This is a genomic window from Variimorphobacter sp. HTMS_6 (assembly GCF_059717775.1).
On record NZ_AP046094.1, the window covers coordinates 115,343 to 576,715 of the forward strand.

Genomic DNA, 461,373 nt, shown 5'->3' on the forward strand with positions numbered 1-461,373 from the left:
CCGGCATTGAGAGAGAAGAGAAGGCAGTTGAATTCGGAAGAAACCTTGCTCGTATTTTATGCGGTGATATTCGAACGATGGAGATACCTTTTGAAGCGAATAGCATTGATTATATTCTTATCGAGGATGCCATGGGGTACATGGAAGATATCAAATCAGTACTAAAAAAATTAGCAGACAAGCTAAAGCATACAGGATGTATGATTTTAAGCATTTCAAAAATGTATCAAGAGCACGGGAATGCAATCATGTTTCAAAAGAATAAACTAGAAAGAGAATTGTCAAGATGCGATGGATTTTCATTTGAGTGGATCGATAAAGACAGTAAAATAGATTATTATTTGAAGATTAGATTAAGTTCTTCGGTGTGATAGTTTTAATAGACTAGTATAATTAGTTAAGATTCTTATTGAAATAATGGGGATATGAGAGGTGTGGTTTTTTGGATATTGATAAAAATAGCAATGACAAAGCAGTGATACTTTTATCCGGCTATAACCAAAGGGCAGTAATTGCCTTTTTAAGAGTCTGTATGAAATATAATATTCCTTCTTATATTATTGCGTCTGGTAAGGATGATTCCATTCTTAAAACAATATATAAAGACAAAGTGGCTTATATAAGAGAAGATAAAAATATATCGAATATTCTTACAGCCATTACAGGTGTAAAAGAGAAATATGATATACAGGATTTGTATTTTATACCCAGTACTGAGTTTCTAAATCGATTTTTATTGATTAATAGACAGAAATTTGAAGCAATGAATGTACACATTCCCCTAGCCGATAATGAGTTATATCATAAGATCTCTGATAAGAGTGCGTTTTATAAAATGTGTTGTGAATATGGGATACCGGTTCCGACGATTTATCAAGACATTGAATGTGCAAGCTTTCCTTGCTATTTAAAACCAAAAACATATGAAGGGTACTTAGGTAAACCGATAAAGTTGAAGGATAAGCAATCTTATTACTGTATTCCGGGAAAAGTAAGAAATGATATGTTTATTGAACAGAGCATCGAAGGGGACAGCTATTACTTATTGTATTATTTTAGAAAAGACGGTTCATATCTTGAATTTTCCCAAAGAAATATCGTTCAACAAAAACAAGGTGGTTCGATCTGTCTGGCAACGGTTAGCAAACTTCATAATACAGAAATCAGCAAGAAATATGCTGATATGCTCATAGTAGAGGGTTTTAAAGGATTGGCTATGGTCGAAGTGAAGGAGTTTAACGGAATTTATTATATGATAGAAGCAAACCCGAGATTATGGGGACCCTCTCAATTCTTTGTTGATGCGGGTATTCCATTTTTTGAAGAGTATCTAAAAGATATGGGATTTTCAATTGAGGAAGATAATGAGGGGATGCAAGAGAGTAAGAATTTATATTATTATTGGGAGAATGGCATTCTTGACCTGGATCTGGATGTAACCTATTATAATTATTCAAAAGAACAATTTATCAGGGACTATCCTTTGTTTAAAAAAGATGAAATTTATAGGAGGAATGATACGATGGAGATTAATCATAGTAAGAAGATTTCAACAGAAACAAAGGAGAGAATTATTAATTATTATAGTGATGGTAGTAAACATTCCAATTATCAAAACTTTCCGACGTTCGTATCTGATGCAATCGGTATTACTGCTAAGATTGATGAGAACTGGAGAGGCGATAGTAAAAGATATGATTTTATCAATGAGATGATATCTTTTCTACCGGGGAATGTAGTTGGTGATGTAGGTGCCAATACAGGAAGATTTTGTTTGGATTTCGCCAATATTAATCCATTGACGAAATTTATCGCGATCGAAATAAATGAATATAATGCAAATTTTATTAAAATGATTGGAGAGATTTTTGATATAAACAACATTGATGTAATAAATAAATCAGCGGGGTTAAGAGAATTGATTGATCTTCCTGATTTTGATATAGCATTTCATATGAATGTTTTACATCATAGCGGGGTGGATTTTGATAAGGATATCGTTCAGAATCTTTCTGAGTTAAAGGATTATATTATTCAATATTTGAGTAGCCTGTGTGAAAAGTGCAAAACTGTGGTTTTTCAGTTGGGCTATAATTGGGGAGGGAATAAAAGCAATCCGATTGTTTCTCCTGATCATATCATTGAAATGATAAATTATCAAAAATATCTTTTCTTAAAAAGCGGATATCGTATTAAGAATATGGGATTATACCATTTTGAAAAGAAAGAATACCTTGATATTGACAGTACTCTTTCTGATAACGATCTGCAAATAATCGTGGATGATTTTTCAATGTTGAAAAATAGTGAGTTTTATAAGAGACCACTTTTTATTCTTGAACGAAATAATTAATGGGAGACATCAAGGCCTCAATACTAAAGTCCGGTATGAGGCTCTGATTTTTACTGAATTACATAGGTTCCAATTAGAAATTTTATTAACAATCTTAAGATAATAGGAAAATTGTCCGATATTAATATAAATATGTAAAAACACAACAAATTCTAATAATAATAGAGTTAACACATGGAGGTGCTAAAATGAAACGTATTTCTAAAGGATTATTGTTTGGAAATCTGTTCTTGTTACTTGTAGTAGCAATTGTCTTTCTTGATCCCCGTCAGGCTTTAGCGGCCACAACAATTAAAATCCAATCCGTAAATTACTATGATGAGACTGTTCAAGTAAGGAATGGGACCAATAATAAGATTTATTATGCGGATGAGGCTGCTGCAAAGAAAAATGACTGGGAGGTCATTCCGGTGGATGCCGGAACATACACTACAATTGACACCTCCTATATGTTACCTGCTGTTGATAGTGTAATATTGGTTAAGGGAGATGTGGATACCGGAATCGCCCGTATAACCGTTAAACATAAGCCATATAAGCTGAATGTGTCAATTAATTATAGCTATATGGATGACTTGAGCTCGACGGATACAATTGCTGATCTTGTAAACATCATGACATCGGAGGGTACCGGTAAAAATCCGATTACTTTTGATGACCTGGAGTGGAAAAAAAGTGCTACCGGACAATGGACAGGATCACAGTATCTAACAGTGGATAAAGTAAATAAGTATTTGGTTAAAGGTACTTACTTGTATTTTAGAATTAAGGCAGTTAATGACACTGCAAGCGGAACTTATTATCCGGATGGTTCAAAAGGAAGACGCTTCAGTGATGATGTGAAATTAAGAATAGAAAAGAAAGCACCACCGGTTGTGTCAGGCATTGATGGCAGTAAAATGAAAGCTGATATTAAGCCGGGGAAGGAATACAGGGTTACAACAGTTTATCCAAATGGTGTAGTAGCGGCATCCTCCGGATGGGTAAAGGTTATGAATAAGGGAACCCCGCCAACCCCTCTTGAGACAATTATTAATAACGTGGTTCCACGTAATCTTGATCCGAGTAATAATCCAATCGATTATGACGGCAAGACAATTGCATTTCCTCAAATGAAAATTGAAGTGAGAAATTATGCTACCGCCAAAACTGCTGCATCAAAAATAAGTGAAACCAATCTAGATCCTCAGAGAAGTATTACAAATAGTATTATTCAAGGAGTACCGGCGGTTGATGCAATCACGAACGGTGATGATAATATTTATGTATCCTACAATGGTAATCAGAATATTGTTATCTACTGTCCGGCAGCTACAACGGCGGAACCTTATGAATACTGTGTTATGAAAAAGGGAGAAAGCTTTAGCTTTGATTATGCTGCTTGGGCAACAATTTCAAAGGGAACAGGTCAAAAGGTTTTAGCAAGTAAAGCAATTGATGGTGGTACACTGTATGTGCGTAAGAAAGAGATTAAATATAAAGCGGCCACTTCTACAACCGATGCAGTTGCTTATGCTCTTGCTTCAACATTTGTAAGCGTTAAGATTAATTATCCATCTGTTCCTGCGGTTACAAAATCAAACCTAACTTATATGAAGGGCTATGGCACTCCAACCGTATTTACGATTAAATTAAATGATAAGGGAAAAGTCCCTTATGAAACTGCGATAAAGAATATTAAGCTTGGTACAAAGGATATTAGATTTACAGTAACAATAGCACCATCTCCAACGGAACCAACCATAAAGATTATGACAGTTACTTTGGACGAAAATGATATTAAGTCAACTCCGAATTGTACGAATCGTCCATTAACGATTACATTTATGAACGGAACGGTTGATAAAACTGCAGTGATGATGACAATTACCAGCCCGACTCCGTCAGGTACCCTGAATATCACGCCTGAAAAAGGAGCTACCGCAGGTATGACTAAACTAACGGTAAACGGAACTTTGGGTGCGAGTAATATATGGGTTTATGATATCGGAACCAGTGCGGTAACAGGCAAGAATACAGTGGATACCCTGCCGGTAGCTACCGGAACGGCATTCACATCAGGAGATAGCATTCCGGTTACAGCAAATCAATATATTACAATTTATGAACTGGATGCAAAGCGAAATATCATTAAATATAAGTGTATTCAGATTACGGCAGGTCTAATATTGTAGAATAATGGAATATAAAAATGTAAATTTTTATTTACTTCGTGTACAATATGATTTAGAATAATTTTACATATCAAATTATGTAACAAACTGACTTTATAGATTTTGGGCATTAAATAGAATGGAGCAAAGTATGATTACCATCAGTGTTTGCATGATTGTTAAGAATGAGGAAAGTGTTCTGGGCAGGTGCCTGGAGTCTGTGAAAGAATTAGCTGATGAAATCATTATTGTGGATACCGGTTCAACCGACAGCACCAAGCGTATCGCGTCAGAGTATACGGATAAGATTTATGACTTTAAGTGGGTGAATGATTTTTCGGTAGCTAGGAATTTCTCCTTTTCCAAAGCTACGATGGATTACATCTATGTGGCAGATGCTGATGAAGTGATTGATGCTAAGAACAGGGAGCAGTTTCTATTATTAAAGCAGATGCTGCTTCCTGAGATAGAGATTGTTCAGATGAGATATTCCAATCAACTTACCTATAATACTACCTACAATTTTGATGAGGAGTTACGCCCTAAGCTATATAAACGATTACGTTCCTTTCAGTGGGCAGAACCTGTTCATGAAAGTGTATTATTATCACCGATTATTTTTGACAGTGATATTGTGATTAAGCATATGCCCACATCAAATCACGCTTCCAGGGATTTTCATACCTTTCAAAAAGCAATTAAGGATAATGGGATCTTATCCCCTAAACTGTATGAAATGTATGCGAAGGAATTATATATTGCCGGCCAACCGGAGGATTTTTCAAATGCTTTTGCTTTTTTTAAGTCCTTTGAAGATAAAGAAGAGTGCAATGAACGGGAACGGAAAATATATGAATGCATCCTGGTAAGGTGCTACAGAATACAATCTGATATAAGCGGAATGATGAAATATGCACTTCATAATATTGCCGATGGAAAAGGTTCCTCTGAGGTATGTTACGAACTGGGAGAATACTTTTTTGGAATCGGTGACTATAATGAGGCCATAATCTGGTTCTATAATGCAGCATTTGAAACGGAATGTGAACTTAATATTCATTATGGTGGTGATTTTGCCTTGAAGCGATTGGCGGAATGCTATCATGAATTAGGGAACTATGAACAGGAGCAAGCCTTTATGGAACAATATAATGCTTGGGATACCAAAAGTGGGAGGTGAGTGATTTGACAGAGAACATTAAAAACATATTTGAACATAATATTCATCTGTTGGGTGATACCAATAAAGCAGTATATTATTTTAGGGAGCAGCAATATGACAGGGCATTAACTATAGTAGCGAATTCAATTGATCAGATTAAGGTTGTGATAGAAGAGATTATCAAAGACCAGGAATACTTTAATCTTGTAGCAACTGAGTCCTTATTGGAGATGCTTACCGGAATCTTAGATGCGAAAAAGAACAAAGATTTCATACTGTTGGCTGACCTTTTGGAATTACAGTTGATTAACTTTCTGATTGGGGTTCAGGAATTAATTATCAGCAAAGAAGATATGATATTTAATGAGGAGAATTACAAAAGTAATATCGAACTTATTATTAATCGTGGATTTGGGTTTGGTGAAGAGTTCAGAGAACCAATTAATACAGAGGAATTACTGGAAAAAGGATATCGTGTAGAGTTTACCTCCTGTGGTCTTATGACTCTGGCGGCACAAAATGAAAATGCAAAGTTTTACTTCCATACGAATAGTCAGATTCAATCCGAAGCATTTATACTTGCAAGACACTGGGCGAAGGAACCTAAGAATAAGTATATCGTATATGGATTAGGTATGGGTTATCATATTTTAGAATTACTAAATATAACTCAGAACACTGAGATTGAAATCTATGAAGGAGATCGTAATGTTCTTCAGCTAGCCTGTGCATTTTCAGATATTAGTAAGCTAATTGAAGAGGATAGAATTAAGATTATCTATGATCCGACTTATCAGAAGTTAATACAGAGAGTGGATAATATGGAGGAGGAAGAGGGATTTTACATCCATTATCCTTCCTATGAAAATATTAGAGTAAGTGCGGTAAAATCCATACTTAATAAAGAGTTAGGATGGGCAGAAGTCATTAATGCACTTTAATAAAATAAGAAATAGAATAGAGAAGGCTGTTGTAACCATCAAACAATTGGTATAGAATAAATATACGATTGTATTGTGTGTTGTAACAGCCTTTATTTATTGAAGTAAATGCGAGGTTGCTATAGAAGGATAACACTTTACCCTAACCGCATATATTACTTCGTCAGAAGTATGCAGTGAGAGTAATCCTGTAATAATCTATGGAACTCACAGTTTTGTATCTTATATAATTATTTTATAAAAACCTGGAGGTTTGTATGATCTATATTATAATTGTGGCTTTGATTGTTTTTGTAGAATTTAAAATTAAGAATTATATTGAGAAGAATTATGAATACGGAGAAGAAAGAAAAATACTGAAGGGAAAGATTACGATTACGAAGTATTATAATAACGGCGCTTTTCTGAACTTTTTGGAAAACAAAAAGGAGATCGTAAAAACCGTCTCCTGCGTGGGACTTGGTATTTTACTTCTCCTTTTTGCATTCATGCTTCCTAAGAGAGGAAACAGATTATATAAACTGGGTCTTGCCTTATTGTTAGGTGGTGCAATCAGTAATGTATCAGATCGGTTGACCAAAGGACATGTAGTTGATTACTTCACCTTAAACTTTAAAAGACTAAAGAATGTCGTATTCAATATCGGTGATTTTGCCATCTTTATTGGTGCAGTACTAATTTTTTTATCTTCCGCACTTAGTACTGTGTTCCAAAGCGGCTCCGACAAAACCACGGAATAATGGATGTGGCTTATTCGGTCTGGATTTGAATTCCGGGTGAGCCTGAGTAGCTACAAACCAAGGATGATTTTCTAATTCGATCATTTCAACAATACGTCCGTCCGGAGATAAACCGGAGAGCTTCATATTGTTTTTGAGGAAATCATTACGGTAATAATTATTTACCTCATAACGATGGCGATGTCTTTCGTGAATGATCTTATCTCCATATAGTTTAAATGCTTTACTGCTTTCATCAAGCACACATGGATAAGTACCAAGTCTTAATGTACCGCCAATATCTTCGATACCATCCTGCTCCGGCATGAGATGAATCACCGGGTGAGTAGTGGATGGGTCTAATTCGATACTATGAGCATCATGGAAGCCGATTACATTACGAGCAAATTCTACTAATGCAAGCTGCATACCTAAACACAATCCTAAGAAAGGAACGTTATTTTCACGAGCATAGTTAATTGCGTTGATTTTACCTTCAATACCACGGTCACCAAAGCCACCAGGTACAAGAATACCGGATACATCGCTTAGAAGTTCAGCAGCATTATCTTTTGTTACACTTTCAGATGGAATCCATTTAATGTTGATGGAGGAGTGATGTGCAACTGCTCCATGCTTTAAGGATTCAACAACACTGATATATGCATCGTGAAGCTGAGTATATTTACCAACAAGAGCTACAGTAACCTCGGAGGTAGGATTCTTTAGTGAAGTAACCATGTCTTCCCAATCAGCAAGATCAGGTTTAGAATTCGGAAGATCCAAACAGGAGAGGGTTACATCAGCAATATGCTCTTTCTCTAGAGCAAGAGGAGCTTCATATAAATATTCCACGTCTAAGTTCTGTAATACATGGGAGCTTGGCACGTTACAGAAAAGAGCGATTTTATCTTTGATATTGGTTTCAAGAGGAGTTTCTGTTCTACAGACGATAATGTCAGGACGGATACCGATACCCTGAAGCTCTTTAACGCTTGCCTGGGTAGGCTTTGTCTTCATCTCGCCGGAAGCTTTTAGGTAAGGAATCAAAGTAACATGAATTAATGCTACGTTGTGATCACCAACCTCCTGACGGAATTGACGAATTGCTTCTAGGAATGGAAGACTTTCGATATCACCAACGGTACCACCAACCTCAATAATTGCGATATGGGTATCATTGTTTTGATCGTTTCTATAAAAACGGCTTTTGATTTCATTGGTGATGTGAGGAATAACCTGAACGGTTCCTCCACCGAAATCGCCACGTCTTTCTTTCGATAATACAGACCAGTACACCTTACCAGTAGTAACATTGGACATTTTGTTCAGGCTCTCATCAATAAATCTTTCATAATGTCCTAAGTCAAGGTCTGTTTCTGCTCCGTCATCGGTTACAAAAACTTCACCGTGTTGGATTGGATTCATAGTACCTGGGTCAATGTTAATATAGGGGTCAAATTTTTGCATCGTTACATGATAACCGCGTGCCTTTAACAAGCGTCCGAGGGAAGCAGCAGTTATTCCCTTTCCCAAACCGGACACAACACCGCCGGTAACAAATACATATTTAACAGCCATTCATTCTCCTCCTTTTATTTAAGATGACACCTTACGCAATAGATGCAATCTGTTGTTTTATGCAATAAAAAAAGCCATCAACCTAGTCAAGTGGACGGTTTAAGGCAAACTGGGTATAAATAGCCGGTCAATCCTTTATCGGACTTAAACCATATACCGGCTCCCTTGCTGGATGATGTACAATTTCTGCTATAGTATACTACATTCATTTTAAGAAGTCAATTATGACATTGGGATTAAATGTGACTTTTTGACGATAAAAAGCTACTACAGCTAATATGCTCATATGGATTGGTTATCATACTAAATATCGGTATTTAACAAGGTTTTATTAAGGTGATTTTAATTTGGTAATTCTTAAATTCCAGAAATTCCATAATAATTTGATTGATTAATCTTCCTTATTAAAAGAAAAGGTCACTTTTTAGGATTTCTACATAATTTATACACAGAATTTTAAGAACAATTTTATTGATTTATGGCAAGACTATAAGTATAATGAGGTATACGATAAGAGGATTGGTAATAAAATGGGAATTATTTATACATAAATCAAATTCACATTTTGTATATAACACCGTATTATCGGTGATTGAAAAGTTATTTTACGGATTCAGGACAGTGAAAAGGTGAGACAGCTCTGTGAATAAGGAGGATTTCATGGATAACAACAATAGCAACAATAGTAATAATAATAACAATAACAACAATAAGCCGAATAAAAACGGCCTGCCTAATAGAACCGCAATTATCATTATATTGGCATCGTCATTATTTATTTGGTATATGTTCTCCCAGCTGACAAGTATGGTAGGTCAGGGAGAGAAAAAGGAAATAAAATATAGTGAATTCTTACATTGGATTGACAAAGGGAATATTCAGTCCATTAAAGTAAAGGGTGAAAAGATCTTTATAACTAAGAAAGCAGAAGGTAACAAGAGTGCGATAGAAGAGGCTTATTATGTCATAACCTTCGTAGATCCTGAATTAGTAAAACGACTTGATAATGCGAACATCGAATTTTCAAGAACGCCGGAGACTACGAATTGGTTTACCGCAGCGCTTTCTATGTTATTGCCGATCATAGGAATCTATGTCGTGATGTGGTTCCTGTTCCGAACGCTATCGAAGAACAGTGGTGGTATGATGGGTGTCGGTAAGTCCAATGCCAAGGTTTATGTAGAGAAACAGACCGGCGTAACCTTTAAGGATGTTGCCGGGCAGGAGGAAGCGAAGGATTCAGTGCTGGAGATTGTAGACTTCTTGCATAATCCCACCAAGTATACGAAGATTGGTGCAAAGCTACCAAAGGGTGCGCTTCTGGTTGGACCTCCCGGAACTGGTAAAACTCTTCTTGCGAAAGCAGTTGCCGGTGAAGCAAAGGTTCCGTTCTTCTCCCTATCCGGTTCAGACTTTGTTGAGATGTTCGTGGGTGTGGGTGCCTCCCGAGTAAGAGATTTGTTCAAACAGGCACAGCAAACCGCTCCTTGTATTATTTTTATCGATGAGATTGATGCCATCGGTAAGAGCAGGGATTCCCATTACGGTGGTGGCAATGATGAAAGAGAGCAAACTTTGAATCAGTTGCTTTCGAATATGGATGGATTTGATTCCTCCAAGGGTCTGGTTGTACTCGGTGCAACGAACCGACCTGAGGTACTGGATAAAGCACTCCTTCGTCCAGGACGTTTTGATCGAAGAATTATCGTAGATAAGCCTGATTTAAAGGGAAGAATTGATATACTTAAGGTTCATGCTAAGAATGTTATGATGGATGATTCAGTTGACCTAGAGGCAATCGCAAAAGCAACCTCGGGTGCAGTGGGATCTGACCTTGCCAATATGATTAATGAAGCTGCAATCCTTGCGGTTAAGAATGGAAGAACCGCTGTATCTCAGAATGACTTATTTGAATCAGTGGAAGTGGTTATCGCAGGTAAGGAGAAGAAGGATCGTATTCTTGGTAAGGAAGAAAAACGTATCGTAGCTTATCATGAGGTTGGTCATGCACTAGTGACAGCATTACAAAAGAATGCAGAACCGGTTCAAAAAATTACAATAGTACCAAGAACCATGGGTTCGTTGGGATATGTTATGCATGCTCCTGAGGAAGAGAAGTACTTAATGAGCAAAGAGGAGATCCTTACACGTATTGCTGTTTTATATGGTGGTCGCGCTGCTGAGAATCTGATCTTTAATTCGGTGACCACAGGTGCATCCAATGATATTGAGAAAGCAACGGATCTTGCTAGATCAATGGTTACTCAATACGGTATGTCCGATAAATTCGGAATGATCGGCTTAGAGTCAGTGGAGAATAAATATCTTGATGGAAGAACAGTTCTAAAATGTGGAGATGCCACAGCAGCGGAAGTTGATCAGGAAGTAATGAAGATTCTCAAGGATTGTTATTCCAAGGCGGAACAGCTACTTGCAGATAACCGTGAGGTACTCGATAAGATTGCTGAATTCTTAATTACTAAAGAGACGATTACCGGTGATGAATTCATGAAGATTTATAATGAAATTAAGGGAATTGTACCGGAGCCAAAAGAAGAGACCTTATTAGAAGTTAAACAGGACGAAGTATAATTCGGATTAGTGAAATTAATATAATAAACGTAACCAGCCTTCTATGAGATGGAATCATAGAAGGCTGGTTTTTATTTTCGAAATTGTGAAATTTGCTAGTATATATAAAGCATTCTAGGCAGAATGCACACTGCGCGGCAAAGAATTTTGCTTTGCAAACGCTTAGAATCGCAGCTTAATTAGACTGACCTTTATTTCAGCTGTAATTTTAAACACTTTGATTGAAGACGACTAAATATGACAATATACGACACAAAATCGAACAAGTGGCATAAAATACTATTGGGAGTGAAAGATTCCCTAGAAGGTTAATGTGGAAAATTGTGATCTTCCACATAACAAATATGTGCTAACGCCCAAATTCGTGGGCTTTGGCAGCATGGAGGTTAATATGGCTGAACGAATATTAAAGTATTATACATTTCCTGATAATAATGCATATGGAGCATCCATCCCAATTTCATCACAGGAAACCCCATTTGCAATCATAAGTACGAATGTAGATGCCGGTAATCAGGTTTCACTTAGAGTGACAGTGGGATGGGAGGCTGTAAAATATGGAGAAGATGCAGATGGTGAATTTATTAATCGTACTGATATTCTTTTCTCTATTTGGCGTGGCGCTCCCTTCACCGGAGAACTGATTTGTAGCGCGATGGATAGTGGGGAACCGGACGTTGACAATAACAAGACGATCTCATTTTCACAGTATGAGGATGACTTTACAGCGTCACAAGTGGTTACCTATACGCTTACTGCGCGGGCACCACTGTATAAAAGCCAGGCAAATATTATCGGCGGGCTAACTGTTGTAGGTATCACTTATAAATAAATCAAGGAAGAGGTGGAAAAATGGCACTTTTATATTATTATGAATTACCCGACAATACCTCAATGAGCGCATATATTCCGATCACTACAAATGAATTACCGATTGCTTCTCTATCGTCTTATCTTCAAAGCGGTGAGAGTGTTTCACTCTATTCTACGATAGGATGGCAGGCAACTGGGATAGAAAGCGTACCGAAAGTTCGTTTCACAATATGGAGAGGTGCCCCGATTACGGGTACTTCAATATGCAGCTTTATTGATAGCTGTGAAGCGGATTTTGATAGTTTTAAAGTGAGTAATATTGCTCAAGTTGATACAGATTTTGTTCCTGACCAGGAAACAACGTATGTGCTGACTGCTCAGATATTAAATTCGAATAGTTCAGCCTCTATTATAGGAGCATTCACGTTCCTATTAACGGTATATCAGTAGGAGAAAAATTGTAGCATAAAATTTTAGAAAGGTAGGAAGAAAGTATGTCAACACCTTTAGTTGTTTATGAATTGCCCAATAATATTGTAAATGGTACACTCATTCCGTTATCAACTTTGCCCGTACCGGTTGCCGCGTTGTCGATTGAAGCTGGCGAGAACGCTCCGATTATCATCAGGGGAACCGTCGGATGGCAGGTAACATTGACGGATGAAGTCTTACAAAAAACAGTCGTTCTATTTAAAATATGGCGGGGCGCGCCGTATTCCGGCACGTTGATCTACAGCATTCGTGACTCGGGTGAAAGCTGGGCGGATATGAACAAAACCACATCCTTTGTTCATGTGGATGATGGAATAGATACGGCAGGAATATACACGTACACTCTGACAGTGGAACTTACATCTGTTGGAAAAGCGAATATCGTAGGACCTTTGTTATTCTCGCTTACGGATATTAATGCATAAGAATCTTCCATAGGCTCGCTGGTTGTAAACCACCTGAATATATGGTAAACTTCATATCATAAGAAATAATAATTTGATTTCTTAAATAGGAGAAAAGGGCTAAAAAGCATCTATGTGGTTGCTTTTTAGCCTTAACCATATATGGCACAATCCGAATAGACAGGAGCAACGTATGTTTATCATTGAAGAAGAATTGAAAAAGCTTCCGGCTACACCGGGGGTATATATTATGAGAGATGACAAGGATAATATTATCTATGTAGGTAAGGCAATTATTCTTAAAAACCGTGTGCGTCAATATTTTCAAAACAGTAGGAATCACACAGAAAAAATCAAGCAGATGGTTGAACATATTGATCATTTTGAATATATCATTACGGATTCGGAACTAGAGGCTTTGGTTTTGGAATGTAATCTGATTAAGGAGCATATGCCAAAGTATAATACGATGTTAAAGGATGATAAATCCTATCCCTACATTCGTGTTACACTGAATGAAGCATTCCCAAGGGTGTCCATGTCTAGAGAGATAAAGAAGGACAAGGCGAAGTATTTTGGTCCCTATACGAGTGTGTGGGCTGTGAAGGATACCTTGGAACTACTTCGTAAGATATATAAGATACGAACCTGCAATCGTATACTACCAAAGGATATTGGTAAGGAACGTCCATGTCTTTATTATCATATGGGTCAATGTGACGCACCCTGTCAGGGTTATATCACCAAAGAGGAATATCGTAAGAATATTGATGAAGTGGTTGAATTCTTAAACGGCAATTATTCCAGAGTAGCGAAAGTACTGGAGGACAAGATGATTGCCGCATCGGAGGAGATGGAGTTTGAAAAAGCGGCGCAGTACCGTGATCTTCTAGGCAGTGTAAAGCAGATTGCAAATAAGCAAAAAATTACCAATACTGATCAGATTGATCGAGATATTATAGCATTTGCAAGAAATAAGGACGAGGCTGTGGTGCAGACCTTCTTTATTCGAAGCGGTAAATTAATCGGAAGAGATCATTTTCACCTGAGCGGTGTTATGGATGTAGCGGAGAGTGAAGTTATGGCAAGCTTTATTAAGCAATTTTATGCCGGTACACCATATATTCCAAAAGAAATCTTCTTAAGTGTAAAATCGGAAGAGGAAGAGCTGCTTACCGAGTGGCTTACTGCGAAGAGAGGACAGAAGGTATATCTGAAGGTTCCTCAAAAAGGGGACAAGGAGAAGCTGGTTGAACTCGCACGAAAGAATGCCGAACTGGTACTTAATCAGGATCTGGAGAAGATTAAAAGAGAGGAAGCAAAGACGACAGGGGCATTAAGAGAACTGGCACAACTTCTCGACATACCAGTACTAGAGCGCGTTGAGTCATTTGATATCTCCAATACAGCCGGATTTGAATCCGTAGGCTCCATGGTGGTATTTGAAAAAGGAAAACCGAAAAAGGCGGACTATCGTAAATTCAAGATTCGAAGTGTACAAGGACCGGATGATTATGCTTCCATGTATGAGGTATTGACCAGAAGGTTTACTCACGGACAAAGAGAGCTGGAGCAGTATAAGGAGAAGCAGTTGGATGAATCTCTTGGCAGCTTCACGAAATATCCGGACTTAATTCTGATGGATGGTGGTAAGGGTCAAGTTGGTATCGCATTACGAGTACTGGATGAGTTGAAGCTAAATATAGCGGTATGTGGTATGGTGAAGGATGATAACCATAGGACCAGAGGCCTTTATTATGATAATAAGGAGTTACCGATTGATAAAAGTGGTGAATTATTTAAGTTGATAACCAGAATCCAGGATGAAACACACCGTTTTGCGATTGAATATCATAGAAGTTTAAGACAGAAAAAACAAGTACATTCAATACTGGATGATATTAACGGAATCGGACCTACCAGAAGAAGAGCGCTGATGAAGTATTTTCAATCACTGGAGGCAATACAAGGTGCTGATGTGGATGAAATCATGAAGATTCCGGCGATGAATCGTCAGTCCGCTGAGGAGGTATATCAATTTTTTCACAAGGATAGTGTTTAATAAGCATTTACAGTCAATAACTTATTATGTTAAAATGTAGCTTAATGATACAATAGTGTTATACGAATAATCACAGAGGTTACTATAAAAAATGGAAAGGTACGGTTGTGGAATGTATACAGTAAACTTAGTTACTCTTATTGAAAAGATGGGTTTGGAGAATTGCACTCCTGAAATCGATGTACAAAGTATAAAACTGTCTCAACCTGATGTAAACAGACCGGCTCTTCAGCTGGCAGGCTTTTTTGATCATTTTGATTCAGAACGTGTACAGGTAATCGGTTATGTAGAGCATGCTTATATGCAGAGAATGGATCCGGAGCAGAGATTGGTAATTCTATCGAAGCTTATGGATTATCACGTACCCTGTATCGTATTCAGCAGAAATCTTGAGGTAAGCGAAGGATTTATTCAGCTTGCTACAGAAAAGGGAGTACCGATTTTAAGAACGACAAAGACGACCTCTTCCTTTATGGCTGAAGTGATTCGTTGGCTTAATGTGGAGCTGGCACCCAGAATCACCATTCATGGCGGTCTTGTCGATGTATATGGTGAAGGTATCCTGATTATGGGTGAAAGCGGTATTGGTAAATCTGAGGCAGCACTCGAGCTCATCAAGCGTGGACATCGTCTGGTTTCCGATGATGTTGTAGAGATTAAAAAGGTAAGTGATGAGACTTTAATCGGTACCTCACCGGATATAACAAGACATTTTATCGAGCTTAGGGGTATCGGTATTATTGATGTAAAGACCTTGTTCGGTGTGGAAAGTGTTAAGAACACACAGGCAATCGATCTTGTAATCAAGCTGGAAGAATGGAATAAAGATAGACAATATGACCGTCTCGGATTAGAGGAGGCTTATATAGAGTTTTTAGGAAATAAGGTAGTGTGCCACTCCATCCCGATTCGTCCGGGTAGAAACCTTGCAGTTATCTGTGAATCAGCTGCAGTTAACTACCGTCAGAAGAAGATGGGTTATAATGCAGCGCAGGAGCTTTATAATCGTGTAACGAATAGCCTAAAGAAGACGGATTAATTACAAATTATTATTTATAAAATACGAAATTATATGAGGGCAGGAGATACAAATATGAGTCAGGTATGCTTTGGAATCGATATAGGTGGAACAGCGGTAAAAGCCGGTTTATTTGACACGGAAGGCAAGTTATTAAATAAATGGGATTTCCCGACCAGAAAAACCGGTAACGGTAAGGACATCTTAAAAGATGCATCTGAATTCATCTTAAATAAGATGGAGGAGCTTAAGTTAAATAAAGAAGACGTTCTTGGTGTAGGTGTTGGTATTCCGGGTCCTGTTAAGGATAACGGCGATGTACTTGAGCTTGCAAACCTTGGAATGGGTTATTTTAATATCGAAGATGAAATGAAAGAAATGACAGGCCTCAAAGTGAAGGCAGCTAATGATGCAAATGTAGCAGCACTTGGTGAGTCATGGATGGGTGGCGGAAAAGGATATCACAATATGGTACTGGCAACACTCGGAACCGGTGTTGGTGGTGGAATTATCCTCAATGGCTCCGTGATTGCAGGAAGCAATGGCGCCGGTGGTGAGATTGGACATATTCTTGTAAATGAAGAAGAAACACTTACTTGTGGCTGTGGAAAACGTGGATGTTTGGAGCAGTATGCATCTGCTACAGGTGTAGTACGTGTTGCAAAGAGAATCCTTGAGAGTAGCACTGAAGCATCAACACTCAGAAGCTTTAGTGAGTTGAGTGCAAAGAATGTATTTGACTGTGCAAAAGAAGGAGACAATCTCGCAAAAGCAGCAGTAGAGAAAGCTTGCTATTATCTTGGACTGGCTATGGCTCACATCGCTCAAACGATAGATCCTGAGATATTTGTAATCGGCGGTGGTGTATCAAAAGCCGGTGAGATCATTACCGAAACAATTAAGAAATATTACAATACAATGGTTATGGATGCGTTAAAAAATAAAGAATTTAAGCTCGCAACTTTAGGTAACGATGCAGGTATCTATGGAGCAGCAAAACTAATTATTGCATAATATAGTTATATAAAAAAGAGAATGCTTTAGGAGGCAGATTTGGAAGAGCAATTTTATCAAAAACTTATTCTTACATGTCCTATGGAGCGCGTGAAAACGAATGAGAGTATGCAGGAGCATACATCTTTACACATAGGCGGAAAGACCGATTACCTGGTTATGCCGATAACGATAGATGAAATTCAAGGAGTAATTGGATTATGTAAGAGTGAAAACATGCCTTATTATGTCATTGGTAACGGAAGCAATCTTTTGGTATCCGACTCAGGATATCGTGGCGTAATCATTAAACTTGGTGAGGAATTTTCAAATATAACAGTAAAAAATGATAATTTGATTGTTGCTCAGGCAGGTATACTATTATCAAAGCTAGCTAGTGTAGCTGCAGATAATTCCTTATCCGGATTTGAATTTGCTTCCGGAATACCGGGAACTCTAGGTGGGGCGGTTACGATGAATGCCGGTGCTTATGACGGTGAGATGAAACATTGTCTCGTAGAGGCGAAGGTTTTAACTGAGGGCGGTGAGGTTCTTGCACTTAATAATCAAGAACTGGAACTTGGCTATCGTACGAGTATACTACAGAAGAATAGTTATATCCTCTTAGAGGCTACCATAGGACTGAGTCAAGGGGAAGAACAAAAGATTCGTCAGAGGATGAAGGAACTTAACGGCATGAGGCGTGATAAACAGCCTTTGGATAAATATAGCGCAGGAAGTACCTTTAAAAGACCGGAGGGGCATTTTGCAGGAAAGTTAATTAATGATGCAGGGCTACGCGGCTATCAGGTCGGAGGAGCTGCAGTTTCAGAAAAGCATTGCGGATTTGTCATTAATAAAGACAATGCATCTGCGAAGGATTTCTTAAATTTGATCGATGATGTTGTACGTATCGTGGAAGAAAAGTTTGGTGTCAGATTAGAGCCGGAAGTGAAATTTCTCGGTGACTTTTAATTACAAGTGAGGTAGTGTTCAATCATGAGGTTCGTCATTGTCACAGGTATGTCCGGAGCCGGAAAAAGCTCTGTATTAAAAATGTTAGAGGACGCAGGATACTTCTGTGTTGATAATATACCGATTCAATTAGTCAAAAAGTTTGCGGAATTGATTTTGCAAGGAAATCAAAGTAATGTGGCATTAGGGATTGATGTCCGCAGCGGACAAGCCTTAAGAGAAATGGATACTATCCTGCAGGAGTTAAAAAGAACCGGAGTGTCGTATGAGATATTATTCCTAGACAGTACCCCGGAAGTTTTGGTAAAAAGATATAAAGAAACACGTCGCTTGCATCCTCTATCCGGTGCTGGGCGTGTGGAAAAGGGTATAGCGCTTGAACAGGAACGTTTGGCATTCTTAAGAAAAAGAGCAGACGTCATTATTGATACCAGCCATCTTTTGATTCGCGATTTAAAGCTACAGATAAATCGCATTTATCTAAATGATGAGCATTTTAATAATTTTTATATTACGATTTTATCCTTTGGATTTAAGTATGGGATTCCGGCAGATGCTGATTTGGTTTTCGATGTGAGATTTTTAGCGAATCCGTATTATGTTCCGGAGCTTAAGAAGCTTACAGGGAATGATCGCCCTGTCAGTAACTATGTCTTAGAGGCCAGTATAGCCGGTGAATTTCTTGATAAGCTAGAGGATATGCTGTTGTTTTTGATTCCGAATTATATTACGGAAGGCAAGAACCAAATCGTAGTTGCAATTGGATGTACCGGAGGAAGACATCGATCCGTCACTTTGGTGAATGAATTATCCTCCAGATTGAATCAAACAGAATACGGAATAAAGGTGGAACACAGAGATATCGATAGGGATTCCATATAAACCGTAATCAAATAAATCAGTGTGAAAAATCAAAATTTTTCACACGGTAAGTATGTAGTAATACCCATATTTACAGTGTATTAGAAGAATGGAGATTTATATGTCATTTTCTAAAGATGTAAAAGAGGAGCTTTCGCTTCAATATAGTAACGCCAGGCATTGCAGACTTGCTGAATTGGCCGCGATTTTATCCTTTGAAGGAAGAATAGTTTCTATCGACAAAAAGTATTATTTAAAGCTTCAGACGGAAAATCTGATCGTAGCAAGAAAATACTTTACATTAATTCGAAAAACATTTAATATAAATATTGATGTTTCTGTAAAAACTAATAATAGTGCGAAAAGAAGTAATATCTATACTCTTATTATTCGTAATGCAGAAACGATCGACCTGATATTACAAGCGACAAAGCTTTCCTTTGATCCTTTTCTGGTGACGCATCTGACGAGTTTATTTGAAGCAGGGACGCCAATCGGTGTCGAATTTGGCGTTTCAGATCCGGTTCTCACTCAGAATGCGTGTTGTAAACGAGCTTTTATTAGAGGGGCATATCTTTCCTCCGGGTCAATGAGTGATCCTAAGAAAGCATACCATCTTGAAATCGTTGCTTCCAGTGAGGAAAAGGCGGAGCAGATCCGCACGATAATTCAGGCATTTTCCATTGATGCTAAAACAATATTGCGTAAGAAGAATTATGTGGTATATATTAAAGAGGGGTCACAAATTGTTGATTTGTTAAATGTGATGGAAGCCCATGAAGCATTAATGGAGTTGGAAAATGTTCGAATTCTGAAAGAGATGCGAAATTCCATTAACAGACAGGTTAATTGTGAGGCTGCCAATATTAATAAAACAGTGAATGCAGCGTCAAAACAAATAGAAGACATTATGTATATTAGAGATCATGTGGGCTTTGGTGATCTTGCAGATGGATTAGAGGATATAGCAAGAATTCGAATTGAATATCCGGAGGCTTCTCTCAAGGAGCTGGGAGAAATGCTTGTTCCCCCAATCGGTAAGTCCGGAGTAAACCATAGATTACGTAAACTAAGTTTAATTGCAGAGCAGTTGCGCGAAAATAAGGAGGATATTTGATATGATAACGAAAGAAATAACGATTAATATTCCGAACGGATTAGAAGCCAGACCGGTTGCTTTACTGGTTCAGGTAGCCAGCCAATATGAGTGCAGTATTCACGTATCAAGTAATGAAAAACGTGTAAATGCAAAGAGCATCATGGGTATGATGAGCATGGGTATTTCTACCGGTGAGAAAGTAATCGTATCAGCTGACGGACCCGATGAGGAGGCAGCACTAGAAAATATCGAAAAATATTTGAGCAGTAAATAAATATTTCTTGGGCACTGCCGTCTATGTTACATGGAAGGCAGTGCATTTTTTATTTATTGTAAAGGGATGAAGCCCTTAAGAAGGGAGAGGTGTTATGGAGATTTTAATAAATTTTTTGTTTTTTATAATCGCATTTATTATTATAATCTGGGAGTGTGTCATAGGCTATCAAAGAGGCATAAAGAAAAATCTGGTAAGAACACTAATTATGATTGTGGTGGCTGTATTATTGCTGTTTATTACTAAGCCAATATCAGACCTGGTGGCACACAGTTCAATTATGTCCCACCAAGTGAATAAAATTATTAATCATGCTTCCATTGGAACGGAACAGACCACAGCTTTGATACATAAAGCGATACAGGGGATGCTGTTATATTTTTTAGCTCCTATTGTATATGTCATTCTCTTTGTGCTTTTAAAACTCCTTACCGGGATCTTGTTTTTTCAGATCGATCGTGCTAGCAGGAGCAAGAAAAACCGCAAGCATAACATTACAAAGCAACAGCGTGTCATTGGTGCAGTCATGGGAGGACTTGTAGGTTTGATTGTAGGAGCAATTATCTACGCACCTGCTGATGAGTATTCAAAAATTTTAATTAAGACAGAAGAGTCTACTATGACCTCTAACACGCAGCAGGGTATTGTTTCATATTATCTAAAACCAAATCGATATTCCTTGGTAAAATCCTTTTCACAAAGTCCTACGCATTATCTATATCAGGTTACGGGCACGTCTACTATTGGCAGATGGATATTCTATACTGTATCAAAAGACAACAGGGGACAGAATACGGTATCAATTGAAGAATCAATAGCAGCTGCTTCTAAGCTGGGAGAGGCATTGAAGATATTGACGAAGGGGATTGATCGCAATACCAGTATGGAGGATATGGAAAAAATCCTTCAGGCATGTAAGGATGCATTAAACCTATTGGCTAACGGAAATATTCTGACCGGAACTGATCAGGAGAAGTTGAATATGGTGAATGACATCATAAAACAACAGGCAGGCTCAACTAAGAACAAGGCTTTACAAAACATACTTATGAAGACAAAATTTAATTCCTTTGAGGATTTCCAACACGATAGTGCCATAGCATTAAAGATGGCATCCTCTTTAAACGAGAAAAAGAGCTTAGTATATTTAGCGAAGGGTAGCACCAGGAAAGACAAGCTCAAGTTGATCAACCAATTAGATGATAAATTTATTAATGATATGACGGATGATATTTATAAAATGAAGGTTGCTGATACAATGGCTCCGGTAGTAGCCGGTACCGTTATTAATACAATTGCAGGAGAAAAGAAGATTGATGTTACCTATCCTGAGAAAATTGATAATTTTAGTGACACAAAGCAAGATTTTGTTGAGTTGATTAATACGGGTAAAGATATCTCTAACACACTTGAGGAACCACATGATGAGAAGGACAATGGCTGGAAGGCGGATGTTACAAATGATGTTGAGGGACTTCAGGACTCGCCATTTATTACACCGCAGACTTATAGTAGCTTAAATCAAGCGGTAAACCAAAAAATCAAGTAAAAAAGACCAATGCTTTACGATTGACAATGTTTTTTGTAGGACATATTATGGTTATACAATAAACTTTTAAAGATTATAATTTTGCAACACCCGATAAATTATATAGATCAGAAGGGAGGAGCAATATGAATTTTACACATCTTCATGTACATACGGAATATAGTTTACTGGATGGTTCGGGCAAGATAAAGGAGATGGTTCGCCGTACAAAAGAGCTTGGAATGGATAGTTTGGCGATTACAGACCACGGTGTTATGTACGGTGTGATAGATTTTTATAAAACCTGTCTGGCAGAAGGAATCAGGCCAATTATTGGCTGTGAGGTCTATGTCGCTCCAAATTCCAGATTCGATCGCGAATTAGGGAACTCAGATGAGCGTTATTATCACCTCGTATTACTTGCAGAGAACAATATCGGTTATCAGAATTTAATGAAAATCGTTTCTAATGGCTTTCTTGAAGGCTTTTATTATAAACCTAGAGTTGATTATGAGGTACTTGAGAAGTATAGTGAAGGTATTATTGCATTAAGTGCTTGTTTGGGAGGCGAGGTTGCTAATAACCTGCTGAAAGGATTTTATGAAGAGGCTAAGAAAGCAGCATTAAGGCTTCAAAGCATCTTTGGAGAGGGAAATTTCTTCTTAGAGCTTCAGGATCATGGTATGTCGGAGCAAAAGTCAACCAATCAGGGATTACTCAGAATGTCGGGGGAGACAGGCATAAAGCTTGTAGCTACGAATGATATTCACTATACATTTGCAGAGGACGCAGATCCCCATGATATTCTCCTTTGCATACAAACTCAGAAGAAAGTTACTGATGAAAACAGAATGCGCTATGAGGGGGGTCAGTATTATCTGAAATCTCCGGAGGAGATGCTAGAAATCTTCCCTTATGCGAAGGAAGCATTAGAAAATACATATGAGATTGCGAAACGATGTAATGTAACGATTACCTTTGGTGAGTACAAGTTACCGGTATATCCGGTTCCTGCGCCGTTTACGGCGTATGATTATCTTCGAAAATTATGCTGTGATGGTTTAGCTGAGCGTTATAATCCCATTCCAGATGAATTATGGGAACGTATGGATTATGAGTTAAATACAATCACCAATATGGGGTTTGTGGATTACTTTTTAATTGTATGGGATTTTATCAAATATGCGAGGGATAATGGAATTATCGTAGGCCCCGGCCGAGGTAGCGCCGCTGGATCGATTGTATCCTATTCCTTGGGAATTACTGATATTGATCCAATAAAGTATAATCTGTTGTTTGAGCGATTCTTAAATCCGGAACGATTGACCATGCCTGATATTGATATTGATTTCTGCTATGAGAGAAGACAAGAAGTGATTGATTATGTAACTCGTAAGTATGGTAAGGACAAGGTGGTTCAGATTGTTACCTTCGGTACGATGGCGGCAAAAGCGGTACTTCGTGATGTGGGTCGTGCCCTGGATCTGCCTTATGCACAGGTGGACATGGTTGCAAAGATGATTCCAACCGAGCTTGGAATCACGATAGAGAAAGCTCTGGACGCGAATAAGGATCTAAAACAGCTGTATGAAAGCAATCAGGAAGTAAAATACCTGATCGACATGTCGAAGAGGCTGGAGGGTTTGCCAAGACATACCTCCATGCACGCAGCAGGAGTTGTAATCGGTAAGGAAAGCCTGGATGAATATGTACCTCTATCTAAATCTTCGGATGAATCCGTAACAACCCAGTTTACGATGACAACCTTGGAAGAACTGGGACTGTTGAAGATGGATTTCCTTGGATTACGTACCCTTACCGTAATCCAGAATGCAGAGGCTCTTGTTAATAAAAATAGAGATGCTTCTAATAGATTTGACATAAAGAAGATTGATTACAATGATAGTAAGGTTTATGATTTAATTGCATCAGGTAAGACAGAAGGTATATTCCAGCTGGAAAGTGCCGGAATGAAAAGTTTTATGAAGGAATTGAAGGCGCGTACGATGGAGGATATTATCGCCGGAATCGCGCTATACCGTCCGGGTCCAATGGATTTCATACCAAAGTATGTAAAAGGAAAAAATGAATCTGGTAAAATAATTTATGAATGCCCACAGCTGGAGCCAATTTTATCACCTACTTATGGATGTATTGTATACCAGGAACAGGTTATGCAGATTGTTCGAGATCTTGCAGGGTACAGCTACGGAAGAAGTGATTTAGTACGTCGAGCGATGTCGAAGAAAAAGGAATCCGTTATGATCAAAGAACGACAGACCTTCGTATATGGTAATCCGGAGGAGGGCGTTGTCGGTTGTATCGGTAACGGCATTCCTGAAGCGGTGGCAAACCATATCTTTGATGAGATGATGGACTTTGCTAAGTATGCCTTTAACAAATCACACGCAGCAGCATATGCAGTGGTTTCTTATGAAACCGCTTATCTAAAATGTTACTATCCGGTTGAATTTATGGCTGCGTTAATGACCTCAGTGATTGATAATCCGGGCAAAGTATCGGAATATATCTACACCTGCAGGCAAATGAATATTGAAATTTTACCACCTGATATTAATGAAGGTGACACGGTATTTACCGTATCTAGGGGAGCGATACGGTATGCCTTATCTGCAATCAAGGGCATCGGAAGACCGGTAATTGATGCAATTGTGGCAGAACGCAATGAGAACGGATTATTTCAGAATTTAAAAGAATTTGCAACAAGATTGTCGGGGAAAGAAGTAAATAAGCGTACGATAGAAAGTTTTATCAAGGCAGGCGTATTTACAAACCTTCATTCCAATCGACGACAGCTGATGATGAGCTATATTCAGATACTTGATAGTATCGCCGCAGATAAAAAACGATCGCTCACTGGTCAAATGTCTCTCTTTGATTTTGCCTCAGAAGAAGAGAAACAGGATTACGAAATTGTGATGCCGGATGTGAGTGAATATAGCGATGAACAGCTCTTAGCTTTGGAAAAGGAAGTACTTGGAATCTATGTTAGCGGACATCCGCTTGAAAGCTATGAGGGTATCATCAAGAAAAATGTAACAGTTAATTCGAATGATTTTGTAATTGATGAAGAGACCAACCGAACGAAGGTTACGGATGGAAGTATTGAAGTGATTGGTGGAATGATCACTTCAAAAACGATAAAAACAACCCGAACTAACAGTATGATGGCATTTATTTTATTAGAGGATTTATTCGGTGTTGTTGAGGTTATAATATTCCCAAGGGATTTTGAAAAATTTAAAGGGATATTAGAACCGGATCAGAAAATATTCGTTCGCGGAAAAGTAACTGTTGAAGAGGATAAGCCTGCAAAGATGATCTGTCAGGATATTATCCTGTTCGATGCAGTGCCAAGGGAACTCTGGATTAAATATAAGAGCCTGGAAGCATTTCAGAAGGACGAATATACACTATATAGCTTGTTGGATGAGTATGACGGTAATGACATGGTTGTTGTTTACTGTGAAGAAGAAAAGTGCATGAAAAGACTTCCAAAAAGTAGAAGTGTTAAGGCAAATAATGACCTTATTCAACGATTAATTGCAAATTATTCGCAAGAAAATGTACGAATTACTGAAAAGAGTATTGAAAAACGAGGCAAAATAGATTAGAATACTGTCAATGTTGAGTGTAAAATAGTCGGAGGTTATAATAATGGGTAATGTTAAGACAATTGGTGTATTAACCAGTGGTGGAGATGCACCAGGTATGAACGCTGCAATTAGAGCAGTGGTAAGAACCGCTTTAGCAGCGGGTCTTAGTGTAAAAGGAATTAGAAGAGGTTTTGCAGGACTTCTGGATGAGGATATTGATGATATGGATGCCAGAAGTGTATCCGATATTATTCAGAGAGGCGGAACTATTCTATATACAGCACGTTGTCTGGAGATGCTTAAGCCTGAGATTCAGGATGTGGCAGCAGATATCTGTAGAAAGCATGGAATTGATGGCCTGGTTGTTATCGGCGGTGACGGTTCCTTTAAGGGAGCTCAGGTACTTTCTAGAAGAGGCATTAATGCTGTTGGAATTCCAGGTACAATTGATTTAGATATTTCATGTACTGAGTACACAATCGGTTTTGATACCGCGGTGAATACTGCGATGGAGACAATCGATAAAATCAGAGATACTTCAACTTCACATGAGAGATGTAGTATCATTGAAGTTATGGGTAGAAAAGCTGGATATATCGCTCTATGGAGTGGTATCGCTAACGGCGCAGAAGAAATTCTTATCTCAGAGCGTTATGATTACGATGAACAAAGAATTATTAACAATATCATAGAAAAACGTAAGCATGGTAAGAAGCACTATATTATCGTAAATGCAGAAGGTATTGGTGATTCTAACGGTATGGCGAAGAGAATTGAAGCTGCTACCGGAATGGAGACCAGAGCAACCATTATCGGTCATGCTCAAAGAGGCGGAAGTCCTACCGCGATTGACCGTGTTTATGCTTCCTTAATGGGTGCCAGAGCAGTTGATTTATTAGTAGAAGGTAAATCAAAGCGTATCGTTGGTATGAAGGATGGCAAGCTCGTTGATTATGATATCGAAGAAGGTTTAGCAATGAAGAAAGACGTAGATCAGTATATGTATGATCTTTCTATCAGACTTTCCAAATAATATAGAGTAATAAGTCGTATTTTAATATAAATCTGATTGCAGCGGTAAGTATCCTGTTGCAATCAGATTTTTTATCTTTTATAGTATCAGATTATTGTAAAGTGCAATTACCTGATAATGATACATACACTTCAATCAGGATATTAATTAACAATTACCAATTCAATATCATTAATAAAAGGAGAATGAGGATGAACAGAAAAACAAAAAAACTAATATCATACTACAAATCATATCGGGGTCTGTTTTTTCTGGATATGCTATTTGCATTGATAGCGGCATCAATCTCTTTGATCTATCCGATGATTGTGCGGTATATTACGAATCACGTACTGGTCTCGGGGGATATCTCGAAGTCCACACCCATTATCGTCCAACTACTATTTGTTATGCTGGGGCTGGCAATTCTTGAGTATGTGAGTAACTTTTTTATTGCCTATCAGGGTCATATCATGGGAGCAAAGATGGAATATGACATGAGAAATGATTTGTTTACCCATTATCAAAAATTATCCTTTAATTTTTATGACAATCAAAAAACAGGTCAGTTAATGTCCAGAATTACTAATGATTTGTTTGACATCTCCGAACTATGCCATCATGGTCCTGAGGATATCGTGATCTCCATTATTAAAAGCTTGGGTGCTTTTATTATTCTGATGGGCATCAATCCACAGCTGACATTACTGGTATTTGCGTTCCTTCCAATTATGTTCCTCTTTGCTTATTATATGAGGGGTAAGATGAGCAGGGCGTTCCGTAAAAACAGAGAACGCATTGCAGAAATCAATGCACAAGTTGAGGATAATCTGTCAGGAATCAGAGTGGTAAAATCCTTTGCGAATGAGGAGACCGAAATCAAGAAGTTTTATGAGGGGAATGCGCGTTTTGTTGAAAGCAAAAGAAATAGCTATTGGAATATGGCAAATTTTCATGCAGGGTTAACTTTTTTTACCGCGTTAATCAATATTGCTACGATAACAGGAGGTTGTCTCTTCATCTCACATAAAGTTATTAACATTGGTGATTTTCTAACATTTTTGCTATATATCAATACGTTAATTGAACCGGTAAGAAAATTGATTAATTTTACGGAAACCTATCAAAACGGTATGGCCGGATTTGATCGCTTCTGCGAGATATTAGACATCGATCCGGATATAGTTGATAAAAAGAATGCAATTACCCTTAAAGAAGTAAAAGGAAATATTGAGTTCAAAAAGGTAGCTTTTAAATATAATGATACCACCTCCGATGTGTTTCATGATATTGATCTAAAAGTAGAGGCTGGTGATTATATGGCTCTTGTAGGATCTTCCGGTGTAGGTAAGACAACTATGTGTAGTTTGATACCAAGATTTTATGAGGTGTCGGAGGGAAGCATTACAATCGATGGCACGGATATCAAGAACATTACACTAAGGTCTCTTCGTAAAAACATCGGTATTGTCCAGCAGGATGTATATCTTTTTGCAGGAACGGTAATGGATAATATTCGTTACGGTCAGCTGGAGGCAACAGAGGAAGAGGTAATTGAAGCTGCTAAGAATGCCAACGCACACGATTTTATCATGGAACTGCCTGACGGATACCATACCTATATCGGCCAGAGAGGAATTAAGCTATCGGGAGGTCAGAAACAAAGACTTAGTATCGCAAGAGTATTCCTAAAGAATCCTCCAATCCTGATTTTTGATGAGGCTACCTCGGCATTAGATAACGAAAGTGAAAAGGTTGTGCAAGATTCGCTGGAGAAGCTGGCTAAGAACAGAACTACCTTTGTAATTGCGCATCGACTTTCAACCATCAAGAATGCGAAAAAGATATTGGTTCTTACGGAAGAAGGAATCAAGGAGAGCGGTACGCATGAGGAACTGTTACTACAGAACGGAATTTATTCAAATCTTTATCGTATGACCTATGCTCATAGAGAACAGGAGTTAATTTAATAGATTTGAGAAGTTTGCCAAAGTAATGTCAGCTTTCGATTAGTGGAGACTGGAAGTTACTTTGGCAATTTAGTTATAAGATTTTGAATAACTTTCTTGTAAACAACGGAACCTTTTTTGACACGTATCGTCTAATTATTGAGTACAGATATTTATTATGGCATCTATTCTGTTATTTACATCACTAATTGGTACATGTATACTATATTGTAGCTGATCTGTCAGGAAAAAGGGTAAAATGTAATAGGTGAAAAGTGGATTAGGTGACTTTTTGCTGTATAGCGTTGCTCCCTGACGGTAAGGATATTGGTTAGGATTGAATATAGTATAGGGGGACAATTGAATGCAGAAAGATGTGCAGAATGATTTCTCGGACAAAACTTATGACATTGAAACCTTGATTCGTCAATATGGTAATGATGTGCTTAGAACAGCATATTTATATGTTCGAGATATTCATGCGGCCGAAGATATTTTTCAAGATGTCTTCATTAAAGTGAGTCAGAAGATTTCAACCTTTGAAGGAAATTCAAGTATTAAGACTTGGATGATTCGCATAACAATAAATACCTGTAAGGATTATTTGAAAAGTGCTTGGAGCAGGCGTGTAGTACCGATGGTGGATTATCAGGAAGACCGGATTATCAGCGATTCTGATTTTGATGACGTTGAAAATAAGGATTCGAGAGAGCTTATTCGTAAATCGGTAATGTCATTGCCAGATAAATATAAAGATGTTGTACTGTGTGTATATTTTCAGGATATGTCTGTTTCAGAAGCGGCTAAGTTATTAAATCTGGCAGAAGGCACAGTAAAAAGCAGGCTCTCCAGAGCAAGACAAAAGCTAAAGTTCGTATTGGAAGGGAGGATTTAATATGAGTTTCGATGAGAAGAATCAAGAGATGCCCAAACAGGATGAACAAGAGAAAAACTCATTAACGACCCGTGATTATAATGATCTAAGTTCAATAAAATCACAATTAGATCATTCCCTGGATATTAACGAGATCAGTGTATCAGAGGAATTAATTCAGAGAACACTACAGGCAATAGAGAATGCACAGGAATATAAGAAGGAAGTCAAAAAGAAGCAGATACCTTGGAATAAATATATCCGTGGCATGGCTGGAGTTGCAGCAGCATTCGTGATTCTAGCTGCAGGTTATGGCTTACTTAGTCATTCAAATAATGAAGGAGCGAAATTCGATACCGGTACAATGCCGCATAATGCCATTGCGGAGAACGGGGGCGCTGTAAATGATGATAAAAAGAATGAAGTTTACTCAAAAGACTTTTCCTATGATATGAATGATAAGGCGGAAGCTTCCGGAGAGAAGGGAAGTGAGTCTCCGGTTACAGGTAATTCATCTAATGCTGATAATGGAATTTTAGGAAGTGCTGGTGGAGAATTAAACAGGAATGATGGCTTGATGGATGAGGATGACAAATCATCGAAAGAGGCGCTGGTGTTAAAGGATATCTTCTTAACATCCTCTGCCATGGCAGAGTATATCAAAATAACAGATGTAAAAGCCGATAAAAGTATAGTTATTAAAGATAAGAGCGATAAGCAAAGCTGTTATGAGATCTTAAATAAGTATGTTTATACACCCGGCTCTTTCGTAAACACTGATAAGATCTTCACAATTGAAGTAAAAAGTAATGAGCCTGAGGGTCAAACCTATACGATGACTATTGGAGAGGGAGTATCTGTTTCTACTGAAGTTGATGCTACTGCGAGCCATAAAACATACTCTGTTGATGATAGAGAGACACTGATTCATAAGTTGAAAGATTATTTCAGTGAATATAATAAATAGCAAATAGAAATGAATTAAGGGGCTGTTTCAAAATAATAATTTGAGGAAGGAAGATATTTATATTCCTAATGAATTATTATTTTGAAACAGCCCCATATGTCATTCAAAAATATTATAGATTATAATTATACTTCCTCGTCCTCTTGCTCAGAAGCAGCATCGTCAGCACCTGGTTCATTACCGTCTATATTAATCGAAACATATTCTCTGGTATCTTCTTCTGCAGCGTCATCATCATCTGTATCAAATTCTTCGAATTCATCATCAAAGTCATCGAAATCATCCGTGGTATCCTTTTGGATATAAGTTTTAAAGATATAATAAGCGCCTGCTGCAATAGATGCGATAATAGCAGTACCAAAAATTAATTTTGCAAATTTTTTCATGAGTCGCTTCCTTTCTGTTTTTATTAATAATTATATACTATTATTACATTATAATTCGGATTGAACAAAAAATAAAGTAAAAAATCTATAAATTTGTAAAAAATGCTATAAATTCCATGAGATAATATGGATGTTGAGAAATAGAGGGATTTACGAATATTACCTTTACTTTTGTACATAAATATTCTATGATAAAGTTAATTGTGAGAAATATGCATAATAGGAAAAAGGTAGGGAACACAAATGAATATCGGATTATTTTCAGAAACATATTATCCCGAAATAAATGGAGTGGCAACCTCCGTCTACACATTAAAGAACGAGCTTGAGCATAGAGGTCATAATGTCTATGTTTTTACAACTACAACCCCGGGAGCACCGGAGCATGAGCATAATGTATTTCGCGTTCCAAGTATTCCGTTTATCTTTATATCAGAACGCAGAGTTGGACTCTTTTATCAACCGAAAATTGCTCATATTATAAAAAAATTAAATTTAGATATTATTCATACCCATACAGAGTTTTGTCTTGGTATCTTTGGACGAATTATGGCAAAAGAATTAAGACTGCCGATCGTTCATACGTATCATACCATTTATGAAGATTATACACATTATTTGACTCGTTTTAAGGCACTTGATCGGAGAGCGAAGGCATTTGCCAGAGTATATTCTAAAGTTGCATGTAATACTGCGGAGCAAGTAATTGTTCCGACGGAAAAAACAAAAGAGTTGTTGATGACTTACAGTGTACACAAGGATATATCAGTAGTGCCTACCGGGATTGATTTAAGTAAGTTTGATAAAGCGAATTTTTCCTTGGAGGACATCCTTGCATTAAAGAAGAAATACAATATCGATCCTACAGATAAGCTTCTGATTTATATCGGCAGAGTATCTCAGGAGAAAAATATAGAAGAAATTATTAAGATGTTGCCGGATTATTTAAATACAAGGGAGAATGTAAAGTTTGTAATTGTGGGAAGTGGCCCTGCACTTGAAAAACTGCAGAATTTAGTAAAACAGCTTGGCATCGATCATAAACTTATTTTTACCGGATCACAGCCTTGGGATACAATTGGAATGTTTTATCGATTGGGAGATGTATTTGTCAGTGCCTCACAGAGCGAAACGCAGGGACTAACATATATTGAGGCGATGGCCTCTGCCCTACCGGTAGTAGCGAAGGAAGATAAGTGCCTGGAGGATATTCTGGAACAGGGATTTAACGGTTATACCTTTACGGATAGAGACGGCTTTTATTACGGGTTGGATCAGGTTTTATTTAATGAAACCATACCCTATGGAGATAATGCAGCTTTGAAGGTTAAGAAGTATTCCACACAGGAATTTGCATCTCAAGTAGAAAGTGTTTATGAAAATGTGACCTCTAGAGATAAGGTATGTAGAAAACGAATGGTATATGAAAACAAGAGGATATAGCAATGTGGATAAGAGGTGCATCAGATCACAAATACGTGATTTTATGCACCTTTATTAATAACATAAATTCAAAGCGATATTTTAATTTTATAAAAATATAATTTTACAGAATTATATTTATCATATAAAATGAGGCTAGAAGTAGGAGGTATTCCTATTTTGGAATATCTTTGCTAATACATTAAGATGAAAGGAGTAATAAGATGTATAATTTTAAGGACGAGTACCGCATCGGGGTTGAACAGCTTGATTTGGAGCATGAAAAGCTATTTGAAATCGCTGACAAGGCGTACACTGTGCTCATGGATGAATATGTACACGATAAGTATGATTATATTGTGGAAATCTTAAATGAGCTGAGAGATTATTCTGTAACTCATTTTCAGCACGAGGAAGAATATATGGCTAGCATCAATTATCGCAAGCTATTAAGTCAGAAAGTAGAGCACCAGGATTTTGTCGACAAAGTATCTGCCTATGACTTTAGCCAGATTGATGAAAATCAGAAAGATGCTATTTTAGAAATTCTTGAATTCCTAAATGAGTGGTTGATTGATCACATACTCAAAAGTGACAAGCTTATTGTGCAGGAATAACAGAAAGCAAATGGAGAAATTATAGTAAATAAATACCGCACTAATTTTTGACTAAGGAAATTATTAGATTATCTTAACGAGTAAATACTGCGTTGTAATAATTTGGTATATTCCATTCGTAAATTAAGTGCGGTATTATTTTTATGATTTGATTTTTGAGTAAGTTATTACGATTGTTTTTTTGTAGATGACTCCCCGAAATCACGTGTGAAGATATCGCTTTTCTCCAGTAATTGCTCTATCGTGTTAAAGCCTAATCGGTGTAGAAGTTCTATAACATAAGGATTGTCTATCGGAGTAGGATAAGGAGCTGCGTTGCCATATTCCTTAACATGTACGGCTCCCTCCTCATGAGGGATGAGTACTCTGGGGCCACCGACACATCCACCGACACAGCCCATTCCTTCAAAGAAGTTTGCAGATGTGTTACCGGATAATAAATCATTGATCATCGCTTTACAAGCCGGTACACCGTCTGCCTGTTGTGTGCGTATGCTTATCTTACGGTTTGGATTGATTCGCTCTAAGGTTTGTCTTACCGCTTCGCTGACACCTCCGGTATGAGCATAGATTCTGCCGGCTCTGGAGGAATGATCCTTTTCACTTTCTTCCATTGTAGAAGGATCAATCTCCATCACATCAAAGATATCCTGAACTTCCTGGAAAGTAAGTACGTAATCAACTGCGTCTGCTATATCATTTTCTCTGGCTTCAGCTTTTTTGGCAAGACAGGGGCCTATAAATATAGTTAAAGCATCAGGGTGTATTACTTTTACTGCGCGCCCGGAAGCAATCATGGGTGAAACCGACGGGGGGACATGGGGCATCAGATCCTTATAGATTTTACGAAGCATGGCAATCCACATTGGGCAGCAACAGCTAGTAAGCTGATAATCCATTTCGTCCTGAATGTTCTTGTCAAATTCAAGAGATTCTTTTAATGTAAGAATATCTGCAAAGAGAGCAACCTCTATCATACCATCAAATCCAACTTGTTTTAGTGCATTTCTTAACTTGCCGGGTGTTACATCATTGCTGAATTGTCCCAGATAAGCAGGGGCGATCAGAGCATATACTAATCCCTCGTGGGAGCGGATCGCTTGAAGAGCTGGGATAACATCTTTGCTGGTTTTTAGATTTTTTGCTCTGCATTCCTGTACACAAAAGTTACAGCCGATACAGTTTTCTTCATCTATTGTCATCTGACCGGATTCTCCGGGGTGGATAGCATGAAAAGGACAGACTTTGATACAATTGCACTCATCATCACATAGACAGCTTCCGGTTTTCCATACCAGTGGATGTTTCTCGGGGTGAAGGAGGCAATCCAGATGATGGGTATCATAAAGCTCCAGCTTTTCTAAAAAGTTTGTATCCTTTTCTTTTAAAGTTCGTACCAATACTTCGTAATATAACTCTTCAAATGTTTTCATAAGCTTTTTAGTAGTCCTTTCAAATATCTCATTCGGTATTATGTGTTTTTCTATCCATAACAATCCACTTGACCATCATAAAAGTAATTTTTAGGGAAGAAAGTAGAATATAATTTTATCTGAGAAGAATATTTCACAGAGAGATAATTTATATATGAAAAAATCATAAAGCCCATTACTTTTTATTAGTTAAGTTCATTTTTTGGTTAATTCTAATTTGATAACTTATCAAAATTAAGCATATATTTATGGAATAAATTACACATTCTTGTATTTGCTCTGATTATCACATGAAAATTAATATGTTTCAAGCATTTTATGCTTTTATTATGCTTTACTAGGTTTTGAATTTGATTTATAATATTAAGCGTATACGGTAATATTAGGAAAATATGTATATTTCAGTGCGAAGGGGAAAGTCTATAATTAAAATAAGAGATGGAGAAAAGAGTTGACCAGTAAGAAAAAAAAATCATTCATAAGAGCCGGGTGGCTTTTATTTTATTTATATATTATATTATTGTCCTATTTTTTGTTCTTTAGCGAACGTTATGGGCGTGAGATTGTGATGAAGGATTATCATTATAATCTGCAGTTATTTAAAGAAATTCACCGTTTTATTCAGTATAGACAGCAACTAGGCTTGGAAAGCTTTGTGGTAAATATATTAGGAAATGTTCTGGCATTTGCTCCATTTGGGTTTTTGTTACCTGTTTTAAGTAAAAAGTATCAAAAGTTTTTCTTTACCGTATTTTTATGCTTGCTTTTTAGCTTGGGCGTTGAAACAACTCAGTTGGTACTTAAGGTCGGGATATTCGATGTGGATGATATATTGATGAATACCATTGGAGGTATGGCGGGGTATATTACCTACGCAATTTTGCATGGTATTGTTAAGCTTTTTCAACCAAGGCAAAAGAAGAAGGGGAGGAAGTAGGAATGCTATTTCGTCGTAGTAAAGAAATGATACATTTTTCCGGAAGAAGACAAACTAAGATGGGGATACTCTCTACCGTTTTAGGAATTGTAGTTGTACTTGGGTTTTTAATCATTAGTATCATATCCGGATTTGCAGGTGGCAAAGGCGGATTAGCTGTAGGGATTATTGGAATTATATTATTAGCGATATCTGTGACCGGATTTGTGGTTTCCTATAAATCCTTTAAGAAAAAGGATATCTTTTATGGGTTTCCTATCGCCGGTGCGGTGATTAACGGATTTATGATCATTATATTATTTGCGCTATATTTATTGGGGATTTAATTAGTCTGAGATAGGAAAATAATTGTTTGCAAAGTAATCAGTAATGAATAATAAATGTTAAAAAAATCGGAGGTTTCTATGAAACAGCAGGAATTATTTAAAGAAGAGAATGAAGAAATCAGAGAGCGTTATGAGCTTGCAATGGAGCGGATAGCGATGATAGAGCAGGAGCAAAGTGTAAGGGAATGCTTTCGACCTTATTTTGGTGGATTGGCTTCCCTTATGATGAATGTGAAGGAGATTGCATCTCTGGTAGAAAAGGATGAATTAAGGAAATTGTCACTGTCAGAGCTGGAGAAGTTGAATCTTGAACTATACAAAGAGGTGAGAGATGAGAATTATGCTACCAGTTATACCAATCCAAGCTATACCAGTGAAATATTTGGTGACAAGTATGGAAGGTTATTAGCATTTTTAGCGACAGAATTGAGGGGAGTCATCCTCTATGCATATGAAAATAGATTGTACGAGCTGACAATTTATCTGGAGCTATTGATTGAGATTTACAATTACTTTGAGGAAGAAGACGATTTTACATACAAGGATGTAAAACGAGCAATCTATGACTTTATGTTTGACTATTGTGATGTATTGGTGGAATACAACCTTCGTGAGCTTTTGGATTCGGATATATCCTTTGCCAGAGATATCATTATGGAATCGGATTTGAATGATATTCGCTATTTGTATCAGTTTGGTGAATATATTTCTAACAATGAGATAAAGACAGCTCAGTTTATGAATACACTGCCACAGGAACAGATTGAGGCGATGGCACGCACTTATACAGAAGGATATCGATTAGGCTTTCTGGCGAATAAACTTGATTTATCGAAGAAGAAAACAGTTAATATCAGATACCAACTAGGATTTGAACGAATGGTACGCTGTGCGGTTGAGTATTTCAGAGAGATGGGATTGGAGGCAACCATACAGAGAGCCACTAGTTGTGCTGCATTAAAACGTCAACATTTAAAGATCGGATATCATGCAACCAGCCCAAATCGTCAATACGATTATGATCATCGCTATGATATCGGATTATTTCTTGATAAAGCGTATAAGGAAAGAAAGTTGGAATGTAATAAAAACTCTCTGGAAAAATATAAGGATATCGCAGGTGTTTATGCCGGCCCTGCAGTTATTGAAGTGTTTGGCGAAGAGCTGTTTGCTCCGGCAGAGAACCCACAGGCTGTGAAGCTCGATGATCGCCAGCAGAAATTATATGTTGATTATTATCGTGAAGATTCAATGATCAAGCAGAAGTACTTAAAGCTGGAGGAAACATCCTTTACGATTATCTCATATCCGGTTCCGCAGATTGGAGATGACTTTGAAGATATCTTTAAAGAAACAGTCAAAGTAAATACTTTAGAGAGTGAATTGTATGGTGCCATTCAACAGAATATCATTGATGCCCTCGACCAAGGTGACAGAGTGAGAGTTCTGGGAGCTGGGAAGAACCACACGGATATGACTGTACAATTATATGAACTGAAGGATCCTGCGAAGGAGACTATCTTTGAAAATTGTGTTGCGGATGTAAATATTCCTGTCGGTGAAGTCTTCACCTCGCCGGTACTGAAGGGAACGAACGGAACACTTCATGTTCCGAAGGTTTATCTGAATGATCTGGAATACCGAGAGCTGGAACTTGTATTTGAGGACGGTAGAATTGTAGATTATAACTGTGCAAATTATGAGCAGGAAGAGAAGAATAAGAATTATCTGAAAGAGAACCTCTTGTTTAATCAGGAGAATCTTCCGCTAGGTGAGTTTGCAATCGGTACGAATACGACTGCATACATGATGGCTAAGAAGTTTGATATCGCCTCAAGATTACCAATACTGATAGCGGAGAAAACTGGACCTCATTTTGCAATCGGTGATACCTGCTATAAATTTAGCGAGGATACTAAAACCTATAATTCCAATGGAAAAGAAATCGTGGCGAGAGATAATGACGTATCCATCCTTCGTAAGTCGGAGCCGGAAAAGGCATATTTTAATTGTCATACCGATATCACACTACCCTATGATGAGTTAAAGGAAATAAGTGTTATCAAGAAGGATGGTACCATCATACCAATTATTAAAGACGCAAGATTTGTTCTGGAAGGCACACAGAAACTGAATGAGGCATTTGATGCCTAATTGTATTATAGGGGTAAAAGAATAAGGTATAAATAAAAATAAAAATGTGGATTGGAGGGTTATATGTTACAAATTAAAAATTTTTCGAAAAGTTACGGAAATGATAAAAAAGCGGTAGATCAATTAAATCTTATTGTGGAAAGTGGCGATATCTTCGGATTTATCGGACATAATGGAGCCGGTAAGACAACTACCATACGTTCTGTGGTAGGTGTACTTGATTTTGAGGAAGGAGAAATACTGATTGAGGGTGAATCTATCAAATCAAATCCGGTGGCTTGTAAGAAAAAGATGGCATATATCCCTGATAATCCTGATTTATATGATCACTTAACAGGAATTGCATACTTGAACTTTATCGGTGATATTTATGAAGTTAATAAGACGGAAAGACAATCACTGATTAAAGAATATTCAGATGCATTTGAACTGACTCAAAATCTCGGGGATTCAATATCCTCTTATTCTCATGGTATGAAGCAGAAGCTGGCAATCATCTCTGCTTTGATACATAAACCGAAGTTGATGGTGTTAGATGAACCATTTGTCGGACTTGACCCGAAGGCAGCTCATACACTAAAAACTATTATGGCAAATATCTGCAAAGAAGGTGGAGCAATCTTTTTCTCAACCCATGTACTTGAGGTTGCAGAAAAGCTCTGCAATAAGATTGCTATTATTAAGGGAGGCAAGTTGGTTTCCTGTGGAACGACAGAGGAAGTGAAGGGTAATAGTAGCCTTGAGGATGTATTCCTGGAATTGATTGAGGTGAAGTAATATGAATAAAATGATGCGATTAGTTCGAGTACAGCTATGGGCGGTACTTAGCGATACACTTTCTATTGGGAAAAACCGGAATAGAAAGCCGAAGATGCTGATAGCCGGGGTTTTGTTCTTTTATTTTGTTATGAGCTTTGTGGCGTTAATATATTGCTTTTTAATTGGAGCGGGGCTTAAGATGTTTCATAGTCTTGATCTTCTTCCGGCGCTAGTTATGGCAGCTACATGCTTTGTGGTATTATTTACAACAATATTTAAAGTAAAGGGTACAATATTTGGCTTTCGTGATTATGACATGGTTATGTCGCTTCCGGTCAGCACCGGAGCGATTGCTATTAGCCGATTAATTATCCTGTATATATTGAACATATTATTCGTAATCATCATGATGGTACCAATGATAATTGCATACGGGCTCCTTGCAAATCCGGGGCCGCTGTTTTATGTGATGGGTATTATCACGATCTTCATCGTTCCTCTTGTGCCAATAATTGTGGCTTCTCTGATTGGAACCTTGATTGCCTTTATTGCTTCAAAATTTAAACACAGTAACCTGGTTAACCTAATTGTTTCCCTATTATTCTTTATCGCGATAATCGCTTCCAGTTTTATGATTAAGGGAAATGGGCAGGAGCTTCTTAATATCAGTAAGACTTTAACGAGCCGAATTAATCAGATCTATCCACTGGCGCCTTATTATGCGAAAGCACTGACACATAATGATGCTTACTCCTTCCTCATATTCGTCGGAGTCTCATTGGGGGCGTTCCTAATATACACCTATCTGTTTCACAAGGTTTTCAAACGCATCAATACACTTATGTTTACCGGTGGTGTAAAATCGAATTATAAGATGGGTGAGTTAAAAACTTCATCACCAATGAAGTCGCTGTATTTGAAGGAAATCAAACGATATTTTTCGTCAACACTCTATGTATTGAATACAGGTTTTGGTATTGTTCTGCTAACATTAGGTTCGGTTGCGTTGATCTTTGTGGATATTGATCAGATATTTCATGCACCTGAGGCAAGCGGAGCAATAGCAGATTATATTCCAATCTATGTAGTTTTTTGTATCATTATGTCCTGTACCACGATGGTGTCGATATCCTTGGAGGGAAAGAACTTTTGGATATTAAAATCCATGCCGTTATCGCCTAAAACAGTATTTCATTCTAAAATATTGATGAACCTTACCATTATATCACCGGCACTTATTGATGTATTAATAATCGGATTTGTATTTAAGATGGACATCATTCAGATGCTTTGTTTAATCTTTGTAGCTGTTGCATGCGCATGTTTTATCAGTGTATATGGTATGTTCATCAATCTCCTTCTTCCGAACTTTAATTGGACTGCGGAGGTGACTGTGATTAAGCAAAGTGCAGCTACGATGATTACCATCTTTTCCGGAATGGGTTATGCTGCGATTTTATTTATATTTATCGCAATGATTCCTTCTGCTTCGTTAGCTTATTTATCTTATGGACTTATTACAACGATATTGGCAGTCGTTCTTTATAAGGTGATTATGGGTTATGGGTGCAAGCGTTACTATACGTTATAGGAGTTAGTTCCAGTTAAGAGTTAGCCCCACCCCAACCTGTTTGACGGGTATGCATTTGTTTATCTCACATTTCACGTCAAAGGAGGTGCAGTGGCAGGGATATAACTCTTTTACATGATTTTTTGTAAGTATTTGATTGTATTATGAACTTGGTCATTGACATCAAACAGATGAAATCCACCGATTATGCCTAATATGTTATCAGTGTTGCATATCTGCTTAGCATATTCGATAATATTGCAGATTCCGCTATGGGAGCAGCCGGTTATTTCGAAAGTAATAAATTACATTTTAAATTTAATTGGTGTTTGGAGATAGGGGAGCCGATCCTGATATGTTCAAACACCTTTTCTTTTAGAGCATCCGGATGAGCCATCACTGATATCTTATGGTTATGAAACTGTTCGAAATAGTGGGGTAATCCTCCGGTATGGTCATCGTGTCCGTGAGATAGGATGATGTAATTTATATTATCCAGAGATAGATTTAGCGCCTCAGCGTTTTGAATAAATAGATCGGAATAGCCAACATCAAATAATATCCGTGTCTCTTCATCCTCTATATAGTATGAAACAGCGGGTTCACCATAATAATATTGGTCAATATAGGTGTTGTTATCTACTAAAACTTTAAGCTTCATCTCATTCCTCCCTTCAAATTCTGTAACATTATTATAGATTAATTGTTTGAAATTACTAGAGCATGTTATAATACGTTGTGAAGAGTATATACCCAACAGATTGAATGAGATATCTCGGCGACAATAATTACTGCTTATAGATAGGGTGCTGTATATTAGTTAGTCTAATAAATTGCATAAGAAATTATCCTACGAAAGATAACGACAAAATTTATGTAGTATGCTAAAATGTGAGCAGAGTGGTAAGTACAAAACACAGCAGAGGAGCTGTCATATCTAAACAGGAGGTATTTTGAATGGACTATAAAAACGCGGGAGTAGATATTGAAGCAGGATATAAAGCGGTAGATCTGATGAAGGAGCATATTAAGGGAACCATGCGTAAAGAGGTTTTAGGCGGAATTGGTGGCTTTTCTGGTGCATTTTCATTAGAGAGCTTTAAGAATATGGAACAGCCTACTTTGGTATCCGGCACAGACGGTGTAGGTACGAAGTTAAAAATAGCTTTCATTTTAGATAAACATGATACAATCGGTATCGACTGTGTTGCGATGTGTGTAAATGATATCGCATGTGCAGGCGGTGAGCCGTTATTTTTCTTAGATTATATCGCTTGTGGTAAAAATGAACCGGAGAAGATTGCTACGATCGTAAAGGGTGTAGCAGACGGATGTAAACAAGCAGGAGCAGCATTAATCGGAGGCGAGACTGCTGAGATGCCAGGTTTTTATCCGGTGGATGAATATGACCTTGCCGGTTTTGCGGTTGGTATTGTAGATCAGAAGAAGTTGATTACCGGTTCGACATTGAAGGCAGGAGATACATTAATCGGTATTGCATCTTCCGGTATCCACAGCAACGGATATTCTTTGGTTCGTAAGGTATTCCGTATGCAGAGAGATTCTTTGGATGCTTATTATGAATCATTGGGTTCAACATTAGGAGAGACTTTGTTAACTCCTACGAAGATTTATGTAAATGCATTAAAGTCCTTAAAAGAGGGCGGTATTACGATAAAGGCATGCAGTCATATTACCGGAGGCGGATTTTATGAGAATATTCCGAGAATGCTTCCGGAAGGCGTTCATGCAATGGTGAAGCAAAACAGCTATGATATTCCTCCGATTTTTGGAATGCTTCAAAAAGATGGCGATATCTCAGAACAGATTATGTATAATACCTATAATATGGGTCTTGGAATGATTATCGGTGTGGATAGTAAAGATGCGGACAGCACAGTAAGATTAATCGAAGCGTCCGGAGAGAAAGCATATATTATCGGTGAAACAGTAGCGGGAGCGAAGGGAGTAACCTTATGTTAAAACTGGCTGTCATGGTATCAGGCGGCGGAACCAATCTGCAAGCCTTGATTGATCAGATAGAACAGAATAAGCTTCCCGGTGTGAAGATAGAGGTTGTAATCAGTAATAACAAGAATGCCTTAGCTCTAGAGAGAGCACGTAAACATGGCATTGCCGCAGAGACAATCTCTAAGAAGGATTATGCCTCCTTTGATGTGTTTGCCGATGCGTTATCTGCATTGTTAGCAGGTTATCAGGTGGATTTAATCGTACTTGCCGGTTGTTTAATGATTATTCCGGAGAGCGTAGTCAGGGGATATCGAAACCGAATTATCAACATCCATCCATCACTGATTCCATCCTTCTGTGGAGATGGTTATTATGGACTCAAGGTTCATGAAGCAGCTTTGGAACGTGGTGTGAAAGTGACCGGTGCTACCGTGCATTTTGTAGATGAAGGAACAGACACAGGCCCCATCATATTACAGAAGGCAGTTATGGTAGAAGACGGAGATACAGCTGAGACATTACAAAGAAGAGTAATGGAACAGGCGGAGTGGGAGATTCTACCCGAAGCAGTTCGTCTCATTGCGGAGAATAAATTAGTGATGGAACATAACCATGTAACGATACTTAAATAATAAAAGTAAAAACAGACAGCTTATTTTTTATGAATTTGCTATCTGTTTTTTCACATGAACGAGAATAAATCAAAGTAATGGAGGGTTCTTATGAAGGTTCTAATTATCGGCGGTGGCGGAAGAGAGCATGCAATAGCGAAGAAAGTATCACAGAGTAAAAAGGTAAGCAAATTATATTGTGCGCCTGGTAATGCAGGAATTGAGGATTGTGCACAATGCGTAGATATCCCCGTAAGCAACTTTACAGGGCTCGCAGAGTTTGCAGCAAAGGAAGGGATAGATCTTACAATTGTAGGACCTGATGATCCTTTAGTTGGCGGAGTTGTGGATGTATTTGAGGACAAGGGGCTAAGGGTGTTTGGCCCTCGTAAGAATGCAGCGATCATTGAAGGATCAAAAGCATTCTCCAAGGATTTAATGAAAAAATATAACATTCCTTCGGCAGCTTATGAAACCTTTGATTCTTCTGATAAGGCAATTGAATATCTGAAATCAAGTAAATTCCCTATTGTATTAAAGGCGGATGGTCTGGCGTTAGGAAAAGGTGTTTTAATATGCAATAGCTTCATAGAGGCAGTAAATGGAGTAAAGCAGATTATGGAAGACAAGCAGTTTGGTGATGCCGGAGATCGTCTTGTAATTGAGGAATTTATGATAGGGCGTGAGGTTTCTGTGCTTGCTTTCTGTGATGGTACCAGGATTCTGCCAATGACCAGCGCGCAGGATCATAAGCGTGCGAAGGACAATGATCAGGGATTAAATACCGGCGGAATGGGAACTTTTTCACCAAGTCCTTTTTATACAGATGAAGTGGATGCGTTCTGTAAGAAATATATCTACCAACCTACAATGGATGCAATGAAGGCGGAGGGTAGAGATTTTATCGGAATCATGTTCGTTGGTTTAATGTTAACGCAGGAAGGACCAAAAGTTTTGGAATACAATGCTCGTTTTGGTGATCCGGAGACTCAGGTCGTTCTTCCGAGAATGAAAAATGATATCGTAGAGGTATTTGAAGCTTGTATCGACGGTAGTCTGAATGAAGTTAATCTGGAATTTGAAGACAATGCAGCAGTTTGTGTTATACTTGCTTCTGCCGGCTATCCGGAGCATTATGAAAAGGGGTATCCGATACAGGGGTTAGAGACCTTCAAGGATAAGGATGACTACTTCGTTTTTCATGCAGGATCAAAAAGAGCCGAAGGAAAGATTGTCACAAATGGAGGGCGTGTCCTCGGTGTAACAGCAACCGGTGCGGATTTAAAGGAAGCAAGAAAGAAGGCCTATGAAGCTACTTCGTGGATCGACTTTGACAATAAATACATGAGAACTGATATCGGAAAAGCAATCGATGAGTTGTGTGAATAATCAGATAAGTTAAGAAGGTACTTCCAAGATTAGTGATAATTCTTGGAAGTGCCTTTTTAATTTGTCGAAAACGTATTCAATTTTACTAGGATAAGGCAAAATATACTGAAATAGTAAGAATGGATTGTTGATTTATGACATGTTATAGTTTATAATATAATAAATGAGAGAAATGACGAATTAACGTCATAGTAATTTGTATATAAGCAATGAGAAAGGTAAAATCATGGATCGAAATATGATTTTTGGCCTTGATTATTGCTTATTTTGGATTATACATATTTTACATAGGCTTAAGGGGGAAGTATGAGACGAAAGAATTATAAAAAATGTATTGTAATTTTAATTGTACTGGCACTGATAATCCAGAGTTTTGTATATCAAAAGCCGGAGCGAGCATCTGCAACTACCACAGGTAAAGTTACTGCCCAATCATTAAATGTACGGACCGGGCCGTCATCCTCAAAAAGCCAATTGAAATCAGACGGTAAGTTTGTGTACCTAAAAAAAGGACAGAAAGTTACAATAATAAGTAAGAGTGGTTCTTTTTATTATGCTTCATTCATGTTTAATGGTAAAACCGTAAAGGGCTATGTACATAAAAATTATATTTCATTATCCCCAACTCCAACCAAAAAGCCGACACCAAAACCTACAAAGAAGCCGACACCAACACCCATAAACTCCGTGAATAAGGGTCTGGATGTAAAAGCATCAGTGGAAACATCCATACTTAATATGAGAAGTGGCCCAAGCACGAAGTACAGTAAAGTTGGTGAATTGAAAAATAAAGAAACGGTTACTGTTCTGGGTGACACAACAACGAATAATGAAAAATGGTATGGCATTACCGTTAAGAAGAACAATAAAACTTTGAACGGTTTTGCGATCGGAGAATATATTAAGCTAACCTATAACAAAGCAATCAACGCTCAGATCCTGATGGATAAAGTATCTGTATATACAAAAGCAGGATCGACTAGTAGTTATTTAAAAAATAAAAAAGGAAGTAAGGTTACGCTAAGTAAGGGTAAAAATATATCAGTTAAAAATGAAACAAACGTTAAGGGAGTAAAGTGGTTCCAGGCTTCTTTTACTGTGAATGATGAAAAGTTTACCGGATATGTGGATGCTAATAAAGCGGTTCTCAAATCAATCGCTTCTACTCCAACACAAAAGCCAACTCCAACGCCTAAGCCGACAATAACACCAAAGCCAACGCTTAAGCCAACACCGACACCAACGCTAAAGCCAACACTAAAGCCAACACTAAAGCCAACACCTACAATGAAACCTACACCGACGATAACTCCTACGAACAGCGGAAGTACAATAAAAATCCCGTCAATTGGTACTGCCTTTGATGTTAGTAATTTAAAGATATTTGATTCAATTACTAGCTCAACACAAGGATATATCTGTAATACTGACTTTGTATTTAATGTATTTAATTATAATGCTTCGACTAAAACGATTAGTTTACTAACTGATAACGGAAAACCCATCCTTTTGAAAAGTGCTCAACCGGTTACGGTTACGCAATCAGTGATATTAAAATACATACCTTATTATAAAATTAATTTTACTTACGAAGGCAATCAAATGACCGGATATGTAATGCCTTCTATCGTATATCTGCCGTCTAAGAACCCACCCGTTCCTACTCCGACTGACGAGGTATCTGTGACGCCAACCAAGAAACCAAGCATATCACCGACACCGGGGGGACTAAATAGTACGGATTTCGAAAAGGCATTGTCACAGGAAGGTTTTCCGGAGAGCTATAAGGTTTATTTAAGAATGCTTCATAACCAGTACCCTCAATGGGTATTTAAAGCATATCATACCGGATTAGATTGGAATAAGGTGATTACCGCTGAAAATAAAGTGGGCTTGAATTTGATTCCGAGTTATAAAGGAATTGAGTGGCTTTCCATGGACGGTAGTGCTTATGACTGGAAGACCGATAAATTTACGGTTTATGACGGTTCATATTGGGTAACTGCGTCAAAAGAAGGACTTGGATATTACATGGATCCACGTAACTTTTTAACAACAAACGGTATTTTTCAATTTGAAATGCTCCGGTATCAAAGTGCATATCAAAACATAAATGGTGTAAATAATATTGTTAATAATACAGCATTCGATGGAAGCTATAGCTTTACTAATAATTATGGTATTAAAAAAACCTATAGCTACGCGAATACATTTATGGAAGCAGCGTTGTTTTCTGGAGTCAGCCCTTATCATCTGGCCTCTAGGTCAAAGCAAGAAGTATTAGGAAGCGCATCCTCTTTTAGTGGAAGTGCTACCGGTAAATATCCAAATTACGAGGGATACTACAACTTCTACAATATCGGTGCTTCAAATAGTGCAGGCGGTGGTGCTATTGCAAAGGGTCTATCGTATGCAAAGGACGGAACTAGCAGTTCAGTAAATAATGCACAATATATGTTGCCTTGGAATAATCGTTTTAAAGCAATATCAGGCGGTGCTTTTTGGATAGGCAGCCGTTACATTAATAGAGGACAAGATACTGTATATCTACAGAAGTTCAATGTAACTGATATTTCAACCTACGGCCATCAATATATGGGCAACGTGGAAGCACCTTATGCGGAAGCAAAAAAGGTTAAAACAGCCTATGACAGTGTTTTAAATACTCCAATTGTATTCTCCATCCCGGTGTATTTGAACATGCCAACAAAGCCAGTACCGTCACCTAAACCTAAGCTTAATCCGAATAACTGGATTAAGAGCCTAAGTGTGAAGGATTCAAGCGGGGCAACGATAAAATTAACACCAACCTTTAGTCAAACAGTGAAGAGTTACGCTTTAGAGGTTGAGAATAAGGTAGACAAGATCACTGTAGCTGCGGCGGCAGTAAGCTCCAAAGCGAATGTATCCGGTACTGGGACTATACCGTTACGGGTAGGTTCCAACATAGTTACTGTGAAAATCACCGCAGAGAGCGGAGCTGTAGAGAATTATACATTAACAATCGTAAGAAAAAATTAGACATTTCATACGAGAATACCGGCCGGAGGTTTCTACCTATCGGCCGGATATTGCATACGGAGGAGAAATCCTTCGATTTTAGGAGGAGAATAAAATGAATAAATTTAGAAAATATTTAATGCTATTTCTGTTTATCGGAATTGTAGCCAGCTTTATCAATGTAAAACCTTGTTTTGCAGCCAGTGCAAAGGTTGAATTAACGAGTGACCATTCAACAGTAACGATTGGCGACACTGTTTATGTATATATAAATATTAATTCAGAGACTACTTTTACGGATTTTGTAGCAAACTTAGCATATGATTCAAATGTTTTGGAATATACAGGTGGTGCTCAAAAAATCACCGGTGGAAATGGACTTTTAAAGATAAATGATATTGATGTTATGGAAGGTAGCACAAAAAGAAAATACGCTATGAAGTTCAAAGCACTTAAGGTTGGAAGCAGCAACATGACACTGGAAGATCCGGTGGTTTATGATGAGAGTGGCGATGAATTATCCGTCTCCAGTGATGAAATAACAATGAAAGTTAAGGCGAAAAACACTGCATCAACCAATGCTAATTTAAAATCCTTGACCACTAATCCTCCAATAGAACCGTCTTTTAATAAAAAAACGCGTCAATATAATGTTAGTGTGGACAGTACCACAGATGAGTTATTTATCGTGGCAGATCCAGAGGATCAAAAGGCGACAGTATCCATAACAGGAAATGATTCTTTGAAGGAAGGTAAAAATAAAGTTGTTATTAAAGTATTAGCAGAATCAGGAAACGTCATAGAATATACTATAAATGTAAATAAAGAAAAAATGGTAGAGACTACACCGACGATTACTCCGACTCCGGATGCAGATACCGTTTCTGCTTCAACCTCAGTAAAAATTGTGCAAAATGGCGCTGATCAGTATCTGGTATTTGGCGCGAGTTATAAGTTGGTGGATCCGGAGGAAGGCACCTCAATTCCGAAAGGTTATGTAAAAACTGAGATTACAATCTCTGGTGAAACAATTACAGCATATGTACCAAGTAATAATATGCAGGATGATTTTGCATTGCTTTATGTGGAAAATGCTGATGGTGAACAGGGATTTTATCAATATGATAAAGTGGAAAAAACAATTCAGCGATTTACAGAGAGTTCAGTGGGGAATACTAACTCAGATAATCAAAGTAAAGAGATACAGCAATACCGAAGTAATCTTTCCAAAGCGGCGATTGCAATAGCGATTCTAAGTGCGGTCGCACTTCTGTTATTATTCACAACGGTGAGAACAATGAAGGCGCTTTCAAAGAAAAAGAAACGCAGAAGATAGTCACTGTAAAATGCTTGACAAATGAAAGGTGTTTGTTATACTGATTGTATAACAGATATAACGGTAACTTTAGAATACGAGGTGTTTCATTATGTATGTACGAATTGATTTTAATAGTGATGAAGCAATTTATATACAACTAAGAAATCAAATAATCTACGGTATCGCTACCGCTCAGCTTCAGGAAGGGGAAAATCTACCCTCTGTAAGAGATCTTGCTGAGGATATTGGTATCAATATGCACACCGTTAATAAAGCATATGCAATATTGAAACAAGAGGGTTATGTAAAACTAGACCGGAGAAAAGGCGCTGTCATTGCAATTGATATTAACAAACTGAAAGCAATTGAAGAGATGAGAGAGAATTTGCGAGTGATTTTAGCAAAGGCTATTTGTAAAAACATCAGTTGTGAGGAGGCACACGAAATCGTCAACGACATTTTTAGTGAATTTGAAAGGGGGTAACAATTATGTTATGTGATAGATGTCATAAGAAAGATGCGAAGATACTTTATACTGAGATAATCAATGGTGTAAAAAAAGAGCAGCATCTTTGTGAGGAATGTGCAACCGATTATACATCCTTTCAAGTAGAAAAGCAGTTAGTGAAAAGCGAATTGACGTTAGGAGATCTTCTATCCACATTACTTGATAATTATGCGACTGTCGATAAGAAGCAACCGGGCATAGTAAATCCAATCATTAGCTGTGAAACTTGTGGTACCACCTATGAAGAATTTATACAAAAAGGGCGATTTGGCTGTGCGAACTGTTATAAAAGTTTTAGTGCACAGTTAAATAAGACATTAAAAGGGATTCAAGGCGCTGAAATCCATACCGGAAAGCGACCGAAGGGATTTGAAACCGCTGGACCTGAACGAGTAACAAAGGATTTCACGGAAATTGACAAGCTCTCATTAAGACTTCAGGAAGCAATTGAGAAGGAGGAATTCGAGGAAGCAGCAAGACTCCGTGATTTAATTAAACAGATGAAAAAGGAGGAGATCAGTAATGCTTAAATGGTACGAACAGATCGTTCCTGATAGCGATGTAGTTATCTCCAGTCGTGTGAGACTTGCCAGGAACTTAACGCACTATCCTTTTTCTCAAAAGATTACAGAAGAGCAATCGATATCCTTAGTCAATGAAGTAAAGGGAATTACCACGACATTAGTAGAGATGGATAATCGTCAATTTTATTCCTGCAATATCAGTACATTAAGTGAAATCGATAAGCTTGCAATGGTAGAACGTCACATAGTTAGCCCACTTCTAGCAGAAAAGGAGCAGACCACCGGAGTGATTTTGTCCGAGGATGAGACGATCAGTATCATGATCAATGAAGAAGATCATATCAGGATACAAGCGATATCAGGCGGTTTCAATTTGGAAAATGCATATCAGGAAGCAGATTTTATTGATGACATAGCATATGAAAAGCTACAATTTGCTTACGATGAAAAGTATGGATATCTTACCGCATGTCCTACCAACGTAGGAACAGGTATGAGGGCATCCTGTATGGTTTTTCTACCGGCTTTAAGCAATGCAAGATTAATGCAAAAGCTGATAGAAGAGGTCGGAAAATACGGAGTCACCATCCGTGGCATCTATGGTGAAGGAACGAAAAGCTTAGGGAATATTTATCAGATATCCAATCAAAAGACGTTGGGTACCTCAGAGAGTGAAATTATAGAAAACCTTAAGCGAATCGTATCGCAGGTAGTGAAACAAGAGAGAAGACGAAGAGAATATATGCTATCGATCAATGCAAATGAAATAGAGGATCAGGTATATCGCTCTTATGGAGTATTAAAATATGCAAGACAAATCTCTTCCGATGACGCAATGACTCTGTTATCCCAGATTAAATTAGGAGCAGATTGTGGGCTAATCAATTTTAATAAAGAATTTAATGTTCACAGGCTTATGATGGGCGTTCAACCCGGATGTCTTCAGTGGACACTTGGAAAAAATGTAGGTAGTGTATCAAGAGATCAATCCCGCGCGGACTACATCAGAAAAGAGCTTCCGGATATAATGTGAATTATTGAAAAGCATAATTCACACATTACTAAGGATAGGTATATTTCGCGTCTTTCTAAGGATAGACATATTTAGATATGGTGTAGGCAGATATTTTTACTTCTGGTTTTCAAAAATTAGATGATTACTGATAAATAGATTAGGGGTTTTTACATTCTAATCAAATATATCAATATAAAATAACTAGTATTAAGTGTACTTTCGTAAGAATGGAGGATACAAGCATGTACGATAAATTTACTGAAAACGCAAAAACAGCAATTAATTTGGCGAAAGAAATTGCATTTCGAATGTCACATAATTACATTGGAACAGAGCATTTGCTAATTGGTTTAATGGAAGTAGAAGGTGTAGCATCGAAAATCCTAGAGGAAAACGGGGTTACGGTGGAGAAGGTATTAGAATTAGTCAATCAATTAATTGCACCAAATAACAGCGTTGAGATGATGGATGCAGGTAACTTCACACCAAGATCAAAACGCATCCTTGACCAAAGCTATAAGGAGTCAGCAAAACTCAAGGCACAATCAGTTGGAACAGAACATATTCTGATCGCATTGATCAAAGAAGTGGATTGTATAGCAGTGAGACTACTTAATACACTCGGTGTCAATGTTCAAAAGGTTTATATCGATATTCTGACTGCTTCAGGGGTAGATATCAATTCTGCAAAGAATGATTATGCTGCCGGTAAAACCACCAAAGCAAAAGGAAAGTCAGCAACTCCGACACTTGATCAATACAGCCGTGATCTTACGGAATATGCAAGAGAAGGGAAGCTTGATCCGGTTATTGGTCGTGAAAATGAAATTCAAAGAGTTGTACAGATTTTGAGCCGTAGAACAAAGAATAATCCTTGTCTTGTAGGTGAGCCCGGTGTAGGTAAAACAGCAGTTGCAGAAGGATTAGCATTAAAGATTGTAGAAGGCAATATTCCTGAAACAATTAGAGAGAAAAGAGTTGTTACACTGGATTTATCCGGTATGGTAGCTGGTTCGAAATACAGAGGTGAATTCGAGGAGAGAATTAAGAAGGTAATCGCGGAAGTAATCGCTGACGGGAATGTATTATTATTTATCGACGAGATTCATACAATCATAGGTGCAGGTGGAGCAGAAGGTGCGATTGATGCTTCTAATATCTTAAAGCCATCCTTGGCTCGAGGTGAACTTCAGATCATCGGTGCTACGACCAGAGAAGAATATCGTAAATACATTGAAAAGGATGCAGCACTTGAGAGACGTTTTCAGCCGGTAGTGGTGGATGAACCCTCAGAAGAAGAAGCAGTCAAAATTCTGTACGGATTACGTGATAAATATGAAGCACATCATCAGGTTCGAATTACCGACAGTGCATTGGAGGCAGCAGTTAAATTATCAAGCCGCTACATTAATGATCGTTATTTGCCGGATAAGGCAATTGACTTAATGGATGAAGCAGCGTCAAAGGTTCGATTAAGCACTTATACTTCTTCTCCTGAGATCAAAAGTCTCGAACAGGAAATCAAGAAGCTTGAGGATGAGAAGGAACGAGCAATCAAATCCGAAGCATACGAAAGAGCCGGAGAGATAAAGAAGCAACAGGAGGCGATGCAGGAAGAGCTTGAGAAGCAAAGACTGATCGATGAGAAAGAGAAATTAGAAAAACAGTTAGTTGTGAATGAAAATGAGATAGCGGAAATTGTGGCTAGCTGGACTAAAATCCCTGTGAAAAAGCTTGCGGAAGAAGAAACTGAACGTTTACAAAATCTCGAATCCATATTACACAAAAGAGTAGTCGGACAAGAGGAGGCAGTTGGAGCAGTAGCAAAAGCAATTCGTCGAGGAAGAGTTGGGTTAAAAGACCCGAACCGCCCGATAGGATCCTTCCTGTTCTTAGGACCAACCGGTGTAGGTAAAACTGAATTATCCAAAGCACTTGCAGAGGCTATGTTTGGTAGTGAGAATTCAATTGTTCGAGTTGATATGTCCGAATACATGGAGAAGCATAGCGTAAGCAAACTGATCGGTTCCCCTCCGGGATATGTGGGTTATGACGAGGGCGGACAATTAAGTGAAAAGGTTAGACAGAACCCTTATTCGGTTATTCTGTTTGATGAAATCGAGAAGGCTCATCCTGACGTATTCAATATATTACTGCAGGTATTGGATGATGGACATATAACCGATGCCCAAGGAAGAAAAGTCAGCTTCAAGAATACCATAATCATTATGACCTCCAACGCAGGTGCACAGAATATCATTGCACCAAAACGTCTTGGATTTGCTTCTGTTATTGATGAGAAGGAAGATTATAAGAGGATGAAGGAAGGGGTAATGGACGAGGTAAAGAAGATCTTTAAACCGGAGTTTATTAACCGTATTGATGAGATTATCGTATTCCATTCCTTAGGAAAAGATAATATCAGAAGTATCGTATCCATTATGATTAATACTATCTCAAAGAGAAGTAAATCACAGATGAATATCGCATTAGAAACCAGCGATGAGGTTGTGGGCTATATTGCCGATTCAGGTTTTGATGCAAAATACGGAGCAAGACCACTCAGACGTGCAATACAGACGAATATTGAAGATAAATTAGCGGAAGCAATTCTAGCCGGCACGATAAAAGAGGGAGATACCGTTCGCTTCGAGTACCTTGACAATGAAATGGTAGTACAGGTGAAATAATTAATTATTTCAGTAGAAATCGCTCGATATATCAGATATAATGTAAATGAGTATTCCGATTTAAAATTTAGTGTCACGTTTTGATAAATTAATACAATTAGGAGGGTCATAGAATGGCAGTTGTAGAAGAGTTAATACGCAAAGAAAGCGATGGGACAATCAGCTTTGGTAATTATACATTGAATGTAAAATCAAAGGCATCAGATTTTGAGCATCAGGGTGATTTATATAAGGTAAAAACATTTAATCAGATAACCAAGCTGGAGAGAAACGGTATGTTTGTCTATGAGTCAGTACCCGGAACAGCTGCGTTTAATTTCGATGCAAAGGGCAACAGCCTGAGCTTTATTGTGGAGGGAAACGATACGGCACAGATCACGTTGGAATTAGAAGCGGAGTCAATTTATGAAGTGTTCAAAAACAGCGAGAGCCTTGGTACAATGAAGACAAATTTAGGTGGTAAGTTAGTATTCAGCCTTGATTTGGAAAATGATAAGAAGGATTCTATAAAGGTGGTTAAGCAGTAATATGGCAAAAAGCAAGACTGTGTTTTTCTGTAAAGAATGTGGCTTTGAATCAGCAAAATGGTTGGGTCAGTGTCCGGGCTGTAAGGAATGGGATACCTTTACAGAAGAACCGGTTGTGAAAAAGAGTACGAAACCTACCGGTTCATTAATCCAGAAAGAGCCTGAATTATTATCTAATATTAAGGCAGAATCTGAACAACGAATACAATCAGGAATTGATGAGCTGGATCGTGTACTTGGCGGCGGTATAGTCCGTGGAAGCCTTGTACTGGTAGGTGGAGATCCCGGCATAGGAAAATCAACTCTGTTATTACAGATGTGTAGGGAGATTTCAGCAAAATCAAAAAAGGTACTCTATATATCAGGAGAAGAATCTTTAAGCCAGATAAAAATGAGGGCAGAAAGGCTCGGCGTATTTCACGGCGAGCTTCTGCTTCTTTGTGAAACGAACCTGGATTATATAGAGGAATCAATACAAAAGTATAAACCGGAGATAGTGATAGTAGACTCCATCCAGACGATGTCAAAAGATAATGTGAATTCCGCTCCCGGAAGTGTCAGTCAGGTTAGAGAAGCAACCGCCGCACTGATGCAGATAGCAAAGGGAATGGGGGTCACTGTATTTATCATTGGACATGTTACGAAAGAAGGAGTGGTGGCCGGCCCCAGAGTATTAGAACATATGGTGGACACGGTACTATACTTTGAAGGTGATAATTATGCGGCATATCGCGTACTTCGTGCAGTTAAGAATCGATTTGGTTCTACAAATGAAATTGGTGTATTCGAGATGCAGGGTACTGGATTGGTAGAGGTGAAAAATCCTTCTGAGTTCATGCTGAAGGGACGTCCGGAGGGTGAACCGGGTTCGGTGGTCGCTGCATCAATCGAAGGAACAAGACCAATTCTTGTTGAGCTTCAGGCCTTGGTATGCAGAACGAATTTTAATATGCCGAGAAGAACCGCGGCGGGTACGGATTATAATCGTGTTAACCTGCTTATGGCAGTGCTTGAGAAGCGAGCAGGAATTCAGCTATCGGATTGTGATGCCTACGTAAATGTGGCAGGTGGTATGAGAATTACAGAGCCGGCACTTGACTTAGCGGTGGTAACTGCGATATTATCCAGTTATAAGAATGTGGCTTTAGACAACAAAACCGTTCTATTTGGCGAGGTTGGACTCACAGGAGAAATTAGAGCAGTAAATATGGCAGAACAGAGGGTTCTGGAAGCAGAGAAGATGGGCTTTGAGATATGCATTCTTCCTCAGGCGAATAGGGAACAAATGAAAACAAAGGGTATTAAGTTAATTGGCGTAAGAAATATACAAGAAGTGATGGGCATGCTGAAAAGATAGTATCATAAACAGGGATAGATTTGGGGGATACCAATTATGAAATCGATCGAAGATGATTTAATACTTCTTTCGTCTGTCCGGGAGTCTATGGTGGATGTCACGGATAAACTAAAGAAATGGGATGCAACACAGGCAACTATTGAACAAGGCGCTTATGAATCGATGAATGCATCGGATACTGTACTTAATCTCTCTAAAGTAGGGAGCTATCTGGTGAACAGGTTAAAAGAATGCTGTGAGGTATTAATGAATAACCCGGGCGAAGAAGCAAGTAAAATGACAAAGAACTCTTTAGAGGAGCTTAATACTACCTTTACTCACATTACACTTGCCTCATCAAACATCAATGATATCGCACATACAATTGAGAAAAATGTTGCTGACCTAAAGGAAATAGAAGAAGGGGCTTCAGAGTCAGTACATAAGATGTCGGAAACATTAAATGAGGTGATTGCAAGTGCGGAACTTCACATGGTACTGAAAGATCACATTTTTTAATCGATATCAGATATTTTAAAAAATGTTGTCAAACCTCGAAATATTCTTGACAATTTACACAATTCATTGTAATATAGAAAAGTGCTCAGCACACAACGACATAAATAGGGGTATAGTTCAGCTGGTAGAATAACGGTCTCCAAAACCGCAGGTCGTGGGTTCAAATCCTACTGCCCCTGTAAATTGCATCCTAAAGGATGCGTTAAAAGAGTTCATACGTAAGTATGGACTCTTTCTTTTTTATCTAGTAGCAGTAAATTCGAAGCCACGACCTGCGGAGTATGGTCGGGACGCCTTGGAACAAGGCGGTGTTCCTAAGTGCAGCTGTGCTGCACTTTTCCTACATGCCTCTGTAAAATAAAAAAAGACCACTTAAAAGTGATCTTTTAGATATTGCTAATTAAGCAATGTTAACGTTGACTGCTTGCATTCCACGAGCACCTTTTGTTACATCAAACGTTACAGCCTGACCTTCATCGATGGATTTAAATCCTTCCATAGCAAGACCTGAGAAATGTACGAATACATCATTGCCCTGTTCGTCAGAAATAAAACCAAATCCCTTTTGTGCGTTAAACCATTTTACAGTACCTTTATTCATGAAAGATACCTCCTTAAATTTATTATACTCCAATAAAAAACACATATCTCAGTAAATCAAAAATGATCTACGAAAATATGTGAAATCAATTCTTTATTTAAAATACCTTATAAGCATAACATAGTTAGCAATATAAGTCAATTAGAAAAATATAATCTAACCGTAAGTCTGGTGTATCTGATATTCCATTAATAAACTAGAAAGCGATGCTTAAGTTTGTTAAGGAAGTTATTATAAATGTTCATGCATGGAAGGCTAAAGAGAGGAAGATTTATGTTTATATCTTATTAAGTAAGCTTATTAATAAATTAATATTATCTAAACCTATTTGTATTGCAAGATCGCGTACGATAGCTTCTTTTAATAAAATATTATCTAAGTATAATTGTTCACCTAATGGAGTAAGTCTGAGACATTTTTTCTTGTTGTTATTTACAACATTATTTACCATTAAAATGCCTTTTGAATTTAAAGCTTTAATACATTTGTGCGTTGCCTGCCTTGTAATCTTGATTTGTTGTACTATTTCTGAAATGGTAGGCTGGTTCCCGTGAATCAGGTAAATAACAGACCATTCAGAATTTGTGAGAGATATATTGTATGAACTACTACACAATTCTTCATTCATTTTTTTGAATTTGTAATATTTTGAATTTAATAAATCAATTAAATTTATATTATCAGCTTCTTTTACCACTCATTTCACCTCAGCAGAAGTATACTATTATAAAAGCTAGATGTCAACTTGGTTGACATAAAATTATTAGTATGCTATATTTATACATGCAACCCTGTTGATAAGTGGAGGCAATAAAATGTTTAAGCAAGGTGATTATGTTAATTACTCATGTCGAGGAGTATGTTTAATCGATGAAATAAAAGAGAAAACAATTGACAATAAGAAAAATATGTACTATATCATGCATCCTATCAATGTGAAAAATTCTGTAATAATGACTCCGGTAGACAACGAGAAAATAAAAATGCGTTTGATTATTAAGAAGAAAAATGCTGAGGATATTATAGATACATTATTAGTGAATAGTGATTCGCCTCGTATTACTGATAAGAAGACGAGAGAGCGTGTTTATACTAAAATGCTGAAAGAAGGAAATCCTAGCGAATTAGTAGAAATAATTAATGTATTAAATGAGGAAGAGAATGAAAAAAGAGCGGAAGGAAGAAAAAAATCCGCTACTGATGAAAAATATTTAGAAAAAGCAAAAGAATTATTGTTTTCTGAACTATCAGTATCATTAGGTATAGAAACTGATCAAGTAAAGCAAAGAGTAGAAACAATTCTTCGGGAAAAGTATTAAATATAAAATTATTAATATAGATAGAAAAAATAACAGTCATTTTTTATTGTACTGTTATTTTTTTATGCTGTAACTTATAGAATATAACTTGTCTGATTATACTTAAATTTCTGCATGAGGGAATGCCTTTTCTATTTGTGATTGTGGATAGGGTAGTTTAATTCGACGACACGACCTGCGTAGGACCTTTATTTCAGTATTTGGTAATCCACCATATCGGTATTCATTTGCAGTTCTGAAAAGAAATTAATAAACAAAGTAAGAGCTATCATCATCATAGATTGTAAAGTATGGACTTGCATTAATTAGTTTATTGTGTTAACATACTAATGTAAATATTTACCAATATCATTATACATAAGATTGATAATTGTCAATACTTCCAGTGGTGGCATTGATACTTATCTGACTATAGTATGATTGAAAACAACTCGAGTTGTAATAAGTGGATTTTTCATTTTGAAAGGAGGAACGTAAATGAAACGATATGTAATGTTATTTATTGCACTTTTAATGTGTTTTGCAATGGCTATTCCTGTAGGAAAAGCGTCTGCTGCCACTAGATATGAAACTGAGAATATGACCTTAGGCGGTCAATACGCTGGGAAAATCAGTTCTCCATTTTCGGGAGTAGCTCTATATGGGAATAATGATTATTGCCAAACCAGTAATATTACATGGAGCAACACTCCGGTAACAATAAGTGTCAGGGGAGCTTCGAACAATTCCAATGCCGCTACCGTAGTTATCAGGATGAATGGATATGAAATGGGTAGGGTTAGCTTTACCGGGACAACCCCTACGGTGCAGTCTTTTACCTGTACCCCGCAGTCGGGTAGCTATGCGATTCAACTTATTGTAACCAATGATACCGGAAATTGGGATGCTTATGTGGATTATGTAGAAGTCAGCGGTAGTGGTAGCGGTACAACACCGACACCGACGCCAACTCCTACCCAGCCTCCGACAAGCGGTAGCGTTTATCTAACTTTTGATGATGGACCAACGAGTAACTCACCGACATTAGTAAATAATTTAAAGAGTGCCGGAGTCAACAGTGCTACCTTCTTTGTATGGGGTAATAGAATCAGCAGTAATCAGGCTGGTTGGACTTCCTACATGAATTCTGGATTTAGCTTGCAGAACCATACTTATACACACTCCCATATGACCAGCTGGAGTTATCAGCAGGTTTATAATGACATTCAACAATGCAACACAGCAATCCAGAATGCCGGTAAACCAAAACCAACGAGGATTCGGCTACCTTATCTTGAGAGCAATTCAACGATTCAGCAAGCATGTTCGGCTCTTGGCCTGTCGATCGTCAGCCCTAACGTGGATACTCAGGACTGGAACGGTGCCAGTACACAGGCTATCGTAAGCGCCTGCAACAGCTTGCAAAGCGGTGGTAATCCATTGATGCATGATGGATATACAACCACGAATGCGGCGATCGCTACTATTGTTCAGAATCTAAAGAACCGAGGTCTTGGCTTCGCACAATATTAAAATAATATTTATAACAGCCGCCTGTATCTAACGCGGGCGGCTGTTATTTGTAAGCCCGTCTTGGGCTAATTACAATAGAGGATTTATTTACGGGGGGATATCATGAAGAAGATAAGCCAATCGAGACTGCTGACATCCTTGTTATTACTTATATTTTTCATTTTCATTATTGCTTTTCTATTTATATCTAATAAGCAATCCATGCCATGGGAGCAGACCAATGGTCCTTATGGGGGATATATTCATTGTTTTGCAATCGAGGGTGAGAATATTTTTACTGGGACCGAGGGTGGCGGTATTTTTCTTTCTTCGGATAAAGGTGTAAACTGGAAAGAGGTAAACGTGGGTTTAACAAGCAAAAATGTCTATTCGTTGGCAATTAACGGAAATAACATCTTCGCAGGTGCGAATGGAGGTATCTTTCTCTCAACTAATAACGGAGATAGTTGGAAGTTGATAAATTCAGAGTTGACGGATACAATTGTTCTTTCTCTTGTTATCAGTGGTAAGAATATCTTCGCCGGAACCACAAACGGTGTATTCCGCTCCATAGATAATGGTGTCACCTGGAAGGCTGTCAATACAGGACTAGCCTCTTTGAATGCAAATTCTCTAGTCACCGACGGTACAAATATATTCGTAGGGACCGAGGGTGGCGTTTATTTGTCTACCGATAACGGTGATCAGTGGAATTCGGTTAATTCAGGTCTAAGCAATACCCAAATCAATTCCCTCGTTAGGAGCGGCAAAGTACTCTATGCAGGTACTTATGGGGGAGGCATTTTTTGTTCTGATAACAACGGCATGAGTTGGGAAGAAATTAACTCAGGGTTGAGGAATAAGCATGTATACTCCATTGCTGCAAGCGATGATTTTATCTATGCCGGAACAGAAGATGGCGTATACGTATCCGATAACAGAGGGTTAACCTGGAACTGGGCAGTTAAGGGGTTGGCCAATACTTTTATTTATTCATTAGCCGTTAACAATGATGATCTGTATGTAGGAACCAATGGTGGCGGAATTTATTATTCCGACAATCATGGTACCAGCTTTCAGGCAATCAATACCGGTTTAGCCAATACACATGTCGGTGCTTTTGCCAAGAACGGTAAAACTATTTATGCAGGAACCAGTGGTGCGGGTGTATTTCTTTCTAAAGATGATGGTAATACATGGAGAGAGGTGAATTCGGGTTTGACGAATCCTTATGTATTCACCCTTGCTATTTTGGGTGATAATATCTTTGCAGGAACCAACGGTGGTGGAGTGTTTATATCTTCCGATCATGGCACTAACTGGAGAGAGGCGAATTCCGGGCTATCTAATAAAAATGTCTATTCACTGGCTGTCAAAGGAAAGAATATCTTTGCCGGCACCATGGGCGGTGGTATCTTTAGGCTGGCGGATAATGGTACAAGCTGGAGTGCGGTTAATTCGGGACTGGCAAATGCATCGGTCAGTTCACTCGTCGTAAACGGCGATACTATCTTTGCCGGAACCTTTGGTGGTGGAGTATTTTTATCAGAGAATAACGGCTCTAGTTGGATAGCTAAGAATGCAGGATTAACAAATAATCAGATATTTGCACTAATTAAGAATGATAAGAACATCTATGCGGCAACGCCCCGTGATGGGGTGTTTCTAACCAAAGATCATGGTGCAAGCTGGAGCCAGATTAATACAGGGATTACCAATACGAATATTGATGCCCTTGCGGTTAAGGACAAAACCATATTTGCCGGAACTTATGGTGGTGGGGTATTTAGTTCCACAAATGGCGGAAGCAGTTGGCGATCATTTAATACAGGATTAGATGGAATTGATGTTTATTCCTTTTGTATCAGCGGTAAGAATATTCTGGCCGGATCAAATGCAAGTGGGGTATGGAAGCGACAATAATATGATATTGCGTCAATTCATGACTATATTATATCAGTGTACCCATTAGAAAAGCCTTATAACGCGGTGGTTATAAGGCTTTTTTATATTAAAAACATGTTGCATTTAAGTTCACAGCAAAGAGTGGACTTTTTATTTTTCCAAGAGGCAATGTGTATTTTATATGAGAATAAAGATTTATATTTTTTCGATAAGAACTATGTTATCATTAATTGGAAATATGTGAAACAAAAATACGGCGATACCCGAGATTATATGAGGTGGTACAGATGATAAAAGAAGACGAATCAATTATCGAGATAATGAGCAGTTTTGAAAAAATTGCAAATATGCTGAAGAATAGCAATACAACGGACAATAATCTTGTAATTGATTTATATGAAGCAATGAAAGAAATAAATAGTTACATCTTTGATAGTCCGGTGATTCATATAAACAATGCCGTATCTTATGCAGAGTTGTTGTTAAATGGTAATATGGAATTGGGTCAATTCTTAGAGGAAGTAGATTCGTGGAGAGAGTTGATAATTAATACTGTTCATGAACGATCCTTACTAAAAAATAATATTGACAGAGACTTTAATAAAATGGTTGATAGTATTAAGGTGCTAGATCGTAATATGTTATTTACAAAAGCAGTTAATAACTTAATGGCAATCAGAGCTTCAAATGAAGTATTGTTTCAAAAGTATGTTTTGTATTATAATCATTTCGCAGATTATTGGGGTGATTTAGATCCAGATACTGATAACTTTGGTGTCATTGAACAGCGAGTGAATGCATTACTAGACCACCTTGGTGATTTTATATGGTTATACGGACGTCTAGGAGATTACCGTTCAAAATATGTTTTGTACGGTATACTATATTCTTGGATATTTTTTGATAATAGTAAATTAATTCATGTGAAAGAGAATCTATTTGCTGACTATTATGATTTGGACTTGTTGGAATGTGATGAAAATGAGGTCGTAGTTGATATAGGTGCATATGTTGGAGATTCGGCGAAAAGCTTTATTGATACCTACGGTAATTACCAAAAGATATATTGTTATGAGATAACAGAGATCAGCATGGAACAATGTAAGCAGACGTTATCTGACCATAAAAATATTATTTATAGAAACTGTGGTGTTGGTTCTATAAATGAGGTAAAATATTTAAACTCTTTTGGCTCAGATGCTTCTACGAATACATTGCAGGAACAAGGAAGCATACCAATCAATATAGTTACAATTGACAAAGATATTACAGAAAAAGTTTCGCTTATTAAGATGGATATAGAGGGATATGAACAGGACGCATTAATTGGCTGCAGGGAGCACATAACAAAAGATCATCCAAAGCTTACAATTTGTACTTACCATAATAATGAAGATATCTGGAAGATACCTAGAATGATAGATGAGATGTATCCGGGCTATAAATTTTATATGAGATATAATGGAGATCAGTTGGGTCCCACAGAATATGTTCTTTTAGCACTGTAAAAGAGATATAAAAGAATACTAATATTAAAAGTTCACTCGAAGTGATGTGACCCCAATAAGTTTAATTTTTAGGTCTAACTTATTGGGGTCAGTTCAAAAGAGTGGGCTTTTTTGTGTGTTCAAGACCTTAAATTTCACGTTTTCATGAAATAACTAGTACCAAATTTTAACACAAACATGATATTTTATCAATTGCAGGAGTGCTATAGTTGACTTACCAAATATTATCAAATAGGAGGAAAGTATGAAAGCAAAAAAGAAAGTAGTAGTCACCGCGGTCGCATTGGCATTGTCATGCGCAATTGCAGTACCGTCATTTGCAGCAACTTCACATTGGAACGATAATGCTTCCAAGACAAGTATTTCTACTGACTGGGCAAATTGGAAGACAAAGTGGGATAGCGTAAAGAATAATTTTGAGCAAATTTCACTTACCCCTGGAAAAACAGAAAGCAGTATAAACTTTGCATGGTATTCCAAAAATCAAGATGAGGCAAAGGTGAGATTCTCTACGACGAAGGATATGAATGATAGTACAGAGATCATTGGTTCATCGGTAAGTTATAAGTCGATTAACGAAACACCTTATTATTCCAATAAGGTTACATTAACCGGTTTAAAGAGCAAAAAGGTATATTATTATCAGTATTATTTGGATAGCGCATGGACACAAGTTAAGAAATTCAAAACCCAGGATACGGATGAGTTTTCCTTTCTGTATGTAGGTGATCCGCAGATAGGTGCATCGGTAGGACAAACGGCAACCGGTGACCAATCTGCACAGAATGCTGAGCTGGCTGCCAGAAATGACTCATTTAGTTGGAATACTACGTTGAATTCTGCTTTTGATGCAAATCCTAACGTAAGCTTCATGATCTCAGCTGGCGACCAGATAAATGAAAGTGCAAGTAATGGATCGGCAGCCAAGGATTTACAACAAGAAATTGAATATGCAGGTTATCTGTCTCCGAGAGTAATATCTTCCTTACCTGTTGCAACAACGATTGGTAATCATGATTCAATGACTGCAAATTATCAAAATCATTTTAGTAACCCGAATGAGTTTACAGCAGAAACAACACCGACAAAAGCCGGTAATGATTATTACTTTACCTATGGAGATGCATTATTTATGTTCATAGATACGAACAATTATAATGTAGCAGACCATGAAGCTTTGATTAAAATGGCTACAGAGGCGAATCCAGATAGCAAATGGAGAATCGTGACCTATCATCAGGATATTTACGGCTCCGGTTTAGATCACTCAGATTCTGACGGTATTATTTTAAGAACGCAGCTTACAACATTATTTGATAAGTACGATATTGATGTAGCACTTCAGGGTCATGACCATACTTACTCGAGAAGTTATCAGCTGACCAGTGACGGAGCTGCACATACTGCATACGATTCGTCTGTAAAACTAAGTGATCCGGCGGTGAAAGAGGAATTCTTAAACCAGAATTTATGCTATAAAATCGTAAGCCAGGATACAACCAATAATGTAGTGACCAACCCTCAGGGAGTTCTCTATATGGAGGCGAATAGTTCTACTGGAAGTAAGTTTTATGATTTGATTGCATCACAGCAAAATTATATTGCTTCCAGAAGCCAGACCTGGACACCAACTTATTCTGTTGTAGATGTGACGGATGATACTTTGACGATAAATACCTATGACGTATCTAGCGGTAATAAAATTGATACACCTTATACGATCAGCAAACCTAATGAAATTACTGCAACAGGCGTAAGCTTAAAAGATACTACAAAGAGTTTATCCATAGGCGATACATATACACTTGAAGCTGCAATAGCACCATCCAATACTTCTGATAAAACACTAACCTGGACATCTTCAGATGTATCCGTAGCAACCGTAAGCACAACGGGCGTGGTACAAGGGAAAAAGGCAGGAACAGCAATAATCACAGTAACAACCTCAAATGGTAAGACGGCAACATGTAAGGTAACTGTTAATCCTTCCTTCGTAGCAGTGACAGGAGTAAGTTTAAATGTTACATCAAAGACAGTTAATGTTGGAGATAAATTAACTTTAACAGGTACAGTGGCACCATCGAACGCCACAGACAAGACGTTATCCTGGACCTCTTCCAATAGTAATATTGCAACAGTTACAAAGGGGGAAGTAACGGCAAAATCTACCGGTACCGTTACGATAATTGCTACATCTTCAAATGGTAAAGTAGGAACCTGTACAATTACAGTGAATGCCCAGGCTACTAAGATTACACTTGACGCTACTTCCAAAGCCTTATATATCGGAAGCACTTTTACACTTCACGGAACAATTACTCCTAGTAATGCAACAAATAAATCGGTAGTATGGCAATCTTCAAACACAAAGGTAGCAACAGTATCCTCAGCTGGTGTAGTCAAGGCGATTAATGCAGGTACTGCAAAAATTACGGTTACAACATCGAATGGTAAAACAGCAAACTGTACAGTAACGGTAAAACCTATCTTAGTTAGTAGCCTCAAGTTATCAGCTGCAGCAACGCTGAAAGTAAAGAGTTCACTTACCGTGAAGACATCAATTGCTCCAACAAATGCCACAAACAAATCTTTGACATGGACATCATCGAACACAAAGATTGCCACGGTATCATCGACAGGAGTAGTGAAAGGTATTAAAGCTGGAAAAGTAACAATTACCGCTACTGCCAAAGATGGTAGTAAAAAAACAGCTAAAATAACAATCACAATTAAGTAATAATAATTGATCAAAGCTGTAGATAAGTCAAAGGGTTTCTAATTGCAGCAATGGTAATGTTATTTGGGTCGTTTGCAAAACATGTATTACTGAAATAGGTGCTTATCTGAATCGGTTTGTGCGCTTATATAAGATTAACAATATAGAATTATGGAAGAAAGGTAAGGAATAATAATGAAGTGGTGGAATATAGGAAAGACGAAAAAAATAATAAGGTTTGTGGTCGGGATTTTACTACTCAGTGTGTTTCTTATCTTTCTTCGTTACTGGAACAATATTGACAAGACCCCGATAGTGTCACAACAGGCACATTCGTTTGATAGGGCGGTTGTGACAGATATCACAAAGGATAATCTGCAAGAGAATGGCAGCAGAATTGGCAATCAGGAAGTTAAGGTGAAATTTCTCGATGGAAAGCATAAAGGGCAAGAAACCAGCGCAGTTAGTACCAACGGAAGCCTCTACGGAGCAACCTGTCATGTGGGTATGAAAGTAATTACGCTCACCTCGGAATCCGGTCAAGTTACGATTAGTTCTGTTTATAGCTTTGACCGAGAGTGGATTATCTTGGCGTTCTTTGCCCTGTTTTGTGTATTACTTTGGGTGGTAGGAAATAAAACGGGTTTGAAATCGGTTACGGGTTTGATATTAACGATAGTACTTATCATATACTTTTTTATGCCAGCGATCTATCGAGGAATGTCACCAATTCTTGCAGCGATTATAGTTGTTTTTATCACGACGGTTTTTACGATTCTCTTGCTGGGCGGACAAAGCATAAAATCGATGTCCGCCATCCTGGGTACGGTATTTGGTGTGATTATCTCTGGAATTGCTGCCTGGGGATTTGGAAAGGTGGCGTTGATCTCAGGATATAATGTATCAAATATTGATACACTGGTGGGAATTGGGCAAGTAACCAATATCTCTGTTGGAGAGCTATTATTTGCCGGAATACTAATATCTTCTTTAGGAGGTGCGATGGATATCGCATTATCAATTGCTTCTGCAATTCAGGAGATTCATCAGGCGAATCCGGAGCTACCCCGAAGAAAACTTTATATGAGCGGAATGAACGTCGGACGAGATATGATGGGAGCGACTGCAAATACACTGATTATCGCATTTGTCGGAGGTTCACTCAGCACTCTTGTGATCAATTATACATATGATTTACCTTATCTTCAGATGATTAACTCTTATTCTATCGGAATTGAAGTGATGCAGGGAATATCCGGTGGCATAGGTATTGTGATGACGTTGCCATTGGTGTCTCTGGTATCATCACTTATGATATATGGACAGAAGAAAAAGAGTAAGACCATGGAAGAGAATAGATTAAAAGAAACCTTACTGAGAGATTCGTTAGCAGGTCAGCAGATATCATAGAAAATAATGATAAAACCCCTCAAGTCTATATGTGATATGATCCTCCTAAAGTAGATTTTGTTTATTTACCATGTCTACTTGATAAGTGGCATATCACATGACATTGAGGGGTAGATTTATTCGGAGATATTATTAATTCGCAAGAAATTCTCATAGGCAAGTTCTTGCAGCAATTTATACAAACCCTGAACATTAAATTGTTTTGGAAATTCTAGCTTATGTGAGGAATACTGTACATGATGCCCTTTTAACTCCGGTGAGCTTATATAAGTAAAGGTTAATTCGCTATCGTCAAAACCAAAGCCCGAGGTTTCCATAGTGACGTCTGTAATGGAATAGAGATTTATCGATTGTATTTTTGTTTTTGTTCCGGTTGCTCCTTGTTTGTCGGTAAAAATAATTCTTTTATTAGTGAAGATCATTGCATCTCTGACTAGCTTAAATCCCATATTGATCGTCTCGCCATTCATAAGATACATACCATAATCTTTCGATAAATCTTCAACAGATACAGTGCTGTAATTACCGAGTGCCCCTTGAACCAGATTCTTCAAATTTAGTGCCATAAAATACCTCCTAAGTGAATTTTTAATTCTATATAATTATAATTTTATTATGACCTATTGCTTTTGACTATTATCTATCATGTCAAGGTAGTTATTTAATTCTGTGCTTCCATCCTGGGCTGTATAGATATATCCGTTTAACTTAAAGATTGTATTTGTCAAGAATATAGGCTTATACATGGTGTTGCCAGATTTGTCGTCGAAGGATAGACCCAAAGTCCATCCGGCTGAATCTTCTTTCTCCTTTTTCTTATTCCACGTAATAGAAGTAAGGTCGTTCTTTATGAGCTCTATCGTCTGATTGTCTGTTATGTCAACATGGTTTCCGTTCGAACCGTTTACTAATCTTATCGATTTGACATCTTTAAAATCAAAAATATCTTTGCCTGTAACTTTAACGGAGTTATTACGAAACATGCAGAGCACTACAAGAGTTAACACAATTACAGAAATGCTTATAATAGCGGCTATCATAATATTTCGCTTTAACATATTTTTATCCACCATCCGATCATGCTGAAGATTGCCTTGTATGTAATGAGATTATTAATACACTATTTTTACATAATTAGATTAATTTGTCAAATTTGAAAAAATTCTTTTGCTGCAAGATACCCCTGTTCGTATAAAAATTGGTACTTATCATCGTTCACTTTTATATTAAAATCCAGTGGAGATATGTCATAGGTATCGATAATAATAGAACGCTCTTTATTGAGTGGATTACTTTCGTACACAGATTGCTGAACATAGGAGGATAGATGAAGCAGGCTTTCGATATATGCTAATAAGTTATCAATTGGTGAATACGTTAGATTACTTTTAAAGCGTATGCCAAGGGTGTTCATATTCGCGCCGTAATATACGTAGGGATTGTATCGCGGGGAGTCAAACAGTGTAAGTGGATAGTTCATAATCGCTCCCCCGTCACAGAATACATTCATCATGGAGTTACCGGTTATTTCATAATCATTTGTGGTAAATGCTTCAAAGAACAGTGGTATGGACATGGATATTCGAACAGCCTCTGCTACTTCCATCATCGGTGTAGTTTCATAAGAAAAAACACTAAAGTTTTTCATTGTCAAATTAGTTCCGATTAAGTATAAATCGGTGAAGGGGCGTCCGTTTTTATGAATAGAGGGATCTTTAAAGTCTAAGAAGGTATACGGAGGGCGTTTTTTTGATGTGATGAATTGTTTTCCGATCACCTCCCGGATCCATAAATAGAGATATTCTGTGGAGTACCAGCCAAATTGATTCATCATACGGTACATACAATTTAGATCACCAAATAGATTTTCTATCGTTGATTTTACCTCATCTGGAATTATGTCAATATTGTCTAGAACGCTTTTTGATGGAATCTTACTGTAATCAAGTGATTGAGCTATCATATTCATATCTTCGTACGGAAGGTTAAAGCTTGTGATACAAGCGGTGATAGCACCGGCCGAAGTTCCCGCAATTCTACGAACATTTTTCATCCATTCATTATCTATGAGATATTTTATTGCCCCTAAGTAGGAGATTCCAAGTATTCCCCCGCCTTCAAATACTAAGTTATTGACTTCTTTGCTCATAATTATCCCTCATTCATTTATAAATAACTGCTCAATAGCTGTATTATCAGTAGAATTATATAAATTTCATTAAGATCCTTGATATGCAGTTACTCTAATTCGTTTGATTAAGTTTATGCGGCGATAAGTTATGGTATAATTAAAATAGAAAACTATAGTAGGGTCTGATTGGACAAGTCTGTTATTCTTTGATAAAATAGAACTAATGTTTATAATAATTTTATTTGTGCCTGCGTCATTCTCGATGTAAATTTGGAGGCGCAAAAGACATGTTATGGAATGGAGCAAATTATGAGTGAAAGTATACTAATCGTAGATGATGAAAAAGAGATCGCGGATCTTGTGGAGCTGTATTTGAAAAATGACGGCTACCGGGTATATAAATTTTACTCAGGTACAGAGGCGTTGGAGTGCATTCGCACAACAAAGCTGGATCTTGCTATACTGGATGTTATGCTACCGGATATAGACGGTTTTCGAATCTGTCAAAAGATCAGAGAACAATATTACTTTCCTGTAATTATGCTAACCGCGAAGGTCGAGGATATGGATAAGATTATGGGACTGACACTGGGAGCGGATGACTATATCACCAAGCCCTTTAATCCATTAGAGGTCGTAGCCAGAGTAAAGACACAGTTGAGACGTTATATGAGGTATAATCATTCCGAAGGGACGCAATCCGTTGATAAGAAAGAGATAATGGATCATAATGAGTTTGAATTTAATGGATTAAAGATTAATAAGGACACTCATAAATGTTCGCTGTTTGGGAAAGTCCTGACATTAACACCGATAGAATTCTCTATACTTTGGTTTCTGTGCGAGAACAGGGGGAAGGTAGTATCCTCTGAGGAGCTATTTGAAGCAGTATGGGGTGAAAAATTTATGGATAATAATAATACAGTGATGGCTCATATCGGTCGCTTAAGGGAAAAGATGAAGGAGTCCTCAAAGAACCCGAAATTTATTAAAACAGTATGGGGGGTTGGCTATCAGATTGAATAATAAAAGAAGTAACTTTAAAAGAGCACTATCCATTAGAATACTTACAAGATTTTTAACAGCAATATTCATATATAGTGTGATTATGATTGCTATGTATTTTTTCGCAAGGTATTTTTTTAGCAGGTTTACTTGGTATAAGGGGGAGCTTCTCTATAGCATTCTAAATACGATTGATGATAATTATATAGAGTTTTTTATTCTAATATTTGGCTCAGGTTATCTGGTAATATTCCTGTATTACTGGATGAAAACATTGGGTTATCTGGAGAATATCATAAAAGCAACAGAAAGAATGTATAATTCGAAGGATGGTTTGATTGAGCTTCCTGCGGAATTAAAAGAAGTAGAAAATCAGATGAATCAGATTAAGATTGATATTCAAAGTAATGAGAGAGCAGCAAAGGAAGCGGAACAAAGAAAGAATGATCTGGTTGTATATCTGGCACATGATTTAAAAACACCACTTACGTCGGTGATTGGTTATTTAACACTGCTTAGAGATGAGAATCAGATTTCACAGGAGCTAAGGGAAAAATACCTTACAATATCACTGGAGAAGGCAGAACGTCTGGAGGAGCTGATTAATGAATTTTTTGAAATTACCAGATTTAATCTGACAAACCTGACATTGGAGCTTAGTAAAATTAATCTAACGCGTATGCTGGAACAGATTACGTATGAGTTTAAGCCCATGCTTGCAGAGAAAGAACTAAGCTGTGAGATTAATGCGGAGCCTAATATCATGACATATATTGATGTGAATAAAATGCAACGCGTATTTGATAATTTGATCCGTAATGCAATTAATTACAGCTTCCAGAGAGGAAAAATTAAGATTACTGCACTCCAAACGAAACAAGGTATTCAATTAAACTTTGTAAATCAGGGTAATACAATTCCGGCAGAAAAGCTGAGTAGAGTATTTGAGCAGTTTTATAGATTGGATACTGCAAGAACCTCGAAGACCGGCGGAGCGGGCTTAGGGCTTGCAATTGCAAAGGAGATTATTGAGCTTCATAAGGGAAAGATTACAGCAAGGAGTGAAAATGAGTTGATTGAATTTGATATCACACTTCCAAATCTATCGTAGGAAAATCGTAAGAATTTAATATGAAATTCATTATAGATCTATAAAAAAAAACGAAAAAAGAGCATTCACGTTTTTGATAATATTATGTTATCAAAGGCGTGAATGCTTTTTTTATTTACGTTATTTACAAATCAAAAGGGATTAAAGGAGAAAAATTATGATAAAAAAGAAAATTGCAGTTATATTCGGGGGATGCTCCAGTGAGTACCCCGTATCACTTCAATCAGCATATGCCATTATATCCAATATTGATCGTACTCTCTATGAGTTAGTGTTGATTGGTATTGACAGAGAAGGATCCTGGTATCGATATGATGGTGATCTTAATGGGATTGCTGAGGATACTTGGCATAGTAATGAAAAAGAATGTACACCAATCATGATATCACCGGATCGTAAACATCACGGTTTGATAGAACTTAGAAAGGGTGGAATTCGATTTACTAAAATCGATGCAGCCTTCCCGGTACTCCATGGAAAAAATGGAGAGGATGGAACCGTTCAAGGAGTAATTGAGCTAGCAGGAATTCCTTTGATAGGGTGTGGAACACTTTGTTCTGCGCTCTGCATGGACAAGGATCGTGCACATAAGCTGGTACAAGCGGTTGACGTTGTTACACCAAAATCCATCGTATTGTCAAGGCAATATGATAGGGAATTATTACATGAGTTAACAACGAAGGAACTGCATTATCCATTGTTTGTAAAACCGATGAAAGCAGGCTCCTCCTTCGGAATTACAAAAGTAAAGGATGAGAAGGATCTGTTTGTAGCTGTAGAATTGGCTTTTAACTATGATGATGAAGTTATTATTGAAGAAAACATTGAAGGGTTTGAGGTCGGGTGTGCGGTTATGGGCAATTATGATCTAACCGTTGGAGAGGTGGACGAGATAGAACTTTCGGATGGATTTTTTGATTTTAAGGAGAAGTATACACTAGAAAGCTCCAAGATTCATATGCCTGCACGTATTGATCAAGATACTTCTGAGAGGATAAAACTCACAGCGGCTGCCATCTATAAGGCACTTGGATGTAAGGGTTTTGCAAGAGTGGATATGTTTTTAACACCGGATAACAAGATTGTATTTAATGAGGTAAATACGATTCCGGGCTTTACCTCACATAGTCGTTACCCCAATATGATGAAGGGAATTGGATTATCTTTTCAGGAACTACTGACAAGTTTAATTGAACTGGGGATGAAAGAATGAAAACAATAACATTTGATAAAAAGGACATACACAACGGAAGGCTTATATTAATTAACCGACAGCATCCACTTAAAAGTGATAATAATGGGTGCAATATCTCAATGATACCGGCTTATGTAAGCAATACGGAAGTGTTACTGGAATATAAGACAGCAGCAGTATTATCCCATCTCGTAGGATGTTTAAGATGTGAGGAGGAGATTATACCTGTCAGTGGATATCGGACTTTTGAGGAGCAGTCAAAAATCTATACGGAGTCGCTTGCGGAGAATGGTAGTGAATTTACAAGCAAATACGTCGCATTACCGAATCATAGTGAACATCAATCAGGACTAGCGATTGATCTGGCGTTAAATCAGAGTAATGTGGATTTTATTCGACCGGATTTTCCTTATGATGGAATATGTAAAACATTTCGTGAGAAGGCTCCGCTATATGGGTTTATTGAGCGATATCAAAGCGGTAAGGAGAAAGTAACCGGTATCGCACATGAGCCGTGGCATTTTCGTTATGTGGGGTATCCGCATTCGATTATTATGCAGGAATACGGACTTGCACTGGAGGAGTATAGTGAATTCTTGAAATCATTTCCCTATGAAGGGGAGCATTTTATCACAAAGGTATTCGGGCAGAAGGTAGAGATATTTTATGTTAACGCAGATACAAATTATACATCGATCATACTCGAGGAGGATGCAATCTATCAAACCTCCGGAAATAACATGGATGGTTTTATAGTAACGGTTTGGAGGTAAATATTGTGAAGGGGTCGAAGGAATATGGGGGTATTGATAATTTTCGAATGATATTTCGAAAAGAATCGAAGCAAGTGAAGGAAAGGGATCGCTCTTGGATTGAAATCAACACAGATAATTTAAAGTATAACGCGAAATTACTGTGTAGTCTTATGCAGCCCGGTTGCGAGATGATGGCGGTAGTGAAAGCGAACGCTTATGGTCATGGCGCTGTCAAAGTATCGAAGTGTCTTAATGCAATTGGTGTAAAGTCTTTTGCGGTTGCGACGGTGGATGAGGGGATTGAGCTTCGTAAGAACGGCATTCGCGGTGAGATTTTAGTCTTAGGATATACAGATCAGAGTAGAGTGAATGAATTGCATCATTATCAGTTAATACAAACCGTAATTGATTATGAGTATGCGATTATGCTAAGTAACTGTAATAAGGAATTGAAGGTTCATATCAAAATAGATACGGGTATGCATCGTTTAGGGATATCTTCGGAAGAGGTTAATCAGATCGCCGAGATTTTTCAACTAAAGGAGCTGAATGTGTGTGGAATTTACACCCACCTATGTACTGCTGATAGTATGAATAAGGAGGAGGTTAATTTTACCTGGAATCAGATAGAAGGTTTTTACTACTTACTGAGACAGCTCGAAAAACTGGGTGTTACTATTCCTAAAATCCATATCCAAAGCAGTTATGGCTTGTTAAATTACCCTGAGCTGCAATGTGATTATGCCCGCATCGGAATAGCACTATATGGCTCGTTAAGTTCCCAAGGAGATCGGACAAAGCTTTCAACAGATCTACGTCCTGTCCTGTCACTGAAATCAAGAATTGCTATGATACGTGAAATTCCGGCGGGAGAAGCAGTAGGGTACGGAAGAGATTACCGGGTTGCAAGAGATAGCAGAGTGGCAGTTATTCCTATTGGTTATGCAGATGGGCTGCCCCGTAGTCTTTCAGATGGCTTTGGAAGAGCATTGGTAAATGGGAAGCAAGTATCGATGATAGGCAGAATCTGCATGGATCAGCTGTTGATTGATATAACAGATATTCAGGGTATAAAAAAAGGGGATGTTGTAACCTTGATCGGAGAAGATGGAACGGAAAAAATTGCTGCGGTTAATGTAGCAAAAAGCGCTGGGAGTATTACAAATGAGTTGTTTAGCAGATTGGGAAATCGCATGGAACGGGTATATCTATGATGAAACTACTATAGGTAACATCAAAATAAAATTTAATATGATTTATTAATTATAATTTATCACAAGAAAAGCTTTGTAACTCTTTTACAAGGCTTTTTCTGACATTTGAGGAAGGTGTATGATAAAATAAATGAGTATAAATTTTTTGTAAAGAGAGTGTAAAGAACTTATAAAAATAAATGTAGAAATTTTCATATCGACAATATATAATATTCTTGAGTAAAATATTTAAATTCGGTTAAAAAAGCGTATGAGAAATCAGGGAGAAACTAATAAATGAATATCAAAGAACTACTACTTGGTAAACCTTTAAAAAATGACCAACTTAGTCATGAGAAAATGTCACGTGTATGGGGATTGCCAATCATGGCAAGTGATGCAGTATCTTCGGTTGCCTATGCGATTGAAGAAATTTTATTAATACTGATTCCTGCAATTGGTTTATTAGCATTTCGAGCACTTCCTTATATTGTACTACCAATTTTATTATTATTATTTCTGTTAGTACTATCGTACTCACAGATTATTGACCACTATCCCAGAGGTGGCGGTGCGTATGCAGTTGCAAAAGAGAACATAGGCAAGCCGTTTGCTTTATTATCGGCAGCAGCACTTACGATTGATTATATTCTAACAGTAGCGGTTAGTATATCATCCTCTACCGCAGCGATTATCGCAGTATTTCCTTCGGTACATGAGTATAAGGTAATCGTATCCTTAATCTTTGTTGCATTAATTACATTGATGAATCTTCGAGGAATGAGAGAATCTTCTAAGGTTTTCGGATTACCTACTTATATCTTTATCGGCTCTATGGGTGTTATGATTATATTCGGTTTCTTTAAATTATTAACCGGAACATTAAATCCCATCCAGTATACGGAGGGGGTTATTCCTACTGATATGATTCAGGGGTTGGGAGCAATTATTTTACTGAAGGCATTTTCCTCCGGTTGCTCGGCGATGTCCGGTGTTGAGGCAGTTAGTGATGCCGTACCAAGCTTTAAAAACCCTCCGACAAGGAATGCAAAGCATGTTTTGTTTATGCTGGGTACCATTATCTTCTTTATCTTTGGCGGAACCTCCATATTAGGAGTACATCTGCAGGTAGCTCCTATCCCTGGACATACCGTATTATCACAGATTTCAGGCGCAATATTTGGACATACCTTTATGTATTATGAATTACAGGTATTCACTACATTGATATTGCTCCTTGCAGCTAACACCGCATATAACGGATTACCTCAGTTGTTTTACATCCTTGCACATGATGGATATGTGCCAAGACAGTTTTCCTCAAGAGGTACAAAATTAAGCTTTTCCAATGGTATTGTATTTATCTTTATAGCTGCTTCGCTTTTAATCATTGGATTTAAAAGTGAAACACATGCAATCATACCTTTGTATTCTGTTGGCGTATTTATATCCTTTACCATAGCTCAGTTTGGTATGTTTAAAAAATGGATTATTACGAAAGAAAAGGGATGGCAGTATAAATGCTGGATTAATGGGTTTGGAGCATTAGTAACCTTTGTTGTATCAATTATCGTGTTTGTCATGAAGTTCCATCACGGGGCTTGGATATTAGCAGTAGCTATTCCGATTATCATGTTAATCATGTATGTAATCAATAAGCATTATCAGTCAATCGGCAAGCAACTTGTACTTGAAAAGTTCAATCCATATTATAATGAAAATGCCGTGACATCCACCCAATGTATCTTAATGGTACATGATATTAATAAGCCTTTTCTAAAGGCAATTAATTATGCAAACTCAATCTCAAATAATATCACTGCACTTCACGTATGCCGACATCCGGAGCACGCGAAGAGCCTTCGGAAGCAGTGGGAAGACCTTGCTATTCCAATCAAACTTGAAATTATTGAGACACCTTATAGAGATATTATTAAACCGATGGATGACTATCTGTGGCAGAGGGAGAAAGAGTTAAACCATGGCGAAAACATCTCGGTAATTATTATTAAATTTATAACTGCTCATTGGTATGATAATTTGTTGCATAATCAAACCACCTATTTCTTCGGCCATCATCTAAGTAAGCATAAGAATATTTCTACCGTTATTCTGCCGTTTCATTATATGTTAGATGATAAACATTTTCAAAATAAACTTTGAGATAATTAGGTTATCTATCAAAAAGTGGATTAAAAAATGAAATCAGAACAAACTTTAATAGATTAAAAGCTCGCAGCTTCATTCAAAAGAGACGCTCCCATAAGTTAGACGTAAAATCTGACTTATGGGAGGGCAGCTCAATCCGGTGCGAGCTTTTTTATTTTTGTTTTTATAATCTGAAAATAATGCCAGGGAAAGGACTAATAATCATTCGAGTTACAAATAATTAAATTGAAAAACACAGTATTTTTGGTATAATGAAAGCACTACACTCTTAAAGGAGAAAAATATAATATGAACCCAATTATCAGTGTGAAAAATTTTGTAAAATCGTATGGTAATTTTAAGGCAGTGGATGATATCAGCTTTGAAGTGGAAGAAGGCTCAGTATTTGCTTTTCTTGGACCAAATGGGGCAGGAAAGAGTACTACGATCAATACACTCTGTACAATATTTGAAAAAACATCAGGTACTCTGTTGATTGATGGTAAGGATGTCACAACACATAAGAGTGATGTTAGGGCTGCCATCGGTGTAGTGTTTCAAGATTCTACCTTGGATGCGAAGATGACAATTGAAGAAAACCTGATCATGCATTGTGTGTTTTATCACATCCCGAAGAAGGAAGTGGAAGAAAGAATTCAATTCGTGTTAAAGCTAGTGGATTTGTTGGCTGAGAGAAAAAAAGTGGTTGGAGCACTGTCCGGAGGAATGAAGCGACGTGTGGAAATTGCAAGAGGGTTAATTCATTACCCGAAGGTATTATTTTTAGATGAACCAACGACCGGACTGGATCCTCAAACCAGATCCCATATCTGGGAGTATATATTAAAATTGCAGCGAGAGCGGAATATTACGATATTCCTTACGACGCATTATATGGAGGAAGCGGAAGTATGCGATAAGATTGCCATTATTGATGGTGGAAAAATTGTTGCACATGATACCCCGTATGCATTAAAGAAGCAGTATACGAAGGATAAAGCATTTATTACAACCAAAAGCGAGGAGACGCTGGAGACATTATTGCAGGATTATGACCTGGAATATGTAAAAAAGGATGGTTACTTCAGAGTTGATGCAGAGAACATTGATCGTCTATTACAGGTAATCAGTCTCCAGAAGGACGATATCATTGATATTGAGATTAAAAAGGGAACATTCAATGACGTGTTTTTAGAGATAACAGGTCGAAAGATTCGAGAGGAGGCTTAATATGCAAACAATTATAACGCTATGGATCAGAGGGTTAAAGGCTTTTGTTCGTAACAAAACCGGACTGATATTTTCCTTGGTTTTCCCTCTCTTTTTTGTATATGTATTCGGAGCCATATTTAAGAATGATTATATTGAGAATCCGATTGCTTACATGCTGTCGGGTGTTATCATAACCACGGTATTTGAAGGCTCCTTAAACTTAGCTTCAACCACAGTTGATGATATGGTAAGTGGATTTATGAAGGAGGTATTAGTTTCTCCTGCTAAAAGACTGAATGTAGCAATCGGACAGCTTTTATCCGCTGCTACCGTTTCTACGCTTCAAGGTATATTGATCCTGATTATTGGTCTGTTTATCGGGATTAAATTTACTTCTTGGACGACACCAATCTATATTCTCTTATCAATGATCTGTGTGGGTTTGGTGTTTTCGGGTGTTGGTTTATATATGGCAACTAAGGTTCGTAGCGGTCAGACATTTCAGATTATCAAAACAGCAATTACGATGCCATTGACATTTGTCTCAGGTGCATATATACCGCTGGCTATGCTACCGGATTTATTGAAATATGTAGCGTATATTAATCCGATGACCTATGCGACTGCATTCTTTCGTATGATCGTATTAGAGAAGACAAACCTACCCAATGAGGCTCTCGTGAAAGAGGGATTGGTTATTGATATAAACGGGTTTATCGTATCACCATTTTTATCCTTTGTTATATTCATGCTGATTGGTGGATTGTTCCTCGTTCTAGCTACCAGATCATTTGTAAAAACGGATTTTTCTAAGATTAACAGAAGCGCGAATGATGCAAGCGCTTTGTGGGGATAATGGATTGATATGCGATTAGATAAGTATCTAGCTGAGGCATCCGTTGGGAAGAGAAAGACGACCCGTGAATATATTAAAACCGGTAAAGTAACGGTAAATCAGCAGGTGGTAACGGAACCTGCTATGGAAATCGATGAATTCCATGATCGAATAGAATATTTGGGCGAAGAGATTGTTCATTCACAGAGAGTTTATTATATGTTCCATAAACCGGGTGGATGTGTTACTGCAACCAAAGATAAGGATAATAAGACTGTTCTTGATTATTTTGATCCGAAACATGCGAAAGGATTATTCCCGATTGGTAGACTGGATAAGGATACCGAAGGTCTTCTTTTGCTAACAAATCACGGAGAATTCAGTCATAGTTTAATGCATCCGGATAAGCATGTCGAGAAATCTTATTTCTTCTGGGCACTTGGTGAGCTGAATATTCAAAAAATAGAATTGCTTAAAGCAGGCATTGGTATCGGAGAAGGTGAGCTGCCTGCAAGTGCAATACAGCTCAAAGTGGAGGATTCAGGAGAATATCAAGAACTAAAGGATAAAATGAATGCTAACGATATAAAAGATGTCCGAATTAATCCAATACATCAACCGGTTGTTTCCGGTATATTAACGATAGCAGAGGGCAGAAAGCATCAGGTGAAAAGGATGCTAAAGGCGGTTGGCTGTTATGTGGTTTATCTTAAACGTGTTTCAATAGGAGGGTTGGTACTGGATGAAGCTTTACAGCCAGGTCAGTACAGAGAGCTTAGTGATGAGGAATTGAAAGTGCTATAGCGATAGTTGAGTCAGTTATGTCAATATTGACCTAAAATTAAGTCATTAATTGAAATAGAATGACGGTCATAAACATGATAGAATGTCCTTGTTGGTAATGATTTGTTGTTATAAGGAGAAGGATTATGAAAACAGAAAAGATAAAAGAATTAATAGCAAAAATGACCTTAGAAGAAAAAGCATCACTCTGCTCTGGTGAAGACTTCTGGCATACCAAGGCAATTGAGCGATTAGGTGTTCCCTCCTCAATGGTTTCCGACGGCCCTCATGGACTTCGTAAGCAGGATACGGAAGGAGATCATCTTGGTATTAACGATAGTATCAAGGCTGTATGCTTTCCGGCAGGTTGCGCGACTGCAGCATCCTTCAATCGTGAACTGGTTGTAAAGATGGGTGAGGCTTTGGGTAACGTTTGTCAGGCAGAAGGAGTAAGTGTTGTACTTGGTCCTGCTGTAAATATTAAGCGTTCTCCGCTTTGTGGACGTAATTTTGAGTACACATCAGAAGACCCGATTGTAGCAAGTGAGATATCCGGTGCTCTAATTCAGGGTGTTCAGAGTAAGAATGTCGGAACGAGCATCAAGCATTTTTTAGCAAATAATCAAGAAACCAGAAGAATGTCTTGTTCTGCTGAAATTGATGAAAGAACATTAAGAGAGATTTATCTGGCAGCTTTTGAAGGGGCCATCACTAAACAGAAACCTTGGACGGTTATGTGTTCCTATAATAAAATAAATGGAGTATATGCAGCTGAGAATAAGACCTATCTAACAGATGTATTAAGAAATGAATGGGGCTTTGACGGCTATGTAGTGAGTGACTGGGGTGCAGTCAATGAACGAGTGGCGGATCTGGCAGCAGGAATGGACTTAGAGATGCCTGGATCACACGGAGTGAATGATGTGCTCGTCGTGGAGGCAGTGAAAAACGGAACATTGGATGAAAGTGTATTGAATACTGCGGTAGAAAGAATCTTAAATATCGTATATCGATTTGAAGAAAATAGAGATCCGAATGCAGTATATGACCTTGATCAGGATCACGAATTATCAAGAAAGATAGCGCATGAGACGATTGTTCTATTAAAGAATGATAATATATTACCGTTGGATGAAAAGGAAGAAATCACATTTATTGGTGAATTTGCCGTTAAGCCCCGTTATCAAGGCGGTGGTAGTTCCCATATCAACAGCCATAAATTCACATCAGCGATTCAAGAGGTAGAGGGTAAGAATAATATTACCTATGCACAGGGCTACCGTACTGACGAGGATGAGATTGATGAAATGCTTGTGAAAGAAGCAGTGGAAGCTGCAAAGAAAGCAAAGGTTGCCGTAGTGTTTGCTGGCCTTCCGGATTCCTTTGAATCCGAAGGTTATGATAGAGAGCATATGGGATTGCCGAATTGTCAAAATCATCTGATTGATGCAATCACATCAGTACAACCGAATACAATTATCGTTCTTCATAATGGATCTCCGGTGGAGATGCCATGGATTGACAAAGTAAAAGGTGTCTTGGAGGCATATCTAAGCGGTCAGGCAGTGGGTGGAGCAGTAGTGGATATTCTATTTGGAAAAGTAAATCCGAGTGCAAAACTTGCAGAGACATTTCCTCTTAGACTGGAAGATAACCCATCCTATCTGAACTTCCCTGGTGAAGAAGATATCGTAGAGTACAAGGAAGGGATTTTTGTAGGATATCGTTATTATGATAAGAAAAAGATGGAGGTACTGTTCCCGTTCGGATACGGTCTATCTTACACAAACTTTGAGTATTCAAACCTTAAATTAAGCAGCAAATCAATTAAGGATACCGACAGTGTTATTGTAACTGTGGATGTGAAAAATACAGGCAAGGTAGCTGGTAAAGAAATTGTGCAGTTATATGTGGCGGACAAAGTGAGTACAGTAATCAGACCGGTAAAAGAATTAAAAGATTTTGCCAAGGTTGAGTTAGCACCGGGAGAAACAAAATCAGTTACTTTCGAACTTGGTAAAAGAGCATTCGCTTACTATAATACTAAAATTAAAGATTGGCATGTAGAAAGCGGAGAATTTGACATACTAATTGGTAAATCTTCCAGAGATATCGAATTAACAGAGAGCATCACAGTTGAATCTACAGTAACCCTTCCTTTTGTATTTACAAAGGATACACCACTTGGAGATATCATCCACAATGAAAAGGCGATGAAGATCGTTAATGAGACAGTTAAACTTGATGAGTTATCAGGAATCTCGAATAATGATAGTGGTGGTTCAGCATCAGAGGCGATAACAGCAAAGATGCAGGAGGAAATGTTAAAGTTCATGCCATTACGTGGTGTGATAAGCTTTGGAAAGAGTATGACGGTGAAGGAACTGGAGGATGCAGTTGAGCGTCTGAACAGGGAAGCATCGATATAATGATTGATGTTTAAATGATAAGTTTATAATATTTTATTTAAGGGCTTATATGTGATAGTAATCAATGGAGTAATCATTACTTTTGAGGTTATAAAAACATATAAGCCTTCGTTTATTTTCTAGGAAAGTCTATGTTATTGTAAAGTAATAAAGTCGGTGTATCCTATAGAATTAAAAATCACTTCGTGAGGGATTCATACTCTACGTGAAACGCATACATGCAGTGCGGAATTACTGCCCTCCTAAGTTGATTATTGAATTTCAGTAATCTCTCTATTGGAGGTACCGTTGTCATTTTCTAAATATTCTGCACCGAATTTGTGCATCATCTCTAATATTGGCAAGAGATTATGACCCACATCGGTTAGACTATATTCTACCTTGGGTGGAACAACAGGATATACTTCTTTATGAACCAGATTATCTTCCTCCAGGCTTTTTAGCTGGCGTGAGAGAACCTTTTGAGCAACATTGGGAAGTTTACGTTGGATGTCACTAAAACGCAGAGTGGAATAACTAAGATACCACAATATTAATATTTTCCATTTACCTGATATCATGTCCTGTATTAAAACCATGGGACATTTATCGAATTGAAGGCATTTGTCTTTCATATAACAATCTTCATGTCTACTAAGTGTTTGCTGCATATATTCACCTCGCAAAGTAGTGGTGACTTTTTTGTCACTGGCTGACAATAAAGTGCGTACTTGATAAAATAATTTATTAATATTATTATGATATCATACAAAGGTTGAAAAAAGGAAGATGATGTGTGTGTTTTATAAAAAATTAATTTTCCTAAGAAGACAACCGATAAAAAGTGAGGTAGATGATTATGAGTAAAGTATTGTATATTAAAGCAAATCCGAAGCCGGAAGGAACATCAAGAACATTTAAGATATCAGATGAGTTTGTTGAAGAATACAAAAAATTAAATCCAGAGGATGAGATTATTACTCTAGATTTATACAAAGAAGGAATAACTTTTTTGACGGAAGAAGGGATTTCATTACACAGGCCGGCACCTGGTGAGGGTAAAGACCATCCGGTTTTAAAATATGCTTACCAGTTTGTTGAAGCGGATAAGTATATCATTGCAGCACCATTTTGGAACCTAAGCATTCCTGCTATTCTGAAAGCATATATCGATTATATCTGTGTTACCGGAATCACCTTCCAATATACAGCACAGGGACCGGTTGGTTTATGCCAGGGCAAAAAAGCTGTACATATCGTAGGTAGAGGCGGAGGATACTCCGAGGAGCCATATTCCACATACGAGATGGGCGATAAATATTTAAGAACAATCTTGGGATTTTTAGGGATTACGGATTTTACAACGATTGCAGCAAATTTGCTTGACGTAATTGGCATAGACAGTGAGGCAATTGTGAGTGAAACAATCGAATCCGCGAAAGACATAGCAAAGAATTTTTAATAGGAACCTTTTAGTAAAAATCTGTAATATGGGCTGTTATAAAATAATAATTTGAAGGAACAATGTTATATTTCCAGCAATTAACATTGTTTCTTAATAAAATTACTATTTTACAACAGCCCCTTTAAATGTGTATCTTATGAATGGTATGTTAATGGTTATCAAAATTCAGTACGATTGCTTTTGGTCTGCTCATGGCCTCAATACTGTAGCGGATACCTTGGGTTCCCATACCGGAGGATTTGACCCCTAGGAAAGGAAAATGATCCGGACCCCTTTCAGTTTTATTATTGATTTGAACCGTACCTACCTCCAATTTCGTTGCGATCATGAAGGCTTTATCGATATCTTGTGTGAATACCGAGGACTGTAGACCGTATTCGGAACGGTTTGCGATGGAGATCGCTTCCTCGATGTCTTTTACTCTCATAATTGGTAGTACAGGTCCAAAGGGCTCTTCCCATGCGATACGCATATCAGTTGTGATATTATCGAGCAGAGTAGGGTAGATTAAATTTCCCTCACGACGATTACCGGTAATCAGGGTCGCACCCTTATCTAGAGCATCATTAATTAATTCCTGCACGTAATTTGCGGAATCTTCATTAATTAGTGGAGTAATCTGAACTCCTTTTGCGGGATTTCCAACCTTTAACTCCTTTACATCTTCTTCTATTAATTTCACTAACTTATCTGCAATTTCATTGACAACGAGCACTCTTTTCACAGCAGTACATCTTTGGCCGGAATAGCTATATGCTCCGGCTACAATATTACTTGCTGTCATTTTTAAATCTGCATCCGGTAGTACAATTGCTGCATCCTTTCCTCCAAGCTCCATCATCATCGGAACCATCTCCGCGATTTTGCCGATATGCTTGCCAACATTCGTACTGCCGGTAAAATTAATAAAGTTGATTTCGGGATGAGTGATCAGATAATCACCGATTTCCGAACCTTTACCGGTTACAGTGTTAAGCACACCCTTAGGAAGACCCGCGGCATGAAAAATCTCAGCAAGGTATAGGGCGCTGATGGAGCCCTGTGTCGGTGGCTTTAATATAACACTATTTCCTGCCATAAGAGCTGGAGCAATCTTGGAAGCAGATAGATTAATTGGATAGTTAAATGGTGATATGGCTAGAACAATACCTAAGGGAACACGGGTTACGAAGGATAACTTATTCTTCTTATACCCAGGGAAGTTGTCCGCACCAATGGTTTCACCCTGAATATGCATTCCTTCATTTGCAGTAAAACGAATAAAATCAGCAGTACGGCGAATCTCAGAAATAGCGGAATCGGTATCCTTCGCAATCTCTGTTTCTAAAATCTCTGATAAGAATTCAATATTATCTTCTAGTATATCAGCCGCCTTCATGAGTATTTTTGCTCGTTCACTTACGGGGATATCCTTCCATTGTTTTTGTGACTCTTTTGCATTTAAAATTACATCATCAATCTCATCCTGACTCATTAATTGGATTTTTCCGACGAAGCTTCCATCAACGGGGGAGTTGATATCAATTGTTTTATTACTTTTTGACATGACCCATTCGCCATTAATCAAATTTCCATATGTTTTATTGACATTATTCCTATTTAGCATTGAACCATCCTCTCAGTATGAATTATTATTTGATACACTTCCTATTCAATCATATTATTAAAATTATTTCGTGTAAAGGGATAATATGACAAAATTGCTGTGCGCATCTTCTTAAGCTCTAATTCTAATCATTCTTATTATCTCATATTTTAGCTGCTAAATATGTGATTGAAATCACATTTATATCATTTGGCTAAAATATTTTTTGGCCTAGCTTAATATAATGTATAGAAGTATGATGGAGGTTATATCTGATGAACACAGAGAGAGAGGTCAATTCAGATATATTTCCCTACGATATTGAAGTGATAGCTACCAATCTATTTGTACCTTGGGCGATTGCTATCAGCGAGGAAGGGAAGCTATACGTTACGGAACGATCCGGTACCATATGGATTATGGATAATGGTAGATTTTTATCGGAGCCCTTGATCCGCTTTACATTTCCGTTTGTTAGTCAAGGGGAAGGTGGATTAATGGGGATCGCTTTGGATCCTGATTTTACGAATAATCGTTTTATCTATGTTATGCATACCTATTACGACGATGGGAGATTGTATAATAAGGTTGTCAGACTTGTGGAGGAGAATGATAAAGCGGATGTTGACATCATTATTATTGATAAGATTCCGGGATCAAGTGTACATAATGGAGGAAGAATTAAGATCGGCACGGATGGGAAGCTTTATATTGCAACCGGAGATGCAGGAGAGGGAGGATTGGCACAGGATCTGAATAGTCTTGCGGGAAAAATACTGCGAATTAATATAGATGGATCAATTCCAGAGGATAATCCTTTTGAAAATTCACCTGTTTATACTTTGGGGCATAGGAATCCTCAAGGGCTTGCTTGGAGTACGGAGAACGGCCTATATGCAACAGAACATGGACCTATGGCGCATGACGAGATAAATAGAATTCTTCCAGGAAGAAATTATGGATGGCCGATAGTAAAAGGTGATGAAATAACAAATCAGATCGATGTGCAAATGCCATTGGTACACAGTGGTGATGTGACTTGGGCACCCTCTGGATTGGCATTTATTACGGAAGGAGTTTGGAAAAATAGATTAATTGCCGGTGGATTGCGTTGCGAGGAGTTAATCCTTCTTACCTTAAATGATAGCGGTACAGAGGTGGATAACGTTGAATTGTGGCTAAAGAACAGCTTCGGTCGGTTCCGAGAGGTACTTAGCACGCCTGATGGTACGATATACCTTACTACAAGTAATCGAGACGGGAGGGGTAATCCTGATAAAACGGATGATAAGATGATTCGACTGACTCCAAGAAGGAGTGGATGATTAGTAAGTTCACTTAATATGGTTATAAATAATAGAGGGGGCTGTTACATTATTATTTTGCAATAGCCCCAAAAGATTGATATTCGAAAAACTCATATGGAATTTATTTAGTGCCACAATCAGATGTTTTATTCGAAGTGGATTTAGAACGGGAATCAGTACCGGAAGAGGTATAACCGTTTTTCGTACCACTATTAGATGATGTGCTGTTTTTACTCGAATTCTTTGAGGAAGTATTTTTGTTTGTACTCATAATGTCATCTCCTTTTATTTATAATATCCATTACTATCTACAATTAATTCATTTTCTATTCATGATTTTATAAATTAAAAAAATAATTATTTAAAATAAATACTATTTTTGGATGTCATATTTTGTTATAAAATTGACATGCTGGAAATTAATATGTATAATACTTATATATTAAATAGGGAGGTAGTTTTAAAATGGATAATGTTGAAATGAATCAAACACCGCAGGGTGGAGCAGGTATGTCAATTGCTGCTATGGTATTAGGTATTGTGGCATTAGTTTTATCTTGCTGTTCGCCATATATCTCTTTGCCATGTGCAGTTATCGGTATTATACTCGCTGGTGTAAGTTTGAAGGGTAAGAAGCCAGGCAGGGGAATGGCTATCGCTGGATTAGTTTGTGCTATCATATCTTTGATACCCGCAATTATCATTCTTGTCGCAGGTGCATCAATTTTAGCCAATCTTCAATCTTCACTTAACTACTAAGGAGCAGTCAATGCAATCAAAATATGGTATTCCTGATATTAAAAAATTTACCATGCAATGTTACTACGCCGGCTTTATTGCTGGCGTGGTTTTGTTTTGTGGGGTTTCTATTGTAAATTTGTATCATATCGATATACTTCACATATTCCCGCCTTGTATCTTATATTCTAATACAGGCTTGTATTGTCCGGGTTGTGGCGGAACACGTTCTTTCCATGCACTTATGGAGGGCGATATCTGGGGAAGCTTTCGATATCATCCATTTGTACCTTATACTGCGTTTATCTATGCTACCTTTATGATAAAGAATTCCTTGTACCGATTGACTGACGGGAAGATTAAGATAATGATTTTTCGACCGGTATACTTCTATATTGCTGCAGTCCTTGTAGTGGCTCAGTGGATTATTAAGAATGTACTACTGGTATACTTTCATATGCCTATATGATGTTAAGAATTTAAAAGTTGAGTTGGAGTTTGCTAGAAATAATTATATAGAGAATGTGCTATTTAGAGGTAATGGTTTATTCATTGCCTCTTTTTAATTTGTTTCATGCAGTTGCTTATGAATATAAGTTTCTAAATTATTAATATAAATAATTTTGTACAATTTGTCGATTATTAAAATAGTAAGCATTTTTCACGCTCAATATTTAATGATAAATCAATACGGAATTTTGGAAAATATGGAAAGAAAAAACAAATTATAGAAAAAGTAGTTTTTGTAAATGGGATATATTTCTTATCTATAAAAGGACAGAAAAGTCCATTCTTCGCCATTATTCCTTGACACAGTAATTATGATACCGTATGATAATGTTAGTATTTTTAAGTAGAGGAGATTTTACATGAGACTGGTTTCGTTGTCAATGCTTAAACCCGACATGATATTGGCAAAATCGATTTATTATAGAGACTGTCTGATATTAAGAGAAGGTCAGGCGGATCTTGACCGATATGCTAATAGATTATTACAATTAGGTATTGATTGTGTATATGTTGAAGATTCTAAGAGTAATGGAATTGAGATACCGGATGCAATTTCTGAAGAGACCAGAGTTTCTTGCAAGCGAATACTTCGACAAACAATCGAAGATTTTGAAAAGAAAACAATAATAGATTTGACTGAGGTTTCAGAAACAATTCTTAGTATTATAGAAGACATTTTATCGATGGAGGATCTCCAGATAAGTCTAAACGATATTGGTGCCTCGGATGAATATACCTTTACCCACTGTGTGAGTACAACGGTTTATTCCCTGTTAATCGCGAAGCAGTTAGGTTATAGCAAACCGATGATGGAGAAATTAGCTGCCGGAGCGTTATTTCATGATATAGGAAAGATACTATTGGATAAAAGTATATTGAATAAAGAAGGAAATCTGACCATAGATGAGGTTGAACATATCAAAAGACATACCACGCTAGGGTATGAGGCGCTTAAGAAGTGTCCAAGCATGACAGAGCTTTCTAGGATTGTCTCCCTCTATCATCACGAGAAGATGGATGGGTCTGGTTATCCTACCGGTGCTAAGGCTGGAGAACTTCATGAATTTATTAGAATTGTTTCGGTTGCAGATACATATGATGCATTGGTTTCCGATCGTTGCTATCGTACGAAGTGGAGCTCAAATCAGGCAGTGAATTATCTGATAGAGAATGCCGGATCCAAGTTTGATACGCATATGGTCTCCGTATTAATTAAGCAGATAGCGATCTATCCCAATGGTTCTATGGTGCGTCTGTCTGACAACAGCATCGGTATTATAAAGGAACAGAACAAAAACTTCCCATTAAGACCCGTTGTACGAGTAATTACTGACCCAGGTGGTAATGAGATAACACCTTTTGAAATTGATATGATGGAGGTATTGTCAATTACTATAATCGAATCAGAGATTGAAATGAGCAGTGATATGTTTTAATTATAAAGAAGATGTAGGATGTTCTCAGTGATAAATACTGAAATATTTTAAGAGTTATCAAGGATAAAGGAAGGGCTGTTTCAAATTATGAAACAGCCCTTCTTAGCATATTAAGTTCTGAATAGCCCTTAAAAATAAAACCGTCAATAAGCACAACATAGAATCGCTTTAGGAAATATGTTTTGTATTTCTTATTAAAACCTAAATTTGTACTTATTGACGATAGGATTAAAACAAGGCGTTTGACACTCAATTATAGTTGTAGCTTTGATTTTCTAGATCTTATTTTTGCATTAGCCGGTACATCAATAACATGCTGCAAAGGCCTCCAGATTAGGTATGCAATTGTAAAATCGATTAAGCTGTGTATAAAGGTACCCAATCCGACGAGATAAATTATAACAGTGGTCATGTTGTTAGCCGGAGCGTTGAAGGAATAGTAAAGAAGAACAGCACCTACTTCACCAAGCGCATGAATAACAGAGATTATTATTGCGAACGGAACCATTGATTTCGGGGATAACAATATGTTGTTGTTCTTTTTTAATAAGTATGCTCCAACTCCAATAAATATAATTTGAGAAAATGCACGGAATACGATAACAATCGGGAAGCCGGATAATAAGAAACCGAAAGCAGTACCGAAAGCAACGAAGATTCCCACAGCCGGCGATATAAACATGGCAATAATAATTGCAACATGACTTGCCAAGGTAAAGGAGGCAGGCTCGATGAGAATCTTAATTGGCGAATACATAGGGATCACGATTCCTACTGCACATAGTAAAGCGGCAATCGTCATGGTTTTAGCTTTATTTAGAGATGACATAGTGGAACTCCTTTCATGTGTAAACAAATGTATTACAACTGTCTTGTCAGCTGTAATTTTATCTGCTTTTATCAAAGCTGTCAATCTCAATTTTTAAATTATTCAAATGGGAATATATGTGGTAATTGGAATTGATCACGGATCTGAATGAATTCCTTTTGAACGGCTTCGCCGATCGGGACCCCTTTATCCTTTCGCTCTTGCCAACACAGATATTCTTTTTCCCCTGCGGTGTAAATTCGCTCTTCATTCGGTGAAAGCTTTGAAGAACGTAAATCCCGCAGAATATCTCCAGTAGTCTTTTTGAAGCTGTCAAGACCGAGGAATGCCTCGGGATCAATGGCTAGAAAGAAATGTCCCAGATGGTACGGTAACTTTTCACCACTTTGACCGATGCCGTTAAGTGCTTTTAAGAAGCTTCCGGCCTGCAAAGCTGCGGATAATATCTCAACTACTGTAGCATATCCATAGCCTTTGTAGCCTCCGAGTTCTTCTCCGATGCCACCGAGAGGAGCAAGAGCTGCATTCCCTCCGGTTAGATCGTTCAAAATCTGCTTAGAGTCCGTCATCGGTAATCCATCCTGACCGATAACCATTCCCTCGGGGGTGTCCTTGCCGGTTCTGGCAAAGTATTCAATCTTTCCGCGTTGCGTAATACTCGTCGCACAATCAAGCACAAAAGGAAATTCATCGTCCGTGGGTATTCCGAAAGTGAGCGGGTTGGTTCCTAACATATTTTCCACACCGAAAGTAGGAGCGATGGAGGGACGGGCATTCGTTCCGGTAATGCCGATTAAGCCCTGCTTTGAAGCCATGGTAGCATAATAGCCTGCAATTCCATAATGAGTCGAATTGCGAGCAACCACCATAGCTAGACCGAAATTTTTCGCCTTTTCAATTGCCATCTGCATGGAACGGTGTCCGACAATCATACCCATTCCGTCATGACCATCTACAACTGCAGTTGTTGGGGTTTCACGTATAATATCAAAATCTGTGATGGGATTTTGAATACCCTCCAACATACGGTCAATATATATCGCCTTGAAGCGGTTGCAGCCATGGCTTTCAATTCCCCTCCTGTCACTTTCCATCAAAACATCTGCACAGATTAGTGCTTCCTCATGCGGTACCCCAAGCTTTTCAAATGTAGCTGTCATAAAGCTACCAACTAATTCCCATGAAATATAAGGTCTTGTTTCCATACGAGAATCCTCCCTTGATAATAATTATTAGGTAATTGTATATCGGGTAAAATGAACAAGATTAGTACGAGTATGAGGTGCCTGAGAGGTAACATGATGTAGGTATCAAGATTTGTTAAGTTAAGAAGATGTGTTAGCGGGTATGAGAATCTGTCAGTCTGATAAGATATATTAGCAGATATGCGAATTTGTCTGTTGATAAGATTTGTTAGCAGGTTAAGATTTTGATCACCTGAGAAGTTATTTTCTCAGGCATACATTGTGCGTATCAGGTTAAGAAGGAGTGTAAGAGCTGGCCAGCGCGGCTAATTTATCGCCCTGGAGACGATAGATCGTCCAATCATCTAACGGGATAGCGCCCATCTTTTTATAAAATTGAATGGAGGGTTCATTCCAATCCAAACAAGACCATTCCAGTCTTCCACATTTTCTAGTGGCTGTGATATTAGCAAGGTAGTAGAAGAATTCTCTGCCGAAACCTTTGCCCCTCATCTCAGGTTTAATATATAAATCTTCAATGTAGATACCGGATTTCCCCAAGAAGGTGGAAAAATTGTGGAAAAACAGTGAGAAACCTACGGGCTCCTGTTGATAAGTTCCGATGATAACCTCAGCTCGCTTCTGTTGGAATAGAACCTCCTCTAGAAATTCTTCAGTGGCGACAACTTGATCAAGCATGTGCTCATATTCTGCCAGATCTTTTATAAACTGAAGGATTTGTGGAACATCCTCTCTGGTAGCAAAGCGAATGGTTAACTGATTTTCATTTGTATGATTTATCATATTCATTTTCCTCCGCAACTTATTTTGTTAAATCTATTATAACTTAGAATGATTTGAAGGAATAGTAAAAAATGGAGTGATTCTCATAAGAAGGCAACTTGTTGGGACATGTGTAGTAGGTTATAATACATACATAGGAGTGATTTAATCATAAAGAGTAGAATGGAGTTAACATAATATATACTTATAAAGCATAATTGGAGAGAGGAAAAGATGAGAATACAGAATCCGAACTTTAATATAGAACAGATAGCAGAATCAGGTCAGTGTTTTCGCATGAACCGTGTTAAGACACAAGATAGTACGGTGAAATACGGATTGATTGCATATGGAAGATACCTTGAGCTTACTCAAATCGATGAAAGTACTGTAGAATTAAATTGCATAGAAGAGGAATACAAGGAGATTTGGGAAGAGTACTTTGACATGAACTATAATTACAGTCAGGTCGTGGAAGACTTAATCAATGGCGAGGATAAGTTCCTACGAGAAGCAGCAGGGTATGGGTATGGAATACGCATCCTTAAGCAGGAACCATTTGAAGCGATGATTAGCTTTATTATATCCCAGAATAAAAATATCCCCGCAATCAAAAACTGTATTGAAGCAATATGCGAGCGATACGGTGTACAGATAGAGATAGATGGTGAGCTACACGGTTATTCCTTCCCGACTCCGCAAGCATTGGCGAATGCTTCAAAAGAAGAACTGCGAAAGTTAAAAACCGGTTACCGTGATGAATACATAATCAGAGCTGCCTTGGCAGTGTATAGAGAAGAGATTGATTTAGAAAACCTTAAGAAATCAAGCTTCGAAGAGGCGGTAGCGGAATTAAAGAAAATTCACGGCATCGGAGAAAAGGTGGCTAATTGCATTGCGCTTTATGGCTTGCATCATATTGAAGGCTTTCCGGTGGATGTATGGATTCAACGTGTTATTCAAGAAATTTATGAAAATCATTTTGAAAAGGATAGGTTTAAAGGATTTGCAGGAATCGTTCAACAATATATGTTTTACTATATGAGATATCTTAAAGGGGTAAAATAAGAAATTTATTCATTATTTCCCGGTAATATGGTTTTATTCAAAATATTCACATCATAAAAGCATGAGTTTGAGGAAAAATAAATGATATACGAAGAGATTGTTACTCAAACTTATGAAAGGCGGGGAAATCATGAGCATAATTGGTGAGAATGATAGATATAAAAAAGAGCGTCAAGTAAATCACTTGGTAAATCTGGTTGAAAAGCAAATAAGAACGCAACGTCATCTCGAAGAGCACTCCAATTTTACTTCCTCTCAGGAGAATTTAGAACATGCAAGAAAGTTAAATGAAGAACGTCAAAATGAAATAAATAATCTGAAGAATATTCTTGTGAATGGGAACAATATAAATAATGACTACAAGAATAATACAGAGAAACGTTTTCTGTATACGGAGGGATATTTAAATCATAATGCAGATCACATGGACGAGATGTCCTTTAAGAATGCTAAGGCTAAGCAGGAAAATAGGAAGAACCAATTGGATCAGTTAAAATAAGAATTTTAGGTTGTCATAATGAATGAATGTACATGGAAACGAATTATTTTTAGAAATTTAATTAAATCATGTAAGAGGGAAGACAATAGGTTGTTATGTCTTCCCTCTTATTAAATAATAAAAATTAATAACTACAAATGAACAGAATCTTTTTAAGGATCCTTTAAAACCTAAAATTATTTTTTTAAAGATTTAATATATTTATCAAGTCCGTCTGCAATCTGATTTGCACTTTCAGCCCAGAATTTATTATTTGCCATAAGATCCATTGCTTCATGACTATTTGTCATAAATGCAAGTTCGCAAAGGATGGAAGCTTTGGTTCTCATACTTCTGCAATTACACATTGCCAGATCATCAGTATGGATACCTCGATTAGGCTGGGTATAACCCTTTGCCAACTCATTTAATACATAGGTTGCCAGTTTTTTTGAGTCTCCTGGAAATTGACTATGGTAATAGACGCCAACGCCTTTTGCTGAATCGAACTTCTTGCCGTTGCCATTAGCATTAAAATGAATCGAGATGGAATAATCACAATCGGCTTTCTTGATTGTTTGCTGTCTAAGGGCAAGAGATGTATCAATATCATCCTTAGTGTTAGCATCATCCCAGCCGGTTTTTACAATTTCATAACCACGAGCGGTTAAAACTTTTGCTAATAAATTAGCTACGCCTGCATTTGCATAATGCTCGTTATATTGCTCTCCTTTTTTTACATCGATCTTGCCATTGTAATCAACATCGACTGCCTTCGTAAATGGGGGAGTTCTTTTACCTGATGTGTTACTACCGTGACCTGCATCTATCGCAATTTTTATTTTTGCCATATCGCCAATTCCTTTCTATATTAGGTATATTACATAGTATAATATACGCTAATAGTAGGAAATTGTTCCTAATTCGACATGACCTATGAATTCTAATAACCTTCTTTGCGTCGTTCGCTTCGAAGGGAACGCCTCTTAATACCTGCTTCCCATTCGGCACGTTCGGATTCAGATTCAATCAACAATCCGGGTACCTCAGCCGGATGCCCTATATCATCTATTGCCACCATCACCAGATAAGCACGATTCACAACCTGTCGCATTCCATCAAGATTTTCAACATAGGTATCCACACGTATTTCCATAGAGGTTTTGCCAACGTAGGTCATTCGTCCAATCAAAACCAGAGTATTATTCATATATGCACCTGCCTTGAACTGCAGATTATCGATGGCAGCAGTAGTAACATTACATCCTGAATGCCTGCGTGCTACAACTGAGGCAACAATATCAATCCATTCAACCAGTTGTCCACCGAAAAGTCGGTTCGCACCATTACTGTGAGAGGGCATAATAATTTGTACTTGTTCTGTTAAGGATTCTGATATTCGTTTAGGTTCCATAATGATGATCCTCATCTTTCTGTATATTAATTATTCACAATTTTCGCAAATAAGCTTGTGTATATTGGAGATTGTAACTTGTTAGGAATTTGAAACACAAACTGTAGATTAATTTTATACTGTAATTATGAGTATGACAAGGGGCCGCCGCAAAACAGATCATATTAAAGAATACAATCTGTTTCGTAGGAGCTCTTGTAATAACGGATTCTATATCTGGATTTCAATAATTATAATTTATCTAGCTACAAGTACTTAATAAGGTCTGGGAGGGCCAGGTGGAAAAGGCCTAGGCGGATAAGGACCTGGAGGGAATGGCCTAGGCGGGTATGGCCCAGGAGGGTAAGGTCTAGGCGGATAAGGTCCTGGCGGATATGGACCTGGGGGATAAGGACCGGGAGGATAAGGACCCGGAGGGTAGGGACCTGGTGGAAAAGGCTTAGGCGGGTATGGTGGTCTGGGAGGTCCCGGTGGCCATCCATCATGGTGATGATGATGCCCATGCCGATGATTCTCATTTATCGATACCATTAACATCGCTCCTTATAATTGATTTATGATTAAATATTGGCTTTTCCAACTTACAATGATCTATAAATTGGCTAATACATTATATGTAAAGCTGATGTTGAGTGATAATGATAATTCATGGAAATAAAATAATGTACAGGTTTCTTGAAAAAGGCTTTTCAATCTTTTTATTTGTGTTATAATAATATGGAAAATATTTACATAGAAGGGAAGGATAATATGCCATTTGTTACGACGAAAGAGATGTTTGAAAAAGCATACGCAGGAGGGTATGCAATTGGGGCTTTTAATGTAAATAACATGGAAATCATACAGGGTATTACGGAGGCAGCGAAGGAGTTGAATTCTCCTGTTATATTACAGGTATCAGCAGGTGCAAGAAAATATGCGAAACATGCATATCTTGTGAAATTAGTGGAGGCGGCATTAATCGATACGGATCTTCCGATTGCACTTCATTTGGATCATGGGGATGACTTTGAAATATGTAAATCCTGTATTGACGGTGGTTTTACATCCGTTATGATCGATGGTTCAAAGCATAGCTTTGAAGATAACATCATACTCACAAAGAAGGTGGTAGAATATGCACATGCACATGGATGTGTAGTAGAAGGAGAGTTGGGGAAATTAGCGGGAATTGAAGATGATGTAAATGTATCCGCAGAAAATGCCTCCTACACAAGACCGGAAGAAGTGGAAGAGTTCGTAACCCGTACCGGTGTGGACTCCCTAGCAATTGCAATCGGAACCAGTCATGGTGCTTTCAAATTCAAACCCGGCCAAAAGCCACAATTACGTTTTGACATACTAGAAGAGGTGGAAAAAAGATTACCGAATTATCCAATCGTATTACACGGAGCATCCTCTGTATCAAAAGAATATGTGGATATCATTAATCAATATGGTGGCAAGTTAGATGATGCAATCGGTATTCCGGAGGATATGTTAAGACAGGCTGCCACGATGGCAGTGTGCAAGATCAACATAGATTCCGATTTGCGACTTGCTTTCACAGCAGGTGTCAGAGAACATTTTGCTAATAATCCAAATCACTTTGATCCGAGACAATATCTTACCCCCGCACGGAATAATATCAAAACACTTGTAAAACATAAACTTACAAATGTCCTGGGCTGCGCAGGTAAAGCAGGAGAATAAATGTGAAAGCCGATAAGGTCTTTTTAGGGACGGTGAGCTGACCGGGGTAATCTATTTCACTTTCCGGTTATAACTTTCATGGAATACTAAACTTTCAGTATGGAGCTTAAAACATTCTGTCGGAGCAGAGCGACATCCGTGTCGCCTGCTCCTTAATCGTTTCTCTATGAACGATTACCAGAATAAATCGCTACACACTGAAATTAAGTATATCTATGAAAGTTATCAAGTTAGAGTAATAGAAAACCCCCGGGAATTATCAATCAATGAATAGACCATTTATCGCCGTCAGCACTTAGGAAAATGTTGCAAAATAATTCATTAGGAATAATGTTATATTGCCATAATGCACTGTTTGGAAGACAACTGTTCATAATTTTGTATTTTCGAAGGCGTACTATTATGTACGACTGCGAAATACAAAATATGAATGAATGTTGTTCTTCCAACCTGTGTGTGAGGCAAATAACATTGTTCCTAATAAATTATTTGCTTTGCAACATTCCATTGGTGCGATAATTGAGTGAGAACGTGTCTCTGAAGGATGATAATTCCTACGCTTTTTTCATAACCTATATCTTTATAACCTATAACTTGTAATATTATTAATCAATTTCAGAACAGAGAACGCTGCGTAATTAAATCATCCTCATGCAGGATATCAATCAAGGCGGATGCACTGATTGGGCGACTATAGATAAAGCCTTGGAGGATGTCGCAACGCATCTCTTTTAGTGCAATTAGCTGGTCATCGTATTCAACTCCTTCGGCAACAACACAGATATCTAAGCTGTGAGCCAACTGAATGATGGATTGTGCGATGAAGGAATCCTTTTTATTATTACAAATATTATCGATAAATGATTTATCTATTTTTAAGGTGTTAATCGGCATGCTGGTCAGATAATTCAAGGAGGAGTAGCCTGTTCCGAAATCATCCAGAGAAATTCTGACACCAAGATCCTGTAGTTTATGTAATAACTTAGTGGCATCCATGATGGAGGATACCAGAGTGCTTTCGGTAATCTCGAGCTCCAAATACTGTGGAGGTAGCTGTGTTTCTTCTAGAATATCAGATAACACGGAGATAAATCCGGGGCGGTTGATTTGTACGGAGGAGATATTAACCGATACATATCTTGGGGTAGCTCCGCTATCTATCAGTTGTTTGTTAAAGGAACATACCTCTCTTAATAACCAAGCACTTAACTCGATAATAATTCCGCTTTCCTCCGCGATTGGAATGAACTCACTCGGGCTAATAATACCACCCAGACGATCGCTATTAATTCTCATCAAAGCTTCATAAGCGACTATGCTGTTGGAGGATAGTTTTAGTAAGGGTTGATACTCAACATAGATTTCATTATTTTCGATTGCATTACGTAACACCTCAAGAATGAGGGTGTTACGGTTTAGCTCATCTTCCATAGTTTTATCAAATAAGGTGCATTTGTTTTTGCCGGTATCTTTGGACTTATACATTGCAATGTCGGCGTTCTTAATCAGTTCGTTTGAGGTTTTACCATTCTCGGGATAAAGTGCAACCCCGATACTCATAGAGACATATACAACCTCTCCATTTAAATCTAAGGGATTTGTGAAATGGTTAACAATCTGACAGGCAAAAGTATGTGCCTCTTCTTGGCTCGTAACATCTTCTTTGAATAATAAGAATTCATCGCCACCGGCTCTAGCAATCATACCACTGGAACCAAGCAAAGTAGTGAGGATCTGAGCGGTTTTTGCTAGCAACTTATCCCCGTATTCATGACCAAGTGTATCATTAACGGTCTTAAAGTTATCAAGATCCACAAAATATACAGCGTGACTTAATTCGGTTAAATGGGAGGACTCCAGAATAGCATTCACATTATCAAGGAATGCCAGCTTGTTCGGTAGTTTTGTCAATGTGTCGTGATAAGCAAGGAATTCAATGTGATCATAATTTGATCGTAACTGCTCTTCGTTCGAAAGCAGTTCTTCGTGCATGGATTCCAAATCCTCATAATTGTTTTTTATGATATGTAACATTTTATTAAAATTCTTTGAAAGTTCACCAAGCTCATTATTACCTTTGATATTAGATTGTACCGTAAGATTTCCGTCCGAGGCAACGCGCATCGCATCCCTTAGCATGATGATAGGATCGGTGTACCTTTTAGAAAAATTTCTCGTAATAAATACGATAAATGCCAGAATTACCAAGCATACGATGGAGAGTAATTGAAACATAAAGGTAGTGGTAGAACTGATTTCATCAAGATTTTGTTTTACAATAAGCACAAGATTCAATCCGGAAAGTACACTATAGCCGACAGACTCGTTGGTGTTTTCCGATTGACTGAAGGATGCATGAGATTTATTTTTATTGGATTTGTAATTGTTCACCATCTGTGAGGTGTTATAGGATTTTAACTTATGTCCAATCAGCTTGGAATTAGGATGATAGATAATTGTACCATCCTCACTTGTTAAAATACCAATACCGGTATCACCGATTTCTATAGAGGTAAGAATATCATTAAAATAAGAGGTGGAGATTGTACTTATCACACATCCAATAATCATGTGTGTTTTTTTATCCAGAATGGGATAGCCTATCTCAATGGTGTAGTTGGTTTTATCACCAACTGTATACGGCTGAAGACCGCTTACCCCTACAGCAAAGGATTTATGCTTCTTTATATATTCATAGGTTACATTATTGCTATTATTTGCTCCAACCAGGCTGGGGGTTGAACTAGCGATTACCTTTCCTTGAATATTATAAAGAGAGATTAATACATTGCCCTGATAATTGTTTTTTCTTATGCTTAATAAGGTATTAACGGATTGTGGCGCCATATTGCCGGTGACACGGTTATCAAACACTGCTTTGATTACATCGTTATGAAGTGATAATAATGAAACCTCTGTTTTTTGTATATTTATCATCGAGCTGATGCCTGACATGTTCATATCAGCGGTTCTCTGCAGATAAGCATTATTTTCTGTAATTAACTTGTCAGTAATGATTCGGTGTGCAATTACGGAGACAACTATGACAGGTATCATAGATGATATGATCAATATGATTTGTAATGATTTCTTTATTGACATTTTTAACCTCCGAATTATAGATAAAATGCTGATTTTTTACCAATACTAACGTAATCATTCTACCAATATTGACAAAATAATGCAACGATATTTCGCAAGATATGTTGTAAGAATACGTATTTCTGTATATTTTTTTATATGTGGATACAATAAGCAATAAATAAGAATTAAATTTTATTGCTCAATTATATGAACGAAGTTAGACTAAGATATGAAAGGTATATAAAGTTATTAGATTTTTGTTGAAAATACTAGGGTTTAAAGGTATACTTGTACTGTTATAAATAAGGGAGAAGCAATAATTGTAAAACTTGAAATCAGGAATGAGTTACAAATCTCTCTAATAAAGAAAGTAGGCACGAAGTAATTATGTACAGAATTATTGCACAGGATGGTAAAGCGAAAAGTAGTGAATTCGAAACTGTCCATGGAACGATACAAACTCCTGTGTTTATGAATGTGGGAACTGCCGCAGCGATTAAGGGTGCTGTTTCAACCGTGGATTTACAGCAGGTAAAGAGTCAAGTAGAATTATCAAATACCTATCATTTGCATGTAAGACCCGGAGATAAGATTGTTAAGCAAATGGGCGGCCTTCATAAATTTATGGTTTGGGACAAACCCATATTAACAGATTCCGGCGGGTTTCAGGTGTTTTCGCTGGCAGGATTACGTAAGATCAAAGAAGAGGGTGTATATTTTAGTTCTCATATCGACGGTCGTAAGATATTTATGGGGCCTGAGGAGAGCATGCAGATTCAATCTAATCTGGCATCCACGATTGCGATGGCATTTGATGAGTGCCCACCACATCCGGCAACCAGAGAATATATGCAGAATTCCGTTGATCGTACAACCAGATGGCTGGAACGTTGCAAGAAGGAAATGGACAGACTGAACGGTCTGGAAGACACGATTAATAAGAACCAGATGTTATTTGGAATTAATCAAGGTGGAACTTTTGAAGATATCCGTATCGAGCATGCGAAGAGAATCTCAGAGATGGATCTGGATGGATATGCACTCGGCGGATTGGCGGTAGGTGAAAGTCACGATGAGATGTATCGAATTATTGATGAAACAGTTCCGTACCTACCTTTGAATAAACCGGTATATCTGATGGGGGTTGGTACTCCTGCTAATATACTGGAGGCAGTAGATCGCGGTGTTGACTTCTTTGACTGTGTTTATCCAACTCGTAATGGAAGGCATGGACACGCTTACACAAACTATGGTAAAATGAATCTACTGAATGCAAAATACGAATTAGACAGCAGACCGGTTGAAGAGGGTTGCGGTTGTCCGGCATGCCAGCACTATAGTAGAGCTTATATCAGACATTTGCTCAAGGCTAAGGAGATGTTGGGAATGCGCTTACTGGTGTTACACAACCTGTACTTCTATAATAATATGATGGAAGAGATCAGAGCAGCGATTCGTGAACATCGTTATCAGGAATACAAGAAGCAAAAATTGGAAGGATTTGTTAGAAGCGAAGACTAAGCGAATAACAACTTTTATAGAAATGTAAAATCTCAGGAGGTAATTTCATGAATAATTTATTTTCACTTTTAACCAGTGGAGGCGCAGGCGGCCCATCAGCTTTAATCCTTGTAGGCGAATTAGCATTATTAGGTGTAGTTATGTACTTCTTATTAATCCGTCCTCAGAAGAAACAGCAGAGACAGATGCAAGCATTAATTTCCACTTTGGCAGCAGGTGACAGTGTAGTAACATCCGGCGGTTTCTACGGCGTAGTAATTGATGTTATGGAAGATATCGTAATCGTAGAATTCGGTAACAACAAGAACTGTAGAATTCCAATGAAGAAGACTGCAATCGTTGAGTTAGAAAAACCGAATACAGAGAAATAGTATTTGATAATTGAATAACGAAGAATGAGAATTCGTCTTATAGAAGGGTATTGAGCCTTCTTTAGGGCGAATTTTTTTGTTCTGAAAGCTTTGTTAATTCGAAAAGTATGTTGTTTCGCATTAGCTGCATTTTTATTCTTTTATATTGTTATCAATCCGATTACCACAAATGCAGCAAGTAGTGTTAGGATAAACAAAAGCGTGATTACACTGAATGTGGGATCAACAATGAGTTTAAGAGTAGTGGGAACCACCAAGAAGGTAACCTGGTCATCTAGTAACAAGAAAACCGCAACCGTAACCTCGAAGGGTGTAGTTACAGGGAAGGGAATCGGTGTTACCTCAATCAAAGCTAAGGTGGCGAAGAAAATTGATAAGTATCTTCAATATTTGCAAAAAGTAATGATTAGATAAGAAACTATACGAATATTCATTTTAGTACATGATATAAATAGCTGTTATGAAGAAGGAAAACCCAGAGTATAACATCATTGCCTAATAAGGCGATTTATACTAGGGTTTTACTTTTTTGTGGAAAAATAACACAATATTGTGGTATGATATGATAATAAACTAAAATCATAAAATGAGAAACATGGAGGGATAGACATGGAATTCAGACAATTAGACAAATTAGGAATCAAGGCATCGTTATTAGGATTTGGTTGTATGAGATTGCCGGTAAATCCGGATAACACGATAAATTATAAAAAAGCGGAAGAGATGGTTGATCTGGCTTATAAGAGCGGAGTAAATTACTTCGATACTGCTTACGTATATCATAATCAGAAAAGTGAGGAGTTCACAGGGAAGGCATTGAAAAAATACGACCGTGCTTCCTATTACATCGCAGATAAACTTCCCTGTTGGCTTGTGAATTCTGTAGAGGATGCAAAAAGATTATTCGAAGAGCAGCTTCAACGATTAGATGTGGAGTACATCGATTTTTACTTACTGCATGCACTGAATAAGGAGAGTTTTGAAAAGATGGTATCTCTGGGAGTTCCGGAGTTCTGTGACCAGCTCAAGACAGAAGGAAAGATTAAATACTTCGGTTTTTCCTTTCACGATGAGTATGAAACCTTTGAAACCATCATCCGACATAGGGAGTGGGATTTCTGTCAGATTCAATTAAACTATATGGATACTGATATTCAGGCAGGCATGAAGGGTTACAAGATTGCAGAAGAACTGGGAGTTCCGGTAATCGTCATGGAACCGATTAAGGGTGGCACATTAGCACATCTGCCAGCCAGTGTAAAGAAGCATTTTAAAGCGATTGATGCGGATCGTAGTGAGGCTTCCTGGGCGCTTCGTTGGGTGGGCTCTATGCCAAATGTCAAAGTTATCCTAAGTGGAATGTCCAATAAGAAACAAGTAATAGGTAATATTGAAACATTTGATCAATTTGAAGAATTAAATGATAAAGAGCACGAGGCGGTTGAGGCGGTCGTGTCTACTTTGAAAAACAGAGTAAAGAACGGTTGTACCGCGTGTTCCTATTGCATGCCTTGCCCTGCAGGAGTAGATATTCCGAAGAACTTCGGTATCTGGAATGAGTATGGCATATACAAAAACCCTCATCATACAAGTTGGTTTTGGAAAAATGATATCAACGATGAGGCAAAAGCAAAGAACTGTATTAGTTGTGGTGCATGTGAGGAGCACTGCCCTCAGAAGTTGAGTATAAGAGAAGACCTGGATAGTCTGCAGAAGGAGCTTGATGCGGTCTGTAAGTAGATCTTAATAAAAGTAACGATAGTTCAACTTAATAAAGATTTGGTCTTATGTTAGTTGGATGGAATGTTAGAAATTAATGATATTAAGTAAAGTAATATCAAAATAAGTAATGTTAGAAAGATGTAATGTTAGAAAGATGTAATGTTAGATAAAGGTTATGCTGAGTTGATACTATTTGAAATAGATGTTAAGCCTGAGGTTGATCTTTCTATGACGAATATAGTACCTATTCAGCATACTTTTTAAAATAATAAGATTAGAAATTACCTATGGACATTACGAACTATAGGGAGGGAAGCATGGTAGAAGTTGGATTCTATGAATCGTTAAAAGATGAATTATTAAAGTATGCAGTCATTATTGCAAAACATCATGATAAGTGGGTACTATGCAAGCATAAACTTCGGAATACTTTGGAATGTCCGGGCGGACATAGGGAAGAGGGGGAAGATATCTTATCCTGTGCAAGGCGTGAACTATACGAAGAGACCGGAGCTTATGAATACACATTGGAGCAGATATGCGTATATTCCGTAATCCGTAAGGATCAATCAACTGATCAGCATGAGGAGTCTTACGGCATGCTCTATTATGGTGAGATTGAGAGTTTTGATGAATTACCAGACATGGAGATGGAACGAATACACCTACTTGATGAGTTACCGAATAACTGGACTTATCCGGATATACAACCCAAACTGATAGAACGTGTAAATGAATACATTAAAGTGGGAGGATCTAGGAATATGAGAACACCGATATTAGAAACAGAGCGATTGATATTACGTCCACTGTCTTTATCCGATGCAGATGCAATTTATAAAAATTGGGCAACCGACCCTGACGTAGCAAAATACATGCGTTGGAACCTACATACCTCCGTTGATGTAACCAAAGAATGGTTAAAAGCGGTAGAAGAAAACATTGCCGATAATATGGCCTATGATTGGGGATTTGTGTTAAAGGAGAGCGGAATGTTAATCGGTTCCGGTGGCCTATATTGGAAAGAAGTCCATAATTGTTTTGAAGTAGGGTATAACCTGATGAAGAAGTACTGGAACCAGGGACTCACAACCGAGGCAGCAGCTGAAATGGTGCGATTTGCTAAGGAAGAGCTAAAACAGAAAGAGTTGTTCTGTTGTCATGCCAAGGAGAACATTGCTTCTGGTAAAGTGATGGAGAAGGTGGGCTTTCGTTATGTGAAGGACGGAAGCTATACCAGCTTTGATGGACAAAGGACGTTTGAGACGAGAGAGTGTAGGTTGGTGGTATAGTAGGGAAAGCCACTGGCAATATCTGAGCTTGAATTATTTCTGTACAGAACTCTATAGTGGATTATGCACACAATTTATCTCTATTTTATATATGTAAAGGAAACTTGACAAACAATATCATATCATATAATATAAAATAAACTAGTTCTTACATTTGCACACTTGAGAGAGTGTGCAAAAAAATAATCATAAGTGTAAAGGAACCTTTACAGGAGTAATATATGAAAAATAAGTTAGAAAAGTTAAGAAAAGAAAAAGAATTAAGCCAAGAGCAGTTCGGAAAATTGATGAAGGTATCGAGACAAACGATTATCTCGCTAGAGAAGGGAAAATATAATCCATCCCTGGAACTAGCATTTCGTATTGCGAAGTTTTTTGATTTGGATATTGAGGAGATATTCATTTATGAGGAGGAAGATTATGAGTAAGGCAAATAAGAATAAGAAAATGTTTTATATGAGTAGTTCGATTGTTATGTATATACTTGGATTGTTACTATTAGGCATAGGATCATTCAATGATAAACTAGAATTTGGGCTGTCCCGGCTTGTTGTTATTTTGTTGGGTGGTTTGGGAGTAATCTTCTTGTTGCTTGCCATAGGGTGTATGGTCTTATATATGAAGTATCATGTGAATAGTAATGAAGAATTAGTAATTGAAGAACAGGATGAGAGAAATATCATGATTCGCAGAAAAGCAGCAGAACTAACAATACCTGTCATAGTGGTTCTTCTGTTTGTTGTTGAAGCTATTTTAATTCTATTGGGAGATACGAGGGCTGCAATAATTATTTCAATCGCATCCTTTATCGGAGTCAATGTTCAGATGTATTTAATTCTTTATTTTCAAAAGAAATATTAAAACTCTTTGATTGGCTCTTTAAATTGTGCAAAAAAAGAGAGGTAAACTTGTTTGAAATAAACTATTTTATGATTAGGAGATATTGATATGGAGTGGATAGAACGATTAAATAGTGCAGTTAATTACATGGAAGAGAATATTAGAGAAACAATTGATATGGATGAGGTTGCGAGGATTGCGTGCTGCTCTACCTACCATTTTCAAAGAATGTTCTCCTACATGGCAGATACCACATTATCAGAGTACATACGTCGTAGGAAAATGTCATTGGCAGCAGTCGATTTGCAAAGCGGTAAGGAACGTGTGATCGATGTTTCTCTGAAATATGGTTACAATTCGCCCACAGCATTTAATCGAGCTTTTAAAAGTGTACATGGGATTGCTCCTTCGCAGGTAAAAGAAGACGGTGCGGTGATAAAAGCATTTCCTCCAATCAGCTTCAAGATTATAATAAGAGGTGATAGTGAGTTGAATTACAGGATTGAGCAAAAGGATGCATTTCGAACAATTGGTATATCACAACCGTTAGAAAAGGAAATTGAGAAGAATTTTGAAATTGTACCGCGTATGTGGTATGACGCGACGATGAATGGCACCATAGCAAAATTTGCCGGTATGATAAATGAAATGCCTATGGGGCTGTTAGGAGTAAGCTCTTGTAATGAGGAAGATAACTGGAGATATTATATTGCGGTCTCAAGCAGCCAGTCATTACAGGATAATCTTGAGGAATATATCGTCCCAGCCTCTTTGTGGGCAATCTTTCCTGGTGAAGGGAAGAGTCAGTCGATACAGGAACTAGAGAAAAGAATAGTAACAGAATGGTTACCAACTTCAGGTTATGAATATGGGGAAGCACCGGATATTGAGGTTTATTTGAATGCCGATCTGGAGAATTCAAAGTATGAAGTATGGATTCCGGTAAGAAAAAAGGAGAACTAATTATGGTGCATTTGGTTTACTGTGATGACAAGGAAAAGGTATTGGAGAAAATTTTAGATGGCTCGAAAACAATGATTATCAGGGCAGCAGCCGGTCGGAAAATTCCTCATAGCAGAGTGTTCGATGGGGAGCTATTGTATTTTATAAAAAAGGGGACAGCAAAGATATCAGCAACTGCGACGGTGAAATCAGTTCAAAATTATGTAAAACTTACAGAAGAAGAGATAAATAAAGTTTTGGAAGAAAATCAACCAAAACTGAACCTATCTAAAAAACAACAAGAACGTTGGCATAAAAAATGTATGTGTCTTGTGGAGTTTGAGGATGTAAAAGAGATTGAACCGCTAGCTTTTGATCATCAGGGAAATATGGATGACTGGTTAATCGTTGAAAAAATAGAAGATGTCGTTATTGGTACAAGTGTCCCATTTAATTATGAAAAATCTAAGTTCTAGATATACTTGGGTTTATGTTGATATAATTTAAATAATAAATCTCAACTTATCCTTGACTCTCACATTATGGTATACTCTATAGTAAAGATGAGCTCAAACAACACATATATGTGAGGAGAAATACAATGTTAAAGATTGGTGATTTTTCAAAATTATCAAGGATAAGTATTCGTATGTTAAGGCATTATGATGAGATTGGACTTTTGGTACCAAGCCATATTGATGATTTTACCAGCTACCGCTATTATAATGAAGATCAGCTAGCTGTGGCTGCTAGGATTATGTCATTGAAGGGCATGGGGTTTAGTCTGGCGACAATCAGAGAGATATTAAGTAGCTACCATGATCCGAAGGCTTTGTCGCAATTTCTATCAGTGAAGCAAGCTGAGGTACAGGCCGAGGCCGAGGATATCAAACAGCGTTTACTTCTCCTTGAAACAGCCATTAATAGGCTGAGAGAGGATGATATGGCTATGAATTATAATGTAATTTTAAAGACGATACCGGAGAGATATGTTGCAAGTGTGAGAAAGGTTATCCCTGGCTATAATCAGGAAGGGATGCTGTGGAATATTCTAATGAGTGAAACAGCACCGATTCATATGCAACCGGCGGATAACTGCTTAAGTATGGCAGTATTCTATGATGAAGGGTATAAAGAAAGCGATGTTGATGTTGAGATTCAAATCAGTGTAAAGGGTGAATATCCTAACACAGAGAATGTTATCTTTAAGACTGTTTCTGAGATTGAGATTGCGTCTGCAACCTACAAAGGCAGCTATGAGCAACTCACTGCAGTAAACCAAGCCGTTGCGAATTGGGTTAGTGATAACGGCTATGAGTTTAACGGAGCGATGTTTTGCATCTATCATGTAAGCCCTGCCCAGACACAGGATGCGAATGAATTAGTAACCGAGGTATGCTATCCAGTAAAGAAGAGAGCGTAAATTAAAGTCGAGGGGATGTTGCAACATCCCCTCGACCATCTTTCATGATATGAAATAAATTGAGACAGTTGCCGGCTTTCTCCACATTGGATTCTGGATTACCATGATTAAAACTAATTAGCTATTGATACCTCTAATAATTCATTTAGTTCGTTAGAAATTTTATAATATGCCCCGTAAGTATCATATAGATATCCGCTTTTATAATAGTAAAAATTAATATGTATATCATTATCCAGAGTAACACAAAAAACATGGCCATTACGTACGTTTTTAGTTACTGCTTCTTCACTAATTCCGGTTAATGATTTGAATTCATTATAAAAAGTGGTAATTAGTTTTGCATCAGTAACTTTCTTCTCGACATTTTCTAAATACTGAGCATCTTGCGTTAAGTCTTTTAACCAATCTATACTTTTAATTTGATTTAAGCTAGATAATCCATAAATATGGAATAATGATTCGGGTTTTATAGTAATCTCTTTTTCTTCAAGTGCGGAGAAGTAGGCGAAATGTATAAAATGGTATTTGTCTACATTATCTTTCATAATATATATTTCATTATTTGAACATTTTGTATAACGGTATATAGAAGGCTTGAAATTTTTACTAGGCTCTGGGGATTTTATTTTATTGCATAATACATGCTCACATCCATATAAAGCTAAGTATTTATCAGCCTTGCATATAAAGTCTCCGACATCACTTGGTAAAACATTATCTTTTATATTTGGATATCTAACTTGAAGATCCATATTGTAGCTACCTGACCGATAGTATGCATTATCAATAAAAACCCCATCGATTCCTAAATAACCACCTCCGCTATCACACATCATATTACTTGATATAAGTATACCAATCGTTATTATGGCTAAAAAGGCTCCTACTAATATAATTATTATTTTGAGACATTTCTTCTTTTTGTTTTTTTCATTAGGGGAGAAAGAATTGTCACTTTCTATTGAATTTTCATTTGTTCCTTCTATACTCATCATAAATAACCCTCTTGATATTCCTGTTTTTTATATCTTTTGACAAATTAACTCAATATAATGTTATAAAGGCAGCATATACATAGAATATAAAAACTACCATATTAAAAGTATACTTAAAGCAATACGTAAACACATATAGGTAATAATTTGACAAAATCAGAGCATTAGTGCTCACCGCTATTAAAATTCCATCGTTGCTGTTTAGTAACACGATTTAAATACGGTTTAAATATGAACCAAATAGATACCACTATTTTACTATAAATACTAAAATATGTTAAGTCTTTTTTGATAGCAAAGAAACGTAAGAAATCCATCCAAGATATGTAAATAGCATCTTGGTAGCTTCAGATTAAAAAATAACAGCTAAAACTAGGCTATGGGTATATTCAAGCTGATTAGAAAAGAACCTTGAGAAAAAGAAGTCCAGAAATAGTAACCTAAATCGGGACAGTTCCCTGCTCACTCCAACATCTTCTGAAAGTGGAGGGAGTCGGAAACTGTCCCTTAATCAAACTATCTCTTATTCAACGATACCTTTGAACTGTTTTTGAATTATACCTAAACCAGCTCAATATGATATTTCTCCAACCAATAGTTAATCTGCAATAGGTATGCGATGAGCTGTGGCCCTGCCATCAGCTGGCCATACCAAGGTTTGCCGTAGTCGGAAGGGGAGGAGAGGAATGCTTTTATTTTCTTTACATCCACGAGTGGCTTAATCGGTGCATTCGGCTCGGTTAACACATCGAGAAGGCGATTACCGAGGAGCTTTTCGTATTCCGGGTTGTAGGTCTTCGGGTAAGGGCTCTTGCGACGGAACAGAATTTCATCCGGTACCAATCCACGTCCTGCTTCACGCAGTAAACCCTTCACCATGCCGTTTGGGCACTTCATCTCCCATGGAACATTCCATACATATTCAATGATACGATGATCGGCAAATGGTACTCGGGCTTCCAGACCGGAATACATGCTGCACCGATCCATACGATCAAGAAGTGTAACCATGAACCACTTGAGATTCAGATAAGCAATCTCTCTTCGTCTTGCCTCTATCGGGTTCTCTCCGATTAACCGGGGCGTTTCACTGATTGATTTTTCATAAGTTGCAAGGACATAGCCGTCGATATCGATAGAGGAGAGCACATCATCCGAGAGGAGTTGCTTTCTGGTATCCAGGTTTCTTGACCAAGGGAATGCATGGGTTGACATAATATCAGGGTTATGAAACCATGGATAACCGCCGAAGATTTCATCCGCACACTCACCGGTCAGTGCAACCTTGATTTGAGAGGAGACCTTTTTGCAGAAATAGATTAAGGAAGATTCCACGTCCGCCATGCAAGGAAGATCACGGGCGTTAACGGCATGATACAGGTTATCAGCTAGGTCGAGATTATCACATTCCAGATAGTGATGTATACTGTTTACATGTTCCTTCATGATATCAACAAATGGGCGGTCTTGTGAAGGTTGGAAGGAATTTGACTTAAAATTCTTATCATTATCAACAAAATCGAATGAAAAAGTTTCGATTTGTTTGTTTTCTTTCTTTAATTCATTTGCACAGATAGCGGTTACCAGGCTACTGTCTACACCGCCGGATAGGAAGGTGCAGATCGGGATGTCGGAGATCATCTGGCGTTTGACGGCATCCTGAAGGAGGAAGGAGGTTTTTTCAACACTTTCTTTAAAGGTATCAGTATGAGGGGCGCTTTCTAATTTCCAGTAAGCTTCATGGCGCAGACCATAATCGTTATACAAAATAAAGTTACCCGGAAGTACCTCTTTCACATCCTTAAAGACACCTTTTCCATAAGTCTTTGCAGGCCCCAGACCGAACACTTCACAGAGTCCCTCACCATCAACGCGGGGCTTGAAGCCGGGGAATTGAAAGAGAGCTTTGATCTCGGAAGCAAACAGTAACGTATCCTCGAATACGGTATAGAATAAGGGTTTTACGCCAAGCCGATCGCGTACGAGGCAGAGTGTTCTGGAGTTATCATCCCAGATGGCAAAGGAAAAGATACCGTTCATTTCCTTGACGAACTCAATACCTAAGGCCATGTATCCGACCAGGATGACCTCCGTATCACAGTGGGTTTTAAACAGGTAACCCATATTTATCAGGTTATTTCGAAGTTCTGCTGTGTTATATAGCTCGCCGTTATATACGATGGTATAGGAACAGCCGAATTTCTCTCTGGTCATTGGTTGGCTACCTCGGCTTAAATCAATAATGGATAGTCTTCTATGTGCTAAACCTGCTTGTGCGGTTAGTATCTCTCCCTCTGCATCCGGACCGCGATGTATTAAAGATTGCTTCATGTTGTTCAAGACCTGATACCATTTTCGATCCTCCTTGATGTAGTCTGCTTTTATGTTACAAAAACCAGTTATTCCACACATAAATCCTCCTTTTTGTGCTAATGCACATAATCATTATTAAGTACCAATATCAGCGTGCTGCCCGGTACAGCGATATGTTAGAGTTTCATGGACCGGACTATATGGTGAGAGCGGTTATATGAATAATGAGGGATATCATCGATAATCATTTCCTAGGAATGGAACCTAAATGCACAGACTTCCTTGTCTGTGATTATGAAATAATTCGTGCCGATATCCCCCTTGCTTTCTTCTTTATGAATAAATACTACTGGGGTGCTAATATGAGAGGCTGTAGCTGTCGTCCTTCCAGTGCTTCTTCGATGGTAGGAAGCAATAAATCAAAATGAGCTACCATAGAGTTTGGTTTGCCCTTATAATTATCTTGGCCAAACGGAATAAAATAGACGTTCTTACTATTTAATAACATACCGATATTCTTTAAATTATTACTCAATGCATCATTAGTGGATACGCCTACAACGATTGGCTTGCCATTTCTCAATAATGCTTTTGCAGCCATTAATACGGTGGAATCGTTAATGGCATTCGCCATCTTTGCAATTGAGTTTCCGGTGCATGGGGCAATTGCTATGATATCTAGCTTATTGCCAGGGCCTAGAGGTTCTGCTTCAACAATCGTTGTTATAGGCTTGTTACCCGTCATTTCTTCTGCTCTTTTTAAAAAATCCGCGGCCTTACCAAACCTTGTATCAGTTACTTGAGAGCGTTCAGAAAAGATTGTGAAGACATTTGCTTTTTCGGATAACAGTCGCTCAATCTCAGGAAATATTTTATCAAAGGTACAATAGGATCCTGTAAAAGCAATCCCGACGTTCTTACCGCTAACAGTCATTTAATCACTTCTTTCTTTTATTAACCCAATTATTTCGTTTACTAATATATCTGCTGAGGTTCTGGGGGCTACCTTGCCGGGTAATCCAAGACATAATTTCGCTCTTAAGTTTTTTTGCATCGCATACTCATAATCAACACCGCCCGGTGCTGATGCGATATCAATGATGGTAACATGTGCATTTACAAGATCTAAAGCATCCTGATCTAGAATAAGAGCTGGAATTGTATTGAAGATAAAATCACAGAATGGTAAAACAGTGTGCATTTTTGATAAATGGATCGTCTTAAGGCCGGCTGCTTCGGCATAGGCGAGTGCTTCTTCAGATCTTGCGGCTATAGTAACAGCAAGGTCTAATGCTTTTAATTTTGAGGCTAAGACTTTGGCACATCTTCCATATCCGAGTACAAGACAAGTGCTACCGTGCAGATTTTGATCACTTGTCTGAATGGCCTCCATAATCGTTCCTTCTGCCGTTGCAATCGCATTGAGAATTGCAATTTTTTCATTTTTCATTAGGTCGTAGTAATCAATTCCTTTGTTTGAACAAACTCCGGTTAACGCGGAAGGAATCATTCCTCCGATTAGATAATGATCTTTTTTTAATAAACTAGCCAAATTGTTAGTTGTGAGCTCAGAAGTAGCAGTGGAAGCTATTGAGACCAAATCTCTCGTTAATGGAATTGGACCAATCAATATATTGCATTGGTCAAATAATTCACTCAAGCTAGATAGCGAAATACAATTTTCATGCTTGATCGGCTGAGCAATACGGTAGGTATATACACGGTAACCTTCCTGTAGAAACGTTGAGGCCATATATACCTGTCTCTGATCTCCGCCAAAAATTCCGATTTCAAATCGTTGGGACATATACTTCACTCCTTTATGCGATATTATATGAAATTAGCTAAAAATTGTGCTTTTTTAGGTGGTTTAAGAGAACTTGTATATTTAATTTGGATTATTTTTTAAAATAATAATTTAATTCCCATTTACATCTTCCAGTTATAATTTTGAAGATCAATCAGATAATATAAATGAAAGGAAAATTGTGAAAAACTAACAAGAAATTTAAGGGGAGGATTCTAATGATTATACAAAAATTACAATGGATAAAAATTGCAATAGCAATATTGTAAAAAATAAAACCTTTTAATAACATAAAATTTTACAAATATGGTAATATATGATACTTTTTACAATATGTAGGACATAATGGAAAAAGTATCATTATTGACTATTTATCATTCATTGTATATCATGGTGTATATGCATTTAGCAACGGGAGTGCTTGGAGTCCAAGTATCTCTACAAAATTTATGAGGAGGATAAATATGAAATTAAAGAAATTAATTGCCGTATCTCTTGTAGTAGCTATGACAGCATCTATCTTTACTGCATGTGGATCAAAACCAAGTCAAACAGAAAACATCACAAACAAACCAAGCAACAACACCGACACTAGTGCTTATCCAGGCACAGCAGAGGACAAAGCAATAACCGTAAATATTACATCAGAACCACCACAGTTATTCTCAGTAACATCAACTGACACAACTTCCCTTTCCGTTAATCGTCACGTACTTGAGAATCTTGTAGAGTTAGACGAAAAGGACAGCGTTGTTCCGGGTGTAGCAAAAGACTGGACAGTAAGTAAAGACGGTCTTGTATATACCTTTAATCTCCGTGATGATATGAAATGGACAAACGGAGAACCTGTTACAGCAAAAGACTTTGTATTTGCTTGGACATCACTCTTAACTCCTTCTTTTGCATCTGACTATGCATATTTTGGTTATATGTTCAAGAATGGACAAGCTTTCAATGAAGGTAAAGTAGATGCTTCAAAACTTGGTTTTAAAGCACTCTCTGACTATAAATTAGAGGTAACTCTTGAAAATCCTGCTCCTTACTTCATCAATACTTTAGCTTTTGGTGTATTTGCACCGTTAAATGAAAAAGCTTACAAACAGTTTGGTACAAAGTACGGTACAGATGCAGACAAGATGGTATACAACGGACCTTTCAAAATTACTTCTTGGGAACATGAAAGCAAACTTGTACTTGAGAAAAATACGGATTTTCCGGATAAAGATAAAATCGCTCTTGATAAAATCACAATGGTTATGATCAATGATACAAATGCATCTCTTAATGCATTTAAAGCTGGTGAGGTAGATATCACTGGTATCTCCGGAGATCAGGTAAAACTTTTGAATGGTGAGAATTACCCAGTTAATTCTTTTGATGACGGTTCTTGCTTCTACCTTGAGTATAACTTAAAAGACAAACAGTTACAGAATGCAAATCTTCGTAAAGCATTAACATATGCTATTGATAAACAAGCATTTGTAGATAGTATTGTTAAAAATACTTCTAAAGCTGCAACTTCCTTTACACCACCGATTATCAAAGATAACGAGAAGAGTTTTGCAGAAAAAGCTGGAAAGTTAGTTCCAGTTGTTGATATTGCTAAGGCAAAAGAACTCTATGCAAAAGCACTTCAAGAACTTGGTACTGACAAAGTAGAACTTACTATGATTACAGATGATACTGACGTAGCAGTTAAAAATGCTGCATTTGTTCAGGAACAGTTAAAGAAAAACCTTGGCGTTACAATTAAAGTAGAATCCATGCCTTTCAAGAGTAGAATTGAGAGAATGTCCAATAAAGATTTCTCAATCGTATTCGCTGGCTGGGGTCCTGATTACAACGATCCGATGACATTCCTTGATATGTTCCAGACCGGTAACGGTAACAATCATACAAGCTATACTAATCCAGCATACGATGAGTTACTTAACAAAGCTCGTGCAGAGTTAAATAAAGATACACGTTCTGGATATTTACTAGATCTTGAGAAGACATTAATGAATGATCTTCCAATTGGCCCAATTTACTGGAGATCCAGAGATTATGTAGTAAGTGGTAAGATTGCTTCCGGTGTTGTCAGAACAGCATTCCAGGATATGAACTTCAGAAATGTAAAGTTATCTAAATAATAAGTTATAATTATATAAATAGAAGTGACGGTGCGGGCTAAAACCTGCACCTCACTTTTGTAATAAAAGTAAAGGCTAGTGAAGTAAATTGTAATTAATTTACTTGTTTAGAATTGCCATCCTATGCTACTTTTCCAGATGGCTTCTACAGTCGGATGCTTTAGTAATTTAAAGTGTCATATGAAAGAAACTTTCTGGAAAAGCATTATAGGATGTTAATTCTTAGTCCAGAGGTTATTTCTTTACCTCATATATTCTGATAAAGAAAAATAGTTTTGAGAGGAGAAGTGAACGTGTTTAAATATATTGTAAAACGTATATTTTATGCTGTATTAACTTTATTTGTATTAGTTTCATTGACCTTCTTTATGATGCGTTTATTACCGGGTGATCCTTTTATAGGAGAGAAAGCAATTCCCGAAACAACCATGAAAGCATTAAATGCAAAGTATGGTCTTGATAAGCCTTTAATTATTCAATTATTTATGTATATTGGTAATGTTTTAAAAGGAGATTTAGGTCTTTCTATTCATTACAATCGACCTGTAACTGATGTTATCATTCAGGCCTTTCCTTATTCATTCGACTTGGGAATGAGATCATTAATATTTGCAACAATTACTGGTGTGTTACTCGGAATTGTAGCAGCGGTAAAAAGAGGTACAAAGTGGGATACTATGTCCATGCTTCTTGCAGTTATCGGTGTGTCCGTACCTAGTTTTATCATCGGTTCATTATTACAGTACTTCTTAGGATTAAAATTATTTATGGCTACGGGAGTTCGTTTCTTCCCAATTACAGGGTGGAATACATTCTCCAGTACAATATTACCATCCTTTGCATTAAGCTTTGCTTCCTTAGCAACAATCTCACGTTTGATGAGAACCAGTATGCTTGATGTATTAGGACAAGATTATATTAAAACTGCTAAATCTAAGGGACTTTCCCAAACGAAAATAGTTTGGAAACATGCGGTTCGTAATGCTATTATGCCTGTCATTACAGTTCTTGGACCAATTGCAGCTACCGTACTTACCGGTGCGTTCGTAGTTGAAAATATCTTCGGTATTCCGGGTATGGGTAAATTCTTCGTATTAAGTATTAAGACTCAGGATTATACCATGATCGCAGGAACAACTTTGTTTTATGGTGCCTTTTTAGTTATTGCCAACTTAATTGTGGATCTGGCTTATGGTTTTATTGATCCTCGTGTTAAGCTTGAGGATGTAAAGGAGTGATGATATGAGTAGCATAGATAAAAGTCAATTTGAATTGGTTGGCGCAAAAACAGGTGAGAGCGAGACAATTCGCCGACCTATCACAAGCTATTGGAAAGATGCAATGGTTCGTCTTTCTAAAAATAAGGCAGCGATGGTATGTTTAGCAATTATCGTCATTATCACGCTGTGTAGTATTTTTATTCCAATGTTCTCTCCTTATACCATGAGTGAACAGCATTTATCACACACGGACGCTCCAATTGGTTTTAAGGATGCGACCGACGGACATCTTCATATATTTGGTACCGATACCTTAGGTCGTGATATCTTCACGAGACTTTGGGATGGTGCGAGAGTATCTCTAGGTATCGCTTTTGCAGCGGTATTTATCAACTTTTTAATTGGCGTAATATACGGTGGTATATCCGGCTACATTGGTGGTTCAGTAGATAATATCATGATGAGAATTATAGAGATTATTAACGGTATTCCTTATCTGATTATTGTTATTCTGTTAATGATGGTGCTTCCTCCCGGTGTGTTAACTATGGTAATTGCTTACGCCACGGTGGGGTGGACAGGTATGGCCCGTCTGGTTCGTGGTCAGATCATGACATTAAAGCAACATGACTTTGTTGTTGCAGCGAAAGTTATGGGTGCGAAACCGTCAAGAATTATCGCGAAGCATTTGCTTCCGAATACCTTGAGTGTAGTTATCGTAAATATTACGCTGGCGATTCCTTCTGTAATCTTTACAGAGGCATTCCTAAGCTACATCGGTCTGGGTGTTCCGGTTCCACATGCAAGCTGGGGTACTTTAGCAAGTGATGGTAGCCAAGTGTTCCAGATGTATCCTTCCCAGTTGTTTATTCCGGCTATCTGTATCAGTTTGACTATGTTATCCTTTAACCTATTAGGTGATGGTTTACGTGATGCATTAGATCCGAAATTGAGAAGATAATAACGGTGATTTAGTTTTTGTTAAATAGCATAATCGGTGAATTGGGTAATTTAATTCACTTTAGTCTATATAAAAAGCTGGTCGGTAGAATTGACCGACACAGTTAGTGGAGGTTATAGCATGAATAAAGTATTGCAAGTTAATGATCTACATGTATCCTTCGATACTTATGCCGGAGAAGTTAAAGCAGTACGCGGTGTTACCTTTGATTTACATGAAGGAGAAGTGCTTGCCATCGTTGGTGAGAGCGGCTGCGGAAAGAGTGTAACGGCACAGACAATTATGAAATTAAACCCTATGCCCCCTGCAAGAATCAAGCAGGGTGAGATATTACTGGGTGATAAAGATATTGTAAAAACAAGTGAAAAAGAAATGATGAAAATTCGTGGTAAGGATGTCAGCATGATCTTCCAGGATCCGATGACTTGCTTAAATCCAACTATGCAGGTTGGAAAGCAGCTTACCGAAGCAATTCGTCATCATCAAAAGTTATCAAAGGTTGATGCTCATGCGGAAGCACTTAGATTATTAACCTTAGTTAAGATTCCAAATCCCGATCAGCGTGCGAAGCAATATCCGCATGAGTTTTCCGGCGGTATGAGACAGAGAGTTATGATTGCGATGGCGCTGTCTTGTGCACCGAAGCTTCTGATTGCAGATGAACCTACTACAGCACTTGATGTAACGATTCAGGCTCAGATTATGGATTTACTTCAGGAGATTAGAGTTAAGACGAACACAGCGATTATCTTGATTACCCATGACCTTGGTGTAGTTGCAAGTATGGCAGACCGTGTTGCAGTAATGTATGCTGGTAAAGTTGTTGAGACCGGCACCGTAGAGGATATCTTCTATAATCCAGCACATCCATATACAGAGGCACTTTTAAAGAGTCTTCCAACAATTGATACCGAGCGTGATACTAGATTGGTTTCTATTCCGGGAACTCCTCCGGATTTATTACTTCCTCCGGAAGGTTGTGGCTTTGCAAGCAGATGTAATTATTGTATGAAGATATGTCAGACACAGCAGCCATCAGAATATGAAACAAATGAAAATCATAAATCCTCATGCTGGATGTTACATCCGGATTGTCCTACTAGTCTAGGTGGAGGTGAGAAATAATGAGTAATAATAATACAAACAATAATGATAAATTAGTTGAGGTTCAGCAGGTATCCAAGTATTTTAAGGTATCTGATGGTATTCTTAAAGCAGTAGACCATATTAATATCGATATCTATAAAGGTGAAACTTTAGGACTTGTAGGTGAGTCAGGTTGTGGAAAGTCCACATTTGGTAAAGTGCTTATGGGTATTTACCCTCCGACCGAAGGCAAGATTCTTTATCATGGTAAAAAAGATATAGAAATTAAGAAGAAAAATCTCTTTACTTATTCCAAAATGGCACAGATTATATTCCAGGATCCATACTCTTCATTGGATCCACGTATGACAGTAGGATCTATCATCGAAGAGGGTATGATTATTCACAAGATGTATGATAGGAAGAAGCGTCAGGAACGAGTATTTGAGTTGCTTGAATTAGTTGGTTTAAATCGTGAGCATGCGAATCGCTTCCCTCATGAATTTTCCGGCGGTCAGCGTCAGCGTATCGGTATCGCGAGAGCACTTGCTATTGAGCCTGAATTCATCGTATGTGATGAACCGATTTCCGCACTTGACGTGTCCATTCAGTCACAGATTATAAACCTTTTACATGATCTTCAAGAGAAGTTAAACTTAACTTATCTGTTTATCGCCCACGATTTAAATATCGTAAAGTATATCAGTGATCGTATCGCTGTTATGTACCTAGGTAATATTGTTGAGCTTGCATCTAGTGATGAACTGTATACCAATACGTTACATCCGTATTCTAAAGCGTTACTATCATCTGTTCCAATTCCGGATCCAGATAAGGAAGCGCAAAAACAACGTCAGATATTAAGCGGAGATGTACCAAGCCCGATTAATACTCCTGCTGGATGTCCGTTCTCAAGTCGTTGTCCAATCGCAACAGATATATGCAAACAACAGAAACCAATGCTTGAGATGAAACAGGGTCACTTTGTAGCATGTCATCATGTTGAATAGATAATGAAGAATCACAGGTGATTTCTGTAATGAATACTTACTAAATACGAATTTAGTCATTAATAAACCACTTGATTTGACATCTTTATTCCGACTTCGATGCAACGTTGCAATGCACTAATAGATTTATTATATGGTAAAACAGAGACAAAAAATGCAAACTCCTCACTACGTTCGTCAAACATGCAATTTTTTGTCTCTAAACCATCTTCTAAATCTATAAGTGTATATGGCAACTTATGCATAGGCGTCGGCATATAGATATCAAATTAAGTGGTTTGTATTAGTTATAGGAACGTATTTAGTGAGTAGATACAGTACTTGTTACTGTGATTCTTTAAGCGTTTATAACCGCTGTAATAGGAAACATATTTCATAACAACACGCTCTCGCTTGGATGAAGTACGTAGTGGTGCATAAGGCTGTTAACCACACAGCCTAAGCATCAACGACTTCATACAGTTGTTATAAAAAAGATGTTTCCTATTTCTTATTCTGCTTAAATCTGTGAGAATTGACTCTAATGGTGTTCATATTGGCTTGCTGTTTGAGCGAGTTTCTTCTATAATAATAATGAAAAAATAGAACGAAATGTTCATTATAATGTACAGGCAAAATATTGCGTAAAAGAGTTAGGTTTTGCTGAAAGGAATGGTAATAATTATGGGTGATTATGCAATCAGAATGGCTAGAGTTGAGGATGCAGCAGCAATACAGGCAATCTATGAGCCATATGTTTTAAATACACCGATCACATTTGAGTATGAATCGGTTTCTTTAGAGGAGTTTAGGAAACGGATGGAGAATGTGTTAAAGGATTTTCCATGGCTGGTATGCGAGATGGACGGGAAAGTAGTTGGCTATGCATATTGCTCAAGATTTAAGGAGAGAGCTGCATTTGACTGGGATTGTGAATGTTCGGTTTATATTGATTTGGCTTATCACAGAAGAGGGATTGCCAGTGCTTTATATCAAAGGTTATTTGAGTTGATTGAGAAGCAAGGCTACTATACGATATATTCATTAATAACAAAATCACATTCTAGCAGCATCGAATTACATAAGAGATTCGGATTTGAAGAATTATGTGTATATCCGAAAACCGGTTTCAAATTAGGAGAGTGGTGGGATTTATTGGTCATGGAAAAGCGAATGAAAGAAGTTGATTCAAATCCTATAAAGCCGAAAACTATTCATGAAATAGATAAATTAAGGTAAGAATGTGATAAAACTTCGTGTATCACTAGGATTTATGAAGAAACATATGATGTATTTTATATAATGGCGTCGGATAATAAAAAATACCATAGAATATAAGCTAACGCTGAATGAAAAAAGGAAAATCTGTAAAACGGATTTTCCTTTTTTTTACTTTATTTAGTTGTTATTTAAAATGTCCTATATTATAATGCACTTATTGGAAAAGAATGGGATTCTATTAGAGGGTTAAAAATTGAATTAGGGGGAGAGTTTCGGAGGAATGTCTGAATGGGTAATAGCAAAATCACATATAGAAACTATATAAAAAAAGAGAAGCACCTTAGTAATGCTAGGAAATTAGTAATCTTAACAATGATTATGATTGTTCTTACCGCTTGTGGAATGATTATTAGCGGATTTGAAAGGAAAGATAGTGACCTTTCCGTATTTAGTTTCAGTGAAGGATCGTATATCACTGGGAATGGTAATTTAAGTGAAGGAGAAGCACAGGTGCTGGATATGGTATCCGCCAATCGAATGGTGGTAGCAGACAATGCGATAAAAGAGAATCAACTACAATCACTTTATATTCGTGTGTTAACGAATTACCTATCTGATTATAATATTGATCTTTCTAGCTCAAAAGTAAACGCAATAAAGAAATTACTTAAGAATTATAGTGCAACAATGATGAACAGGGGTAAGGAAGAGGGACATCAATCCTTGATTTCCAAAGGGATTATACTTTCCGTTTCACGCCAGATATACAAACAATGTGGACTGAAATTATACTGTGATCTCCAAGGTAACATTCAGCTTATTAAAGATAGCAATGGAAATGTAATATATAAACTCCCTAGTCAAAACCATCAAAAGGGCATGGAATGGGGTGGGTTTATATGTATATTCATAATATGCTTCGTTTTAACCGGGGTAGGGTTTGTTATTTCTAAGAAACAACGTTTATTTATGAAGGGTGGGTTCTATCATGGGTATAAGGAAAAAGAATTTGCCTAAGAGTTATGTTTTGATTATAGATATATGTTGCATCATAATATCCTTTCTATTATCAACGTGGATTCGGTTTGGTAATATAAAGTCCAACTTAATGGAAACAGATATTTATCAATGGGCGTTGATTGTTATTATAGCGTTATATGTAACGGTGTTTTACGTTTACGATACTTCTCATGATTTATTTAAGAGAGGTTTTTTAGAAGAGCTGATTATCGTTATTAAGAAAAATATTCTTTTGGCCATTATTCTAACAGGGATGATGTTTTTATTTCAACAAGGGGATATCTATTCCCGTATGTTTTTTATACTATTCTTTGTCATTAACATTATGATAACTTATACCGTTAGGCAGTATTTTAAGATTATCTATATGGCTGCATTTAAGAATAGCAAGGGTAATACAAAAATTATGATTATCACAACCTTCAATCAAGCGAAAGATGTGCTTGATCGTGTGAGAAGTGGAAATGAGTGGGATAGTCAGATTACATATTTTACGATTATTGATCGACATATGATTGGTAAGAAAATCGGAGGAATAGAAGTTAAGGCGGACTTCGCAGATATGTTTGATGTAGCGAAGCAAGAAGTAATCGATGAAGTATTTATTCATATCCCGAATACCTGGCTGGATTTGGAGCTGGAGGATACTGTGTTAGAATTTCAAAACATGGGCATAACGGTTAATTTAAGTATTAACACGTTTGGATTAAAGATTAATGAAAAGATTGTTCGAAAGATGAATGGATATCATGTATTAACATTTAGCTCTAAATTGTTTGACGAAACACAACTACAGTTAAAACGTCTGATCGATATTCTAGGTGGTCTAATAGGTTGTATACTAACAATTATATTAACACTGTTCATTGCGCCTGCAATTATGATTGAATCTCCGGGTCCGGTATTTTTCTCACAGACGAGGATTGGAAGAAATGGCAGGCGTTTTCGTATATACAAATTCCGATCAATGTATCCGGATGCAGAGGAGAGGCTGGCAGAGCTAGCTGCTAATAATGAGATGAGTGGATATATGTTTAAAATGAAGGATGATCCCCGTATCACAAAGGTTGGGAGGTTACTTCGTAAAACAAGTTTAGATGAGTTCCCTCAATTTTTCAATGTATTAAAAGGAGATATGAGTTTAGTCGGTACCAGACCACCCACAGAAAGTGAATTTCTTCTCTATGAAGGGAGACATAAAAGAAGACTTGCATTAAAATCAGGCGTTACAGGTATGTGGCAGGTTAACGGTAGAAGTGACATCAATGATTTTGAAGATGTAGTTAAGATGGACTTGGAATATATTGATAACTGGTCGTTACTGATGGACTTTAAGATATTGTTTAAGACGGTTATGGTTGTACTATTTGGAAGAGGAGCAAAATAAACGAGAGATTTTAGTAATGCACATTTGAGAAATCGAAAGCAACGTACAAGAGAAGGATAAGAAAACATTGCTAGGGCAATTGTATCACAGTGTACACTACTAAGATTATGGGGTATATCATGAAATCGTTTATTAAGAAGCTTCAAAATAAAACCGACCAGCTGTCCTTGCCTGAGATATGGCAGGAAATCAAATGGATGTTTCGATACATCAAAAAATACAAGCTGGCGTTAATTTACTACATAGGAATGGGAGCGTTAGGGACTGTAATCGGTTTATCCAGTAGCGTTGCTTCCAAATATTTAATCGATGCGGTAACCGGACATCAAACATCAAATCTGGCATTTATCATTACGTTTATTAGTTTTACAGCTTTAGGTGGAATTGCAATCGGGGCCGCAACAAGCAGAATATCAACAAAGATAAATCTTAGAATAAACAATGAAATCCAGGAAGATATCTATAATCAGATATTAATGGTGGATTGGGAGGCCTTATCTGGCTTTCATAGCGGGGATTTATTAAACCGTCTAAACGGTGATACAAAAACAGTGGCAGACAGTGTAATCGGTTGGCTTCCAACACTGATTACAAACTTAATACAATTTGCAGGTACCTTAATCATCATACTCTATTATGATGCAACGATGGCTGTCATTGCTTTATTAAGTGCCCCGGTAACCTTATTAATGTCCAGAATATTAGTAGGGCGTATGAGGAGCTACAACAAGAAAATGAGGCAAGTCAGCAGCGAGATGATGGCGTTCAATGAGGAATCCTTTCAAAATGTTCTTACAATAAAGTCCTTTGATTTGGTGGGTTTTTTTGTAGAAAGACTTAGGAATATTCAAAAACATTATACAAAAACAGCATTGGAGTTTAATAAGTTTTCAATATTTACTTCCAGCTTTATGTCCATCATTGGAATTATTGTAGCCTATGCTACCTTCGGTTGGGGAGTATTTCGACTATGGAGCGGGAGTATTACATATGGAACCATGACCTTGTTTTTACAGCTATCAGGAAGTTTGTCAACCGGATTTTCGTCATTGGTGGGAATGATTCCGTCAGCACTGGGAGCTGCGACTTCAGCCGGACGAATTATGGAGATTGTTAGTCTACATAAAGAAAAAGCAACGGATGGAGATTTGGTGAAGCAGATCGAAGAAAATACAGTAGGAGATGGGCTCACCGTTCAGATCTCTCATGCAGATATCAATTATGCCGGTAAGGATAGCATTCTTAGAAATGTGAATATTAAGGTAAAGCCAAAACAAATTGCAGCAATTATTGGTCCTTCCGGAGAAGGAAAGACAACTTTGATCCGTGTATTGCTTGGTTTGTTAAAAACCACATCAGGAGATGCAAAGATTATAGATTCGCATGGATTGGAAAGCGGAATATCAATGGCAACCAGAAAGTTTTTCTCCTATGTACCTCAGGGAAATACCATATTCTCTGGAACAATAGCTTACAATATGCGAATGGTAAAGCCGGACGCAACGGATGAGGAGATCATCTTGGCGTTAAAAGCTGCCTGTGCATATGACTTTATTGAAGAATTACCCGATGGCATAAATGCAGAGATAGGAGAAAAGGGAGGAGGATTTTCCGAAGGGCAGTCGCAGAGAATCGCAATTGCCAGAGCATTGCTTCGGGGAGCTCCGATTCTTTTACTGGATGAAGCGACGTCAGCGCTAGATATTGAGACGGAAAAGAAAGTATTAGAGAACATTATTGCATATGGAAAAAATCATTCCTGTATTCTTACCACACATAGAGAAAGTGTATTGGTTATGTGTGATAAGATTTATAAAATAAATGACTCGCAGGTAAATGAGTGCGAGGAAGAATTCATCACTGATCTGGCATCCAGTTATTAATATAGGAATGTTAAATTATAGAAAAGAGAAATAAAGGAGAAATAAAGGAGAGGAACATGAGGATTAAGGATGGATTTATATTACGAAAGATTGCTGGTAGTGACATGGTTGTTCCAGTAGGGCAAAATATCGCAGATTTTAACGGTATTATAACATTAAACGGAACTGCGGCATTTCTTTGGAAAATACTGAAAGAGGGATCGCGACCTTCCATTATGGCAGAGCTACTGATGAAGTATTATGATGTCACGAAAGAGGTTGCGACTAAGGATACAGAAGATTTTGTAAATCAGCTGAAAGAAGCAAAGATACTGGAATGTGATGAAGATGAGGTGTAGGGGTGAAGGAAGAATATAGTATGAGATACCCGTTAAACGGTACCTTAGAATTGACCGCCAGATGCAACTTATGCTGTAAGATGTGCTTCATTCGCATTGATAGCAAACGGATGGCGGAGCTCGGAGGAAGAGAGCGAACTACCGACGAGTGGATTCATATGGCGAAAGAAATCCAGGAAGCAGGAACAGGAGCATTACTCCTGACCGGTGGTGAACCGATGCTGCGACCGGACTTTATAAAGATTTATAAGGCGATAGCACAAATGGGCTTTATGCTTACGCTTTATACAAATGCAACGCTTATTACGGATGAGATTATGGAGGTTTTTAGGGAGTTTCCGCCGCACAGTATTGGAATAACGGTATATGGAGCTTCTCCTGAAACATATGAAAAAGTAACAGGAAGTGCAAAAGCATACGATAAGATGTTGGAGGGAGTTGATAAGTTAAAGCAGTTACCATCATCCATAAGCTTTCGGACAACAATGATTCAAGATAATCTGTATGATTTGAATGCCATGATTAAATGGGCTTATAGCTTGGAAAGACAGATTAGCTTTCATGTTGCTAGAATTGTTACGAAGGCAGTACGAGGAGGAGTAGCTGATGTAGCCGCATGCCGATTGACTCCGAAGCAAAGTATGGAGTTGATGCAATATACAACGGAGGAATTTATCATAAAGCCTTTTGCGAAAGCAATATTGGAAAGTTCGGACGAACCAATAGATGAGTATAACATAAGTGGGAGCATGGAAGACAGTAATCCGGAGTGTCACAGAGATAAGTCAACGTTATATGGATGTAGTGCAGGAATGACATCTTATACGATCACATGGGACGGAAAATTGAATCCATGCCAGATGATGGACGATTGTTGGACATTACCATTTGAGGAAGGATTTCAAAATGCATGGGATAGATTGCCGACTTTGGTTAATCGACCTACATTGCCTCCGGAATGCATCAATTGTGAAATTCCATGTTGTTCATGTACAGCGACTAGAATTGCTGAGACAGGAGAGATATCCGGAGTCCCCCAATATTTATGTGCTGAAGGTAAATTGATACGGAAGATGGAAGAAAAAATAGATGTAGAGCTCCAACAGATCATAAAGAGAAAGGAAAGTGTTGTAAATGGAGAAATATGAAGTACCAACAATGAAGTTTGAACAAGTAACATTTTTTGAAAGGATAGCATGCGATGATTGCTGGAAGGATGGAACGCTGAGTTTTGATAACCCTTTTGATGATTATGGGCAGCACCCTTCTCATACAAAAACACCTATAAGTATTAAAACAAAAGATGGTTGTAATGAAATTGATAAGCTTAATGCACTAAAGCAAATAAAAAATTATTATACATCTATTGGTGATAAACACCATCTTCTTTATACAAAATATATATTTGAAAACGTTGCCCTCGGATCTATGTCGACATCAAGTATGAGAGGAATCGGTCACAGTTAAAAAATGAGAGTACAATTACTATCGAATAATCAACTGCATATTAAAGTAGGTAAATATTTAATTAATGTGGAAAACAAACATTCTGGAGCAGAGTCTTATTATATGCCGGAGCTCACAAAAAAATTTATTGTAGACAATATTTCTAATGATTTAGTTTTGTTAAGTGAGTACATAATTCAATGCAATAACGATTTTGTGGAGCCAAATATAAATCCGGTTCAACGTTTTGATAAGGGTGCTTATCCATTAGTGATATATCAAACCGATATGGATGAGTATATTTGGATTCGTAAGAATGATGAGTTTCAGGTTATATTAGTATACCGCATATCGGAAGAGTGGAGTAAATGGGAATTATTATTAGATAAGCATGATTCAAAGTTTCGAAAGAGTTTTGAAGAATTAGCATATATCTTTGCTTTTTCCTTATTAAAAAAAGGCGGGATATTATTTCACGGTGTTTCAATGGAGTGGAGAGAGATTGGAATCGTTGTATGCGCGCATTCCGGTGTGGGAAAAACAACTCATACCACTATGTGGAAGGAACATGAGAATGCCCTTATACTCGACGGTGACAGAGCTATTTGTTATGAGGAGGAGCATTCTTGGTATACCTATGGAGCACCATGGTGCGGATCATCATATGAATGCATGAATAAAAGGGCTCCATTGAAAGCGTTCGTTATATTGGAACAATCACCGGTGAATGAAGTGACCTTGCTGCATCCCCTAAAGGGGGCAATCGAATTATTTCAGTTGGCTTTTGCACCGGATTGGGAAAGCGGGCTTATGAATACGGCGCTTGACTTGATTGATGTAATTGTTCAAAATGTTCCGGTTTATAAATTGAAGTGTAGACCGGATTTGGATTCAGTCGAAGTGTTAAAGGAAGAACTACAAAAGTTATTACCGATATGTAATTTTTAGTAGTTGAAAGTGATGGATAGTATGGATAAAAAATTAGTATCAACTCATGAAATAATTCCCCTGATTCAAGATATCTTGAGTCGGGGGAATAAGGTAAGGTTTACGGTGAGTGGGTCAAGTATGCTTCCATGGATCGTGGGTAATCGGGATCAGGTAATCGTTGAGGGAGTAAGTAGTGATGCTATAAAAAAAGGTGATATCATTCTATTTGAGAATAATGAGGGTGAATATATACTCCATCGTATTATTAAAATTCGAAGCGAACAATGCCTTACACTAGGGGATTCCTGTTTGTTGACCGATGGCTGGGTCGCTAAGCCTGATATTATTGGCATGGTTAAAGTGATATACCGCAAGAATATGGTGATTCATTGTGATTCCTTCCTTTGGAGATCTGTATTTTATGTATGGAGAGTGATGAGACCCTTTCGGAAGCATATGCTCAAGATTTATTTTTTACTAATTAGATTAAATAATAAGCGCAGGAACCTTCAGAGTATTAGGAGTAAATATGAATGAAACAGTAAAGCAGATGTTGGATTTATTATCAATATCAATGGGTACGAAAGAGAGCTTGGAGGGATACGAGGAATATGATTTTAACTACCTATATTATTTATCAGAAATCCATACTATAGTACCGATGATTTTCGTAGCTTTAGAAAATACCAACTTATGTAGATTTATGAGTTCGGATGAGATTTTATTATGGAAGGACAGGGCAATTAGTGAAAGCCTTAGGCAATTATATCGAACTGATCGGTTTCTCGAGTTATATGATAAATTCAATCAGGCAGGAATGGAAGTTGTTGTGGTAAAAGGCATAATAATTAGATCTATTTACCCGGATCAGTATTACCGAAGGTCAAATGATGAGGATTTATATATTAAAAAAGTGGATTTTCATAAGGTGGATCAGATTTTAAAAGAATACGGCTATACATGTGACAAGCCGGTTAACGCCTATGGACGACTTATACAGCATATCGTTTATCGAAATGGGGATGGAGAAATTATCGAGTTACATACTGATTTGTTTAATCCAGAGGAAACTGTGTTCGGTCATCTAAACAGTTTGTTTCATGATGTATTTGAAGATAGTAAGGGCGTAATGATTAATGAGGTAGATGTGAAAACATTATCTCATAATAAGCATTTATTATTTTTGATTTTGCATTCCATGAAACATTTTATGCACAGTGGATTTGGAATTCGTCAACTCTGCGATATTGTTATGTATTGCAATACATATGGGCTTGAGATTCATTGGGAATGGATATGGAAACAGCTAAATAAAATTGAAGCCTCGCTATATTTCTTGAATTTGATTGATATTGGCACGAGTTATCTCGGGTTAAAGAAAGAATGTATTATGGTACCGGAGATGTTTGAAAAGATCGCAGTTCACCCTGAGGCACTTCTTGAGGATATTATATCATCCGGGATATATGGAAATACAAATATGGAAGTAACAAATTCCAGGCTTATTACAATTCAGGCTGCAATGGATGATAAGAGAAATAAAAAATCAGGAGAGAAATATTTACGGAAGATGCTATTTCCAAACCGGGATTATATGAGCATTTATTATACTTATTGTGGGAAGTATCCTATCTTTCTTCCGATAGCCTGGATCCACAGGGTATTAGTTAATTTAACAAAATTAATACATCTTGGGAAGTTTATCAAGAATATTAATGGCAGTGTTACAGTAGGAAAGCGGCGGATGGAACTATTAAAAGAGTATGGCATTATTGCAAGTCATTCATCATAGAAAGGCAGGGCAATAGATATGATTGATATACATGCACATATCCTACCGGGTATTGATGATGGAGCAAATTCGTTTGAGACATCAATACGAATGGCCAAAATGGCTGCAGATTGTGGTGTGGATAGAATGATTGTAACACCTCACTGTAATGTAGAGGATTTATATGAAAATTATTTTAGTGACGAACAGACCAAGTTGTTGAATGATTTAGAAAATAAACTAAAGGAGAAGCACATCAATTTGAAGCTGGCACCCGGAATGGAGGTCTATGCAACGGAGGATGTTCCGGACTTGATACACCAAGGGAAGTTAATTACACTAAATCATTCCAGATATCTATTGATGGAATTTGATTTTCACGAGGATGGGGCATTAATTGATTATTTGTTAAGGGAGATATCAAGCCAGGGATTACATCCCATTATTGCTCACCCGGAGCGCTATCCCTATGTTCAGAATAATCCGTCTATTGTTTTAGAGTGGATCTATCAGGGATGCTCCCTGCAAGTTAACAAAGGAAGTATTTTAGGCGGCTTTGGTCAGAGAGCGTGCAATACTTCGCATTATTTGTTAAATCAAAATCTGGTCTCTCTTGTAGCGAGTGATGCGCATGGAGTTGACCGGCGTACTACATATCTGTCAGAAGTATATCAGTATATTGCATTTCAATATTCTCAGGAATATGCAGATATTCTTTTAAATGAAAATCCGAAAAGAGTTTTGGAGGACATGGATTTAATTAATCAAAGGCCGATTAGTGGCAGGTTAAAATACCATTAATTATTATAAGCAGAAGAAGGAGTCTGTTATGAAGATACTAAGAATAGTAAGTGTGATATTATTCGCATTGTCAATGTTGGTATTTGCGGGTTTTAAAGGTTATCAGATGAAAACGCAGGATAACGATGTGCCGGCAATTCAATGTGATAGTGATAGTATTACGTTAAGCACAAAGGCACCAACAAAAGATATGCTTAAGGGAGTTACAGCATACGATAAGAAAGATGGAGATGTTACCAAATCTCTTGTGGTTGAAAGTATATCTAATATGGATTTGGACGGTTCAAGAACGATTACCTATGCGGCCTTTGATTCGGATAAGCATGTTGCAAGGCAAACGAGGATGTTGAAGTACAGTGATTATGAACCTCCTCATTTTAGTTTGTCAAGGCCATTATTATTTAACATAGGGGATATGAATTTATCTGAGAATATGACAGCTCAGGACAAGATCGATGGTGACCTGACTGATAAGATAAAATATATAGCGGATGACAATACGATCGGTATCAAAGAGGGTAAATACTTAATTGAATTTCAGGTGACAAACAGTGCAGGACAAACTACATTTTTACCGGCTAATGTGGAGTTTTCTTATCCTGATTCAATGAAGAACACATTAGTGGATATACAATTATCAAATTACATTATATACATAAAAAAAGGTTCAAACTTTAGTGCGAAAGATTATATTAAATCCGCCTCAGTAAATGGCGAAAAGTATGAGTTCTCTAAGAAACAATCCTCTAACGGAGCAGTAAATATGATTTCCAAGGACGATATTTCGGTGAAATCTGATGTGAATGCAACAAAAGTAGGAGTTTACAATGTGGACTATACACTGACGACGAAAGATGGCTTAAGCGGAAACACTAAACTAATAGTTGTTGTGGAAGAATAGGAGAAAAGAATGTCGAATTTAAATCATAATAGCCAAGATGATGAACTTCAAATTGATGTATTAGATATCGCTCGTAGTCTACTTAGGGATTTATGGGTGGTTATTATCTTCGGTCTGACTGTGGCGATGGTCACTTATGTTACTACGAATATTCTTTATAAACCAATGTATTCAACGAAGGCCACTTTCGTTGTAACTTCAAAAGGACAGGACAACACGTTTCAAAATCTAGATGCCGCATCTACGGTGGCAACCAGCTTAACTAAGATATTTGACAGTAATGTACTAAAGAAAAAGGTCGCGAAAGATATTGGTACGGATAAGGTGGAGGGTACGATTTTGGCTTTGGTTGTTCCGGAAACTGATTTATTAGAGCTGTCAGTAACTTCAAAAGAACCGGATATGGCTTATCACATCATCTCCTCTATTATGAAGAATTATACCGCTGTCACAGACTCCATGTATGGAAGTGCTATTTTAGATCTAATGGAATCACCCGTAGTACCTACGAATCCAAGCAATGTTCTTGATAATTCGAAGAATTTTAAGATATCCTTTCTGATTGGGGCAGCTGCAATGATACTGCTCTTGTCAGTCCTGTCAATAACTAGGGATAATGTAAAAAATGAAAAAGAAGTAACAAAAAAATTAGATACAAAGCTATTTGGTGTGGTTAATCATGAAAAGAAGTATAAGACCTGGAGAGCCAGACTTCATAGAAGAAAGAAGAGTATTCTATTATCCAGCCCAACGGTGAGCTTTACCTTTGCGGAAAGTTTCAAAAAGATGAGAGCAAAGTTTGAATACAAGGCTTCTTTAAAATCCAATAAAGTATTATTGATTACCAGTGTGATGGAGAATGAAGGGAAATCAACGATAGCAGTAAATTTGGCGTTGGCATTGGCACAAAAATCAGAGTATGTTTTGATAATTGACGGAGATCTAAGTAAGCCTGCCGTACATAAAATAATGCAAAAGAGAGTGGATGAAGAGCATGAAATCGGGAATAACATGCTTCAAAACACAACATTTGAGGAGATAGTATCCTTTGATGAGGATCATGGATTATACATGGCTCTTGGGAGTAAAAGATATGATAATTCTGCGGATATGTTAACCAAAGAATCCTTTAAAACTTTTATCGAAGTAGCCAGAAAAGTGATGGATTATATTATAATCGATGCTCCACCCTTATCCGTATCAGCAGAAGCGGAAATATTAGCAGATCTGGCGGACACTTCATTATTAGTTGTACGACAGGGTAAGGCAAGAACCGGGTTTATCAATGATGCAATTGATATATTAAGCAACAGTGGCTCGGAATTACTTGGTTGTGTGTATAATGATGTCCGTAAGCTATCGATTGGACAAAAGCAAGGATACGGTGATTCATACACCTACCAGAGTTATTATCAAAAAACAGATAAATCAACCGCATAACTTGCTTCCCTTTCAAAATAACAATCAACTGGGATACGAAAAGATTAAATAGTGTGTATGAAGTGGCCTTACTCTAATCTCATACTCAGAAGCGGAGGTAATGATGAAAGATTACGATAATAGTATGGAAGAAAGCGAGAACGTGATTGATTTATATGTTCTATTTGGTGATCTTCTGAAAGGAATCAAACGTTTATGGTGGATTATGATTCTTCTGATATTGATAACAGCTGGTATATCCTGCTATATGGAATATAAAAACTATGCCCCTTATTATACTGCCAGTGCAACTTTTACGGTTAGCCTGACTTCGGATACAAAGGATACCTCTATGCTTGAGGAAAACACGAAGGCGACCCTAATGTCAAAGACATTTCCCTATATTATAACGAATGGTATCTTGAAGGATATTGTAAGAAAGGATTTGGGACTGGATTATATATCGGAGGATATAACGGCAGAGAATATTGAGAACACCAATCTATTTACCATAAATGTTGTATCGGATCATGCACAGAGAGCGCATGATGTGCTTCAGTCCGTTATAAAAAATTATCCTAAGTTAGCGGAGCCGGTGGTGGGGAGTACTCATCTAACAATGCTTGATCAAACAGGGGTTCCGGGCGCACCTGATAATAAAAAGGATTATAAACGAAGTTTGGTAAAAGGAGCGATACCGGGAGCTGTTGTGGGGTTAATCCTTCTTTTGGCTTATGCCTTTACCAGAAGAACCATTCATAAAGAAGAGGATTTGACGAAATTAACGAGTTTGAAGAACCTGGGCTTGTTACCAGAGGTAGTGTTTAAAAAAAGAGGAAAGAAATCATATAAAATTGTTTCGATTCAAAATGATAAAGTTACACCTTGGTACAAGGAATGTATCTATAAGATAAGAACCAGAGTGGAAAAAGCGATGAATAATCACTCTATGAAGTCAGTTCTTGTCACCAGTGCATTAAGTGGGGAAGGAAAAAGCACATTCGCCTTTAATTTAGCACTTGCAATTGCAGAGCAGGAGAAGAAGGTAGTACTGGTAGATTGTGATTTGCATAAACCTTCGATCTATAAGATGGCATCACTTCAGTATGAGGCAACTGGACTGGAGAAGGTACTATGTGAAGAGGCAGAGCTTTCTGATGCTCTTCAATATAGTGAGGAGAATAAAATAACGGTTCTTGCTGCCTTTACCTCAGTTGCAAATGCCAGTGAGATAATCGGTTCGAACAAGATGGAGGAGATTTTAAAGCAGCTGGAGGAGATGTTTGATGTAATTATTATTGATACAGCTCCCTCTGCTGTAGTATCCGATACTTCAGTTCTATCAAGATTTGTGGATGGGTTGATCTATGTAGTAAAGCAGGATTATGCCAAAGTAAACCAAATCTTGGAGAGTCTTGAAAGTCTGTCTGAGAGCAGTAATATTGAGATGATTGGAAGTGTCATCAATGGGGCTAAGTCGGGAATCAGTGGTTATGGATACAGCGGCGGCTACGGTTATGGTTATGGTAGGTATGGAAGTGAGAGACGTAAATCAAAAAATAAGATGGAATTAGATTTTAATAAGGATTGATTACATATGTTTTACGTTTTGTGACATAAGTTTTACATTTTATGTTATGGTATTGCAAAAATTTTCTAATATCATTATAATGGTTGGATACTTAAACTATGATTGAATGATAGGTACAATAAGCCATTATCATAGTTAGAAAAGAGAGGTAAAGAATGGGAACTTCAAAGAAGATACAAACAAAGAAAAAAATGACAAGGAAAAAGAAGCTTATTATAGCTGGTATTGCTATCGTTTCAACAATTCTGGTGGTGGTATTGACCATACTACTGGTATTTCATATATATTATGGAAAAATGAATGTTGTAACAAATAAAGACCCGGTTCCGACAATTACGGATGATGAATTAGCACCGGAGCCAGAGGATTCGGAGGGACCGGATTCGTCACAAGAAGACATTAATAACGCAGAAAATGGAAGTAAAATCCCGATGATGTCGTCTAAGGATGTATTTAACGTACTCTTGATTGGTATTGATTCGAGACAGGATGATAGCAGAGGCAGATCCGATTCGATGATATTGGTTTCAATTAATAAAAAAACCAAAAAGATTATAGCAACATCTATTATGAGAGATAGTTTTGTTCAAATTGATGGACATAAGAATAATAGAATTAATGCAGCGTTTGCCTTTGGAGGAGCAGATTTATTAATTAAAACGATTGAAGGAAACTTTAAGGTTAAGGTTGACCGTTATGCATATATTAATTTCTTTTCCTTTATTGATATCGTAGATTCCGTAGGTGGTGTAACGCTCGATGTATCAAAGAAAGAGATTCCTGTAATCAATAAATATATTCTTGAGATTAACAAGTTAACAAATCAACCGGAGACATCAGGTTATTTAACAAAACCTGGTAAATTGACACTAAGTGGTAAGCAAGCCTTGGGATATTCCAGAAATCGATATGTCGGAAATTCTGACTTTGAACGGACTGCAAGACAAAGAAGAGTATTGGAGCAGATCTATATTAAGGCAAAATCTCTTAATGTATTACAGCTGAATAAGCTGTTGAACAAAATATTGCCGGATGTTACTACGAATCTATCAGAAGGGGAAATGCTATCGTATGTATTTGGTGCTCCAACCTATTTGAAGTACGATGTGGAACAATTCCGTATTCCGATGGATGGTGCATATAAGGGGTTAAGAGTTAGGGGTATGTCCGTACTTGGAATTGATTTTGACAAGAATGTTATTGCGCTGCAAAATAAAATTTATGGAAAAAGTAATAATTAACCTGACGTATTGCCATTTTTAATGATTATGATTATAATGAGTGAAAAGTTGATATGGAGGTAGATTATGTTTAAGGTAATCCAAACAGATAAGGCACCGGCTGCAATCGGACCTTATTCACAAGCATTAATACATGGAAATATGTTATTCGCATCCGGCCAGATTCCGATTAATCCGGAGAGCGGTGATATCGTAGAGGGCGGCATTAAAGAGCAAGCGACTCAGGTTATGAAAAATATATCTGCAATTTTAGATGAAGCAGGAATTTCATTTAAAAATGTAATAAAAACCACTTGTTTCCTTAAGAGTATGGATGACTTCGTTGCCTTTAACGAGGTGTATGCAGAATATTTCATAGGAAAACCGGCAAGATCCTGTGTTGCTGCACAGAAGTTGCCTAAGGATGTACTTTGCGAAGTAGAAATCATAGCAATCATTGAATAAGTGATTAGAACAATTTTTTTGCATTGACAATGTACAGCTTGTATTTTATATTAATATCAGGCAGTGAGGCTTAAACTCACTGCCTTTTTGTATTTTTACGGATGAGGAACGGAGGAGTTTTATGGGAAAAAAACAGGATTTGAATAGAATGACCACGGAAGCATTAGAATTAATTAAAAACACACATCAATTGGTTAGCGGTAATTTGGATATTTCTATTAACTCTAAGGAATATTCACTATTAGGAGATCTGGCAGAGGATATCAATCAAATTAGCGCAACGTTTAATGATTATATTAATGAAATTGCTCATATATTAGCACATTTGTCAGCTGGCAATATGACCGTTAATTCTTCAAACAACCTTAATTATCAAGGTGACTTTGTACCAATTAAGAATGCACTTCATAAAATACGATATTCTTTAAATCATTCCTTTGAAGAGATTAATCATTTGACTTACGAGATAGATTTATTATGCAGTCAGGTAGATGCAGGGGCTACTCAGACGGCGCTAAATGCGACGGAACAGGCCGGATTAATTAATGATTTAACGGAAACAGTGTACGGGATAACGGAGCAGACCTCAGATAATGCGAAGAATGCGCATATGGCATCTAGCAGTGTTGGTGAGATTAAGAAAGAAGCACAAGAAGGTACAGCATATATGGGTGAGATGTTAGAATCTATCCAGAAGGTACAGCAATCTTCTCAGGATATATCGGAAGTGGTAACATTAATTAGTGGATTGGCAGAACAGACCAAGTTACTTTCACTTAATGCAGCGATAGAAGCAGCTCGTGCTGGTGATTCCGGTAAGGGTTTTTCAGTGGTTGCAAGTGAGATTAAAAAACTGGCTGATAAAAGTGCTGAAGCAGTAAAAGAGACGACATCTCTAATCAATAATAGCATTCAAACTGCGGATGAAAGCGTGGAAATCGCATATAAAACCGCAGAAAGCTTCAAGAGTATAAACAAGTCCATTAAAAATGTAAGTAATCTATGTGAAAATATTGCTGAGGTTTCTGAAGTTCAAGCAAATAGCCTAAAAGATACTTCTACGATTATAACGGATATATCCGGTGTTGTTCAAAATAATGCAGCTTTTGCAGAAGAAAACAGTGCATTAGCCACCAATTTGTCTGAACTATCTGCTGATTTGAAGAAAATCATGTCAAACTATCGATTAGAAAGTCAGGGAAGCTGTAATGTACAAAATAATGGCATTGAATCGATTAATTCAGTATTTTTAAAGAAACTATTTGATCAATTAAAGAGAACCTCCGGCCAAAATCACGTAGATGAAGTTTTAGAAGAAGCAATCCAAAACCAAAAGGATTTTGAGTGCTTATATCTGATTGATTCAGAAGGATATCAACTAAGTCATACAATTATGAATCCGGATATCATGATAGAGAACGATGAAAACTTTAAACCGGCGATGCCTGGCGATAATCACTCTGCGAAAAAGTATTTTAGAGAGGCAATCAAGAATAAAGATAAGTGGTATTCTTCGCTCGAATACATCTCCACTGCAACTGGTGGACTATGCAAGACCTTGTCCTACGCAGTTGAGAATAATGACGGGCAATATCATGTGATTTGTATAGACGTAATTATTAGATTTTAGATGAGTTAGTGAGATTAAGGAGAAACTACATAAAAAATCAATATAGGGCTGTAGCAAAGCAATTAATCAACAAAATTAATGCTGTATTACCATATTACACTGTTTGTAAGAATATGTATTAGGCAATATAACATGATTCAAGTTGATAATTTGTTTTACCACAGCCCTATTGATTCAATATTGACAATTAGTACTATTCATCATAGAATCAGAAAAGTGAGTTAATGTTGAATTTAACAGATATAAGGGGATTCCATGAGAGAAATCATATATTTAAAGCCAGAATTTAAATCCATGATATGGGGTGGGAGTAAACTCTCCACTGATTTTGGTTATGATATTCCGAATGACCATACAGGGGAATGTTGGGCAATCAGTGCTCATAAGAATGGAGACTGTTCGGTTAAAGCCGGACGTTATCAGGGTAAGAAATTAAGTTGGTTATGGGATAACCACCGCGAGTTATTCGGTAATATGGAGGGAGAAGTATTTCCCTTGTTAGTTAAAATCATTGATGCGAAGGATGATTTAAGTATTCAGGTACATCCGGATGATTCGTATGCAAAGCAGAAGGAATCCGGAGCATTAGGCAAGACGGAATGCTGGTATGTTCTGGATTGTGAGCAAGATGCAGAAATCATAATCGGTCATAACGCGAAAGATAAGCAGGAACTGAGAGAGATGATTGATTCGGACAAGTGGAAAGAGCTAATTCGGGTTCGACCGGTATCTACGGGAGATTTTTTTCAAATAGAGCCTGGAACTGTTCATGCCATAAAAAATGGAACATTAATTTTAGAGACGCAGCAAAACAGCGATATCACATATCGTTTATATGATTACGGTAGATTAGAGCAAGGACAACAAAGAGAGCTTCATATCGAGAAGAGCTTGGATGTAATACAATGCCCGCATACGGATGTGGAGTTCGTTGGGAAAGATATAGTGACCAAGAATTATCAAATAACAGAGTTGATTCAATGTGACTATTACACGGTAGAAAAACTCATTCTCCATGGTGATGCGGAATTTATACAAGATCAAAAGTTCAGGAATTTCACTGTAATTAACGGACAAGGTTTGATCGATGAACATCAAATAAAAAAGGGGGATAGCTTTATCCTTCCTGCTAATTACGGACAATATCGACTATTCGGCGAGATGGAAATTATCTTGTCATATCCACAATAACGAACATTTGTAATGTAGTGGAGCCTTCATAAATTAAATTGTTTATTAAACTCCTGACTAAAAAAGGGATGTTGCAAAATAATAATTCTATTACGGAACAATATTAAATGCCTCACACACAGTTGTCTTCCATACAGTGTGGTATGGCAATATAACATTATTCCTACAAATTATTTATTTTGCTACATCCCATTTTCATAGCCAAAATGTGATAATCACCCTAATCTTTATGGCTACTAACAATTTGTGAGGCACGTATTATAGTGCATTATGATTAAATGCGGCGATTCGATTAACTGGAATATCGACTACGGAACCTACCGGTCGACAATGATTACTACCACCACTACTACTTCCACTACTTAGGCTACTGCTTCCGATGGAACCATCCATTTCGTCACCCAAGGGATTAGCCGGTGCCATACCAAAATCCGTTACCAAACGAATGAATTCAGGATTAACAGCTAAAAGAACGCCGGTAAATCCACTACCGGATGCTCCACCGCTTGTAGTGAATACAGTTACGGTAGAACCGATAAATCGACGCATATGAGCAACAAGTGAATTGCCAGCTCCCGTTCCACCACTTCCGTTTGATCTATCTCTGCATGAACATGACATATTAATACCTCCTATTTACTTTCTTTACTATTCATTTACCAAATTTCTGGTATGTGTAAAATATCTAATTAATTAAGTGCATTATGACAAAATGCTGCGATTTTGTTAAGTGGTATGTCACATAAGGAAGAAACAACAAAGATCATTCTCCCGTGATTATCACATTTACTTACTGCGTCGCAGGGTACTTCACCCACTGAGGTGTTTGGCGGTGAACCAAGTCTATTTACTAAGGTGATAAAATTGAGATTAATCCGAAGTAAAACACCGGTAAAGCCGAAGCCGGAGGCTCCACCGCTGGTAGTAAATATCGTAACGGTCTGACCGATAAATTTGCTTAGTTCATCTAATAACATATCCTAACCTCCAGAATCATCTTACAATATCGTATTGAATTCGGTTTTGAATCCTATTATATTCTATGCCTTCACTTGCATAATGCGACATATTATCATTAATTATCTTTTTTCCTTGAGAAATGTAGATAGAGGATTAAATTTAACAGATACTGTACTACTAGAAGTGCAATACTTAAATATAGAATTGTCTGATTTACATTTAATTTTTCCAAAATGAGAATATAAATGCATAGAATAAGACTCATGATTTTACATACAAGATAGCCTGACTTTTCTTTGGTATATTCTTTGGACATATCAGAATTGTTTTCGGAAGCGGGAGAGGAAGAATCAGCGTTATGATACATGACATTTACCAGAAAGCCGGCGCCAAGTATAACCAAGGAACAAGCCATACCAATGCACCAGCCGAAGATTACGGATACCGAAGGTATAAAAAAGTAGGTGCAGGCAAAGAGAGCTATCCCGATAATTATTAGGAGTATACAGAATATTTTAACTTTTTTCATAGGGAGGTGTCCTTAGATTACCTTCTTTTAACATATATATGTAGAAGTAGTGGAAAATATCTGATTTTGATCATTACTTGGGTAACTCCGGGAGGGTTGTTATGAAACTAAAAGATGCCATTCGAACAATGCGATTTAGTGAAAAAGGGATGAATATAAATCAATTATATACTCCTTGGGGAGAGCATATTAATCCGGAGGCTGTTCTGATAGAATATCCGAGGCCGCAGTTAAAAAGGGATAACTTTACTATATTAAATGGCTATTGGAATTACTGCATCTCAACGGAACCGGTCATGCCACCTACCTACGATGGAAAGATTCTTGTTCCATATTCTCCGGAAAGTGTACTATCTGGGGTTTACAGGCAGCTAGAGCCGGAAGAAATACTTTGGTATGAACGTATTGTAATGATTGAACGAAAACCTAAGGGTAAACGCTGCATTCTCCACTTCGGGGCAGTAGATCAGTTTTGTGAGGTTTATATTAATCATCAAAAAGTGATGGAACATATGGGAGGATACTTACCCTTTGAGGTGGAGATTACTGATAAGCTGGAGCTGGGTGTTAACCTGCTTTCCTTAAAAGTAATTGATGTATCGGATACTTCCTACCACAGCAGGGGGAAGCAGAAACAAAAGAGGGGAGGGATGTTTTACACCGCCCAAAGTGGAATATGGCAGACGGTATGGATGGAATGGGTACCTGATTTATATATAAAATCCCTTCGAATCACACCATTAGTAGATCAAGGAGCAGTTAAACTGGAAGTGTATGTAAACGATGATCTTGATTTTGAAAAGCTGTCCGGAATCGTATTCGAGGTCGGGATATACGAAGACCAAAAATTACTTGGAGTAATGCAGAGCGTATCGCAGTTTATCACAATTCCTATGCCAGACTTTACATTCTGGAGTCCTGAAAATCCCCATTTATATGAACTTGTGATCCGCGTAGGTGAGGATAAGGTGGAGAGCTACTTTGCAATGAGAAAGATTGAAATTAGGAAGGATGATAAGGGAATTCCTAGAATTTATTTGAATAATCAGCTATATTTTCAAAATGGTGTACTGGATCAAGGGTACTGGCCGGATGGCTTATATACCCCGCCCAGTGATGAAGCATTCATATTTGACATAATGCAGGCGAAACGACTGGGATTTAATATGATTCGTAAGCATCTTAAGATCGAACCTCAGAGGTGGTACTACCATTGTGATCGACTAGGTATGCTGGTGTGGCAGGATATGGTGAATGGTGGGGAAAGCTATCACACTCTGTTGGTCGGATATATACCAACACTTTTACCCTGGCTTGCCAGCAAGATTAAGGATCATCATTACCGTATGTTTGGACGAAAAAGTGAGGAGGGGCGTAACGAATGGATTATTGAGTGCAAAGAGACTGTTAAACTTTTATATAATTACCCATCTATCGTTCTATGGGTGCCATTTAATGAAGGGTGGGGACAGTTTGATGCAGTTAAAATATATGAGATTATTCGAGATCTCGATACCACACGTCTTGTGGATCATGCAAGTGGTTGGTTCGATCAAAAGAGCGGTGATTTCGAGAGCATACATAATTATTTTCATCCAATGAAGGCTAATATAAAAAACAGACCGTATATTCTGTCGGAATACGGCGGGTATGCATGTTTTATTAAGGAACATACCTTTTCCAATCAAATATTTGGATATCGTATTTATTTAACGATGGAGGATTTTAATAATGCTTACCATATGCTTTTGGAGCGGGACATTAAAGCATTAATTGATAAGGGATTATCGGCAGCAGTTTATACTCAGATTTCAGATGTAGAGGATGAAGTTAATGGATTATACACGTATGACCGTAAGATCTGTAAGGTGACACCGATAGAACTAATTACCACCTATGATCAAGCCCTACCTTTATTATAAGGTTCTGATACGATAAATACGAAACAGTGGCATATTCTTTCTTATATTAAGATATAAATGAATTAAGGTTAAACCTAGGAGGATAAGCATTGGTGGATGATGAATCATGTTTATACCTGGATCAAAGAAAATTAACAGCTAGAAGAATTGCTCAGGAAGCAACACTTAAGATTATGCAACAAGAAATTCCCAAGATGAATGCAATTTGGCTTGAAACAACCGGATGCTCCGGTAATATCCTGTCCTTTTTAAATGCTGACATTCCGAATACTTACGAAGTTCTGACGAATATCGTTAATCTAACATATTCAAATAGTATTATGGGAAATGAAGGAGATGCCGCATATGAGGATTTCTTAAATACCCTGGATACTGATTTTATTCTTCTCGTGGATGGAGCGGTGTCTATGAGGGAGAATGGATTGTACAACATTGTTGCAAATTACCAAGGCAGGAATATCACAGCCTATGAAGCGGTTCAGCTAGCTGGTGAAAAGGCAAAATATATCGTGTGTGTAGGAACCTGTGCATCCTATGGGGGTATCTCGGCAGCACGCCCGAATCCGTCCGAATGTAAGAGTGTTAGTGATGTCATAAATCGAACGGTGGTCCGTCTTCCTACCTGTCCCTGCCATCCGGACTGGGTAATCGGTACGGTTGCTCATCTAAGTACTTATGGTATGCCGGATTTGGATGATCAAGGACGTCCACTTATTTTTTACAGCCACACAATACATGATATCTGTACCAGAAGAGGAATGTTTGATGCAGGTATTTTTGCAAAGTCCTTTGGAGAGGATGCTTGTATGTTTTTGATTGGATGTAAGGGTCCAATTACAAAAACAGAGTGTCCGCGTACGAAGTGGAACAGCTATGTAAACTGGCCGATTGGTAATAACACGAACTGTATCGGATGTGGTCACCCCGGGTTTCCAGATGAAACGGAGCCATTTGTAAGGTATTAAAGGAATATGCTTTAGGGCATAGTTATGGAGAAGAATATGGCACAAATAATTATAGATCCAATTACAAGAATCAGCGGGTATTTGGAAATTAGGTCAGAGGTGGAGGGGAACAAGATAATCTCTGCTGAGGCGAGAGGGCTGTTGTATCGGGGGTTTGAGAAAATGTTGAGGGGGAGATATCCTCTGGATGCAATATTTTTCACGGAACGAATCTGCGGAATCTGCTCAGCAGCACATGCCTATGCCTCGACACTTGCACTTGATGAAGCTCTTCAGACACCGTCTACATTAAATGATCGTTATCTACGAGATATTATTCACGGTTTTGAATATATTCAAAATCATTTACGACATTTTTATCTAATGGTGCTCCCAAGCTTTGCAAAGATTATGAAACCGATGGTTGCTAACGTGACACAGTATCATGATTTTCGATTGCCGGAGGAAGTGAATAAAAGAATGGAGGAGGATTACGAATTAGGAATAGAGATGAGTAAGCTTGCTCATGAGGGTCAAGCAGTGATCGGCGCAAAGGCACCCCATCACCAAGGCATCTTTGTGGGAGGAGTGACTTGTGATCTTACAGCATTTAAAATAGCTAAAATGGGAACAATCATTCAACGCTTACAGTCCTTTATCTCAACCAGAATGATAGAAGATACTGAGATGATAGGATACTATTACCCTGATTATTATCAGATGGGTTTTTCCTACCCGAATTTTATGAGCTATGGAGTGTTCGATTATGATGATCCTCAGATATCCTATGTATATCCTGGTGTGTTATCGAATGGGGTTCACTATGCTTTTGAACCGCAGTTGATCAGTGAACAGGTTCGTTATTCCTGGTATAAAAATGAAGACCCGGATGAAGCGGATATGAATAAGCCGGGGGCTTATACTTTTATAAAGGCTCCAAGATATAATGATCTTCCAATGGAGGTAGGGCCATTAGCCAGAATGTTGATATCTGGCGAATATAAAGGTGGTAATTCCTGCATGGATCGCATTATGGCCAGAACATTGGAAGCAGACAAAATAATTCGAATTATGAGTGAATTAATGAAAAGGATTCAACTTCTTCCCAATAACCAAAAACCCGTTACAATGCCGGATGAGGCGTTAGGGGCTGGGCTGATTGACACAACGAGAGGGGCTCTGGGACATTGGGTTAGTATTAAGAATAAAGTGATTGAGCATTATGATACCGTCACCCCTTCAAACTGGAATCTATCACCAAAGGATGCGAATGGTGTACCCGGAGCAATTGAGAGATCGTTACTGGATACCTATATTAATGATATTCAAAGCCCGGTGGAAATCGGAAGAATTGTGCGATCCTTCGATCCATGTGTATCCTGTGCGACACATCTAATTAGCCATGACAAGGTGATTAAGACGGTTGAGGTTCCTGTATGAGTAGAAAACTACTTGCTATGGGGAATGTACTCATGGGTGATGACGGAATTGGGATTCATCTGGCAACAACATTGCAGGAGGAACTGTCCGGGCTTGGGATAGAAGTGATTTATGGAGAAACAGATATCGGTTACTGTATCACGAATATCCAAGAGGATGATTATATTATAATTGTAGATGCAGCGGACTTTGGGGCAACAGCAGGAAAAATAAATATAGTTCCCCTTGAAGAGATAACTTCTTCTAAGAACGACGTATCGGGGCACAGTATCAGTTTCCTTGAGCTGATTAAGCTGTACTTACCAAAGATAGAGGGAACTGTATTAGAAGTTCAGATTGCTGATATTAGCTTCCAATATGGTTTGAGTGAAAAATTGCAGAATCAATTTCCACAATGCGCCGAGGATGTATTGAATTATATCAAGCAGATAACGCTTTTGAGGGAGTAATAACAATTTATCATTATGGAAGCAAGACTTTCCACACAGAAATATGTGCCAGCGTCAAAGTATGCAGGTTATGGGGAAGGGCATGGATATTAATATGAGTGAAAAAGAATTAAGAGGTAAGGTGTATGATATCGTAATGGAAGTATCACGATGTAGTAGGCTGAACACATTCGCCAGAACAGATAATCAAAAATTGGCGTATAAAATACAGATGGAAGAGGCGGTTGATGAGCTGCTTGCTCTGGTTACAGATGAACAGTTAAATGACCCTCCACTAAATGAGGCCGCTACCGCGGAACAACCATTAAGAGAGTTTACAGTCAGTGAACTGGCTCAATACAATGGAGTAGGCGGGAATCCGGCTTATGTATCGGTAAATGGTAATGTCTATGATGTTAGTGGCAATATTCATTGGGCAGGTGGGTTGCATTTTGGACTGATTGCCGGGCAAAATCATAGTGAAGATTTTTCAATCTGCCATTCAGGAATGCAGCAGGTACTGGAGCTTCTCCCGGTTGTAGGGAAATTAGTGTGAATTATAAAAAGCATAATTCACACTTCGAAGTTTGTGCCTGCGAAATCCTCGGCACAAACTAACTCAAAGGAACGACATAAATGTTAGAATGAATAGGTATATGTGCAAATGAACTCGATCGGACAGGAGAAAACTTTAGGGTTATATCAAAGTTTTTCCTGCCCGATTTTTATGAGTATTCTTCCGGTTGACATAAAAATCATCTTTTTATATAGTGTAAGAAGGCGTATAATGATTGTAAATTATACTACGTTGTTATACAATCTGTACCATAAAGCATGATCGTATACTACTATTACATAGAAAATGAGGAATATAGCAATTATGGCGGAGAATAAAAAGTTTGAGATTAAGTTACTCTGGAAAAAGCGAGACAGAATACCCCTTTACCTGTTAAGTGTATATTTTATCTTTGTAATGTCTATCTATATTAAGCAGGATGTAAAAATCAACAAACCATCCACCTATATCATTATCCTTCTCTGGGTTTTGTTGACTATAATAGCTATGACACAGATGAATAAGATTAGGGATTTTTATAAGAAATACTCGCGGTGGATTGGAGGCATCTTAGTATTATTGGCTCCTATCGCATCATTTCTAATTGTTGAGATTATGGTAAGCAATTTTAACTTGGACATGTTTAAAGATTATAGCTTCTATAATCTTGTTTGGTATGCAATGATATATTATCTCGTATTTGCGCTGATAAGAGACAGCAAGATAACCCTAATTCTTTGTAATGTGGCGATTTATGTGGCTTCATTACTCAACTATTTTGTGTTTTTATTTCGAGGAAATCCGGTGTTGCCAAGTGATCTACTTGCCTGGCAGACAGGTATGAGTGTGGCCTCAAATTACAATGTTAGATTTTCTGAGGGTTTTCTTATTGCCACACTAATTATGTTTTTTGTGTTTGTGCTTGGATTTAAACTTGAGAAGGTGGAACGTAAACCCGCCATTATTAATCGAGTAATCGTTATCGCCGGTTATGTGGCATTTGCTACATTTATTATAAATCTCTTTTTTGCAACGGATTTGATTAAAACAAAGATTCGGGTAATTGACTATTTTGCTCCAAAATACACCTATTGCAATTATGGTACGGCGTTTGGTTTTGTTGCAAATGTAGAGGCAATGAGTGCGAAAGAGCCGGAGGGATATACAGCGAAGAAGGCGAGTCAGTTATTAGAAGACGCATCTAAAAAGGATAAGAATGATATAAATACGAATAAGCAAGATAAACCAAATATTATCGTGATTATGAATGAGGCATTTTCGGATTTGAGCCTGGTTACGGATTTAAAAACGAACATGCCATATATGCCAAATATTCGAGCGTTACAGAAAAATACTGTAAAGGGTAGCCTCTTTACTTCTGTTTTTGGAGGTGGTACCAGCGATACAGAATATGAATTTCTCACTGGTAACAGTATGGCTGTCATGCCCCAAAACAGCGTACCTTACCAGCAATTTGTAACAAAGCCTACGGATTCTCTAGCCAGAACGCTTAAGGATCAAGGTTATTATAATGTGGCAATCCACCCCAATGCTCCAAGCAACTATAAGCGAGATATGGTATATCCTTTATTGGGATTTGACGACTTTCTGTCTATTGACGATTTTAAAAACCCGAAATTAATCCGTAATTTTATCAGTGATAGGGATAGCTATAATAAAATTATTCAGGAATACAAGGACAAGGGAAAACATAATCCGGTTTTTATCTTTAATGTGACCATGCAAAATCATGGTGGTTATTCGGATGAGCAATTATTTGATGATGATAATACAGTGAGGTTAACCGATCATCCAGAGTTTTCTTCAACTAGCCAGTACTTAAGTCTGGTTCGTGAGTCAGATAAGGCGTTCCAAGCACTAATTGACTATTTTTCTAAACAGGACGAGCATACCATCATATTATTATTTGGAGATCACCAGCCCATTGCATATTCGGAAATCTATAATCTTCTTGAGGGACAGGAGAAGTTGTCGGATCAGGATGAAATGTATCATAAGTATCAAGTACCATTTATTCTTTGGTCAAATTATGATATACCAAATAAAGAAGCGATTAGTAAGACCAGTGCCAATTTTCTCTCCTCTTATCTGTTGAATACAGCAGGGTTAAAGGGCACAGTATATAATCAATACTTAAGCCAGCTCTATCAGGATATTCCGGTGGTTAACGGACTCTATTATATTGATAAGGAGAATAAATTACATACATTTTCCGAGCAATCTCCATATAGTGATTTAATCAAGGATTATCGTTTTGTTGGTTACAATGATGCATTTGATAAAAAAGGAAAAGAAAAAAAGTATTATAATATATCGCAATAAATTTAAGAAATTACAAAACTTATCTTATGAAATAGGACATAATTGTCGATAAACATATTATCAAGACGACAGTGGGGAGTTTTTGACTATTAAAAGCTTTTGCTCGTCAAAGCATTATTCTAATTAAAATCAATGCTTCGATATATGAAGACTACACAAGATTGTTATAGAAGAACCGGAGGACAGTAATATGGATATAGTTGCTTTGCTAAGTATGATTTTTGCGTTTGGTATGATGGTTGCAGCGTTCCTTTTCGAAGGAGGTAGCCTTGCATCACTTTGGCAATATACCGCTGCAATGATCGTATTTGGTGGTACGATTGGTGCGGTAGGTTTATCATTCCCGACGAGCTCATTAAAAAAGATACCAAGTTCAGTTGGTAAAGTATTTAATAATAAAAAGATTAATCGTCTAGAAATACTAAATACTTTTATGGCATTATCTACAATAGCAAGAAAAGATGGTTTGCTGGCATTAGAACAAGAGCTGGAAAACCGTGAGATGGATGAATTCATAGTTACCGGTCTCCGTCTGGTTATTGACGGTGCGGATGAAGAGGTAGTTAGACAGATTCTTGAAACAAGAATCATCAATATGGAACATGAAAACGAGAAAGCAATTGCTGTTTTTGAAGGTGCAGGTGGTTATTCTCCGACCATGGGTGTTATCGGTACCGTAATGGGTCTGGTAAGTGTACTTGGTGAATTAGGTGGAGAGGTTAGTGAATTAGGTCACAAGATTGGTGTTGCATTCATCGCTACTCTTTATGGTGTTGCTTTTGCAAACCTAGTATATCTTCCTATGGCATCAAAACTAAAGGAAATAAATTCTGATGAAGTTATGGCAAAAAACATGATGCTTGAGGGTATTCAGCTACTTCGTGGAGGATCTAACCCGGCATTTATGAGAGAACAGCTGAAAGGATACCTAGAGGATGAAAAAGAAGGTCAAACAGAAGAAGGAGAACAGTGAAAGATGGCTGCTTACCTATGCTGATATGATTACACTTTTGCTGGCATTATTCATCGTTCTTTATGCGATCAGTAATGTTGACCAGTCGAAGTATCATCAATTAGCAGAAGCCTTAAACCAGTCCTTAGGTGATGGCAACGGTATCAGCGTTTTTGATGGAACATCCGGCGTTTTGGATAATAATGGTAATACAATTAAAGAAAATCCAAGTGCTTCAACACCAGCTCCCACCGGTGGTGCAGGTACTACCCTCACTACCAAGGAGGATATGAAGAATTTAGCCAAAGGAATTAATTCAATCCTCGACAATCTTCATATTACGGATGCGAGTGGTACTGTGATTACAGACAGAGGGTTGACCGTTACCTTTTCAAATGATGTTTTCTTTGATAGTGGTAAGGCAGACCTAAAGGATGATTTGAAAAAAGGACTAGAACAGATATCCGTATTACTAAATAGAGTTAATAATCCCATCGTAGTGGAGGGTTATACGGACAATATCCCTATTAGTTCACAAAACTTCTACTCCTCTAACTGGCAACTGTCAGCAGCCCGTGCAGCGAATGTAACTGAGTTCCTAGTTGCTGCAGAGAAGGTGAATGGTAATCGATTATCCGCAGTAGGTTATGGTGAATACCATCCCAAGGCTTCGAATAGTACCGATTATGGCAGAAAGAAAAATCGTAGAGTGGAGCTTACTGTCCTATATAGTACTGCAATAGGCTTACGCCCGACAAATACAGCGGTACAATAATACCGCAACATATGAATGGAATAAAAGACCTCAATAACAGTTACAAAGATATCAATTACTGCTACAATTAAATTACAAAACTACATACGACTTAATACATAAATCTCAAAGTTATAAACCTGACTTTGAGATTTTTTTCGTTTTCTTGTAAGATTATATTAACCTATGCGTCTTATAAAGGAGGAGGTGAAATAGTGATCAATTTTGAAGGGATCTATCATGTATATTTTCAAGATGTATATCTCTATATCAAGAGTCTATCTGGGAATGAGCAGATAGCGGAGGATATTACATCAGAAACCTTCCTAAAAGCAATGAAATCTCTCAATGAATTTAAAGGAAAGTGTGAGATGAGGGTATGGCTATGTCAGATAGCAAAGAATTGTTATTTCTCCTATCTTCGTAAGAATAAGAAGTTAGTGAATATGGAAGAGATAGAGGAGCAGGCGGAGCATTTTGATATAGAACATAAGATTGCATCAGAGGAAGATTCGATGTTGATCCATGGGATAATACATAAGCTTGAAGAGCCATACAAGGAAGTATTCTCCTTACGGATATTTGGAGAATTGAGTTTTAAACAAATTGGTCACTTGTTTGGGAAAAGTGAAAATTGGGCCTGTGTCACCTATCACCGGGCGAAAGCGAAAATAAGAAGCGAAATGGAGGATTATGATGCAAGAAATTGATTGTAATGTAGTGAAGGATTTACTTCCGTTATATACAGAAGGGTTGGCGAGTGAGTCTTCTAGAAAAATCGTGGAAGAACATATCGAGGAATGTCCCTCCTGTAAAAAGGAACTGGCGAATGAGGAGGAAGTGATAAAAATCCCCCGATTAGAACTATTTGAAAGTATGAAGAAAAAACTGGCATCAAAGATGATCATAGCTTCGGCGGCAACGGTTTTGGTTATTGTATATCTAGCGATGATTTCCTTCGTATATATGAACAGTCCGATTGAAGTATCACAAAAGGACGCGATCAAGAGCGTTGAAAAGCAGAAGGATGGGAAGCTGATAGTACAATTAACCAATAATATAGCAGGAAGTTTGCTAATGGGTGGTCGCGTAGATGAGAACAATTTAGATAATCAGGCATATTATATAAGATGTTATACGAACTTATGGAATATGATATCAGGTGCACTTGGTAGAAAATCGAACCACAGTATAAGTGGACTTCCTGAATCATCCATTTATTATATATCTCATGCGAAAGCAGACAAAAGTGGATTTCCTGACTATAGCCTGGTATATGGAAAAGCTCAAACAAAGATAGCAAAAGATAAACGAGCTCTTGAATTTGAAATGGTTACTACTCATTCGTTAATGAATTACTTATATCTGAATGCAATACTGGCATTTATATTACTTGCCATCTATGGATTCGTACGAAAACAGGATGAAAATCGAGTAATACTAAAGTTAGGGTTAATCCCTCTTTCTTATGTGTTTAGTACGACAGGAATAATTCTATTTGTTACACATTTAGTTTTGACACCCACTAAGATAACGCGAATATTCACCCAAACTTTAGTGCTATCACTTTTAATTTATGCTTTATTATACCTTGCCCTGTTTGTACGCAGAAAAAAGAAAGAGGTAAGCGCATAGATTTTTATCTATCCACGTCGTAAACTGATATTGTGAGTATGTACTAAAATAAATTAAGTATGACTGGTTCTTCTTTAATACGATGGAAAAAAGTGTTATGTTTTCATATACACTGATGGGAAAGTATGACATTGTTTATAATTAATGTTATCACAACATAGTATAAAGCGGAAAAGCGAGGGCATTATCAATCCATAAAGAGACCATATATCGCCGTCGGTTCTTAGGTTGTAGCAGATGGAACATCTGTTACGACCTTATGAACCGTTACGTGCGATAATTGAGTGGAAACGTGTCTCTGATGGATGATAATACCCTCGCTTTTCCTCGTAACCTAAATCCCCTAAATTAAGCACTTAACCTCTCAATATCACTTCCGTTGAGGGACTCTCGTTCCAGCAATTCCTGTGTAATCTTCTCAAGAAGACCTAGGTTTTCTTGCATAAGTGTTCTAATCTCTTCGTAGGATTGGTTCATTAAGGTTCGACACTTCTCGAGTAATTTGGTATCGTGACTGTCCTCAATCGCTTCGATACTGAATAATCCCATCTCAGAATCCATGCCGTACTTATCAAGATAATCAACAATCATTTTAGAAGCTTTCTGAATATCATTGCTTGCACCAGTTGTGATTTCATCAACACCAAAGATTAATTCCTCCGCCACGCGACCTGCGAGCAACACCTGAATGCTTGCTTTTAACTGTCGCTGAGATTGGAACATGGTATCTTTCGGAATACTCAAATTAAATCCGCCTGCTCCCCTTACACTTGGAATAATGGTTACTTTGGAGATATAATGCTCCGGCAATAACAAAGTAGTTGCAAGTGCATGTCCTGCCTCGTGATATGCTGTAATTTTCCGTTCCTGATCCGTGATATAACTTCGATCACTCTTTGGAGCACCGGCAATTACAGTATAGAAGGCTTTCTCAATATGTTCGTTTCTAATTATGGTATCCATATCGTTTGCAGCAATTATCGCTGCTTCATTCATAAGATTTTCCAACATCGCTCCGCTAAAGCCCACAGTGGATTTGGAGAGATCCTCTAGGTTAACATCATCACATAGGGGCTTTTTGCTTGCATAAAGATTAAGTATATGCTTTCTTGCATTCACATCCGGCAAACCGATTTCAATGTGACGATCAAAACGTCCCGGACGAAGGAGCGCTTCATCCAAGGTATCTAGTCGATTCGTTGCACCGATTACGATGATTCCTTGATTGTCATGGAAGCCAGACATTTCTGTTAAGAGGGCGTTCAACGTCTGATCACGTTCATCATTTGAAGCAGAGGCGTTACGTGCTCTCTTTTTACCGATGGCATCTATTTCATCAATAAAGATAACTGCTTTTTCACTTTTTTTAGCTTTATTAAACAGGTTACGGATTCTACTTGCACCCACACCTACATACATCTGAACAAAGTCGGAACCGCTCATCGCATAGAACGGAACCCCTGCTTCACCGGCGATTGCTTTTGCCATTAATGTCTTACCGGTTCCGGGAGGACCATATAGAAGAACACCCTTAGGCATGCGGGCGCCAACCGTTGCATACTTTTCAGGATCCTTGATGAAAGTAATGATATCGCCTACCATAGACTTTGCTTCCACATTACCGGCTACCTGAGACAAAGTGATAACCGAAGAATTATTTTCCTTATTCGCTTTTTTCCCTGTTAATGCTGATTTTAAATTCTTTTTATTTGCATTTTTTATTAAATTACCGGCGTTCCCTCCGCTGCGTGCAAAGGTGATAACCCCAAAGGCAATCCCACCGATTATAAGTACTTTTAGTAAAGTTACCGCAACACTTTCTTTGCCATAATTAACAGTCACATTGTGTAATAGGAGATATTCAGTAAATTTTTCTGTTTTCGGATTCGGAACAATATAATTCACTTTATCATTTTTTAGTTTTACAGTGATATCATTGTTTCCCTCTATAAATGTGACTTTTTCAACCTTATTCTGATCTACTGCTGTTAAAAACGAGGGGTAGGACAGGTTGGTATCTGCTTTATTCAAAAAATGATTCCCTATAAGCGCAACACCGGTTAAGGAAAGGCATAATAGAACAATCAATATAATTCGCTTCATGAATTAACCTCCAGACAAAAGTAAATGTTTTACAAATGCTACTTGATCATTGTAACAGCACTTAGGAAAGATTTCTAGGAAGAAATACTGGAAACAATGAGCTTGGTTAGTGAAACTGTAATAATCTGTAAGGGATACGGCAAAAATATAAGGTATTGCAGGGTGGGGGTATCGATAAAGTCGGTGGTTTGATCTTTGAATTGAAAATGATTATCGATATTATCTGATAATATCTTTCATAATAGTAAAAAATTCGACTAAATTGAGAATTGCGCTTGAAATTGCCACTCAATTGGTCTATGATGAATTTTGGCTTTTCGTTTGACACGAGATGACATAACATATAGAAATGGGGCATTGTAATGGAAAGATTGAAACCGAAGTTGTTCTCGGTTATGAAAATATACACGAAGGAGCAGTGTGTAAAGGATATAATTGCAGGTATTATTGTTGCGATTATTGCGCTACCATTATCAATTGCATTGGCACTTGCATCGGGGGTAACACCGGAAAAAGGTCTGTATACAGCCATCGTAGCAGGTTTTGTGATTTCATTTCTTGGAGGAAGTCGTGTTCAGATTGCAGGACCGACAGCAGCATTTGTTACAATTATAGCAGGAATTGTAGCAAGAAGAGGGATGGAAGGACTTGCTGTTGCAACGATCTTGGCAGGTATTTTACTAATTATTATGGGTCTTTTAAAATTCGGAAGACTTCTTCGTTTTATACCTTATACGATAACTACCGGATTCACACTAGGAATTGCGGTAACCATATTTATAGGACAAATCAAGGATTTCTTAGGAATTACAATTCATACAAAACCGGTTGAGACCATTGAGAAAATTATGGCTTGTATTAGTAACATCAATAGCACTAACATAGAAGCATTGCTTATTGGTGTTGTTTCAATTTTAATTTTAATCTTTTGGCCTAAAATAAATAGCAAAATACCGGCATCATTAATAGCGGTTGTAATCGCTGCTGCCTTAGTAAAAGGATTAAGGTTGAATGTGAATACGATTGGGAGTTTATATGAGATATCCTCCAGTGCACCTTCCTTACATATCCCTTCCTTAAATATTCACACGATTCGAGATGTATTACCGGATGCAGTAACGATAGCGATATTGGCAGGAGTGGAATCTTTGTTATCCTGCGTTGTGGCAGATGGTATGATTGGAAGTAAGCATCGTTCTAATATGGAGTTGATTGCTCAAGGAGCTGGTAATATCTTCTCAAGCTTATTCGGCGGTATTCCGGCAACCGGAGCAATTGCGCGAACCGCAGCGAATGTGAAAAATGGTGGACGTACTCCTGTGGCAGGTATCGTACATTCCGTAACTTTACTTTTGATTCTGGTTGTTCTTATGCCTTATGCAGCTTTGATTCCAATGCCCACGATAGCAGCTATTTTATTTATGGTAGCTTACAATATGAGTGAGTGGAGGGAGTTCGCTCATTTGCTTAAGATATCTCCAAAGAGTGACATTATGGTATTAGTAGCTACTTTCGGGCTTACTGTAATTTTTGACTTGGTCGTTGCTATTGAGGTAGGTATTCTAATGGCTGCTGTTTTGTTCATGAAGAGAATGGCAGATGTAGCCGAAGTTCAGAGTTGGAAGTATCTCGAAGAGGATGATTACGATGATGATATGATAGATGATGATGCGAATGAAAACATTCGATTGAAGAAGGTTCCGAAACATACTCTTGTTTATGAGATTAATGGACCGATGTTCTTTGGAGCAGCAGATAAATTCATGAATATATCACTAGATAATGATGTTAAAGTAGTGATTCTGCGAATGAGAAATGTTCCTGCGATGGACGTAAATGCTCTTCATTCGCTAAGTAATGTATTGAAGGCTTGTAAGAAGAAACATATCACGTTATTAATGTCGCATATTCAAGAGCAACCCTTTCATATGATGCAAAAAGCCGGATTTGACCAAAGAGTGGGTGCGGAGAATATCTGTGATAATATTGATTTGGCATTGGAACGCGCAGAGTTGATCATTAGTAAACATAAGAGTGTGAATATTTAATTAAATTATATGTCCTTAAAAATAAAGCGTGTAGAGATTTGTGTTCTTGAAAATCTCTACACGCTTTATACCTTATTATAACAGGATATTAATTTAGCATTTATTAGCTGGAGTAATCACTACGAAGTGTGAATGAATTATTTGGTATTAGTTTGGTCTTTGATCCAGAAACTAGAGTTCAATTGGCTCAAAACGTAATCGAAGTTCGGGCATCTTCTTTATCACAGTGTAGTAATTTTCCTGCCAATCTGCTCCTTGGGATGGATCGTTCTCTCCGGAAGCAGGTGGTGCAAATATTTGTAGATTAATATCACAAGCACCCTCTAGTGGCTTCTCAAAGAATGCAGACATCAAATCAATGAATTTTACACCAGGAGCTTTATAAAACCAATGGCCATTTATCTCCAACATTAGGTTTAAATCTTGTATATCTTGATCAAATATCAATTCAGCAAAGATTGGATTACCGTCAAAGTGAATCGGAACGGATAATCCTGTGGAGTCCTCGGAGCCCCCCCATCTTAATGTAACAGGAAATAATACTTCATCAGAAGTCTCAAAACTTGGGCTAAAATATTCTTCATGAATAATCTCTTTATATTCCTTTAAAATAGGCTGCTCAATTCCTACTTCTTTATTGTTCGGATCTGTGATTTCCAGTCCTAATCTGCCATCATCACGGAACTGGTAGAATGTAAAGCCGGAGAACCATGTAGCTGACTCATTCTTGATCGTATCACAGAATTCTCGAATCATTTTTGCCTGATCATAAGGACCGGTTACATCTGCATCTGCATTGCACTCGGACATCACCATAGGTTTTACTGCTCCATCACATAAGTAGGAGAAGCGTTCAAAGCTACGCTTCGTTAGTTCGAAGGTTTTGCTTACCTTGTCACGCTTGTGACTGGTGCCTCCTCGCTCTGCCACGTCATAAGGCCAGCCCCAGTGAAGGGACATGTATTTATCAACAGACCAGATATCCGTAGCGCGAACCGCCTCAGTAAACTCCGCTTCTTTTTCCATCTTCTCATTAGAAAGATCCTCAATACCACCGATACAGAGAATGGTAAGTACATTCGGTGCGTATTCCTTAACAATCTTGTGAAAACGTACGTAGAAGTCAGCAACTTCTTGATAGGAACAACGTTTATTGAAGGAAAACCAGGTGCCTGTGGCTTCGTGGTTAATACGAAGAAACATACGTCCAAAGGTTGTTAAATCCTTGGCTATTGCAATCAGGTGATCATCTGTTACATGAGGATCTATGGTCAAAGTCAGAAGAACATCCTGACCATGCTTTCTTACATCTCGCATAAAACTGAATGGTTCTTGTGTAAGGTCGCCGTTTAACCCTCCTTTGTAGGTGAAATAATCATCGTAAGGATAGTCCCAAGCAAAGGAGACATCATCACTGGCATGTGCAACACTTGCACGTACCGGCCAACCCTTATCCAACGGATAATAGCAATACATTAAGTTAATGGCTCTATGTGGCCTTCCAAGCTTGTGAAGAATATAGTCCTGATTAACATAGCTGCCTCGCTCGCTACCGACACTTAAATCTACGCTGCATTTTGCCGGTCCCATATGTAGTGAGTAGGCTTTTAAATCTTTTTTCATTTGTAATCCTCCTTATATATAGTTTGCAAATTATAATTATAATAATATGGAAATTCAGTCATAGTCTGAGTATAACATAGGTAATCTTATGCTTTCAATGTAGTATGTTAGTGAAAAATTCTATGGAATTTGTACTAAAATGTAAAATGAATTGACATTGATAAAACATATGGTTAATAATAAAAATTAATAACATCGAAACTGTAAAGAAATGAGGTTCACTGCGATGGAGAGTATAGGAAAACCGGGTTTAGGGAAGATGGGAAACAACACAGTATCTGTTACCGTCCAAACAGCGGAAAGAACAATTATAATAGAGTATGACATGCAGGATACACTACTGGAAGCAATGATAAAACAGGGAATACGAATCAATGCAGCATGTGGTGGAAGAGGTACCTGTGGTAAGTGTAGAATTAAGCTGCTTAAGGGGAGACTTGAGAGTACTCCATCCGATCAGCAACTTTTTACGTGGGAGGAGTTGAATGAAGGTTATCGACTGGCTTGTAAAGCATATCCGTCCTCTGACATCAGTGTACGGGTTCTAGAGGCTGAGGAGGATGAATTTGATGTAGTAACAGATCTTTATCATAAGCCAAATGTAAGCACGACAGATGAACCGGAGAGTCAAGGTATGGATATCAGTAATATACATGCTAGCAGAAATATCCCCGCTAACAGAAATATTCAGGGTAACAGTTTCGGTATCGCTGTTGATCTAGGTACGACAACCCTTGCAATGAGTTTAATTGAATTGGGAAGCGGCAAGATTATCGAAACCTATACCTCAGTGAACCATCAGAGGATTTACGGTTCCGATGTAATTACCAGAATGCAGGTATCAAATCAGGGAAAACAAAAAGAGTTACAGGAATGTATTCGATGTGATTTGCTGGATGGTTTTCAATCTTTAATAAATCAGACCAAGATAAAATCGGATTCAGTCAAGCGGATCGCAATAGCCGGGAATACTACGATGGGTCATTTGCTGCTTGGTTACTCCTGTAAGTCTCTCGGGGTATATCCATTTACACCGGTGAATATCAGTGAGCAAAGACTAACGTTCTATGAGGTCTTCGAATCGAATGAATTTTATTCAGAGGTAGTAATTATTCCGGGAATCTCAGCATTTGTAGGAGGAGATATCACGGCGGGGTTACTGGTGAATGGTTATGATAAAGATGATAAAACCAATTTGTTTATTGACTTGGGTACTAATGGTGAGATGGCAATCGGGAATCGTAATCAGATAATGGTCAGCTCTACTGCCGCGGGACCTGCTTTTGAAGGTGGAAATATATCCTGTGGTATTGGAAGTATAGCAGGTGCGGTTACCGGGGTAGAGCTCGAAGAAGAGAAAATCAAAATAAAGACAATTGGTGATAAGCAACCGGTAGGGATTTGTGGTACCGGGATTATAGAATTAACCTATGAATTGCTGAAACATAACATAATTGACGATACCGGGTTGCTGATACCCGAATACTTCGAACATGGTTTTCCGGTTGCTAATTATAACGAAGGTGCGATTAAATATACCCAAAAAGATATTAGAGAATTTCAGATGGCGAAAGCCGCAATACGGGCAGGAATCGAGATTTTAGTTCAAAGTTACGACACAAGTTATGAAGATATTGATAACGTATATGTAGCGGGAGGCTTCGGATATAAATTAAATATGGCAAAAGCGGTGTATTTGGGGCTATTCCCAAAGCAGTTGAGTCATAAGATTAAAACAGTGGGGAATTCTTCTCTTCAAGGAGCAATTCAATATCTGAAAGATGATAAGGCTAGCTTAAGATTAAGGAATATTATCAATAAATCCATCGAAAAGCATTTATCTAATGATGAGGGCTTTAATGATTTATATATCTCGTGTATGGGTTTTGAAAAGTAAGAGCAAAATTAAGTATCACATGATTCCATATACTAATCACATAATTCCATTTAAAAGAGATTGTACTTAATATAAAATAATATTAAACACAATTGGAAAAATTATACATTATTTAACCGGGCACACTGGACAGGTTTTGATGACAGTTTAGTAAGGACCAAAATAAAATTTAAATTTATGGAGGTAAAAGTGTATGAAAAAATTTTTCAAAAGAAGCTGTTTAATGTTATTAATTTTTTCGTTTCTACTAGTAAGCTCTTTGGCTGTTATGCCTGTATTTGCAGCTGACTCCATCACAGTAGATTGTGCCAATGTCTTAAGGGGTGTAACCCATTGTGCAAACGGTTCCCTTTATGGAGTTACTGATACTTTACCGACGGATGTTAACAGTCTCGTAACGCCGCTTCATCCGGCTGTATTTCGAAATCCGGCTCGTGGCGGTTCAGGCAATCAGCATCCTTTTGGTGCTGCAATACCTACTGCGGGAAGGATTGCTCCGAGTGGCGGAAAAATCTCGGTTGATCTCGCAGATATGCTTCCCGGTTGGCCATACAAATGGCCTGGCATGACAAGTTGGCTTAACCAGGTAACTTCATTTATCAATGACAAGAAAGCATCAGGCTATACCAATTGGTATGGTATTGAACCATGGAACGAGCCTGACGGTACTTGGAACTCCGCGAACGGAGATTTCAACAGCACTCTCTGGAAACAGACTTATAACACTATTCGTGCGAATGATTCCAGTTTTAAAATTGTAGGTCCTTGCTACAGTTATTATAATCATAATACGATGAGTACATTCCTAAGCTATTGTAAAGCTAACAACTGTATTCCTGATATAATAAGCTGGCATGAGCTTAGCGGAATTCAGAATGTAGCAAATAATTTAAAAGATTATAGAGCATTGGAATCTTCACTGGGTATAAGCCCATTACCCATCAGTATAAACGAATATTGCGATGCGAACCATAACCTTGAAGGGCAGCCTGGATCACTTGCCGAATTTATTGGGAAATTTGAACGCTATAAGGTGGATAGTGCATGTATATCCTGGTGGTTTGTTCCGTATCCGGGTAGATTGGGAAGCCTTCTTGCTACTAATACAGGTAAGGGTGCCGGCTGGTATTTTATGAACTGGTATGGCTCAATGACAGGTAACATGGTCAATGTTTCGGTAGCAAATGAAGCTAGTGCAAACATGGACGGAGCGGCCTGTGTCGATTCCAATGCTAAATACATAAGCTGTATTTTGGGTGGGGCGAACAGCGGTTCTGCTAATGTAACAATCAAAAACATACCATCATTTATCGGATCTACCGCATCAGTTAAGGTAGAGAAGGTTGACTGGGTAAGCAAGGATACTGTTTGCAACGGGACTACCACAATCTCAACCTCGAATTATACGGTATCCAATGGGCAGATTGCAGTAACGATACCAAACACCAATGCTAGTTCTGGATACCGTATATACATTACTCCAGGTTCAGGGAGTGGCAGCGGTACAAGCTATGAGGCTGAAAGCGGAACCCTTTCTAATGGAGCAAAATTACAAAGTAATAGCTCCTGTTCAGGTGGAGTCAATGTTGGATACCTCGGTGGGTCGTCTAACGGAACGGTGGTAATAAACAATGTAAATGTTGCAACCGCCGGTACTCATACGATGACCATTTACTATGTTTCAAACGATACACGTACAGTATATGTAACCCCGAACAGCGGCTCATGGTTTGGTGTGTCATGTCCAGGTACAGGTAATTGGACATCTGTAGCTTCAGTCACCACGAACGTTACCTTGAACGCCGGAAATAACACCATAAAGCTGGATAATGGGTCAGGATCAGGATACGCTCCTGATATTGATAGAATTGTCATTAATTAAATCTCATTATTTACTATATAGCTCATTAAAAATACTCCTCTTTACAGCTCTATGTAAAGAGGAGTATTTTTAACTATAAACATGATTATTGTCCAATGATTTATATATCTCTTGTATGGGTTTTGAAGAGGAGGTTCAAAGCATATAATGGATTAATCCAGTATTGTTAGAAGGTTATGAGATGCAAGAAAATAATAATACACCTGGTAATAATACAAATCCGACCACACCTGCAACATCTACAACACCTGTCACTCCTTCAGTTCCAGTTGCACCTACAACACCCACAACACCTGTAGCTCCTGCAGCACCTACAACACCTGCAGTACCCACAGCACCTGTGGTGCCTCCAACCCCGGTTACTCCTCCCGTTCCGGGTGGAGTAGTGACCCCAAGTGTTAATCTGACTCCGATTAATAGTGCTATGCCTAGTGGAAAGATAGAGAATCAATTGAATTTAGCGCTCGAGGTCCCGGAAGAGACCAGATTAAAAACCGGTAGCCTTGCAGTTGGGTATTCTCCTGATACGAAGACCTGGGAATTAATTGTTAAGTACCATGGTAGTTTAGATCGAATTAGGAAGGAGTTAAATATTTCAGCAGTAGAATTAGCAAATCGTTTCGCGATTCTTACAGTGCCGGATCCGCTCGTGAATCTGGTTGCAAGATATGAAGAAATTGAATTTATCGAAAAACCCAAACGGTTCTTCTATGAAGTGAATAATGGAAGGACTGCTTCCTGTATAAATCCTGTACAAAATCAGCCCTATAATCTGTTTGGGGAAGGTGTAATTGTAGCGATCATAGATTCAGGTATTGATTATTCACATCCTGATTTTCGCAATGAAGATGGAACAACACGCATAGTAGAGTTATGGGATCAGACGATACCGGGTAATCCTCCTGCAGGTTATGATATCGGAACACTCTACCCTAGGGAAAAGATTAATGAGGCCTTGAAGATTCCCATGCCTGAGAGAATGGCAATTGTTCCAAGTACGGATTTAAGTGGTCACGGAACCCATGTGGCTGGAATTGCAGCAGGCAACGGAAGGGCAAGCAATGGGTTATATCGTGGAGTTGCCTCTTCCAGTGAATTACTGATTGTGAAATTGGGACAGTCGGTTGGTGATTCTTTTCCGAGAACCACACAGCTTATGCAAGGAATTGACTATGCAATTCGTTATGCAATCAGTGTTAATAAACCAATTTCAATCAATATTAGCTTCGGCAATAATTATGGACCTCATACCGGTTATTCCTTGTTGGAGAGTTATATTGATGAGGCAGCGAACTCCTGGAAGGATAATATTGTGATAGGAACTGGGAATGAAGGAGCAACCGGGAACCATGCACAAGGGATTCTTCAAATGGGCAGAACCACTTCAGTTGATGTTACGGTATCCGATTATGAATTTTCATTCAATCTTCAAATTTGGAAAAATTATTTTGATTTATTTGATGTGTCGATCGTAGCGCCGAATGGAACACGTGTAGGACCAATTCCATCGATATTAGGAAAGCAGCAGTTTAATATTGGTCAGACACAGATACTTTTATACTACGGTGACCCAACGCCATACAATATCCAACAGGAGATTTATTTTGAATTTATTCCACTAGGAACCTATGTTAACTCCGGAGTATGGCGTTTTGAGATGGTGCCGCGTAGAATAGTTGTAGGAAATTATGATATGTGGCTTCCAGCTGGTGGAGTGAAAAGCCCCGAAACAAGATTTCTGTTGCCCTCAGAATATACTACACTTACCATACCATCCACAGCTTACCGAGCTATCACAGTAGGGGCATATGATGCGTATACGGATAGCTATGCTCCATTTTCCGGGAGAGGATTTACAAGAGATTTGGGTATAAAACCAGATATCGTAGCACCAGGTGTTAACATTAATTCCTGTGCTCCGGGAGGAGGTTATGCAATAAGATCCGGCACATCGATGGCTACTCCTTTTGTTACCGGCAGTGTAGCATTGTTGATGGAGTGGGGTATCATTCAGGGGAATGATCCGTATTTGTATGGCCAAAAGATGAAGGCAAATCTAATTAACGGTGCAAGACAGTTAAGGGTTGAAACTATCTATCCAAACCGGACGCTTGGGTACGGAGCATTGTGTCTGGCAAATACAATACGTGGGGTATAATAAATATGAGGGAGGAATAGTGAGTAACTGGTTGGGTGAATAACGGATGCCTAAAAATCAGGAAGAAAAATAGTAAAATGCTTGATAAATAAAGGCTTTATATAACTTATAATAATTAATATAAATCACCACATAACGTATCTTGAGAAAAATCGACTACTATATATTGTGTAATTTTTTGAGAAAATACCAATTTAGTAATTGATTTTTTTCTCGTCTTACTATATAATACAATTCTCATATATAGTAGCGGAGGAGAAGTGGCATGAACACGATTAAAAGAAATGGGGCAGAGGAAGCATTTGATCTCAACAAAATTGTTGAAGCAGTCAGAAAAGCGAATGCATCCGGTGAAAAAAGTACTCTTAGTGAAGAGCAGATTATCCACATTGCAGATTATGTGGAGTATAAATGTAAAAAATTAAACAGAGCTGTGTCTGTGGAAGAGATTCAGGATATGGTGGAAGATCAGATTATGGCAACCGGTCAATTTGATCTTGCAAAGCGATATGTAAAGTATCGTTATCAACGTTCTCTGATCCGAAAAGCGAATACTACGGATCATCGTATTCTATCCTTGCTTGAAGGAAACAATGAGGATGTAAAGCAGGAGAATTCAAATAAAAATCCTGTTATCAATAGCGTACAACGTGATTATATGGCAGGAGAAGTAAGCAAGGACATCACTCGTAGAATGCTGTTGCCGGCAGATATTGTGGAAGCGGATCAACAGGGTATTATCCATTTTCATGATACGGATTACTTTGCACAGCATATGCACAATTGTGATTTGGTCAATTTAGAGGATATGTTGCAGAACGGAACTGTAATCAGTGAAACCCGGATAGAGAAGCCACATAGCTTTTCTACTGCATGCAACATTGCTACTCAGATCATCGCACAGGTAGCAAGTAATCAATATGGTGGACAGAGTGTTAGCTTGGCACATCTTGCCCCATTTGTACAGATATCAAGAATGAAGATACGGGCAGAAGTACTGGAGGAAATTGAGGTACTTGGTTGTACGGTTGATGAAAAGATGATAGATGAAATTGTTGAAAAGAGACTTCGAAGAGAGGTAATCAAGGGCGTTCAAACGATTCAGTACCAGGTTATCACTCTTATGACAACAAATGGACAGGCACCTTTCCTCACTGTTTTTATGTATCTTAACGAAGCAAAGAATGAGATTGAGAAAAAAGACTTAGCAATGATTATCGAGGAAACACTCAAACAACGATATAAGGGTGTTATGAATGAAGCTGGCATATGGGTTACACCAGCATTCCCTAAATTAATCTACGTTCTGGAAGAGGATAATGTTGAAGAGGGCTCTGAGTACCATTATCTGACCGAACTGGCAGCAAAGTGTACGACAAAGAGATTGGTACCTGATTACATATCGGAAAAGAAAATGAAAGAACTTAAGGAAGGGAATTGCTTCCCGGTTATGGGATGTCGAAGTGCATTAAGTCCTTGGAGGGATGAGAACGGCAATTATAAATTCTACGGACGCTTTAATCAGGGGGTTGTAACCCTTAACCTCGTAGATGTGGCGTTATCCTCCGGTGGCGATATAGAGAAGTTTTGGAACATATTTGATGAAAGACTTGAATTATGCTATCAGGCATTGATGGTTCGTCATTTGCGCTTAAAGGGTACTTTGTCGGATTCTGCTCCTATCCTATGGCAACATGGTGCACTTGCTAGACTGAAAAAGGGAGAAACAATTGATAAGTTACTTTACGGTGGTTATTCTACCATATCTCTCGGTTATGCTGGCTTGTATGAGTGTACGAAGTATATGACTGGTAAATCACACACCAATCCGGAAGCCACCACTTTTGCACTTGATGTAATGAAATACATGAATGAGGCCTGTGACAGATGGAAAGAGGAGACTGATCTAGGCTTTGGTATCTATGGTGCACCGATAGAAAGTACTACTTATAAATTCGCGAGGTGTTTGCAAAAGCGTTTTGGTATTATTAAAGGAGTTACGGATAAGAGTTATATCACGAACAGTTATCATGTTCATGTATCAGAAGAAATTGATGCGTTCTCAAAATTGAAATTTGAATCCCAGTTCCAGTCACTTTCCACCGGCGGAGCAGTAAGCTATGTGGAAGTGCCGAACATGCAGCATAACATACCTGCGGTGCTTCAGGTAATTCGATATATTTATGATAACATTATGTATGCGGAACTTAACACTAAGTCCGATTGCTGTCAGGAATGTGGTTTTAACGGTGAAATTGGAATTATCACTGATGATGATGGTAAGCTTAGGTGGGAGTGCCCGAACTGTGGAAACAGGGATCAGGATAAGATGAATGTTGCTCGCAGAACCTGCGGCTATATCGGAACTCAGTTCTGGAATCAGGGTAGAACACAGGAGATTAAAGAAAGGGTGCTACATCTTTAATATGAATTATGGAGCAATTAAAAAGACGGATATTTCAAACGGTTTAGGTGTAAGGGTGTCCTTGTTTGTATCAGGCTGCACACATCATTGCAAAGGATGCTTTAATGAAGAAACCTGGGATTTTAAGTTTGGGAAACCATTTACACAGGAGACAGAAGCTGAGATTATTGAGGCTATTGCTCCAAATCACATTAAGGGGCTATCGCTTCTGGGCGGAGAACCCTTTGAAAAGGTAAATCAACAAGTACTATTACCATTTTTGAAAAAAATAAAAAGCATCTACCCGAACAAAGATATTTGGTGCTATACCGGTTATACCTTTGAAACGGATTTGTTAGAGAATGGCTGTGCTAATTGTGAATACACGAAAGAAATGTTAAATACTATTGATGTTTTAGTGGATGGAGAATTCATCGAGGAGCTAAAGGATATAAAATTACAATTTCGAGGGTCTTCGAACCAAAGAATTATTGATATGAAAAGGTCGATGGTATATGGTGAGTTATTTGGTTTAGAATTATAACTGAATTACGAGTACCTGGAGTGGAACTTTATCATTCTCGGTACTCGTTTTTTGCTGTCGAAATAGAGGATAACTTGACTGAAAGCACCGAAAATAGTAAAATATAGTGAGGATATTTTCACAAATAACATAAATGATTGTTTGCTAAAGATCATTAAGGAGTACTAATGAGGTTAGATCGTTTTTTTAGTATATTTCATCAAAAGCTTATATTATTTATGTCCACAGTTTTATTAACTTTGAGTATTTTTTTAGCAAAAGGATTGATGGATAATAACGGTTTCCACTCAAATATGTGGTCGAACAGAGCCCTTGTAATTATTACAAGTGTTTTCCTGCTATTGATTGGATTTATTTTTGTACTTCTGATTTATATAAAAAAGATTAATAAAATGAAACAGATACTTTTTAACAGTAATAGTGTACTAACCCAGTTAAATAAAGAGTTGGTTGCCTCAGATGAAATTCTTAAGCAAGAATTGGAAGAGTTAATTACCACGCAGAAAACTTCAATAGATAGTGAAAAAAGATATTCACTCTTGTTTGAAAGAATGCTGAATGGTTTTTTTGTTTTTATGCCTATATTTGATTTGAATAAACGGTTATGTGATTTATTAATTATAAGTGCAAACCCAAGCATTGAGCATCATACAAATCGGAGTACGGATCTGATTGTTGGGAAAACATGGAAAGAGGTATATGGTGAAACACTTCAACAAATCGACCTGTTGGAGAAAGTATGGGAGACAGGTATTGCACAACGATTTGAAACTTATATAAAGGCTGATGATTCATACTATATGGTTAATGCATTTCGAATTCAGAATAATCAAATCGGAGTTGTGATAGATAATATAACAGAATTCAAAAACGCTTTTGAAGAGGTAGGTACTTTAAATGAACGGTTGGAGCTGCGTGTGGCTGAGCAAACGAAGGATTTACAGATTGTAATTCAAGAACTGGAAGCCTTCGTATATACAGTTTCGCATGATTTAAAGTCTCCAATTCGAGCGGTTGATGGGTATAGCAAAATGATTCTTGAGGATTATGAACAGATATTACCGGAGGAGGTGGTTGATATGTTAACCATGATTCGGGGTACCTCCTTAGAGATGATTGATATGATTGCAAAATTGTTACAATATTCCACTACCTCAAGAATGTCATTACTTTTTGTTCCAGTTGATTTGAAGGAGCTATTATTATCCGTATTTCATGAACTGAAAATTACTTATCCGGGAAGAAATATTGAATTAAACATAGAGACTGGTTTACCTGACGTTCTTGGTGATAGCATTCTATTAAAGCAAGCATTACATAATATGATTTCAAATGCTATGAAATTTACAAAGAATAGGGAATTTGCAACGATTACTGCTGGGGCAACGTTAACCCAAAATGAGTATACTTTTTATATAAAAGATAATGGAGTGGGTTTTAATATGAAGTACTCACACAAACTGTTTAATATATTTCAGAGACTGCATTCTAGTGATGAATTTGAAGGTAGCGGCATCGGATTGGTTACTATAAAAAAGATCATTGAAAAGCATAATGGGAGAACTTGGATTGAAGGGAAATTAAACGTTGGAGCTACGATATATTTTACTCTTCCTGTAAAATGGAAGCAGAATATCAACTCCGGGGGTGATGGAATTGTATAAGGTAATGATTGTCGATGATAAGGATTATGTCAGAAGAGAACTAAAGCGGATGAAGCTATGGGGTAAACCATCTGGATTTGTAATCATCAACGAAGAAAAAAACGGTGAAGAAGCCCTAGAGTACGTTAGGGAACACACCGTGGATCTTATCATCACAGATATAAGAATGCCTAAAATTGATGGTATTGAATTGTTAAGGGAATTAGTGGAACAAAAGCTATGCTCCTGCGTGGTTCTGATCAGTGATTACAGTGAATTCAGTTATGCCAGACAAGGAATTATATTGGGTGCTTTCGATTATCTGCCAAAACCGGTTTGTGAGAGTGACTTGGAATATTTATTGCAAAGAGCGAAGGAATATCTTGATGAATATAATCATGAAAAAGAACGAGTAAGAAATTTAGAAAAAATTAAATTTGAAAACAGTGATGCCTTTTTTTTAAGACAGGATATTGAGAAACTGGCAAACATCATAATGATGGGTGAGACAAATACATATGATTTAGTAGCCCATATCTTTAATCATATTTGGAAAAATTATAATGATGATTTTAATGAATTTATGAATATGTTTGATAATACATTATTAGAACTTAAGTCTGAATTTGAAAAATCTTATACATGGTTGGAGAAATACTATGATTTTTCTCATTGGCAGGGGTACTTATATTCTTCAGATACAAATAAAGAATTCATGATGCATATCTTTACCAAAAGAGTAGGAGAGATGACTTCTTTGTTCCGTGTCTTGTATTGTACAGGGGATCAAAAAGGAATTATCGCTCAAATTATTAACTATGTTTTGAACCATGTTGAAGAAGATATTTCTTTGACTACAGTAGCGAAAAATCTTTATTTGAATAAAACTTATTTGAGTGAATTATTCAAACAAAAAACAGAATTATCGTTTACAGAATATGTTACGACTGTAAAAATGGAGAGGGCAAAAGTGTTATTGGTCCAGGAAAACCTAAAAACCTATGAGATTGCTGAAAGGCTGGGCTTTAAAGATAGTGAATATTTTAGTAAGGTGTTTAAAAAATGCATTGGAACTACACCAACGTTGTACCGAAGAAAAATGTAGAGTATAATCAAAAAATGTCAAAAAACCGAATATTTTGGGGGTGAAAACCAGTAATATTTCATTTAATAAAAAAGGGTAATTTTGTATAGTTTATATACTGAATTATTCTTTTTTTATGCGTGAAATTAATTGAGAAACGACCTGGTTTTCATGAGCTTAAACAATAAGATTCAAACGATAATATAAATAATAATGAAAGTGGAGTGTAATTATGTTCATTGTAGATCCGTTAAAAGCTTCAGATGATGATATTGAAAAATACATAGATGAACAATCTGATTATAATAAAGCCAAAACCATTAAAACTACATTTGTAATGGCAGTTTGCTATATATTCCTTGTGATTTTGTGGGATTGGGTAGGGGATAGAGTACTGAAGATATTTAATACGGATAACGAAACAGTAGCTCTATATAAAAACTGGATATTTACCGGTATGACCAGTATGTTTTTATTATTTATCATTTTTTATTATTCAAAAAATATCAAACTGATCAAGAAAGCAATAGAGCATAAAGCGAGTAAAAGAGCACTAGAGGATAAAGAAGTTGGACTGATAAAGGAATTGTTTGATTCTATCATTGATGAAAAAATATATTATCAAAATATAAGCAGCAATTATCAATATCAGCTCGATAATCTTGAGAAAGTGTATCAAACGATATTAGAGAATACCACTGACGTGATATGGGAGGAAAGAAACGGACAACTGAACTTTTCGGATCGATGGTATGATGTGTTGGGATATTACAGAGGAGAGAAAGAAAGTCACGAACATTGGGAAGAACTTATTCATCCATCGGACAGGATCGCAGTGGCAAGACTTATTGATAAATTTGAACCAAATTATTCACTGGAGTTTTACAAAGAGTTCAGAATTAGAGCGAAAAATGGACAATACAGATGGATGAGAACGAAGGGAAAGTGTCTGGTCAATGGTGATGGAGAGATTTATCATACGATAGGGTTATGCACGGATATCACTGATTTAAAGGAATATGAAAATAGGATGCATAATTTTCTTAGATGTGATCAGTTATCAGGTCTGCAAAATAGGTTTGCATTAAATGAAACCTTGATAAATCACCTGGGAAGCAGTGCTAGTACAAAATTTGCTTTGCTATTTATCGACATTGATAATTTTAAAAACGTAAATGATTTAATGGGTCCTAGCTACGGAGATACCCTTTTACGAAAAGTAAGTGAGCGATTAAAAAGTTTAGTTGCTGATGATACAAGACTGTTTCGTATTGGAGCGGATGAATTTGTAGTTCTGATTAATGAATTTGAGAGAAAGGAAGAGATTGAAAGATATGCGGTTGATATCATGGGAGTCTTTAATGACCAGTTTGAAATTATGGAGTGCTCCTTAATGATTACGGTAAGCATCGGAATTTCTCTATATCCGGAGCATGGTATGAATATTGACACCTTACTGAGAGATGCAAATATCGCGGTAGACAAAGCAAAAGAGAACGGAAAAAATAGAATCGTATTTTATAATGAACCATTGAATGAAATCATTGCTGAAAGATTATTGATCGAGAAAAATTTGAGGGCTGCTCTGTTGAATTGTGAATTTGAGTTATATTATCAGCCTCAATTTGATCTGGATAAGATTTCAATTACAGGTTTTGAGGCACTAATTCGCTGGGAAAATCAAGAATTAGGGAAAGTACCTCCTAATAAGTTTATTCCAATTGCTGAAGATACAAATCAGATTGTACCAATTGGAGATTGGGTTTTCCGCACTTCCTGCGAGTTTTTGAAGAAGTTACATCAACTAGGCTATGAAGATTTGAGCATATCGATCAATATATCGATGATTCAGATGCTGCAAGATAATTTCACAGAAATGATTTTAGATACGATAGAACAATTAGAAGTTAACCCGAGAAAGGTTGAATTAGAGATAACAGAATCAATACTCATGGAGAGCTATGATGCAATAGCAGATAAGTTGAAGCTTTTAAGAACGAAAGGAATAAAAATTGCACTTGACGATTTTGGCAAAGGTTATTCTTCATTAAACCACTTATTACAATTGCCCATTACAACACTTAAGATAGATAAAACCTTTATTGACAAAATTGCTAGTAATGGGAAAAAGAAATCTGTGACGGATTTAATTGTTAATTTAGGGAAGAGTCTGGATTTGAATGTGGTAGCGGAGGGAGTAGAGACAAAGGAGCAGATGAATTATCTAGAAATGCTGAAATGCCATAAAATCCAAGGATATTATTTTTGTAAACCACTTCCGGAGGGTAGCATTATGGAGAAGATGCTAGAGGAGTGGCAGATTCAAAAGCATATTAGAACAACTAAGGAGGAGTTATATGTCAATCAAAATTAAATTATCTTTATCTATGATTATAATGATAATCTGTACGACTGTTATTATTGGAGGCTTTTCGCTATTTAAGTCATCAGGGACTATGAACGATATCACTAATACTTCAATGATGGATACGAATAGTGACAGTTCCAACCAGATACAATCCCTGATAGCAGAGGAAACCAGTAAGTTGGGATTAGTTGCGATGCAGGCAGAAGTAGAAGATGTTTTAACTAAAACTGCTCAGGGGGAAGAGGTTGGCAGTGATGTCAGAGCAAAACTGAATCTAAAGCTACGGCAGGTGGTAGAGAAAGAAGGCAATCTGGAACACATTTTTGTAGTTGACGCCGATATAAATGACGTTGCAGATAGTGATGAAAAATTAGTTGGACAGAATTTTAAGGATCGTGCTTATGCAACGAAAACATTATCCACCGGTGAGCCTGTGATCAGTGAGACTTTAAAATCAAAATCCACCGGTGCTTATATTATCGCATTCACTTATCCAGTGAAAGTGGATGGCAAGCTTATTGGATTTGTGGCTTCAGCCGTACGTGCAGACAGTTTGACAAAATATTTAAAGGGTGTAAAATTATTAAATACAAAATCCAGCTATGCCTATCTTGTAGATGAAAAGGGTATTATGCTGTATCATCCGACAGTTGATAAAATTGGAAAGCCGGTTGAAAATGAACAGATTAAAAATGTAGTTGCTCAGGTGATGGCAGGCAAGACGGTCAAGGCAGAAGTTGTTGATTATATGTTTAATGGTGATCATAAAATAGCATCTTATTCGGTGATACCGGAAACTCATTGGACTTTAGTTGTATCAGGTGATATGGGTGAAATTATGAAACCGGTAAATGATGTAACAGTAAGTATTATTTTTATTGGAGTATTTATTGCAATTTTAGCTTTATTATACGGTATTTTTATTTCATTTAGAATTGCAAACCCAATCATTAAACTAACAGAATTAATTAATAGAACAGCAAATCTGAATCTGGTAAGAGACGAATCGTTCCGATATCTTGAAAAAAATAAAGATGAAACAGGAACGATTGCGAAAGCATTATTTCAAACCAGAGCAGTTTTACGAGAGATGGTGGAAAAGCTTAAAAGCGTTTCCGGTGCCGTTTTGACCAATGCGGAAGAAATTGAAAAACTCTCGATATTAATTCAAGAGAACGCACATGATAATTCCGCAACTACAGAAGAATTATCCGCAGGAATGGAAGAAACAGCCGCATCAACAGAAGAGATTACCGCTACTACAGTTGAGATTAGTAGTCACGTAAGTGATATTGCTAGTAAAGCAAAGGACGGATCAAAGGTATCTTACCAGATTTCAGATAGGGCATCCTCCATTAAAAAAGACGCACTGGAATCAACCGAGAATGCGAAAAACCTCTATGAAGAAGTAAAGGATAAGATGGAGGAAGCAATTAAGGAATCTGACAAAATCGCTCAAATTGGTGTATTAGCGGATACCATTCTCGCAATTACCAATCAGACCAACCTTCTTGCGTTAAATGCAGCAATTGAGGCAGCGAGAGCAGGTGAAGCAGGAAAAGGCTTTAATGTAGTTGCAAGTGAAATTCGTAAACTAGCGGATCAATCTTCAAGTACCGCTACCGGTATCCAAGAGATTGTGAAAAATGTTTATAGTTCTGTAGAAATGATGAGAAAGAATTCTGAAGCATTATTAGAGTTCATAGATCAAAGCGTATTAAAGGATTATGAAAAATTGTCTAAGATCGGTGAACAATATAATGATGATGCAGTTTATGTAAAACAACTTATGGTTGAATTCGAGGAAGCGGCAGATATACTGGATACCTCAGTATCGAATATATCAAAAGCGATGAATGAGGTAGCAATCACTGTTTCTGAAGGTTCAAAGGGCGTACAGGATATTGCTGAAAAGACTTCTGACGTGGTTGAAAAGACGATTACAGAGACAGAATTATCTAACGAAAATGCAATCGGAGCAAGAGAGCTGCAGGAATTAGTTGACAGATTTGTAGTATAAAGCGGAGGTTTTGAAGGAGAATATAAATCAAGATACGAAGAATTCCTGAAAATTGAAAGTGAAATGTCAGACAAAACAGAATATAACACAATACATAACAAACTATAATCTTAAAATAATCACAAAGACATAAACATAAAATATAAAGTTATTAATAAAAATTAATTAAACTCTTGAATTAATAAAAATATCAGTTATAATTAACACATATTGAATAAGAACGAAAAAGGGGAGCTCTTTTTAGAGGGCTGAGAGTAGACTGTAGCGTCTAGACCCGTAACCTGATTTGGATAATGCCAACGTAGGGATATATTGAATTCTAGCTTGAATCATACTAGACGAATATACCATCACCTTGGTATATTCGTCTTTTTTTATCGTAAATAATTGTACAGCGGCAAACTGGGGGCACCACTTCTGTCGCTATATAAAATTGATGCAGCAAAATTCATGAGCATTGCATTAAAAGCGTCGGGTATCCGGCGTAGGCGCCGGTAGAATGTAGCAAAGGAAACTGGTATAGATTAATAATTTTATTAAGGAATAATGTTATTTACACCACACAAAGGTAGGAAGACAGCGTGTTAAGGCAATATAACATTATTCCTTCAAATTATTAATTTGCAATAGCTTAATTTGGGTACTTAAATACAACCGGCGCAGTTAATAATGGAGGTGAATTTGTAGAACGAAGGGTTGTATTTGCAAATTCGTAATAATATATGGGCGGATAAACGCTCATTTATTCGTTAGTCATTATGAAAGGAGCATATGCAAATGTTAGTGAATGGAGCGAAGGAAACGCTTGAGAAAAGTATGTCACTATATCAGTACTTGGAGAGTAAGGGATATGTGATATCAAGAATTGCAGTAGAACGGAATGGAGAAATCATACCAAAAGCCACCTATAACGAATGTATTCTGACCGAGGCAGATACCTTGGAGGTCGTTAATTTTGTGGGTGGAGGTTGATTAGACGTGACAAAAGAAGAGTACAGAAAGATATGTGACTTACGGTTTGGCAAAGAGGTCTATGAAAAATTAGAGGATGCCAGAGTAGCGGTAGCAGGCCTAGGTGGATTGGGATCACATATCGCGGTTATGCTTGCCAGAACCTGTGTCGGATCCCTGCACTTAATTGATTTTGATTATGTGGACATCAGTAATTTGAATCGACAGGAATACTATATCTCACATATTGGAAGACCAAAAACAGAGTGTCTGGCAGAAAAACTGAAGGAAATTAATCCGTTTATGAAGATTATAACAGATAATATAAAAGTAACGAATGAGAATATAGATGAGCTGTTTGTGGAGGATCCTATCATATGTGAGGCATTTGATAAGTCAGATCAGAAGGCGATGCTGGTGAACGGATTACTGGAAAACTTCTCTGATAAAAAAATCGTATCCGGCTCCGGAATGGCTGGCTATGGGGATTCCAATGCCATCATTACCAGAAGAGTTTTTCAAAACCTATATCTATGCGGAGATCAGATCTCAGATTCAGAGTCCGGAATGGGGCTAATGGCGCCCAGGGTAAGTATCTGCGCAGGACATGAAGCCAATAAAGTGATTCAGTTGATACTGGGTGAAGAAGAGTAGGATTTCCTTGTGCATTCCTTATGGATAGGTAGTTATAACGAATGTTAATAATGCGGGATTTGCAAGAGGGAAGGAATTGCAAGAAGCTTAGTATTGCATAGATTCATAAGAAAACCTAGGGTAACAGAAAAATTTAATTAAGAGTCTATAGGGAAATTCTTCGAAGAAAATTTGTAAGAAAAATATTGATTAGAAAAATTCGAGTCGTGAGAACAATGATTTGAAAATCATATAGAAAAGATAGAAAAGATAGAAATGATAGAAATGATAGAAAAGAGGTAGTTTTAATGAACGATGACAAATTAGTGATCGGAGGGCATGAATTTACATCAAGATTCATACTCGGATCAGGAAAATACAATTTAGATCTGATCGAGGCCTGTGTAAAATATGCAGGAGCGCAGATTATCACGCTTGCACTTAGAAGAGCAAATACAGAAGCAGGAGAGAATATACTTGATTACATACCAAAGGAAGTAACCTTACTTCCCAATACCTCCGGAGCGAGAAATGCCGAAGAAGCCGTTCGTATTGCGCGGCTTGCAAGAGCGGTTGGTTGTGGGGATTTTGTTAAAATTGAAGTGATTAAGGATTCCAGATACTTGCTACCGGATAATTATGAAACGATAAAGGCAACGGAAATTCTTGCAAAGGAAGGCTTTATCGTTATGCCTTATATGTATCCAGATCTTACGGTAGCACGTGATCTGGTCAATGCAGGAGCAGCAGCTGTTATGCCTCTAGCGGCTCCAATCGGCTCCAACAAAGGACTGGCAACCAAGGAATTTATTCGAATACTGATTGAAGAAATTGACCTGCCAATTATTGTGGATGCAGGAATCGGTAGACCATCTCAGGCATGTGAGGTGATGGAGATGGGTGCGGCAGCAGTCATGGCGAATACCGCAATCGCGTCCGCCGGTAATATTCCTCTTATGGCAGAAGCCTTTGGTAAAGCAATCGAAGCGGGCAGAGGTGCTTATTTGTCCGGACTTGGGCGCGTAATTGACAAGGCGAGTGCATCCTCGCCCTTAACCGGATTTTTGCAATAACGCGGAAAGCAGAAAAGAGGTAAAACTATGCCCAAGGAAATGAATGAAAGTATATTAAGTGAAACAGTTATCAAGGATTTAAAAAAAGAACGCATCAATCATATGGAGTATCTACCGGGTATGGAAGTGTTAGAGGATTCCAATGTGATGGATAAAGTACTACATGATATGGATCAGTACAACGAACAAAAATTTACGGAGGACGATGTCAAAAGAGCGTTAAACGCCACGGATATTACACCGGAAGATTTTGCAGCCCTACTATCCCCGGCTGCAGAACCGTATCTGGAGGAGATGGCGCAGAAGGCTTTGGTGGAAACCAGAAAACACTTTGGTAACAGTGTATATCTGTTTACTCCGATCTATATCTCGAATTATTGTGACAATTACTGCATCTATTGTGGCTTTAACTGCCATAACAAGATCCATCGTGCGAAGCTTGACTTCGAAGGGATGGAGAAGGAGATGGAGGCAATTGCAAAAAGCGGTTTGGAAGAAATTCTAATTCTGACCGGTGAAAGCAGAAAAATGTCGGACGTGAAATACATCGGAGAAGCCTGTAAGATTGCCAAGAAGTATTTTAAAATGATTGGACTTGAGGTGTATCCAATGAATACTGAAGAGTATAAGTATCTGCATGAATGCGGAGCGGATTATGTGACAGTATTCCAGGAAACCTATAATCCAGACAAATACGAAACTCTTCATCTGGCTGGACATAAGAGAATATTCCCGTATCGTATCAATGCACAGGAGAGAGCACTTCGAGGTGGCATGAGAGGGGTGGCATTCGCAGCATTACTGGGGCTAGCTGATTTTCGTAAGGATGCCTTTGCAACCGGAATGCATGCCTATTATATTCAACGGAAATACCCCCATGCTGAGATATCCTTCTCCTGTCCGAGACTTCGCCCGATTGTGAACAATGATAAGATCAACCCGATGGATGTTCATGAGAAACAGCTCCTTCAGGTAATGACAGCCTTTCGTCTGTTTATGCCATTTGCAGGAATGACGATCTCCACCAGGGAGAGAGCCGGATTTCGTGATAATGTGGTAGGACTTGCAGCAACAAAGATCTCCGCTTCGGTAAGTACCGGTATCGGCAGCCATTCGGAAGAGAATAGCGAAAAAGGGGATCAGCAGTTTGAGATTGCGGATGGAAGAGATGTGGTGGAAGTAGTTGCTGCAATTAAGGAAAAAGGGCTTCAGCCTGTCATGAATGAGTATCTATATGTATAAACGGATCGTTATCTCAAACCGCAGGCTCTTCTTTGATTATAGAAGAGGGATGGGGGGACTCGCTTCGGATCAGGAGATCATTAAAGTAAAAGAACCCTATACCGATAATAAGGTCTCTGTCAATAGTGAAGAAGCTTTCAATAATGAAGGAGCTTTCAATAAAGAAGAACGTTTCAATAAAGAAGAACGTTTCAATAAAGAGTTTTTTGTTAATAAGGATAACGCATTCAATAAGAAATTCACATCTAGCGTGGAGCTTCAAGTTAATGTATATATTGAACATCTTGTTGTTTTGGTAAAGCGAACCGATCACTTGATTCTCAGGGAGAAGGATTTATCGGAGAAGGAGTATAAAAGCTTAGCGCTTCAACTGTTATCGCTTTGTGATAGGGATAAAATAATTCTTCATACTTTTGTTGATGTCGCAATAGAACTACAGCATCGAAACATACATCTTCCGATGCCTGTGTTTCAGAATAATCTTGACAAACTGCAGCATTTTGAACGTATCGGTGTGTCGGTGCATTCATTGGAGGAAGCAATCTTTGCACAAAATAACGGAGCAACCTACATCACCTACAGCCACATCTTCCCTACTGACTGCAAGAAAGGATTAGAAGCAAAAGGGGTAGAGAATCTGAAAGAGGTATGTGAAAGCTTATCCATACCGGTGTATGCTCTTGGTGGAATAAAGAAGGAAAATGAATTCTTGGTTACCCGCGCAGGGGCTTCAGGAATCTGTAAAATGTCGGAATATATGCAGAGTATCACTTGACTGGTACAGCTTATTTGGCATATAGTAGAAGTATATAATCAAGGTATTCGAAATAAGAATTACGGATAACGTACTTTGGTTATTTAAGAGAATTACTGAGAGAGGTGAAACGATGAGAAGATAATTTACTTTTGAAGCATGATATGTTTTAAAACAGTAAAGCCCAATATGGAGGATACTGTGTTTCATGTTGCCAAAAGTGGATTATGATTCTCATAACCTCTCTTTTTGTATACGAATCTTACGTTATATAATTTAAGGATTTGCTATATGATTTAAGGATTTGTTGTTAAGACATAAAAAATGTTTGAAACGAATAGGTGAGGTAATGTGAGAATTAGAATCATTTGGCAGCAGATGGTTCTTTTTTGATGCTAATATACCGATTATCAGTTTTGATTATGTTGTGGATATATGGTGATATACGTCAAAAAGTAAATACCTTAAAATCTGATAGGGAGGCCATATATGAAAAACATTTTTATCGAAGGGGTTCAGGGGTCCGGGAAAAGCACTTTAGTGAATAAACTTGAAGAAAAATTAACATCGTATCGAGTATACAGGGAAGGTGATATATCACCGGTCGAACTTGCTTGGTGTAGTTATGTAACGATAGAGCAGTACGAATATATTTTAAGAAAATATCCACTATTACAAGAAGAGCTTCAGAAACATACGATATCGGAAGGTGATAAGCGAATTATTGCATATACACGAATAAGTACTGACATACAGGAGTTTTATCAGTATATGGAGGGCTTTGAGATTTATAATGCTCGTATTAACTTTGATACATTTAAAAATATAATCTTAACCAGATATAACACTCTGGGGACAACAGGTAATATATTCGAATGCTCGTTATTTCAAAATTCCATTGAAAGCATGATGCTTTATTATCAAATGGAGGATGAGGAGATTATCAGTTTCTATAAAGAGGTTTATGAGATACTGAAAAACAAAAACATGATATTGTTATATCTTGATTCACATAGTATGATAGACGATATATTACATATAAAAAAGGAACGCTCCAATGAACAGGGAGAAGAGTTGTGGTTTCCTCTGATGATGGAATATCTGAAAGCATCACCCTATGGTAAAGATCATAATTATTGTGGATTTGATGATCTGATTCGTCATATGGAACGAAGGAAAGGATTAGAACACCAGATTATAAGGGATGTGATGGGAGATCGGGCAATCATATTAAAGGCAAAAAACTATGTGATTGATGATGTTATTGAGTCTGCAATCTTCATGAATAAGTTCAAACCTGAATATTTTTGAAGTTATTCTGATTTGATAAAGCTTATAAAATAGGTAAAAAAGTTAAATAGGTAAAAAATTAAATATGTAAATGCTAATAATGATACAGAAATAAAAAGCTAGAAATAATCAAGAAGAAAAGAGGACATGATAAATGAATTTGTACATGATAAGTTTAGGCGGTAAAGTAAAGGGATGTAATATAGAAGTACATGATGTTCAATTTGTAGCTGCAAACCACGTAGATGAGACATTTGAAGTACTTAAGAAGAATTGGTATGGTCTTCAATTGAAATTACATATGGATAGTTATAAGAAGATTAAAGGTGTTGCTGGATACGAGCTACAACTTACACAAAAGCAGCCTGATCAAAAGCAAAAGCTATTTTTTGTACATTTTGGAGGGTATAAAAAAGATTGTACACAGGAGCTCCATGATGTGGCGTTATATGTAGGTGAATCTGAACAGGAAGTCAAGGTAAGAGCCTTAAGTGAAGCTACGGTAGCAGATATTGAAAATCACGTTGACAGTATCGTAGGTGTTGAAGAGGTTCTGTTAAGCGTGGATGGAAGTCAGTACTTTGTTGAATTAATCAAGACGGATGAGAAATACGATATGGAACCGGATTGGTTTGGCTATAGAAGATTGGACGTTTAGGAGATTAAAATTTATCTTATTGACATGATGAGTGATGATGTTAAAAAAAGTTGAAAAGGAAAAAATATAATGCAAATAGCATTATTCTTTTTGCGGAAGAAGAGAACTATTACGTTTATTTTATGATGGGGGGATTGCTGAGGCATATATTCAAAGCCCACAAGGATCATTTGCCACTTTGCATTTGTACAAAGAAGGTAGCTTCTTTGGCGAAATAAACAATTTTATTATGGTAGAAAGCCAGTGGAAATAACAGCGCTCACAGACTGTTTAGTGGATGTAATGCATAGAACTGACTTTTTAGATTGGCTAGAAAAAGATTTTGAAGCTACAAAATTTATACTAAAAAATTGCGTACAAATTAATAGTTAATGCTTAATTTGTTGAAGAAGTATTACTCATGACAGTAAAGGAACGTTTACTGAGATGTGTTGCAATGAATTATTATAGAAAAAACTTGGACAAAATTACAAAAGATCAACTGTCAAAAGAAGTGAATGCCCCTATGAGAAGTATTAATCGAGCGATAGCAGAATGTATGCAACTAGGGATTATTTGTTATAAAGATAAAAGAATTTATATCATGAACGAGAATATGGTTCTTAAATATTTGCCGCTATATTATATTAATTACTTTCATGTTTTGGAGAAGATACTAACAAGAACAGACATCTTATAAATTACTACTAGGATGTCTGTTCTTGCATTATGGGTCAAGTGACCTTTATTAAATATTCTTATTGATTTATTGTAATAAAGGAACGACACGAAATTAATTGGAAGTTACAAATTTACATTGATTCATGAAAGGATGATCTTATGGTGTTGACTAAATACAAACAAATGATTAATAAAGTTTTACGATTTGCTAAAAATAATGATAGAATTGCAGGCTTAGCGTTAGGTGGTTCTTACATTACAAGTAGTATGGATGAGTTCTCAGATTAGGATTTTGTCGTTGTAACAAAGACTGAGAGTTATTATGAAATAATGAAAGAAAGATATGAAATTGTTAATAGTTTTGGTGACCTACTTTATGCATTTACCGGGGAGCATGTGGGTGAATCTCGCTTGTTAATATCTTTATATGATTTACCTGTATTACACGTTGACTTTAAGTTTGTATGTATTGAGGATATTTCACAGAGGATAGAAAATCCCATAATTCTATATGAACATAACTGTTGTCTTTCAGAAACTTTTAAGAAAGAAGCAGCAGTATTTCCTATACCTGAATTACAATGGATAGAGGACAGATTTTGGGTATGGATTCATTATGCAGCTACAAAAATAGCTAGAAAAGAGCTTTTTGAGGTTCTAGATTTTTTATCTTTTCTTAGACAAACCGTGCTTTCTCCTCTATTACAAATGAGAAACGGGAAATTACCTCGTAGTGTTAGAAAAGTAGAAATGGAAATTCCGGATGAGATAGATACATTAACTAAAACGGTGGCAATACATGAAATTCATAGTTGTATAAGCGCTGTACAGGCAAGTATTGGTTTATATATAGAATTAAGAGGATATCATTTACATGAAGGTTTTCAAAAACGTGATAAAACCGAAAAAGTAGCTATAGAATTTTTTTATAAAATTGTTAAGGAACTTATATAAATGTGTTAATATATATTGATAAGCAGAATAGTAGAAACGCCTAAAACTTTAATAACTGCTGTTTTATATCTACAAGAAATGCGATAAGTGGATTAAGGACTATTGTTGTAAGCTTGTCATTCAAATGTCGTAAAATAAAGTAGAAGTCAATAAACTAAGTATTTATAAGGAGTTTAAACACATATGATCAAAGGTTTATTCATCTGCCACGGCATATTCTGATTAAAGTATAAGAAGGCTGATGAATAGAGGGTTTATGGTGATGGAAGGTTAGTTTTACACCTGATCGGCACCTAGTAGTAAAAGAGTTTTGGATTATGGAAGATGATGATGGGAAGGCCTGTTTAACTACTTGATTAGGTGGTTGGATGGGCTTCTTTGATGAGATATATGATTGTGCAGGTGCTGTTCGTGATGTTAATATTGCAAAAGGAAACTTTAGATTTGCCCCCTTCCTCATGAAGTGAAATGAGAAGCAGAAAGAACAAAAACAGTCAATAAGGAATAATCTGAAAAAGGCGAAGGAAATACAGAGTTTGGAGGATATTTCACCAAAGACAGATAGGGTGAAACAGAGTATGGAGAGATAGGTAGGAGGAAAGAGATTCAGAGGATGGGCTGCGTTGGGTAGTAGCCTGTCTTCTGGGGGGAGAAGGAGGGAATTATGTTAGATAGATTTTTCTTATTAGATATTTTTGGTAATATGTGTTAGTATATGTGGTGTTAGTAAATTATTAATTTGATTATTTTGCATGTAAATGTTAAATTTTAGGTGTATTGGAACACATTTATAAAGCTTAGACTTTAGGTTTCTGGTTTTATTTATTGTTATTATAAAAATAGGGGGATGAAAATGAGAGTAAAAATTACAAGAATTATTATGGCAGTTTGCTTGTGCTTCAGCGTACTAATTGGTCTTAGTGGCCTTGGTGCAAAAGCAGCGACTACTGGTACCTTAATTGATGATGTTGGTTACCTGAATTGGGATGGGAGTAAGACTTATCATTTCACTCTGGATAGTGCATCAGTTGTGAAACTGAGATTTTTAGATGACACCTATGGAGAGGCTCATGTAAGTATTAAGGATGAAAGTAATGGGGTAGAAGTTTATTCTCGGAACCTGGATATATGTTTTTATGAGGAGAGTTATGACGTTACTCTAGAACCAGGAAAATATAGTTTTACACTATTTACTGATGAGTATTCTGACTTTGAATATTCATTAAGAGTAACACATAATAGAATAATAGATATTAATCATCCTTTTTATAGTATCAGTGAAGCTTCTAAAATAATCTATACAGGTAATAAAGCTAAGTTAGCTGTAAATGTACAACCAACAAATGCAACAATACCCAATGTAGTTTGGAGTTCTGATAATAATCAGGTTGCTACAGTTTCTAGTACGGGTGAGATAACTGCAGTGAAAAAGGGAACTACTTACATTAAAGCAGGTATAGGAGGGACAACATTAGGCTGTAAGATAACGGTGAAGGATCCTGTTTATAATATAAGTAAATCATATGTAACTCTACATATGCCTCAAACTTATCAGTTAAAAGTCACAGTATCTCCTAATAGTTATGGAGTTCGTGATGTAAAATGGGTTAGCAGTAATAATACAGTAGCTACTGTATCATCTTCAGGAGTAGTGACTGCAAAGAAAAAAGGAACTACGACCATTACAGCCAGTATGGGTGTACATAAAGTGATGTGTAAAGTAACAGTTCGTACTATGGAATTGAATGTTAATAGCAGTAAAATATATGTACAGAAAAGCACCAAATTATCGGTGCTTGGTGGAACAGGTAAGATTAAATGGAAAACAAGTAATAAGAAAGTAGCGACTGTGACCTCCGGAGGGGTTGTTAAAGGGGTAGCTCCCGGAAAAGTGGTTATTTCTGCAACTAGAAATGGTAAAACGTTAAAATGTACAGTTAAAGTTTCTTATATACCAGAAACAGGACAAGTACTAAGCTATAGGATTGCAAGTAAAAATGGAGGGAATTCTACTAAGAAAATTATATTAAATGGTAAATGCACCGTCACCATATCAGCCTATTTTGGTGGTAGTAGTGATGAATACGAAAGCTTATATGTAGTATTACAAGATAAGGGTTATAACGAATTATGGGAGAAATTTGTTTCTGCTGGTAAAAGTACTACTAAAACCATTACTCTACAGGCAGGAACGTATTACATCTATTACGATACTATGGGTGAATTTGATATTACTGTTAAGGGCACGGTAAAACCACAGTTAAATGCTACAAATATAAAAATTGCCAAAGGGTATAGTCGGTCCCTTAAGACGATAGCAGTAAAGAACTCAGTTAAGTGGACATCATCAGATAAAAAGATTGCTACGGTAAATAGTAAAGGTGAAGTGAGGGGAAAGAAAAATGGAACCTGTACAATTACTTGTACTTTAAAAGATGGAAAGAAGTTAGTGACTAAAGTTCAGGTTGTGAATCCGGTAACAGCTAGTGTTATATCTGTGTATGAAGAAAATATCTATAACGATTGTTATCTTAAGATTTTTAATAATACAAATAAGAGGATAACTTATGTCACCTTTAATATTATACAGTATGACAATAGAGGCAAAAAGTTAAGAAGTCCATATGACTATTACTATATCAATGATAATATAGATGCTTATACTTATGACGATGGAACTTATTGGGTGAGTGATGATGCAAAGAAATGCAAGATATCTATTATTAAGGTATGGTTTAGTGATGGATCTACGTGGAAACCTTGACCAAATTGAATTTTATTGTCTAGTTCAGCTTATGTAAATTACTAAACTACTATCGTGTTAGTTACATGAGTTTGTGTCATATTAACACAATATCTTCCCAACATACAGCCATGCCAACCGGTGTGGCTGTTTTCTTATGCCCTAAAATGAAAGGATTGCATCATGAATGTAAGCGTAAATTCATCAGCGCCTATTTATAATTAACTGTTTGCACTATACTAGATTCAAATAAATTTTGGAGGTAGCTACAGTGCAAACAGCAAAGCTAAAGACCAAAAGTGAAAAGGAATTACTTATTAAAGAGTTTCTCTCTAGCGGTAAGCCAAAAACAACCTGGTGCCAAGAAAAGGAATACCCTATCCTACTTTTTACAAGTGGATCAAACGATATGAAATGAATAATGAGACAGCTCAACCCAAGTTTATAGCATTACCCAAATCATCTTCTATTAAGAATTATGGTGAATCATCAGTTACATCGGAAAAGGGATATGGAATATATCATTCAAGAAACAAAGACCTCTAGTGGAAAGAGATGTATTCCTACGACAGAGGAGGTAAGGGAGCTTTCATACCATCATAAGTAGAAGGTAAAAGTTCAGGTAGAGCCATATACAACGACGAGATGCCAAAGGTGACTCCACACGTATGTCGACATACGTTCTGTTCTAACATGGCGAAATCAGGAATGAATCCAAAATCATTACTGTATCTTATGGGACATAGTGAGATTGGAGTCACGCTTAATACGTACACCCATATTGGATATGAGGATCCAAGCAAAGAGATGTTATCATTGAAGATGTCGAAAAAGATGAAAACACGAGGTGTAAGGTGTGTTGTATTTTACACCTTTTTTACACCTTTTGAAGAGAAAACGATGCAAAAAGAAGCAAAGTGAAACAAAGAAATAGACAAAAACAATGATTTCAATAATGAACAAAACCCTTGTAAAATAAGGGTTATACCAACTTAAAAGGAGATATACCAACCATGATAAAAATCCTGTTCGTCTGCCACGGCAACATCTGTCGATCCCCAATGGCGGAATTTGTATTTAAGGATATGGTAAAGCATAAGAGTCTGAGTGAACAGTTTCATATAGCTTCTGCTGCTACCAGTAGAGAAGAGATCGGGAATACCGTTCACCGTGGTACGAGAAAAATCCTGGAGGGTCTAGGTATTTCGACGGAAGGAAAAAGAGCAGTACAGATGACCGTGAAGGACTACAAGGATTATGATTATGTTATTGCGATGGATCAGAGAAATGTCGCTAATATTAATCGGATTATTGGTTCGGATTCCATGGGGAAGGTACGAAGGTTGCTGGATTATACATATTTTCCAAGGGATATTGCTGATCCTTGGTATACCGGAGATTTCGGTCAGACCTATGATGAAGTATATCAGGGGTGTGAATTACTGTTACAGGATATTTGTAAGAAGCATCATATTCATTTATAACAAATAAATCATTGTTTAAATATTGGTATGGTACTAAAAAATTATATGTTGCATCGTATCACCGAGCTAAAATTAATTAATAATTTAATATACAAAACAAAGAAGAAGTTTTATAATATTAAACAATTCGTCAACGATTGAAGTTGCTTATCGTACCTAAGAGAGGAGTTTTGTATATGAAATTAGCAGATGGGATAGAGATGTTGGAGATACCCAATGAGATGAATGGAGGAGTCAGCTATATTTACCCTACCCTCATCCATGATGATCAGGAGGTTGTGCTGATTGATACTGGATATCCCGGAAACCTTGAGAAGTTTCGAGATGCTTTCGTTAAGTTGGATTTATCACTGAATAAAATTACAAGGATAATCCTAACACATCAGGATATTGATCATGTGGGCGCCTTATCACCTATCGTGAAAGAGCTAGGTGGAGAAGTAGAAGTAATTGCTCATGAGAATGAGAAGCCATATATTACAGGGGAGCTTACCCCGATTAAGCTTGCGCAATTGGAAGCGAATTTGGACAACCTTCCGGAGAATAAAAAAGGCTTCTATAATATGCTTAAGGCAGGATTTGCTGCTACAAAATGTGAAGTTGATAGAACTGTTTTAGATGGTGAAGTTCTTCCGTTCTGTGGTGGAATTCAAGTGATTCATACACCGGGACATACCCACGGGCATATTGCGTTATACCATGTCCCAAGTAAAACCCTGATCACCGGAGACTCGATGAATATTCATGAGGGACGCTTGATTGGAGCAAATCCGGTGTATACCTATGATATGAAGGAAGCGAACGAGTCCCTTCAAAAATTTGCCAAACTGGACGTGCAGAATATCATATCCTATCACTGTGGACTATATAAGGATAATGCGAACGCGGCAATAAAAGAATTAATTAGTGAAAATGTAAAATAGTAATATGAAGTTGATAGTATCAATCGAAAGAAACAAATCATTCCGGTTAATCTACCGGACTGGTTTGTTTCTTCATTGTTCATGATAATACATTTACTTGTAATACATTAAGTTGTTGAAACACCGGGAGGACAGTTATGAAATACATGAGACAATTCGCAATTATATTAGCAGTTACTTTTCTGGGAGAAGTACTAAAATATCTTATTCCGTTACAGATACCTTCAAGTATCTATGGACTGGTGTTAATGCTGGTAGCACTAAAGACAAAGATCATACCATTAAGTTCAGTGAAGGAAGCAGGAAGGTTTTTTATCGAGATTATGCCAATGATGTTTATACCGGCAGCAGTCGGGTTGCTTGATTCCTGGCATATCCTGCAAGGAATTGTTGTACCGGTTATGATTATTACGGTGATATCCACAATTCTTGTTATGGTGGTCTCTGGAAGGATAACACAGTTAGTAATTCGATTAGAGAAGGGGAAGAAGTCATGAAGGAGATGTTAAGCAATTCCACGTTTTTTGGAGTGATGATTAGTGTTCTTAGTTATGAACTTGGTGTGGTATTTAAGAAAAAGTGGAATCACCCGTTGATGAATCCGTTATTATTCTCAACCTGTGCAGTGATTTTGGTATTACTGCTTCTGAAGGTTGATTATAAAAGCTATAATGAGGGGGCAAAATACTTAAGCTATCTCTTGACTCCTGCTACGGTATGTCTTGCAATACCCTTATATGAGCAGCTGGAACAACTAAAGAATAATGCGAAGGCAATTATGGCAGGCATTCTGTCCGGTATTTTAACCAGTTTAAGCTGTGTCCTTGTGCTTGCGTTGTTGTTCCATCTGAATCATAAGGAGTATGTTACCTTATTGCCAAAGTCCATCACCACCGCAATCGGAATGGGAGTCTCCGAGGAATTAGGTGGAATTGTGACAATTACAGTTGCGGTCATTATCATCACCGGAGTATTGGGTAATATTATTGCAGAGACGGTTTGTAGAATATTTCGCATCGAAGAACCGATTGCGAAAGGAATAGCCATTGGATCCTCGGCACATGCAGTTGGAACTGCAAGAGCAATGGAGATCGGTGAAATAGAGGGCGCGATGAGCAGCTTGTCCATCGCGGTAACCGGATTATTAACGGTGATAGGTGCATCAATCTTTGCAAATTTTATATAGTGGGAGGATAATATGAATATCAGTTTATTAGAGCCAATAGGCGTATCAAAAGAGGTTATACAGGAATTAGCAGCAGGTTTTATTAATCAGGGACATGGCTTTACTTATTATGATACAAAAACAACCGAGGTAGAGGTGCTGAAAGAGCGTACCAAGAATCAGGATATCATCATGATTGCAAACAATCCATACCCGGCGGAGGTAGTGGAAGCATCGGATGCTCTAAAGATGCTATCCGTAGCATTTACCGGAATTGATCATATCGGGGTAGAGGCGTGCAAAAGTAAGAATGTATTAATCAGTAATTCAGCCGGTTATTCGAATGAAACGGTTGCGGAGCTGATTATCGGAATGACCATCAGTGCACTTCGGAATATGACACGTGCAAATGTCACTGTTCGCGAAGGAGGTACAAGCATGGGTAATGGAGGACGCGAGATTGCAGGACGTACCGTCGGCATTATTGGCCTAGGTAAGATCGGATTAAGAACCGCTCAGTTATTCCAGGCATTTGGTGCGAAAGTAATCGCTTATAATCGTAGTGAATCTGAAGAAGCACTTCGTATGGGAATCGAATATAAGAGTTTAGAGGAGGTATTATCACAGAGTGATATCGTATCTCTGAATATGCCGCTTAACCCTCAGACCAGAGGTTTTATCAGTGAAAATATGATAGCATTGATGAGAAAGAATACCATATTTGTTAACTGCGCTAGGGGACCGATCGTGGATAACTCTGCACTTGCAAAAGCGTTGAATGAAGACCGCCTTGGCTTTGCCTGCATCGATGTATTTGATATGGAGCCTCCGATTCCGGAGGATTATCCTTTACTTCATGCGAAGAATACTTTCTTAACACCACATATTGCCTTTATCTCAGAGGAGGCGATGGCGCGTAGAGCAAAAATCGTCTTTGATAATGTGTATGCGTATCTGGAAGGAAATCCGGTAAATGTGTGCAAATAGAAGAATAGATGAGTGATAAACATTCTATGTTTTATGGGCACCGCTCTTATTTATCACCGCCACGATTATGATAATTCTGCTATTCAGTTAATTCCATTATTGATTCATACCACATTTTTCAAATTGATAAAGTGAAATATTGACATTGTCACTGGATTCGAATATAATTGCGCTATAATTAAGTCATGCAAATTGGTGGTAATTAATAATTATCAGGTTTTTGATACTTAGTAAACATACGAATATAATATCTATAATAAACAAAGGGGTTCCTAGTATAGGAGCCCCTTTTCGCGCATTTGAAAGTACAATATACAACATCTGAATTAGGAGAAGGGAGGAAGACGAATGAAGGAGCAGAAGGTGAAGAGCATCTATGGACTGCGTTTTCCGGTTAAAATTGTGGTTAAGAAGGAAGAAGAGCCGTTGCACTGGCATAAGGATCTTGAGATACTTTGCATTCTAAAGGGCAAGGTTAAGCTTCAGATGAATAATGCATTTTATGAGCTTCAGGAGGATGATATCTTTTTAATTAATTCGGAGGATCTTCATAGCGTAATGATTGAAACAGAGAAAAGCATCTATCTATCCCTCAATATTGACCTGATGTATTACGAGAAGTTCTTTATGGAGATGGAGTATATCGTATTTATCGACGATGATTCCATCAATTCAGCGGAAAATTCCGCTCTTTCTCGTGATATCAAGCGGCGTATCGCTCAGATGTTGATTGAAATAAAGAATAAGAACGTTGATTATCAGAATCGAATTATCTATAACGCCAGCTCGCTTCTAGCTGTATTGATTGATAATTACAATATGGTGAAGAAAAATTCCAAGAGCTTTAAGAACAAGGATCAGTTCTCGAGAATCTGGAAAGCATACGAATATATGTATAACAATTATAACCGGCGTATTACCTTGGAAGAGGTGGCAGATTATGTTCATGTAAGCAAGTCTCACCTATCCCATATTATAAAAAGCACAATGGGGCTAAGCTTTGAGCGGTTGCTGAATCAGACGAGAGCAGAGCAATCGATGAAATCCTTGCTTACCACGGATAAAAGTATTACTAGGATCTCTGAGGAATGTGGCTTCTCCGACCCGAAGTATTTTAAGAATTATTTTCTGCAGTTTTTTCATTGTACACCTCTCGAATACCGCAATCGAAATCGTCATAATGTCTCTGAAACAGACTTTGAAGTGACAAGTTTCTTTGAAACCATAAAATTCAATGAATTACTGAATAATAAAATTATCCAATACCTCGATAACCAGTTGAAAGAAGGGGATGACAATGTCATTGATCTTACCATCGATTTTTATGGACGTAAGGAGGCGATAAGTCTTAAGAAGGAGTGGAAAAAGGAAATTATCATATCAACCAATAATAATAAATCCTCCCTTTGGAATAGCGAACGGATTAAGATGTTGCAACAGGAAATTGGATTCGAATATATGTATATTATGGATGTATTACATAGCAGCTTCATTGAATATTTGCCCGGAAAACCGGTGAAAATCGATTGGAACGAGCTCGACCGACTGATTGAAGAGATGAAGGAAATGAATGTTTATCCAAAGCTTGGGTTTATGAATCGTACCATGGATGATGAAATCTTTATGAATCTGATTCAAAAATTCCTGTTCCATTATAGACTAAAATACAATGATAATGAGATGAGTAATTGGCAGCTGGTTTTCTTTATCACGAAAGAAGAAAATGAGCGGAATTTCAAAGGAATTATTGAAGAAATCGTTCATTCCATCACGGAGTATATCGGCCTGGAGTTTGAAGAAGCGGGTTCTGGTAAAGAAGAGATCGCTTTACAGCAATCGGATGCTTCGGGTATCTCTTTAATCAGAGACCTTTTGATTCATAAGAAACAGATGAAGAACTATTTTGAGATATTGCTGGATCAGCGTGGGTTAAAGAGTAATCTATACTTTGTATACAGCCTTCTGAATAAACTGGGTACCCAGGTAATTATGAGCGGGGACAGTTATCTTGTGACTAAAGATCATAATAAGCTGGCTATATTAATCTTTAATTGCAAAGAAGATAATCTGGCAAAGCAGGAGGCCGCTCTAAATATCATTAATCTCAAGGGAAAAAGATATCTGCTCAAGCAGTATTCCCTATACAGTCAGCAGGAAAAGATGGAGACCTATATTAAGAATGTAACCGATATTGATTATATCAGTGATGAAGATATTAAGAGCATTAACTGGGGGCGCTATCCTGATTTATGCATCGAGTTTTTCGAATCTTTTGAGAGTATTCACCGAAGTTTGACCGTACAACAAAATCGTGCGGAGCTATTCACTTTGGAGCGGGTTTTATAGGATGCGACAATCGTGCAATTATATATGACATTTATGCGGTAGCTACCATCGATGGACATAATATTGCATTATTTATCCATATATTTCAGGACTTATTAGCCAAATAATGGATGTATTTGTGCAAAATTTTCTGAATTATTGTACTGTAATGTTGTAAATGATATCCTAAATCTATCAAAAACATGAATTGTTGATGAATTAGAGGAGGAAATCGTATGAGACTATTACTAATCGGAGTAGGCGGAGTAGGTCAATCCGCTGTTATGATCATTAAAAGAGCCGGTGATCGAGGAAAATGGCTTGAGAAGATGGTTATGGCGGACTATGATTTACAAAGGGCGAAGGATGTTGAGAAAATAGTTGATGACGACAGATTTGTTGCAGAACAGTTAAACGCAGCCTATAAGGAAGATATCATCGTAATGGTGAAAAAGTACAATTGTACTTTTGTCCTTAACTGTGTAGCACCTAGTTTAAATGAAGTGATATTTGATGCCGCTTATGAAGCCGGTGTCGGTTACATGGATTGTGCAATGACATTGTCACAGAAGCATCCGGAAAAACCTTATGAATTACCTAACGTGAAATTGGGTGATAAACAATTTACCCAGCATGAGCAGTGGAAGGCAGCAGATAATATGGCACTGATCGGTTCCGGTGTGGAGCCCGGTGTTGCGGATGTATTTGCTAAATACGCTGCAAAGCATCTATTTGATGAAATCGATGAGGTCAACATTCGAGATGGTGACAATTATGTAGTACCCGGTCAGGATGTATCTTTTGGATTTTCCATTTGGACAACGATTGAGGAATGCTTGAATCCACCAATCATATGGGAGAAAGAACGAGGATGGTTCTGTACCGAGAGCTTTTCCGAGCCGGAAGAATTTTTCTTCCCGGGTGGCATCGGTCGTGTGGAAGTAATCAATGTGGAACATGAAGAGGTCGTACTGATACCGAGAGAGATTGATTGTAACAGGGTAACTTTCAAATACGGCGTATCTCCACAATTTCGAACCATGTTAAAGAATGTTGAAGCATTAGGAATGGATAATCCAAGCAGAATGATCAAGGTTGGAGATTCCATGATATCACCGAGAGATTTCTTAAGTATCGTAGCACCTTCTCCGCTGGAAACAGCTACCAGCATGGTGGGTAAGGGTTGCGCAGGAACCTGGGTTACAGGTAAGAAGAACGGTTTGAACCGATCTGTATACATCTACCAGATAGCGGATAATCAGGAATGTATTAAGAAATACGGAACCTCATCCGTTGTAGCACAGACTGCTGTTGGAGCAGTGATTATGCTTGATCTGATAGCAAACGGGATATGGTATAAACCCGGTGTATATGGACCGGAATCGTTTGATCCGGATCCGTTCATGATGAAGATGAGGGACTATGAGTTCCCGGCAGCGATTCATGAGAAGGATTCAGAATACGATGAGCAGTACCAAAGAGATAGCGTATTCGAGGAAATGATTCGTAAATATTAAACTTACATAAAAACAAGGCGAAGGAGTCAGCTTGATTCTTTCGCCTTGTTTTTGTGTTCATGGGAAAGGAAGGAAAAGAATGAAAAAAATTGAGATCATTATTCGACCGGAAAAACTGGATGTGTTAAAGAAGATATTAGCGAGAAATGAATACAGCGGATTGACGGTAATGACAGCGATGGGGTGTGGTCACCAGAAAGGGGTTATTAAGGAGTTTGAAGAGTTAGGGCTGGAGGCAAATCTATTACCGAAGCTTTATGTAATGACAGTCGTTTGGGATGAGGATCTGGAGGAAATTTTAACCGAAATTCATGAAAAACTGTCAACCGGTAATGTGGGCGATGGAAAAGTGTTTATCTCAGATATGGACGATGTAATGAGAATCCGTACCGGTGAAAGAGGTGAAAAAATCCTATAACATTAGGATCTATAGGAGGCTAAAATGGCAGATAATTTGGAAAAACAAACAATTATAAAGCTTGAGAATGTTGTGAAATTCTATGATGATAATGAGGTTGTAAAAAAACTGAATCTAGATATTTATGAAAGCGAATTTCTAACATTACTGGGTCCTTCCGGCTGTGGGAAAACCACCACACTCCGTATGATTGCCGGATTTGAGGATGCTACCGAAGGAAAGATATATATAGAAAACCATGATATGGAGGGAAAACCGCCATATCTTCGTAATGTTAATACAGTTTTTCAAAGCTACGCTTTATTCCCCCATATGAATGTGTTCAACAATGTTGCCTTCGGATTGGTCGAGAAGAAGATGAAAAAAGATGAAATCAAGGAAAAGGTGATGGAAGCTCTATCCTTGGTACAGCTGAGCGGCTTTGAAAAGAGAATGCCAAATCAGATATCCGGTGGACAGAAACAGAGAGTTGCAATCGCCAGAGCAATCGTGAATAACCCCAAGGTATTGTTGCTGGATGAACCGCTCGGTGCACTCGATTTAAAGCTTCGAAAACAAATGCAAATTGAATTGAAGCATTTGCAAAAGAAATTGGGAATTACCTTTATCTATGTTACTCATGATCAGGAGGAAGCGTTGACGATGAGTGATCGAATTGTGGTCATGAATTCCGGCGTACTGGAACAAGTTGGTTCGGCAAAAGATATATATGAAAATCCAAAAACTAAATTTGTTGCTGATTTTATTGGAGAGTCAAATATTTTTGAAGCATATATTAATAACATGAAGATGGATGGTTTTGATCTTGTATTTGAATGTGGCAGGGTATTTTCAAAGGGCAGTGGCTTTGTTGAGGAAGAGATGGTATATGTGTCGGTTCGTCCGGAGAATATGAAGTGCAGTAATCATCCGGTGGAAAACTTTGAGCTATGCGGTGTAGTAAAGGAACATATTTATATCGGCTCCATGATCAAAACTTCGGTGGAATTGGCAAATGGACAGCAAATAAAAATATCTAATCTACCGGAGAGTGATACATTGCAGGTGGGTGCGTTGGTTTATCTATATTGGAATGAGGGCAAGGCAGTTATCATGCATACTAGAGAAGATAAACTTTATGACATGATTGATGAGGCAGACGGTAATATGCAGGGACTTTCATTAATGCAATCATCGAAAGAATAATCACAAATCAGAAAGTAGGTTCGTAGCTATGAAAATAAATGGTAGGAAAAAAGGAAAGAAAAAGTTTTTACCGATTACTGTTATGGTAGGGCCGACTGCTATTTGGCTTTTTGCATTTCTGCTTTTACCATTGATGTATGCTGTTGCAATGAGCTTCGCACAAAAAGGGATCTTTGGTGGTATCGTCTGGAAGTTCTCCCTGTTTAATTATAAGGATATGCTCAAGTTGATTTATCTAAAAGTTGCAGTAAAATCCTTGATTCTTGCTTTCGAAACCAGTGTCTGGTGCTTGATTATATCATATCCGTTTGCTTATATCCTAAGTAAAGTGAGTTCTAAGTGGAAGGGATTTTGTATGTTATTGATTATGCTTCCATTTTGGATCAATGGATTAATCCGTTTGAACGGGTGGACGAATGTACTGAGAGATACCGGACTGATTAATACGTTATTGATGAAAATTGGAATCATACATAAACCGATTGAGATGATGTTTACGGATGGAGCAATTTTATTTGGTATGGTGTATGCATTTTTTCCGTTCATGGTACTTCCGATTTTAACTTCGATATCAAAAATCGATAACAATTTAATTGAAGCAGCACAGGATTTAGGGGCAACTAGGGTGAAGACCTTTCTCAGAGTGATATTTCCTTTGACTGTTCCGGGTGTATTTGCGGGTGTGATTCAAGTGTTTATTCCAAGTCTGGGAGCATTTTATATTTCTGATATCATGGGAGGCGGTAATACCACACTGATTGGCAATTTGATTAAAAATCAATTCCTCTCAGCAAGGAACTGGCCTCTTGGAGCAGCTTTCTCCGTTGCTATGATTGTATTTACCTTGATTGTTATGAAGCTGTATACAAGGGTTGGTAAGATTGAAGATATGATGTAATGCGAAGGGAGGAAGGCTGTGCATGAAAAAACATAAAAAAAAGAATTTAAGTACCCCGTCAATCCTGTTTGCATGTGGAGTGTATCTGTTCTTGTATTTACCGATATTCATGGTTGTTGTTTATTCTTTTAATGGGAACGACACCAATATCATCTTTAAAGGCTTTTCCCTGAAGTGGTATAAAACGATACTTCAGGGCGGAGATTTGTTGAATAGTTTGATATTTACATTAAAGCTAGCGATTTACAGTACTTTGATCTCAGTTGTCATTGGAACATTGGCAACGATTGGTATGCATCGTTATCGGTTTAAGTTCAAGTCCATGATAAATGGGCTGCTTTATATACCAATCGTAATTCCAGAACTGGTCATCGGTATCGCATCCCTTGCTACCTTTACATTCCTGGGATTTCAGTTAAGTATGATTACGTTGATTTTTGCTCATGTAACCTTTTGTGTACCGTTTGTAATCTTTACACTTCGTGCAAGAATTGATGGCTTTGATGCTTCGATTGAAGAGGCGGCAATGGATCTTGGAGCAAACCAGTGGAGAACGCTCTGGAGGGTTACAATTCCAATGTTAGCGCCTGGTATTATATCAGGAGCCATGCTTGCATTCACACTATCTATTGACGATGTTGTGATCAGCTTCTTTGTTGCAGGCGCCGGGGATACCCCATTTCCAATTAAGGTATACGGTATGACAAGAGGAAAGATTACAAGCGATGTCTATTCACTTTCTACGATAATGATAGTTGCTACGATTATTATCTATCTGACTGCACAGCAGATACAGAATAACTTGGAAAAGAAGAGGTTGAAAGAAAGTCAGGAATAAAGTGAAAGGTGTGTATTATATGAAAGCAGATTTGATAGTTAAGGGTAAGATCTACAACGGAATTAACACAAAGCATTTTCCGGAAATGTTTGCTGTAAAAGACGGGATGATCATCTATGTCGGAGATTCAGAGCAGATGAGTATCTGGCAGGATGAACATACGAAGGTCTACGACCTGAAGCACGAGCTAATTATACCGGGAATGTTTGAGGGTCATGCGCATGTATGCTCCGGCATTGATCTTTATCACGGAGTAAATCTGTTTGGACTGGACACACCGAAAAGCTGTATCAATGCAGTACGGAATTATATTAAGGAACATCCGGATCAGGAATACATCATTGGCAGAGGATTTCAAAATGGTGTATTTGGCCATATGGGTCCTACTGCCGAGTTACTGGATTCAGTCAGTAATAATAAATGTATTATTCTGGATTCAGAGGATTGTCATTCTTCATGGGTAAATAAGAAGGTAATGAAGCTAACAGGAATTGATTCTTCCACAGAGATTAAAAATGGTGTAATCGTGTGTTACAAAGAGAATGGAAGACCAACGGGGTGGTTAAAGGAAAAAGCGATGGATATTGCAAAAGAGATATTGCCCCGCTATGGAGTTGAGGAATACAAAGAAGCCATACTTAGGTATCAGGATATGGCTTTTTCGTTCGGTGTGGTGAGCTGTTATGAACCTATCATGAATGATAAAAAGGATACTGATATTAGAATTAAGGCCTATCATGAACTAGATCTGGAACATAAGCTGATATGCCAGATACGAGCAGGAATTACGATGGATCCCGGTGATGATATTGATCAAAGTCTATATAAGGTGCAATATTACAGACAAAACTACTCCGGATCGCATTTTATGCTTATGGGAATAAAAGTGTTTATTGATGGTGTGATTGAGGGACATACGGCATATTTAAGGGAACCATATTATGATACGCCGGATGATCGCGGCTATAATATGTGGGAACAGGAGAAGTTGAATACTTTATTCGTAAAAGCTGCTCTTTATAATATTCCGATTCATGTTCATGCAATCGGTGATGCGGCAATCGATTCTGCCTTAGTTGGGTTTGAAGAAGCATATCGTGTATGTGGAAGAACAGACATCCGAAATTGTATCACTCATCTTCAAATACTTAGTGAGGATCAGTTTAAGCGTTTTAAGGATTTGGGCATCATTGCAGTGACTAACCCATATTGGCATTATAAGAATCCGTTTTATTTTAACAGCTTAGAGACTCCGTATTTGGGTAAGGAGAGAGCGGAGAAGGAGTACCCGATGAAATCCTTTTTTGATCATGGAATAGTGGTGACTCAGGCAAGCGATTGGCCGGTAACCTATCACTGCGATCCGTTGGCCGCGCTGGAGACAGCGGTTACACGTAAAGAAGCAGGTTTTGCAGATATGGAACCTCTGAATGAGAACGAAGCGGTAACCGTGGAACAGATGATGCAGGCAATTACGTCAAATGGAGCCTATCAAATGGAGTTGGAAAGGGTAGCCGGGAGCATCGAAGTAGGGAAAAAGGCAGACTTTGTAATACTAGATCAGGATCTATTCACGATTTCAAGTGATCAACTGTCGAATACACAAGTAATCAGGTGCTTTATTGACGGGAAAGAAGTTTATCACAAATAGTATAATGCAGCTAAGATAATTCGTATTTCGAACTTACGGAGGCTGAAATTATAGAATCACTAAATTATTTGTTTAATCGACTCAGACCTAATCCATGAGTTCGATGAGAGAGGAGCGGTAGAGATGAAAAGAAAAGCAGTTCATGTCAGTGTAGTATTATTAACCTTGCTTGTCCTAGGTACAGCCCTATCCGGGTGTGCAAAGAAAGAAGAGAAGACAAAGGATGGGTATGCAAAGACTATTTATCTGTATAACTGGACAGAGTACATGTCTAAAGATGTTTTGAAGAAATTCAAAAAAGAATACGGCATAACGGTTGTTGAAACAACTTATGAATCCAATGATGAGATGTTAGCAAAACTGGTTGCCGGGAAAAAGGGTACATACGATATTGCCGTACCTACCAACTATTTTATAAAGGTTATGGAAGGCAATGATTTATTAGAGCCATATGATAAAGATGCAATTACCAATCTTAAAAATATTAATCCCTCCTATCTGAACCCCAAATATGATCCCGGGAATAAATACACCATTCCTTATATGGGAACCGTAACACTTACCGTTGGAAATAAGAAAATGCTTGGTGATTTAGGGGTTACTGTTAACAGTGTGAATGATTTTATGAATCCAAAATTAAAGAATGAAATAGTTATAATGGATGACAACGAGACAATTACTTCACTTGGCCTGGAAGGGCTGGGTTTTGATCCGTTAACAACAGACAAGAATCAGATAGCCAAAACCAAGGATTATATGGTAAAGATGAATCCGAATATTAAAGCATTCCCTTCCACCGTGGATGGCAGAACCATGTTAGCAAGGGGCGAGGTTGCAGTCGGGCATATGTATGGTGGTGATGCAGCTCAAGCTATGGAACAAAATCCGGATCTTGAAATTGTTGCGAAGGAGTCTCCGATTTCCTTAAGTGTGGATAATTTTGTACTGCTTAAGGGAAGTAAACATAAGAAGGAAGCGCAGCTGTTTGTCAACTTCTTGCTTCGGCCTGACATATCAGCAGAGTTAACGCAAGCATTCCCATACCTGTGCTTAAACGATGCAGCGAAGACAAAACTGGATCAGAAAATACTAGATAACCCTGCCTGCTTTTTGCCGAAAGATCTTATGGATAATATATTCTTTATCGAGGAGCAAAAACCGGATATTCTCTCCCAAAAGGTAGACATTGTAACCGAGGTTAAGGCAGCTAGATAGACGAGAAATATATAATATGATAGATGCTATAGTGATTTTAGGGTAAGAGCAATATCCGGAAATCATATAGCATCTTTTTTATTATTTAATAATCATTGTATCAATGTATTCGAATAGGAATATGCAAAGCAAAGATATAAAATTATTATAGAAAATCACTATTTCGGACAAGGATTACTGTTCTATTACAGCGTATTATGATATAATTCGATAGGAATACTTAATTTCTTCCCCAATAGATTATTTGGTTCATATTAAATGTAGAGGAGTGAGGCAATAAATGTATCATATAGCACTTTGTGATGATGATAAAAACTTTATCAATTATATGAAAAAGATCATGTTGGCAGATGGATTATCGGAGGAAGTAGTAACATTTTATGAGTATCATTCTGGAGAAGAGCTGATCCGTAATCTGGATTATAGTATTGACTATGATTTATTGATTTTGGATATGCAGATGGATCAGCTTGATGGGAATGAAACCGCTAGATTGTTTCGTGAGAAATACGCACATACAACCTTGGTCTTTTGTTCCGGGAAAGTAAAACCAACCGTAGAATCATTTGAAGTGACACCTTTTCGCTATTTGTTGAAACAATATGGCGATAACCGTATGCTCTGTGAAATGAAACCAATACTGGAACGGATCAGGAGCTTAAAGAAGGAACCGGATATTGTTGGGAGCTACCTATACAATGTAATTCGATTAAAACCAAGCGAAATCTTATATATATCAACTTCAAAGCGTGGATCGGACATCTATATCTGTCCCGATAAGATTACGAAGGGAGCTGAAAAATATACAAGAAGTAAAGAAAAAGTGAAGGATTTATATTCATTATTAAAAGATTACGGCTTTGTATATGCGCATAATAGTTATATAGTTAATTTGAATTATATTAAAAGAAAGACAACAAGTGAACTGGAATTGATTGATGGGACAACTTTGACAATAGCCAGATCAAAAGAAAAAGAGCTAAAGAAAGCATTTGCCATTAATTTAGCATTAAAGTACGAATAGGAGACGAATGATGATCTGGTTAAATCAAATAATTTTACTTTTGTCGTGTGTATTTGAGATTTACATACTCTATGATTTCTTTCATCAGTTTTTTGGTGTTAAGAGACTATGGAGCAATACAATTGCACGTAAAATCCTTATTTTAATTACGATACTTTTATTATATTGTGTGAATTATCTTGATCGACCAACCATTAACTTGATATTTGTACCCGTAATATTTATTATGTTTATATTTACTTGTTTTGAGGGTAGTGTCTGGATACGATTCGGATATTTTATACTGGCATATATCATAATGTTTGCATGTGAATTCTTATTTACGATATTATTAAATATCCCCGCGTATGTTCAAGGGAAAAGTAGTGTAACTAGCCTTGCTTCAATGCCATGGCAGTTTTTTACTCTCAAGCTATTAACATATATTATATTTTTAATTGTAAAGCAAATTCCAAAGAATACGAAGAAGAGGATGAACGCACAGACCTTCTTAATGTATTTGATGGTTCCGGTATCGAGCATAGGCATTATGCTTTCAACCTATTATTCAGGGCTTGATGTTAGTGAGAACTTAACACTGCAAAGTGTTTTGGTAGGTTGCTTTGCATTTCTACTACTTGGTAATATTATCATGTTCTATGTATTTAATCGATATTCCGAGCAAATGGAGCGCGGAATGCAGCAGGAGCTTATCATTACAAAACAAAGCATGGATCTGAAATACTACGACCAGATTGAACATCTGAATGAAAAATATAAAGAATTTATACATAATACAAGTCATCATTTAAAGACAATCGGACAATTAGCTCAGGGTGATAATGGAGGAGAGATTCAAGGGATACTCAATGAGCTGAATATCAAGTTGGAGCAGAATGAAACAATCTTATACTGTGATAATCACACTATGAATGCGATCCTAAGTGAGAAAAAATCCGAAGCGGAGAAAATGGCGATTGATTTTGATGTATATGTTGAACCGGGTGTGAAATTTTCCTCCATCACACCACCTGATATTATCGTGATGCTGGGGAACTTGCTTGATAATGCGATGACTGCCACAAGTCAAAACCAGGAACAGAGAAAGGTAATGACACGTATATTCGTTAATAATGATGGTTTTAATGTAATTAAAATCGTGAATGATTACAACGGAGTAGTAAAGATGGAGCAAGGGAGGTTTCTCACAACCAAAAGGGAGAAAGAGCTACATGGTATTGGACTTGAAAGTGTGAAAAACACAGCGAAGAAGTATGGTGGTTATATAGAATGCATCGCCGGAGATAAACAATTTACGGCTATTTTAGTGATACCAATCAATTAAGATAACGATAGAGTAAGAGGCTGTTGCATATATTTTGCAACAGCCTCTTACTCTTTTTTACAAAATACGCCCATCAGACTGCAAAACACGCCGCCCCTATTGTCGATTTACAATTTAATTAGTAAAATTAAGAAAAAATTAAATGGAGGAGTTCATATGATTAAGAAGAAAAATTTTTTAATGAAACTCGTAGGTTTAGTTAACTGTATTGCACTAGTATTAGTGGCACAGACAGCCAATGCGGCGTGCATCTGGACTTTCCATCAACCGGAATTTCCGGAAGCAGCAAATCGCTTCAAGAAATTTTGAGACTAAAGAATGACTGATAAACTAATTGAATCTTACTTACGAAAACAATCATCAATTGGGCTTATCAAAGAAGAGGATATCGGTGTTTTCCGTTATGGGTATATATTGATGATAGAAGTATTAATTAATTTAACAATTTCAATCGTGATAGGCTTGCTTTTAGGAAAAGTGGTTATCGCGATGGCATTTCTGGTTGCATTTATCCCCTTAAGAAGCTTTGCGGGAGGATATCATGCAAATAAAGCATGGAAATGCATTCTATTATCAAATGCGGTAATTATAGCTGCGATTTACATTACACAGTTCATGGTTTCGCTAGACCATACGGTATTATTCGCTTTGGCTGAGATTGTTTTAGGCCTGGTTATATTACGAATGGCTCCGATACAAAATGTATATAAAAAACTTAGTAATACAGAAGTGAAATTTTATAAAAAAATTGCACTTATTATATACATTATTGAAATTATGCAAGAGATGATAAGTTTTCAATTTGGGTACAAAGATATTGCTTGTATAATACTGATCGCACATTTGGTAGTGGTTTTATCACTAGTTGCGGGTAAATTGCAAAATAGAACAGCGTAACAGAAGCCGCATTGTATGTGCTTATATTAACTTAGTATATTGTCTATTATTGGATTGGGGATAAAAGTATGCTGTAGGTTTTGCGTCAAGCGAATCTACAGCATATTTTTTGGACATTATCTCATGTTTATGCGCTTACGTATGGATATTAGTAACCAAACGCTTGCTCATAATTATTAAAAAATGACGTTCATGCAGTAAAAACTAACGTTCATGTTTTCGTATATTGTCGAAATCTATTGAATTTGCTACCATAAAGTGGTACGGAATGCAGATATCAAGGATTTTATTCTCTGGAATGGAAGGATGGACAATATATGGTGAGGATATTTAACGCTTCTAAGATCATGTTTTTTTTATTGGTGATTATAGGAGTATTGTGTCTTATGTTATTTAGTGTCAGGCTTGAGATATCAGGTATGCGAATTCTTCCGCTTTTTGGATTTAGACCAGATAGTAATATGGAGTGGGTATTTAGCGTACTATTGTTTTTGATTTGGGTAATCATATCTTATTATATTGCGGCTCAGTTAGCGACAATCAGGGCAAGAGATATTCGGTCATTACTGATTGATAAATGTGATTCCCGTTCTTACATCACTCTTTATGAAAAAGTACTGCTTAAGTATAAAAAAGGGAAATATAAGAATACGGTTACGCTTAATTTACTAACTGGATATCTGCATGGCGGAGAATTCGAAAAAGCGAAACAGACCTTACATAGTATAGATTATTTTAATATGAGTTTGGCAGATCAGATTATGTTTGATAGCGTGCTTATGACCTTGTATATTCTTATGAAGGATGCGAACAACGCAAATATAACATTTAAGGAATTAAAGACAAAAATTCAGGATTTGAATTTGCCTACTCAAAAAATGGTGGAGTTTATTAATCTTTTTGAAATTAATCAGCAGAAATCTAATTTGTTGAATGGTAATAACGAGGGAATTGAGGAGTATTTTATTGATAAATTTAATAATGAGAAACGTTTATTATTAAAACTTATTGCAATGTATAACTTGGCTGAATTCTATGTACAGAATAATCAGTTAAAGGAAGCGGTGAATTCATTGGAATATGTATCAAAAAATGGAAATACCACATACTATGCATTCAGTGCAAAAAAGATATTAGATGAAATTAAAAACAACCAAGAGGCTGTTGTAATAAAATGAATATTTAGTAAGAAGGTGATTTGATCAGAATCGCTTAATAGAGTAATAAGTATAGGATAACAAAGAGACAATGACTTTAAAATAATATATATATATTAAACATTAAGCTTGGCGTTAAATAGGAGGAGTAGTATGGTGGATGTTATTATAATCATTTTGCTGGGAGTTTGTTTTGTCTTACAAGTATTTTATTTAATCGTTAAGAAAGATGTTAGTGATTTATATCTGACGAATAAGTTATCGTTAACGGATAAGCACTATGTAGAACATAGAATTACAAACGGACGCTTAAATGTAATTTTGGTAAATTCAGAAAACGGCGAAGAATATGTTGTATCCAAGGTATATGAAAAGGGACTGAATATATATTTTGTTACGGATGATTATTCCTATCGCTATTCTTCTTTACGAAAAAATATACGAGCATGTAAAGCGTGATTTTAAATAGTTAATTGAAGTAGAGCTTTTGCAACATAGTTATTACTCATGTTGCAAAAGTTTTTTTCATTCGGCTACAATATAAATTCATTACAAAGCCTGTTTTCGAGAAGGTTTAATCCCTCAGCTTTTCGAATGCGGGTTTTCTTAAATAAGTACGCCATGGGCCTAATTTACATATTTACAACTTATGATGAATTATGTCATAATAGATATATAATTGTTTGAGGGAGTGGAAAAAGTGAAAAATTTGAAGATGTTACTAAAGCCAATCTTTTTATCATTGGCCATATTTATTATGATGACTGTGGTTCCTAACACAGCATTTGCTGCGACAGGGAATTTTACATATCAGGCAGTTCCGGATGATGCAGAGAGTATTGAAATAAATGGATACTCCGGGAGTGATACTGATTTAATTATACCGATGGTAATCGACAATAAAACGGTTTTAGGTATCAGCGATAATGCGTTTGAAGCGTCAGATACTTTAAAGTCGATTATAATTCCGGAGAGTGTTACATACATAGGAGCTAATGCATTTAGTAATTGTCCCAATCTTGAAAGTATTCGATTTTTAGGAAATGCACCAACTGTTGGTGAAAATGCATTCTTGAATTCTTCGTCAAATCTTAAGATTTATTATAATCCCAAGAAAAGTGGATTTACCAATCCGTGGAATCATATTCCATCCGAAGCATATATATCCTTAACAGGAATCAAGATAGATAAAACCTCAGTAGATCTATCGGCGGGCGATACATTTAAACCGACGGTGACTTTTATCCCATCCAATGCAACGAATAAGAACATAAACTGGACAAGCAGTGTTCCTACAGTAGCTTCGGTGGATGGTGACGGAGTAATTAAAGCACTTAGTATTGGTACAACAACCATTACTGCAACAACCGAGGATGGAGCACTCATCGTATCGGTTACGGTTAATGTAACTGGGTTACCGACACTCCCTACAGGAGAGTATGCGAATGCACAAAGTTATACTGCAATTAATCTCTTCTGGAATGGTGTAGAAAATGCCACTGATTATCAGATATATCGAAGCAATAAGAGCAATGGGAGCTATACGCTGATTGCTACAGTTAAGACCACAGGCTACACAAATAGTGGTTTGAAAAAAGGAACAACTTATTACTATAAGATCAGATCTTATAATAGCAAAACAGGAAAGTATAGTAGTTTTGCTCCGGTTATTACTGCTAAAACGCTGGATGGAACCATAGGATCTAAGCTAGTTACCTATATGTCTGTACTTAAAAACAGAGACAGTGTATATAAGAGGGCAGTTGAGTTACATAACGGCGTGAAAAGTAATACCTGTGCTTATACAGCAAGTGAAGCGTTACGTAGAATTGGTGTGAACATTCCTACCGGGACGGCCAGAACCGAGCGAGTTGAGATGCATCTAAAAGCAAGAGGTTGGACTAGAGAGATGAATCTTAATCTATTACAACCCGGTGACGTTTGCTTTACTACTGATTCGAGTGGTAACAAACTGGGAGGTCACTCAACTCATACCTTTATCTTCATGGGATGGGCGAATAAAGAAAAAACATTAATGAATATATGTGATAATCAAGTTCCTACCTATGGAGCAGTTTATCATACCAGAACAATAAAAAAGAGTAGTAAGACAGATGCAACAGCATTCTTTTACCATACAAAGCTCACTGATGTTAGTAAAATTCTAAAGCTTTCAACTAAGCTTGGGGTAAAATCGATCGCTTATAATAAGATTCAAATTAATTGGGAGAAAGCTACCAGTGCATATGGCTATTATATTTACCGATCGAAATCAAGATACGGAACCTATACCAAAATTGGGTCAAGTAGAAGCACTGGTTTTGTGGATTCCCAAGTAGTTAACGGCAAAACTTATTATTATAAGGTTAGAGCTTATAGTACCGCAGCTCCATCAATGAAAAATGTAAAACCAATAACGATTTATGGTAATTATTCAAGTGTATATTCCGTGAAAGCCTCATTACCAGCACCCAAGGTAGCGTTTTCCTCCACCAAAAAAGGAGCAGTGACACTATCTTGGAAGGGTGTTGGCGGAGCAACAAAATATGAAGTGTATCGAGCAAAATCAAAAAATGGTACATATTCAAAATTAACAACCACATCTAAAACAACGTTTACTAACACCAAGCTTGTTAGTAAAAAAACCTATTATTATAAAGTAAGAGCTTATCGATTGGTAGGCAAAACTAAGATTTATAGTGGTTATTTCTACATAAATGGTAAAGTTAAATAGTTAATTATTGTGTCAAAAGGTATGATGCTAAGACACTATCACCAATATATAAAAATTAACTTAAAAAAATGCGAAACATATTTCCTAAGCAACATGCTCTCGATTGTATGAAGTACGTAGTGGTGCATAAGGCTGCAAACAACGCAACCGAAACACCAACGACTTCATACAGTTGCTTAAGAATATAAGTTTCGCATTTTTTATAGTGGACAGAGTAATTTATAATTCGTCCGATAGTATCTGATAGATTGGTGCACCCTCGCATTGTGATGGGATACGGGTTCCGAGTAGAACGGATATGGTAGGGGTTACATCCACCTGGCGTATTACTCGCTCGGTAGTATGATTTTGTTTAATACCCTGACCTGCAGCAATAAAGATTGGAGATACGGAGGTGTCAAAATACCCCTGTGCTGTGGTAAGTCCGTCACCATGAAGGCGGTTAAATCCTTCTTCGATCGTGAAGAAGATATCGCCGCATTCCGGGCCGTTTGTACCTAGAAGTACGGCATCCTTATTACGTAATGCAATTCCTACAACACGCTTACCTGTAGCAGAATCCCTATAATTATAGAGATCGGATATGATCTCCTCTTCCAAAGAATATTTATCTGAGGGTTCTACAATTCCGTTTTTGTCCCGTCCTTTAAGATTAACGTAGATGTAATTACTTCGAATCTGAATGGCTTTTGTTTTCTCCCAATCAATTTCATCAATTTTATTACCACTCTCATCATTTTTTAGAACAGTATAGCCTAACTCCTCCATTACTCCAGTGTTAACACCTGCATATTCACCGAGGATTGGAGGAACATTTTCACCTACCAATAAGCCATGGTCGGATACGATAAGTATGGTTACTCCTTGATCTAGATAGTGAAGAAAGCGGCCAAGGTAACGGTCTGTTTGCTCATAGAATCGTTCTATAAGAGCCTGGTATACCTTCTCATCTGTATGACTCCAAGGCTCAAGAGTTTTACCAAGGTGCCAGATTTGATGCCCGGCACAGTCTACGTTGTGAAGATGACTGAATATGGTATCATACCCCTCCTGATCAAATAAGTAATTCAAACTGTCTGCCTGCCATTTGCAATAGATCTCCCAGGAAGGTTCAAAAATCTGATCAACTAATTCGGAATCTTCACCGCCGATTAGGCTAACAGGAGGGATGTGACCAACATTTTGAATGACTTTATCATGAAGCGAAACAGGATGCCAAAGCATATTATTTGTCGTATCAAGTGCGTTACTGATCCAGAAGCGAAGTGTAGTACCATCCTCGCTCAGTTCCAAAATTTTATAGGATCGGCAGCAAGGCTTCGATACTCCTTTTTTGGTTGCTTGATCAACGATTCCAGATACCATCGTACCCTTAGGAATAATTCCAAAGGGTTCTATTTCCTCTTTTGTATGATATAGGGATACGCTGTCATATATTCCTTCGATATTCTTAGTAATCAGACCGTAACGGCGTTCCGAGCCCGCTGAAATTAATATCGTGAATTCTAATGCTCCCTCGGGTGCGTTGTTCCAACCCTCCGCTGGTTTTATTGGGGTGTAAATCATGTCATAGGCAACCTTTGCACCGATCATCATTTCGGTATCATCAAGATTTTTCACATATGTTCTGATTTCTCCGCCTTTTCTGGCTTCGTCACCCCACCAGAGCTCCATCATTTCATCTTCTTCGTCTGAGCTTTCTTGCAATATCCCCTGGATATCTGTGATATTACAACCAACGCCTGCAGCTTTCTGTGTATGAGGGATAAACTTCTCCTTACGAAGAGATGTGGATGCGTAGACTACCTTTTCCCAGTCCATTTGTGCAACACCCATGTTAACAGAACCAGGTTGAGTACCATCTACCACATCCAGTAGAGGGCTACCCGAGGTTGGAGGCCACGCGGAACCAGGCCAGTGCCATACAAGTGTTTTAAGTCCAGACTGAGTAGTGGTATTCCATATCTGTTCGGCTTTGCAGTTTCTTGAATCCATATTATAAACAACTGCATCAAGACTATCTGGAGATTGGCGCCAATAACAGGTGATGCCATGGGTACCGGGATATGCACCTGTTGCGAGTGTTGTCCAGCAGGGAGGGGTAATAGTCGGATGAGCTCCAAGCATATTCAAATCCTCTCTGGAGGAACCTCGTTCGAGATATTTTTTTATATTAGGTAGTCTGCCTTCGTTCAACAACCTTTTGGTGATAACCGGATCCATACCGTCAATTCCGAGAACTATTAACTTGTTGGTTCGTGCTGTTCTTTTCATGTTTACCTCCGTTCTTGCGCACGTTTATGCGCAGAGTGAAAGATTTATCTTTCACTCTTATCGTCCTTTCTGGGCGATATCATACAATACATACTTGTTTTATATAATATACTTATGTTTGCGAATTGGATAGAAGAAAATTAGGATATAGGGTATCGAATATTTCGATGGATAATCACTCTTTTTTTACAGAATTCACTTGACTAGTATAGACTGATTATAGTAATATTCATAGTAATCATATATGAAATATAGGATAATTAATAAGTGGTGAGGTGTGCGCATGAAGTTTGAACAATTGTATCATTTCCGTGAGGCTGTAAAATATAATTCCATATCCGTTGCTGCTGAAAAGAATTATATGTCCCAATCCTCGGTTAGTTATTCGATTATAAAATTAGAAAAAGAGCTAGGAGTTGATTTGCTGAAACGAAATAATGCAGGAGTGACACCTACTCAAATCGGAGAATTGATTCTGCAAAAATCGGAAGATATCTTTAAATCAGTAGATGAAATTAATGAGATCGCAAAGGAACAGCGTACAAGCGGCGAAGTTAGTATTACCTGCATTCCATGTATCTGTGATTGGATCATACCGAATACATTACAAAAGCTGAAGGAAAAGACGGCTGATATTTTGCTATCTGTAGCAACAGCAGAGAGTGCCCAGATTGTCCATAATGTATCCTCCGGTATATCGGGTTTTGGAGTACTGATTAATTATGAGGGACTAGAACATAATACAGATTTAAAATATACCTCTTTGTTCACGGATGAATATCTGCTATATGTCGGAAAAAATTCACCCTATTGGGAGAAAGAAAGCTTAACATATCAGGAATTTCTGCAACAACCGTATATTGCATATCGAGATGAATTCAAAAAACACAACGGAGGTCTTTCCAGTATCATAGAGAGCTCCCAACAGCCAAATATCATATTCCGTACCGACGATCTAGATTCCATTAAAAGTATGATTACACAAAATAATTATGTAGCGTTTTTTCCGAAATATATGTCTCAAAACGATATTTATATAAAGAGCGGCAATATAAGAAGAATTCCGGTTTCGGACAGAAAATTAGTATTTGAAGTGGGATATGTGGAAAGTTTGAAATACAGAATTAAGAAGATTGATAAAATTGTATTAGCGGTAATTAAAGAAACCGCAAAGGAAATTCTTATGCTTTAAGAGGTAGATCTATGTGGCATAAAGTTTGAAGCATATGAGGAAGGGCGCGGTTATTGATTATGGTATACGGAATCGGAACAGGTGTTTTTTGGGCGTTAGAGACTGTTGTGTTTGCTCTGGTTCTTTCAAGTGGAGCATTTACGGAGTCAGCGCAGGCAATATTTCTGGCACCTTTTGTCGCCGCTTTTTTGAATGATGCATTTTCTAATCTGTGGCTTTTGGCCTTTCGCCAATCAAATAAGCATTATCGAAAGGGGAAGGTGTGGGATGCATTAAAAAAGAAGAATGGCAGATTACTTATACTCAGCGGGTTGTTTGGTGGTCCATTGGGCATGAGTGCATATCTTTTAGCGATTAAGTATGTAGGGGCCTCTTATGCAGCAGCACTCTCCGCATTGTTTCCGGTAATGGGCTCAATCATTGCATGGGTCTTTTTTAAGGAAAGATTATCAAAATTGCAATTGGGTGGGATCATTCTTTGTACTGTAGGAGTGCTTTGCATGGCTGGCTTATCGAACGGATCAGTAGAGAATGCAATATATCTTTTCTTTGCTTTCGCATGTGCATTGTTCTGGGGATTGGAGGGCGTAATATCTTCCTATGCGATGAAAGATGGGGAGATATCCTATGAGATTGCATTACAGATTAGACATATGACATCTGTAATCAGCTATTCTGTGCTGTTTCTTCCTATACTAAAAGGTTGGGGATTTACTCTGGATATATTGAGGGATCATCGAATTATTGCCTTTTTACTGCTGACGGCTCTGTTAGAAACTATCTCATACCTACTATATTATAAAGCATTTAGTGTAATCGGTGCTCCTAAGGCTATGTCTTTAAATGTTACTTATATTATGTGGTCCGTTTTATTTGGGACAGTACTATTTAAACAATATCCTAGGTTTAATGAGACAATCAGTATTATTATTCTTATGTTCGGGATTATATTAGTCGCTTTATTTGAACGGGGTAGAGAAGATGCGCAGGGATATGAAAAAAATTAATACCCCGTATGAATCGAAAGAGGGTTCCATAAGAATTGGAAATAAGTTAAAGTGAGTTCAATGATATCATACTTTACATACATACAAACTATGAATTGGAGGGGTAAAGCCATTAAGATCAAGAATAAAAACTTTATCATTAGTATTATAACAGGGTTGGTAATCTTTATCTTATGGACGGCATTGACGTGGAAGGGTAGAGTGTCATCCATTATATTTCCTTCGCCGGAGCAAGTGTGGAAGAGTTTCCTAACATTGTTGGATAAAGGATATAAGGGATATACCCTGTGGGAACACATGACTGCCAGCTTGAGAAGATTATTTATTGCATTTTTATTAGCAGTAGTGACGGCAATTCCGTTGGGCTTGTTCAGTGGATATTCAGATAAAATAAGAGCAATCTTTGAGCCGATTATCGCATTTATCAGACCGTTGCCACCTCTTGGCTATTACACAATTATCATATTGTGGATGGGAATTGGGGATGGATCAAAAATTTTACTCCTTTATCTGGGTGCATTTGCACCAATTTATCTTTCCTGTGTAGCAGGTGTTACAAAAGTGAAAGCGGATTATATTAATCGAGCTAGAACCCTGGGTGCGAATAAGATACAGATTTTTTTCTATGTTATCCTTCCTGCTTCCTTGCCGGATATATTCGTCGGACTTAGAAATGCAATGAGTGCAGCCTATGCCACATCAGTGGCTGCAGAGATGGTTGCTGCGGTGTCCGGTATCGGTTGGATGGTATTAGATGCGAGTAAATACTTACGAAGTGACGTGATTTTTATTGGAATTATCATCATGGGTGTTACCGGAATTATATTAGATAAAATACTTTTGCTCTTAGAACGAAAAATTGTGTTCTGGAGAGGCAAGAATTAACGAAGAGAATGATGCAATATCGACAGTAGTTATCGAAGAAAAGGGAGGATCAATAATGAAGTTATTAAAAAAAGTTATAGTAATCGGATTGACATTAACAATGGGAGCACTTTTGGTAGCGTGTGGATCAAAGAATTCTTCAACAAATACAGATACGAAGCCGACAGGCATAACAGCAGGAGCAAAGGATATTACAAAGGATGCATTGCCTTCGGTAGTGAATATCGGTGTAATCGCGGGTGGTCCTGAATCTGCAATTCTAGTTCAAGAGAAATATCTCGAACAATTGGGAGTGAAGGCAAATATTGTTCAGTATAACGCAGGAACTGATATTAATAATGCAATCGTATCCGGTGATATAGATGTAGCATGCTTTGGATCCTCACCAATCGCGCTTGGTATCGCCAATGGCATTGGCTATAAAGCAGTATTTGTAAGCTACTTGGAGGGTGGTAATATTGAAGCACTTGTAGCGAAGAATAGTCTGAATGCAAAAAAGGTAGCTGATCTAAAGGGTAAGAAAATTGCAGCTCCATTTGGAACGACTTCACATTATGCCTTATTAAATACGTTAAAGCTTGGCGGTCTGTCCTCATCCGATGTCAAGATTTTGGATATGGGTGGTCAGGATATCGCAGCGGCTTGGTCTCGTGGTGATATCGATGCAGCATATATCTGGAGCCCTGCTTTAGATGAGTGCAAGAAAAATGATGGTACAATACTCACTAATGTAGGCGAATTGGCGAAGCAAGGGGTTATTATTCCTGAGATAGCGGTTGCTAGAACAGAATTTGCAAAACAATATCCTTCTATCGTAACAGCTTACGTAAAAGCTTTAATTAAAGTAAATGAACTTGTTAAATCAAATCCGGATCAAGCGACTAAGGATGTTGCAGCTTGGGAAGGCATCAGCGAAGAGAATGCGAAAGGGCAAGTTACAGATAATATCTGGGTGACTGGCCAAGAGCAGCTTACAGCAGATTATCTTGGAACAATAGGAAGTATAGGAAAGTTAGCAGATACATTAAAAACCATTGCTGATTTCCATGCGGAGCAAGGAAATATTGCGTCCGCTCCTGATTTATCAAAATTCCAGGAAGCAATTGATCCTTCCTTTGTTACGGAAGCTTTAAAATAAGCGGATGTAATTAGGAAAATCACTAAGAATAAGAGGATGTGTTGACTATGATGGTTGAAGAATTTTTTGAAACGAATAACGAATTGATTTCCATAGAGAATGTATCGCTAGTTTATGACAAGAAACCGGGGTCGGTTCCTGCAATTGAAGGAATTAATGTAAATATCTATCCGGGAGAGTTTATTTGTGTCATGGGACCAAGCGGTTGCGGAAAAAGTACAATACTGAATATTCTGGCCGGTTTTATTACCCAAACCAGTGGAAGTGTTAAGCTGAAGCAGAAGGAAATCAAGGGTATCGATTCAGACCGTGGTGTGGTATTTCAACAACCTCCACTATTTGAGTGGTTTTCCGTTCGTAAGAACATTGCTTTTGGACCAATGATGAAGAAAAAGCCAAAGGAAACGATGAATAAGGATGTCGAGGAATACCTTGAAAAGGTGGGATTGACGGAATTTGCCGATAAGAAGGTGTACGAATTATCCGGTGGAATGAAGCAGAGAGCTGCTATCGCCAGTGCACTGATCAATAATCCAGAGATATTATTAATGGATGAACCCTTTGGTGCACTAGATGCATTAACCAGAGAACAGATGCAGGCTTTAATTCGAAAAATCTGGTGGAATACCGGTAAGACGATCCTGTTTATCACTCATGACGTGGATGAGGCGTTGCTACTTGGTACGAGAATATTGGTTATGTCAAAACATCCTGGAAAAATTATAGCGGATATTCCTTCGGATTTTACGAAATCCTTCGTGCTGGATAATTCTGATGATATAAGATATACGGAGGGCTTTCATCAAAAAAGAAATCATATCCTACAATTAATTAATAACCAATAGGAATGATAGAATCTGCTAGAATTTAAAAACTCTATTTTAAAAGGTTAGTCATAAATATAAAGTATATAAAAGCTGTTTCAATACGTAAGCTCAGAATGAGAATGACAACGGTTCATTTTAGCTGGGATATGTAGGGAAACAGCTTTTTTGTGCACAATTAGCTTGACTTTTTATAGCATAATTGTTTTGCTATAGTTAATATATACAAAACAAAATTGTTATAACACATTTATACATATACATGTTACAAAAAACCATTCATTACAAAATGGAATGATGATAAGATGAAGACAGTTCAGAACTGAACACAAAAACTAGAGGAGGAAGCAATCTATGAAAAAGAAAATCTTAAGCGCTTTATTATGTCTAGTAATGGTTAGTACACTTATGGTGGGATGTGGTAAAGATGGTGGCTCAAAAGAAACAGATTCAAAGGCAACATCGGCACCGGGCGCAACAAAAGCACCGGACAATTCCGGTAAGGGAGTAACAATTACATACGGTCTTTGGGATTCAAATCAAGCAAAATTAATTCAAAAAATCGCAGATGATTTTGAGAAGGAATCAGGTATCCATGTTGAAATTCAGGTTAACGGATGGACTGACTATTGGACAGCATTAGAAGCAGCAGCTACAGGTGGATCCTTACCAGATACATTCTGGATGCATTCTAATAATATTAATTATTATGCATCAAATGATCAATTGTTAGATCTTACAAGCTATATTGAAAAGAGTGGTGGTGCTATTGATTTAAAGAACTACCCAGAAGGTTTAAATAAGATTTATAATTTGAATGGAAAACAATATGCTATTCCTAAGGATTACGATACGATTGGTCTGTGGTACAACAAAACTATGTTTGATAAAGCTGGTGTCGCTTACCCAACTGCAGATTGGACTTGGGATGATTTAAAAGCAGCAGCTAAGAAGTTAACAACAAAAGATCATAAGCAATACGGCGTTTTAGCACCTCTTCATGGTCAAGAAGGTTATTATAATTTTGTATATCAAAATGGCGGAACCATTGTAACAGCAGATAAGAAATCCGGTTATGATGATCCTAAGACAATCGAAGCAATGAAATATTACTTTGATTTATCAAAAGAAGGACTTTCTCCTAAGATTACAAATGATGCAGAAAGACAAGAAGCGTTCCAAAACGGATTAACCGCTATGGCATTCTTCGGTTCCTGGAATTTATCCGGTTTTGCTGCTAATGATTATATTGCTAAGAACTGTGATGTTACTGTACTTCCTAAGTCCAATAACGGTGGTCAGGCATCTATCTTTAACGGCCTTGGTAACTGTATCGCAGCAAATACAAAGCATCCAGAAGAATCCTGGAAATGGATTGAGTATTTAAGTAACGAAGCAGGACAGAAAAAGCAAGCTGAACTTGGTATTGCAATCTCTGCTTTTAACGGAACATCAGATGCATGGACAAAAGCATACCCTCAGTTTAATGTAAAATCATACTTAGATATGCTTAGCTATGCACAGATTAGACCTTACACCAATCAGACTAGTATATGGGAAGATAAAGCATTCGAGCTTTTAACCGATGCATATACTAAGGACGGAGATGTAGCGGCTGCATGTAAGAATGTTGCAAAAATGATGAATGATGCGATTGCACAAGAGAAGTAATTACGATAGAAACCTATCTTGATGCTCTGAGCTTCTAAGGGTTCGCGCTTAATGTGATGAACATTTTACATGAACGCAAATATTAATGTTACGGCAACCTTAATGGTTGCCGCAACTTTTAATAAGAAAATAGGTTTAATTCGTTGATCATGCTTCTGGCAAAATTGTGATATAAATACGTGACGAAATTTAAGGAGGTAGATGTAAGTGATAGAAAGTAAATATATCACCAGAAAAAAAAGGATTCCTAGGAATGTATTAAACGAATGGAAATGGGCCTACATAATGATTGCACCCACAATCATAGGATTAACGATATTAAATATCATCCCAATCTTTCAAACCATTTATTTAAGTTTCTTCAAAAGTGGCGCATTTGGTAAGGGTAATATATTTATAGGATTAGAAAATTATAAAAAGATGTTTGCGGATGTTCAAACCTGGTATGCTGTTCGAAATACATTGGTTTATACTTGTCTGGTGGTTCCAATCACGATAGCTATTGCGCTCGTAATCGCTGTTGTATTGAATAAAAAGATAAGAGGTAAAGGCTTATATAGAACATTATATTTTATACCAATGGTAGCAGCACCCGCGGCGGTAACGATGGTGTGGAGATGGTTATATAATAATAATTTTGGTTTCATAAACCATCTTTTATCTAATATAGGTATATCAAAAGTAAAATGGATCGAAGATCCACATATTGCGATGTATTCCGTTGCGGTAATCGGTATCTGGAGTACAATCGGTTATTGCATGGTAATTTTATTAGCAGGATTGCAAGAAATCCCTAAAGATTTTTATGAAGCGAGTGATATTGACGGCGCTTCACAGTGGAAGCAGTTTTTTAATATTACACTTCCGCTCGTTTCCCCGACTTTATTCTTCGTTGCAGTAACTAGTGTGATCACTGCAATGCAGGTATTCGATGTGATTTATATGATGATAGATGTCGCTAACCCGGCTTATAACAACACCGTGTCGCTAGTGTATCTATTCTATAATAATTCGTTCAAATATAGTAATAAAGGTTATGGTTCGGCTATAGTTGTTCTACTTCTGGCAATCATTATGGTAATAACCATTCTTCAGATGAGAGCGCAGAAAAAATGGGTTAAATATATGTAAGAAATGCTTTCTATAGCGGATTGGAGTTGAATATGAAAAAAAAGAAAATTCTTTCACATACATTGCTACATATCATTCTGTTAATGGGTGCAGTCATCATGGTTTTTCCGTTTCTTTGGATGGTATTGACCTCTTTAAAGACGGTAACAGAATCAACATCGATGAATCCTTATGTTTATCTTCCTAAGGTTGCGCAATGGCATAACTTTGTTGATGTGTGGAAAAGCAATGATTTTATACGTTTGTATTTTAATACATTTTCAATGATGGCTTTACGAGTATTTTGTGCAGTATTCTTTTCTGCGACTGCAGCCTATGCATTTGCAAGACTTAATTTTCCTGGCAAGAACATCCTCTTCGGACTGGTATTGTTTCAGATGATGATTCCGGTACAGATATTTATTGTTCCGCAATATCTTATGGTGGATGCTCTTAATATGAGAAATACGATCTTTGCATTAGTTTTCCCGGGTTTGGTTAGCGCATTCGGAACCTTTCTGCTTCGCCAATTCTTTATGGGCCTACCGAGAGAATTAGAGGAATCAGCAAGACTTGATGGCTGTAATATTTGGAAAACTTTTTGGAAGATCATGCTTCCGCTTACAAAGTCGGGATTGGTTGCACTTGCAATATTCACAGCATTGTTTGCATTCAAAGATTTAATGTGGCCATTGATTGTAAATAATAAGGCAGACGCAGCGACCTTATCCTCAGCATTGTCAAAGATTCAGAGTGCGTATTCCGTAAAATACCCGGAGTTAATGGCAGCATCCGTGTTGGCAATCTGGCCAATGATGTTAATCTATGTTATTTTCCAAAAGCAATTTATTGAAGGTATTGCAACAAGTGGAAGTAAATTGTAAAGTGGCGCAAAAGAACATAATCAAAACTGGAGGAAGATAATTTGGCTATCAAGTATAACGAAAAAGATAAAATATTTATTATAACAACGGACAATACATCTTATCAGATAAAGATTGGTCCTTATAACACATTATTACATCTGCATTATGGGAAGAAAATCGAAAGCAATCTTGACTATTTAATTAGAATGATAGACAGAAGTCATTGTTCTAATCCGAATGAAGCTGGTAAAGACAGATCCTTTTCTATGGACACCCAATTACAGGAATATTCTACATTTGGTATGGGCGATTATCGTATATCCTGTTTGGATGTAATTAACAAGGATGGAAGTTGTGCAGCAGATCTCAGGTATAAATCTCATAAGATAGAGCAGGGAAAGTACAGTTTGGAGAAATTACCTTCTGTGTATGAAACAGAGGATATCACCACTCAGACTTTAATTATTACCTGTGTGGATCAAGTTACCAACCTGGAGGTAGATCTGTATTATGGTGTGATTGAGGAGTATGATGTAATAACCCGTGCTGCGAAAATCAAAAACAAGGGTACGAACAAGATAAAGTTGACAAAAGCTTTCTCGACGTGTATCGATTTTCCTACCAATCATTTTGACTTAATTAACTTTTATGGAAAGCATTCTATGGAACGAGAGTTTGATCGTACACCGGTTAGTCATGCGAAGCTTTCAGTGGAAAGCATGCGTGGGTTAAGCAGTCTACAGCATAACCCATTTGTAATTTTAGCAGATAAATTTACGACAGAAACAACTGGAGAATGCTATGGATTTTCGTTTTTGTACAGCGGTAACTTTCAGGCGCAGGTAGAGGTGGATCAGATTGGCCAGACACGATTCGCAATGGGAATACATCCTTCATCCTTTTGTTATGAATTGGCATCTGGTGATGAGTTTGTAACACCGGAGGTTGCGATGAGCTACTCTTGCGTGGGATTGCAAAACTTATCACATAATTATCATAAATTAGTTCGCAATAATATATGCAGAGGAAAATATCAGCATGTAAGAAGACCGATTCTGATTAATAACTGGGAAGCAACCTATTTTGATTTTAACACGGAGAAATTAGTGCAAATCGCTAAGGAATCTGCAGAGTTAGGAATTGAAATGTTGGTAATGGATGATGGCTGGTTTGGTAATCGTAATGATGACTTCTCGGGTCTTGGGGACTGGGTAGTTAATACGGAAAAACTAGGTACAACACTGAAGGAGCTGACGGATCGCGTGAATGAGGTTGGCTGCAAGTTTGGTATTTGGTTTGAGCCTGAGATGGTGAATGAAGATAGTAATTTATACCGTAATCATCCAGATTGGTGTTTACATATACCCAACAGACCAAAGACGAGAGGTAGATATCAATTGGTTCTTGATCTCACAAGAGTAGATGTAAGGGAATATATCTATGCTTCAATATCATCTATTCTGAATAGTGCAAATATTGAGTACATAAAGTGGGATTTTAACCGAAGTATAGCGGAGGCTTGGTCTTCCATGAAGGATGAAAACCACCAGGGTCAGGTATTCCATGATTATATACTTGGGTTATATGAGATTCTGGAGCGACTAACCACGGATTATCCGGATATATTGTTTGAAGGCTGCTCTAGCGGCGGAGGACGATTTGATACAGGTATGTTGTATTATGTACCTCAGATTTGGTGTTCAGATAACACAGATGCCTTTGATCGTCTCAAGATTCAATATGGTACTTCGTTCGGATATCCAATCAGTTCGGTTGGAAGTCATGTATCCGCTGTACCGAATCATCAGAGTGGCAGAATAACCCCATTCCATACAAGAGGTGTGGTAGCGATGGCCGGAACCTTTGGTTATGAGCTGGATATTAATGCACTTACACATGAGGACAAGGAGCAAATTAAGGAACAGGTTGAAATATATAAGCGAAATTATAACTTGATTAATACCGGTGAATATTATCGCTTAAGCAGTCCGTATGACAATGATAACCATACATCATGGCAAATGGTCTCGCAGGATAAGGTTCATAGTCTGGTTAGTGTGGTTTTTCATCATGCGCATGGAAATTCTGATTTTTATAGCGTTTGTTTAAGAGGACTTGATGAAAATGCATATTATCAGGTAAATGGAGGAGAAACGAAATACACTGGAGCAGCTCTGATGTATGCAGGGCTTGTTCTTCCGAATCCTTGGGGAGATTATGAGTCATATCAGTTTGAGATAAAGATGTGCGGAGAATAACGAATGATTACCTGTTCGAAACGCTCGAAACTCAAAAACCCAGGAGGTTACGAATGATGAAGATCCGGAGTAAATTAATCTTAATATTTCTTATACCCGTTGTATTGATAATGCTGTTGGGATGGATATCTTATCAACAATCAGCGAATGGTTTGTATAAAAAATATGAGAGTTCAGCAGTAACGGATGTAGATATGCTGGGAAGTTATCTGACTTTAGGGTTTCAGACAGTAGAATCAAAGGCAAATGTTCTTGTTTCCGATAACGATATAAAACGGTATTATTCCGGGTATTACGACAATGAAACAGTAGACAAATTATCCACCTATAAGGATATCCAAGCATATATATTCTCGAACGTAATCTCAGAATGGTATATCAAAAACATATATATGTTTGGTAAATCCGGTGACGGAATTGCTACTGAGGGCACAATTCGTAAAATAAAGTATGAGGAGTTCATAAAATCGGATTTAGCTAAGAAATTGGAGGGTACTAAAGATAAGGGCATATGGATTGGTTCTCATCCGGAACTTGATCAGCAACTAGGCAAGAGTCAAGACAACTATTGCACCAGTTATATCAGTAGCTTTAGCTATAATTTGAACAAAGAGAAAATTGGATATGTGGTTATTGATATTCCGGGTGATTTTGTAACTAATGCGCTAAAGAAGATGGATTTGGCGAAGGGCAGTTTCGCTGGGTATATCGTAAATAATGAAAAAGAAATAATTAGAGGCGCTGAAAAAGGGAAATTTGAATTTACCAAGCAGTCCTTTTATAAAGCTACCCAGACAGCCAAAAGCAAGACCGGTAAAAAATACGTAAATTATGATGGTAAGGAGTATCTATTTATTTATCATAAATTAGATACCGGTAACAGCACCCTATGTGTTATGATTCCGAAAGATCAAATTTTTGCGCAAGCGAGTAATATTGGAAAAACTACGGTAATTATCGTAATCATTGCAAGTGTTATAGCAATACTGACTGGCACACTAGTTGCAATGGATATCAGTGGAGTGATTTCTAAGATAAATGTAGTAATGTACTCAGCCTCGAAGGGGGATCTTACAAACAAAGTCAAGGTAACAAGAAAAGATGAATTTAACACGCTTGCAGGAAATGTGAATCATATGATTGACAGTATGATGTCGCTGCTCTATAAGATGAAGGATGTGAGTGGTGCGGTGTCCGCATCGACCCAGAATATCGGCAGTAATTCAGAGAAGATGTTAAATGGTACACAGACCATCCTTACCGGAATTGAGGAGATGGAGAATGGCATCATACATCAGGCGGAGGATGCGCAACAATGTTTGGAGGAAATGTTTGTATTAGCGGATGATATAAACCAAGCATATACAAAAGCTGTCGAAGTTGAGGAGATATCCGGGAATACGAATGAGATAATATCGCAGGGCATTCGGATTATGAATCAATTGAGCAGTAAAATGAATGATACCTCCGAGATTACGAAGGTTGTAATTCAAGATATAGAAAACTTGGAGGTACAATCCAAATCCATTAACAGCATTATTAGTACCATTAATAATATAGCAGACCAAACAAAGCTACTAAGCTTGAATGCTTCTATTGAAGCTGCTAGAGCAGGGGAAGCCGGAAAAGGATTTGCAGTTGTAGCGGAGGAGATTCGTAAGCTTGCGAATCAATCAAATGAAGCAGTTATGAAGATAGACCAGATTACAGGATTGATTCAAAAACAGACAAAAATAACGGTAAAATCAGCCAAGCAGGCAGAGAATATTGTGACAAGTCAGGAGAATGCACTCTCTGAATCCGTGGATACCTTTAATCAGATTAAAACACGGGTAGATAAACTGACTGGTAATATCAAACAAATCACATTATTAATCAATAATATGGAGAACTATAAGAATAATACGTTGCGGTCAGTTGAGAGTATCTCATCCACACTGGAAGAAACAACTGCTGTGGCAGGAGAGTTTGGGAATACAGCAAGGGATCAGATGAAGGCAGTGGAAGTCCTAGGTTCGGCTACGAAGGGACTAGAAGAGAATGCAGAGTATCTTCAAAATTCTGTCAATGTATTTAAACTAATGGATTAATGGATTAATGTAATATTATTTGTATCAACAGGGGTTATAGAATAAAAACATGGGCAAAGTGCAAAATTCAATCTTGATTATGCACGAGCCCATGTTTTGTATATACGAGTATTGTATTTATTTACCCTAGGCAGAACGCGCTCGGCGCGAGAATGTGCCAAGGCACATTCCTTATTCTTGGGTTTTTATATGAATGTCTTTATCAGAAGTTTCTAAATTCTCTACAAGATTTCGATAATTTGTCGGGTTAATCCCATAGGCTTTCTTGAAGGCCTTTGAAAAGTTCAATGCATCAGTATAACCCACTTTATTCGCAATTTCGCTGACAGGAAGATTGGTATTCTTTAATAATAAACTTGCTTGGTTCATTCGGTAGTTAAAAATGTATTCCTGAGGAGACATGTTCAGAACACTTTTAAAGCAATTCGTTAAGTAAGAACGATTTATTCCGATGTAGTCAGCAATACCCTGCACCTTAATATTTTTATAATAGTTGTGTTCGATATACTCCAAGGTATGGTCTACATAAACCTGAAAGGAGTAATCATGAACTTCTTCTATATTATTTGACAACTGTCTATCTTGAATAAGAGAAGAGACAAATTGATATAAGTAACCCTCTCTTGCTAAATCATTTGCATAAGTCAGTTGGCTGGATGCAAGCATTCCGTTGATATGATTGATAAATGGTTCCACATTTTGAATCTGTACAACAGGGTTTTCTCTTGAAAAATGAGCGTGCTTTAAGGATGTTTCAGCCTTAATGCCGTTAAAACCTACCCAGATATATGTCCATGGATCATCCTCGCTGGCATGATAGTAGGTAGAAACACCGGGGTAGATAAGGAATGCAGAATTAGGGCCGATATCATATGTTTTGCTGTCAACCGTATAAAAGCCTTTGCCGCTTAATACGATATGTACCAGGTACTCTGTTCTGATTTCGGGACCATAAGCATGTCCTGAGCTACAAATATGTGAACCGCAGTAGCATAAATATAAATCCAGTGAATCCTTTTTAAATAATTCCAGACATTTATAGCGTGCTGAGTTGGTATATTTTGCGTTCGTTTGCATGTCTGATCTCCTTTCAATTTGCCATATGACTATCACATTGGCTACGGCACTACGTAAATCATTGTTTGAGAAATATCCTTATAATAATGTTATCAAATTTACAACTATGTGTCTATAAATAAATCGCTAATTTGGACAGGATATTACTACATTCCAAGGTCGGACATTCACTATTGACAAAAAAGGTGCGTGTGATATAATAGCGATGTTATAAGGTGGGTTTTTGTGCCACTTAGTGTATTTTTCGCAACCGCACGAGAGCTCAAGTGTCAGCTTGCTGGCACCTTGTTCTTTTTTTGGGGTTTTTCGCTTTTGATAACATGAATGAAACGGTTATAGATAGGGAAGAATTAATAATATTTTTTGTATGCATAAGATAACGTTTTAATGTGAAGGAGAGAGTATAATGATTTACGGTGCAATGCTGGCAGGCGGTAGTGGAACAAGAATAAAGTCTTCAACAATACCAAAGCAGTTTATTGAAATTAATGGATGTCCAATTATTTTATATACATTGAAAAATATGCTTTTAGTTGATCGATTTGATTATATTTATATAGCAGTTCACAAGGATTATCAGCAGTACATGCAGGATATGGTTAATAAATTTATCAAAGAGAAAGAAAAAATTAAAATCATCCTAGGTGGAAAAGAGCGTATCGATACAATCAACAATGTTACAGTAGCCATTGTAGAAGATAACGGCTTGAACGAGGATGATATTATTGTAATACATGACGCCGTAAGACCTTTTGTTACGACGAAGATATTAAATGATAGTATTGATTGTGCAGGGAAGCATGGTGCTGTTGTAACGGCGTTACCAGCCAGTGATACAATTATACACTCTGTTGATAAGGTTACTGTTAGTGAGATACCAAACAGGTCCATCGTATTCCAAGGACAAGCACCGGATAGCTTCAATTTGAAATTATTAATCGATATGGAGAATAACCTTACGGAGGAACAAAGAAAAATAATTACAGGAACCTCTCAAATTTGCACCTTTAATAATAAAACTTTGTATTTAATTGAAGGAGATGCGATTAACTTTAAGATAACAACTGACAGTGATTTGGTCATTGTTAGGAACATAATTAATAAAGAAATCGAGGAATAAATGATGAAGACTATGATTGAGATACCTAATAAAATGAAAGCACTCGTTTTACATGGCGTTGGAAACCTCACTTTAGATGAAGTTGACGTACCTAAGCTGGAAGAAGGTACGGTTCTCGTAAAGATTATGGCAAGCGGTATATGCTCTAGTGATATAGATCGAGTGTTTTTAAATGGAACTTACCATTTCCCTACTATTCCTGGACATGAGTTTTCCGGCCAGATCGTTGCGGTTGGTGATGGCGTTGATGAAGCACTTTTGGGAAGAAAGACCTGTGTATTTCCACTATTACCATGCAGAAAATGTAAAGCATGTGAGATAGAAGAATATGCACAGTGTTCTAGCTATAGTTATTTTGGTTCCAGATGCGATGGCGGTTTTGCTGAGTATCTTGTCGTTCCTGTTTGGAATCTGGTACCTTTTGATGATTCCATTCCTTATGATACAGCAGCACTTTGTGAGCCATCTGCAGTAAGCTTACATGCAATCAATATAGGAAAAATCAAGGAAGGACAAACAGTAGCAGTAGTTGGCACCGGAACAATCGGATTTTTAATTGCTTTATTTGCAAAACAGAAAGCATCCAAGGTTATTATGTGCGGTCGTTCCGAAGATAAATTACAGCTTGCACACTCCTTAGGACTAGAAGCAGTAAATCTTAAGGAATCTAATTATTTGGATCGTATCAAGGAACTTACGGGATCTGATGGTGTTGATGTGAGCTTTGAAGCGGTTGGAGCAAATGATGCGATTGAATCTGCAATCTCAGTGACAGGAGCACTTGGAAGAGTTATATTAGTAGGTAATCCACATGCTGATTTGACTTTACCGAAGAATGTATATTGGTCTGTGCTTAGAAAGCAACTCACATTACTTGGATCTTGGAATTCAAATTACAATAGCAAAATTAATGATTGGGCTAAAGCAATGGAAGTCTTTAAGAGCGGTAACCTGGGACTTGAAAAACTCATTACCCACAAATATAAGCTTGAAGAATACGAAGCAGCTTTTGACCTTATTAAAAATAACGAAGAATTTACATTAAAGGTGATTTTCACGTTAAATTAGTGGGTTAAAGGAGTAATAATAATGTTAGCTTTAGAAGCAGAACAAATGGGTAAGAAATGTGCCATCATCACGAATATATATTTTAAGAGAATTATATTGCATATTGAAGGTGAGTTAATAAACTTTGATCCGTCACAAAAAATCGGAGCAAAGTTTGTCACTATGGATAAGCGTATTACAATAAAACCTCAGCATTTTGATATTCAAGGGAATAAATTTAAGATAACCATGAATGTGTTAAGTGCGAATCAGCAAATGCCGATTGATACCGGTAGCTACACCCTTACTCTATTCGATAAGTCAAATAAATCGAAACAAAAGCAGCAAGAGATATATCACGCTTACTTATCAGAAGGATTTCCTCATGAAATTAGTGATGAGAAAGACAATTCAATCAATCTTCAGATATATAAGAGTGCAGGTCACTTGTTTTATTGCTTTTCAAAAATCGACTTAGATACGGATGAATATTACATCGATGTGACATATAAGTATCCAAAACCATCGAAGATGTTTTTAGCAAAGATGGTAAGTAAAGGTAAAAAACAAATTAAAGAAGGCATGCGGGCTTTATTTGCTTTGAAGCAGTATATATTCTACAAAATGTATTATTTTTGGAGTAAGCATGCGAAACGCAAAGGGAATGTTATATTCTTCACTTCGGCCTCCAGAGCAGAAATTGGTGGTAATGAAGAATGTATCTATAATAGAATGGTCGAACGCGGACTTGATAAGGATTATAAATTCCGCTTTGATTTTAAACCGAGTATCAATAAGAGCAGGAATCTGTTTAAAAAGATAAAATTCACATACTTTCTTGCTACATCAGATATAATAATCATTGATGACTATTATCCAGAGATTTACCGAGTGGATTATCCGGAATCTGTAAAGGTGATTCAAGTTTGGCATGCATGTGGTGCGTTTAAATCCTTAGGATTAGAGCGTATGGGAAAACCGGGTGCTCCGGCTTTGAATACGCGCGTTCATAAGTGCTACACCCATGTGCCGGTGAGTTCCCATCATTCGGCAATGCATCATGCGGAGGCATTTGGTATTGATGAGAAGAAGTTCTACCCGGTAGGTATTCCGAGAACGGATATTTTCTTTGAAGAAGAATACAAGACGGATGTTGTAAAAAGAATGTATCAGGAATTTCCGCAGGCAAAAAAGGCGAATAAGGTTTATCTTTACGCACCAACCTTCCGAGGGGATAATGCTGTTAATGCTTATTTTCCGTATGATAAACTTGATTTATATAGGTTGGGTGACTTCTGTAAGGAGACCAACTCAGTATTCATCTTAAAGATGCATCCGTTTGTTGCAAGCGGAATGGTAATACCGGAGGAATATAAAGAGTATATTATTGATGCTACATCCTATCGTGAAGTGAATGATATATTGTTTATCGTAGATTTTCTTATCACAGATTATTCATCTATTATCTATGAGTTTTCTTTGCTTAGAAGACCAATGCTGTTCTTTGCGTTCGATCAGAGAATGTATGAGGCGACCAGAGATTTTTATGAACCTTATGAAGATATCGTACCTGGTAAGATTGTGAAGACATTTGATGATTTGATGAATGCAATCAGGAATGAAGAATTTGATTATGAAAAGTTAGATCAATTTGTAAAGAAGAATTTCACTTATACGGATGGTAAAGCAACAGATCGTGTAATAGATCGATTAATTATAGGGAAAAAATAACTTGAAGTTAATTGCTGATGGGTGATGATCTGTTCACCGCCCGTGGAAAGGAATAGTCATATGCAAAAGGATAAAGGACAGATTTCGGTATCCATGATGTGTGTAGATATCGCAAATACAAAGGAATATGTCGAAGTATTTGAAAAAAATAACATAGAGTACTTCCATATCGATGTTATGGATGGAACCTTTGTACCTAATATCACACTGGGCACCGATTACGTGAAACAACTGAGAAGACTGACCACTACTCCATTTGATTTTCATTTTATGGTTGAGGAACCGGAAGTTAAAATGAAATGGTTTGAGATTAAACAGGGCGACTATGTAGCAGTGCATTATGAAAGTACAAAACATATTATTAAGTGTTTGCAATACATTATTGATCTTGGTGCAAAACCAATCCTTGCAATTAATCCCGGTACCCCAATTAATGTGATTGAAGAATGCCTATCTTATCTGAATGGAATTCTCATCATGAGTGTAAATCCAGGATTTGCAGGACAAAAGTTGGTGCCTAATACCGTAGGCAAGGTAAAAAGATTAAAAGAGTATTTGGTACAGGCAGGCTATGACAATATTATCATAGAGACAGATGGTAATATGTCCAATGAGAATGCAAAATTATTCTATGAGGCAGGTGCGGATATATTCGTAGCCGGAACCTCCAGTCTTATAAAACCTGAGATTGATGGTATAGAGGATAGAATTACTGCCATGAGGCAAGTAATCGGCTATAAATAATAGTCCCGGGTAAGAATGTTACACTTTAGCGGAATGGATACATCAGTCAAAATAACAGAAAATGAAAAGCGTGTGAATTATTATTCCATATAAGAGAGTTAATCTCGATTGGAGAATGATTCACACGCTTTTATTTTATAAAAACCCAAGTGATAAGTTTATGTATCGTATCGAATAGAAATTTTTTCAGCCGTATAATTAACGGAAGGGGCGGGAAGAATACAGAGGTTATAATGGTAGTTATATACAGTATAAGTTATAAATGTAAAAATCATTGAAAATACCTATCACATGGATTATAATGACAGTTGGAATTAGGATATAGGTGACAAATATGTTAATAAGAGGTAAATTTATCATAGTATTAGGAGTATTAACATGGCAATTTGTACTGATATTCAAATTTGTGTGTATTGTCATCATGGAGCAGACTTTATAGCAATTCCCAGTGAAGTAGCTCATTTTTAATCAAGAACTAACGTAGAGTTTGAAAATTCCGGTAATGCAGTTGATTAGCGGATTAGTGTACAGTGGAGTATCATTAAAAAGAGAATATCAAGAATGGATATATATGAAATCGGAGAGGTTATTATGCAGACGAATGTATTAGAGTACTTAGAAAAAACAGTGAAAGAAGTTCCGGATAAAGTAGCATTCGGAGATGACTTGGTTGAGATTACCTTCAGACAATTTTATGACCAATGTAGGGCGATTGGAAGTCTTCTTGCAAATAGTGGGATATACAAAGAACCTGTGATGATATTTATGGATAAATCTCCTTGTACATTGGTTGCATTTTTTGGAACGATCTATAGCGGCAACTTTTATGTGCCGATTGATGAAGAGATGCCCCAAAGACGCGTGGAATTAATCATTGAGAATACGAAGGCAAGAGTGTTCATCTGTACAGAAAACACGGTCGATAAAGTAAAGAAGATGGGATTTCAAGGCAAGATCATATTGTTTGATGAGATAGTAACAACAGAGATAGATCAAGAGAAACTAAATCATATTCGTGCAAATGCACTTGATATAGATCCGATCTATGTTTTATTTACTTCGGGATCCACCGGTATACCGAAAGGAGTGGTGGGACATCATCGAGGAGTTATCGACTATATTGAGAATTTATCAGAAGTATTGGGTTTTGGCAGGGATACGGTGTTTGGTAACCAGTCCCCGCTTTATTTTGATGCCTGTATGAAGGAGATATATCCGACAATGAAATATGGAGCCACGACCTATCTGATTCCAAAACAGTTGTTTATGTTTCCGGTTAAATTAGTGGAATTTATGAATCAGAAGCAAATCAATACGGTTTGTTGGGTGGTATCTGCATTGACGATGATATCTACCTTTGGCACATTTGATATCATCAAACCTGAATTTTTACATACGATAGCATTCGGGAGCGAGGTGTTTCCGATTAAACAATATAATCTATGGAAGAGAAATCTACCAAACGCATCCTTTACAAATCTATATGGTCCTACGGAAGCAACTGGCATGAGCTGTTACTACAAGTTAAATAGAGAGTTTGATATGAATGAGGTTATACCGATTGGACAGCCATTTCGTAATACCCAAATCATATTGTTAAGAGATGATGGGAAGAGTGTTCCCAAAGGTGAAGTCGGAGAGATATGCATCAGGGGAACTTGTTTAACACATGGATATTATGGGAATGAAGAGAAGACGAAGGAAGTCTTTGTTCAAAATCCGTTAAATCCATATTTTCCTGATTTGATTTATCGCACAGGGGATCTGGGTAAATATGATGAAGATGATCAATTGATTTTTATATCCAGAAAAGATTATCAGATAAAGCATATGGGTCACCGAATCGAGTTGGGAGAAATTGAAGCGAATGTTACACTTGAAGATCAGGTTAAGGCAGCTTGCTGTATATTTATAAAGGAGACCGGTAAAATCGTACTTTTTTATGTTGGTGAGATAACAAAAAAAGAATTATCAATATTCTTAAAAGAGAAGCTTCCAAGGTATATGTTACCGAATACGATTATCCAACTAGAACGATTACCATTAACACCGAACGGAAAGATGAATCGGATAGAGATGGAGAGTATTTATAAAAAAGAGAAGGAGAAAAGATAATGGATACGATTTTAGAAATATTGGAGGAACTACATTCGGATATTGATTTTATGAAAGAGGATAGGCTAGTGGATCACAAGATTCTTGACTCATTTGATTTGGTAACACTAGTATCCGAGTTGGGAGAGGCCTTTGATGTTGAAATTACAGCGAAAGATTTTGTACCTGAAAACTTTAACTCAGTTAAATCCATGCATTTAATGGTAGAAAGATTATTGGAAGAATAGAACTATGCTGTTTACATCATATAACTTCGTTGGTTTTATCCTAGTGTTGATTATTCTATACTATACAATTCCTAAGCGGTTCCAGTGGATACTACTGCTGGGAGCCAGCTACCTGTTTTACTTTTTTGCAGGCTCGTTTTATCCATTATTTATCTTTTTTACCTCGCTTACAACCTATTTCATTGCAAGAAAAATGGATCAGATCAAAGAGGTAAAAAAGGAATATATCTCACAACATAAAAGTGAATTAACCAGGGATCAGAGAAAAGAATACAATAAGCAAATGAATAACAGGCGCAAAAAATGGATGTTGCTATGCTTGCTGCTGAACTTTGGGATATTGGCTTTTCTAAAATATACGAATTTTGCGATTGATAACCTTAACTCAGTACTAGGAATGATCCATTCGTCTAAGCAATTCGATGCGATGGATATCATATTGCCTATGGGTATATCCTTTTATACCTTCCAGTCAATGTCTTATCTAATTGACGTGTATTGGGAGAAAACCTCTGCACAGCGAAACTTTTTTAAGTATGCATTGTTTGTGTCGTTTTTCCCGCAATTGATTCAAGGACCAATCAGCAGATATAATGATTTATCCAAAACTTTATTTGAAAAGCATGCATTTGATTGGAATAATTTTAAAACAGGACTTATCAGAGTTCTATGGGGATTGTTTAAAAAGCTTATTATCGCAGATCGAATTCTGGCTGCAGTACAGTCTTTGATTGAGTCGCCGGATTATTATAACGGTGCATTCGTGCTGTTGCTCATTATATTCTATGGAATTGAATTATATGCTGATTTTACCGGTGGTATCGATATTACAATCGGTATTGCGCAGATGCTAGGAATCAAAGTTGCCGAGAATTTTGAGAGACCATTTTTCTCAAAGAATATTGCAGAATATTGGAGAAGATGGCATATCACGATGGGTACCTGGTTCAAGGATTATGTTTTTTATCCGTTAAGTATCAGTGGCTGGATGAAAAAAATAACCTCGTTTAGTAAGAATCACTTCGGAAAAGGTGCTTCCAAGAGAGTGCCAATTTACATCGCAACGATGATAACATGGTTTGCTACCGGCATATGGCACGGAGCAAACTGGAATTTTATAGTATGGGGTTTGATGAACGGTGTAGTTATATTGGTATCCCAAGAATTTAATCCGTTGTATGAAAAGTTTCATCATCGATTTCCTACACTGACCAAGTCGCGTCCTTATGATGGCTTTCAGGTGATAAGAACCTTTTTGCTGATGGGATCTTTGCGATTGTTTGATTGCTACCGAGATGTGAAAACAACTTTCGTTATGTTTTTTACAATGTTTACTCAGCTTAATCCATTGGCGATAACAAGAAAGGAATTATTAGATCTAGGATTGACAATGACGGACTATGCAATCGTTGGTGTAGGCGTTGTAACAATGTTTACTGTGAGTATGCTTGGAAGAAGCGGAAGTGTGAGAATGAAGCTAAATAGCAGACCTTATATTCTTCGTTATGCAATTTATGTTGGTTTGGTGTATGCTGTATTGCTACTTGGTGCATATAGCATCGGATATGATGCGACTCAATTCATTTACAATCAGTTCTAATGAAGCACTGACAAAAGATTGGAGTGATATATGAATAAGTTTATATGTAGATTTATCGTAGTCGCTGTGTGTATCATTACTTTTTTTATGCTACAGCGATTGGTAATGCCAAAGTACATGGATGATGTTTTGGAGGGCTCCTTTATTGAGGAATACTATTCGGAAACAACAAGCCATGATGTTGTTTTTGTAGGTGACTGCGAGCTTTATGAGAATTTCAGCCCGATTACTCTTTGGGAGGATTACGGAATAACTAGCTACATCAGGGGAAGTGCCCAACAGTTGATTTGGCAATCCTATTACCTGTTGCAGGATACATTAAGGACGGAGAAGCCTAAAGTTGTAGTTTTCAATGTGATGTCTTTGAAGTATAATGAACCTCAGAGAGAAGAGTATAATCGTATGACGATAGATGGAATGCAGTGGTCTAGAGCCAAAGTAGACGATATCAAAGCATCGATGACTAAGGATGAAAAATTCCTTGATTATATATTTCCATTCCTAAGATATCACAGTAGAATTACACAATTAACATCCAGTGATTTTAAGTACTACTTTAAGAAACGTAAGGTAACCAATAACGGATATTATATGAGAGTTGATGTTGATCCGTTTAGCGGTAAAGTGGAGGATATCAAACCGAAATCCTATCAGTTCGGAAGTAACGCATGGAAGTACATGGACAAGATTACGAACCTTTGTAAGGAAAAAGGAATAAAGTTGGTGCTGGTTAAAGCTCCCAGTGTATCTCCTGTCTGGTACGACGAATATGATAAGCAGGTTGTTGATTATGCTGCTAAGAATCATCTTCCCTATATCAATTATTTGAAGCTTGTGAACGAGATTCCGATTGATTACAAGAAGGATACTTACGATCAAGGCCTTCATATGAATTTATCCGGTGCGGAAAAACTTTCGAAGCACTTGGGTAAAGTTCTACAATCGGACTATCAGTTGAAGGATCATCGATCGGATAAGAAGCTGAATAAAGTATGGAAAAAGAAAATTAAATTTTATGACCAAATGAAACAGGCACAGTATGAGGAACTAGGAAAATACGGATATTTAAAAAGTTTTGGTGGAGAGACAACCAAAAATGAAGGTGAATAAATAAATGATGAGAGGAAGGCAAAAATAGTGAGTAAATTTAAGAAAGTATATGGGTTTGGAATTGTTTTGATGCTTGTTGTGACACTTCTTGGTGCATGTGGGGAAAAGAAAGCGAGCGCTTCAAAAGACTTCGAGTTTAGCTTTAAGGGAGATACTGTAACAGTCGATGACGATGCAACAAAGATGTTAAAAGATATCGGCAAGGCAAAGGAAACAAAGAAAACAGAAAGTTGTGCATTTCAAGGATATGATAGAACCTATGTATATGATGATTTTACGATAACAACCTATTCCAAGTCAAAAACAGGAACGGAGTTTATCAACAGTATTGAACTTACCAAGGATTCAGTCGCAACGAAGGAAAATATTAAAATCGGAAGCTCCAAGAAGGATATGTTAGATGCTTACGGAACAGTGAAGGATAAGTTTGGAGTATACACTTTTACTAAAGGTAAAACAAAGCTGGTGATTGAGGTGGATGATTCAGACAAGGTTATTAGTATTACTTATATGAAAAAATAAGCTTGTATATATCTTTTTTAATGAAAAAATGAAAAGAATTGTTTATAATGTAATGGTAATATGATACAAGATTTGAATTTAAGAAAGGAAAGTATCAATCTGATTTTATATACATTGAGAAAATAAAAAAAATGAAAAAATGGATCTTATTTGCGGTTGTACTAATAGCTGCACTTGCAATAGGCTATGTCCTCGTTAGTGGTAAAGTTACCTTGACACCGGGACCTTCGCCGACTTCTAAACCTACCTCGGAGCCTACCTTGGCACCAACAGCTACAGTGGTGCATAGTGCTACCTTGGCTCCAAGTGCTACCTTGACGCCTACCACATCACCGGCAAAGAATGATACAAAGGCACCAGTTATATCAGGTATGGTTGGAAAGAATAGTTATTTTAAGGATTCTGTATTTATGGTGGTATATCCAGGTGAGGAATATGATTTCACCCGCTATGTAAAAGTGAAGGACGACATTGATACAGACGTTGATTTACAAGTAAATACGGATGAAGTGGATTATACCAAAGAAGGAGATTATTCGGTTACGTTCACCGCAACTGATCGTTCTGGAAACTCGTCAACAGCGACCGGAAAAGTACATGTAAGACTCCCGGCGAAGGTCGATTCGATGGCGGATGAACTTCTTGGGGAAATTGTTAAGGATTCAATGTCCGATCAGCAGAAAGCAGAAGCGGTTTATACCTATATCCGAAAGAATTTTTCTTACGTTGATAATTATAATGAGACAGACTGGGAGAAAGCTGCGGAATATGGAATGAAATATGATAGTGGCGATTGCTTTATGTTTTATTCGGTTTCAAGAGCGCTTCTTACAAGACTTGGAATTCCAAATCTAATGGTAACCAGATATAAGGGAGAGGGGCACCATTGGTGGAATCTTGTGTATGTAGATGGAGGATGGTATCATTTTGATACAACACCAAGGAGTAAACGGGCAACGTTCTGTTTGGTCACAAGTGCTCAACTCGAGAATTATTCAAAAAAAGCAGGTAATACCCATATATGGAATGTACCGGAGTATCCAAAAACCGCTACAAAGGAGATTAGTACTGTAAAATGGGGAAAGCGCTATTAATAGGTATTTACATTTGATAAACTATTAAGTAGGTAGTTGTGAAACAGATGGTTTGAATATTAAACGATTATTGTTTTGCAATTACCTATTGTGATTAAGATATACTGGGAGGGAATGGGATGAAGAAAAAGAAGTCGAAAAGAATAGGATTTGCTATAATAATGTGTTTGATTTGTTCGTTAGGGTTATATGCACATAGAGTCTATGCTGATAGTATAGCTGATAATCCAACAATCAAGCCCACGGTTAGCCCAACACCAATCGTACAATATAGTGGTAAGATCATTCTGAATAAAAGTAAGGTTACGATTAAACAGGGATCCGGTCACCAACTTAAAGTAACTTTGTCGGAAGTAAATCAGTCAAATGAAAAGCTTAAATTTTTATCCAGTAATAAGAAAGTAATAACGGTTAGCGATAAGGGATATATTAAAACGGTACATTGGGGCAAAGCAAATATAACAGTTACATTGGGGAAAGCAAAGGCGGTGTGTCAGGTAACTGTAACAAAGGACATTTCAATTACAATCAGTGCAGCAGGGGATGTAACCTTATCCAGTGATATCAAGCAACCAAAAAGTGTAAATTTCTTTTCTGTGTACAACAAACAAAAAAATGATGCGTATTTCTTTAAAAACGTAAAACCGATATTTGAAAAAGATGATATGACAATAGTGAATTTTGAAGGTACTCTGAGTAATAGGGGAAGCAGAGTCGATAAAAAATGGGCATTCCGAGGCAAGCCTTCCTATATCAACATATTGAAGGCCGGAAGCGTGGAATCAGTTGCTTTCGCAAATAATCATTATAAAGATTACGGACAGGTCAGCTATACGGATACAATAAATACATTTAATAAAGCAGGAATTACATATTCCTCTTTTGAACGTGTTGGAATCTATAAAGTAAAGGGTATTAAAATCGGAATGATATCTATCTTGGAAGTAGGAAGAAGTGACGCTGCCAGTGTTCTCCGTAAGGCTATCAAAAATATGAAAGCGAAGAAACCGGATTTGTTAATCGTCAGCTTCCATTGGGGGATTGAACGAACACAGAATATAACCAAAGCTCAATCAGATCTTAGTAAAATAGCGATAAACGAAGGAGGAGCTGATTTGGTGTTGGGTCATCACCCACATGTCCTTCAACCGATTCAAAAATATAAAGGTGCGTACATAGTTTATAGCTTGGGTAATTTTTGCTTCGGAGGTAATACGAATCCTCCGGATAAAGATACGATGATCTTTCAACAGACCTTTAAGTTCCATAATGATAAATTGGTACAGGATGCCAACGCTAAAATCATACCATGTTCCGTGTCATCTGTGTCTAATAGAAATAATTATCAGCCAACACCGAGCAAGGGAGAGGCGAAGACCAGAATACTAAAAAGGATGAATACATACAGTAAAAAATATGGTATCCAATTTGACAAGAACGGAATCATTAAGAAGAAATAAAAGAAAAAAATAAAAGAAAAAAATAAAAGAAAAAGAAATAAAATAAAAAGTAATGAAAAAGGCTCTTTCAAGCATCTGACCTAGAACAAAACGCATTGTTTGTCTAGGGTATTCGCTTTGAAAGAGTCTTGCATTTTATCTCGGTAATTATATTAAGATTTAACGTTGTCTACGATATATACGTTGACTTGAACTCAGTAGGAGTACATCCTTTTATAATCTTAAACATTCGAATAAATGCAGATAAACTACTGAAGCCACATTGGAGGGCTGCTTCGGTTATAGTGAGCTTCTTGTCAATTAATAACTTTTCAGCAGTTTCAATTCTCTTAATGTTAAGATATTTATAAAATGAGATATTTGTAAACTGTTTAAATAGCCTGCTAAAATGATATTTACTAAAGCCGGAGAGATTTGCCACGTGGTCTAGTGTCAGATCCTCACTACAATGCTCGTTGATATAATTACAGATTGCTAAAAAGCGTTCCGTGTATTCTTGATGCTTTATCGCATTATTATTAAGATTACTGGTATTAGGTGTATAGCTTCTTCCTATTAATACAAATATCTCAATCAACTTTGCATATATATATGCTTCTCTTAACGGCGCTTCTGCATTATATTCATCTGATATTTCAAACATAAGCTTGCGAATTTTCTCGTAAGCCTCCGGAGCTTCCTCCGCTGTTACCAAAAGTGCAGGTGATATATAGGATAATGTATTCTCTAAATCCTTAATACCGTGTAGTAAGGTGAAATCAGCTTGAAAAATTAGACGCTTGCCGGGTGAGGCATTCATAGAATGGACAATACCCGGATTGATGATCAAGAGATCTCCTTCTCGCAAATTATATTCAACCTTGCAACAAGTGACTTGATATGTATTGTTGAGCGGCATAATTATTTCTAACGGAGCATGCCAATGAGCTGGATAGTCTTCATAATCCTCATTTTCATACAGGCGTATGTTCATATTGGATCTAAAATTTACAGTTTCTTGTATTCCACGAAGATTTTCAATCATATTAGTTACGTTTCCTTTACCAAATATGTCGTAAATTGTTACAAAATGAAAATTACAATAATTGTTACTTACCATATTAGTATACAATAATGAAAAAATCAATAGTGGATATTTGCATGTTTCTATCTTAATTGGATATATTAATATTTGTAAAGTCAAAAAGCAAAAAAGTAAAAAAGCATAATTTACATTAAGAATTTATTCCGGAATTAGTAAAAATAGAAGAATGCTATAGCAAGATTTTTGTGTTACTACAAGATAAGATACGTGAGCTAGTACTTTAAACCTAAGCAATCGAAACGATTTGTGGTTATCATTGATATAATCTCTAGTGCTTTGTACAAGGTTTATAATGAAAATAACGAACGTGTTTTGTCGGAAATATGTGAATATATTCAAAAAGGTAACAAATACAAGCACTTGAGGTGTTTATTTATAGATATATTTCACAAAACCATCAATAATATAGCAATTTTTGATAATAGAATAGCAATATATGAGGAGCCTGTCAGAAAAATATTTGTTAAAATTCACTTGTATGAAGAATCATACAGAATTAGAGGAGGGTAATATATGAAACGATTTATGGCTTTACTTCTTACTTCCGTTCTTGTTGCATCTGTAGTATTTACAGGATGTGGTAACAAAGATGACGGAAAAAAAGATCCAACACCAACCAAAGCGGCTAGTGATAACACAACACCAACTCAGCCAGCTGTAGTACAGGTATCTGATGATGCTAGTGTTAAAACTCTTAACTTGTGGTCATTCACAGATGAAGTTCCGAAGATGATGAAAAAATACAAAGAACTTCATTCTGATTTCACACTTCAAGTGAAAGAGACCATCGTTCCTACAACAGAGCAGGCTTATCAGCCAGCATTGGATCAGGCACTCGCTGCAGGCGGTCCTTCAGCACCAGACATCTACACAGCTGAGGCAGCTTTCGTATTGAAGTATACTCAAGGCGAAGCTTACAAGTATGCTGCAGCTTACACTGATCTTGGTATTGACGTAGACAAACTTACAAAGGAAGCTGATATCGCTCCTTATACCGTTGATATGGGTACAAATCCTGATGGTAAATTAGTTGGTCTTGGATATCAGGCAACTGGTGGTGCTTTCATCTATCGTCGTTCTATAGCTACAAAGACATGGGGAACAGATGATCCTACAGCTATCAAAGATAAGATTGGTCCAGGATGGGATAAATTCATGGCAGCAGCAGCTGATTTAAAAGCTAAAGGCTATGCAATTGTATCTGGCGATGGCGATCTTTATCATCCAGTTGAGAGCAGCTCCGAAAAAGGCTGGTTAGTTGATGGTAAACTTAATCTTGATGCTGGTCGTGAGCAGTTCTTTGATTTATCCAAAGAATTATATGACAAAGGTTATAGCAACAAAACTAAGGACTGGACAGATGCTTGGTATGCTGATATGACTAACACTGGCAAACAGCAAGTATTTGGTTTCTTTGGTCCTGCATGGTTAATCAACTACGTTATGGCTGGACATTCCGGCGGTAAGAAAGTTGGCGAAGGCACATATGGCGATTGGGCAGTATGTGAACCTACAATCGGCTTTATGTGGGGTGGTACATGGATTCTTGGTAACAAAGATACTAAGGTTAAGAAATCTGTTGGTAGCATCATTCAGTGGATCACACTTGATTCTTCTGAAACAGGCCTTCAGTACTTCTGGGCTAATGGTACTCTTAACGGAGCAGGCGGAACAAAGGATACTGTAGCATCCGGTGCTGTAATGACTAAGTCTGATGGTAAGCTTGATTTCCTTGGCGGACAGAATATGTTTGATATATTCGTTCCTGCAGGCAAGAACGCTAACGGTAAGACAAAGACTCAGTACGATGAAGCAATCAACGCTTACTTCCGTGATCAGGTTAATGCATATGTAACTGGCAAGAAGTCTAAAGAACAAGCAATCAAAGACTTCAAACAGAACGTTGCTGATAACCTTGCAATCGATGTAGAATAATTTTAATTTAGTTTTATTTTGGGGCGGGCGAATGCCTTTTCGGCCGCCCCAAAAATATGTACATTGTACAGTGTGGTTACTACAATGTATAATTAGTATTTGAGAAATGTAATTTTGATTAAGATATATAATATATAAGCTTTTTTTTTGAAATTTTTTTGTAATTTTTTATCAGGAGCTCATATGCTTCGCATTTGGGCTGATTTTTTTACTTATCCATATAAGTTATGCATTCAATCGATCCAGTTCGAATAAGTTCAGACTGCTATGGACGACCAAATCTACAATTTATAGATAATTTATAGTTTCCGGAGGTGGGCTCTTATGCGACGTAAAAGTAATAGTAAAGCAAAATATGGTTACATTTTTTGCATACCTTTCGTAGTTGCGTTTTTAATGTTTCAATTGTATCCTATCATTTATACAGGAATGATTGGTTTTACTGATTTAAGAGGAATGGGTAGAACGGATTTTCATTTTTTGGCTGAACCGTTCAAAAATTTTCAACAGATTTTAAAAACTCCATCCTTTAAGATTTCGTTATCGAATACTGTTTACATTTGGGTGTTAAACTTTGTTCCTCAGATCGTTCTTGCACTTATTCTTACCGCTTGGTTTACAAGCCATCGTAATAAGCTTAAAGGACAGGGCGCATTCAAAGTTTTATTCTACATGCCAAATATTATTACAGCTGCTTCAATTGCAATTTTATTTAACTCCTTATTTGGTTATCCGATTGGTCCTGTAAATGATATATTAAAGATGTTTGGATTTATCAAGGAACCAATTAACTTCCCATTTGATAAGGGGATTTCCCAAGGTGTAGTAGCGTTTATCCAATTCTGGATGTGGTATGGTTACACGATGATCGTACTTATATCGGGTGTATTGGGTATGAATCCAGAGCTTTTTGAAGCATCTGATATTGATGGCGCTACAGGAATTCAAACATTCTTCTTTGTTACTCTTCCTAACTTGAGAACAATTTTATTATTTACATTGATTACTTCCATGATCGGTGGTTTACAGATGTTTGATATTCCTAAAATGTACATTGCTAATGGTGGACCGGACAATGCTACGCTTACAACAAGCGTATTCATATATAAGCAAGCATTTGATGGAAGTTATTTATACAACCGTGCGGCTGCTGCAAGTATGATAATGTTCATTTTCATCACAATATTATCAGCAATAGTATTCTACTTGATGCGCGATAAGTACGCAATTGCGCAGCAAAAAGCAATTAAAAAACTTGAAAAAGATCGTAGAAAAGCAGCAAAAGCAGCGAAGGGGGTAGCATAATGAAGAATGAAATAAAAGTGGGAAAAATTGCTTTTAAGACAATAGCATATATTGTATGTATCTTGTTGGCAATATTAAGTATTCTTCCATTTTGGATTATGTTTGTAAATGCTACTCGTAGTACAGTTGAAATTCAGAATACTTCAATATCATTAATTCCATCAACGCATTTGTTTAAAAATATACATGCAGTCAGTGGCAAGACATTTAATCCGGTAGTAGGATTTATGAACTCTATGATTATATCCTCAGGTGCTACAGTTTGTGCGGTTTACTTCTCCTCACTTACTGCATATGCTCTTGTGGTATATGACTGGAGATTACGTCAGCCATTCTTCACATTTATTATGGCTGTAATGATGATTCCGGCACAGGTAACCAGTATCGGTTTCTATCAGTTTATGTATAAAATTAATTTGGTAAATAACTTCTTACCATTGATATTACCTGCGGTTGCAGCACCTGCCATTGTATTCTTTATGCGTCAGTATCTGATGGCATCTCTTCAGATTGATATCGTTAATTCTGCTAGAATTGACGGTGCAGGTGAATTCAGAACATTTAATAGTATTATTTTACCGATTATGAAACCTGCTATTGCAACACAAGCAATTTTCGTATTCGTATCTAACTGGAATAACTTATTCATGCCAATGATCTTACTTACAGATAAAGATAAATATACTATGCCACTTATGGTTAGCCAGTTACGTGGTGATATTTATAAGACTGAATTAGGTTCCGTATATCTGGGATTATCATTGACAGTATTACCGTTGTTTATAGTATATTTCATGCTTTCTAAATACATCATCGCTGGTGTTGCTTTAGGTGGCGTTAAAGAATAATACTTTACAGAATATTTGCATGATTTATGTAAATACTTAAACTAAAATACTTAAACTTATGTAAGGAAAACAACATGAACCGAGAAGAAGCAAAAAGAAGAGCCAAAGAGTTGGTATCACAGATGACTTTGGAAGAAAAAGCTTCTCAGTTAAAGTATGATGCGCCTTCTATCAAACGATTAGGAATTCCTGATTATAATTGGTGGAATGAAGCACTACACGGTGTTGCCCGAGCAGGAGTTGCTACAAGCTTTCCGCAGGCAATTGGCATGGCAGCCACTTTTGATGATGATTTATTGAAAGAGATTGCTGATACCATTGCCACGGAGGCAAGAGCAAAATACAATGAGTACAGTAAGCATAATGACCGAGATATATATAAAGGTCTTACTTTCTGGTCTCCCAATGTAAATATTTTTCGCGATCCCAGATGGGGAAGAGGGCATGAAACCTATGGTGAAGACCCTTTTCTAACAAGCCGTTTGGGATTTGCTTTTGTTAAGGGATTACAAGGAGATGGCGATTTTCTCAAGACGGCAGCATGTGCAAAGCATTTTGCGGTGCATTCCGGTCCTGAGGCTGATCGTCACTCCTTTAATGCTTTAGCGACAAAAAAAGATATGTACGAGACTTACTTACCTGCATTTAAGAAATTGGTGCAGGAAGCTAAGGTTGAATCGGTTATGGGAGCTTATAACCGAACAAACGGGGAAGCTTGTTGTGGCAGTACAACTCTTATTAAGAATATACTTCGTGGTGACTGGGAATTTGATGGACATTTTGTCTCTGACTGCTGGGCACTTAAGGACTTCCATATGTATCATGGAGTGACTAGCACAGCAGAGGAGTCCGCAGCCATGGCAATTAAAGCAGGTTGCGATTTGAATTGTGGTAATATTTATTTGTATTTGTTAAAGGCTCAGCAGGATGGTTTGATTTCTGAAGAGGACATTACCAGAGCTGCTGAACGTTTGTTTACAACACGTTATATGCTAGGATGTTTTGATCAAACGGAATTTGATAAGATTCCTTACGAGGTTGTTGAATGTAAGGAACATCTACAACTTGCGGATAAAGCTACTGAGAAGAGTCTTGTACTCCTTAAGAATAGCGGAGTTCTGCCTCTTCAGAAGGATAAAGTCAGAACAATCGGTGTGATTGGTCCAAACGCGAATAGCAGGGCAGCTCTAATAGGCAATTATCATGGTACATCTTCTGAATATATTACTATATTAGAAGGAATACAAAAAGAAGCTGGCGAGGATATCCGGGTATTGTTTTCTGAGGGATGTCATTTACATCTAGAAAAGACAGAAAATTTAGCATGGAATAATGATAGAATCAGTGAAGCGATTATTGTAGCAGAACACAGTGATGTGGTAGTGCTTTGCCTTGGACTTGATGAAACACTTGAGGGTGAAGAAGGGGATGAAGGCAATAATTATGCTTCCGGAGATAAATCGGATCTTCAACTTCCAAAAGTTCAGAGAACTCTGATGGAGGCGGTAGTAAAAACCGGTAAACCGGTTATTCTTTGTCTCAGTGTCGGTAGTGCGATGGATTTAAACTATGCGCAGGAGAATATTGATGCTATCCTGTTAACCTGGTATCCAGGCGCTAGAGGTGGATCAAGAATTGCTAAGACGCTCTTTGGAGCTAATTCACCTTCTGGTAAGTTGCCAATCACCTTCTATAGAGATCTTGATGAGCTACCTTCCTTTACAGATTATTCGATGGAAGGTAGAACCTATCGATATTTCGCAGGACAGTGCTTATATCCATTTGGCTACGGGTTAACCTATGGTAACTGTAAAGTAGTTAAAGCGGAATATAAGGATAATAACATCGTAGCGGAAGTGTTAAATGACAGTGATACCCCAACCGATGATGTTGTTCAGGTTTATATAAAGAACTTGAATTCTCACTATGCGGTACGTAACCATAATCTCTGTGGATATGAAAGAATTAGTTTAAAAGCACATGAGAGTAGAACTATAACAGTCTCAATTCCTGAGAATGCATATTTAGTTGTAAATGAGAACGGTGAATATATTAAGGATGGCGACTCCTATCAATTATATGTGGGATTCGGCCAGCCAGACGATAGAACGTATGAACTTACACAAAACCCTTGCATTAGAATTGATCTTATAAAATAGTCAATAGCAATTATATAAAGAAGTCCTAATAAGAGCATAAATATGTGAACTGACCTCCTAAATGTAAGAATTTTAGTCTGACATATGGAGATCAGTTCATTGCTTTGTTTGGGACTTTTTTGTGCACTTAATGATATCAATTCAGAATTATTGTTAGAATAAAATGTAGTAAAAATAAGCTATCTATGAATAAATCAATCTCTTTTGTGGCATGTATAACATAGAGTTAAAAATAGTAAAATAGTAAACAATGTAATTAATTCTAGTATTTTCATAGGATGAAGAACTTAAGTTTTGACAAATACTTCAAAAGCTATTATAATGAGGACTAAAGTGTAACACTATGGTTTGAGTTATTATTCAAATAAATACTTTTAACGGAGGATATCAAAATGGCATTAGTATCAGCGAAAGAAATGCTTACAAAGGCAAAAAAAGGAAAATATGCAGTGGGTCAGTTTAATATTAACAATTTAGAATGGACAAAAGCAATTTTATCCACAGCAGAAGAATTGAAATCACCTGTTATTCTTGGTGTATCTGAAGGTGCTGGTAAATACATGGGCGGATATGCAACAGTTGTTGGTATGGTAAATGGTTTGTTAGAGGGTCTTAAAATTACAGTTCCTGTAGCACTTCACTTAGATCACGGTAGCTATGAAGGTTCTTATGCATGTATCGAAGCAGGATTTTCTTCCATCATGTTCGATGGCTCACATTATCCGATCGCTGAGAATATCGAGAAGACAAAAGAATTAGTTGGTGTTTGCGAGAGCAAGGGTCTTTCCCTCGAAGCAGAGGTTGGTTCTATTGGTGGTGAAGAAGATGGTGTTGTAGGTGCAGGTGAATGTGCAGATCCTAACGAGTGTAAACAGATCGCTGATCTTGGTGTTACTATGTTAGCTGCAGGTATCGGTAACATCCATGGTAAATATCCTGAAAATTGGCCTGGTCTTAGCTTTGAGACATTAGCAGCTGTACAGGATCAGACTGGCGAAATGCCGTTAGTATTACATGGTGGTACAGGTATTCCGGAAGATATGATCAAAAAGGCAATTTCTCTTGGCGTTGCAAAAATTAACGTTAATACAGAGTGTCAGTTAGCTTTCCAGGAAGCAACTCGTAAATATATTGAAGCTGGTAAAGATTTAACAGGTAAAGGCTTTGATCCTCGTAAGTTATTAGCACCTGGTTATGAAGCAATCAAAGCAACCGTTAAGGAAAAGATGGAGTTATTCGGATCAGTTGGACAGGCTTAATATAGTCATAACTAAATCAATCCTTACGATGAAATTAAAACTTATTCAATAAGATATATAAATAAAGTTTAAGTAAGATGCGGAAAGGGTTTTTGATAAGTGACGAATAAGTTACTTATCAAGAGCCCTTTCTTAATGAATAATACATCACCATATTTTGAGATTTATCATTTGATTTTTGTATGTTTATTGACCTTAAATTTAGGGTATTCTAATGATTAAAAAGTGGTGTTAAGATTGTGTTAAGATAACGTAAATATAAAAGAAATATTTAGACTTTTTATAGTATTTTTATTATTAATATTGTATAATAAAAGGGTATATTTTTCTAAAATTTCATGGTTTTCATGAGATTATATTTTTTGATTTTTAGTTATGGACATATTAACAATTGAGGTATATTATTAAAAAAATAGTGAAATTATTTAGTGAATAGGCGAAATAGTAATTGTTTTTGCTACCAATGATGGTAACTTTTATGGGTGCTTTTATTATATTGAAAAAACATTAGAATGATTTCATTATAGCTAAGACTAGGAGGTGAAGTGTTGACATGGCTGAAAAGCTGGTTGAGGAGTTACAAAGTAAGACCTTATTTACGTTATTCGGGGTATTACCGGTCAGGATGTCTACTGTCGTAACATGGGGAATCATGGCGTTTCTTATGATTATGACATTGATATTTGTAAGGAATCTACAAATCGTTCCGAATAAGAAACAAGTAGTAATTGAGTCACTTGTTGGTTTTATTCATGATTTTATTTATGGAACGGTCGGAAAGGAAGGACAACGATATATACCTTACTTAGGTACAGTATTAATCTACCTTGCTATTTCAAATACGGTCGGGTTATTTGGATTAGTACCACCGACAAAGGATTTGAATGTGACAGCAGGATTAGCACTGATGAGTATTGTATTGATCGAGTATTCGGGAATTCGAGAGAAGAAACTTTCCGGATATTTAAAGAGCTTTATGCATCCTTCTCCAATCATGTTACCATTTAATATTTTGGAGATTGCAATTCGACCATTAGCATTATGTATGCGACTTTTCGGTAATATCTTTGGTGGATTCGTCATTATGGAATTAATTAAAATCATGTTATTCCCAGGTGTTGTTCCGGTTCCATTCAGTTTTTATTTTGATATTTTCGATGGTTTATTGCAAGCATACATCTTTGTATTTTTAACATCATTATTTATGCAAGAAAAATTGGAACATTAATTACTACAAGACAAATTATTTAAGATAGGAGAGTTTAACATATGTCAGCATTAATAGGAATTGGAGCAGGTATTGCAGTTCTTACAGGTTTGGGTGCAGGTATTGGTATCGGACTAGCAACTGCAGGAGCATCAGAAGCAATTGCAAGACAGCCGGAAGCAAAAGGTGATATTAATAAGACTTTAATTTTGGGTTGTGCATTAGCGGAAGCAACTGCTATCTATGGATTAGTAATCGCGTTTTTAATAATCTTTTTAGTAAAATAAATAAGAAAAGGAGATAAATATATGTCAGCATTAATAGGTATTGGAGCAGGTATTGCAGTTTTAACAGGTTTAGGAGCAGGTATTGGTATCGGATTAGCAACAGCAGGAGCTTCGGAAGCAATTGCAAGACAGCCGGAAGCAAAAGGTGATATTAATAAAACTTTAATTTTAGGTTGTGCTTTGGCAGAGGCAACGGCTATTTATGGTTTGGTAATCGCGTTCCTGATAATCTTTTTAGTAAAATAACTTTTGGAGGGGATATCTTTGATCAATATAGACGCAGGTATTGCATGGTCAATAGTTAATATAGTAGTTTTATGCCTTTTCTTTAGTTTTTTCTTGTTCAAGCCTGTGATGGGTATCATTGAAAAAAGAGAAGGAGTAATTACCGGAAAATTGAATGATGCGGAGAACATTAAAACAGAAGCGCTTCAATTAAAGGTTAATTATGAAAAGGATATAAAAAATGCCAGCGCAGAGGCACAGGCAATTATTAAAGAAGCTAGAGAAAGAGCTGAGCTGGAATACAGTAAAAAACTTGCTGAAGCGAAAGCGGATGCAGCTACATTAATCGCAGAAGCAAACAAATTAATCGAGTTAGAGAAGAAGAAGGCTATGGAGAGTGCACAAGCAGAAATCGCAGGTATTGCTATGCTTGCTGCTGCCAAGGTGATTGGTAAAAATGTAGATACGGATTCCAATCAACAGCTCTTAGGCGACTTCCTTAAAGAAGTAGGTGCTGCGAAATGATATCACAGCGTTCACTGATTTATGCAAAGATTCTATTTTCTATGAATATAAGTGAGGATAGTATCCATCAAATGAAACAGCTTATGACTGGCAGTAATGAACTGACGGATGCGTTAGTTAACCCTGCTGTAAAGCAACAGGAGAAGGAAGCTGTAATCAATGCTCTTTTTGATAGCGAAGTAACAGGTTTTCTGAAAGTTATGTGTGAAAACAATGTAATTGGTTTATTTCCTCAAATCATGGAAGCTTATGAGAATTTGGTTTTAGAACATAAGAACATAATCAGCGCGAAGTTTTCCTATGCTTATAAACCCAGTGAGGAAGAGCTTGAGCAGATTAAGCATATGATTTGTGATAAGTATAATAAATCAGGAGTAGTTCTCGAGATGGAGCAGGATGACTCATTGATTGGTGGTTATGTTTTAACAGTAGGACATATGGAATATAACAAAAGTATTAAGGGCGCTCTATCAGAAATGCAAAAAGCTCTTACTAGGAGGTGATGTGTTTGAGTAACATTAAACAAAACGATATAATTTCAGTTTTAAAGAGTGAAATCGAAAATTATGATATAAAAACAACAGTTAATGAGACCGGTACAGTAATTAGTATTGGTGACGGTATTGCTAATGTTTACGGACTTGACAATGCAATGTACGGTGAGTTGGTAGAATTTGAGACAGGCGTTCGCGGTATTGTTCAGAACTTGTCTATGAAAACAATTGGATGCGTTTTATTAGGCTCAGACTACGGACTTACAGAGGGATCTAAGGTTGTAAGGACAGGAAAGAAGGCTGGTGTTCCGGTATCCGATAAATTAATTGGTAGAGTAGTTAATGCACTTGGTGCACCGATTGATGGTAAAGGTGAATTTGAAGCAACTGATTTCTTCCCTATTGAAAATGTAGCACCTGGTGTTTGTACAAGAAAGCCGGTTACTGTTCCGTTACAGACAGGTATTCTTTCAATTGACTCCATGTTCCCGATCGGTAGAGGACAACGTGAGTTAATCATCGGTGACCGTCAGACTGGTAAAACAGCAATCGCGGTTGATACCATCTTAAATCAAAAAGGACAGGATGTAATCTGTATCTATGTTGCAATTGGTCAGAAAGCTTCTACAGTAGCTAAAATTGTTAGTACGTTAGCAAAGCACGGCGCTATGGATTATTCCATCGTTGTATCTGCTTCTGCGAGTGATCTCGCTCCTTTGCAGTACATTGCTCCTTATTCAGGAACAGCGATGGCTGAGTATTTCATGAGTAAAGGTAAAGATGTTTTGATTGTATATGATGATTTGTCAAAGCATGCGGTTGCATACCGTACCATGTCCTTATTATTAGAGAGATCCCCAGGTCGTGAAGCATATCCTGGTGATGTATTCTATCTTCATTCAAGATTATTGGAGCGTTCCTGTCGTGTTGAGGATCAATTTGGTGGTGGTTCTATCACAGCATTACCAATTATCGAAACTCTTGCAGGCGATGTATCTGCATATATTCCTACCAATGTTATCTCCATTACAGATGGTCAGATATTCCTTGAAAGTGAATTATTCAATGCTGGTATCAGACCTGCGGTAAATGTTGGTCTTAGTGTATCCAGAGTTGGTGGTGCTGCACAGACGAAAGCAATGAAGAAAGCAGCCGGAAGTCTTCGTATTGACCTTGCTCAGTACCGAGAGATGGAAGTATTTACTCAGTTCAGTTCTGATCTTGATAAAGCGACCAAGGATTTGTTGGATCACGGTAAACATCTTATTGAATTACTGAAACAGCCATTATCAAGACCGCTTTCATTACATGAGCAGGTAATCTTATTGGTTGTTGCAAATAATAAATTATTTAATGACGTTCCGATTAAAGATATGAAATCCTTTAAGACCGAGTTATTAGATTTCTTTAGTATGAGATATGCTAATGTAGTGGAAGAAATCAGTACGAAGAAAGCCTTAACCGATGAGTTGATTGAACAGATTGTAAACGCAGCCAAAGAATTTAAGAAGTAGTAAAGTAAATACTATGCCGTAACCATTCGGCATTATGGAGGTAATTATGGCGAATACCAGAGAAATCCGCTCGAGAATAAAGAGTATTCAGGATATCATGAAGATTACAAATGCCATGTATCTGATCTCCTCTTCTAAGTTGAAAAAGGCAAAGAAAAGTCTTACAGCAACAAAACCATATTTTGAATCACTTCAATCTACGATTTCCGATATTTTGATTCGTGTGCCACAGGTTAATTCGGTTTATTTTGATACTCGTAATGAGATTGAACAAGCGAATCGAAAAGTGGGATTTTTGGTTGTAACAGCTGATAAGGGTTTGGCTGGCGCTTATAATCACAACGTGACGAAAAAAGCAGAAGAAGAGATGCGAAAGATTGGCGGTAATAACAGTCTTTTTGTAATCGGTCAGGTTGGAAGGCAGTATTTTACCCGCAAAGGTTATAATATTCATGGAGATTTCTTGTATACAGCACAAAATCCTAATTTATACCGTGCAGGTGATATATCGAGTACACTGATTAAATTATTTGAAGATAAAGAATTAGACGATGTATATGTTGTATATACAAAAATGGTTACACCAATGAAGTCTGATGTAGAGTTCGCAAAACTTTTACCACTTGAAAGAAAGGTGGCGGAACAAAGATCCAATGGCTATATGCACGCGAACTTTGATCCATCTCCTGAAGTTGTAATGAATCAATTAGTACCAAACAGTCTGAAGGGATTGATTTTTGGTATCTTAGTTGAGGCATTTTCCAGTGAACAGAATGCGAGAATGACTGCTATGGAGTCGGCTACTAAGAGTGCGAAGGATATGCTGAAAAGTTTAGGCTTACAGTATAACAGAGCAAGACAGGCAGCTATCACGCAGGAAATTACTGAGGTTGTTAGTGGAGCGAAGAGTCTAAAAAAATAAGGGAAGGAGATTAAAATTCTATTCATGATTAACAAACTGGTTCGTCAGTTTGTGTTGAAAACAGATTGCTTAGAATAAGATAAATATATGGAAAAAGGTAAAGTTATACAAGTTTTAGGTCCTGTAGTGGATGTAGAGTTTGAAAGCGGAAAGCTTCCAATGATTAAGGATGCGCTTGAAGTAACAAGAGAAGGTGAAAAGCTTGTTATGGAAGTTGCCAGTCATATTGGTAATAATATAGTTCGTTGTATCGTGTTGGCTTCCAGTGAAGGTCTTGTAAAAGGAATGGAGGTTACTGCAACCGGTTCCTGTATCAAGGTTCCTGTAGGAAAACAGACACTCGGTAGAATGTTTAACGTTCTTGGCGAGACAATCGATGATGGAGAGCCTGTTGTAGGCGAGGAACAGTGGAAAATCCATAGAGATCCTCCGTCATTTGAAGATCAGAGTCCTGTTGTTGAGATTCTGGAGACAGGTATCAAGGTTATTGACTTATTAGCACCTTATGCAAAGGGTGGTAAAATTGGTCTTTTCGGTGGTGCCGGTGTTGGTAAAACCGTATTAATTCAGGAGTTAATTCGTAATATCGCTACAGAGCACGGTGGATATTCCATTTTCACCGGTGTTGGTGAGCGTTCCAGAGAGGGTAATGATCTTTGGAGAGATATGAAGGATTCTGGCGTTATTAGTAAAACAGCCTTAGTGTTTGGTCAGATGAATGAGCCTCCGGGTTCTCGTATGAGAGTTGCTCAGACTGGTCTTACCATGGCTGAGTACTTTAGAGATAAAGAAAATCAGGACGTGTTATTATTCATTGATAACATTTTCCGTTTTGTACAGGCAGGTTCCGAGGTATCCGCACTTCTTGGACGTATGCCTTCCGCAGTTGGTTACCAGCCTACTCTTGCAAATGAAGTGGGTGAATTACAGGAGAGAATCACTTCAACTAAGAATGGTTCCATAACTTCTGTTCAGGCGGTATATGTACCTGCCGATGACTTAACAGATCCTGCTCCGGCAAATACCTTTGCGCATCTTGATGCAACAACCGTATTAAACCGTAAAATCGTTGAGCAAGGTATCTATCCTGCTGTTGATCCGTTAGAGTCCACTTCCAGAATCCTTGAGCCTGACGTAGTAGGTGAGGAGCATTATGAAGTAGCTAGAAAGACTCAGGAGCTCTTACAAAAATACAAGGAATTACAGGATATTATCGCTATTCTTGGTATGGAAGAGCTTGATGAACAAGATAAATTAGCAGTTTATCGTGCTAGAAAGATCCAGAAGTTCTTATCCCAGCCATTTAACGTAGCTGAGAACTTCACCGGTATTCCTGGTAAGTATGTACCTTTAAGTGAAACCATTAAAGGCTTTAAAGCAATTATCAATGGTGAAATGGACGAATATCCAGAACCTGCATTCCTTAATGTAGGAACTATTGAAGATGTAATTGAGAAAGCAAAGCTTATTGAAGCGAAACTATAATAATACTCTTCATTTATTGAAGATGGAATAGGAGGAGCTATGGCTAAGTTATTCAAGCTTGAAATCATAGCGAGTGATCATCCCTTCTATAAAGGGGAGTGTGAAATGCTCGTTTTCCCCGGTATTGACGGACAACATGGTATTCTTGCAAGTCATGAACCCATGGTTACCTGTTTAAAGCCTGGTGAAGTAAAGTTCCTTATCGATGGAGAATGGCAATACGCAGCAGTAAGTGAAGGCTTTGTAGAGATTACACCTGAGTATGTGATTTTACTTGCGGATTCAATAGAAAAACCGGATGAAATTGATCTTGTACGTGCGGAGGAAGCTAAAATCCGTGCTGAAGAAAAATTACGCCAACAATTGAGCAAACAAGAGTATTATCATACAATTGCAGCGCTTAATCGTGCTATGACCCGTCTCAAGGTTAAAAAGAGTCATACGTAATATAAAAGATAAGGTTATATAATCATATCTATAATAGGAGGATGCCAGATTCCTGATAGGAGTCTAGCATCCTCTTTTGTTGAACTTATACTACAAACTATTGTAATAGTGATTATTAATTAATTTGTGTTTGGTCCATGGGTTTATATAGTAACATTATGTATAATAGTGCCACCATTCGTTTCTTCGTTAATCTTATGAACAAGTTGTGCACGATTGGACACTTGCAGTTTTTGAAGTAGATGTCCGACATGTTTCTTTACTGTATTCTCAGTGATACTGAGTAGATTCCCGATTTCTTTATTTGATTTTCCAAGCAAAATAAGATTTAATAGTTCTTCTTCCCGTTTTGACACACCATAATTACTCCTAAGATAAGAAAATTGAGTATAAGTATGATTTTCTTGTAATCGATTATCATACTCTAGTTTCATACGACTTACTAGATGAGGCACTAGCTTTTGAAGTAGAATAAGGTCATGATCAGAAAAGTCAGATTTATGACTCCTTCGATAGAAAGCAATTACTCCATAAGATATCCCTTTAGAGGAAATACTAATTCCAGCCACATGGATCAAATCCATTGGTTTAAGATATTCCTGATAATAAGGGGTTTGTTTTCGTATATCATTTGATATAACATCCGACTCTCGGTATACAACTGAATTTTGATTGTTAAAAAACCATCGGGTATAATCTGATGCACCATATTGGTTTTCATAAAGATTGGTAAACTTCTCTTCAAATTCCTTGGAAAAACGACTAATTACAATTGGTTCCACTAATGAGATGAAGTTTTTACTATTAACTGCAAGACAATAATCTGCTAAATCATAATCTATTAATTTTCTTAATGATAACAGGAATTTTTTGCGAGCTTGATTATAATCCTTAATACCGTGAAATTCACTGCTAATCCCATTAATTATTTCCCATTCTTCGTCCCTTATAGATGACATGTTCTCCTCCAATATCATATTTGACAAACTATATGTTTTTAAAAGTTCTATTTCCGGTATCGAGGTTAAGTATAATCTTATTTAAAGACGATAAGATGTTAAATTTACGCTTTAATGTGATATGTTACTATATTAATTTATAAACTTACATTTTAACTCTATCTTACTCTATCTTATAATAAAGATAAATTTTCTAAAAGCAATTTATTCTATAAATAACACCAAGGTAGTAATTTTTACAATATAAATACTACCTTGGTGGCTATCTTCTAATTATAAAAGCTCTTATACTATCAAAAAGTAAATAAAAAATGGTAGATATCTAAGTGCTAAAGATATGCTATGAATTGTTGGATGTTTATAATAAAGAAGAGGTATAGAGAAAGGAGAAGATTTCGTATGGAGGAGATTTATCGGTTTGATGATCAGATCTGTTTGGTTACAGGAGCAGGAAGTGAAAGCGGTATTGGGTTTGCCACAGCTAAAATCCTAGGAAGACTTGGAGGACAGGTGATTATAACAGGTACCACAGAGCGGATATTTGATAGAGAACAGGAATTGAGGGTAGAAGGAATTAACGCTCGTGGATATATCGTTGATCTTACGAATCAGCATTCGGCAAGAAAGCTAATTGATTCAGTATCGAAAGATATGGGAATTATAGATGTTTTAATTAATAACGCCGGAATGACTCAAGTGGGTCAAGCTGAGAAGCTAACCCTATTTTGTGATATGGGTGATGGAGAATTTGAAGAGTCGATAGAGCGTAATCTGATGACAGCGTATTATACGACACGAGCAGTAATAGAGGGTATGATTAAAAAGCGTTATGGCAGAATAATAAACGTATCTTCGACGACTGGCCCAATTGGAAGCAACCTTGGTGAAACTGGCTACGGAGCAGCAAAGGCAGCAATGCTTGGGATGAGTAAAGGGATAGCACTTGAAGTGGCTAAGTACAATATTACTGTGAATAATGTATTACCGGGTTGGATTGCAACAGGATCTCAGACTCAGAAAGAGGCTTTGGCAGGAAGGTGTACTCCGATGGGGCGAAGTGGTAGCCCGGGAGAAATTGCTCATATGATTGTATTTCTGAGTTCAAAAGAGGCCTCTTATATAACCGGTCAGGACTTTGTTGTTGACGGCGGAAATTGTATCATCGAAGATAAGGGAAGCAATGAGATTTGATATAAGAAGTTATTAAGTTTCACAATGAATAGATCGGTAGAAGAATATTAACAATGAAAGGTATGAATGGAATGATTAATCGAGAGTTGTTACAAAAAAAATTTGATAATGAGATCCATCTATTTGAAGAAACACATCCTATATCTTCACAGTTATATAGCAAAGCGAAGGGGAACCTGTTACAGGGAGTTCCAATGAACTGGATGGTAAAGTGGGCAGGAAGCTATCCGATTTTTGTGAAAGAAGCGAAGGGCGCACATTTTAAATGCGTGGATGGTTTGGAGTACATAGATTTTTGCCTTGGTGATACCGGGTCAATGGTTGGACACTCACCGGAGGCGGCGGTAGAAGCGATTACTAAGTACTGCAGGCAGGGAACGACCTTTATGCTTCCCACAGAGGATGCAATATACAATGGGGAAGAGCTTAGTCGAAGATTTGGCGTGAAATACTGGCAGTTTACTACTTCGGCAACGGATGCAAATCGATTTTCCCTTCGTCTGGCTAGACAGGTAACGGGAAGACCTAAAGTTTTAGTTTTTAATTGGTGCTATCATGGAAGTGTAGATGAGTCTTTCGCTACTTTGAATGAACAAGGGAAGGTAGTAGCTAGAGAAGGTAATTTGGGACCACAGATTGATCCATTCTGTACTACAAAAGTAGTCGAATGGAATGATATTGATGCTCTTGAGAATGCCCTGAGAGACGAAGATGTTGCTGCAGTACTTACGGAGCCAGTTATGACGAATATTGGAATTGTTCATCCAAACGAGGGCTTTCATAAAGCCCTAAGGGAATTGACGAGAAGATACGGAACTTATTTGATTATCGATGAGACACATACCATTTGTACCGGAGTTGGCGGATATACGAAAGAATTCGGACTAGAGCCGGATATAGTTACGCTTGGGAAAACAATTGCATCAGGTATTCCAACCGGAGCTTATGGTTTTAGCGAGGAATTTTCACAAAAAGTAATCGATGTAATTCAAAAGGAAGTGTGTGACACCGGAGGGATAGGGGGAACACTAGCCGCAAATGCTCTCTCTATGGCTGCGATGAGAGCTACGCTATCTAAGGTATTAACAGAGGAGTTCTATCAACGTAATATTCCTTTAGCAACCCACTTCAACGAAGGGGTGCAGTCTGTAATGAAAGAGTTTGATTTGGACTGGAATACAACTCAACTGGGTTGTCGAACCGAATATTGGTTTCGAAAGGAGCCAGCTAAAAATGGTAGCGAAGCGTCAGCGGCTTGTGATTTTCTGCTTGATCAGTATATGCATTTGGCAAGCATGAACCGTGGAATACTGATGACACCATTTCATAATATGGCCTTAATATGCCAATACACCACGGTGGAGGATATTGACTATCATACAAAAGTATTTCGAGAAATCGTGGGGGAAATAAGTAAATAATTTACCAGAAAATACATCATGCAATTTTGGATATTCTGTCGTATAATAAGTATGTAATTAATTTAACAAATTCGTAATAACTATTACATACGACAATATGTGAATAACATTTAATCACATAGGAGGAACTTAGATATATATTGCCGGTTAATTCAGCGTTAGATATCGTTAAGGTTCAGTGTGGAAAATCAAGATTTTTCATACAGCGAATTTGTGTAACACACAAATTAGAATGTATCGACAGAATGGAGATTTATATGATGAGAGTACATAAGCTAGGAGCGTTTCTATTAGTAGGAACATTGACAATGGCAGGAAGAGCAACGATGGCACAAGCGGCGGAAGCACCATTACCGGAGCAGCCAATTGCGGGAATTAATTTATCTCTGGATGTTTTATTTGAAAATTCTAGTCAAGCAGATAAAGCAATCACAAATTACTTTGAAAATAATATTCCGGAGGAATATGAGAATTTAGCATTTGCCAAAGTTACAAGCTACGTAAATATTAGAAGCGAAGCAAATGAAGATAGTGAAATACTTGGAAAGCTTTATAATAACTGTGCAGCTAAGATTATTGATAAGAAGGGCGGCTGGTATAAGATACAATCCGGTTCCGTTAATGGATATATTAAATCAGATTATCTAGTTACAGGCCAGGATGCGATAAAAGTTGCAAACTCGGTAGGTAAAAGAATTATTACTGTTAACACAACAACATTAAAGGTAAGAGAAAGTAATTCTCAAGATTCACAGGTGCTTGATTTAGTTGCAGAAGGTGACAACTTTAATGTTATTAAAGAGATGGATGGTTGGATAAAGATATCTCTTGGTGGAGATAAAGTTGGTTATGTAGCAGCTGATTTTGTTAAAGTTGATACTGATTATGAAACAGCAGTATCCATTGAAGAGGAGCAAGAGAGTATTGCTGAAGAACAAGCTGCTAATCAACAACAGGATAATGATCAAACAACGAACAATCAGAATTCCAATAATCACAGTAGTAAGCCAGTAAAGAAACCAACAAAAACTACAGTCGTTAAAAAGCCGATTAGGAAACCAACGAGACCTGCAACAACAGTTACGGATAATGCACCAAGCAATGATGCTGGTTCATCGTTAGGAAGTAATATAGCTAACTACGGATTACGGTTTGTTGGTAATCCATATGTTTGGGGTGGTACAAGCTTAACGAATGGTGCCGACTGTTCCGGATTTACACAGTCCGTATTTGCTCATTTTGGAATTAGCATTCCTCGAACCTCAAGATCACAGGCTGCAAGCGGAAGAAGTATATCAATTAGTAATATACAGCCAGGAGATTTGCTCTTCTATGCTAAGAACGGTAGAATTAATCATGTTGCTATTTACATTGGTAACGGTAGAGTCGTTGCTGCAAGTAGTCCATCCACTGGAATTAAGACATCAAGATATAACTATAGAACACCTGTTAAGGCAGTAAGATACATAAACTAATAAGAAGACGTATTGTAAATCATATTTTGCAATACGTCTTTTTTAGTATGCACATCCTACCGGGATGACGGATAGAAATTACGTAGGCGATGCAATGAGGACTAATGTCTATCAAAACAAAGCCCGATAATAAACGAAATCATTTTAAACTCCAGCTTTGTTTTGGAATTGATATTTTACTATTATAAGAGGAAGGTGAATGACAGTGGTCAATTCACCTTCCTCTATATAATATTCTTATATAAAATTTTTAATATACTTGCATACGGGGATTATTCCTCATCATTGTCAAACTTCTTAAAGCGTGGACGGTTCGTTATCCATGTTAGAAAAACAACGATTAGGGTTAATATAAATATTACTACAAAGATGGAAAGCATACCTTTTCCCATAATTTCTAACGCTTGAAGTACTGTTTTATCCATAATGTTCTCCCTTCTACTATTTAAGCATCTGAATAACAATATTCAATACTACACCACCGGCTACTACAGACCCGATCTGGCCTGCTACATTTGCACTGATTGCATGCATTAATAGGTGATTGGAAGGATCCTCTTTCAAGCCCATTTTTTGAATAACACGGGCTGACATGGGGAATGCGGAGATTCCGGCTCCACCAACCATTGGATTGATTTTCTTCTTTAAGAAGAGATTTAGTATCTTTGCGAATATAACACCACCAATAGTGTCGAAGGTGAAAGCGAATAAACCGAGACCCATAATCATTAAAGTCTTAATATCCAGGAAGGATTCTGCCTGCATACTGAAGGAAATAGTAATACCAAGTAATAATGTTACCAGATTTGCTAATACATTCTGAGCGACATCGGATAAAGTTCCAAGTACACCACATTCACGAATTAAGTTACCAAACATTAAGAAACCAACGAGTGCAACTGAATCAGGGGCAACTATGCCGGAGATAACGGTTACAATGATCGGGAAGAGTAATCGGGTAAGCTTTGTTACGGAATGAGGATTATATTCCATACGAATTAAACGTTCTTTCTTGGTTGTAACTGCTTTGATAGCGAGAGGCTGAATGATTGGAACCAAGGCCATATACGAATACGCCGCGACTGCAATTGGCCCGATGTATTTACTACCTAACCTTAGGGATACAAGAATTGAGGTTGGGCCGTCTGCTGCACCGATAATACCGATAGAAGCAGCATCCTTTAAATCAAAGCCACAAGCTGCTGCTACAAGGATGGTAAGGAAGATACCAAACTGTGCGGCACCACCAAAGAAGAACATCTTAGGGTTAGATAAAAGTGGACCAAAGTCAATCATTGCTCCGATACCGATAAATAATAATAACGGTAGTAATTCGGATTGTCTGATCGTGGTTTCATATAGCCATTGAATGATTCCGTGTGAGTTTTCTACACCCGGTACCACCTGATCCAATACTCCACTGAAGGGAATGTTGACTAAAATAGCGCCGAAACCCATGGGGAGAAGTAGGGAAGGTTCGTATTCTTTTGCAACTGCAAGATAGATTAAGATACCTCCAATGAGAAACATAGCTGCTTCTTTCCAGGTTAATGCTGTAATACCATTGAATAAGAAATCCATAAAAATTGTCCTCCTTAGCATAATAATCATTCTCAAAGAAATCAAAATTTATGCGTAATGAATAAGTTTGAATGTATAAATAACGGATCATCACTGACCGATTTCGTTTGAAAAGTACAATATGAAATTGTTTCTATTGTAGCGTATTTTTGCTAATTATGTCAATGAAAAAAGCAAACTTTATGGACAAGTTTGCTATACTTTACACGGTTAGCACATTGTCATTTTGAAGCTTATAGGGTATAATTAACCATGGATATTCTTGGGTTTATTAAGTGCGTGCTTTGGAATCGTGGACAACTTGTCTGCATTGGATAAACCATGGGGATAATTTCATATTGAAACGGAGAATGATTATGAAAAGGATTCTTTCTATCGGTTTGAGTTTTCTACTGATAGTTTCCTTAATTGCTTGCGGTAAAGACGGTGATCTGGCGAAATCTGGCCGCAAGAATTTTGAGAAGGGAAATTATGAGGAAGCTGCAAACGATTTTAGCAAGGCAATTACTAAGAATCCGAACCGGGCAGAGTATTACATCGATTACGGCCTCACCTTGATCGCTCAAGGAGAATATGAGAAAGCACTGAAGCAGTTTAATGTGATTTCTGTTAAACCCGGCGCTTCGGTTGCAAAGGAAAATAATAAAAGGGCACTCAGGGGGAAAGGGATCGCTTATTACCAAATGCATGATTATAAGAAGGCATTGGAGGAGTTTGAAAAGGCTTTAAAAATCCATGAATTGTCAAACCTGAATGTGGACATATTGTATTATATGGGAAGTGCCCAGCGGATGTCCGGTTCCTACGATAAAGCAGTTGAAACCTATTCTTTATTGATTAAGAAGAATAAAAAGGATGCGAATGCCTACTGTAATAGGGCATATTGCTATCAGCTGACAGGAGCATATGATAAAGGTTTATCTGACTATAATAAGGCTCTTTCGTTAAAACCTAAGAAATTGGAATATTACATCGGTAAATATAATCTTCTTAAGATAAGTAATAAGGAAACAGAAGCGAAAGCAGTACTATCGGAGGGGGCGCAAATCAAAGCTCAAACTGATCTCGACAAATACAATATGGCAAGAATTCATTATTATTTAGGGGATGAAAAAGCGGCAATGAGTCAGCTTCTGCAATCTGCACAATCCGGTATTGAGGAGGCATATTATTCTGTAGGTGAAATATACCGGGAAAAAAAGAATTACAAAAAAGCGCTTGAATATTATGAGAAGTACCTTAGTGAAGGGAAAGTGGAATCTGCCAAGGCCTACAACCAGGTAGCTGTATGTTTAATGAAGAATAAGGAATATGATAAGGCATTGGGCTATCTGAAAAAGGGAATTGCCCAAAAGGAGGGTACTACTTTACAGGTTCTCATGAAAAATGAAATTATCGCTTTTGAAAATCTAGGTGAATATGACAAAGCACATGAGACAATTGCTGATTATCAAAAGAAGTATCCAGGGGATAAAGAAGCGAAAAGAGAAGCGGAATTTATCGATACTCGGATTGGTTCATACTAATTGAGTAATAATAAATAAAAAAACGAAAAGAAAAAGCAGCTGTGATACGGCGGATTGGAGATATGGATGGGACAGTTATATGATGTAAAAGAAATGGAGGAACGCTTTGTACTGGTCGGAGTTGCTGCTTCAGACAGTGATGATACAGTACAGTCTCTGGATGAACTGGAGGAGCTTGCTTCAACCGCCGGAGCGATAACCGTTGGAAAGATTATTCAGAATAGAGAAAAGGTTCACCCCGGAACCTATATCGGCAAAGGTAAAATAGAAGAAGTGAGAGAATTGGCGCTTATGACAAAGGCAACCGGAGTGGTCTGTGATGATGAGCTTTCTCCTGCACAATTAAAAAACCTTGAGAACTCGCTTCAGATGAAGGTACTAGACCGAACCGTTATTATACTAGAGATATTCGCAAAACGTGCCTCCACAAGAGAAGGAAAAATACAGGTTGAATTGGCACAGCTCAGATATCGTTCTTCCCGTTTGATTGGACTGGGGAATTCCTTATCAAGGCTGGGTGGAGGAATTGGTACCAGAGGTCCCGGTGAGAAAAAGCTGGAGATCGATCGTCGATTAATTAAAGAAAGAATAACGATATTGCGTCATGAGCTAGATGAAGTGAAGCAAAACCGTGAAACTGCCAGAAATCTTCGAAGCAAGAATCGTATCCCGGTTATTGCAATTGTAGGATATACGAATGCAGGAAAATCAACTTTATTGAATTATCTCACAAATGCAGGGGTTCTTGAAGAGGACAAGCTTTTTGCTACACTGGATCCGACGACCAGAAACCTGGAACTTGAGAGTGGGCAGCAGATTTTACTCACGGATACAGTAGGATTTATCCGCAAGCTTCCTCATCACTTGATTGAAGCATTTCGAAGTACACTTGAAGAAGCCAAGTACTCCGATATAATACTTCATGTGGTGGACAGTGCAAATCCTGATGTGGATCGTCATATGCATATAGTATATGATACGTTAAATAAACTTGGAATTCAGGACAAAGAGATTATCACAGCCTTTAATAAACAGGATAAACCGGAAGCGGATCGTACGATCAAAGATTTCAAGGCGGATTACACAATTAAAATATCAGCAAAATCTGGTGATGATGTAAATAAATTATTGGAACTTATTGAGAAGATTCTTAAGGAACGTAAAATTCTTTTAGAAAAAGAGTTCTCATATGAGGATGCCGGAAAGATTCAAATGATAAGAAAGTACGGACAACTTTTGGAAGAGGAATATCGTCAAGATGGAATCTATGTAAAGGCATATGTACCAAAGGATATTTTCCAAAGTTTGTAGGAAAATCTTCGCAAACCCTTGATTTATCGGCCTTCCAGCAAATAAAGTAAATAGGACAAAATTACTAAAATTAATACTAGATATAGTGCTGGGGCAAAATTGCTAGCATATATCTAGTATTTTTGTATTGACTCTGGAAAACATTTCTGGTAGTATTGAGTCTAGAGGTAATCTTAGAATTTAAGAGAACGGGAAGGGGTCAGTTACTTATGATTAACGTTATTAAGAGAGATGGTCAGGTTGCCGAATTCAACCTAAAGAAAATCAGTGAAGCAATAACAAAAGCCTTCAAAGCGACAGAAAAATTCTATACAGAAGAGATTATTAGCTTGTTAGCATTACGTGTAACATCTGATTTCCAAAACAATGTGAAAGATGAAACCATTCACGTGGAAGATGTACAGGATAGTGTGGAAAATGTATTGGAACAGACAGGCTACACTGATGTTGCTAAGGCATACATCCTTTACCGTAAAAATAGAGAAAAAATCCGTAACATGAAGTCTACAATTCTTGATTACAAAGAGATTGTAAACAGCTATGTAAAGGAAGAGGATTGGAGAGTAAAAGAAAACTCTACCGTTACCTATTCCGTTGGCGGTTTAATATTACATAATTCAGGATCTGTTACAGCGAATTATTGGCTGTCAGAAATATACGATCAAGAGATAGCAAGTGCACATCGTAACGCGGATATTCATTTACACGATTTATCCATGCTGACCGGTTACTGCGCAGGCTGGTCTTTAAAACAGTTAATAAAAGAAGGACTCGGCGGAATTCCGGGTAAGATCACATCATCCCCTGCAGGTCATTTGTCCACCCTTTGCAATCAGATGGTTAATTTCCTAGGAATTATGCAAAATGAATGGGCTGGCGCGCAGGCCTTCTCCTCCTTTGATACTTATTTGGCGCCATTTGTTAAGGTAGATAACTTAACCTATAAGGAAGTAAAGCAGTGCATTCAATCCTTCGTATATGGCGTAAACACACCGAGCCGTTGGGGTACACAGGCACCATTCTCCAATATCACCTTGGACTGGACGGTACCGAATGACCTTGCAGAATTACCATGTATCATCGGTGGCAAAGAAGTTGACTTTAAGTACAAAGATTGTAAAAAAGAGATGGATATGGTCAACAAAGCCTTTATTGAGATTATGATTGAAGGAGATGCGAACGGTAGAGGATTCCAGTATCCGATTCCGACCTACTCCATTACCAATGATTTTGACTGGTCTGATACAGAGAATAATAGACTTTTGTTTGAGATGACATCAAAATACGGTACCCCATATTTTTCAAACTTTATAAACAGTGATATGGAACCGAGTGATGTGCGTTCTATGTGTTGCAGACTTCGTTTGGATCTTAGAGAACTTCGTAAGAAAACCGGTGGTTTCTTTGGTTCCGGTGAAAGTACCGGTTCTGTGGGTGTTGTTACAATTAATATGCCTCGTATTGCATATCAGTCCATTACAGAGGAGGAGTTTTTTGAGCGCCTTGATCGCATGATGGATCTCGCAGCTCGTTCCTTAAATGTAAAAAGAGGCGTAATCACAAAATTACTGGATGAAGGGTTATACCCATATACAAAGCGTTATTTGGGATCATTTGAGAGTCATTTCTCAACGATTGGTCTGATTGGTATGAATGAGGTTGGTTTAAATGCCAAATGGTTAGGCAAAGATATGACCGATAAGAAGACCAAGGATTTTGCAATTAAGACGTTAAATCATATGAGAGAACGCCTATCTGATTATCAGGAAGAGTACGGCGATTTATATAACCTGGAAGCAACTCCGGCAGAGTCCACAACCTATCGTTTAGCTAAGCATGACAGAAAGCGTTGGCCCGATATTAAGACTGCTGGCAATGAAGGGGATGTTCCTTATTATACGAACAGTTCCCACCTTCCGGTAGGCTATACTGAGGATATTTTTGATGCGCTTGATGTTCAGGATGAATTGCAGACATTATACACTTCGGGAACCGTATTCCATGCATTCCTTGGTGAAAAGTTGCAGGATTGGGAAGCAGCGGCAAAATTAGTTCGAACAATTGCATCTAATTATAAATTGCCTTATTACACCTTGTCCCCTACCTATTCGGTATGTAAGACACATGGATACTTAGTCGGAGAACAATATACCTGTCCTCACTGTGGTGAGAGGGCGGAAGTATATAGCCGTATTACCGGTTATTATCGTCCGGTTCAAAACTGGAATGAAGGTAAATCCCAGGAATACAAGAACCGTAAGATCTACAGACCAGAGCAATTCAGAGAGATGGAAGATCATAAGTCGGAGAATAATTGTGCTTGTGCTGAGGAGAGCACCGCAATGGGAGACGGGCTATATCTCTTTACTACAAAGACCTGCCCCAATTGCAAGCTTGCAAAGGAGTTCCTAAAAGGAATATCTTACGCAGTTATTGATGCAGAAGAAAATCAGGATTTAGCGAATGAATTCAGTATTATGCAGGCACCTACTCTGGTAGAAATAAAAGATGGTGTTGCCACAAAATATGTGAACGCATCAAATATAAAACGTTTTGTAGAGGAAAGTGTAGTTTGTCTGTAAGAGGTTGAGTACATTTACACTTGCCCCTTATATTAAAAATAATTGCTTATAAGAATAATTGACATAGAATGTTCGTACCGGATAGGGAAATAACTTATTCTGGTACGAATATTTTATGTGTGTTTAGAGGTTGCCTTGCGTAGCAAACTAAGGTACAATAATTTAATGTAGAAGATGATTTGTTAAGATCGCAAAACGGAGGATTTTTATGAGTTTAGCAGATAATATATTTATATCCATGTGTAAGGATATATTAGAAAACGGAGTGAGTACCGAGGGTGAGAAGGTCAGACCGAAATGGGAGGATGGAGCCTTCGCATACACGATTAAAAAATTTGGTGTAGTGAATCGTTATGATTTAACAAAGGAATTCCCGGCAATGACGCTTCGAAGAACCCCGATTAAAAGCTGTATTGATGAATTGTTATGGATATGGCAAAAAAAATCGAATAATGTTAATGAGCTTAACAGCAGTATCTGGGATAGCTGGGCAGATGAGAACGGAGCTATCGGTAAGGCCTATGGATATCAGATGTCGGTGAAGCACAAATATAAAGAGGGAGAGATGGATCAAGTGGATCGCGTGATCTTTGACCTGAAGAATAATCCATACAGTAGAAGAATCATGACGAATATCTATGTTCATCAGGATCTTCATGAAATGAATCTATATCCCTGTGCATATAGTGTAACATTTAACGTGACTAAGAAAAAAAATAGTGAAAAATTAACCTTGAATGCAATATTAAATCAAAGGTCAAATGATATCTTAGCTGCGAACAGCTGGAATGTATGTCAATATGCAGTTCTTGTGCATATGCTTGCACAGGTGTGTGATTTCGAAGTAGGTGAATTGGTACATGTGATTGCGGATGCACATATTTATGACAGACATATACCGGTGATACAAGAATTGATTGAACGTCCTACCTTTGATGCACCTACCTTTTGGATGAACCCGGAAGTAAAGGATTTCTACAGCTTTACTGTAGATGATTTTGAGCTTCGCGATTATAAGTTTGGACCAAAAGTGGAGCATATACCGGTAGCAGTATAGAAAGGTGAATTAGCATGAATTTAATCGTAGCAGTGGACAATAACTGGGCAATCGGATATCAGAATAAACTCCTCGTGAGTATTCCGGCGGATATGCGTTTTTTCCGTGATGAGACAACAAATAAGGTGGTAATTATGGGTAGGAGTACTATGGAGAGCTTTCCTGGTGGACAACCCTTAAAGAATAGAACGAATATAGTGATTACAACAAAACAGGACTATAAAATAAAGGATGCAGTAGTGGTACATAGTATTGAAGAAGCACTTGAGGCAGCAGCTCCCTATCGATCCGAAGATATCTATGTGATTGGAGGAGCAACGATATACAGACAGATGCTCCCGTTCTGTGATATAGCACATGTAACGAAAATTGATTACAAGTATATGGCAGATACTCATTTCCCTAATCTGGATCAGATGGAGGATTGGGTGTTAGCCGAAGAAACAGAAGAACAAACCTACTATGATCTTACCTATACCTTTTGCAGATATGAGAGAAATAAAAAAATCCAATAAAAAATACTTGAAAAATCAGGTTAGTAAGACTACTATAAAGAGTATAAAAATTGGTAATAATTCGAATTACCAGCTACGAGAATAAATTCGTTCATTGATGGGATGAAAGGGTTTAACAAGGAAGGATGAGAAAATGTTAGATATTAAAATTGAGATGACAAAAAATCCAAAGGTATTACCGGGTTCGGATAATCCTTTAAAGTTTGGTACCATTTTTACCGACCATATGTTTATTATGAATTATGAAACGGGAAATGGTTGGAATAATCCACGTATTATACCGTATCAACCGCTCAATTTGGAGCCTTCCGCAATGGTGTTTCATTATGGACAAGAAATGTTTGAAGGGTTAAAAGCCTATAAAACAGAAGATGGAAGAACACTATTATTCCGTCCAAACAAAAACATTGAAAGAGCGAATAAAACAAACCGTAGAATCTGTATTCCGGAGATACCCGAAGAGGATTTTCTAGAAGCGATTAAAGCGGTTGTAAAAGTAGATGATGCATGGATTCCAACGAAAGAAGGGACTTCACTGTATATCAGACCATTTATAATTGCAACAGATCCATACTTAGGTGTGAAACCTTCTGATCGATATGTATTTATTATCATCTTATCTCCAGTTGGAGCGTATTATCCGGAGGGACTTGATCCGGTTAAGATCTGGATTGAGGATGAGTATGTAAGAGCGGTAAAAGGAGGCATCGGTGAAGCAAAGGTAGGTGCTAATTATGTGGCTTCCTTAAAATCACAGGTGAAAGCACATGATGCAGGCTATTCCCAGGTACTGTGGCTGGATGGAGTACATCGTAAATATATTGAAGAAGTAGGTGCTATGAATATATTCTTCAAAATCAATGGTACTGTAGTAACTCCTAAGTTGAATGGGAGCATTCTTCCCGGTGTGACCAGAGATTCTGTAATTGCTCTGTGTAAAGAATGGGGACTACCTACTGAGGAACGCCAGATTTCGATTGATGATATCTACGAAGCAGCACAAAATGGAACTTTAGAAGAAGTATGGGGTACCGGTACAGCAGCAGTTATCTCACCCGTTGGTGAGCTTCGTTGGGAAGAGAATATCATGCGAGTTCAAGATGGTGGAATCGGACCGGTTAGCCAGAGATTATATGATACCATTACAGGAATTCAGTTAGGTAAGATAAAAGACGAACATAATTGGACAGTTGAAGTGTAAGGAGGATTTGAATGAATCAGTTATACGCGGAAGCAGGAGTTAAGAAAAAAGAGGACATACAGTCCATAGCAATAAAAGTATTGATAGCGCTAGCGGTAATCGTTGCATTAATTATTGCCACTTTCGGTAGTTATTTTGTAATAATCAGCGTTGCAATCATTGCAGGTGCCTTTTTTGTTGTCCCAAGATTAAGTGTGGAGTATGAATACGTATTTGTTGACGGTCAGCTTGATTTTGACCGTATTTTGGGAAAAGCAAGACGTAAAACCTTACTCACTGTCGACATGGAACAGATGGAGATAGTTGCTCCGTTTGGTTCCCATGCATTGGATGGTTATAATAATGCACAGCTTGAGATTAAGAATTTTACTAGCGGTGATAAATCAGCAAAACCTTATGTTATCATAGCAAGTGCGGAAGATAAAAAGTATCGTATTTATTTTGAACCGAGTGAGAAGATGATAACGATGATGAGGCAGAAAAGTCCAAGAAAAATTTCTTTGATATAGTATAAAAAAATTAGATGTATGAGATGTGATTCTGATTGCTTCTCATACATTTTTTATTTATACGCAAATGTCAACATGATTGAAAAAACTATCGGTTTATATCTTTTCATGGTTGACAATACTATCTTAATTGGTTATACTTTTAAAAATCTATTTTAACAACTAAATATAAGAAAGTGAGGAGATTATCAAAATGGGTAAAATTATCGGTGAAGGAATTACCTTTGATGACGTATTATTAGTACCTGGATATTCAGAGGTAACACAAAATCTTGTTGATCTGACAACAAACCTTACAAAGAAAATTAAGCTTAATATCCCGTTAATGAGTGCCGGAATGGATACGGTAACGGAAAACCGTATGGCAATCGCGATGGCAAGACAGGGAGGCATAGGCATTATTCATAAAAACATGTCGATTTCAGAGCAGGCTGAAGAGGTTGATAAGGTAAAACGTTCAGAGAATGGAGTTATCACCGATCCCTTTTATTTATCTCCGGATCATACATTGCAAGATGCGAATGAAGTCATGGGAAAATACAGAATATCCGGTGTTCCGATTGTTGAGAACGGTAAAAAGTTAGTTGGTATTATTACAAATCGTGATTTAAAATTTGAAACTGATTTCTCAAAGAAGATTAAAGAGTCCATGACCTCAGAAGGACTGATTACTGCAAAAGAAGGAATTACTCTTGAAGAAGCAAAGAAAATTTTAGCTTCCGCTAGAAAAGAAAAACTTCCTTTGGTGGATGATGAGGGTAATCTTAAGGGACTTATCACAATCAAGGATATAGAGAAACAGATTAAGTATCCGTTATCCGCTAAGGATGAGCAGGGACGTCTCTTATGTGGCGCCGCTGTTGGTATTACAAATAATATTCTGGATCGTGTAGATGCTTTAGTAAAAGCTAAGGTTGACGTCATTGTACTGGATTCCGCACACGGACATTCCTTAAATATCATCAAAGCAGTAAAATCGATTCGTGCAGCATATCCTGATCTTCAGATTATTGCAGGTAACGTTGCAACCGGGGAAGGCACACTTGCTTTGATTGAAGCAGGAGTGGATGCAGTTAAGGTTGGTATCGGCCCGGGTTCCATCTGCACAACACGTGTTGTAGCAGGTATTGGTGTACCTCAGATTTCTGCAATTATGGATTCCTATGCGGTAGCAAAGGAACACGGCATTCCGATTATCGGTGATGGAGGTATCAAGTATTCCGGTGATATTACAAAAGCTCTTGCAGCAGGCGCTAACGTATGTATGATGGGTAGCATTTTCGCAGGTTGTGATGAAAGCCCGGGAACTTTTGAACTGTTCCAGGGTAGAAAATATAAAGTATACCGTGGCATGGGATCAATCGCAGCAATGGAGAATGGCAGTAAGGATCGTTACTTCCAGACCGATGCGAAAAAGCTTGTTCCGGAAGGCGTTGAAGGACGTGTAGCATATAAGGGAACGACAGAGGACACTGTATTCCAGTTAATTGGTGGTTTACGTTCCGGTATGGGTTATTGCGGTGCAAAGGATATCCAGACCTTACAGGATACCGGTAAGTTCGTTAAGATCTCCGCTGCTTCTTTAAAAGAAAGCCATCCTCATGATATCCACATTACGAAAGAAGCTCCAAATTATAGTGTGGAATAAAAAGCTACTTGAACTAGAATATGTGGATAAAATCGAATGAATGCAAGGGACTCTCATTCATGTTACAGATGAGTTATTGAGAATTAATATGATAAATTGACGGATCGAATAATTAATATCACAGCAGGCGGGGACAGATCATATATATGACTATCCCTGCCTGTTATATGTTTAAAGTACTAGGTATAATATATAAGTTTAGTAATATGTGAAAAGTTAGGGGTGTATGATGAAAGGAAACTTAATCGGTAGAGGTTATACAGCAGAGGTTTATGAATGGGGTGAGAAGGAAGTATTAAAGCTTTTTTATCCTTCTTTTCCGATGGTTGCAATTGAAAGGGAGTATCATATAGCCAATACGATAAATGAGCTTGGATTGCCGGCTCCTGCTGCTTCAGATCTAATTGAAATAGAAGGACGAAAAGGGATTATATATACTAGAATAGCAGGGGCATCGATGTTGGGAACCATTATGAAAAATCCATTCAAATTAAAGAAATATATGATACAAATGGCAGAGAATCATTATAATATGCATCAGATCCATGGCTTAAATATACCTAAGCAAAAAGAAAGCTTGGAATGGAGTATTCTCCATGCAGAGGATTTAACAGAAGAACAGAAGGATGAGATGATTGTGTTGCTTCAAATGTTGCCGGAAGGGGATTCATTATGTCACGGTGATTATCATCCGGGCAATATCATTACTAACAGTACTGATACATATATATTGGACTGGATGACAGCATCTTCGGGAGTACCTGCAGCGGATGTGGCAAGAACACTATTGTTACTAAAAGAAGCAGCATTACCGGAAGAGATTCCTGGCTTTTTGAAATCAATTATTCAACTGCAGCGTAATAATATGGCTAAGAAGTATTGGAAGGAATATCAGAGATTGTCCGGTTTGCGTATCGAAGATGTAACATGTTGGAGGGCTGTTTTGGCCGCAGCAAGATTAATGGAGAGAATACCGCCCGTTGAGAAAAAACTCCTTATGAATATTGTAAATGATGCAAGCAAGAAAGCATAAACATACTTAGGTTTATAAATCTAAGAAAGGGTTGTTATGAAATGATATACTATTTCATAACAACCCTTTTTGTTAGTTTGTAATTTTATATTTTAACCAAGAATTATATTGTATATAGAGATTAGTGAGTTTCACCAGCAACTTGAACTTTAATTAAGTTTGTGGTTCCAGCGATACCTAACGGTACACCGGCGGTAAGTACTGCAACTTCACCATCTACTAAATATCCTGCTTTTTCAACTGCCTGAATAGCATGATCAAATAACTCAAAGGTATCGTGCTCGATTGGCATCAATAAAGGTGTTACACCCCATGCCATGTTTAACTGACGGCAAACAACCGGATCAGTGGTACAACCAAGGATCTGACACTGAGGACGGAAGCGGGAGATGATACGAGCGGTTCTACCGGAAGTAGTAACGGTGATAATCATCTTAGCATTCAAATCATGAGCAGTTGTTACAGTTGCACGAGAAATCGCATCGGTAATGTCAGGATTCGGGCTTGCATCAGCAATTTTGAAACGCTTCTTGTAGTCGATATCAGCTTCTGCACGGGTAGCGATTCTTACCATTGTTTTTAATGCTTCTACAGGATATTTTCCTGCAGCTGTTTCACCGGATAACATGATAGCACTTGTTCCGTCATAGATTGCATTTGCAACGTCTGTGGTCTCAGCTCTGGTAGGTCTAGGATTTTTCATCATGGAATCTAACATCTGAGTAGCAGTGATAACCTGCTTGGAGCTGTTATAAACCTTTTTGATAATCATCTTCTGAATAACCGGAACTTCTTCATAAGGGATTTCAACACCCATGTCACCACGAGCGATCATAATACCATCAGCTGCTTTGATGATTTCATCGATGTTTTCAACACCCTGTAAGTTCTCGATTTTTGCGATAATCTTTACTTTGGAATTATGAGCATCAAGGATTTTACGAATATCCTTAACGTCTTTTGCAGTTCTTACGAAAGAAGCAGCAATAAAATCATAACCCTGTTCAACAGCGAAGAGAATATCAGAGCGGTCTTTTTCGCTAATATAAGGCATAGATAATTCAACACCTGGTACATTTACACCCTTACGGTTGGAAATTATTCCACTGTTCTTTACTTCGCAGATAATGTCAGTATCATTTAAATCTTTAATCGTTAATTCAATTAAACCATCATCAATTAATATGGTATTACCTACTTTAATATCGTGAACTAATTCTTTGTAAGTGATAGAAACGATGGATTCATCCCCTTCAACTTCTCTGATGGTTAAAGTAAAGGTCTGACCCTCGGTTAACTGAATTTTTTTATCGTCCTTAAAGGTACCGATACGGATTTCTGGGCCTTTGGTATCAAGTAAAGTTGCAACCGGGATTCCCAATTCCTCACGTAATTTTTCGATTGTTTTTAATCTTCCAAGATGTTCTGCGTGATCAGCATGGGAAAAGTTGAATCGCGCGACATCCATTCCTGCAAGGATGAGCTCTCTCAATACTTCTTCACTTTCTGCTGCCGGACCCAAGGTGCAAATAATTTTCGTTTTTCTCATGTTTTACCTCCGTGATACCTTACCGGTACCTAATTTTTGTTGTTTGATGAATGTGTACTTTATTGAATGATTTGAAATTTGAATACATCTTCAAATCTTGTTAATAATTTATCAATCTTATTATATCGTATTGAGATGATAAATCAATACTATAAACTTACAATTTTAAACCCTTATTTTTACGGTATTTTATGCTAAAATACTTCTTTTTTCTAAAATATATCGCCACTGAGAGAATACTGAACAAAATAACAATTAATATAATCAACACGGCGCAATGCATAAAGAAAGTGTCAGGGAGAATATTGATTACAGGGTCCGTACTTGGATCAAATAGCCAATCGTTGTTTCGAAAGGCAATCTTATGGAATAAAACAAAAGTCTTATCAAAATTAATTGCCATTAATATTCCTAATATAAACGGTAAAACAACAGAGGTAATCGCAGATGCTAAAAGGTAGTTGTAATCATTATCTTTTCTCTTTTTAATGATTATTATTATAACAGGAAATATGGTAATTGTACCTAAAATATAGAAGAAAGTAAAAATATTTTTTACATCTGCAAAGTGACTCAAACCGCTATTCGATGCAGGCAGAGTCGGAAATACTAGGTTGCCCTTAAAAAAAGGAGAGGAATAATCGATCAACGCGTTATAGTTACGCAAGATTTCACCTTTTGGTATTCCGGAATTTATATCGATATTTAATAATTTGACATCCATATAGTACAAAGGTCTGAAATTAATGGTAATTACGACCGCTATGGATATAAATAATAGGGTAAACAATAATCCGATGAATAGATCGGTAATTTTGAATCTTTTCATATGAAACCTCCAGGCTAATAAAACCCGCTAATTTGGGCATTAGCACAACTTTGCCGTAACTTTCTCCTGTTGATATGCCAATGAATGGCGTACCTTACGAATTATAGTACTTTTTGAAGCGGATTGCAATATTAATTGGCGTTAATATTATATATTAGAAATAACGATAAGATACATAAGTATTTATGAATTGAAAACAAACTTGCCATGGTGTAGAATTTTTATATATTTAAAGAACTCTTTAATACGAGTAAAAAGGAGATTGGGCATGAGAGCATTAATAAGCGTATCAGATAAAACAGGAATTATTGAACTTGCCAAGGAATTGGTATCCTTAGGTGTTGAAATCATTTCAACCGGAGGTACCTATGGCAAATTAAAGGAAGCAGGCGTTCCTGCTATTGAGATATCAGAATTAACCGGCTTCCCGGAGTGCTTAGATGGGCGTGTAAAGACTCTTCATCCTACAGTTCATGCAGGATTACTTGCTATGAGAAGCAATCCTTCCCATATGAAACAGCTAGCAGACCTAAACATTGATACAATCGATTTTGTATTCGTTAATTTATATCCATTCAAGGCAACTATTCTAAAAGAGAATGTCGAAAGACATGAGGCGGTAGAAAATATTGATATCGGCGGACCTACCATGCTTCGTTCTGCAGCTAAGAATTATCAGGATGTTGCTGTTGTCGTAGATCCTAGAGATTACGATAAAGTATTAACAGAGTTAAAAGAAAACAGGCAAGTTTCCCTTGATACAAAGTTCTATCTGATGCAGAAGGTATTTATGCATACCTCCTCTTATGACACCATGATTGCAGATTACTTAAAGAAACAGAGAAATGATAACGAGCTTCCTGAGACGCTAACACTTACCTTCGAGAAGGTTCAGGATATGAGATATGGTGAAAATCCTCACCAGTCAGCAGCGTTCTATCGTGAGATTGGCAAAAAGAAAGGCTCCCTGACGGATGCAACACAGTTAAACGGTAAGGAATTATCCTTCAATAACATCAACGATACGAATGGTGCATTAGAATTATTAAAAGAATTTAAAGAGCCTACCGTAGTGGCTTGCAAGCATGGTAATCCTTGTGGTGTAGGTAGTGCCGATAATATAACGGATGCTTGGAAGAAAGCATATGATGCGGACAAAACCTCTATCTTTGGCGGAATTGTAGTAATCAATCGAGAAGTGACTGTAGCAATGGCAGAAGAGATGAAGAACATCTTCTTAGAGGTTGTGGTTGCTCCTTCTTATGAAAAGGAAGCACTTGATATCCTTACTGTAAAGAAGAACATCAGAGTTCTTCAGCTTCCTGATATCGACGTGCCACAGGATGAGAATGCATATGATCTGAAGAAAGTAAACGGCGGATTAATCGTTCAAACAATAGACAGCAAGCTGTTAAATGAGGAAGAGGTCAAAGTAGTAACGGATCGTGTACCTTCCGAAAAAGAGATGGAAGATTTATTATTTGCATGGAAGGTAGTAAAGTTTGTCAAATCCAATGGTATTGCTGTGGCGAAGGATAAACAGTCCATCGGTATTGGCCCTGGACAGGTAAATCGTATCTGGGCAACCAAGCAGTCCATTGAGCATGCAGAGGAATTAATCGGTGAAGGAGTTACACAAGGTTCCGTTCTAGCCTCTGACGCGTTCTTCCCATTTGATGATTGCGTGGAAGCGGCACATCAGGCGGGTGTGACTGCAATTATCCAACCTGGCGGTTCCAATAGGGACGAAGATTCCATTAAAAAATGCAATGAATATGGTATCGCAATGATCTTCACGGGTATGAGACACTTTAAACACTAAATCAGATTAAAAACAAGTTTAATCAATTAAAAAGGCTTGAGGAACGATAAGTTTCTCAAGCCTAAATTATTGATTTGATTAATTGTTGTAACAGCGTAAGTTATCTTAATCGAAATATTACCTATCGAATGCTTCGATTACAGTCTGTATACATTAGCAGCCTGAGGGCCTTTGTCGCCATCTACTACTTCGAACTCAACTTTGTCTCCTTCTTCGAGAACCTTAAATCCATCCATCTGAAGAGCTGAAAAATGAACAAATACGTCGTTTCCTGCTTCGTCAGAAATAAATCCAAATCCTTTTTTCGCGTTAAACCATTTCACTGTTCCGGTTTTCATAAAATCCTCCTAAAGCTTGTTTGAAATTGCATTACATATATTAGTAATGTTGGTATAAATTTAACATAAAATTAGTAAAAAGTCAAACTTTTTTGTTGTATTTTGTTGAGATTCTGTTGAATGAATTATAACTTTTGGTTTATTTCTACAATGAATATAACCGATGAGAATGATTTGTAGTAAACAAACACATGCTAATGGTGAATTATTGGAAAGCATAATTCACGCTTCTAAGTTTGTGCCTGCGAAATCCTCGGCACAAACTAACACTAAGGGTAGATACAGAAGATTACAATTAGCTTCACACACAGGTTGGAAGATATCCAAACAGTGCATTATGGTAATATAAGATTATTTCTAGTGAATTATTTGTTTTAGCAAAATCATCGGCACAAACTAACACAAAGTGTAGGCATTGCATGCTAATGGTGAATTATTGAAAAACATAATTCAAACTTGTATTAATATGATGTAATGGTAATTATTTCACAGGTATCAAATGACAAGAAGATATTTTTATGTTATTATGAATAAGCATATACTACAAATTACCATACTTAAGAATAGAAGTTACGCAGTAAAAAACTGCTTGAATGATAGGAAAGATAATGGAGGTTGACTTTATGAAATGTGGAATTCCTTCCGCTTATGAATACGTATTTGAAGAGAAATTGGAAGATGTGAACGGAGTCGGTACTGTACTGAAACACAAGAAAACCGGAGCCAGAATTGCAATTGTAGCGAATGATGATAATAATAAAGTTTTTTCAATCGGCTTTCGTACCCCGCCGACCAATAGTACGGGCGTGGCACATATTATTGAACACTCTGTATTATGTGGTTCGAAGAATTTTCCTGCAAAGGATCCATTCGTAGAGCTTGCGAAGGGCTCGTTGAATACCTTTTTGAATGCAATGACCTATCCGGACAAAACTGTATATCCGGTTGCGAGCATGAATGATCAGGACTTTAAGAACCTTATGCATGTTTATATGGATGCGGTATTGTATCCGAATATTTATCAGAGAAAGGAAATCTTCCAGCAAGAGGGATGGCATTATGAACTGGAGGATGAGCAGTCGGAATTAAAATATAACGGTGTTGTTTACAATGAGATGAAGGGAGCATTCTCTTCACCGGAATCTCAACTGTATCGATTGATTCAAAATTCCTTATTCCCGGACACCGCCTATGGGGTGGAATCCGGTGGTGACCCGGATCATATTCCAGAGCTTTCTTATCAGGAATTTATTGATTTTCATAAAACCTACTATCATCCGTCCAACAGCTATATCTATCTGTACGGAGATATGGATTTTGAGGAAAGACTGGATTGGCTGGATAAGGAATATTTAAATCAATATGACCATCATCCGGTTGATTCTGAAGTGAAGCTTCAAAAAGGCTTTGATGCGATCAGAGAAATGGAAACGTATTATTCGCTAAGCGAGAATGAATCTCTGAATGATAATACGTATCTCAGTTTAAATGCAGTGGTTGGCAGCTCTTTGGATAAGGAACTGAGTCTGACCTTCCAGATTCTTGATTATGTGTTATTGCAGGCTCCAGGAGCACCGATTAAACAGGCCTTACTGGATGCTGGAATCGGTAAAGATATTTTGGGTGGGTATGAAGATGAAATTCTTCAAACAACATTTACAATTATAGCGAAGAATTCAGATGAAGACAAAAAGAATCAGATGCTCGGATTAGTGAAGGATACATTATCAAAGCTGGTAGAAGAAGGCATTGATGAAAAATCCCTTCGTGCTGCAATTAATTTTTATGAATTTAAATACCGAGAAGCAGATTACGGACAATTCCCGAAGGGCTTGCTCTATGGCCTTCGTGCGATGAGCGGATGGCTTCATGATGATAAAAAACCGTTCCTTCACCTGAAGGATTCCACAGGATATGCATTTTTAAAGGATAAGATTGGAACAGGGTATTATGAGAAGTGTATCAAAGATTTCCTTCTTAATAACTCTCACAGCTCCATGGTGATCTTAAAGCCGAAGATGGGTCTTGGTAGTGAGAAGGAGGAGCAGTTGAAGGAAAAGCTTGCTTCCTACAAGGCTATTCTATCACCGGAGGAAATTCACACAATCATAAATGATACAAAGAACTTAAGAGAGTATCAGGAGATTCCGTCTACCAAGGAGGAACTGGAGATGATTCCACTTCTTACTCGAGAAGATATTGAGAAGAAGGTACGTCCTATCTTTAATGAGGAGTTAAATGTTGATGGAATCAAAGTCATACGCCACAATGTATATACGAATAAAATTGCTTATCTGAGACTACTATTCAATGTGAAGGAGGTTCCGAAGGAGCTGCTTCCATATGCATCACTCCTATCCTTTGTCCTTGGATATGTTGATACAAATAATCATAAATATTTGGATCTTTCCAATGAAGTAAATATCTATACCGGTGGAATATCAACGAATGTTCTTAGTTTTTCCGTGAAGGGTAGCTCGGAGAATTTTTATCCGGTATTCGAGTTTACGACCAAGGTACTATATGATAAATTAACAGAAGCCTTCCGTTTGATTGAAGAGATGGTATATCAGACTAAGCTAGAGGATACCAAACGTTTGAAGGAAATCGTAGATGAAGTGAAATCAAAACTTCAGATGCATTTTAACTCAGCTGGTCATTCCGTTGCAGTGGATCGTGCAATGTCCTATTATTCGGTGCACGGATTATTCAAGGAGACCACAACAGGAATTACATTTTATAAATTCATGGAAGAACTGGCAGATAATTTTGCTTCCAAAGCAGAAGATACGATTACAAAATTAAAAGAATTGATGCAGATGATATTTACGAAGAGTAATTTGATGATTAGTATCACTGCAGATGATGAAGGATACCAACGTTTTGCGGATAAGCTACCGGAATTCACCGGCAAGCTGACATTAAAAGCAGATAGTAAATTATATGAGAGTTATGATACCTCATCATTACAACCAGTTTGCTTAAATGAAGGCTTCAAGACTGCAATGCAGGTACAGTATGTTGCAAGAGCAGGTAATTTCTTAAAGGCAGGATTAAAATACACCGGTGCACTAAAAGTACTGAAGACGATCTTAAGTTACGACTACCTCTGGAATAATGTACGTGTTAAGGGTGGTGCTTATGGCTGTATGTGCGGCTTCTCCGGCGTGGATGGAGATGCTTATTTTACATCCTATCGTGATCCGAATCTGAGAGATACCAATAATATCTATGAGAAAGCTCCGGAGTATGTGAAGAATTTTACAGCTGATGAGAGAGATATTACGAAGTATATTATCGGAACCTTTAGTACACTGGATACACCGTTAACACCGCAGGCGCAGGGAAAGCGTTCTCTGAGTATGTATATAGCGGGATTAACAATGGAGGACTTACAAAAGGAACGAGATGAGGTTCTTAATGTAACGATTGAGGATATACGGGCATTGCATACCGTTATTCAGGCCTTCCTTGATGCTGACAACATCTGTGTAATCGGTAATGAAAGCAGAATTACGGAGAATAAGGATATGTTCAAGGAGATAAAGAGTTTAATATAAAAGCTTGAGTGATTGGATACAAATGATAAGAATATAAAATATAGATTTATACAATATAAATTTATGCAATAGATAAATTTACAAATGATAAATATATATAAGAAACAGGATTATTGGATTATGATATATTCTCCATAGGATAGTCAAAGATATGCTTGAGAAGATATCGATAGAAGGAAAGCTTGAGAGGATAAGAAAAAGAATGAAAGACACGAAATATAAATCAGGGTTTGCGACATTAATCGGAAGACCGAACGTAGGAAAATCAACTCTGATGAATCAGTTAATCGGACAGAAGATAGCGATAACCTCCGATAAACCACAAACAACAAGAAATCGTATTCAAACCGTATATACGGATGAACGAGGACAGATTATATTCCTGGATACACCGGGAATCCATAAGGCAAAGAATAAGTTGGGTGAATACATGGTGAATATCGCGGAGCGAACCATGAGTGGTGTGGATCTTGTTCTGTGGCTGGTGGAGCCATCCACCTTTATCGGTGCAGGTGAGCAGCATATCGCCGAGCAATTGAACAACATGAAAACTCCCGTTATTCTTGTAATTAATAAAATCGATACCGTTAAAAAGGAAGAAATCCTAGCCTTTATTGCTGCCTATAAAGATAAAGTGAACTTTGCAGAGATTATTCCGGTATCTGCTCTCAAGGGAGAAAATACAAAGACATTATTAGATGTAATCTATAAATATTTGCCGGAAGGTCCAATGTATTATGATGAAGATACAGTAACGGATCAGCCGGAGCGACAGATTGTGGCGGAGTTGGTAAGAGAGAAGGCACTTAGACTGCTGGATGATGAGATTCCTCACGGAATTGCAGTCAGTATTGAACGAATGAAGGAAAGACCTACCAATGGCTTTGGTCAGGGTATGATAGATATCGATGCTACCATTGTGTGCGAACGAGATTCTCATAAGGGTATTATAATCGGCAAGAGCGGCAGCAAGCTGAAACTAATCGGTACGCAGGCACGCAAAGAAATCGAAAATCTGCTGGATTGTAAGGTAAATCTTCAACTTTGGGTCAAGGTGAAGAAAGATTGGAGAGACAGTGATTTCCTTATGAAGAATTTTGGATATAATAGGGATGAGTAACAAAAATTTTAAATGGTAGCTTCTGACTAGTTTAACAAGTCACAAAATGGGAAACCTAATACTATAACAAATGATGTTATAACAAAAACATAAGTCATAAGTTAGGGGGCTCATTTATGAAGAATTATGATTACTGGAGTAGCTTTGCTAGAACAGGAAAGATTAATGATTACTTAAATTATATTGCTTGTACTCAGGAAGAATTTGGTGAAGAAATAGTACAACGAAGAGATGTTTCCAAGAAGAGCGTTGGAAAAAATAAAGAAGGTGGAATGATTGCCGGTATCAACAATAGTAACAGGGATGGTTCTATCGGCCATGCCGGTTGGTGATTATGACAAACGGCTTGTAATATTAACAAAAGAATTCGGAAAAATATCCGCATTTGCCAAAGGCGCCCGTAGACCTAATAGCGCCTTTTTGGCATGCAGTCAACCTTTTTCCTTTGGCAAATTCACTTTATACGGAGGTAGAACTTCCTATAATGTTATGTCAGCGGAGATATCCAATTATTTTGGTGAGTTAAGAGAGGATTTTGATCGTCTCTGCTATGGATTCTATTTTTGCGAATTCGTAGATTATCTGACGAAGGAAAATAATGATGAGACCAACATCTTAAAACTTTTATACCAGACGCTGAGAGCCTTAACAAAGGAGACACTTAATGTACCTCTGATCCGTGCAATATTTGAACTGAAAATCATGGCACTAAATGGTGAAGCACCCTATGTATTTGGGTGTGTGAAATGTGAGAAAAGCCATACCGATGCGATGAGCAGTAATAGCATGCAACATTATTACTTTAGTGTTGGAGGCGGTGGAATATTATGTGATGCCTGCAAGGTCTTTGACAAGAATGTAATTCGAATCCAAACATCAACACTTTACACAATGCAATACATAATATCTTCAGAGATTGAGAAACTATATACATTTAAAGTATCCGAGGAAGTTTTAGGTGAACTTGTACGTTGTATGAAGAGTTATTTGAAGTGTTATGTAGAGCGTGAATTCAAATCCTTGGATATGATTTCTGATATATAAATTTATAAATTATGGTTGAAATTCTTGCATATAAAGGTTAAAATGGTAGAAGTCCGAATTGTAATTTAGGGGGCAGTTTGACCCGTTTTATATGATTCGGTATGAAATATCTAATAAATGCTGTTGTCTCGTAAGATGAAGCATCGGCAGAACGGAGGATTTTATGAAAAGAATTACTTATACTATGATAATTTTTTTGCTAATCCTTGGAGCAACCGGGTGTGCAAAAAAAGCAAAATATATTAATGCGAATGATGTTACAGAGAGTACATTGTTAGCAAGAGCAAACGGTAGCTTGCAGGTTGCATCAGTGGAGAATTTTGATAAGAATTATTATGATTTAAATGAATTAAATGATTTTATCGGCAAGGAAGTGGATTCCTATAATGACAAAGCAAAGGCTGAGAATATTAAGGTTGATAAGATTAATGAAAAGGAAATTGACGGCAAGAAGTGTGTAGTGATGTTGCTGTCCTATGCAGGAATGAAGGATTATTCCAATTTCAACAGCGTGTTGGCTGCATATTTTCATGGAGGATCGAAGGATGTATCCGTTGAGCTTCCGGATAAGTTAGTAAGTGCGAGCAAGAACGAAACAAAATCGACTTCCGAAATAATTAATAATACAGATTACAGGGTATTAGTAGTAAATGAGCCCATTCATATTGTTGTTAGCGGTAAGGTGAAATTTTATTCTGAGAATGCGAAGAAAATAGATGGAAATGAAGTAAAAAGTGCTTCGGAAGGCATGACAGTAGTTGTGTTCAAGCCTTAACAAGGCTATCTGATTCAGTGTTTGATTACAAATTAAACAATTAATGAATCATTAACATTAAAATAATACAGATAAATGTGAGGTTGATTTACATGGAAAAGACAATGGAGAAAATTGTAGCATTAGCAAAGGCAAGAGGCTTTGTATATCCGGGATCTGAGATCTACGGTGGGCTTGCAAATACATGGGATTACGGTAATCTTGGTGTAGAACTAAAGAACAATGTGAAAAAAGCATGGTGGGCTAAATTCATTCAGGAAAACCCTTATAACGTAGGTGTTGACTGTGCGATACTGATGAATCCACAGACTTGGGTTGCATCCGGACATTTGGGCGGTTTCTCCGATCCTCTGATGGATTGTAAAGAATGTCATGAGCGTTTTCGTGCGGACAAGATTATCGAAGATTATAATATGGAAAAAGGCATCACAGTGGAAGGCAGCGTTGACGCCTGGTCCCATGATGACATGAAAAAATACATTGACGAACATAATATTGCATGTCCAACTTGCGGGAAACATAACTTTACCGATATTCGTCAGTTTAATCTAATGTTCAAAACCTTCCAGGGTGTAACAGAGGATGCAAAGAACGTGGTTTATTTAAGACCGGAGACAGCACAGGGTATCTTCGTTAACTTCAAGAATGTTCAAAGAACCTCTCGTAAGAAGATTCCATTTGGTATTGGCCAGATTGGTAAGTCCTTCCGTAATGAGATTACACCAGGTAACTTCACATTCCGTACCAGAGAATTCGAACAGATGGAATTAGAATTCTTCTGCGAACCGGATACAGACCTTGAATGGTTTGCATACTGGAGACAATTCTGCATTGATTGGTTAAAGAACCTTGGTTTGAAGGATGAAGAGATGAGAATTCGTGACCATGAAGCAGAGGAACTTTCCTTCTATAGTAAAGCAACCACTGATATAGAGTTCTTATTCCCGTTCGGTTGGGGTGAGCTTTGGGGTATTGCAGATCGTACCAATTATGACTTGACTCAACATCAGGATGTATCCAAGGAAGATATGAGCTACTTCGATGATGAGAAAAAGGAAAGATATATTCCTTATGTTATCGAACCTTCTCTTGGTGCTGATCGTGTTACATTAGCTTTCTTATGCGCAGCTTATGATGAAGAGGAAATTGCAGAAGGTGATGTTCGTACCGTACTTCATTTCCATCCGGCAATCGCACCGGTTAAGATTGGCGTTCTTCCATTATCAAAGAAGTTAACAGATCCTGCAGAGAAGATATTCTCTGAGTTATGCAAGACTTATAACTGTGAATTTGATGATAGAGGTAATATCGGTAAGAGATACCGTAGACAGGATGAAATTGGTACACCATTCTGTATCACTTATGATTTTGATTCCGAAACTGACGGTGCAGTAACCGTTCGTGATAGAGATACAATGCAACAGGAAAGAGTTAAGGTTGAAGATCTTAAGACATATTTTGAGAATAAGTTTAAATTTTAGAAAAAAAGACTTTCCTAACCATATCAAATTATGGTACAATAAGCGCAGCGTGTAATCTGTGACCTCGGGCATAGGTTCATTCGCTTTGGGATAAACCTAATAATTGGGTGATTCCATGTTATAGTTTTACAAAATCGAGTTGTAATATGTTATATGCTATTATCCTATGGGTGATAAAAGTATTACGCAAACACAATGAAGTATTTGCGTTGTGTTTTCATAGTACTTTTGCCACCTATTTGATGGTTAGGGTATCTAAGGTACTTTAAAAGAGAATTGTGTCAGAATGTGCAGTGAATTTTTGAAAAGAATATTGCTTTGCAACCAAACTTGTGATAACAGTATTTGGAATCGGAATAACAACTTCGTTACTTATAACACATTAATGCAGACATAATATTTTCAAAGTATTTTAGACATCCTAATCAGTGATAATACTATAACAAATTATAATATATAATTATTTTAGGAGGGCACTTACAAATGGCAAAATGGGTATATTTGTTTAAAGAAGGTAAGGCTGATATGAAAAACCTTCTTGGTGGTAAAGGCGCTAACTTAGCAGAAATGACTAACTTAGGTCTTCCAATTCCTCAAGGTTTTATTGTAACAACAGAAGCTTGTACAGACTACTACAATAGCGGCAAGAAGATCACAGACGAGATTAAAGCACAGATTTTTGATGCTTTAAAATTACTTGAGGAACAACAGGGCAAGAAATTCGGTGATACTGAGAATCCTTTACTTGTATCAGTACGTTCCGGTGCTAGAGCTTCCATGCCTGGTATGATGGATACAATTCTTAACTTAGGTTTAACAGATGTTGCTGTTGAAGGCTTCGTAAAGAAAACTGGCAATGCTAGATTTGCATATGACTCTTACAGAAGATTTATCCAGATGTTTTCTGACGTTGTTATGGAAATTCCAAAGTCCAAATTCGAAAGAGTTTTAGACGAAATCAAAGAAGCGAAGGGTGTTCACTATGACACAGAGCTTTCTGCTGATGACTTAAAAGAAGTTATCGCTGGTTTCAAAGCATTATATAAGACAGAAAAAGGTACTGATTTCCCTCAGAATCCTGCAGATCAGTTAATCGAAGCGATCACAGCAGTTTTCCGTTCATGGGACAATCCTCGTGCTATCTACTACAGAAGAATGAACGATATCCCTGGCGATTGGGGTACTGCAGTTAACATTCAAGCAATGGTATTCGGTAACATGGGTGATACATCCGGTACTGGTGTTGCATTTACACGTAACCCTTCCACTGGTGAAGCTAAGATCTATGGTGAATACTTAATCAATGCTCAGGGTGAAGACGTTGTTGCTGGTATCAGAACTCCACTTCCTATCTCCAGATTAGAAGAGGATATGCCTGAAGCATATGCTGAATTCATGAGAATTGCTACTCTTCTTGAGAATCACTACAGAGATATGCAGGACATGGAATTCACAATCGAAGATAAGACTCTTTACTTCTTACAGACACGTAACGGTAAGAGAACAGCTCCTGCTGCTCTTCAGATCGCTTGTGATTTAGTTGATGAAGGAAAGATTACTAAGGAAGATGCTATCAAGAGAATTGAAGCAAAATCCTTAGATCAGTTATTACATCCTCAGTTTGATGCAGCAGCATTAAAAGCAGCTAAGCCTGTTGGTAGCGCTCTTCCTGCATCTCCTGGTGCAGCAGCTGGTAAAGTTTACTTCACCGCTGAAGAAGCAAAATCTCATCATGATGCTGGCGAAAGAGTTATCCTTGTTCGTCTTGAGACATCTCCAGAAGATATCGAAGGTATGCATGCAGCTGAAGGTATCTTAACAGTACGTGGTGGTATGACATCTCATGCAGCAGTTGTTGCTCGTGGTATGGGTACTGCTTGTGTATCTGGATGTGGCGAGATCGTTATCAACGAAGAAGAAAAATTCTTCACAATCGCTGGTAATACAGTGAAAGAAGGAGATTACATCTCCTTAGATGGTTCCACAGGTAACATCTACATCGGCGACATCGCTACTGTAGAAGCTTCCATCAGTGGTAACTTTGATAGAATCATGAAATGGGCTGATGAAATCAGAACATTAAAAGTAAGAACAAATGCTGATACACCTGCAGATGCAGCTAACGCTGTTAAGTTTGGTGCTGAAGGTATCGGCCTTTGCCGTACAGAGCATATGTTCTTCGAAGGTGAGAGAATCCACAAGATTAGAAAGATGATCCTTTCTAAGACTGTTGAAGCTAGAGAAGAAGCTCTTAATGAGTTAATTCCTTTCCAGAAGGGTGACTTCAAGGGACTTTACGAAGTAATGGAAGGAAGACCGGTTACTATCCGTTTCCTCGATCCTCCGCTTCATGAATTCGTTCCTACAGAAGCAGATGATATCGCAGCATTAGCAGCAGATATGGGTCTTACCGTTGCAGAAGTAAATGCAGTATGTGATTCCTTACATGAGTTCAACCCTATGATGGGTCACAGAGGTTGCCGTCTTGCCGTAACATACCCTGAGATTGCTAAAATGCAGACCAGAGCAGTTATGGAAGCAGCTATCGAAGTAAAGAAAGAAAAAGGCTTCAATATCGTACCTGAGATCATGATTCCATTAGTAGGCGAGAAGAGAGAGTTAAAATTCGTTAAAGATGTTGTTGTTGAAACAGCAGAATTAGTGAAGAAAGAATTAAACTCTGACATCGAATACCATGTTGGTACAATGATCGAGATCCCTCGTGCAGCATTACTTGCTGATGAGATCGCTGAAGAAGCTGAATTCTTCTCCTTCGGTACAAACGACTTAACACAGATGACATTCGGTTTCTCCCGTGATGACGCTGGTAAGTTCTTAGATGCATACTACAAGGGCAAGATTTATGAGTCCGATCCATTCGCAAGACTTGATCAGGACGGCGTTGGCCAGTTAGTTAAAATGGCTTCCGAAAAAGGTCGTGCTACAAGACCTAACATCAAGCTTGGTATCTGTGGTGAGCACGGTGGAGATCCTTCCACAGTTGAATTCTGCCACAAGATTGGTTTGAACTATGTATCTTGTTCACCTTTCCGTGTGCCGATCGCTAGATTAGCAGCAGCACAGGCTGTACTCAACAACTAGAGGAGTTGAGGCTATAAAGGCTGAAAAGCCCCTAAAACTGGGCACTTTCGTGATTCGAAAGGACTACCTGTCAGAGTACAGGAAGTACCATCCGGAGACCAGAAAAGTGAATGGTTGGAAAGATATAGTCTTAATTATTACTTTTTAGTAATAGAATGTTCAATTGGGAAGCGAAGCAATTCGCTTCCCAATTTTTTGGCGGTTGGATGCCATTGGCAGACAAACCGGATAACTTCAATAATTACAATTTCAGAAAGATCAACTAGTAAAACTTTTAGTCAGATTTTTATAAGCTAAAGAATTACTGGTTGGTCTTTTTTTGTTGACGAATTTTCAGATGTATTCTGCCCTTTAACTAAATAGTGGTCAAACTTGCTACTTTTAAAATGCAATGTACAAAATTAATAGGAGGAATAAAAGATGAGAGTGTGTAGTATTTGTGGTATGAAAATTGAAAGTGAAGATATTTTTCTTGAACTTGATGTAGACAAATATGACAAAAGCGATATCGAATGTTATGAAAAGGCATTATGTAAAGAGTGTAAAAAAGAAGTATACGTTTTTGAGACAACAGAGATTGATACATTCGAAATTGATCTTTGTATTGAATATTTTATGTTTTTAGATTTGGAGATACAACGTGACTATATTATGGACAGCATAGGGAGCGCTGAAGAAAAATTGCTTAAGATAAATGAATGCATAGAAAATGGTTTTTATGTATTTGGAGAATTCATAAAGGAGGAGTTAAAGTATGAGTAAAGTAATTGCAGTAGCAAACCAAAAAGGAGGGGTTGGCAAAACCACAACTTGCGTGAACTTAGGCATTGGGTTAGCTGATAAAGGATATAAAGTTTTGATAATTGATGCGGATCCACAAGGTAGTTTAACAGCATGTTTAGGATTTGACAGGCCAGATGATATAAAAGTTACAATTTCTACTGTAATGGGCAATATAATCAATGATAAAGAGATTATGCCTTTGGACGGTATTTTACATTATAAAAACAATGTTGATCTTCTACCAGCCAATATAGAGCTGGCTGGAGTAGAAATATCAATTGTAAATGTAATGAGACGTGAAATGATCTTAAAAGAATATATTAATATTGTTAATAGGCAATACGATTACATCATTATTGACTGTATGCCTGCCTTGGGTATGATCTCGATTAATGCATTAGCTTGTGCTGATAGTGTTCTAATACCTGTTCAAGCTGCCTACTTGCCCATAAAAGGACTTCAACAGTTAATACATACAATAGGAAAGGTTAAGAAACAAATCAACCCCAAATTAAATATAGAAGGGATCTTAATTACAATGATGGATCAAAGAACTAATTTTGCAAAAGACATTGTTACGCTTTTAAAAGAGGGTTATGGGGAAAAAATTAAAATATTTAATCAAAATATACCGTTGTCTGTGAGAGTGGCTGAGTGCAGTGCTGAAGGTAAGAGTATATATGACCATGATCCAAAGGGAAAAGCCTCGAATTCTTATATAAGTCTTGTAGAGGAGGTATTAAAAAATGAGTAAGCATAGTGCAGGTAAAATCAAAATTGCTGGCTATAATGATCTTTTTGGTGAAAGCATGGAGCAAGATGAAAAAATTATTGATGTTCCATTGGCAGAACTATATTCATTTACAAATCATCCATTTCAAATCATAAACGACTATGAGATGTCACAAATGATTGAAAGTATTAAAGAATGTGGAGTTCTTGTGCCGGGAATCGTTAGGAAAAGAAATGAAGGCGGTTATGAAATAGTATCTGGACATAGGAGAAAGTATGCATGTAAATCAGCTGGTAAAGAAACTATGCCAGTTATTATAAAAGAATTAACGGATGATGAAGCAATAATAACAATGGTTGATGCAAATATTCAGAGAGAGCATCTTTTATTTAGTGAGAAAGCCTATGCATATAAACTTAAATTTGATGCCATTAAGCATCAAGGAAGTAAGGGTAAATTTACTGCAGATATAATTGGTGAAGGTAATAATGAAAGCGGAAGGCAGGTACAACGGTATATCCGTCTTACAAATCTTCTTCCTGATTTATTACTTATGGTTGATAAAAAGTTAATCGGTTTTATTCCTGCTGTAAATATATCATACTTGGATGAGATGCAACAAACATGGATTTTAAATGCAATTTATGAGACTAAAATATATCCATCCAACAAACAATCAATTAAAATCAAAAAATCTAGTGAAGAGGGAAAGCTTAATCAAGATCTGATTATTTCTATTTTGAAAGAGAATAAAGTGAAAGATATCAAACTTACTATTTCAAATGACACCTTCACGAAATATTTTGATGATAATTATACTATAAAGGAAATAGAAGATATTATCGTTCAGCTTCTAGAAAAATGGAGTCATGAAAACCTTTTGGGAGGGCTAAATAATGAATGAAAAAGTTATATTAAATTACTTTTATGGATCTGAAGCAGAACAATTTAGTTTTTTTAAGGTACCTAAGCTACTGCTTACAGATGAATATTTTAGTGAGCTTTCAAGTGATGCCAAAATTCTGTATAGTATTTTATTGGACAGAATGTCACTATCAATTAAAAATCAATGGGTAGATAAAACTAACCGAGTTTATATCATTTATACAATTGCAGAAGTAATGGAAACTATGAATTGTGGAGAGCGAAAAGCTATTAAATTGATGGGACAACTTGATACAAAAAAAGGCATTGGTTTAATAGAGAAAAAGCAACAGGGACTAGGCAAGCCTAATCTAATTTATGTAAAAAGTTTTAGAATTGATAAAGATTATTCTTTCTATGCAAATACTGAAGAAATTAATCAATCTGAAGGAAGCGTTATGAATGAGATTGAAGAAAATAAAGATATACAGCTCAATGGCTGCATATCCGTGCAGGACAAGAACTGCACGAAGAAGCAGATTAAGAACAGCATTAATGAGCAAGTTAAGAACTGTGCAATAGGGGGGACTAATAATACTGAAGGTAATCTTACTGATCTTAGCGATACTGATCATATCAAACAATCAATAAATGGTAATGAAGCGAATGAGATTAACGGCATTGAGCTATATGAAAAAAACTTAAAGCAGATCAAGAAAAATATATTGTATGAAGATTTTTTGCTAAAATTGAAAGGTGGAGATATAGCGCAGTTAAATGAAATAGTTGATATAATGGCAGAGTTTGTTACTTTCAAGAGGGACGTAATAAAGATTGAAGGGGTGGAATATCCATACGACTTTGCTAGGAGGAAAATTCTAAGAAATGATCATATTAGTATTGAATATTTATTAGATTCGTTTAATGATAATACATCACACAAGCCTAATGTGAAAGGATATATAATAAGTATGTTATTCAATGCTCCTTCATCGGTACATAATAGCTGTCAGTCAGCAGTAAATCATGATTTGGCAAATTACGAATGGAAACAAAGTAGATTGTAAATATAGTAGAAATAATGTTGATTAAATTTTAAGTGAATGTTTGATGCCTCTCATATCTCCGTAACTCTTGTTATGAAGGTTGTATTTACAATTTACAATTACATGAATGTAACGTTATTCATGCTATTCCCCATGATATTATAATTGGTGATTCATCTTATAACAGTATATTCTTATCATTTTATTGTTTTGAAAAAAATCTAACCTTAAAGCAAAGTTCCCCCAAACCTTTCAGTCTGAGGGAACTTAAAATAAATTTCAATATTTACTTAAATCTATCAAATTTATATATACCTATCACTTGTAAAGGGTTGAATGAAACTTCTGGAACTCCTTCTCAGTACAATCGTAATGCTTGTCACCAACTAAAATCCCGCTCCATTGGTTAACTTCAATATTAACAGATTTGCCATCGTTATAGTTAATTGTCAAATACTGATAGGCTGACGGTATTTTGTTATATGGCGTTTCTGATTTCCCTGTGATCAACTCGTTAAGTGCTCCAACAATTTTTTTGATGGTGGCTGTATCGTTTACCACAACAGTTTCGGTTTCCTCTTTGAGTGATCCGTCGTCATTATAAAGCCACTTATTGTACGTAATGTCTTTAATTTGTGAGTCTACAATCTTTTGGGAATCATTGATATTTTTGCATCCAGTAAACAAGAATGCACATATAAAAGCAAGAATACAATACTTCAATTTCATAGATTTTATATTCCTTTCCTAATTCAAATATACACAATCTGTTACATATCCACTATTTATGTATCGTACAGTGTTTCCCCAACCATCGACGCATAAAACAAACTTACTTTGGGCTCCGTTAGTTGAGATTACTTCACGATATCCATACGCACAAACTGCGTGGAACATTCGATTTGTAGAAACACTTTGGTCATTGAACCATCCATCAAAAATTATAACAACAGGCTTATTTGCTGAGACCTTAGACTTGAGCTTCGCATATGCGTCAGATGAACCTGAGATATAACTTGCAGTATACTGAGAAGCGGTCCCTGTTCCTGTAGCATAAGCATCAATAAACGAATTCACAGCATTCTTGGTTCGAACTTGCCAACTGTTCGTAGGCTTTTCGATATATATACGATCAGCAAGCCAAGATGTCAAAGCTGATCCTGTACTATTTACATATGACGATGGAGCAATATTATTGTTTATATGATCATCATAATATGCAATAAGAGTAGCTGACGCAGTGGCAAGACATATGCCAGTAGGATTATAGTCATAATTCCTCGGTACATAAGGAGTCTTATCTGAAGAAGTAACTGAACCAGATGGAGCTGAATAATTATATGTGTTTACTTCAGTATTAGCAACCGCGTCTGTTATGAGAGCTTTATTTTCTATATTTTTTTTAACAGCATTATTCTTGATAATATCCTCTTTATTTATAACACTACCAGAATAAACTGATATAAATTTATCGTTCTTACCTTTTTCATAGTAAGACATTGGGGCAGTAATATATAGTTTTTCACCTGGCGTTACATATGAAAATGGAGAATTTCCAACCAAAGAGTATTCAACTATTTCACCTTTAACGTCTTGTACAATGAATCCGCCACCTGACAATTCTGTACAATACGCTATAACTGTTTGGTCGGCATTATAAAGTGATTTTGTTGCAATAATATTTTTTTCGGGATTATCGTTAAGGATACAGTTAAATTGATTAGATGGAGTAAATCCGTTGATTACTGATGAACTCGCAACATGCCATGGGGAGTTCACTAAAAAAATAATAACCAATAACATCCCCAAAAATTTTTTAATTTTGTTCAAAATTTACCTCCTAAATTGTTTATGTCCTTATTCCTTAGAAAAAGAAACATTTATATTTAATAGTTATATATCAAATATACCACATTAAATTGGTAAAATCAATCATAGCATACATAAAATTACATTATTGGCCAAATTCGTCTTTTAACTAGGATTAACATTTTCATATGGAGAATGAATATAACATTTAGTTTGCATAACTAACTTCCGGGTGTATGAATGCGGGAAGTTACTCCTGTACTTCACTCATATATTTTGCAAGAGAAATAGCAGAAAGATATGGCCACGAAGGCATATTTGCACATGCAGTTAATCCCGGTACTGTTCGAACCAACTTAGTTCGTCCTGAAAATGTAAGCAAATTATATTATGAAATTGTGGGTCGACTTATGAAGCTTCCGATATTGACAATTTCATCGGATAAACCAGCAGAGGCTATTTACTATATCGCAAGTTACAACACTACTCTTACAGCGAATGGTCTCTATTGGGACATGAAAAAAGTGAAAGAACCAGTACTACCTTTGAATGTGGATTTGCAGGCAAAAAAATTATGGGACACAAGTCGAAAATATGTTGGATTATAGGAGAATAGATAGTATGAAAGGAATAATTTTATATTTTTCACTCACTGGAAATACAAAGTTAGCATGTGAGTATATTAGAAGCAAATTAACAAATGTAGATTTTGAGCTTTATGACATGCGTAAAGGGTATCCAGAGTTTAAGAATTATGATTTGGTTGGTTTTGCAACCTACGCAAGTGAATATAAGGTGGCAAGTTTTGTAAAAGAGTATATGAACGGTATGCCGGAATATGAAAATAGGCCTGCTTTTGTATTTACTACTTATGGGCAACAAAATGGTGCAGCTACAATGATGCTTGCCAAGTACGCAAAAGATAAAGGGTTCAAGATAGTTCATGAGAATTCACTGAATACACCTGAGAACTATCCACCTGTAATTCGTTCATCTCATGGTCATATTGATAATCCTACTTCGGAACAGATGATGGTGTTTGATAAATTCATTGAACAGTTGGATTCAGTAGCATTAAAACTTTCTAATGGTATCAAAGTGCCAGAATACAAAGTTACAGCGAAAAGAAAATATATTATTCAAAGTAAAATTATACCGCGATTTATGATGCAAGGAATCATGGGTAAAAAGCAGATTGATACAAATCTTTGCATTAAGTGTAAAAAATGTGTTGCTGCATGTCCGTATGGTGCTGTTAGTATGAATCAATATCCGGGTTTTGATGAATCAAAGTGCTATGGATGTTTTGCATGTTATAATCTTTGCCCCAAAATGGCGATCTACACAAAACATTACAAGCAATTTGGGCATTACCCAAAACCAATTCCCGAGCTAGCTAATAAATTGAAAGTTAGGCATAAGTAATCGAAATCAAAAAACACTAAAACTATAAACTAATAGAGGCTACCAATAATTAATGATTACGTCATCAAGAATTTTTAATTATTTCCACTACGCGTCAATTAGGATTTACTCTCAAAGTCTTGATAGTTTGTTGTTGCGGTGTTATTATTTGTATATATCTTATATGGCTAATAATGGGAAGCTAATCGAGCCAAGCATTATGGCTAAAACGGGAAAATATAAAATATAAGTTAAAAAGAAAAATCTTGCGAAATGAAAGGATTGAATCATTAATATGAAGTATTATGTAGATTCAAAATCACTTAAAGGTGGAGATGGAAGTAAAGAGCATCCTTTTGGAAAAATACAGGATGCAGCAAATATTGCATTACCTGGAGATGAGGTTATCGTGGCGCCAGGTATTTACAGAGAAAATGTTAATCCTATCAATAGTGGAACTGTAGACAACAGAATTATTTATCGTTCCGAGGAGAAAAAAGCTGCAATTATAACTGGAGCCGAGGAAGTTAAGAATTGGGAACTTCATGAGGGTAATGTATGGAAAGCAATAATTCCTAATGCTTTATTTGGAGATTATAATCCATATACAACCCTTGTTTATGGGGACTGGTATGTTGCAACAATAATTGCACATACTGGAGATGTCTTTTTGAATAATAAGTCCATGTATGAAGTGACTGAGTTAGATAAAGTGTTAAATCCCGGGAAAAATATGCGCTCTTGGGATTCTGATTTTACAGTTTATACATGGTATACTACTCAGGACACTGAGAAAAATGAAACTATTTTGTATGCTAACTTTCAAGATAAAAATCCTAACGAGGAAAATGTAGAAATCAGCGTTAGAAAAAATTGTTTCTACCCAAAAGAAGAAGGAGTTGGATATATAACTTTTTCTGGGTTTACAGTAAGACAAGCTGCAACACAATGGGCACCACCAACAGCATTGCAGGAGGGTATGATAGGACCGCATTGGTCAAAAGGATGGATCATTGAGGATTGCGACGTTTATGAGGCAAAATGCTCTGGCATATCCCTTGGTAAATATTTGCAACCAGAAAATGATAATAAATGGTCTAAATTAAAATTTAAGGATGGTACTCAAACAGAGCGTGACAATATCTGTCAAGCGCAAAGAGAAGGATGGTCAAAGGATAAAATTGGCTCACATATAGTAAGAAGATGTGACATTCATGATTGTGGACAGACAGGTATTGTAGGACATTTGGGTGGCGTTTTCTCTATTATAGAGGATAATGAAATTCATCATATCAATAATAAACAAAATCTCGCTGGAGCTGAAATTGGTGGAATCAAAATGCATGCGGCTATCGATGTAATCATTAGGCGAAACCATATCCATCATTGCACAAGAGGGTTATGGCTTGATTGGCAAGCGCAAGGCACTCGAGTATCCGGGAATTTGTTCCATGATAATTGTACACCTGAGAATGAAAATTTTGCAGATGTAGGTATAATGGGTGTTGGAGAAGACCTCTTTATCGAAGTATCTCATGGACCTACATTAGTAGATAATAATATTTTCTTATCAGACCGAGCTTTAAAGCTTCCAACACAAGGGGTAGCATTTGTGCATAATCTGATTGCAGGTTCGATGGTGGCAATTGGAAGGGGTGTAAATAATGGAGCATTGACTAAAATCTCACCACGCTATACGCCTTATCATGTTCCGCATCAAACAGAGATTGCAGGCTTTATGTCATTTTTGCATGGTGATATGAGATTCTATAATAATATTTTCATACAGCAAGAAATTCGAATGGAATTACAAAAGTATTTAGATTCTACGGGTGAAACTGAATGGGATGATAATAATCTGTTTACTGGTACTTCTCCATATGAGAATTATCCGACTTGGGATGAATACGAGAAGCAGTTTGAAGGATATTGTGGTATGGGTTCAGCACCGAGTGATCGTTACTATAATCCACTTCCAGTATGGGCAGAAGGTAATGTTTATTTTAATGGCGCAAAAGCTATGTCAAAGGAAAATGCAGTTATTGATAATGAGCATACAATTACAGTTTCAGTTGAAGAAAGGAATGGAAAATATTCTATCAAAACAAATCTTAATGATTATGTGCAAAAGTTGAAGGCTACTACATTAATTTCAACAGAAACATTAGGAATGGCTTTTGAGCCAGAGCAAAAATTTGAAAATCCAGATGGAACGTCCATTGTATTTAACGAGGATTATTTTGGGGAATCCTTTGGATTGAATCCTATTGCTGGTCCTTTTACAGAAAAGTCACTTAAAACAATGTAATTTAGATTTACAACCATCTGACATACGTCTCTATTTACAAGTGTCTAATCTCAAGGGATAAATTAACTTGAAAAAAGCCCACAGTTCTGCTACAGTTCTGTGGGCTTTCATAGCGATTGGTTTTTTTTGGTGAATTATAAAGAGATCATAAAGAAATGAAGTAAGGTATCAATCTGTTGACGATTCAGAACGGGTATGATATACTGACACTGCTTAAAAATTAAATAGGACAGTTCGTAATCCATCCTGTCGTAAAATAAAACTAGGACTTCAACCGCAAATTATAATTATTTGAGGCTTTTATGAAAGGACTTTTTAAGTCCTTTTTTTTGTTCCGTAGAAAAGCTTTACTTTTCTATGTCGGAAGAACAAAGCGTCAATTAATATAAGTCTGTTAAAGCTTAACGGCGTTTTGTTCTTGTTAAGTTCTATATTTATCTAAAGGTGTCTGATTCCGAACACGTGCTGGAAGCATGTTTCTTTAACTTCCTATTTCTTTGAAACTTATATACAAAATATATATGGTGATTTAGACTGATTCATCAAATCAAAAATAAAAAGGTGAAGAAATGAAAAATATAGGTTTAACAACAACTGTACCAATCGAAGTTCTGATTAGCGCAGGCTATAGCCCCATGGATTTAAATAATGTTTTTGTCACATCTGACAATCATTTAAAATATATAGAGCTTGCGGAAAGAGATGGGTTTCCTAAAAGTATGTGTGCGTGGATAAAAGGTTTATATGGCGTCTGCATGCAGCATCAGATCAGTGAAATCCTGGGCGTAATAGAAGGGGATTGTTCGAATTCTAAGGCTCTAGTTGACTTATGGGCTAGTAAGGGGGTAACAATTTATCCCTTCTCCTTTCCTCAATCTCGTAAAAAGGAAGATCTTAAATTAGAAATTAATAAACTTATGACCATGATGAATGTTGATATCCATCAAGTTGAAAAGGTTAGACAAGAATTAAATCAAATCAGAGCATTAGCACACAAAATTGATCAGTTGACATATCAAGAATCAAGAGCTACCGGGTTTGAAAATCATTTATACCAAGTAAGCTGCAGTGATTTTAATGGAGATGTCAGTCAGTTCAGGGAACAGCTAAAATCAACAATTGAAGAAATAAAGCTTAGAAAGCCACAAAAGAAAAACTTAAGATTAGGTTATATAGGGGTTCCGCCTATGACAGCCGATTTATACGCATTTGTAGAGGAATTGGATGCAAGCATTATTTATAATGAAGTGCAGAGAGAGTTTACGTTTCCAAGAGCCATGGAGGCTCATGATATCTACGAACAATACGCAGATTATACGTATCCTTATGATAGCACTTTTAGAATTGAAGAAATTAAGAAGCAAATGAAAGAACGTAGCCTAGATGGACTAATCCATTATACCCAAGCTTTTTGCCATAGAGCTATTGATGATATTATTATAAAAGGAGCACTTCAAATCCCAATTCTAAATATAGAAGGTGACCAAGCGAATGTCCTTGATGCTCGAACTAAGCTTAGACTAGAAGCCTTTTTAGATATGCTGTCTGATAGAAAGGGGAACAAGTAAATGAGGGTATTAGGAATTGATCTTGGGAGTAGGGCAGTAAAAATAGTGATCATGGAAGATGGAATAGTCATTAAGCGACAAGCCATCAGTACCATGTCTTTTTATAGAGACTATTGTAATTATGAGGATAAGCTGGTAGTCAATTTAGCCAAGTTAAATATTCCGGACATTGATTTAGCAATATCAACGGGTTATGGTCGAAATAATACAGACTTAAGCAAATTTAAGGCGATAAATGAAATCAAAGCTCATGTTTATGGTGGCTTATATCAAACTGGTCTCACGGATTTTATTTTATTAGATGTTGGTGGTCAGGATGTGAAAGTCACGAAAGTTGAAAAAGGTATTCTCACGGATTTAGAACTCAATGAAAAGTGTGCCGCATCCTGTGGCAGATATTTAGAAAATATGGCTCAGGTCTTAGAAATTCCACTTGAAAAAATGAGTGGGTATTACGAAAACCAGGTGGAGCTTAACGCAACTTGCGCAGTATTTTCTGAGTCCGAGTTGATTGGTAAGATAGCAGAAGGTTTTTCACTTGAACAATTATGCGCCAGTGTAAATTATTCCTTATATAAAAAACTTATGCCAATGCTGAATAAGTTTAAAGGGAACTGTCTCATTCTTTCAGGAGGTGTAGCGAATAATGCTGGGCTTCGGTACTATTTGAAAGCACATTATGATGAAGTACGAACCGTAAATCAACCTGAGTATAATGGCGCAATAGGCTGCTGCTATTACGGACTAAATTATTATAAAGAGGAGAAATAAATATGTTTATCATAAGCACAGAGCATAGTTTTGACAGTGCTCATTTTCTAGCAGGTTATGAGGGAAAATGTAGTCATATTCATGGGCACAGATGGCGTGTTATAATAGAAGTACAAGCTGAGAAACTAAAGGCTGCGGGTCAATTGGAAGGCATGGTTGATGATTTTACAAACCTCAAAGATGATGTAAAAAAATTAGTTGATCGGTTTGACCATTGTTTAATCATCCAAGAAGGAACCATGAGAGAAAAAACCCTCAGCTGCCTAATTGAAGATGGATTTGATATTAAGACAGTTACCTTTAGACCGACTGCTGAAAACTTTTCTGAATATTTTTATGGATGTATGGAAGAAAAAGGCTATCATGTTAAAAGAGTTTCTGTATATGAAACACCAAATAACTGTGCTATATATGAGAAGAACTGAGGTACATAGTGAAAAAATATAAAGTTGTTGAAAAATTCGTAAGTATTAATGGTGAAGGTACTTTAGCTGGCCAATTAGCTGTCTTTATTCGTTTTCAAGGATGTAATTTAAACTGTTCCTATTGTGATACAGCTTGGGCAAATGAAACAAATTGTGATTTTATAGAAATGACTAAGAAAGAAATAGCCGAATATATCAAAAACACTGGCATATATAATGTAACCTTGACCGGTGGGGAACCATTGCTTCAGGAAAACATCAAGGATCTCATTGAATATTTATTAGAAAACGATGCACTTACAATTGAAATCGAAACCAATGGAAGTGTAGATATTGCACCTATTAAGCTGATAACATGTGAAAATGTGAAGTTAACGATGGATTATAAATTATTATCGAGTGAAATGGAAAAACATATGTGTATCAATAACCTAATATTATTAGGCAAAAAAGATACCATTAAGTTTGTAGCTGGAAGTTTAGAAGACTTAGAGTTGGCGAAATCTTTAATAAATCAGTATGATCTTATACAACGTACCAACGTTCACATAAGTCCTGTTTTTGGAAAAATAAATCCAGATACAATAGTAGAGTGGATGAAAGACAATAGTATGAACCGCGTCACATTACAACTCCAATTACATAAGGTCATTTGGGGTATGGATACCAAGGGGGTGTAAAACATGGCAATTGATTTAATAAAAATAGAAGAACATATCCGAGGTATTTTAATTGCATTAGGTGAAAATCCTGATCGTGAAGGCCTAAAAGAAACGCCAAAACGTGTTGCCAATATGTATGCAGAAGTATTTGAAGGTATGAATTATACAAATGATGAAATTGCTGAGATGTTCAACAAAACCTTTGAAGAGGATTTGGTCTTAGAAGAAGGAACAAAAGATATGGTTATGATGAAGGATATTGATATTTTCAGCCATTGTGAGCATCATATTGCCCTAATGTATAACATGAAAGTAGCAGTCGCCTATCTTCCGAGTAAGAAGATTATTGGCCTTAGTAAAATTGCAAGAATTGTTGATATGGTCGGTCGAAGACTACAATTACAAGAGCGTATTGGTACCGATATTGCAGAGATCATTCAAAAAATTACACAGTCTGCGGATGTAGCTGTAATCATTGAAGGCGAGCATGGCTGTATGACCGTAAGGGGCATAAAGAAAGTAAATGCTAAGACGATTACCACAACATTAAGAGGTAAGTTTCAAACGGATACCGATTTATATAACAAATTATTTAACTTATACAGATAAGAAAAAACTAAAATATTAAGGAGACTAACATAATGAATAAAGAAAGTGCAGTAATTATTTTTAGTGGTGGACAAGACAGTACAACTTGCCTATTTTGGGCAATGAAAAGATACAAAGAGGTAATCGCCGTTTCTTTTGATTATGGACAAAAACATAAGCTTGAGTTAGAATGTGCGAAAAATATATGTAAAAAACATGGTGTAGAACACCATATATTGGATATGAGTTTATTGAATCAATTAGCACCTAATTCTTTAACTAGAGCAGATATTGCTGTAGATAAAGATGCGCCTGTAGTTGGTACACCGAATACATTTGTAGACGGTAGAAATCTTTTATTCCTAACCTTCGGTGCAATTTTTGCAAAACAAAGAAATATCAATCACATTGTAACTGGTGTTTCACAGAGTGATTTTAGTGGGTACCCAGATTGTAGAGATGTCTTTATAAAATCTCTGAATGTTACATTAGAATTATCAATGGAATATCCCTTCGTTATTCATACACCACTTATGTGGATCGACAAAGCGGAGACTTGGGAACTTGCCAATGATTTAGGTGTTTTAGATATTATAAAAGAAGAAACTTTAACCTGTTACAATGGAGTCATTGGACGAGGTTGTGGGGATTGTCCTGCTTGCAAGTTAAGAAACAAAGGCCTTGCCGCATTTGAAGAAAAACTTAAGGCATAATAATTTTACAAATAAAACATCAATAATGGGCATTTGTTTTGAAACACAAGCAATTGCCCATGTTTTTGCTGGTTTTTGGAGGTTCATTATGGAGAACGAGAGAATTAATAAGATATTGATGCATCCTAGCTATAACAAGCATATAGAAAAAATAAAGCATTATGAAAAAGATCGCCCTTTTTGCGGTCATAATCTGAGTCATCTTCTGGATACTGCTAGAATTGGGTATATTATGAATTTAGAAGGTCATCTGAACTTGAAAAAAGACGTAATTTATGGTGCGGCTTTACTTCATGATATCGGTAGGTGGCAACAGTACCAAGGTAATAGAAAACATGATATAGCCAGTGCTGAATTGTGTGAGGAAATTCTTCGTGATTGTGAATATTATGAGGATGAAATTACGAAGATTAAGACAGCGATTTCTAATCATTGCACAGTACCAAAAGAAGAGGATGATTGTCTTTCAAAATTACTATATGAGGCTGACAAGAAATCTAGGAGTTGCTTCGAATGTCAGAAGGAAATAGAATGTGATTGGCCCAATAGGAAAAAGAATCTTGTTATTACCTATTAGCATTGGGAATGAGTAGAGAGGATTATGAAATATGAAAATTGGTCAACAAGAATTTGTACTAGGGGAAAGAACATATATAATGGGCATATTAAATGTGACGCCTGATTCTTTTTCAGATGGTGGAATGTTTAATAATATAGAATCCGCAATAAAGCAGGGAATGCGTATGATAGAGGATGGGGCAGATATCATAGACATTGGTGGAGAATCAACTAGACCTGGACATGAGATTATATCGGAAGAGGAAGAGATAAGACGAACAGTTCCAGTCATTGAAGCACTTGTAAAAGATACAAATATCCCGATCTCGATAGATACTTCAAAAGCTTCCGTAGCAGAAGCCGGGGTAAAAGCCGGTGCAAGTCTCGTTAATGATGTTTGGGGATTAAAAAAAGATCCTTACATCGCAAAAGTAATCGCTAAATATGAAGTGCCCTGCTGCATTATGCATAATAGAGAAAATAGAGATTATGTTAATTTTCTCGAAGATATGATATCCGATTTAAAGGAAAGCCTATTCATTGCAAAGGCTGCTGGAATCAAAGATGAAAACATTATTTTAGATCCAGGCATTGGTTTTGCAAAGACATTAGATCAAAACTTGGAAGCAATGAATCGATTAGAAGCGCTAAAAGTACTAGGTTATCCTCTTTTACTTGGAACATCTAGAAAATCTATGATTGGCCTAACACTTAACTTACCTGTACCAGAAAGAGTGGAGGGAACTCTAGCAACAACTGTTATAGGAATCATGAAGGGCTATGATTTTATTCGAGTACATGATATTAAAGAAAACAAACGCGTAGCAATGATGACAGATGCAATCGTTAGAAGAGGAGTGACTAAAATTGGATAAAATAATTGTGAAAGACTTAGAAGTTTACGCCTATCATGGTGTTAATGTAGAGGAAAAAAAGCTGGGGCAAAAGTTTCTGATTTCGGTGGAGCTACAACTAGACCTAAAAGATGCGGGTAAAAATGATGACTTAATGGCTACAGTCAATTATGCGCAGCTTTGTACCAATCTAGAAAAAGAATTTTTAAAAGAAAAGTATGACTTGATTGAACGTGCAGCTGAAAAGCTTTGCGAATATATATTAATAAACTATGAAAAAGTTCGGGGTGTTAAGCTGACCCTAAAAAAACCATGGGCACCTATTGGTAGAATGGTAGATTATGCAGCAGTAGAACTAGAAAGAGAATGGCATACCGCTTACATTGCATTAGGTTCAAATCTAGGGGATAAGTATTTAAACATCAATAAAGCGTTAGAACAGATTCAAGAATCCCCTTTCTGCCAACTCCTTCAAAAGTCAAAATGGTATGAAACAGAGCCTGTAGGCTATCTTGACCAAGATATTTTTGTGAATGGCGCAATTGAAATTAAAACATTATTAACACCTAAGGAGCTCATCCAGTTTCTATTAGATATCGAAAAGCAACTAAAGAGAGAACGAACAATTCACTGGGGACCAAGAACCATTGATTTAGATGTACTCCTTTATGATGATTTAATCACTTCTAATGAAGAAATTATTGTGCCCCATCCAAGAATGCATGAAAGAGCTTTTGTATTAATGCCTTTGAATGATATCGCCCCTTATAAGATGCATCCTATATTGAACCAGAGGGTATGTCAGTTATTAAAGGCTCTCGATGCAATATAGTTAATCATTTATATAGGAAACCTGTCTGCTGCGATGTTGAAGGAAACAAGTGAAAAGCAAAGTTATCTTTATTGAATACGCCTATGTTGGCGACGTACTGCACAAGCCGTTCTTAACAAGGTGCAACCTCTGACGGAGTTGAGAGGCTGAGCCTCCAATAGGTTAAGGGCGATAGGCATTACCCAGAGGGAGAATTTTGACGATTAAGGAGTTAGTAAAAAATTTGATATCACATAGGATACTCTTCGCTATTATGAACTGATTGGTATGATTCCACCCGTTACTCGTACTTCAAGCGGAATATTTTTTTGATGATTTATCGTAATTGTTCCTTTGCAATGGACATCTTTCTTTGGAAAAATATAAACTGAGAAAATCATGAAGAAAATCGTCTCAGTTAAACGAAGCGAGAAGTATTATTGATAATTTTTATGGTTTAAATAATCTTAAAAAGTCACTTTCGATTTCTGAAATGCTATGATATGGAGATTCCAGTCTTAACAGTTTTTTTAATAATAATTTTTGATTATAAGTAATATATAATTCTTCATACCACGGTTGCTTTTTGTGGTTTTTAGGTTTTCTAAATGATGAATATAAAAGATATAATAATAAATCTCCTAAATAGGAATAATCAATATCAAATTTATACCGGTTCCCATCAAACCATCGAGCTAATCCAAAATCTACAAGTGATACATGATTACCGTCATATAAAACATTGGCACACCTGATATCTCTATGGATCACACCCATATAATGTAAGTACTTAATAACCTCAATTAACTGAGTACCTATATTATAGATTTCTGAAGCGTTGAAAATATGGTTTTGTTTGAATAACATTTCTTCAATCGAATTACCATTCTTTAATTCCAAAACAAAACCATAAAAACCGTTTTGATTAATTACCCCTAATAGCTTAGGTATTTTATCATGTTCGAGTTGAGATAGGATAACTGCCTCATATTCATTTTTCTCTTTATTCTTTCTATACATTTTTGATTTGAATTGTTTAATTATTACAGGAGAAGCGGATGGAGAAGAAGCAAAATAACACTTTCCATACCGGCCCTCTCCTGCAGCGCGTATGATGGTATAATCACCGAATTGTTTTCCATAATACTTTTTTGAGTTAAATACAGGCAACATATTACTATACCTTTGTTCCACAACTCATACAGAATTTAGCATTAGGAGGAAGCTTCTCGTTACAATTTGGGCAAAACGTGATATTATTAATCTTTTCTCCGCATTCCAAACAGAATTTTGAACCTGTAGGGATTTGGGAATTACATTTGTTGCATATCTGAGTACTTTGCTGCTGTATAGGCTGAGTTTGTAACGGTGGATTCATTTGTATTGGTTGATTTAGATTCGTAGGTTGATTAGGATAGGATTGATTCACGTGTGTTTGCTGATTAGGATAGGTCTGTTGAGTTGATTGGCAATATGGATCATAATGTCCTTTGGAAGAACTTCTTGAAAAGAGGGTATTAAAAAGATTACCGAAGACTCCTTTTTGTCTATAATGATTGTACCCGTTATTACCGTTTTTATATTGATGTCCTTTTGATGATTTTGAAAATGAACTCATTATTATCACTCCTTTTATGATTGAATTATGAGAAAGGCATTCATATGCCTCAGAGGGTAGCAGATGTGTTATCTGGTATTACCCTATTGATGTTTTTTGTAACGCTATTTCTGTGAATAATTCTTACCATGATCTAAAATGAAAGAAGAAAATCTATTATCATTAGCAACATAAATGATAAATAAATTATCATGCAAAGAAAAGAGTATATGGTGTATTACAAGAAAGATGTGTTTTTTCAATAAAATAATGTAATATTTTATGATTAATTTTGCCATTCATAATGAAACCTCCATGTAATGTTTTTCTGTTTTTAACATTCATATGTTAGTTTTTGAGATTTTTCTAAAGACAATATAGACGTGCCAATATACTACTTGGTATTACCTAAAACTTATTTTAAACCGGAATACCCTTCACTTTGTACTAATGCGTTATAACAAATGATGTTTTCTGCTAATGCGGCTGTTTTTATGTCTATTTCTATATTGTTACCATTTTCTGGATACATAATAAAAATAGTCCCATGGTTTCAATAAGAGAATGGTTATTGTTCCAGTCTTATCAACATAAAGAACAGAAACTGCACCTAGAGTCTCTACAGAGGGCAGTTTGTAAACAAGAGATTGTTTTTTGCCATACGTCAAGCACCTGGTTCACCAAGGATAAAATAAATAACTGCAGCAACAATTAACAGCAAAAACATAGGCTCACAAATGATGTGAAAGATCTTCATAATGAAACTTTCTTTTGTGGCGTAAGTTCATTTTTACCATATCTGTCCTGCAGTTTCTTAGCTTCGGCGGAGCTTAGTTCCACCATGTTTTGTTTGTAGTCAGTCATAAAAGTCACCTCCGTTTAGCCTATTTGGCATTCGATTGATAGCTCTATGGCACTCCACACAAGTTCACTTGTTCCTTTAGGTATAAAAAAACACACCTATGGAACATACTACTGTCCCACAGATGTGTATAATATCACAATCTGCTGCCACACTTTGTGGCCCAGCCCCATGACCTTAATATATAAGGTTCATCGCCTGCTCAGTTTGTACTGTTGATCTCGCATTTCAAGTAGAAATGTAATGCAGCGCAAAGAGATAATTCTATAATAGCACAATATCCTATAATTGTCAAAAAGTTTTACGGATTAGATTACAGAGTAAAAGTTACAGAATAAATTTAACAATGCAGCCTGTTAAAGAACTTCTTATTAAAATTATTTCCTGTGTTTGAGCGACTAAAGATATTTAATAACCTCAATAATTGTTTCATCATTTATAAAATGGGAGTCTGTAGAACTTTATTCATTCAATTATAAAATTCATTGACAGTACACTATTTATTATATATATTTAAATGTGGTTCAGGGAGAGATAGCTTGTACTTCATTGTAAAGGGATATTCTGTTACTGCTTTAGATGATGCAGAGGAGCTTTCATGGGTTACAATAATTTTGATTTTGGCATTATCGGCGACATTATTTATCATTTATTGCCAGTAATAGGGGATTTGTTAACAAATAGGACTTAAACTGTGAAAGCAAATGTTAGCTGAATTAGTGAAAAAATAGTTATAGTATGAACGGAGAAAAGAAAATGAATTGGATTACAAAAGTAATTGATATTATTTTACATTTGGATAGCTATCTGAATGTAATTATTCAAACTTATGGGAATTGGACATATGCTTTAATATTTCTCGTTATTTTTTGCGAAACTGGATTGGTTGTTACACCTTTTTTACCTGGAGATTCTATACTTTTTGCGACAGGAGCACTTGCAGCGACTGGCAGCATGAAGCTAATAACGTTATTTGTTATTTTTTATTCCGCAGCTGTTATAGGAGACACTGTGAATTATCATATCGGCAAGAAAATAGGTAATAAAATATTTGAAAAGGAAAATCTAAAGTATATCAATAAGGATTACCTTAAGAGAGCACACCTATTTTATGAAAAGCATGGTTCTATGACTATAGTAGTGGGAAGATTTATTCCCATAATCAGGACTTTTGTTCCTTTTATAGCTGGTATTGGTGAGATGAAATATTCAAAATTTATAATTTATAATATGCTTGGTGGTTTGTTGTGGGTATCGTTATTTCTCGGGGGCGGATTTTTCTTTGGTAACCTTCCTGTTGTAAAGAATAATTTTTCTTATGTATTAATTGTGATTATCATAATTTCAGCACTTCCTGGTATTTATGTGTTTTTAAAAGAGAAGAAGAACACAAACATTAATTAAATCAAACTAAATTCAAAATAACAAAATTACTTATATACTGATAATAAGCAAACTGTTAATCCTAAGGATGCATGAGAAAGATAACCAGTGAAAACTGGACTTTCTCCATGCGTCCTTTTTAATTTACGCGAGGGTAAATTAAAGAATCAACAATATCTTGCATGGTTAGATACGACCGCACCCGCGATAAGCGGAGAAACTCGAATAGCGTGCTTCTTCCGGTTGCATATTTTTTGAAATAGATTTATTAGTTAACCGATTTATCTTATTCAATCTATATTTTACAATTATATTTCTTTCATCTCTTTGTATTTTTCTTAACTTAGAATATTAATGTGGTTTTGTATTGAAAATATACCTGAATAATTAGTTTAGAAATTGTTTATATATTACCTTCGAATTATTTATTTCTTAAAAGTACAATAAGTTAAGAAAACATTAGGAGGTAATCTTTTATGAGAAAGAGAACTCATTTCAGGATAGCTCGTTTAGCTATTAATAATATGAAACTGGCTTATCCTGGTTCTGATAGACAAATAATAAAAAGATGGGCCTTTTATCTAGGTTCAGTAATTCCTGATTTATCTATTAATCAATTTATTCACCCACATTATTACGAAAAATCATCGGAATATGTATTTGAAAAACTGAATTTGATAATGAACAAGCCTGTTAAGAAGATTTCGGATGTAATATTATTAGGTGAAATGGTTCATTATTTGTGTGATTTTTGCTGTTTTGCCCATATTGGCGGCAGCATAGGGAAGGCTACCGAACACTTAGTCTATGAAAGAGAGATTCATAAATACTTATTAAAAAATCAGCAAAGTTTAGTAGACATAATATCACATGATAAATATGTTTCAGAAAACTGTTCCGATCAAATTGTAGATCAAGTGAAAATTCGACTTTCTCACTACAGAAGGATGGAACCAAGCTATGATTGGGATATTGTTAATGCATTTTATATTACCTCGATGATCTACTGTGAACTGTTGAGGGATAAAGTGACTACAGATAAATATAAGATGGAACTAGCCTTATATGATGGGGGAAGCCGGTAGGTAACAGGTTTCTATTGTATATCAATTAATTATATGGAGAAATTATGGTAAATAAAAGGATCAAACTAATAGATATCATTACGATTTTCGGTCTTATAATGACGGTTATCTTTATTATTTATGGCTTTCAAACGAAAATTTTTGTTTCTTCCGATGCGCTTCAGAACTTTTTGAAAAAATTTGGGATCTTTACTGATATTATATTTATAATAGTACAAGCAGTACAAGTGGTGGTTCCAATTATTCCAGGTGCATTAGGTTGTCTTGCTGGAGTAATCATCTTTGGGCCGATCAAGGGCTTTCTATACAACTATATAGGTATCTGTATGGGATCAATAATAGCCTTTTTCTTGTCAAGACACTATGGAATCGGACTAGTAGAGAAGTTATCAAGTCAAAAATTGATAAAAAAATATCGCTCTTGGTTAACGAGTGACAAATTTGATAAATGGTTTGCGATTGCAATCTTTTTACCAGTGGCACCGGATGATTTTCTATGTTATTTAGCCGGTATTACTAGAATTTCGGTTAAAAAATACTGCTTGATCATACTTACCTGTAAACCATTTGCGATAGCTGCTTACTCAATGGGGCTAAATCTTATATTAACAACGATTACCCAATACATTATTCCATTGATAAGAAAATAACTAAACTTAGGAAAGGCAAAAGGAAAATATTATGAAAATCTGGCTATATCAAGGTGGTATGAAGTTGGTTTCAAAAAGTGGTGTAGGAAAAGCTTATGAACATCAAAGGGCAGCATTAGAGGAAAAGAGAATTGCTTTTAGCACTCGAATCTGTCATGATTATAATATCGTTCAATTAAATACGATTTTTCCAGATTCCTTAATAGTTGCATTGATAGCTAAAATATTTAGGAAAAAGGTTGTATATTATGCTCATTCGACGATGGAGGACTTTAAGAAATCCTTTAGAGGTTCCGAAATCATCGCACCTTTATTTAAAAGATGGATAAAATTCTGTTACAGTATGGGTGATATTATTATTACGCCGACAGATTATTCAAAAAAACTTTTGTATTCTTACAGAATCAAAAAAAATATCATAAGCCTGTCAAATGGAGTAGATTTGGAGTTTTATCAACGAAATGAGGATTTAGGTAAGCAGTTCAGAGAAAAATATCATTTTTTAGACTCGGACAAAATAATAATGTCGGTAGGTCATTATATTGAAAGAAAAGGGATTGAAGATTTTGTGGAACTAGCTGGGCGAATGCCGGATTACCAGTTTGTATGGTTCGGATATACGAATCTTAATCTGATTCCTGAGAAAATAAAAAATCTGATTCAGAATAAGTTGCCCAACCTTCATTTTCCCGGATATATCTCATCGGAAGAGTTAAAACAAGCCTATAGCGGTAGTGATTTATTTCTGTTCCTAACACAGGAAGAGACAGAAGGTATTGTATTACTGGAAGCATTGGCTATGAAGATACCTATACTGATTAGGGATATCCCAATTTATAAAAATTGGTTGATAGACAGACAACATGTATATAAGGGAAAGAAGAATGATGAATTTGAAATATTAATTAATGATATTGTGGAAAGAACAGTTCCATGTCTGATAGAAGATGGATATCAGATGGTGAAAGATAGAAGCTTATCTATAGTGGGAGAAGTTTTATATGATGTTTATCAGGAATTATTAATAACTGATATACATAATCAGAAAAGAACTGGAAGCAATATTAATACGGTTACAATAATGCGATGACAATTGATTGGAAGAGGTGAAATAATGTTTAAATTAATTAATAATCTGGATGGATACTTGCTTTTACTCATCCAACAGCACATCAGGCAGCCAATACTTACTCCGGTTTTTAAACTATTAACGGATATGGGGAGCAATGGGCTGATATGGCTTATTATTACTATGGTTTTACTGTGTTTTAAGAAATCGAGGGCTGCGGGATTAGTCGCATTATTATCTCTTGCTGCTTGTTTTATAATAAATAATGAAATTCTTAAAAATATAATTGCAAGACCAAGGTCATTTACACAATTAACGCAATTAAATGTCTTAATTCCTAGACCGAGCGATTTTTCTTTTCCGTCAGGGCATACTGCAAGTTCTTTTGCTGCAGCCGGAGCCATTTATTACTATGGTAATAAAAGGTGGGGAATACCTGCCTTTATTCTTGCAGGATTCATAGGCTTTTCTAGATTGTACTTAGGAGTTCACTATCCAAGTGATGTTATATGCGGAGCTCTATTAGGTGCGCTGATCGGTTTTGTTGTTAGCAAAGTCGTATTATATTATCAAAATCACCGCAAGGTTAAAGACTTAGTCAATGAATAATGAAAGGATAAGGTGGTACAAATATGACAATACGTAAACTCATATTAAAATCAAATACTTGGATTGTACTGCTTTCACTCTTGGCTCTGTTGATTATTGGCGGATCCGTTATTTTTATCTTTGAAGATACCTATGTCAGAACCCTGTCGTTAGAGACAAAATTACAAAAAAATGCTTATAATGTTCAGACTCTGCTAAATCATTATAAGGTAAAAAACGAAACATTTACGGATGTTGATTATGATATATTAAATACAAAGCTCAGACGATATGATTATCAGATATATATTACGAGTACAAATAACGAGATAAAATATTCAAATGTACACCATAACCAGCATGAAGCATTGGAATTTCTTCTTCCGGCGATTTCCTACACCAATAAATCTGAGGTATATGTCTGGGAAGATAAAACGATAATTGCAAGAAAGTTGGAAGTAGGTTCCGCAATTTATGATATTATTGCGATTAACAGTTCAGATAAAGAAGGCATTTTCAAATTAAACCGTGGTACCTTTGAACTACTTATATTGTCCTTTCTGATTGTTGGGGTAGGTTCAATTCTCATGATTATGTATATAAGCCGATTTTTTACACAAAAACTGGTCAATCAGATTATGAAGCCAATTAAGAAACTGATTGACGGTGCTGAGCGTATTGAACTTGGGAATCTGGATGAACCTGTTGTTTATACCGGAGAAGATGAATTCGAAATGGTTTGTGGATCCTTTAATAAAATGCAAGAAAGCCTGAAAGCCGGTATGGAAAAAAATGCAGCATATGAGAAGGCGAGAACTGATTTGATAACTGGGATATCGCATGATCTACGAACACCTCTGACAAGTGTGAAAGGATATATCAAGGGGGTTAAGGATGGTATTGCCAATACTCCTGAAAAGCAAGAATTATATTTGGATATTGCCTACAAAAGGGCTTGTGATATGGATGTCCTCCTTCAGAAATTATTCTATTTTTCAAAATTAGAGACAGGAAACATGCCACTATATCTGGCGAAAACTCATTTTGCTAACTTTTTAAAAGATTATATTAAAGAGAACGATGAATTTTTCAATGAAAAAAATCTAGACATCGAATTATCAATAATGGGTAATCATCACGATGTAAAAATAGATAAAGAACAGATCAGTAGGGTTATATCAAATATTATTGATAATTCCATTAAATATAAAATCCATGATAGGATTCATATTAAAGTGGAGGTATCCGGGTACAATGATAAGGAGATTCTAACTATAACTGACAACGGTGAAGGTGTTCCTGAAGAAAAGCTTCCCCATCTGTTTGAACAATTTTTCCGCGCCGATGAAGCTAGGAGCAGTAAAAAAATCGGAAGTGGGTTAGGGCTATATATATCTAAATATATCATTGAACAGCATGGTGGTAGCATAGTTGCCAGAAATGACGGCGGATTGAGTATTGTAATATGCCTGCCCAAAAGAGATGAAGATTAGGTGTAAAATCCTGAGGTACTAGAAGGGAGAATTATTATGCCCAGAATTTTAATTGTAGAAGATGAAGAAGAGATAGCATTGCTGGAGAAGGATTATTTAGAAGTTAATGGATTTATTACAGAGATTGTGTCTGATGGTATGCAGGCATTGGAAAGAGTAGTAAAGGAAAGTTATGATTTAATGATTCTGGATATTATGCTTCCGGGGATGAACGGATATGAAATATGCAGAAAAGTCAGAGATAAAATTGATATCCCAATATTAATGGTAACAGCGAGAACAGAATCGATTGATAAAATAAGGGGACTAGGCTTGGGGGCTGATGATTACATCGCTAAACCGTTTGATCCAGCTGAACTGGTTGCCAGAGTGAAATCCCATCTCAATCGATTTGAGAGGTTAACACATACAACAAAGAATGAAATAAACCGTGAAGAGAAGGGGGTTATTTCAGTTGGTGAGCTTAGAATTTATGTTAACAGTTGGAAGGTGTATAAGGGATCTGAGGAAATTAAGCTTCCGAACAAAGAATTTGAATTATTAAAATTTTTAGCATTAAACCCTAATATGGTGTTCTCTAAAGATCAGATTTTTGAAAGAATATGGGGTTATGATTATATAGGAGATGCAGCCACGGTAACAGTACATGTCAACCGGATCAGAGAGAAAATTGAAGAAGACACGAATAATCCCAGATATATCGAAACAATCTGGGGGGCAGGTTACCGCTTTAACCTGTAAGAAGAAGGACCTTATCATTATTGTAAGGTCCTTTTGTACGGAGGTACAAATATACATAAGAAAGATTTATACTGTAGTAAGTCTGGAATAAAGTTGTAAAAGGATAAGAAGTTAAGTTTTACTATGAATGGTAAACCATTATATAGTAAAGCTTTTTTTGTATGTGGAAAGAGTGCCTGCTAAAGATGGTATTCATTGAAAAATATTGGTTTGTAATAATTTATTGTTTAGAAATTATTTATATTTTTCCTCCTGATTGTTTATGTAAAGTAATTAAAATAGGATTAAAACTATTCGAGAAATCAAAACAATCAATGGAGGATATTCAACAGCTGATTAATGATTTCACAAGTAATGCGAATTATAAAAAACATGCAAGGAAGAAAGGAAACGATACAATGAACGTAACAGAACAGAGCAAAGCTAGGATTATACTTAGCAAAGTACCAGAGGTTACTATTTTTTTCTGGATCATCAAGGTACTATGTACAACTGTAGGAGAAACATTTTCAGACTTTATTAATGAAAATCTTGGATTGGGATTAATAAATACCACAATATTAATGGGAATAATATTTTTTATTGTAGTGTATCTTCAATTTAGAGCTATAAAATATATTCCAGGTTTATATTGGTTAACCGTTGTTCTAATCAGTGTATTTGGAACCTTGGTCACTGATAATTTGACAGACGGGATGGGAGTGCCTCTTGAACTAAGCACAATAGTGTTCAGTATACTATTGCTATTAACTTTTCTTTTTTGGTTTCTTAATGAAAAGACACTCTCGATTCATTCCATTTTCACAAGAAAAAGAGAAGCATTCTACTGGCTCACCATTCTTTTCACCTTTGCGCTTGGTACAGCAGTAGGCGACTTATATTCCGAGAAGCTTGGTCTGGGATATTTGCCCACAGGAATCATTGTTGCAAGTATCATTGTATGTGTATTCTTAGCATACAAATTATTCAAACTTGATTCAGTATTAGCATTTTGGGTTGCATATATTTTTACTCGTCCACTTGGAGCATCACTTGGAGATTACCTATCTCAGCCAACTAAATATGGCGGTTTAGGCTTGGGGGCAACTATTACCAGCGTAATTTTTTTTAGCGCAATATTAGGAATTATTATTTTTCTTGTTGTTACAAAATGTGATATTAATTCGAAACATGAAATCGTTGAAGCTCAAGAAACAAATAAAAGCAATAAAATTGTATTAAAACAAACAACTGCAGTATTATTTGTTTTCCTGGTTGTTGGTTTATCAAGCTATTTTTACTTCAATAACCAGATAGCGCAGGATACTTCACAAACTACATTAAAAGGATTGTTAACAGATTTTATTACAACTGAAAATGATATGCAAAAAGATGTAACTTCAAACAACTTTGCTGTAGCAAAAACAAGTGCTGACGACTTGGAACATGAATGGGACTCTCAGGCAGCGAAGTTGCAAAAAATTGATAAAAAAATGTGGTCACAAATTGATGGAACAATAGATAGTGTTCTAGCTTCTACAAGGTCAAGTAATCCGGATACAAGCAAATGCTCATCATCAATTAGTAATTCTCTCAGCGTCTTAAACAGTGCAAATAAATAGCCTAGGAATTAAAAGTTATGATAAAGTCTTTAGATGATGGTAATCATAGAATAGCATAATCAAATAATAGTTATTACATGATACCCAGACGCACTGCCCTATGGTAGTAATTGAATGTGGCTTTGGCAATTCGTCTGGGTATCATGGAAAATATTCATAAATTTGAAGGGAAGATGGTTGTTGTGTATTTTGGCTGCAATTTGTTCTAATGGCATATTAATATGTAAATCAGCTTATTTTATTTCATTATTATTATTATTATTATTATTATCATTATTATTAGTTTCGTTAGAAGTTGTTCTTTTTGCTTCTTCTTTTGAAGCAATATTTTGCATTTGAGCTGCACCTGTTAACATTAGGCTTCCTACTGCAACAATAAGATTTCCGAGAACATTAACCTCATCAGCATTCTTACCTTCTGAAAGTGAGATGGCAAGTGCATTTGCCAAAACCATTAAATCTTTAGGACATAGATTGTCGATCATGTCATTATCTCACCTGTTCTTAAATAATCTAATATAATAAATAGTATGATTTCTATTTTTGAATGGTGATGATATTTTTGTAGAATAGACAAATAACATTGTCAAAAATAAATCTATCTAATAGTCAAATAAATCTTCCCTATACTTTTTACGGTAACATTGAGATCCAAGAAGAATATGCCATATTCCAAGTGAATAAGGAGAAAAGGTAACATTAAGATACTATAACGAAATATTTGGATCTATAAGTACTTTAAAAATGGTATTATATTATTGGAATAAAATATATGAGAAAAATGCTCTTGTATTGTTACATATCTATGTGATAAATATGGTAGAAATTAGACTTGAAAAAATTTGAAAGAAGATGAAGCAGGATAATGTGGATTTTATTTGCCTTTGGTTCAGCTTTTTTCGCAGGGATAACTGCGATATTAGCTAAGAGTGGAATTAAAAATATGGATTCCAATGTTGCTACTGCGGTAAGGACATTTGTTGTGCTGGTATTTTCCTGGTTATTGGTTTTAATGACTGGAACTGTGGGAACCTTGAATGAAATAAGTGAAAGAACGTGGATGTTTTTGGTCTTATCAGGATTTGCTACAGGTACCTCGTGGCTTTGTTACTTTAGAGCCCTTCAAATAGGGGATGTAAACAAAGTAGCACCAATTGATAAATCCAGTACTGTTCTTACGATGATTTTAGCGTTTGTTTTTCTTGGAGAAGAGATTACTTTTTTAAAGATATTAGCTATGATTCTCATTGGAGCAGGTACTTATCTGATGATAATAAAGAAAGAAACCTCAATACGCAGTCGCATAGATAAATATCAGGATTTTAGTAAAGATGATGTTGAGGAGTTTAATCATTCCAAGAAGAAACTAATAAAATTAACTGTATTCGAGAAACGCTATGAATGGATACTGTTTGCATTTGCTTCAACCATATTTGCCAGTTTAACATCGATTCTTGGAAAGGTCGGAATAGAAGGTGTAGATTCAAATCTGGGTACAGCAATTCGTACTGTAGTAGTGTTTGTCATGGCATGGATCATAGTTTTTGTTACAGGTAAACAACATACAGTAAAGGAAGCAAATTATGGGAATTGGCTTTTTCTTATATTATCTGGCATTGCTACAGGGGCTTCCTGGTTATGTTATTATCGTGCCTTACAAACTGGAGATGCAAGTATAGTTGTGCCTATTGACAAGTTAAGTATTTTAGTGACAATAGCATTTTCATTTATTATGTTTAAGGAAAAACTGAGTTTAAAATCAACGCTTGGACTCATTGCTATTGTAATAGGAACGTTGATATTACTGATTTAGAGTTCCGGAAGAAATCGTTGATGCATTCGTTGGTTTGATCATTGATTATTTCGATAGGAACCTAAAATTAGCAGACGAACCGTTCTGCTGCCTTTCGTTATGTTTTAGTAATCACTATTTTTTCACTTTTTCAATATCCTTATAAGCTAAAAGATAATTTATTCCGGAGACAATGATACCTCCACCGATAAAATTACCTAGAGCGGCTACGGACAAGTTATAAGCAATATCCATGATGGATATGTTAGCACCACCAAAGTAGGCTACAAATAGATAGTACATGTTTGCAACCACATGCTCCGTTCCGCTAAGAACAAATACTGTGATTGCCAACCATACAACAACTACTTTACTAATTTCCTCGCGGCAACTATAAGCTAAGCATACACCGGTAGATACAATGATATTACACAGAATAGCACTGATTAATAGTTGCCCGAAAGGCATGTTTACCTTATGTATTGCTTTTTCAATAACAAACGCCATAACGTTTTCATTGAATATTTTTGAGGCGTGTGTCATATATGCTGTTGCAATTGCACCAATTAAATTCGAAAATAGTATTAAGACTAAAATTCGCATTATTTTATCTATTTTAGTTCTTCCTGCATAAACGGCAATCATTACCATGCTGTCACTGGTATACAACTCTGCTTGCATCAAGATAATAGCTATAATTCCCACGGGGAATACTAATGCACCTAAAAATGCTCCTAAACCTGGATCTGCTACACTTGAGGCTATTTTCAAATAACCGATTGCGCCAATTGAAATATATAATCCAGCTAATATTCCTTGAACCATTAATATGATAAATGTTTTGTTTGCTTTGTGTTTACTTTGATAAAGTATATACTCGGTAAGTGCTTTTGGGCCTGAATAGTTCATTAATATAAATCCTTTCTTCCTTCTATTCCTTGTTCATAAATTTCTGAATAATCATAAGTTCACCACGTAATTTTACGCTAGGGTATATAATAACATATTGTTTGCAAATACAAAACATTTTTATGAAATTATTTGGAACCATTTTATCTAATGTATCAATATTAAAGACTTAAAGTAATCATATTGATGAAAGGATGGGCCGTATGATAATTTTATTTGAAAATTACTATAAATGAAAAGATGCTTTTATTATCTCAGGATAGGATGAACAAAAAGTGTTACTAATGCAATTATAGAGCAAATCCTATGCCAAAATAACCATTTTTTTCCGATGACTTTTCTTTTGATAAATGTTAAAGCAGCACCAATAATAGAAAATAGACAGACAAAACCTAATATATAGGGCAGTATTCCCAAACGATCAAAATAAACAAAAGAAGTAAGCATATGTATCATTCCTGTAATTAATAAGATGAAGGTTGCTGGTTTGTGTATTTTCATTAATTTTGTATCGAGTTTTTTAAACCTAGTTCGTTTGGTAATAAATTTTGCCAAAACTATAAATAATGTGAGCATTGCGAGTTCTGCAGTTAAGGAATCAATTTCCATAAGAATAGAAGTCATAGTAAAATTTCCTTTCTTTTGTTTGGTACAGTATTTGATTTTGTAACCATTGCTGTAGTTATCTTTACTTTTTTAGTATAAATTGAAGTTCTAAACTCCTTGATTATGAGAAATAAATAAGTATTAAACTTTCGTTTAGAGTTTGTTTAAAATAGCATGACGTGGAAATAGCTTAATTTCTATTAGATACAGGCTGGGTAAGTGGTTCAAATCAAACATTACGATAATTTAGGATTTGTTTAATAGTTTTCCAGTCATTATTTATCTTCGGGAGTTATGATTAGGACTATCAATAAAACAATTACATAAAAAAGCAGAGGTAATTATGTTAGAAAAAATGAGGAATAGGTTTTAACGGATGAGCATAAAAAAATGTCTGTGGAGCTTTGATTGCTGGAATGATTTTAGTGTTATAACAGGAATTTTGTTGTATAATAAGTTTAATAACAGATTCATCACAGTCAGGAATGTGTTGCATAAACAACAGGAAATGCAATTACCTGTGAGAAATGTAATGTGTTAGATGTGGATTCAAAATCATGTGGTAATTGTAGTAATTCTATGATTAAGAATAACGAAGAAAAATGGTTAGCGTTACAGAGTAGGAGTATACCGCCCCTCTCTGTTAAGCATATATCGAGGAGGAAGGCAGTGAATAAGGAATGTCAGAGCGTTAAGCGTAGAATTTTTAAATCAAATACTTGCATGGTACTTGTTACACTAAGTCTATTTCTATTTGTACATTTGTTTGCAATTAGATTATTTGAGATGTCATATGAGGGAAATGAGATAAATTCATCAGAGCTAGCAGATAATTCGGATCAGGTAAAAAATATATTTACAAATTGGGAACTATCCGATGATGAAGATTCAATAAGACGTGTTTCAGAACAACTTAAGGAATACGGTTTTAATGTGTGTTTAGAAGAAGACGGGAAGACAATCTATTCAAATGCAGATTTTTCGGTAGAAGATTTAACCAATGAAATTGGTCGATATATAAAGCAGGATGGTAAAGTTCACATATACGTACAAAACTATGTGACAGTGTTAACCAAAAGTGATCAGCATAAACAAATAAATGTATATGCATTAGCAGGTGAATTTCGGGATTTTTGGAATCAAAAAAACAACTTTACAATAATTCTTATATTAGTGTTAATGGATGGTATCATTTGCATAGGTGCACTTTTGTGGATAAGTCAGATTTTTACAAAGAGATTAATAAAACATATAACAATTCCATTAGATGCCTTATCTGATGGAGCAAAGCGAATAAAAGAAGAGAATTTTTCTGAGAAGGTTAAGTACAATGGAGATATTGAATTTGAAGAGGTCTGTGATGCGTTTAATCAGATGCAAGAGCATATCATTGAGGTTAATGCTGAGAAAGAAGCATATGAAAGAGCAAGAATTGATATGGTTTCAGGTATTTCTCATGATTTAAAGACGCCATTGACAGCAATACGAGGAACGATAAAAGGACTTCAAGATGGAGTTGCTCAAACACCTGAGCTAAAAGCTAAGTTTCTTGATACGGCATATAGAAGAACATTAGATATGGATCAACTTTTAGAAAGGTTATTTTATTTTTCAAAACTTGAAACAGGAAACATGCCACTATTTTTCGAAAGAATTGAATGGAAAGAATATTTGGAGAACTTTTGTAGAAAACATGACGTAATCTTAGAAAAGAAAGTTCTTAATCTAAAATTAGAAGATGTACAACGAGGTATATATTCGAATATCGATCGTGAACAAATGAATCGTATACTTGACAACCTGCTGGAGAACAGTAAAAAATATGCTGAGGTAGAAACTGTAAATGTTATTATTCGTACGTATTTGAAAGAATCTTACTTTGTCTTAGAAGTTTCAGATAATGGTTATGGAGTTGCAAAAGAAAAGTTAAATCATATTTTTGAACAGTTCTTTCGAGGCGATGAATCAAGAAATAAAAAAGAAGGCAATGGCTTAGGTCTCTATATTGTAAAATATCTTGTAGAAGCAATGGGTGGATCAGTTACCGCAGAAAACAGAGATGGACTTATTATACAGTTAAGTTTACCAATTATAGAGAAGGGTGATAGTTAAATGAATGAAAAGTATAAAGTACTCATTATAGAAGATGATGAAGATATAAGTATGATAGAACAAACATATTTGGAAGCAAGCGGTTTTGAAACACTTATTGTGAGTGATGGAAATAAAGCAATATCAATATTGACAACGGGGAAATTTGATCTGATATTACTTGATCTCATGCTTCCGGGTAAAAGTGGTTATGAAATATGTAAAGAAATAAGAGCCCAACTAGATATCCCCATACTTATGGTTACAGCTAGGACAGATTCAGTAGACAAAATCCGTGGGCTTGCATTAGGAGCTGATGATTATATTGCTAAGCCATTTGATCCTGCTGAGCTTGTGGCAAGGGTTAATGCAAATATTAGGCAGTATACCAGAGTTGCAAAAGTGAATCAGATAGAACAAGAGCAAAAGAATGATGAGGTATGCGTAGGTAATATACGAATTCTTTTGCAAGGATGGAAAGTATATAAAGGGGAACAAGAAATTCGTTTTCCAAACCGAGAATTTGAACTATTAAAGTTTATGGCTACAAACCCCAATATTGTTTTCTCAAAAGAGCAATTATTTGAAAAAATATGGGGTTATAATTATGTTGGTGATAGTGCCACAGTTATGGTGCATATTAACCGAATTCGTGAAAAAATTGAAGATGACAGTAAGAACCCCCAAATATTAGAGACCGTATGGGGTGCTGGATATCGCTTCAATAAATAACATAAGTTGGGGGCTGAATATTTAAGTTTTTACATGATGGAGGATCTTATGAGTAATAATATTCAACAATTACAAGAAGAATTGGCGGAACTAGTTGCTCGACATTCTGATTGTGAAGGAACACATACCACTGAAATACCTTCCCTAAGTATTTCTTGTCATACAAAGCCATATTATTCGAATGGTGTATTCAAGCCTTATAAGATAAATAAACCATCCATTTATATTGTTGTACAAGGAGTAAAAGATGTTACAGTTGGTGAAGAACATTTTAGATATGGGTCACCATATTATATGGTATCATCAATGGATTTGCCAATCATCGCAGAAGTTTATGAAGCCTCGGTATTAAAACCAAACTTGTCTTTAAAAATTGAGTTTGCTCATAGTAGCATTTTGGAATTATTAAGTGCGGATGAACTCCAGATGAATATAAAGAAAAAATCACAACGTAGCTTAAATGTAGCCAAATCAGATGAATCATTGTTGGATGCGATAGTGCGGTTAGTTCGACTATTAGAAAATCAGAATGACATACCAATTCTTTCCGGATTATATACGAAAGAAATATTATATAAAGTTCTTCATGGTGAACATGGAGAAGCGTTAAGACAAATAGTGAGTGACGGAAGTCCGGCGGTGTATATCCAGAAAGTGGTTCAATATATAGTGGAACATTATCAAGATACATTTAACGTGGAAATGTTAGCGGATGTTGCCCAAATGAGTGTCCCATCATTATATAGACATTTTAAGGAAATTACTGCAATGAGTCCAATTCAATTTCAAAAACAGTTACGACTACAAGAAGCTCGAAGATTATTAATTGATGAACCATTGGATGTTGCTGAAGCTGCGTCACTTGTTGGCTATGAGAGCACAACACAATTCATACGGGAATATTCTCGTATGTTTGGATCTTCCCCAAGAAAAGATGTCAAACGCATTAAAAGACAGGAGCAAGAAGGGGAAACATAGAGGTTATAAAACTTAATATAATAATATCAGAGAGCGTAATGATGTGTACAGATCATTGCGCTTTTTGTTTTTATTATTTGAACAATACTTGATGAAGAATACTAAGTCAAAATACATCTTCCAAACATAATTGATAGGATTAGGCAATTTATTGATTGGATCATGCTACCACATATTCATGTTATGGATATAAAATATTCTTAACCTCAAGCGATAATAGTTGAGGTTGTCACTTGAAAAATTGACACATGAAAGAATATAGGAGGTAGAATATGCAATATATTAAACTTGGTAATTCTGGACTAGAGGTATCACCGATCTGTATTGGATGTATGGGATTTGGAGATCCATCCCTTGGACATCCTACATGGGCGCTTGGAGAGGAAGGAAGTAAGCCCATTGTGAAACATGCACTTGATGCGGGAATAAACTTCTTTGATACTGCAAATTTGTATTCACAAGGAACAAGTGAGGTTGTAATCGGCAAACTTCTTAAGGAATATGCAAAACGAGAAGAAGTCGTCATAGCTACAAAGTTAGGTGCACCTACACGATCAGGTCCAAACTCGTTTGGACTTTCACGCAAAGCAATCATGACGGAGATTGATAATAGTTTAAAACGACTCGGAACTGACTACATTGACTTATACCAAATTCATCGAGCAGATCCATTTACACCATGGGAAGAAACGTTGGAAGCACTCCACGATCTTGTAAAGATGGGGAAGGTTCGTTATTTGGGAGCATCTACAATGAGAGCTTGGCAGTTTGCTAAGGCACTTCATATTCAGAAAAGAAATGGCCTGACACGTTTTATCTCAATGCAACATAATTACAATTTAGTTGCTCGTGAGGAAGAGAATGAAATGATACCACTTTGTGCTGATGAGGGAATACAGACGATGATTTACAGCCCACTTTCACGCGGAATGCTGGCTCGATCATGGGGTGAAAAAACAGCGCGTTCTGAATCTGAAGCCGGTGCAGCAAAATACTTTTTGGCAACTGCTGAAGCAGATGAAAAAATTGTTGCTGCGATAGGTCAAGTTGCAGAGGGACGAGGTGTAAGTCGAGCTGCGATCTCTCTTGCATGGTTATATCGTAATCCAGTTGTTGCTGCCCCAATTGTAGGTGCATTAAAGACCAGCCATATAGACGAAGCGCTTAAGGCTATCGAGATTAATTTAACCAAGGAAGAAGTTAACCTATTAGAATCCGCATACACTCCCCGAATTGATGTGAATGTAAGAAATTCTGATCCGAAAGCAATCGCACAAATGGCTGCAACGGTCGGAATCAAAATTGCTTTGCCTACAGATTAAGGAAGCTCGTTATAATTACGTTGGCAAAAGCCATATCGCCCCAAAAAGCTCTGAAACTATGCAAACATGGTTCCGGAGCTTTTTTGGGCTCTTTGTGAAGAGTTGGAGTTGTTACAGCAATCAAAAATCAGCTGAACTTCCTGCATGGTAAGTACAGTCATATGATCTCCTTCATAATAGTTTGAGATTTTATTTTAAAGGTTTACGCTTCGTTTTCAAAATGGTAAAATGGAAATAAACTCCAAATTATAGCCAAACTAGCTGACTACAACAAAAGGTTAGTCATTACTTTAAAGACCAAAATATGTACCCGTGTACACATTATTGAGTATTGCCAATTTATTTCCAATTAGTAATAATAATTAAGAATGCACTAATTTTACGGGAGGATAATATGGCTAAATTAATTATTGATACGAATGTTACTATTGGAAAAATCAACCGTAATATATACGGCCATTTTTCAGAGCACCTCGGGCGTTGCATCTACGGTGGTTTGTTTGTGGGCAAAGACTCGGTAATTGCTAACACAAATGGAGTGCGAAACGATGTTGCAGAAGCGTTGAAGAATATCAAAATCCCCGTTCTTCGCTGGCCTGGTGGTTGTTTTGCTGACGAATACCACTGGAAAGACGGCATTGGTAATACTCGCAAGAAGATGATAAACACGCACTGGGGTGGCGTTGTTGAAGATAATAGTTTTGGAACACACGAATTTCTTGAATTGTGTGAACAGCTTGAATGCGAGCCGTATATTGCTGGTAACCTCGGTAGTGGTACGGTTCAAGAGATGTCCGAATGGATTGAGTATATAACATTTAAAGGAATTTCGCCAATGGCAGATTTACGAACTAAAAATGGTAGCGCCCAGCCTTGGATACTCAAATATTTTGGTATCGGAAATGAAAACTGGGGTGGTGGCGGAAATATGCGGGCAGAATATTACTCCGATGAATACCGTCGTTATCAGACGTATTGCCGTAATTATGGCGACAATAAGCTCTATAAGATTGCTTGCGGTTCTGGAACGGAAGATTATAACTGGACAGAAACACTTATGAAGTATTGCACTCCGTTTATGGATGCAATGTCCATACACTACTATACCATTCCCGGTGATTGGAACGAAAAGGGAAGTGCAACGGTTTTTGATAACAATACATACTATGCAACATTAGAGAAGGCACGTAAAATCGAGGGCATAATAGATACTCATCTTGCTGTTATGGATAAATATGACCCCGAACACAAGGTGGACTTGGTCATAGACGAGTGGGGCACATGGTTCGATGTTGAAGAAGGCACAAATCCCGGATTTTTATACCAACAAAACACAATGCGGGATGCATTGGTGGCTGCATTGTCGCTTGACATATTTAACGCTCGTTGTACACGCATCAGCATGACGAATATTGCTCAGATTGTTAATGTATTGCAGTCGATGATTCTCACAGAGGGCGAAAAAATGATTCTTACACCAACATATCATGTATATGATTTGTACAAGCGCCATCAAGACGCTAGGTGTGTTACTCACTCCATTGAAAATAGAATTGTTAGCGGATTACCGCAACTTTCGTCAACTGCTTCTTGTAACGAGGACGACGAGGTAACACTTACAATTTCCAATATATCACTCATTGATCATGTGGAAATCAGCATTTTAATTAGGGGAGCTGATGTTCATACCGCCATCGGACGGATTCTTACAAACAAAGCGGACGCATACAATACATTTGATACACCGAATAATGTTAAACTTGAAACTCTTGAAGTCAAGATAGAGAATGGGGAAGTAATATTCATATTACCACCTTGTTCGGTTGCAGAGATAGTGCTTAAATAACGGATGTAGTTTGTGCCATTGGGCGTCAAAAACAGGAAGGGAGGGTAATTAGGATGAATAGGGCAGTTACAAGAGCTGATGTTGCAAGAGCAGCGGGTGTGTCGGTTGCTTCAGTAAGCCGCGCAGTAAATAATTCAGGTTACGTCAAAATAGAGGTTAAGGAGCGAATCTTGGAGGTGGCAAGAAACTTGGGTTATAACCCTAACCCGATCGCATTGTCGTTGCTTACCCAAAGGACAAAGCAACTCATTCTCTATCAAAATGAAATAACTGCGTCGTACAACCTTCAGTTTTTCAATGGGGCAACTAGGGCGGCTTATAAGCGAGGATATTCGATATTTCTCGACGTTAATTGTGACTTTGATAAAATAAGGAGGCATTTGGTTGATGGGGTTATGTTTTCATTGGATGATATAGCTGAAAAATATATCAATACAGTTGGATTTAATTATCATTTACCAATTGTTGTTGCTTCAAATGATGCGAATTTCGCATTTTCTCATCCTGTTCATAAGGTCATTATTGATAATCACAAGGTAGTCAATATAGCAATTGATTATCTTATAGAAAAAGGGCATCGAAGAATTGGGATAGTTATACCAGAGAGGGGAAAGCACGGCGAAATACGATACCTTATATGGAAAGGAAGAATGAAACAAATTAAACGAGATTTTGGAATAGATATGAACTTAGAAGAACTCGTTGTACGAGCGGAAATTGATGATACAGACAATGTGAATATTAGTCACCCTGACCCGCCACTCATAATACAACCTTCGGATGATAATTTTACAAATTATTCGTCCTTCAATATCGGTAGAAGAGCAGCAAAGAAATACTTGGAAAGTAAAAATCCAGCAACGGTGTTGTTGTGTTTTAACGATGACTTGGCTTATGGTTTTATCCGAGGTGTGGAAAAGAGTGGTTTGCGTGTACCCGAGGACATTTCAATTATGGGTATAGATGGTATTTATTTACGAGATTGGCTTGATAAAAAGGTGACGACGGTATCGATCGCTCCAGAAAAACTCGGCACTCTTGTCACAGATGTTTTAATAGATATTTTGGAGAACAAAAATCCAAAGTATATGAATTGGACGACGCCAAAGGTACTGGAAGGTGATACGGTCAAAGCGATTGGTGTTCGACTACAACATTCCAGAAAACATTCATAATCATTGATGTATGTACTTGGGTACATATTTCTAATATTTGACAGTATTGCATAAAAAAGTTAAAGTATTGGTGTGAGCTATATACAGATTTACTGTATTAAAACCAAAGGAATGGTTTACTAAATTTAGTGGAGGGAATTTTATGAAAATCAAAAAGATTTTGGCGCTTTGTATGGTTCTTGTAGTAATGCTTACCACCGTAGCATGCAAAAATGACACGAAAGCAGAGCCGACGAAGGCTCCGAGTTCCGCAACGAACACACCTGGCAAATCTACTACAACAGATCCGCTTGGCGATCCATCTGGCGTACTTACACCCGACAAGGATACAACACTGACGGTGTGGATGATGACTGCTGAACAGGCACCTGCACCTGACAACAAGATCACTAAATTGCTCAAAGATAAATTGGGTGTAACACTCAAATATGAAATAGTTACTCCGGACAACGCTGACCAAAAAATCGGCGTTATGTTGGCAGGAGGTAAATATCCTGACCTGATTGGCACAACGGACTTAAAGATGCGTCTTTTGGAAGGCGGTGCACTGATTAAACTGGATGATCTCCTTGCCTCCGGCAATTATCCGAATATTAAAGCACATGTAGATCCATATATGGGTAAGATGAGCTATAGTGGGTCAGCGGTAGATAAGGGACTATACATAATCCCGAATTATAATCGTTTTTATGGTGATATTACCGGCGGTACATACTGGGGTACAGCATTCTGGATTCAGAAGGCTGTTCTTAAGGATGCTGGATATCCAGACATTACCAATATGACGCTTGAAAAATATTTCAAACTGATTGAGGATTATAAGGCAAAATATCCAAAAATTGATGGACAGAAGACGGTAGGCTTTGAAGTTCTTGCCTCTACAGGAAGAGAGTGGGGTATGACAAATCCTCCGAACTTCCTTGCAGGTAATCCAAACAACGGCGGCGTTATTGTCGATAGCAATAATCAAGCGTCGATTTATGCTGACAAGCCGATTGCACACGACTATTTCAAGATTTTAAATGCTGAGTATGCAAAGGGTATAGTAGACCCTGAATCTTTTACAGAGAATTTTGACCAATATACTGCAAAAATTGCTACAGGCACTGTGCTTGGTATGCATGACCAGTATTGGAACTTCCAGACTGCAACACAGGCTTTGCAAGGTGCTGGCAAGGATGAACGTACATATGTCCCGCTTATGCCGGTATATTCTGGTGCGAAGCCATACTATTCAGATCGTGATGTTATGAATACGAATCAGGGATTCGGTGTATCAGTATCCAGCAAACAGCCTGAGGCTGCCCTTAAATTCGTAGATTTGATGCTGAGCGAGCCTTGGCAGAAGGTTTTATCATGGGGTATTGAAGGAGAAGACTATTTAGTTGATAGCAAGGGCATGTTTTACCGTAATGAGCAGCAGCGTGTGAATTACAAGGATTTAACTTGGCGTGCCAGCAACCGTTTAGTTGCGTTACTCGATTTGTTGCCGAAGCACAATGGACAGTTTACCGATGGTAATGCCTACAGCCCGGATGACCAACCTAAGGAATTCTACGATACATTAACTAATTACGATAAGGATTTCATGAAAGCCTATAACAAGCAGACATGGCGTCAGTTCGTAAACACACCGCCTGAAAACCCAGTGTATTATCCATGTTGGAATATCACACTGAGTGACGATGCCAATCAGGTTAACCAACAGATTACTGATACGGCCGTGCAGTATGTTCCAAAAGCAATTACGGGTTCAACAGATCAATTCGAAAGCAACTGGACCAAATATGTTAATGCTATTAAAAAAATAGATGTAAAGGTATATGAAGATTCAATAAACAAAGGCATTCAGGAGCGTCTTAAAAACTGGAAGTAATCACTGAATTTTTGCAAGATTATGGGGGGAGCCAAGGCCCCCCCATTTTGTGGGAGGTGCCAGATTGGATAAAAAAAGAAAAAAAAGCGTGTGGTCTACCATCTTGTCCCAGAAAGTCTTGCTCTTCATGAGTATACCGTTACTTCTATATCAAATTTTGTTCAAATATGTACCGATATATGGGTGGGCTATCGCATTTCAGAACTTTAAGCCGGGGCGCGGTCTGTGGCATCAGAAATGGGTTGGATTTGACAATTTTAAGAAGTTATTTACGGGTGTTATGGGTGAGCGATTCACACGGGCCATTGTAAACACACTGGGGCAGAGCATACTGACATTGGCCCTTGGTACGATATTTGCGATTCTGCTTTCACTGATGCTGAATGAGGTAAAAAACGTGGCATTCAAGCGCGTTCTTCAAAATATTACATATATGCCACACTTTCTTAGCTGGATTATTGTGGCAGGTATTGTTTCGGTTGCACTCTCTGCACCAAGTTCTGGTGGATTTATCAACTCGTTGCTCATGTCATTACATATTGTGAAAGAGCCGATCAAGTTCCTTTCGAACCCCAACTATTTTTGGGGCATCGCTGCAGGTAGTAATTTGTGGAAGGAATTGGGCTGGAATACCATCTTGTATTTAGCGGCTATGACAGCCATAGACCCGACACTTTACGAAGCGGCAGTAATGGATGGTGCAGGTCGCTTTAGAAAGATATGGAATATTACGCTTCCGGGCATTCGACCAACCATCGTCATACTGTTGATTATGTCTACTGGTTACATTTTAGAGGCAGGGTTTGAAATTCCATATTTCTTAGGCAACGGGCTAGTAGTAGAAAAAGCAGAAACAATCGATGTATTTGTTATGCGGTATGGCTATCAGATGGGAAATTACAGTTTGGCTGTTGTGGCTGGTGTGTTTAAGACAGTTGTAGCCATCATTATAGTTGGGCTGGCCAACTTTATAGCCGGGCGGCTAGGTGAAGAAACACTGGTTTAAGGAGGCGAACAAGTGAAGATTAAGAGATGGAAACTAGGGAACATTATATTCACAATATTAAATACAGGCATCTTATTATTGTTGTCTGCGTTAATGATATATCCACTGCTGAACACACTGGCGATCTCCTTTAATGATGGACTGGATGCGGTAAAAGGTGGAATTCAAATATGGCCCAGAATGTTCACGCTAAAGAATTATGAAGTCGTCTTTCATATGTATACGATTTATGATGCATTTTTTATTAGCGTGTCAAAGACGATTGTTATTGTACTCACGAATGTCTTTTTTACATCGATGTTGGCATATGCACTTAGTCGGAAAGAGTTTTTTTTAAGAAAACCAATTACGATTATATTCGTGATAACAATGTACTTTAACGCTGGTCTTATCCCGAACTATTTATTGATAAAGGATTTACATATGTTGAATACATTTCAAGCATATTGGGTACCGAATATTATCAGTGTTTTCAACCTTATCGTTATACGAACATATATGAAGTCTATCCCCGAATCGCTTATGGAGTCTGCCAAAATTGATGGTGCGGGACATTTCCGTATATGGTGGCGTATCGTTATGCCACTGTGCAAGCCAACGCTTGCGGTTATTGCACTCTTCGTAGCGGTAGGTAGTTGGAATAGTTGGATTGATACGCTTCTGTATAACTCAGGAGACCAAAAGCTGTCCACGCTTCAATACGAGTTGCAGAGACTACTGGCAAGTGCTATGAACGCAGGAACGAATCAAGGCGGTATGGCAGGCGCAGCGGCAGTAGCCGGACAAGGCGGTCAGGTAACAACACCACTGGCTTTACGTGCAGCGATTACTGTTGTGTCCGCTGTACCAATTTTATGTGTATATCCATTTTTGCAACGGTACTTTGTCAGTGGTTTGACGATCGGCGGAGTAAAAGAGTAATTTGTTTTTACAAGACAAGGCACCTGAATATCCGGAAAGGACAGAGTATAAAAATTATGCCCTGTTCTTTCTTTTGCGTAACATTAACGGATTTTCGGAGGCTGATCAGGATTATGTAATTTTATGTGAACTCAAAAAGGAGATTGAGAAGAATGAATAACGGTGCTTTTTATACTGGAGTATATCAGAATTTATTATCAGATATAGAAATAACAGAGGAACAAATTGAAAAAAGAATTACTCAGGTCTTTGAAACATTATTCTTCGATCCACAGGAAAAGATATATTTTGAAATGGGTGAAGACAAAGGATATATGCTTGATACAGGCAATATTGATGCCAGATCCGAGGGAATGAGTTACGGAATGATGATGGCAGTTCAGATGAACCAAAAAGATATCTTTGATCGTCTGTGGTTATTTTCGAAGACCTTTATGTATCAGAGCTGTGGAAAGTATGAAGGATATTTTGCCTGGTCAGTAGCGCCGGATGGGAAAAAGAATGCACAAGGTCCGGCTCCGGATGGTGAAGAATATTTTGCTATGGCACTATTTTTTGCAAGTGAACGCTGGGGTGATGGTGCTGCACCTTTTGATTATAGTGTACAGGGGAGAGATATATTGAAGCATTGCATTCACCAATCAGAGTTAGTATTAGAGGGAAGTCCTATGTGGGATCCGGGTAACCATTATATAAAATTTGTTCCGGAAGCGCCTTTTTCCGATCCGTCCTATCATCTGCCGCATTTTTATGAGCTTTTTGCCTTAAGGGCGAATGAAGAAGACAGAGCTTTTTGGAAGAAAGCAGCAGAAGAAAGTCGTAAGTATCTGGAGCTTGCCTGTCATCCGATTACTGGTATGGCCTCCGAGTATGCAGAATTTGATGGTACACCAAAGCGTTTATTCCATGACGGGCAGTTTTATTCTGACGCCTATCGTGTGGCTATGAATATAGGTCTTGATGCATCCTGGTTTCATGTCGATGCAGCTTTGGGCGATATTATTGACAAATTACAATCGTTTTTTAGTGATAATACAAAATACGGCCAATATTCTAATTATCTAATCGATGGAAGAGCTCTAGACCAGCCAGCATTGCATCCAGTAGCAGTTATTGCAACGAACGCTGCAGGATCACTGGCAGCTACAGGTAAATATCGTCTGGAGTGGGTAAAGGAGTTTTGGAATACACCTCTTCGCAAAGGAGAGCGTAGATATTATGATAATTGCTTGTACTTTTTCTGTCTGCTCATGTTAGCCGGAAAGTATAAGATATACTAAATCAATAATTTGTTTAACATTAAGAAAATGCCAATCAAGAATATGGTGTAATCTCTTTAAAATATAATTAAGGGGGACGTTTCAGTGGCTATTGTTAAAGTGAGATTTCAATCGTCGTACTTGAAGCGTAGCGTAAGCTTTAGTGCTATCATTCCAACGATTAAGATGGAGCATACTGAGGAAGATACTGTTTTACAAAGCAGTGGTTTTAAAACGTTGTATATGCTCCATGGGTATAGTGGTGATTGTAATGATTACCTCTGTGGGCCAGAAATGCAGGAATTATCGGTTAAGTATAATTTAGCATGTATTTTCCCAAGTGGTGAAAATTCCTTCTATCTTGAGGATATTGATAAGGGTGAGAATTTCAGTGCTTTTATAGGCAAAGAACTTGTAGAGGTAACAAGAAGTATGTTCCGCTTATCAAGTAGAGCAGAAGACACCTTTATTGGGGGTATTTCCATGGGTGGATATGGAGCAATGATTAATGGGCTACGATACTCTGATACATTCTCTAAAATAATTAGCTTATCAGGTGCTTATATTGAGATAAATATTGCCGACAAGGGTGACTTTATACCGGATCAGGTATCGGATGCGAAATATCAGAAAAGAATTTTCCAGGATCCTAAGGCGCTTAGATTTACCACTAAGGATCCAAGATATTGCATGGAAGTTCTAAAAACATCAATGAAAAAGTTTCCTGATATCTATTTTGTATGTGGTAAAGATGATTTTCTCATTGAATCAAACAGGAAGCTCCATAACTTTATGATAGCGAATGATGTTGAGCATTATTATGAGGAGGGTGAAGGGGTTCATGACTGGGTTTATTGGGAAAAGCATTTAGAGGTTTCGATAATATGGGCAATTAAGTAACACTGCAAACACATGCTATTAATTATATACTGACATGAAATGGGAGGAAGAAGATTATGAAAAAACAAGCATTTAATCCTTATTTACCATCCTGGGAATATGTACCGGATGGAGAGCCTCATGTGTATGATGGTAGAGTATATGTGTATGGATCTCATGATCTATATAATGGTCATGTATTCTGTCTTGGAGATTATGTAGGTTGGTCAGCACCGGTTGATGATCTAAGTGATTGGAGATACGAAGGTGTAATCTATCCAAAGACCTCTGACCCATTAAATAAGGAAGGAAAAATGTGTCTATATGCACCAGATTTGGTTCAGGGATTTGATGGAAAATATTATTTGTATTATGTGCTAGATAAGGTGTCTGTAGTCTCGGTTGCTGTTTGTGACAGACCAAATGGTAGATTCGAATTTTATGGTTATGTGCATTATGAGGATGGCACCCGATTGGGAGAGAGGCAGGGCGACCAGCCCCAGTTTGATCCGGCTGTACTGCTTGAGGGAGATAAGGTCTATCTATATACTGGATTCTGCGAGAAGGAGGACGTTTCAAGAAATGGAGCAATGGCAACAATACTTGGGATGGATATGCTAACTATAATAGAAGCTCCAATTTTTGTAGTACCGAGTGCACCTTACAGTGATGAAAGTGGATTTGAAGGACATGAGTTTTTTGAAGCATCTTCCATTCGCAAAATGGGAGATACTTATTATTTTATTTATTCTTCTATTGCCATGCATGAATTATGCTATGCTACAAGTAAAAGCCCGACAAAAGATTTTGTCTATCGCGGAGTGATTATAAGTAACTGTGATTTACATATTGATAGCTATAAACCTGCGACAAAGCCTATGGCATATGGTGCCAACAATCATGGAAGCATAATTGAAATAAATGGGGAATGGTATGTTTTTTACCATCGACATACAAATGGAACCTGGTACAGTAGACAAGGGTGTGCAGAGCTGTTGACGATACTGCCGGATGGAACAATTCCACAGGTTGAGTTGACATCCTGCGGTCTAAATCATGATCCGCTTAGAGGAGAAGGAGAATATTATGGATATCTTGCATGTAATCTTTTTACCAAAGAGGAGTCAATCTATGTGGGTAGCGGTTGCTTTCCTAAGATTATGCAGGATGGACGAGATGGGGATGAAGAACCGGGATATATTGGGAATATAACTGATTCAACAACGATAGGTTTTAAGTATTTTGAGTGTCAGGGTGTGAAGAGAATTAAAATTAAAGTTCGTGGATATGCAAACGGGACATTTGAGTTGAAAACAGCGTGGGATGGGCCGGTATTCGCACAACTCCCGGTAAACTATACCAATGTCTGGGAAGAATATGCTTCGGATTTAGAGATAGAAGATGGAGTTCATTCGATTTATTTTACTTATACCGGAGGAGGTAATGCGAGTTTACTTTCTTTTACTCTAGAAACTTAACGGAAAGTTGTTGCAGCCAACCCTATCATTCCTGCCCGGCGAACCTGCAATAACAGGAGAAACTCGCGTAGCGAGTTTCATCCAGTTACAGATTTTTGGGTACAGATCAAATTTAATTACGAAATCGATTAGTGACCTGACATCATTGCAGCATTTGGCTGATTTCCTTCGCCATCTTTTTGCATTTTCGGTCTCTTCAAAGTCCAAGCGATTAGCCAGCCGAGTATAGCGATTCCTGCTGCAAGTAGAAAAGTATCTCCAAATGAACTTACCATTGCATTTAATTTAGCATTGATATCTGCTGGGTCTTTTATTGTACTCATGTAATGAGTTGATCTAGAGGTTAAGAAACTTATCATACCTGCTACAGCAAAGGAAACCATTATCTGTTGCATTGCTGATGTAAGTGGTGTTACACGATTTACGAGTTCACGAGGTGCTGACTGTAATACGTGTGTGTTTAATGCCATCATTGTTGTTCCCATGCCAAGACCCATTGAAATTTGGCATAAGATGAAGAAAGTTTTGCTACTATCTATACTTAAGTTTGAAAGCGTAAAAAGCGTTCCAGTAACAATGGCAAGACCTACAATTGCCAAAGGTCGAGCTCCAAATTTGTCATAAAGTTTTCCGCTAATCGGCATCATTAGCCCAGAAGCAATTGCTTGTGGGAAGATAACAAGTCCGGTTTCTAGTGGTGTAAAGCCTTTAATTGTCTGTAAAAACAATGGAATAATTAAAAACATTCCCAAAAGAGCAATTTGCATTAGCCAGGTTGTGACAGCTCCGAGTGCAAAACCAGGTGACTTAAATACCCTTAATTCCAAAATTGGATTTGTATGACGCAGTTCGACAATCACAAATAAAATCAATGCAAGTCCGCCGACGATAAGACCTAATAAGGTGCTTTTTTCGCTCCAACCTTTAGAACTTTCACTCACTCCATAAGCAAGCATGGAAAACGCAATCGGAGCTAAAATCATGCCTAAAATATCAAGGTTTGGTGCTGGTTTGCGATCGAAATGTGGCAAGAATTTAACTGCAAATAATACAGCAATTATCCCTACTGGAACATTTACCAAGAAAATCCAATGCCAAGTTTGATATTCAACAAAATAACCAGCAAGTAAAGGGCCAAGAGCTGGTCCAAGTAGCATAGGAATACCAATCATGCCCATTAAGGCACCAACTTTATCAGCTGGTGCAATACGGAATACCATTGCAATGCCAATAGGTGCAACCATACCGCCACCCAAGCCTTGAATTACTCGAAATACGATTAATAGCTCTGGGGTATTCGCAAACGAGCAAAGAAGCGAGCCTAAGGTGAAGAATATAATGGAGATGATAAAAATTTTTTTGGCTCCAAAATGATCCATCATCCACCCTGCCAATGGTATCACCGCTGCTACCGCTAATGTGTACCCAGTAATTGTCCATTGCATGGTCGAAATTGAAGCGTGTAAATCTTTTGTTAAGGTATTCATAGCGACATTCACGACAGTACTATCCAAAATAACCATGAACATGCCAAATATCACAGCAGTTAGTTGTAAAAATGCTTTTTTCATAGAAAATTCTTGTGTATTCATCAAATGTTTTCTCCGTTTTTTAGTTGATATTGTGATGGTTAGATTAACATGTATTTATTTTCTCTTTACGAACCCATGAGTACTAAGATCGTTACTTTAATATAGTGATTTTTATTGTATTCGCTGAGATTATTGCATGTTTACCCATTTTTAATCCAGTAATATTGCTTGCTAAAACCTCCTTTAAGTTTGTGATTGTGTTAACTTAGTTATACATGTTTTTATGAATTTCTTGACAAATAAGTATTGCAATGATAACATCGGTTTAAACTAATGTCAACAATTTAGTTTAAACTGATATTAAAGATTTAGTTTAAACCGAGCTTGGGATTTTGTTTTCCAAATTGAAAATAAAGATATGGAGGAATATGGTATGCCACTGTCAATTACTTGTGATGAAAAAATCTGTTTGATTCACCATGTTTTTTCTCTCTATGTAAAACACGGCATTGAAGGAATCTCAATGGACGAAGTTGCGAAACAAGTTAAAATAAGTAAAGCAACTATATATAAGTATTTTAAGAGTAAAGAAGATATTATACGTGAGATTATAAATGAACGAATCGCTCATTTGAATGCAGTACAATTTACAACAGACCACGGTATCAATGGGATTCTTGAATGCTTATCGAATATGTATTTTGAGGGAGTTATTACAGGAGCATATTCTAGTTCCAAATTTATAATGCACTTAGAGAGTAAATTTCCAAATATTCTATCTGATTATATGATAGCTCTTGACTTCGCACAAAAACGGTTTGAGTGCTTTTATGATAGTGCTGTTCAAAAAGGTTACTGTAAACAAGTTTCCATCCACCTTATTTGCGCACAGGTAAAAATGATGTTGCCAGGTATTATAAAGCTTAAGGAGTCGGACAGTAATAATACCGCGATTCCCTCAGCCATTAAGGAATATTATAAGCTTCTGCTGTACCAGTTGCTAAGTATAGAATATATGGATATCATAAATCAAGACAGTACATATGTATTTGTGGATGAATTGGTTGAATTATTAAAGAGTAGATTTTTGATTGACTAATGCTTCTTTTATCGTATCTAATTGCTAAGTTTAATGGAACTATTTCATGGGTCAAGAACGATGAGGAGATTCCATGAAATATCATTTGAAAACTCATGGCAAATGAAGTATTATGAGAGAATATGTGTAGGATAATATGCATTTCTACAATAAATATTGATATTTTGGAGTAAAAGAAATATGAGTGCAAGGTTGAAAGAGCCTTTTGATTATAATAGTAAAGAAGAATTTCAAGTAAAGTTAGGTGATTGGATAGGCGATGTTTTTTATGATATCCTTCCGGAACATGGGTATGAAGTTAGAGAGGAACAAATATTTACGGCTTTTCAACTAGCAGATGCGATTTGTGATAAAAAAGTCCACTTAGCGGAAGCAGGTCTTGGTACAGGTAAAACAATTGCTTACTTACTATCAGCAATTGCCTATGCTCGCTTTAGTGGGAAACCGGTAGTGATAGCCTGTGCCACCACAGCACTTCAAGAACAACTTGCTGGAGATGGGGGAGATATTAAGAAGCTTTCAAGGCTTCTTGGATTAGAGATCGATGCACGAATGGCAAAGGATCCACGTCAGTATATCTGCGATGTACGAGTGAATGAAAATAATGAAGATTTTAATACGATGTCAGGTGAGATTAATCAATGGATAACCAATACAAATACAGGGGAACGTTCAGAAATGCCGACCATTCCGGATCGTGTATGGAATCTGATTGGGTGGAACGATTCAATGGCTTGTGATATCTGTGATAACCGTGGCTTTTGCAAACTAGTTAAGGCAAGGGAACAATATCGAACTACGAGTGATATCCTGATTGTGGATCATGATATTTATTTTCAGGATTTATGGACACGCAAGGATAGAATAATGGATGGGAAATTGCCTATACTACCAAGTTATTCGGCGGTTATTTTCGATGAGGGACATAAAATATTGATTCCTGCTGCAATGCAGGCAGGGCATTTTATTTATAGGGAAGAAATAGACACTATGATTCTCGCGTTTGAACAGATACAGGGTGCGAGGGCTTCATTAAGTCTGGCAACGAGTGCCATAGAACAGGCTTCTGGTGATTTTTTCGCATATTTAGAAAGCTCCGTCTTAGCAGCCGAAGGTTCAATACGACTATCTATTCGTATGAATGATACTTTACTGAAAGCGGCGAATACCTTTCATAAAGCATTAGATCACTTCCTTCTTGAGCTGCAAATTGAACAAGAACTATATACGGAGTCTTTACCACCTAGTCAAATACAAGCATATGAAGGTCAAATTGAAAGAGCCATAAGTGCGCTAGACAGATTCTGTAGAAATAGAAGTAAAGATACGATTTCTTGGGTTGATCAACGGGATAGTAGTTTCTGGGTAGTTCCGAGGGATTTAAATAGAATGCTTGACCAGGATTTATTTCAGATGGCAATGCCGGTGGTGTTTACTTCGGCCACGTTAAGTAACGAAGGTGATTTTAGCTATTTTATACGATCGCTTGGGTTAAATAAGCCCTCCAAATCGACTGTTGGAAGTCCTTTTGATCTAGAAAAGCAAGTGGTTGTCTATTTAACCCAATCCTCGAATCGGATTGAAGATCGATTTACCCAAGGGATTGAAGAATTAGTAACTTTCCTAAATCAAAATGGGGGACGAGCTCTCGTACTTACCAATTCACTGCAACAGGTACGAAAAATCAGAAGGAGACTAAAAAGATACCAGCTATCTTTCGAGGTTTTATGCGAAGATGAAGGGGATCCGGGTTATCTTGTTCAAAAGTTTCGAGAAGTAGAGAATTCGGTATTAATTGGTGCAAATTTTTGGGAAGGAATTGATGTGCCTGGTGGGGCACTTTCATTGCTTGTTATATGGCAGCTACCGTTTCCTTCTCTAGATCCTTTTATTGAAGTGCAACGGAAAGAGGCAAGTGAAAAAGGGCTCGATCCTGTCATCACAGTAGATTACCCTGAAATGGGGCTTAAATTAAAACAAGGTTGTGGAAGACTAATTAGAACACAGGATGACAAAGGCGCGATCGTTATATTGGATAACGTAATAGGAGCCCCGTGGGAAAAAGTGGTTATGGGTGCGTTACCTTCTGGAGCCAGTATTAGACAAATTGATAACGAATAATGTGTAAGCAACTTTTAGAAGAGAGATCGATTCCCTTTCTTTTTTGCATTTATTGATGTATAATTGTTTAAGTTTTTTAAGCTTTTTGTTTTATTTTAGTGAATAGTGTTCTTGTGCCAATGGCATGATAAAATCACAATATTTCTCAACATACATGGAGGATAAGAATGAAAAATAGCATTGTAATAGGTGTTTCGGGAGGTTCCGCGTCAGGAAAAACAACGGTAGCCAATCGAATTAAAGAAGAGTGTAAAGATAGTGTGGTATTGCTCAGCCACGATTTTTATTATATTCCACATGATCATTTGTCGATTGATGAAAGAGCAAAAATAAACTATGATCATCCAAATGCGTTTGAAACAGAACGATTAGTAAATGATATTAGACAGTTAAAACAATTAACAGCGATAGATCGTCCGGTTTATTCCTATACAGAGCATACTAGGCTTGCAGAAACAGTTAAGGTAAATCCGGCTAAAGTAATCATCGTAGAAGGATTTATGATTTATGAGAATGCGGAACTAAGAGATCTTATGGATATTAAGATATTTGTAGATACTGACGCAGATGAAAGATTGATGAGACGTATTATAAGAGACGTAAACGAGCGTGGAAGAAGTTTAGAATCAGTGATTGACCAGTACACCAATACTGTTAAGCCAATGCATGAACAATTTGTTGAACCATACAAGAAATATGCTGATATTATTATTCCTCGGGGTGGTATGAATGATATTGCGATCGATATGCTCATTCACCGGATAAAAGCGATTGAAGCGGAAGAATAGCAAAAGATTCAAGGTTCATTTATTTTCATAAATACGGGTTGTATATAAGAAGCCATCAAACCATTGTTGTATAATGGTTTGATGGCTTTTCACGTAACTCATTTTTATTATTGCTCCTTAAACTTATCCTTAGTCGCATTCAGTTCGTCCTTATCGTGATAGGAACCTGCACGTATCACAGCGTTAATCGTATGAAGATTTTGAACGCTCTCTATGGGATTTGCATCTAAAAGTACTAAATCTGCATTCTTGCCAACTTCTACGGTACCCATATCGTCCAAACGTCCCAAAAACTCAGCTCCGTTTAGGGTTGTCATTTGGAGAACATGAAGGGGTGAAATGCCCGCTTTTTCAAGTTCATCAAATTCTTGATGAATGGCGTTGCCTTCACTTCCATCCGTACCAGCCAATAGCTTAACACCTTTTGAATCATAGATCTTTAATAATTTATAATAGAGATCATAGAGCTTCTGCGCAGTGGTTTCGCCACTACCGCTGAATAAGCCGGAATGCATGCGTACCATAGTCGGGCATTGCCATGTATTGTTCTCGACATATACATCAGCAAGCTCTTTTGCCTTTTCATCGCTAAAAGTGTTGATGATATGTGTTAGTTGAGTTTCATCTTTCGCACCGCCTGAGGTCTTCGTGCCCCATTTGATAAATTGCTCGTTTGCAAAATCTTGAAAGCCCTTAATCTTCATGAGTTGAACGAATATTGGATTTTCAGTTATCTGAGAGGGAACCCCTGTTGCTTGTGCTCTCAAGTTCTTTTCGTCTGTAGAGCAGGAAATCAGAGCCCCGTTGTTGATACCAAAGTGTTCCACGCTGTGGAAACCATTTTTTGAGACCTCTTTCAAGTCCATATCGGAAAGCACATGTCCCTCCACCGGAATATTAAACTTATTGGCCTCAGCTTGAACGGCATTAAATACATCCGGTGAAATACCACCTATTTTTATAAAGTCGACCCCTTCTTTTTGCTGCTGGCGGACAAATTTAACGCCAACCTCGGGTGTGGGAGCATTCATTGGAGTTAAAATACCGATGGGCATTGTTAGTAGTGCCGGTTCGTTCGTAGAGCTGGTAAAGGCACCGGATCTCCATTCCCCTAGAAGTTCAGGCGAGCCGCTCATTTGTCTGAATCCGGTTACGCCGTTGGCAAGTAGAAGAGCCATTGATTCCTGGGTGTTCTCCTCTCCAATTACATGCATATGCATATTCAGATACCCGGGAACCACATACTTTCCGGTGGCATCAATGATCTTTGTGTCGTTGTCTGTTTTGACCGTGCCAGCAGGTTCAATATCCTTGATTTTTCCATTGTCGCAAAGAATGCTCATATTGGTAGTTAGTTTACCAGTCCGCGTATCCACAATAGTTAAGTTATTCAGCAAAAGCTGATAGGAAGCGCTGGGCTGCTCCAATTTCTGTGGAGTGTAAGGTTGAATATTTGTGGAAGGCTGGCCTGCAAACAGACCAACCCATGCAACAACAATCGCTAATATCCAATATAGCGGAATTCTCCATCCACGCCAGATTTTCGTACATCTTAGGTAAATGAGCGATCCAACACAGGTGGCCAGAATCAGATAAGCAAACCAGCGCTCCTTGCTACTAATCATCAACACTAGAACTATGCCGAATAAAAGCACTAATAGTAGTGCAAAACCGATTGTTTTAAGAACTTTTTTTATTGTGTATTGTGCCATAGTATGAACCCTTTCTTTATCTATATTTTTATGTCTGCTTTTGCCCAAGTAATTTGGATTTTATCGTTATCATGGTAGGAATAAATATCGGAATAAACACCAAACACAATAATGAAATGCCGATAACAACCGTTACAGATAACTCCATCAAAGTTCTGACTCCGGATGGATACAGAGCTGCAAACGTTCCCATCAGAATCAGTGCTGCTGAAGTAATTACGGAACCAACTTTTTTGCAGGATAGCACAATGGATTCCATATCGGATAGTCCTACATTCTCCTTCTGGCGCATAATTAAAAAGATACTATAATCCACGCCCAAAGTAACTATCATAATAAATGAGCAAAACGGTACATTCCAGGATAGGTCACCAAATCCGATAATCTGATGGAAAACGATACTTGATAAAGTCATGGCTATGTAGTATGACGCAATCAGAGAAATGGTTATAAAAATGGGCATCCATATCTCGTGCGTGATTATTACCAATACAATAAAAATACCGATTAACATAATTGTTCTTGCAAAATTAAAATCACTGTTTGACATATTATCTAATTCTACATTGCTCTGTGCCGTACCGGATATTCCCCAGGATGATATATTAAGGGTGGATACGGAAAGATAACTGTCTATTTTGTCCTGTATCTTGTTTATGATTTCCATCGCCTGAGGAGAGTAGGGGTCGACACTCAGGGTGATTGTTATTTTTGTTATTTTATGGTCCTCTGACATATATCTATTTAGGGACTTCCCAAAATCATCTCCATCGATTTTATCTTCCGGAATATAGAATATGGAGTCTGCGTCCTTGAATGTGGAAAGACCACCTAAATATTCATTCGCAGATGTTAGCCCATTTGACACTTTGTCAAGTCCATCAATTGCATCATTAAGCCCACTGGTTAGTTTCTCCGATTCCTTTGTCAGTTTCTCAACACCATCAATCAGTTCTTTTTGTCCAGCTTGTAATGTTTTCGCCCCATCGTAAAGCTTTGCTAATCCCTCATTAATTGCTTTCTGTCCATCCGCTACTTTTTGTAAACCATCATTTAGCTGTTTGGCCCCATCAGAAAGCTGTGATACTGCTGACGTAATTTTTAATTGAGCTTCTGTTGCATTTATCAGTCCTGCATTTAGTTGTGAACTGGCCGACTCTAGTTTTGAAAGAGCAGATGATATCTTATCAAGCCCTGCCTGCGCCTGTGAAATATACTGACTTGTATTAGTAGAGGAAAAACTGCCAAGCGCCGTCTGAACTTCTGTAAGATTCGATTTAACTGTCGTAAGAGACGTACCAATATTCTTGGTACTGGTTATAATATTCTCTACTTCTTGCATTTGTGTATCATACTGACTGTCAGACGGATTCAACTGCTTACTTAAAGCACCGGCATTTGTTCCAATTACATTGACGTTTGTTCCAACACTTGATAAATTCGATTTGACATCTCCTAAAAGTGTTGAAATATTTGTTATACTAGGAGCCAAGTCATTTGAGGTACTACTCAATTGATCAATCATAGTTTGCATGGAAGAAATACTTTTGTTTACACTTCCAATTCCTTTAGTAATCTGCTCCGATACCGACGCACTGTTGTTTAGACCATTCTTCAACTTTTCACAAGACGTTTTCAATGTTCCAAGATTACCCGACAATGTTTCTGTACCTTTTCCCAAGCTTTCCAGTCCTGTAGATACTTTTCCAGAGGCACTTTTTAGCGAAGAAATACCCGTTATCAGATTATTGGTTCCAGACTGTAATTGTTCTAGAGAACCAGCATTTCCGGAAGAAGATTGTATCTGTGTCACTGCGCTTTTCAAACCGTCCTTGATTTCATCGATGCCATCCTGCGCATTGGCTAGCCCATCAGTGGCAGTTTTGAGTTGACTATCAAGATATAGCTCATCTATTTTCGCACCTTTTGGCTGTGTTACGCTGTATACCGAATCGACACCATCTACTGATTTAATTACTTCAGTAAGCCGATCCAACTGTTCCATATTAATTTGATTATTCATTGATTGGGAACTCTCAAGAGCAATCGTAGCTGGAGCAGTTTGTCCAGAACCAAAATGTTCTGTAATTAGATTGTATCCTACAACAGATGAGTAGGAAGGGTCAACTTCTGACATGTTATTATAGGAAAGATTCCCATTATATAAAAGAACCGTAGAACAAACTAGCGCACATAAAATAGAAGTTATGTACGGAAGTCGTGTTGAAAATCGCGAAACACCTTCCCATATACGACTTTCCGCATGCCCTTTGGTTTTAAAGGGAGACCAGAAAAGATGTTTTCCTAACAGCATCATTATAACCGGAACAAAGGTATATAGAACCAGAATTAACACAGCAACACCAATAGCGACCGCAGAAGCTGATTTGAAGAGATTGAACTGCACAAAATATAGGCAAGTAAACCCAATAAATATCGTAAGGGAACTAAACAGTACTGTTTTTCCAGCTGTCTTATAAGTATTATAAATGGCTGTACTTTTGTCCGCCCCGCATCCTAACTCCTCTTTAAACCGCATAAATAATAACATCGTGTAATCAGTTCCGATTCCAAATAGAATTAGAATTAAGAATACACGGGAAAAGTTTGATATCGGAAATCCAAAATAATTAACAAGCTGTAACACTATATTAAGTGAAACCATAAAGGTCAAACCGACAGTAGCCAGATTTATTAAAGGTGTTACAGGGGAACGAAAGATGATTAGTAGAACAATCACAATAAAAACAATTGTAATCATTTCTGTTTTTTGTACACCTTTTTCTGTAGTCCTTGCAAAATCCTCTGTAATAAGATCCGAGCTTGTGGCTTGAAGTTCAAGTGAGTCTATTTTCATTTCATTGATAATATTTGTGCGGATGTTGCTGACGGTGTCGTGTTCTTTGCTCAAAGTAATTGGAACAAGCAATGTGGTTCCGTCTTTTGAAATGTATTGATCTTCAAGATCCGCGTTCTCGAATATGTTGTTTATGGACAAAACCTGATGTTGTGACATATTGTTAGAAAGTGCAATTATTTTTTCTTGAATTGAATTTTTATTATCAACAGTCAGTTTATTTTGATTATAATAAACAAGAATCATATTGAACTGCTTTTCGTTGTCAGTTGTATCGTTCATTTTATTGAGGATTGTTTTCGCTATAGAAGAAGAATAATTATCTCCAACGCTCGTCTGACCCTTTTCTCGTACTAGCTGTCCCATTGCAGGCATGGTAAGGATAGCTGAGACAAGAACAATAGCCCAGACAATTATAACAGTCCATTTTCTTTTTATAATTCTGTTAAATATCATTTTTTGTACCCCTTTCTCGGTTACGTTGCTCATTCTATCCTACCATACAAAAATTAAATGGTTAGGGGACAAAAATTAAGAATTATTAAGAGCACCACTTTAATAATTCTTAATTTATTTTGTGTTTTTCTATAATTTTTCTGTGTTATAATGGAATTCACATATTGAATGAAGTGAGGTGCCGAATATGAAGGATATACTAATTGTAGATGATGATGTTGCTATCGCAAACCTGATATCGGATGCATTGGAAGATGAGGGCTTTCATACCCTTATCTATAACGATGGAGAATCTGCTCTAAAACAGATAAAAGAAACAGAGTTTGAATTAATTATTTTAGATATTATGATGCCGAAGATGGATGGACTTACGCTCTGTCGAAAAATACGTGACAGTGTTTCCTGCCCAATCCTCTTTTTAACTGCCAAAAGCAGGATGGTTGATACACTTGTGGGTTTAGAAATGGGGGCTGATGATTATATTTCAAAACCTTTTGTGGTGGAAGAGCTGGTTGCCCGTGTAAAGGCGCACATTCGGCGAGAACATCGCGATACAGAAAAAGCAAAAGACAATATCCTACAGTTCGATACGATTACACTAAATAAGGAAAGTTACGAAGTGTATAAAAACCGACAACTAGTCGAACTTTCTCATCGTGAATTTCAGATTCTGCGGTATTTTATTGAAAATTCGGGACATGTTCTTTCCAAGGAACAGATTTTTAATGCAGTATGGGGTCCCGATTACGGCGATATTGGTACTGTTGCAGTTAACATTAAAAATCTACGTGCCAAGCTCGACCCAAATAATGAGTATTTGAAAACGGTGTGGGGTGTTGGATATAAATTAGTAACGCCGCAGAGGCATTGTCTATGAGTATGCGTTTGAAATTAGCGTTCACTGTACTGATTGCGTTACTCGTCAATATTTTTGCACTCATTCTATTCTATAATCTGTTCATTTCAACAAGGGTTTCCAATCATTTTGATGAAAAGCAAACGGCACTCGATTTGGATGTGCAAAAAATATCAAAGGAAGTAAGTACCTACCCGGACTATCAGGACTATTTGTCTCAGCTTTCAAAAAAAGCGAGATACAATATCCAACTACAGACGCTAGATGGTCATTTGGTTTTTGAAACAAAGGTGTCTCAGGAAGCTTCGCTTTTCATCCAATCAACAGGAATTGTTCATAGATCTGAAGATATCTATATGCTACTGAAGATAACTAAGCCACTGTCTATTCAAAATGCATATGAAATGCCTCCTATTCGTTCTCTATTGGAAGCAGAAATTGGTATTCTATTTTGCATTCTATTGACGGTAACGATTGTATTGTATCTCCAGTATGTAAAACCGATTGAAGAATTACAGAAATCAATCAGAGATTATAATATGGGAAAAGTGCCGGAGTCCCTCCGAAGAACGGATGAAATCGGAAAACTGCAGAATAGTTTTGTGCTATTAGCCAACAATTTAAGTGAGGAAAAGCAAAAACAAAGCCGTATCATCGCGTCGATTTCTCACGATATTAAAACCCCACTCACCTCAGTTATGGGTTATGCAGAACGGATCAAGAGTGGAAGGCTATCGGAAGACCGAAAGATGCGCTATATTGATACAATTTATGAAAAAGCAGATGTTATAAAGACTCTGATCGGCGAGTTTGACGATTATTTGAGTTTCAATCTCCATCCTGCTTTTAATAAGCAGAAATTGTTTGTGGACAAACTATGCCAGTTAATAAAAGAGGAATATATGGATGATATGGAAAGTACAGGGATACAATTCTATATGATAAATGAGTGCACGCCAGTCAGTATCTCAATTGATCTTTCTAAAATACGTAGGGTTTTCAGTAATATCATCGGCAACAGTATGAAACATTTTGGAGACACCAAAAATCCGACTATTTCTGTAAAATGTTCACAAATAAAAAACAAGGTTCTATTTCAAGTTTCGGATAACGGGATGGGCGTTCCCAAAGATATTCTAAGTCATATTTTTGAACCCTTTTTCACATCCGATGATAGTAGAAACGTAGCAGGATTGGGTCTTTCTATATGCAAAGATATTATTGAGTCTCACGAAGGCAGAATATGGGCTGAGAACAACCCGGATTCTGGTCTCAGTATTGTTCTTGAAATCCCAATCACATGAACATTACAAGTTCTACTTTTGCATAATTCGAAATAAATCTCTGATTAGAGGGCAGTCCAAACAGGCTGCCCTCTTTTGTACCCATTATGGCGCTACCTGCCTATACATAGTAAAACCCGCCTAATAAATATCAACCCTATTCTTCCTAACCGTAGGAAGTACCATACTATCCGATAATTGTGTTTGTCGATACCTCGTAGGTGATAAGCCGGTAATTTGTTTGAATTGGCGCATGAAGTGAACATCGTTTTCATACCCACATTTCTCAGCAATATCTCGTATAGAAAGTTTGGTCGTGCATAACTGTTGTTTTGCATAATCCACACGTGCATTAATGACATCGGTCATGCAGGTTATCCCAAAGTGCTTTTTGTAGAGGCGTTGAAAATAATATGGACTTAGGCAGATTTGATGTGCTAGGTTTTCGATCGTCCAGTTTAGATAGGGGCGATTATATATTTTTGAACGAAGTAAAGAAAATTTATCATAGTTTTTGTCCCAACCATTCGTGCTTTCGCGAAGAATTGCTTCGGAGACTTTATTGAAAAATATATGCATATAGCAATTGATGGTGTCTTCTTTATGATTATTATTAGAATATTGTTCGATGTTGATACTATTTATAAGCATTGAGTAGGATTCCATATCGTTAATAGCGATAGGTGTCTCATAAGGAATCTTTAAGCTCTCAAGATATAGTTGGTCTTCAACAGTCATTTCAAAGTGGAACCAGTCGTTCGAGAATGTTGCTCCGGAGGAACGGTAATACTGGGGTGTCCCTTCTTTATATAGAAAGAACGTATTGGGGTCAATTTTAATATTGACTCCATTTACTGTAAAGAGGGCTGGACTTTTAATGAGTAGTGCTAAATAATCACCGGAACCCAAAGGTCGATCGATAAAAAAATCAGAATCGTGAACATGGTTATATCCAATATATGTAATCTTCATAAGACCTCCAATTATATATAGCACTATATATCAGTTATTTAACAGTTTATATCATTACAATTTTTATGTCAAGATTATAAAATAATAAGCGTAAGATATATGAAAAATAGCAATGATTGATAGATAAAGTTATTTTTTATTCCTGCGAATTAGTATATTTGTGGAAATTAGTAGGGATGTGAATGGACTTATCTGTTTTATTAAAAGGCTTTATTAATCAGTGCTATTGATAAGATTTGTTAAAAGGAGGATAACCATGAAAAGAAGGGTAGTAGCAGTTATTATCGTATTAGTAATGGCAATAGGTCTTGTTGGTTGTGGGGGTAGTAAAAGTGATAAACCAGCGGATTCAGGAAAGAAAGCAGAAGGTGGTAAAGTAATTAATATTTACGGTTGGAATGAGAGTTTCAAAACACTGGTGGATAAGTATTATATTCCAACCGGTAGATTGCCGAAAGATGTAAAGATTAATTGGGTAACGATTCCAAGCGCTGATAATGCATATCAAAAAGCTCTAGATGAAGCACTTCCAAAGCAGAAAGATGTATCAGCGGATAAAAAAGTTGATTTGTTTTTAGTTGAAGCAGACTATGCATTAAAGTATGCTCAATCCGATGTGACTTTAGATGTACAAAAGGATGTAGGATTAACAAAGGATCAAATGTCACAAATGTACGAATATACAAAACAGATTATGACTACAAAGGATGGAGCAATTAAGGGTGTATCAGGATTCGCTTCCCCAGGATTATTTGCTTACCGTAGATCAATTGCGAAGGATGTATTAGGTACAGATGATCCCAAAGAAGTTCAGAAATATTTAAGTGATTGGAACAAGTTTGATGCTGTAGCTAAAAAGGCGAATGATAAGGGATATAAGATGTTAGCCGGTTATAGTGATTCTTATAGAGTCTTCTCAAATAATGTGTCCGCACCTTGGGTGGATGGAAATAAGATTGTGATCGATAATAATATTCTTAACTGGGTGAAACAAACAAAGGAATATACAGACAAAGGTTACAACAATAAACATGGCATCTGGTCAGATGGATGGAGTGCTGATCAAGGTCCAAAAGGTAAGGTATTAGGCTTTTTCTACTCCACTTGGGGTGTTAACTTTACCTTGATGGGTAATTCTTTAGAGAAATCCGTGGCAGATGGTGGTAAAGAAGAAGTTGGTAATGGTATCTATGGAGATTATGGTATTTGCCTTGGACCACAGTCCTTTTACTGGGGTGGAACATGGTTATGTGCCGCAAATGGTAGTGATAATGTAGCAGAAGTAAAAGATATCATGGAATTCTTCGCTTGTGAAAAAGATTCAATGAAGAAAATGGCAACAGAAACAATCGACTTTGCGAATAATAAAGAAGCAATGGAAGAAGTGGCTGCAAGTGATTTCAGCAGTGCGTTCCTAGCTGGTCAAAATCCATATACATATTTCTGTGAAGCTGCTTTAAATATTGATATGAAGAATACATCAATTTATGATCAAGGGCTAAATGAGGCCATGGATAAGGCAATGGTCGACTATTATGATAATAATGTTGATTATGATACAGCGTTAAATAATTTCTACAAGATAGCAAATGAGAAGTATCCGGAATTACAAAAATAAAGCTAATGTGGAACATGACGAATTGCCTTGCCATGTTCCACTCTTATTAAATAAGAGTGAGTAGTGGTTTGCTAAATATGTGGCAGAGGAATGGTGATTATTATGAAAAAATCAGATATGAGGAAGAAGGGAGTTAGTTATGCAAAGTGGGGATATATATTTTTAATCCCGTTTTTCGTTACTTACATTCTGTTTTCTTTCATTCCGTTGATTAATACTTTTTGGAATAGTTTGTTTGAAAATTATATGTCAGGACTGAATCAAGTAGGGCCAACCTTTGTAGGGATAGAAAATTTCAAAACAATTATAACACCTGATTTGTTAAAATACGCGGGAAATACAGTTATATTATGGCTATTGGGATTTATTCCACAAATCATAGTGTCCTTGGTGCTTGCCGTATGGCTGACAGACGGAGCAATGAAACTGAAGGGAAAAGGATTTTTTAAGACCGTTATATATATGCCGAATTTGATTATGGCTGCAGCCTTTTCGATGTTGTTTTTTACATTGTTTTCAGATATTGGGCCGGTTAACAATATACTAGTTTCGGCGGGAATATTGGATAAACCGCTTCGATTCCTGAGTAATGTTTGGTGGACTAGATCATTAATTGCAATGATGGGATTTTTAATGTGGTTTGGAAATACAACAATTTTACTTATGGTAGCGGTTCTTGGTGTTGACAAATCAATTTACGAAGCAGCACGTATGGATGGGGCGGCATCATTAAAAATATTCAGACAAATTACGGTCCCATTAATTCGTCCTGTATTGGTTTACGTGTTTATAACCTCTATGATTGGTGGTATTCAGTCGTTTGATGTTCCACAAATTTTAACTGCTGGTAGTGGTGGTCCGAATCGAACGAGTATGACTTTGATTATGTATTTAAATAATCTTCTGTACAATAAAAATTATGGTCGTGCAGGTGCGCTTTCGGTAATTCTGTTCATCATTACAGCAATATTAAGTATATTTGTATTTAAGAAATTAACGAGTAATATCACGAAGAAGAAAGGAGAAAATTAATGGAAAGTAAAAGTATTCTAGCGATAACCAAAAAGAGTTTTTGCTACTTCGTGCTAATTTTTCTTGCAATCATAAGTCTATTCCCATTTTATGTGCTCATTATCAATGCTACACGTGCGCACGCTGATATTCAAAAAGGATTTTCCGTGATACCGGCACATGCATTTTGGTTTAATATGAAGAATGTTTTACAAAATGAAAATCTACCGGTATTATCGGGTATTATGAATAGTCTTATTGTTGCTACATTTGGAGCGGGTTTCTCTGTTTATTTTTCTTCTTTAACGGCATATGCAATTCATGCCTATCATTTTAAATATAAACAACAGATATTCATGTTTATATTATTGATTATGATGGTTCCAGGACAGGTATCAGCATTAGGGTTTATCAGATGGGTTGACAAATTAGGGCTAATGGATTCATTTATACCACTTACGGTACCTGCAATTGCTGCGCCAGCCGTGTTTTTCTTCATGAAACAATTTATGGATAGCAATCTTCCAATCGAGATTATTGAGGCAGCAAGAGTAGACGGTTCGAAAGAATTTCATACATTTAACAAAATAATTTGTCCAATTATGAAACCTGCTATTGCGGCTCAGTTAATCTTCTGTTTTGTTGGAAATTGGAACAATTATTTGATTCCTTCTCTCATTCTTAAATCAGATAATAAGAAAACACTTCCTATTCTTATTGCACAACTTAGAAGTGCAGATTTTTTAAAGTTTGATATGGGACAAGTTTATATGCTGATATTTTTAGCAATCATACCAGTCTGCATTGTGTACATTATATTATCTAGATATATTGTTGGTAGCTTAACAGCTGGTAGTGTAAAAGGGTAATATAGAAGAAAACAGTAAGAAAATGAGGTAGGAGATGCGATATATTAAAACAGACATTCCAGTGAGAGACCCTTTTGTTTTGGTCGATGGTGGAAAATACTACTTGTATGGTACTCGAGTTGAGACCTGTTGGGGTTATGCAGATGGATTTGATGTATATATTAGTGAGGATTTAGAGCATTGGAGTGATGCGATAGAAGTGTTCCATAATGATGGTGGGTTTTGGGCTGATCAAAATTATTGGGCGCCGGAAGTGCATTATTATAGGGGTGCATATTATATGTTTGCAAGCTTTAAAAAAGAGAAGGTATCAAGAGGAACACAGATCTTATGTTCTGATTCGCCCATTGGCCCATTCTTGCCGATCACCGATGGTCCAATAACCCCGAAAGACTGGGATTGTTTGGACGGTACCTTGTATGTGGATGGAAAACAACAACCATATATCGTTTTTTGTCACGAGTGGCAGCAGATAGGAAATGGAACGATGTGTGCGATGAAGTTAAGCAAGGATTTAACAAAAGCTATATCAGAACCATGGGTATTATTTGATGCAAAAAGTGTTGGGTGGACAAAAAGTATTAAAGCAGATGACGCTTATGTAACAGATGGCCCATTTTTGCAAAGGATGAAGGATGGTAGTCTAGTAATGCTGTGGTCGAGCCACGGAGAAGAGGGATATGCCCAGGCTATGGCCAGAAGTTCAAACGGTGAAATTGATGGAATTTGGCAACAGGACAAAGAACTGATCTTCTCTAAAGATGGTGGACATGGGATGGTGTTTAAAACAGTTCAGGGAGAGCTAATGTTAACGATTCACATGCCGAATAATACACCGGAAGAACGAGCAGTATTTTTCCCCATTATTGAAGAAGATGGAAGCTATAAATTAAATAAATAGAAAAAAGAGAGATGATTGTACGAATGCGGCAATCATCTCTCTTCCCACATTAATAGTATCATACATAACCCTTGAAAACAAGACTGTTATTCCGGAGGGTGTTATGCTAGAGTTATTTTACGATTTGGAGATTGATTTCCAAACGAATTAAATATATGGGGGTTTTGCTATGAAGGATTACTTATTTTTATCTTGAACAGAGAACAGATTTAAATACACCGTATTGGGAGATATTAATTAAACCCTAAAAAATCAAGATTATCGAAGGAGGTACGATATGAATCCTTATGTAATAGGTTTTCAGGAGATTGATAAAACGTATACCGAGATTGCTGGAGGGAAAGGAGCAAACCTTGGAGAACTATCTAGAATTTCAGGAATACAGGTCCCAGATGGTTTTTGTATTTCAACTGAGTCCTTTCAAAGAATGCTTGGAGAAACACCTTCATTGAGTAGATTACTAGATCAATTATCTTATCTTGGTTTAGACGATCGAAGAAAAATCAGTGATATAAGTGGGGAGATTCGTAGTATTATTGAAGAGACAGTTATCTCTCAAGATATAGAGGAAGAGATTGTTCATTTCCTCTCTAGGTATGGAGAAAAAAATGCCTATGCAGTCCGATCTAGTGCAACCGCAGAGGATTTACCAACAGCTTCATTCGCAGGCCAGCAAGATACGTATTTGAATATAATTGGTCAGGAAGAAATCCTAAAACATATTACTAAGTGCTGGGCATCCTTATTTACGGAGAGAGCAGTAACCTATCGCATTCAAAATGGTTTCGATCACCGTAAAGTACATCTTGCAGTTGTTATTCAGAAGATGATATTCCCTGAGGTTTCTGGTATTCTTTTTACCGCTGATCCAATCACGGGCAATCGAAAGGTGGTATCCGTTGATGCCAGCTTTGGACTTGGGGAGGCTCTGGTTTCAGGACTAGTGAATGCAGATACCTATAAAGTACGTGAAGGAAGAGTGATTGATAAAAAGGTATCCACCAAGAAGCTAGCTATTTATGCCTTAAAAGAAGGCGGAACGAAGGAACAAGAAACTGTACCCGTGATGCAGAATGAGCAAGCACTGACGGATGAACAGATTTTAACCCTTGCCCGCATTGGCAGAATGGTCCAAGAACATTTCGGTAGTCCACAAGACATTGAATGGTGTTTGGTTGATGGCACATTTTACATTGTCCAAAGTCGGCCAATAACAACTTTATACCCCATCCCTGAAGCGAAGGATAAGGAAAACCACGTCTACTTATCAGTTGGTCATCAGCAAATGATGACTGACCCTATAAGACCCTTGGGAATGTCTTTAATGCAGTTAATCTCTTCTGGAAACTGGTTAAAAGCAGGTGGAAGGTTGTTTTTCGATGTGGCACCAATGCTAGCTTCATCAGATGGCAGAAAAATATTATTAAATAATATGAGACAACTCGAACCGCTTACAAAAGATGCAATTATGACCATCATTGAGCGAGATTTCATAAAATGCTTACCAACACAGGAAAAAGAGCAGAGTTTAGATAAGAACGATAAAGTTAAGCCACCTGTAGAACCTCAATCACAAAATGATATCAGTCCATCAGTTGTTACTGATTTAATTAAAAAAAGTCAAACTTCCATAGAAGAATTGAAACATAACATTCAAGGGAAAACAGGTGTGGATTTGATAGATTTTATTCTAGAAGATATTCAAGAGTTAAAAAGAATTTTGTTTGACCCTCAAAGTACTGCCGCCTTTATGGCTGGCATCAATGCATCACTATGGATAAATGAGAAAATGAACGAGTGGCTAGGTGAAAATAACGCATCAGATATACTGTCTGGTTCTGTACCAAACAATATTACTTCAGAAATGGGTCTGGCGTTAATGGATGTAGCGGATGTCATTCGTCCTTATCCTGAAGTAATTAATTATCTACAACATGCCAAGGATGATAACTTCTTGGATGAACTGGTTAAGTTAGATGGGGGAGAGGAATCCGTCAAAGCAATCAATGCATATCTAAACCGATATGGTATGAGAGGGGAAGGAGAAATCGATCTTACCAGAACGCGCTGGAGTGAAAAACCAACTACACTAATCCCTATGATTCTCGCTAATATCAAAAACTTTGAGCCGAATGCCAGTCATAAGAAATTTGAGATTGGTAGACAGGAAGCAATGGAAAAAGAAAAAGATTTATTGGAGAGATTGCATAAATTACCGGATGGTGAAGAAAAAGCAAAAGAAACAAAGCGGATGATTGACCTAATCAGGAATTTTATCGGATATCGTGAATATCCCAAATACGGCATGGTTAGTCGATATTTTGTCTATAAGCAGGCTTTACTAAAAGAAGCCGATCGACTCGTACGGACTAATGTTATTTGTGAGATTGAAGATGTATATTACCTTACTTTTGAAGAACTTCGCGATGTTATAGCCACAAAGCAATTGAACTCTGATACTGTCTGCAAACGAAAAGAAGAATACAAATTATACGAAAAATTAACTCCTCCACGCGTTATCACTTCGGAAGGAGAGGTAATTGTAGGTTCATATAATAGAGACGATATTCCAACCGGCGCTTTGGTAGGTCTACCTGTTTCGTCAGGAATGGTCGAGGGAAGAGCACGCGTTATCTTAAAGCTAGAAGATGCTAACCTGGAAGATGGGGACATATTAGTTACTGCTTTTACTGACCCCAGTTGGACACCATTATTTGTATCCTTAAAAGGATTAGTTACCGAAATTGGAGGGCAGATGACTCATGGAGCAGTTATCGCACGTGAATATAGCTTACCCGCAGTTGTCGGAGTGGAAAACGCCACCAAACTGATAAAAGATGGACAACGGATTCGTGTACATGGAACGAATGGGTATGTAGAAATTCTATAATTATATATACAGCATTGCTATAAAACTTTCGCTGACAAATGTCAACTTTTATATTGACAAATGTCAGCGAAAGTTTTATAGTGGACATATGGTAATAAATGTATGAGTATTAGTTGATTCATACAAAAATTATATCACAAAAGGAGTGAAAGAATGAGTCAAAAAGATAACTATGAGAGACTACCCGACTCGGAGCTATTGGTGATGCAAATCATCTGGCAGTCCGGAGAATTAATAGGTACGGGAAGAATTGTGGAACTGGTATGTGAACAAAAGAATTGGTCAAGATCCACAGTACAAGTTTTATTAACTCGTCTCGAGGAAAGAGGATTTATTAGGATCGAGAAGAAAGGCAGACTAAAGTTATACGCTCCAATTGTAAAAGAGGAGGAATATTTAGAAAATGAGACGAAAACATTTTTAGAACAGTTTTATTCTAATTCTTATAAGAAACTAATTGCATCCGTAGTTCAAAATCAGACGATTACCGAAAAAGATATGGAGGATATTTTCCAAATTATTAAAGATGCGAAGGGAGGTTATAAGGATGAATAATCTCTTTCTCACAATACTAAGCTTGTCCATCATAGGTTCGATAGCAATTTTGGTTGTCATATTACTAAATAAAATATTCAGAAAAAATTATTCGAGGCGTTGGATATACATTATATGGGCGGTTATTGCAATCCGGCTTATCATACCGGTTCAAATCAATGTAATAAATATTGCTGATCTTATCAAAACGGATGGCGCAATAACGAATTCCATCCAATCACCTAGTGTAGATTATAACAACAATGTTATACAACAAAGTACCAATAAATCAGTTACGAACGTAAACAATAAAACTGATATGACGAATTATAATACATCTTCGACCACTTCTAAAGTATTAACTCAAAACACAATCCATAATAATCAAGGCATTACAATAAGTACTTTTATATCTAGTCATGTATTAGGCTTTATATCCATAGTATGGCTCATGGGTACAATTCTCTTTTTGTTATATCATTCACTTGTGTATATTAGTTTTAGGGTGAAAATAAAGAGATGGAGTATACTCGTCAAGGATCATACTATATTGGATGAGGTTTATAACATTTGTAGTGAGATGAAGATAAAAGGTGGCATTAAGGTATTAAGTTGTAATCAAATCTCTTCTCCAATGTTATTGGGATTTATAAAACCCTGTATTGTTCTGCCATCAAAAGAATTTACCAGGGAACAATATCATTTTATTCTAAAGCATGAGCTGATACATTATAAAAATCATGATCTTTTTTATAAATTAATTTTACTGTGTACCACCGCATTACACTGGTTCAATCCTCTGGTTCATTATATGGTATACTTGGCTAATAATGATATTGAATTGTACTGTGACGAGAAATTAGTCTCTAAGAATAATATTAGTTACCGTGAAAATTACAGTAATATGATGATTTATATTATGGCAGGGGTGATGAAGAATAACAATATTCTACTATCTACAGGCTTTGGAAATGAGAAAAAGCAATTAAAGAGTCGCTTTTATCAAATAATGAATGCAAAGCCTACAAAAAAAGGGACTTGTTTTATTATTGGTTTGGTAAGTTTTATCCTTGTAGTCAGCAATTTGATTGCATACTTCGTACCTGCGAAAATCAGTGGGGCAGAGGTGACGAATAATCAATCCAATCCATTTAATCCGGTAACCTATAATCCCAGTCTTGCACCTGAACACTTAGAGAAAGCAAAAAATATATTGATTGTAGGAACGGATGAAACGAAGAAAGAAGGAAATTCACATGCTGATAGTATATTAGTGGTTAGCATTATACCGGACAAGAAAAAAATTGTCTTAGTATCCTTCCTTCATGATATGTATTTGCAAATTCCGAAACATGGATATAATAAATTAGAACGTTCCTATGAGATCGGAGGCTCAGGCCTAATAAAAAGTACAATCGAAACTAACTTTGGGCTTAGGATAGACCATACTGTTACCGTTAATATGGATGCATTTGAGCATATTATTGATTATAACGGTGGTGTTAATATAGAATTATCAAAGCAAGAAGCAGAGTATCTTAATAATACCAATTATATTAGTGAAAAGAAAAATCGAACTGTTATAGCAGGCAAACAAAAACTCAATGGTAATCAAGCGCTGGGTTATGTTCGAGTTCGTAAAGTTCCAACATTACAGGGAGAAGTGGGAGATTTAGGACGCACAACGCGTTTGAGGTCTTTGCTTTCTAGCGTAATGAAAGAAAGCAGTAAAAAGAATATAGATGTGTTGACAAAAGAGTTAATCTATATTCTCCCAAACATTGTTACCGATATCAATGCACAACAACTTCTCGGTTATCTTAAAGCAGCACTATTGGATGGAATGAATACAGACTCCGTATCAATTCCTGCAAATAATACTTATACAGAAACCGTGAAAAATCAAATGCATGTTCTTGATATTGATTTGGATAAAAACAAAAAGTTATTACAACGAATATATCATTGATGAAAATATAAGATGAGAGGGCAGCCCGTGGAGGGCTGCCTTCTTGGTGTAATAAAAGCTAATAAAATAATAATTATTTATAATATCTTTTGAAACGACACATATCGCCAAATAAAGAATATTATGGTTATGAATTAATAAAATCAAAGATTACCACTTGAGAAAAATTACCAATATATAAAATTTTATTTATATGGGATCAGTATAATTGTAATGATAAAAGAAAGGTATGATTTTATGATAAATATAAACGGAGGGCTTACAGATGTGTGCGGTATTCTAGTTGGAACCGCCGAGGATGAAAGTGGTCGTACTGGATGTACAGTTATTATATGTCCAAATGGAGCCGTTCCTGGGGTGTCAGTCGTTGGAGGAAATCCTGGTACTATGGAGACAGATAGTATTCGACCGGGTACCAAAGAGGACCCAGTGCAGGCTGTTCTTCTCACAGGTGGAAGTCGATTTGGCTTAGCAGCAGCGAGTGGAGTTATGCGTTGGCTTTATGAACAGGAAATCGCAGAAGTACCCCATGTACCTGCAGCTGTTATATTTGACCTCCTATATGCCAAGGGCTCTAATCCGCCTGATGCGGCATTAGGATATGCAGCATGTGAGAATGCAAATCCAGGTCCTATAAAAGAAGGAAATGTGGGTGCTGGTGCCGGGGCAACAGTAGGCAAATTTTACGGGAAGCCAATGAAAGGTGGACAGGGATCTGCTTCGATTCATATACCCGGAGGGCCGGTAGTTGCGGCGTTAGCAATAGTTAATCCACTTGGAGATGTCTGGGATCACGGCCGAATTGTTGTTGGAGCACTTGGCCCCGAGGGAAAATTCGTTAATCAGACAAAACTAATGCTAGAAGGGGTACCGTCACCTTTATTTAATGAAATGAATACCACAATAGCCGTTGTGGCAACAACTGCTCAGCTTAATAAAGCAGAAGCCAGCCGGGTGGCAACTCTTGCACAGGATGGAATGGCACGAGCTATATCTCCAATTCATTCACAATGGGATGGTGACACAATCTTTTGCCTTGCTACTGGTACGGATACTACTTACTATAAAGGGGATGCTGCTATTACTGTGATAGGGACAGCGGCAGCAGTAGTACTTGAGAAAGCAATTATTCAAGGAGCATTAGCTGCACAAGCAAATATTACGCCGAATTGCTGTGGATAAATAGATTGTGATCAATTGTATAGAATACGAAAGATGAAAAATTAAAGTCAGTACAGAATAGAAGTCAGTACAGAATAGAAGTCAGTACAGAATAGAAGTAACAACGAAAATATTATTCTATATAGGAAGACTGGACGTGATTAATAGGATGATGAAAGTGGCTTTTTTTGTTAAGCAAGGGTTGGACAGCTTTTTAGGAGATATTATTCAGGGATTATCCAATCTATATGAGACAAAGAAAATAACGGTAACGGAGTATAAACAAATAGACGAGGGTATGGAATGGGCTGATGTCGCTTGGTTTGAATGGTGCGATGATCTTGTGATTTATGGAAGTAAATTGGTCTTGTCTAGAAGTAAGATGATTATATGCAGACTTCATAGTTATGAGGCATTTACGGATTACCCACGAGATGTGATATGGGACAATGTAGATAAAATCATATTTGTCTCGGAGCATATAAGAGATTTTTTGTCAGAAAAGCTACATTTAGACAAAAGTAAAACTATAGTTATCCCGAACGGAATAGATATGAGCAAATATACTTTTAGAGAGAGAAAGTCTGGCTTTCGAATCGCTTATGTCGGGTATATTAATTATAAAAAAGGACCGATGCTTTTATTGCATGCATTTAAAGCAATCTATGATAAAAATCACAACTATCAACTTTATATCGCCGGGCAGTTTCAAGATGATAGAGATGTTTTGTATTATAGACAAATGATAAAAGAATTTGGACTAGAGCAGAATGTAATCTTTGAGGGATGGCAGGATAATTTAGATCTTTGGCTTGAGGATAAGGATTATATCTTATGCACTAGCGTACTTGAATCTCAGAATATGAGTGTTATGCAAGCGATGGCAAAAGGAATAAAACCGGTAATTCATAATTTTGTTGGGGCAAAGACCATCTATGATAGTAAATATGTTTGGAATACGATACAGGATGCTGTTCATATGATGGAAGACAATGATTATCAATCCGCGGAGTATCTTGGTTTTATAAGGGATAATTATTCTATGGACAAAGAAATGAGTGCCATAAAGAAGCTTCTACAATCGATGGACAACGAAAATCGTATCAAGAATGAAAATGGTATTAAGAATGTTGTTAAATACATTAACAAGCAGATACCTTTAGTCACCATCGGAATTACCAATTATAATGGCAAACTATATATAAAAAAGTGTGTGGAGTCATTTATAAACCAAACTTATCCCAATTTAGAGTTGATTTTAATTGATGACTGCTCAACGGACGGATCAAAAGAAATACTTCAGGAGTATGAGCAAAATAATGATAATGTCAAAGTGATTTATCACGATATCAATTCGGGCGGAGCTTCAAAGGGAATCCAGGAGATTATTGAACATGCAAAAGGTAAATATTTTCAGTGGATTGCCTGTGATGATTATGTCCAAAGAGATGCTATAGAGATCTTTGTAAATTATATGGAAGAAAATACGGATAAAGATTATGTTTATAGCGATTTTAATATTGTGAATGAAGAGGATGAACAGACAGGAAGATGGGAATATGTTGATCATAACAAGGATGAAGTGATACAGCATATATTTAATACAGGTTCCGGTCTTATTCCTATGAATTGTCTTTATCGGAAAAGCTTTTTCACTGAGAAACAGGTGAATTGGATTGTTTATAAAGGAAATGATTTTTCAGCAGACACGCTAAACACCTTGCACTTTATAAAATATAATTGGAATTTTGGAAAGATTGATAAGGCGTTGATAAACTATCGAATTCATGATAACAATGCTTCTCATAATTTGGAAAAGCGAATGAATGCGTCATTAGCACTTTATGATTATATTATACAGAATTTCAGTGAGGAAGTCTTTCTTCCTCAGATTGATTGGAAGTCGGAATCAAACAGAGAACAATTAAAGATGCTTTATATTGCACAATTTTATTACTTGCAAATAGTAAATCATATTAATATGAGTGCGATCCCTGAATATTTGAAAGTTAGTTTAACAAAGGATCAAATAAGTAAGTGCTGTATCATTTTTGCAAAGGAAGGGTTGTCCTATGCAGATAAAGGATTGCAAAAAGGGGACACCTATGGAAAGGTACTAATAAAAATAAAAAATTCATTCGAAAAATTCTTAAATGATAGTTCCGTCATATAAATTATTGAAAGGATTTCATTTTATGAAGGAATATCGATGAGTGAATTAAAGCAAAAGTTATTAGACAAATCTGCCATACTTGGAGTTGTTGGATTGGGTTACGTTGGACTTCCATTGGCAGTTGAAAAGGCGAAGGCTGGATATCGGACACTAGGATTTGATGTACAAAAATCTAAAGTTGATTTAGTAAATGCCGGCGTTAATTATATTGGTGATGTTGTGAATGAAGACCTAGAGGATATTGTTAAATCGGGACTGCTTTCTGCAACGACTGATTTTGCTCAAGTAGTAAAGGCAGATTGTGTCTGCATCTGTGTACCGACACCGCTAGATGCGCATCAGCAACCAGACATAAGCTATGTGAAGGCTTCGGCTTTGAGTATTGCGTCCTATATACATAAGGATATGCTGATTGTATTAGAGTCAACCACCTACCCTGGTACAACAGAGGAATTACTAAAACCGATACTGGAATCATCAGGACTGAAGTGTGGTGAGGATTTTTATCTTGCATTTTCACCGGAGCGAGTTGATCCGGGGAATCTCTTATATAAAACAAAGAACACGCCAAAAGTAGTTGGCGGAGTTACGCCAATCTGTACAGAGATTGCCGCAGCTCTATATGAAAACATATTGGAGGCACCCATCTATTGCGTGTCCAGCCCTGCAATTGCTGAAATGGAAAAAATATTAGAAAACACATATCGTAACGTGAATATCGGTCTTGTGAATGAGCTTGCAATACTGTGCAATAAAATGGGAATTGATCTTTGGGAAGTAATTAATGCTGCAAAATCAAAACCCTATGGTTTTCAGGCATTCTATCCAGGTCCTGGGTTAGGTGGACACTGCATTCCTCTGGATCCGTATTATTTGTCTTGGAAAGCTCGTGAATATGGATTTCATACTTCAATGATAGAAGCATCCATGATGGTAAACGACCGTATGCCGGAATATTGCGCCCAAAGAGCAGGTAAGATTTTAAATCGTTTTAAAAAAGCATTGAAAGGCTCAAATATATTAGTGCTTGGAGTGGCTTATAAACAAGATATTGACGATTATCGTGAAAGTCCTGGAATTAAGGTGATAGATGTGCTGAAAGCAGAGGGTGCAAATGTGTCATACTTTGACCCATTTGTTTTTGAATACCGTGAAAATGGAATGGTTATAAATGGAGAGATTGTATTGAATGAGGAGTTAGTGGAAAGTGCTGACTTAGTCATCATTACAGCAGCACATACGAATGTTGATTATAAAATGGTACATAAATACGCAAAGTTTATATTTGATACAAAGAATGTAATGAAAGAAATAGAAGATCGAGAAAATATTGAGTTACTTTAGGAGGCGAATAAAATGAAGCATCGCTATGCACTGATAGGATGTGGTCGTATCTCTGTGAATCATATCGCTGCAGCTATAGATAATGGTCTTGAAATTACAGCCCTTTGCGATATCGTACCTGCTAATATGGAAGAAAAGATAAGAATGTTCCAACTTACTGAAACCACACATACTTATACCAATTATCGAGAAATGCTTGAAAAAGAAAAGCCTGAGTTAGTAGCGATCGCAACCGAGAGTGGTAAACATGCAGAGATTGCGTTGGCTTGTATTGATGCGGGCTGTCATCTTATTATAGAAAAACCCATAGCACTTTCTCTGGAAGATGCTGATACTATTATAAAGAATGCATTCGAGAAAGGATGTAAGGTTTGTACCTGCCATCAAAATCGTTTTAACAAAGCAATTACGAAAATTAGAGAGGCTGTGGAAGCTGGGCGGTTCGGACGACTGTTCCATGGTACTGCCAATATCAGATGGAATAGGAATGAAAACTATTATAAGCAGGCAACTTGGCGTGGAACCTGGGAGCAGGATGGTGGAGCACTAATGAATCAATGTATCCATAACATTGATCTTCTTCGTTGGATGATGGGTGATGAGATTGAAGAAGTTGTGGCGATCACAGACAATCTAAATCATGATTATATCCAAGTGGAAGATTTTGGATCAGCTCTTATTCGCTTTTCGAATGGTAGTTATGGAATGATAGAAGGAACTACGAATATATATCCTAAGGATTTGGAAGAAACGCTATATATTTTCGGAGAAAAAGGTACCGTGAAGGCAGAAGGCAAGTCTGTTAATATTATTGCTGAGTGGTGTTTTGCTGATAAATCAGACGATGCGGATCAGGTAAAGTTAGAATATCATGAAAATCCTCCTAATGTATACGGATATGGACATAAACCACTTTATAAAGATGTAATTGATGCAATTGAAAATGATAGAGAGCCATATGTTGATGCAAATGCTGGGAGAAGAGCGGTTGAACTCGTTCTCGCAATTTATAAATCAGCAGCAAACGGGGTAAGCGTTAGGCTTCCACTGGAACAAGGAAGTACTTTAGAATATAAGGGAAGGTTTGGAAGATGAGTTATTTTGTGCATGAATCCAGTTTTGTGGAGGATGATGTCTTCATAGGGGATGCTACAAAAATCTGGCATTACAGTCATATCCAGAAAGGCGCTCGGATTGGTGAAAACTGCTCTATTGGGCAAAATGTAAATATATCAGACAATGTAAAGATCGGAAATGGAGTCAAAATACAGAACAATGTTTCAGTATATGAAGGGGTTGAACTAGAGGATTATGTGTTTTGCGGACCATCCATGGTTTTTACAAATGATCTTACACCAAGAAGTAAGTATCCGAAGGGTAGTGGCGGGTACAAAAAAACAATTGTGAAATATGGAGCGTCCATCGGGGCAAATGCCACGATACTCTGTGGGATAATCATTGGTAGATGGGCTATGATAGCAGCCGGAGCAGTAGTAACGAAGGATGTGCCAAATTACGCCTTAATGGTTGGAATACCTGCACGACAAATTGGTTGGGTTTGCAAATGCGGGCGGACATTGTCAGAAGAGCTGATTTGTAAGGAGTGCAACAGAGTATATGTTCTATTGAATCAAGTGCTTCAAGAGCAATCTACCTTAGAAAAATAACAACATGCGATAGTAAATAAATAACGGCTTACAGTTGAATATAATACGATGAAATCAGAAGAAGACAGAAATATAAAAGGTAGTGTATAAGAATGAAGGTTTATTTAATAAAGAAAGTATCTGAGGTCTAGAGGAAGTCAGTAGAGTAAAAGATAGTTCATAGAGCTGATATTAATAGAAAACTATGAGATATAGAAGATGCCAGAAATGTAAGTGGTAGTGTATAAATGAAAGTTTTATAAGTAAAGGGAATGACTAAAATGTAGAAGAAGGGAAGCAAGAATGCTGTTTCGGGATTTACAGGCTCAATATCATAAATATAAATACGAAATTAATTCTGCGATACAAAAAGTATTATTAAGTACCAACTTTATTGAGGGAAGGGACGTTGTTGAATTAGAAACACAATTGGCTGAATATGTTGGAGTAAAAAGTTGTATTACCTGTGCCAATGGTACAGATGCGATGTCCCTAGTTATGATGGCATTGGGAATAAGAGAAGGGAATGCAGTATTTGTTCCTGATTTCACATTCTTTTCGACAGGTGAGATAGTGTCACTAGCAGGAGCAACGCCTGTATTTGTAGATGTGGATAAAGCGACTTTTAATATGGATACCAGAAAGCTGGAAGAAGCAATTCAAAGGACATTAAAGAGAGAGGAATTAATTCCTAAAGTGATTATCCCTGTTGATTTGTTTGGGTTGCCGGCAAATTATCCTGTAATCAACGCTATTGCTAAAAAATATAACCTATTTGTTCTAGAAGATAGCGCCCAGGGTTTCGGTGGTATGATAAATGCTCAAAGAGCTGGAAGTTTTGGTGACGTGGCAACGACTTCCTTCTTTCCTTCAAAACCTTTAGGGTGTTACGGTGATGGAGGAGCGATATTCACGAACAACGAATCTTTGTCGAAGATTATAAAATCACTTAAGGAACATGGCCGAGGCGATGATAAATATGATAACGTAAGAGTAGGATTGAACTCAAGACTGGATACAATTCAAGCGGCTGTATTAAAAATAAAGTTGAATGCATTTATTCATCATGAGCTGGAGGATGTTAATAGAGTTTACCATAGGTATAACGATAGATTACAAGAGGTTGTTAACGTACCGGTGATTCCGGAAGGTTTCACATCGAGTTTTGCTCAATATACGATTATTCTTAAGAATAAAGAACAGCGGGATATGCTGAAAGCCAGGCTTGCTGAATGTGGAATACCAACCATGATATATTACAAAAAGCCAATGCATATTCAACGCGCCTTTTCAAATCTGGAATATAATGATGAGGATTTCTGTGTGACGAATGAGTTATGTGACAAAGTACTTTCCCTGCCGATGCATCCATACATAACAGATATAGATATAGATGAGGTGTGTAATCGGATAACTTTATACTGTAAAGATAATGAGAACCCTTAAGGGTAGGCACGATGAAGGCCTATCACTTAAGGGTTCTTATTTTAACTATTCTCACTACTGCCATATAACTTCGTTAACATCTGTTACTTAGTAGAGGTTGAAATACCAGCAGTTGAGGTATCAGAGGTTGACTTCGTAGTTGTTGTTGAAGAATCTATTACTGCTGCTTCATTAGCCAAATCTACTTTATTATTAATAGTATCTGAGTTTACGGTGGTAGTGCCTGAGATTGTATCAGCTGTTATATCGATTGGAGGTATATTACGAAATCTTTTATATAGATCGGCAAATTTACCCCATCCAAACAATACCACATATGCCACAATAAAACCAGCGACCACGGTAGCAACCACATAATACCATATAACGGGGTTACCAGTATAAGAGATATATGCAAAATATGTGACGATAGTAAGGGTTAGAGATAAAACTATTACTTGTAAATTTACAGGTATTTTACACAGTAGAACAACACCTTTTGTGACTTCTGTTATAACACTTACGATAAGTGCTAACAGTCCTATTACTGCAAATATGGTAACAAATGTTCCAGCGGTTAAGTCCATAATCATTTCCCTCGATTTATTTCATTTTCAATGGTGTATTTGTCTTATAATATATAATTCTTGCTATTTTATTATATGATAACTAACATACTATAGTTCTTTACGTTGACATACTTTGATAAGATATTACATTATGCTACCACTCTTCTTCCCAGCTGAAAGACACATCAATCTCAGTGCTAGTCGTAGTGGTACCTGCAAGCGTTAAACTTTCATTTGGTGCGAGATAGATATTTAAGGATGTTACGAAGAGCTGAGATCCTGTAGCCTTTGGACATACAAAACTAAAAACCTGAAATCCTGTACCGGCAGTAACATTTGTTGTAGAAGTATTATTATATTCAATAACACTTAGTGTAGCATTTATCGGAGTATAGGTTGGTGTTACGGTGAATGAAGCATTTCTGATCAAATTATAGGTAGTTGTTTTATTTCCGTCATTACTGGTTGATATGAAATCCAAGCGAACGTTTGTGTAATTTGTTTTGCCGTTAAAAGTTGCAACGTTTCTGATGGATAATATATGTTGATTTGCCAATGTTGCGGATGTATTAGCAGCGCTGATTGAGTTTCTGGTTCTTAATGACTGAGTGCTGGGATCCCCTTCGCATATTGCCATTGCAGTTGAAGTTTTTAAGATGACGTTTGAAGCATTCGTTGTATTGCTAACTTTTGCGGATAGTGGAAGGGTATCAATAAAAAGTAAGGGAGAGGTAGAGGTATTCGGAAATTCGATTTTATTAACTAATATAGGCAAGCCCGTGATGGTGGATATAATGTAAAAATTAACTAAACCGAATGTGCCCCATTGAAATTCAATGATATAGATATTCCCATTTGTCGTAATAAGGTTCATTCCGGAAGTTCCGGTGCCATTCATTTTATCTACATTCCAATCCGATTGCTTCGTCCAGAATTTAGTTGAATTCGTAATACGAAGAATGGAAAAGTCCGTACCATTATATCCAAAGTAAAACCCATTTTGATCAGAGCCTAATCCAATAATCTGTTCACTATTAGCAACGCCTGTTGTAAATATTGCATCAAAACGCACTAAAGAACCTAAGCCTGGAAGACATCGTAATGTTTTTCTTGTCAGAATTTGTGCATTCTCATTTGCATTCGCTGAAGTATTTAATACAGCCATATTGTTACTTTGATTAATACCTGCATTTGTAGTTTTAACTGTATTAATAAATTGGGTATTGATTGTATAATTAAAGCTCCAGCCAGCCATTGGAGTCAGGTTTGTTGCTCTGACGTCATATATGGCGGTTACAGGTACAGAATAAGGATTACCTGATCCGTCCGGAGAAGCTGCGGTAGTAAGTAGGTTACCATATACATCCGTTTGAATCGCCTTGGTCTGACTCGCGTAACTACCAAAGATTTGAGTTTGTAATTCTTGAGGGTTATCAGAAAAAACCACTTTATTAGACATATAAATATACTCCTTATTATAAAATTCTACATGTTTTTTTATTATATGAATCTTTAGAGTATTCTGTTACGGATTTTGTCGAAACAAGGATGATATTCTTGGGGATTTTTCACTATGACTCTAGTAAACTTCTATGGAAAGTGGACCTGAGAATGCAAGGAAATAGATTACATTTAACATGTTGAATTTAGGGGTTATATGTTGTTTTTTAGGAACAAAATTGAATTGTACTCATACATTATAATGAGATATTAGGTATTGCTAAAACAATAATACTTTATCTTATTTTAAATAGAGGAAGGTGTAATTAACATTGGCAAATAGTATAGTTTTTCAAAATAATGCGGAACAGTTGAAAACTGCGGTTTATGGATATAACAGTATAGATAATGTTTATCAACCCCTTCAGATGAACAATATGGGAGAGCTAAAAGTCACTACGGGAACTGCCATTGTTCAGGTTGGAACAATAAGCAATATAGGGACTATTAGCAAAGTTATTAGTATAGGAACTTTAAATAAAGTAACAGCAATAGGAACTGTTAACAAAGTAGCAAGTATAGGAACTTTAAATAAGGTAACAACCATTGGAACTGTTAACAAAGTAGCAAGTATAGGAACTTTAAATAAGGTAACAACCATTGGAACTGTTAACAAAGTAGCAAGTATAGGAACCTTAAATAAGGTAACAACAATTGGAACAGTCAACAAAGTAGCAGTAGTAGGAACCGTGAATAAGGTGGCTCTATTAGGAACATTAAATAGAGTAGCAACTATTGGAACCTTAGGCACAATTAACAAGGTAACCAGTATAGGTACGTTAAATAAGGTAACAACAATTGGTACAGTTAACAAGGTAACCAGTATAGGAACTTTAAATAAAGTAACGTCAATCGGAACTGTTAACAAGGTAGCTGTATTGGGAACCGTGAATAAGGTTGCATTACTAGGAACGTTAAATAGAGTGGCAACGATAGGAACCTTAGGAACAGTCAACAAAGTAACCAGTGTAGGAACTTTAAATAAAGTAACGTCAATCGGAACAGTTAACAAAGTAGCTGTATTGGGAACCGTGAATAAGGTTGCATTACTAGGAACGTTAAATAGAGTGGCAACGATAGGAACCTTAGGAACAGTCAACAAAGTAACCAGTGTAGGAACTTTAAATAAAGTAACGTCAATCGGAACTGTTAACAAAGTAGCTGTATTGGGAACCGTGAATAAGGTTGCATTACTAGGAACGTTAAATAGAGTGGCAACGATAGGAACCTTAGGAACAGTCAACAAAGTAACCAGTGTAGGAACTTTAAATAAAGTAACGTCAATCGGAACTGTTAATAAGGTAGCTGTATTGGGAACCGTGAATAAAGTTGCACTGTTAGGAACGTTAAATAGAGTAGCAACGATAGGAACATTAGGCACAGTCAACAAGGTAACCAGTATAGGAACTTTAAATAAGGTGACCTCAATTGGAACTGTTAACAAGGTAGCTGTATTAGGAACCGTAAATAAGGTAGCACTATTAGGAACGTTAAATAAAGTAACATCCGTAGGAACATTAACAAGTGTAGTAGGCACAGTAAAAGTGAATTTAGTTGATCGAATTTTTACATCTATTACGCAGACAATTGCTGTAGCAGCTTCCACCATAACCTATACAAACCTTATTAATATTTCCAAATATGAAGATACTTCCTGGTATCTAAGGAATATTACTTCAACAAACAGAGTGGTGACAGTACGATTAACAGCAACCCCAAGTATCAATTTAACGACTTATCCACGCGTATTGATATCAGAAACCACTACAATAAAAGCCAGCCCTCAGGTAATAACAAACGACTACTACTTAAAATATATTTCAGCACAAATCAACAACACCGCGACAATACCCCAGAATGTGGTAGTCGTATTTAATGGCAGATACTAACAGAATGTTTAGGGGTTCTTCCAAAGAACTCCTAAACGTTTTCCAAAATCTATGTTTGGGCATATAGATGTTATGTGAAAGATCAATAAAGGTGGTGTTTTATGAATAGTGGAGTAAGTCTGTGCATGATCGTAAAAAATGAGGAAGACAATCTTGGAAAATGCCTTACAAGTATTAAAGACTTAGTAGATGAAATAATTATCGTGGATACCGGATCGACGGATAAAACAGTAGCCATATCAGAAAGCTTTGGAGCAAAAGTGTATCATTTTCCATGGACAAATAGCTTTAGTGAAGCAAGAAATGAATCTTTAAAATATGCTACGAAAGAATGGATACTTATAATGGATGCTGATGATGAATTTTGCAGAGAAGATAAAGAGAAGCTGGAGCAATTAATTCGGAATAACTCAGAAGATAACAATCTCTATTATTTTGAAACCCTGAATTATTGCGGTAGTTTTGCTGATAGCAATAATATCAGCGTCAACTTAAATCCACGGCTTTTTAAAAATAATTGTGGATTTTATTATGAAGGTGAAGTGCATAATCAGTTAGTTAATTATAAAAGCGACAGGAAAGACATAAACATTCCAATCAGAATATATCATTATGGATATTTAGATAACAATATAGAAGGGAAAAACAAAAGAGAAAGAAATATTTCTCTTTTAGAAGAGCAACTGAAAAATGATCCGAATAATAAATATGCCTGTTTTAATCTGGCAAATGAATATTTTGCTTTAGATCATATACAAAAAGCACTTGATTTTTATTATAAATCTTACGAAGAATTCAGTCCAAATATTGGGTATGGTTTTATTCTAATGATAAGAATAGTGTTAGCTAATTATTATTTGGGAATGTATGATAAAGCCTTGGAATATGCGGATACCGGTCTGAGTTATTATCCTACCTTTACAGATTTGTATTTCTTTAAAGCCATTATATATAAAGCGATGGGGAGACCTACACTTGCTATAAAATCTTTCGAAAAGTGTATTGAGATGGGTGAATCACCCTCTGAATTAAAGTTTTTATACGGAACAGGAAGCTTTAAACCTATATATGAGCTGGGAAATATTTATTTGCAACTAAAGGATTATCACACCGCTTTTCGTTACTTTAATGATGCTATAAAAGTGAAATCGGATTTTGTTCATCCGGTTTATCGTATTGCGCATATATTGAAAGAAGAAAAAACTCCTTTAGAGGAGTTTAAGAATGTTATTGAGAATTTTTTTGAGAATACGATCAGTGCATATGCAATAATCGCAGATATTTTCTACACGGAAGAATGTTATAAAACTTCACTGGAATATATATCAAAATGTGAAGAAAATAGTATGATTTCAGAGGATATTAAGATCTTAAAAATAAAATCGCTTATAAGAATCGGAGAATACGAACAGTGTATTCATTTAAAGACCATCCAAAGTGATAGCAAGTTTTACGCAAATGGATTTATGTATAAAATCATTAGCTATCTTTTAACTGATAAAGCAATAGAGGCTGTAGCTCAGATGGATAGTTTCGATAGAAATGAATTAAGAGAAAAAGATAAAAAAATGTTTGACGTATACGCCCAATTTATCAAACTTTATAGAAAGGAACCAACACAGATTTTATCTGAGGATGAGAATGATAAGGAATATACAAAATATATATTTGAAATATGTGAAATTTTATTACTCAATAAAAAGTTTGATGAGTTCGAAATAGCACTAAATTTAATGAATTTAATCAGCGATAAATCGGTACTGCTTCAGCTAGGAAAATTATATTATAAACACGGATATAGAGAAATGGGAAAGAAGGAAATCGTTAGATCAATCAAAGAATTCGAAGTATATGATGCAGAAGCTTTAGATATTTTAAAATAAAGGGCATGTCAGATGAATATAAAATGGATATTCATTTTCGGGTCTATATGAGCCGAAATAATTGACAATAATTTCCCTAGAATGGTCACTGAATCAGAATTAATCGATTTTTGATTGCATTATATTTATTCGAGGAGGTTGTACCATGCAATCGTATGATAATGATAAAACAAGAAATATTAATTATGAAATTGCTGAAATAAATTCATTTGATAAAATGCACGCAAAAACTCATTGTGAATGTATGACCATTGGAAAGAATAGTCATCGAATTGAATATAGAGTTTTAATCAAGTTCGATTTAGATCATTTATCTGATAACATACAACTTTTGAAAGCAACGTTAAGTTTTTTTGTTACAAAGGGGTCAAACTTCCAATTGTTCGGATATAACTTAAAATCAGATTGGGATATTTACAGTATAAACTGGATAACTCAGCCTTCAATAGATTTTACTAAAGTAATATTTGAGAAAACAATTTTTGGATGCGATAAATATAACATTGATTTGACGAATCAAGTAAAGGAATGGATAGAGTCACCAAATGAGAATTATGGAATGATTCTTATGGGTTTTGATATGTCATCTGCTAATGATATCCAAATAAGTACGGAACATGGTTCAAAAGATAATTTATCATTATTGGTAGAGTATTGTATAGGTAAAGATGATGTTCATAATGTACCGAAGTTTTTTGAATACAAGGAGGATATAAAGGTACATTATAATTCTGAACATTTTACAACAGGCATGAACATATCACTGATGAATAAAGTTTCGTACTTCATAAAGAATAATAATATTGCAACAATTACTGTAATTGCAGAAAATAGTCCTAATAATGTGAACTATGCAAAAGAAATTCAATCAATATATATTCCACCCGGAGGGTCGAGTTTGTTGGTTCCGATTAACTTCAGCAAGTTTATTAGGCTATCAATAACTGTTCCACCCAATGGTAATTCGTCATTTGTTAACATATGGTTAAATATGCAGCAATAACAGTTGGGCGATGTAGGGGGTGTTACAAATTATATATTTTGTAACATCCCATTTTGCTTGCTTGTTGGTGTGGTTGATAAATTAAATAATAAGAAAATTTTAAATTATATACTTGACATATACAAAAACTTATTGTATATTAATAGCAAATAATAATAGTAATCATTACTATTATATGTTATTTATATAATTTAAAAGGAGGTAATTGATATGTCATTAATCGGAACAGAGGTAAAACCATTTAAAGCGCAGGCTTTTCAAAACGGGGCATTTTTAGAAGTTTCAGAGGAGAATTTTAAAGGAAAATGGAGTGTTGTATGCTTCTACCCAGCGGACTTTACATTTGTATGCCCAACAGAACTTGAAGATTTACAGAGCCATTATGAAACCCTTAAGAGTCTTGGTGTAGAAGTATATTCTGTATCTACTGACACTCATTTTACCCATAAGGCATGGCATGATAGCTCAGAAGCAATTAAAAAGATTACCTACATTATGATCGGTGATCCTTCCCATACAATTTCTCGTAACTTTGATGTATTGATTGAAAGTTCAGGTCTTGCGGATCGTGGAACCTTCATTATTGACCCGGATGGTGTAATTCAGTCAGCTGAAATCAATGCCGGTAATATAGGGCGTGACGCAAGTATTTTAGTGACTAAGATTAAAGCAGCACAGTATGTTAGAAACAATCCTGGTGAGGTTTGCCCGGCGAAATGGAAAGAAGGGGCAGCAACCCTGAAACCAAGTCTTGATTTAGTAGGTAAGATTTAAGGTTAAGGAGTGATTGATATGATTTTGGATGCTGAGATTAAACAAAAATTAGCTTCCTACTTGGAGCTTTTGGAAAATGATATAGTGATAACAGCAAGTATCGGTACGGATCAAGCATCAAAGGAGATGTCTGAGTTGATTGATGAATTAACATCAATGGCATCCCGTATCCAAATAGAATATCAGGAATTGGCAAGGACGCCTAGCTTCCAGATCAACCGAGTTGGTGAAAGTAGCGGTGTGACTTTTGCAGGAATTCCGCTAGGACATGAATTTACATCATTGGTACTGGCATTATTGCAAGTGAGTGGAAGAGCACCGAAAGCGGAAGAAAAATTATTAAATCAGATCAGGTTTCTGAAAGGTGAGTACCGATTTGAAACTTATATCAGTTTGACTTGTCATAACTGTCCGGAAGTGGTGCAAGCGCTTAATCTAATGAGCATTCAAAATCCAAACATAAGTCATACGATGATCGATGGTGCAACCTTTAAGCAGGAAGTGAAAGAAAAGGAGATTATGGTGGTACCAACGATTTACTTAAACGGTGAGTTGTTTGGTACAGGACGAATGACATTGGAAGAAATTCTTGCCAAGCTCGGTAGTGCACCCTCGGTATCAGAATTCGACAACAAAGATCCCTTCGATGTGCTAGTAATCGGTGGTGGTCCTGCCGGTGCAAGTGCAGCTATATATTCAGCAAGAAAAGGAATCAGAACCGGTATTGTTGCAGAACGCTTCGGCGGTCAGGTGATGGATACTGTTGGGATTGAGAATTTTATCAGCGTAAAATACACGGAAGGTGAAAAATTAGCGCGGAGTCTTGAAGAACATGTGAAAGAATACGATGTTGATATCATGACAGCATTGCGAGCCAAACAGATTCGTAAGAAGAACCTGGTTGAGGTTGAACTTGAGAATGGTGCCGTATTAAAAAGTAAAACCGTTATTTTAGCAACCGGAGCAAGGTGGAGGAACACCGGTGTTCCGGGAGAGGTAGAGTTTAAAAACAAAGGAGTTGCCTACTGCCCTCATTGTGATGGACCACTTTTTAAGGAAAAGGATGTAGCGGTTATCGGTGGAGGTAATTCAGGTATTGAAGCAGCCATCGATCTGGCTGGAATTGTAAAGCATGTTACAGTGCTAGAATTTATGCCCGAGCTTAAGGCAGATATAATTTTGCAAAAGAGGCTCTATTCTCTGCCCAATGTTACGGTACTTAAGAATGTTCAGACGAAGGAAATTACCGGAACTGACAGAGTGGATGGAATAACCTATATTGACAGAGAATCAGCGCAGGAACATCATATATCACTAGAAGGTGTATTTGTTCAGATCGGTCTCATTGCTAATACGGAATGGTTAGGAGATAGCGTAGAACGAAACAAAATCGGTGAGATTATCATCGATGATCGCAACAGCACAAGCCTGGATGGAGTATTTGCAGCCGGTGATTGTACCACTAGCCCTTATAAACAAATCATAATATCAATGGGTGCAGGAGCCAATGCGGCATTGAGTGCATTTGATTACTTGATCAGGAATTAAGCTTAGAATAAACGTATGAATATTGCCTTTCCATATATTCAAAGATAATTCATAAAAAATGATTGTTAGGGTTGCCAGTTGGCAACCCTATTTCTATTAAATGATATAGGCGTGTTTATATAAGAAGTAATGGAAAGTTGATATTGACATAGAAAAAAGAAAAGTGATTGTGCATTTGAGCGAATCACTTTTCTTCCCATAATAATATTATCATAACTATCCATCAAAAACAAGACTGTTAATCTGGTAGGCGTTATGCTAGCATTACTTTACGGATTTGGAGAATAGTTTCCTACCGATTTCAAATATGGGAGGTTCTGCAATGGAAAATAGTTATTCTGAATTGGAAGTTGAAAACAAACGATTGGAAGAAACCATTTCTTTAGCAAACAAGCAGCTGGATCAGGCAAGGCAGAGAAATGAGGAGAATAAGTCTGCGATTATCTCTGCCAAAAAAGAGTTACGGGAAAATACAGAACACACCATATCTGGACTTTGGAGTTCGGATGGGTTTGAAGCTCTAGTGGAATTAAATCAATATGTGAATCCGGTTACAGAAAAAATCGCCGACTTTGAAGCAATAAATAATAAAATTGTGCGGTTGGAGAATTTGATTAAATCGCCTTATTTTGCTCGTATTGATTTTAAATATGATGATGAAGACTTGCCTGAGCAGATCTATATTGGACGATATTCCTTAAAGAAAGACAATTCATATGAATCCGATGTCTATGACTGGAGGTCCCCAATTGCAAGTGTTTTTTACCGATTTGCAACAGGGCAGGCATATTATGATGCACCTGCCGGGAGGATCAATGGAGAGGTTCATTTAAAACGTCAGTATGAGATTAGGAATGGAGTATTGGAATATTATTTTGATACTGATGTTCAAATTGTTGATGAATTTTTAAGGAAACTATTGTCTCAAAATACTTCTTCCAAAATGAAAACGATTGTAGAATCCATACAGAAGGAACAAGATATTGTGATAAGAGATATGGAGAATGATTTATTGATCGTGCAAGGAGTGGCAGGGAGTGGAAAGACTTCAATAGCACTTCATAGAGCAGCGTATCTTATGTATCAAGGGCAAGCATCAAAGCTATCCGCTAATAATATTATAATTATTTCGCCAAATACATTATTTGAACAGTACATTTCTAATGTAATCCCCGAACTTGGTGAAGATAATATAGTTTCTGTTGTATTTGAAGAAATGCTTGAATCCGTATTGAAATATAATCATATACAGTCAAGAAATCAATTTTTAGAGAATTTAATTACAAGCTCTAGGTATCGCAATATTATTAAAAGTAGTATAGAATTCAAAACCTCATACATGTTTATGGAGATATTAAATCAGCTGATAAATGATATTCCACATCGATGGATTGATTTCGAAGATGTCTATTATAATGGTCAGTGTATCGTAACCAAAGAGGTGCTGAAGGAGAGATTAACAGGAAACAATGAAACTCCATTAGGGATAAGAATAAAACAGCTAGAGGATTTTATTGAAGATTTAATCTACGAATCGAAAAGAGTACGCATAAAGAAAACAATGATAAAAGAGTTAATTAAATTTGCTGAAATAGATATTATTAATATCTATAAAAGGGTAATGGTTGATAGACAATACTTTTATAAACTAACAGAAGATATAGAGCTTCCCGATTGCATAGAAGATATTTTGAAATACACACAAGAGAATTTGGATTCAAATCTCTTATACTATGATGATGCAACTGTACTCGCCTATTTAAATATTAAAATCAATGGTGCAAATGATTATAAACATATTAAACAAGTGGTAATTGATGAAGCGCAAGATTACTATCCCCTCCAGTATGAAATATTCAAATTACTCTTTGGAAATGCGAAGTATACAATTTTGGGAGATATGAATCAAACCCTAGAGAAAAAGGAAGATTTATCACTGTATGAACAGATAAGAAAAATACTGAATAAGAAGAAGTCAACCCTGGCCATTATGGATAAAAGTTTTCGCTGTACGAATGAAATTTTGATGTATAGTTCCAAATTTATCGAGCAAACATTGGATATAAAGAGCTTTAACCGAAAAGGGGATGAACCGAAAATCAACGTAGCCTTTGACCAAGAGAATCTTAAGGATATGATTATATTGGAAATTAAAGAATGTCTAGAACAAGGATACCAATCAATCGGACTGATCTGTAAAACTGAAAAAAACTCCATTTCCATGTTTGAGTATTTAAAAGATAGAGTAGATGTTCAATTAATACAAAATGATAGTACGGCTGATTTAGATGGAGTATTTATTATTCCTATATATATGTCAAAAGGACTTGAATTTGATGCTGTTTTAATATGTGACGCAGATACCTCGAATTATCACACGGAAGACGACAAAAAATTATTATACATTGCATCAACAAGGGCACTTCACAAGCTTAGTTTGTTCTGTAAGGGAGAGGTTAACCCGTTGTTATGATGTTGTTTCCTGCGGCTACTAACAAAATCTAAAATGTATACCAAATTGTAACGAGAAATATAGTGACCATAAGAATAATAAAAGTGTTCCGTCAGTGGAGTACCATGAATGTGTTAATAAACTTCAAGATGAGGTTTGTTAACACAAGAATATCTAGAAACATATAGAAAGGCAAAACAAATACTTTAATAAAATATACGGCAAAAGTGAGAGGAAGTTTGATGAGAGGTGAAAGGTTAAAAAGAGAAGAATAGTCGAGTATATGGAAGGTATAGAAATTTATAAATGAAAGTAAAAAAGGACTGAGTTAATATATAACCCAGTCTTTATTTTACAATGAACTGTAAGGTTCATTAAATAAGCTATCTGTTTACACTAATGAATGTTCCTTTAGTTTCTGCCAGAATTACCGGAAGCGTTTCTGTTAGAGTCAGTGGAAGCGTTTCTGCTAGTATTGCCGGAAACGTTTTTGCTGGAGTTACCGGAAGCGTTTCTGCTGGAGTCGTTGGAAGCGTTTCTACTAGAGTTATTGGAAGCGTTTCTGTTTGAGTTGCTAGAAGCGTTTCTGCTTGAATTATTGTCCATTTTTATTCCTCCTAGAATATGGTTTTATGAAACATAATTATTGTTACCTAATAAAGAAATTTTATACTAATATAGCAATAAATATTTTATATAAAGCAAATGATAGATTAATTGGAAGACTTACATGGGAAATCTAGCAATGGGGTTCTTAAAAGGTGATACTTGGGTAATGGTTTATATTTAGAATGAATTTAAAAAGTTTAAACAATATTACATTCACTTTGCATGAATACTGTTTCTGTGTTAGGATGTGAAAGTAAGGGTACTCTAGTTTATGTAACAAGATAATACAAAGTAATGATATAGTTGATTATTATTTAAATATTATTTGGAAAGGTTTACGAAAGGAGCATTTAATCGAATGGGTAACGGGAATGATTCAAAAGATAGGACAAGACTGGTGCTATATATTGCTGCGGGAGGATATCTTATCTACCAAGGGATTACATTAATTAAATCTCTGCTAAAGGATGATTCGAAGCTTTCAGATAATTTGATTTATTATATATTCTCTGTAGGTTTTATTATAGTTGGTTTGGTTATATTTTTCTATGTATATAGAAGTTATAAAAAGCAGCAGAATGAAACGAAGAATTCACAACAGATTGATCATTCTGATGAACCGGAATACAAAGGGGAGTTAGATGAAAACGATGATAATCAAAATAATACACAAGAATTGAACGAGGAAAATATAAAAGAAGAAGATATAAAAGAATAAAGAAGAAATAATGATAGAATAATTGTAAAAGCTAATATAGAACCGGGGCAACAAAAGATTCAGAAGCAATAAAATATTAATATATAAAGAAAGCTCATGTATAATATATGAGCTTTCTTTATATAGCTTGGCTCTTAATAACTATATTTCACTATTTCATAATTATGTACATAAAGACTACACACGAATTGAGTAAGATAAACTTAATAAAAAACGTTATATGGGGGAGAAGTTAGATGAAAAAATATAATACGTTTCGAGTTGGTATCTCATTAATTATCATTCTTGTGTTTCTTGTCGGTGCGGGGGCAATTACATATTATAAGGCTTTAAATGTCAGAGATGAGCTTAAGTCCGATTGTGATAGAGAGATTAATAATAAGATATCATATATTTGGGACTACTATAATTATTATCCAACGGATCGGGAAGCGTATCAAAAGGAACTTTATGATCATGTGAAAAAATATGGAGTTAATGATAAAGATAATATGATTACATATGATTTTCCAATGGTTAAAAAGGCTATTAGTCACGAATTGGTTGATAATGCTTATTTTTTAGATACTCCTGAAATGTATGCTTATAAAACATATAATGAATTATTTCTGGGTGATGATATTGGGTTTTATTCGATGGTTCAAAAGGATGATGAGGGGATTGTGGCTGAGAGTCAGAACTATCTTTTTTGCTATAGGAGAAGTAAAGATTATGATGATTTAGGTGATCTAGAAGATCAAAAGATTATCCGGTTAGGAGACTCCTTTTCTAATAAAACGATTCATAAGATGTATGAAGATGTTTTTCAAAGATATTCGACCGATGGATCATATTCAATTAGCTTGAAAAAAAATTCTATAGAAGGAACCTACGATGGTATTTTTCTGTATCCCAAAAAATTAACTTTATCAGAGCAGACTGGTGAGAACGAGTATAATTCATATGAATACTTATCGGATACTAGTAGTAAAGTACGCAAAAAAAATATCTCCGATTGGATTGGAGATTACAAATTGAATATTACCGGTGGTAACGTAACAGATGGTAAAGATTATAATTATAAGCTTAACAAAGAAGCAAATGCGATTTGCAATAAACTCTCTGAGTACTGTAAGGCGGGTAGTGACAAAGGGGATTATCAGTATGTTGACAATTTATTTACTAGCTATGTCGGGTTGTCTGGCCAACTAGGGGATGATTCTACGATTACATTTTCCTACGCCTTTGTTTTCCATCCGATTGCGAATGCCATAGAGCAATTAATTATAGTTTACCTTATAATCTTAGTGATACTTGGAGCTGCATTATATGGTGTTAATAAACTGATTCGAAAAATGAGGGAATTACAAATTAGTTATGAAAACAACAGAAAAGAATTAACAAGATCAGTAGCACATGAACTGAAAACACCACTTGGAATTATTAAAAGTTATAGTGAAAGTCTGAAGGATATATCTAATGACAACAAAGAAGAATACACCAACGTAATCATAAATGAAGTAAATCATATGGATAAGCTGATTCTGGATATGCTTGACTTATCAAGAATGGAAGCGAAGGCAAAAACGTTAACCTACGAAGAGGTTGAGCTGGTATCTCTGACAAAGAGTGTGTTGAAAAGGTTTGATGGAGTGTTGAAAGAACAAAATTTGACCCTTCAACTAGATGTTCCGGAGGAGGTTATCATATCTGCTGATTTAGAAGGAATTCAAACTGTCCTGTTGAATTTAGTATCCAATGCGATAAAGCACGCAATCGATACCATAAAAATCAGTATAAATTGTGATAGTAAATCAGTGAAGTTTATTATTTATAACAATGGAAGCCATATCGTTTCACGTCTGCTGGATACGATTTGGGATACATTTGTAAAAGGAGACAAAGCACGTGTTCATGAATTTGGTAGTACCGGTTTAGGTTTGTCCATTACGAAAAATATTTTAGAACTTCATAAAGCAACTTACGGTGTAGAGAACGTGGAAAAAGGGGTAGAATTCTGGTTTAAGATGAAATTATAGGTATGGGTGATTAATATAAGGGGATGTTTTAAAATAAATAATCTTTTTAAGAAACAATGTTATTTGCCTCACACACAGTATTCCAAACAGTGCTTTATGGCAATATAACATTATTCCTTCAAATTATTTATTTTGAAGCATCCCCTTAATTTCTTATACAATTTTTCGGAATTTGTACTATACTTATTATGAATGGAAATAGTTTTTCTGTTATAGTTTGGAGGTGATTGATATGGTGAAGAATCCGGTATCATTGGATGGTAAGGCTACACATAAATATGATGACATCATTAATATGGAATATCCTTTGAAAAGCGCGGATAGAATCAAGCATCCTCGGATGCAGACAGATGACCGGGCGAAGATATTTGCTCCTTTTGCGGCTCTAAAAGGTTATGAGAGGGCAATTTTAGCGAAGCAAAAAATCGTCGTACCACGAATAGAATTGTCTGAGGAATCAAAAGAGTATTTGGATTTACAGCTGGGAAGGATTGAACAGTTGCTAATTAACATGCAACACCCAATCATTACAGTTGTATATTTTCAAAAGGATAAAGGCAATAACAAAGACGGGGGAGAGTATATCCGTTTCATTGGTATGGTAGCAAAATTCGACCGTACATCACACATCCTCCAGATTGTAGAAAAAAGACTGCGGCTGGAAGATATATATAGTATTGAGGGAGAGAATTTAGGTGCAAGTTAGGATGATTTTGACAGGCTTATGTATATTATCAAGTATAAATATTCGGTAATTACTATTTTCTATGCTAACTTCTGAATATTACTGGTAGTTATAATCAATTATTTGGGAGGAATTGAATGAGAAGTTAAGACTTAAGGAGACATAAAGTTATAATGAAAACATATATGAAAGGAGGCAGTGAAGATGTCAAATATAAGTGTAACATCACAGGAACATATTTATATTGCAATTGATTTGAAATCATTCTATGCCTCCGTAGAGTGTGTAGAAAGAGGGTTGAATCCGCTGACTACCAACCTTGTTGTTGCTGATCCGACACGTACCGAAAAAACAATCTGCCTCGCAGTATCACCTTCCCTAAAGGCGTATGGAATATCCGGTAGAGCCCGTTTATTTGAGGTTCAGCAAAAGCTTAGGGAATTGAAACAGCGTACAGGGAAAGAGGTAGAATATATCATCGCGCCACCCCAGATGGCACGCTATATCGAAGTATCGGCTGATATTTATGAAACTTATTTGAAATATATCAGCCCCGAAGATATTCATGTATACAGCATAGATGAGTGCTTTATGGATGTGACGAATTATTTGAACATGTATCAGATGTCTGCAAATGAACTGGCGGTAAAAATGATTCACGATGTATTAGAAAAGACCGGAATCACCGCTACAGCAGGTATCGGAACGAACCTTTATCTGTGCAAAATTGCGATGGATATCGTTGCAAAGCATGTGGAACCTGATGCAAGCGGTGTGCGTGTTGCAGAGCTTGATGAGTCCTCTTATCGCAGATTATTATGGGATCACAGACCGATTACGGACTTTTGGAGAATTGGCGGAGGTATCGCGAAAAGACTGGAAAATAGCGGACTGTATACGATGGGCGATATCGCAAGAATCTCACTTCATAATGAGGATCTGCTATATAGAATGCTGGGTATTGATGCCGAACTTTTAATAGACCATGCATGGGGGTATGAACCATGCAGTATGGAAGAAATCAAATCCTATAAACCCAGTACAAACAGCATATCTTCGGGACAAGTCTTGCAAAATCCGTATGATTATAATAAGGCAAGGATTATCGTTCAGGAAATGACGGATTTACTGGTGCTTGAGCTTGTGGATAAGGGAATGGTGACAGACAGTTTAACTTTGACCATTGGTTATGATAGGAGTAATGTAGATGAAGGGAAATACAAGGGTGAGGTTACTTATGACCGTTATGGAAGAGGGGTTCCAAAGTCTGCTCATGGGACAGCAAATCTTGGTACGACAAGCAGCAGTACAAAGAAAATCATGACCGCGGTAATGGAACTTTATGATAGAATTATATCAAAGGAACTTATGGTTAGAAGGGTGACGCTCTGTGCTAATAATCTAGTTGAGGAGAGATATGAGCAGTTTGATTTATTTACAGATCCTCTAGAACAGGAAAAAGAGCGTAAAATGCAGGAAGCCATGCTTAGTATAAAGAAGAAGTTTGGAAAAAATGCCATCCTGAAAGGCATTAATTTAGAAGAGGGTGCCACCACAAGAGATAGAAACAACCAGATTGGTGGACACAAAGCATAGTATAGTCACATTGATACTCTTACAGGATAACTATTATGATTAGGAAGGTGAAATATTGTAGATATGTAATTAGGAATTGCAGATATGCAATTTTTCAAAAGACGTATTTATAATATAATGAGGGAAATCACATTCGAAAGAGGTAATAATATGAAAAATAAATCAAATAGCTATTTCAAAGTTTTAATTATTATTTTAACCTTAGTATTGTTTATTTTCTCCGCCTGTTCCTCAAAAAGTCAATCTACTGATGTTAAGAGTAATACAAAAGATATGCAAAATCAAGCTACGATAACAACAACACAAGCTCCAGATAAGGATGCAAAACCTACGGCGATTATTACTCCAAAGGTGGACGATGAAACAAAAGTTGATATAAGTTCCACGCCTGAACCTAACATCATCAGTGTTAAGTATATCGGAAATTCATGCTTCTACATCACCTTTCCGGACGGTACGAGATTAGTAACCGATCCTTATGGGACACAATTTGAATATTACTTTGGTAAATTCCCAACTATGGAGGCAGATGTAATTACTATAAGCCATGAACACACTGATCATGTGGGTGGCATAAATGAGGTGCTTGGAAATCCCAAAATTATTCGGGCTGAGGTGATCGGCAAGACTACTACCATAGGAAAGGTTCAAATTACAGGATATACTTCGAAGCATGTCGCTAATATGGGGGAGAATACAATTTTCGTTTATCGGTATGGTGATTACAAAATTGTTGCTATGGGTGAAACTGATAACATATCATCAAAGAAGGCTATTAATGCTGTAAAAGGTGCAGATCTAATTCTTGCATATGCAGGAGAATACGGGAGTGTTAAGAATTCCGATAGCTTCAAAGCGCTAAAAGATTTCAATATTAAAGTAATGATACCTCAACATTATAGTAACAAGCCTGATCGAATATTTTATGGAGAGCCAGATATCAATAAAATTCTGAAGGAAGTACCAAAGGGTATCACCGTTACGAATGAGGATGAATTAAAAGTAAGTAAAGAAATGAAGAAGCAATTTGTAAACTTGAAAACCTGGGGAAATTGATTTATTAATGGGGTAACATAAAAAATATCTTGCATTTTTAAGGCGATATAGTAAAATATGGATATTAACTTAAACTGAAGGAGAAAAATGATTTACGATACCGTAGGTAAAGAATACCATAAAGGCTATAGACATCCCATAAATTACAACCCTTCCTTAGAAATAAAGGAGAATACTGAGGAATCCTGTTTCCGTATGCTTTTGCTAGAGCAAGGCAATTGCACGGTTAATTTGGATAAGGTACCATATAGTTTAAGAGCACCAGCATTACTATGCCTAAATGAAATTGATGAGATTATTTTTGACCCTTGTTGCCGGTTTAAAATAAAGGCTATTTATTTTCACCCCAAAATAATCAATCCAATGTTTGATTACGTAAATATTAGGGAATCAAATAATCAATTTAATGATGTTCAACTTCAGGATTTGTATCTGCTGTATCCGTTTTTACTAAGTAACAATAACAGTAAAAGATTATATCAATTGGAGGAAGATACTTTTGATAGAGTTCGTAGGCTTATTGAACTGGTAGGTATAGAGTTGATGGTTCAAAAAGATATCGCATGGCCTTGCCGTTCAAGATCCTATCTTTTGGAGCTTCTAGTTAAAATAACAAAACTATTTGATTTTGAGCAGGAGTTTTCAACGGATAGTATAATTGATATGCCTGGGGATATCGCTGACATTCTGATATACATTCATAATAATTATCAGATGAAAATAACTCTAGATCAGCTTGCAATTAGGTTTGCAACAAACCGGACTACGTTAAATAACCGATTTTATAAGTTGACTAATTTATCAGTTATCGATTATTTGATCAAACACCGCATTCATGTTGCCGCTGCACTTTTACGAGATACAAAGCTGCCGATCTCAGAAATTATGCTACGCATCGGTTTTAAGAATAATGCTCACTTTTGGCGCACTTTTAAAAAATACAATTCTCTTACACCGAGTGAATATAGGGAACAAAATTGTTGGGTGAATTAATCATAGATAATAGAAACAAATGAGTTGCATTAACCAGTCAAGAAACTATTTTATATGGCAGTCCGATAGGGCTGCCATATTTGTGTCTAGAGTTTGGAACCCTAATTTAAATATTGTGCACTTAATGTAATCCTTGTGAAAATCAACATCATCTCTATATTGATTTGATGAAACTAAAGTGGTAATGTAGTTATAATAACTACATGGTATGATCATCTCATTATAATTACAGTTAGTGAGATAAATTTATAATTTTAGTCGGTATGAAGTAAGAAGGAGACAAACTTATGGAGAAGATTGCGTTAATTACAGATTCAGCATGTGATATTGATGAGGATACATTGCAAAAGTATCAGATACATGTACTTCCCTTTAAAATAATCTATCGTAGTCGGGAATATACGGACAAGGTTGATATTACTCCACAGGAAGTTTATCATAATATGAAAACTGAGATTCCAAAATCTTCCCTCCCTTCCATGGAGGATATAGAGAAGTTGTATCGGAAGCTGGACGAAGAAAAATATACCCATGTCATCTCAATTAATATATCAAGTGGAATCTCGGGTACAGTGAATGCGGTCAGATTAATTAGTGAGCAATATCCTCATATAAAAACTTATCTTTATGATACAAAATCAACCTCAGTGATCGAAGGAATCCTTTTAAAAAATTGTGGTGAACTAATATATTCTGGTAAAAGCTTTAAAGAGATAACGGAAGCAATTCCGAAGATGAAACAAAAGCTTCATTTTTACTTTGTTTTTGGGACATTGGAATATGCAATCAAAGGTGGTAGAATCGGTAAGATATCAGGAACAATTGGTGATATATTAGATATTAAGCCTATCGTTGGATTTGATGAAATCAATGGTCAATGTTTTACCCAAGAGAAAATCAGAGGTAGAAACAAATCAATTAGCCGGCTTGTACAAATCGGTGAAAATATTGTAAAGAAGGCAACTTGTGATGCATATATCATTCATGGTAATGTTGAGGAAGAAGCTTTAAAGTTATGTGATCGAATTAAACAAACACCGGGAATTAGAAATGTTTATCTGATTGGTCAAATCAGCACGGTCGTGGGAGTATATAGCGGACCTGGAACTATGGGGATATGCTACGCTGAGATTTAAGGCTTCTGAAGAATGAAATATGACTTAGTTTAAGAGAACTATTTGCATTATATTACTATAAACATAAAACATCATGGATTGGGAAAGGAAATATTGCCGATGGGATGGATAATGAATCAATTATTATTACACATACCGAAACTTGTGAAGAGAGCAGATAATAAACGTATGGCAAAACAACAGCCAGTCACAGGGGTAGAGGAAAAGAATGATATCGCTTATACTAACTCAGGTAATCCAATGCACCGGTTGAATATATATTATCCAAAGGGAACACAGGGTTGTTTACCGATTATAGTCAATATTCATGGGGGCGGTTTTGTATATGGAGATAAGGATCTGAACCGATTTTCCAACCAGTTTATGGCTTCCAAAGGTTTTGTAGTTGTTGCAATGAGTTATAGATTGTTAAAAGAGACGGATCTAAAAGGAATGATACACGATTTGTTTGACTGCCTTCATTGGATTGAGGAAAAAGCATTTGCAAATCATGGTGATGTATCCAATGTATTTATTTGTGGTGATTCAGCAGGGGGACATCTGAGTGGATTGGTGACATGTATACAACTTGGTTCGAACTTACAACAGCTCTACGATGTAACGCCGGTTTCCTTTCCGATTCGTGCAATCGGCATGAGTCATGGTGTACCGAAGGCTGGAGCCGGAAGTGAGATGAAAGGCAAGTTACGGAGAATGGTTGAAAATAAAATGGGTCAGTTAATACATGGAATGCAGCCATCAAAATCACCATTACTTGGTAATATTGCATTTGAGGATACTTGCAGGGGATTGGATATTCCACCTATTTTTCTAGTCAGTTGTGAAAAAGATGGTCTCCATACTCAGACACTGGAATTAGCTGAATTTCTGAAAAAGAGTTCCATAGAGCATGAATTACTATTCTTTGATAAAGCAAAGAGCCCTAAGCTAAAGCATGTCTTTAATGTGACGAATCCGGAATGGCCGGAGAGTATTGAGGCAAATACAGCGATGACAGAGTTCTTTAAGAAGTGGATAGTGTGAAATAACATTAATATAATTTCAAAATTCCTTGTTGACAAAGTTACTAACGAGGTATATTATTAACAGTGTTAGATAATTAATTATCAAAAAGTTTGTAGGTGAAGAGATGGATTATACGGAATTAGCGCAAGAATTTATGTCGGTTATGTATCAGATGCGTAGACGTAGCACTCAAAAGGTACTGAATGAATCAATGCATGGTGAAATGATTGTTCTCGGCTTTATTGCAAGACAAGATGGGAATGTTATTCCCAGCGAGATCAGTAATGAGTTAGGGGTCAGTACAGCGAGAGTGGCGGCGACTTTGAATAGCTTAGAGGGAAAAGAACTGATAAGCCGTAAGATTGATGTGAATGATCGACGAAGAATTCTGGTGGAGATAACACCTGCCGGAAGAGAAGAGATTGACAAGCATTTCAAGATGATTACGAATACAACAAAGAATATGCTCCAGTACCTAGGTGAGCATGATGCGAAGGAATATGTACGCATTATGAGAAGGTTGGCTGAGAGAAGTATGGAAGATTTCATTTAATGGGTATTACAAAGTAATATGGCTTTTATTTATTATTTTGTTTTACCCTAATATTCAACCTAATAGCTAATAGCATTAGATAATAACAGCATTAGAAAAGGAGAGTGTTAACAATGTTTAAAATTTTAAAACGTATGAAAGCAGGAGAATGGCTGCAGGCTTTAGTCAGTCTGGTTTTCGTGGTATCCCAGGTATGGCTGGATCTAAAACTTCCGGAATATATGTCTGAGATTACAAGATTAACTCAAACACAGGGAAGCGAGATGAGTGATATATGGGTAGCAGGAGGAAAGATGCTTGTTTGTGCTATGGGCAGTCTTGCGTCGGCAATTATTGTCGGTTTCTTTGCATCACGAATTGCAGCTTCGTTCTCCCGTAGGTTACGAAGCGATTTGTTTACGAAAGTTGATTCATTTTCCATGGAAGAAATCAATCGCTTCTCCACTGCAAGTTTGATTACCCGCTCCACCAATGATATCACCCAGGTACAACTGCTAATAACAATGGGACTTCAGATTATGATTAAGGCACCGATTACAGCAGTTTGGGCGTTCACCAAAATAGTCGGTAAGGGCATTGAGTGGTCAATAGCAACCGGAGTGGCCATTGTAATATTATTAAGTATGATCGCTTTGATTATGTTTTTCGTTATGCCGAAATTCAAGAAAATGCAGAGCTTGACTGACAATCTTAATCGTGTAATTAGAGAAAACTTAACAGGGCTACGTGTTGTTCGTGCCTATAATGCAGAGCGTTATCAGGAAGAAAAATTCGAAACTGCCAATGATGAACTGACCGCAACACAGCTATACACCAACCGTGGTATGGCAGTAATGATGCCCATGATGACCACCTTGATGAGTGGAATGTCCTTAGCGATATACTGGATCGGAGCATATCTGATTAACGGAGCGGGTGTGATGGATCGACTATCCCTATTCTCTAATATGGTTGTATTCTCCTCATATTCAGTTCAAGTTATCATGTCATTTATGATGCTGTTAATGATCTTCGTTCTATGGCCTAGAGCGTCTGTATCTGCCAAACGTATTAATGAAGTATTGGAAACTAAACCTACAATTATTGATGGTCAAGTCTCTAACGGCAAAGATGGTCAGGAAGGTGAAGTTGCATTTCGTAATGTGAGCTTCAAGTATCCGGGTGCAACGGATTATGTACTTCAAAACATCAGCTTTACTGCAAAGAAAGGTGAGTCGGTTGCTTTTATTGGTTCGACCGGAAGTGGTAAGAGTACATTAATTAGTCTTGTGCCTAGATTTTATGATACGACAGAGGGTAATATCTTCATAGACGGAGTTAATGTAAAAGATTATAAGCAAGAGTCCTTACACAATAAAATCGGATATGTTCCTCAAAAAGCTGTTATGTTCCGAGGAACAGTAAGTAGTAATGTTGGTTATGGAGACAATGGTATGGCAAAACCGAATGTGGACGACGTTAGAACAGCAGTAAGAATCGCACAGGGATTGGACTTTGTGGAAGCGATGGAGGGAGGATTTGAAGGTGAGATAGCGCAGGGCGGAGCCAATGTATCCGGTGGTCAGAAACAACGACTAGCCATTGCTCGTGCGGTCTGCCGTAAACCGGAGATATACATTTTTGATGACAGCTTTTCAGCGTTAGACTATAAGACGGATCGGATTCTTCGTTCCGTTCTGAAAAATGAGACAGCAGGAGTGACTAGTTTAATTGTTGCCCAGCGAATCGGAACAATTATGGATGCTGATCAAATCATTGTACTGGATGAAGGAAAGATCGTTGGGAAAGGAACACATAGAGAATTATTAAATACCTGTGATGTTTATAGAGAAATCGCTATGTCACAATTGAGTGAAGAGGAGTTGATATCATGAGTGAACAAAAAGAAAACACAACAAGAGGTTCTATGGGAAGAGGACCTATGGGCATGAATGGCGTGGTTGAAAAGCCGAGGAATTTCAAAATAACGATGTCTAAATTATTGGGATATTGCAAAAATTATCTGCTACCAATTATTATCGCATTAATCGCTGCGGCAGCAGGAACCGTACTACAGATTATAGGACCTGATCGGCTTAAGGATTTAACGAATGAGGTGATGAAGGGACTCCCATCTCTTGTTAAGGGAGCTCCGGTAGTGGGAAGTATTGATATGAATGCTGTTGCAAAGATTGCATGGATATTGGTATTCTTCTACGCAGCTGCCTTTGTATTGAACTTTCTTCAAAGTTTTATTATGGCAACTGTAACTCAGATTATATCAAAAAAGATGAGAACTGACATATCCGGTAAAGTAAATCGTCTACCACTAAGATACTTTGATTCCACCAGTTATGGTGATGTGCTTAGCCGTGTTACCAATGATGTTGACGCGATAGGGCAGACTATGAACCAGAGTATAGGAACTTTGATTACCTCAATTACGATGTTGATTGGATCACTTATTATGATGTTTTATAATAACTGGATCATGGCATTAACTGCAGTAGGAAGCAGTTTGATTGGTTTTGCTCTGATGATGGTGATAATGCAAAAATCACAAACATTCTTTAAGTCACAGCAGATGGATTTGGGACGCATTAACGGACATATTGAAGAGGTCTATACCGGTCATAATGTAGTAAAGGTTTATAATGGTAGTAAGGATGCAAGGAAAGAATTTGAAGATATCAATGGTAGTTTATATAAAAGTGCATGGAAATCACAATTCTTATCCGGATTAATGATGCCGCTGATGGGCTTCGTGGGCAACTTTGGATATGTTGCTGTTTGTGTAGTAGGTGCAGCACTTGCTATGAATGGAACAATTTCTTTCGGTGTAATCGTTGCCTTTATGTTGTACATCAGATTATTTACACAACCGCTGTCACAAATTGCCCAGGCAATGAATAATCTGCAAAGAACAGCAGCAGCCAGTGAGCGTGTATTTGAATTTCTTGAGGAAGAGGAACTTGAAGTGGAAGAGGACAAAAAGGGTGCTTTGAAACAGGTCAAAGGCCATGTTGAATTTAAGAATGTGAAATTTGGTTATTCTCCGAATAAGCCTGTTATTAACAACTTTGGTGTCAATGTAAATGCCGGTCAGAAGGTTGCAATAGTTGGACCAACAGGAGCAGGTAAGACCACTTTGGTTAATCTACTGATGAGATTTTATGAACTAGATGGTGGAGAAATACTTATCGATGGAATTCCGATTCATCAGGTGCCACGAGAGAATGTGCACGAACAGTTTAGTATGGTTTTACAGGATACTTGGCTATTTGAAGGAACCATCAAGGAGAATATTATATATAGTAAAGCGGGGGTATCAGATGAAGAAGTGAAGTCAGCTTGTAAAAGTGTAGGTTTACACCACTTCATTAAGACCTTGCCTGATGGTTATGACACAGTTTTAAATGATAAAGCAAGTCTATCAGAGGGACAGAAGCAGTTAATTACGATAGCAAGAGCAATGATTCAAAATGCACCTTTATTGATATTAGATGAGGCTACCAGCTCGGTAGATACCCGAACAGAGCGCATTGTTCAAAAAGCTATGGATAAATTGACGGTTGGAAGAACCTCCTTTGTGATCGCGCACCGCTTATCTACCATAAAAAATGCAGATCTGATTCTTGTTATGAAGGATGGTGATATCATCGAGAGTGGAAGTCATAACGAATTGCTTGGTAGGAATGGATTTTATGCGGAGCTTTATAATAGCCAGTTTGAAGTAGCATAATAATAGTGCACTACTATATCATTTATATGTAAACCCAGATATAAATAAATTTCTTTAATCAAAAATCATATCCTAAATAGCTATATTATCTTTGTTAAAATCGCCACTGTATTATGTGGCGATTTTATTATACAATAATGTAAGAAAAACTTACTTAGAGGCAGGATAATATACATGGAGAAGATAAAGCTGATATTGATGTACTTGGGAGGAAGACTACGCAGACAATTTTTTATGGCGCTTCCTGAGAATGAGAAAGATTTTGATAAGAGTAGACAGTATTATATAGCAGCTGATTCTGCAAGCCAATTAATTACACAGCTTGCTGGAGGAACCTTCCTCATGACTTTATTAAGCTATGCCGGCTTATCGGATGGTGTAATCGGAACTGTACTTTCTTTAGTAACACTGGGCGCAGTGTGTCAACTTATTGCGATGAACCGAGTACAGAAGTTATCGAAGTTTAAGCTTTTTGTAGCTACAACTGTATTACAAAAGATTTGGTTTGGTGTGATTTTTATTATACCTTTATTTGTTGTAAAAGGGTTAGAGATGCAGATTTTAGTCTGTGGTATTTTTCTGTTTGCACAGATCGCATCGCAGATTGGTGTACCTGCCTCGATGGATTGGATCGCGAGTCTGGTTCCCTCCACTGAGAGAGGAAAGTATTTCTCCAGAAAAGATGCCTTTGCTGTGTTTTTTACAGTCTTTGGTATGTTTGTAATGGGGGTTTTATTGGATATAACAAAGGGGAGCCGTTTGAAGCTAGGCTTTTTGTTGATTGGTATCGTTTTGATTTTACTGGCATTACTAAACTTTATTTCCTTTGTAAAGATGAAGGAACCACGAACAGCATTAATAAATGCAGAGGGGAAGGAGTTACACGGTTCGCTGGCAAAGAGGGAACTAAAGAAGCAATCACTGGAAAGCTTCGGAATACGGAGGGAGGTTCGTTATGCCTTCTCTTCGGATCGCTTTCGAAAGGCACTAATATTGAATTTATTATGGACAACCGCTTTCTATATCGGGATGCCATTTAATAATAGCTATCAGGTAAAGGAGCTCGGACTTTCCTATACATATATCATGTTAATTATATTGTTAACTACTATCCTAAGGGTTGTCATTACCCCCGGAATCGGGAAGAAAGCAGATCGTAGTGGTTCGCCACTGATGCTGCTTTGGACTTTGGCATCGATGGGGATTTATTACCTCACGATGATATTTACGGTTCCTGAGAATGGAAAAATATTTTTTACGATAGCATCTATATTCTCAGCAGTTGGTTGGAGCTTTATTGCAATTGGATTATTTAATATCCAGTTGATGTGTGTGGATCGAACCAGAAGAATGCAGCAATATACCATTCTATCCGGTGTATCCGGCTTGTATGGCTTCATCATCTCTGTTGTGGGAGGAATTCTGGTGGATTTTTTACAAAAAAATCGTCTCTCTATAGGAGGAAAATTATTATTTGCACAGCAATGGATGAATTTACTGGGTTTGCTTTTTATTCTGTTAACAATGATTTATCTTTATGTCAAAGTGAAGCCCTTAAAACCGGAGCATGATGATGAGGATGGAAAGCTTAATAGTGCATCATAATAAATATATTTTGAGTACGGAGGGAGAAAGAATGCAGTATCGATTATTAATTGTTGAGGATGAAAAAGCGATTTCATCCCTATTGAGGATAAGTCTTACCTCTTGCGGGTATCTCTGTGATACGGCATTTGATGGTATGGAAGCGGCGGATCGATTAGAAAATAATCACTATGATCTGGTTTTACTTGATATTATGCTCCCTAAGGTGAGCGGATATGAACTGATAGAATATATACGACCCATGAATATTCCGGTTATCTTTTTAACTGCCAAAAGTAAGGTGGAGGAGAAGGTAAAGGGGTTGCGACTCGGTGCGGATGACTATATAACAAAGCCCTTTGAAATCCTTGAACTGCAGGCACGAGTGGAAACCGTGCTTAGGAGATACCATAGGATGGAGGACAGGTTTGAGATTGGGGATGTAAGGGTAAATACTACCACTTATCAGGTTCACAAAGCAGAAGAGGAAATCAGCTTAACACAAAAGGAATTTCTTATATTAGTAATGTTTCTGGAAAATCGGAATGTTGCCTTGTTTCGAGAGCAGATATACGAAAGAGTGTGGGGCGGTGAATACAGCGGTGACAGCCGTACAATCGATCTTCATGTTCAGCGGTTAAAGAAAAAACTAGGGTGGGATAAGGAGATAACATCCGTACATAAAGTCGGATATCGACTGGGGGTATAAATGAAATTATCGTGGAAGATATTTATTAGTACATTATTGATTGTATTGCTCAGCTTAAGTGCTGGTGGAGCATTAATTATCACATTGTCCTTTAAAAATAACTTAGATAACGAGCTTGTTAGGATGCGAAAAGAGAATAGGATGATGGGAATGGAGACCGCTTCCTTGATGCAGTCCAAAGCTAGTTCCCCCGATGATGATGAGAACGCTTTATTAAAGGAAGTATTGGAAGTGCTCGGAGGTAGCTGGAGCTCAAGCGGAAAAAAGTTTCAAATTCTTTCTGCTGATAATAAAGTGGTAGGTGGTAATATACCGGAAGCATTAACGTTTGAACACGTACTTTCAGATAAGAATTACACTTACGTAATCATAAAATCCAAAGGGAAATATTATATACAAGGGGCTACGGTAGTAAACACTTTTCATGGGCATATCAAGATCATTAGCAGTTTGGATATCAGCGATGTATTTCAAAACCGCAAGGATCAAATCGATATCTTTTGTAAGGTGATGTTTGGTATAGGAGGATTTAGTGCGATATTGAACGCTGCACTGGCTGTGTGGTTGACAAGACCGGTATTTCTGCTAACAAGAGCATCAAAAAGTCTTAGTAGAGGTGATATGAAAGCTAGGGTAAAAACTCGTGCGAAGGATGAAATTGGTTTACTTTCCGTTCATTTTAATGAAATGGCAGATTCATTGGAAGAGAAGATAAGTCAGCTTGAGGATGCGGCGAGAAGGCAGGAGGATTTTGTGGGAAGCTTCACTCATGAATTAAAAACCCCACTTACCTCCATTATTGGATATGCAGATCTTCTGCGTTCTCGTGATATGGATGAAAATATGCGATTTGAGGCGTCAAATTATATCTACCATGAAGGCAAAAGATTAGAGAGTTTATCATTGAAGCTATTAGAATTTTTAGTAGAGGGCAATCAAGAGCCGGAGCTTAAAACATTGCCTCTAACTGTTTTAATGGAAGAGGTTCTTAATTCTATTCAGCCGGAATTGCTTAAGAAAAATATTCTTTTAGTCAATAAAGTATCAGAACAAAAAATTGTAGCAAATCAAGATTTAATAAAAATAGTGATTCTAAATATATTGGATAATGCAAAAAAAGCAGTCGAAAATGAAGGAACGATAGAACTATCCGCTGGCTTATTACAAGGGAAAGTATATGTTAAGGTTCGAGATAATGGCAGAGGAATTCCTAAAAAAGATTTAGGTAAAATAACAGAAGCCTTTTATATGGTAGATAAATCTCGTTCCAGAAATGAGGGTGGAGCTGGTCTTGGATTATCTATTTGTGCGAAAATAATGCAGCTTCATAAGGGCGAGATAATATTTGAAAGCGAAGTGGATAAAGGCACAACGGTAACTTTGCTGTTTGGTATCCAAACGTGATTGGAGGGAATGAGTGATGATGAAAGTTATTAAATATTTGTGCTTAGTAATTGGAATTAGTGGTGCGATATTAATCATTACCGCAATCCCTTTTCTAATCTCTTATCTACAAGATAAAAAGTTACTAAATCATGAGATTCAGATAAGCGATAAACCGATTTCTATTGAAGTTATGGATAAAGTATCTACAATGAGCTTGAAGGATAAGGTGTTACTGGCAAAGAATAAGATATCAACGGATCAGGTTGAACTAAAAACAGGAAAACTAATGACTAGAGATAAAGCAGCTGAGGTAGCTCATACGGAATTAAACAAAATCGTCAAACGCAGAGGAGAAGAAATCTCTATAGATCAATATCAATTCGGATTTTCCCCGGTTTTATTTATAAATCTTGATGATCCTTCTCTTACGATGATAGTTTGGAGGGGATTTGTGAAGACGAGCGACCTAGCCTTTCAGTTTTACCTTGATGAAGAAAGTAAAAAGATTATATTTTTTCAAGATGTTTTTTATAGAACCGATGAAGAAAGTACAGAACTTCAACGATTATGGAACGATTATATAAATCAGTAGTGTGATACAAGTATGATACAACTCAAGTATAAAATACAAATATGCCAATCAGATCGTGTAAAAGGATATGGCATCAAACGTATAAGAGCCGGAGCTTTTGTCAGTCACTTTGTGATGGGCAAGAGCTCTAACCGTTTCGGAAGAACATGAGCAGTTAAGCATGTATCTATGGCTCAGCGTTTGAAGGTTTCGAAGAAAGGCTGGTTGTATCTATGAAAAACCTTGGGATAATCGGTGGCTTAGGTCCGATGGCAACAGTTTATTTTATGGAGCTTGTAATTAAGATGACAGATGTAAAGACGGATCAGGAGCATATCAGAATTTATTTGCAAAGCATACCCGATACACCCGATCGGACGGCATATATATGTGGAGAGAAGGAAGAGAGTCCGTTGCCTTGGTTTGTACGAGCGGGGACAAGTCTGGAAGCTCAGGGGGCTGATTTTATTGCGATTCCCTGTGTCACTGCGCAGTATTTTTATAAGGAATTAACAGAGAAAATAAACATCCCCGTCATCCCGCTAATATCCGAGTTGGTAAAGGAAATCAAAGTGAGCGGTATTAAAAAGGTCGGTATACTAGCAACGGATGGAACAATCAAATCAAAGATTCTTCAAAAACAGTTGAATGCAGATGGAATTGAAACGGTAGTACCGGATGAGAAGGATCAGTCCATGGTTATGGACTTGATTTATAACCAGATCAAAGCGGGTAAGAAGGTAAATATGCCTCAGTTTTGTAAAGTGCTGAAACATTTAAAGGAACAAGGGGCTCAAAAACTTATACTTGGCTGTACGGAGTTATCATTAATTAAGAGAGATTTTTCTATCGATGAGGATTGTATTGATGTTTTGGATGTGCTAGCGAAGAATTCGGTTCTATGCAGCGGAGCACCGCTTAAGAAGGAATATCTTCATTTGATATAAGGATATCTCTATTGGAAAGCAAAATTACTTATTGAAGAGAGGACGATATGCAAAGAAATGTATTAGAGTACTTAGAACAAACCATTCATGAGGTTCCGAATAAGGTGGCTTTTGCGGATGATAAAACAGAAATTACATTCCAAAAGTTCTATGACGGCTGTAGAGCAATAGGATCCTTTTTTGCTGAGGAGGGAATATATAAAGAGCCTGTTTTAATCTTCATGGATAAATCACCTCATACCTTAGTAGCTTTTTTTGGAACGATATACGGAGGGAACTATTACATACCAATTGATGAAGAAATGCCTCAGAGGAGAATTGAACTCATTATTGAGAACACGAAAGCAAGGGTTTTTATCTGTAATGAGTCCACAGCTGAGAAGGTAAAGGACTTTGGTTTTCAAGGCAGAGTGCTGCTTTATGATGAATTAATACCCACAAAAATCAATCAGGGAAAGCTGGATACTATTCGGGAGCAGTCCATTGACGTAGATCCCATCTATGTGTTATTTACATCCGGTTCTACCGGTATACCCAAGGGTGTGGTCGGCCATCACAGAGGTGTAATTGATTATATTGAAAATCTGTCCGAGGTGCTGGAGTTTAATCGAGAGACGGTATTTGGGAATCAGTCGCCACTCTACTTTGATGCTTGTATGAAAGAAATCTATCCGACGATGAAATATGGCGCGACAACATACCTGATTCCTAAGCAATTATTTATGTTCCCGGTAGGTCTTGTGGAATTTATGAATGAGAAGCAGATTAACACTGTATGCTGGGTTGTATCGGCTTTGACCATGATCTCTTCCTTTGGAACCTTTGAGATTGTTAAGCCGGACTATTTGCATACGATTGCTTTCGGAAGCGAAGTGTTTCCAATCAAACAATATAATATATGGAAACAAGCGCTCCCGAACGCATCCTTTACGAATCTGTACGGTCCGACGGAAGCAACCGGTATGAGCTGTTACTATAAGTTGGATAGAGAGTTCGGTGTGGATGATGTGATACCAATCGGAAAGCCATTTTCAAATACGCAGATAATTCTTGTGAGCGAAGATGGGAAAGAAGTTCCAAGGGGTGAAGTCGGGGAGATCTGTATCCGAGGAACCTGCTTAACGCACGGCTATTACGCGAATGAGGAAAAGACAAAAGAGGCATTTGTTCAAAACCCGCTCAATCCATATTATCCGGATTTGATTTATCGTACGGGTGATCTTGGTAAGTACAACGATGAAAATCAATTGATTTTCATCTCCAGAAAAGACTATCAGATCAAGCATATGGGTCACAGAATCGAACTGGGAGAAATTGAAGTGAATGTCACATTGGAGGATCGCGTTAGAGCGGCCTGTTGTATCTTCATTAAGGAAACAAGTAAAATTGTACTATTTTATGTTGGGGAGATTACTAAGAAGGAGCTTTCTGTGTTTTTGAAACAAAAGCTGCCTAGGTACATGCTACCGAACACAATCATTCAATTGGATCAATTGCCGCTTACTCCAAATGGCAAGATGAACCGAATTGAAATGGAGAATATATACAAGAAAGAGAAGGAGAAAAAGTAATGGAAAAGATACTTGAAATACTAGAGGAGTTACACTCAGATATTGATTTTATGCAGGAGGATAAGCTTGTAGATCATAAGATACTAGATTCCTTTGATTTGGTTACGTTAGTGTCCGAGCTTTGTGAGGCATTTGACATTGAAATTACTGCGAAAGATTTTGTACCTGACAATTTTAACTCAGTTAAATCCATGCATTTGATGGTAGAAAGATTAATGGAAGAATAGAGCTATGTTATTTACATCATATAACTTTGTCGGATTTTTGATCCTCTTAATTGCATTATATTATATTATTCCGAAGAAATTCGGGTGGATACTGCTTTTGATCGGCAGCTATGTGTTTTACTTTTTTGCAGGATTGTTTTATCCGCTATTTATCTTCTTTACAACCCTTACGACTTATCTGATTGCAAGGAAGATGGATGATATTAAGGAACAACAAAAGTATTATGTCTCATTTCACCGAGATGAATTAACAAGGGATGAGAGAAAAGATTATAATAAGCAGATGAAGAAGAAACGCAAGAGATGGATGATTCTATGCTTATTGATTAACTTTGGAATTCTTGCGGTACTGAAATACACGAACTTTGCAATTGACAACATCAATTCAATACTTGGAACCTTCCATTCCTCTAAGGAACTGGACGCGATGGATATAATTCTGCCGATGGGTATCTCGTTCTACACCTTCCAGTCCATGGCCTATTTGATTGATGTTTATTGGGAAAAGGTATCTGCACAGAAAAACTTCTTTAAATTTGCATTATTTGTATCCTTTTTTCCGCAGCTGATTCAAGGACCAATCAGCAGATATAACGATTTATCCAAGACTTTATACGAGAGACATTCCTTTAACTGGGAGAATTTTAAAAACGGATTGATCAGAGTGATGTGGGGTTATTTCAAAAAGCTCATAATTGCGGACCGTATCATTGCCGCGGTTAAATCACTGATTGAATCACCGGACTACTACAGCGGAGCTTTTGTACTGTTATTAATTATTTTCTACGGGATAGAATTGTATGCTGATTTTACCGGTGGCATCGATATTACAATTGGTATTGCTCAGATGCTTGGAATAAAAGTAAGTGAGAACTTTGAAAGACCGTTCTTCTCAAAAAATATCGCGGAATACTGGAGAAGATGGCATATTACGATGGGTACCTGGTTCAAGGATTATGTATTTTATCCACTCAGTATTAGTGGATGGATGAAAAAAATCACATCTTTTAGTAAGGGACACTTCGGTAAGGGAGCTGCTAAGAGAGTACCGATTTATATTGCAACGATGATCACCTGGTTTGCAACCGGTATCTGGCATGGGGCTAATTGGAACTTTATCGTGTGGGGATTAATGAATGGCGTGGTGATTTTGGTTTCCCAGGAATTTAACCCTCTTTATGAGCGGTTTACCCTCCGATTTCCGAGGCTTGCAAATTCACGTGGATTTGATGGTTTTCGAGTAATAAGAACCTTTTTACTGATGGGATCATTACGTTTATTTGATTGTTACCGTGACGTAAAGACTTCTTTTGTTATGTTCTTTACAATGTTCACTCAGTTTAATCCGTTTGTTGTTACGAAGAAGGAACTGCTAGATCTGGGATTAAGCATGACCGATTATGCCATCGTATTTGGCGGTGTGCTAGTGATGTTTACCTATAGTATGCTCAGTCGAAGCGGAAGTGTTCGCGAAAAGCTAAATAATAAACCATTTATCCTTCGCTATGCCATATATATTTGTTTATTCTATGCGGTTCTTCTATTGGGCGCATACAGTATTGGCTATGATGCGAATCAATTTATATACAATCAATTTTAAACTGACACAAAAGAATGGAGTTATCTATGAAAAAGATAATACGGCGGTTAGTCGCAGTCTTGCTGTGTGTTCTGGGATTTTTCCTGCTGCAGCGTCTGGTGATGCCTAAGTACATGGATGATGTATTAGAAGGATCATTCATTGAGGAGTACTATTCGGAAACTACGAACCATGATGTTGTATTTATTGGTGACTGCGAGCTTTATGAGAATTTTAACCCGATTACACTCTGGGAGGACTATGGTATTACGAGCTATATCAGGGGCAGTGCTCAACAGCTGATATGGCAATCCTACTATTTGCTTGAGGATACGCTTCGGAAGGAAACCCCGAAGGTGGTAGTGTTCAATGTATTATCCTTAAAATATAACGAACCACAGAGAGAAGAATACAATCGAATGACACTGGATGGAATGCAATGGTCAAAGGCAAAGGTTGATGATATCAATGCATCAATGACTAAGGGAGAAAGCTTTCTGGATTATGTATTCCCATTCCTTAGATATCACAGTAGAATTACACAATTAACGGATAGTGATTTTAGATATTATTTTAAAAAACGTAAGGTAACCAATAACGGGTACTATATGCGTGTGGATGTGGCTCCGGTCACCGGAAAAGTGGAGGATATTCCTCCGGATTCCTATCAATTTGGTGATAATGCATGGAAGTACATGGATAAGATTACTGAGTTGTGCAAAAAGAAGGGGATTAAGTTGGTTTTAGTGAAGGCACCTAGCTTATCTCCGGTTTGGTATGATGAGTATGAAAAACAGGTAGTTGATTATGCTAAAAAGAATAACCTTCCCTATATTAATTATTTAAAGCTCACAGATCAAATTCCGATTGATTACAGTAAGGATACATATGATGAAGGACTTCATATGAATCTCCCCGGAGCTGTAAAGCTATCCTTACACTTGGGAGAGACCTTGCAGAAGGACTACGGGCTTCAAGATCACAGAGAGGATAAGAAGTTTAAAAAGGTTTGGGCAAAAAAAGTGGCATTCTATAACGACATGAAGAAGGCACAATATCAGGAACTTGAACAATATGGCTATTTAAAAAGCTTCGGTGGTGAAGCAACCAAGGATGAAAAATAAGAGAGGAAGTTAAAGAAGATGAATTTAAAAAGATTGTTTTCAATTGTTCTCACGGTTTGTCTAATATCAGCATCATTAATGGCGTGTGGAGGAAAAAGTACAGGAAGTGCATCAAAGGATTTTGACTTCACATATAAGAGTGAGACGGTAACGATTAATAGCGAAGCAAAGGCATTGCTTAAGGCAGCAGGAACACCAAAGGCGACAAAGAAAACAGCAAGCTGTGCTTACGACGGTTATGACAGAACATATGAATATAGTGATTTCACAATACTAACCTATTCAAAAAGTAAGGATGGAGAAGAATATATTAATGGTATTAACTTAACCACTCCAAATAGCGCTACTAAGGAAGGCATAAAAATAGGAAGTACTCAGAAACAGGTATTTAAAGCTTACGGAACCGAGAAAGGAAAATTCGGAGTATATACATATACAAAGGGTAAGTCAAAGCTTGTAATTGAGCTGGATGATAAAGATACGGTAAGTAGCATTAAGTATATGCAAAAATAGCATGTCAGGAGTGAAGAGATGAAGAAAAGAAAATGGTTGGTATTTACATTGGTATTCATCATATCTATTGCTTTATATTTTGGCTTCGCTGCAGTTCTAATCACAGAGAATAGCTATAAAGGTGATCTTCCCACGAATAATAATTCCTCAGTTAATGGAGCGAATACGAAGGTAACAAAAACGCCAAAACCAAATACAGTCAAAACAAATACAAAGAAGGATAAAACCGCTCCGGTTATATCCGGAATGGTAGGAAAAGACAGCTATTTCGACGACACTGTATTTATGGTGGTTTACCCTGATAAAGAGTATGATTTTTCCGAATATGTGAAGGTTAAGGACGACAGTGGAGAGAACATAAAGATTAAGGTAGATACCAGTAAGGTGGATTACACAAAAGAAGGCGTTTATGAAATTACTTTTTCTGCTAAGGATAGCTCGGGAAACAAGGCAGTGGCAAACGCTAAAGTGCAGGTTAGGCTTCCGAAAAAAGTGGATCAGATGGCGGATGAATTGCTTAGTGAAATTGTGAATGACTCTATGAGTGATCAGGAAAAGGCTCAGGCCATCTACGTATATATTAGAAAGAACATTGCCTATGTTGATAATTATGATGAGGTGGACTGGGAGAAAGCAGCCGAATACGGTATGAAATATAATGGTGGAGATTGTTTTGCCTTTTATTCCGTATCAAGAAGTCTCCTTACCAGAGCCGGAATACCGAATATAATGGTTACCAGGTATAAAGGGAAAGGACACCACTGGTGGAATCTTGCATATATTGATGGAGGATGGTATCATTTTGACGCCACACCAAGAAACAAACAGGCTACCTTCTGCTTAGTAACCAGTGCTCAGCTGGCTGATTATTCTAGTAATGCGGGTAACACACATCTCTGGGATGAATCCAAATACCCAAAGACCGCTACGAAAGAAATCAGTAAGGTTGAGATGGGAAAACGCTACTAAGAGAAATATTAATAATATAAGAGACGCTCGTAGGTGATTTAAATCATTTATGGGCGTCTTTTTATATTCTTAGCCATTCGGTTGGTCATTGTCACGATGTGATGTTTTATCGATTGAGAAATATATGGTTTGTTCTCAAAAGAAACAGTTGACAATACGAATAAAAAGATTATAATAAATACATATTAATCATATAAGTATTATATGAGATTGTTGAAGACGAATATAATTAGATAAATTATACAGAAGATTAAGAAAGGTTAGGTGATTAAGATGAGTAAAAGAACATATGGTAAAGGATTTGGTTTTCAAACCAGAGCGGTACATACAGGGAACGATGTTGATGGTGAAACAGGTGCAATAAAGCGACCGATTACGATGGCGAACAGCTATGAGCTACCATATGATCCGTCCGATCTGAATTGGAGCAGTGCAGGGAAGAATCTCTATACGAGAAATGGGGGATCGAATCAGCAATATTTACAGGAAAAACTGGCATCACTGGAGAATGGTGAGGATTGTGTTGTGCTGGCTTCCGGTGTAGCTGCCTTGTCCGGGTTGTTCTTTTCTCTATTAAACAGAGGAGATCACGTTATTTATTCCAACATAACTTATGTTGCTGTTTATCGACTGCTGCATGAATTACTGAATGAGAAGTATGGAGTTGAAACTACGATTATAGATACTACGGATACAGAAGCAGTAAAAGCCGCAATCAGACCGAACACAAAGCTGATACATATTGAGACACCGGGAAATCCGACTCTTTCTGTATCGGATATAGAGATCTTAGCAAATCTGGCGCATGAGAATGGAATATTATTATCTGTTGATAATACCTTTGCATCCCCCTATAATCAAAGACCGATTGATTTGGGAGCAGATTTCTCAATTGAAAGCTTAACAAAATATATCAATGGTCATGGTGACGCGATGGGCGGAGCAATCATTGGTTCAAGAAAGTATTTGGACATCGTGAGATCACAGTCTCAGATAAATCTGGGAGGTGCAATTAGTCCCTTTAATGCATGGCTGATCATGAGAGGAGCGGTTACTCTTCCACTAAGAATGAGACAGCATAATGATAATGCATTGAAGGTGGCAAAATTTCTACAATCAGTGAAGGGTGTAAGTTTTGTATCCTATCCGGGGCTGGAAAGCCATCCGAACCATGAAGTTGCGAAAAAGCAGATGGTCGGTGGGTACGGCGGTGTTCTATCCTTTGGACTAAAGGCAGAACATGACACTTATAATCAATTTGTGAGTCACCTTAACGTGATTACTTCAGCTGTATCATTAGGACACGATGAAAGCCTTATTGTGTTTTTAGGTGAAAAGGATGAAAGGCAGTATCTATATCCAGAAGAATTTCATAAAGGATTCCTACGATTTAGTGTAGGAATTGAAGATGCTGAGGATATTATAGAGGATCTTAAGCAGGCTCTAGAGAAAGTAAATTTATTATAAGGTAAAACAGTAACCATAGAGAAAACCAAATGGTTGTGGATAAAAATATGATTTATCAATATCATTGGGGAATTATTTCATGATTTTGTATGAGAAGAAAGGAGATACTATGAGTGTTGTTATTATCGGAGGAATTGATCGCATGATTTGCCACTACAAGAATGTCTGCAAGAAGTATAATTGTAAAGCAAAAGTATTCACCCAAATGGCTCCTAATATGGGAAGTCAGATAGGGAGCCCGGACGTTGTTATCGTATTTACCAACACAGTATCTCATAAAATGGTTTACTGTGCGGTGGCGGAAGCAGAAAAGAACAATGTAGAGATCATCCGATGCCATTCCAGTAGCAAAAATGCACTGAGCGGAATCCTTGAGCGTGTATGTAATTAATGTATAGAGGGCAGTTGCTATAATAATTCATATAAAGGAACAAAGTTATTTGCCTCACACACAGGTTGAAAGACACTATGTCCAATATTGTATTTCGTAGTCGTACAGATTAGTTCGCCTTCGAAATACAATTTAGAACATAGTGTCTTTCAAACAGTGCATTATGGCAATATAACATTATTCCTTACGAATTAATATAGCAACAGCCCTTTTTAAGATTTATAGGTTATAGATTAAGGTTTCCTGATGATTAGCTCTTTGACGGTACTTTATGATGTGTTATCACTTGGTAATTTTCATAGGCTTCATTCCAGTGATCGTACCGTTCATCACCACGGTGGTCAGTGAGTTCAGAATGCATCGATAGATATTTACCTATATAGGAGGTGGCTTTTTTTGCACCATAATAATTCAAGTGGTTACCTTTATCACGTGTGTCTTTTAACCAGTTTATTTTTAAATCACGAAGGTGTAAGTTCAGATCAATATATGGCAAATTGTTCTCCTTTGCATAAAGAGAAGCCGTATTGTGCTTTGCATAGGTCCAGCATAAGGGTGTTGGAGCACTATATAGGATCAACTGGATATGACGTTCATTACACAAATCTACAATTTTATTCAAATAAGAAAGAGCAGGATCACTGATATCTACAGTTTTATCAGTTTTGTGAATATAGGGACCCTTTTTATAAGGTTTGATTTTCGGATTGAATTTAAAGCCCTCAATAACTTTTGTAGGAATCGCCGGTTCTTGTTTGAGTGGATTTACTTTTAAACTTTTAATATTAAAATGAGCCCAGTCATTATGGTATTGAAAAACAGGGAAATTATATTTCATACCGTAATCTACCGAATTTTCAAGCTTGGTGACATATGTAAATTTTCGATAGAATACATTTGTTTCCAGTAAAACAACTTTTGGAGATTGACGCTTTAGAACCTTCTTAAACCAATAATAGGTATCCTGTAATTTCTGTCCGGGAATGCCGCAATTATAGCCGGTATATCCATGTTGATTCCATACCTCAATCGGAGATATGCTGGCACTGCATTCACTGTCACCAATCAAAAGATAATCAACTGAGTCCTTTGGTGCATGCAGAATACCACTCATCTTACTATAAGGGCCCACATAATAGCCATTATGGTTAAGAAAATCTGATATTAAAATTAAAAGGATAAAAAGACCAAATATAAATACCAGTGGTTTTATAATATTTTTATATCTCATTTTCATAATTCTACCTCATAAACTAATTTTAAAATCCTGCGTATATTAATTTAGCCGGAAGATAAGAATCACCATATGCGCCTAGTATGATTACAAGGATAATTGCAGCATATAGGACGCTCCATCGAACAACAAGATTCCAACTCGCTATTCTTTCACGAATTGATATCCCTTTCTCATGTAACAGATCCACGATAAACACAATAATTAGCCCAAAGAGAACGGCGAGATAGTCATGTTTGCTCAGACCTATCTTGAACAGCGAACCATCAGTTAGCACTGACCATTGGAAGTTGGTAAAGATGGATTCAAATAATTGCAATCCTCTTTTTAAACCATTTGCACGAAAGAAGAGCTCACCTGTGAATACGATGAGAAGCATTTTAATGGTCTGAACGGTTCGGTAGGGTATACTATTACGGTTAATTTTAAGATATGACATAACATATTGAACTAGCGGTTCAAAGGTATTGCCAAGTAAGATTAATGTAAAGTAGTACATACCGTAAAATATATAATTCCATCCGGTACCATGCCATAAGCCGTTGCAGATCCAAACTCCAAATAGTGCAATGGAGGAGGGAATGATTTGACCCATATGCTTACCGAATTTCGCTTTCGATTTTTTACCTAGGTTTTTAACGAATTTAGTTAATGATATTGGGTAAAAGATATAATCTTTTAGCCAGCTACCGAGCGTAATATGCCACCTTCTCCAAAATTCAGAGGGCGTTTTGGAAAAGAAGGGTTGACGGAAATTCTCAGGGATAACTACGCCAAACATCTCACCCGTACCGATGGTAATATCAATACAACCGGAGAAATCTGCATAAAGTTGAAAGGTATATAGTATAGCTGCCACTATAATCACAAAACCACCATAATGTGTATTGGTTTTATCAAATACTCGTTCTACCAGTAGATTTAGCCGATCAGCTATAATAAGCTTTTTGAATAAACCCCAGAGAATGCGCTGTAAACCAAAAGTAATGTTCTTATAATTTAACGGAGTACCATTGAATAATGCCTCTGCAGTTTGAGAGTAGCGACAAATAGGGCCTTCTAGGAGTGTAGGAAAAAAGGACATATATAACGCAAGTCTGCCTAAATTCTTATCCGGCTCAATCTTTTGGTAATAAATATCGAGGAGATAGGAGATTGCCTGTAGTGTATAGAAGGATATACCAATTGGAACTACAAATTTTAGGTTAGGCATCAGGATAGGTGAGGATACCAATTTCAATACATGGTTAATGTTACCGCTTAAAAAATGCGTATATTTTAACACAATTAATATAATAAGCTGCATTAGCATTCCAAACCACAGGATGCGAAATTTCTTCTTTGCATAAATAGATTTTAATTCTTTTTTATTCTCCGAAGTACTTCTTTTTTCCATATAGTCTTTTTTACTGTTCATAAACCAGAGCCCAATCAAATGCATGGATATCGTTGAAAAGAGTAGATAACCCAAAAGCATTCCGCTAATCGAATAGAAGAAAAGATAACTGAATGTTAGCAGAATCTTCCATCTGTGACGTTGGGACACCAATTGATACGAGAAAAGTACAATCGGGAAGAATACAAAAAGATATAAGGGGGAGGTATAATTCATGGTTTATTCCTCTTGTAAGCGAAGTATCATGTTCCACATCGCATTTGCTGAATTGAAGTTTGCAGGTACTAAATCAACTGGTGTAATTTCAATTACAAATTCGTCTTCTAATTCCGCTACAAGGGAAAGGATGGAAAAGGAATCCAGTCTTCCATCATCAATCAAGCGGGTTTCCGTATTGTAGTCGATTGCAGAATTAGTATTTTTTAAGATTGTAAGTAATTTTTCCATATTATTGATCTCCATTCATATCATTATTAAAATAATTTAAAGTATTTGTTTGGTACGTTTTTCTAGCTACACGTATGTTCTTCTCCCCGGAATACATTAAAACCTGGGGTAAGTCACGGCTTAGGAATAAAGAGATTCCTTCTGTAACAGAGTAAGCACCGGCTTTTTGAAATATCAACTTATCTCCGATATGAAGATTAGTAAAAGGATATTGTCTTACCAGAATATCATTGATGGAACACAAGGATCCACACACGGTCCAATTCTCTGACTCACCATCGCCTTGATTCCAATGCCTGATTGGAGGTTTTTTCATCGCCATCATCTGTCCGAAGTAATTCATCTGATGAATACCGCCGTCAACGATACAATAGGATTCCCCCTTATTCTTTTTCAGATCGACAACACTTGTTACATAATATCCGCAATTGGCTGCAATGAATCTTCCTAATTCGAGAGAGATTTTGCCGCTGAATTTGAGATTGCTAAGGAGGGCTGCAAGAGATTCTAGCATAGAATCCTCTTCATCCTTTTCCTCATCAAAATAATAAATCGGAAGACCGGATCCATATTCTAACTTGTTTACAACAAAACCGTATTGCTCTTTTAAGTCCATGCAAAAATGATCAAGCATAGTAAGCTCATGTTCATGCTTGTTGGGAGATTTTTTCTGTGTACCTGAGAAGAATTGAATTCCCTCAATGCAGATAAACGGATATTGATCCCGGTTTTCAATGATTTCACGTATCAATGCTTCATCCATTCCAAATTGATTACCTGATGTCAGACGCAGGAGAACTCGGAGCGTCAATTGATTCTCCGCTGAGTACTGTTCTAAAAGCTGCCACTGGGTGTAGGATTCAATGGTGTATGTGATTTGACTGTTATATGTTTGTAAAGCATACATTATGTCATCCTGTTTTTTATAAACACCTGACATAACGATTTTCCCCATTGGGAGGGTGGCTCTTTCGCATATATGAAATTCGCCGGGTGAACAGACCTCAAAGTAATCCACCAGATGCTCCAATTCTTTTACCAGAAAAGGATTTGCCTTCATGGCATAACATAGTTCCACCTTAGGACCGAGTACAGAACGGATTTTGTTGATCTGCCTGGCCAAACGGTCCGTATCAAATAGATAAAACGGAGTTTTGTATTCCTTGATGATATCATCAAGCGCTTGCTCCTTCATAGTATTAACCATACCCTTTCTTATAGCCTGCAAACTTTGGGCCGCAGGCACAAATTTGTGTGTGAAAAATTTATTTTTCACACTCCTCCAACCATTTCTAATAATTTTTTTCTATCAATCTTACCGTTAGGCGAGATTGGTAGTTCCTCCATTGTTACAAATTGGGAGGGAATCATATAGGTCGGTACAGATTCCTGCATCTTGGTTCGTATCTGTGCATCATCCATACTTCCTATATAAAATGCAAATATTCTGTTTTTCACGTTGTCAAAGACGCAGCATGCTCGTGATATATTGTCGTAACTGTTGATGATTAACTCAATTTCTTCAAGCTCGATTCGATGTCCCATATGTTTGATCTGGAAATCTTTTCGCCCTCCAAAGCAAAGATTATTATCGCCATTATAATATGCTAAGTCGCCGGTTCTGTATATTGGCTCAATATAATATGGATTCAATGGATTCTGGATAAATGCCTTCTGTGTTTGTATGGGATTATTGTAATATCCTAAGGCAAGCGCGGTGCCTGATACGCAGATTTCTCCCATAGTACCTGGATCAATAATTAATTGATCATTTTCATCAAGCAGAAAAACCTTTTCATTCGGAAATGCTTTTCCGATGGGGAGTATCTCTTCTAATTCATAATCTCGGTCAATGCGAAAATATGTGCAATTGCAGGTGATTTCTGTCGGTCCATACAGATTAACATACATAGCATTTGGAAGATACTTTTGCCATAGTTTGAGATGTTTGATCGGCATTGCTTCCCCGCTGAATAGAATCTTATTCACTGTAGTCGGAACTTTGTAGCTTAAACCTCTCAGCTGGGTAATCATACACAGTGCAGATACCGCCCAGATGAAGGTGGTTACTCCGTGATCGCAGATATAATCTAGTAACTGCATCGGTATGGAGAATAGCTTTTTGGGGATAATCACCATGGTGGCTCCTACCTTGAGGGTGGAATAGATATCCTTCACAGATACATCAAAATCAAAGGGAGCCTGATTTCCAATGATATCTTGGGAGGTAATATCGAATAACGATGGAAAATACTCCATGAAATCAATAACCGAGCGGTGACTGACTAATACACCTTTTGGTACCCCGGTAGAGCCTGAAGTAAAATTGCAATAGAGGGGGTCTATATCCATTGAGGAAGTCCGGATACTCTGCAATTTATCTGAGTTAATGTCATGTAGGACTAAATCGGAATAGCCTAGAATTCTACCGGAGAATTCGATATCCTCCAATCGATTGAAATGATCGGTTAGTGTTATGATACAATCACTCTGTGATACCTCCAGTATCTGGCGGATACGTGCGGCCGGCTGATCAGGGCTGATTAAAGTATAAAAGCAGCCACTATATACGACTCCCATAAATGTTGTAAGTGCTTCAATACATTTATCCATGAATACCACTACCGGTTTACGGGCGGTTACAATATCTGCTAGTGCACTGCCAATACTCCTTGCATTATTCTTCAACTCAAGATAGGTACATGTTGCTTCGGAATCGAGTACAGCTATTTTGTCTGGAGTTTTCCCGGCAGAAGCTTCTAGATATTCTAAAACATTAGTCATCTGATTTCCTCCTTTTCACTGCGTTCAATTGGAAATATGATGAGTACTTGAAAATTGTCATCCTTTTTTATGGTTTCAAATCTACCGTTCATCTGTTCCACTATTTTTTTGCAGGTTTTTAATCCGATATTGGTACTATCGGTGAGTTCACTGTCTATTTTAATTTCATTTGACATTGATATAATTAATTCACTGTGGTCAACGGCTCCGCGAATGACTATAGGAGTATTGAGTGCAGCATATTTAATGATATTTGAAAAAAGATTATCAAATAAGCGCTTTAAGTACAGGATGTCTACCGTGATAGTGCAGGATTCTTCAACGAGTTCAGATTGTACCTCAAAACCGATATTTGTTAATTCGAAGATGTGTTCACCGAGTAATTGCTCAAATAGAATTTGAACATCGTAGGTGCTCATCTCCATCTGGATATTTTCCTTACCAAATACAAGGAAATATTGAAATAGTTTATCGGATAAGTCCTTAAGTTGAATGGATTTTTCCTTGCAATTTTTTATATATTTATCAAACTGCTCCGAAGAGTAGTAATTTTTTGCGTCCAATATCTCAAGATATCCGATTAAAGAGGTTAATGGTGTTCGAATATCGTGTGACATTGAGGTGATTAATTCGCTGTTTGCATCCCATGCATCCTTTTCACTTTTATGTCTGGCAATAATAGAGTTACGCATATTATTCGCATTTTTCCCAAGTAAGGATATCTCATCATTCCCGGTAGAGTGAATTACATGATCCAGGTTACCATTCTCAATTAAGGACACATCCTTTGATAAATGAACAATACGGCGAATAAGATAGCGATTATAAAACATCAATATCATAAATAAACTGAGAAAAAAAACGGCATAGGACAGTGATGTCACGAGATGATACCATTTTGTTTCAGAGGAGTCTGTAAAGGATACTGCATAAGATTTATCACTGAAATTGATATGACAGACAGAACGTTCCAGCTTAATATTGATTTTCACATTGTTAAGTGTATCTTTACCGATCAAGGGGAATTTGCTTTGAAGACCATTTTCAGGAAAATCATGATCAGGGAACTTATCACTCCAAAAACCGGATTCGTAAATAATCTCGCCCTTGGAGTAAACAACCAGATATACATATTGCTGATTTTTTACCCACCTAGATATACCTTTAACATTCTTAATTGATATATTTCGCTCGGTCACATAGGACTGAAATGAATTTTGATAGTTGTTTAATCTTTTTGTTACATTCGCTTCATCAAGATAATTTCTTGAAATCATGAAATTTCCGAAGGTTTGCGATAGTAGGAACATTCCTAAGCTGATTATTGTGCCTATAGTTAAAACAAACATTTGCTTGTATCTTAGTGAAAACATATATTATACCTCATCAATTTGATATCCTTTTCCCCATATTGTGCGAATAATCGTGGGGTTGTTATAATCAAGTTCTAACTTTTTACGAAGGTTTAAAATATGAACCATGATTGTGTTGTGAGAGTTCGGAAGGAACTTCTCATTCCATACTCCTTCGTAGATGGTGCGGGCATCATTCGCCCTTCCATTATTACGAATAAGGTACATTAATACTTGATATTCCGTATCAGTGAGATCGATTTTTTGGGTTTCACGAAAGACCAGTCTATTGGCTGTGTCAATTAAGATATCCTGAAGACGTAATTCACTGGTATGTGTCCTAACTTCTTCCTTCCCTTTGTACACTACATAACGCCTTAACAGAGATTGTACCTTCATAATTAACTCTGCCTGTGAAAAGGGTTTGACCAGATAATCATCACCACCATTTTGATAAGCGGCTGCTTTATCCGTTACCTTTGATTTCGCGGTCAAGAATAGGATAGGAGCCGAAGTTAACGTTCGTAATTCGTTGCAAGCATCGATTCCGGATAATACAGGCATCATGATGTCCAGAATGATTAGGTCAATGTTCGGATACTTTTTAACAGCATCAATTGCTTTTTTGCCGTTAACAGCTTCTAATACTGCATATCCTTTATTCTCTAACTGGATTCGGAGAACTTCTCTGATATTCACATCATCATCTACTACTAAAATCTGCTGCATCATTGAATCCATAAAAGACCAACCTTTCATTATATTCGTCATGTTCTAATAGCATGATTATATCACTTAAATTTGGAAAAACAACGAAATTGGAATAAATTAAGAATTCTTAAGAAATTATTTAAATATAAGCATACTAAACCTATTGACAAAGTATGGAATAATGAGTATAATCTCTCTAACAAAACATATATAATATATATGGATTATATGCGAGGGCGAGTTATGGAGAGATTCAATGAGATAATATTGCTATTCTACATAAAGAACGGAATACGATGTTGTACCACAGATAAGGATGATATGCAGGCGATTGATAATTAGTAATTAATTTTCGATTATGATGGAGTATATAGGCTGTGTTGCGTAAAGGTATGCAATGGGAAGGAGTATTATGAGTTTAAAGAAATTATTATCAGTGGGGTTAGTAACGGTATTATTAGGTGGCCTATTGGTTGGTTGCGGAGAAAAGAAGGAAAGCGAAACCTCCGGTAAGCCAAAATCAATTGAGATAACAAATGTATCCTATGATCCGACCAGAGAACTTTATGAAGCATATAATAAGGAATTTGCAAAGCATTGGGAGGAAAAGACCGGTCAAAAAGTAACCGTTACGCAATCCCACGGAGGTTCCGGAAAGCAGGCTCGTTCTGTTATTGAAGGAAATGAAGCGGATGTTGTAACTCTTGCACTTGGATATGATATCACAGCAATCGAAGAGGCAGGTCTAATTGAGAAAGGGTGGGAAAGTGAGTTTGAGAATAACAGTGCTCCTTACACATCAACCATCGTGTTCTTAGTTCGTAAGGGAAACCCGAAGCAGATTAAGGACTGGGGCGATTTGGTTAAAGAAGGTGTGCAGGTTATTACCCCGAACCCTAAGACCTCCGGTGGAGCTAGATGGAACTACTTGGCTGCTTGGGCGTATGCGGATAAATTATATAATCATGATGAAGCAAAAGTGAAGGAGTTTATTAAGAAGCTATATCAGAATGTATTGGTACTTGATTCCGGAGCAAGAGGTTCGACTACAACTTTTGTTGAGAACGGCCAGGGTGATGTACTGATTGCTTGGGAGAATGAAGCATACTTATCAATAAAAGAAAATCCGGATAAATATGAGATTATTACACCATCTCTTAGTATCCTGGCAGAACCACCGGTAGCAATCGTCGATAAAGTGGTGGATAAGCGAGGATCCAGAGAAGTTTCAACGGAGTATTTAAAATATCTATACAGCGACGCAGCTCAGAAAATTGCCGGTGAAAATTACTACAGACCGAGCAATCCAAAGATTTTAGCAGAATTCAGTAAGCAGTTTAATACTAATTTAGAGCTTGTAACGATACGTGATAGTCTATTTGGTGGTTGGGATAAGGCGCAGGAGAAGCATTTTAACGACGGCGGAATTTTTGACCAAATATACACTGGTAAGTAATTTGTGAACTAGAAATTTACATCCAGGATTGACAATTTGAATTAGTGAATAAGTGTCAACAAGTTGATGCTTTAATTAAAAATTAATAAGTGGAGGCATTGAAACTATGAAGTGGAGTAAAAAAAGGCAGGTAATTCCGGGCTTTGGTATATCGATGGGAGTTACGATAACCTTGCTAAGTCTTATCGTATTAATACCGATGGCATCACTGGTTCTCAATGCCTCTACTATGGGCTTACATACATTTGTCGATACGGTTACGGACAAAAGAGTTGTAAACGGATATTTGGTCAGCTTTTCCTGCGCGCTGGTTGCGGCTTTGATTAATGCAGTATTTGGCGTGATTATCGCTTGGGTATTAGTCCGTTATGATTTCCCGTTCAAGCGATTTATAGATGGGTTGATTGAACTGCCTTTTGCAATCCCGACCGCGGTAGCAGGCATTGCATTAACCACATTATATTCGAATAAGGGTATGATTGGCGGACCGCTCGGAGCACTTGGAATAAAGGTTTCCTATACCAAGCTGGGCATTATCATTGCCATGATTTTTATCGGTATTCCCTTTATCGTCAGAACCATTCAGCCGGTACTTGAGGATCTGGATCCGCAGTATGAGGAAGCAGGTAATGTCTTGGGTGCGAGCAAGGCATATATCTTTTTTAACATAGTACTTCCGGAAATTAGACCGGCATTGTTAACCGGATTTGGGTTGGCCTTTGCCAGAGCGGTCGGCGAATATGGAAGTGTTGTATTTATTGCAGGTAACATTCCATTTAAAACAGAGATTGCACCGCTACTGATTATGAGTAAATTAGAGCAGTTTAATTACAACGGGGCAAATGCCATAGCTTTAGTGATGTTAGCAGTATCCTTTGTGATCTTATTTGCGATTAATTCAGTTCAGGTATATGCGAACCGATTTACGAAGGAATAGAAGGGAGAGAATCGATATGGCTAAGAGCAATCAGAAAACATCAAAATTAATTCCGAGACTGTTAATTACGATCACCGTCCTATTCCTTTTTATTATGCTGGTGATGCCGTTAATTGTTGTAGTTACTGAGGCATTGAGTAAAGGATTTGATCTATATCAGAAAGCAGTAACGGATTCATATACCCTGAAGGCTTTAATACTTACCCTTCAAGCCACCGTTGCAGCGATTATCATCAACACGATATTTGGACTGTTCGCTGCTTGGACAATTACAAAGTATCATTTTAAAAGAAAGAAATTATTAACCACCTTAATCGATATCCCATTTGCAATCTCACCGATTATCGCAGGCTTGATTTTCATTCTTACCTTCGGCAGAATTGGATGGGCACATGGAATTCTAGAAGCACTGGATGTTAAAATCGTGTTTGCAGTTCCAGGAATTATTCTGGGTACAATATTCGTTACCTTCCCCTTTATCTCCAGAGAGATTATTCCTGTGTTGAATGCACAGGGAAGTGATCAGGAGGAGGCAGCAGCGATTATGGGAGCCAGTGCATTTCATATCTTTCGTAAGATTACATTTCCTCAGATAAAATGGGCTTTCTTATACGGCATCGTTCTTTGTACCGCGAGAGCGATGGGTGAGTTTGGCGCTGTATCCGTATTATCCGGTCACCTAAGGGGTAAGACGATAACACTTCCGCTACAGGTGGAGATTTTATTCAGTGAATTCAATTTTACCGCTGCATTCGCAGTATCCTCCCTACTGGTTATCCTAGCAGTTATTATCTTGATTATAAGAAATATTCTGGAATACAAAATGAAAAAGGCAGGTGTTAAGGAATGTATGTAGAATTGAAAAATATTAATAAATCCTTTGGTGATTTTAAGGCTTCGAACAATATCAACTTTACCATTGAACAAGGGAAATTAATCGGTTTACTGGGGCCTAGCGGAAGCGGAAAGACGACAATACTTCGTATGCTGGCAGGCCTGGAACGACCAGATTCCGGTGATATCTTTATTAATGGAACCAGAGTCAATGATATGCCGCCTTCAAAAAGAGGTATCGGCTTTGTATTTCAAAATTACGCACTGTTTCGTTACATGAATGTTTTCGACAATATTGCCTTTGGGCTGGAGCTTCAAAAGAAGAATAAGAAGGAATGTAAGGAGCGGGTAAATGAACTTCTTTCATTAATAGGTTTGGAGGGAATGGGACATCGATACCCGCATCAATTATCCGGTGGTCAAAAGCAAAGAGTCGCATTTGCCAGAGCACTGGCTCCCAATCCGCAGCTACTGTTACTTGATGAGCCCTTTGCGGCTATTGATGCGAAGGTGAGACAGGAGCTTAGGAGTTGGTTGAAGGATACGATTAATAAGGTTGGAATTACCAGTATCTTTGTAACCCACGACCAGGATGAAGCAATTGAAGTGGCGGATGAAATTATCATAACCAATCATGGTGAGATTGAGCAGATTGGGACACCGATTGAGATATATCGAAATCCATCCACGCTTTTTGTGGCCGAGTTTGTAGGGCAGTCCTCCTTACTTGAGGGATATGAGAGGCTAAAGGGCTTTGAACGGGTAGAGAATATCTCGAAAGCGGTGATCAGACCGGAATTTATAAAGATTACGAAGAAGGAAGAGACGCTGCTTTATCCGAAATCCGTTGAGGAAGGAACCGTAGTGGATTTGTCATTTCGTGGAAGTTATACGGAAGTAAAATTAAAGGTGAAGGATTTTGTTCTTACCGCAACAAGGTCACTTGAGGAAGTGCCGGTCAGTGTGGGGGAGAAAATTGATGTATTAATCTATCGCTTGTTTGTGTACGGGGACAACACCCACTGTGTTTTAGAGAATAATTCAATCGAAGATAAAAATCCGATCTACTTATAAGATTACATAAGTTCATGCTTATTAGAATAGCAACAGCATCATATTTTCTTATTTAATAACTTAGTTATGAATGGAGATATTGAATGTATAGGATGAGTTGATATATTAAATGAATATATTGAATCGATAGGATGAGTTGATATTAATTATGGAGGTAACATGAAGAAACAGGTACAAGTGAAGCAGCTTAAAACAGACATTTTAATCATCGGTGGCGGAACCGCCGGTTGCTATGCTGCATTAACAATTAGAGAACATTCAATGGCCTCCGTCCTAATAGTGGAAAAGGCAAATATTAAGCGTAGCGGTTGTCTCGCCGCAGGAGTGAATGCAATCAATGCTTATATCGTAAAGGGTAGAACACCGCAGGATTATGTAGATTATGCAAAAAAGGATGCAGATCAAATTGTTAGAGAAGATTTGCTTCTTACGATGAGTGAAGGCTTAAACCGCGTGACGAAGAAGCTTGAGGATTTGGGATTGGTAATTCTAAAGGACGAAAATGGTGAATATGTCGCAAGAGGGAATCGAAACATTAAAATAAACGGAGAAAACATTAAGCCAATTCTGGCTGATGCCGTATACAATCTTGAAGATGTAGATGTACTCAATCATGTAAATGTGATCGATTATATCGTTAAGGATAACCGTATTCTTGGTGCATATGCCATCAGCATAGAGGATGAGGTGCTTTATGAAATTAGAGCCAAAAAAGTAATCTGTGCAACCGGAGGAGCCGCCGGTTTATACAAACCCAATAATCCCGGTTTTTCCAGACATAAAATGTGGTACCCGCCATTCAACACCGGAGCCGGTTATGCAATGGGGATCCGCGCAGGTGCAGAGATGACTACCTTTGAGATGAGATTTATCGCACTGCGATGTAAGGATACCATCGCACCTACCGGAACCATTGCACAGGGGGTAGGAGCAAAGCAGGTGAATTCCCTCGGTGAGGTTTATGAGACAAAATACGGAATTACTACCTCGGAACGAGTATATGGAACAGTAAAGGAGAATCAGGAGGGTAGAGGCCCCTGTTATCTACGAACAGAAGGAATCACCCCTTCACAAGACGCAGAATTAAAGAAAGCTTATCTTAATATGGCACCGAGCCAGACGTTAAAATGGATCGAGTCAGGGAAAAATTCAAGTGAGCAGAATGTTGAGATTGAAGGAACAGAGCCTTATATCGTCGGTGGTCACACAGCAAGTGGATATTGGGTCGATACAAACAGACGTACCACAATTGAAGGACTCTATGCAGCAGGAGATGTAGCGGGAGGATGTCCTCAAAAATACGTAACCGGAGCATTGGTGGAAGGTGAAATCGCAGCTATAGCAGCGGTGAAGGATCTAAGTGAGTCGGAAAATACAGAATATGTGGCAAAACTAGAAAGAGAATTATTAACGAAAGCTGTTCAGGAGGAAGTGGAAGGAATTCTAAACTATGAGAATCCGATCTATACAACCGCTCAGCTTGAAGAAGCGATGCAAAAGGTGATGGATACATATGCCGGTGGTATCGGTAATAATTATCAGTTCAATGAAAAACAGCTTAAGATTGCAGATGAGAAGATTGACCAAATCATAAAACTGAGCAAGCACCTACATGCACAGGATATGCATGAATTAATGTTCGTATATGAGCTTAGGGAACGATTGGTATTATGTAAATCGGTAATTGCGCACCTTAGAGCAAGAAAAGAAACTAGATGGCATAGCTTTGCAGAGAATCTGGATTATCCGAATAAGAGTGATCAGTGGTTAAAATATGTGAATTCAAAATTGGTGGACGGAGAACTTAAAATCATATTTAGAGAATTGGTTGAACAGGGGGTACAGTATGAGCATAGCAATTAAGAAGGATACCTGTATCGGCTGTAAGAAATGTGTGAATGTATGTCCCGGAAGCCTGATTAAAATGGAAGATAAAAAGGCATTTATCAAATACCCACAGGATTGCTGGGGCTGCTCCTCCTGTATCAAAGAGTGCCCAGTGCAAGCTATCTCTCTCTATCTCGGAGCAGATATCGGTGGAGTAGGAAGTAAACTTACGGTTGAAACCGAAGGAGATATTGTTCATTGGAATATTGAGAAAAGTGATGGAGAAATTGAAGTGATTGATGTGAACCGGAAGGATTCTAATCAATATTAATAGATTGTTATGATAATATGTAAATTTAACTATAGGAGGACATGCGAATGAGTAATTTGACACACCTTGACGAATTAGAAGCTGAAGCAATCTATGTCATTCGAGAAGTGGCAGCGGAGTGTGAGAAACCGGTTATGCTATATTCCATCGGTAAGGATAGCTCTGTTATGCTGCATCTTGCAATGAAGGCTTTCTATCCTGAAAAGCCCCCGTTTCCCTTCATGCATATCGACACAACCTGGAAGTTTAGGGAAATGGTAGAGTTTCGTGACAGAAAAGCAAAAGAGCTTGGAATTGAGATGATTGTTCACAGCAATCAAGAGGGAATTGAACAGGGGATCAATCCATTTGACCATGGTTCTGCCTATACGGATATTATGAAAACACAAGCCTTAAAACAGGGCTTACAAAAATATGGATTTACCGCAGCTTTCGGCGGAGGACGTCGTGACGAGGAGAAATCCCGTGCGAAGGAGAGAATCTTTTCTTTCCGTAATGAAGCGCAGGCCTGGGATCCTAAGAACCAGAGACCGGAGATGTGGAAGTTGTATAACACCAAAATTAATAAAGGGGAGAGCATGAGAGTGTTCCCGATATCCAACTGGACAGAGAAGGATATCTGGCAGTATATTCAGCGAGAAAATATTGATATTGTGTCCCTGTATTATGCAAAGGAGCGCCCGGTAATCTATCGTGATGGCAATATCATCATGGTGGATGATGATAGAATTAAGCTCTTACCCGGAGAGCAGGTTGAGAACAAGATGGTACGATTCCGTACCCTTGGCTGTTATCCGTTAACCGGCGGATGTGAATCCGAGGCGGTTACTCTGGATGAAATTATAGACGAAACCTTAAGCGCTGTATCCTCCGAGAGAACCAGCAGAGTAATCGATAATGAAGCGGCAGGCAGCATGGAGAGAAGAAAGAGGGAGGGATATTTCTAGATGAATGGATTATTAAAGTTTATAACCTGTGGAAGTGTTGATGATGGAAAATCCACTCTGATCGGACATTTATTATATGATTCTAAACTGTTGTATGCAGATCAGGAACGTGCGCTCGAGCTTGATTCTAAGGTGGGTAGCCGCGAAGGTGCAATTGACTATTCCCTCTTACTAGATGGTTTAATGGCAGAAAGAGAACAGGGTATTACGATAGATGTAGCATATCGTTACTTCACAACGGATCATAGAAGCTTTATCGTTGCGGATACACCGGGACATGAGGAGTACACTAGAAATATGGCGGTTGGAGCATCCTTTGCCGATCTCTCAATTATTCTTGTGGATGCCAAGCAAGGCGTATTGGTGCAAACCAGAAGACATGCAAGAATTTGCTCCCTGATGGGAATAAAACACTTTGTATTTGCGGTAAATAAGATGGATCTTGTTGGTTACAGTGAGGAACGCTTTGGGGAGATCAAAAAAGAGATTGACGAGCTAACCACAGAATTATCCTTGGAGGATGTAATAATCATTCCGATATCAGCAACAGAAGGTGATAACCTAACTTCGAAGTCCATAAATATTCCATGGTACACAGGGCAAGCCTTACTCACTCATTTGGAGCAGGTTGAGATTAATCACGCTGAAGATGAGAAGGATTTTTATATGCCGGTGCAAAGAGTGTGCAGACCGAACCATACCTTTCGAGGCTTTCAGGGTCAGATTGAGGAGGGGACGATATCAGTCGGCGATGAGATAATCACCCTGCCTAGCAATGAACGAGCTGTTGTAAAGAGTATCCATGTCACTGATCAGGAAGTACATAGTGCAGGGGAGGGACAGCCGGTAACCATTCAGCTAAATAAAGAAGTGGATGTGTCTAGAGGGTGCGTATTGACGAAAAACCCAAAACTTACGACCTCCAAGCAATTAACCGCAACCATATTGTGGATGGATGATTCCAAACTTTTAGTGAATCAGGACTTTTTTGTTAAAATCGGGACAAAGTTGATTCCTGGTGTAGTTACTGGAATTGAGTATAGGATCGATGTTAATACAGGAGAACATAAAAGCACCGATCACTTAGTGAAGAATGAAATCGCTTCCTGTAACATCATATTGGCTGAGAAAATATCGGTCGATCAGTTTAAATCACATAAGACCTTGGGTGAACTTATACTAATTAATCGTATCACGAATATGACCTCAGCCTGCGGTGTGGTAGAAGATTTTGATCGGGAATCCGGTGATAATAAAGAGCAGAACACCTTCTATTATAATGAATTTCAAGCCAGAGGAGATATATTCGAGGAGTTCTATTATAATCTTGAAAGCTTAACAGTTTCAAAATATAAGCCGGAGGAAAAACGTTATACCATTGACGAGGAGATACCGGTGAAAGGGGACAGCTATCAATATCCTGATGATTTTGATATCTTAGTACTTCGTGATTGGGTGGCAATTAAGGTAAGAAATCGAAAGATAGAGGACATTCAGTCAATTGATGATTTCAAATTTGGCGGTTATCCGATTACGAACGGGAGAGGCTTCGGTGTGGCTGTAACCTCGGAAGGTACGCTTCATGAATTTCTTAAGGAGTATAAAGCAATAGAAGATGGTAATGAGTTGGGATTTACTAAGAAGTGGATACGTCTTGATGTATATCGAAGTATCGCCTTTCACAGTAACTTCTGGGTGATCTAAAGATAATAATGTTATATAAAATAAATGCGATTAAATAAAAACCAATAAATAAAAACCAATAAATAAAAACAGGTGCTCTTATTAACGGAGCACCTGTTTTTATGGCAAGTTGCTAGTGTGATTTGTAGTTGGGGGGAGAATCTCACAAGCGAATTCTTCCTTTTTGTCGGATATTACAGTATAAAACATGGATAAGAATAAAAGACTACATTGTTTTATTCGAGATTAAGCATAGAATAAGTACTGTTGGATATATCGTATTGCTTAAGGAATATGTTTTGCAATTCATAGAAGAACAGACAGAAGGAGGCTTTTTTTATGCCAAATGATTTGACAACAGGGAACCCAATGAAACTACTAATCGGATTTACAGTCCCGATTTTTATCGGAAATATCGTTCAGCAATTGTACTACGTAATTGATTCCGTTATCGTAGGGCAATATCTTGGTGTAAATGCTCTGGCAGCAGTTGGTTCCACCGGATCACTGACCTTTTTGGTAATCGGATGGATTATGGGAATGACTGGAGGATTTTCAATTATTGTTGCGCAACGCTTTGGTGCAGACGATACCGAGGGTGTGAAACATAATGTAGCAATGTCATACTATCTTTGCATTGGGATGGCAGTAATAATGACGGTAGGATTATTGATGGCAAATAGATGGATACTAGAAGTTATGAATACGCCCAAAGAGATATTTGCAGATACCGAACGATTTATCTCAATTATTTATATGGGATTAACTGCAACCGTTGCTTATAATATCTTTGCAGCTATTTTAAGAGCACTTGGAGATAGTAAAACACCTCTTTATTTTTTAGTGCTTTCTTCCGTTCTGAATGTTGCACTTGATTTTCTGTTTATTCCTGGACTGTCCATGGGAGTTGAGGGGGCAGGATACGCAACTGTAATATCACAGGCTTTTGCATCGATTTTATGCTTGATTCATATGTTGAAAAAGTATTCGATTTTAAGAATAAAGAAAGAAGATGCTCATTTTTCTTTCAAAAGTATGAGACGTTTAATCAGTATGGGAGCACCGATGGGGCTTCAATTCTCCATCACAGCAATCGGTACGATGATGGTTCAGGTTGCATTGAATGGATTAGGAACAGTGTATATCGCTGCATTTACGGCAGCAGGTAAGATACAAAATATAATTGTGCAGGCATTTCCCTCCCTTGGTGCAAGTTTGGCTACTTTTGTAGGGCAAAATACCGGTGCACAGAGAATGGATCGTGTGAAAGAGGGAGTAAAAGCAAGTATTATTCTGACAGTTATCTGTGGTTTTATATCTATGACGGCTGTGCTTGTATTCGGGGATTTATTAGTTAAATTATTTGTTCCGGGAAATAGTGCCGAAGTAGTCGATAAGGCACAGATTTATTTTTACGCGGTAGCAGGATTCTATATCCCTTTAGGGTTAATCTTTGTTTATCGTAATGCTCTCCAGGGACTGGGGTATGGTTTTCTGCCAATGATGGGAGGAATCTTTGAGTTATTAGCTAGGGGGTTAGTGGTTGTTGTTCTCACAAAACCGATGGGATTTATGGGAATCTGTCTTGCGAACCCGATTGCATGGGTTTTTGCCTTGATTCCTTTGATTCCGGCTTATTACTATCGAATGAAGATACATAGTCAAGTAAACATTAATTCAGGACTTGAACCGGATGGGGATTTAATCACGAAGCATAGTTGATTCCAGATTCAAAGTATAATAATAAAGTTCTTGTATATGTGAGAATGGTATAATATAATGAATGCAATAACTGAATACATTTAAGGTGTCAGAAAAGCTTATGCTATGTTCTGATGAAAAGGGAAACAGGTGCAATTCCTGTACGAACTCGTCACTGTGATAAGGGAGTTTACGGCAAATATAGTCACTGATAATTTATCGGGAAGGCTGCCGTATACGATGATCTTTTAGCCAGGAGACCTGCCTTAAATGAAGTATTTACAGCCACGAGTAACTGGTTTGGAACGGATAATAGGACTTACTACGTCTATTTTTGCCTCCATGTCACTTGTGACATGGAGGTTTTTTATTTACTAAGACATTGTGAATTATTAATTCATTACTTAAAGAGAGGATAACCATGGATCAAATAGAGTTTGTATTACCAGAGGATATTGAAAGAAAGAGTTTTGAGATTATAACGGAAGAGTTGAAGGAACAGAATATTACGTTGATTCCTGAGCAGGAACCAGTTATAAAGCGAGTAATACATACCAGCGCGGATTTTGAATATGCACATACTTTAGCATTTTCTGAGGGAGCGATTGAGAGAGCAAAGGAATTGATAAAAGATGGAGCTGATATCGTAACCGACACCAATATGGCGTTGGCGGGAATTAATAAGAATGTCTTGGCGCGATTTGGAGGGGAAGCCCATTGCTATATGGCAGATCCAAAGGTGGTTGAGCTTGCAAAGCAAAGGCATGTTACCAGAGCATCGGTCAGTATGGAGATGGCGGCTCAGATTCAGAAACCGGTAATTTTTGCGGTTGGTAATGCACCCACCGCACTGATTCAGCTAAGTGAGATGATACAAAATAATATCTTTCGCCCGGCATTTGTCATAGGTGTACCGGTAGGCTTTGTTAATGTGGTCGCAGCGAAGGAATTAATCCTAAAAACAGATATTCCATATATCGTAAACAGAGGGCGCAAGGGCGGAAGCAACGTCGCAGCAGCGATTTGTAATGCACTACTCTACGAACTCGGAAGGTAGATGAGGGTTAATATGCGTTATGGTTTTACAACCGGAAGCTGTGCAGCAGCAGCCTCAAAAGCAGCAGCATATATGCTCCTAACCGGTCAGGAGAAAAGAACGATTCGAATCGAGACTCCTAAGGGGATTCCTTTTGAAGCACAGATAGAAGAGATTACCAGAGAGGAAACCAGAGTCAGCTGCGCGGTCAGAAAGGACGGCGGGGATGACCCGGACATCACGACCGGGGCATTTGTTTTTGCTACCGTTACCATGGGAAGAACAGAGCTTATGGACGAGAAGAGAAGTGAAGAGATCCTAATTGACGGAGGAATTGGTGTCGGTAGAGTGACAAAGAAGGGTTTGGATCAGCCAATCGGAAATGCAGCAATTAATCATGTTCCGAGAGAGATGATTCTCAGGGAAGTTAGGGAAGTATGTGAGCTTGTGGATTATAAAGGAGGGCTTGTAATTGAGATTTCCGTTCCAGAGGGAGAGAGGCTTGCGGAGAAAACCTTCAATCCAAAGCTTGGAATCATTGGAGGAATCTCCATTCTTGGAACTTCTGGTATCGTGGAGCCGATGAGCAGTCAGGCATTATTAGATACCATCCGAGTGGAGCTGAATGTAAAAAAAGCAGAGGGTTATCAAGAGATTGCGGTATCACCAGGGAATTACGGACTGGAATTTATGAAGAGAACGTATCAATATGATTTGAATAAAAGTGTGAAATGCAGTAATTACATCGGTGATACGATTGATATGGCGGTGGGATTAGGAATTAGGTCGATGCTCCTGACCGGACATATCGGAAAACTGATCAAACTTTCCGGAGGAATGATGAATACTCATTCCAAGGAAGGAGATTGCAGAATGGAGCTGATGGCATCGGCAGGAGTCCAGGCTGGAATTAATGTTAGCGAAGCACAGGCGATACTGAATGCACCAACCACAGAGGAAGGTATTCGAATTCTTATGGAAGCAGGAAGGCTGGAGAAAGCCATGGAAATAGTGATAGATAAGGCATGTTTCTATCTAAATAGACGTGGAGGAGGTAACATTCATATCGAATGTATTATGTACTCGAATGAATATGGAGAGTTGATAAAAAGTAATGGAGCAGAGAAACTTTTATATAGAATAAAGGAAATGGGAGAGTAGGCTATGGTGTATTTTGTCGGAGCGGGAAGCGGTGCAGTTGATTTAATCACAGTGAGAGGGATGAGATTATTGGAAAAAGCGGATGTCATCATCTATGCCGGTTCTCTGGTTAATCCTGAATTACTTGGATATGCAAAGAAAGAATGTGAGATTCACAATAGTGCCAAGATGACATTAGAAGAGGTAATAGAGGTAATTAAGGAAGCAAATCATCTTGGAAAAATCATCGTAAGACTTCATACCGGTGATCCCAGTGTGTATGGAGCAATCAGGGAACAGATGGATATACTCGATGAACTTTCCATCGAGTATGAGACCTGTCCCGGTGTCAGCGCCTGCTTTGGCGCAGCAGCTTCCTTAAATCTGGAATATACTTTACCGGATATCTCCCAAAGCCTGATAATTACCAGGATGGAGGGGAAAACCCCAGTGCCGGAGCGAGAAAGTATAGAAAGCTTTGCTGCGCATGGTGCGACTATGGCTATCTATCTCAGTACCGGGATGTTGAAGGAATTATCTCATCGATTAGTTACAGGTGGATATATGCCAACTACTCCGGCCGCAATTATTTATAAAGCCACATGGCCAGAGGAAGAGGCATACATCTGTACGGTGGATACTTTGGAACAAACAGCTAAGGAACATTACATTACAAAAACAGCATTAATTCTTGTTGGAAATGCAATATTACATCAAAATTATAAACGTTCAAGACTCTATGCACCGGATTTTGAGACAGAGTTTCGGGGAAAACGGATATGAAGATAAGCATAATCAGTTTCACAGATAGGGGTAAGGAGCTTTCAATAAGAATAAAGAGATGTCTAGAAACACCAAAGCTGCAGAAAGAAGTAACCAGAGTAAAAAAAGATAATATTGTTTGCGACAGTGAGCCTTCATATGAGAACATAGAACTCTTAACAAGGAATAACGAAATTCAAAACAATGTATTGATAGATAACGTATGGATTCAGGAATATGAGGAGATTTTGCTCTATACCAAGCATAAGTCCGATATGAATCAGAATGATATAGAAACATTTCCCGCAAATAAATTTATTGAGCGATTGGCAGAAAATAATCACAACTCAACAGATGTATTGCTTCATTTTAAGAATGAACGAGAAGATATAGAAGGGATTTTGGTCAATTTACAGGATGAGACCATCCCTTTTGTGAAGGAAAGTCTCAGTGAATGGACAGAGAAACAATTTTTACACCACCATGCACTAATCTTTATAGGTGCTTGCGGAATAGCAGTTCGTGCCATTGCACCATTTGTACAGGATAAGCTGAAAGATTCGCCGGTGATCGTGGTTGATGAAGGAGGAAGCTTTGTAATTCCGATACTCTCAGGCCATTACGGAGGTGCAAATGAACTGTCAAAGGAGATTGCAGGGAGGATTGGAGCGACGGCTGTTATTACAACAGCAACGGATGTGAACGGACTATTTGCAGTTGATGTATTTGCAAAAAAGAACAATCTTTGGATTAGAAATAGAGAAGGGATTGAGAAGGTTTCCACTAAGATTCTTGCGGGTGAGAAGGTTACGATATCACGTGTGGGTCAATCGGAAGAACAAAATAATCAACTACCGCAGGAACTTAATTGGGAGCCATATGCTCCGGACAAAAAGGTATCCATATTAATATCCCCATACAGTACGGATGAACGGAATGCTGATTTGCTGCTTTGTCCGAAGGCTTTTGTAATCGGAATCGGATGTAGAAAAGGAAAAACCTTTGAAGAACTCGAAGCCTTCATATCAAATCAATTGCAGCAGGCCGGAATTCTATGGGAGGGAGTATATGCGATTGCATCCATTGACCGTAAGAAAGAGGAAGAAGGAATGATTGATCTGGCAAAGCATCATAATCTCCCGTTTTTTACATATGACGCTATCACATTGAATGAGCTGGAAGGAAGCTTTTTATCCTCTTCCTTTGTAGAGGAACAGGTTGGGGTGGATAATGTATGTGAACGGGCTGCTGTTGTTTGCGGTGGTGAAGGAGCTTTCATTAAAATTAAGAAAACAATAGAGAATGGAATGACTGTGGCAATCGCAGAGAAAAGATGGAGTGTAAGATTTGATGAAGCATAATATTGTTGTTGTAGGTATGGGTCCCGGTGTTGAGGAGATGATGACTCCACAGGCACTTCAGGTTCTGGAAGAAAGTGATGTTATTATTGGATATACCGTTTATCTGAACTTATTGGGAGATCGATTTTCTGAAAAAGAGTTTTTGTCCACTCCGATGAAGAAAGAAGTGGAGCGTTGTAGGATGTGCTTTGAAGAGGCACAAAAGGGGAAAAAGGTAGCGATGATTTGTAGCGGCGACGCAGGAGTATACGGAATGGCATCTTTGATGTATGAGGTGGGTAAGGAATATCCGGACTGTGAACTAACCATAATACCCGGTATTACTGCTGCAAACAGCGGAGCGGCATGTCTTGGAGCACCGATCAATCATGATTATTGTGTCATCAGCCTAAGTGATTTATTAACTCCCTGGGAAGTGATCGAGAAGAGATTAAGGGCAGCTGCCGCAGGAGACTTTTGTATCGCTATCTATAATCCCTCCAGCCATAAGAGAGCGGATTATCTGAGCAAAGCCTGCGATATCCTTCTGGAACAGATGGAGGAAACGCGAGTTTGTGGGTATGTGGAGAATATCGGCAGAGAGGGCACGAGAACAGTAACCTGTACGCTGAGGGAACTAAAGGAACACATAGTTAACATGTTTACTACAGTATTTATAGGTAATTCTCAAACCTATGAAGAGGGTGGGAAAATGATTACACGAAGAGGATATCATCTATGAAGAAGATTTTAATATATTCAGGTACAACAGAGGGACGCACCTTGGCACAGCGATTATCGGATAGCGGAATACCTTCCACGGTATGTGTTGCTACAGAATACGGTTCTGTTGTTATGGGAAAGATGGAGGGAGTTACCGTTCGTCAGGGCAGAATGTCATTGGAAGAGATGAAGGATATAAATTGTTCTGGTGAATATGCGGCAGTTGTTGATGCCACTCATCCGTTTGCTACCGTTGTATCGGAAAATATTAAAAGTAGTATGGCTGATAGTTCGTTGCCGTATCTGAGGTTAAAAAGGGATACAAAGGTGGCTCGAAATAACGCAGACGCAAATAATGTAGAGGCACGAATGAAGAAAGAAGAAGCATATATTACCTATTTTCCGAATAGTGAGTCGTGTGAACTGGCGTTAAGAAATATTGAAGGTAATATCTTGTTAACAACGGGAAGCAAGGAGTTGTCCATATATTGCAGGGAGGAAGAGGTTCGCTCCAGAATATATGCAAGAGTGTTGCCCGGTTTAGAAAGTATCACACTCTGTATGGAGAATAAATTGGTTGGTCGACAGATCCTTGCAATACAGGCGCCATTTTCGGTAGCGATGAACGAAGCGATGATTCACGAATATCAAATTCAATGTATCGTAACTAAAGAAAGTGGAATAACCGGTGGCTTTTTCGAAAAGCTGCAAGCAGCTCAAAATTCCGGGATACAGATGATGGTGATTGGCAATCCGGAAAGTACAGAGGGACTTACCTTTGATGAAGTGTGTGAGGAGCTTGAACAAATAATTGGAGTGAAACTGTGGTGTGAAGAATCAGAAGAAGCATATCCTTTCCCGAAATTAGGTTTAGAAATTAATCTAATCGGTATGGGGCCCGGCAATCAGGAGTTATTAACGAAAGAGGCATATGATGCGTTGCAAATGGCAGATATCGTCTTTGGTGCACCGCGTTTGTTGGAGGGATTGAAATCACAACATTCTTATGTGGAGAAAGTCCCTTATTATCTGGCTAAGGATATCATTCCGTACCTGAGAGAGAAATTATCGAATCCGGATCGTGTAGCCGAAAATTTTATTAAGAACGTAGCTATTTTATTCTCCGGAGACACCGGCTTTTATAGCGGAACGGATAAGCTATATCAGGCTTTGATGGAGGAGTTGAAGAAAGATAAACTAGAGGCAAAGCTTAACATTTGTTCGGGAATCTCCTCCGTATCCTATCTCGCTGCTAGACTCGGAATTAGTTGGCAAGATAGTAAGCTAATCAGTATCCATGGAAGAAAGGCAAATGTAATTGATACAGTAAGAACGAATAGAAAAACATTTCTTCTGGTATCCGGTCTTAAGGATATGATAGGGATTGGGAACCAGTTAACACAACATGGAATGGAGAATATTGAAGTATATGCGGGTTATCAACTTTCTTATCCCGATGAAAAGATAAGCAAGATATCACCGTGGGAATGTGCGAAGCTTGAGAAAGATGGTCTTTATATCTGTTACCTATATAACCCGAATCCTTTAAATAAGCCGCTAACGCATGGGCTATCCGATGATGCATTTGAACGGGGTAAGGTTCCGATGACAAAAGAGGAAGTAAGGGAAGTTTCGATATGTAAGTTAGCCTTGCATAAAGAAGCAATTCTTTATGATATCGGTAGCGGAACGGGATCTATCGCAGTGGAGTGTGCAAGATTGAGTGATAGTATTCAGGTCTATGCAATTGAACGAAAGTTAGAAGCAATTCATCTGATTGAAGAGAATCGTAAACAATATGATCTTCCCAATATCACTATCGTGGAAGGGGAGGCACCGAAAGCATTAGAGGAACTTCCTGCGCCAACCCATGCTTTTATTGGTGGAAGTGGAGGGAATTTGAAAGAAATACTGACATTACTTTATCAGAGGAATTCCAGTATGCGGGTGGTAATCAATGCGATTACGCTAGAGACCATCGGAGAAGTGACAACACTTCTGACCACCTTACCAGTTGAGAATGAGGAGATTCTTCAGATGCAGGTGAGCAGAGCTCATAAAGCGGGTGAATATCATCTTATGAAAGCAGAGAATCCGGTGTATATCATATCATTCTCATTTAAGCTGAAATAATAATGATCTACGATAATATGAGGCAATGCTATAAAGTCTGAAAATTAGATTTAACCTTGGAATGTCTTATATGTTTTAAATAATCATTTTATACATTATTTTTTGTTATTTAAATCATTATCTTATAATTGTATCGTCATGTTCAAGCAAAATACAATACAGAAGTCACACAAGAACTGACATGATAACTGACACGATAACAGACACGAGAATTGACACGAGAACTGACAGAAAATCTGTACTGTATTAGTTAGGAAAGGGGCTAAATTATGAGTAAAATGCACAATCAGGTATCCATTGACTACTATGCCTATCAATCAGCCCTAAGAGATTGGAATACTTACTTTAAAGTAGCTTTCGGAGTAGTTGCACTCGTTATTGTAATAGGTTTTAACTCTGTATTCGTTTCTGCCACAACATTAATATATATGTCGATTCTTACGGTGTGGATAGGAAGGATAAGAATTGCAGATTATCTTCGGCTGTTGTTACTTCCTTTTACCTTTATCTTGATGAGCGGCGTGGCAATTGCAGTCTCGTTTACTAATGTAAATGACAGCCTCTTTGTGATGAAGTTATTAGGGATACATATATCCATGACAAAGGATGGATTAGAACTTGCAATCCATACCGGTTTGAAGGCGATTGGAGCAGTCAGTGCACTTTATATGATTACACTTTCTACCCCAATGGGAGAGATCATATCCGTATTTCGCAAAATAAAGATTCCGGTGCTCATCTTGGAACTGATGCATCTGATTTACCGTTATATCTTCATACTCTCTGATATCAATCAAAAGCAGAAGGATGCATCCAGATCAAGACTTGGGTATGTTGATTTAAGAACCTCCCTTCGAACCTTTGGCAGTGAGATGGCAAATTTGCTGATTCTGTCTATTAAAAAGTCAGAGATATATTACGATGCGATGGAAGCCAGAGGGTATGAGGGAAATTGCCTGTTCTGGGAAGAGAGAAGAAGTTTTTCCTTGTTTCAGCTTGCGGTTGTACTTTTATATGCAGGGGTGATATTAATGGTGATTATTTTACGGAGGATATACGGATGAGTGAGGAGATTCTTGAAGTTAAGAATTTGGTTTATGCCTATGAGGAAAACAAAAGAGTACTCAATAACATTACAGTTAAGATATATAAGAGTGAAAAAATCGCAGTGCTTGGAGCGAATGGAGCCGGTAAGTCCACATTTTTTCTAAACTTAAATGGTGTGAGGGAACCTAGGTCCGGTGAGATTAGTTACCGTGGAGAAAGCATCACGAAAAAAACAAGAAATAAATTACGAAGGAATATCGGAATTGTCTTTCAGGATGCGGATAACCAGATTATTGCATCCACGGTAAAGGCAGAAGTGGCATTTGGACCGATGAACATGAAGCTTTCTAGGGATGAAGTGGAAGAAAAGACGATGAGGGCGATTCGGGAAATGAAGCTGGAAGAACTAACTCAGCGACCACCACATTACTTAAGTGGTGGGGAGAAAAAACGGGTAGCGATTGCAGATATTCTGGCGATGGATACGGAAGTGATTATCTTTGATGAACCGACGTCCTCCCTGGATCCGGTCAATGCGCAGATGTTTGAGCAGACTCTTGATAGACTCGAGATGCTGGGGAAAACACTTATAATATCCACACATGATGTGAATTTCGCTTACCGTTTTGCTCAAAGAATATTAGTGTTTCGTGACGGAGAATTAATTGGAGATGGTACGCCAGAGGATATATTTTTGAATGAGGAAATGCTTTATAAAGCGAATCTTAAAAAGCCAGTATATTTGGAAATGTATGAGCTCTTGAAGGAAAAAGGGTTAATTGATGAGAATTCACCTTATCCGAAAAGCCTTGAGGAATTTAAGTATTTATTATAAATATGCAAAATCAATTATATAAAAGGGGAATGAAGATGTCATCAAAACAAAAAAAACTTCTTGTAGCACTGTCAATCCTAGCAGTGAGTATGAGTATTACTCCGGTTGCGAATGCAATGCACATAATGGAGGGATATCTTTCGCCAAAGTACTGCATTGCGTGGGGCGTTTTATGTATTCCGTTCTTGGTTACCGGATTTTTATCATTGAGAAAGAAACTGAATGAGAATCGAAAGAATATTACCTTGCTCGCAATGGCGGGAGCATTTATCTTTGTGATATCCTCGCTAAAGATCCCATCCGTTACGGGTAGCTGCTCCCATATGACGGGAACCGGCTTAGGAGCAATCCTATTTGGACCCACCGCGGTTGGAATTCTTGGAATTATTGTATTACTGTTTCAGGCAATATTGCTAGCTCATGGAGGTTTGACGACCTTAGGAGCAAATACATTTTCCATGGCAATAGCGGGACCACTACTTAGTTTTGGGCTCTATCATTTATGCAAGAAACTGAAGATAAATCGAATGGTATCTGTATTTGTAGCAGCATTTCTAGGAGATTTATTTACATATTGCGTAACCAGTGTTCAGCTTGCGTTAGCCTATCCCTCTGAGAATGGAGGGGTGGCGGCATCCGTGGTGAAGTTCCTCGGAGTATTTGCACCGACCCAACTTCCGCTTGCAATTTTAGAAGGGATAATTACAGTGTTAATCATTATGGCATTGGAGACCTATGCAAAATCAGAGTTAAAAATACTGGGATTTTATAAGGGGGAGAACTAATATGAGTAAGCGTAAGAAAACGGTATTTATATTGATTGTTGTAGCTATATTAATTGCGTTTGTTCCACTTTTTGTTTTAAAGGGAGCTCAGTTTGGTGGCTCCGATGATGCAGGAAGTGTAATGATTGAAAAAATAACCGGTAAGTACGAGCCTTGGTTTACACCAGTCTTAGAAAGGCTGATTCATGGAGAGCTTCCGGGAGAAGTGGAAAGCCTGTTCTTCTGTCTCCAAACAGGAATTGGTGTCGGTATCTTTGCCTTTTGCATGGGACGGTTTGTGGAACGAAAAAAATGGATGGATGGTAAAAAGAACGAATGAAACAGGGAATTCTCATAGTAAGCTTTGGAACGACATATCAAGAAACCAGAGAAAAGAATATTGAAAAAATCGCAGATACAGTCAGTGAACAATTCCCTGATTGGAAGGTATACCAGGCGTATTCTAGTAATACTGTTCGAAGTATATTAAAAAAGAGGGATCAAATAGAGATCCTCGATACAAAGGAAGCATTGCTTCAGATGAGGGATGAGGGAATTACTCACGCAGTAGTACTGCCAACTCATATCATTGATGGAATTGAAAATAATCGGATGAAGCAGTCCATACAGGAGAGTGCTACTTTGTTTGAACAGATAACAACAGCGGGAGTGCTGCTTGATAGCGATGAAGATTATGAACTTACAGCGAAAGCGTTATGGGAGGAAATCATGGCGTATGCCGGAGAGTCCCCAGTCATCTGGATGGGGCATGGTTCTGCACATGAAGCGGATAAAAGTTATGAGAAGCTGGAATTAGAGCTTAGGAATTATTCGGATCAAGAAAACTATATGGCGACCGTAGAGGGTGAAGTTACAATTGAGTCGGTGGTGGAACGATTAAAGGCTGCCTCTTCGGTGAAAGGCAGAATCCTTCTTTTACCATTTATGTTAGTGGCCGGAGATCATGCCACCAATGATATGGCAGGGGAAGAGGATTCTTTCGCAAGCCTACTGAAGCAGGAGGGTTATGAACCGGAATGCTTACTAAGGGGAATCGGAGAATACGAAAGTATACGTGATATCTATATACAACATCTTAGGGAAGCGATGGAAGGAAGTAGGCAGTAGAGCGTGTTGTTATAATATATGTTTATCAATTCATTAATACGATAAAATCAATTAATACACTAATCTATTCAGAAAGGTTTGGACATAAAATGAACGGCAAAGTATATGGAATTGGAGTTGGACCTGGAGATCCCGAGTTAATGACATTGAAGGCACTTAGGTGCATTAGTGAGAGTGATGTTATTGTACTTCCTACAGATCCTAAGGAGGATTGCTACTCCTATCAGATTGTAAAACAGGTGTATCCTCAGATTGACGAAAAGGAGATAGTCTGTCTTCCTTTTCCGATGATTAAGGATAAGGAGCTTCTTAACAAGGCACATGATGACATCTACAACAAAGCCTCGGATTATCTTAGCGAGAATAAAACAGTTGCATTTCTCGTAATTGGTGACCCTTCCATCTATTCCACTTATAATTACATTCACACCAGAGTGTTAAGCAATGGAGGGAAGGCACATATGGTGAGCGGAATTCCTTCCTTTTGTGCCGCCGCAGCCGCGCTGGGTATCTCATTAGGCGATAATACGGATGAGATACATATTATACCCGGCTCCTATGATATTAAACAAACCATGCAACTACAGGGGACGAGAATATATATGAAGTCGGGTAAGAATCTGGCAGTGTTGAAACAGGTATTATCGGAACAGAAGAATACGGAACAACTAGAGGTTTACGCTGTTTCAAATTGTGGTATGGAAAATGAAGTGATAACCGTTGGTCTCGAACAACTGAATCCAGATAGCGGTTATCTGACGCTGGTGATTGTAAAGGAGAGAAATTAAGGAAATTTACCTATATTTGTCTGGTTGAAAAGTAACTCCTGTTAATCCCTCACTAAGTGTCCATAGCTTGGTGGCTTTTTGTGGATCAATTGCCCAAGGAAGAACGCCATAAGGAGATTTATCATCGGTGACTGCATAGGCAATATTGCAGTCTTCACAATAGACACCACCCATTCCATTCAGTTCTTTACTAATGGCGCACCATACAGGAGTGGCAGCTCCTTGTCGGTTGTTTTTAAACTCATCACCGACGTGATGTGGTTTTGATTTCTTCATGAGATTAAGAATAAGGATAACGGGAAGAAAACGCATGATACCATGGATTGCTTTTGTTATGTTTTTTCTAAGACCAGGCTCTTTTCTCTCAAGAGAGGAAATTCCAAGATTAGTGGTTGGAACAAGCCCGGGATGCGCTGCAAATGACCTGACACCATAATCTTTTCCAATACGATCCAGCTCCACGGCAAACAGAACATTTGCCGATTTTGATTGGGCATAAGCCTTCATTGGGATGTATTCATTTGTAAAATAATTGGGATCTTCAAAATTGACACCGCCCCAGCGCTGTGCTCTGGAGGAAACTGCTACGACTCTGGCGCCTTTTGCTTTCACCAAAGCAGGCCACAGTTTAGCTACAAGTTGAAAATGTCCCAAATGATTGGTTGAAAATTGTGATTCATAACCACGAGAATCTCTTTTTAATGGTGGAGCCATGATTCCGGCATCATTAATAAGGATATGAAGAGGTTTTCCTGTGGCTAGGAACTTATCTGCAAAACCATCAATGGATTCCGAGTTCATCAAATCCATGATATCTATCTCTATGTTCGGAATATTTTTTAGTGTTTTCTGTGCTTTCTCCATATTTCGTACAGGAACCAAGACGTTTGCCCCAGCCTTTGCCAGCGCCCTAGTAATTTCAAGGCCTACTCCGGAATATCCACCTGTTACAATGACGTTTTTTCCTCGTAAATCATATTCTTTTGCTATTTCTATCGCTGTAGTTTTAGCACCATATCTGGACTTAATCGGTTGTTGCTTTGTTGTATTTTCCATTCTGATTTCTCCTTTTTTAGTTTTCTTCACGAATTACCCTTCGAATACGGCTTAAAGAGACAGGTGTAATCCCTAGATAGGAAGCAATATGTGTTTGACTGACCCGTTTATCAATACCCGGATAGTCGTTTTTCAAAATCAGATACCGTTCTGTAGCGGATTTTGTTACCAAATTAATTTCACGAAGCATTTTCCTCTTTAGTGCCTCTTCCAGCATGTGGACATAAGCCATCATAAGGCGTGAGTTATTTTGAATTTCCTCCAATAGAACAGATCTATTTATTTCGACCACAGTACATTCTTCGATTGCTTCAAAATTACAGTCATGCGGTTTAACTGTTGTGATGAAGTTAAAGCCATATAAGTTCCCTTCAAATATAAACATATGAGTAAGATCATTTCCTTCAATATCCAAATAATAGCCCCGTATAATGCCTGAGAGCAGTAAGTAGCCTTTGTGATTTGTCGGTATTATTTCTCCCTTTTTATAGTGTATCACTTGATCAAAGTTGAAAAGTCGATCTATAATCTCGGGATTTACATAATTTGAGTATTCTTTTATGACCTGATTGATCATTTTATTAATTCTATCATTCACCCTTTTTCTCCTCCTCACTGTTATGATAGTATGATTGTAACTTCTAAAATTTAAAACTGCATTAACATAAGATAAGTTTATAGAAGTTTTTTAATTTTGGCATGATAGCTTTAATATATGTTCATTAGTCGGTTTTACTATAGTCAAAAATCAGAGAAACAAATATGCTGAAAATCATTCTTATAATTAACTTAGTGAGTTTCTAGAACCAGGAATTGGTTTTGTAATATTTTAATTGAGTCACATACCGGAAATTAATTTTGCATTCAACTTTATAAATAAATTATAATAAAAATGAAAGATAAATGGAATCAACATCGTATTATTGATGAAAGGGGTTGGTGGACATCGATTATATTATGAATAATTGCGTGGTGGAGCAAAACAGAATCTATAGTAACTTTGAAGTGGAATACATGTTTGGGGAGTATGGTAATATGGTATATCGTTTAGCGTGGATAAAAACCAAGAATAAGGAGAAGGCTGAGGATATCTTTCAAGAAGTATTTATTAAATTCATGAAATTAAGTAATAGACTGGAGAGTCAAGAGCATGAAAAGGCATGGATGATTAAAACGACTTTAAATTGCTGTAAGGATTTATGGAAATCTGCATGGAATAGACGTGTTGTCTATGACTATAAACTGAGCGGAACATATGAAGAGAATCTGGTAGATGATTTTGATCATGTCAAAAAAATTGTAATGGATTTATCGGACAAGTATCGCACGCTTATACATCTTTATTACTATGAAGAGTTAGGTATTAAGGAAATAAGTGAACTATTAGCGTTGAATCAGAATACAGTATGTACCAGATTATCCAGGGCAAGGGAATTATTAAAGCGAAAGCTAGAAAAGGGAGGATTTGATTATGAAGTTTAGTGATGTCTATAAATCATCCATGGATCAAGTGGTCGTCCCGCAAAAAGCCGTCGATTGTGTGATCTCTAGCCAATCGTTTGAGGAACAATTAACTTCCCAACAAAAGGGTAGGAAAATACGATGTCAAAAAAGAAATTTGGTTTTAGTTTGCTTAGCCTTATTATGTATTCTCGGTTTTTATAATATAAATAACCTGCGTGTTTTTGCTACCTCAGTTCTCAAAACTTATGAGATTGATTTGGGTTGGAAACGAGCGGAACTTGGAGAACTAACACCTTACAAATTGAATTTAGAATCCTTTATGAAGCGGAAGGATGTCAAAGTGGATGATTTTGGAAATGGTGATGTATCTTATTCAAAGACTTATCAAAATACGGTTGAATTAAAAAAGGAAACCGGAATCAGCATGATATCGAGCGATCTCTTAACAGTTGAAAGTGGTGTGGGTGGAGGAGTATTTGTTATATTTATCCCCAAGCATAAGTTCGGTAAACTAAATGGTTCATTTGATTATAAGAATCAAATGCTTGGTATAGATAGTGTATTTGCGCTAGAGGGGGGAAATGAATCATCGATAGGGTATGGCAATGGAACTGGTGAAAGATATGATTTTACCTATGAAGCGAAGAGTGGTATAAAAGCGTATTTTATAAGATCAAAACCTTATAAAAGCAAAGCCTTTTTCAGAGCCGGTGATATCGTCTATCAGATTGTTTCTACTGAGGTAAATGTTGAGGATATGAAGACTATCATCGATTCCTTTGTGTATTAAGAGAGTAATTGTAATATCTTGCTTGTTTGAATATATTAATTGTCAAAGTATAATTATGGAATGAGGCTTTGCAAATGATTCTCAAGACATTCCGTCCTATCTATGTTATGATAATACTTCAAAGCGAATAAAAGAGTATATGGAATGGATGAGGAACAAATGAATAATCAAGGTTTTCAATTATATAAATTAAGCGATGAGATAAAGAATGCAATCGATAAATTGGGGTACAAGGAGCCGACACCGGTACAACAGGGAGTAATCCCGTATGTCCTAGAAGATAAGGATGTTATCGTGAAGTCACAGACTGGAAGCGGTAAGACCGCGGCATATGCAATACCAATCTGTGAGCAAGTGGATTGGCTAGAGAATAAGCCACAGGCCTTAGTTCTGACCCCAACGAGAGAACTGGCAGTACAGGTGAAGGAAGATTTTACGAACATAGGCAGATATAAGAGAATCAAGGCGATTGCAGTATATGGCAGGCATTCTTTTTCGGCTCAAAAACTAGAGTTAAAGCAGAAAAATCATGTGGTCGTTGGAACACCTGGACGTGTGTTGGATCACCTAGAAAGAGGGACATTGAACTTACAGTCCATTCGGTACTTGGTGATTGACGAAGCGGATGAGATGCTGAATATGGGTTTTATCGATCAGGTGGATGCAATTCTAAAGCATGTGCCGGAAAGCCGTATCAATATGCTATTCTCCGCCACACTGCCTTATAGAATAAAGAAATTAGCAAGTGCATTTATGAAGGCTCCGGTAGAAATTGAGACAAATCGCGAAGAGATAACAGTAGAGCATATCGAACATGCACGTTATCAAGTTGATGCGGAGGAGAAACTTTCTGTCTTGGTGGATGTGACAATCATAGAAAATCCGGATAGCTGCATTGTCTTTTGCAGCACGAAGGAAGGCGTGGAGGAAGTTCATAAAAAACTACAAAGTTTGGGCTATCCGTGTAATAAGATTCATGGTGGGATGGAGCAGGAAGATCGTCTAAAAACGATGAAAGCATTTAAGAGTGGAGCATATCGTTACTTGATTGCAACGGATGTGGCAGCAAGAGGAATTGACATTGAGAACATATCCTTGGTCATAAACTATGATGTACCATTGAAGAAAGAAACTTATGTTCATCGTATTGGAAGGACGGGCAGAGCCGGAGCAAATGGAAGAGCGATTACTTTTGTAACCTCACGTGAAGAGCGATATATGGAGATGATAACGGAATATATCGGCTTTGAGATTCCTATGTTAAGTAAACCGAGTAAAGAAATCGTAAATCAATGTCAAAACGAGTTTAATGCAAAATCTTTAAAAAAGCCGGTACGAAAGAAAGAAAAATCGGAACAATTAGATCGAAATATTGCTACCCTCTACTTTAACGGTGGAAAGAAGAAAAAACTTAGGGCAACTAATTTTGTAGGCGCAATCTCGAATATTGATGGGGTAAGTGCGGATGATATCGGGATTATAACGATTTCTGATACACTCACATACGTAGATATACTGAATGGGAAAGGTCAGATTGTGTTAAAAGCGATGCAACATACAACCATCTGTGGAAAACAGCTAAAGGTGGCTGTGGCGAAGAAGAAGTAAGATTTTCATTGTAAATATTTTATATTGTAATTTGTATTTGGAGGATGTCTTTTCATTAAAATTCATAATTATTAAAAAAACATATAAAATATACTTGACAAATATGTAATAACAGAATAAACTCATAAACATATTATACATATATAATAACTATGGCATTAAAGATTGACTAGTCAACTAGAGGTTTTAATCAGCAGAAGTTCTGCGGTTAAGACCTCTTTTTTGTTCTATATTGGTGAATATTGGTGGGAATTACGTAGATATATTATTGGTTAATGTTTAAGCCCATAGTAGAAAATGTATGAAATGAAGGAAGGACGAGAAAATGAGTAAGATTAATATTAATCAGCCCGAAGTTGAAATTCGAGAGCGAAGATTAGGATCAATCACTGGGTATGAGGGATCGGCAACGGACTTAGTTAACTCAGCTAGATCGGGATGTCTGAAGGATAGGTCAAGAGGATTTAGTCAGTGTATTGGTTGTAGCTCAGGCAATGCATTTTGTCAGTTGTCCGGAATCAGAGATGCCGCAGTTATTAACTATGCTCCAGTTGGTTGTGCGGGAGATTTTCCGAGCTTTGATTTTATTAATAGAGTCGGATTACAAGATTACGGTATTCATGACTATGTGCAGAATTTCTATAATACAAATCTGACGGAGAGTGACACTATATTCGGTGGGCTGGAAAAGTTAAGTGATACGATTCGAAAGGTATATGAGAGGGCTCATCCGAAAGCAATCTTTGTAACAACCTCCTGTGTCTCCGGTATTATTGGTGATGATGTGGAATCAGTTACCAATGAATTAGAGGAAGAGTTTGGGATTCCTGTTACTGCTTGCTTTTGTGAGGGATTTAAATCAAAGCTTTGGACGACGGGCTTTGATGCAGCATACCACTCTGTATTGAGGGGAATTATTAAGCCACCACGTCAAAAGACGAATAAGGTAAATATTATTAATTTTTGGGGAAGTCACATATTTGATGATCTTCTTAAAGAACTGGGATATGAAGCACAGTATGTGGTTCCGTATTCAAAATGTGAGGAGCTTACGTATATATCGGAGGCAGCCGCATCGATTCAGGTATGTGCAACACTTGGTTCGTATCTTGGAGCGGCATTGGAGCAATTATATGGTGTTCCAGAGATAAAATTCGCCCCGGCATATGGTGTCAAAGGAACTGATCTTTGGATGAGAGAACTTGGACGGGTGCTTAATAGGGAGCATGAGATTGAAACAATCATTCAGAGAAGGCATGAAGAGATTGAACCAAAGCTAAAAGAATATCGAAGCAAATTGCAGGGAAAAAAAGTTTATGTTTCTGCAGGTGCAGCATTTGGTCATGCGTTGATCGCCTTGTTAAATGATCTTGGAATGGAATTACAAGGTGCTTCTATTTATCATCATGATGCCTTTTATGATAATCAAGATAATAAGTCGGATGCATTAGCGAATACAATTGATCTTTATGAGGATATTCCCAAGTATCACGTATGTAATAAGCAAACTTTTGAAATCGTAAATATCTTAAATAGATTGGATATAGACATCTTAATTGCAAGACATCCTGGAATTGTAGTATGGGGGGCAAAGTTAGGAATCCCGACGTTCATTATGGACGATGAACAATTCGCATTCGGATATCAAGGAATCATTAATTATGCTGAAAAAATTTTAGATACGTTGGATTCTATCGAGTTTACGAAAAATTTAAAAAAGCATGCACGTATGCCCTACAGTAAGTGGTGGTTAGAGCAGCAACCGGATACATTCTTAGGAGGTCAAGTAAATGTCTGATTTTATTCAAAATCCCAAATACAGTTGTGCGCTAGGAGCACAGCAGTCAGTAGTCGCAATCCGAAAAGGAATACCAATTGTTCATGGTGGGCCTGGTTGCAGTGTGAAAATCTCAGGATTTTTGGGTAGAGGGCAAGGTTATGCCGGTGGAAATACCATACCGTGTACGAACGCAAGTAGTGAGGATGTTGTGTTCGGTGGTGAGAATAAATTAGATCGACTCATACAATCCACACTTAAGGTATTAGATGGGGATATCTTTGTAGTTTTGACCGGGTGTACATCAGACATCATTGGGGATGATGTTGGTACCATAGTAAAGAAATATCAGGAAGATGAGGTTCCAATTGTGTTCGCTGAAACCGGTGGTTTTAAAAGTAATAACTATGTAAGTCACAGTGTGATTGTAAATGCAATTATCGACCAATATGTAGATAAATTTTTCGATGGGGAGGAAAAGATAACAGGACTGGTTAACGTATTTGCTTCCGTACCGGATCAGGATCCACATTGGGAAGGAAATTTGGAAGAATTAAAGAGAATCTTGGAGGGGATTGAATTAAAAGCGAATATCCTATTTGGCGAACAATCGGATGGGGTGGAGGAATGGAAAACCATACCAAAAGCTGAATTCAATATCGTTGTCAGCTCTTGGCCGGGATTGGATATTGCAAAACATCTAGAGGAAAAATATAAAACTCCTTATCTGCATTTTCCTTACTTCCCGATAGGAGGAGAACAGACAACCGATTTCTTGAGGAAGGTGGTGGAATTCGGGGAGCTTGATCGCGACAAAGTTTATGGTTTTATTAAGAGAGAGGAAGATCGTTTTTATGCTCATATGGAAAAGGTAGCAGACTTTATTCTTGAGTTTAAATATGGATTACCAAGAAAGTATTACATTACTCTGGATGCTTCATATACCATAGGTTTATCCAAATTCCTGCTGAATGAACTGGGGATTTTGCCTGGGAAAATATTTATTACGGATAATACACCTGAAGAATATCGGGAAGGGATATTAGAAGAGTTTCGAAACATATCCGCATACCGGTCCGTGGAAGCAGAATTTGAAATTGACGGAGGAAAAGTATTAGAGAAAATCAAAGATGATGATAAGAGATCAAGAGTGATTATTCTCGGAACCGCATGGGAAAGCAATTATGCAAAGGAAATAAACGCGGATTTCCTCATTGTTGGAGTGCCTTTGACCTATAAATTGGTGTTGAACAGCCCTTATGTTGGATATAATGGTGGTCTCCATATTATTGAGGAAATTTACAATGGGGTTTTAAACACTTATCGGGTATAGGGTAACATCTATGATTGAATACAAAGAATAGTGTGGTTTGGCAATTGCCGATATAAGAAAGTTTGAGTGAATGATAATAAAAAGAAGAAAAAGGAGAAATGAGTATGAAAAAGAAATTGATATCAGTTATTTTAGTATTAGTATTAATCGCGGGAATTTTCAGCGGATGCTCAAATTCAAAGAGTTCTGATAGTAAAAGTACTAGTACTGAAAGTACGAATACAAAAGGAACAAAGGATGAACACACATTGACAGTTGCCTTAAGTACTTCCTTTGAAGCATTGGACCCAATCCATGGTTATGGACATGAGATCGATTCCGTATTGGATAGTATTTCAGAGGGATTATTTTATTATGATCACGATGGAGTTGTAAAGCCATTGCTTGTAAAAAGCTATAAACAATCGGATCCTACCACTTATGTATATCAAATTAGGGATGATGTAACATTCTCGGATGGCACACCACTCAAAGTAGATGATGTAATCTTTTCGTTAGAACGTCATAGAGATACCTCGAATCCATCTGAGCTTGGTTGGATGTTTGCCAATGTAGATAGCATTAAAAAGACAGGAGACTGGGAAGTTACTGTAAAATTAAAAAATCCTGATCCTGTATGGCAGGATACCTTAGCTACTTCAGCGGGTCTTGTAATTAGCAAAGCATATTATGAGAAACATAAGGATGATTTTGGAACTGCAAAGGGTGGAATCGTTGGAACTGGACCTTATGTGCTTTCCGACTGGTCAGCAGGAAATGAAATTGTTTTAACAAAAAATGAAAAGTATTGGGATAAAAATACTACGTTAGATTTTACAAAATTAGTATTTAAGATTATTCCGGATGCAACAGTTAGAAATGAAGCATTAAAATCAGGGCAGGTGGATGTAGTATCCTGGCCTCCGGTAGATTCAATTGAAACGTTAACGAAGGATAACAATGTAAAAGTTCAGCAGGTGGATACCTTTGTTTCATATTTTGTATCCTTTAATACATCGAGAAAGCCCTTTGATGATGTAAATTTAAGAAAAGCCATAGCCTACGCTATTGATAAGAAAACCATTGTTGACAGTATCTTCAAAGGCTATGCAGCCTTACCCTCTGCATTACCGTTCAATGCTTCTATTCAGGCAGCAGATAAAGATAATAAAGCATCCTGGGATAAGTATTTCTCAGGTGTAACAACATATGACTACAATGTAGAAAAAGCAAAGGAGTATCTGGCAAAAACCTCAGTTGCCAAGGGATTTGATACTTCGCTGGTTTATGAAGCAGATAATTCCGTTCAGGAGACGGTAGCACTTGCGATTAAGCAAAATTTAGCAGCATTGAATATCAATGTTGAGTTAATTGCTCAGCCTTGGTCACAATTGAATATTTTACGATATGGTGGTTCAAAAACACGCGATTACAATTTATTACTTACAGTATGGGGATCTGATTACCCGGATTCAACAGGTACGATTGTTCCTATGTATGATTCTGCTAATATCGTTGCCGGTGGTTCAAACTGGGCGGAATATAAAAATTCTGCGTTTGATCAACTGATTAAGGATCAGGCTGTAGCAAAAACTTCAGCGGATAGAGCTGTTGCTTTACAAAAAGCATTGGATATTATATCTGAGGATATTCCATATATCCCAGTTTATAATCCGAATTCGATATTTGCGACAAGCAAGAGAGTAGATTATTCCTTCTCAAGCAGCGTATTATACAATCAATTCTTTAAAGATTTTAAGTTGGCAAAATAAGAGCAGAAATGTGGAAAGGAATAGAATGTTACGATATATTATTAAAAAAATATTGCAATTAATTCCTGTTCTGTTAGTAGCCACTATACTTATCTTTGCAATGATTAAAGCATCGGGCTTGAATCCAGTATTAGCTACTCTGGGAGGGGGACGCATCTCCCAGGAGATACTGGATAATAAAATGCAAAAGTACGGATTGGATCAGCCAGTGATCATTCAATATTTTTATTGGCTGAAAAATGTGTTAACTGGGAATTTTGGCGTAAGTATCAAATATAAGACCGAGGTTTTATCTTTGATTAAAGAAAGTCTTCCAGTTACCGTTGGTCTTGTACTATTCAGTTTTATCACTGCACAGATATCAGCAATTCTTCTAGGAATATTGGCGGCTGTGAAACAGAATACGGTTGTAGATAAGATTATCACGATAATCACATTACTGTTTTTTTCAACACCGGTATTTTTTTCTGGCATATTAATTATATTCGGTCTTGCAAAATTTTTACCGAATTATGCATTTACCGGAAGCTATAATGATTTTGGAGAGTATGTACAGAGGCTTGCGCCTGCCGTCTTTGTATTATGCTTTCAGCAGATAGCATTGATAACAAAAATCACCAGAAGCAGTATGATTGATCAGTTGAATTCGGACTATATCTTAACGCTAAAAGCGAAGGGGTTAAGCAGAAGAAAAATTATATTTAAGCATGCGCTTAAAAACGGAATAATACCGGTTATTACAATATCGGGAATTCAATTTGGAGCACTGATTGTCGGTAGTGTAATGGTGGAAAATTTGTTTTCTTTACCAGGACTTGGGCGATTGCTGATACAATGCATCCTAGTTGGGGACGCAACAGTAGTGCAAGGAGTAACATTGATTGTGGTGGTGGTATTCTTATTAACAAATCTGATTGTAGATACCTTATATGCACTGATAGATCCAAGAATACGTCATCAAGAGGCATTAGTGTGAAAATAAAATTACAACATTAGGTATCATGGAGGTTTCGTGTGAAAAATTTTATTAAACAACATCGAAGTCTGTTTAGTGTTACAACTATCATCACTTCTATCGTTCTATTGATTATTATATTTGCTACGATTCTAGCTCCTTTAATCGCACCTTATGATCCGGAAAAAATGGATTTGGGTAATGTTTTAAAAAGCTTTTCGCTGCAACATTTGTTAGGAACGGATAAGGCAGGAAGAGACATTTTCTCTAGGTTATTGTATGGCGGTCGAACTACATTATTAAGTGGTCTGACGGTAGTAGGAATCTCAATTGTTATTGGTATTCCATTTGGGTTAGCAACCGGATATTATGGTGGAAAATTAGACTGGATTACTATGAAGATATGGAGTATTATCATGTCTTTTCCTGCAATTCTTTTGGCATTTGTATTAATGATGATAGTTGGAAAAGGAATTGTCCCGGCAATTATCGCGTTGGGAATCATCTATATACCAATGATATCTAGATTGACCAGATCACTAACACTGATGGAAAAAAACAAAACCTATGTAGAGGCAGCCAAAGTATTTGGATTTTCGGATAGAAGAATTCTATTTATACATATCCTACCGAATTGCTTAAGTACTATATTTGCAGAACTTACACTGGATCTGGCCTTTGCTATCTTAGATTTGGCAGGACTGAGCTTTTTGGGACTCGGTGTACAGCCACCTCAGTCCGATTGGGGGTTTATGTTAGCGGACGGACAAAAGTTTCTTACAATGCAACCGTTACTGGCGGTGATTCCGGGGGTGTGTATTATCATTGTAGTGATATCACTTAATTTATTAAGTATGGAGATACTTGCGTATGTTGATCCGAAGCAGCGAAAGTTTACTGCTTTTGCAAAGTGGAAGAAGATATCAGCAAAGAAAGTAAAGGTGGTGTCCTTAAGTGAGTAAAATCTTGAACATTGAAAACCTTCACGTAGATTTGTTGACAGAAAAGGGTATTGGTAAAGCGGTCAAAGGAGTAAATCTTACGCTGGAACAGGGAGAGATTCATGGAATTGTTGGAGAGAGTGGCTGTGGGAAGACAGTAACTGCAAAATCAATTCTACGACTGCATGAAGAAAAAAAGATAGAATATAAGGGGAATATTCTATATGGATCAGATCAAATTAATCTGTTATCGATTAAGGAAAAATTGATGAATGGATATCGTGGGCGACATATTGCTTATGTACCACAGAATCCGATGACTTCTTTTGATAATTTATATACGTGTGGTGAACAGATAGCCGAAACACTCCGCGAGCATTTGAAGTTATCAGGTAAGGAGGCGTGGAAGAAGACAGTCGAATTGTTAGAGTTAGTTGGAGTTACTCCGGCAGAAAGAAGAGCACATCAATACCCATATGAATTCAGCGGAGGCATGCTGCAGCGAACGATGATTGCTTTGGCGATTTCCTGCAATCCTGGAATTCTGATTGCAGATGAGGCGACTACAGCTCTGGATGTTACCATGCAGGCCAGAGTATTAGCACTTTTAAAGAAGCTTCGCGATGAAACAGGAATGGCGATTCTTTGTATCACACACAATTTTGGAGTCGTGGCAGAAATTTGTGACAGAGTAACGGTTATGTATGCCGGTACGGTTGTAGAGTCAGGTGATGTAAGTAGTATATTCCATAGAAGCCATCATCCTTATACTCAGGCATTGATAAAAAATATCTTGAAAACCGGAGAGAGAAAGGAACAGCTTCTTTCAATACCGGGAAGTCCACCTGAAATTACCGATTACATTGAAGGATGTCCGTACGCCTCCAGGTGTACCTATGTAGAAGAGATATGCTTTCAAAAGGCGCCACCTATTAAGGAAATAGGTAAGGGACATATCGTTTGCTGTCATATGGATTAGGCTGAGTAGAAGGAGGTGCAGGATATGGAGGAGAAGATTCTTAAGTTGGAGGATGTGACGGTATCATTTCGTAAGAAAGATAAGCAAAAAAATGAGAAGGGACTAAGTGTAACAGCAGTAGATCATGTATCATTGGCAATAGGGAAAAAAGAGATATATGGAATCGTTGGGGAAAGTGGATGTGGTAAAACTACTCTGAGCAGGAGTATTGTAGGACTGGTACCAAATGCAAAAGGCCAGATTATTCTGGATGGAGTCGATATCAATGATGAGGGTAATAAAAAGAAGAAGCGGTATCTTGATAAGATTCAGATGATTTTCCAAAATCCACTGGCTTCCTTTAATCCCAGATATACGATAAGAAAATCAATTTATGAAGTAGGTAAGCTTAATAAAATTCCTAGCGAGGTGCTAAAGAAGAAACTTGAGAACTTGTTACAATATTCGGGTCTTCCTGATGCAATGCTAGATCATTACCCAAATCAATTAAGTGGAGGGCAATTACAGCGATTTGCCATCTGCAGGGCATTGATTGTAGATCCGGAGGTGCTAATTGCTGATGAGGCAGTATCTGCCCTGGATATATCAATTCAGGCACATATTTTAAATCTACTATTGTATTTAAGGGATAAGCTAAATCTCACCATTGTATTTATATCCCATGATTTGAATGTAGTTGAACATATATGCGATAGGGTAGCTGTTATGTATCTTGGGGCAATTGTAGAAATAGGGGACAAAGTAGAACTGTTTTATAATACAAAGCATCCGTACACAAAACTTTTGCTTCATTCTAAAACAAAAGAAAATCCGGATGAAGTGCGTGATGAGGAGTATGTATTTGAGGATGTGCCTAATATCTTTGAAGTGAACTCCAAATGTCGATTTTCCTCCAGATGTCCAAAATTTACGAGCGGTATCTGTGATGTGAAATCTCTGGAATTAAAGAAAGTGAATCAAAATCATTATGTGGCGTGTCATTTCGCTCAGGAAGAGCAAAGTGATTACGGAATATATCAAGAAGGTATATAGATTTTAGGCTGTTGTAGATAATAATTCTTTTATAATAGAGTGATATTGCGAAACAGTATGGTGGCAATCTCACTCTATTATAAGTAAGAAAGATTATTTAACTACAGTCTATTTTTTGTGTAAAAATACCCGAAGTTGTGGGAAAATATGTTTAATGAAAGAATTATTGTAAAAAAATATCCTTTCATACTACCATAATAAACCTTAATGGACATATGTCCTTTAAGAATGTTTGTGAATCATGTATATAATTAATAGTAAGTTATGTTTTTTAATATTAAAAAATACTATTAGAGACGCTAAGGAGAACATGCGCCATGAATACAGAACAGATCATTAAAGCAGTTGACCATACACTTCTTTTACAAACTTCAACCTGGGAGCAGATTAAAACAATTTGTGATGAAGGATTGGAATATAAAACAGCATCCGTTTGCATTCCTCCTTCCTATGTAAAAAGAGCGAAAGAGTATGTTGGAGATAAGCTTGCAATCTGTACCGTTATCGGTTTCCCGAACGGATATTCCACAACCGCGGTTAAGGTATTCGAGACAAAGAACGCGATTGAAAACGGAGCGGATGAAATTGATATGGTCATTAACTTGGGCGATTTGAAAAACCAGCGTTATGATGAGTTGTTGAGTGAAATCAAAAGTATCAAAGTAGCCTGTGGGGATAAAATTCTTAAGGTTATCATTGAAACCTGTCTCCTTACTGAGGAAGAGAAGATAAAGATGTGTGAAATCGTCACAAACTCAGGTGCTGACTTTATTAAAACCTCAACCGGCTTTTCTACAGGAGGTGCAAACGAAGCTGATTTAAGATTATTTGCAGCAAATGTCGGCAAGGATGTGAAAATCAAAGCAGCAGGTGGAATTAAAAACCTGGAAACAGCGGAACTCTTTATGAATATCGGAGCCTCCAGATTAGGAACTAGCTCCATAATCAATATAGTAAAGAATAATGAAGTGACTGGATATTAATTCGGTTACGAGATATCAGTGAAAGAAATTATTACATAACTAGAACAAAAAACTACAAATAACAAAGATGTTCATATAAGAATTAAAATATTACATAGAACGGAGAGATATTATGCCAATACCTACACCTCATATCACAGCAGCGAAGGAAGATTTCGCAAAAACAGTATTAATGCCGGGGGATCCGCTCAGAGCAAAGTATATTGCAGAAACCTATTTAGAGGATGCAAAATTAGTGAATAATGTTCGAGGAGTGCAGGGCTATACCGGTACATATAAAGGAAAAAAAGTATCCGTTATGGCGAGTGGTATGGGAATGCCATCCATCGGAATTTACTCATACGAATTATTTAATTTTTATGATGTGGATAATATCATTCGTATCGGAAGTGCTGGTGCAATTTCACCGGAATTAAGGCTTCGTGATATTGTAATCGGTTTAGGCGCATGTACGAACTCCAATTATGTGGACCAATATAAATTACCGGGAACCTATGCTCCAATCGCATCTTTTGAGCTTGTTACGAAAGCTTACGAAGCAGCCAAGAATCACGGTCTTGAGGCGAAGGTAGGAAATATCTACTCCAGTGATACCTTTTATGATGATGCATTAAGCTTGGCTGAGTGGCAGAAGATGAATGTTCTTGCAGTAGAGATGGAAGCAGCTGCATTATACATGAACGCAGCAAGAGCCGGTAAGAATGCACTGTGTATCTGTACCATTTCAGATTGTCCGTTAACAGGCGGAGAGGAATGTACTGCAGAAGAAAGACAGTTAACCTTTACAAAGATGATGGAAATTGCCCTTGAGATAGCTTAAGAGGGGAATTATAAGATAGAAAGCAATATTAACACGTAAGTTTGTGGCTTTATTAATATAGGCACAAACCAGATTAAAGGAAAGCATCATAGAAATTCTGAATGAATTATGATGTTTTCTTGCTATGTTGATGAAAGGCATGGTGGTAAGGATGAAAACAAAACGAGTATTTTTGACTGTCCTTGATAGTTTTGGTATCGGATATCTTCCGGATGCTGGAGATTATGGGGACGTGGGTAGTAATACATTACAAGCGGTAGCAGGGAGTGAGAAATTCCATACACCCAATATGGCGAAACTGGGATTGTTTAATATTAATGGTGTAAATAGTGGAACCCCTTGCGAAAGTCCGATGGGAGCATTTGCTCGGTTAACGGAACAGTCAAAGGGTAAGGATACTACAATCGGTCATTGGGAAATTTCCGGTGTTGTATCACCGGAACCACTTCCGACATATCCGGAAGGTTTTCCAGAGGATATTATCAATGAATTCTCCAGATTAACCGGTAGAAAGGTGATTTGTAATAAACCCTATTCAGGAACCAAGGTAATCGATGATTACGGCAAAGAGCATGTTGAGACCGGAGCACTGATTGTTTACACGTCAGCGGACAGTGTATTTCAAATTGCAGCACATGAGGATGTAGTGGCACTTGAGAAATTATATGAATATTGTCATATTGCGAGAGAACTATTAATTGGAGAGCACGGTGTGGGAAGGGTGATTGCAAGACCATTTACAGGAACCTATCCGGACTTTAAGAGAACTCCGAACCGACATGATTATTCCATCACACCACCCAGAAGGACAATGTTAGATTATTTGAAACAGGGCGGTTTAGATGTGATTGCAATCGGAAAGATCAGTGATATCTTTTCCGGTAGCGGTGTCACAGAAAGCTATACCACGAAAAATAATGAGGATGGAATGAATCGTACCATAGAGATGTTAGATAAGGACTTTAAAGGACTATGCTTTACAAATCTCGTAGACTTTGACATGGTTTACGGACATCGTAATGATGTAGAGGGATACGCAAATGCGTTAACTGAATACGATATTCGCCTTGGACAGTTTTTAAACAAGATGGGTGACGAGGATGTTCTGATTATTACAGCTGATCATGGATGCGATCCTTCCACAGAGAGTACGGATCATTCCAGAGAATATGTTCCTGTGATGATATATGGCAAAGCAATCAAGCCGGCGGCTGATTTAGGAACCAGAGCATGCTTTGGAGACATTGCAGCTACTATTCTGGATATCTTCGGGGTAGAAGGAGAAGTAAACGGTACTAGTATGGTACCATTTATTGCTACTGATTTAACTTAAGGCTAAAGAGAGGAACTATGACAATATGAGAATGTATGACATTATCGCTAAAAAGAAGTATGGCTCAGAATTAAGCGCTGAAGAAATTAAATTTGCGATTGATGGGTTTGTAAAAGGTGAAATACCGGATTATCAGATGTCCGCATTTTTAATGGCAGCATATTTTCAGGGTATGACGGAAAAGGAAACGGTTTCGCTCACAGAATGTATGGCACACTCCGGTGATACCATAGATCTCTCTGAGATAGAGGGAATCAAAGTGGACAAACACAGTACCGGTGGGGTAGGAGATAAAACAACACTGGTAGTAGCGCCAATTGTAGCTGCTTGCGGAGTCCATGTTGCGAAGATGTCCGGAAGAGGACTCGGTCATACCGGCGGTACGATAGATAAGTTAGAATCAATTCCTGGTTTTAATGTAGCGATTCCACGCGAGAAATTTATTGATACAGTGAAAAAGACAGGACTAAGTGTTGTCGGACAAACCGGTAATCTTGCACCGGCGGATAAAAAGCTTTACGCGTTAAGAGACGTAACAGCGACGGTGGATAGTATCCCATTAATTGCTTCCAGTATAATGAGCAAGAAGCTTGCAGCTGGAGCAGATTGCATTTTATTAGACGTGAAAACAGGCAGTGGAGCGTTTATGAAATCGGTGGAGGAATCCATTCATCTTGCAAAAGTAATGGTCGGTATTGGGTGGGGCGCAGGCAGAAGATGTACTGCCCTTGTGACAGATATGGATATTCCGCTTGGGTTTGCAGTTGGCAATTCACTTGAGGTGATTGAGGCAATTGATACATTAAAGGGAGTAGGCCCTGAGGATCTGACCGAATGTTGCTTAGAGTTGTCAGCTAATTTATTAGTATTAGCGGATAAGGGTGATTATGCGCAGTGCATGGCGATGGTGAAAGAAGTTATTGCAAATGGTTCCGCATTTGAAAAGCTATGTGATATGGTTAAAGCACAGGGCGGTGACAGTTCAGTTTTAAGAGACACTTCTCTGTTTGGAACTTCAGAAGTTATACATGAGGTAAAAGCTTCCTGTGACGGATTTATTGAATCAATGGATACTGAAGCAATCGGTATCTCCTCAGTAATTCTTGGTGCAGGTAGAGAAACCAAGGAAAGTGCGATTGATTATAAGGCAGGAATCATGCTAAAGAAGAAAACAGGAGATTATGTAAACGTAGGAGATGTTTTAGCGGTGTTCTACACCGAAAAATCCTTCGCTATCAGTGGTGCAGAAGAACAATATCTGGGAGCATTGACTTTCTCAGAATCTAAGCCTGAGAGCAAGCCTTTACTTTATGCGAAGGTAGAAAAAGAAGAAGTTACCGTTTACTAATTGAAATATACGAGTCCTAAGGTATAATAAATAAGGACCAAGATAAGGAATAGTAATGGGCCAAATTCAATTATGTTGAGGGAAGCCTATTCTAGAATAAATAAAACATTTTAATGGGAGGTTGTTTATGAAGAAGTTTTTAGCTTTACTACTGGCTCTAACCATGGTCGCTACAGTGCTTGTAGGCTGTGGAACTCCTGCTTCCGCAGGCAGTGAAATCGCACTTATCACCGATAAGGGTAACATTGATGACAAGTCCTTTAACCAGGGAGCTTGGGAAGGCGTTGTAAAATTCGCGAAAGAGAATAAGATCAGCCACAAGTACTTTAAGCCGGAGGAAGCTTCCGATGCAGGTTATCTTGCTGCAATCGATTCCGCTGTAAAAGCAGGTGCTAAGGTTGTAGTTACACCTGGTTTCCTTTTTGAAGTACCTGTATATCAGGCACAGACAAAGTATCCTAATGTTAAGTTTATCCTTCTTGACGGTGCACCTCATACAACTGACTACAAATACAAAACTGAGTCCAATGTAGCCAGCGTTATGTATGCAGAAGAGCAGTCCGGTTACCTTGCTGGTTACGCTGCCGTAAAAGATGGTTACAAAAAGCTTGGTTTCATGGGTGGTATGGCAGTTCCAGCGGTACAGGCTTACGGTTATGGTTTCCTTCAGGGAGCTGAAGCTGCAGCAAAAGAGCTTAATCTTGGTGATGGTGCAGTATCTGTAACTTACCACTATACCGGTAACTTTGAAGAAAATGATACAAACAAAGCATTTTCTAAGACAATGTACCAAGAAGGTACCGAAGTTATCTTCGCATGTGGTGGTTCTGTAGGTAAGAGTGTTATGGCTGCAGCAAAAGAATCTGGCGCAAAAGTAATCGGTGTTGACGTAGACCAGAGATATGACAGTGAAACTGTTGTAACTTCTGCTATGAAGGGACTCGGTGCTTCCGTTATCTCCGTTCTTGAATCCATCTACAAAGGTGATTCTTGGACAACTTATGCTGGTAAAACTACAGTATTCAATGCATCTAATGCAGGTGTAGGTCTTCCTACTGAAGTAATTGGTGATGCAAAGGGTAACGCATTCGACAGATTCAAAACATTTGATAAAGCTGCATATGATACAGTTTATGCTACCTTAAAGGATGGTTCTGTGAAGTTAGTTCGTGAGCTTAAGATTAAAGATGCGAACGGTGTAGCTACAGCAGATGAGCTTAAAGCAGGTCTTTCTCTTGTAAAGGTTACTGTAACTACAAGATAATTCATGTAAGTAAAAAGCTTTATTATGGGATAATCCAAAGGGAAAGGAATTCTCTTTCCCTTTGGTATCACATAATTACAATTAAAGTTATTATACAAACACAAAAGAACTTTTTAAGTATAATAGATAACATATTTACTCGAATCGATACGGTACCTATTATGCTTAAATGAGATTTTATATAGATTACGAACAAGAAACTGCATAACTCCTTATATTTATAAGATGACAGTGAGGTAAGAATGGAAAATTATATTATAGAAATGCTTCACATAACCAAAGAATTTGGTGGATTTAAAGCAAATGATGATATTACCCTACAGTTAAAAAAAGGTGAGATACATGCATTGCTCGGTGAAAATGGTGCCGGTAAATCTACACTGATGAGTGTACTGTTTGGACTCTATCAGGCAGAACAGGGTGAAATTAGAAAGAACGGCGAATTGGTTACAATTAATAACCCGAATGACGCAAATCGTCTTGGAATTGGTATGGTACATCAGCACTTTAAGCTGGTTGAGATTTTCTCGGTATTAGAGAATATTATCCTCGGTGTAGAACCAAATAAAGTGGGATTTCTACAGAAGAGAGAAGCAAGAAAGAAAGTAATTGAACTCAGTAAGCAATACGGACTTCAGGTAGATCCCGATGCAATTATTGAGAATATCTCGGTTGGTATGCAACAACGTGTTGAGATATTAAAAATGCTTTACCGTGAAAATGAAATTCTAATCTTCGACGAACCAACAGCGGTACTTACACCGCAGGAAATCGAAGAGCTGATGGAAATCATGCGTGGATTTGCTAGAGAAGGAAAATCAATTCTGTTCATCACGCATAAATTAAATGAGATTATGGCAGTTGCTGATCGATGTAGCGTTCTTCGTAAAGGAAAGTACATCGGAACAGTGGATATAAAAGATACATCGAAGGAAGAATTATCCAAAATGATGGTGGGCAGAGATGTCAGCTTTAAAGTGGATAAGAAGGAGCCGGAGCTCGGTGAAGTGGTACTATCCGTTAAGGATCTTACCATGCCTTCGAAAACAAGTAAAAAGAATGCGGTGAAGAATGTATCCTTTGATATTAAAGCAGGAGAAATTGTATGTCTTGCTGGTATCGAAGGGAACGGACAATCAGAAGTAATATCCGCAATTACTGGTCTTGAGAAGATCAAGGAGGGAAGTGTTTCTTTATTAAATAAGGACATTACCAAATTATCGATTCGAGAGAAGACCAAAACAGGATTAAGCCATATTCCTGAGGATCGCCATAAGCATGGACTTGTGCTGGATTATACATTGGAAGAGAATATGGTGCTTCAGCGCTATTGGCAACCGGAATTCCAGAAAGCCGGCTTTGTTAAAAAGAAAGAAGTTAGAGCTTATGCAGAAGAATTAATTGAGCATTATGATGTTAGAAGCGGACATGGATCAGTATCAATAGCCAGAGGTATGTCCGGTGGTAATCAACAGAAAGCAATTATCGCACGAGAGATTGATAAAGATCATGAGCTTTTGATAGCGGTACAGCCAACAAGAGGTCTTGACGTCGGTGCGATTGAGTTCATACATAAGCAATTGGTTGCGACGAGAGATGCAGGAAAAGCGGTTCTATTGATGTCCTTTGAGCTTGACGAGGTTATGAATGTGAGTGATCGTATCCTTGTTATGTATGAAGGAGAAATTGTTGGTGAGCTTAATCCGAAGGAAACTACGATACAGGAACTTGGACTTTATATGTCCGGTGCGAAACGAAATGTAAAGGAGAAGGAATATGCGTAAAAGTACATTTTCTCCCAAATTACGAAGTCAAGCGGCTATGCTGACAAAAAGTAAGGGCTTCTCCGCATTCGGAGCCGCTCTGCTGGCAATCGTTCTTGGTTTGATATTTGGATTTATAGTAATGTTGATTGCAAGTCCTGTTAATTCATTTTATGGGTTTACTACTATGATTTTAGGAGGGTTTAGTGATCTTGGCGATGTGTTTTACTTTGCAACACCAATTTTAATGACCGGTTTATCCGTAGGCTTTGCATTTAAAATGGGACTTTTTAACATCGGTGCTTCCGGACAATATACGTTTGGTATGTTCTTTGCACTCTATGTTGGTTTTATGGTTAAACTTCCTACCGGTATTCACTGGATAGCTTGTATCGTAGCTGGAATGTTAGGTGGTATGCTATGGGGATTCATACCTGGTTTACTGAAAGCCAAGTTAAATGTACATGAGGTTATCACTTCCATCATGTTCAACTATATCGGTATGTATCTTGTGGATATGTTTATCACAAAGAATCCTAAAATGTATGAGGCGAATATGACAAGAACCAAGTACTTGCCTGACACAGCGCAGATTCCTTCTCTACATGTTCCCAATTCAAATGTTAATTTAGGAATTATATTTGCAATTATTATCGCAATCATTTTATATATTGTATTAAATAAGACAACCTTTGGTTATGAATTAAAGGCAACCGGCTTTAACAAGCATGCAAGTAAATATGCCGGTATGAATGACTCAAAAAACACAATCCTTACGATGACAATCGCAGGTGGGTTAGCTGGACTTGGTGGTGCATTTGCAATTCTTGCTCCATCTACCATTGCAGGAAGTAGTATGACCTATGAACCGATTAATATTATCGCAGCGAATGGCTTTAACGGTATTGCGGTTGCATTGCTTGGTAGCTCTAATCCAATCGGTATCATATTCTCCGCATTGTTTATCTCTCATATCCAAAGAGGAGGTTCTCTGGTAAGTAGCTTCTTTGGTTATAAACCGGAGATTATTGATGTTGTAATTGCTGTTATTATATACTTCTCAGCATTTGCGATGCTTATGGGCGCAACCTTTGCAAGATTAATCAGAAGACCGAAGGATAAAAATAAGAATTCAGAGATTATAACAGACAAAGAGAATATAGTGACTGATGATATCTTAAGCAAGGATAAGGAGGCATAGGAATGAATACAATAATATATTTAGTTCAAAATATGCTGCCTGTTGCAATTCCGTTATTGCTGGTAGCGCTTGGAGGTATGTTCAGTGAGCGAAGTGGTGTTGTAAACATCGCGTTGGAAGGTATCATGCTCTTTGGTGCGTTCTTCGGGTGTCTTACCGTATTTTTCATCAGTGGATCTTTTAAGAATGCTCAGCTGGTGCTAATTATCGCCATGTTTGTTGCTGCATTAGCAGGAATTCTATATTCGTTGCTGTTATCTTTTGCAGCGGTGAACATGAAAGCGGATCAGACGATTACCGGAACTGCATTGAATATGTTTGTACCTGCAGTAGTTTTATTATTTAGTAAAATGAAGTTTAACAGTGATGGTATCACAAATAATATTGATTTTTATGTGAAAGAAGTGCCTGGATTAGGAAAAATTCCTGTACTTGGGCCGTTGTTCTTTCAAAAGACCTATATCACTGTATATATCGGTATACTATTCTTAATACTATCCTTTATCATATTCTATAAAACAAAATTCGGATTAAGATTACGTTCCTGTGGTGAGCATCCGCATGCAGCTGATTCAGTAGGTATCAATGTATACCTTATGCGTCATAGTGGTGTGATGATCTCCGGTTTCCTTGGCGGTATCGGTGGTTTCTTCTATTCCGTAGGAATTATGAATGGTAATGTTAATGGACATACCGGTGTTGCAGGTTTTGGTTTCCTTGCCTTAGCGGTTATGATCTTTGGTCAGTGGAAGCCGTTACAGATCTTTTTTGCAGCATTATTCTTTGCCTTCCTTCGTACCCTTGCTTACTCTGTAGCATTGATACCGGTTCTGAATAATTTAAAAATTGATCAAACCTATTACAAGATGCTGCCTTATGTAGCAACTATGCTGGTATTAATCTTCACTTCCAGAAAATCAAGAGCACCAAAGGCAGAAGGTATTCCTTATGACAAGGGACAAAGATAATTAATTGATTTCACGCAAGTGTATGAAAAAATATTGGCTGATGCAAAATAAATAAATTTGCATCAGCCAATAAAATAAGTACATCAAGATATTAAAGTAATCGAAGTTCTTCTAACTTTCTTTTAATAAAAAGGAATTGCTCAGGTGAAATTTTTATTGTATTTCTACCGGAGGAAATCAATCCCTCTGTTTCTAATTTGTTTATTGTTCTGTTAATGGTTTTTCCGCTAAAACCTATCTGATCTGCCAGTTCATTTTGAGTTTTGTAGATTGTGATAAGACGCTTCCCTTTATTCTTATTCGCGCAATTATAAAAATACAAGAGCAATCGGTCATAGGAACTTAAGAATAGATACTCGCGATTGGTTTTTAGCTCGTCCGTAAGCTTATAGGCAAGAAGACGACAAACAATATTTATCGCTTCAATATCAGAATTCATCCAGTTTAAAAAATCCTTGCTATCGATTGAGATGAGTGTAGCTTCTGTCTTGGCATAAATATTAATCAAATAAGTGCTTTTATTTGAAAAAACCTCAAACTCACCGAGTACATTTATTGGATGTAATTCAGTAAAATGATATAAAATATCAGATTTTTGAGTATCAACACCTTCCAGAATCCCGGATACATGAAGATATACTTTGTTCGCCTTTTGTCCGGCAGATATCAGAGTTTGATCTGGATGAAGATTTTTAATCACAGAGTGATCGGTTATATAGGATGGTGCATTTTTTAATAAAGTCATCAGAAAGTCACTGTTTTCACCAGAGACAAACGGTAAGACATCAGATAATAAGAACATATTAATCCTCCATATTGCCAATCCTTGCGAATTTGGGAATGAGTACAAGTATGTATGCTATGTGGATAAGCTTGATTTTTCACGCTAATATCCTCACTAGTATGAGTTGAACATTATCAAGTTTAATTATAATGAAGTTTACAAATTAATCAATAACAGAATATGTATTGATTATGGTTAATCAGGAAAGAAAAGAGTATTTATTAATGAAATATATAAAAAGTAATTATTTTAGTAAAGTTATAGTAAAAATCCTTATGATTTGTGTGGGTGTTACCTTTGTAGGGTGTGGGATCGCTTTCTTTTATGCGTTAAATATCGGAAGTGATCCGATCTCAGTCTTTGTTGACGGACAGCACCGCATCTTTGGACTGAGTTATGGTACGGTAAATCTTTTAAACAGTATCCTCTATCTAATCTTTATCTTTGTGTTCCGTAGGGATTTAATTCGATTAGCTACCTTAATATCTGGGGTGGCGCTTGGACCCTTGATCAATCTATTTACTGGGCTAATTGGTAATTATATTACCCCGAAGGGATCTTTAACACTCCAATTAATCTGGGGGAAAGGAATTGTATTCATCCCTCCGGATAGTGACTATCTGATTCGATTATTTCTGCTCATACCAGCGATTATACTACTCGGGTTTGGCCTTGGGTTATATCTTTCCGCTAATATGGGAGCCTCACCGGTGGATGCAGTCGTGATCTATATATCCGATAAATCTGCCAAGCCATTAAAAAATTCGAAAGTCGCATTCGATTTAACCGTGGCAACGCTGGGATTCGTTCTGGGAGGCGTTACCGGAGTGGGGACGATTATCGGCATATTGTTGACGGGGCCGACCATCGCATATTCTCTACAACTGCTTGGGCGGTTAAGAAGGCGCGCCCTTTTAAGTTAATGAGTTTTATCTCAATCAAGGTCAAGATAAAAGCGTGGGATTGATTATCCGACGGAGACAAACGTTCTCCTAACGGAAGAATTAATCCCACGCTTTGTTGTAGGTTATTTTGATTTTCATGAGCTCGATTTGTTCATCGCTTTTTACCCGGATATTCGGGTATTCTTGCTTTAGCGCTAGGATATTGCTACGCTTATGCCCGATTACCTGGGAGAGATCTTTGGGGTTACATAGGATTGTAAACTCAGAAGATTTATCAAACTTATCGGATGAGATAAGGGGGAGTAATTTTCTTCTGATCTCTTCTAAGAAGTAGGAGCTTTCAACCAGCTGGCGAAAGGCAGGGTGAAAGGGACCATATTGAACTTCCTTGCCCTCTGAGATCAGATCAGTTGGTTGTAGTCCAATCCGAATTACCGGTATGTGACTCCTTAAGAATACAAGATACATCTCTTTTGTCCATTCCACCCCTTCCTCGAGTGATAGAGGGTGATATGTTCTATTATGGCATAGCTCCAATAACTGAGTGTCGCGGATTACAAGAGTAGGATAGATACGAATGCAATCCGGCTTGAGTAGTGCGGCAAGTCTGGAGGAAAGAACGGATTGTTCCATCGTATCCTCTGGAAGTCCCACCATTAATTGGATGCCGAGCTGAAAGCCATATTCTTTAATTAATTCTACTGCATGATATACATCGGACACATGATGCCCCCTATTTGAGGCCAGAAGTACCTTTTCTTGTAGGGATTGAACTCCTAACTCTATGGTTGTTACCCCATAATGCTTTAATCGATCTAATATATCACGGGATATATAATCCGGTCTGGTAGAGAGGCGTATCGCATGAATCGTCCCTGCTTTCTTGTATTCGTATGCCTGACGCAGGTATTCCTCCTGAAGGGTAGGTGATATGCCGGTGAAGCTACCACCAAAGAATGCCAGTTCAATATAGGTATCCTCCTCTAACGAAGAAGAATAAGATTTAATCTGCTCACCGATTTCCTCACATGTCATAGCATGAGGCTTTGCGGTGATTTTTCTCTGATTACAGAATACACAATCATTTGGACAACCCTCATGTGAGATGAAAATTGGGATGTTGACATGTTTTTGATAATTGGTATTTACATGCGGTTTATTGTCCTCATGCTTATATACGAGTACGGAACCGATATCAGTTAAGGGAAATTCTTTAAAATAGACAACTTTCTTTCCGGCGGATTCAATAAAGGATACAATCTTTTGGTAATCCGGATGCACAGTCAAATCTCCGTGAAATACTACAGCATCTTCAAAAGTTGCACTGGCACCTCCTAAAAATCCAAATTCAAATCCCTCTAGCTTGACATGACCGGGCTGTATTAAAAGAACATCTATATAATCCTTTACACTTTGATATATTCCCTGATCACTGGTTATAAGGTGGTGTTGATCGACAACAACCGTGGAGCATTTGGTATATCCCTGCTTAACATGAACAAGGCGCCTATTTGCATTCTTACAGTGAAGTGCAATAAGTGAATTCGTATATTCCAAATTATGAATCAGAAGTTCCTTTGTGGTTACAACATTATAGGCAATATCATGTGGGTAATCGCTTGACAACATGGAATTTGTACTCACATAAGAGATGTCAAGTGTATCTAATCTTTCAGGTATAGAAGGGTGTATATTCTTATCCAGGATTATGTTATCATCCAAAACCGTGAGTACCAAATCAGGATGAGTACAGATTCTCTGGTCAAAGCGAGTATCCTCAGGTGTGGTAATTACGCATCCTTTTGCAATCATATATTCAATAAAAGTTTGATCAGCCAATTCTGATAAAAAGATAATATTCATTGTTTCATTCCTTTCCAATCCATTTTAGCATTTGATGTTTATAAGTACAACAGTAAGTCTGCGTTGCAAATAAAAGGATTTTACAAACTTGACCTAATTTTGCAGAGGGAAGGTATAGATATCCACCCTAATTATTGGTATAATTTGAGTGAATAGAGTGTCAAAAATCAGAGGGAGGAATGTTTTGTGGAACTAGATATTAAGAAGAACAAAGGAATCGGTTTTATTATCATTCTTTTATGCTATGTGGTTGCTACATGGATTGGAGTGGAGGCGTATCAAAACTTGACCGGTGTGCTATGGTTCAAATTGTTCATCGCAGACGTAGTGGCTACCCTCTGTATTTGGGTTTGTAGTCTGGTTTTACAAAATGCTTCACTATATGATCCTTATTGGAGTGTACAGCCAATGGTTATATTGATTTTATTGGTATTCAAAATTGGTACCTATGACCTTGGGTCAATACTCTTGTGCATAGTCGTTCTATTCTGGGGAATTCGATTGACCGCTAATTGGGCATATACCTTTGAAGGGTTATCCTGTCAGGACTGGCGCTATGATCAATTAAAGAATCAAACAGGTAGGATGTACCAGTTTGTGAATCTGGTAGGAATTCAGATGATGCCGACATTTATTGTATTTTTATGTATCTTGCCAGCTGTTTATTATATGGAACTTGGTAGTGCATTTTCTTATCGTAGCTTGATTGGATTAATTATCAGCATGTCGGGTGCGTTACTCCAGATGATCGCGGATTTACAGATGCAAAGTTTTCGAAAATGCAATGCAGATAAATCAAAAATTATTAGGGAAGGCCTTTGGAAATACTCCAGACACCCGAATTACCTTGGGGAAATATTGATGTGGTGGGGGATTTATCTCACATTTGTAGTGATACATGTGGATCAATGGTTCTTCGGAGTGGGCGCATTTGTTAATACACTTTTGTTCTTATTCATTAGTATCCCGTTGGCAGAAAAACATCTGGCCGGTTACAAGGAGGGGTATGAAGAGTATTGCAAGGAAACCAGAAAGCTATTGCCGCTTCCAAAGTTTATGATAGATGAAAAATGTAGCATATAATAATTAATTAAGGGGTAATCTTATTATTTTAGAAGGCTGGAAAAATACATATACAATGTTGCTGTTATACATAGTGAGAAGATTAAATAAAGTTGGAGGGAATTAATTTGGCGGATTATGATTGCTTGATTGTGGACGATGAGGTTGTGCTTTCTCAAAGCACCTGTGAATTTTTTAATATGTTTGGATTGAAAACGTATTGGGCAGAGGATGAAAAAGCCTGTCTGGATTTCTTTCAAAAGAATAAAGCGGATCTCATACTACTAGATATTAATCTGGGTAATTCCTCCGGATTTATGCTATGTAAGAAATTAAGAGAGACGATGGATATTCCGATATTATTCATCAGCGCCAGAAGTAGTGACGATGATGTATTGCTTGCTCTTAATATCGGTGGGGATGACTATATTCAAAAACCTTATTCTTTGAATATCTTAATGACTAAGGTAAAAACCGTATTGAAGAGGTATCGAGGTGGTGGTTCATCCAGTCAGAAGATTTCCTTTGGTAAATATATGTTGGATATAAATATGGAAAAGCTCATCGCCGATGAAGGCGAGGTTGTTTTAAAATCTATGGAGTATAAGCTTTTATATTATTTTGTTCAGAATACGAATCGAATCATTACCAAAGAGGAATTGTTTCAAAATGTATGGGGTGATGCAATCACCGGAGATGGAACCTTGAATGTACATATCAGAAAGCTAAGGGAGAAGATAGAAGAGAATCCGAATGAACCTCAGTTTATTAAGACAGTATGGGGTACGGGTTATGTATTTGAAAGCTAGGGGCATAGGATGAATAGAAAAAGAAGTATTATATTGATTATAGCAGCATTCGCTGTTTGTGTATTGCTTACAATCTTTGTTTACCGGATTAATATCGAGGATAATATTGATGTGGTGGCTGTGAATGATATTACACAGTCACTGGAGGAGAATTGGGAACAGGTAGGGAAGATGGAGCTTCCGGGTAAACGTTATGCTTTTGATTACGTTGTTCTTGATGGAAGCGACGATATGATAGCGGCCACCAGAAGAGGGTTGAATGAAGAATTAAACTCAGCCATCGCTCATCGTGACACCATTATAAATATTACACGGGACAAGAAGCTTCTTGGAAAATTGATCATCTATAACAGCTCAAATACCAAGCTTTTACAGTATAGAAAAGAATTACTAACCTTTGTACTTATCATCTTAGTGGTGGTGGCGGTGTTCGGTATACTATATGTTCTGTATTATGACAGGATAATATTTAAGCCGTTTCGTGCTCTTCAAGGGTTTGCCAGACAGGTTGCCCAAGGGAATCTGGATATGCCGCTTAAGATGGATCGAGGGAATATATTCGGTGCATTTACAGAAAGCTTTGATTTAATGAGGGACGAGATTAATCGTGCCAGAGAGAATGAAAGGCTGGCAAATCAAAGCAAAAAGGAACTGGTTGCCTCGTTAAGTCATGATATAAAAACACCAATTGCTTCGATAAAAGCGGTATCTGAATTAATGTATGCAAGCTCAGGAGAGGATACACTGAGAGAACAAATTAAGATGATTGATACAAAAGCGGATCAAATAAATACACTGATTACCAACCTATTTAATGCTACATTGGAGGAATTACAAGAATTAAAGGTTAGAGTGGAGGAACGGTCAAGTTATCAATTATATCATTTGATACAACAGGCTGACTACAATAAGCGGGTAACTCTCAGTGAAATCCGCGAATGTCTGATCCTTTTTGATGAACTTAGGCTTTCACAGGTGATTGATAATGTAATCAGCAATTCCTATAAATATGCTGATACTGATATTATGGTAACTACTCAGATTAAGGGACGATATCTAGAGGTGTGTTTTCATGATAATGGACCGGGCGTTACAGAGGAGGAACGACTTCTGATATTTAATAAGTTCTACCGGGCACAAAATGCTTCGAACAAACAAGGAACCGGGTTAGGGCTTTATATCTCAAGATATCTGATGAACCGGATGCAGGGGAAAATTGATGGTGAAAATACAGAGGATGGATTTACCATCATATTAAAATTGAAAATTGTTTAAAGATTTAAGAATTGGTTAAGTGTTGGATAAAGACCCGTTAATAATTTGTGATTTATAATTACACTGACAACAAAGCAGTAATGAAATTGATAGCCGGATAGATACACAAGGGTGTTTCAACCGGTTAATGAAAGGATTAATTTATGAGTAATGTGATTATATCTACGATCAAATTATGTAAGACCTTTTCCAACGGAGGAATACAGCAGCATGTATTAAAGAATTTGGATATTAACATCTATGAGGGTGACTTCACAGTTATTATGGGTTCTTCCGGTGCAGGAAAATCAACGCTTTTATATGCGCTGTCCGGTATGGATAAACCGACTCTTGGAACGGTAAAATTCCTTGATGAAGAGATAGCAAGCCAAACCGATGATAAATTGGCGGTATTTCGCCGCTTGAACTGTGGCTTTATCTTTCAACAAATGTACCTTCTTGATAATATGAGTATTTTAGATAATATCTTATCCAGCGGACTCTTGATAAGCAAGGATCGGAAAGCTATTGTCTCCAGGGCGAAGGAGCTACTTACACAGGTTGGGCTGGATGAAATGATATGGAGAAAGTTCCCTACCCAGTTATCCGGTGGTGAAGCGCAGAGAGCATCCATTGTTCGTGCATTAATTAACCGACCAAAGGTGGTGTTTGCGGATGAACCGACCGGCGCGTTAAATTCTTCCTCCGGTAAGTCTGTACTGGATGTCCTATCGGATGCAAATAACAATGGTCAAAGTATCATCATGGTTACCCATGACTTAAAGTCAGCAAGGCGCGGAAACCGCATTCTCTATATGAAAGATGGTGTGATTCAGGGCGTGTGTGAATTGGGGCAATACATTAGCGGAGAGAAAGAACGTCATCAGAAGCTTAAAGCCTTCCTTTCAGAAATGGGGTGGTAGGATGAGAAAAATACTGATGCATGTTATAGGGAATATCAAAAAGTCAAAAGGGCATACTGTATCACTGTTCATCATGTTCTTAATCGCATCGCTGTTATTAAATATCGGTCTACTGATCTGTTTTAATCTGGGCGATTATTTTAATAAGACAACAAAGGAACTGAAAGCACCAAATATCTATTATATTATGCCATCTTCCTTCTATAGTGAGGAAGTGAATGATTATCTAAATAATAACTCAAATATTAATCACCTTCAAAAAGAAAATGTATATTGGGCGAATGCAGAGATAAAATACAAGAACGATAAACGTAGTAAGGCATTTCTGTTCAAGGATGCAGATCAAGTGCAGGAGTTGGCGCAGTGGAAATTCGTAGGAAAGCATCTCCCTGTTGACAGCATGTCGATTTACCTGCCCTATCTATTTGAGCTGCAAGGTGGATACCGCCTTGGAGATATGATTAAGATGACATTCCAGGATAAAAGCATGACCTTTACCATCAAGGGTTTTATTGAGGATGTGTACTTTTCTTCTCCCGAGATGGGTCTGATGGGAGCTTATTTACCACATGATACTTATAAGAAAGTGGGAGAGTTCTTAGGGGATAGTGGTAAGGCGACGCTTGTTTACGCAGATCTGAAGAGTGTGAATAAGGATATTGAAACAGGATTAAGAAAGCTGATAAAACAGGATAATACACTCTTTCAAACCGACACGACAAAGACTCTTTTTTCAATTGATCTAAATCTTGTAAAAATGTCACGAACAATGATGGCAAGTATTGTGTCCATTATGATTGTTGCATTTTCCTTCATTATCCTATTTGTTTGCTTAATCGTAGTGCGATTTCGAATCAACAATAGTATTGAAGATGACATGATTAAAATTGGTTCCATGAAAGCAATCGGATATACAAGCGGACAGATTAGGTTATCTATAATATTACAATTTGCTTTGATTGCTTTCATAGGTGCTGTGGCAGGCATCGCGCTGTCCTATACAACAATTCCAGCATTATCATCGGTCTTCGCACAGCAGTCTGGATTAAAATGGGAACAGGGATTTGATGCAGGCATCAGCTTGACTGCATTATCCATCGTGCTGGTCATCGTTGCATTGGTTGCCCTCGTATCCGCGAAGAGAATAAAAAAGCTGCATCCAATTATGGCACTTAGGGGTGGAATTGTCACAC

The 461,373-nt window shown here is 37.3% G+C and carries 401 protein-coding genes, 1 tRNA gene and 3 riboswitches (2 of these 405 only partly in view); of the genes, 341 read left to right on the forward strand and 61 right to left on the reverse strand.

Going from position 1 to position 461,373, the window contains the following annotated elements; all coding sequences use genetic code 11:
* The 6 genes from AC6IWN_RS00555 to lspA all read left to right on the forward strand — a co-directional run.
* Positions 1-371 carry the final stretch of a glycosyltransferase gene (locus AC6IWN_RS00555; RefSeq protein WP_497990017.1) on the forward strand. Its footprint begins 1,939 nt before the window's first position, so the window shows 371 of its 2,310 coding nt (coding positions 1,940-2,310); its start codon lies beyond the left edge, outside the window; it ends in the stop codon at positions 369-371.
* A gap of 71 nt (positions 372-442) precedes the next feature.
* Positions 443-2,353: a DUF1698 domain-containing protein gene (locus tag AC6IWN_RS00560; protein ID WP_497990019.1), complete on the forward strand. Its 1,911-nt coding sequence runs from the start codon at positions 443-445 to the stop codon at positions 2,351-2,353.
* 188 nt (positions 2,354-2,541) lie between these two features.
* Positions 2,542-4,527: a hypothetical protein gene (locus AC6IWN_RS00565; RefSeq protein WP_497990021.1), complete on the forward strand. Its 1,986-nt coding sequence runs from the start codon at positions 2,542-2,544 to the stop codon at positions 4,525-4,527.
* 130 nt (positions 4,528-4,657) lie between these two features.
* The gene (locus AC6IWN_RS00570) at positions 4,658-5,686 is read left to right on the forward strand and encodes a tetratricopeptide repeat-containing glycosyltransferase family 2 protein (protein ID WP_497990023.1); all 1,029 of its coding nucleotides are present in this window, start codon (positions 4,658-4,660) and stop codon (positions 5,684-5,686) included.
* 5 nt (positions 5,687-5,691) lie between these two features.
* Entirely contained in the window at positions 5,692-6,609 is a 918-nt protein-coding gene (locus tag AC6IWN_RS00575) for a hypothetical protein (RefSeq protein ID WP_497990025.1), read from the forward strand.
* Positions 6,610-6,866: 257 nt separating this feature from the next.
* Positions 6,867-7,349 (forward strand): signal peptidase II, encoded by a 483-nt coding sequence (gene lspA, locus AC6IWN_RS00580; RefSeq protein ID WP_497990027.1) that lies wholly within the window; start codon positions 6,867-6,869, stop codon positions 7,347-7,349.
* Here lspA and pyrG read toward each other — a convergent pair.
* Positions 7,293-8,909, reverse strand: a complete 1,617-nt coding sequence (pyrG, locus tag AC6IWN_RS00585) for a CTP synthase (protein ID WP_497990029.1) — start codon at positions 8,907-8,909, stop codon at positions 7,293-7,295. The two genes, lspA and pyrG, sit on opposite strands and share 57 nt — an antisense overlap.
* 660 nt (positions 8,910-9,569) lie before the next feature.
* On the opposite strand from pyrG, the gene ftsH reads away from it, so the two are divergent.
* The 17 genes from ftsH to AC6IWN_RS00670 all read left to right on the forward strand — a co-directional run bounded on the left by ftsH (position 9,570) and on the right by AC6IWN_RS00670 (position 30,439).
* A complete protein-coding gene (gene ftsH / locus AC6IWN_RS00590; RefSeq protein WP_497990031.1) occupies positions 9,570-11,501 on the forward strand; it encodes an ATP-dependent zinc metalloprotease FtsH in 1,932 nt (643 codons plus the stop codon).
* A 391-nt stretch (positions 11,502-11,892) separates the two neighbouring features.
* Entirely contained in the window at positions 11,893-12,333 is a 441-nt protein-coding gene (locus tag AC6IWN_RS00595) for a hypothetical protein (RefSeq protein ID WP_497990033.1), read from the forward strand.
* Between the two features lie 20 nt (positions 12,334-12,353).
* The gene (locus AC6IWN_RS00600; RefSeq protein ID WP_497990035.1) at positions 12,354-12,764 is read left to right on the forward strand and encodes a hypothetical protein; all 411 of its coding nucleotides are present in this window, start codon (positions 12,354-12,356) and stop codon (positions 12,762-12,764) included.
* Positions 12,765-12,808: 44 nt separating this feature from the next.
* The gene (locus AC6IWN_RS00605; RefSeq protein ID WP_497990037.1) at positions 12,809-13,231 is read left to right on the forward strand and encodes a hypothetical protein; all 423 of its coding nucleotides are present in this window, start codon (positions 12,809-12,811) and stop codon (positions 13,229-13,231) included.
* 172 nt (positions 13,232-13,403) lie between these two features.
* Positions 13,404-15,272 carry an excinuclease ABC subunit UvrC gene (gene uvrC / locus AC6IWN_RS00610; RefSeq protein ID WP_497990039.1) on the forward strand — a complete coding sequence of 623 codons (1,869 nt, stop codon included), beginning with the start codon at positions 13,404-13,406 and terminating at the stop codon, positions 15,270-15,272.
* A 112-nt stretch (positions 15,273-15,384) separates the two neighbouring features.
* Positions 15,385-16,311, forward strand: coding sequence for an HPr(Ser) kinase/phosphatase (gene hprK, locus AC6IWN_RS00615; protein ID WP_497992229.1), 927 nt, complete (start codon positions 15,385-15,387; stop codon positions 16,309-16,311).
* 54 nt (positions 16,312-16,365) lie between these two features.
* Positions 16,366-17,304: an ROK family glucokinase gene (locus AC6IWN_RS00620; RefSeq protein ID WP_497990041.1), complete on the forward strand. Its 939-nt coding sequence runs from the start codon at positions 16,366-16,368 to the stop codon at positions 17,302-17,304.
* A 39-nt stretch (positions 17,305-17,343) separates the two neighbouring features.
* Positions 17,344-18,258, forward strand: a complete 915-nt coding sequence (gene murB / locus AC6IWN_RS00625; protein ID WP_497990043.1) for a UDP-N-acetylmuramate dehydrogenase — start codon at positions 17,344-17,346, stop codon at positions 18,256-18,258.
* A 24-nt stretch (positions 18,259-18,282) separates the two neighbouring features.
* Positions 18,283-19,140: an RNase adapter RapZ gene (gene rapZ, locus AC6IWN_RS00630; protein ID WP_497990045.1), complete on the forward strand. Its 858-nt coding sequence runs from the start codon at positions 18,283-18,285 to the stop codon at positions 19,138-19,140.
* A gap of 100 nt (positions 19,141-19,240) precedes the next feature.
* On the forward strand, positions 19,241-20,236 hold the full coding sequence (gene whiA / locus AC6IWN_RS00635; protein ID WP_497990047.1) for a DNA-binding protein WhiA: 996 nt from the start codon (positions 19,241-19,243) through the stop codon (positions 20,234-20,236).
* Between the two features lies 1 nt (position 20,237).
* A complete protein-coding gene (locus AC6IWN_RS00640; RefSeq protein ID WP_497990048.1) occupies positions 20,238-20,492 on the forward strand; it encodes an HPr family phosphocarrier protein in 255 nt (84 codons plus the stop codon).
* A 94-nt stretch (positions 20,493-20,586) separates the two neighbouring features.
* Positions 20,587-22,041 (forward strand): hypothetical protein, encoded by a 1,455-nt coding sequence (locus tag AC6IWN_RS00645; RefSeq protein WP_497990050.1) that lies wholly within the window; start codon positions 20,587-20,589, stop codon positions 22,039-22,041.
* A 125-nt stretch (positions 22,042-22,166) separates the two neighbouring features.
* Positions 22,167-25,655, forward strand: a complete 3,489-nt coding sequence (locus tag AC6IWN_RS00650; RefSeq protein ID WP_497990052.1) for a DNA polymerase III subunit alpha — start codon at positions 22,167-22,169, stop codon at positions 25,653-25,655.
* 43 nt (positions 25,656-25,698) lie between these two features.
* The gene (gene pfkA, locus AC6IWN_RS00655; protein WP_497990054.1) at positions 25,699-26,670 is read left to right on the forward strand and encodes a 6-phosphofructokinase; all 972 of its coding nucleotides are present in this window, start codon (positions 25,699-25,701) and stop codon (positions 26,668-26,670) included.
* 191 nt (positions 26,671-26,861) lie between these two features.
* Positions 26,862-28,619: an ABC transporter ATP-binding protein gene (locus AC6IWN_RS00660; protein ID WP_497990056.1), complete on the forward strand. Its 1,758-nt coding sequence runs from the start codon at positions 26,862-26,864 to the stop codon at positions 28,617-28,619.
* 343 nt (positions 28,620-28,962) lie between these two features.
* Positions 28,963-29,493: a sigma-70 family RNA polymerase sigma factor gene (locus tag AC6IWN_RS00665; protein WP_497990058.1), complete on the forward strand. Its 531-nt coding sequence runs from the start codon at positions 28,963-28,965 to the stop codon at positions 29,491-29,493.
* Position 29,494: 1 nt separating this feature from the next.
* Positions 29,495-30,439: a hypothetical protein gene (locus AC6IWN_RS00670; protein ID WP_497990060.1), complete on the forward strand. Its 945-nt coding sequence runs from the start codon at positions 29,495-29,497 to the stop codon at positions 30,437-30,439.
* A gap of 125 nt (positions 30,440-30,564) precedes the next feature.
* Here the strand turns inward: AC6IWN_RS00670 and AC6IWN_RS00675 are convergent, their stop codons facing one another.
* Entirely contained in the window at positions 30,565-30,825 is a 261-nt protein-coding gene (locus tag AC6IWN_RS00675) for a hypothetical protein (protein ID WP_497990062.1), read from the reverse strand.
* Positions 30,826-31,068: 243 nt separating this feature from the next.
* Here AC6IWN_RS00675 and AC6IWN_RS00680 point away from each other — a divergent pair, with 243 nt between their 5' ends.
* A complete protein-coding gene (locus AC6IWN_RS00680) occupies positions 31,069-32,268 on the forward strand; it encodes a glycosyltransferase family 4 protein (protein ID WP_497990064.1) in 1,200 nt (399 codons plus the stop codon).
* A gap of 203 nt (positions 32,269-32,471) precedes the next feature.
* Positions 32,472-32,864 carry a bacteriohemerythrin gene (locus AC6IWN_RS00685; RefSeq protein ID WP_497990066.1) on the forward strand — a complete coding sequence of 131 codons (393 nt, stop codon included), beginning with the start codon at positions 32,472-32,474 and terminating at the stop codon, positions 32,862-32,864.
* A gap of 167 nt (positions 32,865-33,031) precedes the next feature.
* On the opposite strand, the gene AC6IWN_RS00690 is transcribed toward AC6IWN_RS00685, so the two are convergent.
* The gene (locus AC6IWN_RS00690; protein WP_497990068.1) at positions 33,032-34,297 is read right to left on the reverse strand and encodes a [Fe-Fe] hydrogenase large subunit C-terminal domain-containing protein; all 1,266 of its coding nucleotides are present in this window, start codon (positions 34,295-34,297) and stop codon (positions 33,032-33,034) included.
* A gap of 451 nt (positions 34,298-34,748) precedes the next feature.
* Between AC6IWN_RS00690 and AC6IWN_RS00695 the strand changes: the two genes are divergently transcribed.
* The 5 genes from AC6IWN_RS00695 (at position 34,749) to AC6IWN_RS00715 (ending at position 40,064) form a co-directional block, all read left to right on the forward strand.
* A complete protein-coding gene (locus AC6IWN_RS00695; RefSeq protein ID WP_497990070.1) occupies positions 34,749-35,234 on the forward strand; it encodes a VanZ family protein in 486 nt (161 codons plus the stop codon).
* 2 nt (positions 35,235-35,236) lie between these two features.
* On the forward strand, positions 35,237-35,560 hold the full coding sequence (locus AC6IWN_RS00700; RefSeq protein WP_497990072.1) for a DUF6142 family protein: 324 nt from the start codon (positions 35,237-35,239) through the stop codon (positions 35,558-35,560).
* Positions 35,561-35,638: 78 nt separating this feature from the next.
* Entirely contained in the window at positions 35,639-37,714 is a 2,076-nt protein-coding gene (locus AC6IWN_RS00705) for an aminopeptidase (RefSeq protein ID WP_497990073.1), read from the forward strand.
* A gap of 63 nt (positions 37,715-37,777) precedes the next feature.
* Positions 37,778-38,491, forward strand: coding sequence for an ABC transporter ATP-binding protein (locus AC6IWN_RS00710; protein WP_497990075.1), 714 nt, complete (start codon positions 37,778-37,780; stop codon positions 38,489-38,491).
* Between the two features lies 1 nt (position 38,492).
* Complete coding sequence (locus AC6IWN_RS00715) at positions 38,493-40,064, forward strand: permease-like membrane multi-spanning protein (protein ID WP_497990077.1); 1,572 nt, start codon at positions 38,493-38,495, stop codon at positions 40,062-40,064.
* 265 nt (positions 40,065-40,329) lie between these two features.
* Here AC6IWN_RS00715 and AC6IWN_RS00720 read toward each other — a convergent pair whose 3' ends face one another.
* A complete protein-coding gene (locus AC6IWN_RS00720; RefSeq protein WP_497990079.1) occupies positions 40,330-40,704 on the reverse strand; it encodes an MBL fold metallo-hydrolase in 375 nt (124 codons plus the stop codon).
* A 296-nt stretch (positions 40,705-41,000) separates the two neighbouring features.
* Here AC6IWN_RS00720 and purM point away from each other — a divergent pair, with 296 nt between their 5' ends.
* From purM to AC6IWN_RS00785, 13 genes are all read left to right on the forward strand, one after another.
* Positions 41,001-42,026 carry a phosphoribosylformylglycinamidine cyclo-ligase gene (purM, locus tag AC6IWN_RS00725; RefSeq protein WP_497990081.1) on the forward strand — a complete coding sequence of 342 codons (1,026 nt, stop codon included), beginning with the start codon at positions 41,001-41,003 and terminating at the stop codon, positions 42,024-42,026.
* Positions 42,020-42,646 (forward strand): phosphoribosylglycinamide formyltransferase, encoded by a 627-nt coding sequence (purN, locus tag AC6IWN_RS00730; protein ID WP_497990083.1) that lies wholly within the window; start codon positions 42,020-42,022, stop codon positions 42,644-42,646. The genes purM and purN overlap by 7 nt, the downstream gene beginning before the upstream one ends.
* A gap of 90 nt (positions 42,647-42,736) precedes the next feature.
* Positions 42,737-44,014 (forward strand): phosphoribosylamine--glycine ligase, encoded by a 1,278-nt coding sequence (gene purD, locus AC6IWN_RS00735; RefSeq protein ID WP_497990085.1) that lies wholly within the window; start codon positions 42,737-42,739, stop codon positions 44,012-44,014.
* A gap of 306 nt (positions 44,015-44,320) precedes the next feature.
* A complete protein-coding gene (locus AC6IWN_RS00740) occupies positions 44,321-47,035 on the forward strand; it encodes an SH3 domain-containing protein (RefSeq protein ID WP_497990087.1) in 2,715 nt (904 codons plus the stop codon).
* Positions 47,036-47,129: 94 nt separating this feature from the next.
* Positions 47,130-48,350, forward strand: coding sequence for a cadherin-like beta sandwich domain-containing protein (locus AC6IWN_RS00745; RefSeq protein ID WP_497990089.1), 1,221 nt, complete (start codon positions 47,130-47,132; stop codon positions 48,348-48,350).
* Between the two features lie 91 nt (positions 48,351-48,441).
* Positions 48,442-48,816 carry a GntR family transcriptional regulator gene (locus AC6IWN_RS00750; RefSeq protein WP_497990091.1) on the forward strand — a complete coding sequence of 125 codons (375 nt, stop codon included), beginning with the start codon at positions 48,442-48,444 and terminating at the stop codon, positions 48,814-48,816.
* A 5-nt stretch (positions 48,817-48,821) separates the two neighbouring features.
* The gene (locus AC6IWN_RS00755) at positions 48,822-49,370 is read left to right on the forward strand and encodes a UvrB/UvrC motif-containing protein (protein WP_497990093.1); all 549 of its coding nucleotides are present in this window, start codon (positions 48,822-48,824) and stop codon (positions 49,368-49,370) included.
* Positions 49,363-50,397 carry a protein arginine kinase gene (locus tag AC6IWN_RS00760; protein ID WP_497990095.1) on the forward strand — a complete coding sequence of 345 codons (1,035 nt, stop codon included), beginning with the start codon at positions 49,363-49,365 and terminating at the stop codon, positions 50,395-50,397. Before AC6IWN_RS00755 ends, AC6IWN_RS00760 begins: the two co-directional genes overlap by 8 nt.
* A gap of 224 nt (positions 50,398-50,621) precedes the next feature.
* Positions 50,622-53,069: an ATP-dependent Clp protease ATP-binding subunit gene (locus AC6IWN_RS00765; protein WP_497990097.1), complete on the forward strand. Its 2,448-nt coding sequence runs from the start codon at positions 50,622-50,624 to the stop codon at positions 53,067-53,069.
* Positions 53,070-53,182: 113 nt separating this feature from the next.
* Positions 53,183-53,596 (forward strand): endosialidase, encoded by a 414-nt coding sequence (locus AC6IWN_RS00770; protein WP_497990099.1) that lies wholly within the window; start codon positions 53,183-53,185, stop codon positions 53,594-53,596.
* 1 nt (position 53,597) lies between these two features.
* A complete protein-coding gene (radA, locus tag AC6IWN_RS00775; protein WP_497990101.1) occupies positions 53,598-54,953 on the forward strand; it encodes a DNA repair protein RadA in 1,356 nt (451 codons plus the stop codon).
* Between the two features lie 36 nt (positions 54,954-54,989).
* Positions 54,990-55,451 carry a hypothetical protein gene (locus AC6IWN_RS00780; protein WP_497990102.1) on the forward strand — a complete coding sequence of 154 codons (462 nt, stop codon included), beginning with the start codon at positions 54,990-54,992 and terminating at the stop codon, positions 55,449-55,451.
* Positions 55,452-55,557: 106 nt separating this feature from the next.
* Positions 55,558-55,630, forward strand: a tRNA-Trp gene (locus AC6IWN_RS00785).
* Positions 55,631-55,851: 221 nt separating this feature from the next.
* Here the strand turns inward: AC6IWN_RS00785 and AC6IWN_RS00790 are convergent.
* Together AC6IWN_RS00790 and AC6IWN_RS00795 are read right to left on the reverse strand one after the other, a co-directional pair.
* Complete coding sequence (locus AC6IWN_RS00790) at positions 55,852-56,052, reverse strand: cold-shock protein (protein ID WP_497990104.1); 201 nt, start codon at positions 56,050-56,052, stop codon at positions 55,852-55,854.
* A gap of 277 nt (positions 56,053-56,329) precedes the next feature.
* On the reverse strand, positions 56,330-56,749 hold the full coding sequence (locus AC6IWN_RS00795) for a hypothetical protein (protein WP_497990106.1): 420 nt from the start codon (positions 56,747-56,749) through the stop codon (positions 56,330-56,332).
* Between the two features lie 118 nt (positions 56,750-56,867).
* Between AC6IWN_RS00795 and AC6IWN_RS00800 the strand changes: the two genes are divergently transcribed.
* From AC6IWN_RS00800 to AC6IWN_RS00825, 6 genes are all read left to right on the forward strand, one after another.
* The gene (locus AC6IWN_RS00800; protein ID WP_497990108.1) at positions 56,868-57,371 is read left to right on the forward strand and encodes a CarD family transcriptional regulator; all 504 of its coding nucleotides are present in this window, start codon (positions 56,868-56,870) and stop codon (positions 57,369-57,371) included.
* Positions 57,372-57,848: 477 nt separating this feature from the next.
* Positions 57,849-58,883 carry a polysaccharide deacetylase family protein gene (locus AC6IWN_RS00805; protein WP_497990110.1) on the forward strand — a complete coding sequence of 345 codons (1,035 nt, stop codon included), beginning with the start codon at positions 57,849-57,851 and terminating at the stop codon, positions 58,881-58,883.
* 102 nt (positions 58,884-58,985) lie between these two features.
* Entirely contained in the window at positions 58,986-60,785 is a 1,800-nt protein-coding gene (locus tag AC6IWN_RS00810) for a regulator (protein ID WP_497990111.1), read from the forward strand.
* A gap of 269 nt (positions 60,786-61,054) precedes the next feature.
* The gene (locus AC6IWN_RS00815) at positions 61,055-62,275 is read left to right on the forward strand and encodes an FkbM family methyltransferase (protein WP_497990113.1); all 1,221 of its coding nucleotides are present in this window, start codon (positions 61,055-61,057) and stop codon (positions 62,273-62,275) included.
* 244 nt (positions 62,276-62,519) lie between these two features.
* Positions 62,520-65,012: an Ig-like domain-containing protein gene (locus tag AC6IWN_RS00820; protein WP_497990115.1), complete on the forward strand. Its 2,493-nt coding sequence runs from the start codon at positions 62,520-62,522 to the stop codon at positions 65,010-65,012.
* A gap of 174 nt (positions 65,013-65,186) precedes the next feature.
* Positions 65,187-66,401, forward strand: coding sequence for a YibE/F family protein (locus AC6IWN_RS00825; protein WP_497990117.1), 1,215 nt, complete (start codon positions 65,187-65,189; stop codon positions 66,399-66,401).
* Positions 66,402-66,517: 116 nt separating this feature from the next.
* Here AC6IWN_RS00825 and AC6IWN_RS00830 read toward each other — a convergent pair whose 3' ends face one another.
* The 3 genes from AC6IWN_RS00830 to AC6IWN_RS00840 form a co-directional block, all read right to left on the reverse strand.
* A complete protein-coding gene (locus AC6IWN_RS00830) occupies positions 66,518-66,967 on the reverse strand; it encodes a PH domain-containing protein (RefSeq protein ID WP_497990119.1) in 450 nt (149 codons plus the stop codon).
* A gap of 54 nt (positions 66,968-67,021) precedes the next feature.
* Positions 67,022-67,459, reverse strand: coding sequence for a hypothetical protein (locus AC6IWN_RS00835; RefSeq protein WP_497990121.1), 438 nt, complete (start codon positions 67,457-67,459; stop codon positions 67,022-67,024).
* Between the two features lie 89 nt (positions 67,460-67,548).
* Positions 67,549-68,550, reverse strand: coding sequence for a patatin-like phospholipase family protein (locus AC6IWN_RS00840; protein ID WP_497990123.1), 1,002 nt, complete (start codon positions 68,548-68,550; stop codon positions 67,549-67,551).
* A gap of 291 nt (positions 68,551-68,841) precedes the next feature.
* Here AC6IWN_RS00840 and vanR point away from each other — a divergent pair, with 291 nt between their 5' ends.
* The 10 genes from vanR to AC6IWN_RS00890 all read left to right on the forward strand — a co-directional run bounded on the left by vanR (position 68,842) and on the right by AC6IWN_RS00890 (position 81,198).
* Positions 68,842-69,558 (forward strand): VanR-ABDEGLN family response regulator transcription factor, encoded by a 717-nt coding sequence (gene vanR / locus AC6IWN_RS00845; protein ID WP_497990125.1) that lies wholly within the window; start codon positions 68,842-68,844, stop codon positions 69,556-69,558.
* Positions 69,545-70,648 carry a vancomycin resistance histidine kinase VanS gene (gene vanS, locus AC6IWN_RS00850; RefSeq protein ID WP_497992230.1) on the forward strand — a complete coding sequence of 368 codons (1,104 nt, stop codon included), beginning with the start codon at positions 69,545-69,547 and terminating at the stop codon, positions 70,646-70,648. The genes vanR and vanS overlap by 14 nt, the downstream gene beginning before the upstream one ends.
* 157 nt (positions 70,649-70,805) lie before the next feature.
* On the forward strand, positions 70,806-71,861 hold the full coding sequence (vanG, locus tag AC6IWN_RS00855) for a D-alanine--D-serine ligase VanG (RefSeq protein ID WP_497990127.1): 1,056 nt from the start codon (positions 70,806-70,808) through the stop codon (positions 71,859-71,861).
* Positions 71,858-72,616 carry a D-alanyl-D-alanine carboxypeptidase family protein gene (locus tag AC6IWN_RS00860; protein ID WP_497990129.1) on the forward strand — a complete coding sequence of 253 codons (759 nt, stop codon included), beginning with the start codon at positions 71,858-71,860 and terminating at the stop codon, positions 72,614-72,616. The genes vanG and AC6IWN_RS00860 overlap by 4 nt, the downstream gene beginning before the upstream one ends.
* Before the next feature lie 5 nt (positions 72,617-72,621).
* A complete protein-coding gene (gene vanT, locus AC6IWN_RS00865; protein WP_497990130.1) occupies positions 72,622-73,812 on the forward strand; it encodes a serine racemase VanT catalytic subunit in 1,191 nt (396 codons plus the stop codon).
* A 276-nt stretch (positions 73,813-74,088) separates the two neighbouring features.
* Positions 74,089-75,954, forward strand: a complete 1,866-nt coding sequence (locus AC6IWN_RS00870; RefSeq protein ID WP_497990132.1) for an APC family permease — start codon at positions 74,089-74,091, stop codon at positions 75,952-75,954.
* 294 nt (positions 75,955-76,248) lie between these two features.
* Positions 76,249-77,169 (forward strand): ABC transporter ATP-binding protein, encoded by a 921-nt coding sequence (locus AC6IWN_RS00875; protein WP_497990134.1) that lies wholly within the window; start codon positions 76,249-76,251, stop codon positions 77,167-77,169.
* Position 77,170: 1 nt separating this feature from the next.
* Positions 77,171-78,007, forward strand: a complete 837-nt coding sequence (locus AC6IWN_RS00880) for an ABC transporter permease (protein ID WP_497990136.1) — start codon at positions 77,171-77,173, stop codon at positions 78,005-78,007.
* Between the two features lie 9 nt (positions 78,008-78,016).
* On the forward strand, positions 78,017-78,790 hold the full coding sequence (locus tag AC6IWN_RS00885; protein WP_497990138.1) for a pseudouridine synthase: 774 nt from the start codon (positions 78,017-78,019) through the stop codon (positions 78,788-78,790).
* A gap of 125 nt (positions 78,791-78,915) precedes the next feature.
* Positions 78,916-81,198, forward strand: a complete 2,283-nt coding sequence (locus AC6IWN_RS00890) for a glycoside hydrolase family 3 C-terminal domain-containing protein (protein WP_497990140.1) — start codon at positions 78,916-78,918, stop codon at positions 81,196-81,198.
* A gap of 251 nt (positions 81,199-81,449) precedes the next feature.
* Here AC6IWN_RS00890 and AC6IWN_RS00895 read toward each other — a convergent pair whose 3' ends face one another.
* A complete protein-coding gene (locus tag AC6IWN_RS00895; RefSeq protein WP_497990142.1) occupies positions 81,450-81,848 on the reverse strand; it encodes a winged helix-turn-helix transcriptional regulator in 399 nt (132 codons plus the stop codon).
* 188 nt (positions 81,849-82,036) lie between these two features.
* Between AC6IWN_RS00895 and AC6IWN_RS00900 the strand changes: the two genes are divergently transcribed.
* Entirely contained in the window at positions 82,037-82,639 is a 603-nt protein-coding gene (locus AC6IWN_RS00900) for an FMN-dependent NADH-azoreductase (RefSeq protein WP_497990144.1), read from the forward strand.
* Positions 82,640-82,790: 151 nt separating this feature from the next.
* Here the strand turns inward: AC6IWN_RS00900 and AC6IWN_RS00905 are convergent, their stop codons facing one another.
* On the reverse strand, positions 82,791-84,248 hold the full coding sequence (locus tag AC6IWN_RS00905) for an NADP-dependent glyceraldehyde-3-phosphate dehydrogenase (protein ID WP_497990146.1): 1,458 nt from the start codon (positions 84,246-84,248) through the stop codon (positions 82,791-82,793).
* Positions 84,249-84,502: 254 nt separating this feature from the next.
* Here AC6IWN_RS00905 and AC6IWN_RS00910 point away from each other — a divergent pair, with 254 nt between their 5' ends.
* Positions 84,503-85,552: a PQQ-dependent sugar dehydrogenase gene (locus AC6IWN_RS00910; protein ID WP_497990148.1), complete on the forward strand. Its 1,050-nt coding sequence runs from the start codon at positions 84,503-84,505 to the stop codon at positions 85,550-85,552.
* A 103-nt stretch (positions 85,553-85,655) separates the two neighbouring features.
* Here the strand turns inward: AC6IWN_RS00910 and AC6IWN_RS00915 are convergent, their stop codons facing one another.
* Complete coding sequence (locus AC6IWN_RS00915; protein WP_497990149.1) at positions 85,656-85,805, reverse strand: hypothetical protein; 150 nt, start codon at positions 85,803-85,805, stop codon at positions 85,656-85,658.
* Between the two features lie 194 nt (positions 85,806-85,999).
* Between AC6IWN_RS00915 and AC6IWN_RS00920 the strand changes: the two genes are divergently transcribed.
* The 3 genes from AC6IWN_RS00920 (at position 86,000) to AC6IWN_RS00930 (ending at position 88,218) form a co-directional block, all read left to right on the forward strand.
* Complete coding sequence (locus AC6IWN_RS00920) at positions 86,000-86,293, forward strand: hypothetical protein (RefSeq protein WP_497990151.1); 294 nt, start codon at positions 86,000-86,002, stop codon at positions 86,291-86,293.
* A gap of 10 nt (positions 86,294-86,303) precedes the next feature.
* Entirely contained in the window at positions 86,304-86,741 is a 438-nt protein-coding gene (locus tag AC6IWN_RS00925) for a DUF2752 domain-containing protein (protein WP_497990153.1), read from the forward strand.
* A gap of 400 nt (positions 86,742-87,141) precedes the next feature.
* Entirely contained in the window at positions 87,142-88,218 is a 1,077-nt protein-coding gene (locus tag AC6IWN_RS00930; protein WP_497990155.1) for an HD-GYP domain-containing protein, read from the forward strand.
* 253 nt (positions 88,219-88,471) lie between these two features.
* On the opposite strand, the gene AC6IWN_RS00935 is transcribed toward AC6IWN_RS00930, so the two are convergent.
* From AC6IWN_RS00935 to AC6IWN_RS00945, 3 genes are all read right to left on the reverse strand, one after another.
* On the reverse strand, positions 88,472-89,047 hold the full coding sequence (locus tag AC6IWN_RS00935) for a hypothetical protein (protein WP_497990157.1): 576 nt from the start codon (positions 89,045-89,047) through the stop codon (positions 88,472-88,474).
* 98 nt (positions 89,048-89,145) lie between these two features.
* Positions 89,146-90,252: an Ldh family oxidoreductase gene (locus AC6IWN_RS00940; RefSeq protein WP_497990159.1), complete on the reverse strand. Its 1,107-nt coding sequence runs from the start codon at positions 90,250-90,252 to the stop codon at positions 89,146-89,148.
* Between the two features lie 273 nt (positions 90,253-90,525).
* Positions 90,526-91,035 carry a GNAT family N-acetyltransferase gene (locus tag AC6IWN_RS00945; RefSeq protein ID WP_497990161.1) on the reverse strand — a complete coding sequence of 170 codons (510 nt, stop codon included), beginning with the start codon at positions 91,033-91,035 and terminating at the stop codon, positions 90,526-90,528.
* Between the two features lie 213 nt (positions 91,036-91,248).
* Here AC6IWN_RS00945 and AC6IWN_RS00950 point away from each other — a divergent pair, with 213 nt between their 5' ends.
* Together AC6IWN_RS00950 and AC6IWN_RS00955 are read left to right on the forward strand one after the other, a co-directional pair.
* The gene (locus tag AC6IWN_RS00950) at positions 91,249-92,082 is read left to right on the forward strand and encodes a DNA glycosylase (RefSeq protein WP_497990163.1); all 834 of its coding nucleotides are present in this window, start codon (positions 91,249-91,251) and stop codon (positions 92,080-92,082) included.
* Between the two features lie 130 nt (positions 92,083-92,212).
* Positions 92,213-92,581 (forward strand): hypothetical protein, encoded by a 369-nt coding sequence (locus tag AC6IWN_RS00955; protein ID WP_497990165.1) that lies wholly within the window; start codon positions 92,213-92,215, stop codon positions 92,579-92,581.
* A 176-nt stretch (positions 92,582-92,757) separates the two neighbouring features.
* On the opposite strand, the gene AC6IWN_RS00960 is transcribed toward AC6IWN_RS00955, so the two are convergent.
* Together AC6IWN_RS00960 and AC6IWN_RS00965 are read right to left on the reverse strand one after the other, a co-directional pair.
* The gene (locus AC6IWN_RS00960) at positions 92,758-93,411 is read right to left on the reverse strand and encodes an N-acetylmuramoyl-L-alanine amidase family protein (protein WP_497990166.1); all 654 of its coding nucleotides are present in this window, start codon (positions 93,409-93,411) and stop codon (positions 92,758-92,760) included.
* A 92-nt stretch (positions 93,412-93,503) separates the two neighbouring features.
* Positions 93,504-93,974 (reverse strand): acyl-CoA thioesterase, encoded by a 471-nt coding sequence (locus AC6IWN_RS00965; RefSeq protein ID WP_497990168.1) that lies wholly within the window; start codon positions 93,972-93,974, stop codon positions 93,504-93,506.
* 750 nt (positions 93,975-94,724) lie between these two features.
* Here AC6IWN_RS00965 and fba (AC6IWN_RS00970) point away from each other — a divergent pair.
* Complete coding sequence (gene fba / locus AC6IWN_RS00970) at positions 94,725-95,666, forward strand: class II fructose-1,6-bisphosphate aldolase (RefSeq protein ID WP_497990169.1); 942 nt, start codon at positions 94,725-94,727, stop codon at positions 95,664-95,666.
* Positions 95,667-96,281: 615 nt separating this feature from the next.
* On the opposite strand, the gene AC6IWN_RS00975 is transcribed toward fba (AC6IWN_RS00970), so the two are convergent.
* Positions 96,282-98,768, reverse strand: coding sequence for a bifunctional diguanylate cyclase/phosphodiesterase (locus tag AC6IWN_RS00975; protein WP_497990171.1), 2,487 nt, complete (start codon positions 98,766-98,768; stop codon positions 96,282-96,284).
* Positions 98,769-99,137: 369 nt separating this feature from the next.
* Here AC6IWN_RS00975 and tgt point away from each other — a divergent pair, with 369 nt between their 5' ends.
* From tgt to AC6IWN_RS01025, 10 genes are all read left to right on the forward strand, one after another.
* The gene (gene tgt, locus AC6IWN_RS00980; protein ID WP_497990173.1) at positions 99,138-100,271 is read left to right on the forward strand and encodes a tRNA guanosine(34) transglycosylase Tgt; all 1,134 of its coding nucleotides are present in this window, start codon (positions 99,138-99,140) and stop codon (positions 100,269-100,271) included.
* Between the two features lie 47 nt (positions 100,272-100,318).
* Positions 100,319-100,642 carry a preprotein translocase subunit YajC gene (gene yajC, locus AC6IWN_RS00985; RefSeq protein ID WP_497990175.1) on the forward strand — a complete coding sequence of 108 codons (324 nt, stop codon included), beginning with the start codon at positions 100,319-100,321 and terminating at the stop codon, positions 100,640-100,642.
* A gap of 90 nt (positions 100,643-100,732) precedes the next feature.
* Complete coding sequence (locus AC6IWN_RS00990; RefSeq protein WP_497990177.1) at positions 100,733-101,056, forward strand: Ig-like domain-containing protein; 324 nt, start codon at positions 100,733-100,735, stop codon at positions 101,054-101,056.
* Between the two features lie 195 nt (positions 101,057-101,251).
* Positions 101,252-102,382: an aldo/keto reductase gene (locus tag AC6IWN_RS00995; RefSeq protein WP_497990179.1), complete on the forward strand. Its 1,131-nt coding sequence runs from the start codon at positions 101,252-101,254 to the stop codon at positions 102,380-102,382.
* Positions 102,383-102,681: 299 nt separating this feature from the next.
* A complete protein-coding gene (locus AC6IWN_RS01000) occupies positions 102,682-103,656 on the forward strand; it encodes a GNAT family N-acetyltransferase (protein WP_497990181.1) in 975 nt (324 codons plus the stop codon).
* Between the two features lie 221 nt (positions 103,657-103,877).
* A complete protein-coding gene (locus AC6IWN_RS01005) occupies positions 103,878-104,084 on the forward strand; it encodes a helix-turn-helix transcriptional regulator (protein WP_497990183.1) in 207 nt (68 codons plus the stop codon).
* The gene (locus tag AC6IWN_RS01010; RefSeq protein ID WP_497990185.1) at positions 104,077-104,517 is read left to right on the forward strand and encodes a hypothetical protein; all 441 of its coding nucleotides are present in this window, start codon (positions 104,077-104,079) and stop codon (positions 104,515-104,517) included. The genes AC6IWN_RS01005 and AC6IWN_RS01010 overlap by 8 nt, the downstream gene beginning before the upstream one ends.
* An 87-nt stretch (positions 104,518-104,604) precedes the next feature.
* On the forward strand, positions 104,605-105,459 hold the full coding sequence (locus AC6IWN_RS01015; protein ID WP_497990187.1) for an AraC family transcriptional regulator: 855 nt from the start codon (positions 104,605-104,607) through the stop codon (positions 105,457-105,459).
* A 2-nt stretch (positions 105,460-105,461) separates the two neighbouring features.
* Complete coding sequence (locus AC6IWN_RS01020) at positions 105,462-105,914, forward strand: hypothetical protein (RefSeq protein ID WP_497990189.1); 453 nt, start codon at positions 105,462-105,464, stop codon at positions 105,912-105,914.
* 125 nt (positions 105,915-106,039) lie between these two features.
* Positions 106,040-106,861 carry a MerR family transcriptional regulator gene (locus AC6IWN_RS01025; RefSeq protein ID WP_497990191.1) on the forward strand — a complete coding sequence of 274 codons (822 nt, stop codon included), beginning with the start codon at positions 106,040-106,042 and terminating at the stop codon, positions 106,859-106,861.
* 113 nt (positions 106,862-106,974) lie between these two features.
* Here AC6IWN_RS01025 and AC6IWN_RS01030 read toward each other — a convergent pair whose 3' ends face one another.
* From AC6IWN_RS01030 to dpsA, 4 genes are all read right to left on the reverse strand, one after another.
* The gene (locus AC6IWN_RS01030) at positions 106,975-107,859 is read right to left on the reverse strand and encodes a hypothetical protein (RefSeq protein ID WP_497990193.1); all 885 of its coding nucleotides are present in this window, start codon (positions 107,857-107,859) and stop codon (positions 106,975-106,977) included.
* Positions 107,860-108,420: 561 nt separating this feature from the next.
* Entirely contained in the window at positions 108,421-110,271 is a 1,851-nt protein-coding gene (asnB, locus tag AC6IWN_RS01035; RefSeq protein ID WP_497990195.1) for an asparagine synthase (glutamine-hydrolyzing), read from the reverse strand.
* Between the two features lie 247 nt (positions 110,272-110,518).
* Complete coding sequence (locus AC6IWN_RS01040; protein ID WP_497990197.1) at positions 110,519-111,106, reverse strand: dipicolinate synthase subunit B; 588 nt, start codon at positions 111,104-111,106, stop codon at positions 110,519-110,521.
* On the reverse strand, positions 111,107-111,979 hold the full coding sequence (gene dpsA / locus AC6IWN_RS01045; RefSeq protein ID WP_497990199.1) for a dipicolinate synthase subunit DpsA: 873 nt from the start codon (positions 111,977-111,979) through the stop codon (positions 111,107-111,109).
* A gap of 464 nt (positions 111,980-112,443) precedes the next feature.
* Between dpsA and AC6IWN_RS01050 the strand changes: the two genes are divergently transcribed.
* The 23 genes from AC6IWN_RS01050 (at position 112,444) to manA (ending at position 137,581) form a co-directional block, all read left to right on the forward strand.
* Entirely contained in the window at positions 112,444-114,111 is a 1,668-nt protein-coding gene (locus AC6IWN_RS01050) for a peptide ABC transporter substrate-binding protein (protein WP_497990200.1), read from the forward strand.
* Positions 114,112-114,404: 293 nt separating this feature from the next.
* Complete coding sequence (locus tag AC6IWN_RS01055; RefSeq protein ID WP_497990202.1) at positions 114,405-115,349, forward strand: ABC transporter permease; 945 nt, start codon at positions 114,405-114,407, stop codon at positions 115,347-115,349.
* A 4-nt stretch (positions 115,350-115,353) separates the two neighbouring features.
* Positions 115,354-116,292 carry an ABC transporter permease gene (locus tag AC6IWN_RS01060; protein ID WP_497990204.1) on the forward strand — a complete coding sequence of 313 codons (939 nt, stop codon included), beginning with the start codon at positions 115,354-115,356 and terminating at the stop codon, positions 116,290-116,292.
* Between the two features lie 120 nt (positions 116,293-116,412).
* The gene (locus tag AC6IWN_RS01065; RefSeq protein WP_497990206.1) at positions 116,413-117,417 is read left to right on the forward strand and encodes an ABC transporter ATP-binding protein; all 1,005 of its coding nucleotides are present in this window, start codon (positions 116,413-116,415) and stop codon (positions 117,415-117,417) included.
* Positions 117,417-118,388, forward strand: coding sequence for an ABC transporter ATP-binding protein (locus AC6IWN_RS01070; protein ID WP_497990208.1), 972 nt, complete (start codon positions 117,417-117,419; stop codon positions 118,386-118,388). The genes AC6IWN_RS01065 and AC6IWN_RS01070 overlap by 1 nt, the downstream gene beginning before the upstream one ends.
* 639 nt (positions 118,389-119,027) lie before the next feature.
* Positions 119,028-119,606 carry a GNAT family N-acetyltransferase gene (locus AC6IWN_RS01075; RefSeq protein WP_497990210.1) on the forward strand — a complete coding sequence of 193 codons (579 nt, stop codon included), beginning with the start codon at positions 119,028-119,030 and terminating at the stop codon, positions 119,604-119,606.
* Positions 119,607-119,876: 270 nt separating this feature from the next.
* Entirely contained in the window at positions 119,877-120,605 is a 729-nt protein-coding gene (locus AC6IWN_RS01080) for a hypothetical protein (protein ID WP_497990212.1), read from the forward strand.
* A complete protein-coding gene (locus AC6IWN_RS01085) occupies positions 120,577-121,995 on the forward strand; it encodes a sugar transferase (protein ID WP_497990214.1) in 1,419 nt (472 codons plus the stop codon). Before AC6IWN_RS01080 ends, AC6IWN_RS01085 begins: the two co-directional genes overlap by 29 nt.
* A gap of 119 nt (positions 121,996-122,114) precedes the next feature.
* Entirely contained in the window at positions 122,115-123,878 is a 1,764-nt protein-coding gene (locus AC6IWN_RS01090; protein ID WP_497990216.1) for an ABC transporter ATP-binding protein, read from the forward strand.
* Positions 123,879-123,934: 56 nt separating this feature from the next.
* Positions 123,935-124,216, forward strand: a complete 282-nt coding sequence (locus tag AC6IWN_RS01095) for a PqqD family protein (RefSeq protein WP_497990218.1) — start codon at positions 123,935-123,937, stop codon at positions 124,214-124,216.
* Positions 124,217-124,236: 20 nt separating this feature from the next.
* Entirely contained in the window at positions 124,237-125,364 is a 1,128-nt protein-coding gene (locus AC6IWN_RS01100; protein WP_497990220.1) for a radical SAM protein, read from the forward strand.
* Positions 125,351-125,683 carry a hypothetical protein gene (locus AC6IWN_RS01105; protein WP_497990222.1) on the forward strand — a complete coding sequence of 111 codons (333 nt, stop codon included), beginning with the start codon at positions 125,351-125,353 and terminating at the stop codon, positions 125,681-125,683. Before AC6IWN_RS01100 ends, AC6IWN_RS01105 begins: the two co-directional genes overlap by 14 nt.
* Positions 125,684-125,686: 3 nt before the next feature.
* Positions 125,687-126,610: a hypothetical protein gene (locus AC6IWN_RS01110; protein WP_497990224.1), complete on the forward strand. Its 924-nt coding sequence runs from the start codon at positions 125,687-125,689 to the stop codon at positions 126,608-126,610.
* 21 nt (positions 126,611-126,631) lie between these two features.
* Positions 126,632-127,129, forward strand: a complete 498-nt coding sequence (locus tag AC6IWN_RS01115) for a S24/S26 family peptidase (RefSeq protein ID WP_497990226.1) — start codon at positions 126,632-126,634, stop codon at positions 127,127-127,129.
* The gene (locus tag AC6IWN_RS01120) at positions 127,122-128,384 is read left to right on the forward strand and encodes a nucleotidyltransferase domain-containing protein (protein WP_497990228.1); all 1,263 of its coding nucleotides are present in this window, start codon (positions 127,122-127,124) and stop codon (positions 128,382-128,384) included. The genes AC6IWN_RS01115 and AC6IWN_RS01120 overlap by 8 nt, the downstream gene beginning before the upstream one ends.
* An 18-nt stretch (positions 128,385-128,402) precedes the next feature.
* A complete protein-coding gene (locus tag AC6IWN_RS01125; RefSeq protein WP_497990230.1) occupies positions 128,403-129,164 on the forward strand; it encodes a tyrosine-protein phosphatase in 762 nt (253 codons plus the stop codon).
* 28 nt (positions 129,165-129,192) lie between these two features.
* Positions 129,193-130,065 carry a hypothetical protein gene (locus tag AC6IWN_RS01130; RefSeq protein WP_497990231.1) on the forward strand — a complete coding sequence of 291 codons (873 nt, stop codon included), beginning with the start codon at positions 129,193-129,195 and terminating at the stop codon, positions 130,063-130,065.
* Between the two features lie 9 nt (positions 130,066-130,074).
* Complete coding sequence (locus AC6IWN_RS01135) at positions 130,075-131,505, forward strand: polysaccharide biosynthesis tyrosine autokinase (protein ID WP_497990233.1); 1,431 nt, start codon at positions 130,075-130,077, stop codon at positions 131,503-131,505.
* A 103-nt stretch (positions 131,506-131,608) separates the two neighbouring features.
* Positions 131,609-133,075 carry a tyrosine-protein kinase domain-containing protein gene (locus AC6IWN_RS01140; protein WP_497990235.1) on the forward strand — a complete coding sequence of 489 codons (1,467 nt, stop codon included), beginning with the start codon at positions 131,609-131,611 and terminating at the stop codon, positions 133,073-133,075.
* 155 nt (positions 133,076-133,230) lie between these two features.
* On the forward strand, positions 133,231-134,316 hold the full coding sequence (locus tag AC6IWN_RS01145) for an LCP family protein (RefSeq protein ID WP_497990237.1): 1,086 nt from the start codon (positions 133,231-133,233) through the stop codon (positions 134,314-134,316).
* 66 nt (positions 134,317-134,382) lie between these two features.
* The gene (locus AC6IWN_RS01150; RefSeq protein ID WP_497990239.1) at positions 134,383-134,760 is read left to right on the forward strand and encodes a RidA family protein; all 378 of its coding nucleotides are present in this window, start codon (positions 134,383-134,385) and stop codon (positions 134,758-134,760) included.
* Positions 134,761-134,881: 121 nt separating this feature from the next.
* Positions 134,882-136,390, forward strand: coding sequence for a methyl-accepting chemotaxis protein (locus AC6IWN_RS01155; RefSeq protein WP_497990241.1), 1,509 nt, complete (start codon positions 134,882-134,884; stop codon positions 136,388-136,390).
* 255 nt (positions 136,391-136,645) lie between these two features.
* Positions 136,646-137,581 (forward strand): mannose-6-phosphate isomerase, class I, encoded by a 936-nt coding sequence (gene manA / locus AC6IWN_RS01160; protein ID WP_497990243.1) that lies wholly within the window; start codon positions 136,646-136,648, stop codon positions 137,579-137,581.
* Between the two features lie 258 nt (positions 137,582-137,839).
* Here the strand turns inward: manA and AC6IWN_RS01165 are convergent, their stop codons facing one another.
* From AC6IWN_RS01165 to AC6IWN_RS01175, 3 genes are all read right to left on the reverse strand, one after another.
* The gene (locus AC6IWN_RS01165) at positions 137,840-138,202 is read right to left on the reverse strand and encodes an LSm family protein (protein WP_497990244.1); all 363 of its coding nucleotides are present in this window, start codon (positions 138,200-138,202) and stop codon (positions 137,840-137,842) included.
* A 68-nt stretch (positions 138,203-138,270) separates the two neighbouring features.
* The gene (locus AC6IWN_RS01170; protein ID WP_497990246.1) at positions 138,271-138,558 is read right to left on the reverse strand and encodes a hypothetical protein; all 288 of its coding nucleotides are present in this window, start codon (positions 138,556-138,558) and stop codon (positions 138,271-138,273) included.
* Between the two features lie 98 nt (positions 138,559-138,656).
* Complete coding sequence (locus AC6IWN_RS01175) at positions 138,657-139,070, reverse strand: hypothetical protein (protein ID WP_497990247.1); 414 nt, start codon at positions 139,068-139,070, stop codon at positions 138,657-138,659.
* A 101-nt stretch (positions 139,071-139,171) separates the two neighbouring features.
* Here AC6IWN_RS01175 and AC6IWN_RS01180 point away from each other — a divergent pair, with 101 nt between their 5' ends.
* The 10 genes from AC6IWN_RS01180 to AC6IWN_RS01225 all read left to right on the forward strand — a co-directional run bounded on the left by AC6IWN_RS01180 (position 139,172) and on the right by AC6IWN_RS01225 (position 150,044).
* Entirely contained in the window at positions 139,172-140,992 is a 1,821-nt protein-coding gene (locus AC6IWN_RS01180; protein WP_497990249.1) for a glycoside hydrolase family 2 protein, read from the forward strand.
* Between the two features lie 92 nt (positions 140,993-141,084).
* On the forward strand, positions 141,085-141,957 hold the full coding sequence (locus tag AC6IWN_RS01185) for a hydrogenase small subunit (protein ID WP_497990251.1): 873 nt from the start codon (positions 141,085-141,087) through the stop codon (positions 141,955-141,957).
* Between the two features lie 36 nt (positions 141,958-141,993).
* Positions 141,994-143,376, forward strand: coding sequence for a nickel-dependent hydrogenase large subunit (locus AC6IWN_RS01190; RefSeq protein WP_497990253.1), 1,383 nt, complete (start codon positions 141,994-141,996; stop codon positions 143,374-143,376).
* On the forward strand, positions 143,373-143,825 hold the full coding sequence (locus AC6IWN_RS01195; protein WP_497990254.1) for a hydrogenase maturation protease: 453 nt from the start codon (positions 143,373-143,375) through the stop codon (positions 143,823-143,825). The genes AC6IWN_RS01190 and AC6IWN_RS01195 overlap by 4 nt, the downstream gene beginning before the upstream one ends.
* Positions 143,826-143,907: 82 nt before the next feature.
* Positions 143,908-144,360 (forward strand): cytochrome b5 domain-containing protein, encoded by a 453-nt coding sequence (locus AC6IWN_RS01200; RefSeq protein WP_497990256.1) that lies wholly within the window; start codon positions 143,908-143,910, stop codon positions 144,358-144,360.
* Positions 144,361-144,684: 324 nt separating this feature from the next.
* Positions 144,685-146,703 carry an LTA synthase family protein gene (locus tag AC6IWN_RS01205; protein ID WP_497990258.1) on the forward strand — a complete coding sequence of 673 codons (2,019 nt, stop codon included), beginning with the start codon at positions 144,685-144,687 and terminating at the stop codon, positions 146,701-146,703.
* Between the two features lie 190 nt (positions 146,704-146,893).
* Positions 146,894-147,676 carry a flagellar motor protein gene (locus tag AC6IWN_RS01210; RefSeq protein ID WP_497990260.1) on the forward strand — a complete coding sequence of 261 codons (783 nt, stop codon included), beginning with the start codon at positions 146,894-146,896 and terminating at the stop codon, positions 147,674-147,676.
* Positions 147,639-148,430 carry a flagellar motor protein MotB gene (locus tag AC6IWN_RS01215; RefSeq protein WP_497990262.1) on the forward strand — a complete coding sequence of 264 codons (792 nt, stop codon included), beginning with the start codon at positions 147,639-147,641 and terminating at the stop codon, positions 148,428-148,430. Before AC6IWN_RS01210 ends, AC6IWN_RS01215 begins: the two co-directional genes overlap by 38 nt.
* A 194-nt stretch (positions 148,431-148,624) precedes the next feature.
* Positions 148,625-149,119 (forward strand): RNA polymerase sigma factor, encoded by a 495-nt coding sequence (locus tag AC6IWN_RS01220; RefSeq protein WP_497990264.1) that lies wholly within the window; start codon positions 148,625-148,627, stop codon positions 149,117-149,119.
* Positions 149,106-150,044, forward strand: a complete 939-nt coding sequence (locus tag AC6IWN_RS01225; RefSeq protein ID WP_497990266.1) for a zf-HC2 domain-containing protein — start codon at positions 149,106-149,108, stop codon at positions 150,042-150,044. Before AC6IWN_RS01220 ends, AC6IWN_RS01225 begins: the two co-directional genes overlap by 14 nt.
* Positions 150,045-150,392: 348 nt before the next feature.
* Here AC6IWN_RS01225 and AC6IWN_RS01230 read toward each other — a convergent pair whose 3' ends face one another.
* Positions 150,393-152,147 carry an ATP-dependent metallopeptidase FtsH/Yme1/Tma family protein gene (locus tag AC6IWN_RS01230; RefSeq protein WP_497990268.1) on the reverse strand — a complete coding sequence of 585 codons (1,755 nt, stop codon included), beginning with the start codon at positions 152,145-152,147 and terminating at the stop codon, positions 150,393-150,395.
* A 362-nt stretch (positions 152,148-152,509) separates the two neighbouring features.
* Between AC6IWN_RS01230 and AC6IWN_RS01235 the strand changes: the two genes are divergently transcribed.
* Positions 152,510-154,195, forward strand: coding sequence for a SulP family inorganic anion transporter (locus AC6IWN_RS01235; protein ID WP_497990270.1), 1,686 nt, complete (start codon positions 152,510-152,512; stop codon positions 154,193-154,195).
* A gap of 171 nt (positions 154,196-154,366) precedes the next feature.
* Here AC6IWN_RS01235 and AC6IWN_RS01240 read toward each other — a convergent pair whose 3' ends face one another.
* Positions 154,367-155,818 (reverse strand): glycoside hydrolase family 26 protein, encoded by a 1,452-nt coding sequence (locus AC6IWN_RS01240; protein ID WP_497990272.1) that lies wholly within the window; start codon positions 155,816-155,818, stop codon positions 154,367-154,369.
* Positions 155,819-156,044: 226 nt separating this feature from the next.
* Between AC6IWN_RS01240 and AC6IWN_RS01245 the strand changes: the two genes are divergently transcribed.
* The 42 genes from AC6IWN_RS01245 (at position 156,045) to AC6IWN_RS01450 (ending at position 204,518) form a co-directional block, all read left to right on the forward strand.
* The gene (locus tag AC6IWN_RS01245) at positions 156,045-157,715 is read left to right on the forward strand and encodes an ASKHA domain-containing protein (protein ID WP_497990274.1); all 1,671 of its coding nucleotides are present in this window, start codon (positions 156,045-156,047) and stop codon (positions 157,713-157,715) included.
* A 193-nt stretch (positions 157,716-157,908) separates the two neighbouring features.
* Positions 157,909-159,597, forward strand: coding sequence for a carbohydrate-binding protein (locus tag AC6IWN_RS01250; protein ID WP_497990276.1), 1,689 nt, complete (start codon positions 157,909-157,911; stop codon positions 159,595-159,597).
* A 424-nt stretch (positions 159,598-160,021) separates the two neighbouring features.
* The gene (locus tag AC6IWN_RS01255; protein ID WP_497992231.1) at positions 160,022-161,755 is read left to right on the forward strand and encodes a S8 family peptidase; all 1,734 of its coding nucleotides are present in this window, start codon (positions 160,022-160,024) and stop codon (positions 161,753-161,755) included.
* Between the two features lie 265 nt (positions 161,756-162,020).
* Entirely contained in the window at positions 162,021-164,180 is a 2,160-nt protein-coding gene (gene nrdD / locus AC6IWN_RS01260) for an anaerobic ribonucleoside-triphosphate reductase (RefSeq protein ID WP_497990278.1), read from the forward strand.
* A gap of 1 nt (position 164,181) precedes the next feature.
* Positions 164,182-164,703, forward strand: coding sequence for an anaerobic ribonucleoside-triphosphate reductase activating protein (gene nrdG / locus AC6IWN_RS01265; RefSeq protein ID WP_497990280.1), 522 nt, complete (start codon positions 164,182-164,184; stop codon positions 164,701-164,703).
* Between the two features lie 392 nt (positions 164,704-165,095).
* Complete coding sequence (locus tag AC6IWN_RS01270) at positions 165,096-166,367, forward strand: sensor histidine kinase (RefSeq protein ID WP_497990282.1); 1,272 nt, start codon at positions 165,096-165,098, stop codon at positions 166,365-166,367.
* Positions 166,360-167,451 (forward strand): response regulator transcription factor, encoded by a 1,092-nt coding sequence (locus AC6IWN_RS01275; protein ID WP_497990284.1) that lies wholly within the window; start codon positions 166,360-166,362, stop codon positions 167,449-167,451. Before AC6IWN_RS01270 ends, AC6IWN_RS01275 begins: the two co-directional genes overlap by 8 nt.
* Before the next feature lie 211 nt (positions 167,452-167,662).
* A complete protein-coding gene (locus AC6IWN_RS01280; RefSeq protein WP_497990286.1) occupies positions 167,663-169,804 on the forward strand; it encodes a putative bifunctional diguanylate cyclase/phosphodiesterase in 2,142 nt (713 codons plus the stop codon).
* Entirely contained in the window at positions 169,788-171,818 is a 2,031-nt protein-coding gene (locus AC6IWN_RS01285) for a methyl-accepting chemotaxis protein (RefSeq protein ID WP_497990288.1), read from the forward strand. The genes AC6IWN_RS01280 and AC6IWN_RS01285 overlap by 17 nt, the downstream gene beginning before the upstream one ends.
* Positions 171,819-172,035: 217 nt before the next feature.
* A riboswitch (TPP riboswitch) is annotated at positions 172,036-172,143 on the forward strand.
* A 452-nt stretch (positions 172,144-172,595) separates the two neighbouring features.
* Positions 172,596-172,790, forward strand: coding sequence for a sulfur carrier protein ThiS (gene thiS / locus AC6IWN_RS01290; RefSeq protein ID WP_497990290.1), 195 nt, complete (start codon positions 172,596-172,598; stop codon positions 172,788-172,790).
* 6 nt (positions 172,791-172,796) lie between these two features.
* Complete coding sequence (gene thiF, locus AC6IWN_RS01295; protein ID WP_497990292.1) at positions 172,797-173,423, forward strand: sulfur carrier protein ThiS adenylyltransferase ThiF; 627 nt, start codon at positions 172,797-172,799, stop codon at positions 173,421-173,423.
* Positions 173,424-173,710: 287 nt separating this feature from the next.
* Positions 173,711-174,475 carry a thiazole synthase gene (locus tag AC6IWN_RS01300; protein ID WP_497990294.1) on the forward strand — a complete coding sequence of 255 codons (765 nt, stop codon included), beginning with the start codon at positions 173,711-173,713 and terminating at the stop codon, positions 174,473-174,475.
* Between the two features lie 27 nt (positions 174,476-174,502).
* The gene (gene thiH, locus AC6IWN_RS01305) at positions 174,503-175,717 is read left to right on the forward strand and encodes a 2-iminoacetate synthase ThiH (RefSeq protein ID WP_497990296.1); all 1,215 of its coding nucleotides are present in this window, start codon (positions 174,503-174,505) and stop codon (positions 175,715-175,717) included.
* Positions 175,710-176,492, forward strand: coding sequence for a thiamine phosphate synthase (locus tag AC6IWN_RS01310; protein WP_497990298.1), 783 nt, complete (start codon positions 175,710-175,712; stop codon positions 176,490-176,492). The genes thiH and AC6IWN_RS01310 overlap by 8 nt, the downstream gene beginning before the upstream one ends.
* A gap of 468 nt (positions 176,493-176,960) precedes the next feature.
* On the forward strand, positions 176,961-177,782 hold the full coding sequence (locus AC6IWN_RS01315) for a P-loop NTPase family protein (protein ID WP_497990300.1): 822 nt from the start codon (positions 176,961-176,963) through the stop codon (positions 177,780-177,782).
* A 133-nt stretch (positions 177,783-177,915) separates the two neighbouring features.
* On the forward strand, positions 177,916-178,419 hold the full coding sequence (locus AC6IWN_RS01320) for a DUF1543 domain-containing protein (RefSeq protein WP_497990302.1): 504 nt from the start codon (positions 177,916-177,918) through the stop codon (positions 178,417-178,419).
* Between the two features lie 400 nt (positions 178,420-178,819).
* Positions 178,820-179,098 carry a hypothetical protein gene (locus AC6IWN_RS01325; protein ID WP_497990304.1) on the forward strand — a complete coding sequence of 93 codons (279 nt, stop codon included), beginning with the start codon at positions 178,820-178,822 and terminating at the stop codon, positions 179,096-179,098.
* Positions 179,099-179,238: 140 nt separating this feature from the next.
* Complete coding sequence (locus AC6IWN_RS01330; protein ID WP_497990306.1) at positions 179,239-179,367, forward strand: hypothetical protein; 129 nt, start codon at positions 179,239-179,241, stop codon at positions 179,365-179,367.
* A 42-nt stretch (positions 179,368-179,409) separates the two neighbouring features.
* Positions 179,410-180,033 carry a hypothetical protein gene (locus AC6IWN_RS01335; RefSeq protein WP_497990308.1) on the forward strand — a complete coding sequence of 208 codons (624 nt, stop codon included), beginning with the start codon at positions 179,410-179,412 and terminating at the stop codon, positions 180,031-180,033.
* An 853-nt stretch (positions 180,034-180,886) separates the two neighbouring features.
* Positions 180,887-182,797, forward strand: coding sequence for an Ig-like domain-containing protein (locus AC6IWN_RS01340; protein ID WP_497990310.1), 1,911 nt, complete (start codon positions 180,887-180,889; stop codon positions 182,795-182,797).
* A 250-nt stretch (positions 182,798-183,047) separates the two neighbouring features.
* Positions 183,048-183,194: a hypothetical protein gene (locus tag AC6IWN_RS01345; protein ID WP_497990312.1), complete on the forward strand. Its 147-nt coding sequence runs from the start codon at positions 183,048-183,050 to the stop codon at positions 183,192-183,194.
* A gap of 275 nt (positions 183,195-183,469) precedes the next feature.
* Positions 183,470-183,697, forward strand: coding sequence for a hypothetical protein (locus tag AC6IWN_RS01350; RefSeq protein ID WP_497992156.1), 228 nt, complete (start codon positions 183,470-183,472; stop codon positions 183,695-183,697).
* A 92-nt stretch (positions 183,698-183,789) separates the two neighbouring features.
* Positions 183,790-184,260 (forward strand): low molecular weight protein-tyrosine-phosphatase, encoded by a 471-nt coding sequence (locus AC6IWN_RS01355; RefSeq protein WP_497990314.1) that lies wholly within the window; start codon positions 183,790-183,792, stop codon positions 184,258-184,260.
* A 176-nt stretch (positions 184,261-184,436) separates the two neighbouring features.
* Positions 184,437-185,183: an MBL fold metallo-hydrolase gene (locus AC6IWN_RS01360; protein ID WP_497990316.1), complete on the forward strand. Its 747-nt coding sequence runs from the start codon at positions 184,437-184,439 to the stop codon at positions 185,181-185,183.
* Positions 185,184-185,320: 137 nt separating this feature from the next.
* Positions 185,321-185,680: a CidA/LrgA family protein gene (locus AC6IWN_RS01365; protein ID WP_497990318.1), complete on the forward strand. Its 360-nt coding sequence runs from the start codon at positions 185,321-185,323 to the stop codon at positions 185,678-185,680.
* Complete coding sequence (locus AC6IWN_RS01370; protein WP_497990320.1) at positions 185,677-186,369, forward strand: LrgB family protein; 693 nt, start codon at positions 185,677-185,679, stop codon at positions 186,367-186,369. The genes AC6IWN_RS01365 and AC6IWN_RS01370 overlap by 4 nt, the downstream gene beginning before the upstream one ends.
* A 12-nt stretch (positions 186,370-186,381) precedes the next feature.
* On the forward strand, positions 186,382-187,335 hold the full coding sequence (locus tag AC6IWN_RS01375) for a 2-hydroxyacid dehydrogenase (RefSeq protein ID WP_497990322.1): 954 nt from the start codon (positions 186,382-186,384) through the stop codon (positions 187,333-187,335).
* A gap of 348 nt (positions 187,336-187,683) precedes the next feature.
* Positions 187,684-189,681, forward strand: a complete 1,998-nt coding sequence (locus AC6IWN_RS01380; RefSeq protein ID WP_497990324.1) for an AraC family transcriptional regulator — start codon at positions 187,684-187,686, stop codon at positions 189,679-189,681.
* Between the two features lie 215 nt (positions 189,682-189,896).
* Positions 189,897-191,177, forward strand: coding sequence for a saccharopine dehydrogenase family protein (locus AC6IWN_RS01385; RefSeq protein WP_497990326.1), 1,281 nt, complete (start codon positions 189,897-189,899; stop codon positions 191,175-191,177).
* Between the two features lie 79 nt (positions 191,178-191,256).
* Entirely contained in the window at positions 191,257-191,595 is a 339-nt protein-coding gene (locus AC6IWN_RS01390) for a P-II family nitrogen regulator (RefSeq protein ID WP_497990328.1), read from the forward strand.
* Positions 191,596-191,619: 24 nt separating this feature from the next.
* Positions 191,620-192,780, forward strand: coding sequence for an ABC transporter ATP-binding protein (locus AC6IWN_RS01395; RefSeq protein WP_497990330.1), 1,161 nt, complete (start codon positions 191,620-191,622; stop codon positions 192,778-192,780).
* 28 nt (positions 192,781-192,808) lie between these two features.
* Positions 192,809-193,678 carry an ABC transporter permease gene (locus AC6IWN_RS01400; protein WP_497990332.1) on the forward strand — a complete coding sequence of 290 codons (870 nt, stop codon included), beginning with the start codon at positions 192,809-192,811 and terminating at the stop codon, positions 193,676-193,678.
* Between the two features lie 22 nt (positions 193,679-193,700).
* The gene (locus AC6IWN_RS01405) at positions 193,701-194,516 is read left to right on the forward strand and encodes an ABC transporter permease (RefSeq protein WP_497990334.1); all 816 of its coding nucleotides are present in this window, start codon (positions 193,701-193,703) and stop codon (positions 194,514-194,516) included.
* A gap of 19 nt (positions 194,517-194,535) precedes the next feature.
* Positions 194,536-196,167: an amidohydrolase gene (locus AC6IWN_RS01410; protein ID WP_497990336.1), complete on the forward strand. Its 1,632-nt coding sequence runs from the start codon at positions 194,536-194,538 to the stop codon at positions 196,165-196,167.
* Between the two features lie 123 nt (positions 196,168-196,290).
* Complete coding sequence (locus AC6IWN_RS01415) at positions 196,291-197,382, forward strand: polyamine ABC transporter substrate-binding protein (RefSeq protein WP_497990338.1); 1,092 nt, start codon at positions 196,291-196,293, stop codon at positions 197,380-197,382.
* A gap of 280 nt (positions 197,383-197,662) precedes the next feature.
* Entirely contained in the window at positions 197,663-198,406 is a 744-nt protein-coding gene (locus tag AC6IWN_RS01420) for a LytR/AlgR family response regulator transcription factor (protein ID WP_497990340.1), read from the forward strand.
* Positions 198,407-198,416: 10 nt separating this feature from the next.
* On the forward strand, positions 198,417-199,730 hold the full coding sequence (locus AC6IWN_RS01425) for a sensor histidine kinase (RefSeq protein ID WP_497990342.1): 1,314 nt from the start codon (positions 198,417-198,419) through the stop codon (positions 199,728-199,730).
* A gap of 156 nt (positions 199,731-199,886) precedes the next feature.
* On the forward strand, positions 199,887-200,039 hold the full coding sequence (locus AC6IWN_RS01430; RefSeq protein WP_497990344.1) for a cyclic lactone autoinducer peptide: 153 nt from the start codon (positions 199,887-199,889) through the stop codon (positions 200,037-200,039).
* A gap of 9 nt (positions 200,040-200,048) precedes the next feature.
* Positions 200,049-200,627 carry an accessory gene regulator ArgB-like protein gene (locus AC6IWN_RS01435; RefSeq protein ID WP_497990346.1) on the forward strand — a complete coding sequence of 193 codons (579 nt, stop codon included), beginning with the start codon at positions 200,049-200,051 and terminating at the stop codon, positions 200,625-200,627.
* A gap of 386 nt (positions 200,628-201,013) precedes the next feature.
* Positions 201,014-201,805 (forward strand): hypothetical protein, encoded by a 792-nt coding sequence (locus AC6IWN_RS01440; protein ID WP_497990348.1) that lies wholly within the window; start codon positions 201,014-201,016, stop codon positions 201,803-201,805.
* Positions 201,806-201,937: 132 nt separating this feature from the next.
* Positions 201,938-202,243, forward strand: coding sequence for a hypothetical protein (locus AC6IWN_RS01445; RefSeq protein WP_497990350.1), 306 nt, complete (start codon positions 201,938-201,940; stop codon positions 202,241-202,243).
* Positions 202,244-202,484: 241 nt separating this feature from the next.
* Positions 202,485-204,518, forward strand: a complete 2,034-nt coding sequence (locus AC6IWN_RS01450) for a leucine-rich repeat domain-containing protein (protein WP_497990352.1) — start codon at positions 202,485-202,487, stop codon at positions 204,516-204,518.
* Between the two features lie 219 nt (positions 204,519-204,737).
* On the opposite strand, the gene AC6IWN_RS01455 is transcribed toward AC6IWN_RS01450, so the two are convergent.
* Complete coding sequence (locus tag AC6IWN_RS01455; RefSeq protein ID WP_497990354.1) at positions 204,738-206,792, reverse strand: alkaline phosphatase family protein; 2,055 nt, start codon at positions 206,790-206,792, stop codon at positions 204,738-204,740.
* Positions 206,793-207,075: 283 nt separating this feature from the next.
* On the opposite strand from AC6IWN_RS01455, the gene AC6IWN_RS01460 reads away from it, so the two are divergent.
* From AC6IWN_RS01460 to AC6IWN_RS01505, 10 genes are all read left to right on the forward strand, one after another.
* Positions 207,076-207,984: a LysR family transcriptional regulator gene (locus AC6IWN_RS01460; protein WP_497990356.1), complete on the forward strand. Its 909-nt coding sequence runs from the start codon at positions 207,076-207,078 to the stop codon at positions 207,982-207,984.
* Positions 207,985-208,043: 59 nt separating this feature from the next.
* Positions 208,044-208,991, forward strand: a complete 948-nt coding sequence (locus AC6IWN_RS01465; RefSeq protein WP_497990358.1) for a DMT family transporter — start codon at positions 208,044-208,046, stop codon at positions 208,989-208,991.
* 60 nt (positions 208,992-209,051) lie between these two features.
* Positions 209,052-209,876 carry an ABC transporter permease gene (locus AC6IWN_RS01470; RefSeq protein ID WP_497990360.1) on the forward strand — a complete coding sequence of 275 codons (825 nt, stop codon included), beginning with the start codon at positions 209,052-209,054 and terminating at the stop codon, positions 209,874-209,876.
* Positions 209,877-209,931: 55 nt separating this feature from the next.
* Positions 209,932-211,014 (forward strand): taurine ABC transporter substrate-binding protein, encoded by a 1,083-nt coding sequence (locus AC6IWN_RS01475; RefSeq protein WP_497990362.1) that lies wholly within the window; start codon positions 209,932-209,934, stop codon positions 211,012-211,014.
* Positions 211,015-211,061: 47 nt separating this feature from the next.
* The gene (locus AC6IWN_RS01480) at positions 211,062-211,859 is read left to right on the forward strand and encodes an ABC transporter ATP-binding protein (RefSeq protein WP_497990363.1); all 798 of its coding nucleotides are present in this window, start codon (positions 211,062-211,064) and stop codon (positions 211,857-211,859) included.
* Between the two features lie 333 nt (positions 211,860-212,192).
* Positions 212,193-213,509 (forward strand): ABC transporter substrate-binding protein, encoded by a 1,317-nt coding sequence (locus AC6IWN_RS01485; protein WP_497990365.1) that lies wholly within the window; start codon positions 212,193-212,195, stop codon positions 213,507-213,509.
* A 207-nt stretch (positions 213,510-213,716) separates the two neighbouring features.
* Positions 213,717-214,640 carry a carbohydrate ABC transporter permease gene (locus tag AC6IWN_RS01490; RefSeq protein WP_497990367.1) on the forward strand — a complete coding sequence of 308 codons (924 nt, stop codon included), beginning with the start codon at positions 213,717-213,719 and terminating at the stop codon, positions 214,638-214,640.
* A gap of 32 nt (positions 214,641-214,672) precedes the next feature.
* Positions 214,673-215,503, forward strand: a complete 831-nt coding sequence (locus tag AC6IWN_RS01495; protein WP_497990369.1) for a carbohydrate ABC transporter permease — start codon at positions 214,673-214,675, stop codon at positions 215,501-215,503.
* A 41-nt stretch (positions 215,504-215,544) separates the two neighbouring features.
* Positions 215,545-217,743 (forward strand): alpha-galactosidase, encoded by a 2,199-nt coding sequence (locus AC6IWN_RS01500; protein WP_497990371.1) that lies wholly within the window; start codon positions 215,545-215,547, stop codon positions 217,741-217,743.
* Positions 217,744-217,796: 53 nt separating this feature from the next.
* Positions 217,797-219,833 carry a methyl-accepting chemotaxis protein gene (locus AC6IWN_RS01505; RefSeq protein ID WP_497990373.1) on the forward strand — a complete coding sequence of 679 codons (2,037 nt, stop codon included), beginning with the start codon at positions 217,797-217,799 and terminating at the stop codon, positions 219,831-219,833.
* Between the two features lie 171 nt (positions 219,834-220,004).
* Here the strand turns inward: AC6IWN_RS01505 and AC6IWN_RS01510 are convergent, their stop codons facing one another.
* Entirely contained in the window at positions 220,005-220,910 is a 906-nt protein-coding gene (locus tag AC6IWN_RS01510; RefSeq protein ID WP_497990375.1) for an AraC family transcriptional regulator, read from the reverse strand.
* Positions 220,911-221,316: 406 nt separating this feature from the next.
* Here AC6IWN_RS01510 and AC6IWN_RS01515 point away from each other — a divergent pair, with 406 nt between their 5' ends.
* From AC6IWN_RS01515 to AC6IWN_RS01565, 11 genes are all read left to right on the forward strand, one after another.
* Positions 221,317-222,030 (forward strand): IspD/TarI family cytidylyltransferase, encoded by a 714-nt coding sequence (locus AC6IWN_RS01515; protein WP_497990377.1) that lies wholly within the window; start codon positions 221,317-221,319, stop codon positions 222,028-222,030.
* Complete coding sequence (locus AC6IWN_RS01520; RefSeq protein WP_497990379.1) at positions 222,031-223,098, forward strand: galactitol-1-phosphate 5-dehydrogenase; 1,068 nt, start codon at positions 222,031-222,033, stop codon at positions 223,096-223,098.
* A 21-nt stretch (positions 223,099-223,119) separates the two neighbouring features.
* Positions 223,120-224,808, forward strand: coding sequence for a CDP-glycerol glycerophosphotransferase family protein (locus tag AC6IWN_RS01525; protein ID WP_497990381.1), 1,689 nt, complete (start codon positions 223,120-223,122; stop codon positions 224,806-224,808).
* 60 nt (positions 224,809-224,868) lie between these two features.
* Positions 224,869-225,552, forward strand: a complete 684-nt coding sequence (locus AC6IWN_RS01530; RefSeq protein ID WP_497990383.1) for a ribulose-phosphate 3-epimerase — start codon at positions 224,869-224,871, stop codon at positions 225,550-225,552.
* A gap of 561 nt (positions 225,553-226,113) precedes the next feature.
* Positions 226,114-227,667 carry an amino acid adenylation domain-containing protein gene (locus AC6IWN_RS01535; RefSeq protein ID WP_497990385.1) on the forward strand — a complete coding sequence of 518 codons (1,554 nt, stop codon included), beginning with the start codon at positions 226,114-226,116 and terminating at the stop codon, positions 227,665-227,667.
* Positions 227,667-227,894, forward strand: a complete 228-nt coding sequence (locus AC6IWN_RS01540) for a phosphopantetheine-binding protein (protein WP_497990387.1) — start codon at positions 227,667-227,669, stop codon at positions 227,892-227,894. The genes AC6IWN_RS01535 and AC6IWN_RS01540 overlap by 1 nt, the downstream gene beginning before the upstream one ends.
* 4 nt (positions 227,895-227,898) lie before the next feature.
* A complete protein-coding gene (locus AC6IWN_RS01545; protein ID WP_497990389.1) occupies positions 227,899-229,494 on the forward strand; it encodes an MBOAT family O-acyltransferase in 1,596 nt (531 codons plus the stop codon).
* Between the two features lie 30 nt (positions 229,495-229,524).
* Positions 229,525-230,604, forward strand: a complete 1,080-nt coding sequence (locus tag AC6IWN_RS01550; RefSeq protein ID WP_497990391.1) for an SGNH/GDSL hydrolase family protein — start codon at positions 229,525-229,527, stop codon at positions 230,602-230,604.
* A 27-nt stretch (positions 230,605-230,631) separates the two neighbouring features.
* Entirely contained in the window at positions 230,632-231,126 is a 495-nt protein-coding gene (locus AC6IWN_RS01555; RefSeq protein WP_497990393.1) for a hypothetical protein, read from the forward strand.
* A gap of 131 nt (positions 231,127-231,257) precedes the next feature.
* On the forward strand, positions 231,258-232,220 hold the full coding sequence (locus AC6IWN_RS01560) for a transglutaminase domain-containing protein (RefSeq protein ID WP_497990394.1): 963 nt from the start codon (positions 231,258-231,260) through the stop codon (positions 232,218-232,220).
* Between the two features lie 119 nt (positions 232,221-232,339).
* Positions 232,340-233,680 (forward strand): CapA family protein, encoded by a 1,341-nt coding sequence (locus AC6IWN_RS01565; protein ID WP_497990396.1) that lies wholly within the window; start codon positions 232,340-232,342, stop codon positions 233,678-233,680.
* A gap of 169 nt (positions 233,681-233,849) precedes the next feature.
* On the opposite strand, the gene AC6IWN_RS01570 is transcribed toward AC6IWN_RS01565, so the two are convergent.
* On the reverse strand, positions 233,850-234,704 hold the full coding sequence (locus AC6IWN_RS01570; protein ID WP_497990398.1) for a helix-turn-helix domain-containing protein: 855 nt from the start codon (positions 234,702-234,704) through the stop codon (positions 233,850-233,852).
* Positions 234,705-235,277: 573 nt separating this feature from the next.
* Here AC6IWN_RS01570 and AC6IWN_RS01575 point away from each other — a divergent pair.
* The 14 genes from AC6IWN_RS01575 to atpC all read left to right on the forward strand — a co-directional run bounded on the left by AC6IWN_RS01575 (position 235,278) and on the right by atpC (position 249,376).
* Positions 235,278-236,699, forward strand: coding sequence for a carbohydrate ABC transporter substrate-binding protein (locus AC6IWN_RS01575; protein WP_497990400.1), 1,422 nt, complete (start codon positions 235,278-235,280; stop codon positions 236,697-236,699).
* A gap of 324 nt (positions 236,700-237,023) precedes the next feature.
* Positions 237,024-238,004 (forward strand): carbohydrate ABC transporter permease, encoded by a 981-nt coding sequence (locus AC6IWN_RS01580; protein WP_497990401.1) that lies wholly within the window; start codon positions 237,024-237,026, stop codon positions 238,002-238,004.
* A complete protein-coding gene (locus tag AC6IWN_RS01585; protein WP_497990403.1) occupies positions 238,004-238,852 on the forward strand; it encodes a carbohydrate ABC transporter permease in 849 nt (282 codons plus the stop codon). The genes AC6IWN_RS01580 and AC6IWN_RS01585 overlap by 1 nt, the downstream gene beginning before the upstream one ends.
* 74 nt (positions 238,853-238,926) lie before the next feature.
* Complete coding sequence (locus tag AC6IWN_RS01590; RefSeq protein WP_497990405.1) at positions 238,927-241,011, forward strand: glycoside hydrolase family 3 C-terminal domain-containing protein; 2,085 nt, start codon at positions 238,927-238,929, stop codon at positions 241,009-241,011.
* Positions 241,012-241,403: 392 nt separating this feature from the next.
* The gene (gene fba / locus AC6IWN_RS01595) at positions 241,404-242,270 is read left to right on the forward strand and encodes a class II fructose-1,6-bisphosphate aldolase (protein ID WP_497990407.1); all 867 of its coding nucleotides are present in this window, start codon (positions 241,404-241,406) and stop codon (positions 242,268-242,270) included.
* A 553-nt stretch (positions 242,271-242,823) separates the two neighbouring features.
* Positions 242,824-243,498 carry a F0F1 ATP synthase subunit A gene (locus tag AC6IWN_RS01600; RefSeq protein ID WP_497990409.1) on the forward strand — a complete coding sequence of 225 codons (675 nt, stop codon included), beginning with the start codon at positions 242,824-242,826 and terminating at the stop codon, positions 243,496-243,498.
* A gap of 41 nt (positions 243,499-243,539) precedes the next feature.
* The gene (atpE, locus tag AC6IWN_RS01605; RefSeq protein ID WP_497990410.1) at positions 243,540-243,764 is read left to right on the forward strand and encodes an ATP synthase F0 subunit C; all 225 of its coding nucleotides are present in this window, start codon (positions 243,540-243,542) and stop codon (positions 243,762-243,764) included.
* A gap of 21 nt (positions 243,765-243,785) precedes the next feature.
* Positions 243,786-244,010: an ATP synthase F0 subunit C gene (gene atpE, locus AC6IWN_RS01610; RefSeq protein ID WP_497990410.1), complete on the forward strand. Its 225-nt coding sequence runs from the start codon at positions 243,786-243,788 to the stop codon at positions 244,008-244,010.
* A gap of 18 nt (positions 244,011-244,028) precedes the next feature.
* Entirely contained in the window at positions 244,029-244,514 is a 486-nt protein-coding gene (atpF, locus tag AC6IWN_RS01615) for a F0F1 ATP synthase subunit B (protein WP_497990412.1), read from the forward strand.
* Positions 244,511-245,017 (forward strand): ATP synthase F1 subunit delta, encoded by a 507-nt coding sequence (atpH, locus tag AC6IWN_RS01620; RefSeq protein ID WP_497990414.1) that lies wholly within the window; start codon positions 244,511-244,513, stop codon positions 245,015-245,017. The genes atpF and atpH overlap by 4 nt, the downstream gene beginning before the upstream one ends.
* A complete protein-coding gene (gene atpA / locus AC6IWN_RS01625; RefSeq protein ID WP_497990416.1) occupies positions 245,017-246,522 on the forward strand; it encodes a F0F1 ATP synthase subunit alpha in 1,506 nt (501 codons plus the stop codon). Before atpH ends, atpA begins: the two co-directional genes overlap by 1 nt.
* A gap of 46 nt (positions 246,523-246,568) precedes the next feature.
* The gene (gene atpG / locus AC6IWN_RS01630; RefSeq protein WP_497990418.1) at positions 246,569-247,444 is read left to right on the forward strand and encodes an ATP synthase F1 subunit gamma; all 876 of its coding nucleotides are present in this window, start codon (positions 246,569-246,571) and stop codon (positions 247,442-247,444) included.
* Positions 247,445-247,531: 87 nt separating this feature from the next.
* Positions 247,532-248,929 carry a F0F1 ATP synthase subunit beta gene (gene atpD, locus AC6IWN_RS01635; RefSeq protein WP_497990420.1) on the forward strand — a complete coding sequence of 466 codons (1,398 nt, stop codon included), beginning with the start codon at positions 247,532-247,534 and terminating at the stop codon, positions 248,927-248,929.
* A gap of 39 nt (positions 248,930-248,968) precedes the next feature.
* Complete coding sequence (atpC, locus tag AC6IWN_RS01640) at positions 248,969-249,376, forward strand: ATP synthase F1 subunit epsilon (protein ID WP_497990422.1); 408 nt, start codon at positions 248,969-248,971, stop codon at positions 249,374-249,376.
* 143 nt (positions 249,377-249,519) lie between these two features.
* On the opposite strand, the gene AC6IWN_RS01645 is transcribed toward atpC, so the two are convergent.
* The gene (locus tag AC6IWN_RS01645; RefSeq protein ID WP_497990423.1) at positions 249,520-250,335 is read right to left on the reverse strand and encodes a response regulator transcription factor; all 816 of its coding nucleotides are present in this window, start codon (positions 250,333-250,335) and stop codon (positions 249,520-249,522) included.
* Between the two features lie 399 nt (positions 250,336-250,734).
* Here AC6IWN_RS01645 and AC6IWN_RS01650 point away from each other — a divergent pair, with 399 nt between their 5' ends.
* From AC6IWN_RS01650 to AC6IWN_RS01660, 3 genes are all read left to right on the forward strand, one after another.
* Positions 250,735-251,526 (forward strand): SDR family NAD(P)-dependent oxidoreductase, encoded by a 792-nt coding sequence (locus AC6IWN_RS01650; protein WP_497990425.1) that lies wholly within the window; start codon positions 250,735-250,737, stop codon positions 251,524-251,526.
* A 53-nt stretch (positions 251,527-251,579) separates the two neighbouring features.
* Positions 251,580-252,947 carry an aspartate aminotransferase family protein gene (locus AC6IWN_RS01655; protein ID WP_497990427.1) on the forward strand — a complete coding sequence of 456 codons (1,368 nt, stop codon included), beginning with the start codon at positions 251,580-251,582 and terminating at the stop codon, positions 252,945-252,947.
* A 140-nt stretch (positions 252,948-253,087) separates the two neighbouring features.
* Entirely contained in the window at positions 253,088-254,422 is a 1,335-nt protein-coding gene (locus AC6IWN_RS01660; RefSeq protein WP_497990429.1) for a C40 family peptidase, read from the forward strand.
* A 272-nt stretch (positions 254,423-254,694) separates the two neighbouring features.
* On the opposite strand, the gene AC6IWN_RS01665 is transcribed toward AC6IWN_RS01660, so the two are convergent.
* Positions 254,695-254,847, reverse strand: a complete 153-nt coding sequence (locus AC6IWN_RS01665; RefSeq protein ID WP_497990431.1) for a hypothetical protein — start codon at positions 254,845-254,847, stop codon at positions 254,695-254,697.
* A gap of 16 nt (positions 254,848-254,863) precedes the next feature.
* Complete coding sequence (locus AC6IWN_RS01670) at positions 254,864-256,003, reverse strand: sodium ion-translocating decarboxylase subunit beta (RefSeq protein ID WP_497990433.1); 1,140 nt, start codon at positions 256,001-256,003, stop codon at positions 254,864-254,866.
* A 356-nt stretch (positions 256,004-256,359) separates the two neighbouring features.
* Between AC6IWN_RS01670 and AC6IWN_RS01675 the strand changes: the two genes are divergently transcribed.
* The 9 genes from AC6IWN_RS01675 (at position 256,360) to AC6IWN_RS01715 (ending at position 267,385) form a co-directional block, all read left to right on the forward strand.
* Positions 256,360-257,529 (forward strand): tetratricopeptide repeat protein, encoded by a 1,170-nt coding sequence (locus tag AC6IWN_RS01675; RefSeq protein ID WP_497990435.1) that lies wholly within the window; start codon positions 256,360-256,362, stop codon positions 257,527-257,529.
* Positions 257,530-257,595: 66 nt separating this feature from the next.
* Positions 257,596-258,840, forward strand: coding sequence for a GTPase HflX (hflX, locus tag AC6IWN_RS01680; protein ID WP_497990437.1), 1,245 nt, complete (start codon positions 257,596-257,598; stop codon positions 258,838-258,840).
* A gap of 209 nt (positions 258,841-259,049) precedes the next feature.
* Entirely contained in the window at positions 259,050-261,422 is a 2,373-nt protein-coding gene (locus AC6IWN_RS01685) for a ribonucleoside triphosphate reductase (protein ID WP_497990439.1), read from the forward strand.
* A gap of 208 nt (positions 261,423-261,630) precedes the next feature.
* Entirely contained in the window at positions 261,631-262,479 is an 849-nt protein-coding gene (thyA, locus tag AC6IWN_RS01690) for a thymidylate synthase (protein WP_497990441.1), read from the forward strand.
* A gap of 14 nt (positions 262,480-262,493) precedes the next feature.
* Positions 262,494-262,994, forward strand: coding sequence for a dihydrofolate reductase (locus AC6IWN_RS01695; RefSeq protein ID WP_497990443.1), 501 nt, complete (start codon positions 262,494-262,496; stop codon positions 262,992-262,994).
* 133 nt (positions 262,995-263,127) lie between these two features.
* Complete coding sequence (locus AC6IWN_RS01700; RefSeq protein ID WP_497990444.1) at positions 263,128-264,195, forward strand: branched-chain amino acid aminotransferase; 1,068 nt, start codon at positions 263,128-263,130, stop codon at positions 264,193-264,195.
* Positions 264,196-264,206: 11 nt separating this feature from the next.
* Positions 264,207-264,704, forward strand: coding sequence for a DUF6106 family protein (locus AC6IWN_RS01705; protein WP_497990446.1), 498 nt, complete (start codon positions 264,207-264,209; stop codon positions 264,702-264,704).
* A 193-nt stretch (positions 264,705-264,897) separates the two neighbouring features.
* Positions 264,898-266,352 (forward strand): IMP dehydrogenase, encoded by a 1,455-nt coding sequence (gene guaB / locus AC6IWN_RS01710; protein ID WP_497990448.1) that lies wholly within the window; start codon positions 264,898-264,900, stop codon positions 266,350-266,352.
* Positions 266,353-266,581: 229 nt separating this feature from the next.
* Positions 266,582-267,385: a phosphotransferase family protein gene (locus tag AC6IWN_RS01715; RefSeq protein ID WP_497990450.1), complete on the forward strand. Its 804-nt coding sequence runs from the start codon at positions 266,582-266,584 to the stop codon at positions 267,383-267,385.
* A 121-nt stretch (positions 267,386-267,506) separates the two neighbouring features.
* On the opposite strand, the gene pyk is transcribed toward AC6IWN_RS01715, so the two are convergent.
* On the reverse strand, positions 267,507-268,934 hold the full coding sequence (gene pyk / locus AC6IWN_RS01720; RefSeq protein ID WP_497990452.1) for a pyruvate kinase: 1,428 nt from the start codon (positions 268,932-268,934) through the stop codon (positions 267,507-267,509).
* A 157-nt stretch (positions 268,935-269,091) separates the two neighbouring features.
* Positions 269,092-269,763 (reverse strand): TIGR01906 family membrane protein, encoded by a 672-nt coding sequence (locus tag AC6IWN_RS01725; RefSeq protein ID WP_497990454.1) that lies wholly within the window; start codon positions 269,761-269,763, stop codon positions 269,092-269,094.
* Positions 269,764-270,031: 268 nt separating this feature from the next.
* Between AC6IWN_RS01725 and purH the strand changes: the two genes are divergently transcribed.
* Positions 270,032-271,585 (forward strand): bifunctional phosphoribosylaminoimidazolecarboxamide formyltransferase/IMP cyclohydrolase, encoded by a 1,554-nt coding sequence (gene purH / locus AC6IWN_RS01730; protein WP_497990456.1) that lies wholly within the window; start codon positions 270,032-270,034, stop codon positions 271,583-271,585.
* 137 nt (positions 271,586-271,722) lie between these two features.
* Here the strand turns inward: purH and AC6IWN_RS01735 are convergent, their stop codons facing one another.
* Positions 271,723-271,923 (reverse strand): cold-shock protein, encoded by a 201-nt coding sequence (locus AC6IWN_RS01735; RefSeq protein WP_497990458.1) that lies wholly within the window; start codon positions 271,921-271,923, stop codon positions 271,723-271,725.
* A gap of 623 nt (positions 271,924-272,546) precedes the next feature.
* On the opposite strand from AC6IWN_RS01735, the gene AC6IWN_RS01740 reads away from it, so the two are divergent.
* The 11 genes from AC6IWN_RS01740 (at position 272,547) to AC6IWN_RS01790 (ending at position 286,452) form a co-directional block, all read left to right on the forward strand.
* Positions 272,547-275,483: an insulinase family protein gene (locus AC6IWN_RS01740; RefSeq protein ID WP_497990460.1), complete on the forward strand. Its 2,937-nt coding sequence runs from the start codon at positions 272,547-272,549 to the stop codon at positions 275,481-275,483.
* A gap of 202 nt (positions 275,484-275,685) precedes the next feature.
* A complete protein-coding gene (gene era / locus AC6IWN_RS01745) occupies positions 275,686-276,603 on the forward strand; it encodes a GTPase Era (RefSeq protein WP_497992157.1) in 918 nt (305 codons plus the stop codon).
* Positions 276,604-276,719: 116 nt separating this feature from the next.
* Positions 276,720-276,935, forward strand: a complete 216-nt coding sequence (locus AC6IWN_RS01750) for a hypothetical protein (protein WP_497990462.1) — start codon at positions 276,720-276,722, stop codon at positions 276,933-276,935.
* Positions 276,880-277,647, forward strand: a complete 768-nt coding sequence (gene recO, locus AC6IWN_RS01755; protein WP_497990463.1) for a DNA repair protein RecO — start codon at positions 276,880-276,882, stop codon at positions 277,645-277,647. The genes AC6IWN_RS01750 and recO overlap by 56 nt, the downstream gene beginning before the upstream one ends.
* 163 nt (positions 277,648-277,810) lie before the next feature.
* Entirely contained in the window at positions 277,811-278,422 is a 612-nt protein-coding gene (locus tag AC6IWN_RS01760; protein ID WP_497990465.1) for a hypothetical protein, read from the forward strand.
* A 92-nt stretch (positions 278,423-278,514) separates the two neighbouring features.
* Entirely contained in the window at positions 278,515-279,903 is a 1,389-nt protein-coding gene (locus AC6IWN_RS01765) for a glycine--tRNA ligase (protein ID WP_497990466.1), read from the forward strand.
* A 483-nt stretch (positions 279,904-280,386) separates the two neighbouring features.
* A complete protein-coding gene (gene ppdK / locus AC6IWN_RS01770) occupies positions 280,387-283,005 on the forward strand; it encodes a pyruvate, phosphate dikinase (protein WP_497990468.1) in 2,619 nt (872 codons plus the stop codon).
* Between the two features lie 420 nt (positions 283,006-283,425).
* The gene (locus AC6IWN_RS01775; RefSeq protein WP_497990470.1) at positions 283,426-283,767 is read left to right on the forward strand and encodes a hypothetical protein; all 342 of its coding nucleotides are present in this window, start codon (positions 283,426-283,428) and stop codon (positions 283,765-283,767) included.
* Positions 283,760-284,542, forward strand: coding sequence for a ParA family protein (locus AC6IWN_RS01780; RefSeq protein WP_497990472.1), 783 nt, complete (start codon positions 283,760-283,762; stop codon positions 284,540-284,542). The genes AC6IWN_RS01775 and AC6IWN_RS01780 overlap by 8 nt, the downstream gene beginning before the upstream one ends.
* Positions 284,535-285,425, forward strand: coding sequence for a ParB/RepB/Spo0J family partition protein (locus AC6IWN_RS01785; RefSeq protein ID WP_497990474.1), 891 nt, complete (start codon positions 284,535-284,537; stop codon positions 285,423-285,425). The genes AC6IWN_RS01780 and AC6IWN_RS01785 overlap by 8 nt, the downstream gene beginning before the upstream one ends.
* The gene (locus AC6IWN_RS01790) at positions 285,418-286,452 is read left to right on the forward strand and encodes a replication initiator protein A (RefSeq protein ID WP_497990476.1); all 1,035 of its coding nucleotides are present in this window, start codon (positions 285,418-285,420) and stop codon (positions 286,450-286,452) included. Before AC6IWN_RS01785 ends, AC6IWN_RS01790 begins: the two co-directional genes overlap by 8 nt.
* Positions 286,453-286,749: 297 nt before the next feature.
* On the opposite strand, the gene AC6IWN_RS01795 is transcribed toward AC6IWN_RS01790, so the two are convergent.
* Both AC6IWN_RS01795 and AC6IWN_RS01800 read right to left on the reverse strand, forming a co-directional pair.
* Positions 286,750-287,160, reverse strand: coding sequence for a hypothetical protein (locus tag AC6IWN_RS01795; RefSeq protein ID WP_497990478.1), 411 nt, complete (start codon positions 287,158-287,160; stop codon positions 286,750-286,752).
* A gap of 18 nt (positions 287,161-287,178) precedes the next feature.
* Positions 287,179-288,261, reverse strand: a complete 1,083-nt coding sequence (locus AC6IWN_RS01800) for a C39 family peptidase (protein ID WP_497990480.1) — start codon at positions 288,259-288,261, stop codon at positions 287,179-287,181.
* 215 nt (positions 288,262-288,476) lie between these two features.
* Between AC6IWN_RS01800 and AC6IWN_RS01805 the strand changes: the two genes are divergently transcribed.
* From AC6IWN_RS01805 to AC6IWN_RS01865, 13 genes are all read left to right on the forward strand, one after another.
* Positions 288,477-288,848: a Rossmann-fold NAD(P)-binding domain-containing protein gene (locus tag AC6IWN_RS01805; RefSeq protein WP_497990482.1), complete on the forward strand. Its 372-nt coding sequence runs from the start codon at positions 288,477-288,479 to the stop codon at positions 288,846-288,848.
* Positions 288,849-288,861: 13 nt separating this feature from the next.
* Complete coding sequence (locus AC6IWN_RS01810) at positions 288,862-289,665, forward strand: EFR1 family ferrodoxin (RefSeq protein WP_497990483.1); 804 nt, start codon at positions 288,862-288,864, stop codon at positions 289,663-289,665.
* Between the two features lie 274 nt (positions 289,666-289,939).
* Entirely contained in the window at positions 289,940-291,952 is a 2,013-nt protein-coding gene (locus AC6IWN_RS01815) for a right-handed parallel beta-helix repeat-containing protein (protein ID WP_497990485.1), read from the forward strand.
* Positions 291,953-292,521: 569 nt separating this feature from the next.
* Complete coding sequence (locus AC6IWN_RS01820) at positions 292,522-293,520, forward strand: 2-hydroxyacyl-CoA dehydratase family protein (RefSeq protein ID WP_497990487.1); 999 nt, start codon at positions 292,522-292,524, stop codon at positions 293,518-293,520.
* Positions 293,521-294,291: an acyl-CoA dehydratase activase gene (locus tag AC6IWN_RS01825; protein ID WP_497990489.1), complete on the forward strand. Its 771-nt coding sequence runs from the start codon at positions 293,521-293,523 to the stop codon at positions 294,289-294,291. It begins immediately after the preceding gene.
* A 2-nt stretch (positions 294,292-294,293) separates the two neighbouring features.
* Positions 294,294-294,716, forward strand: a complete 423-nt coding sequence (locus tag AC6IWN_RS01830; RefSeq protein WP_497990491.1) for a 6-pyruvoyl trahydropterin synthase family protein — start codon at positions 294,294-294,296, stop codon at positions 294,714-294,716.
* An 8-nt stretch (positions 294,717-294,724) separates the two neighbouring features.
* On the forward strand, positions 294,725-295,396 hold the full coding sequence (queE, locus tag AC6IWN_RS01835; protein ID WP_497990493.1) for a putative 7-carboxy-7-deazaguanine synthase QueE: 672 nt from the start codon (positions 294,725-294,727) through the stop codon (positions 295,394-295,396).
* 3 nt (positions 295,397-295,399) lie between these two features.
* Positions 295,400-295,987 (forward strand): GTP cyclohydrolase I FolE, encoded by a 588-nt coding sequence (gene folE, locus AC6IWN_RS01840; protein WP_497990495.1) that lies wholly within the window; start codon positions 295,400-295,402, stop codon positions 295,985-295,987.
* A 32-nt stretch (positions 295,988-296,019) separates the two neighbouring features.
* Complete coding sequence (gene queC / locus AC6IWN_RS01845; RefSeq protein WP_497990497.1) at positions 296,020-296,679, forward strand: 7-cyano-7-deazaguanine synthase QueC; 660 nt, start codon at positions 296,020-296,022, stop codon at positions 296,677-296,679.
* An 88-nt stretch (positions 296,680-296,767) separates the two neighbouring features.
* On the forward strand, positions 296,768-297,256 hold the full coding sequence (locus AC6IWN_RS01850) for an HD domain-containing protein (protein ID WP_497990498.1): 489 nt from the start codon (positions 296,768-296,770) through the stop codon (positions 297,254-297,256).
* Positions 297,257-297,287: 31 nt separating this feature from the next.
* The gene (gene folP, locus AC6IWN_RS01855; RefSeq protein ID WP_497990500.1) at positions 297,288-298,112 is read left to right on the forward strand and encodes a dihydropteroate synthase; all 825 of its coding nucleotides are present in this window, start codon (positions 297,288-297,290) and stop codon (positions 298,110-298,112) included.
* The gene (folK, locus tag AC6IWN_RS01860) at positions 298,105-298,923 is read left to right on the forward strand and encodes a 2-amino-4-hydroxy-6-hydroxymethyldihydropteridine diphosphokinase (protein WP_497990502.1); all 819 of its coding nucleotides are present in this window, start codon (positions 298,105-298,107) and stop codon (positions 298,921-298,923) included. Before folP ends, folK begins: the two co-directional genes overlap by 8 nt.
* Positions 298,924-299,184: 261 nt before the next feature.
* Positions 299,185-299,235, forward strand: a complete 51-nt coding sequence (locus AC6IWN_RS01865; RefSeq protein WP_497992158.1) for a hypothetical protein — start codon at positions 299,185-299,187, stop codon at positions 299,233-299,235.
* 117 nt (positions 299,236-299,352) lie between these two features.
* Here the strand turns inward: AC6IWN_RS01865 and AC6IWN_RS01870 are convergent, their stop codons facing one another.
* From AC6IWN_RS01870 to AC6IWN_RS01880, 3 genes are all read right to left on the reverse strand, one after another.
* Complete coding sequence (locus AC6IWN_RS01870; protein WP_497990504.1) at positions 299,353-300,075, reverse strand: protein kinase family protein; 723 nt, start codon at positions 300,073-300,075, stop codon at positions 299,353-299,355.
* A 4-nt stretch (positions 300,076-300,079) separates the two neighbouring features.
* Positions 300,080-300,520 carry a zinc ribbon domain-containing protein gene (locus AC6IWN_RS01875; protein WP_497990506.1) on the reverse strand — a complete coding sequence of 147 codons (441 nt, stop codon included), beginning with the start codon at positions 300,518-300,520 and terminating at the stop codon, positions 300,080-300,082.
* Between the two features lie 732 nt (positions 300,521-301,252).
* Complete coding sequence (locus AC6IWN_RS01880; protein ID WP_497990508.1) at positions 301,253-301,363, reverse strand: cation-transporting P-type ATPase; 111 nt, start codon at positions 301,361-301,363, stop codon at positions 301,253-301,255.
* Between the two features lie 109 nt (positions 301,364-301,472).
* Positions 301,473-301,577, reverse strand: a riboswitch (NiCo riboswitch).
* A 269-nt stretch (positions 301,578-301,846) separates the two neighbouring features.
* On the opposite strand from AC6IWN_RS01880, the gene AC6IWN_RS01885 reads away from it, so the two are divergent.
* The 9 genes from AC6IWN_RS01885 to AC6IWN_RS01925 all read left to right on the forward strand — a co-directional run bounded on the left by AC6IWN_RS01885 (position 301,847) and on the right by AC6IWN_RS01925 (position 309,971).
* Positions 301,847-302,023, forward strand: a complete 177-nt coding sequence (locus tag AC6IWN_RS01885) for a hypothetical protein (protein WP_497990510.1) — start codon at positions 301,847-301,849, stop codon at positions 302,021-302,023.
* 94 nt (positions 302,024-302,117) lie between these two features.
* Positions 302,118-302,765 carry a DedA family protein gene (locus AC6IWN_RS01890; protein ID WP_497990512.1) on the forward strand — a complete coding sequence of 216 codons (648 nt, stop codon included), beginning with the start codon at positions 302,118-302,120 and terminating at the stop codon, positions 302,763-302,765.
* 455 nt (positions 302,766-303,220) lie between these two features.
* A complete protein-coding gene (locus AC6IWN_RS01895) occupies positions 303,221-303,829 on the forward strand; it encodes a zinc dependent phospholipase C family protein (protein WP_497990514.1) in 609 nt (202 codons plus the stop codon).
* 44 nt (positions 303,830-303,873) lie between these two features.
* Positions 303,874-304,479, forward strand: coding sequence for a TVP38/TMEM64 family protein (locus AC6IWN_RS01900; RefSeq protein ID WP_497990516.1), 606 nt, complete (start codon positions 303,874-303,876; stop codon positions 304,477-304,479).
* Positions 304,480-304,510: 31 nt separating this feature from the next.
* Positions 304,511-305,569, forward strand: coding sequence for a glycosyltransferase (locus AC6IWN_RS01905; protein ID WP_497990517.1), 1,059 nt, complete (start codon positions 304,511-304,513; stop codon positions 305,567-305,569).
* Between the two features lie 24 nt (positions 305,570-305,593).
* A complete protein-coding gene (locus AC6IWN_RS01910) occupies positions 305,594-306,157 on the forward strand; it encodes a phosphatase PAP2 family protein (protein WP_497990519.1) in 564 nt (187 codons plus the stop codon).
* Between the two features lie 23 nt (positions 306,158-306,180).
* The gene (locus AC6IWN_RS01915; RefSeq protein ID WP_497990521.1) at positions 306,181-307,629 is read left to right on the forward strand and encodes a sensor histidine kinase; all 1,449 of its coding nucleotides are present in this window, start codon (positions 306,181-306,183) and stop codon (positions 307,627-307,629) included.
* Between the two features lie 36 nt (positions 307,630-307,665).
* Complete coding sequence (locus tag AC6IWN_RS01920) at positions 307,666-308,370, forward strand: response regulator transcription factor (RefSeq protein WP_497990523.1); 705 nt, start codon at positions 307,666-307,668, stop codon at positions 308,368-308,370.
* A 185-nt stretch (positions 308,371-308,555) separates the two neighbouring features.
* Positions 308,556-309,971 carry a COG4705 family protein gene (locus tag AC6IWN_RS01925; RefSeq protein ID WP_497990524.1) on the forward strand — a complete coding sequence of 472 codons (1,416 nt, stop codon included), beginning with the start codon at positions 308,556-308,558 and terminating at the stop codon, positions 309,969-309,971.
* A 233-nt stretch (positions 309,972-310,204) separates the two neighbouring features.
* Here the strand turns inward: AC6IWN_RS01925 and AC6IWN_RS01930 are convergent, their stop codons facing one another.
* Positions 310,205-310,456: a hypothetical protein gene (locus tag AC6IWN_RS01930; RefSeq protein ID WP_497990526.1), complete on the reverse strand. Its 252-nt coding sequence runs from the start codon at positions 310,454-310,456 to the stop codon at positions 310,205-310,207.
* 380 nt (positions 310,457-310,836) lie between these two features.
* On the opposite strand from AC6IWN_RS01930, the gene AC6IWN_RS01935 reads away from it, so the two are divergent.
* Positions 310,837-311,784 (forward strand): EamA family transporter, encoded by a 948-nt coding sequence (locus AC6IWN_RS01935; RefSeq protein ID WP_497990528.1) that lies wholly within the window; start codon positions 310,837-310,839, stop codon positions 311,782-311,784.
* Positions 311,785-311,898: 114 nt separating this feature from the next.
* Here AC6IWN_RS01935 and AC6IWN_RS01940 read toward each other — a convergent pair whose 3' ends face one another.
* Together AC6IWN_RS01940 and AC6IWN_RS01945 are read right to left on the reverse strand one after the other, a co-directional pair.
* Entirely contained in the window at positions 311,899-312,672 is a 774-nt protein-coding gene (locus AC6IWN_RS01940; protein ID WP_497990530.1) for a formate/nitrite transporter family protein, read from the reverse strand.
* 249 nt (positions 312,673-312,921) lie between these two features.
* A complete protein-coding gene (locus AC6IWN_RS01945) occupies positions 312,922-313,296 on the reverse strand; it encodes a hypothetical protein (protein WP_497990532.1) in 375 nt (124 codons plus the stop codon).
* A 651-nt stretch (positions 313,297-313,947) separates the two neighbouring features.
* On the opposite strand from AC6IWN_RS01945, the gene AC6IWN_RS01950 reads away from it, so the two are divergent.
* From AC6IWN_RS01950 to AC6IWN_RS02005, 12 genes are all read left to right on the forward strand, one after another.
* A complete protein-coding gene (locus AC6IWN_RS01950; protein ID WP_497990534.1) occupies positions 313,948-315,390 on the forward strand; it encodes a sensor histidine kinase in 1,443 nt (480 codons plus the stop codon).
* Positions 315,391-316,101, forward strand: a complete 711-nt coding sequence (locus tag AC6IWN_RS01955; RefSeq protein ID WP_497990536.1) for a response regulator — start codon at positions 315,391-315,393, stop codon at positions 316,099-316,101.
* A gap of 48 nt (positions 316,102-316,149) precedes the next feature.
* Positions 316,150-317,079 carry an AraC family transcriptional regulator gene (locus AC6IWN_RS01960; RefSeq protein WP_497990537.1) on the forward strand — a complete coding sequence of 310 codons (930 nt, stop codon included), beginning with the start codon at positions 316,150-316,152 and terminating at the stop codon, positions 317,077-317,079.
* Between the two features lie 272 nt (positions 317,080-317,351).
* Positions 317,352-318,401 (forward strand): aldo/keto reductase, encoded by a 1,050-nt coding sequence (locus tag AC6IWN_RS01965; RefSeq protein ID WP_497990539.1) that lies wholly within the window; start codon positions 317,352-317,354, stop codon positions 318,399-318,401.
* Positions 318,402-318,795: 394 nt separating this feature from the next.
* On the forward strand, positions 318,796-320,247 hold the full coding sequence (locus AC6IWN_RS01970; RefSeq protein WP_497990541.1) for an alpha-N-arabinofuranosidase: 1,452 nt from the start codon (positions 318,796-318,798) through the stop codon (positions 320,245-320,247).
* A 53-nt stretch (positions 320,248-320,300) separates the two neighbouring features.
* A complete protein-coding gene (locus tag AC6IWN_RS01975; RefSeq protein WP_497990543.1) occupies positions 320,301-321,422 on the forward strand; it encodes a LacI family DNA-binding transcriptional regulator in 1,122 nt (373 codons plus the stop codon).
* A 142-nt stretch (positions 321,423-321,564) separates the two neighbouring features.
* Positions 321,565-323,298, forward strand: a complete 1,734-nt coding sequence (locus tag AC6IWN_RS01980; RefSeq protein WP_497990545.1) for an extracellular solute-binding protein — start codon at positions 321,565-321,567, stop codon at positions 323,296-323,298.
* 64 nt (positions 323,299-323,362) lie between these two features.
* On the forward strand, positions 323,363-324,304 hold the full coding sequence (locus AC6IWN_RS01985) for an ABC transporter permease (RefSeq protein WP_497990547.1): 942 nt from the start codon (positions 323,363-323,365) through the stop codon (positions 324,302-324,304).
* A 12-nt stretch (positions 324,305-324,316) separates the two neighbouring features.
* On the forward strand, positions 324,317-325,225 hold the full coding sequence (locus tag AC6IWN_RS01990; RefSeq protein ID WP_497990549.1) for a carbohydrate ABC transporter permease: 909 nt from the start codon (positions 324,317-324,319) through the stop codon (positions 325,223-325,225).
* Between the two features lie 152 nt (positions 325,226-325,377).
* Positions 325,378-326,505, forward strand: a complete 1,128-nt coding sequence (locus tag AC6IWN_RS01995) for a family 8 glycosyl hydrolase (protein ID WP_497990551.1) — start codon at positions 325,378-325,380, stop codon at positions 326,503-326,505.
* Between the two features lie 84 nt (positions 326,506-326,589).
* Positions 326,590-327,384, forward strand: coding sequence for an alpha/beta hydrolase (locus AC6IWN_RS02000; RefSeq protein ID WP_497990553.1), 795 nt, complete (start codon positions 326,590-326,592; stop codon positions 327,382-327,384).
* Between the two features lie 56 nt (positions 327,385-327,440).
* Complete coding sequence (locus AC6IWN_RS02005; RefSeq protein WP_497990555.1) at positions 327,441-328,841, forward strand: family 43 glycosylhydrolase; 1,401 nt, start codon at positions 327,441-327,443, stop codon at positions 328,839-328,841.
* A 128-nt stretch (positions 328,842-328,969) separates the two neighbouring features.
* On the opposite strand, the gene AC6IWN_RS02010 is transcribed toward AC6IWN_RS02005, so the two are convergent.
* On the reverse strand, positions 328,970-330,433 hold the full coding sequence (locus tag AC6IWN_RS02010) for a DHA2 family efflux MFS transporter permease subunit (RefSeq protein WP_497990557.1): 1,464 nt from the start codon (positions 330,431-330,433) through the stop codon (positions 328,970-328,972).
* 373 nt (positions 330,434-330,806) lie between these two features.
* Between AC6IWN_RS02010 and AC6IWN_RS02015 the strand changes: the two genes are divergently transcribed.
* The 3 genes from AC6IWN_RS02015 (at position 330,807) to udk (ending at position 334,381) form a co-directional block, all read left to right on the forward strand.
* Complete coding sequence (locus AC6IWN_RS02015) at positions 330,807-331,472, forward strand: TetR/AcrR family transcriptional regulator (protein ID WP_497990559.1); 666 nt, start codon at positions 330,807-330,809, stop codon at positions 331,470-331,472.
* Between the two features lie 180 nt (positions 331,473-331,652).
* The gene (locus AC6IWN_RS02020) at positions 331,653-333,593 is read left to right on the forward strand and encodes an ATP-dependent DNA helicase (RefSeq protein WP_497990561.1); all 1,941 of its coding nucleotides are present in this window, start codon (positions 331,653-331,655) and stop codon (positions 333,591-333,593) included.
* Positions 333,594-333,760: 167 nt separating this feature from the next.
* Complete coding sequence (gene udk / locus AC6IWN_RS02025; RefSeq protein ID WP_497990563.1) at positions 333,761-334,381, forward strand: uridine kinase; 621 nt, start codon at positions 333,761-333,763, stop codon at positions 334,379-334,381.
* A 107-nt stretch (positions 334,382-334,488) separates the two neighbouring features.
* Here udk and AC6IWN_RS02030 read toward each other — a convergent pair whose 3' ends face one another.
* Positions 334,489-335,757, reverse strand: a complete 1,269-nt coding sequence (locus AC6IWN_RS02030) for an amidohydrolase family protein (RefSeq protein ID WP_497990565.1) — start codon at positions 335,755-335,757, stop codon at positions 334,489-334,491.
* Between the two features lie 364 nt (positions 335,758-336,121).
* Complete coding sequence (locus tag AC6IWN_RS02035; protein WP_497990567.1) at positions 336,122-339,406, reverse strand: MMPL family transporter; 3,285 nt, start codon at positions 339,404-339,406, stop codon at positions 336,122-336,124.
* Positions 339,407-339,593: 187 nt separating this feature from the next.
* On the opposite strand from AC6IWN_RS02035, the gene AC6IWN_RS02040 reads away from it, so the two are divergent.
* Together AC6IWN_RS02040 and AC6IWN_RS02045 are read left to right on the forward strand one after the other, a co-directional pair.
* Complete coding sequence (locus tag AC6IWN_RS02040) at positions 339,594-340,283, forward strand: response regulator transcription factor (protein ID WP_497990568.1); 690 nt, start codon at positions 339,594-339,596, stop codon at positions 340,281-340,283.
* Positions 340,280-341,566 (forward strand): sensor histidine kinase, encoded by a 1,287-nt coding sequence (locus tag AC6IWN_RS02045; RefSeq protein WP_497990570.1) that lies wholly within the window; start codon positions 340,280-340,282, stop codon positions 341,564-341,566. Before AC6IWN_RS02040 ends, AC6IWN_RS02045 begins: the two co-directional genes overlap by 4 nt.
* A 120-nt stretch (positions 341,567-341,686) precedes the next feature.
* Here the strand turns inward: AC6IWN_RS02045 and AC6IWN_RS02050 are convergent, their stop codons facing one another.
* Positions 341,687-342,517 (reverse strand): AraC family transcriptional regulator, encoded by an 831-nt coding sequence (locus AC6IWN_RS02050; RefSeq protein ID WP_497990572.1) that lies wholly within the window; start codon positions 342,515-342,517, stop codon positions 341,687-341,689.
* 256 nt (positions 342,518-342,773) lie between these two features.
* On the opposite strand from AC6IWN_RS02050, the gene AC6IWN_RS02055 reads away from it, so the two are divergent.
* The 13 genes from AC6IWN_RS02055 (at position 342,774) to AC6IWN_RS02115 (ending at position 360,079) form a co-directional block, all read left to right on the forward strand.
* Positions 342,774-344,135 carry a carbohydrate ABC transporter substrate-binding protein gene (locus AC6IWN_RS02055; protein WP_497990574.1) on the forward strand — a complete coding sequence of 454 codons (1,362 nt, stop codon included), beginning with the start codon at positions 342,774-342,776 and terminating at the stop codon, positions 344,133-344,135.
* Positions 344,136-344,237: 102 nt separating this feature from the next.
* Positions 344,238-345,167: a carbohydrate ABC transporter permease gene (locus AC6IWN_RS02060; protein WP_497990576.1), complete on the forward strand. Its 930-nt coding sequence runs from the start codon at positions 344,238-344,240 to the stop codon at positions 345,165-345,167.
* Complete coding sequence (locus AC6IWN_RS02065) at positions 345,167-346,015, forward strand: carbohydrate ABC transporter permease (protein ID WP_497990578.1); 849 nt, start codon at positions 345,167-345,169, stop codon at positions 346,013-346,015. Before AC6IWN_RS02060 ends, AC6IWN_RS02065 begins: the two co-directional genes overlap by 1 nt.
* Positions 346,016-346,049: 34 nt before the next feature.
* A complete protein-coding gene (locus tag AC6IWN_RS02070) occupies positions 346,050-346,916 on the forward strand; it encodes a glycoside hydrolase family 43 protein (RefSeq protein ID WP_497990580.1) in 867 nt (288 codons plus the stop codon).
* Between the two features lie 277 nt (positions 346,917-347,193).
* A complete protein-coding gene (ppsA, locus tag AC6IWN_RS02075; RefSeq protein ID WP_497990582.1) occupies positions 347,194-349,806 on the forward strand; it encodes a phosphoenolpyruvate synthase in 2,613 nt (870 codons plus the stop codon).
* 153 nt (positions 349,807-349,959) lie between these two features.
* The gene (locus AC6IWN_RS02080) at positions 349,960-350,361 is read left to right on the forward strand and encodes a BlaI/MecI/CopY family transcriptional regulator (protein ID WP_497990584.1); all 402 of its coding nucleotides are present in this window, start codon (positions 349,960-349,962) and stop codon (positions 350,359-350,361) included.
* Positions 350,354-352,309, forward strand: coding sequence for a M56 family metallopeptidase (locus AC6IWN_RS02085; protein WP_497990586.1), 1,956 nt, complete (start codon positions 350,354-350,356; stop codon positions 352,307-352,309). The genes AC6IWN_RS02080 and AC6IWN_RS02085 overlap by 8 nt, the downstream gene beginning before the upstream one ends.
* A 237-nt stretch (positions 352,310-352,546) precedes the next feature.
* A complete protein-coding gene (locus tag AC6IWN_RS02090; protein WP_497990588.1) occupies positions 352,547-353,491 on the forward strand; it encodes a P1 family peptidase in 945 nt (314 codons plus the stop codon).
* Between the two features lie 136 nt (positions 353,492-353,627).
* Positions 353,628-355,643: a glycosyltransferase gene (locus AC6IWN_RS02095; protein WP_497990589.1), complete on the forward strand. Its 2,016-nt coding sequence runs from the start codon at positions 353,628-353,630 to the stop codon at positions 355,641-355,643.
* A gap of 36 nt (positions 355,644-355,679) precedes the next feature.
* Positions 355,680-356,987: a nucleotide sugar dehydrogenase gene (locus AC6IWN_RS02100; protein WP_497990591.1), complete on the forward strand. Its 1,308-nt coding sequence runs from the start codon at positions 355,680-355,682 to the stop codon at positions 356,985-356,987.
* 12 nt (positions 356,988-356,999) lie between these two features.
* Positions 357,000-358,082 carry a Gfo/Idh/MocA family protein gene (locus AC6IWN_RS02105; protein WP_497990592.1) on the forward strand — a complete coding sequence of 361 codons (1,083 nt, stop codon included), beginning with the start codon at positions 357,000-357,002 and terminating at the stop codon, positions 358,080-358,082.
* The gene (locus AC6IWN_RS02110; protein WP_497990594.1) at positions 358,079-358,654 is read left to right on the forward strand and encodes an acyltransferase; all 576 of its coding nucleotides are present in this window, start codon (positions 358,079-358,081) and stop codon (positions 358,652-358,654) included. Before AC6IWN_RS02105 ends, AC6IWN_RS02110 begins: the two co-directional genes overlap by 4 nt.
* Positions 358,655-358,936: 282 nt before the next feature.
* Positions 358,937-360,079, forward strand: a complete 1,143-nt coding sequence (locus AC6IWN_RS02115) for a DegT/DnrJ/EryC1/StrS family aminotransferase (RefSeq protein WP_497990596.1) — start codon at positions 358,937-358,939, stop codon at positions 360,077-360,079.
* An 83-nt stretch (positions 360,080-360,162) separates the two neighbouring features.
* On the opposite strand, the gene AC6IWN_RS02120 is transcribed toward AC6IWN_RS02115, so the two are convergent.
* The gene (locus AC6IWN_RS02120) at positions 360,163-360,645 is read right to left on the reverse strand and encodes a hypothetical protein (RefSeq protein WP_497990598.1); all 483 of its coding nucleotides are present in this window, start codon (positions 360,643-360,645) and stop codon (positions 360,163-360,165) included.
* Between the two features lie 136 nt (positions 360,646-360,781).
* On the reverse strand, positions 360,782-362,086 hold the full coding sequence (locus tag AC6IWN_RS02125) for a hypothetical protein (RefSeq protein ID WP_497990600.1): 1,305 nt from the start codon (positions 362,084-362,086) through the stop codon (positions 360,782-360,784).
* 313 nt (positions 362,087-362,399) lie between these two features.
* Here AC6IWN_RS02125 and AC6IWN_RS02130 point away from each other — a divergent pair, with 313 nt between their 5' ends.
* The 31 genes from AC6IWN_RS02130 to AC6IWN_RS02280 all read left to right on the forward strand — a co-directional run bounded on the left by AC6IWN_RS02130 (position 362,400) and on the right by AC6IWN_RS02280 (position 398,804).
* Positions 362,400-364,016 carry a beta strand repeat-containing protein gene (locus AC6IWN_RS02130; protein ID WP_497990602.1) on the forward strand — a complete coding sequence of 539 codons (1,617 nt, stop codon included), beginning with the start codon at positions 362,400-362,402 and terminating at the stop codon, positions 364,014-364,016.
* A gap of 101 nt (positions 364,017-364,117) precedes the next feature.
* A complete protein-coding gene (locus AC6IWN_RS02135; protein ID WP_497990603.1) occupies positions 364,118-365,899 on the forward strand; it encodes a tetratricopeptide repeat-containing glycosyltransferase family 2 protein in 1,782 nt (593 codons plus the stop codon).
* A gap of 145 nt (positions 365,900-366,044) precedes the next feature.
* Positions 366,045-366,902, forward strand: a complete 858-nt coding sequence (locus AC6IWN_RS02140) for a DNRLRE domain-containing protein (RefSeq protein ID WP_497990605.1) — start codon at positions 366,045-366,047, stop codon at positions 366,900-366,902.
* Between the two features lie 210 nt (positions 366,903-367,112).
* Positions 367,113-367,676, forward strand: a complete 564-nt coding sequence (gene ahpC / locus AC6IWN_RS02145; protein ID WP_497990607.1) for an alkyl hydroperoxide reductase subunit C — start codon at positions 367,113-367,115, stop codon at positions 367,674-367,676.
* Positions 367,677-367,694: 18 nt separating this feature from the next.
* The gene (gene ahpF, locus AC6IWN_RS02150; protein WP_497990609.1) at positions 367,695-369,224 is read left to right on the forward strand and encodes an alkyl hydroperoxide reductase subunit F; all 1,530 of its coding nucleotides are present in this window, start codon (positions 367,695-367,697) and stop codon (positions 369,222-369,224) included.
* 322 nt (positions 369,225-369,546) lie between these two features.
* Positions 369,547-371,697: a HelD family protein gene (locus tag AC6IWN_RS02155; RefSeq protein ID WP_497990611.1), complete on the forward strand. Its 2,151-nt coding sequence runs from the start codon at positions 369,547-369,549 to the stop codon at positions 371,695-371,697.
* Between the two features lie 454 nt (positions 371,698-372,151).
* On the forward strand, positions 372,152-372,319 hold the full coding sequence (locus AC6IWN_RS02160) for a hypothetical protein (protein ID WP_497990613.1): 168 nt from the start codon (positions 372,152-372,154) through the stop codon (positions 372,317-372,319).
* Positions 372,320-372,643: 324 nt separating this feature from the next.
* Positions 372,644-373,003 (forward strand): hypothetical protein, encoded by a 360-nt coding sequence (locus tag AC6IWN_RS02165; protein ID WP_497990615.1) that lies wholly within the window; start codon positions 372,644-372,646, stop codon positions 373,001-373,003.
* Between the two features lie 236 nt (positions 373,004-373,239).
* Positions 373,240-375,021, forward strand: a complete 1,782-nt coding sequence (locus AC6IWN_RS02170; protein ID WP_497990617.1) for a sensor histidine kinase — start codon at positions 373,240-373,242, stop codon at positions 375,019-375,021.
* A 232-nt stretch (positions 375,022-375,253) separates the two neighbouring features.
* The gene (locus AC6IWN_RS02175) at positions 375,254-375,727 is read left to right on the forward strand and encodes a hypothetical protein (RefSeq protein WP_497990619.1); all 474 of its coding nucleotides are present in this window, start codon (positions 375,254-375,256) and stop codon (positions 375,725-375,727) included.
* Positions 375,728-375,910: 183 nt separating this feature from the next.
* On the forward strand, positions 375,911-377,302 hold the full coding sequence (locus tag AC6IWN_RS02180) for a Y-family DNA polymerase (protein WP_497990621.1): 1,392 nt from the start codon (positions 375,911-375,913) through the stop codon (positions 377,300-377,302).
* A gap of 150 nt (positions 377,303-377,452) precedes the next feature.
* A complete protein-coding gene (locus tag AC6IWN_RS02185) occupies positions 377,453-378,358 on the forward strand; it encodes an MBL fold metallo-hydrolase (protein ID WP_497990623.1) in 906 nt (301 codons plus the stop codon).
* Positions 378,359-378,445: 87 nt separating this feature from the next.
* Positions 378,446-379,351, forward strand: coding sequence for a helix-turn-helix domain-containing protein (locus tag AC6IWN_RS02190; RefSeq protein WP_497990625.1), 906 nt, complete (start codon positions 378,446-378,448; stop codon positions 379,349-379,351).
* Between the two features lie 287 nt (positions 379,352-379,638).
* Positions 379,639-380,487, forward strand: a complete 849-nt coding sequence (locus tag AC6IWN_RS02195) for a DegV family protein (protein WP_497990626.1) — start codon at positions 379,639-379,641, stop codon at positions 380,485-380,487.
* A gap of 111 nt (positions 380,488-380,598) precedes the next feature.
* Entirely contained in the window at positions 380,599-381,510 is a 912-nt protein-coding gene (locus AC6IWN_RS02200) for an alpha/beta hydrolase (RefSeq protein ID WP_497990628.1), read from the forward strand.
* Between the two features lie 106 nt (positions 381,511-381,616).
* Positions 381,617-382,045 (forward strand): MarR family winged helix-turn-helix transcriptional regulator, encoded by a 429-nt coding sequence (locus AC6IWN_RS02205; RefSeq protein WP_497990630.1) that lies wholly within the window; start codon positions 381,617-381,619, stop codon positions 382,043-382,045.
* A 113-nt stretch (positions 382,046-382,158) separates the two neighbouring features.
* Positions 382,159-383,919, forward strand: coding sequence for an ABC transporter ATP-binding protein (locus AC6IWN_RS02210; protein WP_497990632.1), 1,761 nt, complete (start codon positions 382,159-382,161; stop codon positions 383,917-383,919).
* Positions 383,916-385,766, forward strand: coding sequence for an ABC transporter ATP-binding protein (locus tag AC6IWN_RS02215; RefSeq protein ID WP_497990634.1), 1,851 nt, complete (start codon positions 383,916-383,918; stop codon positions 385,764-385,766). Before AC6IWN_RS02210 ends, AC6IWN_RS02215 begins: the two co-directional genes overlap by 4 nt.
* 174 nt (positions 385,767-385,940) lie before the next feature.
* Positions 385,941-387,371 (forward strand): MFS transporter, encoded by a 1,431-nt coding sequence (locus AC6IWN_RS02220; RefSeq protein WP_497990635.1) that lies wholly within the window; start codon positions 385,941-385,943, stop codon positions 387,369-387,371.
* A gap of 31 nt (positions 387,372-387,402) precedes the next feature.
* Positions 387,403-388,059 carry a response regulator transcription factor gene (locus AC6IWN_RS02225; protein WP_497990637.1) on the forward strand — a complete coding sequence of 219 codons (657 nt, stop codon included), beginning with the start codon at positions 387,403-387,405 and terminating at the stop codon, positions 388,057-388,059.
* Positions 388,060-389,463, forward strand: a complete 1,404-nt coding sequence (locus tag AC6IWN_RS02230; protein WP_497990639.1) for a sensor histidine kinase — start codon at positions 388,060-388,062, stop codon at positions 389,461-389,463. It begins immediately after the preceding gene.
* A gap of 16 nt (positions 389,464-389,479) precedes the next feature.
* Positions 389,480-390,037, forward strand: a complete 558-nt coding sequence (locus AC6IWN_RS02235) for a hypothetical protein (RefSeq protein WP_497990641.1) — start codon at positions 389,480-389,482, stop codon at positions 390,035-390,037.
* A gap of 212 nt (positions 390,038-390,249) precedes the next feature.
* Entirely contained in the window at positions 390,250-390,963 is a 714-nt protein-coding gene (cuyB, locus tag AC6IWN_RS02240; protein ID WP_497990643.1) for a cysteate racemase, read from the forward strand.
* Positions 390,964-391,010: 47 nt separating this feature from the next.
* Positions 391,011-392,534: an amino acid adenylation domain-containing protein gene (locus AC6IWN_RS02245; RefSeq protein ID WP_497990645.1), complete on the forward strand. Its 1,524-nt coding sequence runs from the start codon at positions 391,011-391,013 to the stop codon at positions 392,532-392,534.
* Positions 392,534-392,761: a phosphopantetheine-binding protein gene (locus AC6IWN_RS02250; RefSeq protein ID WP_497990647.1), complete on the forward strand. Its 228-nt coding sequence runs from the start codon at positions 392,534-392,536 to the stop codon at positions 392,759-392,761. Before AC6IWN_RS02245 ends, AC6IWN_RS02250 begins: the two co-directional genes overlap by 1 nt.
* Before the next feature lie 4 nt (positions 392,762-392,765).
* A complete protein-coding gene (locus AC6IWN_RS02255) occupies positions 392,766-394,361 on the forward strand; it encodes an MBOAT family O-acyltransferase (protein ID WP_497990649.1) in 1,596 nt (531 codons plus the stop codon).
* Positions 394,362-394,387: 26 nt separating this feature from the next.
* The gene (locus tag AC6IWN_RS02260; RefSeq protein ID WP_497990651.1) at positions 394,388-395,464 is read left to right on the forward strand and encodes an SGNH/GDSL hydrolase family protein; all 1,077 of its coding nucleotides are present in this window, start codon (positions 394,388-394,390) and stop codon (positions 395,462-395,464) included.
* Between the two features lie 18 nt (positions 395,465-395,482).
* Positions 395,483-395,977, forward strand: a complete 495-nt coding sequence (locus AC6IWN_RS02265; RefSeq protein ID WP_497990653.1) for a hypothetical protein — start codon at positions 395,483-395,485, stop codon at positions 395,975-395,977.
* An 18-nt stretch (positions 395,978-395,995) separates the two neighbouring features.
* Positions 395,996-396,946 (forward strand): transglutaminase domain-containing protein, encoded by a 951-nt coding sequence (locus AC6IWN_RS02270; protein WP_497990655.1) that lies wholly within the window; start codon positions 395,996-395,998, stop codon positions 396,944-396,946.
* A gap of 273 nt (positions 396,947-397,219) precedes the next feature.
* Positions 397,220-398,413, forward strand: coding sequence for a trans-sulfuration enzyme family protein (locus AC6IWN_RS02275; RefSeq protein WP_497990657.1), 1,194 nt, complete (start codon positions 397,220-397,222; stop codon positions 398,411-398,413).
* Between the two features lie 109 nt (positions 398,414-398,522).
* On the forward strand, positions 398,523-398,804 hold the full coding sequence (locus AC6IWN_RS02280) for a DUF2325 domain-containing protein (protein ID WP_497990659.1): 282 nt from the start codon (positions 398,523-398,525) through the stop codon (positions 398,802-398,804).
* 250 nt (positions 398,805-399,054) lie between these two features.
* Here AC6IWN_RS02280 and AC6IWN_RS02285 read toward each other — a convergent pair whose 3' ends face one another.
* From AC6IWN_RS02285 to AC6IWN_RS02315, 7 genes are all read right to left on the reverse strand, one after another.
* Complete coding sequence (locus tag AC6IWN_RS02285) at positions 399,055-400,041, reverse strand: SGNH/GDSL hydrolase family protein (RefSeq protein WP_497990661.1); 987 nt, start codon at positions 400,039-400,041, stop codon at positions 399,055-399,057.
* Between the two features lie 22 nt (positions 400,042-400,063).
* Complete coding sequence (locus tag AC6IWN_RS02290; protein WP_497990662.1) at positions 400,064-401,650, reverse strand: MBOAT family O-acyltransferase; 1,587 nt, start codon at positions 401,648-401,650, stop codon at positions 400,064-400,066.
* 3 nt (positions 401,651-401,653) lie between these two features.
* Positions 401,654-401,881 carry a phosphopantetheine-binding protein gene (locus AC6IWN_RS02295; protein ID WP_497990664.1) on the reverse strand — a complete coding sequence of 76 codons (228 nt, stop codon included), beginning with the start codon at positions 401,879-401,881 and terminating at the stop codon, positions 401,654-401,656.
* A gap of 1 nt (position 401,882) precedes the next feature.
* Positions 401,883-403,088, reverse strand: coding sequence for a diaminopimelate decarboxylase family protein (locus tag AC6IWN_RS02300; RefSeq protein ID WP_497990666.1), 1,206 nt, complete (start codon positions 403,086-403,088; stop codon positions 401,883-401,885).
* Between the two features lie 65 nt (positions 403,089-403,153).
* On the reverse strand, positions 403,154-404,665 hold the full coding sequence (locus tag AC6IWN_RS02305; RefSeq protein WP_497990668.1) for an amino acid adenylation domain-containing protein: 1,512 nt from the start codon (positions 404,663-404,665) through the stop codon (positions 403,154-403,156).
* Positions 404,662-405,942 (reverse strand): sensor histidine kinase, encoded by a 1,281-nt coding sequence (locus tag AC6IWN_RS02310; RefSeq protein WP_497990669.1) that lies wholly within the window; start codon positions 405,940-405,942, stop codon positions 404,662-404,664. Before AC6IWN_RS02310 ends, AC6IWN_RS02305 begins: the two co-directional genes overlap by 4 nt.
* 99 nt (positions 405,943-406,041) lie before the next feature.
* Complete coding sequence (locus tag AC6IWN_RS02315) at positions 406,042-406,758, reverse strand: response regulator transcription factor (RefSeq protein ID WP_497990671.1); 717 nt, start codon at positions 406,756-406,758, stop codon at positions 406,042-406,044.
* A 382-nt stretch (positions 406,759-407,140) separates the two neighbouring features.
* Between AC6IWN_RS02315 and AC6IWN_RS02320 the strand changes: the two genes are divergently transcribed.
* The 21 genes from AC6IWN_RS02320 to cobI all read left to right on the forward strand — a co-directional run bounded on the left by AC6IWN_RS02320 (position 407,141) and on the right by cobI (position 429,214).
* Complete coding sequence (locus AC6IWN_RS02320; protein ID WP_497990673.1) at positions 407,141-408,184, forward strand: sulfate ABC transporter substrate-binding protein; 1,044 nt, start codon at positions 407,141-407,143, stop codon at positions 408,182-408,184.
* A gap of 106 nt (positions 408,185-408,290) precedes the next feature.
* On the forward strand, positions 408,291-409,121 hold the full coding sequence (gene cysT / locus AC6IWN_RS02325) for a sulfate ABC transporter permease subunit CysT (RefSeq protein ID WP_497990675.1): 831 nt from the start codon (positions 408,291-408,293) through the stop codon (positions 409,119-409,121).
* 16 nt (positions 409,122-409,137) lie between these two features.
* Positions 409,138-409,977: a sulfate ABC transporter permease subunit CysW gene (cysW, locus tag AC6IWN_RS02330; RefSeq protein WP_497990677.1), complete on the forward strand. Its 840-nt coding sequence runs from the start codon at positions 409,138-409,140 to the stop codon at positions 409,975-409,977.
* Positions 409,968-411,029 carry an ABC transporter ATP-binding protein gene (locus AC6IWN_RS02335; protein WP_497990679.1) on the forward strand — a complete coding sequence of 354 codons (1,062 nt, stop codon included), beginning with the start codon at positions 409,968-409,970 and terminating at the stop codon, positions 411,027-411,029. The genes cysW and AC6IWN_RS02335 overlap by 10 nt, the downstream gene beginning before the upstream one ends.
* Before the next feature lie 159 nt (positions 411,030-411,188).
* On the forward strand, positions 411,189-412,892 hold the full coding sequence (locus tag AC6IWN_RS02340) for an adenylyl-sulfate reductase subunit alpha (RefSeq protein ID WP_497990680.1): 1,704 nt from the start codon (positions 411,189-411,191) through the stop codon (positions 412,890-412,892).
* Positions 412,876-413,187 (forward strand): ferredoxin family protein, encoded by a 312-nt coding sequence (locus AC6IWN_RS02345; RefSeq protein ID WP_497990682.1) that lies wholly within the window; start codon positions 412,876-412,878, stop codon positions 413,185-413,187. The genes AC6IWN_RS02340 and AC6IWN_RS02345 overlap by 17 nt, the downstream gene beginning before the upstream one ends.
* Positions 413,188-413,234: 47 nt before the next feature.
* Positions 413,235-414,134 (forward strand): sulfate adenylyltransferase subunit CysD, encoded by a 900-nt coding sequence (gene cysD, locus AC6IWN_RS02350; protein WP_497990684.1) that lies wholly within the window; start codon positions 413,235-413,237, stop codon positions 414,132-414,134.
* Complete coding sequence (locus tag AC6IWN_RS02355) at positions 414,135-415,838, forward strand: sulfate adenylyltransferase subunit 1 (RefSeq protein ID WP_497990686.1); 1,704 nt, start codon at positions 414,135-414,137, stop codon at positions 415,836-415,838. It abuts the gene before it with no gap.
* Positions 415,839-416,156: 318 nt separating this feature from the next.
* Positions 416,157-417,539 carry an MATE family efflux transporter gene (locus AC6IWN_RS02360; RefSeq protein WP_497990688.1) on the forward strand — a complete coding sequence of 461 codons (1,383 nt, stop codon included), beginning with the start codon at positions 416,157-416,159 and terminating at the stop codon, positions 417,537-417,539.
* A gap of 66 nt (positions 417,540-417,605) precedes the next feature.
* A riboswitch (cobalamin riboswitch) is annotated at positions 417,606-417,801 on the forward strand.
* 138 nt (positions 417,802-417,939) lie between these two features.
* Positions 417,940-418,575: a precorrin-8X methylmutase gene (locus AC6IWN_RS02365; RefSeq protein ID WP_497990690.1), complete on the forward strand. Its 636-nt coding sequence runs from the start codon at positions 417,940-417,942 to the stop codon at positions 418,573-418,575.
* A 12-nt stretch (positions 418,576-418,587) separates the two neighbouring features.
* Complete coding sequence (cbiD, locus tag AC6IWN_RS02370) at positions 418,588-419,715, forward strand: cobalt-precorrin-5B (C(1))-methyltransferase CbiD (protein WP_497990691.1); 1,128 nt, start codon at positions 418,588-418,590, stop codon at positions 419,713-419,715.
* Positions 419,716-419,718: 3 nt separating this feature from the next.
* Positions 419,719-420,477 carry a precorrin-4 C(11)-methyltransferase gene (gene cobM / locus AC6IWN_RS02375; protein ID WP_497990693.1) on the forward strand — a complete coding sequence of 253 codons (759 nt, stop codon included), beginning with the start codon at positions 419,719-419,721 and terminating at the stop codon, positions 420,475-420,477.
* Complete coding sequence (locus AC6IWN_RS02380) at positions 420,474-421,817, forward strand: cobalt-precorrin 5A hydrolase (RefSeq protein WP_497990695.1); 1,344 nt, start codon at positions 420,474-420,476, stop codon at positions 421,815-421,817. Before cobM ends, AC6IWN_RS02380 begins: the two co-directional genes overlap by 4 nt.
* Positions 421,807-422,538 carry a precorrin-3B C(17)-methyltransferase gene (gene cobJ, locus AC6IWN_RS02385; RefSeq protein WP_497990697.1) on the forward strand — a complete coding sequence of 244 codons (732 nt, stop codon included), beginning with the start codon at positions 421,807-421,809 and terminating at the stop codon, positions 422,536-422,538. The genes AC6IWN_RS02380 and cobJ overlap by 11 nt, the downstream gene beginning before the upstream one ends.
* A complete protein-coding gene (gene cobK, locus AC6IWN_RS02390) occupies positions 422,535-424,652 on the forward strand; it encodes a precorrin-6A reductase (RefSeq protein WP_497990698.1) in 2,118 nt (705 codons plus the stop codon). The genes cobJ and cobK overlap by 4 nt, the downstream gene beginning before the upstream one ends.
* Before the next feature lie 269 nt (positions 424,653-424,921).
* Positions 424,922-425,716: a cobalt ECF transporter T component CbiQ gene (gene cbiQ / locus AC6IWN_RS02395; protein WP_497990700.1), complete on the forward strand. Its 795-nt coding sequence runs from the start codon at positions 424,922-424,924 to the stop codon at positions 425,714-425,716.
* A complete protein-coding gene (locus tag AC6IWN_RS02400; protein ID WP_497990702.1) occupies positions 425,713-426,534 on the forward strand; it encodes an energy-coupling factor ABC transporter ATP-binding protein in 822 nt (273 codons plus the stop codon). The genes cbiQ and AC6IWN_RS02400 overlap by 4 nt, the downstream gene beginning before the upstream one ends.
* 35 nt (positions 426,535-426,569) lie before the next feature.
* Complete coding sequence (locus tag AC6IWN_RS02405; RefSeq protein WP_497990703.1) at positions 426,570-427,319, forward strand: energy-coupling factor ABC transporter permease; 750 nt, start codon at positions 426,570-426,572, stop codon at positions 427,317-427,319.
* Between the two features lies 1 nt (position 427,320).
* Positions 427,321-427,638 carry an energy-coupling factor ABC transporter substrate-binding protein gene (locus AC6IWN_RS02410; protein WP_497990705.1) on the forward strand — a complete coding sequence of 106 codons (318 nt, stop codon included), beginning with the start codon at positions 427,321-427,323 and terminating at the stop codon, positions 427,636-427,638.
* Positions 427,635-428,426, forward strand: a complete 792-nt coding sequence (locus AC6IWN_RS02415; protein WP_497990707.1) for a sirohydrochlorin cobaltochelatase — start codon at positions 427,635-427,637, stop codon at positions 428,424-428,426. The genes AC6IWN_RS02410 and AC6IWN_RS02415 overlap by 4 nt, the downstream gene beginning before the upstream one ends.
* A gap of 89 nt (positions 428,427-428,515) precedes the next feature.
* Positions 428,516-429,214: a precorrin-2 C(20)-methyltransferase gene (gene cobI, locus AC6IWN_RS02420; protein WP_497990709.1), complete on the forward strand. Its 699-nt coding sequence runs from the start codon at positions 428,516-428,518 to the stop codon at positions 429,212-429,214.
* Between the two features lie 6 nt (positions 429,215-429,220).
* Here the strand turns inward: cobI and AC6IWN_RS02425 are convergent, their stop codons facing one another.
* A complete protein-coding gene (locus tag AC6IWN_RS02425) occupies positions 429,221-430,270 on the reverse strand; it encodes an SDR family NAD(P)-dependent oxidoreductase (protein ID WP_497990711.1) in 1,050 nt (349 codons plus the stop codon).
* A 16-nt stretch (positions 430,271-430,286) separates the two neighbouring features.
* Positions 430,287-430,868, reverse strand: coding sequence for a Crp/Fnr family transcriptional regulator (locus AC6IWN_RS02430; RefSeq protein ID WP_497990713.1), 582 nt, complete (start codon positions 430,866-430,868; stop codon positions 430,287-430,289).
* Positions 430,869-431,227: 359 nt separating this feature from the next.
* Between AC6IWN_RS02430 and AC6IWN_RS02435 the strand changes: the two genes are divergently transcribed.
* From AC6IWN_RS02435 to AC6IWN_RS02520, 18 genes are all read left to right on the forward strand, one after another.
* A complete protein-coding gene (locus AC6IWN_RS02435) occupies positions 431,228-431,752 on the forward strand; it encodes a sigma-70 family RNA polymerase sigma factor (protein WP_497990715.1) in 525 nt (174 codons plus the stop codon).
* Positions 431,742-432,524, forward strand: a complete 783-nt coding sequence (locus tag AC6IWN_RS02440) for a hypothetical protein (RefSeq protein ID WP_497990717.1) — start codon at positions 431,742-431,744, stop codon at positions 432,522-432,524. The genes AC6IWN_RS02435 and AC6IWN_RS02440 overlap by 11 nt, the downstream gene beginning before the upstream one ends.
* 144 nt (positions 432,525-432,668) lie before the next feature.
* Complete coding sequence (locus AC6IWN_RS02445) at positions 432,669-434,132, forward strand: DEAD/DEAH box helicase (protein WP_497990719.1); 1,464 nt, start codon at positions 432,669-432,671, stop codon at positions 434,130-434,132.
* 325 nt (positions 434,133-434,457) lie between these two features.
* Positions 434,458-435,930 carry a nitrogenase component 1 gene (locus AC6IWN_RS02450; protein WP_497990721.1) on the forward strand — a complete coding sequence of 491 codons (1,473 nt, stop codon included), beginning with the start codon at positions 434,458-434,460 and terminating at the stop codon, positions 435,928-435,930.
* Positions 435,923-437,242 (forward strand): nitrogenase component 1, encoded by a 1,320-nt coding sequence (locus tag AC6IWN_RS02455; RefSeq protein WP_497990722.1) that lies wholly within the window; start codon positions 435,923-435,925, stop codon positions 437,240-437,242. Before AC6IWN_RS02450 ends, AC6IWN_RS02455 begins: the two co-directional genes overlap by 8 nt.
* A gap of 104 nt (positions 437,243-437,346) precedes the next feature.
* On the forward strand, positions 437,347-438,993 hold the full coding sequence (locus tag AC6IWN_RS02460) for an ABC transporter substrate-binding protein (RefSeq protein WP_497990723.1): 1,647 nt from the start codon (positions 437,347-437,349) through the stop codon (positions 438,991-438,993).
* Positions 438,994-439,018: 25 nt separating this feature from the next.
* Positions 439,019-439,969 carry an ABC transporter permease gene (locus AC6IWN_RS02465; protein WP_497990725.1) on the forward strand — a complete coding sequence of 317 codons (951 nt, stop codon included), beginning with the start codon at positions 439,019-439,021 and terminating at the stop codon, positions 439,967-439,969.
* A gap of 38 nt (positions 439,970-440,007) precedes the next feature.
* Entirely contained in the window at positions 440,008-440,910 is a 903-nt protein-coding gene (locus tag AC6IWN_RS02470; protein WP_497990727.1) for an ABC transporter permease, read from the forward strand.
* Entirely contained in the window at positions 440,903-441,868 is a 966-nt protein-coding gene (locus AC6IWN_RS02475) for an ABC transporter ATP-binding protein (RefSeq protein WP_497990729.1), read from the forward strand. The genes AC6IWN_RS02470 and AC6IWN_RS02475 overlap by 8 nt, the downstream gene beginning before the upstream one ends.
* Positions 441,869-441,892: 24 nt before the next feature.
* Entirely contained in the window at positions 441,893-442,900 is a 1,008-nt protein-coding gene (locus AC6IWN_RS02480; RefSeq protein ID WP_497990731.1) for an ABC transporter ATP-binding protein, read from the forward strand.
* 317 nt (positions 442,901-443,217) lie between these two features.
* Positions 443,218-443,883: a deoxyribose-phosphate aldolase gene (gene deoC / locus AC6IWN_RS02485; RefSeq protein WP_497990733.1), complete on the forward strand. Its 666-nt coding sequence runs from the start codon at positions 443,218-443,220 to the stop codon at positions 443,881-443,883.
* 112 nt (positions 443,884-443,995) lie between these two features.
* Positions 443,996-444,703: a purine-nucleoside phosphorylase gene (gene deoD / locus AC6IWN_RS02490; RefSeq protein ID WP_497990735.1), complete on the forward strand. Its 708-nt coding sequence runs from the start codon at positions 443,996-443,998 to the stop codon at positions 444,701-444,703.
* 151 nt (positions 444,704-444,854) lie between these two features.
* Positions 444,855-446,036 (forward strand): phosphopentomutase, encoded by a 1,182-nt coding sequence (locus tag AC6IWN_RS02495; protein ID WP_497990737.1) that lies wholly within the window; start codon positions 444,855-444,857, stop codon positions 446,034-446,036.
* Positions 446,037-446,061: 25 nt separating this feature from the next.
* A complete protein-coding gene (locus tag AC6IWN_RS02500; RefSeq protein ID WP_497990739.1) occupies positions 446,062-447,384 on the forward strand; it encodes a pyrimidine-nucleoside phosphorylase in 1,323 nt (440 codons plus the stop codon).
* 127 nt (positions 447,385-447,511) lie between these two features.
* A complete protein-coding gene (locus tag AC6IWN_RS02505) occupies positions 447,512-448,648 on the forward strand; it encodes a BMP family lipoprotein (RefSeq protein ID WP_497990741.1) in 1,137 nt (378 codons plus the stop codon).
* Between the two features lie 242 nt (positions 448,649-448,890).
* A complete protein-coding gene (locus AC6IWN_RS02510; RefSeq protein ID WP_497990743.1) occupies positions 448,891-450,432 on the forward strand; it encodes an ABC transporter ATP-binding protein in 1,542 nt (513 codons plus the stop codon).
* Positions 450,425-451,612, forward strand: coding sequence for an ABC transporter permease (locus tag AC6IWN_RS02515; protein ID WP_497990745.1), 1,188 nt, complete (start codon positions 450,425-450,427; stop codon positions 451,610-451,612). The genes AC6IWN_RS02510 and AC6IWN_RS02515 overlap by 8 nt, the downstream gene beginning before the upstream one ends.
* Before the next feature lie 2 nt (positions 451,613-451,614).
* On the forward strand, positions 451,615-452,580 hold the full coding sequence (locus tag AC6IWN_RS02520; protein ID WP_497990747.1) for an ABC transporter permease: 966 nt from the start codon (positions 451,615-451,617) through the stop codon (positions 452,578-452,580).
* A 91-nt stretch (positions 452,581-452,671) separates the two neighbouring features.
* Here AC6IWN_RS02520 and AC6IWN_RS02525 read toward each other — a convergent pair whose 3' ends face one another.
* Positions 452,672-453,382 carry a Crp/Fnr family transcriptional regulator gene (locus tag AC6IWN_RS02525; protein ID WP_497990748.1) on the reverse strand — a complete coding sequence of 237 codons (711 nt, stop codon included), beginning with the start codon at positions 453,380-453,382 and terminating at the stop codon, positions 452,672-452,674.
* 206 nt (positions 453,383-453,588) lie between these two features.
* Between AC6IWN_RS02525 and AC6IWN_RS02530 the strand changes: the two genes are divergently transcribed.
* A complete protein-coding gene (locus AC6IWN_RS02530) occupies positions 453,589-454,287 on the forward strand; it encodes a YczE/YyaS/YitT family protein (RefSeq protein ID WP_497990750.1) in 699 nt (232 codons plus the stop codon).
* An 81-nt stretch (positions 454,288-454,368) separates the two neighbouring features.
* Here AC6IWN_RS02530 and AC6IWN_RS02535 read toward each other — a convergent pair whose 3' ends face one another.
* Positions 454,369-456,132, reverse strand: a complete 1,764-nt coding sequence (locus AC6IWN_RS02535) for an elongator complex protein 3 (RefSeq protein WP_497990752.1) — start codon at positions 456,130-456,132, stop codon at positions 454,369-454,371.
* 186 nt (positions 456,133-456,318) lie between these two features.
* Here AC6IWN_RS02535 and AC6IWN_RS02540 point away from each other — a divergent pair, with 186 nt between their 5' ends.
* The 5 genes from AC6IWN_RS02540 to AC6IWN_RS02560 form a co-directional block, all read left to right on the forward strand.
* Positions 456,319-457,215, forward strand: a complete 897-nt coding sequence (locus AC6IWN_RS02540; RefSeq protein WP_497990754.1) for a DUF1295 domain-containing protein — start codon at positions 456,319-456,321, stop codon at positions 457,213-457,215.
* Between the two features lie 107 nt (positions 457,216-457,322).
* Positions 457,323-458,003, forward strand: a complete 681-nt coding sequence (locus AC6IWN_RS02545; protein WP_497990756.1) for a response regulator transcription factor — start codon at positions 457,323-457,325, stop codon at positions 458,001-458,003.
* Positions 458,004-458,012: 9 nt separating this feature from the next.
* Positions 458,013-459,278, forward strand: a complete 1,266-nt coding sequence (locus tag AC6IWN_RS02550) for a HAMP domain-containing sensor histidine kinase (protein WP_497990758.1) — start codon at positions 458,013-458,015, stop codon at positions 459,276-459,278.
* 143 nt (positions 459,279-459,421) lie between these two features.
* Positions 459,422-460,180: an ABC transporter ATP-binding protein gene (locus tag AC6IWN_RS02555; RefSeq protein WP_497990760.1), complete on the forward strand. Its 759-nt coding sequence runs from the start codon at positions 459,422-459,424 to the stop codon at positions 460,178-460,180.
* 1 nt (position 460,181) lies between these two features.
* A protein-coding gene (locus AC6IWN_RS02560) for an ABC transporter permease (protein WP_497990762.1) crosses the window boundary here: on the forward strand, positions 460,182-461,373 show its 5' portion. It continues 1,160 nt past the right edge of the window; only the first 1,192 of its 2,352 coding nucleotides appear in the window; it begins with the start codon at positions 460,182-460,184; its stop codon lies beyond the right edge, outside the window.

Coding starts and splice junctions, on each gene's coding strand:
- AC6IWN_RS00565 (WP_497990021.1), top strand. CDS start 2,542: ATGAAACGTATTTCTAAAGGATTATTGTTTGGAAATCTGTTCTTGTTA.
- AC6IWN_RS00570 (WP_497990023.1), top strand. CDS start 4,658: ATGATTACCATCAGTGTTTGCATGATTGTTAAGAATGAGGAAAGTGTT.
- lspA (WP_497990027.1), top strand. CDS start 6,867: ATGATCTATATTATAATTGTGGCTTTGATTGTTTTTGTAGAATTTAAA.
- pyrG (WP_497990029.1), bottom strand. CDS start 8,909: ATGGCTGTTAAATATGTATTTGTTACCGGCGGTGTTGTGTCCGGTTTG.
- ftsH (WP_497990031.1), top strand. CDS start 9,570: ATGGATAACAACAATAGCAACAATAGTAATAATAATAACAATAACAAC.
- AC6IWN_RS00595 (WP_497990033.1), top strand. CDS start 11,893: ATGGCTGAACGAATATTAAAGTATTATACATTTCCTGATAATAATGCA.
- AC6IWN_RS00600 (WP_497990035.1), top strand. CDS start 12,354: ATGGCACTTTTATATTATTATGAATTACCCGACAATACCTCAATGAGC.
- AC6IWN_RS00605 (WP_497990037.1), top strand. CDS start 12,809: ATGTCAACACCTTTAGTTGTTTATGAATTGCCCAATAATATTGTAAAT.
- uvrC (WP_497990039.1), top strand. CDS start 13,404: ATGTTTATCATTGAAGAAGAATTGAAAAAGCTTCCGGCTACACCGGGG.
- hprK (WP_497992229.1), top strand. CDS start 15,385: ATGTATACAGTAAACTTAGTTACTCTTATTGAAAAGATGGGTTTGGAG.
- AC6IWN_RS00620 (WP_497990041.1), top strand. CDS start 16,366: ATGAGTCAGGTATGCTTTGGAATCGATATAGGTGGAACAGCGGTAAAA.
- rapZ (WP_497990045.1), top strand. CDS start 18,283: ATGAGGTTCGTCATTGTCACAGGTATGTCCGGAGCCGGAAAAAGCTCT.
- whiA (WP_497990047.1), top strand. CDS start 19,241: ATGTCATTTTCTAAAGATGTAAAAGAGGAGCTTTCGCTTCAATATAGT.
- AC6IWN_RS00640 (WP_497990048.1), top strand. CDS start 20,238: ATGATAACGAAAGAAATAACGATTAATATTCCGAACGGATTAGAAGCC.
- AC6IWN_RS00645 (WP_497990050.1), top strand. CDS start 20,587: ATGGAGATTTTAATAAATTTTTTGTTTTTTATAATCGCATTTATTATT.
- AC6IWN_RS00650 (WP_497990052.1), top strand. CDS start 22,167: ATGAATTTTACACATCTTCATGTACATACGGAATATAGTTTACTGGAT.
- pfkA (WP_497990054.1), top strand. CDS start 25,699: ATGGGTAATGTTAAGACAATTGGTGTATTAACCAGTGGTGGAGATGCA.
- AC6IWN_RS00660 (WP_497990056.1), top strand. CDS start 26,862: ATGAACAGAAAAACAAAAAAACTAATATCATACTACAAATCATATCGG.
- AC6IWN_RS00665 (WP_497990058.1), top strand. CDS start 28,963: ATGCAGAAAGATGTGCAGAATGATTTCTCGGACAAAACTTATGACATT.
- AC6IWN_RS00670 (WP_497990060.1), top strand. CDS start 29,495: ATGAGTTTCGATGAGAAGAATCAAGAGATGCCCAAACAGGATGAACAA.
- AC6IWN_RS00675 (WP_497990062.1), bottom strand. CDS start 30,825: ATGAAAAAATTTGCAAAATTAATTTTTGGTACTGCTATTATCGCATCT.
- AC6IWN_RS00680 (WP_497990064.1), top strand. CDS start 31,069: ATGAATATCGGATTATTTTCAGAAACATATTATCCCGAAATAAATGGA.
- AC6IWN_RS00685 (WP_497990066.1), top strand. CDS start 32,472: ATGTATAATTTTAAGGACGAGTACCGCATCGGGGTTGAACAGCTTGAT.
- AC6IWN_RS00690 (WP_497990068.1), bottom strand. CDS start 34,297: ATGAAAACATTTGAAGAGTTATATTACGAAGTATTGGTACGAACTTTA.
- AC6IWN_RS00700 (WP_497990072.1), top strand. CDS start 35,237: ATGCTATTTCGTCGTAGTAAAGAAATGATACATTTTTCCGGAAGAAGA.
- AC6IWN_RS00705 (WP_497990073.1), top strand. CDS start 35,639: ATGAAACAGCAGGAATTATTTAAAGAAGAGAATGAAGAAATCAGAGAG.
- AC6IWN_RS00710 (WP_497990075.1), top strand. CDS start 37,778: ATGTTACAAATTAAAAATTTTTCGAAAAGTTACGGAAATGATAAAAAA.
- AC6IWN_RS00715 (WP_497990077.1), top strand. CDS start 38,493: ATGAATAAAATGATGCGATTAGTTCGAGTACAGCTATGGGCGGTACTT.
- AC6IWN_RS00720 (WP_497990079.1), bottom strand. CDS start 40,704: ATGAAGCTTAAAGTTTTAGTAGATAACAACACCTATATTGACCAATAT.
- purM (WP_497990081.1), top strand. CDS start 41,001: ATGGACTATAAAAACGCGGGAGTAGATATTGAAGCAGGATATAAAGCG.
- purN (WP_497990083.1), top strand. CDS start 42,020: ATGTTAAAACTGGCTGTCATGGTATCAGGCGGCGGAACCAATCTGCAA.
- purD (WP_497990085.1), top strand. CDS start 42,737: ATGAAGGTTCTAATTATCGGCGGTGGCGGAAGAGAGCATGCAATAGCG.
- AC6IWN_RS00740 (WP_497990087.1), top strand. CDS start 44,321: ATGAGACGAAAGAATTATAAAAAATGTATTGTAATTTTAATTGTACTG.
- AC6IWN_RS00745 (WP_497990089.1), top strand. CDS start 47,130: ATGAATAAATTTAGAAAATATTTAATGCTATTTCTGTTTATCGGAATT.
- AC6IWN_RS00750 (WP_497990091.1), top strand. CDS start 48,442: ATGTATGTACGAATTGATTTTAATAGTGATGAAGCAATTTATATACAA.
- AC6IWN_RS00755 (WP_497990093.1), top strand. CDS start 48,822: ATGTTATGTGATAGATGTCATAAGAAAGATGCGAAGATACTTTATACT.
- AC6IWN_RS00760 (WP_497990095.1), top strand. CDS start 49,363: ATGCTTAAATGGTACGAACAGATCGTTCCTGATAGCGATGTAGTTATC.
- AC6IWN_RS00765 (WP_497990097.1), top strand. CDS start 50,622: ATGTACGATAAATTTACTGAAAACGCAAAAACAGCAATTAATTTGGCG.
- AC6IWN_RS00770 (WP_497990099.1), top strand. CDS start 53,183: ATGGCAGTTGTAGAAGAGTTAATACGCAAAGAAAGCGATGGGACAATC.
- radA (WP_497990101.1), top strand. CDS start 53,598: ATGGCAAAAAGCAAGACTGTGTTTTTCTGTAAAGAATGTGGCTTTGAA.
- AC6IWN_RS00780 (WP_497990102.1), top strand. CDS start 54,990: ATGAAATCGATCGAAGATGATTTAATACTTCTTTCGTCTGTCCGGGAG.
- AC6IWN_RS00790 (WP_497990104.1), bottom strand. CDS start 56,052: ATGAATAAAGGTACTGTAAAATGGTTTAACGCACAAAAGGGATTTGGT.
- AC6IWN_RS00800 (WP_497990108.1), top strand. CDS start 56,868: ATGTTTAAGCAAGGTGATTATGTTAATTACTCATGTCGAGGAGTATGT.
- AC6IWN_RS00805 (WP_497990110.1), top strand. CDS start 57,849: ATGAAACGATATGTAATGTTATTTATTGCACTTTTAATGTGTTTTGCA.
- AC6IWN_RS00810 (WP_497990111.1), top strand. CDS start 58,986: ATGAAGAAGATAAGCCAATCGAGACTGCTGACATCCTTGTTATTACTT.
- AC6IWN_RS00815 (WP_497990113.1), top strand. CDS start 61,055: ATGATAAAAGAAGACGAATCAATTATCGAGATAATGAGCAGTTTTGAA.
- AC6IWN_RS00820 (WP_497990115.1), top strand. CDS start 62,520: ATGAAAGCAAAAAAGAAAGTAGTAGTCACCGCGGTCGCATTGGCATTG.
- AC6IWN_RS00825 (WP_497990117.1), top strand. CDS start 65,187: ATGAAGTGGTGGAATATAGGAAAGACGAAAAAAATAATAAGGTTTGTG.
- AC6IWN_RS00830 (WP_497990119.1), bottom strand. CDS start 66,967: ATGGCACTAAATTTGAAGAATCTGGTTCAAGGGGCACTCGGTAATTAC.
- AC6IWN_RS00835 (WP_497990121.1), bottom strand. CDS start 67,459: ATGTTAAAGCGAAATATTATGATAGCCGCTATTATAAGCATTTCTGTA.
- AC6IWN_RS00840 (WP_497990123.1), bottom strand. CDS start 68,550: ATGAGCAAAGAAGTCAATAACTTAGTATTTGAAGGCGGGGGAATACTT.
- vanR (WP_497990125.1), top strand. CDS start 68,842: ATGAGTGAAAGTATACTAATCGTAGATGATGAAAAAGAGATCGCGGAT.
- vanG (WP_497990127.1), top strand. CDS start 70,806: ATGATAAAAAAGAAAATTGCAGTTATATTCGGGGGATGCTCCAGTGAG.
- AC6IWN_RS00860 (WP_497990129.1), top strand. CDS start 71,858: ATGAAAACAATAACATTTGATAAAAAGGACATACACAACGGAAGGCTT.
- AC6IWN_RS00870 (WP_497990132.1), top strand. CDS start 74,089: ATGAATATCAAAGAACTACTACTTGGTAAACCTTTAAAAAATGACCAA.
- AC6IWN_RS00875 (WP_497990134.1), top strand. CDS start 76,249: ATGAACCCAATTATCAGTGTGAAAAATTTTGTAAAATCGTATGGTAAT.
- AC6IWN_RS00880 (WP_497990136.1), top strand. CDS start 77,171: ATGCAAACAATTATAACGCTATGGATCAGAGGGTTAAAGGCTTTTGTT.
- AC6IWN_RS00885 (WP_497990138.1), top strand. CDS start 78,017: ATGCGATTAGATAAGTATCTAGCTGAGGCATCCGTTGGGAAGAGAAAG.
- AC6IWN_RS00890 (WP_497990140.1), top strand. CDS start 78,916: ATGAAAACAGAAAAGATAAAAGAATTAATAGCAAAAATGACCTTAGAA.
- AC6IWN_RS00895 (WP_497990142.1), bottom strand. CDS start 81,848: ATGCAGCAAACACTTAGTAGACATGAAGATTGTTATATGAAAGACAAA.
- AC6IWN_RS00900 (WP_497990144.1), top strand. CDS start 82,037: ATGAGTAAAGTATTGTATATTAAAGCAAATCCGAAGCCGGAAGGAACA.
- AC6IWN_RS00905 (WP_497990146.1), bottom strand. CDS start 84,248: ATGCTAAATAGGAATAATGTCAATAAAACATATGGAAATTTGATTAAT.
- AC6IWN_RS00910 (WP_497990148.1), top strand. CDS start 84,503: ATGAACACAGAGAGAGAGGTCAATTCAGATATATTTCCCTACGATATT.
- AC6IWN_RS00915 (WP_497990149.1), bottom strand. CDS start 85,805: ATGAGTACAAACAAAAATACTTCCTCAAAGAATTCGAGTAAAAACAGC.
- AC6IWN_RS00920 (WP_497990151.1), top strand. CDS start 86,000: ATGGATAATGTTGAAATGAATCAAACACCGCAGGGTGGAGCAGGTATG.
- AC6IWN_RS00925 (WP_497990153.1), top strand. CDS start 86,304: ATGCAATCAAAATATGGTATTCCTGATATTAAAAAATTTACCATGCAA.
- AC6IWN_RS00930 (WP_497990155.1), top strand. CDS start 87,142: ATGAGACTGGTTTCGTTGTCAATGCTTAAACCCGACATGATATTGGCA.
- AC6IWN_RS00935 (WP_497990157.1), bottom strand. CDS start 89,047: ATGTCATCTCTAAATAAAGCTAAAACCATGACGATTGCCGCTTTACTA.
- AC6IWN_RS00940 (WP_497990159.1), bottom strand. CDS start 90,252: ATGGAAACAAGACCTTATATTTCATGGGAATTAGTTGGTAGCTTTATG.
- AC6IWN_RS00945 (WP_497990161.1), bottom strand. CDS start 91,035: ATGATAAATCATACAAATGAAAATCAGTTAACCATTCGCTTTGCTACC.
- AC6IWN_RS00950 (WP_497990163.1), top strand. CDS start 91,249: ATGAGAATACAGAATCCGAACTTTAATATAGAACAGATAGCAGAATCA.
- AC6IWN_RS00955 (WP_497990165.1), top strand. CDS start 92,213: ATGAGCATAATTGGTGAGAATGATAGATATAAAAAAGAGCGTCAAGTA.
- AC6IWN_RS00960 (WP_497990166.1), bottom strand. CDS start 93,411: ATGGCAAAAATAAAAATTGCGATAGATGCAGGTCACGGTAGTAACACA.
- AC6IWN_RS00965 (WP_497990168.1), bottom strand. CDS start 93,974: ATGGAACCTAAACGAATATCAGAATCCTTAACAGAACAAGTACAAATT.
- fba (WP_497990169.1), top strand. CDS start 94,725: ATGCCATTTGTTACGACGAAAGAGATGTTTGAAAAAGCATACGCAGGA.
- AC6IWN_RS00975 (WP_497990171.1), bottom strand. CDS start 98,768: ATGTCAATAAAGAAATCATTACAAATCATATTGATCATATCATCTATG.
- tgt (WP_497990173.1), top strand. CDS start 99,138: ATGTACAGAATTATTGCACAGGATGGTAAAGCGAAAAGTAGTGAATTC.
- yajC (WP_497990175.1), top strand. CDS start 100,319: ATGAATAATTTATTTTCACTTTTAACCAGTGGAGGCGCAGGCGGCCCA.
- AC6IWN_RS00995 (WP_497990179.1), top strand. CDS start 101,252: ATGGAATTCAGACAATTAGACAAATTAGGAATCAAGGCATCGTTATTA.
- AC6IWN_RS01000 (WP_497990181.1), top strand. CDS start 102,682: ATGGTAGAAGTTGGATTCTATGAATCGTTAAAAGATGAATTATTAAAG.
- AC6IWN_RS01005 (WP_497990183.1), top strand. CDS start 103,878: ATGAAAAATAAGTTAGAAAAGTTAAGAAAAGAAAAAGAATTAAGCCAA.
- AC6IWN_RS01010 (WP_497990185.1), top strand. CDS start 104,077: ATGAGTAAGGCAAATAAGAATAAGAAAATGTTTTATATGAGTAGTTCG.
- AC6IWN_RS01015 (WP_497990187.1), top strand. CDS start 104,605: ATGGAGTGGATAGAACGATTAAATAGTGCAGTTAATTACATGGAAGAG.
- AC6IWN_RS01020 (WP_497990189.1), top strand. CDS start 105,462: ATGGTGCATTTGGTTTACTGTGATGACAAGGAAAAGGTATTGGAGAAA.
- AC6IWN_RS01025 (WP_497990191.1), top strand. CDS start 106,040: ATGTTAAAGATTGGTGATTTTTCAAAATTATCAAGGATAAGTATTCGT.
- AC6IWN_RS01030 (WP_497990193.1), bottom strand. CDS start 107,859: ATGATGAGTATAGAAGGAACAAATGAAAATTCAATAGAAAGTGACAAT.
- asnB (WP_497990195.1), bottom strand. CDS start 110,271: ATGTGTGGAATAACTGGTTTTTGTAACATAAAAGCAGACTACATCAAG.
- AC6IWN_RS01040 (WP_497990197.1), bottom strand. CDS start 111,106: ATGACTGTTAGCGGTAAGAACGTCGGGATTGCTTTTACAGGATCCTAT.
- dpsA (WP_497990199.1), bottom strand. CDS start 111,979: ATGTCCCAACGATTTGAAATCGGAATTTTTGGCGGAGATCAGAGACAG.
- AC6IWN_RS01050 (WP_497990200.1), top strand. CDS start 112,444: ATGAAATTAAAGAAATTAATTGCCGTATCTCTTGTAGTAGCTATGACA.
- AC6IWN_RS01060 (WP_497990204.1), top strand. CDS start 115,354: ATGAGTAGCATAGATAAAAGTCAATTTGAATTGGTTGGCGCAAAAACA.
- AC6IWN_RS01065 (WP_497990206.1), top strand. CDS start 116,413: ATGAATAAAGTATTGCAAGTTAATGATCTACATGTATCCTTCGATACT.
- AC6IWN_RS01070 (WP_497990208.1), top strand. CDS start 117,417: ATGAGTAATAATAATACAAACAATAATGATAAATTAGTTGAGGTTCAG.
- AC6IWN_RS01080 (WP_497990212.1), top strand. CDS start 119,877: ATGGGTAATAGCAAAATCACATATAGAAACTATATAAAAAAAGAGAAG.
- AC6IWN_RS01085 (WP_497990214.1), top strand. CDS start 120,577: ATGGGTATAAGGAAAAAGAATTTGCCTAAGAGTTATGTTTTGATTATA.
- AC6IWN_RS01090 (WP_497990216.1), top strand. CDS start 122,115: ATGAAATCGTTTATTAAGAAGCTTCAAAATAAAACCGACCAGCTGTCC.
- AC6IWN_RS01095 (WP_497990218.1), top strand. CDS start 123,935: ATGAGGATTAAGGATGGATTTATATTACGAAAGATTGCTGGTAGTGAC.
- AC6IWN_RS01100 (WP_497990220.1), top strand. CDS start 124,237: ATGAGATACCCGTTAAACGGTACCTTAGAATTGACCGCCAGATGCAAC.
- AC6IWN_RS01105 (WP_497990222.1), top strand. CDS start 125,351: ATGGAGAAATATGAAGTACCAACAATGAAGTTTGAACAAGTAACATTT.
- AC6IWN_RS01110 (WP_497990224.1), top strand. CDS start 125,687: ATGAGAGTACAATTACTATCGAATAATCAACTGCATATTAAAGTAGGT.
- AC6IWN_RS01115 (WP_497990226.1), top strand. CDS start 126,632: ATGGATAAAAAATTAGTATCAACTCATGAAATAATTCCCCTGATTCAA.
- AC6IWN_RS01120 (WP_497990228.1), top strand. CDS start 127,122: ATGAATGAAACAGTAAAGCAGATGTTGGATTTATTATCAATATCAATG.
- AC6IWN_RS01125 (WP_497990230.1), top strand. CDS start 128,403: ATGATTGATATACATGCACATATCCTACCGGGTATTGATGATGGAGCA.
- AC6IWN_RS01130 (WP_497990231.1), top strand. CDS start 129,193: ATGAAGATACTAAGAATAGTAAGTGTGATATTATTCGCATTGTCAATG.
- AC6IWN_RS01135 (WP_497990233.1), top strand. CDS start 130,075: ATGTCGAATTTAAATCATAATAGCCAAGATGATGAACTTCAAATTGAT.
- AC6IWN_RS01140 (WP_497990235.1), top strand. CDS start 131,609: ATGAAAGATTACGATAATAGTATGGAAGAAAGCGAGAACGTGATTGAT.
- AC6IWN_RS01145 (WP_497990237.1), top strand. CDS start 133,231: ATGGGAACTTCAAAGAAGATACAAACAAAGAAAAAAATGACAAGGAAA.
- AC6IWN_RS01150 (WP_497990239.1), top strand. CDS start 134,383: ATGTTTAAGGTAATCCAAACAGATAAGGCACCGGCTGCAATCGGACCT.
- AC6IWN_RS01155 (WP_497990241.1), top strand. CDS start 134,882: ATGGGAAAAAAACAGGATTTGAATAGAATGACCACGGAAGCATTAGAA.
- manA (WP_497990243.1), top strand. CDS start 136,646: ATGAGAGAAATCATATATTTAAAGCCAGAATTTAAATCCATGATATGG.
- AC6IWN_RS01165 (WP_497990244.1), bottom strand. CDS start 138,202: ATGTCATGTTCATGCAGAGATAGATCAAACGGAAGTGGTGGAACGGGA.
- AC6IWN_RS01170 (WP_497990246.1), bottom strand. CDS start 138,558: ATGTTATTAGATGAACTAAGCAAATTTATCGGTCAGACCGTTACGATA.
- AC6IWN_RS01175 (WP_497990247.1), bottom strand. CDS start 139,070: ATGAAAAAAGTTAAAATATTCTGTATACTCCTAATAATTATCGGGATA.
- AC6IWN_RS01180 (WP_497990249.1), top strand. CDS start 139,172: ATGAAACTAAAAGATGCCATTCGAACAATGCGATTTAGTGAAAAAGGG.
- AC6IWN_RS01190 (WP_497990253.1), top strand. CDS start 141,994: ATGGCACAAATAATTATAGATCCAATTACAAGAATCAGCGGGTATTTG.
- AC6IWN_RS01195 (WP_497990254.1), top strand. CDS start 143,373: ATGAGTAGAAAACTACTTGCTATGGGGAATGTACTCATGGGTGATGAC.
- AC6IWN_RS01200 (WP_497990256.1), top strand. CDS start 143,908: ATGGATATTAATATGAGTGAAAAAGAATTAAGAGGTAAGGTGTATGAT.
- AC6IWN_RS01205 (WP_497990258.1), top strand. CDS start 144,685: ATGGCGGAGAATAAAAAGTTTGAGATTAAGTTACTCTGGAAAAAGCGA.
- AC6IWN_RS01210 (WP_497990260.1), top strand. CDS start 146,894: ATGGATATAGTTGCTTTGCTAAGTATGATTTTTGCGTTTGGTATGATG.
- AC6IWN_RS01215 (WP_497990262.1), top strand. CDS start 147,639: ATGAAAAAGAAGGTCAAACAGAAGAAGGAGAACAGTGAAAGATGGCTG.
- AC6IWN_RS01225 (WP_497990266.1), top strand. CDS start 149,106: ATGCAAGAAATTGATTGTAATGTAGTGAAGGATTTACTTCCGTTATAT.
- AC6IWN_RS01230 (WP_497990268.1), bottom strand. CDS start 152,147: ATGAAGCGAATTATATTGATTGTTCTATTATGCCTTTCCTTAACCGGT.
- AC6IWN_RS01235 (WP_497990270.1), top strand. CDS start 152,510: ATGGAAAGATTGAAACCGAAGTTGTTCTCGGTTATGAAAATATACACG.
- AC6IWN_RS01240 (WP_497990272.1), bottom strand. CDS start 155,818: ATGAAAAAAGATTTAAAAGCCTACTCACTACATATGGGACCGGCAAAA.
- AC6IWN_RS01245 (WP_497990274.1), top strand. CDS start 156,045: ATGGAGAGTATAGGAAAACCGGGTTTAGGGAAGATGGGAAACAACACA.
- AC6IWN_RS01250 (WP_497990276.1), top strand. CDS start 157,909: ATGAAAAAATTTTTCAAAAGAAGCTGTTTAATGTTATTAATTTTTTCG.
- AC6IWN_RS01255 (WP_497992231.1), top strand. CDS start 160,022: ATGCCTAGTGGAAAGATAGAGAATCAATTGAATTTAGCGCTCGAGGTC.
- nrdD (WP_497990278.1), top strand. CDS start 162,021: ATGAACACGATTAAAAGAAATGGGGCAGAGGAAGCATTTGATCTCAAC.
- nrdG (WP_497990280.1), top strand. CDS start 164,182: ATGAATTATGGAGCAATTAAAAAGACGGATATTTCAAACGGTTTAGGT.
- AC6IWN_RS01270 (WP_497990282.1), top strand. CDS start 165,096: ATGAAACAGATACTTTTTAACAGTAATAGTGTACTAACCCAGTTAAAT.
- AC6IWN_RS01280 (WP_497990286.1), top strand. CDS start 167,663: ATGTTCATTGTAGATCCGTTAAAAGCTTCAGATGATGATATTGAAAAA.
- AC6IWN_RS01285 (WP_497990288.1), top strand. CDS start 169,788: ATGTCAATCAAAATTAAATTATCTTTATCTATGATTATAATGATAATC.
- thiS (WP_497990290.1), top strand. CDS start 172,596: ATGTTAGTGAATGGAGCGAAGGAAACGCTTGAGAAAAGTATGTCACTA.
- AC6IWN_RS01300 (WP_497990294.1), top strand. CDS start 173,711: ATGAACGATGACAAATTAGTGATCGGAGGGCATGAATTTACATCAAGA.
- thiH (WP_497990296.1), top strand. CDS start 174,503: ATGCCCAAGGAAATGAATGAAAGTATATTAAGTGAAACAGTTATCAAG.
- AC6IWN_RS01310 (WP_497990298.1), top strand. CDS start 175,710: ATGTATAAACGGATCGTTATCTCAAACCGCAGGCTCTTCTTTGATTAT.
- AC6IWN_RS01315 (WP_497990300.1), top strand. CDS start 176,961: ATGAAAAACATTTTTATCGAAGGGGTTCAGGGGTCCGGGAAAAGCACT.
- AC6IWN_RS01320 (WP_497990302.1), top strand. CDS start 177,916: ATGAATTTGTACATGATAAGTTTAGGCGGTAAAGTAAAGGGATGTAAT.
- AC6IWN_RS01325 (WP_497990304.1), top strand. CDS start 178,820: ATGACAGTAAAGGAACGTTTACTGAGATGTGTTGCAATGAATTATTAT.
- AC6IWN_RS01330 (WP_497990306.1), top strand. CDS start 179,239: ATGGTGTTGACTAAATACAAACAAATGATTAATAAAGTTTTACGATTT.
- AC6IWN_RS01335 (WP_497990308.1), top strand. CDS start 179,410: ATGAAAGAAAGATATGAAATTGTTAATAGTTTTGGTGACCTACTTTAT.
- AC6IWN_RS01340 (WP_497990310.1), top strand. CDS start 180,887: ATGAGAGTAAAAATTACAAGAATTATTATGGCAGTTTGCTTGTGCTTC.
- AC6IWN_RS01350 (WP_497992156.1), top strand. CDS start 183,470: ATGGCGAAATCAGGAATGAATCCAAAATCATTACTGTATCTTATGGGA.
- AC6IWN_RS01355 (WP_497990314.1), top strand. CDS start 183,790: ATGATAAAAATCCTGTTCGTCTGCCACGGCAACATCTGTCGATCCCCA.
- AC6IWN_RS01360 (WP_497990316.1), top strand. CDS start 184,437: ATGAAATTAGCAGATGGGATAGAGATGTTGGAGATACCCAATGAGATG.
- AC6IWN_RS01365 (WP_497990318.1), top strand. CDS start 185,321: ATGAAATACATGAGACAATTCGCAATTATATTAGCAGTTACTTTTCTG.
- AC6IWN_RS01370 (WP_497990320.1), top strand. CDS start 185,677: ATGAAGGAGATGTTAAGCAATTCCACGTTTTTTGGAGTGATGATTAGT.
- AC6IWN_RS01375 (WP_497990322.1), top strand. CDS start 186,382: ATGAATATCAGTTTATTAGAGCCAATAGGCGTATCAAAAGAGGTTATA.
- AC6IWN_RS01380 (WP_497990324.1), top strand. CDS start 187,684: ATGAAGGAGCAGAAGGTGAAGAGCATCTATGGACTGCGTTTTCCGGTT.
- AC6IWN_RS01385 (WP_497990326.1), top strand. CDS start 189,897: ATGAGACTATTACTAATCGGAGTAGGCGGAGTAGGTCAATCCGCTGTT.
- AC6IWN_RS01390 (WP_497990328.1), top strand. CDS start 191,257: ATGAAAAAAATTGAGATCATTATTCGACCGGAAAAACTGGATGTGTTA.
- AC6IWN_RS01395 (WP_497990330.1), top strand. CDS start 191,620: ATGGCAGATAATTTGGAAAAACAAACAATTATAAAGCTTGAGAATGTT.
- AC6IWN_RS01400 (WP_497990332.1), top strand. CDS start 192,809: ATGAAAATAAATGGTAGGAAAAAAGGAAAGAAAAAGTTTTTACCGATT.
- AC6IWN_RS01405 (WP_497990334.1), top strand. CDS start 193,701: ATGAAAAAACATAAAAAAAAGAATTTAAGTACCCCGTCAATCCTGTTT.
- AC6IWN_RS01410 (WP_497990336.1), top strand. CDS start 194,536: ATGAAAGCAGATTTGATAGTTAAGGGTAAGATCTACAACGGAATTAAC.
- AC6IWN_RS01415 (WP_497990338.1), top strand. CDS start 196,291: ATGAAAAGAAAAGCAGTTCATGTCAGTGTAGTATTATTAACCTTGCTT.
- AC6IWN_RS01420 (WP_497990340.1), top strand. CDS start 197,663: ATGTATCATATAGCACTTTGTGATGATGATAAAAACTTTATCAATTAT.
- AC6IWN_RS01425 (WP_497990342.1), top strand. CDS start 198,417: ATGATCTGGTTAAATCAAATAATTTTACTTTTGTCGTGTGTATTTGAG.
- AC6IWN_RS01430 (WP_497990344.1), top strand. CDS start 199,887: ATGATTAAGAAGAAAAATTTTTTAATGAAACTCGTAGGTTTAGTTAAC.
- AC6IWN_RS01435 (WP_497990346.1), top strand. CDS start 200,049: ATGACTGATAAACTAATTGAATCTTACTTACGAAAACAATCATCAATT.
- AC6IWN_RS01440 (WP_497990348.1), top strand. CDS start 201,014: ATGTTATTTAGTGTCAGGCTTGAGATATCAGGTATGCGAATTCTTCCG.
- AC6IWN_RS01445 (WP_497990350.1), top strand. CDS start 201,938: ATGGTGGATGTTATTATAATCATTTTGCTGGGAGTTTGTTTTGTCTTA.
- AC6IWN_RS01455 (WP_497990354.1), bottom strand. CDS start 206,792: ATGAAAAGAACAGCACGAACCAACAAGTTAATAGTTCTCGGAATTGAC.
- AC6IWN_RS01460 (WP_497990356.1), top strand. CDS start 207,076: ATGAAGTTTGAACAATTGTATCATTTCCGTGAGGCTGTAAAATATAAT.
- AC6IWN_RS01465 (WP_497990358.1), top strand. CDS start 208,044: ATGGTATACGGAATCGGAACAGGTGTTTTTTGGGCGTTAGAGACTGTT.
- AC6IWN_RS01470 (WP_497990360.1), top strand. CDS start 209,052: ATGATATCATACTTTACATACATACAAACTATGAATTGGAGGGGTAAA.
- AC6IWN_RS01475 (WP_497990362.1), top strand. CDS start 209,932: ATGAAGTTATTAAAAAAAGTTATAGTAATCGGATTGACATTAACAATG.
- AC6IWN_RS01480 (WP_497990363.1), top strand. CDS start 211,062: ATGATGGTTGAAGAATTTTTTGAAACGAATAACGAATTGATTTCCATA.
- AC6IWN_RS01485 (WP_497990365.1), top strand. CDS start 212,193: ATGAAAAAGAAAATCTTAAGCGCTTTATTATGTCTAGTAATGGTTAGT.
- AC6IWN_RS01495 (WP_497990369.1), top strand. CDS start 214,673: ATGAAAAAAAAGAAAATTCTTTCACATACATTGCTACATATCATTCTG.
- AC6IWN_RS01505 (WP_497990373.1), top strand. CDS start 217,797: ATGATGAAGATCCGGAGTAAATTAATCTTAATATTTCTTATACCCGTT.
- AC6IWN_RS01510 (WP_497990375.1), bottom strand. CDS start 220,910: ATGCAAACGAACGCAAAATATACCAACTCAGCACGCTATAAATGTCTG.
- AC6IWN_RS01515 (WP_497990377.1), top strand. CDS start 221,317: ATGATTTACGGTGCAATGCTGGCAGGCGGTAGTGGAACAAGAATAAAG.
- AC6IWN_RS01520 (WP_497990379.1), top strand. CDS start 222,031: ATGATGAAGACTATGATTGAGATACCTAATAAAATGAAAGCACTCGTT.
- AC6IWN_RS01525 (WP_497990381.1), top strand. CDS start 223,120: ATGTTAGCTTTAGAAGCAGAACAAATGGGTAAGAAATGTGCCATCATC.
- AC6IWN_RS01530 (WP_497990383.1), top strand. CDS start 224,869: ATGCAAAAGGATAAAGGACAGATTTCGGTATCCATGATGTGTGTAGAT.
- AC6IWN_RS01535 (WP_497990385.1), top strand. CDS start 226,114: ATGGATATATATGAAATCGGAGAGGTTATTATGCAGACGAATGTATTA.
- AC6IWN_RS01540 (WP_497990387.1), top strand. CDS start 227,667: ATGGATACGATTTTAGAAATATTGGAGGAACTACATTCGGATATTGAT.
- AC6IWN_RS01545 (WP_497990389.1), top strand. CDS start 227,899: ATGCTGTTTACATCATATAACTTCGTTGGTTTTATCCTAGTGTTGATT.
- AC6IWN_RS01550 (WP_497990391.1), top strand. CDS start 229,525: ATGAATAAGTTTATATGTAGATTTATCGTAGTCGCTGTGTGTATCATT.
- AC6IWN_RS01560 (WP_497990394.1), top strand. CDS start 231,258: ATGAAAAAATGGATCTTATTTGCGGTTGTACTAATAGCTGCACTTGCA.
- AC6IWN_RS01565 (WP_497990396.1), top strand. CDS start 232,340: ATGAAGAAAAAGAAGTCGAAAAGAATAGGATTTGCTATAATAATGTGT.
- AC6IWN_RS01570 (WP_497990398.1), bottom strand. CDS start 234,704: ATGATTGAAAATCTTCGTGGAATACAAGAAACTGTAAATTTTAGATCC.
- AC6IWN_RS01575 (WP_497990400.1), top strand. CDS start 235,278: ATGAAACGATTTATGGCTTTACTTCTTACTTCCGTTCTTGTTGCATCT.
- AC6IWN_RS01580 (WP_497990401.1), top strand. CDS start 237,024: ATGCGACGTAAAAGTAATAGTAAAGCAAAATATGGTTACATTTTTTGC.
- AC6IWN_RS01585 (WP_497990403.1), top strand. CDS start 238,004: ATGAAGAATGAAATAAAAGTGGGAAAAATTGCTTTTAAGACAATAGCA.
- AC6IWN_RS01590 (WP_497990405.1), top strand. CDS start 238,927: ATGAACCGAGAAGAAGCAAAAAGAAGAGCCAAAGAGTTGGTATCACAG.
- fba (WP_497990407.1), top strand. CDS start 241,404: ATGGCATTAGTATCAGCGAAAGAAATGCTTACAAAGGCAAAAAAAGGA.
- AC6IWN_RS01600 (WP_497990409.1), top strand. CDS start 242,824: ATGGCTGAAAAGCTGGTTGAGGAGTTACAAAGTAAGACCTTATTTACG.
- atpE (WP_497990410.1), top strand. CDS start 243,540: ATGTCAGCATTAATAGGAATTGGAGCAGGTATTGCAGTTCTTACAGGT.
- atpE (WP_497990410.1), top strand. CDS start 243,786: ATGTCAGCATTAATAGGTATTGGAGCAGGTATTGCAGTTTTAACAGGT.
- atpH (WP_497990414.1), top strand. CDS start 244,511: ATGATATCACAGCGTTCACTGATTTATGCAAAGATTCTATTTTCTATG.
- atpA (WP_497990416.1), top strand. CDS start 245,017: ATGTGTTTGAGTAACATTAAACAAAACGATATAATTTCAGTTTTAAAG.
- atpG (WP_497990418.1), top strand. CDS start 246,569: ATGGCGAATACCAGAGAAATCCGCTCGAGAATAAAGAGTATTCAGGAT.
- atpD (WP_497990420.1), top strand. CDS start 247,532: ATGGAAAAAGGTAAAGTTATACAAGTTTTAGGTCCTGTAGTGGATGTA.
- atpC (WP_497990422.1), top strand. CDS start 248,969: ATGGCTAAGTTATTCAAGCTTGAAATCATAGCGAGTGATCATCCCTTC.
- AC6IWN_RS01645 (WP_497990423.1), bottom strand. CDS start 250,335: ATGTCATCTATAAGGGACGAAGAATGGGAAATAATTAATGGGATTAGC.
- AC6IWN_RS01650 (WP_497990425.1), top strand. CDS start 250,735: ATGGAGGAGATTTATCGGTTTGATGATCAGATCTGTTTGGTTACAGGA.
- AC6IWN_RS01655 (WP_497990427.1), top strand. CDS start 251,580: ATGAAAGGTATGAATGGAATGATTAATCGAGAGTTGTTACAAAAAAAA.
- AC6IWN_RS01665 (WP_497990431.1), bottom strand. CDS start 254,847: ATGGATAAAACAGTACTTCAAGCGTTAGAAATTATGGGAAAAGGTATG.
- AC6IWN_RS01670 (WP_497990433.1), bottom strand. CDS start 256,003: ATGGATTTCTTATTCAATGGTATTACAGCATTAACCTGGAAAGAAGCA.
- AC6IWN_RS01675 (WP_497990435.1), top strand. CDS start 256,360: ATGAAAAGGATTCTTTCTATCGGTTTGAGTTTTCTACTGATAGTTTCC.
- hflX (WP_497990437.1), top strand. CDS start 257,596: ATGGGACAGTTATATGATGTAAAAGAAATGGAGGAACGCTTTGTACTG.
- AC6IWN_RS01685 (WP_497990439.1), top strand. CDS start 259,050: ATGATTAACGTTATTAAGAGAGATGGTCAGGTTGCCGAATTCAACCTA.
- thyA (WP_497990441.1), top strand. CDS start 261,631: ATGAGTTTAGCAGATAATATATTTATATCCATGTGTAAGGATATATTA.
- AC6IWN_RS01695 (WP_497990443.1), top strand. CDS start 262,494: ATGAATTTAATCGTAGCAGTGGACAATAACTGGGCAATCGGATATCAG.
- AC6IWN_RS01700 (WP_497990444.1), top strand. CDS start 263,128: ATGTTAGATATTAAAATTGAGATGACAAAAAATCCAAAGGTATTACCG.
- AC6IWN_RS01705 (WP_497990446.1), top strand. CDS start 264,207: ATGAATCAGTTATACGCGGAAGCAGGAGTTAAGAAAAAAGAGGACATA.
- guaB (WP_497990448.1), top strand. CDS start 264,898: ATGGGTAAAATTATCGGTGAAGGAATTACCTTTGATGACGTATTATTA.
- AC6IWN_RS01715 (WP_497990450.1), top strand. CDS start 266,582: ATGAAAGGAAACTTAATCGGTAGAGGTTATACAGCAGAGGTTTATGAA.
- pyk (WP_497990452.1), bottom strand. CDS start 268,934: ATGAGAAAAACGAAAATTATTTGCACCTTGGGTCCGGCAGCAGAAAGT.
- AC6IWN_RS01725 (WP_497990454.1), bottom strand. CDS start 269,763: ATGAAAAGATTCAAAATTACCGATCTATTCATCGGATTATTGTTTACC.
- purH (WP_497990456.1), top strand. CDS start 270,032: ATGAGAGCATTAATAAGCGTATCAGATAAAACAGGAATTATTGAACTT.
- AC6IWN_RS01735 (WP_497990458.1), bottom strand. CDS start 271,923: ATGAAAACCGGAACAGTGAAATGGTTTAACGCGAAAAAAGGATTTGGA.
- AC6IWN_RS01740 (WP_497990460.1), top strand. CDS start 272,547: ATGAAATGTGGAATTCCTTCCGCTTATGAATACGTATTTGAAGAGAAA.
- era (WP_497992157.1), top strand. CDS start 275,686: ATGAAAGACACGAAATATAAATCAGGGTTTGCGACATTAATCGGAAGA.
- AC6IWN_RS01750 (WP_497990462.1), top strand. CDS start 276,720: ATGAAGAATTATGATTACTGGAGTAGCTTTGCTAGAACAGGAAAGATT.
- AC6IWN_RS01760 (WP_497990465.1), top strand. CDS start 277,811: ATGAAAAGAATTACTTATACTATGATAATTTTTTTGCTAATCCTTGGA.
- AC6IWN_RS01765 (WP_497990466.1), top strand. CDS start 278,515: ATGGAAAAGACAATGGAGAAAATTGTAGCATTAGCAAAGGCAAGAGGC.
- ppdK (WP_497990468.1), top strand. CDS start 280,387: ATGGCAAAATGGGTATATTTGTTTAAAGAAGGTAAGGCTGATATGAAA.
- AC6IWN_RS01775 (WP_497990470.1), top strand. CDS start 283,426: ATGAGAGTGTGTAGTATTTGTGGTATGAAAATTGAAAGTGAAGATATT.
- AC6IWN_RS01780 (WP_497990472.1), top strand. CDS start 283,760: ATGAGTAAAGTAATTGCAGTAGCAAACCAAAAAGGAGGGGTTGGCAAA.
- AC6IWN_RS01785 (WP_497990474.1), top strand. CDS start 284,535: ATGAGTAAGCATAGTGCAGGTAAAATCAAAATTGCTGGCTATAATGAT.
- AC6IWN_RS01790 (WP_497990476.1), top strand. CDS start 285,418: ATGAATGAAAAAGTTATATTAAATTACTTTTATGGATCTGAAGCAGAA.
- AC6IWN_RS01795 (WP_497990478.1), bottom strand. CDS start 287,160: ATGAAATTGAAGTATTGTATTCTTGCTTTTATATGTGCATTCTTGTTT.
- AC6IWN_RS01805 (WP_497990482.1), top strand. CDS start 288,477: ATGAATGCGGGAAGTTACTCCTGTACTTCACTCATATATTTTGCAAGA.
- AC6IWN_RS01810 (WP_497990483.1), top strand. CDS start 288,862: ATGAAAGGAATAATTTTATATTTTTCACTCACTGGAAATACAAAGTTA.
- AC6IWN_RS01815 (WP_497990485.1), top strand. CDS start 289,940: ATGAAGTATTATGTAGATTCAAAATCACTTAAAGGTGGAGATGGAAGT.
- AC6IWN_RS01820 (WP_497990487.1), top strand. CDS start 292,522: ATGAAAAATATAGGTTTAACAACAACTGTACCAATCGAAGTTCTGATT.
- AC6IWN_RS01825 (WP_497990489.1), top strand. CDS start 293,521: ATGAGGGTATTAGGAATTGATCTTGGGAGTAGGGCAGTAAAAATAGTG.
- AC6IWN_RS01830 (WP_497990491.1), top strand. CDS start 294,294: ATGTTTATCATAAGCACAGAGCATAGTTTTGACAGTGCTCATTTTCTA.
- folE (WP_497990495.1), top strand. CDS start 295,400: ATGGCAATTGATTTAATAAAAATAGAAGAACATATCCGAGGTATTTTA.
- queC (WP_497990497.1), top strand. CDS start 296,020: ATGAATAAAGAAAGTGCAGTAATTATTTTTAGTGGTGGACAAGACAGT.
- AC6IWN_RS01850 (WP_497990498.1), top strand. CDS start 296,768: ATGGAGAACGAGAGAATTAATAAGATATTGATGCATCCTAGCTATAAC.
- folP (WP_497990500.1), top strand. CDS start 297,288: ATGAAAATTGGTCAACAAGAATTTGTACTAGGGGAAAGAACATATATA.
- AC6IWN_RS01870 (WP_497990504.1), bottom strand. CDS start 300,075: ATGTTGCCTGTATTTAACTCAAAAAAGTATTATGGAAAACAATTCGGT.
- AC6IWN_RS01875 (WP_497990506.1), bottom strand. CDS start 300,520: ATGAGTTCATTTTCAAAATCATCAAAAGGACATCAATATAAAAACGGT.
- AC6IWN_RS01880 (WP_497990508.1), bottom strand. CDS start 301,363: ATGACTGACTACAAACAAAACATGGTGGAACTAAGCTCCGCCGAAGCT.
- AC6IWN_RS01890 (WP_497990512.1), top strand. CDS start 302,118: ATGAATTGGATTACAAAAGTAATTGATATTATTTTACATTTGGATAGC.
- AC6IWN_RS01895 (WP_497990514.1), top strand. CDS start 303,221: ATGAGAAAGAGAACTCATTTCAGGATAGCTCGTTTAGCTATTAATAAT.
- AC6IWN_RS01900 (WP_497990516.1), top strand. CDS start 303,874: ATGGTAAATAAAAGGATCAAACTAATAGATATCATTACGATTTTCGGT.
- AC6IWN_RS01905 (WP_497990517.1), top strand. CDS start 304,511: ATGAAAATCTGGCTATATCAAGGTGGTATGAAGTTGGTTTCAAAAAGT.
- AC6IWN_RS01910 (WP_497990519.1), top strand. CDS start 305,594: ATGTTTAAATTAATTAATAATCTGGATGGATACTTGCTTTTACTCATC.
- AC6IWN_RS01915 (WP_497990521.1), top strand. CDS start 306,181: ATGACAATACGTAAACTCATATTAAAATCAAATACTTGGATTGTACTG.
- AC6IWN_RS01920 (WP_497990523.1), top strand. CDS start 307,666: ATGCCCAGAATTTTAATTGTAGAAGATGAAGAAGAGATAGCATTGCTG.
- AC6IWN_RS01925 (WP_497990524.1), top strand. CDS start 308,556: ATGGTATTCATTGAAAAATATTGGTTTGTAATAATTTATTGTTTAGAA.
- AC6IWN_RS01930 (WP_497990526.1), bottom strand. CDS start 310,456: ATGATCGACAATCTATGTCCTAAAGATTTAATGGTTTTGGCAAATGCA.
- AC6IWN_RS01935 (WP_497990528.1), top strand. CDS start 310,837: ATGTGGATTTTATTTGCCTTTGGTTCAGCTTTTTTCGCAGGGATAACT.
- AC6IWN_RS01940 (WP_497990530.1), bottom strand. CDS start 312,672: ATGAACTATTCAGGCCCAAAAGCACTTACCGAGTATATACTTTATCAA.
- AC6IWN_RS01945 (WP_497990532.1), bottom strand. CDS start 313,296: ATGACTTCTATTCTTATGGAAATTGATTCCTTAACTGCAGAACTCGCA.
- AC6IWN_RS01955 (WP_497990536.1), top strand. CDS start 315,391: ATGAATGAAAAGTATAAAGTACTCATTATAGAAGATGATGAAGATATA.
- AC6IWN_RS01960 (WP_497990537.1), top strand. CDS start 316,150: ATGAGTAATAATATTCAACAATTACAAGAAGAATTGGCGGAACTAGTT.
- AC6IWN_RS01965 (WP_497990539.1), top strand. CDS start 317,352: ATGCAATATATTAAACTTGGTAATTCTGGACTAGAGGTATCACCGATC.
- AC6IWN_RS01970 (WP_497990541.1), top strand. CDS start 318,796: ATGGCTAAATTAATTATTGATACGAATGTTACTATTGGAAAAATCAAC.
- AC6IWN_RS01975 (WP_497990543.1), top strand. CDS start 320,301: ATGAATAGGGCAGTTACAAGAGCTGATGTTGCAAGAGCAGCGGGTGTG.
- AC6IWN_RS01980 (WP_497990545.1), top strand. CDS start 321,565: ATGAAAATCAAAAAGATTTTGGCGCTTTGTATGGTTCTTGTAGTAATG.
- AC6IWN_RS01995 (WP_497990551.1), top strand. CDS start 325,378: ATGAATAACGGTGCTTTTTATACTGGAGTATATCAGAATTTATTATCA.
- AC6IWN_RS02005 (WP_497990555.1), top strand. CDS start 327,441: ATGAAAAAACAAGCATTTAATCCTTATTTACCATCCTGGGAATATGTA.
- AC6IWN_RS02010 (WP_497990557.1), bottom strand. CDS start 330,433: ATGAATACACAAGAATTTTCTATGAAAAAAGCATTTTTACAACTAACT.
- AC6IWN_RS02015 (WP_497990559.1), top strand. CDS start 330,807: ATGCCACTGTCAATTACTTGTGATGAAAAAATCTGTTTGATTCACCAT.
- AC6IWN_RS02020 (WP_497990561.1), top strand. CDS start 331,653: ATGAGTGCAAGGTTGAAAGAGCCTTTTGATTATAATAGTAAAGAAGAA.
- udk (WP_497990563.1), top strand. CDS start 333,761: ATGAAAAATAGCATTGTAATAGGTGTTTCGGGAGGTTCCGCGTCAGGA.
- AC6IWN_RS02035 (WP_497990567.1), bottom strand. CDS start 339,406: ATGATATTTAACAGAATTATAAAAAGAAAATGGACTGTTATAATTGTC.
- AC6IWN_RS02040 (WP_497990568.1), top strand. CDS start 339,594: ATGAAGGATATACTAATTGTAGATGATGATGTTGCTATCGCAAACCTG.
- AC6IWN_RS02045 (WP_497990570.1), top strand. CDS start 340,280: ATGAGTATGCGTTTGAAATTAGCGTTCACTGTACTGATTGCGTTACTC.
- AC6IWN_RS02050 (WP_497990572.1), bottom strand. CDS start 342,517: ATGAAGATTACATATATTGGATATAACCATGTTCACGATTCTGATTTT.
- AC6IWN_RS02055 (WP_497990574.1), top strand. CDS start 342,774: ATGAAAAGAAGGGTAGTAGCAGTTATTATCGTATTAGTAATGGCAATA.
- AC6IWN_RS02060 (WP_497990576.1), top strand. CDS start 344,238: ATGAAAAAATCAGATATGAGGAAGAAGGGAGTTAGTTATGCAAAGTGG.
- AC6IWN_RS02065 (WP_497990578.1), top strand. CDS start 345,167: ATGGAAAGTAAAAGTATTCTAGCGATAACCAAAAAGAGTTTTTGCTAC.
- AC6IWN_RS02070 (WP_497990580.1), top strand. CDS start 346,050: ATGCGATATATTAAAACAGACATTCCAGTGAGAGACCCTTTTGTTTTG.
- ppsA (WP_497990582.1), top strand. CDS start 347,194: ATGAATCCTTATGTAATAGGTTTTCAGGAGATTGATAAAACGTATACC.
- AC6IWN_RS02080 (WP_497990584.1), top strand. CDS start 349,960: ATGAGTCAAAAAGATAACTATGAGAGACTACCCGACTCGGAGCTATTG.
- AC6IWN_RS02085 (WP_497990586.1), top strand. CDS start 350,354: ATGAATAATCTCTTTCTCACAATACTAAGCTTGTCCATCATAGGTTCG.
- AC6IWN_RS02090 (WP_497990588.1), top strand. CDS start 352,547: ATGATAAATATAAACGGAGGGCTTACAGATGTGTGCGGTATTCTAGTT.
- AC6IWN_RS02100 (WP_497990591.1), top strand. CDS start 355,680: ATGAGTGAATTAAAGCAAAAGTTATTAGACAAATCTGCCATACTTGGA.
- AC6IWN_RS02105 (WP_497990592.1), top strand. CDS start 357,000: ATGAAGCATCGCTATGCACTGATAGGATGTGGTCGTATCTCTGTGAAT.
- AC6IWN_RS02110 (WP_497990594.1), top strand. CDS start 358,079: ATGAGTTATTTTGTGCATGAATCCAGTTTTGTGGAGGATGATGTCTTC.
- AC6IWN_RS02115 (WP_497990596.1), top strand. CDS start 358,937: ATGCTGTTTCGGGATTTACAGGCTCAATATCATAAATATAAATACGAA.
- AC6IWN_RS02120 (WP_497990598.1), bottom strand. CDS start 360,645: ATGGACTTAACCGCTGGAACATTTGTTACCATATTTGCAGTAATAGGA.
- AC6IWN_RS02125 (WP_497990600.1), bottom strand. CDS start 362,086: ATGTCTAATAAAGTGGTTTTTTCTGATAACCCTCAAGAATTACAAACT.
- AC6IWN_RS02135 (WP_497990603.1), top strand. CDS start 364,118: ATGAATAGTGGAGTAAGTCTGTGCATGATCGTAAAAAATGAGGAAGAC.
- AC6IWN_RS02140 (WP_497990605.1), top strand. CDS start 366,045: ATGCAATCGTATGATAATGATAAAACAAGAAATATTAATTATGAAATT.
- ahpC (WP_497990607.1), top strand. CDS start 367,113: ATGTCATTAATCGGAACAGAGGTAAAACCATTTAAAGCGCAGGCTTTT.
- ahpF (WP_497990609.1), top strand. CDS start 367,695: ATGATTTTGGATGCTGAGATTAAACAAAAATTAGCTTCCTACTTGGAG.
- AC6IWN_RS02155 (WP_497990611.1), top strand. CDS start 369,547: ATGGAAAATAGTTATTCTGAATTGGAAGTTGAAAACAAACGATTGGAA.
- AC6IWN_RS02165 (WP_497990615.1), top strand. CDS start 372,644: ATGGGTAACGGGAATGATTCAAAAGATAGGACAAGACTGGTGCTATAT.
- AC6IWN_RS02170 (WP_497990617.1), top strand. CDS start 373,240: ATGAAAAAATATAATACGTTTCGAGTTGGTATCTCATTAATTATCATT.
- AC6IWN_RS02175 (WP_497990619.1), top strand. CDS start 375,254: ATGGTGAAGAATCCGGTATCATTGGATGGTAAGGCTACACATAAATAT.
- AC6IWN_RS02180 (WP_497990621.1), top strand. CDS start 375,911: ATGTCAAATATAAGTGTAACATCACAGGAACATATTTATATTGCAATT.
- AC6IWN_RS02185 (WP_497990623.1), top strand. CDS start 377,453: ATGAAAAATAAATCAAATAGCTATTTCAAAGTTTTAATTATTATTTTA.
- AC6IWN_RS02190 (WP_497990625.1), top strand. CDS start 378,446: ATGATTTACGATACCGTAGGTAAAGAATACCATAAAGGCTATAGACAT.
- AC6IWN_RS02195 (WP_497990626.1), top strand. CDS start 379,639: ATGGAGAAGATTGCGTTAATTACAGATTCAGCATGTGATATTGATGAG.
- AC6IWN_RS02200 (WP_497990628.1), top strand. CDS start 380,599: ATGAATCAATTATTATTACACATACCGAAACTTGTGAAGAGAGCAGAT.
- AC6IWN_RS02205 (WP_497990630.1), top strand. CDS start 381,617: ATGGATTATACGGAATTAGCGCAAGAATTTATGTCGGTTATGTATCAG.
- AC6IWN_RS02210 (WP_497990632.1), top strand. CDS start 382,159: ATGTTTAAAATTTTAAAACGTATGAAAGCAGGAGAATGGCTGCAGGCT.
- AC6IWN_RS02215 (WP_497990634.1), top strand. CDS start 383,916: ATGAGTGAACAAAAAGAAAACACAACAAGAGGTTCTATGGGAAGAGGA.
- AC6IWN_RS02220 (WP_497990635.1), top strand. CDS start 385,941: ATGGAGAAGATAAAGCTGATATTGATGTACTTGGGAGGAAGACTACGC.
- AC6IWN_RS02225 (WP_497990637.1), top strand. CDS start 387,403: ATGCAGTATCGATTATTAATTGTTGAGGATGAAAAAGCGATTTCATCC.
- AC6IWN_RS02230 (WP_497990639.1), top strand. CDS start 388,060: ATGAAATTATCGTGGAAGATATTTATTAGTACATTATTGATTGTATTG.
- AC6IWN_RS02235 (WP_497990641.1), top strand. CDS start 389,480: ATGATGAAAGTTATTAAATATTTGTGCTTAGTAATTGGAATTAGTGGT.
- cuyB (WP_497990643.1), top strand. CDS start 390,250: ATGAAAAACCTTGGGATAATCGGTGGCTTAGGTCCGATGGCAACAGTT.
- AC6IWN_RS02245 (WP_497990645.1), top strand. CDS start 391,011: ATGCAAAGAAATGTATTAGAGTACTTAGAACAAACCATTCATGAGGTT.
- AC6IWN_RS02250 (WP_497990647.1), top strand. CDS start 392,534: ATGGAAAAGATACTTGAAATACTAGAGGAGTTACACTCAGATATTGAT.
- AC6IWN_RS02255 (WP_497990649.1), top strand. CDS start 392,766: ATGTTATTTACATCATATAACTTTGTCGGATTTTTGATCCTCTTAATT.
- AC6IWN_RS02260 (WP_497990651.1), top strand. CDS start 394,388: ATGAAAAAGATAATACGGCGGTTAGTCGCAGTCTTGCTGTGTGTTCTG.
- AC6IWN_RS02265 (WP_497990653.1), top strand. CDS start 395,483: ATGAATTTAAAAAGATTGTTTTCAATTGTTCTCACGGTTTGTCTAATA.
- AC6IWN_RS02270 (WP_497990655.1), top strand. CDS start 395,996: ATGAAGAAAAGAAAATGGTTGGTATTTACATTGGTATTCATCATATCT.
- AC6IWN_RS02275 (WP_497990657.1), top strand. CDS start 397,220: ATGAGTAAAAGAACATATGGTAAAGGATTTGGTTTTCAAACCAGAGCG.
- AC6IWN_RS02280 (WP_497990659.1), top strand. CDS start 398,523: ATGAGTGTTGTTATTATCGGAGGAATTGATCGCATGATTTGCCACTAC.
- AC6IWN_RS02285 (WP_497990661.1), bottom strand. CDS start 400,041: ATGAAAATGAGATATAAAAATATTATAAAACCACTGGTATTTATATTT.
- AC6IWN_RS02290 (WP_497990662.1), bottom strand. CDS start 401,650: ATGAATTATACCTCCCCCTTATATCTTTTTGTATTCTTCCCGATTGTA.
- AC6IWN_RS02295 (WP_497990664.1), bottom strand. CDS start 401,881: ATGGAAAAATTACTTACAATCTTAAAAAATACTAATTCTGCAATCGAC.
- AC6IWN_RS02300 (WP_497990666.1), bottom strand. CDS start 403,088: ATGGTTAATACTATGAAGGAGCAAGCGCTTGATGATATCATCAAGGAA.
- AC6IWN_RS02305 (WP_497990668.1), bottom strand. CDS start 404,665: ATGACTAATGTTTTAGAATATCTAGAAGCTTCTGCCGGGAAAACTCCA.
- AC6IWN_RS02310 (WP_497990669.1), bottom strand. CDS start 405,942: ATGATTTCAAGAAATTATCTTGATGAAGCGAATGTAACAAAAAGATTA.
- AC6IWN_RS02315 (WP_497990671.1), bottom strand. CDS start 406,758: ATGGATTCAATGATGCAGCAGATTTTAGTAGTAGATGATGATGTGAAT.
- AC6IWN_RS02320 (WP_497990673.1), top strand. CDS start 407,141: ATGAGTTTAAAGAAATTATTATCAGTGGGGTTAGTAACGGTATTATTA.
- cysT (WP_497990675.1), top strand. CDS start 408,291: ATGAAGTGGAGTAAAAAAAGGCAGGTAATTCCGGGCTTTGGTATATCG.
- cysW (WP_497990677.1), top strand. CDS start 409,138: ATGGCTAAGAGCAATCAGAAAACATCAAAATTAATTCCGAGACTGTTA.
- AC6IWN_RS02335 (WP_497990679.1), top strand. CDS start 409,968: ATGTATGTAGAATTGAAAAATATTAATAAATCCTTTGGTGATTTTAAG.
- AC6IWN_RS02340 (WP_497990680.1), top strand. CDS start 411,189: ATGAAGAAACAGGTACAAGTGAAGCAGCTTAAAACAGACATTTTAATC.
- AC6IWN_RS02345 (WP_497990682.1), top strand. CDS start 412,876: ATGAGCATAGCAATTAAGAAGGATACCTGTATCGGCTGTAAGAAATGT.
- cysD (WP_497990684.1), top strand. CDS start 413,235: ATGAGTAATTTGACACACCTTGACGAATTAGAAGCTGAAGCAATCTAT.
- AC6IWN_RS02355 (WP_497990686.1), top strand. CDS start 414,135: ATGAATGGATTATTAAAGTTTATAACCTGTGGAAGTGTTGATGATGGA.
- AC6IWN_RS02360 (WP_497990688.1), top strand. CDS start 416,157: ATGCCAAATGATTTGACAACAGGGAACCCAATGAAACTACTAATCGGA.
- AC6IWN_RS02365 (WP_497990690.1), top strand. CDS start 417,940: ATGGATCAAATAGAGTTTGTATTACCAGAGGATATTGAAAGAAAGAGT.
- cbiD (WP_497990691.1), top strand. CDS start 418,588: ATGCGTTATGGTTTTACAACCGGAAGCTGTGCAGCAGCAGCCTCAAAA.
- cobM (WP_497990693.1), top strand. CDS start 419,719: ATGGTGTATTTTGTCGGAGCGGGAAGCGGTGCAGTTGATTTAATCACA.
- AC6IWN_RS02380 (WP_497990695.1), top strand. CDS start 420,474: ATGAAGATAAGCATAATCAGTTTCACAGATAGGGGTAAGGAGCTTTCA.
- cobJ (WP_497990697.1), top strand. CDS start 421,807: ATGAAGCATAATATTGTTGTTGTAGGTATGGGTCCCGGTGTTGAGGAG.
- cobK (WP_497990698.1), top strand. CDS start 422,535: ATGAAGAAGATTTTAATATATTCAGGTACAACAGAGGGACGCACCTTG.
- cbiQ (WP_497990700.1), top strand. CDS start 424,922: ATGAGTAAAATGCACAATCAGGTATCCATTGACTACTATGCCTATCAA.
- AC6IWN_RS02400 (WP_497990702.1), top strand. CDS start 425,713: ATGAGTGAGGAGATTCTTGAAGTTAAGAATTTGGTTTATGCCTATGAG.
- AC6IWN_RS02405 (WP_497990703.1), top strand. CDS start 426,570: ATGTCATCAAAACAAAAAAAACTTCTTGTAGCACTGTCAATCCTAGCA.
- AC6IWN_RS02410 (WP_497990705.1), top strand. CDS start 427,321: ATGAGTAAGCGTAAGAAAACGGTATTTATATTGATTGTTGTAGCTATA.
- AC6IWN_RS02415 (WP_497990707.1), top strand. CDS start 427,635: ATGAAACAGGGAATTCTCATAGTAAGCTTTGGAACGACATATCAAGAA.
- cobI (WP_497990709.1), top strand. CDS start 428,516: ATGAACGGCAAAGTATATGGAATTGGAGTTGGACCTGGAGATCCCGAG.
- AC6IWN_RS02425 (WP_497990711.1), bottom strand. CDS start 430,270: ATGGAAAATACAACAAAGCAACAACCGATTAAGTCCAGATATGGTGCT.
- AC6IWN_RS02435 (WP_497990715.1), top strand. CDS start 431,228: ATGAATAATTGCGTGGTGGAGCAAAACAGAATCTATAGTAACTTTGAA.
- AC6IWN_RS02440 (WP_497990717.1), top strand. CDS start 431,742: ATGAAGTTTAGTGATGTCTATAAATCATCCATGGATCAAGTGGTCGTC.
- AC6IWN_RS02445 (WP_497990719.1), top strand. CDS start 432,669: ATGGATGAGGAACAAATGAATAATCAAGGTTTTCAATTATATAAATTA.
- AC6IWN_RS02450 (WP_497990721.1), top strand. CDS start 434,458: ATGAGTAAGATTAATATTAATCAGCCCGAAGTTGAAATTCGAGAGCGA.
- AC6IWN_RS02455 (WP_497990722.1), top strand. CDS start 435,923: ATGTCTGATTTTATTCAAAATCCCAAATACAGTTGTGCGCTAGGAGCA.
- AC6IWN_RS02460 (WP_497990723.1), top strand. CDS start 437,347: ATGAAAAAGAAATTGATATCAGTTATTTTAGTATTAGTATTAATCGCG.
- AC6IWN_RS02465 (WP_497990725.1), top strand. CDS start 439,019: ATGTTACGATATATTATTAAAAAAATATTGCAATTAATTCCTGTTCTG.
- AC6IWN_RS02480 (WP_497990731.1), top strand. CDS start 441,893: ATGGAGGAGAAGATTCTTAAGTTGGAGGATGTGACGGTATCATTTCGT.
- deoC (WP_497990733.1), top strand. CDS start 443,218: ATGAATACAGAACAGATCATTAAAGCAGTTGACCATACACTTCTTTTA.
- deoD (WP_497990735.1), top strand. CDS start 443,996: ATGCCAATACCTACACCTCATATCACAGCAGCGAAGGAAGATTTCGCA.
- AC6IWN_RS02495 (WP_497990737.1), top strand. CDS start 444,855: ATGAAAACAAAACGAGTATTTTTGACTGTCCTTGATAGTTTTGGTATC.
- AC6IWN_RS02500 (WP_497990739.1), top strand. CDS start 446,062: ATGAGAATGTATGACATTATCGCTAAAAAGAAGTATGGCTCAGAATTA.
- AC6IWN_RS02505 (WP_497990741.1), top strand. CDS start 447,512: ATGAAGAAGTTTTTAGCTTTACTACTGGCTCTAACCATGGTCGCTACA.
- AC6IWN_RS02510 (WP_497990743.1), top strand. CDS start 448,891: ATGGAAAATTATATTATAGAAATGCTTCACATAACCAAAGAATTTGGT.
- AC6IWN_RS02515 (WP_497990745.1), top strand. CDS start 450,425: ATGCGTAAAAGTACATTTTCTCCCAAATTACGAAGTCAAGCGGCTATG.
- AC6IWN_RS02520 (WP_497990747.1), top strand. CDS start 451,615: ATGAATACAATAATATATTTAGTTCAAAATATGCTGCCTGTTGCAATT.
- AC6IWN_RS02525 (WP_497990748.1), bottom strand. CDS start 453,382: ATGTTCTTATTATCTGATGTCTTACCGTTTGTCTCTGGTGAAAACAGT.
- AC6IWN_RS02530 (WP_497990750.1), top strand. CDS start 453,589: ATGAAATATATAAAAAGTAATTATTTTAGTAAAGTTATAGTAAAAATC.
- AC6IWN_RS02535 (WP_497990752.1), bottom strand. CDS start 456,132: ATGAATATTATCTTTTTATCAGAATTGGCTGATCAAACTTTTATTGAA.
- AC6IWN_RS02550 (WP_497990758.1), top strand. CDS start 458,013: ATGAATAGAAAAAGAAGTATTATATTGATTATAGCAGCATTCGCTGTT.
- AC6IWN_RS02555 (WP_497990760.1), top strand. CDS start 459,422: ATGAGTAATGTGATTATATCTACGATCAAATTATGTAAGACCTTTTCC.